The sequence below is a fragment of the Hyphomicrobium album genome, assembly GCF_009708035.1.
GTDB lineage: Bacteria > Pseudomonadota > Alphaproteobacteria > Rhizobiales > Hyphomicrobiaceae > Hyphomicrobium_A > Hyphomicrobium_A album.
Genome location: NZ_WMBQ01000001.1, coordinates 665,399 through 1,112,892, shown reverse-complemented (window position 1 = coordinate 1,112,892; position 447,494 = coordinate 665,399). Strand labels below are relative to the sequence as shown.

General features: G+C 65.6%; 443 protein-coding genes, 7 tRNA genes and 3 pseudogenes (1 of these 453 cut by a window edge). 275 read left to right on the top strand and 178 right to left on the bottom strand.

Annotated elements, in window-relative coordinates; genetic code table 11:
- On the top strand, positions 1-216 hold the end of the coding sequence (locus GIW81_RS05485) for a DnaJ domain-containing protein (RefSeq protein WP_154738292.1). Its footprint begins 495 nt before the window's first position; only the last 216 of its 711 coding nucleotides appear in the window; its start codon lies off the left edge, out of view; it ends in the stop codon at positions 214-216.
- A 1-nt stretch (position 217) separates the two neighbouring features.
- On the opposite strand, the gene GIW81_RS05480 is transcribed toward GIW81_RS05485, so the two are convergent.
- Positions 218-1,714 (bottom strand): serine hydrolase, encoded by a 1,497-nt coding sequence (locus GIW81_RS05480; protein WP_195930402.1) that lies wholly within the window; start codon positions 1,712-1,714, stop codon positions 218-220.
- A gap of 391 nt (positions 1,715-2,105) precedes the next feature.
- Here GIW81_RS05480 and GIW81_RS05475 point away from each other — a divergent pair, with 391 nt between their 5' ends.
- From GIW81_RS05475 to clpA, 3 genes are all read left to right on the top strand, one after another.
- Complete coding sequence (locus GIW81_RS05475; RefSeq protein WP_154738290.1) at positions 2,106-2,435, top strand: phasin family protein; 330 nt, start codon at positions 2,106-2,108, stop codon at positions 2,433-2,435.
- Positions 2,436-2,703: 268 nt separating this feature from the next.
- A complete protein-coding gene (clpS, locus tag GIW81_RS05470; protein WP_154738289.1) occupies positions 2,704-3,102 on the top strand; it encodes an ATP-dependent Clp protease adapter ClpS in 399 nt (132 codons plus the stop codon).
- A gap of 7 nt (positions 3,103-3,109) precedes the next feature.
- Positions 3,110-5,569: an ATP-dependent Clp protease ATP-binding subunit ClpA gene (gene clpA, locus GIW81_RS05465; RefSeq protein WP_154738288.1), complete on the top strand. Its 2,460-nt coding sequence runs from the start codon at positions 3,110-3,112 to the stop codon at positions 5,567-5,569.
- Between the two features lie 76 nt (positions 5,570-5,645).
- Here clpA and GIW81_RS05460 read toward each other — a convergent pair whose 3' ends face one another.
- Complete coding sequence (locus tag GIW81_RS05460) at positions 5,646-6,686, bottom strand: hypothetical protein (protein WP_154738287.1); 1,041 nt, start codon at positions 6,684-6,686, stop codon at positions 5,646-5,648.
- A 245-nt stretch (positions 6,687-6,931) separates the two neighbouring features.
- Between GIW81_RS05460 and GIW81_RS05455 the strand changes: the two genes are divergently transcribed.
- A complete protein-coding gene (locus GIW81_RS05455) occupies positions 6,932-7,228 on the top strand; it encodes a hypothetical protein (RefSeq protein ID WP_154738286.1) in 297 nt (98 codons plus the stop codon).
- A 31-nt stretch (positions 7,229-7,259) separates the two neighbouring features.
- Here GIW81_RS05455 and GIW81_RS05450 read toward each other — a convergent pair whose 3' ends face one another.
- Entirely contained in the window at positions 7,260-7,535 is a 276-nt protein-coding gene (locus tag GIW81_RS05450; RefSeq protein ID WP_154738285.1) for a hypothetical protein, read from the bottom strand.
- 298 nt (positions 7,536-7,833) lie between these two features.
- Between GIW81_RS05450 and GIW81_RS05445 the strand changes: the two genes are divergently transcribed.
- Positions 7,834-10,578: a LuxR C-terminal-related transcriptional regulator gene (locus GIW81_RS05445; protein ID WP_195930401.1), complete on the top strand. Its 2,745-nt coding sequence runs from the start codon at positions 7,834-7,836 to the stop codon at positions 10,576-10,578.
- On the opposite strand, the gene GIW81_RS05440 is transcribed toward GIW81_RS05445, so the two are convergent.
- The 5 genes from GIW81_RS05440 to GIW81_RS05420 form a co-directional block, all read right to left on the bottom strand.
- Positions 10,563-11,327, bottom strand: coding sequence for a Crp/Fnr family transcriptional regulator (locus GIW81_RS05440; RefSeq protein WP_154738283.1), 765 nt, complete (start codon positions 11,325-11,327; stop codon positions 10,563-10,565). The genes GIW81_RS05445 and GIW81_RS05440 overlap by 16 nt on opposite strands.
- Before the next feature lie 177 nt (positions 11,328-11,504).
- Complete coding sequence (locus GIW81_RS05435; protein ID WP_154738282.1) at positions 11,505-11,927, bottom strand: HIT family protein; 423 nt, start codon at positions 11,925-11,927, stop codon at positions 11,505-11,507.
- A 65-nt stretch (positions 11,928-11,992) separates the two neighbouring features.
- Entirely contained in the window at positions 11,993-13,183 is a 1,191-nt protein-coding gene (locus tag GIW81_RS05430) for a GNAT family N-acetyltransferase (protein ID WP_154738281.1), read from the bottom strand.
- 42 nt (positions 13,184-13,225) lie between these two features.
- A complete protein-coding gene (locus GIW81_RS05425) occupies positions 13,226-13,975 on the bottom strand; it encodes a glycerophosphodiester phosphodiesterase family protein (protein ID WP_154738280.1) in 750 nt (249 codons plus the stop codon).
- 224 nt (positions 13,976-14,199) lie between these two features.
- Entirely contained in the window at positions 14,200-14,667 is a 468-nt protein-coding gene (locus tag GIW81_RS05420; protein ID WP_154738279.1) for a RidA family protein, read from the bottom strand.
- A gap of 195 nt (positions 14,668-14,862) precedes the next feature.
- On the opposite strand from GIW81_RS05420, the gene GIW81_RS05415 reads away from it, so the two are divergent.
- Positions 14,863-15,738 (top strand): cell envelope integrity EipB family protein, encoded by an 876-nt coding sequence (locus tag GIW81_RS05415; protein ID WP_195930400.1) that lies wholly within the window; start codon positions 14,863-14,865, stop codon positions 15,736-15,738.
- On the opposite strand, the gene GIW81_RS05410 is transcribed toward GIW81_RS05415, so the two are convergent.
- Positions 15,728-16,021, bottom strand: coding sequence for a DUF3572 domain-containing protein (locus GIW81_RS05410; protein WP_154738277.1), 294 nt, complete (start codon positions 16,019-16,021; stop codon positions 15,728-15,730). The two genes, GIW81_RS05415 and GIW81_RS05410, sit on opposite strands and share 11 nt — an antisense overlap.
- Before the next feature lie 179 nt (positions 16,022-16,200).
- On the opposite strand from GIW81_RS05410, the gene GIW81_RS05405 reads away from it, so the two are divergent.
- Together GIW81_RS05405 and GIW81_RS05400 are read left to right on the top strand one after the other, a co-directional pair.
- Complete coding sequence (locus GIW81_RS05405; RefSeq protein ID WP_154739518.1) at positions 16,201-16,623, top strand: response regulator; 423 nt, start codon at positions 16,201-16,203, stop codon at positions 16,621-16,623.
- 20 nt (positions 16,624-16,643) lie between these two features.
- Complete coding sequence (locus tag GIW81_RS05400) at positions 16,644-18,014, top strand: PleD family two-component system response regulator (RefSeq protein WP_154738276.1); 1,371 nt, start codon at positions 16,644-16,646, stop codon at positions 18,012-18,014.
- A 588-nt stretch (positions 18,015-18,602) separates the two neighbouring features.
- Here the strand turns inward: GIW81_RS05400 and rpmG are convergent.
- The 4 genes from rpmG to topA form a co-directional block, all read right to left on the bottom strand.
- On the bottom strand, positions 18,603-18,770 hold the full coding sequence (gene rpmG / locus GIW81_RS05395; RefSeq protein ID WP_154738275.1) for a 50S ribosomal protein L33: 168 nt from the start codon (positions 18,768-18,770) through the stop codon (positions 18,603-18,605).
- 121 nt (positions 18,771-18,891) lie between these two features.
- Positions 18,892-19,338: a DUF983 domain-containing protein gene (locus GIW81_RS05390; RefSeq protein WP_154738274.1), complete on the bottom strand. Its 447-nt coding sequence runs from the start codon at positions 19,336-19,338 to the stop codon at positions 18,892-18,894.
- A gap of 90 nt (positions 19,339-19,428) precedes the next feature.
- Complete coding sequence (rnr, locus tag GIW81_RS05385) at positions 19,429-21,702, bottom strand: ribonuclease R (RefSeq protein ID WP_154738273.1); 2,274 nt, start codon at positions 21,700-21,702, stop codon at positions 19,429-19,431.
- A gap of 34 nt (positions 21,703-21,736) precedes the next feature.
- Positions 21,737-24,463, bottom strand: coding sequence for a type I DNA topoisomerase (topA, locus tag GIW81_RS05380; protein WP_154738272.1), 2,727 nt, complete (start codon positions 24,461-24,463; stop codon positions 21,737-21,739).
- A gap of 244 nt (positions 24,464-24,707) precedes the next feature.
- On the opposite strand from topA, the gene GIW81_RS05375 reads away from it, so the two are divergent.
- Positions 24,708-24,905, top strand: a complete 198-nt coding sequence (locus tag GIW81_RS05375; protein ID WP_154738271.1) for a hypothetical protein — start codon at positions 24,708-24,710, stop codon at positions 24,903-24,905.
- 12 nt (positions 24,906-24,917) lie between these two features.
- Here GIW81_RS05375 and dprA read toward each other — a convergent pair whose 3' ends face one another.
- Positions 24,918-26,075: a DNA-processing protein DprA gene (gene dprA / locus GIW81_RS05370; protein WP_324614901.1), complete on the bottom strand. Its 1,158-nt coding sequence runs from the start codon at positions 26,073-26,075 to the stop codon at positions 24,918-24,920.
- A complete protein-coding gene (gene plsY, locus GIW81_RS05365; RefSeq protein ID WP_154738270.1) occupies positions 26,062-26,679 on the bottom strand; it encodes a glycerol-3-phosphate 1-O-acyltransferase PlsY in 618 nt (205 codons plus the stop codon). Before plsY ends, dprA begins: the two co-directional genes overlap by 14 nt.
- Before the next feature lie 210 nt (positions 26,680-26,889).
- Here plsY and GIW81_RS05360 point away from each other — a divergent pair.
- Positions 26,890-27,213, top strand: a pseudogene (locus GIW81_RS05360) (endonuclease domain-containing protein); the annotation flags it as partial.
- 48 nt (positions 27,214-27,261) lie between these two features.
- Here the strand turns inward: GIW81_RS05360 and GIW81_RS05355 are convergent.
- Together GIW81_RS05355 and GIW81_RS05350 are read right to left on the bottom strand one after the other, a co-directional pair.
- Complete coding sequence (locus GIW81_RS05355; protein WP_154738269.1) at positions 27,262-28,602, bottom strand: dihydroorotase; 1,341 nt, start codon at positions 28,600-28,602, stop codon at positions 27,262-27,264.
- Complete coding sequence (locus GIW81_RS05350; protein ID WP_154738268.1) at positions 28,599-29,558, bottom strand: aspartate carbamoyltransferase catalytic subunit; 960 nt, start codon at positions 29,556-29,558, stop codon at positions 28,599-28,601. The genes GIW81_RS05355 and GIW81_RS05350 overlap by 4 nt, the downstream gene beginning before the upstream one ends.
- Before the next feature lie 128 nt (positions 29,559-29,686).
- Between GIW81_RS05350 and GIW81_RS05345 the strand changes: the two genes are divergently transcribed.
- Positions 29,687-31,360: an isovaleryl-CoA dehydrogenase gene (locus GIW81_RS05345; RefSeq protein WP_154738267.1), complete on the top strand. Its 1,674-nt coding sequence runs from the start codon at positions 29,687-29,689 to the stop codon at positions 31,358-31,360.
- Positions 31,361-31,393: 33 nt separating this feature from the next.
- Here GIW81_RS05345 and GIW81_RS05340 read toward each other — a convergent pair whose 3' ends face one another.
- Together GIW81_RS05340 and ruvX are read right to left on the bottom strand one after the other, a co-directional pair.
- Positions 31,394-32,605: a PcfJ domain-containing protein gene (locus GIW81_RS05340; RefSeq protein WP_154738266.1), complete on the bottom strand. Its 1,212-nt coding sequence runs from the start codon at positions 32,603-32,605 to the stop codon at positions 31,394-31,396.
- A 146-nt stretch (positions 32,606-32,751) separates the two neighbouring features.
- Entirely contained in the window at positions 32,752-33,255 is a 504-nt protein-coding gene (gene ruvX / locus GIW81_RS05335; RefSeq protein WP_154738265.1) for a Holliday junction resolvase RuvX, read from the bottom strand.
- Between the two features lie 123 nt (positions 33,256-33,378).
- Between ruvX and GIW81_RS19330 the strand changes: the two genes are divergently transcribed.
- The 8 genes from GIW81_RS19330 (at position 33,379) to gatB (ending at position 41,305) form a co-directional block, all read left to right on the top strand.
- Positions 33,379-35,697: a fused MFS/spermidine synthase gene (locus GIW81_RS19330; RefSeq protein WP_154738264.1), complete on the top strand. Its 2,319-nt coding sequence runs from the start codon at positions 33,379-33,381 to the stop codon at positions 35,695-35,697.
- A gap of 102 nt (positions 35,698-35,799) precedes the next feature.
- Complete coding sequence (gene gatC / locus GIW81_RS05325; RefSeq protein WP_154738263.1) at positions 35,800-36,087, top strand: Asp-tRNA(Asn)/Glu-tRNA(Gln) amidotransferase subunit GatC; 288 nt, start codon at positions 35,800-35,802, stop codon at positions 36,085-36,087.
- Positions 36,088-36,094: 7 nt separating this feature from the next.
- A complete protein-coding gene (gene gatA / locus GIW81_RS05320) occupies positions 36,095-37,672 on the top strand; it encodes an Asp-tRNA(Asn)/Glu-tRNA(Gln) amidotransferase subunit GatA (RefSeq protein ID WP_324614900.1) in 1,578 nt (525 codons plus the stop codon).
- A complete protein-coding gene (locus GIW81_RS05315) occupies positions 37,669-37,995 on the top strand; it encodes a chorismate mutase (RefSeq protein WP_154738262.1) in 327 nt (108 codons plus the stop codon). Before gatA ends, GIW81_RS05315 begins: the two co-directional genes overlap by 4 nt.
- A gap of 1 nt (position 37,996) precedes the next feature.
- Complete coding sequence (locus tag GIW81_RS05310; protein WP_154738261.1) at positions 37,997-38,290, top strand: hypothetical protein; 294 nt, start codon at positions 37,997-37,999, stop codon at positions 38,288-38,290.
- Positions 38,291-38,419: 129 nt separating this feature from the next.
- A complete protein-coding gene (locus tag GIW81_RS05305; protein ID WP_154738260.1) occupies positions 38,420-39,265 on the top strand; it encodes a L,D-transpeptidase in 846 nt (281 codons plus the stop codon).
- Between the two features lie 95 nt (positions 39,266-39,360).
- Positions 39,361-39,765, top strand: coding sequence for a bactofilin family protein (locus tag GIW81_RS05300; protein ID WP_154738259.1), 405 nt, complete (start codon positions 39,361-39,363; stop codon positions 39,763-39,765).
- 64 nt (positions 39,766-39,829) lie between these two features.
- Positions 39,830-41,305, top strand: a complete 1,476-nt coding sequence (gatB, locus tag GIW81_RS05295) for an Asp-tRNA(Asn)/Glu-tRNA(Gln) amidotransferase subunit GatB (RefSeq protein ID WP_154738258.1) — start codon at positions 39,830-39,832, stop codon at positions 41,303-41,305.
- A 30-nt stretch (positions 41,306-41,335) separates the two neighbouring features.
- Here gatB and GIW81_RS05290 read toward each other — a convergent pair whose 3' ends face one another.
- Both GIW81_RS05290 and GIW81_RS05285 read right to left on the bottom strand, forming a co-directional pair.
- The gene (locus tag GIW81_RS05290) at positions 41,336-41,596 is read right to left on the bottom strand and encodes a hypothetical protein (RefSeq protein ID WP_154738257.1); all 261 of its coding nucleotides are present in this window, start codon (positions 41,594-41,596) and stop codon (positions 41,336-41,338) included.
- A 134-nt stretch (positions 41,597-41,730) separates the two neighbouring features.
- Positions 41,731-42,090 (bottom strand): SPW repeat protein, encoded by a 360-nt coding sequence (locus tag GIW81_RS05285; RefSeq protein WP_154738256.1) that lies wholly within the window; start codon positions 42,088-42,090, stop codon positions 41,731-41,733.
- Between the two features lie 195 nt (positions 42,091-42,285).
- Between GIW81_RS05285 and GIW81_RS05280 the strand changes: the two genes are divergently transcribed.
- The 3 genes from GIW81_RS05280 to bcsS all read left to right on the top strand — a co-directional run bounded on the left by GIW81_RS05280 (position 42,286) and on the right by bcsS (position 44,921).
- Complete coding sequence (locus GIW81_RS05280; RefSeq protein WP_154738255.1) at positions 42,286-42,906, top strand: DUF938 domain-containing protein; 621 nt, start codon at positions 42,286-42,288, stop codon at positions 42,904-42,906.
- Positions 42,907-42,949: 43 nt separating this feature from the next.
- Complete coding sequence (locus GIW81_RS05275; protein ID WP_229309082.1) at positions 42,950-44,065, top strand: hypothetical protein; 1,116 nt, start codon at positions 42,950-42,952, stop codon at positions 44,063-44,065.
- Between the two features lie 91 nt (positions 44,066-44,156).
- The gene (bcsS, locus tag GIW81_RS05270) at positions 44,157-44,921 is read left to right on the top strand and encodes a cellulose biosynthesis protein BcsS (RefSeq protein WP_154738254.1); all 765 of its coding nucleotides are present in this window, start codon (positions 44,157-44,159) and stop codon (positions 44,919-44,921) included.
- Between the two features lie 18 nt (positions 44,922-44,939).
- Here bcsS and GIW81_RS05265 read toward each other — a convergent pair whose 3' ends face one another.
- The 3 genes from GIW81_RS05265 to GIW81_RS05255 form a co-directional block, all read right to left on the bottom strand.
- Positions 44,940-45,446: a cupredoxin domain-containing protein gene (locus GIW81_RS05265; RefSeq protein WP_154738253.1), complete on the bottom strand. Its 507-nt coding sequence runs from the start codon at positions 45,444-45,446 to the stop codon at positions 44,940-44,942.
- Positions 45,447-45,450: 4 nt separating this feature from the next.
- A complete protein-coding gene (locus GIW81_RS05260; RefSeq protein WP_154738252.1) occupies positions 45,451-46,140 on the bottom strand; it encodes a L,D-transpeptidase in 690 nt (229 codons plus the stop codon).
- A 129-nt stretch (positions 46,141-46,269) separates the two neighbouring features.
- The gene (locus GIW81_RS05255; protein WP_154738251.1) at positions 46,270-48,216 is read right to left on the bottom strand and encodes an acyl CoA:acetate/3-ketoacid CoA transferase; all 1,947 of its coding nucleotides are present in this window, start codon (positions 48,214-48,216) and stop codon (positions 46,270-46,272) included.
- 454 nt (positions 48,217-48,670) lie between these two features.
- On the opposite strand from GIW81_RS05255, the gene GIW81_RS05250 reads away from it, so the two are divergent.
- From GIW81_RS05250 to GIW81_RS05235, 4 genes are all read left to right on the top strand, one after another.
- Complete coding sequence (locus GIW81_RS05250) at positions 48,671-49,918, top strand: DUF3300 domain-containing protein (protein WP_154738250.1); 1,248 nt, start codon at positions 48,671-48,673, stop codon at positions 49,916-49,918.
- A 28-nt stretch (positions 49,919-49,946) separates the two neighbouring features.
- Positions 49,947-50,909, top strand: coding sequence for a DUF2950 domain-containing protein (locus tag GIW81_RS05245; RefSeq protein WP_154738249.1), 963 nt, complete (start codon positions 49,947-49,949; stop codon positions 50,907-50,909).
- Between the two features lie 217 nt (positions 50,910-51,126).
- Positions 51,127-51,894 (top strand): alpha/beta fold hydrolase, encoded by a 768-nt coding sequence (locus tag GIW81_RS05240; protein WP_154738248.1) that lies wholly within the window; start codon positions 51,127-51,129, stop codon positions 51,892-51,894.
- Positions 51,895-51,918: 24 nt separating this feature from the next.
- Entirely contained in the window at positions 51,919-54,159 is a 2,241-nt protein-coding gene (locus tag GIW81_RS05235; protein ID WP_324614899.1) for a CHASE2 domain-containing protein, read from the top strand.
- On the opposite strand, the gene GIW81_RS05230 is transcribed toward GIW81_RS05235, so the two are convergent.
- On the bottom strand, positions 54,156-55,088 hold the full coding sequence (locus GIW81_RS05230; RefSeq protein ID WP_195930398.1) for a FecR family protein: 933 nt from the start codon (positions 55,086-55,088) through the stop codon (positions 54,156-54,158). The two genes, GIW81_RS05235 and GIW81_RS05230, sit on opposite strands and share 4 nt — an antisense overlap.
- A gap of 283 nt (positions 55,089-55,371) precedes the next feature.
- Here GIW81_RS05230 and GIW81_RS05225 point away from each other — a divergent pair, with 283 nt between their 5' ends.
- From GIW81_RS05225 to GIW81_RS05215, 3 genes are all read left to right on the top strand, one after another.
- On the top strand, positions 55,372-55,935 hold the full coding sequence (locus GIW81_RS05225; RefSeq protein WP_154738246.1) for a cytochrome b: 564 nt from the start codon (positions 55,372-55,374) through the stop codon (positions 55,933-55,935).
- Between the two features lie 10 nt (positions 55,936-55,945).
- The gene (locus GIW81_RS05220; RefSeq protein ID WP_154738245.1) at positions 55,946-56,518 is read left to right on the top strand and encodes a YceI family protein; all 573 of its coding nucleotides are present in this window, start codon (positions 55,946-55,948) and stop codon (positions 56,516-56,518) included.
- A gap of 251 nt (positions 56,519-56,769) precedes the next feature.
- A complete protein-coding gene (locus tag GIW81_RS05215) occupies positions 56,770-59,229 on the top strand; it encodes a putative bifunctional diguanylate cyclase/phosphodiesterase (protein ID WP_154738244.1) in 2,460 nt (819 codons plus the stop codon).
- A 2-nt stretch (positions 59,230-59,231) separates the two neighbouring features.
- Here GIW81_RS05215 and GIW81_RS05210 read toward each other — a convergent pair whose 3' ends face one another.
- Positions 59,232-59,465, bottom strand: a complete 234-nt coding sequence (locus GIW81_RS05210) for a hypothetical protein (protein WP_154738243.1) — start codon at positions 59,463-59,465, stop codon at positions 59,232-59,234.
- A 171-nt stretch (positions 59,466-59,636) separates the two neighbouring features.
- Between GIW81_RS05210 and GIW81_RS05205 the strand changes: the two genes are divergently transcribed.
- Positions 59,637-60,368 carry a class I SAM-dependent methyltransferase gene (locus tag GIW81_RS05205; RefSeq protein WP_154738242.1) on the top strand — a complete coding sequence of 244 codons (732 nt, stop codon included), beginning with the start codon at positions 59,637-59,639 and terminating at the stop codon, positions 60,366-60,368.
- A gap of 13 nt (positions 60,369-60,381) precedes the next feature.
- Here GIW81_RS05205 and GIW81_RS05200 read toward each other — a convergent pair whose 3' ends face one another.
- From GIW81_RS05200 to GIW81_RS18795, 4 genes are all read right to left on the bottom strand, one after another.
- Complete coding sequence (locus tag GIW81_RS05200; protein WP_154738241.1) at positions 60,382-61,182, bottom strand: class I SAM-dependent methyltransferase; 801 nt, start codon at positions 61,180-61,182, stop codon at positions 60,382-60,384.
- 70 nt (positions 61,183-61,252) lie between these two features.
- Positions 61,253-63,349: a putative bifunctional diguanylate cyclase/phosphodiesterase gene (locus tag GIW81_RS05195; RefSeq protein WP_154738240.1), complete on the bottom strand. Its 2,097-nt coding sequence runs from the start codon at positions 63,347-63,349 to the stop codon at positions 61,253-61,255.
- 165 nt (positions 63,350-63,514) lie between these two features.
- On the bottom strand, positions 63,515-63,769 hold the full coding sequence (locus GIW81_RS05190) for a hypothetical protein (RefSeq protein ID WP_154738239.1): 255 nt from the start codon (positions 63,767-63,769) through the stop codon (positions 63,515-63,517).
- Positions 63,770-63,874: 105 nt separating this feature from the next.
- A complete protein-coding gene (locus tag GIW81_RS18795) occupies positions 63,875-64,039 on the bottom strand; it encodes a hypothetical protein (RefSeq protein ID WP_195930397.1) in 165 nt (54 codons plus the stop codon).
- A gap of 194 nt (positions 64,040-64,233) precedes the next feature.
- On the opposite strand from GIW81_RS18795, the gene GIW81_RS05185 reads away from it, so the two are divergent.
- The gene (locus GIW81_RS05185) at positions 64,234-65,496 is read left to right on the top strand and encodes a DUF3419 family protein (protein ID WP_154738238.1); all 1,263 of its coding nucleotides are present in this window, start codon (positions 64,234-64,236) and stop codon (positions 65,494-65,496) included.
- A 10-nt stretch (positions 65,497-65,506) separates the two neighbouring features.
- Entirely contained in the window at positions 65,507-66,172 is a 666-nt protein-coding gene (locus GIW81_RS05180) for a class I SAM-dependent methyltransferase (protein WP_324614898.1), read from the top strand.
- Between the two features lie 12 nt (positions 66,173-66,184).
- Here GIW81_RS05180 and GIW81_RS18790 read toward each other — a convergent pair whose 3' ends face one another.
- Positions 66,185-67,204: a DedA family protein gene (locus GIW81_RS18790; protein WP_195930395.1), complete on the bottom strand. Its 1,020-nt coding sequence runs from the start codon at positions 67,202-67,204 to the stop codon at positions 66,185-66,187.
- 32 nt (positions 67,205-67,236) lie between these two features.
- On the bottom strand, positions 67,237-67,674 hold the full coding sequence (locus GIW81_RS05170; RefSeq protein WP_154738237.1) for a hypothetical protein: 438 nt from the start codon (positions 67,672-67,674) through the stop codon (positions 67,237-67,239).
- A gap of 96 nt (positions 67,675-67,770) precedes the next feature.
- On the opposite strand from GIW81_RS05170, the gene GIW81_RS05165 reads away from it, so the two are divergent.
- On the top strand, positions 67,771-68,745 hold the full coding sequence (locus GIW81_RS05165) for a quinone oxidoreductase family protein (RefSeq protein WP_154738236.1): 975 nt from the start codon (positions 67,771-67,773) through the stop codon (positions 68,743-68,745).
- Between the two features lie 237 nt (positions 68,746-68,982).
- Positions 68,983-69,252 (top strand): SEL1-like repeat protein, encoded by a 270-nt coding sequence (locus tag GIW81_RS05160; protein WP_154738235.1) that lies wholly within the window; start codon positions 68,983-68,985, stop codon positions 69,250-69,252.
- A gap of 24 nt (positions 69,253-69,276) precedes the next feature.
- Here the strand turns inward: GIW81_RS05160 and GIW81_RS05155 are convergent, their stop codons facing one another.
- Positions 69,277-69,858, bottom strand: a complete 582-nt coding sequence (locus GIW81_RS05155) for a hypothetical protein (protein ID WP_154738234.1) — start codon at positions 69,856-69,858, stop codon at positions 69,277-69,279.
- Between the two features lie 172 nt (positions 69,859-70,030).
- On the opposite strand from GIW81_RS05155, the gene GIW81_RS05150 reads away from it, so the two are divergent.
- Positions 70,031-70,124: transfer RNA gene (locus tag GIW81_RS05150), tRNA-Ser, on the top strand.
- 171 nt (positions 70,125-70,295) lie between these two features.
- Here the strand turns inward: GIW81_RS05150 and GIW81_RS05145 are convergent.
- The 5 genes from GIW81_RS05145 to GIW81_RS05120 form a co-directional block, all read right to left on the bottom strand.
- On the bottom strand, positions 70,296-71,486 hold the full coding sequence (locus GIW81_RS05145; RefSeq protein ID WP_154738233.1) for a sensor histidine kinase: 1,191 nt from the start codon (positions 71,484-71,486) through the stop codon (positions 70,296-70,298).
- Positions 71,487-71,801: 315 nt separating this feature from the next.
- Complete coding sequence (locus GIW81_RS05140; RefSeq protein ID WP_154738232.1) at positions 71,802-72,017, bottom strand: hypothetical protein; 216 nt, start codon at positions 72,015-72,017, stop codon at positions 71,802-71,804.
- Positions 72,018-72,040: 23 nt separating this feature from the next.
- A complete protein-coding gene (locus GIW81_RS05135) occupies positions 72,041-72,313 on the bottom strand; it encodes a hypothetical protein (RefSeq protein WP_154738231.1) in 273 nt (90 codons plus the stop codon).
- Positions 72,313-72,567: a GcrA family cell cycle regulator gene (locus GIW81_RS05130; RefSeq protein ID WP_154738230.1), complete on the bottom strand. Its 255-nt coding sequence runs from the start codon at positions 72,565-72,567 to the stop codon at positions 72,313-72,315. Before GIW81_RS05130 ends, GIW81_RS05135 begins: the two co-directional genes overlap by 1 nt.
- A 437-nt stretch (positions 72,568-73,004) precedes the next feature.
- Entirely contained in the window at positions 73,005-73,259 is a 255-nt protein-coding gene (locus GIW81_RS05120; RefSeq protein ID WP_154738228.1) for a hypothetical protein, read from the bottom strand.
- A gap of 173 nt (positions 73,260-73,432) precedes the next feature.
- Here GIW81_RS05120 and GIW81_RS05115 point away from each other — a divergent pair, with 173 nt between their 5' ends.
- Positions 73,433-73,618 (top strand): hypothetical protein, encoded by a 186-nt coding sequence (locus GIW81_RS05115; RefSeq protein ID WP_154738227.1) that lies wholly within the window; start codon positions 73,433-73,435, stop codon positions 73,616-73,618.
- A 54-nt stretch (positions 73,619-73,672) separates the two neighbouring features.
- Here GIW81_RS05115 and ppk2 read toward each other — a convergent pair whose 3' ends face one another.
- Positions 73,673-74,593 (bottom strand): polyphosphate kinase 2, encoded by a 921-nt coding sequence (gene ppk2, locus GIW81_RS05110; protein WP_324614897.1) that lies wholly within the window; start codon positions 74,591-74,593, stop codon positions 73,673-73,675.
- A 22-nt stretch (positions 74,594-74,615) separates the two neighbouring features.
- The gene (locus GIW81_RS05105; protein WP_154738226.1) at positions 74,616-76,238 is read right to left on the bottom strand and encodes a magnesium transporter CorA family protein; all 1,623 of its coding nucleotides are present in this window, start codon (positions 76,236-76,238) and stop codon (positions 74,616-74,618) included.
- 210 nt (positions 76,239-76,448) lie between these two features.
- On the opposite strand from GIW81_RS05105, the gene GIW81_RS05100 reads away from it, so the two are divergent.
- From GIW81_RS05100 to GIW81_RS05070, 7 genes are all read left to right on the top strand, one after another.
- The gene (locus tag GIW81_RS05100) at positions 76,449-76,703 is read left to right on the top strand and encodes a hypothetical protein (RefSeq protein WP_154738225.1); all 255 of its coding nucleotides are present in this window, start codon (positions 76,449-76,451) and stop codon (positions 76,701-76,703) included.
- A gap of 150 nt (positions 76,704-76,853) precedes the next feature.
- Positions 76,854-77,276: a group III truncated hemoglobin gene (locus GIW81_RS05095; protein ID WP_154738224.1), complete on the top strand. Its 423-nt coding sequence runs from the start codon at positions 76,854-76,856 to the stop codon at positions 77,274-77,276.
- A 39-nt stretch (positions 77,277-77,315) separates the two neighbouring features.
- A complete protein-coding gene (locus GIW81_RS05090) occupies positions 77,316-78,293 on the top strand; it encodes an NAD(P)H-dependent flavin oxidoreductase (RefSeq protein WP_154738223.1) in 978 nt (325 codons plus the stop codon).
- 147 nt (positions 78,294-78,440) lie between these two features.
- Positions 78,441-79,730: an SAM-dependent methyltransferase gene (locus tag GIW81_RS05085; protein ID WP_154738222.1), complete on the top strand. Its 1,290-nt coding sequence runs from the start codon at positions 78,441-78,443 to the stop codon at positions 79,728-79,730.
- A 148-nt stretch (positions 79,731-79,878) separates the two neighbouring features.
- Positions 79,879-81,600 carry an OmpA family protein gene (locus GIW81_RS05080; RefSeq protein WP_154738221.1) on the top strand — a complete coding sequence of 574 codons (1,722 nt, stop codon included), beginning with the start codon at positions 79,879-79,881 and terminating at the stop codon, positions 81,598-81,600.
- 124 nt (positions 81,601-81,724) lie between these two features.
- Positions 81,725-83,257, top strand: a complete 1,533-nt coding sequence (locus tag GIW81_RS18785; protein ID WP_195930394.1) for a hypothetical protein — start codon at positions 81,725-81,727, stop codon at positions 83,255-83,257.
- Between the two features lie 69 nt (positions 83,258-83,326).
- On the top strand, positions 83,327-84,910 hold the full coding sequence (locus tag GIW81_RS05070; protein ID WP_324614896.1) for a bifunctional aminoglycoside phosphotransferase/ATP-binding protein: 1,584 nt from the start codon (positions 83,327-83,329) through the stop codon (positions 84,908-84,910).
- Here GIW81_RS05070 and GIW81_RS05065 read toward each other — a convergent pair.
- From GIW81_RS05065 to GIW81_RS05055, 3 genes are all read right to left on the bottom strand, one after another.
- Positions 84,894-85,883 (bottom strand): zinc-dependent alcohol dehydrogenase family protein, encoded by a 990-nt coding sequence (locus GIW81_RS05065; RefSeq protein WP_154739510.1) that lies wholly within the window; start codon positions 85,881-85,883, stop codon positions 84,894-84,896. The genes GIW81_RS05070 and GIW81_RS05065 overlap by 17 nt on opposite strands.
- 101 nt (positions 85,884-85,984) lie before the next feature.
- On the bottom strand, positions 85,985-87,133 hold the full coding sequence (locus GIW81_RS05060; RefSeq protein WP_195930392.1) for a polysaccharide deacetylase family protein: 1,149 nt from the start codon (positions 87,131-87,133) through the stop codon (positions 85,985-85,987).
- Positions 87,134-87,197: 64 nt separating this feature from the next.
- Complete coding sequence (locus tag GIW81_RS05055) at positions 87,198-88,199, bottom strand: polysaccharide deacetylase family protein (RefSeq protein ID WP_195930390.1); 1,002 nt, start codon at positions 88,197-88,199, stop codon at positions 87,198-87,200.
- A gap of 257 nt (positions 88,200-88,456) precedes the next feature.
- On the opposite strand from GIW81_RS05055, the gene mgtE reads away from it, so the two are divergent.
- From mgtE to GIW81_RS05030, 5 genes are all read left to right on the top strand, one after another.
- The gene (mgtE, locus tag GIW81_RS05050; RefSeq protein WP_154738218.1) at positions 88,457-89,833 is read left to right on the top strand and encodes a magnesium transporter; all 1,377 of its coding nucleotides are present in this window, start codon (positions 88,457-88,459) and stop codon (positions 89,831-89,833) included.
- Positions 89,834-89,845: 12 nt separating this feature from the next.
- Positions 89,846-90,289, top strand: a complete 444-nt coding sequence (locus tag GIW81_RS05045) for a GNAT family N-acetyltransferase (RefSeq protein ID WP_407658155.1) — start codon at positions 89,846-89,848, stop codon at positions 90,287-90,289.
- 243 nt (positions 90,290-90,532) lie between these two features.
- On the top strand, positions 90,533-91,774 hold the full coding sequence (locus GIW81_RS05040) for an efflux RND transporter periplasmic adaptor subunit (protein WP_154738216.1): 1,242 nt from the start codon (positions 90,533-90,535) through the stop codon (positions 91,772-91,774).
- A 15-nt stretch (positions 91,775-91,789) separates the two neighbouring features.
- Positions 91,790-94,870 carry an efflux RND transporter permease subunit gene (locus GIW81_RS05035; protein ID WP_154738215.1) on the top strand — a complete coding sequence of 1,027 codons (3,081 nt, stop codon included), beginning with the start codon at positions 91,790-91,792 and terminating at the stop codon, positions 94,868-94,870.
- Positions 94,871-95,405: 535 nt separating this feature from the next.
- The gene (locus GIW81_RS05030) at positions 95,406-95,714 is read left to right on the top strand and encodes a Rieske (2Fe-2S) protein (protein WP_154738214.1); all 309 of its coding nucleotides are present in this window, start codon (positions 95,406-95,408) and stop codon (positions 95,712-95,714) included.
- A 44-nt stretch (positions 95,715-95,758) separates the two neighbouring features.
- Here the strand turns inward: GIW81_RS05030 and GIW81_RS05025 are convergent, their stop codons facing one another.
- The 6 genes from GIW81_RS05025 to GIW81_RS05000 all read right to left on the bottom strand — a co-directional run bounded on the left by GIW81_RS05025 (position 95,759) and on the right by GIW81_RS05000 (position 100,732).
- Entirely contained in the window at positions 95,759-96,205 is a 447-nt protein-coding gene (locus GIW81_RS05025) for an SRPBCC family protein (RefSeq protein WP_154738213.1), read from the bottom strand.
- A 113-nt stretch (positions 96,206-96,318) separates the two neighbouring features.
- Positions 96,319-97,194, bottom strand: a complete 876-nt coding sequence (locus GIW81_RS05020) for a helix-turn-helix transcriptional regulator (RefSeq protein ID WP_154738212.1) — start codon at positions 97,192-97,194, stop codon at positions 96,319-96,321.
- A gap of 326 nt (positions 97,195-97,520) precedes the next feature.
- Positions 97,521-98,882, bottom strand: coding sequence for a hypothetical protein (locus GIW81_RS05015; protein ID WP_154738211.1), 1,362 nt, complete (start codon positions 98,880-98,882; stop codon positions 97,521-97,523).
- 62 nt (positions 98,883-98,944) lie between these two features.
- Positions 98,945-99,670, bottom strand: a complete 726-nt coding sequence (locus GIW81_RS05010) for a DUF5655 domain-containing protein (RefSeq protein ID WP_154738210.1) — start codon at positions 99,668-99,670, stop codon at positions 98,945-98,947.
- 12 nt (positions 99,671-99,682) lie between these two features.
- Positions 99,683-100,180, bottom strand: a complete 498-nt coding sequence (locus tag GIW81_RS05005; protein WP_154738209.1) for a methyltransferase family protein — start codon at positions 100,178-100,180, stop codon at positions 99,683-99,685.
- A gap of 72 nt (positions 100,181-100,252) precedes the next feature.
- Positions 100,253-100,732 carry a hypothetical protein gene (locus GIW81_RS05000; RefSeq protein WP_154738208.1) on the bottom strand — a complete coding sequence of 160 codons (480 nt, stop codon included), beginning with the start codon at positions 100,730-100,732 and terminating at the stop codon, positions 100,253-100,255.
- Between the two features lie 161 nt (positions 100,733-100,893).
- Between GIW81_RS05000 and GIW81_RS04995 the strand changes: the two genes are divergently transcribed.
- From GIW81_RS04995 to GIW81_RS04970, 6 genes are all read left to right on the top strand, one after another.
- Positions 100,894-101,325 carry a hypothetical protein gene (locus GIW81_RS04995; protein ID WP_154738207.1) on the top strand — a complete coding sequence of 144 codons (432 nt, stop codon included), beginning with the start codon at positions 100,894-100,896 and terminating at the stop codon, positions 101,323-101,325.
- An 88-nt stretch (positions 101,326-101,413) separates the two neighbouring features.
- Complete coding sequence (locus GIW81_RS04990) at positions 101,414-101,851, top strand: DUF1489 family protein (RefSeq protein ID WP_324614894.1); 438 nt, start codon at positions 101,414-101,416, stop codon at positions 101,849-101,851.
- A gap of 60 nt (positions 101,852-101,911) precedes the next feature.
- Positions 101,912-103,015 carry a pyridoxal phosphate-dependent aminotransferase gene (locus GIW81_RS04985; protein ID WP_154738206.1) on the top strand — a complete coding sequence of 368 codons (1,104 nt, stop codon included), beginning with the start codon at positions 101,912-101,914 and terminating at the stop codon, positions 103,013-103,015.
- Positions 103,016-103,119: 104 nt separating this feature from the next.
- Positions 103,120-103,374 (top strand): hypothetical protein, encoded by a 255-nt coding sequence (locus GIW81_RS04980; protein ID WP_154738205.1) that lies wholly within the window; start codon positions 103,120-103,122, stop codon positions 103,372-103,374.
- A 114-nt stretch (positions 103,375-103,488) separates the two neighbouring features.
- Positions 103,489-103,815, top strand: coding sequence for a hypothetical protein (locus GIW81_RS04975; protein WP_154738204.1), 327 nt, complete (start codon positions 103,489-103,491; stop codon positions 103,813-103,815).
- A gap of 39 nt (positions 103,816-103,854) precedes the next feature.
- Positions 103,855-104,034 (top strand): hypothetical protein, encoded by a 180-nt coding sequence (locus GIW81_RS04970; protein ID WP_154738203.1) that lies wholly within the window; start codon positions 103,855-103,857, stop codon positions 104,032-104,034.
- 9 nt (positions 104,035-104,043) lie between these two features.
- Here the strand turns inward: GIW81_RS04970 and GIW81_RS04965 are convergent, their stop codons facing one another.
- Together GIW81_RS04965 and GIW81_RS04960 are read right to left on the bottom strand one after the other, a co-directional pair.
- Complete coding sequence (locus GIW81_RS04965) at positions 104,044-104,817, bottom strand: DUF4846 domain-containing protein (protein ID WP_154738202.1); 774 nt, start codon at positions 104,815-104,817, stop codon at positions 104,044-104,046.
- Between the two features lie 39 nt (positions 104,818-104,856).
- Positions 104,857-105,747, bottom strand: coding sequence for a hypothetical protein (locus tag GIW81_RS04960; protein WP_154738201.1), 891 nt, complete (start codon positions 105,745-105,747; stop codon positions 104,857-104,859).
- Between the two features lie 633 nt (positions 105,748-106,380).
- Here GIW81_RS04960 and GIW81_RS04955 point away from each other — a divergent pair.
- The gene (locus tag GIW81_RS04955) at positions 106,381-106,683 is read left to right on the top strand and encodes a hypothetical protein (protein ID WP_154738200.1); all 303 of its coding nucleotides are present in this window, start codon (positions 106,381-106,383) and stop codon (positions 106,681-106,683) included.
- 52 nt (positions 106,684-106,735) lie between these two features.
- Here GIW81_RS04955 and glnA read toward each other — a convergent pair whose 3' ends face one another.
- Together glnA and GIW81_RS04945 are read right to left on the bottom strand one after the other, a co-directional pair.
- Positions 106,736-108,145: a type I glutamate--ammonia ligase gene (glnA, locus tag GIW81_RS04950; protein WP_154738199.1), complete on the bottom strand. Its 1,410-nt coding sequence runs from the start codon at positions 108,143-108,145 to the stop codon at positions 106,736-106,738.
- A 99-nt stretch (positions 108,146-108,244) separates the two neighbouring features.
- A complete protein-coding gene (locus tag GIW81_RS04945; protein WP_154738198.1) occupies positions 108,245-108,583 on the bottom strand; it encodes a P-II family nitrogen regulator in 339 nt (112 codons plus the stop codon).
- Between the two features lie 225 nt (positions 108,584-108,808).
- Between GIW81_RS04945 and GIW81_RS04940 the strand changes: the two genes are divergently transcribed.
- The 3 genes from GIW81_RS04940 (at position 108,809) to GIW81_RS04930 (ending at position 113,093) form a co-directional block, all read left to right on the top strand.
- Entirely contained in the window at positions 108,809-110,338 is a 1,530-nt protein-coding gene (locus tag GIW81_RS04940) for an NAD(P)H-hydrate dehydratase (protein ID WP_154738197.1), read from the top strand.
- A 94-nt stretch (positions 110,339-110,432) separates the two neighbouring features.
- On the top strand, positions 110,433-112,127 hold the full coding sequence (locus tag GIW81_RS04935; RefSeq protein ID WP_154738196.1) for a tetratricopeptide repeat protein: 1,695 nt from the start codon (positions 110,433-110,435) through the stop codon (positions 112,125-112,127).
- Positions 112,128-112,361: 234 nt separating this feature from the next.
- On the top strand, positions 112,362-113,093 hold the full coding sequence (locus GIW81_RS04930; protein WP_195930388.1) for a L,D-transpeptidase: 732 nt from the start codon (positions 112,362-112,364) through the stop codon (positions 113,091-113,093).
- Between the two features lie 30 nt (positions 113,094-113,123).
- Here the strand turns inward: GIW81_RS04930 and GIW81_RS04925 are convergent, their stop codons facing one another.
- The 5 genes from GIW81_RS04925 to GIW81_RS04905 form a co-directional block, all read right to left on the bottom strand.
- Positions 113,124-114,281: a DUF1134 domain-containing protein gene (locus GIW81_RS04925; protein WP_154738195.1), complete on the bottom strand. Its 1,158-nt coding sequence runs from the start codon at positions 114,279-114,281 to the stop codon at positions 113,124-113,126.
- A 77-nt stretch (positions 114,282-114,358) separates the two neighbouring features.
- Positions 114,359-115,348, bottom strand: coding sequence for a polysaccharide deacetylase family protein (locus tag GIW81_RS04920; RefSeq protein ID WP_154738194.1), 990 nt, complete (start codon positions 115,346-115,348; stop codon positions 114,359-114,361).
- Between the two features lie 148 nt (positions 115,349-115,496).
- Positions 115,497-115,847 (bottom strand): thioesterase family protein, encoded by a 351-nt coding sequence (locus tag GIW81_RS04915; RefSeq protein ID WP_324615000.1) that lies wholly within the window; start codon positions 115,845-115,847, stop codon positions 115,497-115,499.
- Positions 115,848-115,943: 96 nt separating this feature from the next.
- Entirely contained in the window at positions 115,944-116,630 is a 687-nt protein-coding gene (locus GIW81_RS04910) for a Crp/Fnr family transcriptional regulator (RefSeq protein WP_154738192.1), read from the bottom strand.
- A 267-nt stretch (positions 116,631-116,897) separates the two neighbouring features.
- Positions 116,898-117,203 carry a hypothetical protein gene (locus tag GIW81_RS04905; RefSeq protein ID WP_154738191.1) on the bottom strand — a complete coding sequence of 102 codons (306 nt, stop codon included), beginning with the start codon at positions 117,201-117,203 and terminating at the stop codon, positions 116,898-116,900.
- A gap of 250 nt (positions 117,204-117,453) precedes the next feature.
- On the opposite strand from GIW81_RS04905, the gene GIW81_RS04900 reads away from it, so the two are divergent.
- Complete coding sequence (locus GIW81_RS04900; RefSeq protein ID WP_324614893.1) at positions 117,454-118,110, top strand: polymer-forming cytoskeletal protein; 657 nt, start codon at positions 117,454-117,456, stop codon at positions 118,108-118,110.
- A 19-nt stretch (positions 118,111-118,129) separates the two neighbouring features.
- On the opposite strand, the gene GIW81_RS04895 is transcribed toward GIW81_RS04900, so the two are convergent.
- Positions 118,130-118,417, bottom strand: a complete 288-nt coding sequence (locus GIW81_RS04895; protein ID WP_154738190.1) for a DUF3175 domain-containing protein — start codon at positions 118,415-118,417, stop codon at positions 118,130-118,132.
- Positions 118,418-118,543: 126 nt separating this feature from the next.
- On the opposite strand from GIW81_RS04895, the gene GIW81_RS04890 reads away from it, so the two are divergent.
- Complete coding sequence (locus GIW81_RS04890; RefSeq protein ID WP_154738189.1) at positions 118,544-118,825, top strand: hypothetical protein; 282 nt, start codon at positions 118,544-118,546, stop codon at positions 118,823-118,825.
- Here GIW81_RS04890 and GIW81_RS04885 read toward each other — a convergent pair whose 3' ends face one another.
- Entirely contained in the window at positions 118,826-119,182 is a 357-nt protein-coding gene (locus GIW81_RS04885; protein ID WP_154738188.1) for a hypothetical protein, read from the bottom strand.
- 74 nt (positions 119,183-119,256) lie between these two features.
- On the bottom strand, positions 119,257-120,141 hold the full coding sequence (locus GIW81_RS04880; RefSeq protein ID WP_154738187.1) for an ATP-binding protein: 885 nt from the start codon (positions 120,139-120,141) through the stop codon (positions 119,257-119,259).
- A 242-nt stretch (positions 120,142-120,383) separates the two neighbouring features.
- On the opposite strand from GIW81_RS04880, the gene yajC reads away from it, so the two are divergent.
- From yajC to GIW81_RS04850, 6 genes are read left to right on the top strand one after another with little or no spacing between them, the layout of a single operon-like run.
- A complete protein-coding gene (gene yajC, locus GIW81_RS04875; protein ID WP_154738186.1) occupies positions 120,384-120,722 on the top strand; it encodes a preprotein translocase subunit YajC in 339 nt (112 codons plus the stop codon).
- 47 nt (positions 120,723-120,769) lie between these two features.
- Positions 120,770-122,380 (top strand): protein translocase subunit SecD, encoded by a 1,611-nt coding sequence (gene secD, locus GIW81_RS04870; protein WP_154738185.1) that lies wholly within the window; start codon positions 120,770-120,772, stop codon positions 122,378-122,380.
- An 11-nt stretch (positions 122,381-122,391) separates the two neighbouring features.
- Positions 122,392-123,414 carry a protein translocase subunit SecF gene (secF, locus tag GIW81_RS04865; protein WP_154738184.1) on the top strand — a complete coding sequence of 341 codons (1,023 nt, stop codon included), beginning with the start codon at positions 122,392-122,394 and terminating at the stop codon, positions 123,412-123,414.
- A gap of 19 nt (positions 123,415-123,433) precedes the next feature.
- Positions 123,434-123,811 carry an Mth938-like domain-containing protein gene (locus GIW81_RS04860; protein ID WP_154738183.1) on the top strand — a complete coding sequence of 126 codons (378 nt, stop codon included), beginning with the start codon at positions 123,434-123,436 and terminating at the stop codon, positions 123,809-123,811.
- A 6-nt stretch (positions 123,812-123,817) separates the two neighbouring features.
- A complete protein-coding gene (locus tag GIW81_RS04855) occupies positions 123,818-124,630 on the top strand; it encodes a squalene/phytoene synthase family protein (RefSeq protein WP_154738182.1) in 813 nt (270 codons plus the stop codon).
- 20 nt (positions 124,631-124,650) lie between these two features.
- Positions 124,651-126,612, top strand: coding sequence for an SGNH/GDSL hydrolase family protein (locus tag GIW81_RS04850; RefSeq protein WP_154738181.1), 1,962 nt, complete (start codon positions 124,651-124,653; stop codon positions 126,610-126,612).
- A gap of 13 nt (positions 126,613-126,625) precedes the next feature.
- On the opposite strand, the gene GIW81_RS04845 is transcribed toward GIW81_RS04850, so the two are convergent.
- The 3 genes from GIW81_RS04845 to trmFO all read right to left on the bottom strand — a co-directional run bounded on the left by GIW81_RS04845 (position 126,626) and on the right by trmFO (position 130,251).
- A complete protein-coding gene (locus GIW81_RS04845) occupies positions 126,626-128,332 on the bottom strand; it encodes a SulP family inorganic anion transporter (RefSeq protein WP_154738180.1) in 1,707 nt (568 codons plus the stop codon).
- Between the two features lie 88 nt (positions 128,333-128,420).
- Positions 128,421-128,738 (bottom strand): helix-turn-helix domain-containing protein, encoded by a 318-nt coding sequence (locus tag GIW81_RS04840; protein WP_154738179.1) that lies wholly within the window; start codon positions 128,736-128,738, stop codon positions 128,421-128,423.
- Positions 128,739-128,835: 97 nt separating this feature from the next.
- Entirely contained in the window at positions 128,836-130,251 is a 1,416-nt protein-coding gene (gene trmFO / locus GIW81_RS04835; protein ID WP_154738178.1) for a methylenetetrahydrofolate--tRNA-(uracil(54)-C(5))-methyltransferase (FADH(2)-oxidizing) TrmFO, read from the bottom strand.
- A gap of 147 nt (positions 130,252-130,398) precedes the next feature.
- Here trmFO and GIW81_RS04830 point away from each other — a divergent pair, with 147 nt between their 5' ends.
- The 3 genes from GIW81_RS04830 (at position 130,399) to GIW81_RS04820 (ending at position 132,562) form a co-directional block, all read left to right on the top strand.
- Complete coding sequence (locus GIW81_RS04830) at positions 130,399-131,496, top strand: DUF2157 domain-containing protein (protein WP_154738177.1); 1,098 nt, start codon at positions 130,399-130,401, stop codon at positions 131,494-131,496.
- The gene (locus GIW81_RS04825; RefSeq protein WP_154738176.1) at positions 131,493-132,071 is read left to right on the top strand and encodes a GDYXXLXY domain-containing protein; all 579 of its coding nucleotides are present in this window, start codon (positions 131,493-131,495) and stop codon (positions 132,069-132,071) included. The genes GIW81_RS04830 and GIW81_RS04825 overlap by 4 nt, the downstream gene beginning before the upstream one ends.
- Before the next feature lie 197 nt (positions 132,072-132,268).
- Positions 132,269-132,562: a hypothetical protein gene (locus GIW81_RS04820; protein ID WP_324614892.1), complete on the top strand. Its 294-nt coding sequence runs from the start codon at positions 132,269-132,271 to the stop codon at positions 132,560-132,562.
- A gap of 7 nt (positions 132,563-132,569) precedes the next feature.
- Here the strand turns inward: GIW81_RS04820 and GIW81_RS04815 are convergent, their stop codons facing one another.
- A complete protein-coding gene (locus GIW81_RS04815; RefSeq protein WP_154738175.1) occupies positions 132,570-133,394 on the bottom strand; it encodes a DUF937 domain-containing protein in 825 nt (274 codons plus the stop codon).
- 129 nt (positions 133,395-133,523) lie between these two features.
- Here GIW81_RS04815 and GIW81_RS04810 point away from each other — a divergent pair, with 129 nt between their 5' ends.
- Both GIW81_RS04810 and GIW81_RS04805 read left to right on the top strand, forming a co-directional pair.
- Positions 133,524-133,784 (top strand): hypothetical protein, encoded by a 261-nt coding sequence (locus GIW81_RS04810; protein WP_154738174.1) that lies wholly within the window; start codon positions 133,524-133,526, stop codon positions 133,782-133,784.
- A gap of 215 nt (positions 133,785-133,999) precedes the next feature.
- Positions 134,000-136,174, top strand: a complete 2,175-nt coding sequence (locus tag GIW81_RS04805; RefSeq protein ID WP_154738173.1) for a sodium-translocating pyrophosphatase — start codon at positions 134,000-134,002, stop codon at positions 136,172-136,174.
- A gap of 65 nt (positions 136,175-136,239) precedes the next feature.
- Here GIW81_RS04805 and GIW81_RS04800 read toward each other — a convergent pair whose 3' ends face one another.
- Positions 136,240-136,842 (bottom strand): TetR/AcrR family transcriptional regulator, encoded by a 603-nt coding sequence (locus GIW81_RS04800; protein WP_154738172.1) that lies wholly within the window; start codon positions 136,840-136,842, stop codon positions 136,240-136,242.
- A 77-nt stretch (positions 136,843-136,919) separates the two neighbouring features.
- Here GIW81_RS04800 and GIW81_RS04795 point away from each other — a divergent pair, with 77 nt between their 5' ends.
- Positions 136,920-137,582, top strand: a complete 663-nt coding sequence (locus tag GIW81_RS04795) for a DJ-1/PfpI family protein (protein WP_154738171.1) — start codon at positions 136,920-136,922, stop codon at positions 137,580-137,582.
- A gap of 6 nt (positions 137,583-137,588) precedes the next feature.
- Here the strand turns inward: GIW81_RS04795 and GIW81_RS04790 are convergent, their stop codons facing one another.
- Positions 137,589-138,080, bottom strand: coding sequence for an outer membrane protein assembly factor BamE (locus tag GIW81_RS04790; protein ID WP_154738170.1), 492 nt, complete (start codon positions 138,078-138,080; stop codon positions 137,589-137,591).
- A gap of 130 nt (positions 138,081-138,210) precedes the next feature.
- Here GIW81_RS04790 and GIW81_RS04785 point away from each other — a divergent pair, with 130 nt between their 5' ends.
- From GIW81_RS04785 to GIW81_RS04725, 13 genes are all read left to right on the top strand, one after another.
- Positions 138,211-138,768, top strand: a complete 558-nt coding sequence (locus tag GIW81_RS04785) for a ubiquinol-cytochrome C chaperone family protein (protein WP_154738169.1) — start codon at positions 138,211-138,213, stop codon at positions 138,766-138,768.
- Positions 138,768-139,289, top strand: coding sequence for a YceD family protein (locus GIW81_RS04780; protein WP_154738168.1), 522 nt, complete (start codon positions 138,768-138,770; stop codon positions 139,287-139,289). The genes GIW81_RS04785 and GIW81_RS04780 overlap by 1 nt, the downstream gene beginning before the upstream one ends.
- Positions 139,290-139,443: 154 nt before the next feature.
- Positions 139,444-140,484: a phosphate acyltransferase PlsX gene (gene plsX / locus GIW81_RS04775; RefSeq protein ID WP_154738167.1), complete on the top strand. Its 1,041-nt coding sequence runs from the start codon at positions 139,444-139,446 to the stop codon at positions 140,482-140,484.
- Between the two features lie 88 nt (positions 140,485-140,572).
- The gene (locus GIW81_RS04770; RefSeq protein WP_324614891.1) at positions 140,573-141,550 is read left to right on the top strand and encodes a beta-ketoacyl-ACP synthase III; all 978 of its coding nucleotides are present in this window, start codon (positions 140,573-140,575) and stop codon (positions 141,548-141,550) included.
- A gap of 137 nt (positions 141,551-141,687) precedes the next feature.
- A complete protein-coding gene (locus GIW81_RS04765) occupies positions 141,688-142,005 on the top strand; it encodes an integration host factor subunit alpha (protein WP_154738166.1) in 318 nt (105 codons plus the stop codon).
- Between the two features lie 46 nt (positions 142,006-142,051).
- The gene (locus GIW81_RS04760; protein ID WP_154738165.1) at positions 142,052-142,558 is read left to right on the top strand and encodes a MerR family transcriptional regulator; all 507 of its coding nucleotides are present in this window, start codon (positions 142,052-142,054) and stop codon (positions 142,556-142,558) included.
- Positions 142,555-143,292: a 4'-phosphopantetheinyl transferase family protein gene (locus tag GIW81_RS04755; RefSeq protein ID WP_154738164.1), complete on the top strand. Its 738-nt coding sequence runs from the start codon at positions 142,555-142,557 to the stop codon at positions 143,290-143,292. Before GIW81_RS04760 ends, GIW81_RS04755 begins: the two co-directional genes overlap by 4 nt.
- Before the next feature lie 55 nt (positions 143,293-143,347).
- Positions 143,348-143,425 (top strand) — tRNA-Pro (locus GIW81_RS04750).
- Between the two features lie 201 nt (positions 143,426-143,626).
- Complete coding sequence (locus tag GIW81_RS04745) at positions 143,627-143,944, top strand: hypothetical protein (RefSeq protein ID WP_154738163.1); 318 nt, start codon at positions 143,627-143,629, stop codon at positions 143,942-143,944.
- A gap of 157 nt (positions 143,945-144,101) precedes the next feature.
- Positions 144,102-144,605 carry a PaaI family thioesterase gene (locus GIW81_RS04740; protein ID WP_324614890.1) on the top strand — a complete coding sequence of 168 codons (504 nt, stop codon included), beginning with the start codon at positions 144,102-144,104 and terminating at the stop codon, positions 144,603-144,605.
- A gap of 56 nt (positions 144,606-144,661) precedes the next feature.
- Positions 144,662-145,204 (top strand): TetR/AcrR family transcriptional regulator, encoded by a 543-nt coding sequence (locus GIW81_RS04735; protein WP_324614889.1) that lies wholly within the window; start codon positions 144,662-144,664, stop codon positions 145,202-145,204.
- A gap of 90 nt (positions 145,205-145,294) precedes the next feature.
- A complete protein-coding gene (locus GIW81_RS04730; protein ID WP_154738161.1) occupies positions 145,295-146,110 on the top strand; it encodes an oxidoreductase in 816 nt (271 codons plus the stop codon).
- A 75-nt stretch (positions 146,111-146,185) separates the two neighbouring features.
- Entirely contained in the window at positions 146,186-146,992 is an 807-nt protein-coding gene (locus GIW81_RS04725) for an SDR family NAD(P)-dependent oxidoreductase (RefSeq protein ID WP_154738160.1), read from the top strand.
- A 47-nt stretch (positions 146,993-147,039) separates the two neighbouring features.
- Here GIW81_RS04725 and GIW81_RS04720 read toward each other — a convergent pair whose 3' ends face one another.
- Together GIW81_RS04720 and GIW81_RS04715 are read right to left on the bottom strand one after the other, a co-directional pair.
- The gene (locus tag GIW81_RS04720; RefSeq protein WP_154738159.1) at positions 147,040-148,068 is read right to left on the bottom strand and encodes an aldo/keto reductase; all 1,029 of its coding nucleotides are present in this window, start codon (positions 148,066-148,068) and stop codon (positions 147,040-147,042) included.
- Between the two features lie 80 nt (positions 148,069-148,148).
- Positions 148,149-149,063 carry an AraC family transcriptional regulator gene (locus tag GIW81_RS04715; protein WP_154738158.1) on the bottom strand — a complete coding sequence of 305 codons (915 nt, stop codon included), beginning with the start codon at positions 149,061-149,063 and terminating at the stop codon, positions 148,149-148,151.
- Between the two features lie 193 nt (positions 149,064-149,256).
- Here GIW81_RS04715 and GIW81_RS04710 point away from each other — a divergent pair, with 193 nt between their 5' ends.
- The 6 genes and pseudogenes from GIW81_RS04710 to pgi all read left to right on the top strand — a co-directional run bounded on the left by GIW81_RS04710 (position 149,257) and on the right by pgi (position 154,707).
- On the top strand, positions 149,257-149,991 hold the full coding sequence (locus GIW81_RS04710) for an SDR family oxidoreductase (protein WP_154738157.1): 735 nt from the start codon (positions 149,257-149,259) through the stop codon (positions 149,989-149,991).
- 165 nt (positions 149,992-150,156) lie between these two features.
- A pseudogene (locus GIW81_RS19435) lies at positions 150,157-150,543 on the top strand (patatin-like phospholipase family protein); the annotation flags it as partial.
- 352 nt (positions 150,544-150,895) lie between these two features.
- The gene (locus GIW81_RS18980; RefSeq protein ID WP_229309079.1) at positions 150,896-151,246 is read left to right on the top strand and encodes a patatin-like phospholipase domain-containing protein; all 351 of its coding nucleotides are present in this window, start codon (positions 150,896-150,898) and stop codon (positions 151,244-151,246) included.
- A gap of 45 nt (positions 151,247-151,291) precedes the next feature.
- Positions 151,292-151,852, top strand: coding sequence for a flavin reductase family protein (locus GIW81_RS04695; RefSeq protein ID WP_154738154.1), 561 nt, complete (start codon positions 151,292-151,294; stop codon positions 151,850-151,852).
- Between the two features lie 121 nt (positions 151,853-151,973).
- Positions 151,974-153,050 (top strand): transaldolase, encoded by a 1,077-nt coding sequence (gene tal, locus GIW81_RS04690; protein ID WP_324614888.1) that lies wholly within the window; start codon positions 151,974-151,976, stop codon positions 153,048-153,050.
- Between the two features lie 10 nt (positions 153,051-153,060).
- Entirely contained in the window at positions 153,061-154,707 is a 1,647-nt protein-coding gene (gene pgi / locus GIW81_RS04685; protein WP_407658190.1) for a glucose-6-phosphate isomerase, read from the top strand.
- A 55-nt stretch (positions 154,708-154,762) separates the two neighbouring features.
- Here the strand turns inward: pgi and GIW81_RS04680 are convergent, their stop codons facing one another.
- From GIW81_RS04680 to GIW81_RS04665, 4 genes are all read right to left on the bottom strand, one after another.
- A complete protein-coding gene (locus GIW81_RS04680) occupies positions 154,763-155,272 on the bottom strand; it encodes a DUF1097 domain-containing protein (RefSeq protein WP_154738152.1) in 510 nt (169 codons plus the stop codon).
- Positions 155,273-155,457: 185 nt separating this feature from the next.
- Positions 155,458-156,534, bottom strand: coding sequence for an imelysin family protein (locus GIW81_RS04675; RefSeq protein WP_154738151.1), 1,077 nt, complete (start codon positions 156,532-156,534; stop codon positions 155,458-155,460).
- Positions 156,535-156,560: 26 nt separating this feature from the next.
- Positions 156,561-158,045, bottom strand: coding sequence for a di-heme oxidoreductase family protein (locus GIW81_RS04670; protein ID WP_154738150.1), 1,485 nt, complete (start codon positions 158,043-158,045; stop codon positions 156,561-156,563).
- A gap of 77 nt (positions 158,046-158,122) precedes the next feature.
- Entirely contained in the window at positions 158,123-159,406 is a 1,284-nt protein-coding gene (locus tag GIW81_RS04665; protein ID WP_407658154.1) for an imelysin family protein, read from the bottom strand.
- 227 nt (positions 159,407-159,633) lie between these two features.
- Here GIW81_RS04665 and GIW81_RS04660 point away from each other — a divergent pair, with 227 nt between their 5' ends.
- Both GIW81_RS04660 and GIW81_RS04655 read left to right on the top strand, forming a co-directional pair.
- Positions 159,634-160,683, top strand: coding sequence for an imelysin family protein (locus GIW81_RS04660; RefSeq protein WP_210251902.1), 1,050 nt, complete (start codon positions 159,634-159,636; stop codon positions 160,681-160,683).
- Positions 160,664-161,800, top strand: coding sequence for a DUF1513 domain-containing protein (locus GIW81_RS04655; RefSeq protein WP_229309078.1), 1,137 nt, complete (start codon positions 160,664-160,666; stop codon positions 161,798-161,800). The genes GIW81_RS04660 and GIW81_RS04655 overlap by 20 nt, the downstream gene beginning before the upstream one ends.
- Positions 161,801-161,808: 8 nt before the next feature.
- Here GIW81_RS04655 and GIW81_RS04650 read toward each other — a convergent pair whose 3' ends face one another.
- From GIW81_RS04650 to GIW81_RS18975, 4 genes are all read right to left on the bottom strand, one after another.
- A complete protein-coding gene (locus tag GIW81_RS04650) occupies positions 161,809-163,146 on the bottom strand; it encodes an O-antigen ligase family protein (protein ID WP_154738147.1) in 1,338 nt (445 codons plus the stop codon).
- A gap of 21 nt (positions 163,147-163,167) precedes the next feature.
- A complete protein-coding gene (locus tag GIW81_RS04645) occupies positions 163,168-164,670 on the bottom strand; it encodes an undecaprenyl-phosphate glucose phosphotransferase (protein WP_154738146.1) in 1,503 nt (500 codons plus the stop codon).
- Between the two features lie 97 nt (positions 164,671-164,767).
- Entirely contained in the window at positions 164,768-165,898 is a 1,131-nt protein-coding gene (locus GIW81_RS04640) for a glycosyltransferase family 4 protein (protein ID WP_324614887.1), read from the bottom strand.
- A 25-nt stretch (positions 165,899-165,923) separates the two neighbouring features.
- Positions 165,924-166,880, bottom strand: coding sequence for a polysaccharide biosynthesis/export family protein (locus GIW81_RS18975; RefSeq protein WP_229309077.1), 957 nt, complete (start codon positions 166,878-166,880; stop codon positions 165,924-165,926).
- Between the two features lie 158 nt (positions 166,881-167,038).
- Between GIW81_RS18975 and GIW81_RS04630 the strand changes: the two genes are divergently transcribed.
- The 3 genes from GIW81_RS04630 (at position 167,039) to GIW81_RS04620 (ending at position 171,547) form a co-directional block, all read left to right on the top strand.
- Positions 167,039-169,153 (top strand): GumC family protein, encoded by a 2,115-nt coding sequence (locus GIW81_RS04630; RefSeq protein WP_154738145.1) that lies wholly within the window; start codon positions 167,039-167,041, stop codon positions 169,151-169,153.
- Between the two features lie 150 nt (positions 169,154-169,303).
- Entirely contained in the window at positions 169,304-170,371 is a 1,068-nt protein-coding gene (locus GIW81_RS04625) for a polysaccharide deacetylase family protein (RefSeq protein ID WP_154738144.1), read from the top strand.
- A gap of 123 nt (positions 170,372-170,494) precedes the next feature.
- The gene (locus GIW81_RS04620) at positions 170,495-171,547 is read left to right on the top strand and encodes a COX15/CtaA family protein (protein WP_324614886.1); all 1,053 of its coding nucleotides are present in this window, start codon (positions 170,495-170,497) and stop codon (positions 171,545-171,547) included.
- Here the strand turns inward: GIW81_RS04620 and argC are convergent.
- The 4 genes from argC to rplM form a co-directional block, all read right to left on the bottom strand.
- Entirely contained in the window at positions 171,525-172,502 is a 978-nt protein-coding gene (gene argC / locus GIW81_RS04615) for an N-acetyl-gamma-glutamyl-phosphate reductase (RefSeq protein WP_154738142.1), read from the bottom strand. The two genes, GIW81_RS04620 and argC, sit on opposite strands and share 23 nt — an antisense overlap.
- 101 nt (positions 172,503-172,603) lie before the next feature.
- Complete coding sequence (locus GIW81_RS04610) at positions 172,604-173,218, bottom strand: TerC family protein (RefSeq protein ID WP_229309195.1); 615 nt, start codon at positions 173,216-173,218, stop codon at positions 172,604-172,606.
- 283 nt (positions 173,219-173,501) lie between these two features.
- Complete coding sequence (gene rpsI / locus GIW81_RS04605) at positions 173,502-173,984, bottom strand: 30S ribosomal protein S9 (RefSeq protein WP_154738140.1); 483 nt, start codon at positions 173,982-173,984, stop codon at positions 173,502-173,504.
- Positions 173,985-173,989: 5 nt separating this feature from the next.
- The gene (rplM, locus tag GIW81_RS04600) at positions 173,990-174,451 is read right to left on the bottom strand and encodes a 50S ribosomal protein L13 (protein WP_154738139.1); all 462 of its coding nucleotides are present in this window, start codon (positions 174,449-174,451) and stop codon (positions 173,990-173,992) included.
- 312 nt (positions 174,452-174,763) lie between these two features.
- Between rplM and GIW81_RS04595 the strand changes: the two genes are divergently transcribed.
- The 4 genes from GIW81_RS04595 to GIW81_RS04580 all read left to right on the top strand — a co-directional run bounded on the left by GIW81_RS04595 (position 174,764) and on the right by GIW81_RS04580 (position 177,725).
- Positions 174,764-175,282 carry a hypothetical protein gene (locus GIW81_RS04595; RefSeq protein WP_195930382.1) on the top strand — a complete coding sequence of 173 codons (519 nt, stop codon included), beginning with the start codon at positions 174,764-174,766 and terminating at the stop codon, positions 175,280-175,282.
- Between the two features lie 31 nt (positions 175,283-175,313).
- Positions 175,314-176,150, top strand: coding sequence for an enoyl-CoA hydratase (locus tag GIW81_RS04590; protein ID WP_229309076.1), 837 nt, complete (start codon positions 175,314-175,316; stop codon positions 176,148-176,150).
- Positions 176,151-176,207: 57 nt separating this feature from the next.
- A complete protein-coding gene (locus tag GIW81_RS04585; RefSeq protein WP_154738138.1) occupies positions 176,208-176,738 on the top strand; it encodes a CoA-binding protein in 531 nt (176 codons plus the stop codon).
- 165 nt (positions 176,739-176,903) lie between these two features.
- The gene (locus GIW81_RS04580) at positions 176,904-177,725 is read left to right on the top strand and encodes a tellurite resistance TerB family protein (RefSeq protein ID WP_154738137.1); all 822 of its coding nucleotides are present in this window, start codon (positions 176,904-176,906) and stop codon (positions 177,723-177,725) included.
- Between the two features lie 9 nt (positions 177,726-177,734).
- Here the strand turns inward: GIW81_RS04580 and GIW81_RS04575 are convergent, their stop codons facing one another.
- The 5 genes from GIW81_RS04575 to GIW81_RS04555 all read right to left on the bottom strand — a co-directional run bounded on the left by GIW81_RS04575 (position 177,735) and on the right by GIW81_RS04555 (position 182,584).
- The gene (locus tag GIW81_RS04575; protein WP_154738136.1) at positions 177,735-178,085 is read right to left on the bottom strand and encodes a hypothetical protein; all 351 of its coding nucleotides are present in this window, start codon (positions 178,083-178,085) and stop codon (positions 177,735-177,737) included.
- A 591-nt stretch (positions 178,086-178,676) separates the two neighbouring features.
- Positions 178,677-178,898, bottom strand: a complete 222-nt coding sequence (locus GIW81_RS04570) for a hypothetical protein (protein WP_154738135.1) — start codon at positions 178,896-178,898, stop codon at positions 178,677-178,679.
- A 382-nt stretch (positions 178,899-179,280) separates the two neighbouring features.
- The gene (locus GIW81_RS04565; protein WP_195930380.1) at positions 179,281-181,530 is read right to left on the bottom strand and encodes a KAP family P-loop NTPase fold protein; all 2,250 of its coding nucleotides are present in this window, start codon (positions 181,528-181,530) and stop codon (positions 179,281-179,283) included.
- Between the two features lie 145 nt (positions 181,531-181,675).
- Positions 181,676-182,320: a PAQR family membrane homeostasis protein TrhA gene (trhA, locus tag GIW81_RS04560; protein WP_154738133.1), complete on the bottom strand. Its 645-nt coding sequence runs from the start codon at positions 182,318-182,320 to the stop codon at positions 181,676-181,678.
- Between the two features lie 54 nt (positions 182,321-182,374).
- Positions 182,375-182,584: a cold-shock protein gene (locus tag GIW81_RS04555; RefSeq protein ID WP_154738132.1), complete on the bottom strand. Its 210-nt coding sequence runs from the start codon at positions 182,582-182,584 to the stop codon at positions 182,375-182,377.
- Between the two features lie 364 nt (positions 182,585-182,948).
- Between GIW81_RS04555 and GIW81_RS04550 the strand changes: the two genes are divergently transcribed.
- Positions 182,949-184,238 carry a Glu/Leu/Phe/Val family dehydrogenase gene (locus GIW81_RS04550; protein ID WP_154738131.1) on the top strand — a complete coding sequence of 430 codons (1,290 nt, stop codon included), beginning with the start codon at positions 182,949-182,951 and terminating at the stop codon, positions 184,236-184,238.
- 164 nt (positions 184,239-184,402) lie between these two features.
- Complete coding sequence (locus GIW81_RS04545; RefSeq protein WP_154738130.1) at positions 184,403-184,675, top strand: hypothetical protein; 273 nt, start codon at positions 184,403-184,405, stop codon at positions 184,673-184,675.
- 17 nt (positions 184,676-184,692) lie between these two features.
- Here the strand turns inward: GIW81_RS04545 and GIW81_RS04540 are convergent, their stop codons facing one another.
- Positions 184,693-185,100: a phasin family protein gene (locus GIW81_RS04540; protein WP_195930379.1), complete on the bottom strand. Its 408-nt coding sequence runs from the start codon at positions 185,098-185,100 to the stop codon at positions 184,693-184,695.
- Positions 185,101-185,232: 132 nt separating this feature from the next.
- On the bottom strand, positions 185,233-185,880 hold the full coding sequence (gene trhA, locus GIW81_RS04535; protein ID WP_154739498.1) for a PAQR family membrane homeostasis protein TrhA: 648 nt from the start codon (positions 185,878-185,880) through the stop codon (positions 185,233-185,235).
- A 210-nt stretch (positions 185,881-186,090) separates the two neighbouring features.
- On the opposite strand from trhA (GIW81_RS04535), the gene parC reads away from it, so the two are divergent.
- The 4 genes from parC to GIW81_RS04515 all read left to right on the top strand — a co-directional run bounded on the left by parC (position 186,091) and on the right by GIW81_RS04515 (position 191,216).
- The gene (parC, locus tag GIW81_RS04530; RefSeq protein WP_154738127.1) at positions 186,091-188,346 is read left to right on the top strand and encodes a DNA topoisomerase IV subunit A; all 2,256 of its coding nucleotides are present in this window, start codon (positions 186,091-186,093) and stop codon (positions 188,344-188,346) included.
- Positions 188,347-188,497: 151 nt separating this feature from the next.
- Positions 188,498-189,700 (top strand): hypothetical protein, encoded by a 1,203-nt coding sequence (locus GIW81_RS04525; RefSeq protein WP_154738126.1) that lies wholly within the window; start codon positions 188,498-188,500, stop codon positions 189,698-189,700.
- 242 nt (positions 189,701-189,942) lie between these two features.
- Positions 189,943-190,380 carry a type II toxin-antitoxin system mRNA interferase toxin, RelE/StbE family gene (locus GIW81_RS18970; protein ID WP_229309075.1) on the top strand — a complete coding sequence of 146 codons (438 nt, stop codon included), beginning with the start codon at positions 189,943-189,945 and terminating at the stop codon, positions 190,378-190,380.
- 215 nt (positions 190,381-190,595) lie between these two features.
- Positions 190,596-191,216, top strand: a complete 621-nt coding sequence (locus GIW81_RS04515; protein WP_154738124.1) for a hypothetical protein — start codon at positions 190,596-190,598, stop codon at positions 191,214-191,216.
- 105 nt (positions 191,217-191,321) lie between these two features.
- Here GIW81_RS04515 and GIW81_RS04510 read toward each other — a convergent pair whose 3' ends face one another.
- Entirely contained in the window at positions 191,322-191,684 is a 363-nt protein-coding gene (locus GIW81_RS04510; RefSeq protein ID WP_154738123.1) for a hypothetical protein, read from the bottom strand.
- Between the two features lie 140 nt (positions 191,685-191,824).
- A complete protein-coding gene (locus tag GIW81_RS04505; protein WP_154738122.1) occupies positions 191,825-192,877 on the bottom strand; it encodes a patatin-like phospholipase family protein in 1,053 nt (350 codons plus the stop codon).
- A 727-nt stretch (positions 192,878-193,604) separates the two neighbouring features.
- Between GIW81_RS04505 and GIW81_RS04500 the strand changes: the two genes are divergently transcribed.
- Positions 193,605-197,090 (top strand): mechanosensitive ion channel domain-containing protein, encoded by a 3,486-nt coding sequence (locus GIW81_RS04500; protein WP_195930377.1) that lies wholly within the window; start codon positions 193,605-193,607, stop codon positions 197,088-197,090.
- 68 nt (positions 197,091-197,158) lie between these two features.
- On the opposite strand, the gene GIW81_RS04495 is transcribed toward GIW81_RS04500, so the two are convergent.
- A complete protein-coding gene (locus GIW81_RS04495; protein WP_154738120.1) occupies positions 197,159-197,803 on the bottom strand; it encodes a CAP domain-containing protein in 645 nt (214 codons plus the stop codon).
- Between the two features lie 217 nt (positions 197,804-198,020).
- Between GIW81_RS04495 and GIW81_RS04490 the strand changes: the two genes are divergently transcribed.
- On the top strand, positions 198,021-198,200 hold the full coding sequence (locus tag GIW81_RS04490) for a hypothetical protein (RefSeq protein WP_154738119.1): 180 nt from the start codon (positions 198,021-198,023) through the stop codon (positions 198,198-198,200).
- A 98-nt stretch (positions 198,201-198,298) separates the two neighbouring features.
- The gene (locus tag GIW81_RS04485) at positions 198,299-198,886 is read left to right on the top strand and encodes a glutathione S-transferase N-terminal domain-containing protein (protein WP_154738118.1); all 588 of its coding nucleotides are present in this window, start codon (positions 198,299-198,301) and stop codon (positions 198,884-198,886) included.
- Between the two features lie 10 nt (positions 198,887-198,896).
- Here GIW81_RS04485 and GIW81_RS04480 read toward each other — a convergent pair whose 3' ends face one another.
- Entirely contained in the window at positions 198,897-200,486 is a 1,590-nt protein-coding gene (locus GIW81_RS04480) for a diguanylate cyclase domain-containing protein (RefSeq protein WP_154738117.1), read from the bottom strand.
- 578 nt (positions 200,487-201,064) lie between these two features.
- Here GIW81_RS04480 and GIW81_RS04475 point away from each other — a divergent pair.
- The 3 genes from GIW81_RS04475 (at position 201,065) to GIW81_RS04465 (ending at position 202,926) form a co-directional block, all read left to right on the top strand.
- Positions 201,065-201,538 (top strand): aminoacyl-tRNA deacylase, encoded by a 474-nt coding sequence (locus GIW81_RS04475; protein WP_154738116.1) that lies wholly within the window; start codon positions 201,065-201,067, stop codon positions 201,536-201,538.
- Between the two features lie 95 nt (positions 201,539-201,633).
- Positions 201,634-202,464 (top strand): cytidylate kinase family protein, encoded by an 831-nt coding sequence (locus GIW81_RS04470; RefSeq protein WP_154738115.1) that lies wholly within the window; start codon positions 201,634-201,636, stop codon positions 202,462-202,464.
- 27 nt (positions 202,465-202,491) lie between these two features.
- Positions 202,492-202,926, top strand: a complete 435-nt coding sequence (locus GIW81_RS04465; protein WP_154738114.1) for a CBS domain-containing protein — start codon at positions 202,492-202,494, stop codon at positions 202,924-202,926.
- 99 nt (positions 202,927-203,025) lie between these two features.
- Here the strand turns inward: GIW81_RS04465 and GIW81_RS04460 are convergent, their stop codons facing one another.
- Positions 203,026-203,301, bottom strand: a complete 276-nt coding sequence (locus tag GIW81_RS04460; protein WP_154738113.1) for a hypothetical protein — start codon at positions 203,299-203,301, stop codon at positions 203,026-203,028.
- Positions 203,302-203,751: 450 nt separating this feature from the next.
- On the opposite strand from GIW81_RS04460, the gene GIW81_RS04455 reads away from it, so the two are divergent.
- A complete protein-coding gene (locus GIW81_RS04455; protein ID WP_154738112.1) occupies positions 203,752-206,091 on the top strand; it encodes a TonB-dependent receptor in 2,340 nt (779 codons plus the stop codon).
- A gap of 171 nt (positions 206,092-206,262) precedes the next feature.
- On the opposite strand, the gene GIW81_RS04450 is transcribed toward GIW81_RS04455, so the two are convergent.
- The 3 genes from GIW81_RS04450 to GIW81_RS04440 all read right to left on the bottom strand — a co-directional run bounded on the left by GIW81_RS04450 (position 206,263) and on the right by GIW81_RS04440 (position 209,463).
- Positions 206,263-206,976, bottom strand: coding sequence for an FkbM family methyltransferase (locus tag GIW81_RS04450; protein WP_154738111.1), 714 nt, complete (start codon positions 206,974-206,976; stop codon positions 206,263-206,265).
- A 99-nt stretch (positions 206,977-207,075) separates the two neighbouring features.
- Positions 207,076-207,366, bottom strand: coding sequence for a hypothetical protein (locus GIW81_RS04445; protein ID WP_154738110.1), 291 nt, complete (start codon positions 207,364-207,366; stop codon positions 207,076-207,078).
- Between the two features lie 198 nt (positions 207,367-207,564).
- Positions 207,565-209,463 carry a sulfatase-like hydrolase/transferase gene (locus GIW81_RS04440; protein ID WP_195930375.1) on the bottom strand — a complete coding sequence of 633 codons (1,899 nt, stop codon included), beginning with the start codon at positions 209,461-209,463 and terminating at the stop codon, positions 207,565-207,567.
- 125 nt (positions 209,464-209,588) lie between these two features.
- Here GIW81_RS04440 and GIW81_RS04435 point away from each other — a divergent pair, with 125 nt between their 5' ends.
- The 3 genes from GIW81_RS04435 (at position 209,589) to GIW81_RS04425 (ending at position 213,081) form a co-directional block, all read left to right on the top strand.
- A complete protein-coding gene (locus GIW81_RS04435; RefSeq protein WP_154738109.1) occupies positions 209,589-210,599 on the top strand; it encodes a hypothetical protein in 1,011 nt (336 codons plus the stop codon).
- Positions 210,600-210,715: 116 nt separating this feature from the next.
- A complete protein-coding gene (locus tag GIW81_RS18780) occupies positions 210,716-211,327 on the top strand; it encodes a hypothetical protein (protein WP_195930373.1) in 612 nt (203 codons plus the stop codon).
- Between the two features lie 92 nt (positions 211,328-211,419).
- Entirely contained in the window at positions 211,420-213,081 is a 1,662-nt protein-coding gene (locus GIW81_RS04425; RefSeq protein WP_154738108.1) for an FMN-binding glutamate synthase family protein, read from the top strand.
- Positions 213,082-213,105: 24 nt separating this feature from the next.
- Here the strand turns inward: GIW81_RS04425 and GIW81_RS04420 are convergent, their stop codons facing one another.
- The 4 genes from GIW81_RS04420 to GIW81_RS04405 all read right to left on the bottom strand — a co-directional run bounded on the left by GIW81_RS04420 (position 213,106) and on the right by GIW81_RS04405 (position 217,114).
- A complete protein-coding gene (locus GIW81_RS04420; protein WP_154738107.1) occupies positions 213,106-213,849 on the bottom strand; it encodes an arginyltransferase in 744 nt (247 codons plus the stop codon).
- A gap of 180 nt (positions 213,850-214,029) precedes the next feature.
- Positions 214,030-214,935: a 30S ribosomal protein S6--L-glutamate ligase gene (gene rimK, locus GIW81_RS04415; RefSeq protein WP_154738106.1), complete on the bottom strand. Its 906-nt coding sequence runs from the start codon at positions 214,933-214,935 to the stop codon at positions 214,030-214,032.
- Positions 214,936-215,058: 123 nt separating this feature from the next.
- Complete coding sequence (locus GIW81_RS04410) at positions 215,059-215,313, bottom strand: hypothetical protein (RefSeq protein ID WP_154738105.1); 255 nt, start codon at positions 215,311-215,313, stop codon at positions 215,059-215,061.
- A 217-nt stretch (positions 215,314-215,530) separates the two neighbouring features.
- The gene (locus GIW81_RS04405) at positions 215,531-217,114 is read right to left on the bottom strand and encodes an AMP-binding protein (protein WP_154738104.1); all 1,584 of its coding nucleotides are present in this window, start codon (positions 217,112-217,114) and stop codon (positions 215,531-215,533) included.
- Positions 217,115-217,564: 450 nt separating this feature from the next.
- On the opposite strand from GIW81_RS04405, the gene GIW81_RS04400 reads away from it, so the two are divergent.
- From GIW81_RS04400 to GIW81_RS04385, 4 genes are all read left to right on the top strand, one after another.
- The gene (locus tag GIW81_RS04400; protein WP_154738103.1) at positions 217,565-217,771 is read left to right on the top strand and encodes a hypothetical protein; all 207 of its coding nucleotides are present in this window, start codon (positions 217,565-217,567) and stop codon (positions 217,769-217,771) included.
- Positions 217,772-217,992: 221 nt separating this feature from the next.
- A complete protein-coding gene (locus GIW81_RS04395) occupies positions 217,993-219,291 on the top strand; it encodes an O-acetylhomoserine aminocarboxypropyltransferase (protein ID WP_154738102.1) in 1,299 nt (432 codons plus the stop codon).
- A 74-nt stretch (positions 219,292-219,365) separates the two neighbouring features.
- A complete protein-coding gene (locus GIW81_RS04390; protein WP_154738101.1) occupies positions 219,366-219,962 on the top strand; it encodes an OmpA family protein in 597 nt (198 codons plus the stop codon).
- 96 nt (positions 219,963-220,058) lie between these two features.
- Positions 220,059-220,619 (top strand): hypothetical protein, encoded by a 561-nt coding sequence (locus GIW81_RS04385; RefSeq protein WP_154738100.1) that lies wholly within the window; start codon positions 220,059-220,061, stop codon positions 220,617-220,619.
- 22 nt (positions 220,620-220,641) lie between these two features.
- On the opposite strand, the gene lpxD (GIW81_RS04380) is transcribed toward GIW81_RS04385, so the two are convergent.
- A complete protein-coding gene (lpxD, locus tag GIW81_RS04380) occupies positions 220,642-221,661 on the bottom strand; it encodes a UDP-3-O-(3-hydroxymyristoyl)glucosamine N-acyltransferase (protein ID WP_154738099.1) in 1,020 nt (339 codons plus the stop codon).
- Positions 221,662-221,912: 251 nt separating this feature from the next.
- On the opposite strand from lpxD (GIW81_RS04380), the gene GIW81_RS04375 reads away from it, so the two are divergent.
- The 5 genes from GIW81_RS04375 (at position 221,913) to GIW81_RS04355 (ending at position 227,966) form a co-directional block, all read left to right on the top strand.
- Positions 221,913-222,308: a VOC family protein gene (locus GIW81_RS04375; protein WP_154738098.1), complete on the top strand. Its 396-nt coding sequence runs from the start codon at positions 221,913-221,915 to the stop codon at positions 222,306-222,308.
- Positions 222,309-222,520: 212 nt separating this feature from the next.
- Positions 222,521-222,853 (top strand): EF-hand domain-containing protein, encoded by a 333-nt coding sequence (locus GIW81_RS04370; RefSeq protein ID WP_154738097.1) that lies wholly within the window; start codon positions 222,521-222,523, stop codon positions 222,851-222,853.
- 573 nt (positions 222,854-223,426) lie between these two features.
- The gene (locus GIW81_RS04365; protein WP_195930371.1) at positions 223,427-224,686 is read left to right on the top strand and encodes a sensor histidine kinase; all 1,260 of its coding nucleotides are present in this window, start codon (positions 223,427-223,429) and stop codon (positions 224,684-224,686) included.
- Between the two features lie 287 nt (positions 224,687-224,973).
- On the top strand, positions 224,974-226,953 hold the full coding sequence (locus GIW81_RS04360; RefSeq protein WP_154738095.1) for an alkyl/aryl-sulfatase: 1,980 nt from the start codon (positions 224,974-224,976) through the stop codon (positions 226,951-226,953).
- An 83-nt stretch (positions 226,954-227,036) separates the two neighbouring features.
- On the top strand, positions 227,037-227,966 hold the full coding sequence (locus GIW81_RS04355; RefSeq protein WP_324614885.1) for a glutaminase: 930 nt from the start codon (positions 227,037-227,039) through the stop codon (positions 227,964-227,966).
- A gap of 38 nt (positions 227,967-228,004) precedes the next feature.
- On the opposite strand, the gene GIW81_RS04350 is transcribed toward GIW81_RS04355, so the two are convergent.
- A complete protein-coding gene (locus GIW81_RS04350) occupies positions 228,005-228,217 on the bottom strand; it encodes a DUF2735 domain-containing protein (protein ID WP_154738094.1) in 213 nt (70 codons plus the stop codon).
- Positions 228,218-228,643: 426 nt separating this feature from the next.
- On the opposite strand from GIW81_RS04350, the gene GIW81_RS04345 reads away from it, so the two are divergent.
- Entirely contained in the window at positions 228,644-229,681 is a 1,038-nt protein-coding gene (locus tag GIW81_RS04345; protein WP_154738093.1) for a glutamine synthetase beta-grasp domain-containing protein, read from the top strand.
- A 182-nt stretch (positions 229,682-229,863) separates the two neighbouring features.
- Complete coding sequence (locus GIW81_RS04340) at positions 229,864-230,931, top strand: alpha/beta hydrolase (RefSeq protein WP_195930369.1); 1,068 nt, start codon at positions 229,864-229,866, stop codon at positions 230,929-230,931.
- Between the two features lie 51 nt (positions 230,932-230,982).
- Here GIW81_RS04340 and GIW81_RS04335 read toward each other — a convergent pair whose 3' ends face one another.
- The 5 genes from GIW81_RS04335 to GIW81_RS04315 all read right to left on the bottom strand — a co-directional run bounded on the left by GIW81_RS04335 (position 230,983) and on the right by GIW81_RS04315 (position 237,934).
- Positions 230,983-232,524, bottom strand: a complete 1,542-nt coding sequence (locus GIW81_RS04335; RefSeq protein WP_195930367.1) for a tyrosinase family protein — start codon at positions 232,522-232,524, stop codon at positions 230,983-230,985.
- Between the two features lie 25 nt (positions 232,525-232,549).
- Positions 232,550-233,674, bottom strand: a complete 1,125-nt coding sequence (locus GIW81_RS04330) for a PAN domain-containing protein (RefSeq protein ID WP_195930365.1) — start codon at positions 233,672-233,674, stop codon at positions 232,550-232,552.
- Between the two features lie 139 nt (positions 233,675-233,813).
- Complete coding sequence (locus GIW81_RS04325; RefSeq protein ID WP_154738089.1) at positions 233,814-235,394, bottom strand: serine hydrolase domain-containing protein; 1,581 nt, start codon at positions 235,392-235,394, stop codon at positions 233,814-233,816.
- A 12-nt stretch (positions 235,395-235,406) separates the two neighbouring features.
- Entirely contained in the window at positions 235,407-236,105 is a 699-nt protein-coding gene (locus tag GIW81_RS04320) for a VIT1/CCC1 transporter family protein (RefSeq protein WP_154738088.1), read from the bottom strand.
- Between the two features lie 14 nt (positions 236,106-236,119).
- Positions 236,120-237,934, bottom strand: a complete 1,815-nt coding sequence (locus tag GIW81_RS04315; RefSeq protein ID WP_154738087.1) for a PHA/PHB synthase family protein — start codon at positions 237,932-237,934, stop codon at positions 236,120-236,122.
- Positions 237,935-238,113: 179 nt separating this feature from the next.
- Here GIW81_RS04315 and GIW81_RS04310 point away from each other — a divergent pair, with 179 nt between their 5' ends.
- The 9 genes from GIW81_RS04310 (at position 238,114) to GIW81_RS04270 (ending at position 248,942) form a co-directional block, all read left to right on the top strand.
- Positions 238,114-238,386: a hypothetical protein gene (locus tag GIW81_RS04310; RefSeq protein ID WP_154738086.1), complete on the top strand. Its 273-nt coding sequence runs from the start codon at positions 238,114-238,116 to the stop codon at positions 238,384-238,386.
- A gap of 137 nt (positions 238,387-238,523) precedes the next feature.
- Positions 238,524-239,750: an LL-diaminopimelate aminotransferase gene (locus tag GIW81_RS04305; protein WP_324614884.1), complete on the top strand. Its 1,227-nt coding sequence runs from the start codon at positions 238,524-238,526 to the stop codon at positions 239,748-239,750.
- 15 nt (positions 239,751-239,765) lie between these two features.
- Positions 239,766-241,100 carry a homoserine dehydrogenase gene (locus GIW81_RS04300; RefSeq protein ID WP_154738084.1) on the top strand — a complete coding sequence of 445 codons (1,335 nt, stop codon included), beginning with the start codon at positions 239,766-239,768 and terminating at the stop codon, positions 241,098-241,100.
- Positions 241,101-241,128: 28 nt separating this feature from the next.
- A complete protein-coding gene (gene glpX / locus GIW81_RS04295; RefSeq protein WP_154738083.1) occupies positions 241,129-242,118 on the top strand; it encodes a class II fructose-bisphosphatase in 990 nt (329 codons plus the stop codon).
- A gap of 88 nt (positions 242,119-242,206) precedes the next feature.
- Complete coding sequence (locus GIW81_RS04290; protein ID WP_195930363.1) at positions 242,207-242,722, top strand: hypothetical protein; 516 nt, start codon at positions 242,207-242,209, stop codon at positions 242,720-242,722.
- A gap of 103 nt (positions 242,723-242,825) precedes the next feature.
- Positions 242,826-244,664: a single-stranded-DNA-specific exonuclease RecJ gene (gene recJ, locus GIW81_RS04285; RefSeq protein ID WP_154738082.1), complete on the top strand. Its 1,839-nt coding sequence runs from the start codon at positions 242,826-242,828 to the stop codon at positions 244,662-244,664.
- Between the two features lie 49 nt (positions 244,665-244,713).
- The gene (gene hrpB, locus GIW81_RS04280) at positions 244,714-247,185 is read left to right on the top strand and encodes an ATP-dependent helicase HrpB (RefSeq protein WP_154738081.1); all 2,472 of its coding nucleotides are present in this window, start codon (positions 244,714-244,716) and stop codon (positions 247,183-247,185) included.
- 188 nt (positions 247,186-247,373) lie between these two features.
- Positions 247,374-248,282, top strand: a complete 909-nt coding sequence (locus GIW81_RS04275) for a tetratricopeptide repeat protein (protein ID WP_195930361.1) — start codon at positions 247,374-247,376, stop codon at positions 248,280-248,282.
- 108 nt (positions 248,283-248,390) lie between these two features.
- Positions 248,391-248,942 (top strand): pyruvoyl-dependent arginine decarboxylase, encoded by a 552-nt coding sequence (locus GIW81_RS04270; RefSeq protein WP_154738079.1) that lies wholly within the window; start codon positions 248,391-248,393, stop codon positions 248,940-248,942.
- 137 nt (positions 248,943-249,079) lie between these two features.
- Here the strand turns inward: GIW81_RS04270 and GIW81_RS04265 are convergent.
- Positions 249,080-249,154: transfer RNA gene (locus GIW81_RS04265), tRNA-Glu, on the bottom strand.
- Positions 249,155-249,733: 579 nt separating this feature from the next.
- Here GIW81_RS04265 and GIW81_RS04260 point away from each other — a divergent pair.
- The 6 genes from GIW81_RS04260 to GIW81_RS04235 all read left to right on the top strand — a co-directional run bounded on the left by GIW81_RS04260 (position 249,734) and on the right by GIW81_RS04235 (position 255,023).
- Positions 249,734-250,612: a TauD/TfdA dioxygenase family protein gene (locus GIW81_RS04260; RefSeq protein ID WP_195930359.1), complete on the top strand. Its 879-nt coding sequence runs from the start codon at positions 249,734-249,736 to the stop codon at positions 250,610-250,612.
- Positions 250,613-250,794: 182 nt separating this feature from the next.
- On the top strand, positions 250,795-251,364 hold the full coding sequence (locus GIW81_RS04255) for an FcoT family thioesterase (RefSeq protein ID WP_195930357.1): 570 nt from the start codon (positions 250,795-250,797) through the stop codon (positions 251,362-251,364).
- 3 nt (positions 251,365-251,367) lie between these two features.
- On the top strand, positions 251,368-252,240 hold the full coding sequence (locus tag GIW81_RS04250; protein ID WP_154738076.1) for a class I SAM-dependent methyltransferase: 873 nt from the start codon (positions 251,368-251,370) through the stop codon (positions 252,238-252,240).
- Between the two features lie 22 nt (positions 252,241-252,262).
- Entirely contained in the window at positions 252,263-253,276 is a 1,014-nt protein-coding gene (locus GIW81_RS04245) for a hypothetical protein (protein WP_154738075.1), read from the top strand.
- A 52-nt stretch (positions 253,277-253,328) separates the two neighbouring features.
- Positions 253,329-254,711, top strand: coding sequence for a cytochrome P450 (locus GIW81_RS04240; protein ID WP_154738074.1), 1,383 nt, complete (start codon positions 253,329-253,331; stop codon positions 254,709-254,711).
- 111 nt (positions 254,712-254,822) lie between these two features.
- Positions 254,823-255,023: a (2Fe-2S)-binding protein gene (locus tag GIW81_RS04235; RefSeq protein ID WP_154738073.1), complete on the top strand. Its 201-nt coding sequence runs from the start codon at positions 254,823-254,825 to the stop codon at positions 255,021-255,023.
- Positions 255,024-255,072: 49 nt separating this feature from the next.
- On the opposite strand, the gene GIW81_RS04230 is transcribed toward GIW81_RS04235, so the two are convergent.
- Positions 255,073-255,237: a hypothetical protein gene (locus GIW81_RS04230; RefSeq protein ID WP_154738072.1), complete on the bottom strand. Its 165-nt coding sequence runs from the start codon at positions 255,235-255,237 to the stop codon at positions 255,073-255,075.
- A gap of 171 nt (positions 255,238-255,408) precedes the next feature.
- Here GIW81_RS04230 and GIW81_RS04225 point away from each other — a divergent pair, with 171 nt between their 5' ends.
- Entirely contained in the window at positions 255,409-255,645 is a 237-nt protein-coding gene (locus GIW81_RS04225) for a hypothetical protein (RefSeq protein ID WP_154738071.1), read from the top strand.
- A 12-nt stretch (positions 255,646-255,657) separates the two neighbouring features.
- Positions 255,658-255,897 (top strand): hypothetical protein, encoded by a 240-nt coding sequence (locus GIW81_RS04220; RefSeq protein WP_154738070.1) that lies wholly within the window; start codon positions 255,658-255,660, stop codon positions 255,895-255,897.
- A gap of 25 nt (positions 255,898-255,922) precedes the next feature.
- Here GIW81_RS04220 and GIW81_RS18895 read toward each other — a convergent pair whose 3' ends face one another.
- The gene (locus GIW81_RS18895; RefSeq protein ID WP_154738069.1) at positions 255,923-256,186 is read right to left on the bottom strand and encodes a hypothetical protein; all 264 of its coding nucleotides are present in this window, start codon (positions 256,184-256,186) and stop codon (positions 255,923-255,925) included.
- Between the two features lie 188 nt (positions 256,187-256,374).
- On the opposite strand from GIW81_RS18895, the gene GIW81_RS04210 reads away from it, so the two are divergent.
- Both GIW81_RS04210 and GIW81_RS04205 read left to right on the top strand, forming a co-directional pair.
- Positions 256,375-256,770: a hypothetical protein gene (locus GIW81_RS04210; RefSeq protein ID WP_154738068.1), complete on the top strand. Its 396-nt coding sequence runs from the start codon at positions 256,375-256,377 to the stop codon at positions 256,768-256,770.
- A gap of 193 nt (positions 256,771-256,963) precedes the next feature.
- Positions 256,964-257,197, top strand: a complete 234-nt coding sequence (locus tag GIW81_RS04205) for a hypothetical protein (protein WP_154738067.1) — start codon at positions 256,964-256,966, stop codon at positions 257,195-257,197.
- Positions 257,198-257,298: 101 nt separating this feature from the next.
- On the opposite strand, the gene GIW81_RS04200 is transcribed toward GIW81_RS04205, so the two are convergent.
- From GIW81_RS04200 to GIW81_RS04175, 6 genes are all read right to left on the bottom strand, one after another.
- The gene (locus GIW81_RS04200) at positions 257,299-257,772 is read right to left on the bottom strand and encodes a VOC family protein (protein ID WP_154738066.1); all 474 of its coding nucleotides are present in this window, start codon (positions 257,770-257,772) and stop codon (positions 257,299-257,301) included.
- 131 nt (positions 257,773-257,903) lie between these two features.
- Positions 257,904-258,134: a hypothetical protein gene (locus GIW81_RS04195; protein WP_154738065.1), complete on the bottom strand. Its 231-nt coding sequence runs from the start codon at positions 258,132-258,134 to the stop codon at positions 257,904-257,906.
- Between the two features lie 380 nt (positions 258,135-258,514).
- Positions 258,515-259,024 carry a DUF411 domain-containing protein gene (locus GIW81_RS04190; RefSeq protein WP_154738064.1) on the bottom strand — a complete coding sequence of 170 codons (510 nt, stop codon included), beginning with the start codon at positions 259,022-259,024 and terminating at the stop codon, positions 258,515-258,517.
- 58 nt (positions 259,025-259,082) lie between these two features.
- The gene (locus tag GIW81_RS04185) at positions 259,083-259,841 is read right to left on the bottom strand and encodes a hypothetical protein (RefSeq protein WP_210251901.1); all 759 of its coding nucleotides are present in this window, start codon (positions 259,839-259,841) and stop codon (positions 259,083-259,085) included.
- 68 nt (positions 259,842-259,909) lie between these two features.
- Positions 259,910-260,650 (bottom strand): ABC transporter permease, encoded by a 741-nt coding sequence (locus GIW81_RS04180; protein WP_154738062.1) that lies wholly within the window; start codon positions 260,648-260,650, stop codon positions 259,910-259,912.
- 86 nt (positions 260,651-260,736) lie between these two features.
- Positions 260,737-261,477: an ABC transporter ATP-binding protein gene (locus tag GIW81_RS04175; protein ID WP_154738061.1), complete on the bottom strand. Its 741-nt coding sequence runs from the start codon at positions 261,475-261,477 to the stop codon at positions 260,737-260,739.
- A gap of 169 nt (positions 261,478-261,646) precedes the next feature.
- On the opposite strand from GIW81_RS04175, the gene GIW81_RS04170 reads away from it, so the two are divergent.
- Complete coding sequence (locus tag GIW81_RS04170; protein ID WP_324614883.1) at positions 261,647-262,501, top strand: DUF4118 domain-containing protein; 855 nt, start codon at positions 261,647-261,649, stop codon at positions 262,499-262,501.
- 45 nt (positions 262,502-262,546) lie between these two features.
- Here the strand turns inward: GIW81_RS04170 and GIW81_RS04165 are convergent, their stop codons facing one another.
- Both GIW81_RS04165 and GIW81_RS04160 read right to left on the bottom strand, forming a co-directional pair.
- Positions 262,547-262,993 carry a nuclear transport factor 2 family protein gene (locus tag GIW81_RS04165; RefSeq protein ID WP_154738059.1) on the bottom strand — a complete coding sequence of 149 codons (447 nt, stop codon included), beginning with the start codon at positions 262,991-262,993 and terminating at the stop codon, positions 262,547-262,549.
- 155 nt (positions 262,994-263,148) lie between these two features.
- The gene (locus tag GIW81_RS04160) at positions 263,149-263,682 is read right to left on the bottom strand and encodes a cytochrome P460 family protein (protein WP_154738058.1); all 534 of its coding nucleotides are present in this window, start codon (positions 263,680-263,682) and stop codon (positions 263,149-263,151) included.
- Between the two features lie 190 nt (positions 263,683-263,872).
- On the opposite strand from GIW81_RS04160, the gene GIW81_RS04155 reads away from it, so the two are divergent.
- Together GIW81_RS04155 and GIW81_RS18965 are read left to right on the top strand one after the other, a co-directional pair.
- Positions 263,873-264,277 (top strand): hypothetical protein, encoded by a 405-nt coding sequence (locus GIW81_RS04155; RefSeq protein ID WP_154738057.1) that lies wholly within the window; start codon positions 263,873-263,875, stop codon positions 264,275-264,277.
- A 191-nt stretch (positions 264,278-264,468) separates the two neighbouring features.
- Positions 264,469-265,041, top strand: a complete 573-nt coding sequence (locus GIW81_RS18965) for a YARHG domain-containing protein (RefSeq protein WP_229309074.1) — start codon at positions 264,469-264,471, stop codon at positions 265,039-265,041.
- Positions 265,042-265,068: 27 nt separating this feature from the next.
- Here the strand turns inward: GIW81_RS18965 and GIW81_RS04145 are convergent, their stop codons facing one another.
- The 3 genes from GIW81_RS04145 to GIW81_RS04135 all read right to left on the bottom strand — a co-directional run bounded on the left by GIW81_RS04145 (position 265,069) and on the right by GIW81_RS04135 (position 266,310).
- Positions 265,069-265,572, bottom strand: coding sequence for a DUF6790 family protein (locus GIW81_RS04145; RefSeq protein WP_154738056.1), 504 nt, complete (start codon positions 265,570-265,572; stop codon positions 265,069-265,071).
- 107 nt (positions 265,573-265,679) lie between these two features.
- Positions 265,680-265,898 carry a hypothetical protein gene (locus GIW81_RS04140; protein WP_154738055.1) on the bottom strand — a complete coding sequence of 73 codons (219 nt, stop codon included), beginning with the start codon at positions 265,896-265,898 and terminating at the stop codon, positions 265,680-265,682.
- A gap of 136 nt (positions 265,899-266,034) precedes the next feature.
- Positions 266,035-266,310, bottom strand: coding sequence for a hypothetical protein (locus tag GIW81_RS04135; protein ID WP_154738054.1), 276 nt, complete (start codon positions 266,308-266,310; stop codon positions 266,035-266,037).
- A 396-nt stretch (positions 266,311-266,706) separates the two neighbouring features.
- Here GIW81_RS04135 and GIW81_RS04130 point away from each other — a divergent pair, with 396 nt between their 5' ends.
- Entirely contained in the window at positions 266,707-266,985 is a 279-nt protein-coding gene (locus GIW81_RS04130) for a hypothetical protein (RefSeq protein WP_154738053.1), read from the top strand.
- An 11-nt stretch (positions 266,986-266,996) separates the two neighbouring features.
- Here GIW81_RS04130 and GIW81_RS04125 read toward each other — a convergent pair whose 3' ends face one another.
- Positions 266,997-267,716: a carbonic anhydrase gene (locus GIW81_RS04125; protein ID WP_154738052.1), complete on the bottom strand. Its 720-nt coding sequence runs from the start codon at positions 267,714-267,716 to the stop codon at positions 266,997-266,999.
- A 122-nt stretch (positions 267,717-267,838) separates the two neighbouring features.
- The gene (locus GIW81_RS04120) at positions 267,839-268,234 is read right to left on the bottom strand and encodes a (R)-mandelonitrile lyase (protein WP_154738051.1); all 396 of its coding nucleotides are present in this window, start codon (positions 268,232-268,234) and stop codon (positions 267,839-267,841) included.
- Between the two features lie 114 nt (positions 268,235-268,348).
- On the opposite strand from GIW81_RS04120, the gene GIW81_RS04115 reads away from it, so the two are divergent.
- Together GIW81_RS04115 and GIW81_RS04110 are read left to right on the top strand one after the other, a co-directional pair.
- The gene (locus GIW81_RS04115; RefSeq protein ID WP_154738050.1) at positions 268,349-268,729 is read left to right on the top strand and encodes a hypothetical protein; all 381 of its coding nucleotides are present in this window, start codon (positions 268,349-268,351) and stop codon (positions 268,727-268,729) included.
- Between the two features lie 57 nt (positions 268,730-268,786).
- On the top strand, positions 268,787-269,095 hold the full coding sequence (locus GIW81_RS04110; RefSeq protein ID WP_154738049.1) for a DUF1272 domain-containing protein: 309 nt from the start codon (positions 268,787-268,789) through the stop codon (positions 269,093-269,095).
- Positions 269,096-269,173: 78 nt separating this feature from the next.
- Here GIW81_RS04110 and GIW81_RS04105 read toward each other — a convergent pair whose 3' ends face one another.
- The 3 genes from GIW81_RS04105 to GIW81_RS04095 all read right to left on the bottom strand — a co-directional run bounded on the left by GIW81_RS04105 (position 269,174) and on the right by GIW81_RS04095 (position 271,544).
- Positions 269,174-269,752 (bottom strand): HdeD family acid-resistance protein, encoded by a 579-nt coding sequence (locus GIW81_RS04105; RefSeq protein WP_195930355.1) that lies wholly within the window; start codon positions 269,750-269,752, stop codon positions 269,174-269,176.
- Positions 269,753-270,362: 610 nt separating this feature from the next.
- Positions 270,363-270,821 carry a hypothetical protein gene (locus GIW81_RS04100; protein WP_154738047.1) on the bottom strand — a complete coding sequence of 153 codons (459 nt, stop codon included), beginning with the start codon at positions 270,819-270,821 and terminating at the stop codon, positions 270,363-270,365.
- Between the two features lie 180 nt (positions 270,822-271,001).
- Positions 271,002-271,544, bottom strand: coding sequence for a hypothetical protein (locus tag GIW81_RS04095; RefSeq protein WP_154738046.1), 543 nt, complete (start codon positions 271,542-271,544; stop codon positions 271,002-271,004).
- 169 nt (positions 271,545-271,713) lie between these two features.
- On the opposite strand from GIW81_RS04095, the gene GIW81_RS04090 reads away from it, so the two are divergent.
- Entirely contained in the window at positions 271,714-272,196 is a 483-nt protein-coding gene (locus GIW81_RS04090; RefSeq protein WP_154738045.1) for a MaoC family dehydratase, read from the top strand.
- A gap of 178 nt (positions 272,197-272,374) precedes the next feature.
- Positions 272,375-273,106: an outer membrane protein gene (locus GIW81_RS04085; RefSeq protein ID WP_154738044.1), complete on the top strand. Its 732-nt coding sequence runs from the start codon at positions 272,375-272,377 to the stop codon at positions 273,104-273,106.
- A gap of 106 nt (positions 273,107-273,212) precedes the next feature.
- Here the strand turns inward: GIW81_RS04085 and GIW81_RS04080 are convergent, their stop codons facing one another.
- Positions 273,213-273,404 carry a hypothetical protein gene (locus GIW81_RS04080; RefSeq protein ID WP_154738043.1) on the bottom strand — a complete coding sequence of 64 codons (192 nt, stop codon included), beginning with the start codon at positions 273,402-273,404 and terminating at the stop codon, positions 273,213-273,215.
- A 359-nt stretch (positions 273,405-273,763) separates the two neighbouring features.
- On the opposite strand from GIW81_RS04080, the gene GIW81_RS04075 reads away from it, so the two are divergent.
- The 3 genes from GIW81_RS04075 to GIW81_RS04065 all read left to right on the top strand — a co-directional run bounded on the left by GIW81_RS04075 (position 273,764) and on the right by GIW81_RS04065 (position 276,098).
- Positions 273,764-274,606, top strand: coding sequence for an FkbM family methyltransferase (locus GIW81_RS04075; RefSeq protein ID WP_154738042.1), 843 nt, complete (start codon positions 273,764-273,766; stop codon positions 274,604-274,606).
- A 141-nt stretch (positions 274,607-274,747) separates the two neighbouring features.
- Positions 274,748-275,164: a cupin domain-containing protein gene (locus tag GIW81_RS04070; protein ID WP_154738041.1), complete on the top strand. Its 417-nt coding sequence runs from the start codon at positions 274,748-274,750 to the stop codon at positions 275,162-275,164.
- 112 nt (positions 275,165-275,276) lie between these two features.
- The gene (locus tag GIW81_RS04065; RefSeq protein ID WP_154738040.1) at positions 275,277-276,098 is read left to right on the top strand and encodes a hypothetical protein; all 822 of its coding nucleotides are present in this window, start codon (positions 275,277-275,279) and stop codon (positions 276,096-276,098) included.
- 178 nt (positions 276,099-276,276) lie between these two features.
- Here GIW81_RS04065 and GIW81_RS04060 read toward each other — a convergent pair whose 3' ends face one another.
- A complete protein-coding gene (locus tag GIW81_RS04060) occupies positions 276,277-276,759 on the bottom strand; it encodes a hypothetical protein (protein WP_195930353.1) in 483 nt (160 codons plus the stop codon).
- Between the two features lie 623 nt (positions 276,760-277,382).
- Complete coding sequence (gene trhO / locus GIW81_RS04055; protein WP_154738038.1) at positions 277,383-278,351, bottom strand: oxygen-dependent tRNA uridine(34) hydroxylase TrhO; 969 nt, start codon at positions 278,349-278,351, stop codon at positions 277,383-277,385.
- Positions 278,352-278,502: 151 nt separating this feature from the next.
- Between trhO and GIW81_RS04050 the strand changes: the two genes are divergently transcribed.
- On the top strand, positions 278,503-279,327 hold the full coding sequence (locus GIW81_RS04050; RefSeq protein ID WP_154738037.1) for a class I SAM-dependent methyltransferase: 825 nt from the start codon (positions 278,503-278,505) through the stop codon (positions 279,325-279,327).
- A gap of 44 nt (positions 279,328-279,371) precedes the next feature.
- Here GIW81_RS04050 and GIW81_RS04045 read toward each other — a convergent pair whose 3' ends face one another.
- Positions 279,372-279,923, bottom strand: coding sequence for a hypothetical protein (locus tag GIW81_RS04045; protein WP_154738036.1), 552 nt, complete (start codon positions 279,921-279,923; stop codon positions 279,372-279,374).
- A gap of 161 nt (positions 279,924-280,084) precedes the next feature.
- On the opposite strand from GIW81_RS04045, the gene GIW81_RS04040 reads away from it, so the two are divergent.
- On the top strand, positions 280,085-280,441 hold the full coding sequence (locus tag GIW81_RS04040) for a hypothetical protein (RefSeq protein ID WP_154738035.1): 357 nt from the start codon (positions 280,085-280,087) through the stop codon (positions 280,439-280,441).
- 142 nt (positions 280,442-280,583) lie between these two features.
- Here the strand turns inward: GIW81_RS04040 and GIW81_RS04035 are convergent.
- Positions 280,584-280,844 (bottom strand): annotated as a pseudogene (locus tag GIW81_RS04035) (hypothetical protein); the annotation flags it as partial.
- Positions 280,845-281,080: 236 nt separating this feature from the next.
- Between GIW81_RS04035 and GIW81_RS04030 the strand changes: the two are divergent.
- Positions 281,081-282,094: a hypothetical protein gene (locus GIW81_RS04030; protein ID WP_154738034.1), complete on the top strand. Its 1,014-nt coding sequence runs from the start codon at positions 281,081-281,083 to the stop codon at positions 282,092-282,094.
- A 76-nt stretch (positions 282,095-282,170) separates the two neighbouring features.
- Here the strand turns inward: GIW81_RS04030 and GIW81_RS04025 are convergent, their stop codons facing one another.
- The 11 genes from GIW81_RS04025 to GIW81_RS03975 all read right to left on the bottom strand — a co-directional run bounded on the left by GIW81_RS04025 (position 282,171) and on the right by GIW81_RS03975 (position 290,926).
- Complete coding sequence (locus GIW81_RS04025; protein WP_154738033.1) at positions 282,171-282,500, bottom strand: hypothetical protein; 330 nt, start codon at positions 282,498-282,500, stop codon at positions 282,171-282,173.
- A gap of 46 nt (positions 282,501-282,546) precedes the next feature.
- On the bottom strand, positions 282,547-282,759 hold the full coding sequence (locus GIW81_RS04020; protein ID WP_210251900.1) for a type II toxin-antitoxin system HicA family toxin: 213 nt from the start codon (positions 282,757-282,759) through the stop codon (positions 282,547-282,549).
- Entirely contained in the window at positions 282,756-282,962 is a 207-nt protein-coding gene (locus tag GIW81_RS04015) for a type II toxin-antitoxin system HicB family antitoxin (protein ID WP_154738032.1), read from the bottom strand. Before GIW81_RS04015 ends, GIW81_RS04020 begins: the two co-directional genes overlap by 4 nt.
- Before the next feature lie 171 nt (positions 282,963-283,133).
- Positions 283,134-283,514 carry a hypothetical protein gene (locus GIW81_RS04010; protein WP_154738031.1) on the bottom strand — a complete coding sequence of 127 codons (381 nt, stop codon included), beginning with the start codon at positions 283,512-283,514 and terminating at the stop codon, positions 283,134-283,136.
- A gap of 17 nt (positions 283,515-283,531) precedes the next feature.
- Positions 283,532-286,516 (bottom strand): excinuclease ABC subunit UvrA, encoded by a 2,985-nt coding sequence (gene uvrA / locus GIW81_RS04005; RefSeq protein ID WP_195930351.1) that lies wholly within the window; start codon positions 286,514-286,516, stop codon positions 283,532-283,534.
- A 268-nt stretch (positions 286,517-286,784) separates the two neighbouring features.
- Positions 286,785-287,546 (bottom strand): helix-turn-helix transcriptional regulator, encoded by a 762-nt coding sequence (locus GIW81_RS04000; RefSeq protein WP_154738030.1) that lies wholly within the window; start codon positions 287,544-287,546, stop codon positions 286,785-286,787.
- Between the two features lie 275 nt (positions 287,547-287,821).
- Complete coding sequence (locus tag GIW81_RS03995; protein WP_154738029.1) at positions 287,822-288,148, bottom strand: hypothetical protein; 327 nt, start codon at positions 288,146-288,148, stop codon at positions 287,822-287,824.
- Positions 288,149-288,335: 187 nt separating this feature from the next.
- Entirely contained in the window at positions 288,336-288,536 is a 201-nt protein-coding gene (locus GIW81_RS03990) for a DUF6894 family protein (protein WP_154738028.1), read from the bottom strand.
- Between the two features lie 313 nt (positions 288,537-288,849).
- Complete coding sequence (locus GIW81_RS03985) at positions 288,850-289,128, bottom strand: hypothetical protein (protein WP_154738027.1); 279 nt, start codon at positions 289,126-289,128, stop codon at positions 288,850-288,852.
- 13 nt (positions 289,129-289,141) lie between these two features.
- A complete protein-coding gene (locus GIW81_RS03980) occupies positions 289,142-290,470 on the bottom strand; it encodes a S8/S53 family peptidase (RefSeq protein WP_154738026.1) in 1,329 nt (442 codons plus the stop codon).
- A 156-nt stretch (positions 290,471-290,626) separates the two neighbouring features.
- The gene (locus GIW81_RS03975) at positions 290,627-290,926 is read right to left on the bottom strand and encodes a hypothetical protein (RefSeq protein ID WP_154738025.1); all 300 of its coding nucleotides are present in this window, start codon (positions 290,924-290,926) and stop codon (positions 290,627-290,629) included.
- A gap of 204 nt (positions 290,927-291,130) precedes the next feature.
- On the opposite strand from GIW81_RS03975, the gene GIW81_RS03970 reads away from it, so the two are divergent.
- The 4 genes from GIW81_RS03970 (at position 291,131) to GIW81_RS03955 (ending at position 294,776) form a co-directional block, all read left to right on the top strand.
- Positions 291,131-291,676 carry a DUF6790 family protein gene (locus tag GIW81_RS03970; protein WP_154738024.1) on the top strand — a complete coding sequence of 182 codons (546 nt, stop codon included), beginning with the start codon at positions 291,131-291,133 and terminating at the stop codon, positions 291,674-291,676.
- A 32-nt stretch (positions 291,677-291,708) separates the two neighbouring features.
- A complete protein-coding gene (locus GIW81_RS03965; RefSeq protein WP_154738023.1) occupies positions 291,709-292,134 on the top strand; it encodes a hypothetical protein in 426 nt (141 codons plus the stop codon).
- Positions 292,131-293,369: an FAD-dependent oxidoreductase gene (locus GIW81_RS03960; protein WP_229309073.1), complete on the top strand. Its 1,239-nt coding sequence runs from the start codon at positions 292,131-292,133 to the stop codon at positions 293,367-293,369. Before GIW81_RS03965 ends, GIW81_RS03960 begins: the two co-directional genes overlap by 4 nt.
- 78 nt (positions 293,370-293,447) lie before the next feature.
- Positions 293,448-294,776, top strand: a complete 1,329-nt coding sequence (locus GIW81_RS03955; RefSeq protein WP_324614882.1) for a dicarboxylate/amino acid:cation symporter — start codon at positions 293,448-293,450, stop codon at positions 294,774-294,776.
- Positions 294,777-294,908: 132 nt separating this feature from the next.
- On the opposite strand, the gene GIW81_RS03950 is transcribed toward GIW81_RS03955, so the two are convergent.
- On the bottom strand, positions 294,909-295,283 hold the full coding sequence (locus GIW81_RS03950) for a YkgJ family cysteine cluster protein (protein ID WP_154738022.1): 375 nt from the start codon (positions 295,281-295,283) through the stop codon (positions 294,909-294,911).
- A 214-nt stretch (positions 295,284-295,497) separates the two neighbouring features.
- On the opposite strand from GIW81_RS03950, the gene GIW81_RS03945 reads away from it, so the two are divergent.
- From GIW81_RS03945 to GIW81_RS03935, 3 genes are all read left to right on the top strand, one after another.
- Positions 295,498-297,537 carry a pentapeptide repeat-containing protein gene (locus tag GIW81_RS03945; protein WP_154738021.1) on the top strand — a complete coding sequence of 680 codons (2,040 nt, stop codon included), beginning with the start codon at positions 295,498-295,500 and terminating at the stop codon, positions 297,535-297,537.
- A gap of 242 nt (positions 297,538-297,779) precedes the next feature.
- Positions 297,780-298,301: a single-stranded DNA-binding protein gene (locus tag GIW81_RS03940; protein WP_154738020.1), complete on the top strand. Its 522-nt coding sequence runs from the start codon at positions 297,780-297,782 to the stop codon at positions 298,299-298,301.
- Positions 298,302-298,599: 298 nt separating this feature from the next.
- On the top strand, positions 298,600-299,445 hold the full coding sequence (locus tag GIW81_RS03935; protein WP_154738019.1) for a hypothetical protein: 846 nt from the start codon (positions 298,600-298,602) through the stop codon (positions 299,443-299,445).
- Positions 299,446-299,756: 311 nt separating this feature from the next.
- Here the strand turns inward: GIW81_RS03935 and GIW81_RS03930 are convergent, their stop codons facing one another.
- Positions 299,757-300,485, bottom strand: a complete 729-nt coding sequence (locus GIW81_RS03930) for a PRC-barrel domain-containing protein (RefSeq protein ID WP_195930349.1) — start codon at positions 300,483-300,485, stop codon at positions 299,757-299,759.
- Between the two features lie 321 nt (positions 300,486-300,806).
- Here GIW81_RS03930 and gyrA point away from each other — a divergent pair, with 321 nt between their 5' ends.
- A complete protein-coding gene (gene gyrA / locus GIW81_RS03925) occupies positions 300,807-303,584 on the top strand; it encodes a DNA gyrase subunit A (protein WP_324614881.1) in 2,778 nt (925 codons plus the stop codon).
- Positions 303,585-303,641: 57 nt separating this feature from the next.
- On the opposite strand, the gene GIW81_RS03920 is transcribed toward gyrA, so the two are convergent.
- Positions 303,642-304,388: a Crp/Fnr family transcriptional regulator gene (locus GIW81_RS03920; RefSeq protein ID WP_154738017.1), complete on the bottom strand. Its 747-nt coding sequence runs from the start codon at positions 304,386-304,388 to the stop codon at positions 303,642-303,644.
- A gap of 252 nt (positions 304,389-304,640) precedes the next feature.
- Here GIW81_RS03920 and GIW81_RS03915 point away from each other — a divergent pair, with 252 nt between their 5' ends.
- The 9 genes from GIW81_RS03915 (at position 304,641) to tgt (ending at position 310,855) form a co-directional block, all read left to right on the top strand.
- The gene (locus GIW81_RS03915) at positions 304,641-305,351 is read left to right on the top strand and encodes an OmpW/AlkL family protein (RefSeq protein ID WP_154738016.1); all 711 of its coding nucleotides are present in this window, start codon (positions 304,641-304,643) and stop codon (positions 305,349-305,351) included.
- Between the two features lie 241 nt (positions 305,352-305,592).
- Positions 305,593-306,090, top strand: coding sequence for a pantetheine-phosphate adenylyltransferase (gene coaD / locus GIW81_RS03910; protein ID WP_154738015.1), 498 nt, complete (start codon positions 305,593-305,595; stop codon positions 306,088-306,090).
- Between the two features lie 178 nt (positions 306,091-306,268).
- Complete coding sequence (locus tag GIW81_RS03905) at positions 306,269-306,820, top strand: peptidylprolyl isomerase (protein ID WP_154738014.1); 552 nt, start codon at positions 306,269-306,271, stop codon at positions 306,818-306,820.
- Positions 306,817-307,197, top strand: coding sequence for a VOC family protein (locus GIW81_RS03900; RefSeq protein WP_210251899.1), 381 nt, complete (start codon positions 306,817-306,819; stop codon positions 307,195-307,197). The genes GIW81_RS03905 and GIW81_RS03900 overlap by 4 nt, the downstream gene beginning before the upstream one ends.
- A 62-nt stretch (positions 307,198-307,259) precedes the next feature.
- Complete coding sequence (locus GIW81_RS03895) at positions 307,260-307,730, top strand: peptidylprolyl isomerase (RefSeq protein ID WP_154738013.1); 471 nt, start codon at positions 307,260-307,262, stop codon at positions 307,728-307,730.
- A 29-nt stretch (positions 307,731-307,759) separates the two neighbouring features.
- Entirely contained in the window at positions 307,760-308,140 is a 381-nt protein-coding gene (locus tag GIW81_RS03890) for a DUF423 domain-containing protein (protein WP_154738012.1), read from the top strand.
- Positions 308,141-308,154: 14 nt separating this feature from the next.
- A complete protein-coding gene (locus GIW81_RS03885) occupies positions 308,155-308,601 on the top strand; it encodes a DMT family transporter (RefSeq protein ID WP_407658189.1) in 447 nt (148 codons plus the stop codon).
- Complete coding sequence (gene queA, locus GIW81_RS03880) at positions 308,601-309,680, top strand: tRNA preQ1(34) S-adenosylmethionine ribosyltransferase-isomerase QueA (protein WP_154738010.1); 1,080 nt, start codon at positions 308,601-308,603, stop codon at positions 309,678-309,680. Before GIW81_RS03885 ends, queA begins: the two co-directional genes overlap by 1 nt.
- A gap of 38 nt (positions 309,681-309,718) precedes the next feature.
- The gene (tgt, locus tag GIW81_RS03875) at positions 309,719-310,855 is read left to right on the top strand and encodes a tRNA guanosine(34) transglycosylase Tgt (protein WP_154738009.1); all 1,137 of its coding nucleotides are present in this window, start codon (positions 309,719-309,721) and stop codon (positions 310,853-310,855) included.
- Here tgt and GIW81_RS03870 read toward each other — a convergent pair.
- Positions 310,852-311,835 carry a DMT family transporter gene (locus GIW81_RS03870; RefSeq protein ID WP_154738008.1) on the bottom strand — a complete coding sequence of 328 codons (984 nt, stop codon included), beginning with the start codon at positions 311,833-311,835 and terminating at the stop codon, positions 310,852-310,854. The two genes, tgt and GIW81_RS03870, sit on opposite strands and share 4 nt — an antisense overlap.
- A gap of 144 nt (positions 311,836-311,979) precedes the next feature.
- On the opposite strand from GIW81_RS03870, the gene GIW81_RS03865 reads away from it, so the two are divergent.
- Positions 311,980-312,054, top strand: a tRNA-Lys gene (locus GIW81_RS03865).
- Between the two features lie 82 nt (positions 312,055-312,136).
- Here the strand turns inward: GIW81_RS03865 and cax are convergent.
- Positions 312,137-313,201 carry a calcium/proton exchanger gene (cax, locus tag GIW81_RS03860; RefSeq protein WP_154738007.1) on the bottom strand — a complete coding sequence of 355 codons (1,065 nt, stop codon included), beginning with the start codon at positions 313,199-313,201 and terminating at the stop codon, positions 312,137-312,139.
- Between the two features lie 214 nt (positions 313,202-313,415).
- On the opposite strand from cax, the gene GIW81_RS03855 reads away from it, so the two are divergent.
- The 4 genes from GIW81_RS03855 (at position 313,416) to GIW81_RS03840 (ending at position 316,651) form a co-directional block, all read left to right on the top strand.
- The gene (locus tag GIW81_RS03855; protein ID WP_154738006.1) at positions 313,416-315,209 is read left to right on the top strand and encodes a SulP family inorganic anion transporter; all 1,794 of its coding nucleotides are present in this window, start codon (positions 313,416-313,418) and stop codon (positions 315,207-315,209) included.
- Between the two features lie 697 nt (positions 315,210-315,906).
- A complete protein-coding gene (locus GIW81_RS03850) occupies positions 315,907-316,125 on the top strand; it encodes a CsbD family protein (protein ID WP_154738005.1) in 219 nt (72 codons plus the stop codon).
- 32 nt (positions 316,126-316,157) lie between these two features.
- Positions 316,158-316,385 carry a hypothetical protein gene (locus GIW81_RS03845; protein WP_154738004.1) on the top strand — a complete coding sequence of 76 codons (228 nt, stop codon included), beginning with the start codon at positions 316,158-316,160 and terminating at the stop codon, positions 316,383-316,385.
- A complete protein-coding gene (locus GIW81_RS03840; RefSeq protein WP_229309072.1) occupies positions 316,382-316,651 on the top strand; it encodes a hypothetical protein in 270 nt (89 codons plus the stop codon). Before GIW81_RS03845 ends, GIW81_RS03840 begins: the two co-directional genes overlap by 4 nt.
- Positions 316,652-317,136: 485 nt before the next feature.
- Here the strand turns inward: GIW81_RS03840 and GIW81_RS03835 are convergent, their stop codons facing one another.
- Together GIW81_RS03835 and GIW81_RS03830 are read right to left on the bottom strand one after the other, a co-directional pair.
- Positions 317,137-317,358 (bottom strand): hypothetical protein, encoded by a 222-nt coding sequence (locus tag GIW81_RS03835; protein ID WP_154738002.1) that lies wholly within the window; start codon positions 317,356-317,358, stop codon positions 317,137-317,139.
- A 110-nt stretch (positions 317,359-317,468) separates the two neighbouring features.
- The gene (locus tag GIW81_RS03830) at positions 317,469-317,729 is read right to left on the bottom strand and encodes a DUF1488 family protein (RefSeq protein ID WP_154738001.1); all 261 of its coding nucleotides are present in this window, start codon (positions 317,727-317,729) and stop codon (positions 317,469-317,471) included.
- Positions 317,730-319,181: 1,452 nt separating this feature from the next.
- On the opposite strand from GIW81_RS03830, the gene GIW81_RS03825 reads away from it, so the two are divergent.
- The 3 genes from GIW81_RS03825 to GIW81_RS03815 all read left to right on the top strand — a co-directional run bounded on the left by GIW81_RS03825 (position 319,182) and on the right by GIW81_RS03815 (position 321,663).
- Positions 319,182-320,837 carry a GMC family oxidoreductase N-terminal domain-containing protein gene (locus GIW81_RS03825; RefSeq protein ID WP_154738000.1) on the top strand — a complete coding sequence of 552 codons (1,656 nt, stop codon included), beginning with the start codon at positions 319,182-319,184 and terminating at the stop codon, positions 320,835-320,837.
- Between the two features lie 105 nt (positions 320,838-320,942).
- Entirely contained in the window at positions 320,943-321,122 is a 180-nt protein-coding gene (locus GIW81_RS03820) for a hypothetical protein (RefSeq protein WP_154737999.1), read from the top strand.
- A gap of 16 nt (positions 321,123-321,138) precedes the next feature.
- The gene (locus GIW81_RS03815) at positions 321,139-321,663 is read left to right on the top strand and encodes a DUF1697 domain-containing protein (protein WP_154737998.1); all 525 of its coding nucleotides are present in this window, start codon (positions 321,139-321,141) and stop codon (positions 321,661-321,663) included.
- On the opposite strand, the gene GIW81_RS03810 is transcribed toward GIW81_RS03815, so the two are convergent.
- The gene (locus tag GIW81_RS03810) at positions 321,664-322,458 is read right to left on the bottom strand and encodes a bestrophin-like domain (protein ID WP_154737997.1); all 795 of its coding nucleotides are present in this window, start codon (positions 322,456-322,458) and stop codon (positions 321,664-321,666) included. It abuts the gene before it with no gap.
- 323 nt (positions 322,459-322,781) lie between these two features.
- The gene (locus GIW81_RS03805) at positions 322,782-323,696 is read right to left on the bottom strand and encodes a TonB family protein (protein ID WP_154737996.1); all 915 of its coding nucleotides are present in this window, start codon (positions 323,694-323,696) and stop codon (positions 322,782-322,784) included.
- Between the two features lie 377 nt (positions 323,697-324,073).
- Here GIW81_RS03805 and GIW81_RS03800 point away from each other — a divergent pair, with 377 nt between their 5' ends.
- A complete protein-coding gene (locus GIW81_RS03800) occupies positions 324,074-324,487 on the top strand; it encodes a hypothetical protein (RefSeq protein ID WP_154737995.1) in 414 nt (137 codons plus the stop codon).
- A gap of 70 nt (positions 324,488-324,557) precedes the next feature.
- Here GIW81_RS03800 and sseA read toward each other — a convergent pair whose 3' ends face one another.
- Complete coding sequence (gene sseA / locus GIW81_RS03795) at positions 324,558-325,430, bottom strand: 3-mercaptopyruvate sulfurtransferase (RefSeq protein WP_324614880.1); 873 nt, start codon at positions 325,428-325,430, stop codon at positions 324,558-324,560.
- 122 nt (positions 325,431-325,552) lie between these two features.
- Positions 325,553-326,593, bottom strand: a complete 1,041-nt coding sequence (locus GIW81_RS03790; protein WP_229309071.1) for a cysteine synthase A — start codon at positions 326,591-326,593, stop codon at positions 325,553-325,555.
- Between the two features lie 249 nt (positions 326,594-326,842).
- Between GIW81_RS03790 and GIW81_RS03785 the strand changes: the two genes are divergently transcribed.
- The 8 genes from GIW81_RS03785 (at position 326,843) to GIW81_RS03750 (ending at position 335,131) form a co-directional block, all read left to right on the top strand.
- Positions 326,843-326,927 (top strand) — tRNA-Leu (locus tag GIW81_RS03785).
- 55 nt (positions 326,928-326,982) lie between these two features.
- Positions 326,983-328,338, top strand: a complete 1,356-nt coding sequence (tig, locus tag GIW81_RS03780; RefSeq protein WP_154737993.1) for a trigger factor — start codon at positions 326,983-326,985, stop codon at positions 328,336-328,338.
- Between the two features lie 121 nt (positions 328,339-328,459).
- Positions 328,460-329,110, top strand: coding sequence for an ATP-dependent Clp protease proteolytic subunit (locus GIW81_RS03775; protein WP_154737992.1), 651 nt, complete (start codon positions 328,460-328,462; stop codon positions 329,108-329,110).
- Between the two features lie 345 nt (positions 329,111-329,455).
- On the top strand, positions 329,456-330,709 hold the full coding sequence (gene clpX / locus GIW81_RS03770; protein ID WP_154737991.1) for an ATP-dependent Clp protease ATP-binding subunit ClpX: 1,254 nt from the start codon (positions 329,456-329,458) through the stop codon (positions 330,707-330,709).
- 291 nt (positions 330,710-331,000) lie between these two features.
- Positions 331,001-333,424, top strand: a complete 2,424-nt coding sequence (lon, locus tag GIW81_RS03765) for an endopeptidase La (RefSeq protein ID WP_154737990.1) — start codon at positions 331,001-331,003, stop codon at positions 333,422-333,424.
- A gap of 169 nt (positions 333,425-333,593) precedes the next feature.
- On the top strand, positions 333,594-333,974 hold the full coding sequence (locus tag GIW81_RS03760) for an HU family DNA-binding protein (protein WP_267873810.1): 381 nt from the start codon (positions 333,594-333,596) through the stop codon (positions 333,972-333,974).
- Positions 333,975-334,204: 230 nt separating this feature from the next.
- Positions 334,205-334,279: transfer RNA gene (locus GIW81_RS03755), tRNA-Val, on the top strand.
- A 39-nt stretch (positions 334,280-334,318) separates the two neighbouring features.
- Positions 334,319-335,131, top strand: coding sequence for a DUF4253 domain-containing protein (locus tag GIW81_RS03750; protein ID WP_195930347.1), 813 nt, complete (start codon positions 334,319-334,321; stop codon positions 335,129-335,131).
- A gap of 82 nt (positions 335,132-335,213) precedes the next feature.
- Here GIW81_RS03750 and GIW81_RS03745 read toward each other — a convergent pair whose 3' ends face one another.
- Positions 335,214-336,350, bottom strand: a complete 1,137-nt coding sequence (locus GIW81_RS03745; RefSeq protein ID WP_154737987.1) for a LuxR C-terminal-related transcriptional regulator — start codon at positions 336,348-336,350, stop codon at positions 335,214-335,216.
- A gap of 257 nt (positions 336,351-336,607) precedes the next feature.
- Between GIW81_RS03745 and GIW81_RS03740 the strand changes: the two genes are divergently transcribed.
- The 4 genes from GIW81_RS03740 to GIW81_RS03725 all read left to right on the top strand — a co-directional run bounded on the left by GIW81_RS03740 (position 336,608) and on the right by GIW81_RS03725 (position 339,767).
- Positions 336,608-337,579: a hypothetical protein gene (locus GIW81_RS03740; RefSeq protein ID WP_195930345.1), complete on the top strand. Its 972-nt coding sequence runs from the start codon at positions 336,608-336,610 to the stop codon at positions 337,577-337,579.
- Between the two features lie 346 nt (positions 337,580-337,925).
- Entirely contained in the window at positions 337,926-338,432 is a 507-nt protein-coding gene (locus GIW81_RS03735) for a DUF1993 domain-containing protein (protein WP_154737985.1), read from the top strand.
- Positions 338,433-338,549: 117 nt separating this feature from the next.
- Positions 338,550-339,572 (top strand): sensor histidine kinase, encoded by a 1,023-nt coding sequence (locus tag GIW81_RS03730; protein ID WP_154737984.1) that lies wholly within the window; start codon positions 338,550-338,552, stop codon positions 339,570-339,572.
- A gap of 118 nt (positions 339,573-339,690) precedes the next feature.
- Positions 339,691-339,767: transfer RNA gene (locus tag GIW81_RS03725), tRNA-Asp, on the top strand.
- A gap of 79 nt (positions 339,768-339,846) precedes the next feature.
- Here GIW81_RS03725 and GIW81_RS03720 read toward each other — a convergent pair.
- Positions 339,847-340,023, bottom strand: coding sequence for a hypothetical protein (locus GIW81_RS03720; protein WP_154737983.1), 177 nt, complete (start codon positions 340,021-340,023; stop codon positions 339,847-339,849).
- Positions 340,024-340,284: 261 nt separating this feature from the next.
- Here GIW81_RS03720 and GIW81_RS03715 point away from each other — a divergent pair, with 261 nt between their 5' ends.
- From GIW81_RS03715 to GIW81_RS03565, 31 genes are all read left to right on the top strand, one after another.
- Positions 340,285-340,650 carry an NADH-quinone oxidoreductase subunit A gene (locus tag GIW81_RS03715; RefSeq protein WP_154737982.1) on the top strand — a complete coding sequence of 122 codons (366 nt, stop codon included), beginning with the start codon at positions 340,285-340,287 and terminating at the stop codon, positions 340,648-340,650.
- The gene (locus GIW81_RS03710) at positions 340,641-341,198 is read left to right on the top strand and encodes a NuoB/complex I 20 kDa subunit family protein (RefSeq protein WP_407658153.1); all 558 of its coding nucleotides are present in this window, start codon (positions 340,641-340,643) and stop codon (positions 341,196-341,198) included. The genes GIW81_RS03715 and GIW81_RS03710 overlap by 10 nt, the downstream gene beginning before the upstream one ends.
- A gap of 15 nt (positions 341,199-341,213) precedes the next feature.
- Entirely contained in the window at positions 341,214-341,612 is a 399-nt protein-coding gene (locus GIW81_RS03705; protein WP_154737981.1) for a hypothetical protein, read from the top strand.
- A 70-nt stretch (positions 341,613-341,682) separates the two neighbouring features.
- Positions 341,683-342,300 (top strand): NADH-quinone oxidoreductase subunit C, encoded by a 618-nt coding sequence (locus GIW81_RS03700; RefSeq protein ID WP_154737980.1) that lies wholly within the window; start codon positions 341,683-341,685, stop codon positions 342,298-342,300.
- 20 nt (positions 342,301-342,320) lie between these two features.
- Positions 342,321-342,689 (top strand): hypothetical protein, encoded by a 369-nt coding sequence (locus tag GIW81_RS03695; protein ID WP_154737979.1) that lies wholly within the window; start codon positions 342,321-342,323, stop codon positions 342,687-342,689.
- A 1-nt stretch (position 342,690) separates the two neighbouring features.
- On the top strand, positions 342,691-343,116 hold the full coding sequence (locus tag GIW81_RS03690) for a hypothetical protein (protein ID WP_154737978.1): 426 nt from the start codon (positions 342,691-342,693) through the stop codon (positions 343,114-343,116).
- On the top strand, positions 343,113-343,565 hold the full coding sequence (locus GIW81_RS03685; RefSeq protein ID WP_154737977.1) for a thioesterase family protein: 453 nt from the start codon (positions 343,113-343,115) through the stop codon (positions 343,563-343,565). The genes GIW81_RS03690 and GIW81_RS03685 overlap by 4 nt, the downstream gene beginning before the upstream one ends.
- A 168-nt stretch (positions 343,566-343,733) precedes the next feature.
- Positions 343,734-344,924, top strand: a complete 1,191-nt coding sequence (locus GIW81_RS03680; protein WP_154737976.1) for an NADH-quinone oxidoreductase subunit D — start codon at positions 343,734-343,736, stop codon at positions 344,922-344,924.
- Between the two features lie 80 nt (positions 344,925-345,004).
- Positions 345,005-345,352: a hypothetical protein gene (locus GIW81_RS03675; protein ID WP_154737975.1), complete on the top strand. Its 348-nt coding sequence runs from the start codon at positions 345,005-345,007 to the stop codon at positions 345,350-345,352.
- Between the two features lie 170 nt (positions 345,353-345,522).
- Complete coding sequence (nuoE, locus tag GIW81_RS03670) at positions 345,523-346,155, top strand: NADH-quinone oxidoreductase subunit NuoE (protein ID WP_407658188.1); 633 nt, start codon at positions 345,523-345,525, stop codon at positions 346,153-346,155.
- A 15-nt stretch (positions 346,156-346,170) separates the two neighbouring features.
- Positions 346,171-347,454, top strand: coding sequence for an NADH-quinone oxidoreductase subunit NuoF (gene nuoF, locus GIW81_RS03665; protein ID WP_154739487.1), 1,284 nt, complete (start codon positions 346,171-346,173; stop codon positions 347,452-347,454).
- Positions 347,455-347,458: 4 nt separating this feature from the next.
- Positions 347,459-347,773 carry a pentapeptide repeat-containing protein gene (locus tag GIW81_RS03660; RefSeq protein WP_154737973.1) on the top strand — a complete coding sequence of 105 codons (315 nt, stop codon included), beginning with the start codon at positions 347,459-347,461 and terminating at the stop codon, positions 347,771-347,773.
- 81 nt (positions 347,774-347,854) lie between these two features.
- Positions 347,855-348,106 (top strand): hypothetical protein, encoded by a 252-nt coding sequence (locus tag GIW81_RS03655; RefSeq protein ID WP_154737972.1) that lies wholly within the window; start codon positions 347,855-347,857, stop codon positions 348,104-348,106.
- A gap of 18 nt (positions 348,107-348,124) precedes the next feature.
- Positions 348,125-350,239 carry an NADH-quinone oxidoreductase subunit NuoG gene (gene nuoG / locus GIW81_RS03650; protein WP_154737971.1) on the top strand — a complete coding sequence of 705 codons (2,115 nt, stop codon included), beginning with the start codon at positions 348,125-348,127 and terminating at the stop codon, positions 350,237-350,239.
- A 15-nt stretch (positions 350,240-350,254) separates the two neighbouring features.
- On the top strand, positions 350,255-351,322 hold the full coding sequence (gene nuoH, locus GIW81_RS03645; RefSeq protein ID WP_154737970.1) for an NADH-quinone oxidoreductase subunit NuoH: 1,068 nt from the start codon (positions 350,255-350,257) through the stop codon (positions 351,320-351,322).
- 26 nt (positions 351,323-351,348) lie between these two features.
- Entirely contained in the window at positions 351,349-351,837 is a 489-nt protein-coding gene (gene nuoI, locus GIW81_RS03640) for an NADH-quinone oxidoreductase subunit NuoI (protein WP_154739486.1), read from the top strand.
- Between the two features lie 172 nt (positions 351,838-352,009).
- On the top strand, positions 352,010-352,651 hold the full coding sequence (locus tag GIW81_RS03635; protein WP_154737969.1) for an NADH-quinone oxidoreductase subunit J: 642 nt from the start codon (positions 352,010-352,012) through the stop codon (positions 352,649-352,651).
- Between the two features lie 19 nt (positions 352,652-352,670).
- Entirely contained in the window at positions 352,671-352,979 is a 309-nt protein-coding gene (gene nuoK, locus GIW81_RS03630; protein WP_154737968.1) for an NADH-quinone oxidoreductase subunit NuoK, read from the top strand.
- A 10-nt stretch (positions 352,980-352,989) separates the two neighbouring features.
- On the top strand, positions 352,990-354,930 hold the full coding sequence (gene nuoL / locus GIW81_RS03625) for an NADH-quinone oxidoreductase subunit L (protein WP_324614999.1): 1,941 nt from the start codon (positions 352,990-352,992) through the stop codon (positions 354,928-354,930).
- Positions 354,931-355,093: 163 nt separating this feature from the next.
- On the top strand, positions 355,094-356,644 hold the full coding sequence (locus tag GIW81_RS03620; RefSeq protein WP_154737966.1) for an NADH-quinone oxidoreductase subunit M: 1,551 nt from the start codon (positions 355,094-355,096) through the stop codon (positions 356,642-356,644).
- A gap of 12 nt (positions 356,645-356,656) precedes the next feature.
- On the top strand, positions 356,657-358,132 hold the full coding sequence (gene nuoN, locus GIW81_RS03615; protein WP_154737965.1) for an NADH-quinone oxidoreductase subunit NuoN: 1,476 nt from the start codon (positions 356,657-356,659) through the stop codon (positions 358,130-358,132).
- Positions 358,129-358,902, top strand: a complete 774-nt coding sequence (locus GIW81_RS03610) for a biotin--[acetyl-CoA-carboxylase] ligase (RefSeq protein WP_154737964.1) — start codon at positions 358,129-358,131, stop codon at positions 358,900-358,902. Before nuoN ends, GIW81_RS03610 begins: the two co-directional genes overlap by 4 nt.
- A complete protein-coding gene (locus GIW81_RS03605; RefSeq protein WP_154737963.1) occupies positions 358,899-360,605 on the top strand; it encodes a ribonuclease J in 1,707 nt (568 codons plus the stop codon). The genes GIW81_RS03610 and GIW81_RS03605 overlap by 4 nt, the downstream gene beginning before the upstream one ends.
- A gap of 65 nt (positions 360,606-360,670) precedes the next feature.
- Positions 360,671-361,075: a methylmalonyl-CoA epimerase gene (gene mce, locus GIW81_RS03600; RefSeq protein ID WP_154737962.1), complete on the top strand. Its 405-nt coding sequence runs from the start codon at positions 360,671-360,673 to the stop codon at positions 361,073-361,075.
- Between the two features lie 28 nt (positions 361,076-361,103).
- Positions 361,104-361,355: a DUF1467 family protein gene (locus GIW81_RS03595; RefSeq protein WP_154737961.1), complete on the top strand. Its 252-nt coding sequence runs from the start codon at positions 361,104-361,106 to the stop codon at positions 361,353-361,355.
- 577 nt (positions 361,356-361,932) lie between these two features.
- Positions 361,933-363,465, top strand: a complete 1,533-nt coding sequence (proS, locus tag GIW81_RS03590; protein WP_154737960.1) for a proline--tRNA ligase — start codon at positions 361,933-361,935, stop codon at positions 363,463-363,465.
- 135 nt (positions 363,466-363,600) lie between these two features.
- The gene (locus GIW81_RS03585; RefSeq protein WP_154737959.1) at positions 363,601-364,872 is read left to right on the top strand and encodes a lipoprotein-releasing ABC transporter permease subunit; all 1,272 of its coding nucleotides are present in this window, start codon (positions 363,601-363,603) and stop codon (positions 364,870-364,872) included.
- An 11-nt stretch (positions 364,873-364,883) separates the two neighbouring features.
- A complete protein-coding gene (locus GIW81_RS03580; protein WP_154737958.1) occupies positions 364,884-365,636 on the top strand; it encodes an ABC transporter ATP-binding protein in 753 nt (250 codons plus the stop codon).
- Positions 365,637-365,763: 127 nt separating this feature from the next.
- Complete coding sequence (locus GIW81_RS03575) at positions 365,764-366,189, top strand: VOC family protein (RefSeq protein ID WP_154737957.1); 426 nt, start codon at positions 365,764-365,766, stop codon at positions 366,187-366,189.
- Positions 366,190-366,282: 93 nt separating this feature from the next.
- Positions 366,283-369,849 (top strand): DNA polymerase III subunit alpha, encoded by a 3,567-nt coding sequence (gene dnaE, locus GIW81_RS03570; protein WP_154737956.1) that lies wholly within the window; start codon positions 366,283-366,285, stop codon positions 369,847-369,849.
- A gap of 56 nt (positions 369,850-369,905) precedes the next feature.
- Positions 369,906-370,796, top strand: a complete 891-nt coding sequence (locus tag GIW81_RS03565) for a hypothetical protein (protein WP_154737955.1) — start codon at positions 369,906-369,908, stop codon at positions 370,794-370,796.
- Between the two features lie 37 nt (positions 370,797-370,833).
- Here the strand turns inward: GIW81_RS03565 and GIW81_RS03560 are convergent, their stop codons facing one another.
- Together GIW81_RS03560 and GIW81_RS03555 are read right to left on the bottom strand one after the other, a co-directional pair.
- Positions 370,834-372,267 carry a DUF1963 domain-containing protein gene (locus GIW81_RS03560; protein ID WP_154737954.1) on the bottom strand — a complete coding sequence of 478 codons (1,434 nt, stop codon included), beginning with the start codon at positions 372,265-372,267 and terminating at the stop codon, positions 370,834-370,836.
- 217 nt (positions 372,268-372,484) lie between these two features.
- Complete coding sequence (locus tag GIW81_RS03555; RefSeq protein WP_154737953.1) at positions 372,485-373,267, bottom strand: RMD1 family protein; 783 nt, start codon at positions 373,265-373,267, stop codon at positions 372,485-372,487.
- 212 nt (positions 373,268-373,479) lie between these two features.
- On the opposite strand from GIW81_RS03555, the gene GIW81_RS03550 reads away from it, so the two are divergent.
- From GIW81_RS03550 to GIW81_RS03480, 15 genes are all read left to right on the top strand, one after another.
- The gene (locus GIW81_RS03550; protein WP_154737952.1) at positions 373,480-374,466 is read left to right on the top strand and encodes a 30S ribosomal protein S2; all 987 of its coding nucleotides are present in this window, start codon (positions 373,480-373,482) and stop codon (positions 374,464-374,466) included.
- 83 nt (positions 374,467-374,549) lie between these two features.
- Positions 374,550-375,494 (top strand): translation elongation factor Ts, encoded by a 945-nt coding sequence (gene tsf / locus GIW81_RS03545; protein WP_154737951.1) that lies wholly within the window; start codon positions 374,550-374,552, stop codon positions 375,492-375,494.
- Between the two features lie 130 nt (positions 375,495-375,624).
- Positions 375,625-376,359 carry a UMP kinase gene (gene pyrH, locus GIW81_RS03540; RefSeq protein ID WP_154737950.1) on the top strand — a complete coding sequence of 245 codons (735 nt, stop codon included), beginning with the start codon at positions 375,625-375,627 and terminating at the stop codon, positions 376,357-376,359.
- 95 nt (positions 376,360-376,454) lie between these two features.
- Positions 376,455-377,015, top strand: a complete 561-nt coding sequence (frr, locus tag GIW81_RS03535; RefSeq protein ID WP_154737949.1) for a ribosome recycling factor — start codon at positions 376,455-376,457, stop codon at positions 377,013-377,015.
- Between the two features lie 66 nt (positions 377,016-377,081).
- Positions 377,082-377,837: an isoprenyl transferase gene (locus GIW81_RS03530; RefSeq protein ID WP_324614879.1), complete on the top strand. Its 756-nt coding sequence runs from the start codon at positions 377,082-377,084 to the stop codon at positions 377,835-377,837.
- A gap of 8 nt (positions 377,838-377,845) precedes the next feature.
- Entirely contained in the window at positions 377,846-378,703 is an 858-nt protein-coding gene (locus GIW81_RS03525; protein ID WP_154737948.1) for a phosphatidate cytidylyltransferase, read from the top strand.
- A gap of 69 nt (positions 378,704-378,772) precedes the next feature.
- Positions 378,773-379,945 (top strand): 1-deoxy-D-xylulose-5-phosphate reductoisomerase, encoded by a 1,173-nt coding sequence (locus GIW81_RS03520; protein WP_324614878.1) that lies wholly within the window; start codon positions 378,773-378,775, stop codon positions 379,943-379,945.
- A 144-nt stretch (positions 379,946-380,089) separates the two neighbouring features.
- Positions 380,090-381,244: an RIP metalloprotease RseP gene (gene rseP / locus GIW81_RS03515; protein WP_154737946.1), complete on the top strand. Its 1,155-nt coding sequence runs from the start codon at positions 380,090-380,092 to the stop codon at positions 381,242-381,244.
- Between the two features lie 309 nt (positions 381,245-381,553).
- Entirely contained in the window at positions 381,554-383,815 is a 2,262-nt protein-coding gene (bamA, locus tag GIW81_RS03510) for an outer membrane protein assembly factor BamA (protein ID WP_229309070.1), read from the top strand.
- A gap of 104 nt (positions 383,816-383,919) precedes the next feature.
- Complete coding sequence (gene lpxD / locus GIW81_RS03505; RefSeq protein WP_154737944.1) at positions 383,920-384,966, top strand: UDP-3-O-(3-hydroxymyristoyl)glucosamine N-acyltransferase; 1,047 nt, start codon at positions 383,920-383,922, stop codon at positions 384,964-384,966.
- 57 nt (positions 384,967-385,023) lie between these two features.
- Positions 385,024-385,533: a 3-hydroxyacyl-ACP dehydratase FabZ gene (fabZ, locus tag GIW81_RS03500; RefSeq protein ID WP_154737943.1), complete on the top strand. Its 510-nt coding sequence runs from the start codon at positions 385,024-385,026 to the stop codon at positions 385,531-385,533.
- Positions 385,526-386,332: an acyl-ACP--UDP-N-acetylglucosamine O-acyltransferase gene (gene lpxA / locus GIW81_RS03495; RefSeq protein WP_154737942.1), complete on the top strand. Its 807-nt coding sequence runs from the start codon at positions 385,526-385,528 to the stop codon at positions 386,330-386,332. Before fabZ ends, lpxA begins: the two co-directional genes overlap by 8 nt.
- Positions 386,333-386,337: 5 nt before the next feature.
- Complete coding sequence (locus GIW81_RS03490; RefSeq protein ID WP_154737941.1) at positions 386,338-387,636, top strand: LpxI family protein; 1,299 nt, start codon at positions 386,338-386,340, stop codon at positions 387,634-387,636.
- Entirely contained in the window at positions 387,633-388,880 is a 1,248-nt protein-coding gene (lpxB, locus tag GIW81_RS03485; RefSeq protein ID WP_154737940.1) for a lipid-A-disaccharide synthase, read from the top strand. The genes GIW81_RS03490 and lpxB overlap by 4 nt, the downstream gene beginning before the upstream one ends.
- A gap of 351 nt (positions 388,881-389,231) precedes the next feature.
- Complete coding sequence (locus tag GIW81_RS03480) at positions 389,232-392,198, top strand: autotransporter family protein (RefSeq protein ID WP_195930343.1); 2,967 nt, start codon at positions 389,232-389,234, stop codon at positions 392,196-392,198.
- Between the two features lie 98 nt (positions 392,199-392,296).
- Here GIW81_RS03480 and GIW81_RS03475 read toward each other — a convergent pair whose 3' ends face one another.
- The 3 genes from GIW81_RS03475 to gltX all read right to left on the bottom strand — a co-directional run bounded on the left by GIW81_RS03475 (position 392,297) and on the right by gltX (position 396,135).
- Positions 392,297-393,115, bottom strand: coding sequence for an aminoglycoside phosphotransferase family protein (locus tag GIW81_RS03475; RefSeq protein ID WP_154739484.1), 819 nt, complete (start codon positions 393,113-393,115; stop codon positions 392,297-392,299).
- A 32-nt stretch (positions 393,116-393,147) separates the two neighbouring features.
- Entirely contained in the window at positions 393,148-394,467 is a 1,320-nt protein-coding gene (gltA, locus tag GIW81_RS03470) for a citrate synthase (protein ID WP_154737938.1), read from the bottom strand.
- 228 nt (positions 394,468-394,695) lie between these two features.
- Positions 394,696-396,135: a glutamate--tRNA ligase gene (gene gltX, locus GIW81_RS03465; protein ID WP_154737937.1), complete on the bottom strand. Its 1,440-nt coding sequence runs from the start codon at positions 396,133-396,135 to the stop codon at positions 394,696-394,698.
- A gap of 192 nt (positions 396,136-396,327) precedes the next feature.
- Here gltX and GIW81_RS03460 point away from each other — a divergent pair, with 192 nt between their 5' ends.
- Positions 396,328-398,385, top strand: a complete 2,058-nt coding sequence (locus tag GIW81_RS03460) for a ComEC/Rec2 family competence protein (protein WP_324614877.1) — start codon at positions 396,328-396,330, stop codon at positions 398,383-398,385.
- On the opposite strand, the gene lexA is transcribed toward GIW81_RS03460, so the two are convergent.
- Together lexA and GIW81_RS03450 are read right to left on the bottom strand one after the other, a co-directional pair.
- Positions 398,379-399,083, bottom strand: coding sequence for a transcriptional repressor LexA (gene lexA / locus GIW81_RS03455; protein ID WP_154737935.1), 705 nt, complete (start codon positions 399,081-399,083; stop codon positions 398,379-398,381). The genes GIW81_RS03460 and lexA overlap by 7 nt on opposite strands.
- A gap of 450 nt (positions 399,084-399,533) precedes the next feature.
- Positions 399,534-399,815 carry a hypothetical protein gene (locus GIW81_RS03450; protein WP_154737934.1) on the bottom strand — a complete coding sequence of 94 codons (282 nt, stop codon included), beginning with the start codon at positions 399,813-399,815 and terminating at the stop codon, positions 399,534-399,536.
- A 339-nt stretch (positions 399,816-400,154) separates the two neighbouring features.
- Here GIW81_RS03450 and GIW81_RS03445 point away from each other — a divergent pair, with 339 nt between their 5' ends.
- Complete coding sequence (locus tag GIW81_RS03445) at positions 400,155-400,502, top strand: hypothetical protein (RefSeq protein ID WP_154737933.1); 348 nt, start codon at positions 400,155-400,157, stop codon at positions 400,500-400,502.
- 315 nt (positions 400,503-400,817) lie between these two features.
- On the opposite strand, the gene GIW81_RS03440 is transcribed toward GIW81_RS03445, so the two are convergent.
- The 4 genes from GIW81_RS03440 to GIW81_RS03425 form a co-directional block, all read right to left on the bottom strand.
- Complete coding sequence (locus tag GIW81_RS03440) at positions 400,818-402,023, bottom strand: molybdopterin molybdotransferase MoeA (RefSeq protein WP_154737932.1); 1,206 nt, start codon at positions 402,021-402,023, stop codon at positions 400,818-400,820.
- Between the two features lies 1 nt (position 402,024).
- Positions 402,025-402,513 carry a cyclic pyranopterin monophosphate synthase MoaC gene (gene moaC / locus GIW81_RS03435; protein WP_154737931.1) on the bottom strand — a complete coding sequence of 163 codons (489 nt, stop codon included), beginning with the start codon at positions 402,511-402,513 and terminating at the stop codon, positions 402,025-402,027.
- Positions 402,510-403,316, bottom strand: a complete 807-nt coding sequence (gene trpC, locus GIW81_RS03430) for an indole-3-glycerol phosphate synthase TrpC (protein ID WP_154737930.1) — start codon at positions 403,314-403,316, stop codon at positions 402,510-402,512. Before trpC ends, moaC begins: the two co-directional genes overlap by 4 nt.
- Positions 403,317-403,416: 100 nt before the next feature.
- On the bottom strand, positions 403,417-404,334 hold the full coding sequence (locus GIW81_RS03425; protein ID WP_154737929.1) for a hypothetical protein: 918 nt from the start codon (positions 404,332-404,334) through the stop codon (positions 403,417-403,419).
- Between the two features lie 148 nt (positions 404,335-404,482).
- Between GIW81_RS03425 and GIW81_RS03420 the strand changes: the two genes are divergently transcribed.
- The 4 genes from GIW81_RS03420 to GIW81_RS03410 all read left to right on the top strand — a co-directional run bounded on the left by GIW81_RS03420 (position 404,483) and on the right by GIW81_RS03410 (position 408,671).
- Positions 404,483-405,682: a hypothetical protein gene (locus GIW81_RS03420; RefSeq protein WP_407658152.1), complete on the top strand. Its 1,200-nt coding sequence runs from the start codon at positions 404,483-404,485 to the stop codon at positions 405,680-405,682.
- 43 nt (positions 405,683-405,725) lie between these two features.
- Complete coding sequence (locus GIW81_RS03415; protein ID WP_154737928.1) at positions 405,726-406,547, top strand: NYN domain-containing protein; 822 nt, start codon at positions 405,726-405,728, stop codon at positions 406,545-406,547.
- An 84-nt stretch (positions 406,548-406,631) separates the two neighbouring features.
- Positions 406,632-406,802: a hypothetical protein gene (locus GIW81_RS18775; RefSeq protein ID WP_195930333.1), complete on the top strand. Its 171-nt coding sequence runs from the start codon at positions 406,632-406,634 to the stop codon at positions 406,800-406,802.
- A 327-nt stretch (positions 406,803-407,129) separates the two neighbouring features.
- Positions 407,130-408,671, top strand: a complete 1,542-nt coding sequence (locus tag GIW81_RS03410; protein ID WP_154737927.1) for a FecR domain-containing protein — start codon at positions 407,130-407,132, stop codon at positions 408,669-408,671.
- A 120-nt stretch (positions 408,672-408,791) separates the two neighbouring features.
- Here the strand turns inward: GIW81_RS03410 and GIW81_RS03405 are convergent, their stop codons facing one another.
- Positions 408,792-409,316, bottom strand: coding sequence for a DoxX family protein (locus GIW81_RS03405; RefSeq protein ID WP_229309069.1), 525 nt, complete (start codon positions 409,314-409,316; stop codon positions 408,792-408,794).
- A 310-nt stretch (positions 409,317-409,626) separates the two neighbouring features.
- Here GIW81_RS03405 and bufA2 point away from each other — a divergent pair, with 310 nt between their 5' ends.
- From bufA2 to GIW81_RS03390, 3 genes are all read left to right on the top strand, one after another.
- Complete coding sequence (gene bufA2, locus GIW81_RS03400; RefSeq protein WP_154737926.1) at positions 409,627-409,893, top strand: BufA2 family periplasmic bufferin-type metallophore; 267 nt, start codon at positions 409,627-409,629, stop codon at positions 409,891-409,893.
- A gap of 131 nt (positions 409,894-410,024) precedes the next feature.
- On the top strand, positions 410,025-410,924 hold the full coding sequence (gene bufB / locus GIW81_RS03395) for an MNIO family bufferin maturase (protein WP_154737925.1): 900 nt from the start codon (positions 410,025-410,027) through the stop codon (positions 410,922-410,924).
- Positions 410,921-411,775, top strand: coding sequence for an HvfC/BufC family peptide modification chaperone (locus tag GIW81_RS03390; RefSeq protein WP_154737924.1), 855 nt, complete (start codon positions 410,921-410,923; stop codon positions 411,773-411,775). The genes bufB and GIW81_RS03390 overlap by 4 nt, the downstream gene beginning before the upstream one ends.
- 17 nt (positions 411,776-411,792) lie before the next feature.
- Here the strand turns inward: GIW81_RS03390 and trpD are convergent, their stop codons facing one another.
- Genes trpD through GIW81_RS03375 form a run of 3 tightly spaced genes read right to left on the bottom strand, consistent with a single transcriptional unit; the run spans position 411,793 to position 414,006 of the window.
- Positions 411,793-412,818 carry an anthranilate phosphoribosyltransferase gene (gene trpD, locus GIW81_RS03385; protein ID WP_154737923.1) on the bottom strand — a complete coding sequence of 342 codons (1,026 nt, stop codon included), beginning with the start codon at positions 412,816-412,818 and terminating at the stop codon, positions 411,793-411,795.
- A 20-nt stretch (positions 412,819-412,838) separates the two neighbouring features.
- Positions 412,839-413,453, bottom strand: coding sequence for an anthranilate synthase component II (locus tag GIW81_RS03380; protein ID WP_154737922.1), 615 nt, complete (start codon positions 413,451-413,453; stop codon positions 412,839-412,841).
- A gap of 34 nt (positions 413,454-413,487) precedes the next feature.
- On the bottom strand, positions 413,488-414,006 hold the full coding sequence (locus GIW81_RS03375; RefSeq protein ID WP_154737921.1) for a SixA phosphatase family protein: 519 nt from the start codon (positions 414,004-414,006) through the stop codon (positions 413,488-413,490).
- A 105-nt stretch (positions 414,007-414,111) separates the two neighbouring features.
- Between GIW81_RS03375 and GIW81_RS18770 the strand changes: the two genes are divergently transcribed.
- Both GIW81_RS18770 and GIW81_RS03370 read left to right on the top strand, forming a co-directional pair.
- Positions 414,112-414,279, top strand: a complete 168-nt coding sequence (locus GIW81_RS18770) for a hypothetical protein (protein WP_195930331.1) — start codon at positions 414,112-414,114, stop codon at positions 414,277-414,279.
- Between the two features lie 22 nt (positions 414,280-414,301).
- Entirely contained in the window at positions 414,302-415,207 is a 906-nt protein-coding gene (locus GIW81_RS03370; protein WP_154737920.1) for a hypothetical protein, read from the top strand.
- A gap of 3 nt (positions 415,208-415,210) precedes the next feature.
- Here the strand turns inward: GIW81_RS03370 and GIW81_RS03365 are convergent, their stop codons facing one another.
- The 3 genes from GIW81_RS03365 to GIW81_RS03355 all read right to left on the bottom strand — a co-directional run bounded on the left by GIW81_RS03365 (position 415,211) and on the right by GIW81_RS03355 (position 421,967).
- Positions 415,211-418,156, bottom strand: a complete 2,946-nt coding sequence (locus tag GIW81_RS03365) for an autotransporter outer membrane beta-barrel domain-containing protein (protein ID WP_154737919.1) — start codon at positions 418,154-418,156, stop codon at positions 415,211-415,213.
- A gap of 170 nt (positions 418,157-418,326) precedes the next feature.
- A complete protein-coding gene (trpE, locus tag GIW81_RS03360) occupies positions 418,327-419,835 on the bottom strand; it encodes an anthranilate synthase component I (RefSeq protein WP_154739481.1) in 1,509 nt (502 codons plus the stop codon).
- A 224-nt stretch (positions 419,836-420,059) separates the two neighbouring features.
- A complete protein-coding gene (locus GIW81_RS03355; RefSeq protein WP_154737918.1) occupies positions 420,060-421,967 on the bottom strand; it encodes a SurA N-terminal domain-containing protein in 1,908 nt (635 codons plus the stop codon).
- A gap of 215 nt (positions 421,968-422,182) precedes the next feature.
- Here GIW81_RS03355 and tpiA point away from each other — a divergent pair, with 215 nt between their 5' ends.
- The 9 genes from tpiA to kdsA all read left to right on the top strand — a co-directional run bounded on the left by tpiA (position 422,183) and on the right by kdsA (position 429,658).
- Positions 422,183-422,944, top strand: coding sequence for a triose-phosphate isomerase (tpiA, locus tag GIW81_RS03350; protein WP_154737917.1), 762 nt, complete (start codon positions 422,183-422,185; stop codon positions 422,942-422,944).
- 92 nt (positions 422,945-423,036) lie between these two features.
- Positions 423,037-424,098, top strand: a complete 1,062-nt coding sequence (locus GIW81_RS03345; RefSeq protein WP_154737916.1) for a hypothetical protein — start codon at positions 423,037-423,039, stop codon at positions 424,096-424,098.
- A gap of 129 nt (positions 424,099-424,227) precedes the next feature.
- Positions 424,228-424,620 carry a preprotein translocase subunit SecG gene (gene secG / locus GIW81_RS03340; protein WP_154737915.1) on the top strand — a complete coding sequence of 131 codons (393 nt, stop codon included), beginning with the start codon at positions 424,228-424,230 and terminating at the stop codon, positions 424,618-424,620.
- A gap of 123 nt (positions 424,621-424,743) precedes the next feature.
- Positions 424,744-425,262 (top strand): CC0125/CC1285 family lipoprotein, encoded by a 519-nt coding sequence (locus tag GIW81_RS03335; protein ID WP_154737914.1) that lies wholly within the window; start codon positions 424,744-424,746, stop codon positions 425,260-425,262.
- A gap of 109 nt (positions 425,263-425,371) precedes the next feature.
- On the top strand, positions 425,372-427,003 hold the full coding sequence (locus GIW81_RS03330) for a CTP synthase (RefSeq protein WP_154737913.1): 1,632 nt from the start codon (positions 425,372-425,374) through the stop codon (positions 427,001-427,003).
- Between the two features lie 148 nt (positions 427,004-427,151).
- Positions 427,152-427,442, top strand: a complete 291-nt coding sequence (locus GIW81_RS03325) for an acyl carrier protein (RefSeq protein ID WP_195930329.1) — start codon at positions 427,152-427,154, stop codon at positions 427,440-427,442.
- A 300-nt stretch (positions 427,443-427,742) separates the two neighbouring features.
- Positions 427,743-428,081 carry a P-II family nitrogen regulator gene (locus GIW81_RS03320; protein WP_154737911.1) on the top strand — a complete coding sequence of 113 codons (339 nt, stop codon included), beginning with the start codon at positions 427,743-427,745 and terminating at the stop codon, positions 428,079-428,081.
- Positions 428,082-428,418: 337 nt separating this feature from the next.
- The gene (locus GIW81_RS03315) at positions 428,419-428,676 is read left to right on the top strand and encodes a GlsB/YeaQ/YmgE family stress response membrane protein (protein ID WP_154737910.1); all 258 of its coding nucleotides are present in this window, start codon (positions 428,419-428,421) and stop codon (positions 428,674-428,676) included.
- A 103-nt stretch (positions 428,677-428,779) separates the two neighbouring features.
- Entirely contained in the window at positions 428,780-429,658 is an 879-nt protein-coding gene (gene kdsA / locus GIW81_RS03310) for a 3-deoxy-8-phosphooctulonate synthase (RefSeq protein WP_154737909.1), read from the top strand.
- 20 nt (positions 429,659-429,678) lie between these two features.
- On the opposite strand, the gene GIW81_RS03305 is transcribed toward kdsA, so the two are convergent.
- Positions 429,679-429,918: a hypothetical protein gene (locus GIW81_RS03305; protein WP_154737908.1), complete on the bottom strand. Its 240-nt coding sequence runs from the start codon at positions 429,916-429,918 to the stop codon at positions 429,679-429,681.
- A 388-nt stretch (positions 429,919-430,306) separates the two neighbouring features.
- Here GIW81_RS03305 and GIW81_RS03300 point away from each other — a divergent pair, with 388 nt between their 5' ends.
- From GIW81_RS03300 to GIW81_RS03270, 7 genes are all read left to right on the top strand, one after another.
- The gene (locus tag GIW81_RS03300; RefSeq protein WP_154737907.1) at positions 430,307-432,142 is read left to right on the top strand and encodes a cation:proton antiporter domain-containing protein; all 1,836 of its coding nucleotides are present in this window, start codon (positions 430,307-430,309) and stop codon (positions 432,140-432,142) included.
- On the top strand, positions 432,139-433,044 hold the full coding sequence (locus GIW81_RS03295; protein WP_154737906.1) for a PfkB family carbohydrate kinase: 906 nt from the start codon (positions 432,139-432,141) through the stop codon (positions 433,042-433,044). Before GIW81_RS03300 ends, GIW81_RS03295 begins: the two co-directional genes overlap by 4 nt.
- Positions 433,045-433,179: 135 nt before the next feature.
- On the top strand, positions 433,180-435,195 hold the full coding sequence (gene tkt, locus GIW81_RS03290) for a transketolase (protein ID WP_154737905.1): 2,016 nt from the start codon (positions 433,180-433,182) through the stop codon (positions 435,193-435,195).
- A 16-nt stretch (positions 435,196-435,211) separates the two neighbouring features.
- On the top strand, positions 435,212-436,414 hold the full coding sequence (locus tag GIW81_RS03285; protein WP_195930528.1) for a phosphoglycerate kinase: 1,203 nt from the start codon (positions 435,212-435,214) through the stop codon (positions 436,412-436,414).
- A gap of 32 nt (positions 436,415-436,446) precedes the next feature.
- On the top strand, positions 436,447-437,253 hold the full coding sequence (locus GIW81_RS03280) for a cytochrome c biogenesis CcdA family protein (RefSeq protein ID WP_154737903.1): 807 nt from the start codon (positions 436,447-436,449) through the stop codon (positions 437,251-437,253).
- A 12-nt stretch (positions 437,254-437,265) separates the two neighbouring features.
- Positions 437,266-438,096: a bifunctional hydroxymethylpyrimidine kinase/phosphomethylpyrimidine kinase gene (gene thiD / locus GIW81_RS03275; RefSeq protein WP_154737902.1), complete on the top strand. Its 831-nt coding sequence runs from the start codon at positions 437,266-437,268 to the stop codon at positions 438,094-438,096.
- 324 nt (positions 438,097-438,420) lie between these two features.
- Positions 438,421-439,689 carry an MFS transporter gene (locus GIW81_RS03270; protein ID WP_154737901.1) on the top strand — a complete coding sequence of 423 codons (1,269 nt, stop codon included), beginning with the start codon at positions 438,421-438,423 and terminating at the stop codon, positions 439,687-439,689.
- Here the strand turns inward: GIW81_RS03270 and dgcA are convergent.
- Complete coding sequence (gene dgcA, locus GIW81_RS03265; RefSeq protein WP_154737900.1) at positions 439,658-440,644, bottom strand: N-acetyl-D-Glu racemase DgcA; 987 nt, start codon at positions 440,642-440,644, stop codon at positions 439,658-439,660. The genes GIW81_RS03270 and dgcA overlap by 32 nt on opposite strands.
- A gap of 7 nt (positions 440,645-440,651) precedes the next feature.
- Positions 440,652-443,633: a hypothetical protein gene (locus GIW81_RS03260; RefSeq protein ID WP_324614876.1), complete on the bottom strand. Its 2,982-nt coding sequence runs from the start codon at positions 443,631-443,633 to the stop codon at positions 440,652-440,654.
- Between the two features lie 265 nt (positions 443,634-443,898).
- On the opposite strand from GIW81_RS03260, the gene GIW81_RS03255 reads away from it, so the two are divergent.
- The 3 genes from GIW81_RS03255 (at position 443,899) to GIW81_RS03245 (ending at position 445,809) form a co-directional block, all read left to right on the top strand.
- Positions 443,899-444,279 (top strand): Hpt domain-containing protein, encoded by a 381-nt coding sequence (locus GIW81_RS03255; RefSeq protein ID WP_154737899.1) that lies wholly within the window; start codon positions 443,899-443,901, stop codon positions 444,277-444,279.
- 147 nt (positions 444,280-444,426) lie between these two features.
- Positions 444,427-444,747 carry a 2Fe-2S iron-sulfur cluster-binding protein gene (locus tag GIW81_RS03250; RefSeq protein ID WP_154737898.1) on the top strand — a complete coding sequence of 107 codons (321 nt, stop codon included), beginning with the start codon at positions 444,427-444,429 and terminating at the stop codon, positions 444,745-444,747.
- Between the two features lie 18 nt (positions 444,748-444,765).
- The gene (locus GIW81_RS03245; RefSeq protein ID WP_154737897.1) at positions 444,766-445,809 is read left to right on the top strand and encodes an NAD(P)/FAD-dependent oxidoreductase; all 1,044 of its coding nucleotides are present in this window, start codon (positions 444,766-444,768) and stop codon (positions 445,807-445,809) included.
- On the opposite strand, the gene GIW81_RS03240 is transcribed toward GIW81_RS03245, so the two are convergent.
- Positions 445,802-447,028 (bottom strand): GNAT family N-acetyltransferase, encoded by a 1,227-nt coding sequence (locus GIW81_RS03240; RefSeq protein WP_154737896.1) that lies wholly within the window; start codon positions 447,026-447,028, stop codon positions 445,802-445,804. The genes GIW81_RS03245 and GIW81_RS03240 overlap by 8 nt on opposite strands.
- Before the next feature lie 86 nt (positions 447,029-447,114).
- Positions 447,115-447,474 (bottom strand): ABC transporter permease, encoded by a 360-nt coding sequence (locus tag GIW81_RS03235; protein WP_154737895.1) that lies wholly within the window; start codon positions 447,472-447,474, stop codon positions 447,115-447,117.
- Positions 447,475-447,494: the final 20 nt, after the last annotated feature.

The window sequence follows — 447,494 nt, the reverse complement described above, 5'->3', positions numbered from 1 at the left end:
CGCGGCGAATCCGACATGAGCCGCGGCCCCGATGGGCGGATGACGGAAAAGGAAGCGCTGGAGATTTTGGGATTGAAGCCGGGCGCCGACGAGGAGGACATCCGTCGCGCACATCGCGAGCTGATGCTGCGGTTGCATCCTGACCGTGGCGGCTCGACCTATCTCGCCGCCAAGATCAACGAGGCAAAGGACGTGGCCCTCGACGCGCTGCGCTGAGCTACTCGGTTTTGGTGACGAAGCAGTCGATCTGCATCGACTTCAGACGCGAGCAGGTGGTGTTGGCTACCGTCGCGTCGAAGCCGCGGAAGCGGGCGCGATAGAGCTTGCCGTTCTGCACCGGGATGGCGACGCCGCGATAGGCGTCGAGCAGGCCGCCGGCGCGCTCGCGCGCTGCCGTCATGCGTCGCTCGGCCTCGGCTGAGTCTGCGTACGCGCCAATTTGGATTTCGAACGGTCCGCGCGGCGCCGAGTGTGCCGCGACCTGCCGCGGAGCCGGGGCAGGCGCCGGCGCAGGTTCCACCTGCTCGAGCGCCGCGGCTTGTGCCTGCAGCGTCGAGGGCTTGAGCGCGCCGGTCTCCGGCACGAAACGCGGGAAGGCGGGTGCGCTGCCGGCGCCGGCCACCGCGAATACCGGCTGCGGTGCGCTGGAGGCGGCTTCGACGCGCTCGATGGCTGCCGACGGAGGGTTCGCGCCGATGCGCACGGAGCGTACCTTGGCAACGGCGATCGCAGCGTCACGCTCGCGCGCCGACGGTGGGGGAGGCGCGACGGCTTGCGGTGGAGGCGGTGCGATGTCGGCGGCCTCGGCAACTCGAACCGGGGGCTTGGCGACTGCGGGCTGCGGCGCGCGGGCGACGAGTGCCGGCTTGCGCGTGACCTGACGCGACGCCTTGGCCAGCGCGCTCGTCAGCAGCGATTGCATCTTGGCATTGCGCTCGCGCGCCGTGTCGCCGCCGAATACCGCGGCGACGACGTGCTTGCCGTCGCGACGCACGGAGGAGACGAGGTTGAACCCCGAGGCGCGCGTGTACCCGGTCTTGATGCCGTCGGTGCCCTGGTAGCGCGTCAGCAACGAATTGTGATTGCGGTAGGTCTTGCCGCGGAAAGAGAAGGTGCGCGTCGAGAACAGCCGGTAGTGGCGGGGGAAGTCGTCCTGCAGGCGCAACCCGAGGGTGATCATGTCGCGCGCCGTGGTCTTCTGCTCGGGGTCGGGCAGGCCAGAGGCGTTGCGGAAAGTCGTGTTCTGCATGCCGAGCTCGCGCGCTTTGCGCGTCATCAGTCTGGCGAAATTCGTCTCGGTGCCGCCGATGTGCATGGCGAGGGCAATGGCCACGTCGTTTGCCGACTTGGTTACCAGGGCCTTTATGGCATCGACGACCGTCAGCTCCTCGCCGGCGTCGAGGTCGAGCTTGGAGGGAGCGGCGTCGGCGCCCTCCTGGGTCATCTTGATCTTGCTGTCGTAGTTGAGCCGCCCGAGCTCGATCAGCTCGAAGGTCATGTAGAGCGTCATCATCTTGGTTAGTGACGCCGGGTATACAGGTTCGTCGCCGCCCTTGTTGTGCAGCACGGCACCGGTGTTGGCGTCGATAACCATCGACGCGGCGCGCGGATCGGCGGCGTCCACGGGACGCGTGGCGGCGATCGTTAGGGTGAGGGCGAGGGCCGCTACAACGAGGGAAGCGAACCGACGCGCAGGGGCTTGGGACTTCGACACGCAGTACATCAATCGACAATCCTACCGTCTGTGCGAAGCTTTCGCCCGCATCTAAAGCGACAGTCGGTCTAAGGGGTTAGCCCGAGCCCCCGTGGACCTGTTCGTGTGCGGACGAGGCTCAAACGGAGCATCGTTTTGGGGCCTCTTTACGGCGTTTGCCGCGTGCCCGACCGCAATGCCAGCGGTACCCTGTCCGTTGCCGAGCATACCCGCGGTCCAACTTCATCTCGGTTAATCGCGAGCGCTCGGCCCTTATATTGCATTGCAAAAAGAACTTGAAAAATTGTGCATTGCCTATAAAAATGGCCCTTGGGTGAGGTCCTGACGAGGGCCAGGGGGTACTGCGCTGCGTCTTATCGTTTCGACAGTCTCTTAGGACACGGATGGCACCATGATCAGGAATTTCGAGGACATGCAGAAGCTCGGTCAGACCAATGTCGACAGCGCAATGAAGATGCTGGGCGAGTGGAACAAGAACTGGCAGGCGATCGCCGCCGAGATGAGCGACTACACCAAGCGCTCGTTCGAGGAGAGCACCGCCACCATGGAGAAGCTCATGTCGTCGAAGTCGGTTGAGCAGGCCGTCGAGATCCAGACGAGCTATGCCAAGCGCGCCTACGACGACTATATGCAGCAGATGTCCAAGATCGGCGGCCTGTACGCTTCGATGGCCAAAGAGGCCTACAAGCCCGTCGAGAAGATCCTACAAAACGGCGGCTGAGCCGGATCTGCGCAAACCTGCGGCATTGAAAACAAGGGCTCGGCGCTTGCCGGGCCTTTTTTGTGTCCGGTTGCGTCCCCATCATATGCCTCCGGGGTCTTGCCTCAGGCACTCGCCAGTCGGCGTCGGGAAAACCCGGGGAGTGGCCGGAGGGCAGTTTGCAGCCGCGGGCGGCGTTGCGTATCGTGAGTCATCGCAAAGCGCACGAGCGCGGTTGTAGGAGCGGGTCGGCGCGGAAAGCGCGGCCCAGGGACGGACGTTGGCATTAATGACTAAGACGCTGGCGCTGGGGCATCGTCGCTTGGTTACGAGGGGCGCGAAGAACGATCCGCCGGGGCGCGAGCCGCCCGGTAAAGATCGCGGGAACGAGGACGGACGTACCGGCATTGCCACGAAGACTCGGCCGAAGACCAAGAAGCCGAGCCTCTACAAGGTACTGCTGTTGAACGACGACTACACGCCGATGGAATTCGTCGTTCTGGTTCTCGAAAAGTATTTTGCCAAGGGACGCGATGAGGCGACGCGCATTATGCTTCATGTGCACCATAAGGGGGTCGGCGTCTGTGGGGTTTATCCCTACGAGGTCGCCGAGACTAAGGTAACGCAGGTCATGGATTTTTCACGCCAGAACGGTCATCCTCTGCAGTGCACTATGGAGAAAGAGTAGGTAAGCCTTGCCATCGTTCTCGAAGAGCTTGGAAAGCGCCCTGCATCGCGCTCTTGAAGCCGCTAACGAGCGCAGCCACGAATACGCGACGCTCGAACACCTGTTGCTGGCTCTTCTCGATGATCGCGACGCCGCGGCCGTGATGCGCGCCTGCACGGTGGACCTCGAGACGCTGCGTTCGCGCGTCACCAACTATCTCGACAACGATCTGTCGGCCCTCGTCTCCAAGGAGTCGACCGAGGCCCAGCCGACGACCGGCTTCCAGCGCGTCATCCACCGCGCGGTCGTGCACGTGCAATCCTCCGGCCGCGAGGAAGTAACCGGCGCCAACGTGCTCGTCGCGATCTTCGCCGAGCGCGAGAGCCATGCCGCCTACTTCCTGCAGGAGCAGGAGATGACGCGCTTCGACGCGGTCCAGTACATCAGCCACGGCATCGCCAAGCGTCCCGGCATGTCCGAGCCGCGCTCGGTGCGCGGCGTCGACGAGGATCAGACGGTAGAGGGAGAGGAGCGCAAGCCCGGGCAGGACGCGCTCAATACCTATTGCGTCAACCTCAACCGCAAGGCGCGCGACGGCAAGATCGATCCGTTGATCGGCCGCGAGACCGAGGTGCTGCGCACAATCCAGGTCCTCTGCCGCCGGCAGAAGAACAACCCGCTGTTCGTCGGCGATCCGGGCGTCGGCAAGACGGCAATCGCCGAAGGTCTCGCGCGCAAGATCATCAAGGGCGAGGTTCCCGAGGTCCTGCAGGATGCCACCATCTTCGCGCTCGACATGGGCGCGCTGCTCGCCGGCACGCGCTACCGCGGCGACTTCGAGGAGCGGCTCAAGGCCGTGATGAAGGAGATCGAGAACTATCCGGGCTCGATCCTGTTCATCGACGAAATCCACACCGTCATCGGTGCGGGTGCGACGTCGGGCGGCGCCATGGACGCCTCCAACTTGCTGAAGCCGGCGCTGCAGTCGGGCAGCGTGCGCTGCATCGGCTCGACGACCTATAAAGAGTACCGGCAGCACTTCGAGAAGGATCGCGCCCTCGTCCGCCGCTTCCAGAAGATCGACGTCAAGGAGCCCTCGGTCGAGGATAGCGTCGCCATCCTCAAGGGCCTCAAGCCCTACTTCGAGAGCTTCCACAAGCTCAAATACACGAATGATGCGATCCGCACGGCGGTCGAGCTGTCGGCGAAGTACATCCACGACCGCAAGCTGCCCGACAAGGCGATCGACGTGATCGACGAGACGGGCGCCTCGCAGATGCTCGTGCCGGAAGGCAAGCGCAAGAAGAAGATCACGGTGAAGGAGATCGAGGCGACCGTCGCCACCATGGCGCGCATCCCGCCGAAGACCGTCACCAAGTCCGACGCCGAGGTGTTGATCAACCTTGAGAAGGATCTAAAGCGCGTCGTGTTCGGCCAGGACCTGGCGATCGAGGCGCTGGGCGCCGCGATCAAGCTGTCGCGCGCCGGCCTGCGCGAGCCCGAGAAGCCTATCGGCTGCTACCTGTTCTCCGGCCCGACCGGCGTCGGCAAGACGGAAGTCGCCAAGCAGCTCGCCGACCTCATGGGCATCGAGCTTCTGCGCTTCGACATGTCGGAATACATGGAGAAGCACACGGTCTCGCGCCTCATCGGCGCGCCTCCGGGCTACGTCGGCTTCGATCAGGGCGGCCTGCTGACCGACGGTATCGACCAGCATCCGCACTGCGTGCTGCTGCTGGACGAGATCGAGAAGGCGCATCCCGACCTGTTCAACATCCTTCTGCAGGTCATGGATCACGGCAAGCTGACGGATCACAACGGCAAGGCGGTCGATTTCCGCAACGTCGTCCTCATCATGACGACGAACGCGGGTGCCGCCGACATGGCGAGACCGGCGATGGGCTTCAGCTCCTCGAAGCGCACGGGCGACGACACGGAAGCGATCAACCGCATGTTCACGCCGGAGTTCCGCAACCGTCTCGACGCGGTCGTGCCGTTCGCCGGCCTGCCGCCTGAGGTGATCACCAAGGTCGTCGACAAGTTCATCTTCCAGCTCGAGGCGCAGCTCGCCGATCGCGGCGTGATGATCGAGCTGTCGGAGGAGGCGACCCGCTGGCTGGCCGAGAAGGGCTACGACGAGAAGTTCGGCGCCCGTCCGCTCGCCCGCGTGATCCAGGAGCACATCAAGAAGCCGCTCGCCGACGAGCTCCTGTTCGGCAAGCTCGAGCACGGTGGCACCGTGAAGGTGGTCGTTACCGGCAAGGGTGAGGACCGCAAGCTCGCCTTCGATTATCTCGCCCCCGATCCGGCGAAGCGGCCGAAAGGCAAGGCCTCGGAGGATGAGGACGAGGACGACGAGGAGCCTCAGACGGTGCTGGTCGAGGCCGCGCCGCGCAAGGCACTGCCGTCGCCGAAGGAGCGCAAGGAGCGTCCGGCAAAGGGCTCAGGCGGCGCCGTCCCCAACGTGCCGCGTCGCAAGGACGACTAGCGGCAACCTCGCTGCAGAAATTGAAAGCGCCGGAGACCCTCTCCGGCGCTTTTTCTGTCGGGGCCGCGGTGCGTGCCTAGCGCGGCTCGCTTTCGATGAACTTCGATCGCCATTCACGACGCATGCGGCCTTGCCGGTAGGCATCGAGAAACAGCGCGCGCATGTAACCGAGGTCGAAGGCGGACTGTTGCGGCTGAATGTTCAGGTAAGGGCGCGGCGAGGCGATCAGCATGGGCGACTGCCACCGCTGCGCAGCCGTGAATAGATCGTAGGCTGGCACCAGCCAGATATCAGTTCGCGCGGGGTCTGATTGGAGAGCGTGTGCCGCGGCGTACTGCTCGCCCTCATCGGGGAACAGCACCCCGTTATGGATGAGATAGGTCGCCGCCGCTGGTTTCCTGAGGCTCGGCGCCGAAAGAAACGGCTCGCCCGCTCCCACGCGCCGCAATGCCGGGTTGCGCACCGCAGCCAAGCCGCCGCTCACCGGCATCGCCTCGGGGTCGATAAAGGTAGTGAGATCGACTGCGGCGCGAAGAATGGCCCCGATCTGCCGCCGCGCTTCGGGATGCCGGCTGGCGGCAATGGCGCCGAGATCCCAGACGGTCTCCCGTCTTGCTGCCGAGCCGGGCAGGGCGACAAGCAATCTGGCGCCGGACTCGTGGCGACGTGCGATCTTCTCGACAAGATTGGCATCGAGATAGGAGGCGGCGCGCCCTGCCATCTCCTGCAGGCTCGAGGCATCGCAAGCGAAGATGTCGGCGATCGCGCCATCGCCTTCGCCGCCTAGAAACGCAAAGGGGGCGAGCAGCGCGCTCATCCCGACAGCTGTTATCACGGCAAAATCCGGCCGCGTTCCTGTCTCGCCCCAGCCAACGAGCAACCCGGCGCCGTAGGCGGACTTGAGACGCCCATCAGATAGCGCGAGCATCGCCGCCGGCTCGGCTGACTTGGCACGTGCGGCGAGCTTCGCCTGGTTCTGCGCGGCGATGACGGCTTCTTGGACGGTCTGCGCCTGTGGCGCCTTCCAGCATCGGCTGGGCGCCGCCGCCTGGGTCGCGGGACCGTTCAATATGGCGGCAGATGCCAGAACCAGAAGCGCGAGAACCGTTCTCCGCATTCCCAACACTCTCCCAACCCGCCGCACAGCCGGCGGCTGTGGATCGGGCTACGGACCCAAATGGGCACATTGATGACCCCGTGCGTAGACGCCGGGCCCGGCCGATCTATTAGAGCTTGCAGCTTCTTAACCGGATTGGCTCAGAATGCGGTGGCTCGCTGGTGGCCTGCCACGAGCGGGCGGGAAACCGCGCTCGGTCTATTGCGTTCGGCCGAAGCGGGAAGGCGAGAAATAGGAGGCTTCCCATGAAGCACTCAGCTGCGTTCGGCGCCGTCATCATCGCGGTTTGCGCGACAGTTCTGGCGCCGGCGATCGCCACTCCGGCCGCGGCCGGCGGCTGGCATCGGTACGGCTACGACGCTCCCCGCACCTACAAGCGCAGCTACCGCAGCCGCGCTTACGACAGCGGAGTCCGCTACTACAACAGCCCGCGCGCCTATCGCGCTGCCTGCGGCTACGGCGATTGCGTATGCCTGCGCAACTTGGCTGTCTCCACCGGCAACCCGGTGTGGTGGGACAAGTACCAGGCCTGCGCTGGGTGAAATTGAAACCCCTGGCGTCGTCGCGCCGGCGCTAGAGCTGCGTGTAGGCGAGCCCCGTATAGGGATCTCTGCCGCCGCGGTAAACGTAGCAGCCATCGCCGCCGCTCTCGCCACAACCCGTCGCCGGCGATGTCTCCGCTGCTCCGTACGCGGTGCCGCTGCCCTCTGTCGCTTCCACCGTATTCACTTGCCACTGCAGCGCCGGCGTCTCGGCCACGTTGTGGGCGCAGGCGCCGAGCAATAACGACGCCGTGCCGGCGATCACCAGGCCAGTGAACCGGCGTCCAAGAAATTGGCGCGACGCCATACGAGCTGAACCCAACATTTGTTACGCTTTCCGTGAGCGTTGAAACATTCCGGGAGAATTCGGTGAGAGGAGTGTCGCCGACGGCGGGTGTATATGCAGTCCCCTGATTGGGGGACGGCGGAGCGTCAGCAATGGGGGAAAGCCGCTGTACCCCGAACTAAACGGCGCCCATTCACCAGCGGGAACTTCGGGAAGCGCGGAAGAACTGCATTTCAATTGAAGCAACTGCCACCATCGCCTAGCATGTTGGTTCAAGGGCGCAAATTCTGTGCGTGGGGAGCGCGCGCAGATGAACCTAATGGGATCGACAGTCGAGCTGAGTCACCCAGTCTTGGTAGATCTGCCGCGTATCGCGCAGACCAAGACAGTACCTCCTGCGGTCCGCAAGTTCGCCGTCCAGCGTCCCGAGCTCATGCGCTTCCTCGACGGCGCGATCGGCCGTCGGCTCATCCTGTTCAGGGCGCCGGCCGGATACGGCAAGACCATTCTCGCCGCCGAGTGGAGCCAGCGTCTGCGTGAGGGCGGCGCGCTTGTCGCCTGGCTCAGCCTCGACAGCGATGACAACGAGCCGGGCGCTCTCGCCTATCATCTGGCGCGCGCCTTCGAAAGCGCCGGCAGCAACCTCGGGCACGAGGCGATCGAGCTGCTCAAGGCGTCGAACCTCATGCCGGCGCGCAACGTCATGTCGTCGCTCCTGAATTCGGCGTCCGAGGTCGATAGCGAAATCTACCTCTTCCTCGACGACTTCCACGTCGTCGCCGACGTGCGCTGCCACGAGCTGATGAAGCTCTTGCTCCGCTATGCGCCGTCCAACCTGCACCTGGTCCTGGTCTCGCGCACGGATCCACGGTTCTCTTTGTCGCGCCTGCGGCTCGAGGACGAGCTGGTCGAGATCGACGCGACGCACCTGAAGTTCAAGCTGGCGGAAATGGAAGAATTCCTCGGCGAAGCGCTTTCGACCCGACTGGGCAAGGCTGGCGTCGCCAAGCTGCACGCGACGACGGAGGGCTGGCCCGCCGCCCTGCAGCTGTCGCGCATCTCACTGCAGAACTCGACCGACCCGGTCGCCCAAGTGCGCACCATCACCGGCACCTCGCGCACGATCTCGGAGTATTTCGAGGACACTCTCGCCACCGAGCCCGACGAGGTGGTCGACTTCCTCCTGAAGACATCCGTCCTCGACCAGATGAATCCCTCGCTGTGCAGTGCCGTCTCCGGCTGCCGCGAGGATGCCGGCATCCTCGAGGAGCTGGAGCGCGAGCAGTTCCTATTGGTACCGCTCGACGACGACGGAACCTGGTACCGCTACCACCATCTGCTGCGCGAGTTCCTTGTCGACCGCCTGCGCGCCCGCATGGGCGACCAGATCCCCGACCTGCACCGGCGCGCCTGCCGCTGGTATGCGGCGCGCGAAATGTGGAGCGAGGCGGTTCAATACGCGATTGCCGCCGGCGACTATGCGCTCGCCATCGAGTTCATCGAGCACTGTGCCATGTCGATGGTGGCGCGTGGCGACTTGCTCACGCTCTTGAGCTGGGAGGAGAAGCTGCCGCGCGAGCTGATGAGCGGCCAGCTCGAGGTCAAGCTGGCGCTCGCCTGGGGCATGTGTCTCGTCACCCGGTTCAAGGAGGCCGAGGTCCTGCTTTCGCAGGTCGAGGCGGGCACGCATAGCGAGCCGGGCAGCGACCTGTGGTGGCGCTGCCGCGCGGCACGCGCTGTGTTCTGCGCGCTTGCCGAAAACGCGGCGCAGGGACGCGACATGGCGCTCGAATGCCTCGCCGGCCACAAGTTCGATGCCTTCAACTTCAACGCGCTGTGCAACGTGGCCCGCTACGCCTACCTGAAGTCGGGCGACTGGAAGGCCTACTACGCGCTGCCCAACCCCGACCGCTCGGCCAGCGAGGCGTCCTACGTCCTGCCCGAAAACTTCCGCCTCTGCCTCAATGGCCTCGCCGCGGTGAAGCAGCTGAAGTTCGACGACGCGTTCGAGTACTACGCCGCGGCGGCAGCGCTCGCCGAAAAATACTCCGGCGCCAAGTCGATGACGGCCTCCATGCTCACCGGGCTCACGGCGAGGCTGCAGTACGAGCGCGGCGACGTGACCGGCGCCGAGGTCAAAGTTCTGGACGCCCTGGAACTCATCGAGACGACGGCATTCCACGAGGGGTTCCGCAACGCCTTCTTCGTGCTCGTCCGCGCCGCGGCGCTGCGTGGGGATACCGAGCGGGCAATGAGCCTCCTGAACCGTGCCGAGCGCCTGAGCTGGGAGCGCGGCTGGGGCGTCGTGATCGCCATGCTGCTGGTCGAGCGCACCCGCTTGCTGCTGGCTGCTGGGCAAATCGGCGAGGCGCAGGCGCTACTCCCCGCATTCGAAGAGCTGCAGGCGAAGACCGCTGCGTCCAACACGTCATCCGCCGCCTCGATCCGCACCTGGCGCATGGTAGCGATCGGTCTCGTCGATGCCGCCGCCGGCAAGCCGCGAGAAGCCGCGGCAGCGCTGGGCGAAGCGTTCGATGGTCTCCTGTCGACCGACGACCGGTTCATAGCACTGCGCGTCGGCGTCGACCTTGTCGTGCTGCACGACCGCCTCGGCGCATCCGACCGGGCTTATGGCCTATTGCGCAAGTTGATGGGCTGGGGCGCGGAGGCCAACATGCCGAGCTTCGTGCTCGACCACGAGCGCCGCATCGTGCCGATCCTCTTGAAGGCGCGCGACGCCGGCGCATTCGATGCCGACCCCGCCGCCCTGCGGCTCGTCGACCGGCTGCTCGACCAACTGCGCGATCGCGTCGCAACCCGCAAACCCGCTCTGGCGCGACCGCCTGACGACCTCACCGCCCGCGAGCGCTCGATCGTCGAGTTCATCGCGCGGGGCAGGTCGAACAAGGAGATCGCCCGCGAGCTGGGCGTTGCTCCGGAGACGATCAAGACGCACTTGAAGCGGATCTTCCAGAAGCTTTCGGCGGAATCACGCGCGCAGGCCGTGGTCCGGGCGCAAAGCCTCGGCATGCTCAAGACCAACGGGCATCACGCCGCCCTGTAAGCCGTCACCAGCTTGGGCGTCGTGCCGTGGTCGTTGTCCGGCCAAATGCCGTCGGCCATCGCCTCGAGCGCCGGGATGTTGGTCAGCCGCAGATCCGGGCCGGCGGCGGCGATCAGTCCGCGGCGCTCCAGATCGACGAGGATCGCGCTCAGATCATCGAGCGTGAGCTGCAGAAGATCGGCGATGAAGCCGCACTTCCACGAGTCCTTGATGATTTCGGCCGGGCGGCCCTGCTGCACGTTGGTGCGCGCCGACGTCACGAGCAGCGCCGCGACGCGCTCGATCGGCTGGCGGTGGCCGGCGCTGGACAACTCGTCGCGCCGCGCCTCGAACTCGCGCTCGACCGACTGGGCGAGCTTGACCTGGGCGCGTGGATCGTTCTTCACGAGGTCGGGCAGGGCGTCGATCGGAAAGGCTGTAATGGTCGATTCCAGTAGCGCGCGGCCGTTGAGGTGCTGCCTCTCCAGGAAGCCCAGCCCCAGGTAATCGCCCGGGAAGGCGAATTCGATTACCGACTGCCGGTCGCCGGAGCCCGTCTCGTAGAGGCAGACCGCGCCGGTCTCGACACGATAAAGATGCGTTCGGGGATCGCCCGCCTTGAAGACGAAGGCGTTGGCTTCGATCAGCTGCGGCGTGGGGGCCGTCTCGGCGGGGGGAGCCGTAACGGGGGGGGAGGAGGAAAATGCGGGCTCAAGACGGGACGGGAGCCCGGATTTACCATGAACGCCGACTGAGGATAGCCAAGCCATTTTGGTGTCCCCGAACGCAAGACTAAAGGGGTGAACACAAATTGATTGCCACCTGAGCAAAATACGCCTGTGCGTAACTATTGTCTGTCCCCTGAATGGGGGATGGGTAGCGATATCCCCTACCCTTTTTTGCGGTAGCCGGTTTCCGCTGGTCGCTCCGGACGGCCGCCGTCGTCCCTAAGCATTGAGCGCGTTGCGGACCTTCTCGGCATTGGCGGCGAGCACGTCCGGCTTTTCCATGTCGCGTCCGTGGGGCATCAGCGGCACGCCCTCGTAGCGGGGAATGACGTGGAAATGTAGATGAAAAACCGTCTGTCCGCTCGCTGGCTCGTTGAACTGGACGACGGTGACGCCGTCGGCGGCGAACGCATCCTTCACCGCCTTTGCCGTGCGCTGCACGACGGGCATGACCTTCGCCAGCACGGCGGGATCGGCATCGAGCAGGTTGCGCGAGGGCGCTTTCGGCACGATCAGCGTATGGCCGGCCGCCTGCGGCATGACATCCATGAAGACGAGCGTGTCGGCGTCCTCGTAAACCTTGTGCGAGGGAATCTCGCCGCGCAGGATTTTCGCGAACACGTTGCTGTCGTCGTAGGGCATGCGGGTCTCCCGGCTAGCGAAAACCTGTTAAACGGAGCGCTGGGCGCCGCGTCAAGCCGCATCCGCTATGAGGGTTCGCCCCGGCGAAACGGGCCGTACTCGGTCAGAACCGCCACGGTCTCGGCGACCTCGGCTCGCTCCTGCTCCAGGTAGCGCGCCACGGCGCGGCGGAATCCGGGATCGGCAATGTAATGCGCCGAGTAGGTCGTGGCCGGCAGGTAGCCACGCGCCAGCTTGTGCTCGCCCTGCGCGCCGGCCTCGACGCGGCTCAAGCCGTGCGCGATCGCGTAGTCGATGGCCCGGTAGTAGCAGACCTCGAAGTGCAGGCACGGGTGATGCTCGACGGAACCCCAGTAGCGGCCGTAAAGGCAATCGCCGCCGATCAGGTTCAACGCACCGGCGACGTAACGCGCCCCGCGCTTGGCCATGACCAGCAGGCAGCGTTCCGGCATCGCTTCCCCGAGCTGGGCGAAGAACCGGCGATTGAGATACGGCCGTCCCCACTTGCGGCTCCCGGTATCCATGTAAAAGTCGAAGAAGGCGTCCCAGTGCCTCTCCTTGATGTCGGATCCGGCGAGGTGCTCGATAACGATGCCATCGGCGAGCGCTTCGCGCCGCTCCTTGCGGATGGTCTTGCGCTTTCGCGAGGCGAGGTCGGCGAGGAAGTCGTCGAACGTCGCGTACCCGCGATTGGCCCAATGGAACTGCCGGTCGGTGCGTTTGAGATAGCCCTGCGCACCGAGCGCCTGCCAATCGCCTTCGCTGAGAAACGTCGCGTGCACCGACGAGGCACCGATCCGCTGCGCCAACTCGGCCGCCGCGGCGCCCAACACCTGCCGATAGAAGTCCTGATCGACGTCAGGCCGCACCAGCAGGCGCGGCCCCGGCACCGGCGTGAACGGAACCGCGATTTGCAGCTTCGGATAGTAGTGACCGCCAGCCTGCTCGTAGGCAGCCGCCCAGGAGTGGTCGAACACGTACTCGCCGGCGCTGTGCAGCTTCACGTAGCAGGGCGCGCAGGCGGCGATGTCGCCTTTTTCGTCGTCGACGGCGATATGCTGCGGCAGCCATCCAGTATGGCGCGCGCCGACCGAGCCGGACTCTTCCATCGCCTTCAGGAACGCATGCGCGACGAACGGATTGAAGGTCGCCGGGTCGGGATTGGCGCACGCATCCCACGCGGCCTTGTCGACGTCGGCGATGCGGGCAACGATGCTGGCGACCGTCCCTCGCTTCTCGCCTTCGTGCACGCTCATCGCTACCGCTTACTCTCTTGTGCCCCCCGCGCGCCTAGCGCGTCAGGGCTCGTATCCCTCGAAGATCGGTGCGTCCGCCCATCTGGCTGCCGTCGCCCGCTGCTCCTCTGAGCGCACCGTCCAGGTGAAAAGAGGCAGGCCTTCGACCTCACGGGCAAACCGCGTGACGGGCGTCGGCAGGGCGTTGACGTCGTAGGCATAGAAATCGGGAGCGGCGGGGCCCGATTCAAGCAAGTTCGACAGGTCATGGGCGCGCTGCGGGCCGAGCTGATCGCGCCACCAGCAGTCGGCGGCGAACTGCCCCGACACAATGCCGCGGGGGATCTCGGGGGCTAGCTCGCGGATGCCCGTCATCACCGCCGGGTCGAAAGACATGAGCGCGACGGGTTCTTTGTAAGATTGTGCCGCTTTGGCGATGGCATTGAGGTAGCGCGCATCGGGCGCTTCCCATTCGCTCTTGATCTCGATCAGCAGTGGCACGCGCCCGCCCACGAGCTCGAAGAGTTCGGCAAGGTCGAGCATGGCGCCCTTTACGCTGCGGTAAGCGAGCCGCTTCAGCGCCGCCGCCTCGTGCCGGGCGATAGGTCCCTCGGCCTCTACAAGTCGATCGAGCGTCAGGTCGTGGAACACCATCGGAGTCGCGCAGCCGGCGGGGCGCAGGTCGCACTCGATGCCGTAGCCCTTGGCGATCGCCGCTTCGAACGCCGCCGTCGTATTCTCGATGATGCCTTTGGCGGCATCGTGCAGACCGCGGTGCGCGATCGGCCTCAGGAAGGTGTTACGATCGAGCATGTCTCTTTCGACTGTTCAAGTCGGAGCCGCGGGGACCAGTTGCTCGGGCGAATAGATATGGAGTGCGCCAGCGACATCCGGGACCGTGCATTCGACGACTACTCGGGTTTTTCCCGATAGCGTTTCAAACACGCTGACGACTACGCCCGGCCATTTATAGCCCGAAGCCTTCTGCACCTGGTCGCCGACTTTCCACATAGTGTGAGCGCGCCTTCTTGTGTGATTTAATCCCCAATGACGATTACGGCGTCGACCTCGACGGCGCAGCCGAGCGGCAGGCTCGACACGCCGACGGCGACGCGCGTGTGGCGCCCCTTGTCGCCCAGCACCTCAACCATAAGGTCGGAGGCGCCGTTCATCACCTGCGGATGCTCCGTGAACTCGGGTGTCGCGCTGACGAAGCCCGTCAGCCGCGCGATCTGCACGATGCGGTCGAGGCTACCCAACGCTGCCCGCGCTTGGGAGAGGATGTTGAGAGCGCACAGCCGCGCCGCCTCCCGCCCTTCCGCGACCGTCATTCCGCCGCCAAGCCGCCCCGTGGCGATGGTGCCATCGCCAGCCTTGGAGATCTGACCGGATATAAACAGGAGGTTGCCGACGAGGCACGACGGCACGTAGTTGGCGACAGGGTTCGGGGCTTCCGGCAGCACGATACCAAGCGTCGCAAGTCGCGCCTCGACCTTGTCGTTCATGCTAATGTCCCTTTCCACTGCAATGGCCGTCTTGGGGTCCGTGTGGCTCGCCTTTTTGACCCGGGGCGCCGGGTCTTGGCAATGGCGGGCTGGGGATCAAGTATTCCGGCGTTTAACTTGTCCGGGATAGGCTGCGCGGCCGAACGACCGAGAGGAAGAATGTCCCACGTCTCGAAAGCCTTGGTTGCCTGCGCAATGAGCGCCGCGGTTCTCACCACGCCTTTTAACGCCCCGCTGGCCCAGGTCGCCGGGGGCGCCGTGCAGTTCCGCCCGCATCGGGCCGTGTATGACATCTCCTTCGATCACGCGACGCCCGGTTCCGGCGTCGCCGACATGAGCGGCCGCATGGTCTACGAGATGACCGGCACGAGCTGCGGCGAATACGCCCAGAACATGCGCTTCGTCACCCGCATGACCAACCAGGAGGGCGTTGCCCAGGTCAACGACCTGCGCACCTCGAGCTTCGAGGAACTCGCCACGCATCGCCTGAAGTTCTCCTCCAGCCAATACGAGAACCAGAAGCTCGCCGAGGCGTCGCAGGGCAGCGCCGGTCCCGGCAACGGCTCCTCGTTTACCGAGGTGAAGCTCACCAAGCCGGCCAAGAAGACCGTCAAGTTGCCGTCCGACATCTACTTCCCGATCCAGCATTCCCTCGCGCTGGTCCAGGCGGCACGCGCCGGCCATAGCCAGTTCACCGCGAACCTCTATGACGGTTCCGACAAGGGCGAGAAGTTCTACGAGACGAGCGCCGTCATCGGGCCGCGCGCCGGTCCGGGCGGCGTGCAAGTGCCGTCCGGCGTGACGAACGGCGACAAGCTCAACGCCACCGCCTCCTGGCCCGTTGCCATCGGCTATTTCGAGCCCGGCCCGACCCGCCTCGATGCGTTGCCGACCTACGAGCTGTCGTTCCGTTTCTACGAGAACGGCGTATCGTCGCGGCTCTACATCGACTACGGCGATTTCGCCATCCGCGGCGAGCTCAAGGAGCTGACGTTCCTCGAGGAAGGCAAGTGCGGCACGCCTCCGGCGCCGGCGACGCCGACGATGCCTGCGTCACCCGTCAAACGCTGATCTCCGGGTCGCCGACTTCTCCCGCCATTTCCGCCAGCGCCCGCCGCGCCGGTTCGATGTCTTCTGGCGGGATGCCGTCGGACGCGCAGAAGACGAGCAGCGTGCTCTCGTCCTGCATCAGGTGGTCGAGCACCGCGGCCAGCATGCCGGGCGATCGCGACTGCGCCCGCAGCTCCGCTGGGCCGACGCCCGTCATGGTCAGGAAGCGGGACAGTCGCTGCATGTCGCCGGCGAGGAAAAGAAGACCCGACACGCCGATTGATTCTGCCCGGTCGGTATGCATGCGCCTCAACCCTCAATTCACCTAAACGTCGAAAGATAGCGGTCTAACGGCCGATTGGGGCGGCCTCCGCCTATTCATTAACTGTTGGTTACGCCTTCGCCAGCAAACTCCGGCCCGGCCCAGACTGAGAATCGGTGCAAAAGGGGACGGGGAGTGCGAGCTGCAGCATCATGAATATCATGGAGACCAGTGCCGCAGGTCCGCGCGTGCCGCTGCGCCGCACGTCGGGCCGGACGGTTTTGATCGTGGAAGACAACGAGCTCAACATGAAGCTCTTCCACGACATCCTTGCTGCGCACGGCTACACGACCATTCAGACCCGCAACGGCCTCGAGGCCCTCGACCTGGCGCGTCGGCACCGGCCGGCGCTCATCCTGATGGACATTCAGTTGCCGGAGATCTCAGGACTCGAGGTCACCAAGTGGATCAAGGAAGACGATGAGCTGCGGCACATCCCCGTCGTTGCGATCACCGCCTTCGCCATGAAGGGAGACGAAGAACGCATCCGCTCCGGCGGCTGCGAGGCCTACATCTCGAAGCCCATTTCCGTCGGACATTTTCTTGAGACCGTGCAGCGCTTCGTCGGTGAGCCGCGCGCGTAAACAGTAACCGTTGAGTTGAAATGACCGCCCGAGTTCTTGTAGTCGACGACATCCCGGCGAACGTGAAACTGCTCGAGGCTCGGCTATCCGCCGAGTACTTCGACGTGCTCACGGCCGGGTCCGGCCAGGAAGCCATCGACATCTGCGAGCGCGAGCGCGTCGACGTTGTGCTCCTCGACGTGATGATGCCGGGCATGGATGGCTTCGAGGCGTGCCGCCGGCTCAAATCCAATCCCAAGACGCACCACATTCCGGTCGTGCTCGTCACCGCGCTCGATCAGGTGTCGGACCGCGTGCGCGGCCTGCAGGGCGGCGCCGACGACTTCCTGACGAAGCCGGTCGACGAGATCGCGCTCATCACCCGTGTGAAGAATCTCGCGCGCCTCAAGACGTTGACCGACGAGATGCTCATGCGCGCGCTCACCGGGCGGCAGATGGGCATCAGCGAGGACGCTGCACTCTTGAAGGCACTCTCGGAGGAGCGAGGCCGGGTTCTGGTCGTCGACGACGACCAGCGCTCGGCAACCCGTCTCGCCGACTGGCTTGCTACCGTGCACCGGCCGACGGTCGCCGCCGACCCGCAGGCGGCGCTGCAGGCGCTCGCCAACGAAGAGTTCGATCTGATGATCGTCTCCCTGTCGCTGTCGGGCTTCGACGGGCTGCGGCTGTGCTCGCAGACGCGCTCGACCGACCGCAGCCGCCATCTGCCGATCATCGTCCTGGTCGAGCCCGGCAACGAGGCGCGCCTGCTGCGCGGCCTCGACATGGGCGTCAACGACTACATTATGCGCCCCGTCGACCACAACGAGCTGCTCGCCCGCGTGCGCACGCAGGTGAAGCGCAAGCGCTACTCCGACCACCTGCGCAACCGGCTGGAGGAGAGCATCGAGGCATCGGTGATCGACTCGCTGACCGGCCTGCACAATCGCCGCTATATGGAGACGCACCTCACGACACTCGTCGACGAGGCGCGCCTCAGCGGCCGCTCGCTGTCGGTTCTGCTCGCCGACATCGACCACTTCAAGCAGGTCAACGACACCTACGGCCACGATGCGGGCGATGCGGTCTTGAAGGAGTTCTCGGCCCGCTTCCGGCGCAACACCCGCGGCATCGATCTTGCCTGCCGGTTCGGCGGTGAGGAGTTCCTGATCATCATGCCGGACACCACGATGGCGCGCGCCTATCAGGTCGGCGAGCGGCTGAGGGTCTCGATCGCCTCTGACGCATTCCCCATCGGCCCGGGGCAGGGGATCCATCTGACGGCGAGCGTCGGACTTGCCACACTCGAAGGCCCGGACGACACACCCGAGACCGTCTTCCGCCGGGCCGACAGTGCGTTGTTCGCCGCCAAGCGCCGCGGGCGCAATCGCGTAGCGGCCAACGCCGCTTAGCCGCGTCGAGCCAAAAGCAAAGACATTTCAATGGTGAGTCGGATTGGGGGCGCGCCGCCATCTGTGGCGCGCGGAGCGCCATGCACATGCAATCTGGGCGGCTTTGTGGCGATGGCGATTCGACGTGATGATTTGATCACAGTCAAAGCGTAACTTGCGTTAACCAAGGTCCTCTGTCAGATTACCATTTCTTGAGGGGGTCGATAGATTTCGCGCGTGGGGCTTCTTCAGGCGGGCGGCCAGCATCCCACGCGACAATTTGGTTTTCCGTACTATCAGGTCCGCCGCATTTCCTGATAGGGCGGGAAAATCGTGGCTTGGTCTCAGCGGCTAGAGTGGCCTCCTCGTTGAAGCTGCACCGGACCAGCCACGGCACCAGGCGGGGAGTCAACGCCCTCTTTGACGATCCATCTGGTTACTAGACCAGGGTCCGTGGCTTTCTCGGACTAACTACCCCGCTGCCGGGTTGAGTTGCGGGCCCTGGTCAAGTCTCCCGACCGCTCCCCTTTTGCAAATCAACCATGTTTGTGGCTGCGCTGCCGTCCGTTGGCGCGCGGCTTCATGAGCGCGCGCCGAGTGCCCGCAGGCTCACTTGATCTTGGTCTCTTTGAACTCGACGTGCTTCTTGACGACCGGGTCGTACTTTTTGAATACGAGCTTCTCGGTGCTGGTGCGCGGGTTCTTCTTCGTCACGTAAAAGAACCCCGTGCCGGCGGTCGACAGCAGCTTGATCTTCTGCGTTACGGGCTTGGCCATATTCGGGGGACCTTAGGGGAACCTGAAAACTGTCTGCGGGCTCGCAGCGAGCGCGCACCATAGCCACGGCGGATCGGCTGTCAAGCAAACGTCGGGCTGAACGCGTTTTATCGCAGCCCGGCTATTGCGCGGGTGCGATTGGCTCGGGCGTCGGCTCCGCCGGATCGTGAATGTCGCGACCGCCGAAGCCGTGCATGCGCAGTGCCCACTGCAGGCCGACGAGCGCGCCCTTCACGCGTGGCAGCATCCACAGGCACAGACCCATCGTCAACGGCAGCCAGATGGCGAGGTGGATCCAGTAGTCGGGCTGGAACCTCTCTTCCACCATCATGACACCGGCGACGATGAAGTGGCCGGCAATGAGGATGGTGAAGTAGGGCGGCGCGTCGTCGGCGCGATGATGATGCAGTTCTTCGCCGCAGGCCGAGCAGTTGTCTGCCACCTTGAGGTACTTGCGGTAGAGCTTGCCGTTGCCGCAGGCGGGGCATTTGCCGAACGTGGCGCGCCGGACGGCGAGCGTGACATCGCGTGCGGTCGGCTCCGAGAAAGTGGTCGCTTCTTCCACCATCGCCTGCTTCCTTGCTCCCGCTGCTCTGCCATGGAAGGTCGCGCTTGACCTGCTTCAGGTCAACGGACGAAAGGCCGCGCCGTGCGCGGCTTAGCGACGCCGCCGGTTGCGGAATTTGCCTTTAAATCCCGGTTGCGGTGCAGCAACGCGACCCTTCTTGCCCTCGGTTAACATCTCGAAACGAAGTGCGCCCGCCGACGGGATCGCCTCCACGAGCTTCACTTCGACGGTGTCGCCGAGCCGGAACGTCTCGCCGGTGCGCTTGCCGACGAGTGCGTGATGCGCCTCGACGTGATTGTAGAAGTCATTCGTCAGCGACGACACGGGCACGAAGCCGTCGGCGCCCGTATCCTTCAGGCGCACGAACAGGCCCGAGCGCGTGACGCCGGCGATACGTCCGGTGAAGGTTGCGCCGACGCGGTCGGCGAGATGCGCGGCGATGAGACGATCGGCGGTCTCGCGCTCGGCCGCCATGGCGCGCCGCTCCGCATCCGAGATCTGTTGCGCCACTTCGCGCAGCCGCCCGATCTCGAAATCTTCCAGTCCCCCTTCGCCGAACTTCAATGCTTTCACCAGCGCGCGATGCACAAGGAGATCCGCGTAGCGGCGGATCGGCGAGGTGAAGTGCGCGTAGCGGCGCAGGTTCAGGCCGAAGTGGCCGATGTTGTCGATGTTGTATTCCGCCTGGCTCTGGCTGCGCAGCACCACCTCGTTGACGAGATCGGCGACGGGCAGCGTCTTGGCGCGCTGCAGAATGCCGTTGAAGTGCTCGGGCTTCAGCGTCGAGGCCTGTGGAAGCTTCATACCGAGCGTATCGAGGAACTCGCGCAGGCTCGCTAGCTTCTCCTTCGAGGATTGGTCGTGGATGCGATAGACGACGGGCGTCTTCTTTTGCTCGAGTTGCTCCGCCGCGGCGACGTTCGCCTGGATCATGAACTCCTCGATCAGCCGGTGCGCGGTGAGGCGCTCCGGCGTCACGATGTTGGCGACACGACCTCTATCGTCGAGCAGAATCTTGCGCTCGGGCAAGTCGAGGTCGAGCGGCTGGCGCTTGTCGCGCGCCGCCGCCAGCACGTCGTACGCCGCCCACAACGGCCGCAGCACGCGGTCGAGCAGCGGTCCCGCCTTGTCGGAGGGGCGCCCGTCGATCGCCGCCTGCGCTTCCTGATAGCTGAGCTTCGCTGCCGAGCGCATCATCGCCCGCATGAAGGTGTGCGAGCGCTTGCTGCCGTTCTTGTCGAAGATCATCCGCACGACGAGGCAGGCGCGGTTCTCGCCTTCGCGCAGCGAGCACAGGTTGTTGGAGATGCGCTCGGGCAGCATCGGCACGACGCGGTCGGGGAAGTAGACCGAGTTGCCGCGCATCTGCGCCTCGCGGTCGAGCTTCGAGCCCGGCCGCACGAAGTGCGAGACGTCGGCGATGGCGACGAGCACCACCCAGCCTCCGGGATTGCCCGCGTCGGCGTCGGGTTCCGCATAGACCGCGTCGTCGTGGTCGCGCGCGTCCGGCGGATCGATGGTGACGAGCGGTACGCCGCGCAGATCGGTGCGGCCGGAGAGCGTCGGCTCAGTGAGCGCCTCGCTCTCGGTGATGACGCTTTCCGGGAAGTCGTCGGGGATGCCGTGCGCGTGCACGGCGATGAGGCTGATCTGCCTCTGGTCGTTGGGGTTGCCGAGCGCTTCCAGCACCCGCGCCTGCGGGACCTGCATGCGGCCCTTCTTGGCCAGATCGAAGCGCACGAGGTCGCCGTCCTTCGCCGGACCTTCGTCGCCCGGCGCCAGCGACCAGGAGCGAAGCTGCTTGCGGTCGACCGGCTCGATCGTGCCACCGCCGCGCCGTGCTGCGCGATAGATGCCGATAAGGCGGCGCTTTTCGCGCGGCAGCCGCTTGATCGGGAAGGCCTCGAAGCGATAGCCGGCGCTCGGATCGTCGATCTCGTTGATGCGCGCCAGCACGCGGTCGCCAACGCCGATGCTCGCCTCGATGTCGACCTCCGGTCCGCGCGCCTTGCGCGGCGTGATCAAAACTTCCGGGCGCTCGCCTTCCTCCTCCCACACGGCAGGCTTGGCGATGAGGTCGCCTTGCTCGTCGCGCCCCGTCACCTCGAGGATCGTGACCGGCGGCAGGCCGCCCTTCTGGCGCAGGCTCTTGCGATCGCCCGACAGCATGCCGTCCTCGGCCATGCTGGCGAGCAGGCGGTTGAACTCCATGCGATCGGGGCCGCGCACGTCGAACGCGCGCGCGATCTCGCGCTTGCCGACCTTGGTCGGCGACGTCTTGATGAACTCGAGGATCTCGTCGCGGCCGGGCAGTCCTGCGCGCTTGGGTGGACCGCTCTTGGGGCCCTTGGGTCGGCGCGGCATGTCAGCGTGCCCGGCGAGGCGGCATGTTGGAGCCTTACGTGTCGGCGTCGGCTGTCTCGCGCTTGCTCTTAACCGAACGGCCCTTAGCTGTCTTGCTCACTTTGCCACCTTTCGCGGCGGGCTTGGCGTCTTTCGCGCCAGCCTTGCTTTCGGTGGAGGCTTTGCGCACAGGCTTCTTCTTTTTCGACGGGCCCTTGGCGGCGCGTGCGGCGATGAGCTCGACGGCCTCCGCCACGCTGAGAGCTGCCGGGTCCTTGCCGTTGGGGATCGTCGCGTTGACGGCGCCGTGCTTCACGTACGGGCCGTAGCGGCCCGACAGCACCTCGATCTTGCCGCCGCCGTCCGGATGCTCGCCCAGATCTTTCAACACGGTCGGCTTGGCGCGCTGGAAGCGGCTCTTGTTGCCGGCCGCCTTCTCGGCGAGCAGCGCCACAGCGCGGTTGAGGCCGACCGAGAACACTTCCTCGATGCCTTCGACGTTGGCGTACATGCCGTCGTGCAGGATGAACGGTCCATAGCGGCCGAGACCGGCGCTGATGGGCTTGCCCGTTTCCGGATGCAGACCGACCTCGCGCGGGAGAGACAAGAGTTTCAGCGCGAATTCGAGATCGACCGATCCCGCGTCGACGCCCTTTGGAATGCTGGAGCGCTTGGGCTTCTCGTCCTCGGAACCCTCGCCGAGCTGCAGGTACGGGCCGAAGCGGCCGGTGCGCAGCGTCACCGGGAGTCCAGTCTCGGGATCCTCGCCCAATAGCTTGCCGTCGGGACCGACGCCTTCCGTGTCGCCGCCGTTGACGTCGCTGAGCTGGCGCGTAAAGCGGCACTCCGGGTAGTTCCCACAGCCGATGAAGGCGCCGTACTTGCCGGAAATCTTCAGGCTCAAGCGACCGCTCTTGCACGAGGGACACGTGCGCGCATCGGCGCCGTCTTCGCGGGGCGGGAAGATGTGCGGGCCTAAGATCTCGTTCAGCGCTTCGAGCACCTCGCCGACGCGCAGATCCTTGATGTCGTCGACCGAGCCGGTGAACTCGCGCCAGAAATCGCGCAGCACTTCCTTCCAGGCGAGCTTGCCGTCGGAGATGAGGTCGAGCTTATCCTCGAGGTCGGCAGTGAAATCGTACTCGACGTAGCGTTTGAAGAAGCCTTCGAGGAAGGCGATGACGAGCCGTCCCTTGTCCTCGGGGATCAGCCGCTTCTTGTCGACGCGGACGTACTCGCGCTCCTGCAGCACGGCGAGCGTCGAGGCATAGGTCGACGGCCGGCCGATGCCGAGCTCTTCCATCCTCTTCACCAGCGTCGCTTCCGAGTAGCGCGGCGGCGGCTGGGTGAAGTGCTGCTCGGCTTCGATCAAGCGGTCGGTGACCTTGTCGCCCTGGTTGAGCGCCGGCAGGCGGCGGCTGGCATCGTCCTCGTCGGGTGCGACGTCGTCCTTACCCTTGTTGGCGTGGATGCGGTCGTCGCGGCCTTCCTCGTACACCTTGAGGAAGCCTTCGAACTGGATGACGGAGCCGGTGGCGCGCAGCGTATAGGTCTTGCCGTCGCGGCCCTTCACTTCGATGTCGGCCGCCGTCTGCTCGACTTCCGCCGAGGCCATCTGGCTCGCCACGGCGCGCTTCCAGATCAGCTCATAAAGCCGCGCCTGGTCCTTCTCGAGATACTTGGCGACATCGGATGGCTTGCGGCTGACTTCGGTGGGGCGGATGGCTTCGTGCGCTTCCTGGGCGTTCTTCGCCTTGGTCTTGTACTCGCGGATGAACGGCGCGACGAACTTCTGCGAGTACTCGCGGGCGATGAGGCCGCGGATGGCGCTGATCGCCTCCGGCACGATGGTGACGCCGTCGGTTCGCATATAGGTGATGAGGCCGACCGTCTCGCCGCCGATGTCGACGCCCTCGTAGAGGCGCTGGGCGACCTGCATGGTCTGCTTCGCCGAGAAGCCGAGCTTGCGCGAGGCGTCCATCTGCAGCGTCGAGGTGGCGAACGGCGCGTACGGGTTGCGCTTCACGCCCTTCTTGTCGATCGAGACGACGCGGAAGTCGCCTTTCTCGATGGCCGCCTTGATGGCGTTGGCCTCGTCGCCCTTCTTGATGTCGAGCTTCTTGAGCGTCGTGCCGTTGATGGCGTTGAGGCGGGCAGGGAACTCCTCGCCCTTGGCCGTCGCCATCGTCGCGTCGATGGTCCAGTACTCATCTGTCCTGAAGACCTCGATCTCGCGCTCGCGGTCGCAGACGAGGCGCAGCGCCACCGACTGCACGCGTCCGGCCGACCGGGCGCCCGGCAGCTTGCGCCACAGGACCGGGGAGAGCGTGAAGCCGACGAGATAGTCCAGCGCCCGGCGGGCGAGGTAGGCGGAGACGAGGGGGCCATCGATCTTCCGCGGCTCGGCGAGCGCCGCCATGATCGCCTGCTTCGTGACCGCGTTGAAGGCGACGCGCTCGACCGGGGTGTCCTTCTTGAGCGCCTTCTTCTGCTCGAGGATCTGCAGGATGTGCCAGGAAATCGCCTCGCCTTCGCGATCAGGGTCGGTGGCGAGGATCAGCTTGTCGGCCGTTCTGACCGCATCGGCGATTTCCTTCATGATTTTCTGGGACTTAGGGTCGACATCCCAGTGCATCTCGAAGTCTTTGTCGGGCTCGACCGACCCATTCTTGGCGGGCAAATCGCGCACATGGCCGAACGAGGCAATGACCTTGTAGCCGCCGCCCAGGTACTTGTTGATGGTCTTGGCCTTGGCAGCCGATTCGACGATGACGACGTTCATCTACATGCTTTCAGGCTGGCTTGGAGCAAGGGCGGAGGCCCGTAAATCGGGGCTTGCGGGCCGGGGAGCCCAAGGGTGTCGCCCAACATTGCGGCGGTCCGTTCGGCCGGGGAACATGGGAGAGGAATGTGGCCATGTCAAATTCACGGCCCGCTGGGCGTGTGCCGGCTTCGTCTTGCCATCTCAGGTTGTGAATGTTATTTACCACGACCAGGAGCGGTAGCGGTCGGGACATTCATCAGCAATGACAGGCCCAAACGAACCCAACAATGGCACAGGGCAGCCGCCGCCCGTGCGCAGCGCCCCGACGCTCGGATACCTCTGCGACCTCATTCACGAGCTGAAGCATTTGGCCGACCGGTCGGGGCAGCGGACGCTGTCGGCCATCCTCGCTGCCGCGCTCGTCGAGGCCCGCATCCAGAACGACGACAACAGTCACTGAGGTCCAAGCGCGTTAGTGCTCGAGCGGCGTCAGCGAGACGAGGCCGCCTCCGTGCCTCTCGATGCGTCCGGCGAGTGCCAGCTCCATCAGCGCGATCTGCACGCTGCGGATGCCGAGCCCGGTCGAGCGCACGACGCTGTCGACGTCGATCGGCGCCGGCCCGAGCGCCGCCACAACCCGGCCGCGCTCGTCCTCCGATAGGGACGCTGGAGGGAGCGACGTGGCAACGCCTTGGCGCGGCGGCGGCGGATCCTCGCGCAGGTGCGCCGTCGCGCCGCGCGTCAGCGGCACCAGCGCCGCGAGCACGTCCTCCGCCTCGGTGACGAGCGTGGCGCCCGACTTTAGAAGCTTGTTGGTGCCCTCGGCGCGTGGGTCGAGCGGATGCCCGGGTACGGCGAACACCTCGCGCCCCTGTTCGGCGGCGAGCCGCGCGGTGACGAGGCTGCCCGATCGGCGCGCCGCCTCGACGATGACGACGCCCAGCGACAGACCGGAGACGATGCGGTTGCGGCGGGGAAAGTCCTGGCCGCGCGGGACAAAGCCGAAAGGCATTTCGCTGACGAGGCAGCCGCGCTCGGCGATCTTGTCCTGTAGCTCTGCGTGCTCGGGGGGGTAGACGACGTCGAGGCCGCCGGCCAGCACCGCGATGGTGCCGGTGTCGAGCGCAGCCAGGTGGGCCATGGCGTCGATACCGCGCGCCAGCCCGGAGGCGATGACGAAGCTGCCGCGGCCGATCTCGGCGGCGAACTGGCGTGCCAGCTTGGCGCCTGCGGCCGAGCACTGCCGGGCGCCGACGATGCCGATGATCGAGCGCTGCAGGAGTGCCTGGTTGCCTTTGACGTAGAGCAGCGGCGGTGGCGCATCGAGCGCAGCCAGCGCCGTGGGGTATTGCGCCTCGCCGACGATCAGCAGCTGCGCGCCGCCGGCGTCGGCGCGTTCCAGCTCCGCCTCGGCATCCGCCCGCGGGCAGATGCGGATCGGTTTGCGATAGCCGCCGCGGCGCGACAGCTCGGGCAGCGCGGCGAGTGCTGCGACGGCGCTCCCGTAGTGGCTCAGCAATTCGCGGAAGGTGACGGGACCGACGTTGTCCGAGCGGATGAGCTGCAATGCCGCGATGCGCTCGGCAGCGACATCGCGCGGCGCGGCGACGCTCGGCTCACGCCTTGGCACCGATCCTCGGCTCCTCTCCGGCCGCCAGGCGCCGGATGTTGGCGCGATGCTTGTAGATAAGGAGCGCCGACATGAGGGCGGCGAGCAGCCCCGTGGCGATATCGCCGATGGCGAGCAGCCCGACCGGCGTCGCCAGCGCGGCGATGAGCGCCGACAGCGACGAGTAGCGGGTCACGAGCGCGATGGCGAGCCAGACGGCGCAGAAGGTCAGCGCGGCGCGCCAATCCACCCCGAGCAGCACGCCGATATAGGTGGCCACGCCCTTGCCGCCGCGAAATTGGAGCCACGCGGGGAACACGTGGCCGACGAAGGCGGCGAGGCCGGCGAGCAGCGATGCCATGATGGCTTCGCCGCCCTGCGCGCCGATCCAGTGTCCGACCAGCACCGCGGCCGTGCCTTTGAGCGCGTCGAGCAGCAGGGTGAGCGCGGCGAGGCCCTTGTGCCCGGTGCGCAGCACGTTGGTGGCGCCGATGTTGCCGGACCCGATGGCGCGCACATCGCCAAGGCCGGCGGCGCGCGTCAGCAGATAGCCGAACGGAATGGAACCGAGGAGGTAGCCGAGGGCAATGGCGGCCAGCGTATAGGGATTGATGAGGTGGTCCATGGCCGCGAAAAATTAGATGACTGGCGGAACTCAAGGTCCGCTCGCCGCCAAGCTACCGGCAGTCTGTTCCCCCTGCAACCGTACTGCGCATCATCCCCTCTCCCCACGCCTACTCTCTGCGTGGGGAGAGGGCTAGGGTGAGGGGCAGAAACTGGGACCGGCGGGTGGACATTATGCGGGGGGCCGCAGCCGTAGCGAACCAACCGGGCACGTGCTCTCCGGTCGCGTCAGGTTGGCGCCGAAGAGAAACTCTGGGAGGAGCTGCGCAGCCGTCGGCTTTCAGGCTTCAGGTTTATTCGTCAAGCGGCCATTGGATTGTACTTCGCTGATTTCCTGTGCCGCGAGCGGAAGCTAGTTGTTGAAGTTGATGGCGCCACGCACGGAAGCGACGTGGAGACCGCGAATGACGCCGCCCGGACAGCCAACCTGGAACGTATGGGCTATCGCGTCTGTCGCGTTACCAACGACGATGTCGAGCGCAACATCGATGGCGTTCTTGAATGGCTTCTGCGCGAGCTTGAACTTGGGCGCTAGCTGCTGCCCCTCACCCTAACCCTCTCCCCGCAGGCGGGGAGAGGGAACTTACGCGCCGTACTGGAAGACGGTCTCGCCGGCGACGAGGGTGCGCAGCACGCGCCCTTGCATCTTGCTCTCGTCGAAGGGCGTGTTCTTCGAGCGCGAGCGCAAGAGGTCCTTGTTCACCACCCACGGCTCGCCTGGATCGAAGAGAATGATGTCGGCGATTGCCCCCTTCGCCAGCCGCCCCGATTGCAAGCCGAGCAGTTTCGCCGGGTTGATCGTCAGCGCGCGCAGGATGCTCATCAGCGGCAGCTCGCCCGAATGGTGCAGGCGCAGCGCCGCCGGCAGCAGCGTTTCGAGACCCACCGCGCCGTCGGTCGCCTCGGCAAAGGGGCGCCGCTTGTCGTCGGCGTCCTGCGGATCATGGCTCGACACGATGATGTCGATGTCGCCCGATGCGAGGCCGCGGATCATCGCCGCGCGATCGTCGTCGGAGCGCAGTGGCGGGCGCATCTTGTAGAAGGTGCGGTAGGGCCCGATGTCGTTCTCGTTGAGCGTCAGGTGATTGATCGACACGCCGCAGGTCACCGGCAGCTTGCGCGCCTTGGCGTTGCGGATCACCTCGAGGCTTTCCGCGCAGCTGATCGTCGCCGCGTGATAGCGCCCGCGCGTCATCTCGACGAGGCGCACGTCGCGCTCCAGCATGATCGTCTCGGAAGCCTTCGGCACGCCGGGCAGCCCGAGCCGCGCCGCCACCTCGCCGGAGTTCATTGCGCCGCCGGATGCGAGATACGGATCCTCGGTGTGGTGCACGATGAGCGCGCCGAAGTCGCGGCTGTAGAGCAGCACGTTGCGCATCACGCGCGTGTTGGCGACGGAGGCCTTGCCGTTGGAGAAGGCGATGGCGCCGGCCCGCTGCAACAGGCCGATCTCGGTCATCTCCTCGCCCTTGAGGCCCTTGGTCATCGCCGCCATGGTGTGGACGTGGACGATGGCGTTGTCGCGCGCGCGCCGCTGGATGAAGTCGACGAGCGCCACCTGGTCGATGACGGGATTGGTTTCCGGCATCACGACCATCGTCGTCACGCCGCCGGCTGCGGCCGCGTGGCTCGCGGTCTTCAAGGTTTCGCGATGCTCGAAGCCCGGCTCGCCGGTGAACACCTGCGCGTCGATCAGGCCCGGCGCCAGCACATGCCCCTTGCAGTCGATGACGTCGGCGCCTTCGGGTGCGTTGCGCCTGAGCTGCGGACCGATGTCGGCGATCACGCCGTCGCGGACGACGAGGCCGCCCGGCTCGTCGCGGTTCGAGGCCGGATCGATAATGCGGGCGTTGATGAAGGCGGTGGCCGGCGGCGCCTTGGCGTCGCGCGGAGGGCGTTTGGCGGTGGTGGTTGCAGCGTTCATCGTTTCGGCAGGTTGCGGGCCAGCGCCTCGAGCACCGCCATGCGCACGGCGACGCCCATCTCTACCTGCTCGCGGATGACGCTGGACGAATGGTCGGCGACGGTCGAGGCGATCTCGACGCCGCGGTTCATCGGACCCGGATGCATGACGATCGCGTCGGGCTTGGCGCGGGCGAGCTTCTCGTGGTCGAGACCGAAGAAGTGGAAGTACTCGCGGCTCGACGGCACGTACGATCCTTCCATGCGCTCGCGCTGCAGGCGCAGCATCATGACGACATCGGCGCCTTCGAGCGCCTTCCACATGTCGGTGTAGACCTCGGCGCCGAGACGCTCGGGCGCAGCGGGCAGCAAGGTCGACGGGGCGGCGATGCGCACGCGGGCGCCGAGGGCGTTCAATAAGATGATGTTGGAGCGGGCGACGCGGCTGTGCAGGATGTCGCCACAAATCGCCACGGTGAGGCCGGCGATGCGACCCTTGGCGCGGCGGATGGTGAGCGCGTCGAGCAGCGCCTGCGTCGGGTGCTGGTGCGAGCCGTCGCCGGCGTTGACGACCGAGCAGTCGACCTTCTGCGCCAACAGCTCCACCGCACCGGCCGCGTGGTGGCGGACGACGATGATGTCCGGGCGCATGGCGTTGAGCGTTATCGCCGTGTCGATCAGCGTCTCGCCCTTCTGCACCGACGAGGTCGACACGTTCATGTTCATGACGTCGCCGCCCAGGCGCTTGGCCGCCATCTCGAAGGACGACTGCGTGCGCGTGGAGGCTTCGAAGAACAGGTTGATCAGGGTGCGACCGCGCAGAATATCGCGGCGTTTTCCGACTTGGCGGTTGTCGTCGGCGGCACTGTCGGCGAGATCGAGGAGAAAATTGATCTCGGTGGCACCGAGCCCCTCGACCGTGAGGAGATGGCGGTGCGGAAAGTGGAGCGCCTCGACTTTGGCTGCTGCGTTGCTCATTAAAGGCGTTTGTATAGGCAGAGTCCGCTCCGAGGGCAACCGCGCTCAGAGCCCAGGTTATGGATGACCTGGGGAATTCGTTAAGCTCTGGTAGCATGTTGCCACCCTGAAACGCCATAAAACCCTGCATGAGCGCGCGATCTACAACGCATGAGGTGCTGAACCAGCCACCGCCCTTGGAGGACGTGAACCTCTATGCGACCGACGCCGCGCTAATCGACGCAGTCGAGCGGGAAGGCGGGGGACACGCGGCGGGGGCGCTGGACACCTTCGGGAAGGTGGCGGGCAGCGCCGAGGCGCTGGAGCGCGGCCGCCTCGCCAATGAGGTGACGCCGAAGCTCTCCACCCACGACCGCTACGGGAAGCGGCGCGACACGGTCACTTTTCACCCGGCCTACCACACGTTGATGCGCACGAGCTGTATGGAGGGCCTGCACAGCTCCGTGTGGACCCACCTCGGCAAGAAGGGCGGAGCGCGACCGGCGGGTGCGCACGTGGCGCGCGCCGGTGCCTTCTATATGGCGGCGCAGATGGAGGCGGGGCACTGCTGCCCCATCACCATGACCAGCGCCGCGGTTCCCGTGCTCCTTCAGCAGCCGGACGTCGCCGCCGAGTGGCTGCCGCGCATTCTGCCCTACACATACGATCCGAGCTTTGCGCCGGCTTCCGCCAAGACCGCCGTCACGCTCGGCATGGGCATGACGGAGAAGCAGGGCGGCACCGACGTGCGAGCCTCGACCACAATCGCCGAGCCCGTCGCCGGTGGTGGGGCGGGGGGTGAATACCGCATCACGGGTCACAAGTGGTTCCTGTCGGCGCCGATGTCGGACGCGTTCCTGGTGCTGGCGCAGGCCCCCGAAGGTCTCACGTGCTTTCTCATGCCGCGCTTCCGGCCCGACGGCAGCGTCAACGCGCTGCACCTACAGCGGCTGAAGGACAAGCTCGGCAACCGCTCGAATGCGTCCTCGGAGGTCGAGTTCCACGGCGCCTACGCGCGCGCCGTTGGCGAGGAGGGGCGCGGCGTCGCCACGATCATCGAGATGGTGACGCACACGCGGCTTGATTGCGCCGTCGCCTCCGCCGGGTTGATGCGTGTCGCGCTCGCCAACGCCGTGCACCACGCCGATCACCGCACGGTGTTTCAGAAGAAGCTGATCGATCAGCCGGTGATGCAACAGGTGCTGGCCGACATGGCGCTCGACGTCGAGGCGGCAACCGCGCTCGCCTTCCGCTTAGCCCGCGCCTTCGACCGCGCCGACGACCCGCGGGCCTCCGCCTGGCGCCGGCTGATGACGCCGGTCACGAAATACTGGGTGTGCAAGATGGCGCCGCCGCTCGTGGCCGAGGCGATGGAGTGCCTCGGCGGCAACGGTTACGTCGAGGAGGCGCCGCTGGCGCGTCTCTATCGCGAGGTGCCGGTCAACTCGATCTGGGAGGGATCGGGCAATGTCATGGCGCTGGACGTCGCGCGCGTGCTGCAACGCGAGCCGGCGGCGGTGCAGGTGGTGATGGACGAGCTCGTCGGTGCCGCCGGCGACGATCAGATACTGCGCCGCGCGCACCAGCGGCTGGAGACCATGCTGCAGGAGCCGAAGCTGCTCGACGCGCGCGGGCGCACGCTTGTCGAAGGGTTCGCGGTGTTGGCGGCGGCGACGATCCTGCGCGCCCACGCCCCGCCGGCGGTGGCGGACGCGTTCATCGCCACGCGCATCGCCGGGGATCCGCGGCAGACCTACGGGCAAGGCCTCGAGCACGCCGACGTGCGCGCCATCCTCGCCCGCGCCTCCCCGCATAAGAGCTGAGGGGGACGGGCTGCGTATCCCGAAATTCCGGGACTACGTAAACAGCCAGGACGAGACGCCGCCGCGGCGCGCCAGGTCCGCCATCTCCGCGTTCAGGCTATCGAACACCGCCTGTGTCGCGACCTCGGCCAACCACGGGGCGCCCTGCGTGCGCTTGCGGTAGGGCGCCATCAGCTGGGTCCACAGGTCGTTGTCGAGCTGCCGCTCGGGGGGAATCCGCGGCGGCAGGCGCCGCAGTCCGCTCTGCGCCGCGAGCCACGCATATGCCGCCTGCCACACGTCGAGCGGCGCCGCCATGTTATGGCGCGCCTTGAGCTGGGTGATCGCCAGCATCCCGGCCTCGCGCGCGTGCGGGCCGATCTCCAGCGTTGCGATGTGCTCGCGGTCGCGGCGGATCGAGAACAGCCGGCAGCGGTCGTCGGCGAGCCGCTCGGCGTACTGGTCGGCGCAGTTCTGCATGGCGCGCGATTCCGCCAGGATCTCCATGCGGTCGAGCAGCGGCACGAACGTGAAGCCGCGCACCTGCCCGCCCGACAACCACGGATCGGTCAAGACGCCGGGGCCGAGCTGCAGCGTCAGGCGCATGCGGTTGAGCCAGCTCTTTGCGGCGCAGAGCGCGGTGTCGAAGGCGATCTCCGGCCGCCACGGCACGACGATGAGACCGTTGGCGCGAGTCTGCGCGGCGCGCGAGTGCCAGGCGTAGGCGGCGAGCACGCCGAACATCTGCTCGGGCTTGCCCGGCTCGCCGAAGATCGCCTGGTCGGCCAGCCACAGCGCGAAGTCGTCGTTGCAGGCGCGCGCGCCGAACGCCACCGAGTCGAGCCACAGGGCGCCGTGGCTCGGCGCCGCCGGTAAGCGCGTGGCGATGCGGCGCGTGAAGCTTTCGCTCGACGGGACCGGCAGCACCTCTTTCTGGAACGCTTCAGGCGGCAGCCGCCGCAGCCACAGCGGCAGATCGAGCGTGCGCGCCACCGCTTTCAGCGCCGCGCCGTCCTCGATGAGGGCGATGGCCGTGTCGCGCGCCTCCTGCGAGCCGCGCCGTGTCGCCAACGCGTACATGGCTCCGGGGAACACGACGGCGAGATCGGCAAGCCGCGCGGATGTGCGCATCATGCGCCGCACCTCGCGCCGCGCCGCATATGCGAAGCGGCTCGCGTAGCTCTCGCGCTCGTCGGAGAGTTGCGGGGCCGGCACAGTGCGACGTGGCTCACTGCGCTGGCGAAGAAGTTTCGTCACCTGCGACATGTACTAATCCACTTCACCATCGGGCCAACGAGCCCAAGCGATGGCGTCGAGGATAAGGTCGCAGCTTATTGCGGCACGCTTGGGACGATCGTGGCGCCATCACCGCAAGCGTGCATGAGAGTTAATGCCGCGGCGTGACGCTCAGCTCAGCTCTGCAATCTGCGCATACGATCGAGCGCGCCCTGTAAAATAATGGCAGCCGCCAGCTTATCGATGACCTCGGCGCGGCGCCGGCGGCTCGCGTCGGCCTCGAGCAGCGTGCGCTCGGCGGCGGCCGTCGACAGGCGCTCGTCCCACAGGAGGATCGGCAGCGCGCTCAGCGCGTTGAGGTTGCGGGCGAAAGCGCGGGTCGCTTGCACGCGCGGGCCGGCGGTGCCGTCGAGGTTGGTCGGCAGGCCGAGCACGAACCCGCTGATCTTGTGTTCGGCGGCGGTTCGCAGCAGCTCGGCCGCGTCCTCCTTGAATTTGGTCCGGCGGATGACGGTCAGTGGCGAGGCGATCGTGCGCGTGATGTCGGAAAGGGCGAGGCCCAGCGTCTTGGTTCCCGCATCGATGCCGAGGAGCGCCGTGCGTTGGGGAAGCCCCGCAAGAAAGGCCTTTACGTCCTCCGTCGTCGAACCGGCCACGCCCGCGCCCGTCGTATTTGCCATTTGCTAAGTCTGCCGGTTGTTGCCGCTTCGCGCTTCCTTATACTCCGCCCGGTTTGCTGAAAGCCAATTGGGCGGGACGGCGGCGGTGCGGTGGGCGCCCCGCTCATCACAGGGTAGACGTGCGTGCAGGATAATCAGGTGCCGACAGCCGGCGCGATGGCAGACACCGCGGCGCCGCGTACAGCCGTGCCGGAATCGCAGGGCAAGGCGGCCGTCCTGGCGCTGTTCGCGGCAACGACGTTTCTCTCCGCCTTCCTGCTGTTCTCCATCCAGCCGATGTTCGCCAAGATGGTCCTGCCGGTGCTCGGCGGCTCCTCGTCCGTGTGGGCGGTGGCGCTCCTCTTCTTCCAGGCGGCGCTGCTTGTCGGCTACCTCTACGCCCACCTTTTGATGCGCTACGTGCCGACGACCTCAACCGGCTTCGTGCATCTCGGCCTCGCGCTGCTGGCGCTAGTGCTCCTGCCCATCGATCTGCCGGGCAACTGGCGCGAGCCCCCGACCGATCCCTACCTCTGGCAGCTCGGCTTGTTCAGCGTCGCCGTCGGCCTGCCGTTCGTCGCCGTCGCCGCCAACGCGCCGCTGCTGCAGGCGTGGTTCGCGCGCTCGGGCCACCCGCACGCCAAGGATCCCTACTTCCTCTACGGCGCCTCGAACCTCGGCAGCCTCCTGGCGCTGCTCGCCTATCCCTTCGTGCTCGAGCCCGACTTTGGGCTGACGGCACTGAGCGGCTATTGGGCGGCGCTCTTCGTCGTGCTGATATTCGCCATAGGCGCCTGCTTCGTGCTCGTGCGCCGGCGCGCCGCGGCGGTCGACGCTCCGGCCGATGCCGTCACTGCCACCACCGGTCCGGGGCCGACGTGGCGCGAGCGGGTCGCCTGGTGCGGTCTCGCTATGGTGCCCGCGGCGCTGCTGACCGCCTTCACGACCGACATCACCACGGACGTCGCTTCAGCGCCGCTCTTGTGGGTGATCCCGCTATCGATCTACCTCGCGACGTTCGTGCTCGCCTTCCAGACGCGGCTGCCGCTGCCCATGTGGCTGTTGCTGCCGGCGCAACTTGCCGCCGTCCTCTTTGCGCTGCTCGAACTCGCCCAGGTGAAGCACGACAAGTGGCTGCTGACGAGCGGTGCCGGCGTTGCCGCCTTCTTCCTCGCGGCTCTCGTCGCCCACCGCACGCTGTTCCTCAAGCGGCCGAGCGCCGGCTATCTCACCGAGTTCTATCTGTGGATGTCATTCGGTGGCGTGCTCGGCGGCTTGTTCGCGGCCTTGATCGCGCCGCGGCTGTTCTCCGAGGTGTTCGAGTACCCGCTGCTCATTGCGTTGTCGCTCGCTTGCCGGCCCGGAGTGTTCGGGGTGCCGCGCGAGCGGACGGTGCGCGAGCTCATCTGGATCGTGGGCATCCTCGCCGCCGGCATGGTGCTCATCACCGAAGGCTCGGTCTACGTCGCCAGGCAGGGCTGGTCGTTCGGTGAGTGGGGATGGACCCCGGTATTGGCGCTGATCTTCGCGGTCGCCACTGTCGCCTTGTGGGGATATGGCGCCCGCCAGCTCGTCACCGCGCTGCTGATGTTCGCCGTGATCGTCATCCTGCCATCGGCGGTGAAGCGCGGCCAGGCGCAGCGCAGCTACTACGGCGTCTATCGCGTCAGCCAATCCGAGGGCGGCGACTTCAACGTGCTGACCCACGGCACGACGCTGCACGGCGCGCAGCGCATCCGCACGCTCGACGGGCACCTCGTGTCCGACGTCACGCCCGGCACCTACTACTATCCCGGCTCGCCGATGGCAGCGGCCGTCAAGATCGTGCAGGCGCGCCTCGACGAGGAGGGCGAAACCGGGCGCGTCGGCGTTATCGGGCTCGGCGCCGGCTCGCTCTCCTGCTACTCGCGCAAACACGAGCAGTGGCGCTTCTTCGAGATCGATCCGCTCGTCGTCGACATCGCCGAGAAATCGAACCACTTCACCTTCCTCGCCAACTGCCAACCGAGGCCGGACGTGGTGATCGGCGACGCGCGGCTGACGCTGGAGAAGGAGCCCGACAACAGCTTCGACCTCATCATCGTCGATGCCTTCACCTCCGACGCGGTTCCCGTGCACCTGATGACGGCGGAGGCGCTGCAACTCTATGCGCGCAAGCTGACCGACAAGGGCGTCGTCGTCCTGCACATCTCCAACCGTTACCTGGACCTCGACTCGGTATTGGGCGCCACCTTGCCTCTGGTGCCGCAACTCAAGGGCCTCATCGTCTCCGACGATAAGGCCGACGGCTCCTATGCGCAGAACACCTCGACCATCGCCGTATTCTCCAAGGACCAGGCGGCGCTCGACCCCTTCCGGGCGGTGGAGGGAGCACAGGACTTCCACGCCGGCGGCGTTTCCCCCTGGACCGACGACGCTTCAGATATCCTCGGCCCGTTCCTGTCGCAGCGCCGCCGGTCGTAAGGCAGATCGACGCGGTTGTCGGCCAAGTTGCGCCCGTTCCCTCCCGGGGCTAAGAGTGCGGGCGCTTTATCCAAGCGACGCTCAACATAACGGCGAGGAGCCATGCGGGTCGACGAGACGACGGTGCTGCGCATTGCGCGGCTGGCACGCATCAAGATCTCCAAGGACGAGGCCAAGGGCCTCGAGAAGGAGCTGACGGGCATCCTCAACTGGGTGGAGCAGTTGAACTCGGTCGACACCGCGTCGGTTGACCCGATGACGCGCGTCGTTCCCATCGAGCTGAAAAAGCGCACCGACGTGATCAGCGACGGCGACATCGCCGACGACGTAGTCAAGAACGCGCCGCTGGTGGAAGACCACTATTTCGTCGTCCCCAAGGTGGTGGAGTAGCACGCCCGTGACCGAACTGACGAAGCTCACCATCGCGGAAGCGCGCGACAAGCTGCGCAAGAAGGAAATCTCGGCCACCGAGCTGACGCAGGCGTTCGTCGCCGCGATCGACGGCGCCAACGCGCATCTCAATGCGTTTGTGCTGCCGACCCCCGAGCTGGCGCTGAAGCAGGCCGCCGAGAGCGACAAGCGCCTGAAGACCGGCGACGCCCGCCCGCTCGAGGGTCTGCCGCTCGGCAACAAGGATCTGTTTTGCACCGCCGGCGTACGCACCACCGCCTGCTCGAAGATCCTCGACGACTTCACGCCCACATATGAATCGACGGTCGGCGCCAACCTGTGGAACGCCGGCGCTGTCATGCTCGGCAAGCTCAACTGCGACGAGTTCGCCATGGGCTCGTCCAACGAGACGAGCGCGTTCGGTCCCGTCGTCTCGCCGTGGCGGCGTGAGCGTGGCGGCAAGCTCACCGACGACAAGTTGGTGCCCGGCGGCTCCTCGGGCGGCTCTTCCGCCGCGGTTTCCGCCGACCTCTGCCTCGCCGCAACCGCCACCGACACCGGCGGCTCGATCCGCCAGCCTGCCGCGCTCACCGGCACCGTCGGCATCAAGCCGACCTACGGCCGCTGCTCGCGCTGGGGCATCGTCGCCTTCGCCTCCTCGCTCGACCAGGCCGGCCCTATCGCCAAGACGGTGCGCGACGCCGCCATCATGCTGCGTGCCATGGCGAGCCACGACCATAAGGATTCCACCTCCGTCGAGACGCCGGTTCCCGACTACGAGGCGGCGCTCGGCCAGGGTCTCAAGGGGCTGCGCGTCGGCGTGCCGAAGGAATACCGCGTCGAGGGCATGTCGAAGGAGATCGAGAAGCTTTGGCAGGAGGGCATCGCCTGGCTAAAGGCGGCCGGCGCCACCATCCACGACATCTCCCTGCCGCACACCAAGTTCGCGCTGCCGGCCTATTACATTGTCGCCCCGGCTGAGGCGTCCTCGAACCTCGCCCGCTACGACGGCGTGCGCTATGGCCTGCGCGTTCCCGGCAAGGACCTGATCGACACCTACGAGAACACGCGCGCCGCCGGCTTCGGCAAGGAGGTGCGCCGCCGCATCCTGATCGGCACCTACGTGCTCTCCGCCGGCTACTACGACGCCTACTACTTGAAGGCGCAGAAGGTGCGCACGCTCATCAAGCGCGACTTCGACGACGCTTGGAAGTCGGTCGACGTGGTGCTGACGCCGACGACGCCGTCGCCCGCCTTCGGGTTCGGCGAGAAGACCGGCGACCCGCTCGCCATGTATTTGGAAGACATCTTCACCGTGACGGTGAACATGGCGGGCCTGCCCGGCATCTCCGTGCCGGCGGGACTGTCGGGGGAGGGCACGCCGCTCGGCCTGCAGCTGATCGGCAAGCCGTTCGACGAGGCGACGCTATTCCGCGCCGCGCAGGCGATCGAGGATGCCGCGGGGCGCTTCATTGTTCCGCAGCGCTGGTGGGAGGCGGGCTCCGCCAAGGCGGAGCCGGCAGCTGCCAAGTCCGCCGCCAAGAAGATCGACGGCAAGAGCAAAGCCGGGAGCAAAGCCAAATGAGTGGGCGCAAACCGCTGGAGTGTACCGACATGACCGAGGTGCGCGCCGAGATCGACCGCATCGATGCCGCGCTCGTCGACCTCATCGCCGAGCGCTTCGGCTTCGTCGACCGCGCCTGGCAGCTCAAATCGAACCCCGGCGAGGCGCACGTTCCCTGGCGCATCCAGCAGGTCATCGACAAGGTGAAGGCGCGGGCAACGGAGAAGGGCCTGCCCCCGGAGCTGACCGAGGCACTGTGGCGGCAGATGATCGGCTGGTTCGTGCAGTACGAGGAAGAGAAGCTCCGCCGCTCGCTCGAGGGTAACGGCGGCAAGGGAGCCTGAAGTGGAGATCGTTCCCTTCGATCCAGTCACGCTGATCCTGATCTCGGTCTTCAATCCGGTCGTGATCGCCGTCGCCTTTCTGATGGGCCGCCGGGCCGACCAGTGGCAGAAGCTCATCGTCGCCGCCTTTGCGGCCTCGCTCGCCGGCTATGTCCTCTACTGGGTCGTCGCCGCTGTCGGCCTCATGCCGGTGCACGCGCTGGGCGGGGAGGCCGCTATCCTCATGATGCAATTCCTGCTTGGCCTCGTCTGGGCCGCCCTTGGCTACCGGCTGGCGCCGCAGACGCGCGGCTGATCACGCGCCGCGCCGGCGCGCGGGAAGCCTGATGCTGGGCGGCAACGCCAATATTAGTTCGCCGCGCGGTCCTTGTTCGCATCCGCAATTCACCACACAATCCGTGCCCGGACCGAAGTCGGGGGGACGATGCTCGGGCGTGTGCAGGCGTCGGCACTGTTCGTCGTGCTCGCTGTGGGGCTTGCCCCGCAGGCGGCGCGCGGCGATCCGGCGCTGACCTATCTCGAAAGCCTCAAGGGCAGCAGCGAGCGCTACAAGGCGCCGAGCGAGCTCGACGGGCGCTACACGGTCGCCCTCTACGTCAATGCGGCCGGTTCCGGTCCGTGGCGTCAGCGCATGTGGGTGCTGCATCGCGACGCCGTCGGCGGAGCGTGGCGGCTCGGCATGTGGGACGAGGAGCACTGGCGCAAGGCCAAGCTGGCTGAAGGCGAGGCGCCCTCGTATAGCTGGCCGGTATCGACGGGCCGCTACTATCGCGGCGATCCGTTCTCGGGGCCGACGCCGACCGGCGTCTTTGCGCTCGACGAGCGTAAGTGGCGCTACGGCCGCGGCTACACGGCCCCGGGCATGATCCACACCATGTATATCGACTTTCACTACGACAACGGCCGCCGCTCGGGCGTTGCCTTCCACGGCACGCTGCCCGGCCGCTACCGCCGGCTCGGCAGCATCGACTCGCACGGCTGCATCCGCATGAAGCAGAAGAATGCGGCGTCGCTCTTCGACCGCATCACCGGCCGCGACAAAGCTCTGCCACTGGACATGCGCTGGGGCGACGTGCCGCGCTTTTGGATGTCCGAGCGCGGCCAAAATCGGGCCGGCTATACGCGCGATGGGACCTCGCATCCGGCCGAGACGTTGGTCGCCGACCTTTCTCCTATGGAGACCGGTGCCACGACCGCCTCCGACGCGGGATTGCCCTCCGTGCTGACCAAGACCGGCTTCCGCGCCATCGCCGTCATCTTCGAAAACTGAGCCGCCGCGCGGCACTGCCCGAAAAGGGCCACTTCCGTCCGGCATGCACTTGCCTGCGGGGACGAGGTGGGACCGTCGTCCGGGGGTAATGCGTAATGACTGAGTTGAACGCGGCAGGCGTGCGGCCGGCGAAGAGCGCGCTTGTCATCAATCGCGGCGTGACCATCATCGGGGCCCTGTCGCTCGACGGGCCGGTGACCATCGAGGGCACCATCGACGGAGAGGTGCGCTGCTCCAACCTGCAGATCACCGAACGGGGCGAGGTCGAAGGCCTCATCGTCGCCGATAAAGTTGTGGTGCTGGGCGAATTCTCGGGTGCGATCTATGCGCGCGAGCTCATCCTCGGCGCCGGCTGCAACGTCGAAGGGCAGATCTACCATCACAAGCTGGTGCTCGAGGCGGGCTGCTATTTCGAGGGCCAGTCGCGCCGCCACGGTGACCCGTTGAAGATCGCGCCCGAGCCCCTCGAGCTCGAAGATTCCGAAGAAGCGTACGCCTGAGGCCGGCCCGCTTGCCCCGGGCGGCGCCCTGCGATAACGAGGGCGCTCGCAAGGAGCACGCCCAATGCAGGACACAGCCAAGGCCAGCAACCCCAAGAATTATATCGAGGGGGCCACCGGCCAGTGGGAGGTCATCGTTGGCCTCGAGGTGCACGCACAGGTCGCCTCCCAGTCGAAGCTGTTCTCCGGCGCCGCCACGGCGTTCGGTGCCGAGCCCAACAGCCACGTGTCGCTCGTCGACGCGGCGATGCCGGGGATGCTGCCGGTCATCAATGCGGAGTGCGTGGCGCAGGCGGTGCGCACCGGTCTCGGCATCAACGCCAAGATCAACCTGAAGAGTGTGTTCGACCGCAAGAATTACTTCTACCCCGATCTGCCGCAGGGCTATCAGATCAGCCAGTACAAGCAGCCGATCGTGGGCGAGGGCGAGGTCGAGATCGACGTCGACGGCGAGCCGATGATCGTCGGCATCGAGCGTCTGCATCTGGAGCAGGACGCCGGCAAGTCGATCCACGACCAGCACCCCGACTATTCCTACGTCGACCTCAACCGTTCCGGCGTGGCGCTGATGGAGATCGTGTCGAAGCCCGACATGCGCTCCTCCAAGCAGGCGCAGGCGTATGTCACCAAGCTGCGCACCATCCTGCGCTACCTCGGCACCTCCGACGGCGACATGGAGAAGGGTAACCTGCGCGCCGACGTCAACGTCTCGGTTAGGAAGCCGGGCGCCAAGCTCGGCACGCGCTGCGAGATCAAGAACGTCAACTCCATCCGCTTCATCGGCCAGTCGATCGAGGTCGAGGCGCGCCGCCAGATCGACATCCTCGAAGCCGGCGGCAAGATCGACCAGGAGACGCGCCTGTTCGACCCCGGCAAGGGCGAGACGCGCTCGATGCGGTCCAAGGAGGAGGCGCACGACTACCGCTACTTCCCCGATCCGGACCTGCTGCCGCTGGAGCTGACGATGGAATTCGTCGGCGAGCTGGAGAAGAACCTTCCCGAGCTGCCCGACGCCAAGAAGCAGCGCTTCATGGCTGACTTCGGGCTTTCCGACTATGACGCCAACGTGCTCGTCGCCGAGCGGGCGTCCGCCGACTACTTCGAGAGCGTCGCCAAGGGCCGCGATGGCAAGGTCGCGGCGAACTGGGTGATCAACGAGCTGTTCGGCCGCCTCAACAAGGAAGGCCAGTCGATCGAGGTTTCGCCCGTCTCGGCGCAGCAGCTCGGGTCGATTGTCGACCTCATCGGCTCGGGCGCCATCTCCGGCAAGATCGCCAAGGACCTGTTCGAGATCGTCTGGTCGGAGGGCGGCGACCCTGCCGAGATCGTCGAGAAGCGCGGCCTGAAGCAGGTCACCGACACCGGTGCCATCGAGAAGGCCGTCGACGAGATCATCGCCGCCAACCCGGACAAGGTGGAGCAGGTGAAGGCGAAGCCGACCATGCTTGGCTGGTTCGTCGGTCAGGTGATGAAGGGCACGGGCGGCAAGGCCAACCCCGCCGTCGTCAACGGCATCCTGAAAAAGAAGCTCGGCATCTGAGGCTGGCTCTCCGGCCTCGATCGAGACGCGTCAGCCCGTGTGCGCAACTGTCAGTGCGCGCTTCGCGTCCACCCGAATAGCTTGCAGAGAGGCGATCGCGTCATCCACGAACTTGTCGATGTCCGTCTCTGTCGCCAGGTGCGGCGAGATCGCGAGATCAGCCCGCCGGCTGAGCGCGCTCGACATTACGTAGAACTGAATGCTCAAATCCGCCGGACGATACCTGTGCGCATCGCTGATGAGATGGAAGCCGAACCTTCCCTTCGTCGCTTGGATCATCTCTTGGATCATCGCCTAATGACCTCCCCTGACAGCTCGCTCGCGCCGCAGCTCTGAGTGCGAGCTTGCCAATAGGCGCGCATGGCGAGCGCGATCAACGCTCGTCATGCCGCCTATCCGGCATCACTGGCCAGTCCGGCTAGGAGTCAGACCGTCAGATGACCTGCACCATGCTCGTTGGTCGACCAGATCGCGAGCACAATCACGACAATGCCGGCCAACACGTGCGTGAGTACAGCGGCGTCCGATCCAGTAAAACCCAACACCCAGGGTGAGATCACGAGCCAGGCGCCCAATAGGCCGCTGACCACGTCCTCCCAGGTTTGGAAGGCGAACAGCGCCATCAGCGCCATCACGGCAATGATGCCGCCGACCACATAAGCATTAAGCACAGCGAGCTGCTCTGTTCCGAAGCCGAAGAGCCACGGTGAGAAGAATAGCCCTACGCCGAGCAGGAAATTCAGCGTGTCCTGCCAATACGCGGAGAGCCTTTCGAGTAGTGACATTGCCAACCTCCATTGGTCGACATTGCGGGAGGTTCAAGTCCTGCCCGCATCTATACAGATGATCTAAGTATTGGCGCGGATCGTTCAATGCTGTGAAGGTACCGCCTAAAGAATTATGTCGGAACGAATATTGCGATGCAGCAGGACCATGTCAGGACGATTGGCGAAGGTGAGCACCGAGCCTAGGTAAGGCGGATGATCGACGATCCCCGCCTCTTCGCGCCGGCGACGGCGCGCAACCGTGATCCCATTTGGACTGTCCTCGCGCCCGAGCTGCCGACGCGCGGTCTAGTGCTGGAGATCGCTGCCGGCTCAGGCGAGCACAGCATTCACTTCGCGCGCCTCTCGATGCCGACGGTGCACTTCCAGCCGACCGATCCGGATGCGGCAGCTCGCGCCAGCATCGACGCATGGGCGGCGCGATCCGGTCTCGCCAACGTGAAGCCGGCGCTCGCCCTCGACGCCGCGGCGGACGATTGGCCCGTCACGCACGCCAACGCCGTCCTCTGCATCAACATGATCCACATTTCGCCGTGGGCGGCGACAGCCGGGCTCGTCCGCGGCGCCGCGCGCCTGCTGCCGCCTGGCGGTCTTCTGTTTCTCTACGGCCCGTATCGCTGCAACGGCCAGCACACGGCGCCGAGCAACGCGGCGTTCGATGCCGATCTGCGCCGCCGCAACCCCCTCTGGGGCGTGCGCGACATGGAGGCCGTCGCGGCGCTGGCCGCCGAGGCGCGCTTCGCCGCACCCGCCGTTGTCCCAATGCCCGCCAACAATTTCTCGCTGCTGTTTCGCCGCGGCGTCGCCGCGGGCTGAAATTAACCTTGGCCTCGACGCTGACCCGAGGCATGTAGCCGGCATGATGATCGCAAATTCACGCGCCAGGGGCGCATCCCAGCTCGGCGCATTGGCGCTCGCTGCCGTCGTCACCGCCATCGCCGTATCGCTCGCCTCCGCCCCACCCGCGCTGGCACAGGCGGACGCCATCGCCCAGGAGCAGGCCGAGGCGCAGGCCGCCTATGACCAGGCGCTCGCCGACTTCAAGAAGGCGCTCGCCGAGCGCCGCGCGCAGATCGACGGCAAAAAGAAGCTGCCGAACCTGCCGGGACAGGCGCTGTACCTCACGCGCGTCAAAGTCATCGGCACCTACAAGGATCTGACCGACGTGAAGCCGGAGCTGATCGGCCGGCCCAACAAGTTCAAGGTGCCGCCGGCTTACTTCGACGCCGACATCGAGCCGCTCATCGAGGAGTACGCCGCGCTCTTCAAGGTGATGCAGGCGCCGCCGTCGTTCGCGCAGGCTTCGGCAACGCCGTTCGAGGACGTCGCCGCCATCGGCACGGCGATCGCGCGCGCGCATGGGCTCGACGACAAGACCGCCGAAGCGGCCGGCCGCATCAGTCTCGGCATCTTCTACGCCGAGACCAACGGCAACCAGAACATCGGCAACGGGCGCTCCAACACCTACAAGGGCAGCCTGCAGACCGGACCCGCCGAGGATCGCAAGGGCCGCGCCAGGTGGGCGGGGCTGAAGCCGAAGATTGCCCAGGTCGCGCCCGACGTCGCCAAACGCGACGCCCAGGAGGAGGCGCGGGCCCGCGGCATCGACCAGCGCTACAATCACTGGACGGCGGTGCGCAACGGCCTGATGAACGCGCACGGCGATCTCTTCGCGCAGCTTCCCGAGATCATGCAGGTGCTACCCGACGAGGTCGATCAGATGAAGTTCTTTCAGCTCATCCAGATAATCCCATCGCCGACGCGCGCGGCGCTCGCCTCGGGTAACTTCGAGAAATATCGCGTCACCGACCCGAAGATCATGGGCTATCTGCGCAACAACGCCATGTTCGCCTTCGGCAAGGCAGACCGGGCGCGCAAGTCGGCGAACTTCCGCGAGATCCTCGATTCCATGTGGCTGTTCGAGAGCAAGTTCGAGAAGGCGCGCGACAAGTACCACGAGATCAAGGGCGGCTGACGCACGCGACCCGTAGGACAGCGCAAGCGCGGCGACCGGCCGAATCGGGTAGGCATGGCGGGTGCGACGCAGCTTTGGCGCGGCGGCCAACATGCACGTCACCAGTCCAACCCGGGGTTTTGTACGCGCGGTCATCGCGTGTGCCGCGCTGCTGAGCGTGTCTTGCGCCGCGCGCGCCGGCGACAGGCCGCAGGCCTACGAGGTCGACGCCGGCTTCGACACCGCGCCGCAGTCGCTCTACTGGTACAAGGAAGCGATCGTGGCGGTGAACCGCGACATGGCGAAGTCCGGCTTTCTGGTGCGCCTCTACGGCAGCGTCGCGGTCTACGACTACGCCGACCCCGCCGGCGCCACCATCGACGGCACGCTCTGGCAGGTGGACGTGATGCCGGGCTACCAATTCGTGCGCGGGTCGGAGACCTTCGGCGGCTTCGTCGGTGTCGACTTTCAGGACTCGCAACTCAGCCCCAACGACCCGACCAACCCCGTGCGCGGCACCGTCGCCGGCCTCAAGGTGGAAGGCCACTACTATTTCCAGGACGACAAGCAGCCCATTGAGGCGAGCCTCGTCAGCGAGTACTCGACGGCGTTCGAGACCTACTATGCGGAGCTCCGCGTTGGGGCGCGCCTGACCGAAAAGCTCAGCCTCGGCCCCGCGGCCGAGGTCGACGGCACCACGGGTTACAACGGGCAGCGCCTCGGCGTCTACGGCACCTACGCCTTCGATCTCGCCAAGGACGTGCCGCTGTCGGTGACTGTGCTCGGCGGCCACCAGTTCGTCAGCGGCGACGGGCAGGCAGGCCCGGCCGGCGGCGCCGGCACCTACGGTACGCTCGAGCTGTCGACGAATTTCTGAGGATGCACGGTAGCGGTATTACCGCACCACGAGGACGCCCTTCATGCCCGCCTCGTAGTGGCCGGGAATGAGGCAGGCGATCTCGAAGCTGCCGGGTTTGGTGAAGCGCCAGATCAGCTCGCTGGTCGTTCCTGGTGCAAGGCGTCGCCCGTTGGGTTCGGCGTGCCGCATGTCGGGGTTCTCCGCCATCTCCGCCTTGTGGTGGGCATTGTTCGCCGCCGTATCGATGAGGAACTCATGGTCGACGGCGCCGGCGTTCTGCAACACGAACCTGACCTGCTCGCCGCGCTTCACCTCGAGAGTGTTCGGCGAGAACGCCATTTCGCCGCTTGCGTCGTTCATCACGATCTCGATCGTGCGATACGCCGCATCGGGTGTGCCGGGCTCGCCCGCCGCGAAGAACTTGGCGGCGGGGCCACCGTGCTTGTGCGCGTCGTGTGAAGCGGCCTGGCGCGTCACGAATAGGCTCGTGAGAACAAGCAATGCGGTAATGCCGGCAGACCCGGCGCGTCGTTCAAGGCTCATGGATTCACCAGCGATCGGCGGCCTGGGTCGGCAAGTCGCCGCGCTGCATCGCGCGCAGGCGCGCCCGCGTGGGCCGGGGCTGCTCGCTGGATGACAGGAAGTCGCCGGAGCCGTCTCCAAAGCTCTCCCACGTCACCGTCACCTTGGTGCCGATCGTCACCTGCGGATAGAGATCCAGCACGTCCTTATTGTACATGCGGATGCAGCCCTTCGAGGCCTCGGTGCCGATCGTCCACGGCGCGTCGGTGCCGTGAATGCGATAGGTGCTCGAGCCCAGGTAAAGCGCACGCACGCCGAGTGGGTTCATTGGATGGCCGCCTGGCACCCAGCTGGGAAGCCGCGGGTTCTCCTTGAGCATGGTCGGCGTCGGCCGCCACGACGGGTTCACGCGTTTGTCGGTGACCTTGGTCACGCCCTGCCAGCGATCCTGCTCGCGCGGGATGGCGATCGGATAGCTGATCGCCTCGCCGCGGCGCGCGATGTAGTAGAGGCGCCGGTCGCCAAAGCTGACGATGATCTGGTTCGCCGTGTATTTGGAATCGAACGGGATGACCTCGCGGCCGGCGCCGTTGCTCTCCTGGCCGCCGCCCCAATCCCAGAATAGCTGCGCCGCTGCCGGAGTGATCTGCGCGGCCGTGCCGGCCAAAATGGAAAGTGCGCCGATCATCATGGGGCGCATAAAGCGTCGCGTCATTGCCCTGTCCCTCGCGCCGGAATTGCAGCCGGCTCCGCGCTCGTGCCGCATCACTGTGGCAAGAACGGGGATGTGGGCAAAAAAAGTTCGAAAACAAGGCGCCCCCGCTATCGGGCGCCTTGCGTGTGGCTACTCGGCCGCAGCGCGCGCGGCGTCCACCACGGCGTGTGCCTCGTCGGCGCTCTCGAAGATATGCGGCTGCAGCCCGCGCTTCTTCAGTGCCTCCTGCATCTTGAGGCGCATGAACGAGCTCGTCGAATAGCGCGCGGTGGTTTTGTAGTAGTGCTTCATCATGTACTCGATCATGTGAGCGTAGTCGTCGTAGAGGTCCTCGGCGATGCGGCACCCGTCATGGTTGACCACGGCATTGACGCGTCGGCCCGCCTTGATGCAGGCCTCGACGAGGACCTTCTGCAGGTCGGCGATATCGCCCTTCTTGCGCACGCTCCAGCCCTCGAGGTTGAGGAACAGGATGTTGCGATATGAATGGTACGAGACGCGATCGCACAGCTTGAGATTGGTCAGTTCGTCCATGAGCTCCATGGGCTCGTCGCGGAAGATGCGCGCGTCCATCGAATGGGGCTTATGGATGATCGGCTTGAAATCCATGTGGGCGAGGATGTCGCGCTCGATGTCGATGCCGGGCGCTACCTCGATCAGCTCCAGGCCGCCGGGAGTGAGCTGGAACACGCAGCGCTCGGTCACGTAGATCACCGGCTGCGATTTCGACGCCGCGTACTTGCCGCTGAACGTCACCTGCTCGACGGCTTTGACGAACTTGCGGGCGCGGCCTTCCTTGACGATGCGCAGCTTGCCGTCCTCGATCGAAACCTCGAGGCCGCCCGCCGTGAAGGTGCCGGCGAAGACGACGGCGCGCGAGTTCTGCGAGATGTCGATGAAGCCGCCGCAGCCGTTGAGCTTGCCGCCGAACTTCGAGGTGTTGACGTTTCCGTCCTCGTCGACCTCCGCCACGCCGAGGCAGGTCAGGTCGAGACCGCCGCCGTGATAGAAGTCGAACATCTGGTTCTGGTCGATGACCGAATCCGCGTTGGCGGACGAGCCGAAGTTCGAGCCGCCGGCGAGCACGCCGCCGATGGCGCCGGCCTCGGTGGTCATGGTGAGGAACGGCGTTACCTGCTCCTCGGACGCGACTGAGGCGACGCCGTCCGGGGCGCCCACACCGAGGTTGATCGCGCCGTTGAGCGGCAGCTCAAACGCCGCCCGCCGGGCGATGATCTTGCGCTCGTCGAGCTCCATGCGCGGCATGTGATCGACGGGAACGCGGATTGCGCCCGACAGCGCCGGATTGTAGTGCACGCCGTAGTTCATGCGGTGCATCTCGGGCGGATCGGCGACGACCACGCAGTCGACGAGGATGCCCGGCACGCGCACGTCCTTCGGCTTCAGAGAGCCGTGCGCCACGACGCGCTCGACCTGGGCGATGACAATGCCGCCGCTGTTGTGCGCGGCCATCGCCTGGGCGAGGCAGTCGAGCGTCAGCGCCTCCTTCTCCATGCTGAGGTTGCCGGAGGGATCGGCGCTCGTCGCGCGGATCAGCGCCACGTTGATCGGCGTCGCCTTGTAGAACAGCCATTCCTGGCCTTCGACCTCGACCAGCTTGACGATGTCATCGGTCGTCACCTCGTTGACCTTGCCGCCGCCGAGGCGCGGGTCGACGTAGGTGTGCAGGCCCACCTTCGTGAAAAGGCCCGGGCTGCCGGAGGCGCAAGAGCGATAGAGCTTGGAGATAACGCCCTGAGGTAGGTTGTAGCCCTGGATCTTGTTCTTCTGCGCCGCCTCGGCGACCTTCGGCATGCGGCCGAAATTGGCGGCGATCACGCGCGCCAGAAGGCCCTCATGATGCAGGCGCCCGGTGCCGAGCCCTTTGCTGTCGCCGGCGCCGGCGCACATGATGAGCGTCAGCCCCTTCGGCCCCTGGGTGTCGACGAACCGCTTTTCGATTGCGGCATGCAGCATTTCCGGAATGCAGCTCTGCACGAAACCGGTCGTGCAGACGACGTCGCCATCATTGATGAGCGCAACGGCCTGCTCGGCCGTGACGACCTTGTTCTTCATTGGATGAACCTGTCCCCTGGGGCGGTCCCTTCGGGGGGTGCGGCCGGTGGGCCCGGAGCACCCCTTTCAGGATCTCGTTCTTTGAGGGGATGAACCTAATCGGCGCCGCGCGGCCCTGCAACGATCCTCAGTTGGTTAACGCCCGCCCGCTGGGCGCCCGCGGCAATCCCTTGTCCGAACCGGGGCCCCGCCCCTGGGGTATCCTTGGCTCGCCAATTGGGGCGGCGAAGGACCCGTTGCTGATCGACGATAGGCCCCCGGAAGTACCTTGTTCAGGGGACTGCATATTTGGCGCCGATTCGATATGTTCGGGTGCTGCGCGAATTCCGCATTGGCCGTCAGCGCTCGAACGCTAGGCCTGCACGCCAGGTTCTCGGCACGGCGCAGCTGCTACCCGGCCGCTACCCGAGTTGGCAAATAGCGTTTGCTATTGATCCGATGTGGAGGGCGCGTCATGCATCGATTGGTCGCCACCCTGTTGCTCGCATTCTGGCTTGCCACGCCCCCGGTCGCGCTTGCGCAAGAAGCCGCCAAGCTTACGACACCCCCCGGCGATGCGGCGCCGACGATGTCGAAGCAGGAGCTGGATCAGCTCTTGGCTCCGATCGCGCTCTACCCTGACGACCTTCTGTCCAGCGTGCTGATGGCCTCCACATATCCATTGGATGTCGTCCAGGCAGCGCGCTGGCGCGCCCAAGGAGGGAACGCCAAGCTGAAGGGAGATGCACTCGCCAAAGCGCTGGAAGCGCAGGATTGGGATCCGAGCGTGAAGGCGCTCGTGCAATTCCCCGACGTGTTGAAGACGATGAGCGACAAGCTCGACTGGACGCAGAAGCTCGGCGAAGCGTTTCTCGCGCAGCAAGATGAGGTGATGGACGAGATCCAGGTGCTTCGCGAGAAGGCCGATCAAGCCGGCAATCTCAAGAGCAACAAGCAGCAGAAGGTCTCCAAGGAAGGCGGCGCCATCGTGATCGCACCCGCGGACCCCGAGGTGGTCTATGTGCCGGTGTACCAGCCGTCGGTCGTGTATGGGCCGTGGTGGTATCCGGATTACCCGCCCTACTACTGGCCGCCCTACTCCGGAACCTTCGTGTCGGGCTTTTTCTGGGGCTCCGGCATTGTGATTGCCAACTCGCTCTGGGGCTGGGGGCACTGCGATTGGCGCCACCACGACATCGACATCGACGTCGACAAGTGGAACCGCATCAACGTCAACCACGGAAAGATCACGTCCAACAAGTGGGCGTTCGATCCGGCGCACCGAGGCCCGGTGCCTTACAAGAACAAAGCGGCGCGCGAAAAATACGGGCAAGCCGATCGGACAAAGGCGGCCAACAAGGACTTCCGCGGCTTCGACAAGGACAAAGCTGACCGCTCACAAATCGAAGCCAGGCTGAAAGATACCGATCATGGGGCGATAAAAGACAAGCGCGGCGATGGCGCGGGTGCCGATCGCAAGGACAAGGGCGCCAAGCTGCCATCGTCGCGCGATCTTCCCAAAGCCGGCGACCGCAAGCGCAGCGGCACTCCCGAGCGCGCCGCCGCTAAAAGACCTTCGCCCGCAGCTTTCGACGTGAAACGCGGCAGCGACGTGCGCCGATCTGCCGACCGTGGTCGTGCCAGCCGCACCGCAATGTCGAGCCCTCGCGGTCGCGGAGGCGGAGGGGGTGGCGGGCGCGGCGGCGGTGGTCGGCGGCGATAGTTGCACGCGAATGGATGCGGAGGATGTCATGAAGCGCTCCGGACCGGTAAAGATTGGCCATTGGTGGCCGACCCTGCTCGCAGCTCTGCTGGTTGCCGGCAGCGTATTCTTGACCACGGCGGTCGACACGCGTGCGACCGCAGCATCGCAGCAGGCAACCTATAAGTCGCCGCAAGAAGCCATCGACGCGCTCGTGGCTGCAGTCAAGTCGGGCGGCATCGATGGCATCGTCGCCGTGCTGGGCGACAAAGGTCGCAAGCTCGCGAGTTCAGGGGACGCCGTCTCCGACGCTGCTGCGCGCGAGCGGTTCGAAGCCGCCTACGCGGAGCGCCACGATCTGGTTACGGAAGGCGACGCCCGTGTCGTGCTCCTAATCGGCAAGGACGAGTTTCCCTTCCCTATCCCTATCGTCGGCGACGCGGGCTCGTGGCACTTCGATACCGACGCGGGCGCCGTCGAGATCCTGGACCGGCGCATCGGCGAAAACGAGCTTGCTGCAATCGAGGTGCTGCGCGCCTACGTTGACGCACAGCGCGAGTATGCCGAAGCCGACCGTGACGGTAACGGCGTGCAGTACGCACACAAACTACTGAGCAGCGAGGGCAAGAAGGATGGTCTTTTCTGGCCAACAGCCGACGGCGAGCCGGAAAGCCCGTTCGGCCCGCTCATAGCCGAGGCGCGCGCCGAAGGATATCGGCGCAAGGCGGACGGCCCCACGCCATACCACGGGTATCTGTTCAAGGTGCTGACAGCCCAGGGCAAGGACGCCCCGGGCGGCGCGCGCGACTATGTGATTGGCGGACGCATGATTGGCGGCTTCGGCCTCGTCGCCGCGCCTGCCGAATACGCCAACTCTGGCGTGATGACGTTCATCGTCGACCACAACGGGGTTGTCTTCCAGAGGGATCTCGGAGCGGAGACCGCGCGTAAAGCCGCGGCGATGGAAGTATTCGATCCCGACGGCACCTGGACCAAGGTGCCCGGCGGTTGACGGCGGGCGCCGGCCCCTGGCGCATCGTCGCTCGTTGGGAAGTGGTCCCTGCGTCGGAAGGCGAGCGCGTCGTCGTTGCGTCCCGCTCTGGCCTCTTGCTCGTCGTTCATGCTTCGGGCTGTGGCCACGAGGTCGGCGACGCGTTGCCATGCCGCGCCCCCACGTGAATTCGTAACCGGCGACTGGCATTCTGCGCTCGCAGCGGAGGATCGGCAACATGACCCAGGACATCGTTCTCATTCATGGCGCCTTCTGCGGCGGCTGGTGCTTTTCCGACTTGATGCCGGTTCTCGCGGCGCGCGGCTTCAATTGCGCCGCCCCCGATCTGCCATACCACGTGCCCGGCCCCACGTTGCCGCCCGACCCGAGGCTCGCCAAGCTCGGCATCGCTGACTACACGCGCGACATGGCGGCGTTCGTGAAGCGCTACGCCGCGCCGCCGATCATCGTCGGCCATTCGATGGGCGGGATCATCGCCCAGCAGCTCGCCGCCCAAGGCCTCGCCCGCGCTCTCGTGCTTCTCACCCCGGCGCCGCCGTGGGGGGTGCTGCCGTCGACGGCCGACGAGATGAACCTCGCCAAGGGTCTGATGCAGGCGGCGCCCTTCTGGGACAAGGCGCTCAATCCGTCGTTCGAGGTGGCGAAGGGAGACTCGCTCGCGAGCCTCGACCCGCAGGCGCAGAACCGCGTCTTCGACATGTTCAGCGCCGAGTCCGGCCGCGCATTGTTCGAGCTTTTCTTTTGGATGTTCGACCTGGAGCACGCCACCGCCGTCGACATCGCCAAGGTGACGTGTCCGGTGCTCGTCGTCTCGGGCTCCGACGACAAGGTCATTTCGGCGGCGACCGGCCGCAAGGTCGCCGGGCTCTATGCCAATGCAACTTTCGAGGAGGCGGCGGGGCGCGGCCACTTCCTGATCATGGAGGAAGGAGCCGCAAAGCTCGCGGGGGGCTGTGCCGACTGGCTGGCGTCGGTCACCAAGTAGTGTCCGGGGCAGTGGCCCCGGCCCGTGCTCAGGCGCTATGATCGCCACGCGGCGAAGGACGCCGCCAGCTTCAAGGTGTCGGCCCTGCGCTCGCCATCGATCCACGTCCTGCTTGCCGCGGCGCTCCTCGTCGTCGCCGTGCTGCTGCGCGTGGCCGACCCGGCCCCGGTGTCGCGGCTGCGGCTCTCTGTGTTCGACACCTACCTCGATCTCGCTCCGCGACAGCTCGACCCGACCTTGCCAGTGCGCATCGTCGACATCGACGATGCCTCCTTGCACAAGCTCGGCCAGTGGCCCTGGCCGCGCACGCGCCTGGCGGAGATCGTCGAGCGCCTGAAGGAAGCCGGCGCGCGGACCATCACCCTCGACCTTATTCTCGCCGAGCCGGACCGCTGGTCGGCGGGCGAGTTCGCCAAGCTCTTTTCCGAGCAGCCCGATCTCAAGCTGCTCGTCGACAAGGCGACCGCGCTGCCGTCGAACGATGCGCGCCTCGCTGCGGCGATCGCCGCTTCCCCTTCCATCATCGGCCTCGCGGGTGAGACGGCAGGCACGGCGCCGCCTCCCAAGCCTCATGTGGGTTTTGCCATCGCGGGTGACGACCCGTTGCAGTTCGTTCCTCGTTTTAGGGGCACGGTACCTAGCCTCTCGGTGCTGACCGACGCCGCGAAGGGCCTCGGCGCCGTCAACTGGCTGCCCGAGCGCGATCAGGTGGTGCGCCGCGTGCCGCTGCTCCTCTCCATCGGCGGCGTGCTCTATCCATCGCTGCCGCTGGAGACTCTGCGCATTGCCACCAAGGAGACGACGGTGTTCGTGCGCTCCTCGGGCGGCAGCGGCTTCACGGCGTTCGGCCAGCGCACTGGCGTCGAGCAGGTGCGGGTCGGCAAGACCGTGCTCCCCACCGATCCCGACGGCGAGCTGTGGCTGCGCTTCGCGCGTCCCGACCCGCGCCGCTACATCTCGGCGTATCGAGTTCTAGTGCCATCCTTCGATCCCAAAGAGGTGGCCGGGCGCGACATCCTCATCGGCACAAGCGCCGTCGGCTTGCTCGACTTGCGCGCCACGCCGCTCGATCCGGCTGTGCCGGGCGTCGAGGTGCACGCGCAGGCGCTGGAGCAGATGTTGTCCGGCGAGCATCTGAGCCGCCCGGCTTTAGCGACGGGGTTGGAGCTGGTCTATCTCGTCTTGGTCGGCGGCGCACTCGCATGGCTGATCGGGCGCCTCGGTGCCATCGGCGCCGCGGCTATCGGCGCCGCTGCCGTCCTCGCCGTCTTCGCCTCCTCCTGGCTCGCCTACACCAACGCCGGCTACCTCCTCGATCCGGTCTACCCGTCGATTGCCTTGCTGCTCGTCTATCTCGCCACCTCGCTCACCGGCTACATCGCCACGGAGCGCGAGCGCTCGCGCGTGCGTTCCGCCTTCGGGCACTACGTCGCCGCGCCGCTGGTGGAGGAGCTGGCGCGCAACCACGACAAGCTGAAACTCGGCGGCGAGACGCGCGAGGTGACGGTTCTGTTCGCCGATGTGCGCGGCTTCACCGGCATCGCCGAGGGCCTCACCGCCGAGGGGCTGATCGCCTTCCTCAACCGGCTGTTCACGCCGCTCTCCGACATCATCCTGGAAAACCGCGGCACCATCGACAAGTTCATGGGCGACGCGGTGATGGCGTTCTGGAACGCGCCGTTGCTCGACGACGCGCACGCGACGAACGCCTGCCGCGCGGCGCTGCGCATGCAGGAGCAGCTGGAGCGTTTGAACGCGCTATGGGCGGCCGAGGCGGCGGCCGGCGGTGTCACTGCCCCGCGCGTGCAGCTCGGCATCGGGCTCAACACCGGCGACTGCTGCGTCGGCAACGTCGGCTCGCCGCAGCGCTTCGACTATTCCATCCTCGGCGACGTGGTGAACATTGCCTCGCGCCTCGAAGGCGAGACGAAGGCCTACGGCGCGCCGATCATCGTCGGCGAGCAGACCGCGCTCGCCGCGCCGCGCCTGGCCTTCCTCGAGCTCGCCTCGGTCAAGGTGCGCGGCAAGGAGCGGCCCGAGCGCATCTTTGCGCTCATCGGCGACGAAGCGGTCGAAGCTTCCGAGAGTTTCGCGCGCTTGAAGGGGGCGCATGCCCATCTCTTAGCCGCCGTTGCCACGGATGACGCCAAGGGTGCGAGGGCCGCACTCGCCGAATGCGCGGAGCTCGGCGGAGCGCCGCTGGCCCGGCTTTACGAGCATTACCATCGCCAGCTCGAACGTCAGCCCGCGAGCATCGACGCCTAGTACTTGCGGCGCAGCACCTTGGCGATACCGTAGCCGACGCCCAACCCGACACCGACGGCGACGCCGGCCTTAATACCTTTCTTGAGGATCTCGCGACCGCGTCCGTGCCGCTTCGGTTCGTAGTGGGCCTCGCGCGGGTAGGTGCGGTGTTCGCGATATTCGCGCTTGATCTTCACCTTGCGCGGCGGCGGCGTGTACGGCTCCTCGTACTCGATCTTCTGCGGCTTCACTTTCGTCGGCTTCGTCTCGCGCGGCGGGTCCTCGGGATAGTCCTCCGCATCCATCTTCACGATATCCTCCCTCGAGAAGATCGGATCGGGATCGATCTTGGGCGGCCGGACGATGAACGGGAACGCGTCGTCGAAGTCGATGTCGCGCTTGCGCAGGTTGGCCCACTTGGCGGGCGTGTCGATGTCGTCGCGGGTGATGCGGATGATCTTGCCCGGCTCGTCGTGCAGCAGGCACTTGCCGCTCTCGGTGCACGCTTCGACCGCGCCTTCGCTGAGCAGCAGCCAGGTCTCATTGGCGTTGATGACGAAGACGTCGAAGATCGTGCCGCGCACGGTGATCGACGCGGCGGGTGTGCGGATGACATACGCGGGCTTGGCGGCGATGCCGGTGATGAAACGGAACGTCCCCTTGATGAGATTGACGACGATGGCGCCGCCGCTCAAGTCGGGATCGTACACGAACTTGTCGAGCAGCATCCGCGCTCCCGGGCCGAGCGCCAGCTTGGTTCGGTCGTTGAGCTCGATCTCGCTGCGGCTATCCTGGTCGACCTCGATCATCTCCTGCTGGCGGACATCGTCGCCGCTCGCCAGCTGCCGCTCGTCGCCGGCATTCTCCAGCGAAGCTGTGACGTAGTTGACGACCGTGACCGCCGAGCCGATGGCGTCACCGGGGGCCGCGACGGCGGCACCACCGCTCATCAGCAAAGCCGAAATGCAAATCGCAGGGCTTGGAATGCGCATAGGGTCCACCTTTCAGGGTGGGGATAGGCGTTGCTGCCGCTCCCAGCAGAGCGGCCACTTCGCCGCATCGCCGCCCTGCCGTCTGTTCCCCGGGGAACATCGCTCATGGAAGGACGCCGTTTTACCCGCCCCCCCCCGCGCCCCCGGAAAATTTTCCCCGAGCCTTGATCGGCGCCGGCAGTTGACCTTGCCCTCGGACTGCCTACATCAGCGGGGCGGCAACGGGAGGGGATCGGTCCGCATGCAGGTTCGCGATACCGCCGCCGGCTATGGCCTGCCGACGCGCATTATCCATTGGGGAATGGCGGTCGCGATCGTCGGCATGTACGTGCTCGGCCTGTGGATGGTCGACCTCAACTACTACAGCCCCTACTACCGCACCGCTCCCGACATTCATCGCAGCGTCGGCATGCTGCTGCTCATCATGCTCGTCGGCCGCTTCGTGTGGAAACTGTTCAACGACAAGCCGAGCGACGCAGAGCTATCCGCGTATGAGCGCTACGCCGCTACCATCGTGCACTGGGGCTTCTACCCCTTGCTGTTCGCGCTGATGGTGAGCGGCTATCTGATGTCGACGGCTGACGGCCGCCCGCTCGAGGTGTTCGACTGGTTCAGCGTCCCGGCGCTCATCCACGACAAGCCGATGGAGAAGACGGCGGGCGAGCTGCACGAGCTGCTCGCCGACATCACCATGGTCCTCGTGCTGCTGCACGCCGTCGCCTCCCTCAAGCATCACTTCATCGATCGCAGCCGCATCCTGGCGCGGATGTGGTCGGGCCCACCCAAAAATCAGCAGAACCCCTGAGGAGCTACACATGAAGCTTACCCCTGCCTCGCTTGCGCTCATCGCCGCCGTGTTGTCGGCCGCCCCGGCGACCGCCGCCGACTACGTGATCGACGCGGACAAGGCGCACGCGTCGATCAACTTCCGCATCAAGCACCTGGGGTTCAGCTGGCTCACGGGACGCTTCGATACCTTCAAGGGAACGTTTGCGTTCGACGCGGCGAACCCGTCCGCCTCCAAGGTCAACGTCGAGGTCGACACCAACTCCATCAACTCCAACCACGCCGAGCGCGACAAGCACCTCCGCGGCAAGGACTTCCTCGATACCGCAAGCTTCCCCACGGCGACCTTCGAGAGCACCTCGGTAAAGCTCGACGGCGACAAGGCGACGATCACCGGCAACCTGACCCTGCATGGCGTCACCAAGGAGATCGCCATCGCGGCCACGCGCGTCGGCGGGGGCGACGATCCGTGGGGCGGAAAGCGCGAGGGCTTCACCGGCACGACCACCCTGCCGCTCAAGGATTTCGGCATCAACTACAACCTCGGGCCGTCGTCGACGGCCGTCGAGCTGGCTCTGGAGATCGAGGGTGTCCAGAAATAGCGCACGCGGGCGCGGTCAGGTTACCGCCCATTAACCCAGCTGCAGCTTGGGGGACGGTTCCTCGGACAAACACCCTGCAAACAAAGGGATACGTAACGCCGCCTGTGACACTTTCCGGCTCGTGCAATCCAAGCCGGCGCGCGGAAGTCCGGAGCTTTCCGCGCGTCGCCGGCATGCGCAAAAAAGAAGCGTGAACCACGCGCGGGGAGTGACGTCAGTTGCCAGTCACGCCGACACCGTCAAAGCAGGAGATGCGTGCTGTCGGGGGTGCTCGGCGGTACAACCCTTCGCGCCGTCTGGCGCAGACGCTGTACGAGCAGGACGTCAAGGGTGAGCAGGCCATTGCGGTTGCTCAGGGCAGCATCGCGTTGCTGGCCATCTTCGCCTACGGGGAGACGCACGCGCTATCGGGTCTCTTGAGCTGGGGAACGCTCGCGCTCGGTGCGCTCATTGTCAGCTCGGTGCTGCGTTGGTTCCTGACGAAAAGGAAGGAGCTGCCGGAGCGCCTGCTCGATGCGCTGAACGTTTTCGACGTGCTCGCAGTGCTATCGCTGATTTGGATTTACCACGCCGACGTCGACAGCCCCGGGTCCATCATCATCCGCCCGCCGGCCTTCGCCATCCTGCTGCTTATCGTTACCGTGCGCGCTTGGCGGCTGCATCCGCGGCCCATCGCCATTGCCGGGCTCGTCGCGCTGGCCGGGTGGAGCATGTTCATCTGCCTTGCGCCGCTGTTGTCCACTTCGGCGGCGGCGGCATCGGATGTCCGCAGCTATCTAGCGGCGCTGTTCAATCTGCCGGCGTCGGAGCTAGTGCGCATCCTGTCGCTCGCCGGCCTCGTTCTCATCCTGGTCGGCGGAGCCTACAAGGCGCGGCGCATCCTCGGCCGCGCGGCACATGCTGCCGACTACGGCGAGGCCCTCGAGGCCGCGCAGCAGCATCTGCAGGAATCCACCAGGGCCCGCGAGCAGGCGGAAGCGGCGCTCGCCGCGCTCGACCGGCGCGACGCAGAGCTCAGTGAGCAAAACCGCCTGTTCAACGCCGCCCTGGAGAATATGACCCAGGGCTTGTGCATGTTCGACGAGGACCAGAAGCTCCTCGTCTGCAACGACCGCTACATCCAGATTTACGGCCTGTCGAAAGAGCTCGCCAAGCGTGGCACGCCGTTCCGCAAGATCGTCGAAAGCCGCATCGAGAATGGGCTCTACGACGGCGGCGACCCCGCTGCCTATTTGGAGGAGCGCCTCGCTTCCGCGCGCGAGGCCGTGCGCAACACCCGTCTGCACGAGCTGGGAGACGGCCGCGTCATCGCCATTACCCACGAGCCGATGCAGGGCGGCGGCTGGGTCGCCACGCACGATGACGTCACCGAGCTGCGTCGCATCGAGGCGAAGCTTTCCCACCTGGCGCGGCACGATGCGCTGACCGACCTGCCCAATCGCGTGCAGTTGCGCGAGCGCATGGATCAGGCGCTCATCGGCGACGCGCTGGAGGGGAGCCAGCTCGTCGTCCTCCTGTTCGAAATCGATCGCTTCAAGGAGGTCAACGACACGTTCGGTCCCTCGATCGGCGATGCGCTGCTGCAGGCTGTCGCCCAGCGTCTGCGCCGCCGCCTCGACGGGGTCGACATGGTGGCGCGGGTCGGCGGTGACGAATTCGCCGTGCTGCAGCTGACCAACGAGCCGGCCAAGGCGGCCGACGCGCTCGTCAAGCGCGTCCACGCGGTGCTTGGCACCTCCTTCGACATCGACGACCAGTCGGTAACGATCAGCGTCAGCGTCGGTGTTGCCGTGGGACCGGCGGACGGCAAAGACCCCGACGAGCTTCTGAAGGCGGCCGATCTCGCCCTCAACCGCGCCAAAAAAGATGGCCCGGGCAACTCGCGCTTCTTCGAGCGCGAGCTGGACGAGCGCGTGCGCGCCCGCCACAAACTCGAGCAGGACATGCGCGTGGGCCTGCGCGAAAGCCAGTTCGAGCTCTATTACCAGCCACAGCTCAACCTGGCTGACAACGAGATTGCCGGATTCGAGGCGTTGTTGCGCTGGAACCACCCCGAGCGCGGCGTCATCTCGCCGGTGGAATTCGTCGGCCTCGCCGAGGATACCGGCTTCATCGTGCAGCTCGGCGAATGGGCGTTGCGTGAGGCGTGCCAGGAAGCGGCAAGCTGGCCGAAAAACGTACGCGTCGCCGTGAACCTGTCGGTTGCGCAGTTCCGCTCCGGGCACGTGCGCCAGTCGGTGATCCAGGCGCTGGGCGCTTCATCGCTGTCGCCGAGCCGGCTCGAGCTCGAGATCACCGAATCTGTGTTGATGCAGGAAGGCACCGAGGTAGCCGACGCTCTCGGCAGGCTGCAGGATCTCGGCATCGGCATTTCGCTCGACGACTTCGGCACCGGCTTCTCGTCGCTCGGCTACCTGACGCGCATCCGTTTCGACAAGATCAAGATCGACAAGCACTTCATCAGCGAGCTACGCGACGAGCCGAACAGCGCCCTGGCGGTGCTGCGCTCGGTGGTGGCGCTGTCGAAGAGCCTCGGCATCACGACCGTAGCCGAGGGCATCGAGACCAAGGAGCAGCTCGAGCGGGTGCGCGCCGAGGGCTGCGACGAGGCGCAGGGCTTCTACGTCGGCCGGCCCGTCACCGCCAGGGAGGTGGCGACGCTGCTCAGCCGCCAGCGACCACGCCGGCAGCGCCAATCGCGGGCCTCATGACATCAGTTGTCGGTCGGGGCGGGCGGCCACGGCCACGCTTCCTCGTGACCAGTGTCAGATTCGAGAAAGTAGAAGTCGAGCCCGATCGGCGGCACGTCCGGGTCGCCGACGGGGCGTGGAGGCGGAGCTTCCAGGAGGTCCTGCGCGGGTGGGGCGCGCTGCGTGATGTACCCGGCCTGAGCGGGATGAGCGACCGCGGAAAGCGTGAGCAACGCAACGAGAGCAGACCAACGCATGCAACGACCTCCCAAGCCGGCCTGCTAGGTACGATGGGGCGATTTAAGGAAAGCTCGCGGGCTGCTTCGGCAGTTGAGCTAATTGCCGAATGTGCGGCGACGAATGAGCCGGCTGTTGCGGTCGTGATATGATGGAATCACGGCTTGCCGCCGTACTAGCGAGAGGACGCGATGGCTAACGCCGGCCGATCGACTGCTGCCGCCAACGATACAGCGGCGCTCGAGATCTTCCAAAACCAGTGGGGGGTCTATCAGAAGTTTCTTCAGTACGACTACCTCTCGAATGCGGAAGCCTGCGCCGCGCTGCATCGCTTCCTCATCGACGATTTGGGCCGCCCGTTCCGTTTCATCGACCTCGCCTGCGGCGATATCAGCGGGATCGTCGGCACTTTGCGCACGACGCCCATCGAGCACTATCGCGGTGTCGATCTTTCCGGCCCCGCGTTGGCGCTAGCGGCGGAAAATCTCGCGGCGCTGCCGTGTCCGGCGCAGCTCGATGAAGCCGACTTCACGGTCGCGATGCGCGACCTGCCCCAGCCTGCCGACATCGTCTGGATCAGCCTGTCGCTCCACCACCTCGACGCGGTCGCCAAAGGCGCATTCATGCGCGAGGTGCGCGACAGGCTCGCTCCGGGCGGCGCGTTTCTAGCCTATGAGCCAACGCGCCGGGAAGGCGAGGATCGTCCCGCCTACCTCGACCGCTTCGAGGCGATCGGACGGCGCGACTGGACCAATCTAACGGACAGGGAGTTCGCCGAGGCGATGCGCCACGTGCGCGCCTGCGATCTACCGGAGACCATGGCGGGATGGAAGGAGCTTGGGCGAGCGGCGGGCTTCGCCTCCACGACGGAACTTTACAGGTCGCCGACGGACCTCTTCCGCCTGTTCCTCTACCGGCCCTGATCGGCGGGACAATTCATGCGCCCGGTCGGCGCGCGATAATGGCTATGCTCTCGACGATCTCGGGGAATGTGCCCGCAGGTGAGATCGACAGCATCGTCTCGCGCACCGCTTCCTCATAGGCGATGCGCCCCTGCTCCCCGAGTGCTGACGGCGAGTTGGCGGAGAATGAGAGGGCGCGGGCGACGACTTCCTCGATCGGTGTCGTTCTGAGCTCGAACACGGAGATGCGCTCGACGTTGCTGAAGGCGCTGCGCAGCAGAACGCTCACATGCTCCTCCCAGCCATCGCTCTTACGCCAGTGGTAGAACTCGTCGAAGCGGCCGTGACCCTTACGCAGCTCCTCGAACGCCCCATGCCAGCGGACGCCGGCATCGTGCAACTCCGTATTGACGAGGGCCACGGCGCCGCCGGGACCGATCAGCTCGTCGAGCCGCTGCAGCGTCGCCTCGCGGTCCATCCAGTGGAAGGCGCGGGCAATCGTCACCAGGTCGAGAGGCGCGAGATCGGCGGGAAGGTCGAAAGAGGTGCCGACGCGCCAGTCGACGTCCATCCCGGCGATCCCGCTGGCCTGGCGCGCGGTGGCGATCATGTCAGTGTCGACGTCGACGCCGATCATGGTGCCGCAGTGGCGGGCGAGCGGGAGGGTGAGCGAACCCGGTCCGCAGCCGAGGTCCAGCACGCGCGAGCGCGCGTCAAGCTTTGCCTCGCGCGCCAGCCGCACCACGAGGCGCTCCGAGTATCGCGGGCGCCCATTGACGTAATAAGGGATTGCCGACGTGAAGCGGTTGGGATCGAGGGGTGCGATGCGGACCATGCGACTGCCGGGTTGAGGGAGCAGAGCAGGGCTCTATGTAGGGTGCGCAGTCGGGTTCAGCAATGGCGCGTCAGGCGGCCGATGTGTCCCGCTTGGCGGCCTTGGCGGCAGGCTTCACGACGGCGCTGCGCAGAAGCAGCGAAGCCTCCATCGCCGACAATGCAGGTCCAAAGAACGAGCCTTGCGCCTGCTCGCAGCCGGCGGCGAGTAGAAACACGGCCTGCGCCTGCGTCTCCACTCCGTCGGCTATGGTCTCGGCGCCGAGTTCGCGGGCGACATGCACGCTGGCGCGGACGGCACGGGCGCTCGCGGCATCCGTCATCGCTCCTGCCACCAGCGACCGCGCGATCTTCAGCCGCTGCACAGGCGCGCTCGCCAGGTAGCCGATGGAAGAATAGCCGCTGCCGAATTCGGTGACGGCCATTCGCACGCCCAGGTCGCGCAGCGCCTGCAGCGCCGACGCGTAGCGCTCGGCGGCCTGCATGAGCACCGGCTCGTCGAACTCGAGCTCGACCCTATCAGGGGCGATGCAGTGCCGTTCCAGACACGCCTGCACGTCTTTGGCCATCGCGGCGCCGGCTTTGAACTGCCCACGGCAAACGCCGATTGAGATGACGGGAGGCGCCACGTCGTGATCTTGCCACTGCTGCAGCTGCCAGCAGGCTTCCTCCATTGCCCAGGCACTGACGGCAAGAATGCTTCCCGCCCGCTCGGCAATGGGGATGAACACCGATGGAGAGATGATGCCGCGCGACGGGTTGTGCCACTGCACACGTGTTTCGAGCCCGGTGATGCGCCCGGTCGCGATCTGCACCTGGGGCCGGTAGACGAGCTCGAGCTCGCCGCGCTCGATGGCGGTTCTGAGCTCCCGGGCGAGAAGCACGCGCGCATGCACCTGCCGGTCGAGCGCAGCGTTGTGGAAGCGGTAGCAGTTGCGCCCGTCGTCCTTGGCTCGGTAGAGGGCGAGGTCGGCCTGCACCATGAGATCGGCCGGAGTCGCCGTCTCGCCCGTCACATTCGCGACGCCGATGCTAGCCGTCACGGCTAAGTCCTCGTGCTCGATGGTGCACGGCGCGGCGATCGCGCTGCCAATCTTCTCCGCCAGCGTGCCGGCGTCCGTAGGCGTCGCGATGTTTCGCTGCAGGATGGCGAACTCGTCGCCGCCGAAGCGCGCGACGAGGTCGTCACTGCGCACGGCCCCGCGCAGCCGTTCGGCGACCTCGACGATCATCGCGTCGCCGGCGGCATGCCCGAGCGTGTCGTTGATTTCCTTGAAACCGTCGAGATCGAGAAACAGGACGGCGAAGTCGGCGCCGCCGCGGGCTCGCGCGCTGAACGCGGCTTCCAGCTCCTCCATGAAAGTACGGCGGTTGGCAACGCCAGTGAGCGGGTCCTGCCGCGCCAGCAAGGCTATGTGCGCGTTGGCAGCGTCGAGCTGATGGGCGAGGCGCACGTCGACGGTCAGGATCAGCATCGTGGTGCCAAGAAAAAGCAGCGTCATCGCGGCAACGGCGATGGCCAGCCAGAATTGGTCGATTTCGAAATTCGGAGCCGTGCATATCGCGCCGGGCGCGAATTGGGCTGCCGCCATCGCTGTGTAGTGCACGGCGCATATCCCGACGCCCATCGCCAGGGCGGCGAGCAGCCGTTTGCCAATGATATTCGCCGTAGCATCGCTGCGCAGCCTGAAGCCGAGCGCCAGCGCAAGTCCAGAGGCAGCAATCGCAACGGCGATCGACACGACGACGAGGAGCGTGTCGTAGGACGGCGGGGGCGCAACATTCATTGCGGCCATCCCCGTGTAGTGCATCGAGGCTATACCGATGCCCATCGTCACGGCGGCGGCGGCGAGGTTGGTGAGATCGGGGGTGCGTCGGCTGACGACGTAGAGGGCAAAGCCAGATGCCATGCACGCGATGATCAGCGACGCAATGGTAGTCTCGAGATCGTAGGACATCGAAATCGGCAGCGTGAAAGCCAGCATGCCGATGAAGTGCATCGACCAGATGCCGGCGCCCATGGCGATGGCACCGCCAGCCAGCCAGTAGATACCGGCCCAGCCTCGGGTCGCCGAAATGTGCACCGCCAGCGCGAATGCGACGTATGAGGCAGCAACGGCAACGACGAGCGAGAGCCCGACAAGCTCAAGCGAGTAGGTTCCGGTCATTTATGGCTACGCAGGCAAGCGTTAATTGTTATTAATGAAGGGCCGCGACGTATCGGGCCGCGCGGCCGACGGAGCGCTCAGTCTCGCTCCGTAACGATTTACGTTGGCTTATAGGCGCGCCCAAATTCGCGGCAAATGTCAGGGGGCGTCCGATTTGGCCGCACGCTACTTATGGACGGGTCGCACCGCGGCGATGATATTCGTCTGCACGATGCCGTCGATCGGCGAGATTTTCTCGAGGATGGCAGTGTTTGCCTCAGTGCTCGACTTGCAATCGAGCTGGGCGACAAGCTTGTCGTCGGCGAGGACCACCACGTTGGCGAACGTGCAGCTCCCGAGGTCGAGCGCCTTGAGCTGCCCGACCACATCCGCGGCATTGGCCGCGCGCAACAATTCGATGAACAGATAGATGTTGACCATGCGCTCGCTCCCGGCGGGTCCGTGCTCAATTGCACGGTCAACGTGCAGGGAGCCGCGGCGGATCCGCGCCGGCAAGCGCAAAACGATCAGAAAATGAGTAAGGCCTTAAGCCTTCGCCTTGGCGCCCCGGCGCAGACCGGCAGCCTTCTTCAGGCGCGTGCGGCCGGCGGCGGTGTTGCCCTGGGTGCGGGTGGTCTTGGCGCGCGGAATGGCGCGGCGCGCCTTCTTCTTGCGGGTCTCAACGTTGCGGAGGCTGCGTGGGCTGCTCATGGCTTTCACCGGATTGGGTTACGCCGGCAGCCGGCACGGCCCCGAAGCGCGAAGCGGCTCGTCTAGGTGATCTTGGCCTGCGGCGCAAGTGCCGAGGCATACGGCTGACATAAAACCGTAACAAGACTCCCGTAGCCGAGCCCGTCGGACTGCCACAAGTGCCGGAATCGGCCGCCAGAAACGGACAGGGATGTATGGCTTCAACCCGCGACGCCATTGCCGCCGAGGAAGCCCCTCTGCGGCGGGAACGTAACCGGCGCCTGCGCCAGGCCGTGCATCGCCACAAGGCCACGACGCGCCAGGGCCTGCAGGAGCGGTTGTTCACCCTCGCCTTCAGCGGTCTCGTCTATCCGCAAATCTGGGAAGATCCGGTCGTCGATCTCGAAGCCCTCGACGTCAAGGAAGGCGAGCACCTGATCGCCATCGCGTCCGGCGGCTGCAATGTCCTGAGCTATCTCGCGGCGGCCCCCATCACCGTCACCGCCGTCGACCTCAATCCCGCGCACGTCGCGCTCAACAAGCTGAAGCTCGCGGCGCTCACGCATCTGCCGGACCACGACACCTTCCGCACCTTCTTCGCCGACGCCAACAAGCGCGAGAACGTCGACACTTACCACACTTACCTCGGTCCGAAACTCGACGCGAAGACGCGCAAGTACTGGGAATCGCGCGACCGCCTCGGCCGCCGCCGCATCGGCTACTTCAGCTCCAACCTCTATCGCCACGGCCTGCTCGGCAATTTCATCACCGCCGGCCATTGGCTGGCGCGCGTGCATGGTGCCGATCCGCGCCGCGTGCTCACCGCCCGCACGCGCGGCGAGCAGCGCCGGATCTTCGATAGCGAGCTCGCCCCCCTGTTCGCCAAGCGGCACATCCGCTGGCTGCTCGACAAGCCTTCGGCGCTGTTCGGCTTGGGAATCCCGCCGTCGCAGTTCGCGGCGCTGAAGGGCAGCGAAGCCAGCATGGCAGACGTGCTGCGCGCCCGCCTGGAGCGTCTCGCGTGCGACTTCGACCTCAGGGACAACTACTTCGCCTGGCAGGCGTTCGGCCGCCGCTATGCCACCAACACCCGCGCACCCCTGCCGCCTTACCTGAAGCGGGAGAGCTTCGACAAACTGCGCAAGCGCGCGACCGACATGACGGTGGTGCACGCGTCGCTGACCGAGCACTTGGCGTCGAAGCCGGCACGTTCGCTCGATGCCTATGTCCTGCTCGACGCGCAGGATTGGATGACGGACGAGCAGCTCAGCGCCCTGTGGAACGAGATCGTGCGCACGGCAAAGCTCGGTGCGCGCGTTATCTTCCGCACCGCTGGCGAGGAGACGATCCTTCCCGGCCGCGTACCCGAAGCGGTGCTGTCGCGCTTTTCTTATGATCGCGATCGCTGCCGGGCGCTGACGGCCAAGGACCGCTCGTCGATCTACGGCGGCTTCCATCTCTACACGTTCGTCGCCTGAGGGACTGCGCGTGGCGCATCCGACAGCATCCGCCGCCCAGCACATGGACGCGATCTACCGCTACCAGCGGTACGTCTACGACGCGACGCGCAAGTTCTATCTGCTCGGGCGCGACCGGCTGATCGGGGATCTGGCCCCCGGCCCTGGGGATAGGGTGCTCGAGGTGGCGTGTGGCACGGGCCGCAACCTCATCGCCGCCGCGCGGCGCTATCCGCAGGGGCGCTTCTTCGGCTTCGACATCTCGGCCGCGATGCTCGAGACCGCCGGCAGCTCCATCGCTCGGGCACGCCTCGGCGATCGCATCCGCATCGCCGCCGGCGACGCCACCGACTTCTCCGGCGAGCGCCTTTTCGGAACAGCCGCCTTCGACCGCATCTGCATCTCCTATGCGCTGTCGATGATTCCGCCGTGGAAGGGTGCTCTGCAACAGGCTCTGGGTGCATTGGCCCCCGGCGGCCGGCTGTTGATCGTCGACTTCGGCGGGCAGGAGCGGCTGCCGCGCTGGTTCAAGCGGCTGCTCCGCGCTTGGCTCGCACAGTTTTCCGTCGAGCCGCGCGACGCGCTTACGGCCGAGCTCGATCGCATCGCCGCCATGCCCGGTTACAGCGTGCGTTGTACGCCGCTCTATCGCGGCTATGCCGTCTATGCGGTGGTGACGAAGCAGCCCACCGCCTGATCGGTGGGCTGCTTAGCGCGCCATGAAAGCGCACACGAGCAGCCCCGGGACCAGGAACGCCGCCGACCACAGCGCCGCGGAGATGGCACTGGCGACGGCAAACGGGGCCATGGACATGCCCTCGGCTCCAGCAGCGATAGGGAGCACCGCCCGGCGCAAGCCGAGGAACTTGCTCGTAATCACGCTGATCGCCCCGCCATCGCGAACGAGCTGGCGTGCCGCCGGTATGGCGCGGCCCTTGTCGCCGATGAACCAGGCATTGGTGAAGCTGAGCTTCGAGCGCTGTCCCTCGCGGAAGAAGTAGAGATCGCCGCAGAACGCGCCCAGGGCACCGGCGACAAAAATGATCCAGAAGCTGCCGCCGGCGTAGAGGTGGACGCCGCCGACGAAGGCGAACAGAAGCAGGACCGGAACGAAGAGAAGCGGAATGGCGATGGCATTGGCGAAGGCCAACCCGAACATGACGAGCGCCACGACCCATTCGTGCTCGCGCATGAAGGCGAAGATTGGCTCCTGGAAGGTGACGAACAGCACCGGTCCGAGCACCACCCACACCGCCCAGATGAAGGCGCTCGACACGTTGGCGATCTGAAACGGAATCTGCGGCATGGAGAACATGCCGGCGATGACGGGGATCACAGCGCGCACCGGGCCGATGAAGTGGCCGAGGAACACGCTCCACAGGCCATGCTCGTCGAAGAACTCCTCGCCCTTGGGGATGAGGTTAGGGTGGCGGCTGAACGGCCAGATGTTGCCAATGCTGTCCTTGAAGTAGTGGCCGACCCAGTACGAGATCGAGTAGCCGACGACACCACCGAGCCCCGCGGCAATGATGACGAGAATGATGATCGGCCAGCCGACGCCGCTCGCCGCCAGCAGGAAGGCGAGGCCGGAGAGGATGGCCCAGCCGGGCCAGACGATGGAGAGGAAGCAGAGCGACTCGCCGAACGCCACGAGGAAGGCGATTGGTATCGCCCAGCTTTCTCGCTCCCGGACGATAGAGAGGATTGTGTCGACGAGGCTCTCGGTCATTCAGGAAATCTCACCGGTGCACGCGCTTCGCATCAACCTCGGCACCGGCGCTTCATTTCGGCGCCGAGCTCGCGCGACACCTCGCTCGCCAGCATGATGCCGCGTGAGACTTGCGCCGGCGTCAGGTTGCCGGCGCTGCGCAGGACGCCCGGCGCGCGGTCGGCCTCGTTCCTGCCGTGCGCCAGCTCATCGCAGGTGAGATCTTTCTTCTTGCTCTTCAAGGCGAACAGGCGGACGCCGGACGCGTACGCTTCCGCCGGCGCGTGCGCCTTCACCCAGGCGCGGTCCTGGTCGTCGACGAGGTAGCGCAGCGTGCGCTGCCGCTTGGCGACGCAGTCGCTCGAGTCGTCGACGCAGGTGAGGCCGGAGCTGGCCCCCGTGGTTACGTTGGGACCGGTACAACCGACAGGCGCGACGGGGGCAAAAAGCAGAAGCAGGACCGGCAGGTTCCGGCGGCGGTAGAGAATCATTCTCGCTCCCTTGTCGGCGCGCGGTTAAAGCCCGTAGAAGCCCTAGGTGGCGCCGTCAAGGCGAAACGGGCGCCCGAGACAGGGAAAGGCCAGGACATGGCACATGCAATCCGCATTCACGCCAACGGCGGCCCGGAAGTCATGCGCTGGGAAGAGATTACGGTCGGCGAGCCCGGGACCGGCGAGGTGCGCCTGCGCCAAACCGCCGTTGGGCTCAACTACATCGACGTCTACCACCGCAGCGGCCTCTATAAGCTGCCCGCTTTTCCGGCAGTGATCGGCATGGAGGGCGCCGGAACGGTCGAGGCTGTCGGCCCCGGGGTGACCGACGTCACCGTGGGCGACCGCGTGGCCTACGCCGGCGTGCTCGGGGGCTATGCACAGGAGCGTCTTATCGCCGCCGACCGCCTGGTGAAACTGCCCGACGCCATCGACGACGTCGCCGCGGCGTCGATGATGCTGCAGGGCATGACGGCGCGCTATCTCCTGCGCGAGACGTATCGGGTGACGCCCGAGACCGTGCTGCTGTACCACGCCGCCGCGGGGGGCGTTGGCCTCATCGTCTGCCAGTGGGCAAAGGCGCTGGGCGCCACGATGATCGGGACCGTCGGCTCCGACGACAAGGCGAAGCTCGCCAAGGACGCCGGCTGCACCCACGTCATCAACTACCGCACGGAGGACTATGTGGCGCGCGTGCGCGAGCTCACCGGCGGCGCCGGCTGCGATGTGGTCTACGACGGCGTCGGTAAGGATACGTTTCCCTCATCGCTCGATTGCCTGAAGCCGAAGGGCATGTGGGTCAGCTTCGGGAACGCATCGGGGCCGGTGCCCCCGTTCGACATGCAGATCCTCTCGGCCAAAGGCTCGCTCTTCGCGACGCGCCCGACGATCATGACGTACACGGCGCGGCGCGAGGATCTCGTCGCCAATGCGCGCGAACTCTTCGAGATGGTCGCGAAGGGCGCGATCAAAATTGAGCCCAGCCGCACCTATCCGTTGCGTGAGGCCGCGCAGGCGCACAACGATCTGGAGGCGCGCAAGACGACCGGCTCGATCGTCCTCATTCCTTAAGGGATATTACCGGCGCGATCGCCGCGTATGGTTAGCCGCTAGTAACCATGAGGGTGAAGAGCGAGTTGCTGCCTGCGCGGAAGCGATGCGAATGCGCCGATTTGATGCGCATTCGCGGCTCGGCGTTCACACCTTCAGCCTCGCGCGGTTTACCAGTTCTCATCGCCTTGCTGACATTCTTACCGGCAGAGCTCGAGCGGCACTGTCCGCAATGTATTGGGGTACGGGCGAACGATCATGGCAAGACTGGAACTGTCATCGCACGGAATTGAAGAGAGCACCGATTACGGCTCAACGCCGGATGCTCTTTTCCAACTCGGCCTTAGGTATTGCGTAGGCCGGGATGTGGATATCGATCTCGTCGAGGCGCACAAGTGGTTCAACCTCGCGGCGATGCGCGGCAACGACGATGCCAAGCAGTACCGCTCGGAAATCTCGCGCGAGATGTCGAAGATACAAATCTCGCGGGCACAGCGCCTGGCTCGCGAGTGGATCACCAAGCACTGAAGGCTTAGCGATCTAATTCAGCGATCAGCAGTCGCCGAACAGCGACGCGACGCAATCCCACGACTTCTTCACTGCGTTGCCGACCGCCTTGCCGGTATCGGACACCGCCTTGCCGGTCTTGTTGGCGAGATCCTCTACCGCGTTCGGCTTCTCGGTGGCTGGCGGCGCGGTGCCGGTTTCGACGGGCGGCGTCGGTTGGGCGGGTTGCGGCTGCGGAGTGGGCAATGCGACGGGGGGCAGATCCTGCCCGGGTGCCAACGGTGTCGTCGAGGAGGGCACCGGCACGAGCGGCGGCGGCGACGTGGTCGCCAGCGGCGCGGCAGCCGGATCGGCCAGCGAGAACATCACCGTGCGCGTTTCGCCGGGGCACGGGCTCGACTGCCCGCGTGTGGCGCTGCAACTCGCATGTCCGCCGGCCTTGGCCAGCTCGGTGATGCACAGGAATTGTCCACGCGAGGAGCGCGCCGCGGCGTTCCCGGTATCGCCGCCGATCAGGCAGCGGTAGGCCGCCGAGGGGCCCGAGCAGGTGACGCAGAACTCCTGCGCCTTGACGCCGGTGGTGAGTGCAAGCACCGCTACTGCCGCTGCCACCGATCGCTTGTGCATGAGCGCGACCCCCTTGTTCTTCTGCGGCTGTTTCGCCGCATTCTGCGTTCACGGCCGGAACGATGAGCCGAGGTGGCTAGGGCGTCAAGGGCGGGCGATTGGGGACGCGTGCAAAGGCGCGGCGCGCGCGGCTTGCAATCCACTCACCCCGCCTCTATTAGGCACCTCCAGTGGAGCTGTGGCCGAGAGGCTGAAGGCGGCGGTTTGCTAAACCGTTATACGCTTGTAAAGGCGTATCGAGGGTTCGAATCCCTCCGGCTCCGCCATCCCCCCCGTGGGCCGCATCCTAACACGCGTCCGAGTACGGTTCGTGCCAAAGTCGTCCATGTCTGCTCTCCTCGCCAAAGCCACGGCTACGCGGTTTCGGGAATTCTGCCGCTAAGGGCCAGGATCGGATGAGCGCCAGGAAGCGTGGTCTGCGCGTGCCTTCCTGCGCCTCACGCCTTCATAGTCAATGAACCAAGCGGCACGTCGAGAGTATAGACGAACCCTGTCGGTTCATAACTGAGTTGAACCTCACCGCTGAGCTGGTGTCCAAGTGAACGTATCATGCGGGTGCCGAAGCTTCGCCGGGTCGGTGCTGCGACTGTCGGACCGTCTTTTTCCGCCCACGTCAGGCGCAACCTCTGCGCCTGCTCGTCAATAGTCCAGGCGATTTCCACGCGACCCGATGCTACAGACAACGCGCCGAACTTCGTTGTGTTGGTGCAGAGTTCGTTGAAGGTCATGGCGAGCGCGATGACGGCGCCTGAGGTGATGGCGATATCGGAACCAGTGATCGAAAACCGCCCCGCACCCTTGCTGTCATAGGGTTCGGTGGCACCGCGAACGGTTTCCAGAAGACTGGCGTTTGCCCAACTGGCCTGCATCAGCAGGTCGTGCGCCCGCCCGAGCGCAATCAGGCGCCCCTCGATCGCCCGCTGACCATGCTCAATACTAGTGGCGGTACGCAGGCTTTGGGAGGCGATGGCGCTCACGGTCGCGAGCGTATTCTTGATGCGGTGATGCAGTTCTTCGAGAATAAGTTTCTGTAACTTGTCCGCGGCTTCGCGCACTTTTGCGTCAATGCCCGCCTGGGCAAGCAGGGTCTTTGCATCGATCACGGCCTGCTCCAGCAGCAGGCGAAGGCTATCATTCTCAGCGGTCAGATCGTCTTGCGAGGTGGGGTGGGGCGAGTAGCTTTGCGTCGGACGGTCTAGCGCCACAATCGCGAGCGGAATTACGGCATCCGGGACGATTTTCAACGATCCGACGCCGACCATTTCTTGCAGTTCGGCGATCATCTGCTTCACTTCCAGCGGCTTGCGGAAGAAGCGGCTGTCTCTGGGCTTGTCGGCATCGGCTACTTTGATTTGGCCGGACACCAGGATGATCTTGATGTTTGGCCAACGGTCGTGCACCGCGTGGGCAAGTTTCAATCCGTCCATGCTGCCGGGCATCTGGATGTCGGAAAAGAGTAACGAGATATCGGATCGCGATTCGAGAATGGATAGCGCTTGGTCAGCATTCACAGCTTCGACTGCCGTAAACCCGGCGTCCTCTACGATGTCAACGGCGCGCATGCGCAGCACCATTTCATCTTCAACAACAAGCACATTCGTCGGTTGCGCGGTTGGATCGGTTGACATGTGTGGCCTGACACTTTCGTTGGTCGGAGCCCGCAAGCTCAGCCCATGCCAGTTGCTCAGTGGCATCAGACCCACGCTCATGCAGCGCCACGGCAAGTTCTTCGACGACGCTTTTGCGCGTACACAGGCGCTGGTGTGCCTATCGCCGGTGAATAGCGATAGAGGACTTCAATCCTAGCTAGCTCGTCGTTCCAATCGGCGAGCTCGTCGATCGAGGGTTCGAATCCCTCCGGCTCCGCCATCTTTCACCCGACCGGTCGCACGGGAGACGCTCGTCCAGTGCGGCTCAGCTGAACGGGTCGCCGCCTCTGCGAGCTACGATGGCAGCCTGGCGGCCGCCTGCAACTCGGTGTGCTCGGCGCGTGCCAGATCGGCGATGAAGGCGTCAATTTCCGATTGGGTCATCGCGCGGACGTCGTAGAACCGGTCGCCCCGGGAGACGACGACGACGTCAGTTACCGCCGTGTTCTCCCGTCCGATGATGCGATCGGCTTCTGGCTTGCTCAGGACTTTTGCTTTGTGAAAGCGCACGTCATGTCCCCTCAAGCTGGAAGTCAGGCGCCTTCTGTGTCGGCCGCGTCGCGCGGAAAAGGATACTCGGCGCTGTCGTAGAGCTTGCGGATATCCGTGAACTCGAATCGCACGTCGCCGATTTCCATGACCGTCCCCCTCTGCATGAGCGGCGGAAGCTGCTCGATCGCAAAGCGGATGGCTTCAGCGCTCCGATCGAAGCGCCTGTAGCTCATCGGCCGCTTGGCCGAACCGGGGCCGCCAGTCGAATAGAGCTCAGCCGGAACGTCAAAGGAGAACTCGTCTGGCGCGCGCATCAGACACGGGCTCCACTAATGTAGGTCGGAGTTCGCGGACGGCTAGACGTCCGTGCCTGGCGCATATGATCGGCGCAATACGGTCCCCCGTCCTGCTTCGCCAATCCACAAAAATGGAAGTCGGCATGCAGAGGATCGCCGATCGGCCAGCGGCAGTCGTTCGGCAACAGGGTCGTCATCGTCTTCGGCTGAGCTGCCTTGACGACAACGTCATCTTCTTGAATTGGCGTCGGCGGCGCTCTGAATAGGCTCATGTTTGTGACTCTCACCGTTTCTTTCCGGACTTGTGTGAAGGGGTGGCGAACGTGGAAGTAACCGTCGCCGGTGCGGAGGCCTTAGGTGTCGATGACTTTTTCGGCTTGCGAGTTTCGCGATTTGATTTCTGCTGGCCCTTTGGCATGTCGCCCTCTCGTAGCTGGTGGTTCCCTAAACTGGAGACGAAGTTCTCAAGAGCTCGCTCTCGCGTGCCGTGCGCTCGAACGTCTCTGCGATCGTCTTGATCCGGTACCGCTTCTCTCCCCCTTCTTCAGGCAAGAGACTAACGATCTTGTAAGATCTCGCCGACGCCGGAACGCCGGTCTTGGATGGGACGAAATCGACCATCTGGCCGACCTTGAATTTGTGAACGGGTCGGGGCCGTCGCATCATGCTTCCTCCGATCTTCCGATTTCGCGGGCTTCCTTCGCGGCGATCAGGACGAACTGCGATGGGCTTGTGGAAGCCTCGCGCCCAAAGTGGCGTCAGGAAGCCGAATTGATGCGGAAAGCTCCAGCTGTTGCTGGTCCCGCTCACCATTGCGAGCCGAGTTGAGAATGAGGCGCCCGAGAGCAATGCGGTGGTCCGGCGAGTCCGCGTGCGTCGGCATACAGCGCGCCAGGACCGCATTGAGGGCGGCCGTCATATTGCCGAGCAGAATGGGGTCGAAGAATTCGATTGAGCTTGCCATTGAGGCTCCTCGCATCACAGGCGGGAGCAAAAGCTCTCAGTCACGGGCGCCCTAGGGTCGTAGCGCGTGATGTGGTCTTCATACTCCCTAGCGGCCGGGGTGTCCAATCGCACGCCCCGGAACCTTGTTTCCTATTCGTGCGTTAACTGCGGCTGCGAGAAGCGGGGAAGTCAATGCAGGTACACGTGACCGTGCTCGAAAGGGCCTTCGAGTTGGCAGCCTCGGGCAGTTACGACAGCGTTTCTGCCGTACGGCAGCGGCTCCTCAAGGAGGGGTACGCGGTCGAGCAGCTCACCGGCCGCAATCTTCTGAACCAGCTCAACACACTTATTCGGGCGCGTGCAGCCGCACCTGGTTAGGCTCGATGCGGCGCGCTCATGCGCCGAATCCGCGCACACGCTCTCATCGACATCTCAATAGACAGCCGGCACGTACATATCGCGCGGCACCGGCTGACGCTGATAGTCGGGATGATGCGTGCGCGCCGGCAGCACCACGGGCGTGCGCGTCACCTCGTGATAGGGGATCTGCCCGAGCAGGTGGTGGATGCAGTTGAGCCGCGCCTTCTTCTTATCGACCGCCTCGACCACCCACCACGGCGCCTCGGGAATGTTCGTCCGCTGCAGCATGGCCTCCTTCGCCTGCGTGTAGGCCTCCCAGCGAACGCGCGACTGGAGGTCCATGGGTGAGAGCTTCCACTGCTTCAGCGGGTCGTGGATGCGCATGTTGAAGCGGAAGTGCTGCTCCTCGTCGGTAATGGAGAACCAGTACTTGATGAGGATGATGCCCGAGCGCACCAGCATGCGCTCGAACTCCGGCACGGTGCGTAGGAACTCCTCGCATTCGTCCGCGGTGCAGAAGCCCATGACGCGCTCGACGCCGGCGCGGTTGTACCAGGAGCGGTCGAAGAGCACGACCTCGCCGCCAGCGGGAAGTTGGCTGACGTAGCGCTGGAAGTACCATTGCGTGCACTCGCGCTCGCTGGGTGCGGGTAGCGCGGCCACGCGGCAGACGCGCGGATTGAGGCGCTGGGTAATGCGCTTGATGACGCCACCTTTGCCCGCGGCGTCGCGACCCTCGAAGATGACCACGACTTTGAGTTTCTGGGCGACGACCCAATCCTGCAGTTTGACCAGCTCCCCCTGCAGCCGGAACAGCTCCTTGAAGTAGAGCTTGCGGTCCATGCCGTCCGCGTCGGGGCGATCCGACGTCCCGTCGAGGAGCATGCCGAGGCGCTCGTCGTCGATCTCCATCTCGAGCTCCTCGTCGAAGCTGTCGACGAGATCGGCACGGATGCGGTGGTCGAGATCTTTTGCACGTTGGTCGCCGGTCACGATAGCACTCCTAAATCACGCATCATGGGCGCTCGCCCGACATGCGGTCGAGCAGGGCAGTCAACGATCTCGAGAACGCGACCACGCCCACCGTGAGCGCCGTCACCGCGGCGGCCACGATGCAGAAGTAGCCGAGCTTGACGAGGAGGGGTGCCCCCGTCTCGTCAATGAGGTTCATGCCGAGGAACCCGGTCGCGGTGGTGCCGATGAGACCAATGATCGTTACGGCCGTTAGGCGATGGAAGGATCCGCTCTGCCGGCGCAGCACGTCGCTGTCGAGGTACTGCACCATGTCGAAGATTTCGTTGCGCAGCTCTTTGTACAGGTCGTCGTTGCCGAGGTGGGCTCGCTGCATCCGGAAAAGATCGCGAGTCTGCGCCTGGTCCGACACTTCTGTGAACCAGTAGCGCTGGGTGAACCGCATGAACGCTTCTTGCAGTCGATAGGTTTCGCGGCGGAAGGAAGCGGCCGACTGCGCGCTGCGCATCTCGAGCAGCTTGATCGCGGCCACCAGCCGGTCCGACAGCATAAGCAGCGCTGCCTTGTGAAAGTGGCTGATCAAGAACAGCAGGAAATACTGGTGGCGGAACTGTCCCAACAGCCCGCGCTCGTTGTCCTCCAGCCGCGGGGAGACGCCATCGGCGACGACGGTGAATGCGTGCCCCGACAGCAGGAAGCGCGTGCCGACCGCCGCGGCCTCCGAACCCTCGTGATAGTAGCGGTCGTAGCAGTTGCGGGCCTCGAAATCGTGCAGGAAGCGCTCGGCGAACGGCGCATCGCCGTTGGGACTGGCGCCGGTGGCGAAGGCGAGCCGCATGTAGTCGGTCCGCTGCATGTCCCACATGCGGTCGAGCGTCAGGTAAGTCATCACCGGCATGCGGTAGTACTCGATCTGCCGGAAGCTCAGCGGCCCCTTGCTGCCGGAGTTCTCCGCCACCAGCGGCATCAGCAGAAACTCCCAATGCGCCGCAAAGCAGGGCGTCCGCTGGTGACCGACGAAGGACAGGTAGCGTTCGCGCTTCTGGTAGTCGGAGGTGGCGAGCACGCGATCGTCTTTGTCGAGCCACTCGACGTGCGCCGGGCAGTGCAGGGGCTCGCCCGTCTCCGTCCACCCCGGCGGATAGGCACGGCCGAAGCGATACATGATCTCGTGCACGACGCTGAGCGGCAGATCGGACGCGTAGAACTCGAACGCGAGGATGACCGCGTCGACGTCATGAAAGAAGTGCAAGTCCACGTGCGCCACGCGGCAGGTGACGGGCTCGCCGCCCGGCGCCAGGACCATGCGCACGGCGGCGATGTCGGTGCGCCGGTAGACGCGCAACGGGGCGTCGCCCTTACCCAGGCGGCGCAGAGAGCCCGGGGCATCGCCGTAGAGGAACCGTTGCACGTGCGGCAGGAAGCTCACGAATTCGCGATAGTGACGTTCCTGGAAGGCATCGGCCTCGACCCCAAACTCGTCGTCGACGAGTTCCCAATTGCCGCCGCCGAGGCGCTCGAACAAAGCGTCGGCGCTGTCCCGCTTTCCGTTCGCCTTGCCGGAGATGAGCTGAATGGGCCAAAGAACGATCTGGCGGAAATGGCGAACGGTCCGCGCCTGCGCGTCGTGCGCACCCGCGGGCACCGGACTTGCATCGTTGGCCATGCCTCCCCTTCCGCGGCCGCGGCGCCGCGGTTCAATCCGTGCCCCGGTGGCACCCTAGTGAGTGCAGATGACAGTTTTCCGACACCCTAAGTGCCGGCGCTGGAAGCGGTTGGGATTAGAATCCGGCGCGAGGCGCCCTATATGGGCTAGAATGGTTGTGGCCCGGCACCCGTGATGCGCGGTAACCGGGCCGGCGTCTGGAGGTATGTGATGAACATCGCGAAATGGGCCGCGCTCGGCACGGCTGCAGTGGTCCTTGCTTCGCCGACGATGGTCGCCGCCGATTCCTACTGGGAGGTCGAGGCGGCGCGCGCCAACGCGCGGGCCGGCGGTCCGACCAACGCCCGCGATGCGGAGCTGCTGCAGCGCTATGGCTGCCTGAGCGGCACGCGCAGCGCCTTTTGCCAGCGGCTCGGTTACAGCGACGGGCGCACCTATCGCCGCTCCAGACGCTATTCCCGCTGAGCGCATCGCACGTGAGGTTTTCCGACCGCGATAGGCCGCCCCTATCGCGCCATCGCCGCGGTCTTGCTCACGCCGGTTTGACTCGCGGCGCGGCGCGACCTGGTCGTCGTTCGTGCTAGCCTCAGTCTCGGAAATCACCTGAGACATCTCATGCACACTCTTCATCCGAACTCGCCCGGTCTTGCGGCCGGCGTCACCGAAGACATGATCCGCGACCTGGTGCACGCGTTCTACGCTACGGTGCGGCGCGATCCGCTGCTCGGGCCGATTTTCAATGCCAAGGTCGAAAACTGGGACGAACACCTCGCGACACTCTGCCGTTTCTGGTCGTCCGTGACGCTGCTGACCGGTGCCTACAAGGGCCGGCCCATGGTCGTGCATGCGGCGCTTCCCGATCTCGACGCGACACACTTCGCGCGCTGGCTCGCTCTCTTCAAAGAGACGGCGGAGGAAATCTGCCCGCCGGAAGCCGCCGAGCTCTTCGTCGATCGCTCGCAACGCATTGCGGAGTCGTTGAAGCTCGGCATCGACGTACAGCGCGGCCGCGGCATTCCCCTCGCTCCGGCCCTCTGACGTCGCCCGCCAACGCTCATCAAGAAGCGGATTAAGACCATGGCTCTCACGACCCGCCTGACGCGCGCCCTCGGCATCGCGTATCCGATCATCTCCGCGCCGATGGCGTTCGCGGCGGGAGGCCGTCTCGCCGCCGCCGTCTCCGGGGCCGGCGCCCTAGGACTGATCGGCGGGGGCTACGGCGACAAGGATTGGCTCGAGGCGGAGTTCCGCAACGCCGGCAACGCAGCTGTCGGATGCGGGTTCATCACCTGGTCGCTGAAAAAACAGCCGCAGTTGCTCGATGCCGCCTTGGCCCACAAGCCGCGCGCCATCTTCCTCTCGTTCGGCGATCCCGAAACGTTCGCGCGGCAGGTCAAGGATAGCGGGGCCAGGCTCATCTGCCAGGTGCAGACGCGGCGCGACGCGGAGCGCGCCATCGGCTGCGGCGCCGACATCGTCGTGGCGCAGGGCTCGGAAGCGGGCGGCCACGGTGAGATCCGCGCGACCATGACGCTGGTGCCGGAAGTCGCCGACCTCATCGCCGCGAAGTCGCCTGAGACGTTGCTTTGCGCCGCGGGGGGGATCGCCGACGGGCGTGGCCTCGCCGCTGCTCTGATGCTCGGCGCCGACGGCGTGCTCGTCGGGTCGCGTCTGTGGGCCTCACACGAGGCCAATGTCAGCCCGCGCATGCACGACGCGGCGCTGGCGGCGACCGGCGACGACACGGTTCGCTCGCAGGTGATGGACCTCGCGCGCAAGCTCGACTGGCCGCATCGCTATACCGCGCGGGTGCTGCGCAATGCGTTCATCGAACGCTGGCACGGGCGCGAGGCGGAGCTTGTGGCCGTGGCCGACGAAGAGGCCGCGAAGTACCGCCAAGCGTGGGCCGAGGGCGATCCCGAGGGCAGCAACACCTTCATCGGCGAGGCCGCCGGCCTGATCCATGGCATCGAGCCAGCCAGCGTCATCATCGATCGCATGGTGCGCGAGGCGGCCGACCGCATCACCGGTGGCGCCCGCGAGCTGGTCTCCTGACGGGGCAAGCAACTGCCCATGATTTGGGCATGGCAATCGTCGGTATTGTTCACCATCTCCTAAAGGCTGCAGTCCTAAGTTTAGGGGCGTGTGGCTTGCGCCTGCGGTCGCCGCGGCGCTACGCTCTTGCGGTCGCCGGTACGTGTCATGGAAAAAGTCCTCACGACGGTACTGTCTCGCCTCGTCAAGCGCGGCGCGCTGACGATCGTCACCGCGCGCGGCAACGAGTGCACTTTCGGCGATGGCTCCGGTGAGGAAGTTCGCGTCCGCTTTCTCGACCCGGGCGCCGAGCGCGCCACCGTTCTCAATCCCGAACTGCGCGTGGGCGAGCTGTATATGGACGGCCGCCTCGTCGTCGAGCGCGGATCGATCTACGACTTCCTCGCCCTCGTGGTACGTGATGCGGAAGCCGGCGAGCGCTCCCTGCCGGCGCGCCTGCTCGGCAAGCTGCGCTACCTGACGCGCAGTGCCATCAGTCGCAACAATCGATGGCGCGCCCGGCGTAACGTCGCCCACCACTACGATCTCGACCATCGGCTCTATGAGCTGTTCCTCGATCCCGACCAGCAGTACAGCTGCGCCTACTTCGAGCGGCCCGACTGCACGCTGGACGAGGCTCAGCTCGCCAAGAAGCGCCTGATCGCCGCGAAGCTGGCGCTCGATCCCGACAGCCGGGTACTCGACATCGGCAGCGGGTGGGGCGGTCTCGCCCTCTACCTCAAGCAGATCGGCGGCGCGCGGCAGGTGCAGGGCATTACGCTGTCGAGCGAGCAATTGCAGGTAGCGCGCGAGCGCGCGGCGGCGGCGGGATTGTCGGACAGCGTCCACTTCGCGCTGCAGGACTATCGCGAGACGGAAGGCAGCTTCGACCGCATCGTATCGGTCGGCATGTTCGAGCACGTCGGCCCGCGCTTCTACCCCACCTATTTCAACAAGTGCCGGCAGCTTCTGAAACCCGACGGCGTGATGGTGCTGCACACCATCGGCCACATGGACGGCCCTTGGTATCCGAACCCGTGGCTCGACAAGTACATCTTCCCGGGTGGCCAGCTACCCGCATTGTCGGAGATCGTGCCGGCGATCGAGCGGGCGGGGCTGCTCGTGACCGATGTCGAGTGCCTGCGGATGCACTACGCCGAGACGCTTCTCAACTGGCGGCGGCGCTTCATGGCGCGGCGCGACGAGGCGCTGGCACTGTACGACGAGCGGTTCTGCCGGATGTGGGAATACTACCTCGCGTGCTGCGAAGCGGCATTCCGCTACCAGAACGTCGCCGTGTTCCAGATCCAGTGCGCGCGTAGCGCCGATGCGGTGCCGTTGACGCGCGCCTATATTGCCGAGCGCTACGAGGATTTGCGCCTGCGAGAAGTCGAGGCGAAGATCGCCCCGCCGCGCGCTGCAGGCGAGCCGGTGCCCCTGCGCAAGCAACGGCTTTGACAGGATTTTTTCTAAGTGCACCGATTGCTGCGGCGCACCCGTCGGCTTGGAAAGCCGTCCTCCGTTGTCTATAGTTCCGACGTAGGCGATCTAGGCTGCGACTGCTCTTGCCGGTTCGGCCTCTACCGCAAGCGGAGGCATAGTTCGCATGAGATGCCATCCGGCACGGTGGCTCTGGGGGCTCATTCCGATCGCGATGCTGAGCTGGCTGGCGGTCAACGCCGAGTCCGACCGCATCGAGCGCGATCTCGAGCAGCGCAGCGCCGCCGCTCTCGCGGCCGCCGGCCATGACTGGGCGTCCGTCGCCTTTTCGGGGCGTGACGGCCTGCTCGTCGGCACCCCGGATAGACCCGGCCAGCGCGACGAGGCCGTCGGCGTCGTGAGTGACGTATGGGGCGTTCGCGTCGTCGAGGTGCGCGACCGGGCCGCGGTCGATCCCGCGCCGCCGAGCGCGGTCCCTGCTCATGAGGAAATCCCCCGCCAGCCGTTGCGCGACCTCGCCCCGGTCGACTTGCCGGTGGCGAGTTCCGACCGGGCGGTGGCGGCACGCGTCGCAGCGGGGCCACTGGTGAGCGCGGATGAGCCCGGTGGTGTGGTGCAGGCGCACGCGCCACCCGATGTCCTCGTGGGCGCGCGGGACGAACGCATAGCCGAAGCCTTACCGACGCAGTCGGAACCGAGCGACGTGGTGCAGGCGCGCGAGGCGACACCGGCCGACAGCGTTGAGTCGCGGGCGGATATCGCGCCTGCGCCGGCGGCATCGTTGATCGAGCCTGCCGAGAAGCAGGCTGGTCCTCCTGCGACGACGGTGCAGAAAGAGGTCGCGGAAGCGCCATCGACTACCCCCGTGCAGCCGCAAGAAGCGATCTCAATTCCCGCTGCCGACCGCGCCACCGATCCCGGCCTCGTCGCTAAGATCGACGATGTCCCCCCACCGCCAGAGCGCAAGGAATTCACGGAACGGCAGCCGACTACCCCCGCGCAGCCGCAAGAAGCGCTTTCAATCCCCGCCGCCGATCCGGCGCGCGATCCCGCTGTCGTGGCGAAGGTCGACGACATCCCGCCGCCGCCGGAGCGGAAAGAAGTGACGGAAGCGCCATCAGCTGGCCCCGCGCAGCCGCAAGAAGCGCTTTCAATCCCCGCCGCCGATCCGGCGCGCGATCCCGCTGTCGTGGCGAAGGTCGAGGCCCCGCCATCGAGCGAGGGGCCCGCGGTTGCGCCGGTGCTGCCGGTACCGAAGCAGGAGGCGCCGGGTCAACCACCACCGCTGCCGGCGCCAAAAGCCGATGGTGCCGCCAAGGGAGCTCCGCCAATCCCGCAGGCCAAGGCCGATCCGGTGCAACCGGCTACGGCCCCCGCGGCAGACGCTCAGCCCAAACCGTCTGCCCCCGACCATCGCTTTGATACGGCAGCGTTACCTCCGGGCAACATTGCCTCCCAGACCGGCTGCACGAGCAACGTGCAAACGGCCGCGCGGCAGGTCGAGGTGCACTTCGCTCGCGGCCGTGCGCACCTCGATCACGCCGGAAAGACGGCGGTCGATCGGCTCGTGGGCGCGCTGAACGCATGCCCCGGGACGGCACTCAGCATCGCCGGCCACGCCGACGCCGCGGGACAGGCGCGGCGCAATTTGGCGCTGTCGAAGCACCGAGCGCGCGGCGTGACGGCCTATTTGGTCGAGAAGGGCATTGACGCGAGCCGCCTCGCCGCCGTTGGGTACGGCGAGACCCGGCCGGTGGCGCCCAACAACTCACGGGCCAACCGGGCAAAAAACCGACGCATCGAGGTGGTGATCACGGCGCACCGCGTGCCGCCACCCCCGATGCCTGTACGAAAGCAGGATGCTGATAATGGACTATCTCGTCGCTAACCTCGCCTGGTACACGGCTGCAGCATTCGTGGTCGGTTTCGTCGTGGCGTGGATTTCGTGTGCCAGGGTAGAAGGCTGACGCGCGGCTGAACGTGCGCATCGAGTACGTGGGGAGTGAGGGGATATGACGGAGCTGCTTTGGCAGGCGACGTTGCTTTTGGCGGTCGCGTTCTTTTTCGGGGCGGTTTTCGCCTGTGGCTTGAAGCGCCGGTACTATTACGGCACCTCGCGCAAAGCTTCCGGCCTTGCCGTATCGGGTGTCTCGCACGCCCCGGCGCCCAACCAGCCTAGGATTGAGGTTGCACCGCGTGCCGCGGCTGAAGATGAGCGCTTCAACCGCGCCATCAGCGGTCAATCGGCCCATGCTGCACCCGCCGCAGCGTCCCAGTCCGCACCGGCCCCGGTTGCGAAAGCGCCGCCCGCGCAGGCTACCGGCGATCTGGTGTGGCCCGGGCCGGCCATCGTCGGCTCGACTGCATCCGCGAAGGCAACGACTCCGGCAGCGGCAGCTTCCGCGCCCACCGCGGCCGCACCAGCTGCGGCACCGGCCCCAGCTCCCGTCGCGCCGCCGATTTCGTCCATCTCCGTGTCGAGCGGCTCGGGGGCTCCCGTCAAACCCGACCAGGGCGGCGCCGGGCCAAGCGACGACCTCACGCGCATCCGCGGTATCGATCCGGAGATGCAGAAGCGATTGAAGGAAGCCGGCGTTCGCCGCTTCCAGGAACTCGCCGTGCTGACTGCCGGCGACGTCAAGGGCCTCAACGACAGGTTCGGCCTCAAAGGCCGCATCGACCAGGACAATTGGGTCGGCCAGGCGCAGGTGTTGGCGACCGGCGGCGAGACCTATTACTCGCGCCGCGTCGACCGCGGCATGCCCGTTCCTCCGACGGTCGAGCCCGCTTCGCGTGTTCCGGCGCCGGAAGCCGCGGCGTCCGTGCCGGTCGCCACGCGCAGCTTCGGCAAGGTCGCCGCTTCCTCCGCGCCGGGCGATGATCTCACCCGCATCCGCGGCATCGACGCCGGGCTGCAGCGTCAGCTCTACGAGGTGGGCGTGCGCCGCTTCGCCGATCTCGCCGTTCTCGGTGCGGGCGATGCCCGGGTGCTGGAGCAGACGCTCGGCATCGTCGGCCGCATCGGGCCTGAAAACTGGGTCGGTCAGGCACAGGTGCTCGCCGACGGTGGCCAGACCTATTATTCGAGCCGCATCTATAGCGCTGTGCCAGCAGCAGCGCCGGCCGCGACGACGGCTCCGGCTGCCGCTGCTCCCGCGCCAGCCGCGGCGCCTGCACCCGCCCCCACCGCGCCGGCTTCGGCGACCGCTCCGGCCGAGCCGGCCGGCGGCGGCGACATGGGCTACCTGAGGTCGGTGCGTTCCGAAGCGCTGCTCGGAGCGGAGGCGGCGAGGTCTCCGCGCGCCCGCCCCGATGTGGACGACTTGAAGCGCATCCGCGGCATCGGCGTCTTAATCGAGAAGAAGCTCAACTCGCTCGGCATCGTACATTACGAGCAGGTCGCGAACTGGACGGGCGCCGACATCGAGCGCATCAGCCAGATACTCGACTTCAAGGGACGCATCGAGCGCGAGAACTGGATCGAGCAGGCGCGCATCCTCGCAACCGGTGGGCAGACCGAGTTCTCGCGCCGGGTGGACGGCTAAAGGAGCCATTGGCGCACCGTCGTCATCGGGGTAGGAGTGTGCGCCCGTGCGGCCGCAATGCAGGCTCGCGTGGTCCAGCCGCAAGGTGATCCGATGCCGGTCGACGCGGTGTTTACGTTCGCCGACGACGAGGAGCGCGACGTCTGCACGCTCCTGCACGATCCCGCGACTTACGGCGCCGGCGACACGCCCGTCGAGGTCGTGGAGACGCACATCGCCCGGGTGTTCCTCGTCGGCGACGATGCCTACAAGCTGCGCAAGCGCGTGCACCTGCGCTTCGTCGACTTCTCGACGCTGCATGCGCGCCACGCCGCCGCCGTGCGCGAGATGGAGATCAACCGTCCGCACGCGCCGAACATTTATCTCGGCTTGGTGCCGATCGTGCGCACCGAAGGGCGTCTGCAACTCGGCGGGCAGGGCGAGATCGTCGAATGGGCGGTGCACATGCGCCGCTTTCCGCAGGAGGCCGTGCTCAGCCACCGGGAGGAGCAGGGACCCATCTCGGAGGAGCTCGCCAAGGCGCTTGCCGACATGGTGGCTCGCTACCACCAGGATAGCCCCGTCGCTGCGACGTGCGACGGCGGGCGCATCATGGCGCCGGTTGTCGAGCAGCTTTCGAGCGCGCTCGCATATGGCTACATCGACGTTGCCGACCGGCTCGTCTCCACGTTCGAGCGCACGCGTCCACTGCTGGTCGAGCGCGGCAACGCGGCGTGCGTCCGCCGCTGTCACGGCGACCTGCACCTCGGCAACATCGTGCTCGTCGACGGCAACCCTGTTCCCTTCGACGCGCTGGAGTTCAGCGAGGCACTGGCGACGGTCGATGTTCTCTATGACCTCGCCTTTCTGCTGATGGACCTCGATGCGCGCGGCGACCTGCAAGCGGCCAACGCGGTGCTCAACGCTTATGTTGCCTTCGAGCCAATCGGCGGGGAGATCGAGGGGCTCGCGTCCCTGCCGCTGTTCCTCGCCTGCCGGGCGGGTGTTCGGGCGGTCGTCGCCATGGCGCGCACCGAACAGCTCGCCGTGGAGGAGCAGACGGCGCTGCGTGCCGAGATACGCCGCAACGCCCGGCTGGCCGACGCCTATCTGCTGCCGCCGAAACCGGTGCTCGTCGCGATCGGCGGCCTGTCCGGGACGGGCAAGTCGACGCTCGCGGCGCTGCTCGCCGCGCACGTCGGGCCGCCGCCGGGCGCTTTGCACGTGCGCAGCGACGTGGAGCGCAAGCGCCTGTTCGGGGTGCCGGAGACGCAACGGCTCGACCGCCAGCACTACCGCATCGGCACGGCGGAGCGCGTCTACGACATCGTCGAGGACAAGGCGCGGCGCGCGCTCGCCGCCCGGCATGCGGTCATCGTCGATGCCGTGTTCGCCAAGCAGGAGGAGCGCGAGGCGATAGAGGCCATTGCGCGCGAGGCTGCCTGCCCGTTCGTGGGGCTGTGGCTGAACGCGCCCGCCGAAACGTTGATCGCGCGTGTCGAACGGCGCCGCGGGGATGCGTCGGACGCCGACCGGCGCGTGGTGCGCGAACAGCTCGGCTACGACCTCGGCAACATCGCCTGGCACGTGGTCGATGCTTCCGGCACCGTTGCTCAGAGTGTCGAGGAGGCGCAGCGCGTTCTCGCAGCGGCGCCCATCAAGCCGGCGGGATAAGGACCGCGGCGCCCGTCAGCTTGCCGGCGCGCAACCGCGCGATCGCAGCGTTGGCCTCGCTGAGGCCGAACGTCGTCACGTGCGGACGGATAGGTATCCGCGGAGCGATCTTCAGGAACTCAACGGCGTCTTGGCGCGTGAGGTTGGCGACCGAGCGCACCACCCGCTCGCCCCAGAGAAGCTCATACGGCATCGACGGAATGTCGCTCATGTGAATGCCGCCCAGCACCAGCGTGCCGCCCTTGTCGAGCGCCTTAAGGGCGAGCGGCACGAGCGAGCCAACCGGCGCGAAGATAATGGCGCCGTCGAGAGGATGCGGTGGCTTCTCGTCCGAGGCGCTCGCCCACTTGGCCCCTAGCTCGCGCGCCAGCTTCTGTGCCGGCGTATCGCCGGCGCGGGTAAAGGCATAGACCTCCTGGCCATGAAACACCGCGAGCTGGGCCACGATGTGGGCCGCGGCGCCGAAGCCGTAGATGCCGAGACGGCGCGCCTCGGCGACCAGTTTCCACGCACGATAGCCGATGAGGCCGGCACACATCAGTGGCGCAGCTTCGGCGTCGGAGTAGATGCTGGGAATCTTGAATGCATAGTCAGCGTTGGCGATAGCGAACTGCGCATAGCCGCCGTCGATGGTGTAGCCGGTGAACTCCGGCCGCTCACACAGGTTCTCTTGGCCCGCACGGCAAAATCGGCAGCGCCCGCAGGTCTTGCCGAGCCACGGGATACCGACCCGGTCGCCGACCTTGAGAGCGTCCACACCAGGGCCGACCGCCGTGACGCGCCCGATGATCTCGTGGCCCGGGATGACGTGCGGCTTGGGGCGGGGCAGGTCGCCATCGATGACATGCAGGTCCGTGCGGCAGATGCCGCAGGCAGCGACGCGGACGGCGATTTGTCCACGCCTCGGCGCCTCGACGCGCCGTTCTACCGACTGCAAGGGCGCGCCGACGCGGTCGAGTGCCATCGCCATCATGCGCGTCGGCTGGCCCGCGTCTTTGCCTGTGGGTGACTTGTGCTGTTTCGCCGCGTGCATGCGACGGTATCTAGGACCGTCAGCGTCCGTGGGCAATGGACCTACCAGCGGCCGCTGACGGCCCCGCTCAAACTCATGGGGTCGTGCTCTTTCTTGTGGCGCTTGCTGCGGGCGTGCTTCTTGGAACGCGGGGTTGCGGCCGTAACCGGCTGCGTGGCCTCGCCCGCGGCCTCGGGCGAGGTAGCGACTGGCGCGCTCGCCGTCGCATGAGTGCCCCCGGCGTGCACGCGCTCCTTGGCCTCGGGCGCCAGCACGGTCACCTCCGGCTCGCTCGTCGCCTCCAGCGTCGACGTCGAAATGGCTGCATAGAAAGGTACGAGCTTGGGCTTCTCGGCCGTCGCTTGCGGCTTGCCAGAAGCTTTCTTCTGTACGGCAGCGACGCGCTTGGCCTCGAGCTCGGCAGTGAGCGCCGGCAGCGGCTCGAACACCGATTTGGAGCGCAGGTGCACGACCTTGTAGCCGCGCTTCTTCAGCTCGGTGAGGATGGTCGGCAGCGCATGCGCCGTCGATGCCTTGATGTCGTGGAACAGGACGATGCCGCCGTTCTGGCGCTCGACCTGATCGAGCGTGCGCGCCACGAGACGCGATGGGCTGCCGATGTAGCTGTCGTTCGAGACGACGTCGACGGTGAACGCGGCGATGCCGCGCTCCTGCAGGTGGGCGAGCATCGGCGCGGAATCGCTCAGGCCCGGAAAGCGGAAGAACGGCGCGATGGGCTGGCCGGCGGCGAGCGCGACCGCGGCGAAACCACGCTCGATCTGATCGGTGGAGCGCTCCAGCGACATGGCGCGCAGGTTCAACGGGTGCGACCAGGTGTGGGTGCCCATGGTATGGCCGCGCCCCATTACTTCCTTGACCATGTCGGGATAGGCCTGAGCCATCTGCCCGACATAGAAGAACGTCGCCTTGGTGCAGAACTTGTCGAGCGCGTCGAGGATGGGCTTGGTGTACTTCGGCATTGGGCCATCGTCGAAGGTCAGCACGACCTCCTTCGGGCCGAGGAAGCGCGGCTCCTTCTCGTACTTGGTGAAGCCGCCGAACAGGGGACCGGCCTTCGCGTCGATCTCGACGATGCGCGACACACCAAGGGCCGTCTGGGGGTTGGGGCAGGTCTCTTCGGCCGACGCAGGGATGCTCGAAAGGGCGGTTGCAGCGACCAACGCCAGAGCGGACAAGCACAGACGGATCAAATTGCACCTCGATCGTTCGGCATCGGCGAGCTGAGGATTACGCAATAACAATTCGTCTCGGCACTCATGGCGTGAACCACTTTTTGTACCATGGCACGGTTGCGCCCTCCTTTGTAGCCTCGGCTGTGGAGGGAGGGGATTGCGTGGTGCTGTGGGTGGCCCACGGCAACACCTCTGCGCCAGGATTTCCGTCCGACTGCTGCCAAGTGACCGCGCGCGAGGCGAGCGGCCCCTTGGCAGCCGCGAACTTCTTGGCGATGAGCTTGGCGGCCTGGGCATCGTACTCGGGCAAGGTCGTGGCCGGTTCCTTGGGCACGAGGTGCACGACCTTGAAGCCGCGCTCTTTCATCTCGGTCAGGAGGCCCGGCAGCGCATGGGCGGTCGAGGGCTGGATGTCATGGAAGAGAATGATGCCCTTGCGCGCGCCTCCGAGCTGCGTCAGCACGGCCTTCTTCACGGCGTCGGGGTCGCGACTGCGGAAATCACGGGAGTCGACGTCGATGGTGAAGCTCGCGATATTGCGCGTCTTGAGGTAGTCCATTGCCGACGCGCTCGGCCGCAGGTAGGGGAACCGGAAGAACGGCGCCATCGGTGCGTCGAGCGCCTGCGCCACGGCACTGAAGCCCAGCTCGATCTCCTCCTTGGCCTTGTCCGCGGCGAGGCCCTGCAGCTTGGCATGCGACCAGGTGTGCGCCGCAACCGTGTGTCCGCGGCTGGCCACCTCGCGGACCATCTCCGGGTCGGCGACCGCCATTTTGCCGACCATAAAGAACGTGGCGCGCGTGCAATGCTCAGCGAGAGCCTTGAGGACGGCGCGCGTATAGGGGCGCAGCGGCCCGTCGTCGAACGTGAGCACTACCTCACCGTCGGCGAGGAAGTCGTAGCCGCCGTTGGCGACGCGGCCGAACAGCGGGGCACCGCGCGTGTCGACCTCGACGATGCGCGACATGCCGATGCCATCGCCGTTCGTCGCGCAGGCTTCGACCGGCGGCGCGGCATGCGCAGCCAGCCCGCCGCACAGCGACAGGCCAACGCACCCGACGAATAACGCCCCAATCCGCCGCATCCGCACTCCGCCGACGGCAACAGCCGCAACGTGCTCAAAGTGTCGACCCGCAAACCTCCTAAGTAGGACCGAACTTCTAAGAATCTCTGTAAATCTTTGCCGGTCTCGGACATCTTGGCGGTGTTGTTGCATCCGCGCACCAGCCTGTACCGGCGCCGCCGACGTGCTAAAGGCGGGCCGATCATGCGCGTGATGCGAGTACATCATGCCGGGCAGAGCGTTCTCCGCTGCCGGCGCCCCCCGGAGTGCGGCTTGCAATGAGCGAGACTGAAGAGATTGGCGCGCATGAACGCCGCACGGCGGTAACGCAGGAGCTCGTACGCGAGGTCGGCGATGCGCTCGAGGCGCACGAGGCTACGCAGGTTCGCGCACTGGTGGCGGACCTCGAAACCCCCGATCTCGCCGACCTCATCGAGTTGCTCGAGCCGGAGCATCGTATCGGCCTCATCCAGACTCTGGGACCCGACTTCGACTTCGAGGTGCTGACCGAAGTCGACGAGAAAGTGCGCGACCAGCTTTCCGAGGCGCTGCCGAACGACGTGCTCGCCAAGGCGGTGACCGATCTCGACAGCGACGACGCCGCCTACCTGATCGAGGGCCTCGAGGCCGACGATCAGAAGGAGATCCTGGATCAGCTGCCGCAGGGCGAGCGCGCGGCGCTGCAGCGCAACCTGCTCTACCCCGAGGAAACGGCCGGCCGCCTCATGCAGGCGGACTTCGTCGCCGTGCCGCCGTTCTGGACGGTGGGGCACGTGATCGATTTCGCCCGTGACGCCGAGGACCTGCCGGAGACGTTCTCGGAAATCTTCGTCGTCGACCCGGGCTTCCATCTGCTCGGCAGCATCGACATTTCGCGGCTGCTGCGCGCCAAGCGCGACCTCACGGTCGACAAGATCATGGACACCGACCGGCACATCGTGCTGGCCACCGCCGACCAGGAGGCCGTCGCCCGCCAGTTCGAGCGCTACGGTCTCATGGCAGCGCCGGTGGTGGACAAGAACGATCGCCTTGTGGGCGTCGTCACCGTCGACGACGTGGTCGAGGTGATCGAGCAGGAGGCCGACGAGGACGCCAAGCTGTTGGCGGGTGTCGGCGACGAGCGGCTCTCCGACAGCGTGCGCCAGATCGCGCCGCCGCGCTTCTCTTGGCTGTTCGTCAACCTGTTTACCGCAATCCTCGCCTCCGCCGTGATCGCTCTGTTCGACACGACCATCGAGAGCATGGTGGCGCTCGCCGTGCTGATGCCGATCGTCGCTTCGATGGGCGGCAACGCCGGGACGCAGACGATGACGGTCGCGGTGCGCGCGCTCGCCACAAAAGAGCTCAATCCCGCGAACATCGTGCGCGTTGTGGTGCGCGAGACGGCGGTGGGGCTGTTGAACGGCATGGCGTTCGCGCTGATCATGGCGCTGATCGCCGTGGCCTGGTTCGGCACCGAGCAGCTCGGTCTCGTCATCGCCGCGGCGATGCTCGTCAATATGCTGGCGGCGGCGCTGGCGGGAATTTTCATTCCCCTGGCGCTCGACCGGATGGGGTTCGACCCGGCCGTCGCCTCGACGGTGTTCGTGACGACGGTGACCGACGTCGTCGGCTTCTTCTCGTTCCTCGGTCTGGCAACGCTTTGGCTCAAGTGAGGGATGATGAGCGTGGGCGACATCAAGATCAGGCCGCTCAAGGTTTCCGACCGTAAAGCCTGGGAGGAGCTGTTCCACGGCTACATCAACTTCTACGAGGCGAAAGTGCCCGACGACGTCGTGGCGCTGACGTGGGAGCGGCTGGTGAATGGGGCTGACGGGTTCCTCGGCCTCGTCGCGGTCGACGATCACGACCGGCCCATCGGGCTGGCGCACGCCGTGTTTCATCCCTCGACGTGGTCGCCGACGGCGTACTGCTATCTGGAGGATCTGTTCGTGGGGCGCGAGGCGCGCCATCACGGCACCGGACGGGCGCTCATCGAGGCGGTCTACAAGGAAGCCGACAAGCGGGGGGCGACGCGCACCTACTGGGCGACGAAAGAGGACAACCGGACGGCGCGGCGGCTCTACGATCGCGTCGCCAGCCTGAGCCCGTTCGTGCAGTACCGCCGCTGACTTCACCTCAGACGGCCGAAGGCGTGTGCAGCGCCCGCCGAACAGCGTCGGTTGACAAATGTGCGCGTTCGCTGTTTGTTCCCTTTCATCCGTCGTCACGCAGCGTTCCCCGCATCGGTAGTGCGCGACGGGGGAAATGCGCAGCGGCGCTTCGCCGTATCCATCGCAAGCGTGAACGGCGTGCAAAAATCTGCTTTGGTGGCGCCACTTTAGGGTGGCCGGCCACGAAAGTGGCTTCTTTCCTTGGGAAGTGGTGCCCAATTAAGAAGCATTGCCGATACGCAGCGTCACGTCCGGGCGGGTCTGCTGTCCTGCGCGTCGCAAACTTTGCGCGCTCGGATGGTGCTTCGCCGGGGGAACGATGTCAGGGGAAGGACGATGGGTAGGCATCTGGCCGCGTGGCTGATCGTCGTTATCGCGATCGGGGGCATTGCAGCGGGTCTTGGTCTCCACAAGCATAGAGAGATTCAAGCCGGTATGGCGGCAGCGGCGGCTTTTCCAGAACCCGTCGAGGCGGTCGCATCGGTGGCCGCGCGCGAAGGCTCGTGGTCGGCGACGACACGTGCAATCGGCACAGTCGTCGCGTTGCGTCAGGTTGAAATCCGCAATGAGATCGCCGGCGTTGTCAGTGAGCTTGGTTTCACGTCGGGAGCAACCGTGACGGCCGGTCAGCTGCTGGTGAAGTTCGACACGCGCCAGGAAGAGGCTGCGCTTGCCGGCGCCGAAGCCGACGCCAGGCTGGCAAAGGTTACACTCGAGCGGCGCGAGAAGTTGCAAGGAAGCGCGGCCTTCTCCGCCCAGGAACTGGACAAAGCCCGCGAGGAGCACGCCGCCGCGGCGGCGCGTGCGAGCAACCTCGCCGTAGCAATCGATAAGAAGCGCATCACCGCGCCATTCAGAGGGCGCATCGGCATCACCAACCTGCAGCCCGGCGCTTATCTCGATGTCGGCACGCGCATTGCGAATTTGCAGGGTGCGGACGAGGATGTCTTCGTCGACTTCTCGCTTCCTCAGGATGCCGCGGCCTCGATCAAGCCGGGGATGAGCGTGAGGTTGTCCCACGCCACAATTTCGGCGCAGGCGTCCGAGGCCAAGATCATCGCCGAGGACGACAGTGCCGATCGCACCAACCGGATGGTTCTCTTCCGCGCCGTGGGGCGCGGCCTTGGAAAGATGTTCCGGCCCGGCATGTTTGTCGACGTCCTGGCCGTCACGGCGGAACCGCGGGCAGCGATTCTTGTCCCGCTCACCGCCCTTCGCCGTTCCACGCACGGCAGCCACGTGTTCGTCCTCGCGGAGGAAAATGGAAAGTTGCGCGCGCGCCAACGCAGCGTGCAGATCGGGCCGGTCCAGAATAGCGACGTCGTCATCGAGAAGGGACTGATCGTCGGCGAGCTGGTCGCGACGTCAGGATCATTCAAGCTGCGCGATGGCCTGCTGGTGCAGACGGAAGCTCCTGCCACCGGTCAAATCACCGTCAACTAACGCCGGAGCCGAGCGATGCGCGCGATAGAAGTCTTCGTCCGGCGCCCGGTGCTGGCCATCGTCGTCAATGTGGCGCTGGTCCTCATCGGCCTGCGGGCGATCTCGCAGCTCCCGGTGCAGCAATACCCGCGCATCGAAAGCTCATCGATCCAAGTCACGACGATCTACATTGGCGCGCCGGCCGACATCATCCGCGGCTTCGTGACGACCCCGGTCGAACGCGCACTCTCCTCGATCAGCGGCATTGACTATGTCGAGTCGAGCAGCGTCGCCGGGGTCAGCACTGTAACCGCGCGTCTGCAGCTGAACCATCCGAGCACCGTGGCGCTCGCCGAGGTCGGCAACCGCCTCGACCAGATCCGCAGCGAGCTTCCGCAGGAAATCGAATCGCCGGTCGTCGAGGTTCAGCGTGCCGACCGGCCATATGCGACGTTCTATGTCAGCGTCACCTCGGAGGGCATGACGCCCTCCCAGCTCACCGACTACCTGACGCGGGAAATACAGCCCCGTCTCAGTACGATCCCCAATGTCCAGCGTGTGGGCCTCGAGGGAGCGCGCCCGCAGGCCATGCGCATCTGGCTTGACGCCGAGCGGCTCGCCGCGTTCGGCATTGGAGCTAGCGACGTGGAGTTGGCACTCACCCGGAACAACTTCCTAGCGGCCGTGGGCCGCGCCAAGGGCAACGAAGTTCAGGTCGATCTGCTGACGAACACGGATCTGCGCAGCGCCGATGAGTTCGAAAAGCTGATCGTGCGCGAGGACGGCGACCGGATCATCCGGATTTCCGACGTCGGCAGGGTAGAGCTCGGCTCCGAGGAGGAGACGGCGAACGTCCGTCACAACGGCAAGGAAGCCGTCTATCTGTCGGTCTGGCCGCTGCCAGGCGCGAACGAGATCAGCGTCGCCCACGCATTGCGGGCGGAGCTCGAGAAGCTCAAGCCCGAGCTCCCGCCGGGTGCCGAAATCGCCCTCGCCTACGATGGCACGGTCTACATGGAGAACTCCATCAAGGAGATCGGGACCACGTTCACCGAGACGGTGATGATTGTCGCCCTCATCGTTTTTCTGTTTCTGGGCTCCGCGCGCAGCGCTCTGGTGCCGCTCGTCACCATCCCCATCTCGCTGATCGGCGCCATGGGCGCCATGATGGCCATGGGCTTCTCGCTCAATCTGCTCACGCTGCTGGCGATCGTGCTGTCGGTGGGGCTCGTTGTCGACGATGCGATCGTCGTGGTCGAGAACGTCTCGCGCTACATGCGCGAAGGCATGGGCCGCATCGAAGCGGCGCTGCTCAGCACGCGCCAGCTCTTCGGTCCAATTGTAGCAATGACCATCACGCTGGCGGTGGTCTATGCGCCGATAGGATTCCTGTCGGGCCTCACCGGTGTGTTGTTCAAGGAATTCGCGTTCACGCTGGCCATCGCGGTGATCGTCTCCGGCTTCGTCGCTGTCACCTTGTCGCCGATCATGAGCGCTTACACGGCGCCGGAACGCGGCCGCGAGGGCCGCTATGCCAGGCTCGTCGGTCACGTGTTCGACCGTGTCGCGAGCGGCTATGGCCATGTCTTGGAGATCACGCTGCGGTTCAGCGCCCAGATCATCGCTTTCGGAGTCTTCCTCTGCTTGCTGGCCGTGCCGCTCTACATGTTCTCCGGGAAAGAGCTCGCTCCCGTCGAGGACGAGGGCTTTGTCTTTCTCATCGTCAACTCGGCGCCCGACGCCTCACTTGGCTACACCGCCGGGCACATGGACAAGGTCCTCAAGGTCGGCAAAGCACTGCCTGAGTTCGAGGCGATGTTCGAGATCGTTTTTCCATCGAACGGCTTCGGCGGCTACCTGTTCAAGAACTGGCATGACCGCCAACGCACGGCGCACGAGATCCAGCCGGAAATTTTCGGTGCCGTCTCGCAGATCAAGGAGCTGCAAGTTTTCGCGGCCCTTCCGCCGCCGCTCCCCGGCGCCGGCCAATACGACGTCGAGCTTGTCCTCAAGGGTCCGGGGACGCCGCAGCAGATGGCCGACTACGCCGCCCAGATCGTCGGCGCTGCGTTCGGCAGCGGCATGTTCCAGTTTGCCGACACCGATCTCAAGATCGACTTGCCCCAGGTGAAGGTCACCGTCGATCGAGAGCGGGTTGCGGACCTTGGCCTCGATCTCGCCGGTGTCGGCCGCCAGCTCGGTGTGCTCCTCGCCGGAAACTACGTGAATCGCTTCACGCTCGATGGACGGGCCTACAAGGTCATCCCGCAGGTCGGCCGCGATGCCCGCGCCGCCGCCGAGAACCTCCTCGACTACAAGATACGCACGCGCGACGGTGCCCAGATCCCCGTCTCGGCTTTCGCCAGCCTCGAGACGTCGACTGCCCCGAGAACCCTCGCCCGTTTCCAGCAATCCGATAGCTTCCGCGTCTTTGGAGGCGTGCAGCCCGGCACTACCAAGGCCGCGGCGCTGGCCGCACTCGAGGAGGCGGCGCGCCGCATTCTTCCTGCCGGCTACACCATCGACTACGCGGGAGAGTCCCGCCAATTGCGGCAGGAGGGAACGACGCTCGCCGGCACGCTCGGCTTCGCTATTTTGCTCATCTATCTGGTACTCGCGGCGCAGTTCAGCAGTTTCCGCGACCCCTTGGTCGTGCTGGCCGGGTCTGTACCCCTCGCCCTTACCGCGGCACTCGTCTTCTCGTTCCTCGGGTTCACAACCATCAACATCTATAGTCAGATCGGGCTCATCACCCTGGTCGGCCTCATCGCCAAGAACGGCATCCTGATCGTCGCTTTCGCCAACGAGCTCCAGCTTGCCGGGCACCTCAAAGCGGTTGCGATCCGAGAGGCGGCGATGACGCGACTGCGGCCGATATTGATGACGACGGCCGCGACCGTGTTCGGCCACCTTCCGCTTGTCTTCGTGACGGGCGCCGGCGCCGAGGCCCGCAACAGCATAGGCATCATGCTGGTCAGCGGCATGGCTATCGGCACGCTCTTCACGCTGTTCATTCTGCCGGCGGTTTACATGGTCGTCGCCTCGCAGCATCGGGGCGATCCCGTGGTTGACGCGGACGGATTGGCGCCGCCGGTGCCCGCGGGAAGCGCAATATGAACACGCACCTTTAGTGCGCTCGCGGCGCACTCCGCAGATTGGCTGAACGCGATAGGCTCGTTGGCTGAATATGAGCGACGGTCATACTTGACACTCCGTCCCGTACATCCGACGTTGATAGGGTGATAGCCGTCGCTTCCGGCTGCGCGCGGATCGGGCATGAAATCCGATTCCCACCCCGGCAGTACCATCGTTTAAGACGGTCATCGCAAGGGTCAACGGCATATGGAGGCTGAATGACTCCACCGGGAAGTCACGCTCGACCTCGCACCGATGCGGGGTCACGGCTTGGATAGCGAGCTGCAGCACATTGGCCGAGCCTTCCGGGCCGATCACAGCAAAAACTGACAGACCTCATGCGAGGGCGGGATCCGGGCCCGGATCACAGAGCCTCGCCTTATGAGCCCGGCTCTGCTGGGCAGGTCATTTATGACAAGAGCCCCGCTCGAGCACACGCCCGGCGGGGCTTTATTTTTTGCGAATGAGGCGTTAGCCCCGGGTTCCGCATGCGTGATGGCGCGAAGTGGAAAAGTCCATGGCTGAATTTGTGAAGGTGGCAAGCACCGGCGAGATCGCACCGGGCCAGTGTCGACTGGTAACCGTGAATGGCGCGGACATCGCCCTGTTCAACGTCGATGGCAACTTCTTCGCGCTCAGCAATGCCTGTACGCACGATGAAGGGCCGTTGGCCGAGGGAGAGATCGCCGGCCACGAGGTGACCTGCCCGTGGCATGGCGCAAAGTTCGACATCCGGACGGGCGAGGTCCTCGGACCCCCGGCGTATGATGCGGTTGTGCGCTACGATGTGCGCGTAACGGGCGGCGACATCGAGGTCGCGGTCTAGCGACGAGCAGTCCGATGGAGTGAGCCGTTGAGCGCAAGGAGCAGTTAAGCTCGCACCGCATTGGCGCTCGCGGTTAGATCCTTTTCCATGCCATCGATGCCGTCGGCGATGGCTCCCTTGACGAGGTCAGCGACGGATTGAGCGTCTTCGGGCTTGGACTCGAAATCGATCGTCCAAACGACCACGGCGAGACCATCGTAGGACTCGAGAACCTCGACGGTGCCTCGATAGTAAGTCACGGGAAAAGGCGAGACGGGGCGCAGGTAGACCAACCTTCTCCTGAGCAGATTGATCTCCTCTATGGTGTCCCTGATCGCGCCGCCGTTGTTGACGATCGTCATATGTCGGACGGCGCCCGCACCGTGACCCTCAACCTGGCAAGTTTCGATGATGGGAAACCACACATCGAGCCTGCCGATCCCACGGACAGCGTCCCATACGAGATCTACTGGGACATTCAATTTTTTCGTGATGGCCTGCTTAGTGCGCATCGATGACTCCCGTTAGCGATCGGCCGCTTGGACCGAGGGTCTCGGCCCAGCGGTACCTGCCAAAATCACCCTATCGGGAGCAAACTCGTCTCGTATTGGAAGAAAGCGTCACGTCAGCGCGGCATCACATTGGAGTGCGCGCTCGACCCATCGGTTTCAAGCTTTGGCGCATTGGAAGCCAGGTCCAGCAAGCCGGAGAAGCGAAAGGTCGGCGAGCTCCGAACTTGCGGGTAGACCGCCTCCGGCGTCATGCCGTAGATCTCAAGAAAGTCATGAATCATGTGGCTTTGATCGTAATAACCCGTGGCGTGCGCCACTTCCGCCCAGCTTGGCAGCCGCGTCCTCTCGATGATCGCATTGCGCAATCGGATGACGCGCGAGACCTTCTTCGGCGTAGCGCCTATTTGATTGAGGAAGCGACGCTCAAGGGTGCGCTTGGTCAGACCAAGACTGCTTGCCAGATCCGCAATTCGGCAATTCCCTTTTGAGGCCGCGAGCTGTTCGCAGGCGCGTCTGACGACGAGATCGTCGTTCTGCGGGCAGAAAATCGACAGCAAGTGGTGCTCGACGTACGCAACGCGCTCTTCTGCGGTCGCGATGAGCGCCAGATCGTCCTCAATTCGCTCGATCGTGTACTTGGGAAAGATGTCGCGGCAATCCACGCGCCTCTCGGCACACTCCTTCACGATTCCTCGCCGGAAGACGTTCAGCCCCCAAGGCGTCAGCCGCGCTGAAACGCCGGAGATAGCACCGCTGCCCGAAAGGTCGCTGCGAAAGCTCTGAAACCCTGCCAGTCCACTACGTGTGCGGTAGGTGCTCGTTTTGTGAGTGGTCAGTAACGGGGCGTCGTAGAGAAAGCACAGATACGTTGCAGTGTCGGGCAGGATGGAGAGGAACGAGTTCGCCTCGCCGGTGAGGTCTTGGTAGTCCCAATAGGCGTCTACGTAGGAAGCCAAGAGCGGAATGGGACGGAAAACTCTGAGACTCATGTCGACTTCCCAAACACCCGTTGGCGCTTGCGGCAGCCCCAAGAGCCGGCCGAATTCCGTTGAACGACTTCCGGCAAGGAACTGTGGGAATTCTCCGGCTCCCATCAACGGCGGAATTCATGCCGCGACGGGCCGCGGCAGAGTTACATCGGGCATGCGATACCACAAGCTGTAAACGGCAATGCGCGCGCCGGCCGAATTGGCTTTCGGCCTGCGCGGGAACCACCTCCCCATCCGCACGGGAATTCTTGGCAGAGGTGCTTGGGACCGTGGTCAAGCGGTCCGGCGGACACGGTCGGCAACCGCCGTCGCTTTGACGGGTGCACTCAGCTCGACGGCGCGTCGAGCCGGCGGGTCAGGTTCTCGAACTCCTGGCGCAGCTGCTCGTTCTTGAAGATCTGATCGAACGTCGGCGCTTCGAGCTTCTGGATCGCCTCGAACGAGGCGGCGCTGTCGCGCATCAGGTTCTTTAGCTGGAAGCTAGCTTCCACGGTCTCATAGGTATTGTCGGCGATGCGCAGGTCGTGCACGGCGCGGGTGCGCGCTTTGGCGATCTGCTCGCGCTGCTGCTGCAGGTAGCGGCGGTAGCCCTTGGCGGCGTCGGACGCGACCTTCTGCGCGTCGCGGTTGGCCTCCAGCGCTCGCTTCTGGTCGGGGCGGTTCTCGCCCTGCAGAAGCTTCGCCGTCTTGGCCTGCGCGGCGGTGATGTCCTTCAGGATCGCATCGAGCTTCGGCATGTAGTTGGTGTCGATCTTCTCGATCGCCGAGCCCTGCGCGTGCACCAGCATGGCGAAGAGTGCCGCGTGCATGGCGAAGTACTTGCGCGCCGCTTCCATGTTGTCGCCGGCTGCGCTCAACAGCTTGCCGAGCTGAGTATCGATCACCTTGGCGGCGTTGAAGGTGGCGACGAGGCGCACGAGGTCGCCCGACAGCACGCTGTCGAGCAAGAGATCGACCTGCTCGGGCGTCAGCTCGACACCCGACTTCGCCAGCGCGCCGGCGATCTCGACCTTGGCCTTGGCGATCTCGTCCCTGTTCTTCTCGATGCGCTTTTCTGCATCCTTGATGTTGCCGTCGAGGCTCGCGACCGTGTCGGTGAGCACGCCCGGTAGCATCGCGTCCTTCGGCGCCGTGACCTGCTTCTCCTTCATCGTCGCGATCTCGCGCTCGATGTCGCGGATGTTGAGGCGCAGTCCCTCGACCTTCTTCTGCATGCCGACGACGGGCACGTCAGTGACGATGCCGAGCGCGGAATCGAGCAGGCCGCGGATGCGCTGCTCGCGGTCCTCGCGCGTTTCGGTCCACAGCGGCGTCAGGATGAACTCATCGCGCCCGGGAAGCTTCTGCGCTTCCGAGCGCTGCTCGGCGGCGTCGCGCAAGATCGCATCGACGGCGATCATCAGCTGGCGCGCCTGCTCGTAGGCTTCCTCGCCCTCGCGCGGATCCTTAGGAACGGGCGGTGCGGCGGCTGGCGGAGCCGTGCCGGGTACGGGCGGGCCGAGCGGCGTCGCTCCGGCGGTGCGCGGCACCGTCTCGGCGACCTTCTCTACCTTGCCGGTGCGTCCGGACTTGGAAATGAGATCGGCGATGGCGTCGCGCTGGGCGCTCTGGGCGTTGAGCGAGGCGCTCGTTGCGAGAAGCGCGGCAATGGCAATCGCGGAGCGGGGCCAACGAACGTCGGCGAACATGGCAATGCCTCCAAACATGGCCGCACTGGCGGACAGAATTCGGGCTATTCGATGTTCCGCCGTCAGCCGCCAGCCCTTGCTGCGGCCAGCGTTATCAGATCGATAAATCGTGCATCGATCTGGCGGGCATCCGTCAACACAAGCATGTGGGAGAGCGCCTCCCCCTTGCCAAGACCGCCGCCCGCCTGACCCTTCTTGACGAACTCGTCGAAGGGGTGCTCGCCGAGCGCTAAATGCAGGCGCAGCTCCTTGGCGGTGATGCCAAGGACGGCGAACGGCGAGGGCCCACCGATGGCGACCGCGCTTTCGCGCGCGCTGACTTGGGCAGCCGGGTTCACCGACTTGATCTTGGCGAGCACGTGCTGGGCGAGCGGCCTATACGCCTTCGCTTTGGCAAGCAGCGCATCGACGTCGCCGCCCGCGCTGGGAACTGCTGGTGGGGCCGGCGGTGCAGGCGCGGGTGCGGGCGCGCGTTGCGGCGGTTCGGGCGATTGCGCCGGTGCCAGCGGCGCGATCGGCGTCTCACGGCGGCGGAGCGCCGGCCGTCGAGGCGCGGCTTCCTTCGGCACGCCGGCATAGATCGGCTTGCCGCCGTTGTGGTGGATGCGTTCCAGCCATGACGCCTTGGAAAACATGAGGCCCTTGTGGCGCAGCCAGTCGATGATGTCGTTGCGGTGCCCGAGCCCCGCCTCCGATATCGCCTGCATCCACTCGCCGAGGTCGCGGCCCGTGTTCTCCTTCAGGCCGTCGATGAATTCGCGTTCCTTCTCGCCGAAGTCGGTGGCCATCGCGCGTTCCCTTTAGATCCAACGGCGCGATTTCTTTTTGTAGTCGAGGTACGCCTGCCCGAAGCGGCGCTCCAGGTGCCGCTCCTCCGGCAGGATGGCGAGCCAGGTGATCAGCGCGGCGAACACCGCCGCGGCAGCGACGAGCCAGACGTTCTTGGTCAGCTCGGCGGCGCCGAGCAGGATCATCGTGTCGGCGAGATAGATGGGATTGCGAAAACGCCAGTAGGGGCCCGAGGTGACAAGATGCGTGGCGGCGACGTCGGGCAGGACGGTGGTGTCGTGCCGGCGCAGGGTGAGGATCGCCCATACGAGGAGAATGATGCCGATGATGCCGACGCCACGGCCGATGGTGCGCGCGGGAGTGTCGTCGAGGCCGGGCCACGAAATGGGCGCGAGGTAGTTGAGCGCGATCGCGGCACTGATTACGGCCACAAGCACGATCGGCGGCCACGGCACGGTGCTCGGTCGGTCGGCGGTGTCTGCGGATTGGATGGACTCGTCGGCCGGCATATCTCGTCCCTGCTCGTGGCGAGCGAGGTGTACACCAGAATGGCGGGAGCCGTTAATCCCGATGTCGTCCTGTCACTTGGTGCGCGGTACCGGCGTCGGCGTCGTGTCTTCGGTGGTGGCGAGCTCGCGCGCGAGGTCGAAGGTCGGGCACTGCTTGGCGGCGAGCTGACGATTGTAGGCCTCGAGCATGGCGCGGTCGCGCTGGTATTGGCCGTCGGGGTCGACGCCTTCCTTGGTGCCGCCCCAGATCGGCGTGGCGAAGGTCTGCATGCCGCGGGCGGCGGCGGAGGCCTTGCGGTTCGTGTCGTAGCCGCGGATTTGCAGAATGCGGATCTGCATGGTGCCGGAGAGCTTCTTGCAGTCGTAGCCGAGCTCTTCGGCGCTGAGCTGGTAGCCGGACCCGGGGAGAGCGCCGGTGACGACGCCGCCATTGTCAGTGGGAGGAGGGATGTCGCCGACGAGGTTCGGCTTGGTGTCGACCTGTGAACTCGCACAGCCGCACAACGTGGCGCCCGCCAGAGCCGCGCATATGAGAGCCCGCCGTTGGACCATTTTCAAATCACCCAGCCACTGCGGGTAACGAGGCCTGAAAGGGGGCGGATTGAAGGCACGGAGCGAGCCGGGCACCGCGGCACAACGCTTTTGGCGGATCTGTTGCCTGCGGCGCTCAGGCGCGGTTCAATGGCCGGAATCAACGTTGTGGGTGAGAGTATATGCAAGTGAAGAGGACCGCCTTCCTATGCGGGGCGTTGGCGCTACTGATGAGCAGCGCGGGGCGGGCGGAGGACGAGCCCAAGGGGTACGTCTGCACGTTCGATGCGGGCACGGCATGGACGTTCGATGCCGGCAAATTTGCGCAGAAGTCGCCGGAGCCGATCAAGCTCGCGATCGCCGACGTCAACCTGGAACGGCAGACGGCCACGCTGGTACCAGATGCGGGCAAGGCGCCGGGCGCGCTTAAGATCGTGCGTGCCATCAACGCCAACCATTTTCTCGAGGTCGTCAATGAGGGCTTCCTCAACCTGACGACCATCTACGACAAGGATCCGGCGAGTGGCGAGTACCCTGCCGTGCATTCGCGCCACTTCGGCGTGCTCGGGCAGCCCGTCGTGGCGCAATATGCGGGCGCGTGCTCGGCGAAGTAGCGCTCGCTTGTGGATGCGCCGCCGTTGTGACTGGAGACCGCCGCGCCACAGGTCCATTCTGACGACGCTTTGAGCGGAGGCGGGTAGCGTGACTTTGCACCTCATCAAGCTGTGCGTCGGCGTCGACAGCATTGAGGAGCTGGCTGACTGGCAAAAGGCGCGCGCCGCCGAGCAGAAGAAGGCCGGGGCGCCGCCCAAGATTTTCCACACGACATTCCAGACGCCGAAGCGCGAGGCGGAGCTGCTCGACGGAGGCTCGATGTTTTGGGTGATCAAGGGCAGCGTGCAGGTGCGCCAGAAGCTCGTCGGCTTCGAGCCGGGCACGAAGTCCGACGGCTCGAAGGGCTGCCGTATCCTTCTCGACAAAGTGTTGGTGCCGGTGCGCCCGGTCCCGCGCCGCGCCTTTCAGGGCTGGCGCTACCTCACGGCCGACGATGCGCCCGCGGACCTCGGGCGCGGCGACAAGGGGCTCGCCGACCTGCCGCCAAAGATGCGCCGCGAGCTGGCCGAGCTGGGGCTGATCTAATCGGATCAATGGACGGCGCGCCCTGTTGACGACCGTCGATACTCAGGCCAGACCCATCGTATGTCCCGACCGCGCTTCAACAGCCTGATCGAAAGCCTTCCCGCCCTAGTGCCATTTGTCGGCCCGGAGGCGCAGGAGCGTGGCCGCGGCCAGCCGTTCCGCGCGCGTCTCGGCGCCAACGAGAGCCTGTTCGGACCCTCGCCGAAGGCGCTTGCCGCCATGCGCGCCGCGGCGGACGGCAATTGGATGTACGCCGATCCCGAAAGCCACGAGCTGCGCGCCGCGCTCGCGGAGTTCCACGGCGTCGGGCTCGACAACGTCGTCATCGGCGAGGGCATCGACGGCTTGCTCGGGCTGGCGGTGAAGCTCGCGGTCGAGCTGGGCTCGCCGGTCGTCACGTCCGACGGGACCTATCCGACGTTCAACTTCCACGTCGCCGGCGGCGGCGGACGGCTGGTGCGTGTGCCCTATCGCGACGACAAGCAGGATCTCGGCGCCCTGGTCGAGGCGACGCGGAGCGAGGAAGCGCGCATCCTCTATGTGTGCAACCCCGACAACCCGATGGGCTCGTTCTGGGGCGCGGCGGAGTTGAACGACCTCATCGCGCAGCTTCCCGACGGCGTGCTGCTGTGCCTCGATGAGGCCTACTGCGACACGGCTCGTCAAGCAGACTTGTTGCCGGTCGACGTAGGCAATGCGCAGGTGCTGCGCTTCCGCACGTTCTCGAAGGCCTATGGTCTCGCGGGTGCACGCATCGGCTATTGCCTCGGCGAGGCAAAGGTCATTCGCGCCTTCGAGAAGATCCGCAACCACTACGGCATCAATCGCGTCGGGCAGATCGGCGCGCTCGCGGCGCTCGAGGATCAGGAATTTCTCGCCGAAGCCGTGGCGCGCATCGCAAGGGCGCGCGAGCTCATCGGTGCGATCGCCCGCGACAACGGTTTGCAGCCGCTTTCCTCGGCAGCCAACTTCGTCACCATCGACTGCGGGGGTGACGGCGACTTCGCCAAGCGGGTGCTCGATGCGCTGATTGCCCAGGACGTGTTCGTACGTATGCCTGGCGTGGCGCCACTCAACCGCTGCATCCGCGTCAGCTGCGGGCGCGACGAGGATCTCGCGGTGCTGGCCGACACGCTTCCTTTGGCGCTCGCCGCCGCCCGCTAGGCAGGTGGGCGCTAGGTGGCCGGCGCAACCAATGGCGGGTTGGCGGTCCGTTAAGCAGCGGTCGCCTACATCGGCCTCAGTCGACCCAATGAAGGTTCATACCGATGTCCAACGCGCTCCTCGATTATTCGTCCTGGTCGTTCCAGGCGGTCATGATCCTCTTGGTGCTCTACCTGCTCATCGGGCTCATCAACCCGGCCTGGGTATTGGCCAGCAAGCGCTCTACCATCGTCGGCGTGTTCGTCGCCGTGGCGCTGATCGCCTCGACCGCGCTCTATTTCGTCACGCGCGAGCTGCCGGGCGGCGAGGAAACGCCGGCGCAGATCAACGCCGACCCGCCGCCGGCGGCTCAGCCCTAACGAGTTCCAAGCGCCAGCCCCTACAAAGCGTATTGACCTTTCCGCTCGTGGCGTGCCTCAAATCGGCGGCCGTGCGTCCAAGCGCGGTCGTGGCGCCGGGCCCCGGGGGTGCTTGTGTACGACAGTCTCATCGAGAACACCCACTTCGCGGCCGGGACCATCTTTGGATTGGCGCTCATCTATCTTGTGGCAGGCCTGATCAGCCCTTCGCTGGCGCGCGCCTCCGGCCGCGGCGTCGTGGCGCTGCGCTCGATCCTTGGTATCTTCCTGGCCATTGGGCTCGCCGTGGGCGTGATCGTATATACCCATATGCAGCCTGACGGGCCGCATTCGATGAAGACCTACCTCAAGGACTATGACTGGGAGCAGCACAAGTCCGAGGGGGCGGCCTCGACGCCGACGCCGGAGACACCTGCGGCGCCGGCGGCAACCGAACCATAACGCGACCGGCGCGGCCGGCAATCTGGGGAGAGACACACTATGCGCGGATTTTTTGGAGTGCTTGTTGGGCTCGTGGTGATTGCGATCGGCCTCGCCGGGCTTGGCTACGCGCTCGATCTGATGATGACGCATGCCGACCCGGCCGGCGCGCTGAAGCAGGCGGCAGGTCTCGGCGCGTTCGTCGTCGCCGGTCTCGCGCTGGTGGCAATTATCCGCTAGCGCGGACGCTCATGGCCACCGGCGCAAAGCGCCAGGAGCGAAGGTCCATTCGGGCGTTTTCAGCTCGCCGACGAAGGCCGCCGGATACCACGGCGAGCCGTCGCCGGCGGCTGGGTTCTTGAGGACGTGCATCTCCTGCGCGGGCATGTAGCTCTGCACCAGGAGGAATCGCTTCTCGCCCGTCGCGGTGTCCTCCGCCATGTCGGCGACGAGCACGGCGTGTCCCGGGAAGCCGCCCTTGATGAACACGTCGCCTACGGCGATGCCGCCGGCCGGTACGGGTTTCAGCTCGCGCTCCAGCGAGTACGTGCCGGCATAAGCGAACACGTAGTCCATGTATTTGCGGAACGAGGCGTAGCCGGCGTCGCGGCGGGCGGCGAAACTCAAGCGCTTGCCTTCGGTATCGTTGAAGCGGATGTCGGCCTTGTGCCCGCTCGCGAACAGCCATTCGCCGCGCAGGCGCATGATGGCGTCGGCGCATTGCTGCAGGTCGCGTTTGCCCACGTCGATGTCGACGACCGCGACGTGCACGTCCTGCCGCCACTTCGCTGCGCCGGTGAAGATCAGCACGGGGGCGTTGGCGGACTTCATCGGCAATCCGCGCAGCCATGCGGCCCAGCTGCCTTCGGCGGCGGGCGTCCGGGTAAATCCGGGGGGCGGGGCGATACGCTGCGCCAACGTCTCGCCGCCCGGCGCGTACTTCCAGGCGTAGACGGGCGCGGCGACTGCGGCAGTCGATGCGAGCTGACAGAGGCCGGCAAGGAAAAGGAGCAGGGCACGCATGCGTGCACGCTCGCAGGGACGTGTGTCGCGGCGATGGCGTCAGCGTGTGTAGGAGAAGGCCTGCGACTGCCAGGGCGTCGTGAACATCTGCTGCGCCCATTTGGGAGCGCGCTGGGCCGTCATCGCATCGTTGGAATTCTTCGACCGCAACGCCTGCTTTGTCGGCGTGCGATAGGCGCGCACGGCGGCCCGCTTGCGCGGCGTGCGCGCGACGGTCTTCGGCGCGACCTCACGCTCGGCTTCGACCGCGGTCACCGACGGCATCGGCGGAGCGGCGACCTCGGCGACGGGTACTTCGGGGACAACGTCGCTCTCGACGATCGTCGCCGCGGCGAGCTTGACCGTCTCGGGCGTCGCCTCGCTCACGCGCTCGATGCTGCTGGGAAGCAGCCCCACCGTCTTAGTCGCGCCGGCGTCGGTCGCCGCAACTTGCGCTGCGTGGGCAGGCTCGAGGGCGGAAGTGGTGATCGGCGAGATGCCGGTCGCACTCGTGTCGGGACCGAGGAACTCGGTGTCGGAGAACGCCACGCGCTCCGGAGCGATCGCCGGTGCCTCGCTCGCGTTCATGAACGCCGCGTTCTGCACGTAGCCGAGGCGCTCGAGCGACGCTTGCTGGGCGAACGTCGATGAGCACGGGCAGCTGGCCGGGCCCGCGAGGACGGCGAGGCCGAGCCCGCCAATGAAGAGGACCGACAGGGAGCCGGTGAGACGCATGCGGGCGGCGGGGGTCGCCGGGCGGACGGCAACGCGGCGCGCGAAGCTGGGCTTGGAGGCTTTGCGCGTCGTGCGCTGGGCGCCGCCCAGCACCCGATAGCCGCCGGTCGTCGGGGTCGCGCTCGCGTAGGTATGCAGGGCGGCGAATTGATCCAGCACCCGGAGGAAGCTTTCCGCCGGGCCGCCGTTTTCGCTCTCGACCGTCAACGCGCGCATGGCGCCATCCAACCTCATGCCCGCTGATTGCTTAGCCGGGAAGCCGCCGCCGAAGGTATTCCGGAGGCGGCAGGGCCCCGCAACCGCGGGTTAATCGCTGTCTCAGGCCCCTGAGCGTGGCACGCTCTTGGTGAATTTTCTACAAATATTCTCGGGGGATGAAGGGTTGTGTTGAGACGGCTGTATAAGCGCCTCAACGGGAGGGACCCGGAGCGCTCAGGCGCCGGGTCCCCTTGGGCTCATTGTGGTTTGAGCGGTGCGCCTGTGGCTGCAACCCAGCTCCTTTTGAATGGCCCTGCCCATCTCACGGGCTAGTTGCGGAGGACGACGAGCGAAGCGCGTTTCGCCATTGCAAGTGGCCGGCAATACGCCAGTCGTTCCGCGATCGTGGTCGGATTTTCGGATTGGCTGCTCGCAGTAACGCCCATCAGGGTGTCGTGCGCAGCAGCACGCGCTGGTCGGGTGGCCACATTTTCTTAGACCTCCTTTGCCAGTGGAAGGTCATGCAACCCTGCGTCCGTCAGGATGCACTGTCAACCATACGAGCCATGCGCCGAACGGCCGGCGGGATGGTTAGGAGCTTATTGAAAAGATCGAGGTAATTTGCGTGAGCTTTGCCATGCTTGGTGCCGCATGCGGTCCGTACTCAGCTTCTTCTCGATGCTCGCCCTCGGCCTGATGATCGCGGCCGTGATCATGGTTGCGCCGTCCGGCAACGGCGCAACGAGCATTGCCGGTTTTGAGCTTTCGGGGCCGACGCTCGACTATCGCTCGGTCGTCGCCGGTCTCGGCATCGGCCTCGTCATCGCGCTCATCTCGCAAATCTCCTGGCGCGAAATCGGGCGCCGTCTCGGCGGCTGGCTAGGCAGCCAGGCGCAGCGGCTGTTGCTCATCGCCTGGGCGGGGCTGTTCATCGCCGTGCTGTTCTACTTCTGAAACGAAGAAGGCCCGGGACCGCTCCCGGGCCTTTTGTCGATCGTCGCGGCGATCAAACCGAGTAGTACATCTCGTACTCGATCGGATGCGGCGCCATCTCGTAGCGCATGTTCTCCGCCATCTTCAGCTCGATGTAGGCGTCGATCATGTCGTCGGACATCACGCCGCCCATCTTGAGGAAGCCGCGGTCTTTGTCGAGGCAGTCGAGCGCCTCGCGCAGGCTGCCGGCAACCGTCGGGATGTTGGCAAGCTCGGCCGGCGGCAAGTCGTAGAGGTTCTTGTCCATCGCTTCGCCGGGATGGAGCTTGTTGGCGATGCCGTCGAGGCCCGCCATCAGCATAGCCGTGAAGCCAAGGTACGGGTTGGCGGCCGGATCCGGGAAGCGAACCTCGAAGCGCTTCGCCTTCGGGCTCGACACGTGCGGAATGCGGCAGGAGGCCGAGCGGTTGCGCGCCGAGTAGGCGAGCAGCACGGGAGCCTCGTAGCCCGGAACGAGACGCTTGTAGGAGTTCGTCGTCGGGTTGGTGAAGGCGTTGATCGCCTTGGCGTGCTTCAGGACGCCGGCGATGTACTGGAGTGCCGTCTCGGAAAGGTCGGCGTACTTGTTGCCCGCGAAGGTCGGGTTGCCATCTTTCCAGATCGACTGGTGGACGTGCATGCCCGAGCCGTTGTCGCCGAAGATCGGCTTCGGCATGAAGCAGGCGGTCTTGCCGTAGGCCTGCGCCACCATGTGGGTGACGTACTTATAGATCTGCATGTGGTCGGCCATGGTGACCATGGGACCGAACTTGATGCCGAGCTCGTGCTGGGCGGCGGCGACCTCGTGGTGGTGCTTCTCAACGGCCACGCCCATCTCGGCCATCACCGAGATCATCTCGGAGCGGATGTCCTGGCAGCTGTCGATCGGCGGGACGGGGAAGTAGCCGCCCTTGGTGCGAGGCCGGTGGCCAAGGTTACCCATCTCGTACTCGGTGCCCGTGTTGGTGGGCAGCTCGGTCGAGTCGAGGCGGAAGAAGGTGTTGTAGGGATCGGCGGCGAAGCGCACGTCGTCGAAGATGAAGAACTCGGCTTCCGGACCGACGTAGAGCGTGTCACCCACGCCCGTCGACTTCATGTAGGCTTCCGCCTTCTTGGCGATGCCACGCGGGTCGCGCTCGTAGAACTGGCCGGTCGAGGGCTCCAGCACGTCGCAGAAGATGGCGACCGTGGACTGGGCGAAGAACGGATCGAGGTGCGCCGAGGAGGGGTCCGGCAGCAGCAGCATGTCGGAGGCTTCGATGCCCTTCCAGCCGGCGATCGACGAGCCGTCGAAGGCGTAGCCGTCGTTGAACACGTCCTCGTTGACCGTCGACGCGTGCGCGGTCACGTGCTGCATCTTGCCCTTGGTGTCGGTGAAGCGGAAATCGACGAACTTGACGTCCTTGTCCTTCACCATTTTCAGGACATCGCTGGCGCTCTTCATGAGACTCCCCTGTTCATAGCCTGCGCGGCGTTTCTCCGGAAAAAGGGGCCGTTTGGAGGCCCCTCCCAAGCTTTTTTGTTAGGTCGCGTCGGCGCTTCGTTAGATGGCGTCGGCGCCAGTTTCACCAGTGCGAATGCGAATAGCGTTGTCGATGTTTGAAATGAATATCTTGCCGTCGCCGATGCGGCCAGTCTTGGCGGCCTTTTGAATAGCATCCACGGCCTTGTCGAGCATCTCGTCGGCCAGGACGACCTCGATCTTCACCTTCGGCAGAAAGTCGACGACGTACTCGGCGCCCCGGTAGAGCTCCGTGTGGCCCTTCTGTCGACCGAAGCCTTTCGCCTCGAGCACGGTGATACCCTGAAGCCCGATTTCCTGCAGGGCTTCCTTCACTTCATCGAGCTTGAATGGCTTGATGATGGCTTCGATTTTCTTCATGACCCCTGGCCCCTCCGAGCTTATCTGGTTTCTACAAGGGCGGCTTGCGCGAACGGCCAAAGAGTTAGCATGGCCTATGCCAACTCCCTGTCGCAAATAAGCTTCTGGAAATCCAGAGCCTTACTTGTGGGCTTACGCGTCGCCGCGGTGATATCGGCGTCACGGATGCTTAAGAGTCGGGCAATTTGCATAGAAACGCATCACGTGCAATCGGCGGCGATGTGAATGGTCAAGACAAACGCTCAAACTATCGGCACTGACGCCCTGGGGCTGGCGCTGCTGACCCCAGATGAGATGGGTCGTGCCGACCGCCTGGCGGTGGAGCGCGGCACGCCGAGCCTTACCCTGATGGAGAACGCGGGCCGGGGCGTCGCCCGCGAGGCGCGCAACCTGCTCGGAGCCGGGCGGCGGGTCGTCGTGCTCTGCGGTCCGGGCAACAACGGTGGCGATGGGTTCGTCGCGGCACGCTACCTGGCGGAGGGCGGGGCCGAGGTGCACGTCGCGCTGCTCGGCGAGCGCGCTGCGCTAGAGGGCGACGCGGCGGTCATGGCGCAGCGCTGGGGTGGCGATGTCGCCCCTCTGGCACCGGCGGCGATCAACGGGGCGGACGTCGTCGTCGACGCGATGTTCGGGGCGGGCCTTACGCGGCCACTGTCCGGCGTCGCAGCCGAAGTGGTGGAAGCGCTCAACGCCTCAACGGTGCCGGTTCTCGCCGTCGATGTGCCGAGCGGCCTCGACGGCGGCACAGGGCAGGCGCGAGGCCCCGTCGTTGAAGCCACCCGCACGGTAACGTTCTTCCGCCGCAAGCCCGGACACCTGCTCATGCCGGGACGCGCGTTGTGCGGACCGGTGGTCGTCGACGACATCGGCATCCCCGACGGCGTGCTGGCCGACATCGGCGTGCAGGCCTGGGCGAACGCGCCGGCATTGTGGAGCACAGCGTTTCCATGGCCACGCCTCGATGGCCACAAGTATAGCCGCGGACATGCGCTGGTGGTGTCGGGGCCGGCGGCACACACAGGCGCGGCGCGGCTCGGTGCGCGTGGGGCGTTGCGCGTCGGGGCCGGACTGGTCACGGTGGCGAGCCCGCCGGATGCGATCCCGGTCAATGCCGCGCAACTCACCGCCATCATGCTGATGGCGTTCGACGGCGCGGCCGGCCTCGGGCACATCCTCGAGGACAAGCGAAAGAACGCGGTGCTGCTCGGCCCGGCGCTGGGCGTCGGGCCGCCGACAAGGCAACTCGTGGGTACGGCTCTCGCCTCGGGAGCGGCGACGGTGCTCGATGCCGACGCGCTCACCTCGTTCGCGGACGCGCCCGACGTCCTGTTCGCAGCCGTTGCCAGCGATGCTGCCCGGTCTATCGTCATGACCCCACACGACGGCGAGTTCGCGCGGCTGTTTCCCGGGAGCGCTGCTGGGTGCAAGCTGGCGCGGGCACGCGACGCGGCGCGCCGATCGGGCGCTATCGTCGTGCTCAAGGGACCGGACACGGTCGTTGCCGCGCCGGACGGGCGTGCAGCGATCAACGACAACGCGCCGCCGTGGCTAGCCACGGCGGGTGCGGGCGACGTTCTGGGCGGCTTCGTCGCCGGTCTGCTCGCCCAGGGAATGCCGGCATTCGCTGCCGCCTGCGCGGCCGTCTGGCTGCACGGGGCGGCGGCTGCCGCATTCGGCCCAGGCTTGATTGCCGAGGACCTCCCCGAGACCCTCCCCAAGGTGCTGCGTGCGCTTTCCGGCCCTGATCCGAGGTAACGATTCGGCGCCACAATCGCTGGCTAATGCCCTATGCTGGATTCGTAGCGGCGAAGCTCTGCGCCGCGGTCAACGCAACCTGCGCGAGACGTCGATGTTTCGACCTGTTTTCCTGGTCATGGCGCTCATTCCCCTGTTCGCGGGCGGAGCCGTCGCGGCACCGGCCGATGCGGCGCTCAAGGCGCAGGACGCCGCGACCGCGCTGGTGCGGGGCGACGCCAACCAGGCGGTGACGAGCTACACCGAGGCACTGAAGGATCCGGCGCTGCCGAACGACCGCCGCGCCACCATTTTGAACGACCGTGCCGTCGCCTATGCGCGCATAGGCCAGACCAAGCTCGCCATCGACGATTTCAATCGCGCTGCGCAGCTCTTCCCGGAGTATGCGGCGATCTACAACAATCGCGGCAACCTGCTACTGGCGCTCGGCTACCCCGACGAGGCGATCAAGGACTTCAATCGCGCCATCGTGCTGGCGCCCGGCTACGCCGCGGCGCTGTCGAACCGTGCCGGCGCCTTCGCTAAGGTGGGCCACAACGATCAGGCGATCCGCGACTACACCGCTTCCGTCCGGCTCATGCCGCAGGCGGCGGCGCCGCTCGCCGGGCGCGGTCGCGTGCATCTAGCGACGGGCCGGCCGCATGCCGCTATCCGCGATTTCTCGCGCGCCGTGACAGCCGACCCGCGCTTCGCCACGGCCTACCGCAGCCGGGCGGAAGCCAAGCTCGACATCATGCGTGCGCCCGACGCGATCGAGGACCTTTCGCGCGCCATCGCCTTCGACGCCAATAACCCCGAACTTTATCTGCTGCGCGGCCAGGCCTACCTTGCCGCAGACAACGTCGGTGCCGCGCTCAAGGACCTGACGCAGGTGGTGACGCTCGATCCCAATTCGGCGCGCGGCTATGCGGCCCGCGGGCTCGCCGGCGGCGTCGCACAGAACTATGAGGAGGCGTTCGCCGACCTCAATCGCGCCATCGAGCTCGATCCGCGCTCGGGGACCGCCTTCGCGTACCGCGCCGTCATCTACAAGATGAGCGGCCAGACGGACGTGGGCGTAAAGGACGCCGAGACGGCGGAGAAGCTCGATCCGGACGGCGCCGAGGTGCTGTGGGCGAAGGCCGAAATCGAAGAGGCGCAGGGGCGGACGGAGCAGGCGATCGCCGATTTCAAGAAAGCGATAGCCCTGCAGCCGCGCCTGAAGCTCGCTGCCGACGGTTTGCAGCGCGTCGGCGGCGACACGTCGGGCACCGAGGATCGCGAGATACCGGGAGCCGGTATCGACAACTGGCGGGTGGTGCAGCAGGGCACGCGCTATTACGCGGTGAGCGACCAGTTCCGCCGCCTGCGCATTCCGCTGGAGATGGCCGGAGACGGGCAGCCGCGGCTCATGGAGTGGCTCGTGAAGGAGCCGCCCCTGCGCGGTATCGCCACGCTGCGCTTCACCGGTGGCGTCGTGGCCGGCGAGAAGGGACCCGAGGAAGTCGAGCAGGTAGCCATCCTCGACCTCGACAACAATTCGGTCGTCGGCATCGAGCCGCATCGCGAGGGCCAGAAGGTCGCCACCTGGACCTGGCAGGACGATAGGGTCGTCGTGGCGAGCGTCGACGGCGCGACCGACGAGTTCATCTTGCGGGCCGGACAGGCGCGGGGCGCCGATCCGCGCCGCTACACCAGCAGCGAGCCTGGCGGGTGGGCACCCTGGAACCAGCTGAATTCGGGCTTCCAAGAGGAGCGCCGCCCCCGCAAGCGCAAGCCCAAGACCATCTTCCAGCTTCTATTCAACTGAGGCGCCGTCCGGTGCTGCCCTAGCGCTACACGCCGAGCGAGAAATCGGCCAAGGCGGGGAGAGAGGCGCGTTCGCGGTTGCGCGTGCAGCTGCCGGAATGGGAAGCTTGCGGACGAGTTGCTACGGCGTACCCACACATTTAGCTAAAGCAGCACGTCCGTTAAGCTTTCCGCATCGTTCACCAAATAATATGGTGGCATAGAGCCGAGTTGGGACACGGGGGTTTTTAGAGCGATGCGTTCGGTTGTGGCGTTGTGCGCGGTGTTAGCCGCTGTTCTCGTTGCTTCGCCCGCCCTGGCGGAAAAGCCGCTGGTGGTGGCTGCCACCGACCCGGCCGCCCAGGCGCCAGGCCTCTCCGGTCCGCAAGCCTCGGACGCGGCCCTGCCGCCGGCCATCGGGGCACCCGCTCAAGCCGAGCAGGCTGCGCCGCTTGCACCGCCGGAGCCGACCCTTTTCGCCAACATCGACCTCACCTCCCAAACGATGACCGTCTCCGACAAGAACGGGGCCATCGCCAGCTGGAAGATCTCGTCCGCCCGCGGCGGCTATCGCACGCCGACCGGCACCTACACGCCGCACTACACGTCGCGTATGCACTACTCCAAGCAGTACCACTTCTCGCCGATGCCCTATTCGGTGTTCTTCAACGAGGGCGTCGCGGTGCACGGCACCGGCGACCTGCGCAACCTTGGGCGCCCCGCTTCCCATGGGTGCGTGCGCTCGCATCCCAAGAACGCGAAAGTCTTCTACGACCTCGTGCAGAAGCACGGCATGCAGATGACCCGTGTCACGGTATCCGGCAAACCGCCGTATTCGCCGGCCGTTGCCGACGGTCCGCGCCGCCGCCGCTACGCGCAGCCGGCGTACCAGCCTTTCAACGGCTTCTTCGGCTACCAGCAGGCCTACCAGCCGAAGGTCAAGAAGGCGAAGAAGAAGCAGTACGGCGGCTCGTACAACACCTGGTGAGTCACTTGGTGACGCGCCTAGGCATCGTGCTCAAAACGGATTCCAGGTCGCCTGCGGCGTAAAGCGGATGTAGCCGATGTTGGCGCCGAGGCGGAGGCCCAGTCCGGTGCGGATCGGCGCCATCATGACCGGACCGCCCTTCAGGAAGGTGATGCCGACGCCGCCGATGAAGTAGGCAGAGCCGTCGACGCCAGTGAACGTCCGCAGGAGCTGCTGCGGCTCGCGCAGGCGATAGATCAGGAACATCGTCCGCGAGCCCGAGGCACCAAAGTCGAGGCCGGCCGACGGCCCGTGCCAGTAGACCTTTCCGCTGCCGCCGGAGCGCAGGTAGAGCGTGCCGCTGCCGTACCGTAGGCCGGCGAGGAAGGCGCCGCCGCCCTCGGTGCCGAGCACGTAGCCGTCGGGACGTCCAGCGCTCGAGAATGCGTACTCGATGACGCTGCCGAGCTCCGTCGAGATGGTGCCGAAGAAGCCGCGCGAGATTTCGCGGATCTCATCGATGTTGTAGCCGTCCTCTTCGGGAGGCAGCGGCTCGAGCATGGCCACCGAGGGGCCCGGCTGCATGGTCGGAACCTCCAGCTCGACACTCCTGCCCGGATCCGGCTTGGTCTGCGTCGACCAACTTTGCGCGGACTTGGCGACCGGCTTGGGCGGCGTCGCGTCGGCTTGCGGCGCGGGAGACTTGGTGGCGACCTTCGCCTCGGGGGTATCTTTGCCGCCGTCCGCCGTGGCCTGCTTCTTCGCCAGCGCTACATCCTTGCCGTCGATCGCGGCATCGAGCTTGGCAAGCGTATAGCTCGACTTCGCCTTCATCACCGCAAGCAGCTCGAGCCCTGCCGCTTCCAGCTCGGCGAGCTTGCTGCAGTCGGGCTCGCCCTTCTCCGGCGGCCTGCCGAGGGTGTCGATCTTGACGATGAGGTTCTCGGCGTCCTCGTCGAGCTTCGCGGTGCGCTCACCGCGCACGGCGCCCAGCGACTTCTCTTCGTCCCAACCCTTCTTTTCCTTGAGCTGCTTGAGCTTGTCCTGCAGCTTCGGCAACGCCTCGGAATTGAATGCGCGCAGCTGCGCGCCGGATTTGTCGACCGCGGCGGCAAATTGCTCAGGCGTGCATGAGGCGGCGCGAGCCATGCCCGGTGCGGCGAGAACGGCGAGGACCGCCACAACGGCGGAACGAATGGATCGACGCATCATCAATGCTTTAACCTATCACCCTCGGGCAGCCAAATTTGCTGCCCGAGCGCGAAGGAACAAAGCGATGCGGCGGTTTATTGACCGCTGATGGTCTTGACGACGGAATTCAGCGGCCGGTCGGACAGGGCCGTCGGCATGCCCTGCATGTCCTTCGCCACCATTTCGTCGAACTCGGGCAGCGTCTGGATAGGCGTTTTGGCCGTCATATGCACGACCTTGTAGCCGCCAGCCTTGAGCTGCTTGAGTAGCGCCGGCATCGCCGCCGCCGTATGCGGCTGGATGTCGTGCATCAGGACGATGCCTTTGCCGCGCTTGTCGAGGTTGGCCATGATGCGCTTCACCAGCGCGTCGGGCTTACCGCCCTTGAAGTCGAAGCTGTCGATGTCGGTGGAGAACACCGCAACGTTGCGATCGGCGAGATACTTCAGCGTCTCGGGCGAGTGGCGCAGGAACGGGAAGCGGAAGAACGGCGCGGTGCCTGAGCCGACGGCGCGATGGATGACGCTGAACGATTTCTCGATGTCGGCCTTCGCGTCATCGAACGGCAGCTTCGACAGATCCTTGTGGTCCATCGTGTGGGCGCCGACCGTATGTCCGGCCTTGGCGACCTCGTGCAGGATGTCGGGATAGCCGGCGGCGACCTTGCCGACGGAGAAGAAGATCGCCTTGGTGCACTCGGCGTTGAGCGCGGCGAGGACGGCGGTCGTGCGATTGGGCAGTGGGCCGTCGTCGAACGTCAGCACGACCTCCTTCGGATTGAGGAAGTCGTACATCTTGTAGTGCTGGAAGCCGAAGCCCGGACCGCCCGTGGTGTCGATCTCGACGACGCGCGAGACGCCGAGCGGATTGGGATTGCCGGGGCAGTCGGTTACCTTGGCGGCTGGTGCGGACGGACCCATCTGCGGCTGCGGGACGGCAGCCGGTGTAGCTGCGGCCGGCGCCTCAGCGGCCGGCGGCGGTCCATTTTGAGTTGGGCCCATCGGCGCATCTTGCGCGATGGCTACCGCGTGCGCGGAGCACAGGGCGGCGGCGGCGAAGAAGGCCTTGGTTATGATCGTGCGCATCGGAACCTCCCCGAGGTTGCTCGCAGGCTTATTGCTTGATTCCCCTCATTGTGCGGAGATTTGCGTGCGAGGTGCAAGTTGTTTGCGGGAGGAATTTTGCGTCATGCAACCGATTTCGCCCCGGGTGTGATCGGGCGCGCCGCGTGCCTTAATTTTCGCCCTTCGCCTGCAACTTGGCGCGGAAGCGCGCGCTGTCGACGATGATGCGCGTGTGCCGTCCGCGGCCAATCAATTCGCGTTCGTCGCGGGCGGTGACGTCGAACACGAGTTTGCGGCCGTCGCGCTCGACGAGCTCGGCGCTCGCCGTCACCTTGAGGCCGACCGGGGTGGCCGCGATATGCTCAACATCGATGTGTATGCCGAGCGTCTCCTGTCCGGCGCCGATCCTCTCCTCGACGCAGGCGACGGCTGCCGCTTCGAGCAGCGCGACCAGGGCGGGGGTGGCGAAAACGGGCGCGCGCCCGCTGCCGAGCCGCGGCGCGGTCTGCGCCTCGGTCACGATCAACGACACGCTGCCGGTGCACCCGGGCTCAAGGCGCGTTTGGTCGTCCGCATTGGAGGTCATGAAGCCATCCGTCGAAGCTCTACGCTTCGACTATAGCGGCGCGGCGACGGGACCGCTCGCATCGGCGAGCTGCTCGAGCTCGTCGAAGCTCTTCAGGCGAAGACCCTTCGGTGTCGCCTCGACGAGGTCGCGCCGCTCGAGCTCCTTGAGGCAGTCGGCCAGCTCATCGACGCTCACGTTGAGATAGCCGGCAACGACGCCGCAGGTGAGGGAGTCGGAGATCAGCGTGGGGTCGCGGCCCTCGTAGGCGTTGCAACGCGACAGCGTAACGAACAGCGCCGCGATGCGCTCGACGGGGCTGGTCCGACCGGCCTGGCTCTGGGATTCCCGAAGGAATGCCACTTCGCGCTCGATCGCGGCGGTGAGGCGCGAGGTTATGCGCGGTGTCTTTTCCAACACCAGCTGGACGGCGGCGCGTGGCACGCAGCCGACCTGCGTCTCGACCGCCGCCTGGGCGGCGGAGACGTGATGGTCCAGGTAGCCGAGGCCGATGATGTCGCCGGGGAACGCGAACTCGAGCACGTCGTGCGAGCCGTCGCTGCGCACCTTGAAGAGGCAAATGGAGCCTTGTTCGACCCGATACACGTGGGTGCGGGCATCGCCTTCGCGGAACAGCATCTCGCCGGCTGCGAGACGCCGGTAGATATCCGCTCCCGTCGCCGCATCCTGGGACGAAGTGCGCGACGCTAAATTCGGAGGATCCAAAAGGGTGAGCATGGCTGACGCGCTCGATACATGTGCAATGCCTTCACCATATGTGGCAGCATTGCAACGAACAAGCGGAATTTTGTGGGCAAGCGTGCTTTTGCGCTGGACAATGACAGATCTGGCGAGTGGCGCCCGGCAAGGTTCTCTGGGAGAAGCTTCGCTTTGCCGATGTTGTCTATCCTGACCCCGGGCAAAAAAAGAAAACTGGACGGCACCGCGTGCCGCCCAGCGAAAGATCAAGCGCTATCACAAACCCCAGCGGGCGCTGAAATAGCGTCAGTGCGGCAGCTTGCAGGCGTAGGACGTCGCGGCGCACTCGACACCGAAAATGCCGGTCGATGTGCAGCCCTGCAGTTTAGCTTCCCCGATCACCGTCCACCCGCGGTTCGAGGCCACGTTCACCGCCCCCTGGGTGGCCATCAGCGAGGCAATGCTCTCGGTCAGCCCGCTGCCGACGGCGCGGAAACCGCGGCAGTCCTTGGCGCCGGGCGGCACGGCGGGAGCCGCCATCGCTATGGCCGGAGCGAGCGCGAACAGGCCGGCAGCGGCCAGCGCGAGGACACACGATCTCGACTTGGACATTTACCCCTCCAATGCATGCACTGAGGCACTCGGCCCTAGCGGCCGTAAGCTGCTCCCGCGGCGAGGCGATCTCAAGACGGATACGGTCCGCCGTCTGTGGATTATGCGCGAAGTGTGGCCGCCTAGTTGCGATCCAGAAACGGCTGGCCCGGAGGCATTTACCTCGTGGGCCATTCCCGCTCGGAACTGTCACCAAGCTGGCTTAATCGTGACGCCAGTATCGGCGGCGCCGGCTAGCAGGGATCAGACCGTGGAAGATACGTCTCGCGTACTCATCATCCGAGAAGACACCTTCCTCAAAGGTGAGATCCGCAACGGCGGCCGTATCGAGGTCTTCGGCTATGTCGAAGGCGATATCGCCGGCGACCTGCTCGTCGTCCAGCCGGGCGGGCGCTGCTTCGGCAAGGTGAAGGTCGACGCGGCCGACGTGCGGGGTCAGCTGCAGGGCGACATTCACGTCCGCCAGCTCATCAATATTCGCGGCACCGGCGAGGTCACCGGCAACGTGAAGTACGGCAAGCTGTCGATGGAGTTGGGCGGCGTCCTGTCGGCCGAGATGCGCAACATCCCGCCGTCGATCTCCGGCGACCTCGACCTGTCGGTCGACAAGGGCAAGGCGGTGCGCATCACCCCGCAAGATCTTTCCGCCATCGATCCCGACGATGTCGCCGAGCTGCTCACCTTCACCGTGTCGCAGGTGCGGAACGGCTTCGTCACGCTCGCCACCGATCCGGCGCGGCCGGTCGAGGTGTTCACCCAGGCCGATCTCGAGCAGGGGACCGTATTGTTCCGTCACGACGGCACGGACGAACCGCGCGCGAGCTTCGCCGTCGTCGTCGCCGATCGCGCGGGCGCGACCTCGGGCGCGGCGCAGACGGTCAACGTCGCCGTTCGCTCGCACGCCTGATCTCAGGCGGCGCTAAGCCTTAGGCGTCCGTCCTGCCGAAGCGCTTGCGCAGCGCCGTCTTGGCCTTCTCGAGCGCGACGCGGTCGCTGTCGGACAGATTCTTGCCGGCGCGATTGATGTAGAAGTCGAGCATCGACATGGCCGTGCGGTAGGCGTCGTGCGTGCCCCGCTTGGGGTCCTCGGCCGAGTGCTGCAGGGCGGCGGCGATGACATCGGGATCCGCCGACTTGAATATCCCAGGAGGCAGGGCGAACGGATGGTCGTGCTCCGTGACTTCCTTCGACCACTTGTCTGGCTTTTGCGGCATGGCAACCTCGCTGGTAATGCCGCCCGACCCAATCAAACGAATTGAAATAGCCCGTAACCCGGCTAATGCGCATTTTGCGCAAATGCCAGATGGGCTAGGGTGGCGCCGCAAATCGGGGGAAGGGAAATGCGCGCGTTCCGGGCCGTGATGGCCATCCTGCTGTTCATCTGCCTGCTGCCGTTGATGAGCATGGCGGTGGCCGAGTTCGTCGCCCAGGTCAACGGCTGCAAGCTCGACCTGACCGGCGCGCACCCGTGCATCGTCGGTGGCCGCGACATCGGTCACGACCTGCTGACACTCGGGATGATGGGCTACTTCCTGTTCGCCACCATGCCGGCGGTGGCCGGCATCGTCGTTCTGTGGGTGCTGGTCGAGCTGATCGCCTTCGTCCGCCGACGCGCTGCCTAACTACTTGCAGCGCAGGAAATCGCGCGGGCCGCCGCTGTCGGTGAAGGTCAGCGTGTCGCCGGAAACGGTCAGCGTGAAGTCGTAGGGCGTGGCGCTGCCCTCGACCATGCAATCGGACGTGACCTTCCAGTCGCTGTCCTTCTGCTGGACGGACTTGAACGTGCAGTGGCTCTCGTGCTGGTCGTAGCGGTCCTTCGTGATGACGATGGGTGCGTTCTCCGTCTCCTGGCCGGCCCTACAGTTGACGGGATCGAGCGACCAGGTGCCGATGAAGGGCGGATCGTCGGCGCGGGCTGCGGCGAAGCTGGCAAGCGCTAGGCAGGCAGCCGCAGAGTAGGTGAGGAGCGTGCGTCGCATTTTCATCCGATCCCAATTTTGAGCACCCGCACGCAAGCCGTTCACGGCGCGAGTGTCAAGCGCCGCTCCCGCGCTCACGTCTCGAGGCGCTTGCCGAGCTTGCCGGCCAGATGCTGCGTGAATTGCCAGGCGACGCGCCCAGAGCGCGAGCCGCGCGTGACGCTCCATTCAAGCGCCTCGCGCACCAACTCGTCGTCAGCAATCTTCAGCCCGAAGTGCTTGGCATAGCCGCGCACCATGTCGAGATAGTCGTCCTGGCTGCAGTTGTGAAACCCGAGCCACAAGCCGAAGCGGTCGGACAACGAAACCTTCTCTTCCACCGCCTCGGAGGGATTGATGGCGGTGGACCGCTCGTTCTCGACCATCTCGCGCGGCATCAGATGCCGGCGGTTCGATGTTGCATAGAAGATGACGTTCTCTGGACGCCCCTCGATGCCGCCTTCGAGCACGGCCTTCAGCGATTTGTAGCTGGTGTCGTCTTTGTCGAAGGAGAGGTCATCGCAGAAGACGATGAACCGATGCGGGCTCGCGCGCATCGCAGCCAGGCAGCGCGGCAGCGAGGCGATGTCCTCGCGATGGATCTCGACCAGCTTGAGGTCGACGCCGGCGGCCCGCAGCTCCTTGGCGAGGCGGGAGCGCACGTCGGCGTGGACGGCCTTTACCAAAGACGATTTGCCCATGCCGCGCGCGCCCCAGAGAAGCGCGTTGTTGGCCGGCAGGCGGCGGGCGAACTGCTCGGTGTTCTGGGACAGCTGCGGCGCGACGCCTTCCAGGCCGCGGAGCAGGCGAAGTGGCACACGGTTGACGTGCGGGACAGGCTCGAAACGCTCCTCGTCGGCGTGCCAGACGAACGCCTCGGCAGCCTCGAAATCAGGGCGCCCCGGGGCCGGGCCGGCGAGCCGCTCCAGCGCGGCGGCCAAGCGCTCGAGGCGCTGCGTCAGGGCGGCTTCGTCGTTCATCATCGGCTCGCGATTTTTCGGCACCTGCGCGCTTTTTACTTGCGGTGGCAGGGCGGCTGCTTCTATAGCGCCGCCAAGCGCTAAGTCATCCTAATTGTGCGGCAGCGCACCATTGGGCTCGCAGTTGCAAAGACGCCGCTGAGCACTATAGTCACGGCGCTTTTCAATCACAGCAAGTGCGCATGGCTGCGCTCGCGCAGACTTGGCACGCTGTTGCCTGATATCCGCAAGGGGACGGAAGCATGTTCATCACGCCAGCATTTGCCCAGGCTCCGGGTGCAGACCCGTTCGGCGGCGTGGGAGGACTGCTGTTCCCAATGCTGGTCATGATCATCATCTTCTACTTCTTGGTGATCCGACCACAGCAGCAACGTGCCAAGGCGCACCGCGAACTGGTCAATCAGGTTCGCCGCGGCGACACGGTCATTACTTCGGGCGGATTCATCGGCAAGGTGACGAAGGCCTCCGATGCCTCCGACGAGGTCGAGGTCGAGCTTTCGGATACCATGCGCGTGCGCGTTTTGAAGTCGACCCTCATCGACGTGCGCGGCAAGGGCGAAGCGGCCAAGGAGACGACGTGAGGCGCCTCGCGCTCCGCGGTCACACGGCAAACGGGATCGGTTGACAGATGCTGCACTTCGAACGCTGGAAGATCATCGCCGTCGTCCTCGTCTGTCTGGCGGGCGTCCTGTTCACGGTGCCGAACTTCTTCTCCAAGCAGACCGTTGACAGCTGGCCCGGCTGGCTGCCGCACCGGCAGCTCCCGCTTGGCCTCGACCTGCAGGGCGGCGCGCATCTCCTGCTCGCCATGGATACCAAGGAGCTGGAGAAGGATTGGCTCACGACGCTGCGCGACGACACGCGCCGGCAGCTGCGCGAGGCGAAGGTCGGCTTCACCGGCCTCGGCGTCGTCGGCAACTCGGTGCAGGTGAAGATCACCAAGCCGGAGGAGATGGACAAGGCGACCGAGGCGGTCAAGAAGCTCGTCACGCCGATCGGCAATGCCATCCTCGGCTCGGGCGGCAACGACATCACTGTCGCCTCGTCGGGGGATACGATCACCGTCACCCCGACGCAGCAGGGCATGCAGCACCGCGTGTCGAGCGCCGCCAGCGCCGCCATCGAGACGGTCAATCGCCGCGTCAACGCCATGGGCACGTCGGAATCGACGGTCGTGCGCCAGGGCACCGACCGCATCCTCGTGCAGTTCCCCGGCTTGCAGGACACCAAGCAGCTCAAGGACCTGATCGGCCAGACGGCGAAGCTGACCTTCCATTCGGTGCATCCCGATATCTCGGCCGAGGAAGCCAAGCAGACGCGCACCCCGGTCGGCTACAAGGTGTACCCGTCGACCGAGGCCGATGGGCGCAGCTACGTGCTGCAGGAGACGCCGGTCGTCTCCGGCGAGGACCTCGTCGATGCGCAACCGGGCTTTGACCAGCGCACCAACGAGCCGATCATCTCGTTCCGCTTCAATCAGTCGGGCGCACGCAAGTTCGGCACCTTCACCAAGGACAACGTCGGCTCGCCGTTCGCCATCGTGCTCGACAACAAGGTGCTGTCGGCCCCGGTCATCCGCGAGCCCATCCTGGGCGGCTCCGGCCAGATCTCCGGCAGCTTCACGGTCGACAGCGCCAGCACCCTCGCCGTGCAGCTGCGCTCCGGTGCGCTGCCGACCAAGCTCACGATCGTCGAAGAGCGCACCGTCGGCCCGTCGCTCGGCGCCGACTCCATCGAAGCGGGCAAACTTGCCGGTCTGGTCGGCTGCCTGGCCACTGCCGTGCTCACCATCGTCGCCTACGGCACGTTCGGCGTGTTCGCAGTTATCGGCCTCATCGTGCACGGCTTCCTCATCATCGCCTTGATGACGATCCTCGGCACGACGCTCACGCTGCCCGGCATCGCCGGCTTCGTGTTGACCATCGGCATGGCCGTCGACGCCAACGTGCTCATCTATGAGCGCATCCGCGAAGAGCTGCGTAGCGGCAAGTCGCCAATCGCCGCCATCGACCAGGGCTTCCAGCGCGCCTGGATCACCATTCTCGACAGCCAGCTGACGACGCTGGCCGCCGCGCTCATCATGTTCTGGCTCGGCTCCGGCCCCATCCGTGGCTTCGCCGTCACCCTTACCATCGGCATTCTGACGTCGGTGTTCGCCGCCGTCACCGTAACGCGCTTGCTCGTGTCGCTCTGGCTGAAGAGCAAAGGCAAGAGCCGCATTGTCGAAGTGCCGGTCTAAAGAGGCTAGCGATGTTCTTCCCCGTTCCCGACTTCAAGGGCTTCGACTTCTTCCCGCACAATCTGCGGATCCCTTTCATGCGCTACAAGGGGCTGTGCTTCACGCTGTCCTTGATCTTCATGGCGGCGTCGCTCGGTCTCTACTTCACCAAGGGGCTGAACTACGGCGTCGACTTCATCGGCGGCTCGCTGATCGAGGTGCAGCACAAGAACGGACCGGCCGACCTCTCCGAGATGCGCGAGAAGCTGAACGCACTCGGCATCGGCTCGGTGCAGATCCAGAGCTTCGGCGCCGATACGGACGTGCTCATCCGCGTCGAGCAGCAGAAGGGCGGCGAGGGCGAGCAGCAGGCGGCGATGAAGAAGGTCGTCGACACCCTGGGGCCGGAGTACACGCAGCGGCGCATCGAGGTGGTCGGCCCGGCCGTGTCGAGCGAGCTACGGCGCACCGGCCTCATTGCCGTGTTCGCCTCGCTGATTGCCATCATCATCTACGTGTGGTTCCGCTTCGAATGGCAGTTTGCGCTCGGCACCGTGGTGGCGCTGTTGCACGACGTGCTAGTGACGGTCGGCCTATTCTCGCTGTTGGGGCTGGAGTTCGACCTGTCGATCGTTGCGTCGCTGCTCACAATTCTCGGCTATTCGGTGAACGACTCCGTCGTCGTGTCGGACCGCATTCGCGAGAACTTGCGCAAGTACAAGCGCATGGACCTTACCGAGCTCTTGAACGTCTCCATCAACGAGACGCTGTCGCGCACCATCCTGACCGGCATGACCGCCATCGCCGGCATTCTGGCGCTACTCATTTTCGGCGGCGAGGTGATCCGCAACTTCTCCTTTGCCATGCTGTTCGGCATCTTGATCGGCACGTACTCGTCGATCTTCATCGCCGCTCCGATGCTCGGCTTCCTCGGCGTGAAGCGCGATACGATCGGCAGCGCCCCGAAGGTCGAGGCGGCGCCGGTGATCGCTCCGGCGACCTCCGCCGGTGCCGACCGCGCTAAGGCGGCAGCGGCTGGTCGGCCGCGGCGCTGACGAACGTGGCGGGCGCACCATGCCGTCCGTCAAAGCCTACTATCCGGGCCGCGCGCCGATCGACGCCTATGGCAACGGCGGCTTCCGCTTCGCTGACATGAGCCACCGCGGCTCGCTCATTATCGTGCCGAGCGGCATCTACGGGTGGGATGTCACCGCGCTCGACGAGCTGACGCCGGAACGCTGCCAGCTGTTCATCGACGAGCTGAAGCGGCCGTCGTTCGTCCTGCTGGGCACGGGGCTCGAGCATCGCGTGCCGCCGGCATCCGTCGCCAAAGTCTTCGCCGACGCCGGGATCGGGCTCGAGCCGATGAGCACTGGCGCGGCCGCGCGCACGTATAATGTGCTGCTGGCGGAGGGGCGCGATTTCGGCGCCGGGCTGATCGCCGTCGATTGAGGCCGTATGGTTGCGAAGGACGCCAGCCTGCCTAACGCCGCCATCGTGCGCGATGAGGCGCGCGACCTCGACCATGACCGCTATCTCGCCGCGCTGCTCGCTCCCGCACCGGCGCGCGACGCACTGATGACCGTCGCCGCCTTCCACGGCGAGATCGCGCGCATCCCGACAAGCGTGCGCGAGCCGGCGATGGGCGCGATCCGCCTGCACTGGTGGCGCGACACGCTTGGCGGGGAAAAGACGGCGGAGGCAACGGGGTCGCCGGTCGCCGACCGACTGCGCTACGCCATCGAGAGCGGCGCGCTACCCATCGGCGACATCTTGTCGATCGTCGATGCATACGAGACGCTGCTGCAACCGGGCGCACTCGCCGACGCTGCCGCGCTCGACGCTTTCCTCGATGCGAGCCAGGGTGCGGCGTTTCGACTTTCTGCCCGCATTCTAGGCGTCGAGGAGGCAAACGCGCGCGGGATCATCGGCGCCGCCGCGCAAGCTTACGGGCGGGTACAGTTGTTGCGCGCTCTGCCGCTATTGCTGGCCAAAGGGCACGATCCACTTGCGCGGGAGCCCGTGCAGGATTGGGCGCCGGTCGTGCAACCGATCCTGGCCAGAACGCGCCAAAGCCTCGGCGAGGTGCGCCGCTTAATGTCGGTTGCGTCGCTAACTCTGCGGACCGCGATCCTGCCCGTTGCCCTCGTTGAGCCCTATTTGGCGGCTTTGGAGAGGCTTGGTTCCAGGATAGCGTCGGAGCAAGCAGGGATATCGCCGTTGTCGCGCGTGTGGCGGATCTACTTTGCGAGGCGCCGCGGACGCCTCTAGCGAGGCGAGGGGAGCAGCAGATGTCGCGAACGGCAGCCCACCTCACGGTGCTGCTGGTATTGGCGGGGGTGCTGAGCTCATCGGGCTTGGCGCAGGTTGCGCCGCTGCCCGTGCCGAAGATCACCTGGCACGTCGAGAACTCGTTCCGCTTCTTCTCCGATGCCGCCGACACCGAGGTGCATCGCGCCACGTTTTTGGCGCTGCCGCCCGAGGACCAGCTGCAGCATCCGATCCTCGCCGCCGAACAGGCGCTGAGCGCCCGCCACGAGAATGGCTGGGCGGAGACGATGTTCCGCGACACCTGCTGGGATGCGCGCAACAACCGCTTCGACTGCAAGGACGGCAGCGACTACATCAATCCGAAGTCGCATCGCGTCGCCTTCAAGATCGGCAATGTCGATGAGGCGGCTGGCCTCTCGTGCACGTGGCTGACGGCACCGCTCGGCGGAGAGTTGCGCGGCGACGTCGTCACCCAGCCGTGCAGCGAGGAAGCGCACTTCAAAATTGCCTATCCAGCCGGCGCGACGGTTTCGGTGGAGATCGGCGGCCGCGAGGTGGCGAGCGAAAAAGTCCAAGTCAAGGACCTGCTGATCGTCGGCATGGGCGACAGCTTCGCCTCGGGCGAAGGCAACCCCGACGTCCCGGTGCGCTTCTCGCGCGATCGAACCGCCGACTACGGCGAACGCTCGGGCAAGGTCGATCTCACAGGCTATCCGGCGCGCATCGGCCCCTGGAAGACGATCGGCGACAAGGCCTTCATCCAGGAGAACGCGCGCTGGTCCGACCAGGGCTGCCATCGCTCGCTCTATTCGCACCAGGTGCGCGCGGCGCTGCAGCTTTCCATCGAGGACGACCATCGCGCCGTCACCTATGTCGGCGTCGCTTGCTCGGGGTCGGAGGTCACCTTCGGTCTCTTCCTGAAATATGCCGGCAACGAGTGGGTGCCCAATCCAAGCGACATGTCGCAGATCTCGGCGATCGCCTCGGCGCAGTGCGACAAGAACGAGGCGCCGTACCAGGATCTCCCCGAGGCCTACCACATGGACGGGACGATCCCGGAGCTGAAGGGCGGGCTGACGTTGCGCAAGTGCGATCCGATCAACTCGCGCTCGATCGATCTCATGCTCGTGTCGGTCGGCGGCAACGACGTGGGCTTCTCCCGCTTGCTCGCCAACGCGGTGCTGTCGGATGAATCGACGCTGCGCAAGCTCGGCGGCTGGTTCGGCCAGGTGCACAGCCTCGACGACGCGAGCATCGGTCTCGAAGCGCTGATCCTGCGCTACAAGTCGCTCAATCGTGCGATTCACTACCTGCTGCACATTCCCTGGGAGCAGTCAGACCGGGTGCTGCTTACGGCGTATCCCGGACTGGCGCTGCAGGGCGACGGCACGAGCACCTGCCCTGATGGCGTCGCGGGCATGGACGTGTTGCCCGACTTCGCCTTGAGCGAGCAGAAGCTCCGCGTCGGCACGTGGATCGCCGACAAGCTCAATACGTCGATGAAGGGAGCCGCCGAGCACTATCAATGGACGTTCGTCGACGGCCATCGACGCGACTTCGTCGGCCGCGGCATTTGTGCGGGCACGACGTACGACGGGGCCGACATTGCCGACGACCTGCGTCTGCCGCGCAAGACCGAGCAAGGGTGGCGCCCCTTCAACCCGGCGGACTTCAAGGCGTATGCCTCGCGCCAGCGCTGGTTCCGCACGCCGAACGACGCGTTCATGACCGGCAACTTTCATGTGGCCGCGTCGCTCTTGCAGAAGGTGTTGAAGCTCGACGCGTTCGCCTGGTTCCAGCTGGTGCTGGCGGCGACGTATTCGGGTGCGTTCCACCCGACGGCCGAGGGCCAAGCGGCCATTGCCGACGCGGTCGTGCACCAGGCACGTGGCGTGCTGGCGAAGTACGGGCAGGGGCCCGAGCAGCAACCGCAGGCGGCGCAGGGCAGCATAACGCCGACCAGCGCCACCGGCCTGCAGTAAACCTTGCTTCCGCTCAGCCGCGCCCTCCGCTCATGGCGACGGCATCCTCGATGCTCGAGGCGTAGCGCACCAGGGGCTTGCGCAGGCCGGCGGCGAGCAGCGTGCGGCGCACGTTGCGGCGCGCCGACGTGAAATAGACCGCGGTGCCGGCACGGCGCAATTTGTGCACGAAACCTTCCAGCGCATTGGCCGCGGTGCTGTCGACGAGAGGCACCTCGGCGAAATCCAGAATGAATGTCTTGGGGTGAGCGCCGATGCGGTCGAGTGCGCTGCTGACGGCTGCCGTGGCGCCGAAGAAGAACGCACCCGAGATGCGATAGACGGCGATGTCGCCGTTGTATGCGTCCGGCCGGTACGTGGTGCGCCCGCCGCCGCGTCCGTCGGCCGTATCCTCGACGACTAGCGGGACGCCGCCCTCGATCTCGACGCTCTCTGCCATGCGGTGCAAGAACAGGAAGGCGCCGAGCGTTACGCCGACGCCTATGGCGACGGTGAGGTCGGTGAAGATGGTCAGGAGGAATGTCGCCATGAGCACAGTCGCATCACCCCACGAGGCGCGCAGTAGACTGGCGAACTCTTCCTTCTCGATCATGTTCCAGGCGACTACGGCGAGCACGCCGCCAAGGCTAGCAAGCGGAATGTAGGCAGCGAGCGGTGCCGCCAGGAGCATGAATAGGAGGATATAGCCCGCATGCAACATGCCCGAAATCGGGCTGCGCGCGCCGGCGCGGATGTTGGTCGCGGTGCGCGCGATGGTGCCGGTGACGCACATGCCGCCGAAGGTCACCGCCGCCATGTTGGCGGCACCCTGGGCCACGAGCTCGCAGTTAGAGCGGTGTTTGCGTCCGCTCATGCCGTCGGCGACCACGGCCGACAACAGGCTCTCGATGGCACCGAGCAGGGCGATGGCGACGGCATCGGGAAACACCGCGGCGAGCTTGGCGAGGTCGAAAGCCGGGAGCGACGGCGCAGGCAGCGTGCGCGGCACGCCGCCGAACCGAGAGCCGATAGTCGTCACGTCGAGCTGCAGCAGCCAGGCGATCACCGTCGTTGCCGCCACGGCGATGAGCAGCCCGGGCCACTTGGGACGCACGCGGCGAAGGCCGAGAATGGTGGCGATGGCGAGGAGCGAGAGCGCCACGGTTGCAGGCCTGAAGGCGCCGACGCTCTCCCAGAGGGCTCGCACCTTGGGCAGCAGCGCCGCCGGCTCGTTCGCCATGTCGAGGCCGAGCAACTCTTTCAGCTGGCTCGCCAGAATGATGACGGCGATGCCGGCGGTGAAGCCTACAGTTACGGGGAAGGGAATGTACTTGATGTATGTGCCCAGCCGCAGGAACCCCGCGGCCATCATCATCGCGCCTGCCATGAGCGTGGCGAGCACAAGCCCGTCGTAGCCTTGGCGTTCGACGACCGAGGCGATAAGCACGATGAACGCGCCCGCCGGCCCACCGATCTGGAAGCGGCTGCCGCCGAGCGCGGAGATGAGGAAGCCGCCGACGATGGCGGTGAATAAGCCCTTGTCGGGCGAGAGCCCTGAGCCGATGGCAATGGCCATCGACAGCGGCAGCGCCACGATGGCGACAGTAAGCCCGGCGATGGCGTCGGCCCTGAAGTCGGCGCCGGTGTAGCCGTCGCGCAGGATCGTGACCAGCTTGGGGGTGAACAGCTCCGCAAACGTCGGCTCGGGGCGCCTCAAGGGGCTCCGCGCGGTCGTCTCCATATGCTCCCTCTCCTTGGTCCAAGGAGCGGCGGGATCGCCGGCCGTGCATTAGGCGGTCGCCGTCGCGGTAAGTGTATCGATGCGCCCACTATGGCTTCTCCCGTGCCAGTCGCCGTGGCGTGCGGCCAGTGGTCATTCGGCGCGCTGTCTTGCTTGTCCGGCTGGTCTTGAAGCGCACGCCGCGTCCATCACCAGTGCTGGGTGCTCCCTCGGCAATCAGCTCGACGCCGGCGCGCTCGAAAGCGGTGACGACCTTGGTCAAGGTGTCGATTACGCCACGTACGTTGCCCTCGCTCGCCTCCATGCGCTGGATGGTCGGCAACGACACGCCGGCGAGATCGGCCAGACTCTGCTGGTCGATCCCGAGCAAGGCGCGACCTGCGCGCATCTGCGCCGCGGTGATCATGCGATCTACTGTGTCTTGGTTATGCGTAGAGCCTAATGTCTGATGTCTGATGCATCAAGATGGGCGCTTGCCGCATGACCGGACAAATGCCGCAGGTTTACTCCGCCGCTGCCGGCATGGCATTGCCGGTAAGCCAGCGATCGAGGTCGGCCAGCGCGCGCACGCTCATCAGCCGCTTCTTGGCGCGGCCGCGCTCTTTCGCCTTGAGACGCTTGCCGTCGGCGTCGTTCGCGGGCGGCTCCATCTCCGGCAATAGGCCATAGTTGATATTCATCGGCTGGAACGACGATGTGCTGCCGTCGTCGGCGGAAAGATGTCCGCCGGTGATGTGGCCGATGAGGGCGCCGAGCGCGGTGGTGTGCGGCGGCGCGCTCGACGTTCGCCCGAGCCGCTCGGCGGCGGCGAAGCGGCCGGCCAGCAAACCGATGGCGGCGCTCTCCACGTAGCCCTCGACGCCAGTAATCTGCCCCGCGAAGCGCAGACGCGGCATCGCCTTGAGCCGCAACGAGCCGTCGAGCAGCTTCGGCGAGTTGAGGAACGTGTTGCGGTGCAGGCCGCCGAGGCGCGCGAACTCGGCCTCCGCAAGGCCGGGGATCATGCGGAAGATGCGCACTTGCTCGGCGTGCTTCAGCTTGGTCTGGAAGCCGACCATGTTCCACAGCGTGCCGAGTGCGTTGTCCTGGCGGAGCTGCACCACCGCGTAGGGCCAGCGGCCGGTGCGCGGATCGTCGAGGCCGACGGGCTTCATCGGTCCGTAGCGCAGCGTGTCGCGGCCGCGCTCGGCCATGACCTCGACGGGCAGGCAGCCGTCGAAGTAGGGCGTCGAGGCTTCCCACTCCTTGAAGCTCGTCTTGTCGCCGGCGAGCAGCGCGTCGACGAACGCCTCGTACTCCTCGCGCGTCATCGGACAGTTGAGGTAGTCGGCGCCGGTGCCGGCGGGACCGGTCTTGCCGTAGCGCGACTGGAACCAGGCGATCGAGGTGTCGATCGACTCGCGATGCACGACCGGGGCAATGGCATCGAAGAACGCGAGGTCTCCCTCGCCGGTGAGGCTGCGGACGGCTTCGCTCAGCGCCGCCGAGGTGAGGGGGCCGGTAGCGACGACGACGCTCGACCACTCGGCGGGCGGCAGGCCGCCCACCTCGCCCCGCTCGATGGTGACGAGGGGATGGGCGGCGAGCTGCGCCGTCACCTCGGCCGAGAAGTTGTCGCGATCGACGGCGAGCGCCCCACCCGCCGGCAGCTTGTGCTTGTCGCCGGCGGCGAGAATGAGCGAGCCGGCGCGGCGCATCTCCTCGTGCAGCAGGCCAACGGCATTGTATTCCCAGTCGTCGGAGCGGAACGAGTTTGAGCAGACGAGCTCGGCCAGCCCCTCGGTCTTGTGGGCGTCGGTCATACGCGCGGGGCGCATCTCGTGCAGGATGACCGGAACGCCCGCGCTGGCGATCTGCCAGGCAGCTTCCGATCCGGCGAGCCCGCCTCCGACGATGTGAACAGCTTCAATGTCTTGCATGGCAGCGCACGCTATCGGAAAGCGGGGCGGTCCTCAACGCGGGCAACCCTAATGGCCCCCGCCGCCGCCGGGCCCCAATCCCGACATTGTTTTGGTCCCGCCGCCCGGATATCGTCTGCACCGATCTAAGTCGACGGGGTTCTCTCCATGTCACGCTACGCCAAGCGCCTCAACCGCGACCTCGTGCGCTGGCGGGAAGCCGGTTGGATCGGCGCCGACGGTGAGGTCGCGATCCGCCGCGACATCGTCGAGCACGACAAGCACAAGCTGGATCTAGCATCCGCACTGGGCATTCTCGGCGCCGTGCTGATCGGCTTCGCCGCCATGAGCTTTGTCGCCGCCCATTGGAGCGAGATGCCGCGCCTGTTCAGACTGGCGATGATCTTCGGCGGCCTGTTCGCATGCTACGGCATCGCCGGCGTTCTGTTCGACCGCAAGCATCCGACGTTCGCGCACGCGGCCATCCTCGCCGGCGTGGCGCTGTTCGGCGCCGGCATCATGCTCATCGCGCAGATGTTCCACATCGAGGGGCATCCACCCGACGCCGTCCTCACCTGGGCGCTGGGCGCGCTCGCCGCCGGGACGCTTCTACGGTCCAATCCGGCGCTCGCGCTGGCCATGCTGCTCGTCTGCCTATGGACGGGCTGGGAGATGACCGACAGCGGCGAGGTGCATTGGGGCTTCCTGCTGGGATGGGGCGCGGTGACGGCGGCCATTGCCTGGCAGCGCTGGGCCGGCGGCCTGCATCTTGCTGCAGTTGCCCTGGCGCTGTGGATCGTCAGCCTCGGGTACTACCTGATTGACGGCAACGGACATGGCATCGTCGTCGGCATCGGCCTGCTCATCGCCGCCGCGGGAGTAGCCGCGCCGCTGGCCGACGAGCGCCTGCACGGTTGGTCGACGCCGATAATCGCTTACGGCATGAGCATTGCCTTCGCCGGGTTGTTCGCCCTGCAGTTCATCAAGGAAATGCCGCTCGACTACTTCATTCTGCTGGCCATTCTGGCCCTTGCTCTGGTGCTCGGCGGAATTGGGCTTGGCCTCAAGATGGGGAGCCCCGCGCTCTTGTGGCTGGGCTATGCCGGCTTCTCGATCGAGGTGCTGGGGATCTACTTCAAGACGGTCGGCACGCTGCTCGGCTCATCGCTGTTCTTCCTCTCGGCCGGCGTTCTCGTGATCCTGTTGTCGATCGTCGCCTATCGTTTGCACGCGCGCGTGCAGCCCGGCATGGAGGCCGCGCCATGACGACTGAACGCCGCAATCTGTGGCTCGCCATCGCCGCCGTCGCCCTTGGGCAGGCGGCAGTGCTCGGCTGGATGATCTGGGATCGCACCTCGCTGCTCGCCAACGGTCGCGAGGTGGTGCTCGAGGTGATCCCGGTCGATCCGCGCTCGCTGTTCCGCGGCGACTATGTGATCCTCGGCTACGACATCTCGCGCTACAAGCTGCCGCCCGGTACGACACCGCCGAAAAGGAACGATGCGTTCTACATCACGCTGCGCAAGGGTGAGGGTGACAAGTGGCAGCCCGTCGCCGGCTCGACCGAGCAGCCGGCGGATGTGAAGCCCGACGAGGCCGTGATACGCGGGCGCGTCGAGTACGTCTACGACCCGCCACGCGACGAGCCGCCGGGAACGATGGTCAATCTGCACTATGGCATCGAGAGCTTCTTCGTGCCCGAGGGCACTGGGCGCGAGCTCGAGAAGATGGTTGGCGAGAAAAAAATTTCCGCCGTCATCGCCATCGACGACAGCGGCACGGCCGCGATCAAGGGCCTGATGTCGGAAGGCCAGCGTGTGTACGACGAACCGCTTCTCTGATGCGCGTCAGCATTTCTCCCAGGATGTTGCAGGTTTGCCGCGCGCGGCGCGCATTTTTTCGCGCGCGGCGCTGGTAGCTATCGAGAGCGCAAGCGGAATCTGGCAGGGTGCCGCGAACTACCGGCAAGGATTCACACTGGGGGGTGGAGATGTTGCCCAAATCTATGTCCGCGGCGTTGCTCGCGGGAGTCGTGGTCGTGGGAGCTGCCATCCCGGCAATGGCGCAAGATGCCGGTCTCGCCGGCATGCATACGTGGCGCCGCGAAGGCGGCAGGACCTGTATGGCCGATCACTGGCACTACGGCAGCAGCGGCTCGCAGCCGACCAAGGCTGCGGCGCAGCGCGCCGCCATCTCCTCATGGCAGGAGTTCACCAACCTCGAGTACGGCCGCGCCTGGGCGCGCTTCAGCCGGGCGGCCAGCCGCCGGATCGGCTGCTCGCAGTCGGGCGGTGGGTGGAACTGCGACGCCGAAGCCCGTCCCTGCCGCTAATCGGCTTTCAGCGCTTGTCGCGCGGACGGCTGCGCAAGCTGCGCAGCCGGTCCTGAGTCTGCGTGCTCGCGGCCTGGAGGGCTGTCGCGCCCCATCGCTGCAGGCGCGCGAACCATGGCGCGTGCCGGGCACGCACGCCGAGCCCCTCGGCCATTGCACGCCGAGCGGCGTTTAGCGGGTCGGGTTGGCCTTGAACTTCGCCGCCGAGGCGGATGCGCTGGGCGAATAGCGCATACATTGCCTCGCGGCCGGGATCGGCGCCGATTGCCGTCACCACGCCGGTACCGGCGAAGAAGCCGCTCGAGCCGCGCCCGATGGGAAATTGCCCGGCAGGAGCTGCCGGCGCCAGCGCGGCCGCGTCATCGGGGCCGCGCATCAAGACGTAGAGATTGGCGCGGGTCTTGGCCGACAGGGCGCCCATGAACATCGCCGCCACAACCGGCAGCAGGTACTCGGCGATCATCTCGCTGATCCCGGCGGTCGTCGCCGCACGGCAGGCGATGCGGCCGCTTTCCTCGCGCCCGGCAAGCGCGGTCAGCGCGTCGTTGCCGATCACCTGGGTGGAGGTGGCACCCATCAGCGTTGGCGTCTCGAGGACCTGCTCATAGTCGTTCTTGCCGAGGAGCTCTATGAGCCGCGCAAGCGTGCCGCGCGACACGGTCTGCTCGTCGAAGCGCTGGATGAGTGCGCCGAGCATGCTGAGGATGGCTGCCTTGGCCTGGGGCCGCGGCAGATGGAAGGCGCGCGCCAGATTGCTTATCGCCAGGCCGTTCTGGGCACGCGTGAACTCTCCCCAGATCGGCCCGCGATTACGGGCGTCCAAAATCTGCATCAGCGCGCTTTGGATGGAGTTAACTTGAACCGCATGGCATTTACCCCCAGCTTCCAAGGACGCCCGACTTCGTAACGGGCGCACTCCACGTCGCTCAAGTGACTAGCATACTGAACTTTGGAGAAAATCATGAAGTTCGTACTTGCTTCCGTCGCCGCGGCATTTCTGCTGATCGCGGGACAGGCACCGGCATCCGCTGCTACAGCGGGCGCGGCGCTGATTGCGAAACCGAGCATCGGTCAGGCCAGTTCCACCGTCGAGAAGGCGGGCTGGCGTCATCGCCGCTGGTATGGCCACCGCCACTACTATCGTCCCTATCGCTGGTATCGCCCTTACCGCTGGTACCGGCCGTGGGGCTGGCGCCATCGTCATCACCGCCATTGGTGGTGATCGTCGCCTGAATTTGCTCGGGGGCGTCCGCGAGGACGCCCTTTTTGCTTGATTTCTCGGCCCTTGTGCCGTTCCGGCGCTATTGCAGCGCTGTGTTGCAACCGGCTCACACATTTGGCATGGTCCGCCCGCGAATCCGCCAGCAGAGCGAGCCGCCGGCAACGCCCAGTCGCCGGTCGATAGCAACTTTCTAGGCGCCAAAGGGGATCACGAAAATGACGGAAGTACTTTGGGGTATCGTCGCTTGCGGCGTGTTGGCGCTCGCCTATTCGGCGTACACCATCCGCTCGGTGATGGCTGCCGATGCCGGCACGGCGCGGATGCAGGAGATCGCCGGAGCCATCCGTGAAGGCGCCCAGGCCTACCTCAACCGCCAGTACACGACCATCGCCATGGTCGGTGCGGTCATCTTCGTCTTGGCGTGGTTCCTTTTGGGTCTGCCGGTCGCCATCGGCTTCCTCATCGGCGCGGTCCTGTCGGGCGCGGCCGGCTACGTCGGCATGAACGTATCGGTGCGCGCCAACGTGCGCACGGCGCAGGCGGCGACACATTCCTTGGCGCGGGGCCTCGACATCGCCTTCAAGTCGGGTGCGGTAACCGGCATGCTGGTCGCCGGCATGGCGCTGCTCGGCGTCGCCGGCTACTATTTCTTCCTCACCAGCGGGCTCGGCTACGCGGTCAACGACCGCGTCGTGACTGATGCACTTGTCGCGCTCGGCTTCGGCGCCTCGCTCATCTCCATCTTCGCCCGTCTCGGCGGCGGCATCTTCACCAAGGGCGCCGACGTAGGTGGCGATCTCGTCGGCAAGGTCGAGGCCGGCATTCCCGAGGACGATCCGCGCAATCCGGCAACCATCGCCGACAACGTCGGCGACAACGTCGGCGACTGCGCCGGCATGGCGGCCGATCTGTTCGAGACCTACGCGGTGACCGTCGTCGCCACCATGGTTCTCGCCTCGATCTTCTTTGCCGGCCAGCCGAACCTCGAGACCCTGATGGTCTATCCGCTGGCCATTTGCGCCGCGTGCATCGTCACCTCGATCATCGGCACGTTCTTCGTGAAGCTCGGCACCAACAACTCGATCATGGGCGCGCTCTATCGCGGTTTCCTAGCCAGCGCGGTGCTGTCGATCGGCGGACTGTGGGCGGCGACGCACTACGTGCTCGGCACCTTCGGCGAGGTCGGCACCGCTGCCGGCACGACCATCACCGGCATGAATTTGTTCCTGTGCGGGCTCGTCGGCCTCGCGGTCACGGGCCTCATCATCTGGATCACGGAATACTATACCGGCATCGGCTACCGCCCGGTGCGCTCGATCAGCCAGGCGTCGGTGACCGGGCACGGCACCAACGTCATCCAGGGTCTCGCCGTGTCGCTCGAGTCGACCGCGCTACCGGCCCTCGTCATCGTCGCCGGCATCCTCTCGACCTACTCGCTCGCCGGCCTGTTCGGCACGGCCATCGCTACGACCACTATGCTTGGCCTTGCGGGTGTCGTCGTCGCTCTCGACGCCTTCGGTCCGGTGACTGACAACGCCGGCGGCATCGCCGAGATGGCCGGGCTGCCGAAGGAGGTTCGCCGCTCGACCGACGCGCTCGACGCCGTCGGCAACACGACCAAGGCGGTGACCAAGGGCTACGCGATCGGCTCCGCCGGTCTCGGCGCGCTGGTGCTGTTCGCGGCCTACAGCTACGACCTGCAACACTTCATCGACGAGGCGAACAAGGCGGGCTCGACGGCCTATTCGTACTTCAAGGGCGTGAGCCCCGACTTCTCGCTGTCGAACCCCTACGTGGTCGTCGGCCTCTTGCTCGGCGGTCTCATCCCGTACCTGTTCGGCGGTATCGCCATGACGGCCGTCGGCCGCGCCGGCAGCGCCATCGTGCAGGAGGTTCGCCGCCAGTTCAAAGCCAAGCCCGGCATCATGAAGGGCACGGAGCGCCCCGATTACGCGGCGGCAGTCGACCTGCTGACCAAGGCAGCGATCAAAGAGATGATCATCCCGTCGCTGCTGCCGGTGCTGTCGCCGATCGTGCTCTACTTTGCGATCTACTTCATCGCGGGCGGCGGCGACGCTGGTAAGAGCGCGGCGTTCTCCGCGGTCGGCGCCATGCTGCTCGGCGTGATCGTCAACGGGCTCTACGTCGCCATCTCGATGACCTCGGGCGGCGGCGCCTGGGACAACGCCAAGAAGGCGTTCGAGGACGGCTTCATCGACAAGGACGGCGTCAAGCACGTGAAGGGCAGCGAGGCGCACAAGGCGTCGGTGACCGGCGATACGGTCGGCGATCCCTACAAGGATACCGCCGGTCCGGCGGTGAACCCGGCGATCAAGATCACCAACATCGTGGCGCTGCTGCTCTTGGCGGTGCTGGCACACGGCGGCTAAGGCCTCGCGCGCGAATGTTTTGGGAAAGGCCCGGCCGCAAGGTCGGGCCTTTTTCGTTACAGGGGCTAAGCCTTGAGCCCAGGGGCGACGAGGCACTCCAGTAGCCGTTTGGCGTCGGCCGCGACCCGCGCGCCTGCCCCGGTCATCTCCGCGCGTACGATGGCACCCTCGACGACGATGAGCGCCAGGCGCCCCGCCTCGGCCGGGCGCGCTACGCCGTCGGCTTTGGCCCGCTCCGCGAGCAGCGCGAGTAGCTCGTCCTTGTGGCGGCTGGCGATATCGCGCTCGCGCTTGGATGAGCGCGCCGTCTCGGCGAGGATGTTGATGAACGCACAGCCGTGAAAGTCGGGCGCCGTGAACCACTCGCGCAGAACGTCAGCAACGGCGGGCAGTTGGGCGCCGGGCTTGCCGCGCCGCGTATCGAGGCGGCCGTGGAACCACGTCATCCAGCGCGCGTGTCGCTCCTCGAGGAAGGCGGCGACGAGATCGGCTTTCGACGGAAAGTGATTGTAGAAGCTCATCTTGGCGACCGCGGCTTCGGCGATGATGCGATCGATGCCGACCGCGCGCGTGCCGTGCGCATAGAAGAGGCGCAGCGCCGTTTCGAGGATGCGCGCGCGTGCCGACGTAGGCTCGGCAGCTGAAGTCTTTTGGCTCTTCGACGTCATCCGGACCGAAATAATCTTGCTTGACAGACAGAGCTGTCTACCTGAGATAGACAGACCTGTCTATAGGAGGGTGCGCGATGGAAAAGAAGGCTGGTTTCAGGCTCGGGGTCTACATGTGCAAGGACCTCGAGATCATGGATTTCGCCGCGCCCTACGGCGTGTTCTCGGTCGCCCGCCGCTTCGATCCGGAGCTCGACGCGTTCTTCGTCGCCGAGAGCATGCGGCCGATCCAGGCGCAGGCCGGCTTCACCGTCATTCCCAACTATGCGTTCGCCGATCAGCCGGACATGGACGCCTTCCTCATCCCCGGCGGCTTCGGGACGCGGCAAGAGGTGAACAACGGGCGATTGCACGCCTTCATCCGCGGATTGCCGGAAAAGACGCTGCTCTTGTCGGTATGCACCGGCTCATGGATCTATGGGCGCATGGGGTTGCTCGACGGACGCGCGGCGACCAACCGCAAGGAGCCCGACCGGCTCGAGCAGTCGAACATGGGTAAGGTGCCAATCGATCGCCTGGCGGAGATTGCGCCGGCCTGCCGCATCTCGCGCGCCCGCGTCGTCGACAGCGGCCGCATCATTACCGGCGGCGGCATCGCCTCGGGCATGGAGGTGGGGTTTCACCTACTGCGTCGCGCCGGCTACGACGAAGAGTTCATCGGCGAGGTGGCGCGCGTCATGGAATATGCGAAGGCCTACGACGGCTATCGCGAGGACATCGAATACGACCCCGCGAGCTAAGCCGCGTCAGTTACCGAAGATCTGCTTCTGGCCGAGGTTGCGGAAGAGCTGCTGCACGATGCCGACGTCCTTGCCTCCCGGTGCCGGCGTGGTGCGCGACACGTAGTCGAACACGCGACCGTCTTTGAGGCCGTAGTTGGCGACGCGCTCGACCGTCCCGGCTTGCGTGAAGTAGACGGCGACGACCTGCCGGTCCTGCTCGGTCGGCAGCATGAAGGAGGTCTGCGTGGCGGTGCTCGAGATGTAGTAGAAGGCCTGGTTGTTGCCGATGACCGCGGTGGTCGAGGGCGTGCCGAGGTTCAAGCGCACTTGCTCTTGCGTCATCCCCGGCTGGATCTGCTGGACGTCGCCCTCATGGAACTGCACGCCGTGCTTAATCACGTTGGAGTCGCAGGCCCCGGCGAGAAGTGCCGCAGCGAGAACGCCGATCGTCCATAGGCGCTGGGCAGGCGCGGTGCCGCGCCTGCGGCGCTGGCGGTCGTTCGTCTCTCGGCGCATTATGTTATGAGTTTCTCGAGACTGATCGATGGATGACCGAAGTCGCGCTTAGCCTGAGGTTGCAAACATTGCAACGGGCGTATTTGCAACGCGGTCAACATCTCCCCCGGTAATCCTTGCGACCTGAACGGTGAGCCCGGCACTGATGCTGGAATTCCTCAACGCCCGCACAGACATACGCCGCAAAGCTGGCGAGATTTATGGCGCGATCGTGACGCAAGCGCGCCAGCCGGCGCTTTATGCGGGGCTCGGCGTTCCGGACACACCCTCCGGGCGCTACGAGATGGTCGTCCTGCACCTGTTCCTGGTCATGGAGCGGCTCGGTGCCACCCCCGAGGCCGCTGGGGACTTGCCGCGCCTGCTGGTCGAGGCTTTCATCGCCGACATGGACGACTCCTTGCGAGAAATGGCGACCGGCGACCTCACCGTGCCCAAGAAGGTGCGCCGCGCTGCAACCGGACTTTACGAGCGCAGCTTGGCCTATCGGCTGTCGCTGGCCGAGCCTGACGAGGCAGGACTGCGCGAGGTGCTGGCTGAGCACGTCTACGGCCGCCCCGATGCAGCCCAGGTGGGCACGCTCGCCCGCTACATCGCGGCGTCGTCGCGCGCGATGTCCGCCGCCGACGGCAAACAGGTAGCCGCTGGCCGACCCGCATTCATCGACCCCGCTTCGACGACGGAGGCTTAATGAACGCGCCGCTGGAATGGTCGTATCGTGTGCGGGAAATCCCCGAGGCAGGCTTGCCGGAAACGCGTAGTGCCACCGCCGCCGAGCGGGCGAGCGTCGCCGCAGCGCTCGAGGCCGTCTCCTGCGAGGAGTTGACAGCGAGGTTCGATATTCGCGCCACGGGGAAGGGGCATTACCGCCTCGCGGGTAAGGTCGCGGCCAAACTCACGCAGACCTGCGTCGTCACGCTCGAGCCAATTCCGCAGACCGCAGAAGGTACCTTCGACGTCGAATTCTGGCCGGCAGGCAGCGTTCCGGAGCAGGGCGAGGATGAGGTCGAGGCCCTGAGCGCCGCCGAGATCGAGCCGATCGAGCACGGCCTGATCGATGCGGGGCGGATCGTCTTCGAAACCCTGTCTGCAAACGTCGATCCTTACCCGCGCAAAGCCGGCGCTGAATTTCAAGCCGAAGCGATCGACGATCCCGAAGCGTCAGCGGGCGGACCCTTTGCCGCTCTCCAAAAGCTCAAGGATCGAGGCTGAGACGAGCATTCCACCTGACACACAACGCCGCGGGTATCGGTGTCTAGAATCCGGTTGTTTCGCAGTTGCAAAAGAGTATGGTCCGCTGGTTTACGGGTGGGCAGACGCAACTTTGCGGCTGCGTTCTGGGGATAACTACGAGGCAACCCGCAGCATGTCTCAGGCGCGGACGATAGCGCTCGATGCCATGGGCGGCGACCACGGTCCCGCTGTCGTGGTGCCCGGCGCTGCACTTTCGCTGGAACGCTATCCAGCACTCAAATTCATCCTGTTCGGCAACGAGCCGGCCATCCGCGCCGAGCTCGATAAGGTGCCTGCGCTCGCCGCCAAGGCCCGCGTCGTGCACACCGACATGGTTGTCGCGATGACCGACAAACCCAGCCAGGCGCTGCGCCGCGGTAAGGGCACGAGCTTGTGGCTGGCCATCGATGCGGTGCGTGCCGGCGAGGCCGACGTCGCCGTATCGGCCGGCAATACCGGCGCGTTCATGGCCATGTCGAAGCTGATCCTGCGGCCGATGTCGGGCATCGAGCGCCCCGCAATCGCCGCCATCTGGCCGACCGTCCAAGCCGAATGCATCGTGCTCGACGTCGGCGCCAACATCGGCGCCACCGCCCGCGAGCTTTGCGAATTCGCGCTGATGGGGGCCGGCATGGCGCGCGCGCTGTTCCACATCGAGCGGCCGACGGTGGGGCTACTGAACGTCGGCGTCGAGGAGATTAAAGGCGTCGAGGAAGTCCGCCAGGCGCACGCTTGGCTAAAGGGCACCGAGCTGCCGCTCGAGTATCGCGGCTTCATCGAGGGCGACCAGATCGGCCAGGGCGTCGTGGACGTTGTGGTCGTCGAGGGCTTCGCCGGCAATATCGCCTTGAAGACCGCCGAGGGCACCGCCAGGCAGATCGGCGAATATCTGCGAGCCGCGATGCGGCGCAGCCTGCTGTCGAAGATCGGCGCGGTGTTGGCGTCGGGCGGCTTCCGTGTTCTCAAGGAAAAAATGGACCCCCGGCGTGCCAACGGAGGAACGTTCCTGGGGCTGAACGGTATCGCGGTCAAGAGTCACGGGGGAACGGATGCCCTGGGCTTTGCCTCCGCCGTCGATCTCGCGTACGAGATGGCCCAGAGCCGGCTCATTCCACGGCTCGCCGCCGATCTGACGACCTTCCACCACAAGCTCGAGGCCGCTGCCGCGAGCTGACGCTAAGGGCTCGGCATGGCGCGCCAGGGTTGCCGCCACGTTCAGCGGCCCGTAAGGCTGTACAAACGAGAAGAAGTAAGGCAGCTCAGTGGCAGTCATCCGTTCAGTGATCCGCGGCGTCGGCGCCCATCTTCCCAAGCGCGTCATGACCAATGCCGATCTCGCCAAGATCGTTGACACCAGCGATGAATGGATCGTCGAGCGCACGGGTATTCGCGCGCGCCATATCGCCGGCGACGACGAGCTGACGTCCGACCTCGGCATCGCTGCCGCCAAGCAGGCGATCGTCCGCGCCGGTATCGATCCCGTCGACATCGACCTCGTGATCTGCGCCACGGCGACGCCTGACCGCACGTTTCCCGCAACTGCAGTGCGCATCCAGCAGGGGCTGGGCGTGACGAAGGGTGCAGCGTTCGACGTGCAGGCCGTCTGCTCGGGCTTCGTCTATGCGCTCACCATCGCCGACAACTTCATCAAGGCTGGGCAGTTCAAGCGCGCCGTCGTGGTCGGCGCCGAGACGTTCTCGCGTATCCTCGACTGGGAAGATCGCACGACGTGCGTGCTGTTCGGCGACGGAGCCGGTGCCGTCGTTCTCGAGGCGCAGCCGCAGCACGGCACGCGCGATGACCGCGGAATTCTCGCCACGCGCATTCGCTCCGACGGGCGCTTCGAGGATCTGCTCTACGTCGACGGCGGCCCCGGCTCGACAAAGACGGTTGGACACTTGCGCATGAACGGGCGCGAGGTCTTCCGGCACGCGGTGCAGAAGATTTCCGGCGTGATCGAGGAGACGCTCGTGATGACCGGATACGCGCCCGACGAAATCGATCTCTACGTGCCGCATCAAGCGAACCAGCGCATTCTCGATGGCGTCTTGAAAAAGCTCGGCGTGTCGCCCGACAAAATCATGGTCACGCTCGATAAGCACGGCAACACGTCGGCCGCTTCCATCCCGCTCGCGCTCAACCTCGCGGTCGAGCAGCATCGCATTAAGGAAGGCTCGCTGGTGCTGATGGAGGCGATGGGCGGCGGGTTCACGTGGGGGGCGGCGCTCGTGCGTTGGTAAACGCGGAGTTGTCTTCCTTGCACCGCATCATGTTTCTTTCTTTGATTTCAGGCAGTTGAAACGTTCATTCGATTGACGATCGGCTCGCGTCCCGGTAGCATCCAAAAAAAGTTACGAGGAGCGGGAGGCAAAATGCCATGGGAGGCAAGACGTTAACGCGGGCGGACCTCGCCGAGGCGGTGGTCCGGAAAGTTGGATTGCCGCGCAACGAGAGCCAAGAACTCGTCGAGCTTGTGCTCGCCGAGATATCAGCGAGCCTGGCACGAGGGGATTCAGTGAAACTTTCCTCGTTCGGTTCCTTCGGCATCCGCCAGAAGGGCGAACGCATGGGGCGCAATCCCAAAACCGGGGATGAAGTGCCGATTACGCCGCGGCGGGTCTTGGTCTTCCGCCCGAGCAACATTATGAAAGAGCGCATTAACCAGGGCCTCATCCGCCGCAAGGCAGCCGAGTGAACGGCGCCTCCTCGGCGGCGCGGAGGCGCAGCCGGTGGAGGCGTAGTTGACCAAGACTGCAGAGGCGTTCCGCACCATTAGCGAAGTCGCTGACGAGCTCGAGGTCCCCAAGCACGTCCTGCGCTTCTGGGAAGGTCGCTTCCCGCAGATCCGGCCGATGAAACGCGGCGGCGGACGCCGCTACTATCGGCCGGAGGACATGTCGCTGCTGCGCGGCATCTGCCACCTGCTGCACGCCGAAGGCTACACCATCAAGGGCGTGCAGAAGATTCTGCGCGAGCAGGGCGTCGATACGGTGAAGCGCTTCGGCGCCGATCCGCAGGCTGTGCCGGCTCCGACGGCCGTCGCTGAGCTGCCGCCACCCCCCGCCAAGCAGCGCGCCGGAAAGAAGGGCGCTGCGCCGCGCGGTGCGCCGACCAAGGCTGAGATCCGCGAGCGGCTGCTTGCCGCCATCGCCGAGCTCGAGGCCTGTCGCGGTATCCTCCTGGGCAAACCCACGGAGACTGCCGCGCGCCGTGCGCCCGTCAAGGCGCGACGCTCCGCCCGCGCGTGAACGGCTTGCAGGCGCCCGAGCTCTGGTGCGTCGACGTTTCCGCCGCAGCTCCGGCGCTCAACGCGATCGAGCGACGCATTTCCCGCTTGAGCGCCGAAGATCGCGCGCGTGCCGCGCAGTTTTCCGACGCGCGGGTGCGCGACGACTGGCTGGCGACGCATATCGCACTGCGTCTCCTCATCGAGCGTGCCGTGGGGCCGGTGTGGCGCGAGGCAGCGCTCACACGTGCGGCGCGCGGCAAGCCGCAACTCGTCGGCGCGCCGTTGGGCTTCAGCCTGTCGCACGCGCGCGGCGTGGCGCTCATCGGTCTGACGCCTAAAGGCAGTATCGGGGTCGACGTCGAGCGCACACGCGAGGTGCGCATTGCGGCCGAGCGGCGCGCCGCGATCGAGGCGGCGGGTGGGGCGCTGGGCGCTTCGCTTGCCGGCGACGGCAACACGCGCTTCCTCCACGCGTGGGTGCGGCTCGAGGCGTATGCCAAGGCGGACGGCTGCGGCATCGGCCGCTTGCTGACGCGGCTCGGTATTCTCGGCGTGGCGGCTGCCGACCGCGCCGACGCAACCGGCATGCCTGCCCGCGTGGACGAGGTAGCTAAGGGAGCCGCCGAAGGGGTCCGCGACCTGCAACTCGGCGACGGCCTCTATGCCGCAGCCGCCTTTATCAGTGTCGAGCCGGTGGCCGACGTCGCGTGGCTGCCGACCGACGCGGAAAGCCTCGAAAAGCTAATCAATTGATGTCGGATGGGCTTTGCCGTTGACCCGCATGGCGGCGCTTGGCAAAAGGGCGCTTCGGAGCGTAGCGCAGCCTGGTTAGCGCACCTGCCTGGGGGGCAGGGGGTCGGAGGTTCAAATCCTCTCGCTCCGACCAATCTTCATTCATCGCCCGCGGCGACGCCGCTCGCACGACGCGAGGCGTTCACGCGCGCCTCGCGAAAATTTGCAGGCGCGCCCGCGCTTCCTGGCCATCTGACAGCCTCGACAACACTTTCTGCGGGAACCCCCCGGCCGCTCTGCGACTTATCTTGCCGATGGGGGAAACGAGAAAAAACTTCAGTCAGGAGATGCCCCAATGAAAGTTTCCGCATTGATCGTTGCCAGCGCTCTTGCGCTCTCGACCTCCGCCTTCGCGCAGGAGACGCCCGCCCCTCCGGCCCAGGGCGCGCCGGCGGCCGGAGAGACCTCTGACCGCACGCCGGACAAGTCCACCCAGACCCCGCAGAGCCAGCAGGACACCGCGGGCGACAAGACCTCCGATCGCAGCCCGGACAAGGACGCTAAGGTTCAGCATCAGCCGGGTGCGGCTGGCAGCGCCGGCTCGAGCTCGGAAGGCTCCTCGTCGGGAGCTTCCGGGTCGAACATGCCGGCCGAGTCGGGCACCAAGTACTAGTATCAGCCCCTAAATCGGCAGCCGCCCCAAAGGCGGCTGCTATTTTGTGTCTGGCGGCCCTCACACCTGAGTGCGGCAACATCGCCCTTTATTCATGATGGCCGTCATATTATATGATGGTCATAATGCATTTTTTTGGCGAGACAGGTGATCTGCCGTGGATACGCAAGCTCCCGAGACTTCGCAGCTCATTGCCGGCGGCGCGGCGCGCGGCTCGATGCGTGCAATGTCGGGCATTGAATTCCTGCGCGCCCTGATGGACGGCAGCCTTCCGACCCCGGCGTTCTCGCCGACGAACCGCATTCGCCCGGTCGAAGCGGAAGAAGGGCGCGTCGTGTTCGAGGGCGAGCCGAAGGGCGACTTCTACAACCCGATGGGCACGGTGCACGGCGGCTGGATCGCGACGCTGATCGATACCGCCATGGCGTGCGCCGTGCATTCGTCGCTGAAGCCCGGCGAGATCTTCACCACGCTGGACATGAGCGTCACCTTCGTGCGCCCCGTGACCGAGGCGACCGGCACGCTGCGCTGCGAGGGCGTGCTGTTACACTCGGGCGGTCGCGTGGCGAGCGCCGAAGGCAAGGTCTACGACACGAGCGGACGGCTGATCGCGCACGGCAGCGAGACGTGCCTCGTCACGCGGGCAAACCGCGCGGGATAAGGAGAATAACAATGCCGCGAGTTTCCAGGAAGCAGGCCGAGGAGAACCACGCCGCGGTGCTCGACGCCGCCGCGAAGCTGTTCCGCGCCAAGGGCATCAACGGCGTGAGCGTGCCGGCGCTGATGGCCGAGGCGGGGCTGACGCACGGCGCCTTCTACGGGCACTTCAATTCGAAGGAGGAGCTCGCCGCCGCCGCGTGCGCGCACGCTATCGAGCAGTCAGGGGCGATCTACGACGGGCTTCTCGAGCGGCATGGCGGCGACCAGAACGCCGCCCTGACCGAGTTCGTCAAGCGCTATGCTTCGAGGCTGCATCGCGACCAGCCGGGCCTTGGTTGCCCGATCGCCGCCCTCGCGGACGACGCTTCGCGCGAAGAGTTCAAAGGGCCGGTACGCAAGGCCTTTGCCGCGGGGCTCGAACGCATGATCGACCGCCTGCGGCCTTTGCTCGGCCGCCGCGGCAAGACGGCGCCGCGCGAACAAGCGCTCGCCGACGTCGCGATGCTGGTGGGCGCCTTGGTGTTGGCACGCGCGACCAAGGGTCATGCTGTCTCCGATGAGGTCCTGCTAGCCGCACGAAATTCGATGTTGTCCACCTAAAGTCTGGCGACGCAACGCGTCAGCTGAGTTCCGAAGAGCGCAGCGATATATGACGAACATAAGCTATTGTAGATGCGAAGGAGTTCTCCCATGACTACCAACACCGAAGCTACTGCCCTCGTCACGGGGGCATCCACGGGAATTGGACGGGCAACGGCCAAGGCGCTCAAGGACGCGGGATTTCGGGTGTTCGGAACAAGCCGTCGCGCCCTCGCCGCAAGCCCCGACGGCGTTACCATGATGACCTGCGACGTGACCGATGACGCGTCGGTGGCGAAAATGGTCGATGGGGTGCTCACCAAGGCCGGGCGTATCGACCTGCTTGTCAACAACGCCGGCATTGGTTTGCTCGGCGGCGCAGAAGAATCCTCGATCGCCCAAGCCCATTCACTGTTCGACGTGAACGTCTTCGGTGTCATCCGCGTGACGAATGCCGTGTTGCCGGCAATGCGTCGTCAAGGGAAGGGTCGGATCATCAATATGAGTTCCATCCTGGGTCTGATCCCGGCCCCCTACAATGCTCTGTATGCATCCACAAAGCACGCTATCGAAGGCTATTCCGAATCGCTCGACCACGAATTGCGCGCATTCGGAATTCGGGTTGTGCTGGTCGAGCCCGGTGTTACCCGCACGTCGTTCGAAGAAAATATCACGAGGCCTGATCGGCTGCTTCCCATCTACGATTCCGAACGCCCTCGGATGGAGGCGTTGATGCGCAGATTGATAGAAGGCGGCGATGCCCCTGACATTGTCGCCGAGGCGGTTGTGAAAGCTGCCTCTGTGGCGGTGCCGAGAAGGCGCTATACGGCTGGAAAACAGGCGGGCCAAGTCCGATTCCTGCGCCGGTTCCTTCCCGAATCCATGGTCGACAAGGGCCTCCGGAAGTTCAACGAACTGCCGGTCTGAAGAGCACAATCGCGACTGTCGCCTCGCCCATCCACCGCACGGATTAAATTCCCCGAGCCAACCACGGAGACCCCCATGGCAAGCAAAAGCAAAGGTAAGGCACTGGTGACCGGCGCATCTACCGGCATCGGCGCCGTCTATGCCGACAGACTGGCGAAGCGCGGCTATGACCTCGTCATCGTCGCTCGCAACGAAAAGCAGCTCAATGATCTCGCCGCGCGGCTCAAGAGCGACACGGGACGCAATGTCGAGGTGCTCACGGCCGACCTCAGCAGAGAAGCCGACTTGAAGCGGGTCGAGACCAAGCTGGCCACCGATCCGGAGATCGCGCTGCTCGTTAACAATGCCGGCATTTACGCGAATGCCAAACTTGCCGAGCACGACTTGCAGGCCATCGACGGCATGATCAGGCTGAACATCCTCGCCGTCACGCACCTGGCGTCTGTCGCCGCCAAGGCGTTCTCGGACCGCCGACGCGGCACGATCGTCAACATCGCGTCCGTGTTGGCCGTAGCGCCGGAAATCTCCAACGCCACCTACGCGGGGACGAAAGCTTACGTCCTGGCGCTGACGCAGACGATGAACGTGGAGCTTGCCGGTGCCGGTGTGACGGTGCAGGCCGTGCTGCCGGGAGCAACGCGCACGGAGATATGGGAGCGCTCGGGCGGTGACATTGATGCATTGCCTGCCGAGATTGTCATGGACGCTGGCGAGATGGTCGATGCGGCGCTGGCCGGCCTTGACCAAGGCGAGTTGGTGACCATTCCGTCGCTGCCGGACGCCGCCGACTGGAAGCGGTTCGAGGACGCGCGTGCCGCGCTGCGGCCGAACCTGTCGCTACAGAACGCGGCGGCGCGCTACAAACAGCGCTCGGCCGCCTGATCATCGCGGGAAGCGTCAGCGACGCTTCCCGCTTTACTTTCGGACGCTCAGACCGGCGGCGGGTTGCGCTCGGTGAAGGCGACGCGCTGGTGCCAATAGGGATAGACCAGCGGCCGCTCGCTCGCCGCATCGAGCTTGGCGATCTGCTCCTTGGTGAGGTTCCAGCCGACAGCGCCGAGGTTCTGCTTCAGCTGCTCCTCGTTGCGCGCGCCGACGACGACGGTCGACACGGTCGGGCGCTGCAGCAGCCAGTTGAGGGCGATCTGCGGGACGCTCTTGCCGGTTTCCTTCGCCACCTCGTCGAGCGCGTCGACGACCTTGAACAGGTACTCGTCCTCGACCTGCGGTCCGGCCTCGGCTGAATCGTGCAGGCGGCTTTGCTTCGGGATGCCGGTGCCGCGGCGGATCTTGCCGGTGAGGCGGCCCCAGCCGAGCGGGCTCCACACCACGGCGCCGATGCCTTCCTCGAGGCCGAGCGGCATCAGCTCCCATTCGTACTCGCGCCCGATGAGCGAGTAGTAGGTCTGGTTGGCGACGTAGCGCGGGTAGCCGTACTTGTCGGCGACGCCGAGCGCCTTGGCGATGTGCCAGCCGGAGAAGTTCGACACGCCGACGTAGCGGATCTTGCCGACGCGCACGAGGGTGTCGAGCGTCGACAGCACCTCCTCGGGCGGTGTCATGGCGTCGTATCCGTGCAGCTGGAAGAGATCGATGTGGTCGGTCTGCAGGCGCTTCAGCGAGGCATCGATGGTGGCGAGCAGGTGCTGGCGGGATGAGCCGACGTTATTGGGCTCGTCATTGAAGCGGAACGTCGCCTTGGTGGAGACGAGGCAACGGTCGCGCTTGCCCTTCATGGCTTCGCCGAGGATGCGCTCCGATTCGCCGGCGGAATAGATGTCGGCGGTGTCGAACAGGCTGACGCCGGCGTCGAGGCAGATATCGATGAGGCGGCGTGCTTCCTCGGTGTCGGTAGCGCCCCAGGCGGCGAACAGCTTGCCCTTGCCGCCGAAGGTGCCGGTGCCGAAGCTCAAGGCGGGCACGTTGAGGCCAGATCGTCCGAGACGCCGGTATTCCATGGCTTTGGTCCTATTGTGATTTGCGGGACGAGGGAGAGGTAAGGTGTCTCCCCACAGCTTAGCAAGCGCGGCAACGTTCCCTAGGCGGCAATGTCGCCGCCCAGGCTGCGCACCCGCTCGGCATCGCGCAGCGGCGGCGCGCCGAAGAGACGGCGGTACTCGCGGCTGAACTGCGACGGACTGTCGTAACCGACAGAATGCCCCGCCGCGGCCGCATCGATCGATGCCGATAAGATCAACCGTCGCGCTTCCTGGAGCCTCAAACGTTTTTGGTACTGAAGTGGACTCATTGCGGTAACCGCCTTGAAGTGATGGTGCAACGACGATGGGCTCATGCGCGCCTCGTCGGCGAGCGCAGCCATGCTGAATGGCTCGCGGAAATTGCGCGTGATCCAGCCAATGGCGCGGTTGACCTGCTGCAGCTTGCTCTCGCCGAAGGCGATCTGCGCCATGCGCGAAGCCTGATCACCGCGGAGCAGACGATAGAGGATCTCGCGTTCTGCCAACGGGGAGAGGATGGGAATGTCCTGGGGCGTATCGACGAGCCGCAGTAGGCGCAGGCATGCATCGAGGAGCCCGTCGTCGGCATCGCTCACCGCAAGTGCCGGCCCCGGCTGGTCGCGCGCCGCCCGCTGCATGTCGCTCTCCAACAAGATCGCGCCGATGGCGGCCGGATCGAGATCGATGCGCAGGCAGAGATATGGGCGCTCGGGCGTTGCTTCGGTGAGCTGGCTGACGACGGGCACGCCAACCGAAATGATGAGGTACTGGCCTACCGTGTAGCGGAGCAGGGCCTGGCCCGTATCCGCCTGTTTGGAGCCCTGCGCCATGATGCAGACGGCCGGCTCGTAGACTCCGTGGATGGGCTCTCCCGTGTGTGAGCTACGATGCAAGAAGACGCGCGGGATGGGGGTCGCATGCGCCCCGTCGGTCCCGGCCAATCGTTCAATCGCTTCGGCGAGATCGCCGATCTTTCCTTTCGAGTGCGTCTGCATTTGGTACCGTAAATCCAGATCATTTGACTGCTGCCAGCGTACGCCTGACCCAGGGAGCAGTGAACCGTCTACCTGCTGTTTCGTAGGATTATGCAATGATCGGGTAGCTTCGGTCTACCGCCATCGCGGGCGCTGCGGGCATGGTCTCGTCACGCCGGCAACACTTGCCGCGGAACCGAGACAGGAGACGGATATGAGCAACATCAAAGGGAAGGTCATCGCCATCACGGGAGCCTCCAGCGGCATCGGCGAGGCGGCGGCACGGCTGCTGGCGGAGCGGGGCGCGAAGGTGGTGGTCGGCGCCCGGCGCACCGATCGCCTGGAGAAGCTGGTCGCTGAGATCAAGGCGAAGGGCGGCGAAGCCGCATTCCGCGCGGTTGATGTGGCCGAGCGCACGGATGTCCAGGGATTCGCCGACTTCGCCAAGTCGCAGTTCGGCAAGGTCGACGTGCTGGTCAACAATGCAGGCGTCATGCCGCTCTCGCCCATGGCTTCCCTCAAGGTCGACGAGTGGGACAAGATGATCGACGTGAATATCCGCGGGGTTCTGTACGGAATCGCGGCGGTACTGCCTGACATGAAGGCGCGGGGCAACGGCCAGATCATCAATGTCGCTTCGATCGGCGCCCACGTGGTCATTCCGACCGGCGCGGTTTACTGCGCAACCAAATACGCCGTTTGGGCAATCTCCGAAGGTCTGCGTCAGGAGAATCCCGACGTTCGCGTGACGATCATCTCTCCCGGTGTGGTCACGACTGAGCTCGGCAATGACATCACCGAGCAGAGCGCGAAGGACGCGCTTGTCCAGTTCCGTAAAGCCGCGCTCACGCCTGACGCCATCGCCCGTGCCATCGCCTATGCGGTCGAGCAGCCGGACGAGGTCGATGTGAACGAGGTGATCGTGCGGCCGACGATCAGTGCGTTCTAGACTTTCGCGATCTGTGAGCGTCTACGGCGCAGGGCACCGGCCCTGCGCCGATGGCGCGCGGTGCCGTGCGAGGCAACCACTCCGGCTGCCGCCGTCCGACGCGGGAGAGGTTCCCTTTTCTTGGGGCGTCAGCGCCCTTTGGGGCTTTGTTAGCTTGCTGCGGGCATGGTCGGCGCAAAATTGGTCAGTCACCGGTGTGCCATGCAACGAGACGAGAACGGAACAACGATGCCGATAGGCCGGCGCGATCTCATACTGGCAGCGGGCGTGGTGCTCGCGACGGCTAGCGTTCCGGCGCGGGCGCAAACGGCCGCGGCGCCGGAAGGCCCGCGCGCCAGCGTGCCCTTCGACGACGGACTAGCCATTCCCATCCCGGCCAAGCCCTCGCTCGGCCAAGGGAAGGACCGTGCGCTGGTGCTCGGCGGTGGCGGCGAATACTTTGCCGCTTGGATGCTGGGGTTCATGCAGGGTTTGCACGAGAACGGCGTCACTTATGAGATGCCAGAGGTGATCATCGGCACTTCTGCAGGCTCGGTGGTGGGCAGCACCATTGCAGGCGGTCATCTGGCGAGGGTGACACGCGAGTTCGAATTCTTCGGCGCCTTCCCAAAACTGTTGGCCGCGCTGGTGCCGACTCCCAAGCCCAACCCAAGCCAGCTGCGCGCGCACGAGCTGTGCAACACGGCCACGGACGCGAGCGTAGCGACCATCCAGGCCATCGGACGTGGCGCCATGGCGGCTCGCAACCCGTCCGTCGGCAAGCTGCAGGATATGGTCGTCACGCTGACCGGGAACTTGCACTGGCCTAGTGAGATTTTCCACGCCACGACCGTGGACTGCTACAGCGGACAGCGGCTCGTCGTGTGGTCGGCTTCCAACGTGCACATCTCGCACGCCGTCAAGCATGTCGCTGCCGGGAATATTCGGACCGACGTGGATCGGCGACCGCATTTGCATGGACGGCGGCATGGGTCCGAGCAGCACGCATTCGGACCTGGTGGCCGGCGCCAAGCGTGCCATCGTCGTATCGCTCACCGACGGATTGCCCGGAAGCGGTCCGCGCTTTTCCAGCATGCCCAATTCGATCCTGCAGGAAATCAAGGATCTGGAAGCGGCCGGCACCAAGGCGCTGCTGATCGCGGCCAACCCGGGTAAAGTCAATCTCGTGTCGCCGGAAGAGATCGCGCCGGCCATGAAGCTGGGCTACGACCGCGCTGTGCAAGAGGTCGACAAGGTTCGCGCCTTCTGGGCCTAGGCTACTGCCGACCGTGGCGCGCATTTGCTCAACTGAGAGGGAGCCATGCGTACTTACCAGAAGCAGGACTTTCCGGTCGGCAACGTGCGCCGCTTCCTCGAGCCCGGCCCGATCGTGCTGGTGAGCACCGCCTATAAGGGCGAGGCCAACATCATGACCATGGGCTGGCACATGATCATGGAGTTCGAGCCGTCGCTCGTCGGCTGCTATATCTGGAGCGAGAACCACAGCCGCGAGCTCGCCCGCAAAAGCAAGGAATGCGTGATCAACCTGCCGACCGCGGACATGGCCGCGAAAGTGGTCGGGATCGGCAACTGCTCGGGCCGCGATACGGACAAGTTCGCCCGCTTCAACCTTACCGCAACGAAGGGCGCAAAAGTCATGGCGCCGGTCATTTCGGAGTGCTACGCCAACTTCGAATGCCGGCTCCACGATGCGAGCCTCATCAACAAATACAGCCTGTTCGTGTGGGAGGTCGTGGAGGCCCACGTGGCACGGTCGCCGCGGTACCCGCGCACCCTGCACTACCGGGGGGACGGTGAGTTCATGATTTCGGGCGCCAATACACGGCGCTATCGCCGCCTGTTCAAGCCGGAAATGCTTTAACGCCCACATCGGCGCTTCGATTTGTCGCCCGCATCCGCTAGAAAATTGCCCGGGGCCGGCCATTAGGCTCCGAGCGGCGCTGCCAGGGCATGCACCTATTCGAAGTTGAGTGGAGAGACGCGTGAAGCCGACACAACAGTTGCACGACGCCGGCCAGAGTTTGTGGATCGACGACATCACGCGCGAGATGCTCGACAGCGGTCGCCTCGCCAAGATGGTCGCCGAGCTGTCGGTGACGGGTCTCACCTCCAATCCGACGATTTTCGAGAAGGCTGTCGGCAAGGGCTCCGACTACGACGAGGCGATCGAAAAGCTTCTGCGCAAGGGACTGTCGGACGAGGCGCTCTTCTTCGAGCTGGCGCTGGATGACCTGCGGCGCGCCGCCGACCTTTTCTTGCCGGTGCACAAGCGCACCGCCGGCGTCGACGGTTTCGTGTCGCTCGAGGTATCGCCGCTGCTCGCCTACGACACGGACGCGACCATCGCCGAGGCGAAGCGCCTCTACGCCAAGGCAGGGAAGCCGAACCTGTTCATCAAGATTCCCGGCACCAAGGAAGGACTGCCGGCCATCGAGGCGGCGACGTTCGCCGGCGTGCCGGTCAACGTCACGCTGCTGTTCTCGACGGCCGACTACCTCGCCGCCGCCGAGGCCTATATGCGCGGGCTGGAAAAGCGCGTCGCCGCCGGTCTCGATCCGGACGTGCGCTCGGTCGCCTCGGTGTTCATCAGCCGGTGGGACCGCGCCATCGTCGAGGACGTGCCGGACGAGCTGAAGAACCGCCTAGGCAACGCCATTGGCCAGCATGCCTACCGTACCTATCGCGAGCTTTTGGATTCGGACCGCTGGCAGCGGCTGGAGAACGCCGGCGCCCGCCCGCAGCGTCTCCTGTTCGCCAGCACGTCGAGCAAGGACAAGCGCGCGCACGATACGCTCTATGTCGAAGCGCTGGCGGCGCCCAACACGGTCAACACCATGCCGGAGGAGACCCTGCGCGCCTTCGCCGACCATGGGAAGCTCGCCGCCGTTCTGAGCCCCTATGGCGGGGACTGCGACTCGGTGCTCGATGCCCACGCCAAGGCCGGCGTCGACGTCGAGGCTCTGGCGCGCAAGCTGCAATCGGACGGCGCCAAGGCATTCGTCGCCTCTTGGCAGGACCTCCTCAAGTCGATCGGCGCTAAGAGCAAGGCGCTGGCCTAGGATGGGACACCTGAGCCATGACGCGGTCGAGGCGCCGCTGACGACGAGCGTTGCGTGGAGCGCGCTCGCAGCGCACCACGCCGCGATCAAGGATCGCGATCTGCGCTCGCTGTTTGCCGAGGACCCGCAGCGCGCCGAGGGATTTACGGTCGAAGGCGGGGGCCTTACGCTCGACTACTCCAAAAACCGCATCACCCCTCAGACCATTAGCCTGTTCGTCCAGCTTGCCGAGGAGCGCGGGTTTTTCCAAAAGCGCGCAGCAATGTTCCGCGGCGACAAGATCAACGTCACCGAGAACCGCGCGGTGCTGCATGCGGCGCTGCGGGCGCCGCGCGACGCCATCTTCGAGGTCAACGGCCGCAATGTCGTCCCCGACGTGCACGCGGTGCTCGACCGCATGGCCGCCTTTGCGGAGCGCGTGCGTTCGGGTGCGTGGAAGGGGCACACGGGCAAGCGCATCCGCAACGTCGTCAATATCGGCATCGGCGGATCGCATCTCGGGCCGGAGATGGCTTATCTGGCGCTGCGCGCCTTCAGTGACCGCGACATGCGCTTCCGTTTCGTCGCCAACGTCGACGGCGCTGCCTTCACGGAGGCGACGCAGGATCTCGACGCCGAGGAGACGCTGTTCGTCATCTCCTCAAAGACGTTCACGACACTCGAGACGATGAGCAACGCCGACATCGCCCGCGCCTGGCTGCTGCAGCGGCTGGGCGAGGAAAGCGCTGTCGCCAAGCACTTTGTCGCCGTGTCGACCAACGCGGCCGGCGTCAAGGCCTTCGGCATCGACACCGCAAACATGTTCGAGTTCTGGGACTGGGTCGGCGGGCGCTATTCGCTCGACTCGGCCATCGGCCTGTCGACGATGCTGGCCATCGGGCCGGACAACTTCCGCGCCATGCTGGCCGGCTTCCACGACATGGACGTGCACTTCCGCACCGCGCCGCTCGCCAAGAACCTTCCCGCTTTGCTCGGGCTGCTGACGGTCTGGTACGCGGATTTCTTCGGCGCGCAATCGCAGGCGGTATTGCCCTACGCCCAGGCACTCGCACGCTTTCCGGCGTACCTGCAGCAGCTGCAGATGGAGAGCAACGGCAAGAGCGTCGACCTCACGCGCCGCCGGGTCGACTATCAGACCGGCCCGATCGTCTGGGGCGAGCCCGGCACCGACGGCCAGCACTCGTTCTATCAGCTCCTGCATCAGGGCACGCACCTCGTGCCGGCCGATTTCATCGGCTTCCTCGAGCCGCTGAGCCCGCTCGCGCCGCCGCACGACCTGTTGATGGCCAACCTCTTCGCCCAGGCCGAGGGACTGGCGTTCGGCAAGACGGCGGAGGAAGTCGCGGCCGAGGGCGTCGGCGCGAACGACGTCGCCTTCCGCGTCATGGAGGGCAACCGCCCGAGCAACATGATCCTCGCCGACCGCCTCGATCCGCGCGCGCTCGGCGCGCTGGTGGCGCTCTATGAGCACTCGACCTTCGTGCAGGGCGCGATCTGGGGCGTCGGCTCGTTCGACCAGTGGGGCGTGGAGCTCGGCAAGGTGCTGGCAAAGAAGATCATCGGCGAGTTGCGCGACATGGATGAGCCCAAGCTCGCGCACGACAGCTCGACCAACGCCCTGATCGCCCGCTACCGCGCGTCACGCGCGGGCGGTTGAAGACGTCGTCCCGAGGTTCATCCCGGGACGACGTTAGACAGTAGCGTGCGCGTTGCTACGAGCGCGCCACGGCGGTGGCGAGCGCTTCGGAGATCAAACCGAAGATCGCGCCACCGATCATGGAGAGAGCGATGATCACCGCCGGATTGGTGAGCGTCGGTTCCATGAGCCCGGGCACGGTGTTGGTCAGAAGCGCCAGTGCGACGGTCGCCGCGTAGCCGTACACGGTTGCAGGAATGGCCGAGAAGATCGGAATCTTGCAGCCGAGGATCATCAGGGTAACGCCGACAGCGACGCAGATGCCGGCCCAGATCGGCGCTGCCAATCCGAGATCGAGATTGGAGAACGCGATCAGGGTGAGCGCGCCCCACAGCACGCCCCACAAGTTGGCCAGGACGCTCGAGATGAAGCCCTGAATCTTGCCCCCGCAGTGATAGAAGCTTGCCCAGGCGATGAATGCCGCCCAGATTTGCAAGCCGAGGACGAGAGGATCGGAAAGATAGAGATACGTGGCAACGCCTCCCAAGAGGCCGATGCTGAGTGCCAATGCCGTAACGAGATCCATGTGTCTTTTCTCCCCTAAATTTGTGCCGGAGCCCTTGTTGCTGTGGCCTCTCGACACATGGCATGTTACCCCGCAATTGCGTGGCATAAGCGCAACACGGGCGCGTCATCTGCCTGAGAAACACCCATTTTTCTGCTGCAGCGCACTATCGAGCCGGCCGGCCGGCCGAGGCCGCCGAGTAGCCGTCAGTCGCCGTCGAGCGAGTTGAAGCCGATCATCTGTCCGGTGAGCTCGCCGAGCGCGGCGCGGCCCGTCGACTCGGCACTTTTCAGCGACAGCAGCATGGGCGCGAGGCGCTCGCGCGCGGCGGCATCCTGCAGGGCGTCCGGCGCCATCGCCGCGGCTGCCTCGCCGGCGCGCACCGCGAAGCCCAGGTCGGTGGCGACGCTGCCGACGATGGCGAGCGCGGCGCGCTCCTTGTCGGTGGTCGCGAGATCGTCGGCGAGGAAGCCGCTGCCGCCGACGAGATCGCGCACACCCTCGACGACGGAAATGAGATAGGGCAGGCCGAGCCCGCTATGTGGCAAGAGGGGACTCGAGGCTTTGGCGGACTCTACACCCATCGCCGGGGCCAGCCGATGCAGGCGCACGACCTCGATCTCGGTGACGTAGGCGGAGAACAGCGCCAGCGTGGTTTCCTTCGCCGTGAGGTAGGCCTTGTTGCCGTCGCCTGGCTGCAGCCACGCCTGCTTGTATTCGCCCGACCAATCGGCGTGCGTGTCGGCGGCGATCTGGGCGATGTCGGTGGCCAGCGCGTGGACGTAGCGGCAACGGAAGCCCGCCTCGGGGTCGGCAGTGGCGAGGGCCTCGGCACCGCGGCCATAGAGTGCAACGTCGACCGCGCCGAAGCCCTGCACGGCGACGCTGGCGCCTTCGAGCTTTGCCGGATCGAGGTCGGCATCATCGCGCTTGGCGATGAGCTTGGCAGTCTGCTTTCCGACGATGCCGTGCTGGTCCGGATAGAACAACAGGCGGTCGAGCCGCTGCTTGTACGCGATCGGGCCGAAGCGGATCGGCGCGATGCGTCCCCAGGCGAGCAGAGTGGCGCGCGCGGCGGCGCGTGTCGCGTCGAGGGCGCCCTGCGACGGCGCCTTGCACAGCGCCGCCGATTTCTCCGCGAAGTCGCGCGTCACCGCATCGAAGCGCGCGTAGCCCGGCAGGATGATGCCGGCATAGGCCCGCTTCGCCAGTGCGGCGTCGTCAAAGGCATTCGCCGGCGGCGCCGCGGCGAGCATGGCCAGCGACATGCAGGCGAGCGTCATGGCTCGCCTGATCGGCGTGATCCCCCTCACAGCGACTCCACGAACTTGATCAGCGCCTCGCGATCCGATTTCGACAGCGCGGCATAGCCGTCGCGCGATGCCTGTCCCTCGCCCCCGTGCCACAGGATCGCTTCCTCCAGATTGCGCGCCCGCCCGTCGTGCAAAAAGAACGTGTGGCCGCTGACGAGCTGGGTCAGTCCGATACCCCAGAGCGGTGACGTCCGCCACTCGCGGCCGTCGGCAACGCCTTCGGGGCGGTTGTCCGCCAGACCTTCGCCCATATCGTGCAGCAGCAGGTCGGAGTAGGGCCAGATCTTCTGATTGGAAAGGTGTGGCTGCCCCTCGACCTTGCCTGTCGTGAATGACGGCGTGTGACAGCTCTGGCAGCCGAGTGCGTAGAAGATCGCCTTGCCGCGCGCGACTTCCGGGTCGTTGAAATTGCGGCGTGGCGGTACGGCGAGGTTCTGCGAGTAGAAGACGACGTGGTCGAACAGCGTGGGGCCGACCTCCAGGCCGCTATCGCGCTCGCTGTTGCCGTTGGGGGCATTGAGGCACACAGGCTGCGCCTTGGTGCAATCGCCGGATGGTGCCGGCGACATTGGATTGGAGAGGCCCATGTCGCCGGCGAAGGCGCTGCCGGCCTGTTCGCGCACGGACGGCTTGCCGGCTTTCCAGCCGAAGCGGCCGAGCACCGGTTTGCCCGCTTCGACCGACCACACTTCAGAGTCGCGGCCCGAGATGCCGTCCTTGTCCTTGTCGTCGGGGTCGGCCTTGGCGCGAATGTCGGCTTCGGGAATCGCCTCGAGCAATCCGACCCCGATCATCGGCGGCGCGAGGCGCGGCGACAGCATAGTGTCGGGATGCATCGGACCGTACTTCAGGCCGTCGACGCTATAGGTTGGGTGGCGCAGGCTGACGACGGTGCCGTCGCCCAGCGTCACCGGCACGTCCTTGTAGTCGATGTGCATGCGGCCTTCGTTGTCGAGGCCCTGCACCGCGAGGTTCTGCAACTGCTCACCATAGGTCGGCTCGTTGATGGTGTTGGCGCGATGCTCGGCGAGCAATTGGCGCTGCGCGTCGTTCTGCGGCGGGATGGAGAGGCGGAGAAACATCGATTCCGCCGTGTCGGCGGGGAAGTTCGCGTGCGGTGGGCGCCCGCGGCCGTCCTTCAGATGGCAGCTCTGGCAGGAACGCGAGTTAAAGAGCGGGCCGAGGCCATCGGAGCTCGTGGTCGACGACGGCGCCGAGATCCACAGCTTGCGGAAGATGGCGTTGCCGACCTTGAACTTGGATTCGCCCTCGAGGCTGATGCCTTCCGAAGCGTGCGAGAATGCCTCGCGCGTGTCGATGCTCTTGCGCGTCGTGGCGCCGCCGCCGGGGCTCTGCTCACCCAGCTCGTTGGGGATATTCGGTGCCTCGATCGCCCGCACGCCGACAGCGGCAATGCACGCCGCTACCAGTCCCGGCAGGAGGAGCAGCGGCAGGCGGGTGGTGCTATGGCGCTTGGGCATGCGAGCTTATAGGACAACCGGCCTCGACCGCAGAGGCCGGTGCTCGACTATGCCGCACGGGCGCGCCCGCATCGCGATCACCTGACGTTCGACGGATTGTCGAGGCTGTCGGAGCCCTCGAATTGGATCGACTTCAGTTCCAGCGCGGCGATGTCGCGCTCGAACTCCTTCGACTGGGCGATCAGCGCCTGAATGGTCTGGTCGAGTAGGGCGTTGCCGGCCTCGTTGCCCTCGCCGAGCATCTGGTCGTAGTGCTCGCCGCTCTCGGCGCGCTTCACGATCTCGTCCATCTGCTTCGCCGTCGCGTCGAGTGCGGCGCGCGTGCGCTCGTCGGCCTCGGGCGACTTGGCGCGCACGAGGTCGGAGGCGCTGGGGCCGGAGACGACCAAGCCGTCCGGGCGCTTGTAGCTGCCGAGGTAGACGTTGCGGATGCCGAGCGCGTCGTAATAGTGGGCGTTGTGGGTGTTGTCGGAGAAGCAGTCGTGCTCCTCCTCCGGATCATGGATGAGCAGACCGAGCTTCATGCGCTCGCCCGCCATCTCGCCGTAGGAGAGACTGCCGAGGCCCTTGAAGAGGGCGGCGAGGCCGGCCTGTCCGCCGTCCGCCATCACCGCCTTGCGGGCGGCGCCGTCGGCACCCCACTGCTTCACCATCCAGTCGAGGTCGTCGAGCAGCAGGTCGGTGACGACCTCGAGATACTGGGCGCGGCGCTCGCAATTGCCGCCGGTGCAGTTCTTCACGTCATAATCGGTCGCCGGGCGCTGGCCGGCGCCAGGTCCCGTGCCGTTGAGATCCTGGCCCCAGAGGACGAATTCGATGGCGTGATAGCCGGTCGCGACGTTCGACTCGACGCCGCCCGCCTCCTGCAGCTTGTCCGACAGGAGCTCCTTGGTGATCTTCGAGGTGTCGACGGGCTCGCCGTTGATCTTGATCGAGGGGTTGGCGATGACATTGGCGACGTAGAGATCGTTGGCCGGCGCCTGGTCGACGTACTCCTGCGAGACGTAGTCGATGAGGCCTTCGTCGAGCGGCCAGGAGTTTACGCGCGGTTCCCAGTCGTCGACGATCTTGTTGCCGAAGCGGAAGGCTTCCGTCTGCATATAGGGAACGCGCGCGGCGACCCACGCCTTGCGCGCGGCGGCGAGGCTCTCCTCGGTGGGAGTCTTGATGAGCGTATCGATCGCCGTCTTGAGCTTGCGTGCCTCAGCGAGCGAGTCCGTATAGCCGGCCTCGGCGATGTTGGCGTAGGTTTTGGCGACGTCGGCCACGCTCGGCGCGTCGGCGGCGGCAGGCTGCACCAAAAGCATCGCGACGCAGGCGGCGAAGGCGTTTCGGAGGGGCATAATCATATCGCTTTGCATTTCCTCTCCCGGGCGTTGTCGCGGCAAACTCGATATTTTCCGACTCGCGAAGTCAAGATTATTTTTGCCTTGTCGCCCTGTATGAAGTCGGCCCAAGGAACGCCATCGCGCGGCGGAACACTAGTGGTCTTTTGCGCACGGGCGAAGGCACGGGGGCGGCACTGAAAACGGGTCCGCGGAAACTAGGCGCGATGCGGCGAGGAACAGCGCTCTTGCTGGTTGCAATGATGGCGGTGGCCGCCCCGGCCGGGCGTGCTGCACCCGCCAAGCCGTCGTTTGCGCAGCTCAATGCGCGCGTCATCGACAAGTACGTGCTCCCGCGCTTCGAGCGCCTCGCGAAGGCAAGCGGTAAGCTTGCCGAAGATGTGACGCGCCTCTGTGACGGGGCCAAGGACGCCGCCTCTTCCGTAAAGACCGATTTTGCCGACACGGTGCTCGCCTGGGGTGCGGTGGAATTTCTACGGTTTGGCCCGATGTCACAAATCGGACGGCCCGAGCGTTTCGAGTTCTGGCCGGACCCGCGCGGCGTGACGCAGCGCCAAGTGAACGCGCTCGTCGTCAAGAGGGACGTGATGGCGCTCGATCCGGCACAACTCATCAAGAAGAGTGCCGCGGTCCAGGGACTGTCGGCGCTCGAGGTGCTGCTCTACGACGACAAGCGCCCCCTCGGCGGCGACGATGAGGAAGGCAGCTACCGCTGCAAACTCGCACTGTCGATGGCGCAATCTACCCACGCGCTCTCCGAGGAGATACTTACGGAATGGCAAGGTGACACTGGCTGGCGCCTGCGCATGGTGGAGCCGAAGGCCGGCGACCCGCGCTACAAGTCGGCGGAGGAGCCAGCGGGGGACTTCGCGCGGGCGCTGATCACCGGGCTGCAGATGATCCAGGACCGCGAGGTCGTGCCCATGATCAACGCCATTGCGACGCCCGATAAGCCGCCGCGGCTGCCGTTTTCGCGCGCGGGTCTGAGTGCGCGCTATATTGCCTCGGGCATCGCCTCGACGCAGGCTCTGTACGAGACGATGGGCCTCGCGCGCAACGTTTCCGGCGACAAGGCGTGGATGCCGCGCTGGATCGGCGAGGCGTTTCATAGGCTGGCTCGCGACGCGCCGGCCGCGGTAGAAGAGATCCCGCGCGCCAAGGACAATCCCGAACGGGCGCGCGACCTGCGCATGGTGCGTTTCCACGTCGAGGGCATCCGCAAGCTGGTGGGGCGCGAATTGGCGCCGGCAGCGGGACTGCAGATAGGGTTCAATGAGCTCGATGGCGATTGACCGGCGGCATTTCCTGATCGGCAGCACGCTGAGCCTTGCGGCGGCGAGCGCGTCGAACGCGTTTGCCGGCGTGCTCGACGAGGATGCCGATACCGGCGTTGCGCCCGGCGATCTCGTCGCCGCCTGCCGCCGTCCCGACGGCAGCTATTCGGTCGTCGTGCTGTCGCTCGACGGCATGGTCCTGCGCGAGCTGCCGCTCGAAGGCCGCGGCCACGACATCGCGCTTGACCGCACCAGTGGCCAGGCGGTGGTGTTTGCGCGTCGCCCCGGCTCGTTCGCGCTCGCTTTCGACATCGGCGATCGGCGCGAGCCGGTGTTGTTCACGACACCAGCTAACCGGCATTTCTACGGCCACGGGACGTTCTCGCGCGACGGGCGCCTGCTCTACGCAACGGAGCATGACAACGAGACGCGCGCAGGCCTGATTGGCGTTTACGACGCCACCGGCGGCTACAAGCGCGTCGGCGAGTTTCCGACCTACGGCATCGGTCCGCACGAGGCGATCCTGCTCGCCGACGGCAAGACGCTCGCCGTCGCCAACGGCGGCATCGAGACGCACATCGAGACCGGGCGCGAGAAGCTGAACTTGTCGAGCATGCAGCCCTCGCTCGCCTTCGTCGACAGCACGACCGGGCGACTCGTCAGCCAGCACATGCAGCGGGCCGACATCCACAAGCTGTCGATCCGCCACCTGGTGCAGGATGGAAAAGGCGCGGTGTGGTTCGGCTGCCAGTGGGAAGGCGGCGACGCCGAGACGCCCGAGCTCATCGGCTGCGCCGGCATCGACAAGCCGCTGCGCATCATCGAGCCGGCAACGCCGATGGGTTCAACGCTTGCCGGCTATATCGGTGCTGTCGCCTTAAGCCCCGACGGACGCCTCATTGCGGCTTCGGCGCCGCGCGCCGGGCGCATCGTCTACGTCGATACGGAGAAGTTCGCTATCGCCGGCGAAACGCTGCTCGTGGACAGTTGCGGCATCACCGGGGCTCCTAGGTCAGGCTTCGTGATGACCTCGGGCCTCGGCGTGGTGCAGACGGATCAACCGGACCACACGCATTTGACGACGGCGACCTTCCCCGGCCGCTCATTCGACAATCACCTGCGAATTTTGGGCTGAGGCGTTGGTCAGGCGGCGCCGACGATTGTCGGGCGCCGGGCGCTGAAATCGGGGTGCGGCGCGCGGCCGAGCAAGCGCGCCGGTCGGCGGCTTTCGGGCGTCTGCACCGGTTGTTGGGCGGCGGCCATCATCCCCCAGAGTAGCCCCATCATCAGGTAGAAATGGCGCCAGTGGTCGCTGTCGATAATGGCGCCTTCGAACGCTGTCGCCACGAACGTCGCGTACACCACCAGGAATATCGTACGCGTGTCGGACGCGCGCATCGCGAAGCGGAACCCGAACACCAAAGTCAGCACGACCAGGATCAGGTAGACGGCGCCGCCGAGCCAGCCGGCGTTGAGGAACATGCTGAGATAGACGTTGTGCGCGGCCTCGGGGTGGTGGCGGGCGGAGAACTCCAGAGCGCCGATGCCGAGCGGATTCTCGACGATGATGCCGGCGGCCTTTTCCTGCCCGCCGAAGCGGCCCTCCGAGCCAGTGTCGTACGACTGCTCGAGGCTGGCCCTCTGGCTCAACAGGTTGGCAACCTGATCGGAGCTGAGTGCGGCGACGACGGCGAGCGCCCCGAGGATTCCGCCGGCGAAAAGCAGGATGACGATCTTCAGCCGCACGCGCGCCTGCCGCGTCGTGGCCATGATGAGGTAGCCGTAGATCACCAGGGCGACGGCGAGGACCATCCAGGCGCCGCGCGAGAAGCTCAAGAAGACGCCGAGCGCGAGGAAGGCGGAGCCGGCGAGCGGTAACAGCATGCCGCCGAACGAGCGCTGCAGCGCCGCATTGAGCAGGTAGAGCGCCGGCACAACGAGAAACGGGCCGAATACGTTCGGGTCCTTGAATGTGCCGCTGGCGCGCTCGTTCTCGGTGAAGAGCTCATAGCCGCCGGGGATGACGCCGAAATAGCCGAGCACCGCGGCCGCGCAGGCCACCAGCGCCGCGAACGTCCACGCCTTGAGGATCAGCTCGGTATGCGGGCGCGGCGAGCGCGCGACGAAGGCCGCGATCACGACGGAGGCGGCATAGAGATAAATGGTCACGGCAACATGGATGCCGGTGGATTTCAGGTCGAGAGAGGATGACGCGCCGAGCAGCAGGCTGGCGGCGGCCACGAGCCACATCGCACCATAAGCCAGCACGCCAGGCGTGAAGCTGACGAGCCCGACGGTCGGCAACAGGACGATGAGGCCGATGGTGAGCGCATCGACGGGCGCCGGCTCACTGAACACGAAGCCGCTCGCCGCAAACGTGATCGCGACGGCAGCGAGCGTCAGCCACGTGACGAGCCCGCGCCGCGGGGCGCGTGTCGTCTGCAAAGCGCTCGCGCTATCGATGGCAACGGCGGCCGACATCACTGCTCCTACGCACGCCGCTCAGTAGGCGTTCTCGGACTTCAATAGCGCGAACGGCGTCTTGAGCAGGATGTAAGTGTCGAGCAGCAGCGACCAGTTCTCGATATAGTAAATGTCGCATTCAACGCGCTTCTGAATTTTCTCGGGAGTGTCGGTTTCGCCGCGCCAGCCGTTGATTTGTGCCCAACCGGTAATTCCCGGTTTCACTTTGTGACGCGCGAAGTAGCCGTCGACGACGTTGTCGTAGAGGTCGCCAGCCGCCTTGGCTTCGAGCGCGTGCGGGCGTGGCCCGACCAGCGACAGGTTGCCGAGGATCACGTTGAAGAGCTGCGGCAGCTCGTCGATCGAGGTCTTGCGGATGAAGCGGCCAACGCGGGTGACGCGCGGGTCGCCCTTGGTGACGAGCTTCGAAGCGTTTGCGTCGCAGCGGTCGGTGTACATCGAGCGGAACTTGAAGATCTCGATCAGCTCGTTGTTGAAGCCGTAGCGCTTCTGGCGGAACAGCGCCGGACCGCGGCTGTCGAACTTGATGGCGGCGGCGACGGCGAGCATGAGCGGGGCGAGCAGGATCAGAGCCAGCGTACCGACGATCTTATCGAACAGCCACTTCGAGACCGAGCCCCAGTCGGCGATCGGCTTCTCGAGCAGGTCGATCATGGCGACATTGCCAACGCGCGAGTAGGTCTCCGACGTGAAGCGCAGCTCGGAAGCGCGGGCCGGCATCTTGACCTCGGCGGGGAGAATGGCGAGCGCGCGCGTCAGCTCGATCACGCGCTTCTCGGCGGCAATCGGCAGGGCGACGATGATCATGTCCAGGCGCGAGGAGCGAGCGAAGGAAACGAGCTGCTTCAAGCCGCCGAGGCGCGGATAGCCGGCGATGACGCGATCGACGCGGTCGTCGCCCCGGTCGTCGAAGATGCCGGTGATGCGCACGTCGGCGTCCATGTCGACCTCGAGGTCGTGGATCAGGCGCTCGGAGATGGCGCCGCCGCCGTAGATTGCGGCGCGGCGATAGAGGCGGCCCTGCTGGGTCCAGCGGCGAACTAGGCCGGCGACGAGCAGGCGCTCGCCGATGAGTACGACGATGCCGGTGACGTACCAGCCGGCGAACCAGACGCGCGAGAACTCATGACCGGCCTTGAGGAAGAAGGCGCCGGCGAGCAGCAGCGCGAAGGCTGCCGTCCAGGCGAGCAGGACGCGCGGCATCTGGCGGATGAAGGAGTTGAACGATGCCTGCGAGTAGAGACCCAGCATGTCGAAGCCGGCGACGGTGATCACCGCCGTCATGCCGATGGCAGCCATGTAGTAGGGGTGGCCGATGATCATCGGCTCGTCGACGTAGGAGAGGGCGACGGCGATGCCGAGAATGCAGATAAGGGCGATGTCCAGGGCGCGCACGGCGCCGCGGATGACCACCATCGACATCAGGCTCGTCTTGTCGTCGAGCCGGAAGTCGGCGAGGCGCGGGGTGGAGCGCGTCGTCGGGACCGATTGCGGAACGGAGGCGTGGCCGATGTTGAGCATTCTGCGTGACCTGTGACCTAGACTGCCCCTTGGAAAGCAGGCTTCGTGCCACAGGCGAGAATGTCCGGCCCTCGGCCGGTAAGCTTTGCAGTTAAGGTTAGCGCCCGAGCCGCTCGCCGTAGAAGGCGAGCACTTCGTCAGCCGCCCTGCCGACCGTGAAGCGGGCAGCTACGGCCGCTTTGAGGCGTTCGGCGCGCGCTTTGGCGTCGCTAGGGTCCGCGAGGAAGCCTTGCATGGCGCGTTCCAGGACTTCCACGTCTCCGGGTGGCATGAGCGGCGTGTCCGTGCCGTTAACGATCTCGGGTATGCCGCCGACATTGGTGGCGATGAGCGGCATGCCCGCGGCGGCCGCTTCCAGGACAATGTAGGGCATGCTTTCGGCCCGAGACGGAACAACCAGGCTGCGGCCGAGCGGGAAGGCAGTCCGCGCCGGCATCGCCCCGGCGAAGGTAACGAGCCCACCTAGACCGAGCTCATCGGCAAGCGACTTGAACTCGGAGGCTTCAGGACCGGCGCCGACGATGACCGCCCGCACGGCGCGGGAGGCCTGCAGGCGGGCGAGCGCGTGCAGCAGCACGTCGACGCCTTTGAGCTGGCGCAACTCACCGATGAAGAGGAAATCTGCGGCGTCGGCATTGGGCAGGTGCGCGGTGAAGTCGTCCGGCTGCAGGGCGTTGGGAACAACCCGCTCGGGCACGCCACGGGCACCGACGCGCTGGTTGAAGACGCGGCGGATGAAATCGCTCTCGAAGATCAGGCCGTCGGTGTAGCGCACGAGAAACTTTTCGATGGCCGTGTAGATCAGACCCTGCGGCGAGACGGGCGGGTAGTGCAGGCTACCGCCGTGCGGCGTGTAGAAGGTCGCGACGTTGCGGGCAGCGAGCCGAAGGTCGCGAGCGGCGAGACGGGCGAAGGCGCCGCCCTTGGCGCCGTGTCCATGCAATACGTCTGCCTTCAATTCGTGCGCGACGTCGTGCACGGCGCGGCTGGTCGCGAAGTCGCGCAGGCTCGGGAGGCGCCCCATGGGAAGACGTGTGATGCCGAGCTTCAGATGCGTCGCGGCCTTGGCGAGGCGTTGCTCGGTGAGCGGATCGGAAACCGTCGAGTCGAGCACGTAGCCGACCTCGTGGCCGCGCGCGGCTTGCTCGCCGCTAAGGTCGAGCACGTGCCGGAACAGGCCGCCGACGGGGGCGCGAAAGCAATGAATGATGCGCAAGCGCTCGACCACGCGCGCTCCGGATGTTCACCTGCAACTAGAAGAACCGCTCGTACACGAAAACGGTGTCCCCAGGGCACAATGGGTAGTCGCCAGGTGCTTCGATTTGGTCAACGAGGGGGCCGAGCTTGCGGGTGATGCGATAGGTCCGCTTGCTGGCGCGTTCGGTGTATCCGCCACCGATGGCCACGGCCTGCTCGATCGTCATGCCCGACACGAACGGATACTGACCCGGGAGGCGGACCTCGCCGAGGATGAAAAAGGGCCGGTTCTGCGCGACATCGACGGTGACCTGCGGGTCCTTGACGAACTCGCGGCCGAGCTTGGCGGCGATGGCGTGTGTAAGGTCGACGGTCGTGCGACCGCGGGCGCGCACCGTTCCGATCAAAGGAATGGCGATGTTGCCGACTTGGTCGACGGTGTAGAGACGCGACAGGTTCGGCTGGCCATAGACGAACACGCGCAGCTTGTCGGCGGTGTCGAGAATGTAGGGCTCGAAGCCGGTCGGACCGCCGGTCATGTCGGCGGAGACGACGACGGCGGGACCCCAGGCGACGGGAGCGGCGACGGGCGGTCCGACGGGGACCGGCGACACCATGCGCTGCTGCGCGTGCCAGCCGTCGGCGACCTTCACCGGTGCGGCGGCCGGAGCAACCTCGCGGGCGGTTTCGGCAACCACGGCGCTGGGCAGCGTCTTTTCGACGGTCGTGTCACCCCAACCGCCGATCTTGGCGTCGGGCGCCTGCACGCTTGTTTCTCCCCAGGCGGCGGCCTTCTGAGGCTGCGCCGGGTCTACTGCGGCGGGCGCCGGCTTGTCGTAGATGACGTCGACCGGCGCCATGCTAGACGCACCGCTGCTTGCGGGGGTGGCGCCGGCGATATCCAGATTGCCGAGGCTGCTCAGGTCCTGGGTCATCTGCGCCAAATGCGATTGCCCGCAGCCGCCGATGAAGACGGCCGCAGTCGTCAGCAATGTGAGAAGGCGCAAGGACATGGACTGAACCGAAGGGATGTTCGTCGACGGTTCACTGTGCAGCCCGACGGGTTAACAAATGCTAAGCGCCTGTCCGATCTTCGGACGCTTAATGAAATCGCAACCCGACAGCGCTCTAATTTGGGTCAGCAGTTAGTTTTCTTGAAGCGGCCCCTCATATGACCACCGCCTCCACCGACGACATCGACCTCGGCGCCGTGTGGCGCTCGCTCCGGCGCGCCATGCCGAAGCTGATATTGCTCAGCCTGGTGACCGGCGGCGCGACTTACGCGCTGCTATCGCAGTTTCCTCCGAGGTATACCTCCGAGGCGCAAATCCAGGTCGTCGCGCCCAAGGGCGAGAATGACCGCTCGATCGATTCCGTAGCCTCGCGCCTCGACAAGGAGGCGATCAACACGCACTTGCGCAGCCTGCTGTCGCCCGATCTCGCGCTGCAAATCATCGCGCAGGAAAAACTCGACCAGAACCCCGAGTTCAACAGCGCGCTGCAACCGCCCAGCAAGCTCGACCGCATCATGAGCGCTTTCGAAATCGGCCGGCGCGCCGAGGAGAGCGAGCAGGACCGCGTGTTGAAGGCGTTCTTCAAACGGCTCGAGGTCTATTCGCCGAAGGAAAGCCGGGTCATCGCCATCAGCTTCACCTCTGCCGATCCGAAGCTCGCGGCCGACGTGGCGAACCGCATCGCCGAGACCTACCGCACGCTGCTTGCGACCCGCGCACTCAATGAAAACGACGAAGTGCAGAACGCGATGCAGCCGAAGATCGACAAGCTCGTCAAAGAGGTTGCTGGAGCCGAAGCCGAGGTCGAGCACTTTCGCGCGCAAGCCAATATCTTCAAGGGCGGCCCCAACAACACGGGTCTCAACCAGCAGCAGCTCGGCGACATCAATTCCGAGCTGACCAAGGCGCAGGGGGCGCGCAGCGAGGCCGATGCCCGCGCGCAGTCGGTGCGCGAGATGGTCCGCGCCGGCAATGCCGAGGCGCTGCCTGACGTGCAGCGCTCGCCGCTCATCCAGAACCTCGTGCAGCAGCGGGTGCGCGTCGAGCGGCAGCTTTCCGAGCTCTCCGCGACGCTACTCCCGGCCCATCCGCGAATGCGCCAGCTGCGCGCCGACCTCGAGGGTCTGCAACGGCAGATCAAGAGCGAGGTGGGCAAGATCGTGGAGGGCATCGAGAAGAGCGCCTCCATCGCCGCTTCGCGCGAGGCCTCCGTCCGCCAGAGCCTCGAGACTGCCAAGAAGCAGGTCATCGGCACCGGCGACAGCGAGGTTCAGCTGCGTCAGCTCGAGGCCGTCGCCAAGTCGAAGCGCGCCGAGCTCGAGCGGTTGCAAGCCCGCTTCGAAGCCAATCGGATGAGCGCCGATAGTCGCGCCGTGCCGGTCGAGGCGCAGATTGTGTCGATGGCGCGCCCGACCAGCGTCCCGAGCTTCCCCAAGCCGTTGCCGTATGCCTTCCTCGTTGGCATGGCTGCGTTCCTGTTCGGGATCGCCATCGTCGTGACCAAGGCGCTGTTCACGGCCGCCCGTACTCCGGCAGCTGATCGGCCGGCGGTCGGCAGGGGCGCTGTTGCCGCGAACACGCCGACGGCGCAGGTGTTTGCGCGTGACGCGAGTCGCGTCCACGTCGTTACGTCCGTCTCCGATCTCGCCATCCATCTCGCTGCGCATCCGCAAGACATCGGCGGCTTCCGCGCGCTGATGACGGGCGCTTCCGAGCCGATAGATGCGGGCGGCGAGGCCATCGACCTAGTGAAGGCCATGGCGGACGCCGGCGCCGACGTGATCCTCATCGACTGGAGCCCCGAAGGGGCAGGAATCGCTGAAAGAATGGGGATCGACCCGCGGGCAGGTCTCAATGAGCTATTGCAGGGCACCGCGACGTTCGAGGATGTGGTCACCCGCATTCCAGCGAGCGGGGCGCATTTCATCCCGGCGGGTACTGCCGTGCTCGACCGCGACGCGCTGCTCGACCCCGATCAGCTCAACCTCACGCTCGACGCGCTCGATACCGCCTACGATCAGATCGTGGTGGTCGCCCGCCACGACGTCGCGCGCGCTCTGTTCGAGGCAATCCTCGGCCGGTTCGACGCCGGAATCATCGTCAGCGAACCACGCCGCCGCAGCTTTGCCCCCGACCAAGCCGGTAGCTTCCTCGGCTTCGAGGTGGCCGACATCGAGCTGTTCCGCCTCGAGCGTTCCAAATCGAACCAGCTCGCCCGCGAGCGGCTTGCGCGCGTCGGTGGCCGCGGCGGCATCGAGGCGCGGGCCAGCTGATCGTCGACGGCGGGCGCCCGGATTTAAGGCCGCATTAGGGACAGAGGCGGCTTTGCCGATGGGGTTAATCACCCGGCGACGGCGCCTGCACGAAAGTTGCTTGCATCGGGCTGACGACGCGCCGGGCGCGTCCCCATGCATGAGGACAGCATGAGCAGGCGATCGACGACGCTCCTCAAGACGGCATTGGCCGCGGTGCATTATTCGGGCGCCGGCAGCCTGCTGGCGCCCTATACGCGCGGCGCTGGCGTGATCTTCATGCTGCATCACGTCGACCCGGCGCCGCCGCAGGCGTTCGAGCCAAACCGCATCCTCAAGGTGACACCGGATTTCCTCGATGTCGTCGTGCGCGAGGTGATCGAAGCCGGCTTCGACATCATCCCGCTCGACGACATACGGGGACGGCTGGAGCATCCAGAGGGCGAGCGCCCCTTCGCCTGCTTTACGCTCGATGACGGCTATCGCGACAACCGCGACTACGCCTATCCGATCTTCCGCCGTTACGACGCCCCGTTCGCGATCTACGTACCGAGCGACTTCGCCGACGGCCGCGGCGATCTCTGGTGGCTGACGTTCGAAAAGGTGTTGCGTGCCGCGCCGCAAATTACGCTCGCCATGCGCGGCGAGACGCGCCACTTCCGCCTGGCGACGCCCGACGAGAAGTATGCGGCCTTCCATGAAATCTACTGGTGGCTGCGCGGTCTACCGGAGGCGCAGGCGCGCGCCATGGTGTCCGAGCTGGCGCAGGCCTACAACATCGACCCTGCTACAGTGCATGCCGGACTCGTCATGAACTGGGATGAGCTGCGCGAGCTGGCGAAGGACCCCTTGGTCACCATCGGTGCGCACACGCAGGGACATTATGCGCTCGCCAAGCTGAGCGAAGCCGATGCCCGGAACGAGATGGCAGAGAGCGTCGCGCGGATCGAGCGCGAGTTGGGCCGCCCGTGCCGTCACTTCTCCTATCCCTACGGATGTGCAAAAAGCGCCGGTCCGCGCGAGTTCCGCATCGCCGAGGAACTCGGGATCGAAACGGCCGTCACCACGCAGAAGGGACTGCTCTACCCCGAGCATGCGCACGAGCTGACGGCGCTACCTCGTCTGTCGCTCAACGGCGATTTCCAGGATATCCGCTACGTAAAAGCGCTTATGTCCGGTGTGCCGTTCGCCGTGATGAACACCCTGAAGCGCTACGCGGGGGCCGGCGCTGCGCCCTAGGCGTGGACGCCCGGAGCAGGCGCGGCGTTCGGCTACTTGATCGTCCGCTTTCCGGCGACTATCACCCGCCAGCAGGTCGAGTAGGGGATCCCAAGGGTCTTGTCCGTTTCCGCATCCCATAGCGTGAGCGCCACTGCCGGCACCGGCTCCGCCGACGGCGCCGTCCGCATCTGGCTCTTGGGCGTCGCCGCCCTCGTGTTCGCGATGATTGTTGTCGGCGGTGCGGTGCGCCTCACCGACAGCGGCTTGTCGATCACCGAGTGGCAGCCGCTGCTCGGCGCCATCCCGCCGCTCAAAGAGGCGGATTGGCTGGCAGCATTTGAGAAGTACAAGGCGATCCCCGAGTACTCGATCGTCAACGCCGGCATGTCGCTGGAAGCCTTCAAGGCGATCTACTGGTGGGAATGGGCGCACCGCTTCCTCGGCCGCTTCATCGGCATGGCATTCGCCGTCCCGTTCCTCGTTTTCCTCGCTCTTCGCAAGCTGCGCGGTAGCTTCGCGCTTAAGTGCCTCGGCGTGCTGGCGCTCGGCGGCGCGCAAGGTGCCATCGGCTGGTACATGGTGAAGTCGGGGCTCGTCGACCGGATCGACGTCAGCCAATACCGGCTGGCGCTGCACCTCATCACCGCGTTCTCGATCCTCGCGTTGCTCGTGTGGCTGGCGCTCGAGGTTGGGTCGCAATCAAACCGGATCCGCCTCAACACCGTGACGCGCGGCCAGCGGCGCATGGCGATGGCACTGTTCGCGCTCGTGTTTGTGCAGTCGGGGCTCGGTGCTCTCGTCGCCGGATTGAAGGCCGGACTCACCTACAACACCTGGCCCCTGATGGACGGCAAGCTTGTGCCGGACGGCCTGATGCTGCAGTCGCCGTGGTACGTGAATTTTCTCGAGAACGTGACGACGGTGCAGTTCGATCATCGCCTCGTCGCGTATGTGGTCGTCGTCGTCGCGGCTCTGCACCTCGTTTCGCTGATCCGCTCGGCCGACGATGAGCGCATCGTGCGCTCCGCGGCGCTCGTCGTGGCGTGCATCTTCGGGCAGATGCTGATCGGTATCTGGACGCTGGTGTCGGGCGTCCCGCTGGCGCTGGGCCTGGCGCATCAGGCCGGCGCCGCCATTGTCATCGCGGCGGCGACCCTGCACCTCCACACGATCACGCGGGCTGACGCGCCTTGAGCGAAGCAGGCTGACCTGCCGCATCGCCGAGCCCCAGCATGAGGCGGATATTCTGCACCGCGGCGCCGGCCGCACCCTTGCCGAGATTGTCCAGCCGCGCCACGAGCACCGCCTGGTTCAGCTCGGACTTGCCGAACACGAACAGCTCGAGCTTGTCGGTGGCGTTCAGGTCCTCGGCGGCGAGGCGCTGCGCCTTGGCGGTCGGCTCGCGCACGACGCCCACCAATTCGCTTCCCCGATAGTGCGCGTCGAGAGCGAGTTCCAGATCGCGCAGGCACGGCTTGCCCGGCAACGTGTCGAGATGCAGCGGGACCGACACCAGCATCCCTTGCCGGAAGTTGCCCACCGACGGCACGAAGATCGGACGCCGCGTGAGACCCGAATAGCGCATCAATTCCGGAACGTGCTTGTGCTCCAGGGCGAGCGCGTAAAGCTCGAATGACGGAGCCGCGCCGCCCTCGTAGGCCTCTATCATCGAGCGGCCGCCGCCGGAATAGCCGCTGACAGCATTGACGGTGACGGGATAGTCAGCCGGGATTAGGCCGGCGTCGACGAGCGGGCGGATCAGCGCGATGGCGCCGGTCGGATAGCAGCCCGGATTGGCGACCCGCGACGCGGTGCGCACCTTCTCCGCCTGCTCGGCATTCAGCTCGGCGAAGCCGTATTCCCAGCCGGGGGCAACGCGGTGCGCGGTCGAGGCATCGAGGATGCGCGGCGCCGCCGTTCCGAGAGAATCGGCGAGCGTTACGGTCTCCTTAGCGGCGTCGTCGGGCAGGCACAGCACGACGAGGTCGACGTCGGCCAGCATCGCCTTGCGGGCGGCAGCGTCCTTGCGCAGCGCCGGGTCGATGCTCTTCACCTCGACGCCCGGGACGCGCGCCAGCCGCTCGCGGATTTCGAGACCGGTAGTACCGGCCTCGCCGTCGATGAAGATTTTGGCCTTGGGCGTATCCATGGATCAGCTCTCGTGCAGCAACGTGCTGCCTCAGCGCGGCTCTAGGGCGGCGCGCACGGTGCTGTCAATATAGGCGTGCGGCGCGGCGCCGGCGATGGCGGCTATGTTCCCCCCAATCGGTGGCGGATGCCGTCCCAAAGGGTTTCCGAGCAGCCGAAGCCGAACGCGTTGCAGGTCACCTCGTGCGAGCCCTTGTAGATCATGTCGAAAGCCACCCAGAGGATGATGAGCAGGCCGATCCAGGTGATCCACGGGTACTTGACCAACAAATTGGCGATGAAGTGCGAGGCGACGGCCATGAGCACGATGGCCACCGCAAGACCGATGACAAGTACGAGCGTCGAACCCTTGGCGGCTCCGGCGACGGCCAGCACGTTGTCGAGCGACATCGACACGTCGGCCACCGTGATGAGGCCGACGGCCTGCCAGAAGCCCAGGTCGCCTTGCACCTGCGCCGCGTCGACTTGCCCATGATGATCGCCGGTGGTGATCTGCCGGTACATTTTCCAGCACACCCACAGCAGCAGAATTCCGCCGGCGAGCGTCAGGCCGATGATGGCCAGAAGCTGCACGGTTATGGCGGCGAAGAAGATCCGGAGCACCACCGCGGCGGCGATGCCCCAGAAGATCACCTTGCTGCGGATCTCCTTCGGCACGCGCGAGGCTGCGAGACCGACGATGATGGCGTTGTCGCCCGCCAGCACCAGGTCGATCATGATGATGTTGACGAGGGGGACGAAGTTCTGGCGATACCAGTCGAGCGAGACGAGGTGTTGCGCTTCCTCGCCGATGACCCCGAGCAAATAGCCGAGGTCGTTCAGTAGCCAGTCCATCTCACCCTGCCTGTAGCCGCGCGGCCGGCAATCGCCGCCGTGCCTCGTCTCCCACCGGTGGCGTATGTGGCATTACCGGGAACACTCGGCAAGCCTCCCGGCGCCCAAAAGCGACGGGGCGCCCGAAGGCGCCCCGTGCAAAGCCTGCGACAAAGGCGAAAGTGCCTTAGCGCTTGGAGAACTGGAAGCTGCGGCGAGCTTTCATGCGGCCGTACTTCTTACGCTCGACGACGCGGCTGTCACGCGTGAGGAAGCCGCCCTTCTTGAGAACCGAACGCAGGTCCGGCTCGAAGTAGGTGAGCGCCTTGGAGATGCCGTGCCGCACCGCACCGGCCTGGCCGGATAGGCCGCCGCCGACGACCGTCACGTTGATGTCGTATTGGGTCGAGCGGTTGACCGCCGACAGGGGCTGCTGGAGCAGCATCTGCAGGACGGGGCGCGCGAAGTACTTGGTGTAGTCCTTGGCGTTGACGGTGATGACGCCCTTGCCCGGCTTGATCCACACGCGGGCAACCGCGTTCTTGCGTTTGCCGGTGGCATACGCGCGGCCGAGGCTGTCGAGCTTCTGCACATGCACGGGAGCAGCGGCAGTAGCGCCCGCGCCCTTGATGTTTCCGAGGTCTTCCAGAGACTTGGATTCTTGCGCCATCGCCCTTAGACCCTCGCGTTCTTGCGGTTGAGCTTCGCCACGTCGAGCTTCTCCGGGCTCTGCGCCGCGTGCGGGTGCTCGCTGCCTTTGTAGATCTTCAGATTGCGCATCAACTTGCGCTGCAGGGGGCCGCGCTTGAGCATGCGCTCCACCGCCAGTTCGACCACACGCTCGGGGAACTTGCCCTCGAGGATCTTGCGCGGCGTCGTTTCCTTGATGCCGCCGGGGTGGCCGGTGTGGCGGTAGTAGATCTTGTCGGTGTGCTTATCGCCGGTGAAGACCACCTTGTCGGCGTTGATCACCACGATGTTGTCCCCACAGTCGACGTGCGGGGTATAGATCGGCTTGTGCTTGCCCTTGAGGCGCGTGGCGATAAGAGCGGCCAGGCGACCGACGACGAGACCTTCGGCGTCGATCAGGATCCACTTCTTCTCCACCTCGCCGGGCTTGGCGACGAACGTCGACATGTGTCGGGGCTCCGGTGTTTTGCGGTGCGAAGCGCGCCTTGAACCAGATCGCCCGCAGGCTGTCAATTGAATTGCCAATGAAAATTTGAAACGCAAGCAACATCAATAACTTATGCAATGTGGTATCAGAATACCGCCAAGCTCATGTCGGTATGCACGCGTGGTATCAGTACACACTTGGGCCAATGGGCGAATATGAGTAGAACGGGCCCTGCACTGCCGTCCTCCGGGCGTGAAATCGCCGCAGAATCTTGATGGCAGTCGCGCTGCAAATCCGCACTGGCGGTACATAAATCTCAAGGAGGAGATGGCATGCGGCAGGGTTTGATACGTTTGATCCCCTTCCTGGCGGCGGCGACGCTGGCACTCGGCGCGTTCGCACAGGAGCCGAAGGAAGATCCGATCAAGCAGCTCAAGCTGACCGATGCCCAGGTCAAGAGCTTCATCTCCGCCCAGCCGGATCTCGCCACCGTGGCGCCGAAGCTGCAGGAGGCGGGCGACAACATTGCCCCGGCGCTGCAGACCGAGCTCGACGAGATCGCCAAGAAGCACGGCTTTGCGAGCTTCGAGGAGCTGGACAGCGTCGCGGCCAATATCTCGATCGTCATGGCCGGGCTCGATTCCAAGTCGGGCGAGTTCACCGAGCCAGTCGAGGCCCTGAAGAAAGAGCTCAGCGACGTGACGGCCGACGCCTCGATCCCCGACGCCGACAAGAAGCAGCTCATGCAGGAGCTCACCGAGGCGATCAGCACCACGCCGCGGCTGGAGCACGTCGAGAACGTCGAATTGGTGAAGGCGCACCGCGCCGAGATCGAGAAGGCGCTGCAGTAGCGATGCAGCGCTTGGAAGGACGAGGCCGACCATGTCCGAGCGCACGATGACCGCTGCGAAGGCAACCTCCGCCGAGGAGCCGCTGCTTAATCTCGAGCGGCCGCGTCCCGGCGTGGCGGTTCTGACGCTCAACCGCCCGGCGGCACGCAACGCGCTGTCGGTCGCCATGCTCGACGCGCTGCATAAGGCTTTCGCCGCGCTCGGCGCCGACACCACGGTCGCGGCCATCGTGCTCGCCGCCAATGGCCCCGTGTTCTCCTCCGGCCACGACTTGAAGGAGCTCACCGCCCACCGCGCCGACGCCGACAAAGGCCTCGCCTTCTACAGCGAGGCGATGACGCGCTGCTCGGCGATGATGCAGGCGATCGTCGCCTGCCCGAAACCGGTCATCGCCGCCGTGCAGGGCACCGCCACCGCCGCCGGCTGCCAGCTCGTCGCCACCTGCGACCTCGCCATCGCCGCCGACAGCGCGCAGTTCTGCACCCCCGGCGTCAACATCGGCCTCTTCTGCTCGACGCCGATGGTGGCGCTGTCGCGCAACGTCGGCCGCAAGCGGGCGATGGAGATGCTGCTGACGGGCGATATGCTGTCCGCCGCCGATGCCGTCGAATACGGCCTGATCAACCGCGCCGTCCCCGCCGCCGAAGTGCTTCCCCAGGCGATCGCGCTCGCCGAGACGATCGCCGCCAAATCGCCGCTCACCGTCGCCATCGGCAAGCGTGCCTTCTACGCCCAGGCCGAAATGCCGCTCAGCGAGGCCTATGCGTACGCGGCGCAGGTGATGGTCGACAACATGATGACGCGCGACGCGGAGGAGGGCATCGGCGCCTTCCTCGGCAAGCGCCCCCCTGAGTGGAAGGGCCGCTGAGCCAACCCGCCGCATCCAACTATCGCACCGTCACATGCCCCGCGTATAACTTCGCGCATGAACCACGACCGCTACAGCGACGACTACATCGCCGGCATCCTCCGGGCCGCGCGCGCGTTCGCGTTCGTGGGCGCCTCGGCCAACTCCTCGCGGCCGAGCTACTTCGCCATGAAGTACCTGCTCGGCAAAGGCTACACGGTGCATCCGATCAATCCCGGCTTCGCGGGGCAGCAGCTCCTCGGCCAGACCGTTTACGCGACGCTCGCCGACGTGCCGGCGCCGGTCGACGTCATCGACATCTTCCGCAACTCCGACGCCGCGCTGGAAGTGACGCGCGAGGCGATCCGCCTCAAGGACAAGCTCGGCCTCAAGGTCGTGTGGATGCAGCTCGGCGTGAAGAACGACGTGGCCGCGGAAGCGGCCGAGGCCGCCGGTCTGCAGGTCGTGATGAACCGTTGCCCCAAAATCGAATACGGGCGGCTGTCGGGCGAGATTGCCTGGGCCGGCGTCAACTCGGGGCAGATCTCGAGCCTGCGCCCCAAGCTGGCGCCGCTGGGCGTGCAGAGCCTCAGCCTCGGCAAGCGCTGACACCGCGCCTCGCGCCGCTGACGCTGCGCCGCAGCACGCGGCGTACACGTCGCAAGGGTGACCGCCGCGCACCGCCTTAGACCACTTCCAATCTTTGCCGCCACACTTGCCCCGCGACCCTCGCGCCCTACCTAGCGAGGATAAGAAATCGCGAGGGAACACAAGATGATCGACGCAACGCGCATTCTCGACATGCTGGTCGGCGGCAACGGCTCGCACGGCGGCGCACCGGCTCCGTACGGACAGCCGCAGGCGCCACAGCAGTCGTCCACGAGCGGCGGCGCGAACGACCTGCTCGAGCGCGCCCGCGGCATGCTCGGCGGCGCTGCGGGGAATCTCCCATCGGGTCTCGGCGGTGTCGCCGGCGGTGTCGCGGCCGGCGCCATCACGTCGCTGCTGCTCGGCTCCAAGGGCGGCCGCGAGTTCGCCGGCGAAGCCCTGAAGCTCGGCGCCGCGGCGGCGCTGGGCGGCCTCGCCTACCGCGCCTATTCCAACTACAAGAGCGGCCAGCCGGTCGGCGCCGATACCTCGAGCGCCTCCGTGCCGTCGGTGCGGCCGAGCCCGCTGCCCGCCGCGACGCCGGCCAGCGACCACGCTCTGCTCCTGGTGCGCGCCATGATCGCCGCGGCGCTGTCCGACGGCACACTTGACGAGACCGAGCGCGCCGCCATTCTCGGACGCCTCACCGCCGCCGGCATCAACGCCGACGAGCAGCGCTTCCTCGAAGCCGAGCTGACGCGGCCGCTGTCGCCGCGCGAGTTGGCGACGAGTGCGACGACGCCCGAGCAGCGCGCCGAGGTGTACCTGGCGAGCGCCCTGGCGATCGACGCCGACACCGAGGCCGAGCGCGCGTATCTCAAATATCTCGCCGCGACGCTGGCGCTGGACGACCAGCTGATCGCGCATCTGGAGGACGCGGTGCGCGGCGCCAAGGCGCCGACAGAGGCACCGCAACTCGCGGGAGCGCGGACGCGCGCCGCCGGATAGCGGATCTCATCATTCATCGTTGACGCGCCGCCGCCACGCGCGCTCGTAACCCCGCAGTTGGCTGCGCCCGTGTTTGCCGCCCGGATCGTACAAGCCGAGCGCGCGGTACGCTGTCGGCAGCCGCGCATACATGAGCCCGAGGTGCTCTGTCATGCACAGCGGCGGGTCGCCGAGGCAGCGCTTGCGGCGGCGGCAGGGCTTGCGCGTGCAGACTCGCGCCATACCCGCCGCCGTGGCGACGAAGCGCGCCCGCATGAGCTGCGCGTCGTCGCTGTCGTCGCCCGCGAACACGGCCCATAGCTGCCGCAGTCCGCGTGCCTCCGCCTCGCGCCTGCTTCTTGGTTCGTCGTCGTCAGTCATGGTGCGGACAAGCCTTCTCCACGCGCCAACCGGCCGGCTCGCCGGAGTGCGAGTCGGTGGGCGCAACAAAAGAGGGAGCGCGGGCGCCGAGCGGCCGCCATCCTAGTTACAAGTCCGGCGCCCGTTCGGCGCCCGCGTCGGTGTGCTGCCGTGCCGAGGGTGCAAGCACATCGTCAGCGACCGTCCGATCCCACCCTATGGCGTTCAACGCCGGGCTGTACGTTCGGGATCGTAAGGCGACTGCGCTCTGGGATGGCGAGCGCCGCTGCCGAAGGGCGTCCGTGCAGTGTGTTGCCACGCCTGCACAGCCTCGATCTGCGACCCCGGATTTGAGAGGACGAGCTGGTCCTCGCGACACGCGTGCGAACGGAAACATTCACGCGGCCTCGTCCGGGTCACCGTCCCTGCCCCGCGTCAGACGCTCAGCTGCTGCGTCCCTCTGTCGGGCAAGGTGGAGCGAGTATGCGGGAGGCTTTCCGCGGGAGGATAAGTTTGCGGAGTGGGCAGTAGGCAATAGGCAATAGGCAGTGGGGAAGGGTAGGGCAGGCTGTGAGGGTCCAATGCCCAATGCCTAGTGCCCGTTGCCCGACTTCATTCCCACCAGGCGCTGAGCGTCGCGCGCGCCATGTCCGTGGTGAGCACGCCGCCGGTGCGCTCCAGGAGGCGCACGCCGTCGTCGATGGAGAGCGACAGGGCGTCGAAGGCGATGTCGTCGATGCGCTCGCCGACGTTGCCCGAGCGGATGATCCGCCCGCCGCGCCACAGCGCGTACTCGCCGCCGCGCATCAGCCGGCTGGTGTGCAGCTTGCACATGTCGCTTGCCCCCTTACGCCTGCCCCGTTGGTCCCGCCGACCCTCTTAGCCCCGAGTCGTGTGTCGGCAGTCTGTCACCAAGACTTACATCGGTCGGAAAAGAGATAGGTTCCCCTTTCGTTCTCTTCACTGTAGTTCGAGAGGATGGGACAGACAAGCTTCCGCGAGCGCTATCCACCGTCCGTCATGCCGGAGGCGTGCAAGGAAAGGTGTGGCGGCGTGGCGGAGCCGCGCAAGCAGGGGAGCGTGCAAGCGCGTCATGCCGGAGGCGTGCAAGCTCAAGATGCAAGCCCGAACTCGCTGCGCCACGTCGAGGCGCTGGCGCTCGCCAAGGCGATCGTGGGGTTGGGGGGAGTAGAGCACACCGCCTCGGAGTTGAACTCTAGGACTCCTCACCCTGCTTGAACGCTTCCAATAGCTCCTTGGCGCGAGTCCTTACGTCCCGCTCTTCTGCGTGGCGGAAGAGCCTTTCCACTCTCTCTTTTGCCAAATCGTAGTCGATGAACTCCGAAAGGTTCTTCCTGTTTAGCGGATAGTAAACACCAATTCCGGTCGCATTCGCCCAGCCCCTGGACTTTCCCAAGAAAGCTAGCAAGCCAGCATCAGATTCAATTTGGTTCTTGCACCAGGATGCGACGTCGGACGGATCCCCCAAGTAATTCCACCCATACAGCGTGGGCAGCAAACGTGGGACATCAAGCAGCGCAGAGCCCGCGTTCTTCAAGCGCACTACCAAGACCGACCGCGCAATCTCGAACTCTTCTGTATCAAAGAAGGTCTCGTGGGACCCCTTGCTATCCTCACCCGCTAACCCTCGCGCATAGACATCGTCTGCAAGCAGACCTACCAGCCAGCCAATCGCTTTTCCGTGGCCGAACATCTGCTTCACTACCAACATTCTGTCGTTGGGGCTCAGCCTCTTAAACAATTCCCGAAATGCTCGCTCTGCCTCGACTGCGAGCCAGTCGACCCCCAACCCGTGCCGGCCTCCCTTGCTTGAGGCTTCGTCGACGACGTTCGCTAGACCGGCCAGAAGTGCGGGAATCGCGCTTGCGGGCAACTCGTCGGAGGATAGGGCAAGCAGTCGATCTAGAAACCGATCGAGCGTAGCGCCTGTCGGTTCCCCCGGACGTGCGAGGATTTTCCGGAGGGATTCCGTGGCATTCTGCGCGTCGGTCGAAGCCTCGACAACGGAGAGCAGCCGAGCGTCGGTGAGGACACCCTCTGGCTTAGTAAGTGAGAAATAGTACCGGAAGTGGTGAGGACTCCCGAGGCGCCGCAACGTTACCCATTTCCTTAGACGAGTGTCCGACAATCCGTTGAGCAGTTTCCATCCGTCCGGGTGTTTGATTTTGTCCGTATCCCAGTCGACTCCCGGCAGTATCCCGTGCAGTTCCCAAACGACCTCTTCAAGTTTCCGGTCTTGGGACGCGAGGGCCTTCTTGAGTTGGTCCAGGGCCCTCTGCTCTGCGTCGCTGCTTACGGATGCGCCCCCGGCTATTGCAGCCACGACAGTCACATGCGCCTCAACCCACTTGTGCAGTTCCGGGTCATTTGAGCGAACCAACTGAAGCCACACCAAGTCAGGCAGGTAGACCTGTTCGACTATGGACGGACCATACAGCCTTAGCGCGTTTAACGTCCTAACAACATCACGTGGTGTTTGAAGGTACCGCCCGCCCGCGCTATCGATATATTCGTTGAGCCGCCGTGCAACATCCCGTTGATCGGAATTTTCCGCATCGAGCAACTGCGAAGAAAACAGTTCGGTCACCTCGTCACGAAACCAACGACGCAGTGCAAACGCCTCCGGGATCGGAAGCCTAAAATCGACTTGAACAAACTTCTCCATGAACTCATCGCCATTCTCGATATCCAGGGTGGATTCGAGGGTATGAGTTACGGATTGTCGATCGTACGACATGACGTAAATGACGTTAGGAAAATCGGCCACGGCGCGAACAAGTCGAAGCACTTCGACGGCTTCCTGCGGCTCCAATCGGTCGAGATCATCTATAAAAACAACTATGCGCTTGTTGAGCTCTCGCAGTGCAGTCGCTGTGCGCTCCTTCTGGGCAACAATCTCCTTCGGCTTGCCGAAGGATTCCATGAAACTGGACCCCGCCTCCAAAGTTGCGCCCGCCAAAGCAGCTCCAGGTACCACAAGTTCAGCGATCCTCGCTAATTTTGCCAGTCGACCGACGCTCGAAGCGTAGCTGCCCAGCAACGCATCAGCTTTCTCAGCGATCTCTTTGGCAGCTTTCTTGGACTTGCTCTTTTTGGCGTTATTTTTCTCCTCCGCTGCAGTAGCAATTCGTCGGATTGCTGTGCTTAGGTCCTCGAAGAGGGCGTCGAGTAGGGCGTCGCGAGACTTTATGAGCCACGGAGAAAAATTGACAATTTCGGGAGGGTCGTCACGCGATTTCAGAGTTTGTTCCAGTCGGGCGATGAGACTCGACTTTCCGCTGCCCCAAGGACCCTCTATCCCGAACACTAAGCCGCCATCGGTTGCCTGATTCACAATGGCTGCCGCGAGCCGCTCGGCTATTGCTCCAAAGCCAAGTCTATCTAGGTGGGAGCCAATATTGGGGCTGTCGTTTGAAAATAGGTATGAATTCGTTTTCTCTGGCATGAGGACCCCCATGAATCGCTTTGTGCAAATGAATTGTTAGTTGGACTTGCAGCGGCTAATTCGTCGCTGGCTCTGATAATCGGCTGGGCGCTGCCAATGTAGTGGGTTTGCTGTGCCGACGGAATGCGGGGGGGCGGGCTTGGTCTTAAATGAGCACGGCGTCGAGCACGGCAGCGAAGTGCAGCCCTGATGCCGTGAGCACGCAGCCGTGCCAGATGGCATTGTTGTAGGGCAGCTTCTGCCACAGGTGGAAGATCACGCCGACGGTGTAGAGCACGCCGCCGGCGATCAGCAGCCACAGCGCGGTGCTCGACAGCGCCTCGACCATCGGGCCGAAGGCGAACACGCCGGCCCAGCCCTGCGCGAGATAGAGGACGTAGCTGGTGCGCACGAGCTGCGCCGGGGCGATCAGCTTCGCGGAGGCGCCGAAGGCGGCGATGCCCCACACGGCGGCGAGCAGCAAGAGGCCCGGCGTGCCGCCGAGCTTCAAGGCGGCGAAGGGCGTGTAGGTGGCGGCGATCTTCACGTAGATGGCGGCGTGGTCGAGCCGGCGCAGCAGCCAGCGCCAGCGGCTGCGCAGCGACAGATTGTAGGCGGCGGAGAAGCAGAAGACGGCGAGCATCCCGGCGCCGTAGACGAGGACGGCGGTGGCGGATGCGGCGTCGAGGTGGGTGAGGCTCAGGGCGAGCAGCACCGCGAGGCCGGCGAGGCCGAAGGCGATGCCGAGGACGTGCACGACGCCGTCGGCGACGAGCTCGGACCGCGAGTAGAATGGGAACGCTTCGGTCATATACAAAAAAAGCGGCCGGCGCAGCGATTTCCCGCGCGCCGGCCGCTCGTATTCTTAGAGGAGCTCGATGGTCTGCACGGAGACCTTGCCGCTCTTGCGGTCCTCGCCAGCTTCGAACGAGACCTTCTGGCCTTCGTTGAGGCTGTGGATGCCGGCACGCTCCAGGGCGGTGGCGTGGACGAACACGTCACGCTCGCCGTTGTCGGGAGCGATGAAGCCGTAGCCCTTGCTGGCGTTGTAGAATTTCACGGTGCCGTTGGTCATGAGGTCAGTTTCCTAGAGGCTATAAAAAGACAATGGGCGGGCGCGTGCACGTTGATCGTGTCCGCACCGCCCCTTCGGTGTTTCGAATGATGGTTGGTTCAAAGAACTCGTGGCGGAGGGCTATGCCCTAAGCGCCGCGGCTCGGTCTGCCGGCCAGTTCGAGCCGGGAAAATGCGCGCTTAGGCCCGACAAAGCAAGCTGCAAATGCGCGCGGGCGCGGGCTGAAACGTCACTTTAGTGTCACCGGACGTGAAATATGGCCCGCCTAGCGGCGGGTGAGCGTTATGCGTGGGTCCGTGCACGCCTCAATTGATGTCCGGCCGTGCCGTGACGGTCTGCTGGTTCAACGAGACGGGATTCCCCCATGACAGAGAGCACCGAGCATTCGTATTCGCTTTCCTACGCGTCGCGCGCCGCCGACAGCGCCTGGGGCACCTACCTGTCGCAAGTCGATCGCGTCGCGCCGTACCTCGGCAAGCTCGGCCGCTGGACCGAGACGCTGAAGCGTCCCAAGCGCACCTTGATCGTCGACATCCCGGTCGAGATGGACGACGGCAGCGTGCGCCACTTCGAGGGGTTTCGCGTCCAGCACAACCTGTCGCGCGGTCCGGGCAAGGGCGGCGTGCGCTATCACCCCGCCGTGTGCCTGGAGGAGGTGATGGCGCTCGCCGCCTGGATGACGGTGAAGACGGCGGCCGTGAACCTGCCCTTCGGCGGCGCCAAGGGCGGCATTCGCGTCGACCCGGCGCTGCTGTCGCGAAGCGAGCTGGAGAAGATCACCCGCCGCTACACCAGCGAGATCGGCATCATCATCGGCCCGCAGCAGGACATCCCGGCGCCCGACGTCAACACCAACGCCCAGATCATGGCGTGGATGATGGACACCTACTCGATGAACGTCGGGGCCACCGCGACGGGCGTCGTCACGGGCAAGCCGGTCGAGCTCGGTGGCTCGTTGGGGCGCGTCACGGCGACGGGGCGCGGCGTGTTCGTCACCGGCCGGGAAGCGGCGGGACGCATCGGTCTTAAGCTCGAGGGGGCGCGCGTCGCCGTCCAGGGCTTCGGCAACGTCGGGTCGACGGCCGCCAAGCTGTTTGCCGATGCCGGCGCGAAGATCGTGGCGGTGCAGGACAGCAAGGGGACGCTCTTCAAGGAGAGCGGCCTCGACGTCGCCAAGGTCAAGGCGGCGCACGACAGCCGCGGCGTCCACACCTGCGCGGACGGCGAGTGCCTCGACAAGGAACAATTCTGGGACGTCGCCTGCGACATCCTCATTCCCGCGGCGCTCGAAGCGCAGATCACGCCGGAGCGCGCCAAGCGGACACGCGCCAAGCTCGTGCTCGAAGGCGCGAACGGGCCGACGCTCGCGGGTGCCGACGACATTCTTGCGGACCGGGGAATTCTCGTCGTCCCGGATGTCATCTGCAATGCCGGCGGCGTCACGGTCAGCTATTTCGAGTGGGTGCAGGACTTCTCGAGCTTCTTCTGGACGGACGCCGAGATCGACGCGCGGCTCGACACGATCCTCACGGACGCGCTGCGCAAGATTTGGAGCGAGGCCGACCGTCACGCGATCTCGCTGCGCACCGCGGCCTTCGTGGTCGCCTGCGAGCGCATCCTGAAGGCGCGGCAGGAGCGCGGCCTCTACCCCTAAGCCGACCTCCGTTCCCCCAACTGCCATGCTTGAGCATTTGTCTCGCCGCTCAGCCAGTGCCACGTCCGACGACGTGCCCTATCCACAAGCGTTACGCTTGCCGAACGTCCACGCCGCGGGAGGAAGCGCTAGAATTGCGCATTACCACGACAAAACGAGCGGGGATGGACATGCCTAAGTTGAACCCTCAAGCGGCGAGGATCACAGCCGAAACCATCGAGCTTGCGGCCCTGATGCAAGTCAAGGCGCTGGCGTTCGACAGCGAACATCCTGACAACCCATTCGGCACTTCGACTGCCGCTGCCTACGCGAACGCCATACGGGCGCTTGCCCTCGACACGGAGCAAGAGGAGGTTGCCATGCTGATGATGCAGGCAAGCATCCGCGTCATGCAACGACTCCTCCTTTCCCAGGCCAACATGCAGCTACCCGCGTGATTTGCTGCAAAGCTTGATTAGGCGGTGTCACCCGCCTGCGGGCCAGTCTCAGAGCTCTGCTTGACGGCGCGATCCATATGCGATTGCAGCGCCGAGAGTGTCTGCTGCGCGAGAGCGCTGTTTAGTCGGGTCATCTGTTCGAGACCGGATTGATAGTCCGTCCACGCCGTGCGGACGTATCCGGTACAGGTGCGCAACATGTCCTCAGTCGTGGTGCAAGCAGCGAGCTGCTCCGCAATCCCAAAATCTTCCTTGAGTCGCCGATTGACGAAGGAGGTCCACTCCTTGTTCATCGCCGCGATGCCTTCGTAGAGCTTGCCGTTCATTTCGGCCACGGCCTCGAGCGTCGGCCGCTGCATTGCTAGAATTGGCTGGCGCAACAATGCCTGCGTGCTCATTGGGCCGCGCTGGTCAGATTGTGTCATAGGGCCCTCCATTGCCGGTATGGCCTATAACCGGTGGAGGGGAGGGCGGTTCCTGATGCAGGCGTGTTTTGTCGTCTCTCTGAACGCGGGCGCAGTGTGCCTGCAGTTCATTGGCTGGCGCACTGCCTTCCGCTAACCCAATACCACCGCGTCGAGCACAGCTCCGAAGTGGCAGGCGGAGGCCACCAGCACGAAGACATGCCAAATGGCGTTGTGGTAGCTGAGCCGCTCCCAGCGGTGGAAGATGACGCCTACCGTGTAGAGCACGCCGCCGACGAGCAGCAGGACCATCGACGTCGGCGATAGGGCCGAGAGCAGCGGCTGCATCGTCAGCACGCACAACCATCCCTGCGCCAGATAGAGAAGCGTCGACATGCCGGCGACGCGGTGCGGAGCGATGAGCTTCGCCGCGGCGCCGGCGAGCGCGATGCCCCACACGGCCGCGAGCAGGACCAAGCCCGTTGTGCCGCCCATCTTGGCAACGGCGAACGGCGTGTACGTCGCGGCGATCTTGATGAAGATGGCGGCATGGTCGCAGCGCCGCAAAAGCCAGCGCTTGGGCCCGCGCGACAGATTGTAGGCGGCGGAGAAGCAGAACATGGCGAGCATGCCGAGCGCGTAGATGACGACGGCGGTGGCGGCGTCGGTGGGGAGCTGCTTAAGCGCCATGATGACGAGCGTGATGGCGGCGATGAAGCCGACCGTCACGCCGATGGCGTGCACGAGGGTGTCGGCGAACTCCTCCGCCTCGGTATAGGTGGGAAACGCATCATCGCCCATGTGCGGCGCGCCTCGCATACGCATACTCGGTCGTTGCGACCGGAAGCGTACGAACCGGCAGGTGCACACGCCTCGGGCCTATTGAAAGATCCGTATGTTAAGGACGCCCAAACAAGGGGTTGTGCAATTCCGTGGGGAACACTGCGAAAGGGAGCTGCATCGGCAACCTAAGGCTTGCCGCCCGAGCGGCCGCGCGCTAGCCCATGCCCTATGAGCGACAAACCGATTCTGCCCGGCCCCGACGGCATCGAGCCAATCAACCTCAGGGATGCCCTGGAGGAGCGCTACCTCGCGTACGCGCTGACCACCATCATGCACCGGGCGCTGCCCGACGTGCGCGACGGCCTGAAGCCGGTGCACCGGCGCATCGTCTACGCCATGCGCGAATTGCGCCTCGACCCGAACGGCGGGTTTTTGAAGTGCGCCAAGATCGTCGGCGAGGTGATGGGCGACTACCACCCGCACGGGAACCAGGCGATCTACGACGCGCTGGCCCGCCTCGCCCAGGATTTCGCCGTCCGCTACCCGCTGGTCGACGGCCAGGGCAACTTCGGCAACATCGACGGCGATAACCCGGCCGCCGAGCGCTACACCGAAGCGCGCATGACCGCGGTGGCGGCGGCGCTCTTGGAAGGCATCGACGAGGAGTGCGTCGACTTCCGCCCCAACTACGACGGGCGCGTGCAGGAGCCGGCGGTGCTGCCGGCGGCGTTTCCCAACCTGCTCGCCAACGGCTCGTCCGGCATCGCCGTCGGCATGGCGACGAACATTCCCCCGCACAACGCCGACGAGCTGTGCGCCGGGCTCTTGCATCTCATCAAGCATCCGAACGCGACGGTCGAGAAGCTGGTCGAGATGATCCCCGGCCCCGACTTCCCGACTGGCGGCGTGCTGGTCGAGCCGCGTGACAGCATCCTCGAAGCCTACAAGACCGGCCGCGGCGGCTTCCGCCTGCGCGCCAAGTGGGAGAAGGAGGAGACGGGGCGCGGCACCTACCAGATCGTCGTCACCGAGGTGCCCTACCAGGTGCAGAAGGCGAAGCTCGTCGAGCGCATCGCCGAGCTGATGACGGAGAAGAAGCTGCCGCTGCTCGGCGACGTGCGCGACGAGAGCGCCGAGGAGATCCGCCTCATCCTCGAGCCGAAGAGCCGCACGGTCGATCCGCTGCTGCTGATGGAGAGCATGTTCCGTTCGACCGAGCTGGAGCTGCGCTTCGGCCTCAACATGAACGTGCTGTCGGCGGGGCAGGTCCCCAACGTGCTCGGCCTGCGCGACGTGCTGCGCCAGTGGCTGGAGCACCGCGTCGACGTGCTGGTGAAGCGTTCGCAGTTCCGGCTGCGGAAGATCGAGCACCGCCTGGAAGTGCTCGACGGCTACCTCGTCGCCTACCTCAACATCGACGAGGTGATCCGCATCGTCCGCTTCGAGGACGACCCGAAGGCGAAGCTGATCACCCGCTTCAAGCTCACCGAGGTGCAGGCCGACGCCATCCTGAACCTGCGCTTGAAGAGCCTGTCGAAGCTCGAAGAGGTCGAGATCCGCGCCGAGCACGACAAGCTTTCGAAGGAACGGCGCGAGCTGCAGCAGCTCCTGAAGTCGGACGAGCTGCAGTGGGAGCGCATCGCGTCGGAAGTGAAGCAGGTGCGCGAGACCTATTCCAAGTCGACGCCGCTCGGCCGGCGCCGCACCTCGTTCGCCGACGCGCCGACGATCGACGTCGATCTCGACGCGGCGCTGATCGAGAAGGAGCCGATCACCATCGTCCTGTCCGACAAGGGCTGGGTGCGGGCGCTGAAGGGCCACGTCGACGACCTGACGAAGCTCGAGTTCAAGCAGGGCGACAAGCTCAAGCGGGCCATCAAGGCCTCGACCACCGACAAGCTGCTGCTGCTCGCCACCAACGGCAAGGTGTTCACGCTCGAAGCCTCGCTGCTCCCGGGCGGCCGCGGCCACGGCGAGCCGGTGCGGCTGATGATCGACCTGGAGGAGAACCACGACATTTCCGACGCCTTCCCCTACCAGCCGGGACGCAAGCTGCTGATCGCCTCGACCGGCGGCTACGGCTTCATCGTGCCGGAGGACGAGGTCGTCGCCTCGACGCGCAAGGGCAAGCAGGTGTTGAACGTGACGGAGCCGGAGGAGGCCAAGCTCATCGTGCCGGTGCCGGTGGGCGCCGACCACGTGGCGATCCTGGGCGACAATCGCAAGATGCTGATCTTCAAGCTCGAGGAGATCAACGAGATGACGCGCGGCAAGGGCGTCATCCTGCAGAAGTCGAAAGAGGGCGCGCTGGCCGATGCGCGCGTGTTCAAGAAGGCCGACGGCCTGACGTGGACCGACAGCGCCGGGCGCACGTTCACGCTGAGCTGGAGCGAGCTCAAGGAGTGGGTGGGCGCGCGGGCGCAGTCAGGGCGCCTGGTGCCGAAGGGATTTCCGCGGAGCAACTCGTTCGGGCCGGCGTTTTAGTTGTACGCTTCGCGAACCAAACGATTGCGTAGTTATTGCTAACAAGCAGATTTCCGATGCTTATCGAAAGAAGTGCCGTTCTACGGCTCCCACGAAATTGGATTTGACGCAAATATTGGCTTTTCATTCGTACGGGCAAAAGGACGCTCGAATGAGCTCCAATAAATCACATCTCATTATCACCGTGCACGGAATTCGCACCTTTGGAAAGTGGCAGGAGCGCCTGGAAGGACTCGTAAGGTCGAGCGGAGACGTGGATCACATAGCATTTTGTCACTACAAGTTGGGGTATTTTTCAATTTTGGCATTTCTAGTCCCCCCGACGCGGTGGTTAGTTGTCCGAAGGTTCAGAGAAGAGATTCGAGCTCTGTGCCGCTCCCGTGAATGGCTAAGAATCGATCTTGTTGGCCACAGTTTCGGAACGCACGTCATTGGCTGGGCCCTTTGGGGGTTGAGTGAACATGAAAGAATACCTACACATACGGTAATCCTGTCCGGGAGCGTATTGCGCAGTGGGTTCAATTGGGCGCGCTTGATCGGCTCGCGCGTTTCGCGTGTAATCAACGATTGTGGCACTCAAGATGCCGTGCTGCTTCTTAGCCAGTTCTTCGTCCTGTTCACCGGAATGGCAGGCCGCGTAGGATTTTCGGGGATGACGAGCGAGAATTTTCGCAATCGGTTTTCCCCCTTTGGCCATAGCGGTTATTTCGTAAATATGCAGGGTAGTCCCGATGATAAATACATGCAGGACAATTGGGTGGAACTTTTGACCGCCAGCAAGCCCATTCACCACTTTAATATGTCGCCAGACGAGAGCCCGCTGCGCGGCCTAATGTTTTGGATGGGCAATAACGCAGAACCCGTGAAGTTGACATTCTATCTCGCCCCGTTGCTCGCATTTGCATTTTGGGTGTGGGGGCAACGCCAAGAAGCAGTTCAGCAACGCGATTTGGCCTCTGCGAGAGCCGAGATCGCCATAAATGCGCTAATCGGAGAAGAGGTTGTGAATGCGGCTCGCGACATCAAAACGCGGGAGGCTATCGAGCTCGCGATAAAGGACGGCCAAAAGCAATCTTTAGAGCGTCTCGGCATATCCGAGCGGGACATTAAGTACGCTAAGTATCGGCTGCTCAAGAGGATGACGGTCGAAGACAAATCGCCGGCGCACTTGGAAGTTAGAGCCCGCTCCGATCGTTTTGCTCTAATGTGGGAGGCCCTTCAAATTATTACAGACTTAGCGTCATCCGGAGATGCGAAGTTTGTGCTTGAGCGTAATGAAACAAGCGCTTCATATTGGCAGGAAGTATGTAGCGTTCCGGGGTCGCATTTGCGACGGCCTCCTTGCGACGAATAGTGTCACGGTGGGTATGCGCGCTCGAACAGCTTCGGCCCGGCGTTTTAGGCGCAATTGAGCGGGAGACGGCTAGAGCTCACGACGCGCTCTGAACCTGATTGCCGCTTGTGACCCGTTGCAGACATTTCCTGCAATGGCGCATTTGCATCTCTCTAGGGCCGAACGCGGGGCCAAAACCAGCCGGTTGCGGGGATTAAGCCGTCACCCACAGAGCGCGTCAGTCGGTACCTATGGCCCAACCCTTGGAATTTCGGACAATCAAGCCGACCCTTCAATTCCGTAGTGATTTCGAACGCGTAAAGAAGGAGGCAGGCGATCATCGCCTCGATACGCCGCTCCTCGGCGTCATCGACAGGCTCGCGGCGGATCTACCCCTTCCGGCCCACTGTCACGATCACCCGCTCAGCGGCATCTTCGAAGACTGCCGGGATTGCCACGTCGGCCCGGAGCTGGTGCTGATCTACCGGAAGCCCGACGCGCATACGTTGGAACTCATACGCCTCGTGCACGATGTCTTCCGCTTGATGTTGGCGCGCTTTGCCACGGAGAAGGCCGTGCCGTTCAAGCCGCTGGTGCCCGCCATCACCACCGTCGAAGCCATCGAGGAAGCAAGGCGCGGCGGGCTGAAGGACTTTGCCGACAGCACAGCCCTGCTGAAGTCGCTCATTGCGGGCGATTGAACCAATCCGTCGCTTCCGCCGACATGCTCAGCGGTCACTTACAGCCGTCCCGGAGAGGTTGCTCGTGGTGTTCGTAGAGGCACTTGCATCTATTGCGATGCGCCTGCGCCAGAGTGGCGAGGGAGCGACAAGCGGCGGCGAATCTAATTCGCGTGAAAGCACGCAAGCGAAAAGTACGCTTGAGCCACAAGAAAGAATCAAGCGATCTGAGGGGCATGACAAAACACATCCTCTCGCTCCGCTACGACGGGCTCGACGCCGCCAGCCACCACGGCATCGGCACCGCAGGCTCCAAGCAGGTCATCGGTGGCGCGCAGATATTGCTCGGCGCGCACGCGCACTACTTCACCGGCGGCAAGGTGCCCGAGCGCGTCGACGACCGCGGGGAAGGGTTCAAGATCCTCGATGTCGGGCGCCGGCAAGGCTCGATCATCTTCGACATCGCGCTGCTGATCACGGCGAAGGCGATTTGGGACGTCGATGAGACGCACTACGGGTTCGACCGCTTCCTGGCCGAATCCTACGCCGCCCACCGCGCCGCAAAGCTGTTCAAGGAGCCGCCGTATGAGCGCCGGCAAGCAGCGCCTGCCGGCAATTCGCCGCTGCCCGATCTCGACTACGCGCGTGAATACGAGCGGCGCCGGCTTCTGCAGCGCACGCAGCAGGCGGTGAGCTTCATTTCTGCGCCACTCGGCATCACGGCGTCGGTGGTCGAGGTGTCGATCGACGGTCGCCGCGTCGACACCATGCACGCCCGCCAGCCGGGAACGACCGACATCCACGAATGGCTGCAGGCCTTCCGCCAGGGCAAAGTCGGCTCGAGCCGCTTCCAGTGATTTCGCTCTGCCCCGCCAGGCGCTCGAGCAGCCGAGCATGGGCCGCCATCGCTGGCGGCCCGCCGGTTTGTCGCGCAGCGCTTTTCGCTTAGCGGTGCGAGACCGCTACTTCCAGAGCAAGGTGCCCGGCTGAATGACGAGCGTCTTGGCCTTGCAGTAGTCGACCGGCGCATCGAAGTAGCCGCCGTCGGCCAGATGGATCTGCGTGCGCACCTCGCACTTGCCTTCGTCCGTCTCGAAGTCGAGCTTGATCGTGTCGCCCGGCTCGATGCGCTTTTCGATCCAGTTCTCGCTCCACTCGCCGTCTTCCTGCGTGCGGAATTCGAGCACGGTGTCGTTCGATTCGTTCACGACGTCGAAGTACCAGTGCTTGTCCTCTTCCGCGCTGGCGCCGCCTACGCCGGACATGCCGATTGCCAACACCGTTCCGAATATCGCTGCCGCAATCGCGGCTGTCACACGTGTCATTTCCCGTCTCCCCCATTTCGACGTTCAACGCGGCTAGCGATATTGCACGCCAAGGGGATGTCAATGGCCGTTCACGACGAGCGTCCATAACGACGTTGACGGTGATGTGCATATCGCCGCTCGGCGGCGCGGCACGGGTGTCACACGCCCAGCAGCAGGCCGTCGACGTCATAGGAGGAGCGCTGTCCGACATCGGCGCCGTGCGCATCGAGGAAGGCTTCGGCCGATCGATTTCCAAGGTCGCGCAGCACGACGAGAAAAGCCCACTCGGCATTCATCTTCGAGGACGAGCCGAAGTCGGCCATTTCGGAACAGGCGATGCGGTGGATGCGCATCTGCGCCCACCGCGCCCCTTCGGATGTTCCCGGATCGGCGACTTGGCGCAACATCGCGATCATCCGCAGCTCTTTCAGGAGAACCGCGTTGAACGAGACCTCGTTGACGCGGTTGGCGATCTCGCGCGCCGAACGCGGCGCGTCGGGGCGTTCTACAGGATTGATTTGCACGAGGATCGTGTCGTGCGACTGGCTTTCACGCACCAGCGGGGTGATGGTCGGATTGCCGGCAAAGCCGCCGTCCCAATAGGGCTCGCCGTCGATCTCGACGGCGCGAAACATCTGGGGGAGGCAGGCGGAGGCGAGCAGAACATCGGCGGTGATCGCGTCGTTGCGAAAGACACGACCCTGGCCGGTACGCACGTTGGTCGCGGTGATGAACAGCCTGACGGGCGCCTGCGCCAAGCGCCCAAAGTCCACTTGCTCGAGCAGGATGTCCCGCAGTGGGTTGGCCGCGGTCGGATAGAGGTCGTAAGGCGACAAGACCCGAGCCATCAGATCCGTAGCCAGGTAAGACAGCGAGTTATCGAGGCTCCAGTTGCCCATCAGGATGTCGAAGGGGCCGCGCTGCACCGGGCTGAACTGCGCGGCGCGCGAAATCCGTTGCCAGAATTGCTCCAGGGCGCGGCGCGCACCGGCCACGCCGCCTTCGCGGAGACCATGGGCGAGCACGACAGCGTTCATGGCGCCGGCGGACGTGCCGGATATCGCGTCGATGTGCAGCCACGGTTCCTGCAGCAGCCTATCGAGCACGCCCCAGGTGAAGGCGCCGTGCGCGCCACCGCCTTGCAAGGCGAAGTCCACCAGAACCGGCTGGCGGTCGCTTCCGCGCGGGACTGCGAAGGGATCAGCAGGCATATCGGATTGTCGGCCTGTGCTGCTATCGCCGGGCACGCTGGCTCACGCTCGGATGAGGCTGGCTTCGATCTCTTCTCCAAACTCGTTGTTCGAGATTGCGACCCACCTAAGGTTTTTCGTCCAGTTGGTCGCCCGGCCTTTACCAACAAAGCTGCTGCTGCTTTCGGCGTGCAAGCAACACCTTTTTCCTTCGATGGGTAATTGGTGCGGCGCACATTGGCAGCACGCCTGGCCAATTCATCGAGCGCTCTATGACAACGGTGGCGACGGGTCCGGCGCTAGAATTCATGCGTTCGCGCGATGAGCGAGCGATCACATCCTGGGGGATGCGTGTCATGCGTTTTGGCAAATGGATCTGTTGGCTGAAAGGTCACCTTTGGCATTTCTATAACGGCAACGTCGAGATTGGCGGCACACCGCACTGGTACTCCTGCGGCCGATGCGGCAAACGCGCCTGATTGCACTTCCGCTCTGTACTGCTCCGCCGTCCCGATCTCTGTGCTTCAGCGGGGCTAGCGCCGAAGTCGATCCCGCGGTCGTACAGCTTCGGGCCAGCAATTTAGGCGAGCCGCGCGGGCGATCCGCGGGGAGGTAGGAGATCCGCCGCCGATCGTATGCCGCATAAAAGCCCAAAAGTAGAAAAAGGTAGTGATAACAGGGTGCTTCGCCAGAAGTAGGCTGCGGCGCCTTAATTGCCTCCAGCTATGCGGCTACCTCGGGCGCCATGATGACATTCCCCCGTTTGAAACTGGGACGCACCGCGTTCCTGCTTGCTCTGTTGGCGATGCCCGTGGCGGGTTACGCGCAGGCACCGGCAGCGCCGAAGACCGTGGCTCCCGCAGCAAAGGCCGCGACGCCGGAGGAAAAAGCGGCGCCGCCCGCGCAGGCACCGGGACCGGCCCAGACAGATCCGGCGGCGAAGGCGGCCGTTCCGGCGCCTGGCGCCGCACCGGCCCCGGGTGGCGACGAACCGGCCGAAGCCGCCGACCGCTCCATCGAGCGCATGAAGTCCCGCATCAAGGAGTTCGAGGCGCGAACCGACGTCGCGCCGGACATCCGCGATCAGGCGCTTGCACTCCTGCGCACCGCGCTTGGGCATCTCGAGGCGGCGTCGGCGAGCGCCGCATCCGCCAAGCGCTTCCAGGAATCCGCTCAGAAGTCGCCGGAACGTATCACCGAGGCCAAGCAGCAGCTCGAGGCACTGCGTAAGGAGCCGGGCGAGGAAGAATTCGCCAAGCGCGTCGACAAGCTGCCGCTCGGCGAGGCCCAGCAGGCGCTCGATGCCTCGAACAGCGCGGCGGCGACGACTAAAGCGGATCTCGACCAGCTCGAGGGGCGCCTGCGCGAGATGGCGACGCGGGCGACTGCGGCGCGCGAGGAGCAGACGGTCGAGAAGCAGGCGCTCGATGCGCTGGAAAATCCCGACGAGGCCCAGGCGGGCGATAGCAATCCCGTAGTCGTCGACGCGCGGCGCGCTGCGGTGACGGCGGAGCGGCGCGCACGCGCGGCCAAGCTCAACCTGCTCGAGCAGGAGCTGATCGCGCTGCCGGCCCGGCAGGCGTCGACCACGGCGCGGCGTGACCTTGCGGCCGCCAAGTTCGACAAGCTTTCAAAGCGCATCCCGATCGTGGCGGCGCACGTCAACAGGCTGAAGGAGGCGGAGGCGGCAAAGCGCCAGGCCGACGCCGACCGCGAGGCAAAGCGCCTTTCCGCGCAGCACCCGTTGCTCGAAGCCTACGTGAAGGACACCGACGTCATTCGCGAGCGGGGCGCCGATGCAACGCGGGCGCTCGATGAAGGCAAGTCGCGGCTCGCCGAGATCCAGGCGGATTTGGCGCGCGTACGCGACAGCAAGGTCTCCGCACAACAGGTTCTCGAGATCGGCAGCATCGGCGGCGAGTTCAGCGAGCTGCTGAGGGCGATGCGCGCGCAGCTCCCCGACACGGCGCGGCTGCAGCGGCGCATCGCCGACCGCGACCAGGCCATCGTCGATGCTCGTCTGCAGCGTCTCCAGGCCGAGGACGCGCGCCGCGCTATGTCCGACACCGGCGGCATGGCCGACCGCGTGCTGGCGGCGCACGTCAAGCGCGCCGAGCAGAAGGCCGTGCCAGACCATGTGCGTCCGGCGCTGGAGAAGCTCGTCGCCGCGCGCCGCGATCTCTACGTGCAACTGCACGATGCGCTGGTGACGCGAATAGCCCAGCTCGCCGAGCAGAACGGCGCCGAGCGCGACCTCCTCAATCAGACGACGCAGCTGCGGGCGCTGCTTAACAGCCGCCTGCTGTGGCTGCCGAGCTCGGGATCGATCGGTATCGGCTGGCTCGACCAGGTGCGCGCCAGCTTCGGCTGGATCGCCGATCTCGAAGCCTGGAAGGTCACGGGGCAGACGCTTTTCGCGCGCGCCGTCGATCGGCCCATACCAACCGCGATCGTGCTGTTCGCCTTCGGCGCGCTGGTCGTATTCTCCCGCCGCCTCACCGCACGCCTTGCGCGGATAGCGGAGGCCGTCGGCCGCTACTCGACCGACAATTACCTGCGCACGCCAGAGGCGCTGCTCATCTCGGCGCTGCTGGCGATCAAGACGCCCCTTCTGTTCGGCTATGCTGGCTGGCTGCTCGTGCAACCGCCGCTCGCGGCCGACTTCGCGGTCGGCGTCGGCGTCGGACTACTGGCCGTCGCCTCCCTCCTGATGTTTCTGCGGCTGATCCAGTTCATCTCTATGCAGAACGGGTTGTTCTCGACGCACTTCGGCTGGAGCGAGCGGGCGCGTGCCACGCTGTACCAGAACACCATCTGGCTGAAGTACGTCATCACGCCGATCGCCTTCATCCTCGGCATGATCAACGCCAGCAGCCTGCAGAGCCTGCGCGACGGCCTCGGGCGCTTCGCGTTTCTCGCCGGCGGTATCGCGGTATCGCTCTACATCGCCCGGGTGATCGACCCACGGCGCGGCATCATCGCCGACCGCCTGACGCCGACGCATCCGTTGTGGATGACACGCGTGATCTGGCACGCGCTTCTCTCGCTACTGCCGCTCGCCATCGCCGGCCTCGCGCTGTGGGGCTACTACGACGGCGCCTCGCAGCTCCGCGACGGGCTGCTGCTTTCGGTGGCCATTATCGTCGGCGCGTTTCTCGTCTACAGCGTCGCCATGCGCGAGGTTCTGGTGGCGCGCCGGCGGCTCGAGACCAAGCGAGCGGTCGAGCGGCGCGAGAAGGCGCGGGCTCAGGCAATTGCCGAAGCAAAGGCCGCGACGGGCGAGCCGCCGCCTCCAGCGGTCGAGGAGCCCGAGGTCGACATCGCATCGATCAGCGATCAGTCACGCCAGCTGGTGCGGCTCTCGGTGTTCCTGCTTCTCGCCACCGCGCTCTATTTCTTCTGGCGCGAGGCACTTCCGTCGCTGGCGCTGCTCGACGTCCAGCTCTGGCAGCAGGTGATTATGGCCGACGGCGCGACGCGTACCGTCCCGGTCACGGTTTCCAACGTCATGGTGGCGCTGGCGACCATCGTCATCACCTTTATTGCCGCGCGCAACCTGCCAGGCCTGCTGGAGATCACCGCGCTTCACCGCCTGCGCATCGAGGCTGGCACGCGCTATGCGATCAGTGCCGTCAGCCGCTACCTGATCGCCATCGCCGGCTTGGTCATCGCCTTCCAGAGCATCGGTTTCGACTGGAGCCAGGTGCAGTGGATCGTGGCGGCGCTCGGCGTCGGCGTCGGCTTCGGCCTGCAGGAAATCGTCGCCAACTTTATCTCCGGCCTCATCATCCTCTTCGAGCGTCCGGTTCGCGTCGGCGACACGGTGACGATCGGCGATCTCACCGGCACGGTCTCGCGCATTCATATCCGCGCCACCAGCATGACCGACGGCGAGAACCGCGAGATCATCATCCCCAACAAGTCTCTCATCACCGAGAAGGTCATCAACTGGACGCTGACGGACAGCATCACGCGCGTGACCCTGAAGATCGGCATTGCGTACGGTACGGACACGGTGCGCGCACAGATGTCGATCCTGGAAGCCGTAAAAGCAACGCCTCAGGTTCTCGACGCGCCCGCCCCCAGCGTGTTCTTCGTCGGCTTCGGCGCATCCGGGCTCGAGTTCGAGGTCCGCGCGTTCGTTCTGCAACTCACCCACCGCTCGACCGTCATCAACGATCTTCACGTCGCCATCGAGCGCGCCCTGCGTGAGCGGCAGATCGCGATGTCGTAACGGGCCGACCGCCGACGTTGCGTACTACGCGGCGCCCACTGCGTGTAGATATAGCGATCTTTAAGGGGTCACGGCCAGCGCGAGAAGCACTGGACGAAGTAGGTGCAGGGGCCGAAGAAGCACGAGCCGTTGGCGACGCCGACGCCGATGTGGTTCATCTCCCTGCCGACCAGATGCTTGCGGTGCCCAGAGGAGTCGAGCCACATCCGCAGCGCGCTTTCGGGCGTGGTGCCGTTACCGCGGGCGATGTTCTCGGTCACGCGGATTACGCGCTGCCCCGCGGTGTTGCGGCGGTTGTAGCGGCTGGTGGGCGACGTGCCGCCGGGGCCGAAGTGATCGAAATAGCTGCGCCGCGCCATGTCCTGCGCGTGGTCGACGGCCGCCGCCGAGCAGACCGGGTCCTCCTTGAATTCCGGCAGGCCGTTGCGGCGGCGGAAGGCGTTGGTGATCTCGATTGTCTGCACGGCCTGCCGTTCGAGTGCGGTCAGTTGCTTCGGCGGCGCGGCGGGTGGGACGTGAACGGCGGGGGCCGCGGCCGGCGTCGGCGCCGGCACGGTCGCCTCGGGGATCGTTTGTGTCTGCCAGGCGCTGGTGCGCTCCTGGGCGAGCGCGGCGAGCGGCGGCAGCATGGCCAAGCCCAGTAGCCCGAAGGCACGGGCAACACGGCGCCAGATCAAGCCGGTTCGCTGGGCGTGGCCCGCGGCACGTCTCACTATTCCGTTCCCTCGAATCGCTTCGTTGGCAGCAAATCATCTTGCTGCTGAATGTGCGCTCGTCTGGGCAAGATTGGCGCCGTTTGGGGGCATCTCCCGTGGGCGCGCCGGCTGCAGCGCTTTTCGCTCTCGCGCGGCCGCTGCGTGATCGGCGCGATCTTGGCAGGGTCGCCGTCAGCCCATAAGCTTGGCGGGCAGTTGGTTTGTGGAGGAAGCCATGACTTACCCCGGCCAGTCGCCGCAAGTTCCCGCAGGCACCCTGTTCTCCAAGATGATGGTGACGATCATTGTGCTCACCACGCTCGCGCTCATCTCCTTCGGCCCGAAGTCGATCACCTCCGAGACGTTCGGCGGTCGGGCCGGCACGCACGACACGGCCATCGAGCCGAGCGGTTGAAACGCCACTTTAAGTGACCAGCAGCCCTAATTTGCAGTCGCGGGATACGTTGTGGGGCATGGCGCGTTTAGCTCGCCCGAGCCGAGGAGTGCCCGCGCATGAAACTCTACTATTCCCCCGGTGCCTGCAGCCTCGCCGACCATATCGCCCTGCACGAAGCCGGGATGACGTTCGATCTGGCGCAGGTAGACCTCAAGACCCACAAGCTGGAGGACGGCCGTTCGTACACCGAGATCAACCCGAAGGGCTCGGTGCCGGCGCTGCAGTTCGACGACGGCGAGGTGCTGACCGAGAATGTCGCGATCCTGACCTACATCGCCGACCAGAACCCGGCGCCGGTACCCAGGGGGCCCCTCGGTCGCCACCGGCTCATCGAGATGCTGGCGTTCATCGGCAGCGAGGTGCACAAGCCGTTTCACCCGCTGTTCGTCCCGCAATCGACCGACGCGGAGAAGAAGCAGGCCGGCGCGACGGTCGAGAAAAAGCTGAAGCACGTCGCTGCGAAGTTCGAGGGTCCGTACCTGTTCGGAGCGCAGCCGACGGTGGCGGATGACTACCTGTTCGTGATGCTGATGTGGGCGGCGAAGATGCAGCTCGCCGTACCTGACAACCTCGCCGCCTTCAGTGCGCGCATGCGCGAGCGCCCGGCCGTCAAGCTGGCGCTTACGCACGAGGGGCTCGCCTGAGCCTCACCGTCTAGGCGCGGCGCTGCTCGGGATCGACCGCCGGGGCCGGATAGAAGACGTATTTTGCCGGGCCGCTCGTCTTCGCCTCGTACATGGCGGCGTCGGCATTGCTCAACAGCTCGGCCGGAGTGCGTGCATCGTCGGGGAAGACGCTGATGCCGATGCTGGCGGTGACGGCTAGCTCGGCGCCGTCGATGGCATGTGGCATGGATAGGCTGCGCAGCACGCGGTTGGCGGTGATTGCCGCGTCTTCCGGCTGGTTCACCGCGGTCAACAGGATGACGAACTCGTCGCCGCCCATGCGGCTGACCGTATCGCATTCGCGCACGCAGGCGAGCAAGCGGGTGGTGACGGACTTCAGAAGCTCGTCGCCCACGGCGTGTCCGCGCGTGTCGTTGATGAGCTTGAAGCCGTCGAGGTCGAGATAGAGCAGCGCCACCTTACTCGAGTGACGGTCGGCGACGGCGACGGCGCGGCCCATCCGGTCGTCGAGCAGCACGCGATTGGGCAGGCCGGTCAGCGGATCGTGGTGGGCGACGTGACGGAGCCGGCGGGACGCCTCGCGCGCTTCGCTGACGTCGCGGAAGACGTTCACGGCGCCGGTGAACTTACCCTCTCTGTCGCGGATCGGAGCGACGGTATCCTCGATCGGAACCTCTCTGCCGTCACGGCGGACAAGCAGCGCCGTCTCGGGTAGCGGCGCCACCGCCCCCTGGGTGATGGCAACCTGCATGCGTTGCGAGATCGGCGTGCGCGTCGTCGCGTCGATAACCGTGAACACGTCGCCGAGAGGTTTGCCCACCGCCTCGTCCTCCGGCCAGCCGGTGAGCAGTGTCCCCGCGCGATTGAGAAAGGTGACGTTGCCGGTAGCGTCGGCGCGCATGACGCCATCGCCGATCGACGCGAGGGTGACCTGCGCGCGCTCCTTCTCGAGGAACAGCTCAGCTTCCGCCGTCTTGCGCCGGCGAATGTCGCGCACCGTGCCGAGCCCAGCGGAGGCGGTGAGGATGAGGGCGAGAATGGTGGCCGCGGCGAGAGCGTTTTGCGTCGTCAGGAAGTCCTGGCTGGCCTGCTCCTCGCGCTGCTCGAGAAGGCGAAGTTCGGCGTCCTTCATAGTCGTCGCGAGCTGGCGGAAAGCCTCGAGCGCGCGGGCGCCTTCGCCTGCCCGGAGAAGGTCGATCGCGCGGTCGGCGCCGTAGTTGGCGCGCGCTGTGATGACGGTCTCGGACCGCTGCGAGATGAGGTCGATCAACCGCTTTATCTCAGGCATTTGCGCGGCTTGTTCAGGATTGTCCCGCGTCAGGTCGATAAGCTGCAGATTGGCTCGCGTGAAGTCCGTGACGGCGTCGCGGTTGAGCCTTCTATAGCGGTCGTCGCCGGTGAGGACATAGCTGCGACCGCTCGAATGCATGAGCGCCAGAGATTCCGAAAGGTCGTCGATGCTGCCGATCACCTGGTAGGTGTGACGCACCCATCCGACGCTGCCCTTGGCGGATTCGAGCGCCCGGTAAGAGCTCAACCCGGCTCCTAGCAGCACGAGGATGGCGAATACGAAAGCCACCTCGATTTCGTAGCGCCGGAAGAGTTTTATGAGCGGCATTTGTGCGTCCGGGAACCCACCATCCAGTTTGTGTACAGCCTATATTTTTACAAGCGACGTATCTCCGCCCGTGAATTCTATATTAAAGTGTATCGATCCCTAAAAAGCGGTCGGTGCAAATCGGGTGCTGCATGCGAGCCCGCACCAGTCGAAAGGCCAGTCCTTGCTCCGCGCCATCCGGGGCGGCGCAGGCGTTGGGCTTGATCTCGAATTATCCGTTCGACGGCAACATCGTTCGCGGTGTCCTCAATGATCGGCCCAGACGGCAGGCGCGCGCCAGTCTGGCGCCCTGGCAAAGGTGTTCGGGCGTCGGGGGCTCCAGCTCCTGCGTTTTGGTGGTCTCCGACCTCCGACAGAATCTCATCCTCGGTAAGTCATTGCGAGGCGCTTCGCGAGGACTTAGATTAGAGTATTACGCAGCGTTGGGCGGTGATTGAGATCGTCCCTTCGCCTCGGCGGGCAAGGTCGCTTCTTCCCTGCCTTTGGGTTGACCGCCCACCTTGCCGGCAAGCGATGCCGCAGTCTCTTTCCGCCAGTGATAGCGGCCGGCCGTGCGCCGGCTGGAAGAGAGGCATGCCATGGGTCTCGCGACTTCGCTCCAGCGATATCTCCACAGCCGGGCCGTGGGCTATGACGTCATAACCCACGATCCAACCAAAACCTCGTTGGCAACGGCCCACATCAACTCAATCCCCGAGGCCAACCTCGCCAAAGGCGTTCTGATCAGCCGCAAGGACGGCTACCTTCTCGCCATCGTGCCCGCCTCATGCGAGGTGCAACTGAACGAAGTTGGGCGATGGCTGAAGCAGCCCGTCGGATTGGCGACGGAAGAGGAAGTGGCTGCGACATTTGCCGACTGCGAGTCTGGATGCGTGCCTCCCGTCGCCGGCGCCTATGGGCTGCCGGCGGTGATGGACGATCGCCTCGAGGGCCTCGCCGATATCTATTTCGAGGGCGGCGACCATCGTACGCTGGTGCATGTGACCGGCCGCGATTTTCACCGTCTGACGGCCAACGTTCCGCACGCCGCTGTCGCCAACCCCAGCCATTGAGGCAACGGGGATCGTCGCCGGGCGTGGGTTGGGTTGGCGCGGATCGTGGGGCTCGGGTTTGGTCGTGCCGTCGTTGCCGCGCATAGGAGTACGCCATGACCGTCATTGCAATGACGCGCGAGATGGCCACCCGCGGAAGTGAAGTCGCCACGGGCGTGGCTGAGCGACTGGGCCTTTCCATCATCCATCATGAGATTGTCGAGCACGAAATCGCCGAACGCCCCGGCATGAGCGAAGGGGCGGTTCACCGGATACTGGAGGGTGAGGCGTCGCTTCTGGAGCGGTGGAAGCTGGACCGCCAGAGGATGTCGCGGTGCACGGCGCAAGAAATCCTGGAGCTCGCCGCCAGAGGGAACGTGGTGATCAGGGGCTGGGGCGCGACCCATATTTTGAAGTCCATTCCGCAGGTTCTATGCGTGCGGATCTGCGCGCCGATGCCCTTTCGCGAAAAGCTCTTGATGCAGCGGCGCGGGCTCAAAGAGGCCGCCTCGGCGCGTCACGCGATCGAGTGCAGCGATGCCGCCCACAACGGCACGATACAGAGGCTGTTCGGGATAGACTGGGAAGATTCCCATCTCTACTCCATCGTCCTCAATACCGCTCGCGTCCCGGTCGAAGACTGTGTCGCGCAGATCGTCCGCCTGGCAGAGAGCCCTGCGTTCGAGGAGACCGAGCAATCCCGCGGCGCACTGAAGGACGAATTGATACTGGCGAGGGTCCATGACGCCATCGACGATCGGTTCGGGTCCGACTCACTCCATCTTGGTTTCGAGGCGCATGTATCCGCCGGCACGGTGACTCTGACGGGGGCGACGACAGATGAGAAGTTGATCGTTGACGCCGTTCGTCTGCTGCATGGCGTCGCCGGTGTCAGGCGCGTCGAAAGCAGAATAAGCCACGTTGCCTTCGTGCCGCATGCACATTGAAAGTTGGTCGGATGGGCTGATTTTCCAATGCCCACGGTTCGACATGTACTGAATGAAAAGGGCCACGGCGTTCACCACATTCGGCCGGACGCTTCCGTCCGCGATGCGCTCGCGATGATGGCCGAACACGACGTCGGGGCACTGGTCGTGCTGGATGGTGAGAATCTCGTCGGCATCATCACCGAGCGGGACTACGCCCGAAAGATCGTCTTGAAAGGGCGGACATCGCCGTCGACGACGGTCTGCGAGATCATGTCGACGAGAGTGATCTGCGCACGTCTCGACCAGACGGTCGAGGAGTGCATGGCCGTCATGACCGAGAGAACCGTGCGCCATTTGCCGGTTCTCGAACACAAGAAAGTCGTCGGCATCGTCTCGATCGGCGATATGGTCAAATGCATTATCGACGATCAGAAATTCACCATCGAGCAGCTCGAACATTACTTCCAAGGCGGCCGCTGATCCGCGGCATCGGGTTGCGGGTTCGCGCATAGTTTAGCCCGAAAAACGCAGACGGCGCCCGTGTCGCCACGGGCGCCGCTGCAAGCGCGGATGCGAGGGCTATTGGGTCGGGCCGCCCTTCACACCCACGGCAACCTGCAGCAGCTTGCCGTCCTTGTGCGCGGTGCCGCGCCACGTGCCGTTCTCGTCCTTGCTGAGATCCGAGATGCCGGTGTAGCCGAGGCGCGAAAGATGCTCGCGGGCCTGCTGCTCGTTGAACAGGTTCCCTTTCAGCTTGTGCTCGGTGGCGGCGGCGGGGTTCTGCGGCGCCTCGGCCGTGGCGGGCAACGCCAGCGGGGCGGCAAGGGCTGCGGTGATGATGAGCGTACGAAGCATGTCTGTATTTCTCCCTAGGGCACCGTCGCTTGGGATTGAGGGTGCGTTGATTGGCAAAGTTGGACGGCGCAGTGCCGTCGCTGCCTATCAAGGTGGGCGTCGGCGCGCTCACATGCCAATCACGAAGCCGGCGTCAACGCACACGTTTGCCTCACGCGATTGTGCGCCAGGTGCGACCATCACGCCGGGGGACCGCCGCCAGGCGATCTCGATGCGCAGGCGCTTCGCCCCGTCAATGACCGAACCGGTCGATCCTCGATGGGGTGTGGCCTCGCCGCACTAGGATTCATTACGCGGGTAGTAAACAATTCAAAAGACAGCTCGGAGGCGCCAAGCGAGCTGGTACGCCCGACGTCGGCGGCGTGCGGAATCCGCATGCCGATGAGTTCGTCCGAAGCGCTCCAGCACTGACACCTCTCCGCTGCAAGTGTGCTTGCGTTGGAGTACTGTATGCGTTGCGTGCGTTTCGCGCTGGCGGCTGCGCCGGCGATGGCTTTCATCCTTGCCGCCGTGCCTAGCTACGCCCAGGACCCGCCGCCGTCGGCCGCGCAGCAGGCCGCACCCCCCGCGGAAACGCCGGCTACCGATACCGTCGCGCTGCCGCAGCTCGACGTCGAGACCGAGGCCGCACCGGCCAAGCGCAACAAGCAGAAGCAGGCGATCAAGTCCAATGCGACGCAGGCCGCAGCGGCCTCGCCGGCGCCAGTCGAGACGGCGCTGCCCGGCATCGCCGTCGAAGGCGAGAAGCTGGTCCGCTCCTTCCAGGCGACGACGACAAGCATCGGGATCGTGACCGGGCAGCAGATCCGCGAGGAGCAGATCCAGGATCTGCAGGAAGCGCTCAACACGCAGGCGAACGTCAGCGCGCCGGAAGGCTCGCGCGGCAATTCGGGCATCGTCATCCGCGGTCTCAACTCGGAGGGCCTGACGCAGAACCAGAATCCTTCGGCCGCCCCGCTAATTTCGGTGGTGATCGACGGCGCGACGCAGAACCCCGAGGCAACGCGGCGCGGTGCCCGCGGGCTGTGGGACGTCGAGCAGGTCGAGGTGCTGCGCGGGCCGCAGTCGGCGCTGCAGGCGCGCAATTCGCTGGCCGGCGCGGTGTTCATCAAGACCCACGATCCGACCTACAAGTGGGAGGCGATCGTCGAGGGCACGGCCGGCGATTTCGATCTGAAGAGCGGCGGCTTCGTGTTCAATGCGCCCATCGTTGTCGGGCAGTCTGCGCTGCGCATTTCCGGCCAGTCCTACCAGCGCGACCACGGCATCACTTACACCAATCCAGAGAATGACAAGCTCGACGACGACGTGCTGCGCACCATACGCGGCAAGCTTTTGCTGGAGCCGGACGCAATCCCGGGGCTGAGCGCGCTATTCACGATCTCACGCGTCGATGACACGCCGGCAGTGACCTCAGTATCCCCGCCGTTCTTCGATCGCGTCCTGGACGTCAGCGGCCTGACCGACTTCGTGGACTTCCGCTCGACGCTTACCAACAATTTCATTTCCGACATCGGGTATAGCTTCGCCCCGGGAATGACGCTGCGTTCCGTCACCGCGTACGCCGACACGGAAACGGACATCGGCTCGGCGGCGGGATCGCTCTATGCGCGCGACGTGACGCGCGTCGGAGGCGATTTTACCCAAGATCTGCGGCTCGAGATCGAGAGCCGCGGCAACGGCCTGTCCGGCGTGGTTGGCCTGTTCTACGGATCGTTCAAGTCCAAGAACGACACCCTAGACAGCTTTGACTATGCCGCCGTCTCGGGTGGCTTTCTGCCAGCTCTACCGGTTCAGGATCTTATACTCGACGCCAAGACCGAGAGCATGGCGGCCTACGCCGATCTGCATTACCGGTTCTGGGATAAATTCGTTGTCATCGGCGGCGGCCGACTGCTGCGCGACGAGGTCTCAAGCACGACGACTGGTCAGGTTCTCTTCAATGCATTTGCTCCAAGTATATTCCTAGGCCCCGACTATCGGCCTCTAGACGGAAGTTTCTCGAATGAGTTCACCGAGGCGCTGCCGAGGCTCGGGTTGACATACGACCTGACGGACGATCAGACGATCGGCGCCACGTACAATAAGGGTTATCGCAACGGGTTCACCGAGCACCGACTTCTGACCGACCAGTTCAATACTGTGAAACCCGAGTACCTCGACGCCTACGAGGTGTCCTACCGGTCTACCTGGCTCAACAAGACGCTGTCACTCAATGGCAATGCATTCTACTACGACTATAAGGATCAACAGGTGGCGTTCGACGAGGAGCTCGACTTCACCGGCGCTGGTACCGGCCTGGGCTTCCCCCTGAGCTACATCCTCAATGCCGAGAACTCGCACGCCTACGGCGCCGAGATCGAGACACGCTGGCGCCCCGTCGCGCCGCTGCAGCTCTACGCCTCGCTGGGCCTGATGCGTACGGAGTTCGACAACTTCGTCGGGCCGACGGAAAATTACAGCGGCAATGAGTTTCCCGATGCTCCGGCCTACACCGTCGCGGCGGGCGGTATGTACCAAGACCGCTCCGGCTGGTTCGCCGGCGCCAACATGCGCCACACAGACGGCTACTACAGCGGCGGCGACCTGCAAAACTCGCCGCTGCGGTTCGTCGATGGCTACACGACGGTCGACGTGCGCACCGGCTGGGAGTGGGAGCACTACACGCTGACGGTGTTCGCCAAAAACGTGTTCGACGCGCAGTACGTAACGGCCCTCGGCTTCAACGCCGATGAAGCAACCGTCGGCGATGAGCGTCTCGTCGGCGTGACGGTGCGCGGGCGGTTCTAACTAAGATGCAGTGCGAGCGAATTGCGAGGACGTCCCGAGCCCTGTAGCAGACGCCCTCATGCCCCATCGATCGGGACGGGCAGGACCGAGGGGCACCCTATGCTACGCCCGTTTTGGCTGTAGCGCGCCGCGAATTATCCGGCACACGGTTAACGGGCGGCCGGCTAGCCCTCAGCGGGGGCGCACAAAAGTGCGGACGTCGCGGTCCCTGCCGGCCGCGTCCTCGACGAAGCCGAGCCGCGCGAAATTGGCCTCGATGGCGCGCAGGCCGTCCGGACCGTAGTGGCCGGGATGCGTCTCGATCACGGCGGCGCGGATCGAACCGGCGCTCGCCGCGGTGAGCAACTCGAGCTCGCCACCCTCGATATCCATGACCAGCACGTCGGGCCGGTGGCGATCGAGAATGTCGGGGAAGCTCAACACGCCGACGCTGACGACGGATTCGAACGGCGACGAAGGGTCGAGCGAGCTCGCCCAGAAGTCGCGCCGGCAATAAAACGGAATAGACGCCGCGCCGTCGGCACGCGGCACGACCACGCCGTTGAGCAGCTCGATGCCGTCGATGCCGTTCAGGGCATGCACGCGGCTGATGTAGGGAATGAGGTTCGGATTGGCCTCGACGCAGACGATCTTTCCGGCACCCGTGAACTTGCGCAGGTAGGAGCTAAGGAAGCCGAGGCCGGCGCCGAGCTCGAGCACGACGTCGCCCGGGCGGATGATGCGCGCCGACAGTGCCCGCTCGCGCCGCTCGTAGCGTCCGGCGGCGAGCGTCAACTCCATGCGCGGCGACAGCACGCTGCGGTCGATGGGCAGCACGATGCCGTTGACGCGCGCTTCGCTGCGCAGCCGATTGACGGCGCGCTTGATCATCCTGATCGGGTTCATGAGCCGTTCGGTGCCCCTGCACGACTTTCAGCGCGGCACCTTACAGCCAGGGTGCCGCGCGTGTCTTGCAAAGAGCAGGCAACCGACGGCTTACCCAGGTCAGGCGCTGAGCTTCGACTTGATTAAGCCGACCACCAGCGCGGTGAGGCCGCCGGAGACGCCACCGGTCAGGAACGCCGACACGATGGTGCCGATGTCGAGGCCGGACGCCGCGGCGGTGCCGCCGAGACCAAGCAGGGAGCCGAGGATTTGGCCGCCAACGCCGCCGCCGAGGGCGCCTGCGATGGTGTTGCCGAGCGTGCCGAGGCCCGTGTCCTTCGTGACGGAGCTGGCGGCATTGCCGCCGAGTGCGCCGCTGATGACTTGGATAATAAGTGAGGTGACATCCATCGGAGAACCTTCCCTGCCGCTGTCGAATTTCGACCGGCCGAATGTAGCACTGCGGTCGTCCGATGGCGCGGCTCTAGCGCACCGGGCAAAAATCGTAGGTGGAAAATTATTGGGCCTGACTTAAAGCCGGGGCGGCAAATAAAGCATATGGCATTTGCGTGAATTGAACGGCTTCAACGGCGAAAATGGGAGCCGACATCAAGCATCGCGGCAAGCGGTTTCGCCGGGCACTGCGCCCGAGCTCGGGGTGAGGCGCTTCTTGGCGCATTGCTCGGCCAGGAGCTGGCGCAGTGCCGCCTCGCGCTCCTTCCACTCCGCATTGCCGGCGAGATTGTCGAGCTCCATCGGGTCGGCCGTGACGTTGTACATCTCGACTTCCTCGGCCGCGGGCGTGGTCTTGATGCGCTGCTGGTAGAGCCGTTTGTCGGTGCCTTCGTCGGAGGCCTCGCGCCGCAGCGGCTTCACGACGAGGTCCTGCACGCCGTCGTCGCCCGGGGTTCCCGGATCGCTCCAGTAGCGCGGGTGGTCGAAGTAGCGCGAATACTTCCAGACGGCGCCATCGATCTCGGCGATGACGGTTTCGACATGGTTCGGCTGCACAACGGAATCGTAGGCGATGCCGATGAAGTTCTTCTGGTCCAGCCCGCGGCTGGGGTCGTCGTCGGTCATGAAGTAGATCGGCTCGGCCTTCGCCGCGCCGGCCTCGCCGCGGACGATGGCCGACAGATCGCGGCCGACAAGCGGCAGCGGGTCGGTGAACCCGGAGGCGATCTCGCTGCGCACCGCCTCGGCGTCGACGCCGGCGATGCCGAGAATCGTCGGTGCCAGATCGATGTGACTGGTCGGCATCGACACGGCGCGCGCCTGCGCAGTACCCGGAGGCACGATGACGAGCGGCACGTGCAGCGCCTCCTCGTAGGCCATGTACCACTTCTGGTGCATGCCGCCGTGCGAGCCGAGCAGGTCGCCGTGGTCGGAGGTGAAGATGACGATGGTGTCGTCACGGAATGACGAGGCATCGAGTGCGTGCATCACCTCGGCGAGGTGCCGGTCGACGTCGGCGTGCAACTTGTAATAGAGGCGGTAGTACTGCGCGTTGGCGAAGCTCGGCTGCATGAACGCGCTGTAGGCGTCCTTGTAGGACTTCTGGCATGCAGGCTTGCCGTCGAGCTTCTCTAGTCGCGTGCGGGCGAACCGATCTTGGTCGAACGGCTCCTGCGGGACGTAGTCCGGTACGCTGAAGTCGTACCTGCTCTGGGCGCGCGTCATCATGTTGGAGAAGAAACCCCACAGCGCGATGTCGTGCGGGTTGGTGAACGAGGCCATGACGAACCACGGGGTGCGGTCTTCGCTCGCCTCGAGATCCTGCAGCAGCTTGACGACCTGCGCCGAGATCGCCGGGTCGCGCCCCTGCTTGCCTTGCGGCGCTGACGAGCCAGAGCGCAGCGGGTCCGAGCCGTGCGGCTCCGGGCCGACCCAGCCGGAGAACCCGAACGGGTCCAGCGTGTCGGCTTCGAGGTAGACCTTCTCTTTGGCGGGGTCGGTAAAGCCGTTGGCGTCGTAGCTGGTGACGACCTGGCTGGTGCCGGGCACCTTGAGGTCGGCTTCGGTTACGTGCCACTTGCCCTTCCAGTAGGTGCGATAGCCGGCGGCGCGCAGATAGTGGCCGATGGTCGGCACCGAGCCGGGCGTCAGCCAGTGCATGTCCGGGTCCTCGGCGGCCTTGGCGGCGCCGTCGGTATTGGCCACGCCGTGCAGCGAGGGATAGTGGCCGGTGTAGAGGGAGGTACGGCTCGGCACGCAGGCGACGGAGGCGACGTAGTGCCGGTTGAAGGTGATGCCCTTCTGGGCCAGCGCGGTCTGCGTCGGCAGATAGGAGCGGCGGAATTCCTTCAGCGCCTCGCTCTCGTAGACGGTCGGGTAGCGCTGCTCGTCGACGAGCAGGAACAGGATGTTGGGACGGCGCTGGGAGCTTGCGCCGGCGGTTTGCGCGCAAGCTTCGCCGGGCGAGGAGCCGTTGAGGCCGGCCATACCGGCGGCGCCGGCGAGGCCGAGTTTCAGGGCCGTGCGCCGGTCGACGTCGCGTGGCTCGCTCATGGGTTCCCCCTTGGAATGACTTATAAGTTCCGGCCGGCACGACGGCGCCCCAATCGAGCCGAATTGCTCGGCATGAGTGGGCCGGTCGTCGTTGTGACGGGGTCGATCGTGCCGCGGGATCTTGCGTGAGTTCAACTGTAGAAATTCAGTCGCATATCGGGCGGACGTGGATACCGGCGCGCGCGGGTCAGCCGGCCCCCCTGGCGACGCCCTTCACGGTCGCGGAGCTGACCTCGGCCCACGGACCTCTCGCCTTGGAGGCGCGCTCGGCGCTGCGGGCGCGGCCCGGGTTTGCGGCAGCGGTGCGCACGACGGCGCGAGGCACGCTCGCGCTACATCAGGGCAACCGGCTGCTCAATCTCATCATCAACGACCGCGGCCGCTACATGGTCGGGCTGATGGCCGTCGATCTGCACTTCAATCGCGATGCTGCAGGCGTCGGTCTGACGCCGGGGCGCTTGCGCCGGCGTTGCGCTGAGACAGGCACCTGCAGCCCCGCGCGGGCCAGCGCCCTGCTGACGCTGATGCGGCTCGGCGACTTCGTGGGCTCGGGGCCATCGGTGCAAGACCGCCGCCGGCGCGAGTTGGTGCCGACCGAGCGGTTGATCAGTGCGCACCAGAACCGCTGGAAGTGCCAGTTCGAGGCTTCCGCGCCGTTGCTGACGGAAGCGGCGCATGCGCTCGCGGCCGTCGAGGAGCCGCACTTCGTGCCGGCGATGGCGCAACTGCAATGCGCCTACTACGACGCCGGCCTGCGGGTGCTGGATTTGGCGCCAGCGCTGCGCATCTTCGGCGAGCGCGCGGGCGGCATGTTCGTCGTCCTGGCGTTGATCGGCGCCGCGGATGACGATGCCTTGGTGAACGGCGCGCCGGTGAACATCTCAATTTCCGAGCTCGCCCGCCGTATCGGCTCCTCGCGCACGCACGTGATCAAGCTGTTGAACGACGCGGCCGCCGACGGGCTCGTGGATCGCTCGAGCGGCAATGGGATCGTGTTGCTGCCGCGGCTCAGCGAGGCGGTCCACGAATTCTTCGCCATCGGGTACTTGTTCCTCGCGCATTGCGCAAAGGCTATCCGGGAGGGGCATTTGAGGGCCCCTGAGCGTGGGCGGCGGGCCAGCCCCACGAGATCGTAGCGCTATATTCCCGCGCAGGATGTGTGGCTGACACAACGGCGAGCCCCCGCGGCTTGCCGGGGAAACGGGCGACCGCTAGGACTGGTCGGATGAACGGGACGGGGATCAGGAAATCAATGAGGGTGGTACTGCTGGCGCTCGTCGCGGCTGGCGGGCTGGCCGGCGCCCGGGCATGGGCGCAAGCGACCCCCGACAAACCCGGTTCCTGGGCTCCCGTCGAGACGCCCGCGGCCCCCGCCGCACCTGCCAAGCCTAACCAGCAGCTTCCCAAGGAGCAGGCTCCGGACGGGGTGAAGGGGTTTGCGGCGCCCGATCTCGTCGCCCCGAAGGCGGCGCCGGACGGCGCGGCGGGGCAGGTGTGCGGCAAGGCCGATTTCGAGGCGGTCGTCGACGACGCGGCCGGCGCGCTGCGCGACCTCAACCTGCAGAACAAACCGGCCTTCCAGGAGAAGCTGCGCCAATTGAAGGACAAGCGCGGCTGGAGCCACGACGCCTTTTTGAAGGAGGCGGCGCCGTTCGTGCGCGACGACAAGATCGCCGTCTACGATCAGGAATCGGAGCGGCTGCTCGCCGACATCTCGACGCTCGGGCAGGAGGGCGCCGAGGCGCCGACGCCCGACTGCACGCTGCTCGGGGGCCTCAAGACGCGCATGCAGACACTCGTCGACACGCAGACGGCGAAGTGGACCTACATGTTCCAGAAGCTGGACACCGCGCTCGCGCAGTAGCCACTGCTACACGTTTAGTTCCGCGTGTCGCAAAACCTACAGTCGCACGTCTTACAACAGCACATCATCGCCGAACGCGGGGATACTGTGCCATGCGCGCGCTGCTGCTCCCCTTCAGCCCACGCTATATCCTGTTGTCGATCGCGCTCGCCGGAACTGGCGCCTTTGGCGTGGCCGCGTGGCGCGAACCCGCCAGCCTTCCCTACTACCTTCTGCCGCTCGCCTTTTTCGGTGCCTTCGCCTTCCTCGGGCTGCGCGACCTGACGCAGCGCCGGCACGCGATCCTGCGCAACTATCCGATCGCCGCCCATCTGCGCTTCATTCTCGAGAATATCCGCCCCGAGCTGCGCCAGTACTTTTTCGAGTCCGACAAGGAGGGCATGCCGTTTCCGCGCGACAAACGCGCCATCGTCTATCAGCGCGCCAAGCACGAGCTCGACAAGCGCCCGTTCGGGACGCACTACGATGTCTACCGCACCGAATACGAGTGGCTGCATCACTCCATGGCGCCGAAACCCGTCGCCAAGGAGCCGTTTCGCATTCTCATCGGCGGGCGCGACTGCCGGCATCCCTATTCGGCGTCCGTGTTCAACATCTCGGCCATGAGCTTCGGCTCCATCTCGGCCAATGCCATCCGCTCTCTGAACAAGGGAGCCAAGCTGGGTGGCTTTGCCCACGACACCGGCGAGGGCGGGTTCAGCCCGTATCACCGCGCGCACGGCGGCGACATCATCTGGGAGATCGGCACCGGGTATTTCGGCTGCCGCAACAAGGACGGCACGTTCGCGCCCGAGCGCTTCGCGGAAACGGCCGCCATCGATCAGGTCAAGATGATCGAGATCAAACTGAGCCAAGGTGCCAAGCCGGGGCTCGGCGGCATCCTGCCAGCCGCCAAGGTGACGCGCGAGATCGCCCGCATCCGGCTTGTCGAGGCCGGCAAGGACTGCGTCTCGCCGGCGCGCCATTCCGCCTTCTCGGCGCCCGTCGAGATGATGCGCTTTATCGCCGAGCTGCGGAGGCTGTCGGGCGGCAAGCCAACGGGCTTCAAGCTGTGCGTTGGACACCCGTGGGAGTTCCTGGCGCTCGTCAAGGCGATGTTGGAAACCGGCATCACGCCGGATTTCATCGTGGTCGACGGCACCGAAGGCGGCACCGGTGCGGCGCCGCTGGAGTTCATCGATCATATGGGAATGCCGCTGCGCGACGGTTTGGCCTTCGTGCACTCGGCGCTGGTGGGCGCCGGGTTGCGTGAGCGCATAAAGCTCGGCGCTTCGGGCAAGATCACCTCAGCCTTCGACATGGCGCGCGTCATGGCGCTGGGCGCCGACTGGTGCAACTCCGCCCGCGGTTTCATGTTTGCGGTGGGGTGCATTCAGGCGCAGACCTGCCATACGGGCCATTGCCCGACCGGCGTCGCCACCCAGGACCTGACGCGTCAGCGGGCCATCGTCGTGACCGACAAGTCGGTGCGGGTGGCGAGCTTTCATAAGCAGACGGTGAAGGCGCTGGCCGAGCTGGTGGCGGCCGCAGGCCTCGACCATCCCGGCGAGCTGCGCCCCCACCACTTCATGCGTCGCGCCGCCCCCGACCGCGTCGTCACCTTCGCCGAGCAATACCAATTCATGGAACCGGGCGAGCTGTTGCGCGGAACGCAGAATGCGCACTTCGGCACTGCCTGGCGCATGGCAAGTGCTCATTCATTTGCCGCGGCCTGCGATCCTTCCCAGCGGATCATGCCCAACGCCGCGGAATAGGCGAGCCGCGCGAGCCTCGCACGCCTACGTGCGGACCCAGCCGTTGGGGCCGAGCTGCTCTTGCGGCTGGAAGCGCATCTTGTAGTTCATCTTGCGCGAGCCGTTGATCCAGTAGCCGAGATAGAGATACGGCAGGCCGAGCGTGCGCGCGTATTCGACGTGCTCGAGGATCATGTAGGTGCCGAGCGACAGCTGCTCGATGTTGGGGTCGTAGAAGCTGTAGACCATCGAGATGCCGTCGGAGAGCAGATCGCACAAGGCCACGGCCTTGAGCGGCCAGCTGTCGGGATCGCTGTCGAGCGGGTTCTCCGGCTTCTCGCGGTACTCGGTGACGAAGGTGTTGATGACGCTGTCCTCGACCATCATCGCGTAGTCGAGCACGGTCATGTCGGCCATGCCGCCGTCGGAGTGGCGGGCGTCGATGTAGCGGCGGAAGAGGCCGAACTGCTCGGACGTCGGCTCGGGCGGCACGCGCCGCGCTTCGAGGTGGCGCGTCTTGTCCAAGACGCGGCGCATCGAGCGGCCGATGACGAACTCGTCGATGACGACGCGCACCGACACGCACGCCTGGCAGCCCTCGCAGTAGGGCATGTAGGCGATGTTCTGGCTGCGACGGAAACCGCCGCGCAGAAGATTGTCGATGAGGCCGGCCGGCTTTTCCTGCGTGAGGTGCGTAAAAAGCTTGCGCTCCTGGCGGCCGGGTAGATAGGGGCAAGGCTGGGGAGCGGTGACGTAGAATTCCGGAAAGTGCTTTTGCTGCTCCGTCATTCGCCGACTGTCCTCGCCCTGGTGCTGCGGCGCCCTCTGCACCACTCACCGCAAGCTGATGATAAGTGAGCCGTTAGGGCGCGATCAAGGCGCCTCTCGACTTTACCCCGGTTGAGACTGCAAAGCCCTAACAATGCGTTCCGGCAATGAAATAGAGGGCGCGGCAACTTTAGAGCCGGTCTAACCCACGCCCTTGGTCTCGGTTTTGCCGTATGAGGCATTCTGCTCCAGAAAATCGATGATCTGGCTCGCAATGTCGATGCCCGTGGCGCCCTCGATGCCTTCCAGGCCGGGCGAGGAATTGACCTCCATGACCAGAGGGCCATGGCTCGAGCGCACCATGTCCACGCCCGAGACATTGAGGCCGAGCGCGGTTGCGGCGCGGGATGCGATGGAGCGCTCCTCGTTGGTCAGCTCGATCTGCACTGCGGTGCCGCCGCGGTGCAGGTTGGAGCGGAACTCGCCCGGGCGCCCGATACGCTTGGTGGCCGCCACAACCTTGCCGCCGATGACGAGGGCGCGGATATCGGAGCCGTTCGCCTCGCGGATGAACTCCTGCACCATGATGTTGACGTTGGCGGCGCTGAACGCCTCGATGATCGACTTGGCCGAGCCTTCCGTCTCGGCGAGGATCACGCCCATGCCTTGTGTGCCTTCGAGGAGCTTGATGACGACGGGAACGCCGCCGACCTCCTTGATGACGTCCTCGGCGTGGCGTGGCCCGTGCGCAAATGCCGTCACCGGCAGGCCGATGCCCTCGCGGGCAAGCAGCTGCAGCGCGCGCAGCTTGTCGCGCGAGCGGCCGATGGCGACGCTCTCGTTCAAGGGATAGACGCCCTGCATCTCGAACTGACGAAGCACGGCGAGGCCGTAGTGGGTGATGGACGCGCCAATCCGCGGAATGACCGCGTCGTAGATCGGCAGGCGGCGTCCGTTGTAGCGAAGCAGCGGCTGGTTGGACGTGATGTTCATGTGGACGTGGAGAGTGTTGACCACGTCGATCGAATGGCCGCGCGCCCGGGCCGCCTCGCACAGCCGTACGTGGGAGTAGAGCTGCGGATTGCGGGCGAGCATCACGAAGCGCATCGAGCACCCCTAGAGCGGGCTACCCTAACGAGCCATGAATAGCAGCGCAGGGCAACCCGCGCTGCATCATCGGCAATTGCGAGGAAAGTAGGGCTCTCGGGCTGCGCTCAATTGGCCGCTAGCTTAGGCGCGGCGGGGCATATCCACGGGTGGTGCCGAGAAGCGCGCCGGAGCGGCGCCCGCTGGTGCGCTCAGGGACGGGGCACCCTCGTCCTCGGGCTCGATCGACGCATACAGCAGGGTTGCCGCCGCAGCGATGGTAACGAATAGGATCACGACGCCGAGCAGCGCACGCTTCAGTGCCCATTGAAGGGTCGGCGTCTGCATAACCACAACGTTCGTACCCTCAACGCGCGCCGGCGCCGTGGTCGTCGACATGGCTTTTCGCACTCTCGCTAGATGTGGAAAAAGGTCTTGGCGTCCCCTCGTGGCAGGCCGCGGTGCGACCTGCCTTATGCACCATCCATGTAAGAGGTCGGCGCCCTGGTCAAGGGCTGTCGCGGGGTGCGTCGCGTTCTCGCAGACGCTCGTTGTGGCGGCGCCACGCCTGCCGCGCGAAGCGGCCACTTCCGGAGGCGCTGGGGGCGATTTCGACCTAGGCGACGGCGCTGGACTGGCGCGCCAGCTCGACGGTCGCCTGCAGGTCGACCTTGCCGGAGGCGAGCACCGGGACCGCCTGGACGATGAGGATGGACTTCGGCACCCACAGCTCGGGGAAACCTTCGCGGCGGGCGTGGGCGAGGAGTTCATCCTTGCTCGCCTGCGGCTTGTCGGTGACGAGCAGGAGCTGCTCGCCTTTGCGGGGGTCGGGGAAGCTCAGGCACACGTGCTGCGAGTCCGTCCAGAGGCCGCAGGCCAGCGTCTCGACCGCCGCCAGCGACACCATCTCGCCGCCGAGCTTGGCGAAGCGCTTGGCGCGGCCGCGGATGGCGACGAAGCCGTCGTCGATGCTGACGATGTCGCCGGTGTCGTGCCAGCCGTCCGCGGGCGGGACGAGCACGCCCGGATTGTCGGCGAGGATGTAACCGGCCATCACGTTGGGGCCGCGCACGAACAGACGCTTGCCGTCGCTGAGGCCGGGGACCTCTTCGAGCCGCGCCTCGATGCCGGGCAGGAGGCGGCCGACAGTGCCGTAGCGGTTCGTGTCGGGCAGGTTGCAGGCGAGCACGGGAGAGGTCTCGGTCACGCCGTAGCCTTCGAGGATCTCGGTGCCGTTGGCTTTCACCAATTGCCGCGTCGGCTCCTTCACCTTCTCGGCGCCGCAGACGACGTACTTCAAGCTCTTGAGCTGACCCGGCTCGGCGGCACGGGCGTAGCCGCCGAGAAAGGTGTCGGTGGCGACCATGAGCGTCGCCTTCACCTTGTCGATGAACTTCGGGATCTGCCGGTAGTGCAGCGGGCTCGGGTAGAGCACGCACTTCACGCCGGCGAACAGCGGCGTGAAGGTGCCGGCCGTCAGTCCGAACGAGTGGAAGATCGGCAGCGGGTTGAGAAGCGTCTCGCCGGGCACGAGTACGTGCTGCAGGTGGACGCGCGCCTGATCGACGTTGGCGAGGATGTTGGCGTTGGTAAGCACGACGCCCTTGGGCACGCCCTCGGTGCCCGACGTGAAGAGGACGACGGCGGGCTTGTCGGCCTTCTCTGGCGTGGGCCCGTAAAGGAACTTGGCGAGAGTCGTGCGTGCCGCGCCGGCAAGCTTGTCGACAATGCCGATGCCGGCGCGCACGTCTTCCAAATAGACAATGCGGGTCTTGGCGCCGGGCGCGTATTCGGTCTCGGCGAGCGCGGCGATGAGCTCCTCGAAGTTGCCGGCCTCGACGAAGCGCTTCGAGGTCAAGACGATGCGCAGCTGCGCCGTGCGGATGGCGGAGGCGAGCGCGCGTTTGCCGGCGGAGAAGTTGAGCACCGCGGCGACACGGTCGTAGGCGTTGAGGCCGAGGAGCGTGACGGGCAGGCCGACGGCGTTGGGCAGGAACACGCCGACATTGTCGCCGCGCCGCGTGATCTTGGCGAGCCGGCGCCCCAGCACGAGGCTGGCGAGGATCAGCCGCCCATAGGTGAGGGAATTGCCGTCGGCGTCCTCGAGGATGACCGTGTTGACGCCGTTTCGGCCCGCGGCTTCGACGAAGCCGGAAAAGAGGGTGGTGCGCGCGCGAGCGGGATCGAATGTTTGGGTCATCGAAATAGGATTATTTGCGCTTATGGCCGGTCTGGGGGCCGGTCTGTGACGGCTCTTTCTCGTTGTAGCCGGTGGGGGGAAGCGCGCAATCGATGTTCGATCTCGCTAGCGCAGCAAATGGGGTCGGCGGAGCATTGTGCGGCGCAGCATGATTTGCCCAAAAAGCCGTCAGTCGAGAGCCCGTCAAGGTAAACCATTGGCTAAGTCCACTCGCCGGCCTCCAGAGGAAAATACTGGAATCATCCATACTTAGATGTGTTCCAAGCACACTATCCCGAGTTATTTGACGTGTTCGTCCCTTAGGCAGCGAATGCCTATGATTGAAACTTGAGCAGATGTCGATTCGGCCCTACGCTGCTAAATAACAACAACAAGAAGCGACGAGGACACACCAAGGCGGATCCGGCCCTCTCACGAGGGTGATTTCGGCAGGAACCTTGGGGGTGACCCATGATTGAAGTCGTCGCAATGGTCTGCTTCATCAGCGATCCAAACAAGTGCAAGGACGTGCACCTGTCATTTGCCGCGGAATCCGTCACGCCGCAGCAGTGCATGATGTACGGCCAGATGGAGCTGGCGAAGTGGACGGAAGGCAATCCGAACTGGACGATCCGCAAGTTCAGCTGCGGCCGTTCGGGCCGTTTCGCAAAGGCTTAGCCGGCCAGATGACGGATTGAGGCGGCCGCGCCACGCCCGGCGGAACCGCCTTGAGTCTTGGCTCCAACCGGTCTCGCCGGGGTAACGAGAGCGGACGAGCCAGATAAGATTGCGATCCAATTTCTGCCCGGCAGCGGCAACTCTGCGCCTTGGGCGTTGACTTGTCCCCCGCCATCGCCTCCCTAGACCGCCATCATCCATGCGGCCATGCGGAGTAGACGATGTCGGACACCCCTTCATCAGCGCCGAAGTTTGCGACCCTCGCCGTGCATGCGGGCACTGCCCCCGACGCTTCCACCGGCGCCCGCGCGACGCCGATCTATCAAACCACCTCCTACGTGTTCAACGATGCCGACCACGCCGCGGCGCTGTTCGGGCTGGAGGTGTTCGGCAACATCTACTCCCGCATCGGAAACCCGACGCAGGCGGCGCTCGAAGGGCGCATCGCGGCCCTGGAAGGCGGCACGGCGGCGCTCGCCGTCGCCTCTGGGCACGCGGCCCAGTTTCTCGTCTTCCATACGCTGCTGGAGCCGGGCGATGAGTTCGTTGCCGGGCGGCAGCTCTATGGCGGCTCGGTCAACCAGTTCAATCACTCGTTCAAGAAGTTCGATTGGCACGTGAAGTGGGCGGACGCGACCGACCCGGCGAGCTTCGAGAAGGCGATCACGCCGAAGACGCGCGCGATATTCGTCGAATCCATTGCCAATCCCGGCGGTGTCGTCGTCGATCTTCCCGCGATTGCGGCGATCGCCAAGAAGGCGGGCGTCCCCTTCATCGTCGACAACACGCTGGCAACGCCCTACCTCTGCCAGCCGAAGGAGTTCGGCGCCGACATCGTCGTGCACTCGCTGACCAAGTTCATCGGCGGCCATGGCAACTCAGTGGGCGGCGTCATCGTCGATTGCGGTACCTTCGATTGGCTCGGTGCCAAGCACAAGTACAAGACGCTCGTCGAGCCGAACGCGTCCTACAACGGCATGAAGCTCGCCGAGACGTTCGGCAACTTCGCCTTCGCCATCGCCGCGCGCGTCATGGGTCTGCGCGACCTCGGGCCGGCGATCGCGCCGCTCAACGCCTTCCTCATTCTGACCGGCAGCGAGACGCTGCCGCTGCGTATCCAGCGTCACTGCGACAACACCCTCGCCGTCGCGTCATGGCTCGAGAAGCATCCAAAGGTGGCGTGGGTGAGCTATGCGGGCCTGCCGTCGAGCAAGTTCCACGCCCTGGCAAAGAAGATCTGCCCCAAGGGCGCCGGCGCGGTGTTCACCTTCGGGCTCAAGGGCGGCTACGAGGCGGGCGTGACGTTCGTCGGCGCGCTGAAATTGTTCAGCCACCTGGCCAACATCGGCGACACGCGCTCGCTGGTCATCCATCCGGCGTCGACGACGCACCGGCAATTGACCGACGAGCAGCGCACGGCGGCTGGCGCGGGGCCGGACGTGGTGCGCCTGTCGATCGGTATCGAGGACAAGGACGACATCATCGCCGACCTCGAGCAGGCGCTGGCGCAGCTCGATTGACCATCGGTCGAGGCCGTGCGCTCCATTGCACACGAGGTGTGCTACAATTGCGGTGGCGGGTCGAGGACGCAGTCATGTTCAAGACGCGGTTTACCTTGCTTGGCGGCGTGGCTTTCCTGCTTCTGTCCGTGTTGGTTGGACAGGCCGCCGACGCGCCCACGGTCGACGATCTGATCGACAAGCTGCAGGTGAAGCCACGGAAGCCGGGCGCTGGGGTCGCGACAAATAAGGAACGCCCGCCGAGCGTCAAAGGCGGCCGCAAGCTGACCACCAAAGAACGCAAAGACGTGGCGGAGACCGTGCGGCGCGACGATCTTCCTACCGCCGACCTCGAGGTCTATTTCGATTTCAATTCGGCTGTCATCGCGCCCTCGGCGCTTTCTGCGCTGAAAACGTTGGGGCAGGCGCTGGCGGACAAGCGGCTTGCGGGCGGCACCTTCATCGTCGGCGGACACACGGACGCCAAGGGAGAGGCTGATTACAATCAGCGCCTCTCGCAGCGGCGCGCGCAAGCCGTTCGCGATTTTCTCGTCACCAATTTTCCGATCGATCCGGCGAAGCTGATGGCGGTCGGCTACGGCGAGGAGCAGCTCAAGGCTGCCGACGAGCCGCTCGCCGCCGTGAACCGTCGCGTGCAGGTCATCAACTGGACGGACGTGGCGGGGAGGTAGAGCGCCGGCAACGTCCCTCGCCGACCTCGAGCAGGCGCTGGCGCACGTTTGACGCATTCGGCGGCTAGCGACGTAGGTTGGTAGGGGGGACGTTAGATGGGGGAATTCCTGGCCGCCGTTGTTTCGGCGTTCGTCGCTCTTGGCGGCCTGCTCGTCGCTTGGCGAAGGGCCCGTGAAGCCGCGCTGCGGAAAGGCGAGGTCCTCGCGTGGTCGAACGACGTCATCCACAATATGCAGAGCCTCGTCCTGATCTGCCAGCGGCGCAGCGTGCCGTTACCGCCGGAGATTGAGGCAGCGAAGCTGCACGATATCTATTTCGCGACGTCGGTGCTCGCCGAGCAGGGACGATTGTTCTTCAAGAACGAGCGCGCTGGGGATCATGGGATCGACAAGCCGGAGGCGTTCCAAGGCCGGCGCCCCGACATACTCGACCAGGTAATACTGGCGCACCAGATAGCCGGCGCCTTCGGTGGCGCCGACGAGGAGGCTCGACGCCGCATGTGCTGCGTTGCCGAAGATGCGGCGCGGCGTTTCGTGACCTTGGCGCAGAAGGAGGTTGGGCGCAGCCGTACGGCCTCGGCCGCCACGAGCAAAGGCGGCACGGGTCCCACGCTTCCGTCATTGATGAGCGGCGTGGCCCCCGAGCGGCTTCGCTAGTGCGGAATTTATCGCGTCGGCGCTACACGACCTTCTTGGACAGGCGGGCGATCGAAGTGGTCTGGCGATGCCAATCCTTGATGCCGACCGCCGGAAATCCGCCGACGACGGAACCGGCGGCAACGTCGCGCATGACGCCGCTCTTAGCCGCTATCTGCGCGCGCGAACCGATATTGAGGTGATCGGCGACGCCGGTCTGGCCGCCCATCATCACGCCATCGCCGACGACAGTGCTGCCGGCGATGCCGACCTGTCCGCAGATCACGCAGTGGCGGCCTAGCCGCACGTTGTGGCCGATGTGCACGAGGTTATCGAGCACGGAGCCGGCACCGATCACCGTGTCCTCGGTGGCGCCGCGGTCGATGGCGCAGTTGGCGCCGATCTTCACGCCTTCCTCTATAACGACGCGGCCGAGCTGCAGCATGCGCTCGAGCCCCGCCGGTCCCGGCACGAAGCCGAAGCCCTGCGAGCCGATGGTGACGCACGTCTCGATCTCGACGCGATGGCCGATGAGCGCGTGGCTGATGCAGCAGTTGGCGCCGATGCGGCAATCGTTGCCGATCAGCACGCCGTCGCCGATGACGACATTGGGACCGATGTGGCAGCGCTCACCGATATCGGCATCGCGGCCGATGACGGCACCCGGATCGATTTGCGTGCCCTGTCCGATATGGGCGCTGGGGTGCACGGTCGCGGAGGCATGCACGACGGGGACCAGCGTCTGCGGCGGATAGAAAAGGCGGCCGACCTGCGCATACGCGCGGCGCGGATCGGGGACATAGACGAGGCGGCTCTCGGCCGGGGCGTGATGCGCCAGCTTGCGGCTGATGATGATGGCACCGGCGCGGCTCGGGGCCAGCGCATTCAGGTAGCGGAGGTCGTGGAAGACGCTGATGTCGTCGGGGCCGGCGGAATCGAGGGCGGCGATATCGCTGATGGAGACCGTCGCATCGTCGGGAAGGAGGGCCTCGGCGCCAACGACGGCGGCGATGTCGGCCAGCACAAATGGGCCGGCGCGATGGAAGAAGCGGGCGTCGGCCATGCGGTTACCTTTACGCAAGCGGGATACGGGGACGTGGAGAAGCAAGACGGCGGCGCAGCGATGCCGAATATCTGCAGGCTGGCATCATAGATTATCGCGGGCGCCGACGCATCAAGCCGTTTCGATGGTGGCCCGAATGTGTCGGACGCTCCGGCCGTCCCGTGGTCACTGCGCCGCATCCGGCCGACGCGCCGCTACAACCTTGGGGGACGCTCAGGCGTTCATGGGCATGGAAATAGAGGAGACTAACCATGCTCGACCACATGGGCTTTCGCGTGAAGGACCTTAAGGCGGCGCGCCGCTTTTATGACGCCTGCGCCAATGCGCTGGGCCTGGCGACCATCGACAATACGGATGAGTCCTTCCTCGTCGGTCGCAGCGCCGAGGAGCCGCTTCCTTTCATCTGGGTCGGCACGGCGCTGCCGGCGTTCTGGACGGCGGCGCATAGGACGTCGGCGGCGCCGATCCACGTGGCCTTCGCCGCCAAGGACCGCACGGCGGTCGACAGGTTCTACGCCGCGGCGCTGGATGCCGGCGGCATCGACAACGGTGCGCCAGGGCCGCGCGGGCCTGAGGCGATGAGCTATTACGCCGCTTTCGTCCTCGACCCGGACGGCAACAACGTCGAGGCGGGCGTGCGCGAGTGATGGCCGGGGGCAACGAACCATACGCGGATGCAAAGGTGCCTAACCGATCTGCCACCATTGCCCATCGCCCATGCCACGCTTCCCCCTGGTCGGGCGCAATTCGCGGCCGTCTACTCGTGGCGACCCGCCGCCGAAACTGGGGGGAGGGTCGTTGCCCGCGAAGGGCGACAAATTGTCATGACAATAGAACTACGTATTAGGGAGAAGACGCAATGACCAACAAGTGGGTCGCCATTGTTTCGGTTCTGCTGCTTTCCGGAACCGTCGCCGTCGCCGACGACTGGGCTGGCAAGATGAAGACCGTCGATACCGATGGCAGCGGCACCGTGAGCCGCAACGAGTGGAACACGAACTCTCCAAAGCTGAGTCTTGGAGCCGCCACGCCGGAATTCTCGGCCTTGGACAAGAACAACAACAACAGCATTAGTGAGAAGGAATGGTCTGCGGCGGACAAGATTGCATCGGCCTACGGCAAGTCATGCAAGTCGGCCGATAGTTCCTGGTGCCCGTGCCAGGGTAACCCCGACAAGCCTGAGTGCCAGTAACGGCTATCGACGAACTGCTCCTCGGACTTCTGTCCGAAGCAGTACAGATTTCGAGCCTATAGCTACCTCGAAACCCGGCGGGCAACTTCCGGGTTTCGGGCGACGCGCTGGCGGCGCGGTTTATCGATCGGCAGCCGCGAGCGGCGGAGCGATTTCCTCCAGCGGCCTCTGCCGAGACGCACCAGTTGTCGACGATCGTCTCGGGGGGCGAGGTGTCCGCGACGGGCAGTGACCGGCGACGCTGCGCAAGGTTCGTGGCCACGGGCGCCTCCAATCGCAAATCCTAACGGGCTGGAAAAGGCGCCAGTTCCTCCTCCCAATTGGTTGGGAGCGGTTATGGCAATTTGGATATAATGGGCCTCGTCAGTCCTACATCTTAGGACAATTGCCAACCGGGGACCGCTCGTCCATGGTGAGAGCCCGGTGGGATAATCGGAGCAATGAATGCGCGGCGATATGCCGGCCGTTGAGGCAAAGGATACCATCGCGGCAGCGACCACTCAGCTCGTAGCGGCCCTGCATCCAGCAACCGGTTTCGGGGATTGGGTTTCCGTCGCAAGTTTGCGGCAGGTTATGCATGCCTTGCCGACGGCGATCTACACGACCGATACCGCCGGACGTATCACCTTCTTCAATGCGGCAGCCGTCGAGCTGTGGGGCTGCACTCCGAAGCTCGGCTCGAGCGAGTTCTGCGGTTCCTGGAAGCTCTTTTGGCCGGATGGCACGCCGTTGCCGCACGACGAGTGCCCGATGGCGATGGCGCTCAAGCAACAGCGGCCGATCACGGGCATGGAAGTGGTGGCAGAGCGCCCCGACGGCACGCGTGTTCTGTTCTTGGCGCATCCGACGCCGCTTTTCGACGACGCCGGCCTCTTGATCGGCGCGGTCAACATGCTGCTCGACGTGAGCGAGCGTGCATCGCAGCGGTTGGCGTCGATCGTCGAGTCGTCGGACGACGCGATCATCAGCAAGGACACCAGCGGCATCATCAGGACCTGGAACACCGGGGCGGAGCGCGTGTTCGGTTACACGGCCGAGGAGGCGATCGGCCAGCCGGTCACCATGCTGATCCCTACGGATCGCCTGGATGAAGAGCCGGAGATCCTGCAGCGCATAATGCGCGGAGAGCGTATCGACCACTACGAAACCGTTCGCCAGCGCAAGAACGGCGAGCTCATCGACATCTCCATCACCGTGTCGCCGCTCAGGAACGCCGCCGGCCGCGTGGTCGGCGCCTCGAAGATTGCGCGCGACATTACCGACCGAAAGCGGGCCGAGGCGCACCGCGAAATGCTGCTCGGGGAGATGAAGCATCGGGTAAAGAACACGCTCGCCATGGTCCAAGCGTTTGCGAACCAGACGCTGCGCAGCGTCCCGAAGGAGGAGCGCGAGACGTTCGGTGGGCGCCTGCGCGCGTTGGCGGGAGCCTATGAGCTCTTGACCAGCGAGACCTGGAACCGGGCACAGATGCGCCGGGTCGTCGAGCAAGCGCTCGAGCCGTTCCCGGTACAGCGTATTGTCGTCGAGGGACCCGACTGCGCCGTCAACGCGGCCAACGCTTCACATCTCACGCTGGCGCTGCATGAGCTTGCGACCAATGCGGTCAAGTACGGTGCGCTGTCCAATGCGGAAGGTCGGGTCCATATCGACTGGCTCCCCGAGGGACAATCGCACGTGCGTCTCACCTGGCGGGAGAGCGGGGGTCCAGCAGTGCCGCCACCGGAGCGCAAGGGGTTCGGCTCCACGCTGATCGAGCTCGTCCTTGAGAACGTACGATTAGAGTACGCTCCGGGCGGCGTGGTGTGCGCCATGAGTGTCCCCCTAGATAAGTAGGACGGACGCCCCACGCGCTAACGCGGCCCGCTCCTCCATTTTGGTTTGACTTCATTCTCCGCCGTAGCGGCGAGTGCGTCCACGCGCACGTGGTCCGCGTGCCCTATGCGAGCAGCCCAGCAGCGGTGCCTCGCAATTGAAATTGAGATTTTACCTTACACCAAAATGGCGTGCTGCAGATCGGAACAGTTGGCAATACCCTCCGTTTACAAACGAATACCTTCCGTGATCGGCATAATTCCTATGCGCCCGCGTCCACACCAATCAACGCTTTCTGGGAGGAGCGAATGGCTCGTCAATCAGCTCTGATCGCTGGCGCCGCAACAGCCCTCATTTGCGCGCTTATTCCCATAGCTTCCCTCGCGCAGACACAGTCCAAGCCGGCGAGCGAAGCGACCAAGGCGGCCAACGCCGCCGTGTTGAATTCGCTGCCCTTCAGCGACAAACAGGACTTCGAGGACGCTCAGCGCGGCTTCGTTGCGCGGCCAGAGAAGCTCACCATCAAAGACGCCAAGGGGAACGTCGTCTGGGATTTGGAGCAGTACAAAACCTATATCGGCGATGATAAGCCGGCGCCGGATTCGGTAAATCCCAGCCTCTGGCGCAACGCGCAGCTCGGGCTCCACTACGGGCTGTTCAAGGTGACCGACCGCATCTACCAGGTCCGCGGTTATGACCTGTCGGTGATGACGTTCATTCAAGGCGACACCGGCTGGATCGTCGGCGATCCACTCATCTCCACGGAAACCGCCAAGGCGGCCTACGATCTCGTCAGCGAGAACCTCGGCAAGAAGCCGGTCGTTGCCGTCATCTACAGCCATTCCCACGTCGACCACTACGGTGGCGTACGCGGCATCGTCGACGAGAACGATGTGAAGTCCGGCAAGGTGCGCATCATCGCGCCGGAAGGCTTCACCGAGGAAGCGGTGAGCGAGAACGTCATTGCGGGCAACGCCATGAGCCGTCGCGCCATCTACATGTACGGCGCACTGCTGCCGCGCTCGCCGGTCGGCGGCGTGAGCGGCGGTCTCGGGCCAACCACATCGACCGGAACCGCGACGCTGATCGTGCCATCGGAGACGATTTCCAAGACGGGCACGAAGCTGACGATCGACGGCATCGACGTGGAATTTCAGATGACGCCCGGCACGGAAGCGCCGTCGGAGATGAATACCTTCTTTTCACAGTTCAAGGCGATGTGGATGGCGGAGAACACGACGCACACGCTGCACAACCTACTCACGTTGCGCGGCGCCAAGGTGCGCGACGCTGCGGCCTGGGCACGCTTCCTGCAGCAGACCATCGATATGTTCGGCCCAAACATCGACGTCGAGTTCGCGAGCCATCACTGGCCAATGTGGGGGCACGAGCGCATCATCGACTACTTGAAGAAGCAGCGCGACCTTTACAAGTACATCCACGATCAATCGGTGCGCCTCATGAACGAAGGCTACACCGGCGTCGAGCTGTCCAACATGATCAAGCTGCCGAAGGAGCTCGACCAATCGTGGTTCAATCGCGGCTACTACGGCACCGTCAAGCACAATAGCCGCGCCGTCTATCAGCGGTACATGGGCTTCTATGACGCCAACCCAACCACGCTCGACGAGCTCCCGCCTGAGGAGGCGGCTGTGAAATATGTCGAGTACATGGGCGGTGCGCCGGCAATCATCGCGAAGGCCAAGGGCGATTTCGACAAGGGACAATATCGATGGGTGGCGATGGCACTGAAGAACGTCGTGTTCGCCGATCCATCGAACAAAGAGGCCAAGGAGCTTCTGGCCGATGCCTACGAACAGATGGGCTATCAGGCCGAATCCGGTCCGTGGCGGTCGGTCTATCTGCAGGGCGCCTATGAGCTGCGCCACGGCGTGCCGAACTCCGGCGGGATCGATACCGCAAGCCCTGACACGATAAAGGCGATGTCGCCCGAACTGCTGTTCGACTACCTCGGCGTGCGGCTCAACGGTCCAAAGGCGGAAGGTAAGAAGATCGGGCTCAACATCAACTTCACCGATCTCAATAAGAAGTACGCGCTCTTCGTCGAGAACGGCACGTTGAACTACAGCCCCAAATTCGTCGAGACGCCCGACGCAATGCTGACGCTGACCAAGAACACGCTCGATAGCATTCAACTGAAGACGACAACGATCGATGACGCCATAGCCGCTGGTGACCTGAAGGTCGAGGGCAACAAGCAGTCGTTCAGCGATTTCCTGGGATTGCTCGACACCTATCCGTTCTGGTTCAACATCGTCACGCCGTGACACTCGCCTGCGGCTAGGGGCGTCCTTCCAAGCGGGACGCCCCTCGCGCATTGTGTGCGCCGCCATCAACGAAGGCAGCGCACGTGTCGAAACTCGAAACCGTCGTCAATGAGATCGTCGCCGAGATGCGGGACATGCCGCAGCGGGGCGAGGTAGCGAGTTACATTCCCGAACTCGCCCGCGTCGACCCGAAGGCGTTCGGCCTCGTCGTGATCGATGCGGAGGGGAAGGTCGCTGCCGCCGGCGACGCCGATACGCCGTTCTCGATCCAGAGCATCTCCAAGGTGTTCACGCTCACCTTGGCGCTGGGCAAGTTCGGCGACCGGCTATGGCAGCGCGTCGGCCGCGAGCCATCGGGTAGCCGCTTCAACTCGATCGTGCAGCTCGAGTACGAGAAGGGCATCCCGCGCAACCCGTTCATCAACGCCGGCGCCATCGCCGTCACCGACGCCATCCTCGGCGGCCACCAGCCGCGCGAGGCGCTGGGCGAGATCCTGCGCTTCATGCAGTACGTCGCCGCCGACGACACGATCTATATCGACGACAAGGTTGCCGCCTCCGAGCAGCGCACCGGTTTCGGCAATATCGCCCTCGCCAACTACATGAAGTCGTTCGGCGTCATCGAAGGACCGGTCGACTACACGCTGGGCGTCTATTTTCACCACTGCGCCATTGCCATGTCGTGCCGGCAGCTCGCCATGGCGGCGCGCTACCTCGCGCACTTCGGCAACGACCCGACGACGGTTCTGCCGGTGGTAACGCCCGAGCGCGCCCGGCGCATCAATGCGCTGATGCTGACCTGCGGGCACTACGACGGGTCGGGTGAGTTCGCCTACCGCGTGGGTCTGCCGGGCAAGAGCGGCGTCGGCGGCGGGATCATGGCCATCGTGCCGGGGAAGGCGTCGATCGCGGTGTGGTCGCCGGGGCTGGATGCTTCGGGGAATTCGCAGCTCGGCCAGTTGGCGCTCGAGCGGCTCTCTAAACGGATGGAATGGTCCATCTTCGGCGCGTGACGCCCGGGGCGGCGCCACGCGTGGACAATCCTAGATGCCTAGCGGCTCCAGGAGTCCTCGGCCTCGTCGACGGCTTCCTGGTGATACCAGCTCGAGCCATAGACGATATGCGGCGCCGGTTCGGCGGCAGCGCGGAGGGATGTGAGTCGGGGGTTAGGCATCGTGGTCGTGCGGTAGCGGTTCGGGGGCGCACGGCCGCCCGCCGGGAAGGAGTAGATCTTGGCCGTAGGCCGCTGCTGGTGCGTGGTCATTTCAGTTCTCTCTCTAGACCTTAGTTGCTCTCCTCTTCAGCGTGGAAACGCTGAGTCGGGATCATCTCATGTCGCGACGGGTCCGCCGATACCAAAGTGAGCCCCTGCCCAATTAACAGCCAGCAAATGCCCATATTATGGGCACGCAACGAATTGCATCTTTCGCTAGCATTCCTGGCGAAGGTGAACCCGCACAACCGCCACAGGTTCCGCGCTTCGGCGCGCCGCCCCCGGGCGAGGCTCACCTCAAGAACGAGGGAGGCCGGGTTGCTGGGAGACGTATTCGAGGTCTGTTGCACGATCTCGCCGTCCCCGCGCCCGTCACGTGCCAACAACACAAGACCCGCTCGTCGTCGTGGCCGCAAGCTCCGGGCGAGCACCAGGATTGACCCAGCATCACGTCGTCAAACTAGGAGAGACTGAGCAATGACGAAGTACAAGCTCGAGTACATTTGGCTCGACGGTTACACGCCGGTTCCGAACCTGCGCGGCAAGACGCAGATCAAGGAGTACTCCTCCTTCCCCGCCCTCGAGGAGCTGCCGCTGTGGGGCTTCGACGGCTCTTCGACGCTGCAGGCCGAGGGGCACAGCTCCGACTGCGTGCTGAAGCCGGTCGCAGTCTATCCGGACGGCGCGCGCACCAACGGCGTGCTGGTGATGTGCGAAGTCATGTTGCCGGATGGCAAGACCGCGCACGCCACCAACAAGCGCGCCACCATTCTCGACGACGCCGGCGCCTGGTTCGGCTTCGAGCAGGAGTACTTCTTCTACAAGAACGGCCGTCCGCTCGGCTTCCCCGACTCGGGCTTCCCGTCGCCGCAGGGCCCTTACTACACCGGCGTCGGCTACAAGAACGTCGGCGACGTTGCCCGCAAGATCGTCGAGGAGCATCTCGACCTCTGCCTCTTCGCCGGCATCAACCACGAGGGCATCAACGCCGAGGTGGCCAAGGGCCAGTGGGAATTCCAGATCTTCGGCAAGGGTTCGAAGAAGGCCGCCGACGAGATGTGGATCGCCCGCTACCTGATGCTGCGCCTTTGCGAGAAGTACGGCATCGACATCGAGTTCCACTGCAAGCCGCTGGGCGACACCGATTGGAACGGCTCGGGCATGCACGCCAACTTCTCGACGACCTATATGCGCGAGGTGGGCGGCAAGGATTACTTCGAGGCTCTGATGAAGGAGTTCGAGAAGAACATCAACGAGCACATCGCGGTCTATGGCCCCGACAACCACATGCGCCTGACCGGCAAGCACGAGACGGCGCCGTGGAACAAGTTCAGCTACGGCGTCGCCGACCGCGGCGCCTCGATCCGCGTGCCGCACTCGTTCGTCAACAACGGCTACAAGGGCTACCTCGAGGATCGCCGTCCGAACTCGCAGGGTGACCCCTACCAGATCGCTTCGCAGATCCTGAAGACGATCTCGGGCGTTGCGACCGGCGCTGCCGCCAAGGCCGCGTAACTCGCGACCGGGCACTACCGAAGCAAAGCGGCGCCGGGCTCACGTCCGGCGCCGCCTCTTTTTCTGCGGAATGCGCGCCGGCCAGTCGCCTTGACGCTGGCCGCGACGACGTCTGTGATGCACAATACCTGCTGCATTCTACAAAACCATTTTGCATGCCTTTTTTTGTTGAGGACTTTTCCATGCGCAAACTTGCCTCGGCGATGCCCCGTGTGCGTCGCGCTGCCCGTCTGTCCCACCTTGTCATCGCTGTGCTGAACCTCGGCTTCGCCGTGGGCGCCAAAGCCGACACGAACCCTCCGCTACAGCTAAGCGAAGGAGGAAAGTTCGTGATCGCGACGAACCGAGCCCGCACCGACGACGGCACATTGACGACGACGGCGGGGTTTTCGAATGAGCGCTCGCCCCGCTTGTCGTATGCGCTGATCGACCAGACGCAAGGCGAGACGAGCGATGCCGAGCCGATAAAGGTGAGCCCGATCGAGCCGCGCAACATCGGCGAAGCACTCGCCCGGCAGCCGGGGGCAAAGCAGCCGGTGCTGCTCTACGTGCATGGCTTCAACAACTCGATCGAAGGTGCCACCCATCTCGCCAACCACGTGGCCGGCAAGATCGGCTTCAAGGGTGACGTGGCCGTTTTTTCCTGGCCCTCGCTCGCCTCATGGACACCGGCCAGCTATCGCGCCGACGCGGCCACCGTCGATGCCAGCAAGGTGGCGCTGGCGGAGCTCTTGCAGGCGCTCGACGCCGCTCCCGCCGTCGACCGCATCCACATCATCTCGCATTCGCTCGGCAATCGGCTGCTGATGCGCACGCTCGCCTCCGCACCGCGGATGCGCAAGCTCGGCCAGATATTGCTGTGCTCGCCGGACGTCGAACGTGCGGAGTTCCTCAGCGCCGCTCCGCGGATCGTCGCGGCTGCGGGCGGGGCGACGCTGTGGGTGTCGGACAACGACCGGGCACTGCGGGTGGCACCGGAATTCGGCGGCGGGGGCCCACGCGCCGGCCTCATCTCGGCCGGCAACGGGCCCATCGTGCTTCCCAACATGGCAACGATCGACGTCTCGAACGAGACGGCGCTGTTCGAGTTCAACCACAACGCCTACATGCAGGTCGACGATCTGTTCGCCGACCTGGCGGATGTGTTCGACCAGAACGCGCTGCGACCGTGGCTCAACCCGGCCAAGCAGCGCCACTACGCGCGGCGGACGACGCGCGACAACAAGGCGTACTGGGAGTTCAATCGTTGACGGCTGCGGCGGGCGGCGCTGCGCTGCGCCAGCCGCCGCCCGCGCAAAGATTTACTTGGCGACGATCTCCGCCGCATTGACGGTGATGTCGACTGGGGCGTCGAGGTAGCTCGCCCGCACGGTCACTTTGCCGGGCTTCAGCGGGTCTATGACCTTCTCGTTGACCTTGGCCGTGACATCGATGACGACGGTCTCGTCTGTCGGTCCGTGCGCCTCGCCGTGCTCGGAATGCGCGCCGACGCGGAACAGGCTGAAAGAGCCGACCAGCGCCTGGGTCACAGGCCCGCCCGCTGTTCCGGGCACATCCATGTAAACTTGGTACACGCCGGGCTCCGGCGCCGTGCGCAGCTTGATGAGCAGGCTATAGCGGCTCGCCGGATTGTTGCTGAAGCCCAGGGCGACGCCCTCGTTGACGGCGGGCTTCAGCGGGATGCTGACACTGTCTCCCTCGTTGGTGATCTTCTGGCCGGTCGTCTCGCCGCTTTGAATGCGCGTCGGCGGTCCTGACGGCGTGTCGGCGCCAGCCGCCACGACAATGTCGGGTGCCGGATGAAGATTGTCGTAGCGGTATTTGAGGTTGGCAGCCGCCACCAGCACGAAGGCGGCCCCCTTGTCCCGTTGCGCGGCGGCTGCCCCGTCGATGAACGCGTACTTCGACGCGTACCAGGAGTTCGCGGCATTGGGGTCACGCGGCGACTTGCCGTCCGGCCCCGGCTTGCGCCAGCTCTCCCACAGCCGATCGATGCTGGCGTGATGCAGCCAGAAGATCGGATCGCGGGCGGCAAGTCGGATGGTGGCCATTCCCACTACCTTGTTGCCGATCTTGGTGCCGATGGCGCCGTGGATCTGGTCATGCAGATCCTCCTCCAGCGCATCGCTGAAGCCGGCGCGGCGGACGTTGGTGAAAAAGTTGGGGGTCTTCATGAGGTTCGCCCTGGGTGTGCTCTGCAGGGTGACGATGGAGTTTTCGCTCAGTCCGTCGCTGACAAAGCGCGAGCTGCGATCTTTGTAGTAGAGCCAGTTCGTCTGTCCGCCGATGGTCGCGTCGCGGAACATGTCGGGCATGTGGCGCTTGTTCGGGTCGAGGTAGTCCCAGTAGGGGAGCGCGAACGGCGCACCCGCCACCTTCTCGATGATCTGCTCGAAGTAGGCGAGGTAGAGCCGGTGCCAGGGAAGGAATTGCACATCCGGCAGGTGGTGCGGACACGTCGCCCAAATCCCGCCGCTGCCGTTGCCGTCGGGGCCAAGCGCCAGCTTGCGGCGCTCGGCGACCAATTGCGCATTCTCGCCGGCTGCAGCGGTGAAGACGGCGCTAACGGGCTCGTCACTCGGATAGTTGTGGATGTTGGCCTGGAAGCGCCAGCTGTGCGGATGGTGTTGGGGAAACACGGCTTTGTCGTTCATCAGCCCGACTGCCTTGCGGTAGACGGCGAGCATCTGCTGGCCTCTTGCCGTTGATGCCTCGGGACGCTCGCGCACCGTGGATGCGCCCGCCAACGCGATCCAGTTCGAGAACGGCAGCATGCCGGAGGCGGCAGCCATGCCGCCCAGGAATGTCCGGCGGTCGAACGACCGCGAATTGGAGGAGATCATGGAGCACCTCGAAAATACGAACGATCTAAAATGGCTGGGGAGGGGGAGTGCGGGGCCTTTGCTGCTTGTAGCCGCTGTCGGCCAACTCATCGATGTAGTGGCCAACGGTGGCGCGGAACATAGAACAGACCTTGCTCGCCTTCTCGAAACTGAAGGCGACACAGTGGGTGCTCTCGGCGCATTGGCGCTTGCAGGCGTCGAAGTTGACGACGGCAGCGGGCGGAGGGTCAGGCGCGTCGCGGAAGCGCCGGTTGCGCACGAGAACGAAGCCGGAAATCAGTGTCTGGTCGACGGCCGGAATCGCCGCCGGCCGCTTCACTCCAATGACTGAGGGAGGATCGGCGTTCGACGCCGCCACTGCCGACTTCGGGAAGCACCATCCGTGCCAGCTATCGAAGCTGAACGCCTTGCATTCGGGCAGCTCGGCGCAATAGGCGGCGCACGTCGAAAGCTCGACGCCGGGGATACCGATCTTGCCGTTGAACGCAATGTCGTGGCCGTAGATGTCGCGGTTTCTGCGGAGCCGGTAGACGCTCTCGTCGGGCTGGCTCCCCTCGCAGGATTGCAGCGTCGTGGTAACGGCGCTGCGGGTTTCCGGGGGCGACTGCAGCGGCGCCAGCCGGTTGGCATCGCGCCATCCCCGCCCGATCTCGCACAGGCGCTGGGCGCGCGATGGATACTCGGCCGCCATATCCGGCAGCCAGCGGACGACATCGATGGTCCGCGTGTAGGGAGCGCCCATGCGCCCCAGCACGAAGCCGGCATGGTAGTCGGCCTCGCGCTCGGCGAGCTGGCGGCGGAAATAGGGCCGCAAGACATGGTTGCCGAGGTGGTGGGCGAGCTCGTGCGCGGCGATCGCGTACAAGGTCCAGTTGTCACCCGAACGCTCGCCCAGCCGGCGCATGAATGCGGTATTGAACGCGATCTGCCGCTTGCCAGTGAAATTCGCGGCGGCGTTGGGCGTGTCCGACCCGTCGGCGGTGATATAGATTTCCCAATCGTCGTCGTTGAGTTTCAGGCCGTACTGCTTCAGCACCTCGGCGACGAGTTCCCGCGCCTCGCCATCGGTGTCGACGACCCGGTTCGTCGGTGCGGCTTGCAGTTCGTGCACGGATTGAGCATCGGCCTGCTGCACAAGGATGCCGCTCACGGCGGCAGCCAGAAACAAAGACGCGACAAATACATGCCAGCGGAAATGCATATGCGCCGCTCAAAAAATAGCAATCGGCGAGGCAAATATAACTGGCATCCACGCTAGCAAAGCGCGTTGCGAATAGCCAGCGTGCAAATCATGTGCGTGGGTTGCGTCGTCGGTAGGTGAGGCCGCGCAGGCCCCAGCTGGCAAAGACGAAGGTGCCGTCCTCGGCGCGTGGCGGCACGCGCAAGACCACGCCCGCGTCGGTGACGAGATCGCCTTCCGCGCCGGCGTGCAGGTTGCGGGTGGCGCCGAACTGATCGACCTCGAGGCCGGCGCCGTCGGCGCGGAGCTCGATGTGGCCGTCGCATTCCTCGCTCGTGTAACGGCCGGCGAAGGCAGCGAGGTCCGGCGCCCAGTCGCCCACCGACACGTGGTCGGCGACCTCGTCGTCGAGCTGCGCGGCGAAGTGCTGGCGTCCGTCGTCACCGACGTAGCTCGCGGCGATGAACGCGTCGCCGCCGGCAGTGAACTGCAGAAGTTCGTCGTCGCGTAGGCTGAGCGGATACTTGCCGCTGCCCCAGGCGATCGCCAGTCCGTCATTCTCTTGCAGGACGCGCAGGTATTGCCCCGCCGCGCCGCGATACATGCCGGGCGCCGGCGCCGTCCATGACGGCCCGGCGCGCAGCCCGGTAAGATACGGCAGCGGTTCGGCCTGCTTGCGCTCGGGCAGGTCGAGCACCGCCTGCGCCACTTTCTGCGCGAGCGCGCAGGCGTCGACGTCCTCGCGGTTGGCGAGGACGATGACGCTCGTGCGCAGTTCGGGGAAGCGCAAGAGCTCGCTGCGGTAGCCAGCCCAACCGCCGCCGTGGCTGACGGTTGCGAGGCCGTGGCGCCGCGAGAGGAAGAGACCGCCGCCGTAGCCGACGTCGTGGCCATCGCTGGACACGCCCGCGCGCAGCATCTCGGCGATGAGTTGGGCGTCGCCGACGCGCGGCGCGTAGAAGTTGGCGTCCCACAGCGCGAGGTCGCCGATGGTGGTGTGCACCTGGCCGTCGCCCGTCTGCTCCCAAGCGGATTCGGAAAGTTTCACCGCAGTTTCCTTCACCGCATAGCCGCGGGCACTGTGCGCGATATCGATCGGATAGCGGTCCACGATGGAGGTACGGCGCATGCCGAGCGGCGCAAAGATTTCCGCCTGCGAGAACTCGGCGAGCGTGCGGCCGCTGACGCGCTCGACAACCAAGGACATGAGGAAGTAGCCGGTGTTGCTGTAGGCGAACGCGTGCCCCGGCACGTCGTCGAAGCCGCGCTGGCGGGCGATGACGCGCAGCGCATCCTCGCGCGTGGTGCGCTCGGCGAACGTGCGGCCGCCGAGCAGCAGCAACTCGATATAGCTCCGCAGGCCGCCCAAGTGATGCATGAGCTGGCGCAGCGTCACGGCTTCCGTGTAGGCCGGCAGGTCGGGCACATGTTTGCGGACGCTGTCGTCGAGAGAGAGCCGGCCGTCGCGGGCGAGCAGCAGCAGCGCAAAGGCGGTGAACTGCTTCGAGGTCGAGGCGATATTGAAGGCGGTGTCGGCGTCGATGCCTTCGCTGCGCTCGATGTCGGCGAAACCATAGCCGGCGGCATGGACGAGTGCGCCGTCGCGGATGACGCCGACGGCACAGCCCGGCTGCATACCTTGGGTGAAGCGCTCGAAGAGGGCGTCGACGGCAGGGAAGCGTGGGGACATGGAGCGACCGGGCTAGAGCTTGGCGCCGACGAGCGCGCCGATGCCGGCGGTCAGCGCCATGGCGAAAGCACCCCAGAAGGCGACGCGCCCCGCCGCCCGCCACTCGTTGGCCCCGCCAGCCCGCGCGCCGATGGCGCCTAGTGCTGCCAGTGTCACAAGCGAGACGCTCGTGACGACGGGAATGATCCAGCCGGCCGGCGCGGCGAGCGTCGCCAACAGCGGCATGGAGGCGCCGGCGGCGAAGGTGGCGGCCGAGGTGAGCGCCGCCTGCACCGGGCGCGCCACGGTGATCTCGGAGATGCCGAGCTCGTCGCGGGCGTGCGCCCCGAGCGCGTCCTTGGCCATCAGCTGCACCGCGATCTTGCGCGCGAGGTCGGGCTCGACGCCGCGCTTCACGTAGATGTCGGCCAGCTCCCGGCGCTCGCCCTCGACGTCTTCCGTCAGCTCCTGGCGCTCGCGGCCGAGCTCGGCGTTCTCCGTATCGGCCTGCGAACTCACCGAGACGTACTCGCCGGCCGCCATCGACATGGCGCCGGCGACGAGCCCGGCGATGCCGGCGATCAGTGCGCTGCTGTGATCGGCGTCGGCGGCGGCGACGCCGGAGATGAGGCTGGCGGTCGAGAGGATGCCGTCGTTGGCGCCGAGCACGGCAGCGCGCAGCCAGCCGATGCGGCCGACCATGTGATGCTCAGCGTGGCGCGGCCGGATCATGGATGCCGCCCGCTTCAGCTCTTGGCTTTGACGTAGCTGCCAGGAGCGTCCTCGACCACGCCGAGCTTCTCGCCGGGGTCGCGCTGCACGGTCCATTCGCCCGAATGCTCGTGCAACCATTCCGCCCAGTGCGGCCACCACGAGCCCGGGTGCTCCTTGGCGCTCGCCAGCCATTGATCGAGCGACTTCGCCGAGCGCTTGCCGTCGGCCCAGTACTGGTACTTCATTTTATCGGGCGGATTGACGACGCCGGCGATGTGGCCCGAGCCCGACAGCACGAACGCGACATCGCCGCCAAAGAGCTGCGCGCCGGCGAAAACCGAGCGGGCAGGGGCGATGTGGTCCTCTTTCGTGGCGAGCTCGTAGACGGGGAGCTTCACCTTGTGCACGTCGAGGCGCGTGCCGGCGATGCTCATGTTGCCGGCGGCGAGGCAATTGTGGTTGTAGAACTCGCGCAGATAGAAATTGTGGTTGGTGGCCGCCATGCGCGTCGAGTCCTGGTTCCAGTAGAGCAGGTCGAACGGGAACGGCTTCTTGCCGAGCAGGTAGTTGTTGACGATGTACGGCCAGATGAGGTCGCGCGGGCGCAACATGTTGAACACGTTGGCCATGCGCGAGCCATCGAGATAGCCGCGCTCGCTCATCAGCTCGTTGAGGCCGTCGAGCTGCTCCTCGTCGGTGAACAGCAGCAGGTCGCCGGCGTGCGTAAAGTCGACTTGGGTGGCGAGGAACGTCGCGGAGTTGAACAGCTCCTCGCCGCGCGCGGCGAGATAGGCGAGCGTGGTGGCGAGCAGCGTTCCACCGACGCAGTAGCCGACGACGTTGATCTTATCGACGCCCGTCTCCCGCCGCACGGCGTCAGCCGCGGTGAGGATGCCCTCCTGCATGTAGTCCTCGAAGGACTTGTGCGCGAGGGCGGTATCGGGATTGACCCACGAGATGATGAAGACGGTGAAGCCCTGGTCGACGATGAACTTGATGAGGCTCTTGGCCGGCGTGAGATCGAGGATGTAGTACTTGTTGATCCACGGCGGGATAATCAGCAGCGGTATCTCGCGCACCTGGTCCGTCGTCGGCGCGTACTGGATCAGCTGGAAGATGTCGTTCTGGAAGACGACCTTGCCCGGCGTGGTCGCCAGATTGCGCCCGACCTCGAAAGCCGTGGTGTCGGTCTGGCTCACCTTCAGAAGATCGCCCGACTTCCTCATGTCCTCGGCGAGGAGCGACATGCCCGCGACGAGGTTGGCGGCATTCGTCGCCAGCGTCTCGCGCACGACTTCCGGATTGGTCAGCGGAAAGTTCGACGGCGACAGGGCGCTCGCCACTTGGCGCAGGTAGAAATCGGCGCGCTGGCGGGTGCGCTCGTCGAGTCCTTCCGTGTTGTGCAGCATGTCCTCGGCCCACTTCGAGGTGACGAGGTAAGCCTGCTTCCAGAAGTCGAAGTAGGGGTTGGCCGACCACTCCGGATCCTTGAAGCGGCTGTCGCCCGGCTCCGGCTCGGCGACGGGCGCGACTTCCTCGCCAAACATGCGCCGCACGGTGTTGTTCCACAGCTCGGCGTAGGAGCGGAGCAGCGTACCCTGTGCCTCGGCGAAGCGGGCCGGATCGGCGAGCCACTGGCGGCCGAGGTCGGAGAGCGTGTTGGTTGCCTCGGTGATCTCGGTGGCTGCCGAGTAGGGTCCCATCTTCGAGTCGTTGCGCTCGATGAACTCGGTCAGCACGTTCCCGCCTTGCTCGAACAAGCGCAGCAGGTTGCGGGACAGCTCCTCCGCGTTCACGGTCTGGAACGGCGGAAGCTCGGCTTCTGGCTCGTGTTTCGCCTCGGGCATTGGGACCCTTTAACAACGTTTGCAGGCATCGGCCGCCGTGTTGGCCATTCTATGCCAACGTTTTGCGACATTGGGTGGCTAGTGTCACTTGGACGTGTGGACAACGTGCGTCCACGTGAATCTCTGGGCTAGCGGTCGAATCGCGTAATTCCATGTCCCCATCGGGTTCGGGAGACGGTATGCAAGATATCCGGCCGCGGGAAGGCCTGCGCGGGGGCTCGGTCGAGCCGCTGCGCGCTGCGCGTCGCGTTTTTTTGGCCGCCGGCCTGCTCGGTCTGATCCTTGCCGTGCAGGGCTGTTCGTCGACGATCACGACGCCATTGCCGAATACGGCGCCAAGCGTCACGTCCTCCATATCGCCGCAGGACCGTCAGAAAGAGATGGACGAGCTGAAGAGCAAGGCTGCCACCCACGAGCAGGATGCCGAGCGTCAGATCGAGAATTCGCGCTAGGCTCACTTGCCCGGCTATGCCGCGGGTCTGGACGGCACCCGCCATAGGGGCGTAAACACGGGGCCTTGGCGCGCGACCGGCTATGGTTCACGGTTTCATCGCCGCTGCCCGATCTCGTCCCTGAAATGAGGCGTCCCGTGCACGAGGACTTCCACCGCATCAAGCGTCTGCCGCCCTACGTATTCGCCGAGGTCAACCGGCTGAAAGCGGCAGCACGCGCGCGTGGCGCCGACATCATCGACCTCGGCATGGGCAATCCGGACCTGCCGACGCCGCAGCACATCGTCGACAAGCTGGTCGAGACGATCGCCAAGCCGCGCACGCATCGCTACTCGGCCTCCAAGGGCATACCTGGGTTGCGCCGGGCGCAGGCGGCTTATTACGAGCGCCGCTTCGGCGTGAAGCTCGATCCGGAGACGCAGGTCGTCGCCACGCTCGGCTCGAAGGAAGGCTTTGCCAATATGGCGCAGGCGATCACCGCCCCGGGCGACGTGATCCTGGTGCCGAACCCGACCTATCCGATCCACGAGTTCGGCTTCCTATTGTCGGGCGCTGCCATGCGGCATCTGCCGGCCGGCACGGGCGAGGAGTTCCTGCGCACGGTCGAGCGCGCCTGCCAGCACACGATCCCGAAGCCCTTGGCGCTCGTGCTCTCCTATCCGTCGAACCCGACGGCGATGGTGGCCGACCTCGACTTCTATAAGGACGCGGTGGCGCTGGCGAAGAAGCTCGACCTCATCATCCTGTCCGACATCGCCTATGCGGAGATCTATTTCGACGGCAATCCGCCGCCCTCGGTGCTGCAGGTACCGGGCGCCGTCGACGTCGCGGTGGAGTTCACCTCGCTGTCCAAGACCTACAACATGCCCGGCTGGCGCATGGGCTTTGCGGTCGGCAACGAGCGGCTGATCGCGGCGCTCGCCCGCATCAAGTCGTATCTCGACTATGGCGCCTTCACGCCCATCCAGGTGGCGGCCTCCGCGGCGCTGAATGGCCCGCAGGAGTGCGTCGAGGAGATCCGTGCCGTCTACCGGAGCCGCCGCGACTGCCTGGTCGAGAGCTTCGGCCGGGCCGGCTGGAACATCCCGCCCCCGCCGGCGACGATGTTCGCCTGGGCGCCGATTCCCGAGCCGTTCAAGGAACTTGGCTCGGTGGAGTTTGCCAAGCTGCTGATCGAGAAGGCGAGCCTGGCGGTGTCGCCGGGGCTCGGCTTTGGCGAATACGGCGAGGGCTTTATCCGCATTGCGCTGGTGGAGAACGAGCATCGCATTCGCCAGGCCGCCAGGAACCTGAAAAAGTTCCTCGCCCAGGCCCCGGAAACGATGCATAACGTGATCCCGATTCAGCACAAAGCCAGCCGCTAACCCTCAGCGTTTCCAATGCAAAAGCCTCTGACCCTGGGCATTGCCGGCCTTGGCACTGTCGGCGCTGGCCTGCTCGAGCTGCTCCATACGCACAAGGCGCGCGTTGCCGAGCGCGCCGGCCGGCCGGTCGAGATCGTGGGCATCTCGGCCCGCAGTAAGGGCAAGGACCGCGGCGTCGACACCTCCGGCATCAAGTGGTTCGACGATCCGGTGGCGCTGGCCAAGGACGCAAGCATCGACGCGTTCGTCGAGCTAATCGGCGGCTCCGACGGCGTCGCCAAAGCGGCTGTCGAGGCGGCGCTGAATGCCGGCAAGCATGTGGTCACGGCCAATAAGGCGCTGGTCGCCAAGCACGGCGTCAAGCTCGCCAAGCTGGCCGAGGAGAAGGGCGTCGCGCTCAACTTCGAGGCGGCGGTGGCCGGCGGCATCCCCGTCATCAAGACGCTGCGCGAATCCCTCGCCGCCAACGAGGTGACACGCGTCTACGGCATCCTCAACGGCACCTGTAATTACATCCTCTCGACGATGACCGACCAGCATCGCTCGTTCGCCGACGCGCTGCGGGAGGCGCAGGACCTCGGCTATGCCGAGGCCGATCCGACCTACGACATCGGCGGCTTCGACACGGCGCACAAGCTCGCCATCCTGACGAGCCTCGCCTTCGGCACCGAGCTCGGCTTCGATCAGGTCGATGTCGAGGGCATCCAGTCGATCAGCGAGGTCGACATCGAAGCGGCCCAGGACATGGGCTTCGCCATCAAGCTGCTCGGCGTCGCGACGCGCACCGAGGGCGGCATCGAGGCGCGTGTGCACCCGGCGATGGTGCCGGAGGAATCGGCGATCTCCGAGGTGTGGGGCGCCACCAACGCGGTCGCCATCGACGCCGACTTCTGCGCCAGCCTCCTGCTCGTCGGCCCCGGTGCTGGCGGTCGCGCCACGGCCTCGGCCGTCGCCAGCGACGTCTTGGACATCGCCCGGGGCGCGGTTATGCCGCCGCTGGTCACGCCGACGCGGGGCCTCAAACCCTATACGAAGTCGAGGCTGGGCAGGCATCAAGGGGCCTATTACGTGCGGCTTTCCGTTTACGATCGCCCCGGCGCCATGGCAGCGATCGCCAAGCGCATGGGTGACCGCGAGGTCTCGATAGAAAGCATTGTGCAGCGGCGTCCGCGTTCGGCACTGCCCGGCATGGTCGCCCGGCAGAAGCCCGGCTCGCCGGCGATGGTCATCATGATCACGCACGAGACGACGGAGGAAGCGATCCGCAGCGCCGTCGACGCCATCGAGCAGGACGGCAAGGTGTCGGAGCGGCCGCAGGTGATACGTATCGAGAAGCTCGAAAGCGCGTAGTGGCCGAGCCGCGAAAGGTAGTGCAGCTATGACGGACATCGGCGGCAATTCAGGGCTCGACCGCGTGCTGGTTCTCGAGGTGACGCGCGTCACCGAGGCGGCGGCGATCGCAGCGGCGCGCCTGCGCGGGCGCGGCGCCGAGAAGGCGGCCGACAAGGCGGCGGTCGATGCCATGCGCCGCGAGCTGGCCAAGCTCGCCATCCGCGGCACGGTCGTGATCGGCGAGGGCGAGATGGACGAGGCGCCGATGCTCTATATCGGCGAGCAGGTCGGCTCCGGCGAAGGCCCCGAGGTCGACATCGCCGTCGATCCGCTGGAAGGCACCACCATCTGCGCCAAGTCGATGCCGAACGCGCTCGCCGTGCTCGCCATGTCCGAGCGCGGCGGACTGCTGCACGCCCCCGACATGTACATGAACAAGATCGCCATCGGTCCGGGCTACGCGCCCGGTCTCGTCGATCTCGACGCGCCGGCCGGCGACAACATCCGCGCGCTGGCCAAGGCGAAGGGCGTACCGGTGTCGGACATCACCGCCTGCATCCTCGACCGGCCGCGCCACGCCGAGCTGATCGCCGCGGTGCGTGCCGCGGGCGCCGCCGTGCAGCTCATTCCCGACGGCGACATCGCCGGCATTATCTGGACGACCGATCCAGACGAGACCGGCATCGACATCTACCTCGGCGCCGGCGGCGCGCCGGAGGGCGTGCTCGCTGCCGCGGCGCTGCGCTGCATCGGCGGCCAGATCCAGGGGCGGCTCATGCCGTCGAACGACGAGGAGCGTATACGCGCCGCGGCGATGGGCATCACCGACATCAACAAGAAGTTTGTGCTCGAGGACATGGCCGCCGGCGACGTGATCTTCTCCGCGGCTGGTGTCACCGATGGCTCGCTGTTGGACGGCGTGCGCTTCCACGGCGAATTCGCCGAGGTGGATTCCGTCGTCATGCGCTCCAAGACTGGCACCGTGCGGCGCATCAAGTCCAAGTGCCGCGACGTGGGCGGTCGCTTCGGCGTCTGATCGTCCGACCCTGCGTGATGCTCCTTGAACAGGCGCCTTCGTTCCGAAAGAATGGCGGGCTGAGGACGCGTCTTGCGAAGGGGGCGCCGTGGACGAGCGCGATGCCGGCGGGTACTCCGTCACCTACGGCGGAGAAGAGATTCAGGCCCCGGTCTACGTGGTCGCCTTTCTCGCTGCGGCGATGCTGGCTGCGGCGCTCGTCACCGGCCAGTCGCTGTGGCTGGTTCTGGGCGTCGCCGCGGCGGGCGTCACCTACTACAACGTCCCGCTGCTCGAACGGCGCCCGGCCATGGGCGCCAACCAATACGGCATTTTCATCCAAGGCTTAGGTTTGATCCGCTGGCGCGCGATCGAGCGCATCGAACTGGTCGAGGTGGCTGTTCGCGCCAGCACGATCCACGAGCTGCAGATCGCCTTGAAGGAGCGGCTGTCGAGTGCGCTCGTCGCCGACTGGCGGCGGCAGAAATTCTACCGCTCGCTGATGCGCTTGCCGTGGTCGATGGCACGCACGAACGTCGTGGGCATCAATCTCGAGCCGTTCAACAAAGAGCCAGACGAGGTCCACCGCACGATCCTGCGGCTGTGGCGGCACTATCGCAGCTAGGCAACATTGCTGGATGGCCTGTGGATAACCGGCCCACTCGTATCGCCAACTCAGCGGGTGGATGGTGAACTTCGCCTGAGGCGAGTCGATCCAGGGGGTGGGCATGGTCGCGGTGCGCAAGCGACGGGATGCGGCGACAGCCGCGCCGCCCTTTCTCGGCGTATCGGCATCGGCGAACGGTTACGCGTGGCGCGAGCGACTGACGGGCGAGGCGCAATTGCGCGCCGGTGCGATCAGCCAGCGGCACGGACTGCCGGAGCTTTTGGGGCGCGTGCTGGCGGCGCGCGGCATCGCGATCGACGATGTGCCCGTGGTGCTCAATCCCACTCTCAAGGCGTTGATGCCCGACCCGAGCAGCGTCCGCGACATGGACGCCGCGGCGGCGCGGATCGCCGACGCCATCGTCAAGCGGCAGTCGATAGCCATCTTCGGCGACTATGACGTCGACGGCGCGTCGTCGGCGGCACTGGTGGCCCGCTTCGTCGCCCATCATGGTCTGCAGGCGCGCATCTACATTCCCGACCGGCTGTTCGAGGGCTACGGGCCGAACCCGGCCGCCATCGAAGGGCTGGTCAACGACGGCGCGCAGCTCATCGTCACCGTCGACTGCGGCACGACGAGCCGCGAGCCATTGGCGCGCGCCGGCGAGCTCGGCTGCGATGTCGTCGTCATCGATCACCATCAGGCGGACGAGGTGCTGCCCACCGCCGTCGCCGTGGTCAATCCCAACCGGCAGGACGACGTGTCCGGCCTCGGACACTTGTGCGCCGCCGGCGTCGCCTTCCTGGTGCTGGTGGCGACAACGCGGGAATTGCGCCGCCGCGGCTTCTACGCGAACGGGACCGCCGAGCCCGATCTGATCGCCGAGCTCGACTTGGTGGCCCTGGCGACCGTCGCCGACGTGGTGCCGCTCGTCGGCCTCAACCGCGCCTACGTCATGCAGGGTCTGCAGGTCATGCGCTGGCGTCGCAACAAGGGGCTTAAGGCGCTGAACGACGCGGCGGGTCTGAACGAGCCGCCCTCGCCCTATCACCTCGGGTTCATCCTCGGCCCGCGCATCAACGCCGGCGGCCGCATCGGCGACGCGGCGCTGGGCTCGAAGCTTCTCGCCGGCGAGGACGAGGTGGAGGCGGCGCGCATCGCCGTGCTGCTCGACCGCTTGAACAAGGAGCGGCGCGCGCTCGAGAAGCAGATGCTGGAAGAGGCGCTGGCCGAGGCCGAGGTGCGCCTCGCCGAGCGCCCCGACGCGGCGTTGCTGATGCTCGGCTCGCACACCTGGCATAAGGGCGTCGTCGGGCTCGTCGCGAGCCGCTTGACCGAGCGGTTCCGCCTGCCGTCGTGTGTCATCGCCTGGAATGCCGAGACCGGGGGCGAAGGCACCGGTTCACTGCGCTCGGTGGCGGGCGCCGACATCGGCGGCGCGGTACGTGCGGCGGTCGCGGCGGGGCACCTGGTCAAGGGCGGCGGTCACGCGATGGCGGCCGGACTGACGGTAGCGCGCGAGAACCTCGCGGTGCTGGAGCAGTTCCTGCACGCCAGGCTCGCGGACGGCGTCGGCCAGGCACGCGAGCGCGACGCGCTCGACATCGACGGTGCCCTGACGCCCGCGGGCGTGACCGACGAGCTGATCGACCTCATCGCCCGCGTCGGGCCTTACGGGCAGGGCAATCCGGCGCCGCGCTTCGCCTTTCCGGCGACCAACGTGAAGTTCGCCAAGATCGTCGGCGAGAACCACGTGCGGTGCGTGCTGCAATCGGCCGACGGCACCAAGCTCGAGGGCATCGCCTTCCGCGCCGCGGGCGAGCCGCTGGGCGAAATGCTGATGAACGCCGGGGGGCTGCCGCTGCACGTGGCCGGCACCATCAAGCGCTCGTCCTTCAACGGCCGCGAGCGGCTGGAGCTCCACATCGAGGATGCGGCCGACCCGCGCCGCCAGGGCTGATCGCCGAGCGACGGTTGCGAAACGGTGCCGGTTCCTCGATACACCGGGCATGAAGTTCGCCGAACCGCTTCCCATCGACGCGATCCTCGACGAGGTGCGCACTGCCTTAGCCGCGCGCTCGTCTGCCGTGCTCGTCGCGCCGCCCGGCGCCGGCAAGACGACCCGCGTTCCGCTGGCGCTGATGGACGAAGGCTGGCTCGACGGTCGCAAGATCCTGGTGCTGGAGCCGCGCCGGATCGCGGCTCGGGCCGCCGCCGAGCGCATGGCGCACACCTTGGCGGAGGCGGTAGGCGAGCGCGTCGGGCTGCGCGCCCGCATGGTCTCGAAATCGGGGCCGAAGACGCGCATCGAGGTCGTCACCGAAGGCGTGTTCACGCGCATGATCCTCGACGACCCGGAGCTGTCCGGCGTCGGCGCGGTGCTGTTCGACGAATTCCACGAGCGCTCGCTCGATGCCGACCTCGGGCTGGCGTTGGCGCTCGATTGCCAGCGCGGCCTGCGCGACGACCTGCGCATCCTGCCGATGTCGGCGACGCTCGACGGCGCGCGCGTCGCGCGGCTGTTGGGCGACGCGCCGGTCATCGCCAGCGAGGGGCGCGCCTTCCCGGTCGACACGCGCTATCTCGGCCGTGACGCCGCTGCGCGCATCGAGGATCAAATGGCCGCCGCGGTGATGCGGGCCTTGCGCGAGGAGCGTGGGTCTGTCCTCGCGTTTCTGCCGGGGCAGGGCGAGATCCGCCGGGTCGAGGAGCGACTGAAGGAACGCATCGGCGATCCGAGCATCGTCGTGGCGCCGCTCTACGGGGCAATGGATATGAAGGCGCAGGATTTGGCGCTCGAGCCGGCACCTTCCGGCGTGCGCAAAGTCGTGCTCGCGACGTCCATCGCCGAGACGTCGATCACCATCGAGGGCGTGCGCGTCGTCATCGATTGCGGCCTCGCGCGGGTGCCGCGCTTCGAGCCGGACGTCGGCGTCACGCGGCTGGAGACGGTGCGCGTGTCGCGGGCCGCCGCCGATCAGCGCCGCGGCCGTGCCGGACGGACAGAGCCCGGCGTCTGCTATCGCCTATGGGACGAGCCGCAGACACAAAGCCTGCCGGCGTTCGCCGAGCCCGAGATCCGCTCGGCCGATCTGGCGCCGCTGCTGCTCGACTGCGCGGAATGGGGAGCGTCCGATCCGCGCGCGCTGGAGTGGATCGATCCGCCGTCGGCCGCGGCCATCGACGCGGCGCGCGAGGAGCTCGTCGAGCTGGAAGCGCTCGACGCCGACGGCCGCATCACCGCGGTCGGGCGACGGCTGCGCTCGCTGCCATTGCCGCCACGGCTCGCGCGCATGGTGCTCGCGGCGGCGGGGCTAGGCTGCGCGGCGGATGCGGCGGACATCGCGGCGGTGATTGTCGAGCGCGGCCTCGGCGGCAACGACGTCGATCTGGCGCATCGGCTGGAAGGGTTCCGCCGCGACCGGGGGCGCCGCGCCGCCGACATGCGCAAGCTTGCCGCCGGTTGGGCGCGGACGGCGGCCAGCGGTTCACGGAAAGAGCCGTCGGCGGAGATGTCGACCGCGCGGCTTCTGGCGCTGGCGTTTCCAGGCCGCATCGGCAAGGCGCGCGGCGCACCCGGCCAATTCCTCCTCGCCAATGGACGCGGCGCGAACCTCGATCCGGCGCATCCGCTGGCGCGCTCGCCGTTTGTCATTGCGGCGGAGCTCTCCGGATCGGCGTCGTCAACGCGCATCCTGCTCGCGGCCGCGGCCGACGAGGCCGATGTCCTCGCGGCGGCTGGGCAGCGCATCGAGGCGCGCGACGAGATCGAGTTTGACCAGGCAGCCGGCGCGCTGCGGGCGCGTTACGTCCGCCGGCTCGACGCCATCGTCCTCGCGAGCGAGCCGCGCGGTGTTGTCCCTAACGAGGAAACCGCGCACCTGCTAGCGGATGGCATCGCCAAGCGCGGGGTCGCGCGTCTGCCGTGGAGCAAGGCGCAAATGCAGCTGCGCGACCGGGTTGGCTTCTTGCGCGCGGCCGGCGAGGCGGACTGGCCGGACCTCGGCGATGCGGTGCTTGCCGAGGGCGCCACGACATGGCTCGCGCCGTTCCTCGCCGGCAAAACGAAGGTGTCGGACATCGGCGCCGACGATCTCGGGTCTGCCCTCGATGCGCTGCTGCCATGGAACCTGAAGCGTCGGCTGGAGGAGGAGGCTCCGACATATTTCGAGGCACCGACCGGCAATCGCCACGCCATCGACTACGAGACGACGGGCGCACCGGCTCTGCACATCCGCGTGCAGGAGCTGTTTGGGCTGACGCAGCATCCGGCCATCGCCAACGGCAAGCTGCCGCTCACCCTGCATCTGCTGTCGCCGGCGCACCGGCCCATCCAGATCACGCGTGACCTGCCGGGTTTCTGGAAGGGCTCCTGGGCGGCCGTCAAAGCCGAGATGAAGGGGCGTTATCCGCGTCACCCTTGGCCGGACGATCCGGCCTCGGCGCTGCCAACCGCGCGCGCCAAGCCGCGCGGCACCTGAATGCTCTCGCACCGGAGACGACTTCGGGTCACGTGCGAGCCGCCGCTACCGGATTGTCACTGGGCACCGTAGGATGCTGTCCAAGCCGCTCTCTGGAGGCTCGCATGTGGGCAGCCCTGATCGTCATCGCGCAAGTTTTCGGCCCTCCTCATCCAGGCGGCCAGCAAGACTTTGACCTCTGCAGGGGCATGACGAAAGGCACCCCCGAGGAATCCATCGCCGCCTGCCACCGGGTCGTTTCCAAGGAAGTGCTCGGCAAGAAGTACATCGCCGCAGCCTACTCGATGCTCGCGCGCTTCTCTGACAATCCGGCCGGTGCCATTACTAACTTGGACCAAGCGATCGCGCTCGAACCCGATACCGCAGACTACTACCAGCAGCGCGGCTTCCAGTTCAGCCTCTTGAACGACAACGACCGTGCGCTGGCCGACTTCGAGAAGGGCTTGGCGCTCGCGCCGGATAGCCACCGCATCCTGTTCGTGCGCGCCTTGACGTTCAAGGGAATGGGCGAGGATGCACGTGCACTCGCCGATCTCGACCGGGCCATCGCGCTCGCACCGAAAGAGCCGACCTATTATTCGGTCAAAGCGCAAATCTACTTGCGGCAGGACAAGACCGCCGAGGCGCTCGCCATGCTCGCTCAGGGCATCGCCGTAAAGCCCGACCACGCCCAGTTCTTCCAAGACAGAGCCGAGGTATACCGCAAGCTGGGTGACGCCAAGGGCGAGGAGGAGGCTCTGACGCGCCTGATCGCGCTCAAGCCAAAAGAACAGTACGGGATATTGTTGCGCGCGTTCCTGTACGAGAAGCTCGGCAAGCCCGCTCTCGCCATTGCCGACTATGATACCTTGCTGGCGCTCGATCCCGAGCACAAATTTTACCGCGAACGCCGCGCCGCTCTGCTTGAAATGAAGGGTGGCGCTCCGGCTGGGCCGGCGCCGAAAGTGATAGACCCCGCAGGGGATGCGCCGCCCGCCAAGCGAGCCGCCAAAGGGGCGCCGCCGGCGAAGAAGGCCGAGGAGGCAGCGCCGGAGCTTGAGTGCCGCATCTATGTGCCGGGCGCCGGCGTCACGGTGTCGGTCCGCTGCGCAAAATGACACTTCTCGTCCGCCGCCCGTCCGCGCTGAACGCTCACCTCGTCAGCATTGGGTCATCTCCCCACGCTATCAGATAGAATGAATGAGCCCAGCGAGGATGCAACGGTCATGCAGCTAGTCCCGAAAAGCTTCTTTCTGACACAGGGCATCGGCGTTCATCGCGAACGACTTACTGCATTCGAGCTGGCGCTTCGGGACGCGGACATAGAACAGCAGAATCTTGTGAGCATCTCCTCGATCCTACCGCCCAATTGCATCGAGCTGGAGCGGCAAGAAGGTGCAGCCACACTGCTGCCGGGCGAAATCACCTTCACCGTCCTGGCGCGCGCCGAGACAAACGAGCCGGGGCGCCGTGTTAATTCGAGCATCGGGCTGGCGCGCCCATCGGAGCCGTCAATGTATGGCTACATTTCGGAGCACCATGGGTACGGTATGACGCGAGAACAAAGCGGCGAGTATGCCGAGGATCTCGCTGCCTCCATGCTGGCTTCCACGCTCGGTATCGAGTTCGACCCTGACGCTGCGTGGAATGAGCGCAAACGGGTTTACGAAACGAGCAGCCTCATTATCGGCAGTACATCGGTGACGGCGTACGCCGAGGGAGATGAGAGCAGTCGCTGGACCTGCGCGGTGGCTGCAGCGGTCTTCCGCTTCGCCTGAGCAGCGCTCAGCGGCCATCCCGGTCGTCGGCCGCGGTCACTAGCTGACCTCGACGCCGTTCGGCATCGGCGTCCGCTCCGCTTTTTCGACATAAGGAAGTCAGTCGCTGGCGCGTAATCCGCTCGTTTGGCGAGCAATGGCGGTCCCTACGGGAGTCGAACCCGTCTTTCAAGATTGAAAATCTCGCGTCCTAACCGATAGACGAAGGGACCGGCAGGGCCATCCCTATAGGGGCGTTTGCCGCCCCGCGCAAGCAACGCCCCGGTGACCGAAAAGCGCATCTCTGACAGGCCATTGAGGGGATGTCCCGCCGCGGCCGATCTGCAAGCTGGCGAGTGATGCGTGGCATGTTCAACGCACCCCAGGACAGAGCGTCGCGTCACGCGGGTGGTCAGCCGATGGACGCATCGCGCGACGCCGCTGTCAGCAGAATGGCGAAGAGGGAAGGAAAGACGTGACGACCATCCTCGAAACCGGGGGGTGCTGGGGGTACTGCTCAGGACCTAGGTAGCGCGCGCCTGGCAGCGACGGCCGTCACGCGCAGATAATCGCCGTACGCGGCCTATCTCGTCAAGGAAAAGTGCGCCGGCCGGTCAACGGTGCGTTGCCCGTCTGGCCTGAACTGGAACACGATCCAGTACCGCGCAAGCCGAAAAAATCGAGCGATTCCGCGCAAGTTTCACAAAACGAGCGGCGTGTTCCCCCCGGAACAGCGACCCGCTTAAGGCTTCGGCAATCTCCGTCACATGGACGCATCGTGGTGGTGCGGACACTTCAGACGGAGCAAGCTGATGAAAACCGCACCCCTCGATCTCGGATGCAGCGTTACGGGAGTAAACGCTGCCAAGGCCACGAAGACCGAAATCAAGAAGCTGCGCGACCTCCTCTACAAGAACCGCCTCATCGTCCTCAAGGACCAGAACCTCACTGAAGCCCAGTACTGCGATTTCGCCAAACGCGTCGGTAACCCGGTTCCCTACCTGCAGGACAACTACCACCACCCCGAATTCCCGCTGATCTTCGTCTCCTCGAACGTCAAGAAGGACGGCAAGCAGATCGGCGTCGCCCGCACCGGCGGCTACTGGCACTCCGACACGTCCTTCGAGAAGGACCCCAAGTTCATCACCATGCTGATGCCGAAGGTTCTGCCGAAGAACTTCGCGCGCTCCACCCGCTTCATCGACATGGCCGCCGTTTACAAGGCGCTGCCGGCCGCCACCAAGAAGAAGCTCGCCGGCCGCGAGTTCATGCACACCGGCAAGATGCGCTACAAGGTGCGCACCCAGGACGCCGGCTACGACATCTTCGAAATCCTCGCCACCATCGACAAGCTCTGCCCGGCCGTGCGCCATCCGGCGGTGATCGAGCACCCCTACACCAAGGAGAAGGTGCTCTACGGCAACCGCGGCTTCACGCTGTCGATCGCCGACGCCTCGCTCGATGAATCGGCGAGCCTCCTGAAAGAGATCTTCGACTTCGCCGAGACGCCGCGCTTCGTGAAGGAAGTGCAGTGGTCGATGGGCGACGTCATCATCTGGGACAATCGCTTCCTCGGACACACCTCGGGCCGCAACGAAGGCCTCGAGGAAGAGACGATGATGTACCGCATCACCTTGCAGGACGGCATGCCGCTCTGCGCCAGCCAGATCAATTCGAAGGTTGCTGCCTAACGCTCAATGCAAAATTGCAGCTCAAACCCATGGGGACGGCCATGTGTTCAATCGCTCAAATCGATGGTTCCACTGCGACGGTAGTTTCTAACCCTACGAAAGCTTGCGCCCTCGGACCCTGCAGCGGCGCGTGCAAGCGCCTTGCCGCAGCCCAGGCGATGCTCGAGATCGAGGCCCCCGCCATGACGGAACCGCAGTTCCCGATCGCGATTGCCGACGAGTTCACTGCCGAGATCCTGAAGCCCTACCGCGACAACGCCACCTACCTGAAGGCGGCGGAGATCGTCGAGGTCAACGACAAGACGGCGATCGCCGGCACCGAACAGAAGCTAATCGTCGGCAAGGGCCGCTTCTCGATCCCCGAGAGCTGCTACATCGACTCCACCGGCCACTTCAACGCGGTCGAGTTCAACATCTGCTACAACCAGCTCGCTTATGTGCTCTTCGCCGGCTGCATCGACGCGGGCGTCATGCACAAGGTGCGCGCCGGCGACGTCCAGATCCCGACGATGACCGAGTTCAAGCATCACCAGCTGCCGGCGATGATGATCGTCGCCCTGGAGAGCCGCTACTTCAAGCCGCTCGACAGCAACGACTTCACCGCCGAGCTGTCGATCAACAAGATCTCGGCGGTTGGCAACGCCTGGTTCTTCTTCACGACCATCACCTTCTCCGACCGCGAAGGCGTGAAGGCGAAGGGCTCCGTGACGCTGGCCTTCAGCCCCTCCTACAACCCGAACACGGTGCACTGAGCCATGTCCCAGCTCACCGCCATCCAATCGGCCGAGACGCTCGCGGCGCTGCGCGCGCTGGCCGTCGGCGAGCGGGAGCTCGCCACCCCGTGCATCGACCGGTTCGCCCGCCAGTTCCTCAGCCTGAAGAGCCGGCTGCTGTTGGCCCTGACGCCGCAACGCATCCTGAGCAAGCTGATCGAGCGCGCCGCCCCCGGCAGCTATTGCTTCGCCATCGCCCGCACCCGCCACTTCGACGATGCGCTGCTTGCTGCCCTGCGCGACGGCGTCGAGCAGGTGGTCATCCTCGGCGCCGGCTACGACTCGCGCGCCTTCCGCTTCAAGGACGAGCTGCGCGGTGTTCGCGTGTTCGAGCTGGACCATCCCGGCACGCAGGCGCGGAAGATCGAGCTGCTGGCGACCAGCAACACGGCGCTGCCCTCGAACGTCACCCTCATCGGCATCGACTTCGCCAAGCAGTCGTTTCGCCAGCTGCTGCCGCAGCACGGCTTCCGCCGTGATGGCAAGACCTTGTTCCTGTGGGAAGGCGTTTCCTACTACCTGCCGGTTCAGGCGGTGAATGATGTGCTCGGCTTCGTTGCCGGTTGCGGCAAGGGCAGCAGCATCGTGTTCGACTACGCGCTGCAGAGCTTTGTCGACGGCGATACGTCGACCTACGGCGGCGATGCGGTGGCGCGCTGGCTGCAGAAGATCGGCGAGCCGTTCCTCTTCGGACTGGTGCCGGGCAACGCGTCGCGCTTCCTGGCGCAGCGCGGCTTGCGGACGACATCGCACGTCGGGCCGGCGGACCTCGAGCGCCTGTACCTTACGACACAGAATAATTCTCCCCTCGGGCGCACCCTGGGGCATGTCCGCATCATCGCGGGCCAAGCCTGACACCAAAGACGGAGCACCCACCATGACCGCCATCGCCGCCCGCACTCCAGAGTTCGAAGCCTCCATCGCCGAGCCGCCGCGCGCACTCACGCGGCGCATCGACTGGACCGGATTGTGGTTTCGCATCGTCGAGAGCGAAGGCGAGTTCATCGGCATGCGCGGCGGCCAGCGAGCCGAGGACGGGCGCATCGACTGGGTGTTTCCTTCGCACGCCGAATACGACGGTCTCGGCGGTTTCGTACATGTGCTGCGCAAGGCGCACGTCGGGCGGGAGTTCAAGGTTCCGGCGCGCCAGAGCCGCATGCCGTCGCTCGGCAAGCGTTTGGGCGCGGTGATACAGATGTGCCTGCGCACGCCGACGCCGGCTGCGGCGTGGCGTGGCTATGACGCGAACTGGACCGGCTATCGCACCAAGGCCGGCAACGAGTTCGCGACGCAATTCTTCGGTGCGGCGACCACGCGGCGCATGGAGGCGAAGGCGCGTGCCCAGGGCGTCTCGCTCAACGGCCTGTTGATGCACACGCTGGCTGTCGCCACCGAGCCCGAGCTCGAGGCCGGGCCGCGGATTTGGATGATGCCGGTCAACCTGCGCGGCCCCGTGCAGCTCGATCGTGATACGGCGAACCAGAGCGGCTACCTGCAGCTCGAGATTTCCGCCGACGCTACGCCGGGGTGCGTGCAGGAGCAGATCAAGCTTGCGCTCCGCCGTCGCGATCATTGGGCGAGCTGGACCTTTCTCAATCTCAGCCAGATCATCGGGCTCTCAGGTATCGGTCAGGTTTTCAAGCTGCAGATGGCGCGCTTTCAAAATCGCCCGTTCGTCGGCTCGTTCTCCAATCTCGGCGCCTGGAAGGGCGTCGGCCAGTGGTGCGTGTGCCCGCTGGTGACCAAGACCTCGCCGGTCGGCGTCGGCGCGATCGTTTGTGACGGGCGCCTGGCGCTCATCGTCGAGGCGCACGCCTCCATCAAGCGCGAGGCCGGCTGGACACAGACGGTCATGGACCGCTGGGCGGCGTTGCTGCAATCTAAAGACTGACCGGTTCGCCCGCACTCACAAGAGGCGAGCCTTGAAGCGGGAGCGAGCTGGCATGCCGCAGGCGGAGGAGAGTGCGCGCGCGGGGGAACGGATCTACCCGCCGTTTCTCACCCCGCCCGCCGAGCCGCTCAGCCTGCCCGGATACTTTCTCGCCTTCGTCCGCAACCCACTCGGCGCTACGCCGGCGATCATCTATCGCGAGTGGACGTATACCTATCGCGATCGCATCACCTACGTCGCCGATCCGGCGCGCATCAAGCGCATCCTGCTCGACGACTTCACCGAGTTCCCCAAAACGATCATCGAGCGCTACGTTTTTTCCAAGCTGCTCGGCAGGGGCATCCTGACGGCGCACGGGCCCGAGTGGCGGTGGCAGCGGCAGGCAGCGGCGCCGCTGTTCCGCCCGGCGGAAATTCAGCGCTACGCGCCGGTCATGACGGCGGCGGCCGAGGCCGCGATCGAAGACTGGCGCCAATTGGCGCCCGGCGCGGTGCGCTACGTCGATCGGGATACGACGCGCGCCACGTTCGGCGTCATCGCCGATACGATGCTGCACAGCCGCGACCCGGCGGTGACGGAGGCGCTGGAGCGCGCCCACCGCGACTATCTTCTGCCGCTCTCCTGGCCGGGCGTCTACGGGGCGCTGGGGCTGCCCGGCTGGTTGCCGTTTCCGCGCAAGGCGGCGCGGCGGCGGGCCGAGATCGACATGCGGCAGTCGGTTGGCAATCTGGTGCGGCGCCGGCGTGCCGGCGCGGACGATCGCGACGACCTGATGTCGCGTTTGCTGAACGCGAAAGATCCCGAGAGCGGCCAGAGCATGGGCGACGAGCAGATGGTCGACAACCTGCTCACCTTCCTGCTCGCCGGGCACGAGACGTCGGCCAAGTCCCTCGCCTGGATGCTCTATCTCGTGGCGCTGTCGCCCGAGTGGGAGGAGCGCCTGCTGGCCGAGGTGCGCCGGGTTGCCGGCGACGAGCCCATAGGCGCCGAGCACGCCGGCCGGCTCACCGACGTCGCCATGTTCATCAAGGAAGGGATGCGGCTCTACCCGCCGATCTCGTCGCTGGCGCGTGTCGCCACCCGCGACGTCGACCTCGACGGCACGCCCGTGAAGAAGGACGGCATCATCGTCATGCCGATTTTCGCCATCCATCGGCATCGCAAGCTGTGGGAGGACCCCGCGCGCTTCGACCCCGAGCGTTTCTCGCCGGAGCGCGAGGCGCAGCAGGTGCGCTATCAGTACCTGCCGTTCGGGGCCGGCCCGCGGGTGTGCATCGGCGCCTCGTTCGCCATGCTCGAGGCGACGATCTTGCTTGCCTCGTTCGTGCGTGCCGCCCGCTTCAAGGTGCCGGACGGCCACGTGCCCGTGCCCCTGTCGCGCATCGCCCTGCAGCCGAAGGGCGGCATGCCGCTCGAGGTGACGTTGCGCACGTAAACCCTGCCTCCGGCCGCTCCGCGAAAGCTCCAGCCCTGTGCCCGGCGAAACAGCGTCGCGCCTGAGGCCGCTGCATCCTCTCCTTGGAGGCAAGAGAAAGGACGGAGCGCTATGATCGTTTGTTCCTGCAATATGCTGCGTGATTCTGATGTCGCCCAGGCGGCGGCCTCGCAACCGCTTCGTGTCACCCAGGTGCATGCCTGCTTGGGCTGCCGGCCGCGCTGCGGCGGCTGCTTCGCCACCATCAAGCAGATCCTCGACAGCACGATGCCGCAGGGTTCGGCCCCCGCTGAGGCCTGCTACGCGCAGTAAGCCGACCTGAGCGATTGGCGTCGCCAAAGCCCATGCCCCAAGGGCTACATCAAGAAGCTGCAGGGTGACGGCTGAATGGTTTGGGCGCCGGCTCCGCTCGCGCGGTCTCGCTCACCGCATTCGGCTCGACTTCCGCCACGTAGATCTCGCCGTTGCAGTACGTGGCCTTGAAGCGCTGGGGCGCGTCCAGCATCAGCAGCAATCCGGTCGGCATCTGCTCCTCCATCCATGGTCGAGACTGCAGGAGCAAAGTCGCGGCCGGTATCGCGGGTTGCCGCATGAGCAGAATTTAAGATTGATCACATCTTATGTGCGGCCCTCGTCGCGCGTGCTTGTCGGGGAACCAAGGCGCCTTATCTCAAGTTCTGAGCAATGGAGGTGTCCCATGTCGCAAGAATCGATAGCCGACGAAGCGAAGAAGCAGTCGCCCGAGGTCGACAAGGAGCTGAACGAGGCTCTGAAGGCAACGTTTCCGGCGAGCGATCCGGTGGCCGTGGGCGAGACGACGTCGACGCAGCCCGATCGACCGCTGAACCGCCGGCCGGCGGAACTCGATCTCGAGCTGGTGAACGAGCTCGCCCGCCACGTCGACAAAACGCACGAGAAGAAACAAGACAAATAGAGGGAGAGCCTCGTGGAGGAACACCTTTCCGCGCCGTCGGCCGAACGCCGGGTGCTCGATCATGCTGCGAACGAACCGGAGTCGCCGCGGCGCACGGGCACGAGCTATGATTATGAGCTGGAGCGCGTGACCCGGGCACGGACTTATTTCGACGACCACGACCCGATCAACCGCGCCATCCGCCGCGACCCCACGAGGTCGATGCTGATCGCCGCCGGAGTCGGCTTCGTCTTCGCGCTGCTGGTCCGCTGAGAGTCCATCAAAAAGCGCGGCGCGTTCAGGAAACGAGGATCTCGAGAAACGCCTCTTCTTCCTTCAAATCGCGCAGGCCGGCGATGTCGACGACGATGGTGACGCCGTCGCGGCTCTTTGCGGCTTCCATGGCGCTGATCTGCGCGCGGACGTCGGCTAGGCGTCGCTCGAGTCGGTCCGGCGAAATCAGGCCCAGGCACACTCCCATCATCATCCCACCCCGGATGCTGAAACGCTGTGAGCGTAGCGCAATCCGTGAGCCGCAGAGTGGCGCGGCGGTGTTCTTCACAAGGCACTTTGTTATCTCGGAATCCGTTGAAAGAGCATGCTGCGCCGCGGTCGAACGCGCCATTCGCGTGCAGGCCGGCTGACTTGCGCTGCTTGCCTGCGAGAGCACGCAAAGGCGCGCCTGTCCGTGGCCGCGGAACGGCCACCGCCGATCGACGTTGTCCCCGCAGAAATCAACTGGAGGACAGAATGATCAGTCGCACAATTCTCGCAGCTATTGTCGCCGCCGGTACGGCGGGTGCCGCGCTGGCCGAGGTGCAGGTCAAGACGCCGGGCGTCGACGTCAAAGCACCGGCCGGTGGCGTCGAGCTCGATATCGATATCGGCAAGACGCCCCCCAGCGACGCGTGGATCGGCCGTGCCGTCTACAGCGCCGACAACAAGCACCTGGGCGAGGTGTCGGGCACCGCCGGCGACAAGATCTACTTCGACATGGGCGGATTCCTCGGCATCGGTGAAACGCGCGTCATGCTCGACGACGACTCCGTCGCCAGCGTGAAGAACGACCGTATCCAGCTCAAGCTGACGGAGGCGGAGGCCAAGTCGCTGCCGCCGGTCGACGAGAAGGAAATCGCGCCGAAGTAACGAGTGTCGGCGCAACCTAGGCCTCGCATGGGGCCTGCCGAGGCCGTCCGCGGCACCGCGGACGGCCTCTCGATTTGTGAGCGCGTTGCCAAGAGTGCGGCCAAGAGCGCGGCGCCGCGCCCCACCGCCGCGAGGGAACGAATGGTCGACCCCATGTGTTGCGATCCTGCAAGAAACGCAAAAGGAGCTTTAGATGTATAAGACGCTCGCTGCCGCAGGCATTGCCGCGGCGCTGCTGTTCGCCGTCCCGCAGGGCGCCAGTGCCCTTCCCGGTCAGGGAACCGACGTGAAGGCTTCGTCGGACGTCGTGCAGGCCGGCTACAAGCATCGCCACTACAAGCACCGGCATTGGAAGCGCGGTCACCACCACCACAACCGCAACCGCTACTATCGCAAGCGGAAGGGCATCCACATCCACGTCCGCTAAGGTTCGCGTCACGTTTGAACTGGTCCCGGCTTCGGCCGGGACCTTTTCTTTTGCGCGCCGGCAGAGCTTTGCTTTCCACTAAATGGTTGAGCGGCGGCGCGTCAGCCGCGCCGCGCCGCCTCGATCGCCGCCACGTCAATTTTCTTCATCTTCATCATCGCCTCGAACGCGCGCTTGGCCTCCGCGCCACCGGCAGCCATCGCTTCGGTCAGCACGCGCGGCGTGATCTGCCACGAGATGCCCCACTTGTCCTTGCACCAGCCGCACGCGCTTTCCTGGCCGCCATTATTGACGATGGCGTTCCAATAGCGGTCGGTGTCGGCTTGATCGTCGGTGGCGATCTGGAACGAGAACGCTTCGCTGTGCTTGAACGCGGGACCGCCGTTGAGGCCGAGACAGGGAACGCCGGCGACGGTGAAGTCGACCGTCAGCACGTCGCCTTCCTTGCCGGATGGATAGTCGCTGGGCGCACGGTGGACGGCACGCACCGCGCTGTCCGGAAAGGTCTCGGCGTAGAAGTGGGCAGCGGCCTCGGCGTCCTTGTCGTACCAAAGGCAGATCGTGTTCTTCGCCATTGCGTGTCCTTCCGTTGCTCTGGTGAGAGATTACGGCACCGCCGAAAGCCATTCCGGCGGTGTGCGGTTCCGGGCAAGCACGGAGAATTGTGTAAACCTCACGGGCGCGCGGCGGAAGAGAGCGGGTGCCGCTAGCGGTGGCGGCGGCGTGGCGATGCGGGCGGCTCCGGCGGCACGAGCCCCATGGCGCGCGCCTCGGCAACGATCGATTTCAGCGCCCGCGCCTCCTTCGGCAGGCGCGAGTGGCGTGGCTTTGGAGAACGCGCGTGCAGGTCGCGCAGGTTGCGCAGTATGAGGCGCGCGTAGATGCTGGCCATCTTGCGCCGCGCCTTGGCGTGCTGCTCGTCGGTCATGACGCCCATGCGTTGTCTCGCTGCTCCTCGATGTGTTTAGCCGACGCCGCGTGCCCCGGGCGGATCGCGCCGCCGGGGTTCGTTGCGAGCAAGGGGCGCGGGGCGGGGAAACGCCGCGAGCTGATTTGTTTTTTTGAGCGGCACCTCGCCGCCCCGCGCAGGATTTGGGGCATACCCGCGGCATTTCAGGGGTTTCCCCCTCCGGGACTCTCACCCGGTGGGCGCGGCGAGCCTCAGGTAGTCGGGGCGCGCGTGACGCCACGTGTACCCGACACTGCAGCCCGCCCTCGATACAGGAACGCCTCGAGACCGACCCCTTGCGCGGGGCGGGATGGGGGGAACGTACGCGCGGACAAGAGCCCGGGGATTAGTTTGTCGCGATGGCGCGCTCAGGGAAGCTGGTTGGCGCCCTGGTAGCGGCCGAAGCTTGTCCGTCCGCCGGGGTGGAACAGCGTCACCTCGTAGATCTCCGGTTCGCCGCCCATGCCGGGCGATCCCGCGGGCATGCCGGGCACCGCGAGGCCGGTCGCCGCCGGTCGCTCGGCGAGCAGCCGCTTGATGGCAACGGCGGGAACGTGGCCTTCGATGACGTAGCCGCCGACCTCGGCGGTGTGGCAGCCGGCGAGTTCCGTCGGCACGCCGAGGCGCGTCTTGACCGCCTTAAGGTCGCTCGTCGCCACCTCCGTCACCGGAAAGCCTTCAGCGCGCAGGTGATCGGCCCAGCCGGTGCAGCAGCTGCAGGTGGGGTCCTTGTTGACGGTGACCATGGGGAGCGCGTCGGCGGAGTGCGTCGTGGCGGAGCGCGCGGAGTCAGAGTCGTCGGCACGGCTCAGTGGGGCGAAGCTGATGCTCGCGGCAGCGGTGATGAGGTGGAGCGCTGTGCGGCGTGAAACGGTCATGGCGGCCTCCCTGTGGGCAAGCGACGGAAGAAGAGTAGGCCGGAATTTGTGGGGATTATCACGGTACGTCTTTCATCTCGAACATCCATCCTGCTGCCACCACGAGACCCGCGGCGAGAGCGAGGAACAATCCACCGAGAGCGAAGCCCCAACTTGCGCTGAAGTCAGGATACCAGACGAGGTTCAGGGGAAATACGACGAGGTCGCGCACGTGCGATGAAGCCTCGAAGATGTCCGGCCGATACATGTAGATCGTGCCTGGGAGGATCGTCACGAGCATCGGCACGAAGGCGATGAGCAGCGCTGTGTACGTATCGCTTGTCCATAAGACAATCAGATTGACCAAACAAATGAGCAGGATGGTCCAGCCGAGCAAGGCAAAATTGGCGCCGGCCAAGGCAGCCAGTGGGTAGGCAAGACTGGCCGCTTGCAATGCAAGCCAATGCGCAAGGGCACCGATCACGAACAGAGCAACCACTACTAGGAGAATGGGAACCAGCTTAGCCCAGAGATATTCCCCGCGCGTCAGCGGCTTCGACAAGACAAGGTCGAGGCGTCGCTCCTCCAACGGCTGCACGTAGATGTTCAGCATGTCGAACACCCCGATCCAATAGACGAAGAAGAACAGCCCGGCCATGTCATTGGCCACGGCGATCTCCGGCCAGGCGGGAAGCAGGAAGACACGTTGAAAGAAGCGGAAGACGCTCTCTGGAAGCGTCGGCAGCCAGACCGCGAGCACAACGCCCATCAACGCCATGCAGACGATGACGACCACGTGACGCCAAGCGAAAGCGCGCGCAAGCTCGGCGCGCAGCATTGAAGCGAACATCGCGTGCGAAGCTGGGCGAACTCCCACCTCTACCGGTTGCTCCGAGACGACCATCCTCAGCCCTCTTCGAGGGCGCGCGTGGCGATCCGGCGACCGATCAGGACGGCGATCAGGCTGAACCCGAGCAGCGCCAGAACAGGAAACGCGATGTCGCCAACATGGTAGTCGCCGATGCTGCCAATAGGCAGGATGCCGAGAAAGAATGGGTTGAGAAGGCTTGCGGTCCGATAGGTAGGATCAATGAAGCCGAGGAAGGAAAGGCCGACCAGACTCCCGAGTACCGCGAGGCTCACCAGCATGGCCGTGAGCCTGCGCTTGAAACTGACCGCCATGACCGCAGAGAACGCAACCCCGAACAGCGCGGCGAACAGATGCACGCTACTCAGCGCCAGGAAGTCGCCGACATCGAACCCCGTAACGCGCCAAGGGAACGTCAGGAGCGCACCGGCGCTGACGACCACATAGAACGTCGTGAGCGCGGCGGCGGCGGCCGCAACCTTGACCGTGAAATAGTCAGCGGCGCGGATGGGCTTTGCCGCAAGCAAGTCGAGCGTGCCGCGTGCCCGCTCCTCGGCGATGATGCCACCCGCGAGCAACGGCCCGAGGATCACCGCCAGCTTGTTCATAGCCGCGTCGACCCACACGAACATGATCAGCTTGGCGTGCACGGACCCCGGCCCGAGCCAGCTCTCGATCGAATGCAGTACTTCCGGCGGCGGCTTCGCCATCAGGAAGGGGACGACGGCGACGGTGTAGAGCAATGCCGCCCAAATGAGCACCGCCAGCCGCGTGTGCATGATGCGGCGATACTCCTCAACGAGGAACGGCCAAAGTCGGCCAGGCGCAGCGCGCTGAGCAAGCTCAGATATTGGCGTTGCAATGCTCACGTGGCGGCCGTCACGAGCGCGAGGTAGAGATCGTCCATCTGGTGTGCGCCGTTGGCACGCTTGAGATCGGCCAGATCGCCGTAGGCGAGCAGGCGCCCATGATGCAGGATGGCGACGCGCTCGCACACGCGCTCGATGTCGCTCAGGATATGCGTTGAGAACAACACGGTGACACCGCTCTCGATGGCCAGCCGCCGGATTAGAGCGAGCGTATCATGCCGCCCGATCGGATCGAGACCCGCCGTCGGTTCATCGAGCAGAAGCACGCGCGGCTCGTTTATGAGCGCCTGCGCGAGCCCAACCTTCTGCGTCATGCCGGATGAGAACGTTCCAAGCCGACTATCCGCGACGTCCCCGAGATCGAACTGCTCGAGAAGGGCCGTGATCCGCTTTTCAAGCGCTGATCCACTGTGGCCAAACATGGCGCCGATGTAGCGCAGGAAGTCGCGCGCCGACATGTCCTTGGGCAGCGCATACTCTCCGGGCAAATATCCGGCAACGCGGCGAATGGCGAGGCTCTCGGTCACGACATCGTGCCCGAGCACGCGGGCGCCGCCACCGGTAGGGCGCAACAGCCCCAGCAGCGTGCGGATCGTCGTCGTCTTGCCGGCACCGTTGTGGCCCATGAAGCCGAAAAGCTCGCCCCGCCGCACGGCGAACGTCACATCATCAACCGCGAGCTTTTCCCCGTAGGACTTGGATAGATGAAGAACCTCAATCGCGCTGTTGTCCGACATGCGCACCAGCCCCAGTGATCGCTAGTCCTCGCTTATACAATCGCCCCTTGCCTCATCTAGATTTTTTATGCGCCCATAGTGATGTTAGGCCATGGGTCATTCGCCTGTTCCTTTGGCTCAAGCCAAAGGAGTTTGTCGCCGAGTACTGCATAAGGCAGGAGTTGGACAAGTGGCGGGAATTACACCGAAACCGCGGCGGGTCGGCGCGCCGCCGCCCGATGCCGACGCCCTTTTGGCGGCGCCTGCCGTGGTGCGCTACCTTGCTTCGTTTGCAATGACCGCCGTCGCGACGGTTGTGGCTGTCGGTGTCGACAGCCAAGTAACGATCCCGAACCTCTCCCTCGTATTTGTAGTACCGGTGGTCATCGCCGCCACTAACTTCGGCTTGGGCCCGTCCCTCTGTTCAGGGATACTTGGTGCGCTCGCCTTTAACTTCTTCCTGACTGAGCCTCGCTACACACTGGTCGTCAACGACGCGGCAAACATTTGGGCGATTGGACTGCTCTTTGTCATCGGGCTTATCGTGAGCGGCGTTGCCTTCACCTCCCATCGGAGGGCGGCAGAGGCGGCGGTCTTACGGAGGCAGGTGACTGTGTTGCAAGACTACAGCCGCGACATCATCGCGGCCGACAATACGAAGGCGGTCGTCTCAATCACTTCCCAAGCTCTTGCAACGCTCTTCCATGTTCCTGTCGTTGTGATGCTCGTTAAAGAGGGCAAAGTAGTTTCCCTCGAGCGAGTCGGAGGCGTAGAGCCGCAGGAGGCCGAACTCGAGGCTGCCCGATCGTCGTTGGCAACGAGAACTGTCGCGCGCGCCGGAAGCTACCCGGATTTCTCCTCACGCTTTGACTTCTGGCCTGTGGAAACGGCGGCGGGCACAGGTGCCATCATCGGACTCGCATTTGACCCCGACGAACGTCCTTCGGCGCCAAGTACGTTAGTCGACATCATTGGGAGTATTTTGGCTCTCGCGCTCGACCGCCAAGATCTCCAGATTGGGCGCGAGGCTCGGACCGCAAGTTGAACCGGAGGACGCGACGGAAGTTACGCGCAAGGAGGAGCGGGGCCGTCACCCGCCGCCGTGCGCCTGCGCCGCCTGCATCATGTGGAAGACGAAGCGCTCGTAGGCCTCGATGAAGCGCGCGTCGTGGATCTCCTCGATGCGCTTCAATAATCCGTTCTCGACCCAGCCGTGGAAGCGCACCTTGATGTCGAGCACCTCGCCCGTCTGCTTGTGGCGGTAGACGCCGTGCACGAGGCTGCGGCTGTGGTCCTCGCCGTGCACCATGCGCTCGAGTGCGAAGGTGGTGACGTCGAAGGTGTCGAGCAGAAGCTGCAGGCGGTCCTGGACGTCGGTCTTGCCGACGGCGCTCATCGCGTAGGGCACGCTGATGCCGTCGACGTTGACGATGTAGGTGATGTCGTCGGTGAGGCAGGCGAGGAAGGCGTCGAAGTCGCCCGCCTCCCAGGCGCGATGGGCGCGGGCGAACACGGCGCGTTGCTCTTCCAGCGACACGGGGTCTGCGGCTCCCTGACGGATGCAGCCTCAAGTTGAGTCCGTGATAGCGGGCGCCCGCGCCGGCGCCAACGCTGAACGTCGCCCGGTCAATATTTCGCGGGAGCGTGCGCCTTTGCGGTCACCGGCGCATTGGCCGGCGCAGCGGCTGAACCTCAGCGCTTGGGGTAGGCGGTGAACACGTAGTCCTTGCCCGCCACGATCGTGTGGCAGGCGAACCCGCAGGCGGCGCCCTCGCCCAAAGGCGTGAACGTGTCGGTGGCGTCGTCGAAGTTGAACTGGGCGTAGCCCCAATTGCCGCTGTCGGCGAAGCGCTTTGAATCGCGCACCATGAAGTCGACGTCGTGCAGCGCGCCTGCCACCTTCGTCGGCGCCGGTGCCTCGGCGCTCGTCTCCGGCTTCCAATGGATCTTCGCCATCTTCGAGCCGTCGGGGAACGGCTTGCCGTTGCCGGGCGCGCCGGCGCGGTAGGCCTCGATCATGATGGGGTTGGCGAGGATCAGGGCGAACGCCTCCTCGCTCAGGCTGACGGAGACGGTCTGCCAGTCCTCGTAGCCCTTGAACTCGGCGAAGGCGAGCCCGCCAGGGACCTGCAGGGTGTACTTGTCGGGCGCGGAGATGGCCGAGCCGGCGAAGGCGGCGAGCAATCCCGGGATGATCAACATCAGCACGGACGGCATGCGTGACATGGCGTACTCCTGCACGATGGACGCGCGATAGTGGCATGGCGGAAGATCGGTTGCCAGACGATCGCGCCCGACGTTCAGGTCTGCAGCGTCACGCCGGTAAGCATCCGGCGCGGTTTCCCGGTTCCGTGCGCCGCAAATCGATAGAATTGCGCGGGGGTTCGAGCTTGGTGCTGCCCGAGTGGAGGATCTCATGCGTGGCTATCTATCGAGTGTGGCCCTGGGCCTTGCGGCTGCCTTAGCAGCATCGATGCCGGTGGCGGCCGAAGACTTCAGCTTCATCGCCGGCAAATACGCCTTGGATCCGGAGGATTGTAAGCTGCTCGGGAAGGGGAAGCCCTTTTCCAAGGAGCTGGTGGGGGCAATCTCGCAAGAGGTGCTGACACCGGAGGGGATCACGAGCCCGCGGGAGGTGCATTGCAAGTTCCGCTCCTCCTCGGCGGCGGATAATGGCTGGACGGTGAAGGCGGACTGCGAGGAGATGGGCGCGGCCGAAGCCTACGAGCTGGCCGTGACCTCCGCGGCGGACGGGGCCCTCGCCGTCGTGAGCGAGGACGTCTACGGCCCCGAGCCGCTGGTCTTCAAGCAATGCAAGTGACTTAGGCGGCTGGCGCACGCTCGACACGCCTGCGGCGGGCGCGGTCGCGTGACCGCCGACGGGGCGCCTGATAGAGTGCGCCACGGCCGGGAGACGCTAAGGGGCCAACCGCCGTTATCCAAGGACCCGTGCCCATGCCGTCATGCTGGAGACGAAACGTCCTCGCGGCGATCGCTGCCGCGGCTATGCATGTGCCCGCACCAGCCTGGGCCCAAAGCTGCGACCAACTCTGGCATGCGCGCAACAGCATCTTCGCGGCGGCAGGGCACTGCTTCAAGACGCCGCGCGCGGTCGCGGTGTTCGGCACGCGCTGCCACCCGCCGTATGGTCAATTAACGGGAGCCCAGCAAGCCCGCGTCAACTCCATCACGGCCCAGGAGCGGCAGCTCGGCTGCGACAGCGGATCGTCGGGGCAGGATGCCCAGGTGCCGTTACCGCCACAGCCGCCGGACACGCAGCAAGGCGGGGGCGCTCCCGACCCTCGCTTGAACGAGGCGGCCTCGGTCTGGGGTGCCACCAAGGACACCAACAGCGCCGCCGTGCTCGAAGCCTTCGTCTCGCGGTTCGGCGACACGCCCTTCGGTGATCTCGCCCGCGCCCGCTTGGACGAGGTGAAGAAGTCGGCCGCCGCAAAGCCCCCTCAACCGCAATCCGAGGCAAGCAAGCCCCTGGCGCCGAAGCCAGAGCCCGAAGCGACGGGCGAAATGTGCCCGAAGTACCTTCCGAGCGTCGGCCGCACCGTGCAGGCGCCGTGCGAGCGTTAGGCCGCTAACCTCGCGCTTCGCGGCGCTTCAAGTTTCCGGGGCGAGCTTGCCGTCGAGGCCGCCGGCGCGCCAGTAGGCGTAGAGCAGACCTAGCAGGTAAATCGGAATCAGCGTGTCGGTGATCGCCGGGAAGAAGTTGTACGGCGCGTAGTTGCCGTGCGTGACGATCTCCTGCACGTGGCCCCAGGCGGCGCCGAACATGAAGAACGACCAGCCGATGGCCGTCGCCAGCCAGAAGCCGCCGCCGAAGAACACGCAAAGGAAGCCGAGGATCCCCCAGCCGCCGTCGTGCAGGCCGACCTCGAACTGGAACATGCTGCCCTTCGGCCAGCCGATCATCTCGGCGGCCTGGTCGGCGAAGAAGACGTGGGGGACGAAGCCGAACAGGAAGCCGACGGCGCCGACGTCGAAGACGAACGCGTAGACGAGAAAGATGCGGAGCACGTTGCGGCGCGTCCACGGCCCGTGCGTGACGGCAAGGTGGACGGGCGGAACCGTGAGGCTCAAGAGCAGCATGACGACGTTGACCATGCGATTTCCCTCCTGCGGCGACGTCTGCCGGGAGCAGGGAACACATGCAGATTTGAGAAATCAACAAAGTCGGCGCCGCAACCTTGCCGAGGTGCGGCGGCGGTGCGTCAGCTTCCGATGGTGACTCGCGGCTCGCTAGCAGCGGCACTCGGGCCGCCGTGAATCATTTCCAGCCGCAGCCGATCGAAATGCGGCTTGGCTGCTGTGTAGGCGGCGTCTTCGTCGGGTGCCATCCCGGACTCGACCTCGTGCCCATCGCGGGTGACGGACCAGCGCCAACCCTCCGGCGTTCCGGCGTCGACAACGGTGATATTGACCGCCGTCATTGAAGCCTCCTCTAACCGGGCGTCGTCGTCGGCAGGAGCGAAAGGATCACAGCCACAAGGACCAGGGCGGTGACCAGCGGCAGAACCCAAACCGGGCGCGGCTTGACGGGGGCTATGCGGCCTACGTTATCGTTGCTCATGACAGCACCATCGCGCCGGTCTTGGCGGGCGTCTGGCGGGCGGTATCGGGCCGCGAGGCAGCGCCGGCGAGGGCGACCATGCGAAGGGCGGCGGGATCGCGCTCGCCCCGAGCGACAGCCTCCATTACGCTAAGTGCCAACAGGCCGCGGACATTCTCGGCCGCGGCGCTCGATGGATAGGAGTTGAGGGATCTGAGCTCCCACCAAGCGTCGTAACAGACGCGGCCCATCATCGCGACGGTCTCCGCATCAAAGGTTCTCGGTAGCTGCATTGTGTGCTCTCCCAGGGCCTTACAGGCGGGAGCACACGCATCTCTCTGTCACAGGCGCCTGCGGAATCGCGTGCCCGATGATGCGCTGAACATAGTCACACTGGGGCCCCATAGCAAATCCCGTTCGGGCAACGGAGAAAGGGCCGGCTTGCGCCAGCCCCGCTCGTACGGTTTCGAACCCGACCAGCAGGTGCGCTTGAGCTTGCAGGCCGTGTGGCGGACGGCGTGACGAGGCCTCAGGTGCCAGCGACCCTAGCGCAAGGGTCGGTGATTGGAAGCGGCGCCGCGGCCCACCCGCGCAAATCCGCGCGGCCGGAACGGCGGCTTTGGGGGAGGCGTTTACGGAGACCTGGCGCGCAGGGCGGCGGCAGGTGCGTGCGCAAAAGGAGAACAGACATGGATTGGAAATGCGCGCTGGCCGGCGTGGCGATGGCCATCGCCCTGGCCCCGACGGCAGCGTCGGCGGATTCCGTCAGTGAGATCGAGAACGCCCGAGCCAAGGAGCGGTCGGGCCTATACCTCAACGACCGCGATCGCGAGCAGCTGCGGCGCTGGGGCGGCAATAGCGACTACGGCCGCTATGCCTATCGCGCCTACGACGATGGGCATTACGATGGCTATTACGGCGGCTACAGCTACGGGCCGGGTGTACGCATCTACGTCGGCCCGTACTGACGCCGCGAGAACTACGTCAGGAATTCTACCTTGCCGGTCTCGAGGTCGTAGATCGCCGAGAGGATCTTGAGCTTGCCCGCCTCGATGAGGTCGGCGAGCGTGGCGCTCGAGTCGGCGAGCCGCGCGGCCGTGCGCCGGGCGCTCTCGCGCGTGGCGTTGTCGACGAAATCGCCCGCCTTATCGCGCACGGCGAGTGCGGCGGGAATGATCGGATAGATCATCGGACCGATAGAGCCGGGGAACGTCGCGTTGCTGGTGACGACCTCGCACGCGCCTTTCACCGCCCCGCAGCTCCGGTGGCCGAGCACGACGATCAGCGGCGAGCCGAGCACCGCGGCGCCGTATTCGAGCGTGCCGATGGTAGCCGTGTCGGCGAGGTTGCCGGCGTTGCGGGCGACGAACAGCTCGCCCAGCCCGCGGCCGCCGAAGACGATTTCCGGCGGCACGCGGCTATCGGCGCAGCTGAGGATCGTCGCCCAGGGCGCCTGTCCGTGCGCGACGCGGGCGCGCTGGGCGGCGAGGTCGAGCTCGCAGACTTCCGGCTCTGTGACGAACCGCTTGTTGCCCTCGACGAGCCCCTCGAGCGCGTGTTCTGGGGAGCGAGCGGCTTCGCCGGGGGCGGGACCTACGGCACGGGCGCCTGTGGCGGTCATAGCGGCGAGAATGGAGCCGGCGCCGGCGGCAAGGAGCCCGCGGCGGTCGATGCAACATGGAGCAGGTTTGTGGGTCATGGACTCGCTCTGCGACGGAATATGCCGCAGCAGGAAGCGCCGAAAATATTAGCGGCGTGTGAATTTCGCTTGCGGACAGTCGGATTTCGCGCCGATCGTCGTTGCCATTCTCTTGCCGAGCGTCAGCCGCCGTAGTCGGCGTCGCTGACCTGCTCCAGCCAGTCGACCGCCTTGCCGTCGAGCGTCTCCTGCACGGCGAGGTGCGTCATGGCGCTATCCGTTGTGGCGCCGTGCCAGTGCTTCTCGCCCGGAGGAAACCAGACGACGTCGCCGGGGCGGATCTCCTCTTTCGGGCCGCCCTCGCGCTGCGCCCATCCCTTTCCGTAGGTGACGATCAGCGTCTGGCCGAGCGGATGCGTGTGCCACGCCGTGCGGGCGCCGGGCTGAAACGTGACGCTCGCCGCGGCGACGCGGGCTGGGGGCGGGGCCTGCAACAGCCGCTCGATGCGCACCGCGCCGGTGAAGTAGTCGGCCGAGCCCGGATCGGTCTGCCGCGTGCCCGCGCGTTTGATGTCCATGTGATCGTTCCTCTGTAAGCGGCCGATTGCTCCGCTATCGCATTTGGTGCACCTTGGCGAGACGCGGGGATGCTCGAATTGACGGGCAGGACAACACCACACATGGGGACTCGCATGATTGCCAATCGTATGTGCGCTTTTGCACTGTCTGCCGCTGCTGCCACCACCTTTTTCGCCGCGCCTGCAAGCGCCGGCAAGTACGACGGGATTTGGAGCATGACCGCGGTAACGACGCGCGGCCATTGCGGCGTCATCCCGATCGGCATGGGCATTTCGAACGGCCGCATCTATTCGACCGGCGGGTCGTTCGCATTCTACTCGATCAGCCTCGGCGGGCGCGTGTCCAATTCGGGCGGCGTGTCGCTGAAGGCGGTGGCCGGCCCGCGCGTTGCGCTCGGCACGGGCAGGTTCACGCACGTGCGCGGCAGCGGCCGGTGGCACGGCAAGGGGCCGTCGGGGCTGTGCTCCGGCACCTGGACCGCGACGCGCTCCTGACCTGGGCGCGATCCGCCGCCGTCGACAAGCTCGTAACCTCAACGTTGGATGGCCTCGATGCTCGAGCTGAGACCGACGTGCGAACATTGCAACAAGCCGCTGCCGCCCGACGCTGTAGACGCGCGCATCTGCTCCTACGAGTGCACCTTCTGCGCCGCGTGCGTCGAGGGTGTGCTGAAGAACGTTTGCTCCAACTGCGGCGGCGGCTTTGCACCGCGGCCGGTCCGGCCGGTGACGAACTGGCGAGGCGACAATTATCTCGGCAAGGACCCGGCCAGCACCAACGTCAGGCACCGGCCGGTCGATGCTGCCGCACATGCGACGTTCGCCGCGAACATCCGCGTCATTCCGCCGGAGCGGCGTTGACGCGCTGGAGCGCGGAACGCAAACGCCGGCCGCGACGAGGCGGCCGGCGCTGCTTGCGTAACTGGCAATTCCGCGCGGCTAGCGGCCCTTGGCCATGGCCGTCAGCCGGTGCGAAACGGCGATCCGCGCCAGGCCGCTGGTCAGGAAGCTGACGCCGAGCAGAATGCCGAGCGTGATTTGCGACATCGCATCGAGCTCGGCTGCCAGCAGGATGCCGACGGCGATGGCGACGATGCCCGCCAGCAGCAGCCAACCCCATCCGTCCACCGGCCGCAACTCGAAGGCCATGGCGAGTTGCGCTGCACCGTCGATGACGAACACGGCAGCCAGCAGCAGCGTCAGCAACACCATGCTGACATCGGGATGGCGCACGAGGTAGATGCCCAGCACCAGCTTCAACAGGCCGATGAGCAGCTGGCCGAAGAACGGTCCCGTGCCCTCGACCGTGAACGCGTCGGCGATGGTGACGGCGCCGGCGAGGATGAGGAGCCATCCGGCCATGATGGCAATCGCCAGCGTTGCGCCGAACGGGAACAGCAGCGCCAGCGCGCCGACGATGGCCATGGCGACGCCGCCCCAGTAGAGACGGTCGTTCTTCTTGGCGAGGGCGGCGAAGATCATCTGGCCGGGACGTGAATCGGGGGTCGGTTGTGCCATGGCATTTCTCCCTGAGCGGAATTGGCCGAGCCACGGCAGCGCCGGCAAGCCCGGCATGAGTATCCATTTACGGAAGCAAATTAGGTGCGCGACCGCGCTGGGGCGCGCGCTACAACGACGACACGCAACGAGTCACGATACCCCGGTGGCGCGCGCGCCGATAGGACTGAACGACGGCCACTGACACGACGTCGGGGGATAGGTGGCCGTCACGCGCTGGCAATACGCGCGCGGCGACTGCCCGCGTGGCCGCTCGCCGCTGCGCCGGCGTCGGGATCGCAGTTCCTAGCGCCGTGCCGCAGTCTTGGGGGTGCCGGCGTCTCGATCAGACTTCACGAGCTTCGGCGGCAGTGTCCGCTGCGTCGGCGCCGGCTGCGGCGGGGAAAGTTTTTCAAACAGCCAATCGGCCCAGGCGGTGAAGAGCATTGCGATGCGACCGGGCGGGGGACCAGATATCATGTCATGCAAACTCCAAGCGCGACTGCTTTCTGCCTAGCAGCCGCGCCTCGCGGAATCCCGTTTCGATTTCGTAATGTCGCCGATCAAGGCGGGGTGGTCCGGCCCGATAAAGGGCCGAGGGCAACTGGGGACGGCAAGCTAAATCGCCGAACTAGTTCGAAGCGATGGGGAGCACCCCGAAACTGCGATTGAATGCGTCCGCCGCGGCCGGGCGTGTTGCAGCGCGATACGCCAAGCGCCTGAGGCGAAGCTTTCTCGATCCTTCCCTGCGAAGGGTTGTCGCTTCGCCAAGAGCTGCGATCTCGACGCGCGATCCTTCGGCTTCGGCAGAATCGAGCTGGGCGGCAAGGACACCGGAAGCTACCCCCGGCTCCTGCAAGGCAGCGACTTTGGCGACGGGCATCGGCGGGACTGCCAGCGCCACCTCGATATGCCGTTGCTCGACACGCGAGGGCCGGCGCGGGTCCTTGTCCAATAGATAGGGCACACCGAGAGCGATCGCCTTACCGGCGACAACCGACGAGAGCTTGAGGGCGAACAGACTAAGGCCAGCCATCGCAAGCAAATATACGACGACTGCCCCACCCAGACTGACGGGTACTCTTGGCATGGGTAAGTAAGCCTCCGGGGGGAGGGCGAGTTCCACATCCTACTCTGCGCCATGGTGAACGTGCAGCCCCCCATTTGGGGGAAGGATGACGACGGTGCTTCGCCCAATCCCTGCTCCGGTGCCAGGTCCGACGTTGCCGCAGGGGCGCTGTGGCGCGCTCCGCCGCCCATTTCCCCGCCGCTATTTGACCGGCTCGCAGGTATAGCTCGACCCTTTGAAGGCGCTGATGCGCGGCGCCTTGTTATAGAACGCGCCGGCGCCCTCGCTGTCCGACGGCGGGTCGGCGATGTCCATGAAGAAGACCGGATCGCCGCTCAGGTCGCCGCGGATCCAGCAGGACTCCTGCGTGCGCACGACGGTGGCGAAGTAGCGGCCCTCCTCGAGGCGGCGCGCCTGGTCGGCATCGAGCCACATGCGGTACACTTGGCGGTCGTCGTCGAGCCTGAGCTTGATCTCGCCCTCCGGCTCGATGGGGACGAGGTTCAGGATGCTGCTGCCCTTCTCATCGGGCGGACCGATAGAGACCAGCAGCGTGCCGTCGTAGTGCGACTGGCAGCGGTACAGCGGCTTGGCCTTGAGCACGTCGTTCCAGTCTTTTGGATAGAGGGCGCGCTGCTGCTCGCAGACGTCCTCGGAGACGGCGACGGCGGCGTCTCCCGCGGCGAGGAACGCCAGCAAGAGAGCAGCAATCAGGAATGATGGGACGAGAGTGCGCATGCGCATGCGGAAAGAAAGCTTTGCGTTCTGACAACGGCGCGAGCATTGGCGGGCTTCAGTGCGGACGTCAAGCGCGTCGCATTGGGATGATAAACCACGGCCACGCGTCGCGCGGTTGATCGCGCGCGCAAATCCATGAAAAGTGTACGGCGCAAGTTCGAAAGGAGCTCTCCCGATGGCCAATCCGCTGCCCCGCGCCTGCAAGAGCCTCAATGACCTGAACGTCGGCGACACGTTGCGGCTGCCGTATTCCATCAGCGACGGCGACGTGCAGAAGTTCGCGGAGCTGTCCGGCGACTTCAATCCCGCGCACTTCAACGAGGACTATGCGAAGGGCACGGTCTTCAAGACGCGCATCGCCCACGGAATGATCTCGGTCGCCAAGTTCTCCGGCATCTTCGGCATGGACATGCCCGGCCTCGGCGCCATCTGGGGCGGGCAGAAGCTGACCTTTCTGGCGCCGGTGTTCTTGGATCAGCCCTACACGGCCGTCGCGCAGGTGAAGGAGAAGGGCGAGAAGAACGTCGTCTTCAGCTGCTGGGTGGAGGACAAGGAGGGCAAGCACATGCTCGAGGGCGAGGGCGTGCTCTATCCCATCCCGCAGAAGGTGAAGGACAAGATGGTGGCCGACGGGACGCTGGGGTCGCTGGTGGCCTGATCTGGCGCTGCACGGGCGTCTCGCCGCCGCGCGCATCCGAAGTCGCCTAACCTCTTCGGGTGGGCCGGCGCGAACGCGCCATCAATGATCTGTGCGCCATTGCGTTTTGGCTGCCGCCATTTCTCGACACGCTATTCGAATCCCTCCAGCGCTTTGAAACCTTATTTTGGAGGTATTCATGCGCCGGCAACTTTCTGCAATCGTCATTGCGTCGTCTCTGATCTTTGCAGCTGGAACTGCCGGCGCTGACGGCTGGGAGCCGGCCCGAACACCCGTCGCGCTAGCGCCCATCTGGACGGGCTTTTACGCCAACGCCGGCGTCGGCTACGGCATTTGGGATGCGGAGACGACGACCGATGCGCCCGGGCGCTGCGTCTCCTGCGCCACGACGGATCACGCCGGCAGAGGCTGGCTGGGCGAGGTCGGCTTCGGGTACGACCATCAGTTCACCGAACGCATCGTGGTCGGCGTTTTGTTCAACTACGACTTCGCCGACATGCGTGGACGAACCAGCGACGCGGTCTTCACGACCACCGAAACCAGCAATGACAGGGCTTGGTTCATTGGCGCCCGCGCCGGCTGGCTGATGACGCCGGACATCCTCAACTATTGGAGCGTCGGCTACACGCAGACGCACTTCTCGGGCGGGGCTCTGCACAACAGCTTCACCGGCGCGCTGCTGCCGAATGCCCAATTGGCGGACTACGAAGCCAGCGGCTGGTTCGTCGGCGGCGGCCTTGAAGTGGCCCTGCACAGCGGATGGTTTTGGCGCAGCGAGGCGCGCTATGCGGACTACGGTCGAGAGGCGCGCTTGGAATCGGGAATCGCGCCGCCCTTCTTCCTGAACTTCGATCCCGTCGTCGGGACGGCGACCACCGAGGTCGTCTACAAGTTCAACTGTTGCCATTGAACTAGTTCGGTTCGGCCACGGGCGGCGGCAGCACGGTAAGGCGCACTCGAGCGAGCGACCTGCCGACCGTGAGGTCGGCGGGTCGCTCAATTGCGCTGTTGCGTGCTTACTTCTTCTTAGGCGTGCCGAAGATCGCCTTGTCGATGGCCTTCAGGTCCGCATCGATAAGCTGGAAGATGTTGGGGTCCTTGGGCGTCGCGGCTTTCTTGCCGGCGGCAATCGCCGGAGCTGCGCCCATGGCACCCATCAGCAGGCCCGCGGCCGCCAATACGGAAAGGGTCTGTGCTGCGAACTTCATGTAAGACTTCCCCTGAATAGATACTCCTCGACCCGGTCGGGCGACCACGCGTGCGGCTCCCCCCGGAGCGTTGCAAACCTAGGCTAGCAAACTGACGGTGGTGTGGCGCAACGAAGATTTTCTCCTTAGCTCTGCAAAGTGTCGGCTAGCTGATGTAATGTGTACTGACGACCGGGCGCAGGAGACGTGCTGACCGGCCCGGATTGCCCTTATGAGGTAGTCGTGCTGCCGCGACTTCGTCCAAAAGTGTTATCGGAGGAAGCGCCCTCCTAATTGTCCCGCAGCCGCTCCGTCGATAGGCTCCTGCCTCACGGTGCTCGAGCTTCATTCCGCTTCTCATCGGACTGCGAGCCGAAGCCATGACCGATGCCGTCGCATTTGCCAAAAAAATTGTCCCGGCCCGCTTGCATCCTTTGGCACAGCGGATCCGTCTAGCCGTGCATCGAACGACGCCACGCTATCGCGCATGGCGCTATGGCAAGTGGCCGGTGCTGCAGTGTCAGATCGTCTACAACAAGCTGGGGGGCTATTGCATGCCCCACTCTTCCGCGGATCGTGTGGCTTCGCAGCTGCTGCTCCGGGGGTATGTGTATGAGCCGGACACGATCGAGTACATTGCGAAATATGCAAAGCATGGAGATGTCATCCACGCAGGCGCGTTTTTCGGCGACTTCCTGCCTGGGATTTCCCGCGCGTGTGCGCCTTCCTGCAAGATATGGGCGTTCGAGCCGGACCCCGAAAACTATCGCTGCGCGCTCATTACGATTCTCATCAATGATTTGCGGAACGTTAGGCTCATCAACGCTGCCCTCGGGGAAAAAGGCGGCACCTGCAGTCTCGTGACGAGCGACGCGGATGGCAGGGCGCTCGGAGAACTCAGTTACGTAGCGGCCGATCAGGGTTCCGGTCCGGATCGAGGCGACACAGTCACCGCACAGGTTGTCTCGATCGACGAAGTTGTTCCGCAAGACAGCGTGATCAGTGTCCTGCACCTCGATATCGAGGGATACGAAACGAATGCTCTTGCAGGAGCGTTGGCGACTATTCGCCGGAATCGCCCGCTCATAATTGTGGAAACGTTGCCGCCCAAGGAATGGCTCGCAGAGTTCCTCTTTCCGCTTGGCTATCGGATCGACGGTCATCTGCACAAACAGAACACGGTATTAGTCCCTACCTTGAGTTCGGCAGCTGCAGCTGAATAATCGGACACCGATGGCAGCAAGGGCCGTTAGCGGATAGTCATCCTGGCGTGCCAAGCTCGCGTGATTGCGCCGCTCCGGCCCCCCAGGATTGCGCCTGGGCACGAGCCTAGCGGGGGCGAACGCAGAGAGAGGAGAAACACCATGAACAAAGCTGCACTGCTGCTGACGATCGCTGCCGCTCTGTTTGCGACGAGCGCCGCCGCGCACGAGGAGATCGCCCCGGGCGCGAAGGTCACCGTCGTGTTTGACCAGGAGCTGCCGAACGTCCCGGGCAAGAGCATGCGCACCGTGCTCGTCGAGTACGAGCCCGGCGCCGGATCGCCTTCGCACCGTCACCCGCAGTCCGCCTTCATCTATGCGCGGGTGCTGGAAGGCGCGATCCGCAGCAAGGTCAACGACGAGCCCGAGAAGACGTACAAGGCCGGCGAGAGCTGGACGGAGAAGCCGGGGGATCATCATCAGGTGAGCCACAATGCGTCCGACACGGAGCCGGCGAAGCTGCTCGCCATCTTCGTGGTCGACACGGCCGACAAGAAGATCGTCATCCCGGATAAGTGAAGGCGGGTGGTCGTGTAGCCAGGATGGCGCGCATAGAATTACGTAGTAGAATTGGATGAGCCTGGAACAGCCTGTCTAGTCTTGCGACTAGTCACTGGATCGGAGCCTTGGGATGCGCGAAGGCACCCGGCATCCGCGCACGAAGCCGCAGCGGTGGACCACCCTGGCATGCGCCGGGATTGCCGCTCTCGCGGTCGGGATAGCCTCGGCCTCCGCCGAGGAACCCGGCCAAGCGCAAACCTCGGCGCAGCCGGTCGCCGTCGATCCTGCTATCGCCCAACCGGGGCTCACGCTCGAAACGTTTCTCGACCGCCTCATGATGGCGGAGTCGGGTGGCCGAGACGGGGCGCGCAATTCGCGTTCCACGGCCGTCGGCCCCTTCCAGTTCATCCGCGATACGTTTCTCTATGTCGTCCGCCGCCACTTCGCCGAAGAGACGGCGTCGCTCTCGTCCGTGGCGGTGCTGGGACTGCGCACCGACCGCGCCTTCTCCCGCCGGGCCGCAGAGGCGTACGCGAAGGACAATGCCGCACACCTTGCGGGCGAAGGCCTGCCGACGAGCTTCACCAACCTGCGCCTCGCCTACCTCACCGGCCCCAGCGGCGCCGTACGCCTGTTGCGTGCGCCGCCCCAAACGAAGGTTGCAAGGCTGCTCAGCTCGGCCGCCATTTCCGCCAATCCGTTCATGGCGCACATGACCGCCGAAGCGCTCATCGCCAAGTGCGCGCGAGATATCGAGGTCGATCCCCGCAACATGGCCGGCATTGCCGCGAACAGCGTGCGCGCCGCTCGCCCGGATCCTCCGAAGTTTGAGATCAAGTGCAATCAGAAGCTGCCGGCCTGCCGCCGCTGGGTCGCACTCCGCTCGGCGCAAAGCGATCGGGCCCTGGCGCGAAGCCCGCGACGGCAAGCGGTTCACTCGGCGCAGAAATGATGCGGGGGGTATCGGCTGGAAGCGGTGGCAGGCCCGCGCATTGCCTTATGGGCCGGACGGATTAGTCACGGGCACGGCCGTCGATCGCCTCCGGCACTCATCTCGTGCCCGCCTCCGGCAGGACTTTTTCGCTTGCGCGCCTCCGGCACGACTCTCTTGCCGGCCTTCGGCAGGACCGCTAGCCGCCGAGATTGGTCTGGCGACATTCGCCACCCAGATTTCGGTACACATTGCTTCTGATCCCGGCCTCAAGCGGCAAGATGCCGGCAACGCCGAGCTTCAACCCGTACAGCACGATGCGCACGGCGCCGTCCGGCGATGTGATCGTCGGTTTCCCGTCGGCATCGAGACCGTAGGTCCAAGCCGGGCGATCATCGCCAGCGAAGTTCGACCGCGTGCCGTCTGCCAAGAGAATGGCCCGTTCATAAAAACGGGGCGTCTCACCCTTTGGAAGAGCGACGTCGAAATAGAAGGATACGACGGCGCTCGTGCGCGTGAAGTTGTGGAACGCGCAATCGAGCGAGGGGGGCAAGCTTTCTTCAGACGGCGCTTGCGCCGCCTCCGCTGCCTCTTGCGGCGGCGCGGAAGGCTGTCCAGCCAAATGCACCGCAACGAAGCCCGCCAGGACAACGGCTGCGATACCGGCCAACATCAGCTTCACGGACCGGCCGGATGGGCGCGTTTGCATGAACGACGGCTCCAATTAGCAATGACCTGAAGCCGCATAGAGCGCACATCACTGCGCCCGATCAACGTGAGATGTGCACCAAGCGATGTCCACGAGTTCCCCTCGAGTCCTGGCCAAGCTTCGTGTCGCGCCGGGAGGCGCGCAAGGAAGAATGCTGGCGAGCCGACGCTCGCCTGCCCTCCACTCATATTTTGCGCGCCTCCGGCACGCTTCGCTCGCGCGCCTCCGGCACGACCTCCAGCCGAATTTCTATCCGATCTTTATATTTCGACCCGGCAAGCGACATGGATTTTATACGTGAGGAAGCCTAAGTGCCGATCAGCGGCATCGGAGGTGCACCATGCATGCTTCGCCACGGCCTGACTGGTTGTCGACGTCAGTGCCCGCCTACGCAATCCTGCTCTTGCTTTTGATCGCCTTGCTGATGGGCGTCGGGTCTGAACTCTGGCCAACCCCGGCGTTGATGATCGGCCCCCAGCCGCAAGCGTGCACGGATCTGCGACGCAGCGACGAAAGATTGGCTTGCCACGATCGCGAATTCGACCGCGTTCCCGCAGAGCCGGCGCGTGGCGCGTTGGCTCCGCTGGGTCGAGACGTCATAGATCCGAACGGATCAGGGCCGCGTTCAGGGTCATAGGGACGCCGACGTGGCTCTCGCCCCGCGCCGCGGCCAGGCTCTCCTGGCGGTGCCGTTCCCGATAACCGGCGCGCTGCTCGTCGCTGCGCTCCGCATGACAGCCAGGGCAACTGACGCCGGCCTCGTAAAGTTCAGACGCCCGATCCTCAACGCTCACGGGCCGGCGGCACGCCCGGCATAGCGCGTGGCTGCCCGGCTCGAGGCCATGGCCGACGCTCACGCGCTCGTCGAAAACGAAGCACTCGCCCTGCCATAGGCTCTGCTCGGGCGGAACCTCCTCCAGGTATCTCAGGATGCCGCCCTGCAGGTGATAGACGTCGTCGAGGCCCTCGGCCCTTAAAAACGCGGTCGACTTTTCGCAGCGGATGCCGCCCGTGCAGAACATCGCGATCTTCGGCGTGGCGTCGCCAGCCAGCAGGCGTTGGCGCTCGGCGCGGAACCAGGCGGGGAACTCGCGGAATGTCCGGGTTTGCGGATTGATCGCGCCGGCAAAGGTGCCGACGGCCACCTCGTAGTCGTTACGCGCATCGATGACGAGGGTGCCGGGCTCGCGGATCAGCGCGTTCCAATCCGTGGGCGCAACATACCGGCCGGCGCCGTGGCGGGGATCGATATGCGGCTCGCCCAGCGTCACGATCTCGCGCTTGAGCCGCACCTTCATGCGATGGAACGGATGGGCCGCGGCGCGGGAGAACTTCACCTCCAGACCGGCGGCGCCGACCAGGTGCCGGATATGATCCAGCACGCGCCCGATCGCGGCATCCGATCCGGCGATGGTGCCGTTGATCCCCTCCGGCGCGAGGAGCAGCGTGCCTTTCACGCCCTCAGCGCAGCACAGACGCGCGAGCGGCGCGCGGGCGTTTCCGCAGTCGGGAAGCGCGCTGAACTTGTAGAGCGCCGCAACGCAAATGGGTCCGTCACCTTGCATGGTGCCAGTCTATATCCGCTGTGCGGGCCGACCGGAAGCGGGGCCGCTACAGTTGACATTCCACACCTATTTCGCGGGCAGGTCTTGACCCGACAGGTTGTCCGCGGTGGCATCCACACTCGCTTCGACTCGTTGCATCCCGAGGATCCAAATGCTCGAAAGCGAGACCGCACTAATTGTCGGAGCCGGTGGACGCGCGGCCTTGGGCCTGCCGTCGGCAAGGCCGCTATGGCAAGCCATGCGGGACGCGATGAACCGGTTGCAGGCGCTGAGGTCGCCTGCGTGGCGCGTGCTTGAGGCATGGCCGCAGAGCCCACAGGCCTGGGGCGCCTACACACTCAACGGACTGGCTTCCCGCGTTGCTCTCGAAGACCGGCAAGCCGCGCCCCACTTCACCGCCATGTACTCACGCGAGGTGGACCGCGCCTACTTGCTCGCGGCGGCCCTCGTATTCCAGCGCGCATCCGCCGATCGGGACCGGCTATCCGTGCTCGACTTTGGCGGCGCCACGGGCGCGTACCGTCACGTCGCGTGCGGCGTCGCCAGCATCCCCGTCGATTACACGGTTCAGGAGCTCGGCGCGATATGCGAGGCGATGCGCCCGCTGCGCCCGTGGGTGCGGTACGTGTCGCGCGACAGCGCGTTGGCGCCCACGTACGGTGTGGTGCTCGCCTCCGGCGCGCTGCAATACCTTGAAGATTGGCGCGGCCGGCTTCGGCTATTGGCCGAGCGCACCGAACACACCCTATTCATTTCGCGCGCGCCGGTACTGAAGGGCCGCACAGTTATCGTTCAACAGATGATGCCAGGCGGCGCCAATGTCGGGTGGGTGTGGAACCGCGACGAGCTGGTGAACGAGGCGTGTCGGTGCGGCTTGTCGCTCACCGATGAATTCCACTTCCAAGACGACTTTTCGCCGATCGCGGGGCTGGGGGAAGGTCCGACAATTCGCGGCTTCGCTTTCCGCAGGCAATAGCACTGTCGGTCGGAGCCACGACGAACGGATGGGCCGCGGCGCCGCTAAGCCTTCCCCGCCGATATTGCCGCTTCGGCGACCCAGGTGGCGCGGCGGCGGATGCCGGGATCGGGGCTTTGCATGCGCCGGGCGACCTCCTCGTCCAGGAAGTCCGACCAGATCGCGCAGGCGAGGCGGCCGAAGTGGCGGAACTCCACGCGGTCGCGGTTCTCTGGCACGCCTGCGGCATGGCCGTCGATGGCCGCCAGCACGACGCGCGCGAGCCGCTGGCGCTGCGCCTGGGTAAGCGGCGCCCGCTTGAGGTGGCGGATGATCTTCTGCTTCTCGTAGCCCGAGCGGAAGAACCAGGGGTCGGCTTCGAGAAAGGCGATGCCCGTCTCGACGAAGCGGACGTGGCCGTTGGCAAGACCCGGCATGAAGGCCGCGTCGGTGCTGGGCAGGGCAGCGGCGGTCTTGGTCCAGAAGTCTTGCAGCAGCGCGGTGTAGCGATCGGGGTCGCGTTCGCGCACGTGCTCGCGGAAGGCGCGGTTGACCGTCTCGTGCGCGAGCCGGGCCGCTTCCCCGCGGCGGCGCCAGGTTTCGATATCTCCCGTCATGCCTGAAACGGTCCCGCCGAAAACGGCGCCGAGTCAGTCTCGGAGGTTACAGGATCGCACCGCGTCGTCGTCTTTTGGCTCGCCTCCGGCAAGGGTGAAAGGACAGCGTGCTCCGCAACCGCTATCGTGCCGGGCGGGCGACGGAGGTCGGGAGACCAGCCATGAGCGTGACGAGCATTTTCGACGCGTTGTTCGTGAACCAGCTGTTCCGCACCAACGCGCGCGGCGAGACGGTCTTCTATCCCAATGGCGCGGGGGCCCGCGGCTATCTCGTGCCGGCCGCGCGCGAGGCGAGCGTGCGGTCCGGCGTGCGGCGCCTCGCTCTCATCGCGCTGGTGGGCGCCATCGTGCTCGCGGTGGTTCTGCCGCGAACCTTGGAGGCGTGGATGGGTATGACGATCCCGCTCGGCTGGTTCATCGCCTACGCCCTGATCGCGTTTTTAATCGCCTTCGGCGCCATCATCTATGCGCTGTCGCGCCTGACGGAGGGACTGGCACCCGCGCCCGCCCGCGATTGATCTACGCGGCGAGGCGCTGGCCGGACGGGACGGTCGAGAGAGGCAAGGGCTGGCAGCTGCGCGCCGCGACGAGATCGCTCGGCGGTTCGACGCCGGCGTCGCCCATCGCTCCCGCTGCATGGCCCTGGTCGGCACGTTCGACCGGCCTGTGCAGGTACTTCATCGTGGCATATGCGCCGATCCATGAGCCGAGCGCGGCAAACACCACGTAGATCCAGTTGTTGGTGAAGCTGATGACCGCGAACGCGGAGAGCATGTACGACATGGCGCTCCAGTTCGCGGCGGCGAGATCCTTGCGGTGGATGATCGAAGCCGTGAACAGCACGCACACGGCGTCGGTGAGCGCCGTCGCGGCGACGACGCCGAGGGCGATCCAGGGATCGATGTTTGCCAGGTGCTCCATGCCCCCAGGCTAGCCGGCGGAGCTTAATTCCAGGCGTAAGCCGATCCGGAATTTTGGACGGTCGCCTTTACTTCTCTTACCGCGGGGTTTCCGGGGACCGGCGTTCTGCGGCGGCGGGGCGGGTGGCCAGCCACGCGTTTGGCGCAAACGTGAGGCATTGGCAGTGGCTCCCGGGACGGGGTCCGGGCCGCGGCAAGCGCTGAGCAACTGGAACGCGAGGACAGGGGGACATAGTTGTGATTTTGGTTTGGACCGGACTTGCGATCGCCGCGTTGGCGCTGATCGCGGTTTTGGCGAGCGCCGGCCGCCTGCGCCGGTTTCTCAAACTGCGCGAGGAGGTGCGGACGCGGCTCCAGGATCTCGCGACCGTGGTCGCCCCGGCGCAGGCCGAGACCGCGGCCGTGCTGGAGGAGGCGAAGCACGTCTTCCACGAGCTCGGGACGCGCATGTCGGGTTTCGCCCGTAGCGGAATCGCCAAGCTCTCCATTCGCGGCATGGGGTTCGATCCGTCCTCGGCATCCAGCGGGTTGATCGGCTTTTCCAACGCCCTTCCGGTCTACGGCATCGAGCGTCTGCGCTGGCGCGCGCAAGTCGTGCGCGCCCTGAAAATTCAGAACGCCGGCGCGGATGCACGAATGAAGCGCTCGCGTCTCGACCCCCTGCTTGTCGTCGTGGCGCTGGCCGGGCTCGCCGTCGCAGTTTGGACGTACACGGCGAACCGGAACCTGCAACACGCTTTGCAGTCGGCGCACGCCGTCCGGGCTGCAATCGAGGACGACACCAGGACAACGCGTGACCGCGCGGCGCAAGCCGAGAAAGCGAAGCTCGCCGTCGAGCAGTCGATTGCCGAAGTGCGCGCCCAATTGGTGGAGGCCCGTAATGGCCAAGCGGCAAGCGCTCGCTCGCTCGCCGAAATCAACGCCCAATTGGCCCTAACCCAGAAGGCGAAGGTCGCGGCGGAGCTGTCCGTGGAGAAGATGAAGGAGCAGCTTGCCTCCTCGGAGAGTGCCAGAAAGTCCGCGGAGGATCGGTTGAAGGCGCTCGGCGACGCGTTGGCCGCTCTCACAACTGCGAAAGACGACGCCGAACGGAGCCTCAAGGCGGCGAACGACCAACTGGCGCGGCTCAAATCCGCCAAAGAGGACTCCGATGCGGCTGCCGCGAAGGCGGCCGAAGACATCGAGCGAGAGAGAAAGGCCCGTGACGCAGCGGAGCAGGCGCCGCCTTCCCCGCCACCGCCGACTCCTTGATGGGGCGCGAAATCCTGCACGGCGAGCCGTGGGGAGGATGGGCGTGATCGTCTTGATCGACGTGTTCGGACGGTCGTCACCTGAGGCGGCGGACATGGATATTTATGTCGAGATCGATGTCCGCCACGCAGCGTTGCGTCGTGCGATGCGAGCTGCCCGCATGCCACGGCCCTCCGCGCGTCTCGACATCGCGCATGCCGGCAACAAGAAGGCAGCGCCACTCTCCGCCCCGCGGCAACGGCTTGCTGCTCTCACCACCGAACTGGAAAGCGAGCAGCTTTTCCTCACCGTTCGTATGGCCGAGGATGTGCGGGCACAGCTCGCGGTAGTGGCCGTTGTAATGGCAGGTGACCTGTCGCTCGGCGAGGATGGCTTTGCGGATGAGCGTATAGGTCGCGCTGGGCATCGTCGCTACTCTCGACCTCTTGCCCCCGAAGCCTTTCCGCGGGGCCTCACAGATCTTCAGGCTTGAGACCGGTGCGCTTGGCAATCCGCGACAGCATGACAGGGCCGAGCTCTTCGTCGTCGTGAAAGGCAAAGACAAAATCGGGATGCCCGTCCTTGCCAAGGGTGCGGTGCGATCCGGACTGCCGCTTGAGATTCCACCCGGTTCGCAGTAGTGCCGCCAGCACCCGGCGCGCTTTCGCGGCCGGAAACCGGCTCACTCTGCCGCGACCGAGATTGAAAGCCCCACGGGGCGAGCCTCACCATGCTCAAGCTGCTCGGCAAGGACGCGCAGCGCGAGCACTTCAGCCTTGGCCATGGCCTCATCGCGCGTGGCGCCATAGGCGAGGACGCCGGGGAGCTGGGGAACCTCGGCGATCCAGCGGCCGTCGACTTCCTGCTCGGTCTCAAGGGTCAGGTTCATGCTGCGACCATAGCACATGCCATCAGGCGTGGAACGGCGTTACTCCGCCGCCTGGCGCTTGCCGGATTTGGCACGGCGGCCGAGGAGATCGCGGAGGTATTGCCCCGTGTAGCTCTCCTTCGTCGCGGCGACGTCCTCGGGCGTGCCTTCGGCACGACCGGAGCGCGGGCGCTATCGCTGGCCCATGACAATCGGCCAGGCGATGGCGCCGAACAGGATCATCGACACGAGCAGCCCGATGGAGGAGACGGCTGCGATGGGGTCGGCACCGGATTGGCCGCCAAAAATCAGGAACAGGCCGACGATGAGCGCGGCGAAGCTCACTTGCGCCAGCCAGAAATGCGCCCTAGCGAGCCAGCCTTCGGCCGCCAGCGGAAACTGGTGGTAGAACAATCCAAACAGCGCGAAGCTGACCCAGCCGATGACCAGCAGATGCGCGTGCGTCGGCATCTGCGCATGGTCCTTTGTGATGCCCATGACCAATCCCAGCGTCATGCCGAGCACGGCGTAGACGACCGCGCTGCCGAAGAACCTTGCTGCAAGCCCCGTCATGTGTCCCTCCGGTTTGTTTACTCCGCGGCTTGGCGCTTGCCGTTCTTAGCCTGCGCGCCTTCGGCACGGCCCTTCGCGCGCCGGCCAAGAAGGTCGCGCAAATACTGCCCCGTATAGCTCTCCTTCGTCGCGGCGACGTCCTCGGGCGTGCCGGCCGCCACGATGCGTCCGCCGCCGTCGCCGCCCTGCGGGCCCATGTCGATGATCCAGTCGGCGGTCTTGATCACTTCCAGATTGTGCTCGATGACGACCACGGTATTGCCGGCGTCGGCCAGCTCGTGCAGCACCTCGAGCAGCTTGGCCACGTCGTGGAAATGCAACCCGGTGGTCGGCTCGTCGAGGATGTAGAGCGTGCGGCCTGTAGCGCGGCGTGACAGCTCCTTCGACAGCTTGATGCGCTGGGCCTCGCCGCCCGACAGCGTCGTCGCCTGTTGGCCGATGTGGATGTAGCCGAGGCCGACGCGGGCGAGCGTCTCCAGCTTGTCGCGGATCGACGGCACGGCGGAGAAGAAGCGCGCGCCTTCCTCCACCGTCATGTCGAGCACGTCGGCGATCGACTTGTCCTTGAAGGTGATCTCCAGCGTCTCGCGGTTGTAGCGCTTGCCCTTGCAGACGTCGCAGGTGACGTAGACGTCGGGCAGGAAGTGCATCTCGATCTTGATGACGCCGTCGCCCTGGCAGGCCTCGCAGCGGCCGCCCTTGACGTTGAAGGAGAAGCGGCCCGGGCCGTAGCCGCGCGCCTTCGCCTCGGGAAGGCCGGCGAACCAGTCGCGGATCGGCGTGAAGGCGCCGGTGTACGTCGCCGGGTTGGAGCGCGGCGTGCGGCCGATGGGCGACTGGTCGATGTCGATGACCTTGTCGAGCTGGTCGAGGCCTTCGATGCGCGTGTGCGCGCCGGCGTGCACACGGGCGTTGGCCAGCTTGCGGGCGGCGGCGGCGTAGAGCGTGTCGACGGTGAGCGTCGACTTGCCGGAGCCGGAGACGCCGGTGATGCAGGTGAAGAGCCCGATGGGGATGTCGGCGGTGACATTCTGCAGGTTGTTCTCGGACGCCCCGACGATGCGGATCGAGTTGCCCTTTTGCGGGCTGCGGCGCTTTTTGGGCAGCGGGATCTGCCGCGCGCCGGACAGGTACTGGCCGGTGAGGCTCGCCGGGTTGGCCATGATCTCGGCCGGCGTGCCCTTGGCGATCACCTCGCCGCCGTGAATGCCGGCGCCGGGGCCGATGTCGACGACGTAGTCGGCCTGCATGATGGCGTCCTCGTCGTGCTCGACGACGATCACCGTGTTGCCGATGTCGCGCAGGTGCTTGAGCGTGCCGAGCAGGCGGTCGTTGTCGCGCTGATGCAACCCGATTGACGGCTCGTCGAGCACATAGAGCACGCCGGTGAGGCCGGAGCCGATTTGCGAGGCGAGGCGGATGCGCTGGCTTTCGCCGCCCGACAGCGTGCCGGCGGCGCGGGAGAGCGTGAGGTATTCGAGGCCGACGTCGTTCAGGAACTGCAGCCGCTCGCGGATCTCCTTGAGGATGCGCGTGGCGATCTCGGTCTGCTGCTTGGTGAAGGTCTTGGGTAGCTCGGCGAACCATTGGTTGGCCGCCTTGATCGACATGTCGGTGACTTCGCCGATGTGCTTGCCGCCCACCTTGACGGCGAGCGCTTGCGGCTTGAGGCGATAGCCGTTGCAGGCTTCGCACGGGTGCGAGCCCTGGTAGCGCGCCAGCTCCTCGCGCACCCACTCGGAGTCGGTCTCGCGCCAGCGCCGCTCGATGTTGCCGATGACGCCTTCGAACGGCTTGACGGTCTTGTAGTTGCGGGTGCCGTCCCAGTAGGTGAGCGTCACCTCCTCCTCGCCGGTGCCGTAGAGGAGGGCGAGCTGCACGTGCTTGGGCAGCTTGTTCCACGGCGTCGACATCGACACCTTGAAGTGCTTGGTCAGGCTTTCCAGCGTCTGCTCGTAATAAGGAGACGAGGCGCCGGTCTTCGCCCACGGCACGATGGCGCCTTCCGACAGCGACAGATCGGCGTTGGGCACGACGAGCTCGGCCTCGAACTGCAATTCGGTGCCGAGGCCGTCGCAGGTCGGACAGGCGCCGGCGGGGGCGTTGAACGAGAACAGGCGCGGCTCGATCTCGTCGATGGTGAAGCCGGAGACGGGACAGGCGAAGCGTGCGGAGAAGGTGACGCGCTCGTGCGTCTCGTTCTTCGACTTGTTGGCGCCCTTGGTCTCGGAGGCGGGCAGCGGCTTGTCGGCCAGCTCGGCGACGGCGATCTGCTCCTCGCTCAAGTTGAGCGCGGTCTCGAACGAGTCGGCGAGGCGCTTGGCGATGTCGGCGCGCACGACCAGGCGGTCCACCACGACGTCGACGTCGTGCTTGAACTTCTTGTCGAGCTTCGGCGCCTCGTCGATCTCGTAGAAGGTGCCGTCGACCTTGACGCGCTGGAAGCCCTTCTTCTGCAGCTCGGCCAGCTCCTTCTTGAACTCGCCCTTGCGGCCCCGGGCGATGGGCGCCAGCAGGTAGAGGCGCGTGCCTTCCGGCAGGGCGAGCACGCGGTCGACCATCTGCGACACGGTCTGGCTCTCGATCGGCAGCCCGGTGGCCGGCGAGTAGGGGACGCCGACGCGCGCGAAGAGGAGGCGCAGGTAGTCGTAGATCTCCGTCACCGTGCCGACGGTGGAGCGCGGGTTCTTCGAGGTCGTCTTCTGCTCGATGGAGATGGCGGGCGACAGGCCGTCGATATGGTCGACGTCCGGCTTCTGCATCATCTCGAGGAACTGGCGGGCGTAGGCCGACAGGCTCTCCACGTAGCGGCGCTGGCCCTCGGCATAGATGGTGTCGAAGGCGAGCGAGGACTTGCCGGAGCCGGAGAGGCCCGTGAACACGACGAGGGCGTCGCGCGGGATCTCGAGGTCGACGTTCTTGAGGTTGTGCTCGCGCGCCCCGCGGACGTGGATGGTTTTCATCAGCGACGGCGCCGCGGGCGGCTTAGGGGCTTTGGCCATGGGTGTGTCTAACCGACGCCGTTTGGGGCGGCAAATCTACGGGGGAACGGGGTGATCCGGGCCGTCTATAGATAGTGAGAGAAGCGGCCGTCCGGAAGCGCCGCAACTGTCGCGCCGCTTCATGGCCTGTTGACGGCTAGCGAAGATCGTCCGGTCCTGACCCGTAGGGCGTCACCCACAGTCGACCACGCCGTCCGCTTTCGTCCCTAAGCGAAGATACCGCGTCGGTCGAACCACTGACCGAGTTGCGTGCCGGTTTGCCCCGCCGCTACTCGACCTCGTTGCAGACGAGCTTGAGGTGCCCGCCGCGCGCTGTGTCAGGCATCGAAACCTCTCGGTTGCCTCCATTAAGTCCCTTGCCGCCACTGTCCTCGAGCAGCTGGGTTGCCAGATAGGCCACCTGCGTGCGGTTGGTGGCGTGGAGCTTCTTCATGATGTTGCGGACGTGGACCTTTACGGTGCTCTCGCGCATCTTGAGCTCGTAGGCGATGATCTTATTCGGTTTCCCTCGCCGCAGAGCATCGATCACCGCGGCCTGGCGCGTCGTGAACAGGCCGTTGGATTTTGGCGCGCAAGTCTGTGCCTCCTCCGGTGCGTGATGAGCGGCGATCAAACTGCTCGCCGGAACAAAGGTGCCACCTGCACGAACGAGATCCATGGCCTGCATGGCCGTGGACAGCGAGAAGCTTGTCGGGACGTAGCCACGAACCTTCTGGGCGAGCATCTGGACAATGACAGCTGGATCTTCGTTGTCGGAAACGACCACGACGGGACTGCCGGCAGCCTGAGCCGAGAGTCGTTCCACTTCGGCCAACGCGTCCGTCTTCACTATCCCGCTTTGGTACAAAACGACGATGCTGGGGTTGGGAAGGCATCCGCCGTCCACCCATTCATCCAGGGCGGCGAAGCACTCCGGGGATATGCCTCGCTCTTCCTTGAAAACGCGGGCCCAAAATTCGCGTGTCATCGTTTGCCGGGCGATGACGACAACGCGATCATCGCACAACCAGGGCTTGGTCGGCAGATCCATATTGGGACCTCGCACTCAGTGACACCCCGTCGGGCTCTGATGTGCAAACCCCGTACCAAGAAGAATTACGACGTGGAAGGCGCGGAGCTTAACCCTACGCGAGGCACGGTCGGGCGGATGACCAACCGGGTATCTGACCGGATCAGCTGAGACTTGGGAGCCCTGCCGTTAGCGAAGCGCACCCCAAGAAAATGATGCTGCGACCAACCACGCGTCGAATGCCACCGAAGACGTCTTCGAAACCGATCTGCAGGCGTCGCCACTCGTAGACGGCGTCAAGGACGGCGCCCTTTGCCGAAGCCCTCGGAGTCGTTGAGTCCCTCCAAAGCGAAGCGCTCGAGGCGTTGCGGATCGCGCTCCCCATCGGCGACCGCGCGCAGTATGCGCGTGGCGAGCAACATCCAAAGGGGTAAGGGGTTGCTTGGTAATCCGCCAAGCTGACTCAGAGCTTCGTTCCAGGTCGCCTCGGTCACGAGGTCCACCAACTCACTCGTGGCGCGGTTCGTCTCGTCGACGAGCTCATTGGCCACAATAGTAGAATCCCCGCCACCAGTGAGGTGGACGTCACCGCCTTCCAGCTTGATGGCGTCTTCACCAGACATGCTGACCCGTGTCGCAACGTTCAAAAAAAATCTAGTCTGCGCTGAATTGGTTCGCAGCTTACAAAACAGTAAGTTAAGCGTCGAAGCTCACAACCTAGCTCAGCATCGAGAGCGTGTCATCCGCTAACGACGCGCGGTCCAATCAGCCCGAAAGTTAATCATTCCGTAGACTGAAAGTTTTGCAGGTTCAGCGGCCGACCCTTGCTAAGACCAGCCCGCGCTCATCAACGATTTCAAGCCAGAGTTGGACGAGGTCGTCCTCATGCATGATCTCGGTGCGCGCCTTCTGTGCTTGGATGACAGCTTCAGCCAAGTCAGCGACCTCAACGCCTACAGGGTCGCGTGCAATGTGATGATCAAAGTGCACGTTGAAGAAGTAGCGGGGCATAGGCGCGCGCCTTATGGAAAGAGCATGCTGCGCCGACGCCGGGAAACCCGATTGATGGCCCTGTACGAAGAGTCGGCTTCGGTCGTTTATGAATGGCAATCAGGTCGCAACCGAGCCAGTTAGCCTTTTGATCGGGCGACGCTGGGAAATAGTGGTACCGCGCTGGCTTCGTTTACCAACAGCGAGCGCGCGAACCGCACGAAAAAAGGCCGAGGAAACCAGTTCTCCACCCGCGAACGTGGGTTGTCTTGTGGGTTTCACCCACGGTGATGGCTCAACCGTTACAGGAGGCCGCGATTGCGCAGGCGCTCAGCTACTTCCGGACGATGCCACTCTTCGGCGGCCCGTAGGTGCCAATCCGTGGATTTGAGAACGGTCCTCTATACTGCGCGTCCGCCGCCATACTGGGTACAGCCTCGGGAGACACCTTGATCGAGTAGAGGTGCCGATCAGGATCGATGGGGACAATGCCGAAGTCCTTGTCGATCGCTCCGATTTTCACGCCAAGCGACTTCGCCGCGTTGGCGAGCGTGGGTGAAGCGAGTTCAACCGTCATCAGAACCTTGTCTGAAGCGACGATGCGGCCTCCCATGGCATTTGACCTCTCAGGCACTCGGCAGGAGCCTCATAGCTGTGCCGACGGCGTTGATAATACCATAGCCGTAATTCTTGTTCCAACCGGTCGGTCCGGTCGGCTGCGTAGCGTCAGATCTCAGCTCCCGAGATAGGTCGCCGGCGCCGATCTTTGAAGGGGCTACGCGACTTCGAATGGCGGCCACGCAGCCTGCAGCAACTGGGCAGGCAGCAGAGGTCCCGCTGTCGGGCTCATCGGCACCAAAGGCCTGTGACCCGGCAAAGTGTGTATAGGCCGTAAGATCGGGTTTTGAGTGCTTCATGCCCGGAATGGCTGGACCCTGCGACGAATATCCCACTCTGCGTTTCTTCACGGTGGCGCCAGCTACGGTAATGACGTCCGGGTGAGCGTTGGCCCCCATGATTGTGTTTTTTGTGACGCCTTCGCACCGGGCGTCCGGGCACGGTGATCCGCAATTCCCAGCCGCGAAAAGGATATCGGCGCCGGCGCGCGCCAGGGTTCCCACGATGATGTTGAACGGATGGTTGGGGTTGTCGGCGTAGCGGCCGGAATGACCTTTCGGGAAATCCCAACTCTCGTGATACATGCCCCAGCTATTATTCACGACGAGCGCACTGTATTTCCAGTCAGACGATCGCATGGTCATCATCAGATACGAGTAGGCTTGAAGGGCGTCGCTCAGGAAGCCGTCCATCCCGCTGGCTCCACTCGTCGTCGATAAAAGAATCGGAAAATCCAGCAGCGTCGCTTTCGGTGCAGCAATGAGAGCGTCGTAGGCGCACATCGTTCCGTGGTGGACGGGATGCTTGCCCGGCTTCCCAGATACGCCGCTTGGCGACCAGGAGACGCTACTGTCGAACGACACCTTCGCGCCCACCTTCTTGAGATGCGCAAGGTTTATGCCGGTGTCCATAATCGCGATCGCAACCTTGCTTCCTTCACATCCCATGTCTGCCAGTTTGGCAACGTCGATAGCCTTGGCGACGTCCTTCGCAGATCCGACGGCGGGATCGCCGGGACACGTTGAAAAAGGCGCAATTTTTGGGTCCGAATAGACTTCCACGCCCTCTTGCCGTGTCAACGACGCGATCTCTGACCGGGGAACCGTGGCGCGGATCACAAACTCCGGCGATCTTGCGGTGGTCGAGAGTGCGAGACGTGGCGTATGGCCGATGCGGCCCAACGGCACTGGCGCAAAAGTCTTATCGACGGTCACATAGTCAGGCAGAGTCTCGGGCGCATGACGGATTTTGATTTTTTGGGGAGCATTCGCCAGGACAGCAAATTCTCGCAATTCAGCCTGCGCTCGCATCACGAGCAAAACGCGCACTTCTGACATGAAGTTCTCCCAACAAAATAGAGAAATGAATGCTCGCAATTTACCGGGCACGTTTTGGCGTTGCAATCACATCGACTAGTGGGACGCACAAAAAAAGGCCGGGGAGACAAGCTCCTCGGCCTCCGGGCGCAAGTGCCGCCCGTAAGAAGGCGACTGCTACTTCTTCTTGGCGCCGCCCGGCTCCTGCACGGTCACGAGCGCCTGACCGTTCGACGAGATCGTGTCGCCTTCCTTGGCGAACCACGAGAAGCCCCACGGGCCGGTGACAGCGCAGCCGTCCTTGCAATCGACCTTCACTTCCTTGCCGGCGGCGATGGTCTCGACCTTCTCCTCGTTGCCGTAGTCGATGCCCACGGTGAACTCGCCCGCGCTGGTGTTCTTGACGGTCACTGCCGCTGCCGGACCGGCGATGGCGAGAGTGAGAGCCGCCGCCGCGGCGGCCGTAGCCAATTTCATTTCGTTTTCCTCCGGTTGAGTGGATGTTTTGCGTTTTCTCCGCTTCTCTCGGCGGTTGCGGGAAAAGGTGGTGCCCGGAGCGGCAATCAGCAAGAGTATAACGTTACAAACTTTGGAATTGCGTGCGCGGAATTTCGTGTTCTCACGACACTGGCTTTTAGGAGCTCGCGTCTAGGGTCGGCCGCTCAGTGGAGGGAGCTAGCGATGGGCGCGCTGATCGCATTCGTCTTGGGGAATTTCACGCTGACGTTCCTGGTGCTGGGGATCGCCGCCGGGTTAATCGCAGCGGCGCGTGCGCCGGGCGGCCTCACGCGCGCCAACGTCGCCGAAGGGCTGCTCGCCTATTTCATTCTCTTCACGATCGCCATCGCCTACTTCTACAACTTCGTGTTCCACGTCTTCTTCGGCGATCTGGCGGCGAGCTTCATCGGCTGGGCGAACAGTCCGTTCCAGGCGGAGGTCGGCTATGCAAGTCTCGGCTTCGCGGCGGTGGGTCTGCTCGCCTTCAAGGGCAACTGCATGGTGCGGCTGGCGTCGATCCTCGGGCCGGCGATGTTCCAGTGGGGCGCTGCGGCCGAGCACATCAAGAGCATTCTCGCCACGGGCAACATGGCGCCGGGCAACGCGGGCATCATGCTCTACTCGGACATCCTTCTACCGCTGATCGGTTTTGCGTTGCTGTGGTTCAAGCGGTCGGTCGATACAAGCTGCGCCGCGTCAGGCATGGCCTCGGGAACGGTTCGCGGCTAAGGTCATTTCCTCGTCACCGCTGGGAGGCTGCAATGACGGTGCTGAAGTGGGTGCTCGTGATATTCGGCGTGATGTTCCTAGCCGCCGCCGCCGCTATGGTCGGTATCTTCTATTGGGCGAGCAACGTTCCGACCGTGCAGGTGACGGAGGCCGATCTCGCCATCGGCGGCAGCTATCCGCCGGAGGAAAAGCAGGCGCTGCTCGACGCCTGCAACGGCCGCAACATCGAAAAGCGCGCCGATAGCTGCACGTGCATTGCCGACAAGGCCGGCACCGAGCTGTCGCGCTTCCTGCGCCTGATTCTCACCGCCACCCTGGAGGGCAGCGCCACCAAGATCGTCGCCGTCACCAAGGGGTTGATGGCCAGCGGCGTTCCTGAGGACAAGGCCCAGGCGATGGAGAAGGAGGCGGAAGGCCGCTTCGACTCGCTGCTGCAGGCTTGCGGGCTCAAGCAATGACGATGGCTTCATCGGGAACGTTGGCGACCACCTGTTGCGTCGTCGGCGGCGGTCCGGCTGGAATGGTGCTCGGCCTCTTGCTGGCGCGCGCCGGCATCGACGTCGTGGTGCTGGAGAAGCACGCCGACTTCCTGCGCGACTTCCGCGGCGACACCATCCATCCCTCGACGCTCGAGGTGATGGACGAGCTGGGGCTGCTCGACGACCTGTTGAAGCTGCCGCACAACAAGGTGTCGCGGCTCGGCGTGCAGGTCGGCGACACGTCGATCAACTTCGCCGACTTCACCTGGCTGCCGCCGCGCCATGCGTTCATCGCGCTGATGCCGCAGTGGGACTTCCTCGACTTCCTCGCCGACGAGGCGCGCAAGTATCCAAACTTCAAGCTCATCATGCAGGCGAACGTTACCGACCTCGTGGAGGAGCGCGGGCGCGTCGTCGGCGTTCGCGCCACGACGCCCGAGGGCCCGCTCGAGGTACGTGCCAAGCTCACCGTCGGTTGCGACGGCCGCAAGTCGACGGTGCGCGCCAAGGCCGGACTCGAGGTGGAGGACATCGGCGCGCCGATCGACGTGTTCTGGATGCGCGTCTCGCGGCGGCCCGACGATCCGCCGTCCGGCGGCCGTCTTAATGCCGGCAGCTTTTTCGCGATGCTCGATCGTGGCGACTACTTCCAGCTCGCCTACGTGATCCCCAAGGACACGGCGGAGAAGCTGAGGGAGCAGGGGCTGCCGGCGTTTCGCGAGATCATCGCCAAGGCGCTGCCGTTCCTCGCCGACCGGGTGGACGAGCTAAAGACGTGGGACGACGTGAAGCTGCTGACCGTATCCATCGACCGGCTGCGCACCTGGTATCGCCCCGGGCTTCTGTGCATCGGCGATGCGGCGCACGCCATGTCGCCCATCGGCGGCGTCGGCATCAATCTCGCCATCCAGGACGCGGTAGCCGCAGCCAACATCCTCTGGAAGCCGCTGAAGGACGGCACGCTGTCGACGTTCGACCTGGCGAAGGTGCAACACCGGCGCACGTTCCCGACGCGTGTAACGCAACGGCTGCAGGTTTTGGCGCAGAACCGCATCGTGCAGCCCGTGCTCAGCTCCAACCAGCCGCTGCAGGCCCCGCGGGCGGTGAGCCTGTTCAACAGGCTGCCGTTCCTGCAGCGTATCCCGGCGCGCATCGTCGGCGTGGGCGTGCGCCCCGAGCATGTGAAGTCGCCCGCCGCGCCTCGTCCGACCTGAGTGAACCGCGGAACCGATTGCGGCGTTCTCACCGAATTGGTTAGATCGCGGCAATGAGTACGAGCCCGGGGGAACGTCGTGGCACAGGCGGTTGCAAGGCCAGGCGGCAAGGCTCCCCGCAAGCCGTTCTACCGCGTGCTCTACGTTCAGGTGCTGTTCGCCATCGTGCTCGGCTTCTTGGTCGGCTGGCTCGCCCCCGACATCGCCGAGAGTCCGTGGATGAAGGCGCTGGGCGACGGCTTCATCAAGCTCATCAAGATGGCCATCGCGCCCATCATCTTCTGCACCGTGGTGTCCGGCATCGCCCACATCGAGGATGCGAGCAAGGTCGGGCGCGTCGGTATCAAGTCGCTCGTCTATTTCGAAATCGTGTCGACCCTGGCGCTGGTAATCGGCCTGGTCGTCGGCAACGTGGTGCGGCCGGGCGAGGGGTTCTCGGGCGCCGCCGGCGATGCGGCGGCGGTGGCGCAGTACGCCGATCGCGCCGCGCACCAGTCGACGGTCGAGTTCATCCTACACATCATCCCCGACAGCCTCGTCGGCGCGTTCGCCGACGGCAACATCCTGCAGGTGCTGCTGATCGCCATCCTGTTCGGCTTCGCGCTGATGGTGCTGGGCGAGCGCGGACGCGCCGTGCGGACGCTGGTCGACGATCTCGGCCACGCGTTCTTCGGCATCATCGCCGTGATCATGAAGGCGGCGCCGGTCGGCGCGTTCGGCGCCATGGCCTACACCATCGGCAAGTACGGTCCGGAGGCGCTCGGCAACCTCGCCGGGCTGATCGCCACGTTCTATCTCACCTCGGCGCTGTTCATCTTCGTCGTGCTCGGCGTTATTGCGCGCGTGGCCGGCTTCTCGATCCTGCGCTTCCTCTCCTACATCAAGGACGAGTTGCTCTTGGTGCTCGGCACGTCGTCCTCGGAAAGCGCGCTGCCGCAGTTGATGGAGAAGCTGGAGCGGCTCGGGTGCTCCAAGTCGGTGGTCGGCCTCGTGGTTCCCACCGGCTATTCGTTCAACCTCGACGGCACCAATATCTACCTGACGCTGGCGACGCTGTTCATCGCCCAAGCGCTGGGTGTCGAGCTGACGCTCTATGAGCAGGCGGTCATACTCGGCGTCGCCATGCTGACGTCGAAGGGGGCGAGCGGCGTCACCGGCGCCGGCTTCGTGACGCTCGCCGCGACGCTGGCGGTGGTCAGTCCGGCGCTCGTGCCCGGCATGGCCATCGTGCTCGGCATCGACAAGTTCATGAGCGAGTGCCGGGCGTTGACCAACTTCATCGGCAACGGCGTGGCGACGATCGTCGTCTCGGCGTGGGAGGGCGAGCTCGACCGCGAGAAGCTGGCGCGTGGACTTGCGCGCCGCGTCGATCCCTCCGACGTCGAGACCGCCGTCACCACGGGCTAGGCGCGCGGCCGCAACCCAGATCTGTCATCCTCGGCCTTGGGCCGAGGATCCAGCGCTCAGCATTCGATTTGCTCGAAGGAGAATTGGAGAGGTGGGTCCTCGGGACAAGCCCGAGGATGACAGTGGGCGACTTCAGTCGGCGTGGTTGGTGAGGGCCACGTACTTTTCGTCCTCTTGCGCGCGGCGCTCGAAGGCGAGGAAGTCGTAGTAGCCGCAGCGGCCGGAGCCGGGGAACGAGCGGCACACTGAGGGGCGCGCCGTGTAGATGGTGCAGCAGCGCTTCTTGGTGTCGAAGAAGCGGCAGATCTTGCCGTACAGCTCGTCCTTCTTGCGCCGCATGGCGTACTTGCGGCCATGCTCCTCCTTGGTAAACGCCCGTTTGGCCTCGTCGAACGAGAGATTGTGATGGCGGGCCAGCCGCTCGACATCGCGCTTATCCAGGGGGATGAGCGGATAGGAACAGCAGTAACCGGGGCATTTCCGGCAGTTATATTGGGCGGCGCTCAAGCTCGGCGCTCTCCTGAGGTGTTTCGGCCACCCTCGGGTCGATAGCGTGGTCGCAGGCCCGAGTATGGCGGAGCGGCCCTTGACTCATGCAATGCTCCGTGGGGAAAGAGCAAGGGGGATGATGGTTTTGGATCCGGTTCGCGGAGCCATGTCACACTTTTTCCCATAAGCTCTGCGTAGTTCGCGCGCGTCAGCGTGTTGGGGTAAAATCGGTATGGCGGACAGGGCTCGTCTTTCTCCGGAGTCGGAGACGCCGGTCAACCCCTACAGCCTGCTCGAAGCCGTCAACAGCTCGAGCGACACCGCCCATACCGGCTGGCTGATCTTCCTCGCCATCATGACCTACCTGATGATCGCGGTGGCGGGCGTCACCCACGAGGCGCTGCTGCTCGAGACGCCGGTCGAGCTGCCGATCCTCCAGGTCAAGATCCAGCTCAAGCAGTTCTTCCAGTTCGCGCCGGTCGTGCTGGTGCTGTTCCACCTCGGCATCCTGGCGCAGCTCGTGCTGCTCGCCCGCAAGACGCTGGAGTTCGACCACGCGATCCGTTTCCTCGAGACGAGCGACAAGCGCACCCATCCCTTGCGCCTCGAGCTGCACAACTTCTTCTTCGTGCAGGGCATCGCCGGCCCGCAGCGTTCCGTGGTAATGAGCGCCTTCCTGAACCTGATGTCGTGGCTGACGATCGTCATCCTGCCGGTGGTTCTGCTGCTCTACATGCAGGTCGCGTTCCTGCCCTATCACGACGTGACGACGACGTGGATCAACCGCATCTTCCTGACGCTCGACATCGCCGGGATACTGCTGATCGGTGTGTTCCTGATGCGGGCGGAGACGTCGTTCCTGCAGGCGTTCTGGCGCTCGACCGTGGCGCACCCGGTGAGCGCGATATCTACGGCCGTGGTGCTGGCCATCGTCGCCTACCTCTCCTATTTCGCCGCGACCGTGCCGGGCGAGCCGCTCGACAAGGTCGGGCAGCGGCTCATGGCGTGGTCGAAGCCGGCCGACGGCGGCAAGGTGCAGCAGAGCGGCTTTTCGCTGCCGTTCCTCAGCGCCGGCACGGACGGCACCCTGTTCGGCATCTTCCGCCGCAACCTCGTGGTGACGGACTCCGACCTCCTGGGAGAACGCGAGCCGAGCGGCGAGAAGACGCTGCGTTTGCGCGGCCGCGACCTGCGCTACGCCAAGCTCGACCGCACGGATTTCTCCGGCGCCGACTTGACCGGCGCGGCGCTCGACGGGGCGAGCCTCGTCGGCGCCAACCTCGAGAAGGCCTCGCTCGCCTGCGCCGAGCCCGACACGGTGATGCTGAGCGACAACCGGGTGGCGGCACGCTGCGCCACCGCCCGCGGCGTCGACCTGACGCGCGCCCGCCTTGGCAACGCCCGCCTGTGGGGCGTCGACTTCAGCGGCGCCAAGCTCGACGAGGCGCAGCTCGACGGTGCCGATCTGGCCAACGCCGTGCTGACGGGCGCCAGCCTGTCGAGCGCGCACCTCGACCGGGCGGACCTGACCGGCGGCGTGCAGGCGCAGGGCGCCAACTTCCTCAACGCTTCGCTGCAAGGCGCGGATCTGACCGGCGCGCGGCTGCAACTCGCCGATTTCTCCAGCGCCGCGATGCAGGGCGCGCTGCTCGACTTCGCCCAGCTCGAAGGCGCCGTGCTGCGCGACGCCAATCTCGAGGCGGCGAGCCTGCAGCAGGCGCGGCTCATCGGCACCGACATGAGCGGGATGAAGATGGCCGGCAGCGACCTGCGCGGCGCCGTGGTCTGGATGGCGCAGGCGCCGGTGTGGGATTCGACGGGGCTCACCGATCTCAGCGAGCTTTCAGTGCGTGCCCCCGCCGATACCGAACGCGCCAGCCTGCAGGCGAGCCTGCAGCGTATGGGCGGCGACGATGAGCTGCGCCGCAAGGGCCAGGAGCTCACCGCGCAGCTTGCCGAGAAGGACGCGACCTGGTCGGGCACGCTCGACCAGCAGCGCTGGCAGAGCTGGGTGGGGGCCTCGCCGCCGCCGCCGGCGCTGACCTACAAGTCCGATCTCACCGCCTACCTGACGAAGCTGATGTGCAGCGCCCGCTGGAGCAACGGCGGCATCGCCACCGGCGTCGCCCGGCGCGCCACCGGCACCCAGTTCCGCGGTGACGTGGTCGCCGTCTACGACGGGCTCAAGGCGCCGTCCTGTGTGGCCTCGTCTCAAGCGCCCGCGAAGGTCATGCGGGACCTCTCCTCGGCCGCCGAAACCGCCCGCAACTGATCCATCCCTGTCAAATGAAGTGGCGCCTTGCCAACGCCGCCGACGCGTCCTATCTATAGAACATATAGAGAACACTGGCGGCCCGATTTGGCGTGGACAACCCGCCATCGCCCGCCGGCCGATCCCCACGATGGGGTAGGTTGCGACTGCGACTCATCGGCGGGCCTCATGGGCGGACCGGGTGAGAGATGGATTCATCGCAGCTGCCGAGGTGGCGCGCTGCAAAGACGAGGAGTGATGGCATGGCTGGTTCGGTCAACAAGGTGATCCTGGTGGGCAACCTGGGCAAGGACCCGGAGATCCGTCGCACCCAGGACGGGCGTCCGATCGCCAACCTGCGCATCGCCACCTCCGAGACGTGGCGCGACAAGTCGACGGGCGAGCGGCGCGAGAAGACCGAGTGGCACTCGGTCGTCATCTTCAACGAGAACCTCTGCAAGATCGCCGAGCAGTACCTAAAGAAGGGCGCCAAGGTGTTCATCGAGGGCCAGCTGCAGACCCGCAAGTGGCAGGGCCAGGACGGCCAGGACCGCTACTCGACCGAGGTCGTGCTGCAGGGCTTCAACGGCAACCTGACGATGCTCGACGGCCGCGCCGGTGGCAGCAGCGGCATGAGCGAGGGCGGCCAGGCGGACTACGGCGGCGACAGCAGCGGCGGCTACGAAGCGCCGGCACGTTCTCCCTCGCGCGGCGGTGGCGGCGGCGGCGGCTCGAAGGGCGGCGGCGGCTTCGACAAGCAGCTCGACGACGAGATCCCGTTCTAAGGCTCCGCTCTATCCCGCCACCTAGCGTCATGGCCGCGTTGTGGCGAAGCCATGCTCCGCATGGACGGCGGCCATCCACGCCAGCTTCAAGGTGGCCGGATTGCAGGCGCGCAGGCGTTCCGCAGCCATTGGCGGCTTCTGGTAATATCTCGTTATTACCGGCAGTTAGCGGCGCGGGCTGGCATGCAGCCTGCGTTCATTTTGAACGCGCTATCACAATTCGGTCGTCGAAGGCCCGCACAAGCGGGCTGTCACTGGGTCGGCCGCGGGCCGGCCGATCGATTTGGGGAGTAACACTATGCTCGGGCGATCCATCGTGGCGCCTCTACTCGCACTGCTCGTCATTCCGCTGGCTGCCGACGTGGCGTCGGCGCAGGGTCGTGATCGCGATCGCGGTCCGCCGGGATTCGATCGTGACCGTGGCCCTCCGGGATTCGATCGCGACCGCGGGCCTCCGGGACGTGAGCAGTGGGAGCTGCTCGGCGAGCAGGCCGTCGGCTTCGGCGTCGATCGCGATGTCATCCGCGTCGGCCGCCGCGAAGGTTTCTTCTCCAGGATCGCGCTGGAAGTCCGCGACAACGATGTCGAGATCCTCGACCTCAAGGTGTTCTTCAACCGCGGCGCGCCGCAGGACGTGCGCGTCCGCCAGGTCATTCGCCGGGGCGAGCGCACGCGGCCGATCGACCTGATCGGCCGTGATCGTCTGATCGACCGCATCGAGATCGTCTATCGCTCGAACCCGAACGTCCGCGGCCGCGCCAAGGTGGCGGTGTTCGGTCTGCGCGACATGCCTCCGCCGCCTCCGCCGCCGCCGCTGAGCTGGGTCGAGCTCGGCTGCGGCAAGGTAGGCATCAAGCCTGACCGGGATTCGATCCGCGTCGGCCGCCGCGAGGGGCGCTTCAGCGCCATCAAGCTGGCCGTGCGCGGCAGCAAGATCGAGCTCATTGACTTGACCGTCGTCTACGAACGCGGGCCGCCCGACGAGCTGCAAGTGCGCAAGAAGATCGGCGACGGCGAGGAGACGCCTCCGCTCGATCTGCGCGGCGAGCGTCGCGCCATCGATCGCGTCGGCCTGACGTATCGGCAGACGCTCGGATTGAACCTGATCAAGGGCCCGGCGACCGTCTGCGTGCTCGGCCGCTAAGGCGATCATGCCTGGCATAAACGAAGAGCCCCGCAGCGATGCCGCGGGGCTCTTTTCTTTAGAGAATAGCGCTCAACGCGATTACTGATGCCGGCGCAGACCGCCACCCACATCGTCATTCCCGCGCAGGCGGGAACCTAGACACGACACCTCGCGACGACGGTGGGTTAGTAGACATGTGGCTGGGTCCCCACCTCCGTGGGGATGACGTTGATTGTCGGCAATGGCACCTCGCAGCGACGTGACGCGCATAAACGAAGAGCCCCGCAGCGATGCCGCGGGGCTCTTTTTGATTCCGTGCAGGCCGCCGTTTACGGCGAGGCCGGAGGCGTCTCTTTCGGCGTCTCGGCCGGAGGTGTCGCTGGAGCGGCAGGCTCCGTAGCCGGCGGGGTGGTGGCCGGGGTGTCGGTCGCCGGCGGCGCCTGCAGCGTCTCCTTGGCGGCGTCGTAGGCGTTCTTCGTCGCCTCGCCCGCCTTCTCGAGCGCCGGCTTCACGCTCTCCTCGTAAGTTTTCTTTGCAGCCTCGCTTGCCTTCTCGAGCGCCGGGCCCGCTTCCTCTTTCGCCTTGTCGTAGGCGTCCTTCGCCGTCACCGAGCCCTTGTCGGACAATTCCTTCGCCTTCTCGATGGCGCGGTCGAGCAGCGACTTCGCCGGCTGCTTGCGCTCGAATGTGGCGAGTGCTTCGAGTGTTTCCTTCGTCGCCTGCGGCAGCGTCACGGTGACGACGCCGTTCTCGTTCTTGATCTGCAGTGCGGAGAGCGCCACGCCGACGCGCTTCTCGCCCCAGCCGGCGAAACCGCCAACGCCCATGATGACGCCCTGGATCTGGTTGTCGGCGTTGAGGATCAGATCCTCGATGTCGCCGACGATGGCACCTTCGGCATTGTGCACCTTGGCGCCGAGTATGAGATCCTTGGCGAGGTACTGGCCGTCGCCCTGGCTCGTCAGAAATACGTCCTGGGGAACGGTGGCCGTCTGGGCGAATGCCGGCGCCGTCCACAACGCTGCCACGGCCGCCAAGGCCAACACGCCTCTGTGCATCGAACTCTCCTTCGTTCTGTTCACCGGACCGCCTCGGCGCATCCGGGCGCGCAACCTAGCATTAACCATGCCGCCGCGCTGGAGGCATGTAGCCCCTCGGCGTGTCAGGCACAAGACGCCGCAAGCGGCTGGCGCGGATTTGCGATAGGGCGCTAATGCGCTGATTCGGAAGGCGAAAATATGGGGGTATGAAGCCCTGGAAATACCTGCCCGCAGATTGCGCCGCGGGGGTCGGATGGCGTATGATCACAGGTAGATTCAGAGCCCACCCGACGCACGCCTCAGGGCGTGCGTCGCGCTATCAGCGGACAGCAAAAAATCGTGGCCGACCACACCGACGACAAGGCGCCCGGCGGCAAAGAGCCGAGCGACATCCGACCCGTTTCGATCTCCGACGAGATGAAGCGCTCGTACCTCGAGTACGCGATGAGCGTCATCATCTCGCGGGCGCTGCCCGACGTGCGCGATGGCTTGAAGCCGGTGCACCGCCGCATCCTCTACGCCATGCAGCGGCTGGGGCTCGACTGGAACAAGAAGCACATGAAGTCGTCCAAGGTCGTGGGCGACACGATGGGCGACTTCCATCCGCACGGCAACCTGGCGATCTACGACGCGCTGGTGCGCATGGCGCAGGAGTTCTCCTTGCGCGTGCCGCTGATCGACGGGCAGGGCAACTTCGGCTCCGTCGACGGCGATCCGCCCGCGGCCGAACGCTACACCGAGGCGCGGCTGTCTAAGATCGCCCAGTACCTGCTCGATGACCTCGACAAGGACACCGTCGACTTCAAGCCCAACTACGACGACCGTCTGCTCGAGCCGTCAGTGATGCCGGCAAAGTTCCCCAACCTGCTGGTCAACGGTGCCGGCGGCATCGCCGTCGGCATGGCGACGAACATTCCCCCGCACAACTTGGGCGAGGTGATCGACGCCTGCCTCGCACACCTGGAAAATCCCGAGATATCCATCGACGAGCTGTGCCAGATCGTCCAAGGCCCGGACTTCCCGACCGGCGCTCTGATCATCGGCCGTAGCGGCATCCTCGCCGCCTACCACAAGGGCCGCGGCTCGATCCTGATGCGCGCCAGGGTCGAGGTGGAGGAGATCCGCAAGGACCGCGAGGCGCTGATCGTCACGGCGATCCCCTATCAGATCAACAAGAAGACGCTGATCGAGAAGATCGCCGACCTGGTGCGCGAGAAGCGCGTCGAAGGCATCGCGGACATCTGGGACGAGACCAACCGTGAAGGCATGCGCATCGTCATCGAGCTGAAGCGCGATGCGGTCGCCGACGTGGTGCTGAACCAGCTCTATCGCTTCTCCGACCTGCAGACGACGTTCGGCGCCAACATGCTGGCGATCAACGGCGGCCGCCCGGAGAGCCTCAATCTCAAGGACATGATCGAGGCCTTCACCAACTTCCGCGAGGAAGTGGTGAGCCGCCGTACCAAGTTCCTGCTCAACAAAGCGCGCGACCGCGCCCACGTGTTGGTCGGCTTGGCCATCGCCGTTGCCAACCTCGACGAGGTCATCAAGCTCATCCGCCATGCGCCGAGCCCGGCGGTGGCGCGCGAGCAGTTGATGGAGCGCGACTGGCCGGCGCGCGACATCGCCCCGCTGGTCGAGCTAATCGCCGACCCGCGCCACAAGGTCCAGAAGGACGGCACCTACAAGCTGTCCGAAGAGCAGGCCAAGGCGATCCTCGAGTTGCGCCTTGCCCGCCTGACGGCTCTCGGCCGCGACGAGATCGCCGACGAGTTGAAGAAGATCGGCGAGGAGATCAAAGAGTACCTGGCCATCCTCGCTTCGCGTTTGCGCATTGTCGAGATCGTCAGGGGCGAGCTCACCGCGATCCGGGAAGAGTTCGCCACGCCGCGCAAAACCGAGATCCTCGAGATCGACGGCGATGTCGAGGACGAGGACCTCATCCAGCGCGAGGACTGCGTCGTTACCGTCTCGCTCAAAGGTTACATCAAACGCGTGCCGCTGGGGACGTATCGGGCGCAGCGGCGCGGCGGCAAGGGCCGCTCGGGTGCCGGCACGCGCGAAGAGGACGTCATCACCACGCTGTTCGTGGCGTCCACGCACACGCCAGTCCTGTTCTTCTCCTCGCGCGGCATGTGCTACCGGATGAAGGTATGGCGCCTGCCGGCGTCGACGCCGCAAGCCGTCGGCAAGGCGTTGGTCAACCTGCTGCCGCTGGTGCAGGGTGAGGTCATCACCTCCATTCTGCCGCTGCCCGAGGATGCCGAGACGTGGGGCACGCTGCAGCTGGCGTTCGCCACGCGCTCGGGCAGGGTGCGGCGCAACGCGCTCTCGGACTTCGAGAACATCAACCGCAACGGCAAGATCGCCATGAAGCTCGACGATGGCGACGCCATCGTCTCGGTGAACATCTGCACGCCGGAGAACGACGTGCTGCTGACCACCGCGCGCGGCCGCTGCATCCGCTTCCTGCTCGCCGACGAGGTGCGCCTGTTCAAGGGGCGTGACAGCGACGGCGTGCGCGGCATCAAGCTGGACGACGACGACAACATCATCTCGATGACGGTGCTGACGCACGTCGACGCCGATCCTGCCGAGCGCGCCGCCTACCTGAAACAGGCGAACATGCTGCGCCGGGCGCAGGGCGAGGAGATCGCCGAGGAAACGAGAGAGGTCGACGCCGACGAGGAGGTCGTCGAGGGCACCGCCGAGCTCACCTCGGAGCGTTACGCGGAGCTGTCGGGCAAGGAGCAGTTCGTGCTCACGCTGTCAGAGCGCGGCTTTGGCAAGCGGTCGTCGTCGTACGAGTACCGGACCTCCGGGCGCGGCGGCAAGGGCATCGTCGCCATGGTGGTCAACGACCGCAACGGGCCACTAGTCGCCTCGTTCCCGGTCGTCGATACCGACCAGATCATGCTGGTGACGGACGGCGGTCAGCTCATCCGCTGCCCGGTCAACGACGTGCGCATCGCCGGCCGCAATACGCAGGGCGTGCGCATCTTCAAGACCGACGCTGAGGAGAAGGTTGTCTCGGTCGAGCGCATCCCCGACGACGGCAGCGACAGCGGCGAGGAAGCGGGCGACGCCCAGAACGGCGACGCGCCTCCCGCCGACTGACGCACGCATCGATGCGACAATTGTCATCCCGGCAACAAGTGGCGGGATGACACCTGTCTACGCGGCGCGGGGGGTGTGGAGGGCGAGGAGGGCCGCGGCGACGGGCGTGGCGGCGCACAGCGCCTCCCAGGCCGGCAGCACGGTGCGGCCTGAACGCGCGCTGAGCAGCAATCCGCGGGCGCGAAAGCGCGAGGTGATGCGGCTCAGCGTGTCCGGATTGAGCGCCAGGTAGTCGGCGATGTCGGTGCGCGACAGCGGCACATCGAGCGCCATTCCCGTGGGGGCGCTCGATCCCAGGCGCAGGCCAATCTCGATCAACAGCGACGCGAAGCGCTCGTCGCCGGTGAGGGCACCGACGATGGAGGCGTGCAGCGTGGCGCGGGCGTGCTGCTCGGCGAGCCGGCGGCGCGCAAGCACGCACTGCTCCGGGCTCGCGGCGAGCAGGGCATCGAAGCTGCGCGCCGGCAGCCGCCACACCTCGGAAACGCCGAGCGCGGTCAGTGCGACGCCCGGCAGCTCGGGTACCAGAGCGCGGCGGACAATGTCGCCCGGATAGAACAGCTCGAGCAACTGTCGATGCTTGCCGGGTGCCGCAGTTTCGATGGCGAGAAGACCGGAGCGGACGACGTAGACGACCTCGGCCGGCGCGTGGTCGAGGGCGAGTCGCTGGCGGCGCCGCGTGCGGACCGCGGTCGCGTGCTCGCGCATCTGCTGCTCGGGAGCGGCGCCTGGCGGAACAGATCGTTGCGAGGTCTGTTGCGGGCTCACGGCGGGGGATGCGGCGGTCTGAGAGAGGAGACTCATGCCGTCAATTCTCGGGGGCGGCGCGTCGCGCGGCCTTGATCCTGGTCAAGGCGCCGAGGTTGCGTGCGCCGCAGGGCGCTTGACCGCCGTCAGCACTGCGTGTCGACGCGGACACAGGACGCGGTGGACGCGCATGGCGCTGACCGGGGTCAGCCAGCCGGCTGGCTAATCGCTCGGCAAATCAATCGTTTGCATCAACGCTGCGCGCATTGATTTGGGCGCTCCGGACGGCGCCCACTGGAGGAGAGCGACATGCGAGCAGTGATACGCGCGGGTGCATTGGCGTTGATTGTCGGGACCGCCACGGTGCCTCCCGCGCAGGCGGGCGACACGCAGGGAGATTTCATGGTGCGCGTGCTCGGCACCGTGGTCGATCCCGATACCGACGCGGCGGTGAGCGCCAACGGCGTCGGCATCGCCGGCGCCAATGCCGAGGTCTCGACGCAGGTCATCCCGGCGCTGACGCTCAGCTACTTCTTCGACAGCAACTGGGCGGTCGAGTTGTTCTGCTGCTTCTCGAAGCATTCGGTGGACGGCAAAGGCGCCATCGCCGGCCTCGGCGAGATTGCCGATACGTGGATCTTCCCGCCCGTCGTCACGCTGCAGTACCACTTCGCCGGTCTCGGCCCGATCAAGCCGTACGTCGGCGCGGGCGTGCAGTACATCCACTTCTTCAACGAGGGCACGGGCGCCAACGCGCTCGGCGCGTCGAGCGTCGACATCGACGACGCGTTCGGCTTCGCGCTGCAGGCGGGCACCGACATTTCGCTCGGTCAGGGCTGGTACCTGAACGCCGACGTGAAGAAGGTGTGGCTGAACACGGACGTCACCTGGAACAACACGGCGCTGGGCACGGTGAAGGCGGACGTCGACATCGACCCGTGGATCATCAGCGCCGGCGTCGGCTACCGGTTCAACCTGGAAGACCTGTTCGCCAGCCGCACCACCGCCCCGCCGAAGTAGGGCACGCCGCACTCCGAACTGTCATCCTTCGGCTTGTCCCGAGGACCCACGGCTCAGCGCGGTCACGCCGGCGATGTGAAAACCGAGAGCTGGGTCCTCGGCGTCATGCGGAAGGCATGCCTCCGGCATGGGCCGAGGATGGCAGACGAAAGGGTTGCGCGCATTTGTTTACGGCGATGGGGTAGGGCGTTGTAGCATCGGCACGCACACAACTTGCGTGTGTCATGCAACTCGTCGGCCCATGAAACGCATCGGCTTCTATCCCGGCTCGTTCGACCCCGTGACCCTCGGGCACACGGACGTGATCGCGCGCGCCTGCCGGCTGGTCGATCGCCTGGTCATCGGTGTCGGCACCCACGACGCCAAGCAGCCGATGTTCACTGTCGCCGAGCGCGTCGCCATGCTGGAGAGCGAGACGGCGCCGATTGCCAAAAAGACAGGCACCGCGATCGACATCGTCACGTTCGGCGGTCTCGCGGTCGACGCGGCACGCGAGACGGGCGCAAGCGTGATCGTACGCGGCCTGCGCGATGCGACGGACTTCGACTACGAGGTGGGCATGGCGGGCATGAACGGCGCCATGGCGCCAGGCATCGAGACGGTGTTTCTCGCAGCGACGCCGTCGGTGGCGCACATCGCCGCCAACCTCGTCCGGCAGATCGCACAGATGGGGGGCGACGTCTCGCCGTTCGTCTCGCCAGCCATCGCCGCGCGCCTCAAGACAAAGGCTCGCAACTAAAAGCAATTCGTCGGATTGCCGTCGGCGCAGCCGGGCAAAATTTGTTGCCGCATGCCCCCCGAGACTGCGACTGGTCAGTTGCGCGGCCGCCGCCTGGAGCGGTAAGAATGCCGTGCATAGCGGCCCGGCCATCGGCCGCTTCGAGGTCTCTCAGCCCAGAAATCGGAAGGTGTGCCCCATGCGGTTTTTGACCTGCTTTGCCCTGGCGTTCTGCGTCTTCGCCGGCGCGGCTTGCTCCGAGCAGCCCGGCACGACCGGCGCCGCCGATAGCGACATCCTCGTCATCGAGACGAAGCACGGAAAGGCCCTGGTGAAGCTGCGCCCCGACCTCGCGCCCAAGCACGTGGAGCGGATCAAGCAGCTCGCCAAGGAAGGCTTCTACGACGGGTTGAAGTTTCACCGCGTGATCGGCGGGTTCATGGCGCAGACGGGTGATCCCGCGGGAACGGGCGCCGGCGGCTCGAACTATCCCGACGTGCCGGCCGAGTTCTCCCCCGAGCCATACAAGCGCGGTACCGTCGGCGCGGCCCGCACCGCTGACCCCAACAGTGCCAACAGCCAGTTCTTCATCTGCTTCGACGACACGGGCTGCTCGAGCCTCACCGGCCAATATACGGTGTGGGGGCAGGTGGTCGAAGGCATGGACGCGATCGACAAAATCGCCAAGGGCGAGCCGCCGCCGATCCCCGACGTGATGGAAAAGGTTTACCTGCAGTCGGACAAGAAGTGACGTTGCCGCCGACCACGGCGACGGCGCTCATCCCGTTCGTGCCGGGTGGGCGCGACTTCGAGCTGTCGATCGCCTTTTTCGGCGAGTTGGGCTTTGGCGTGCAGTGGCGGCACGAGGGCCTCGTTGGGCTGCGCTTCGGCGAGGCGGCGTTCATGCTGCAGGATATCGACGTCCCTGAGTGGCAGACGAACCAGATGCACGTCATCGAGGTCGGCGACCTCGACGCCTACTGGCAATACATTTCCGGCAACGGGCTGGCCGAGCGCTTTGCCGGCGTGCGGCTCAAGGCACCGCACGACTATCCCTGGGGCCGCGAGGTGCACCTCATCGATCCGGCCGGCGTCTGCTGGCACGTGCGCCAGGCAAAAAGCGCCTGATTTGCCGCCCGGCGCGTCACCCCCTAAACCCTATTTCCCCAACCTAAAGCTTGGAGACAACCATGGCGAACCCCGATCCGGAGAACACCCTCATCATCGAGACGACCAAGGGCCGCGTGGTCATCGAGCTGCGCCCGGACCTCGCGCCCAAGCACGTCGAGCGCATCAAGCAGCTGGTGCGCGAAGGCTTCTATGACGGCATTCCGTTCCACCGCGTCATCGAGGGCTTCATGGCGCAGACCGGCTGCCCGAAGGGCACCGGCACCGGCGGCTCGAGCTATCCGAACCTGAAGGCCGAGTTCAACGCCGAGCCGCACGTACGCGGCGTCTGCTCGATGGCGCGCTCGCAGAGCCCTGACAGCGCCAACAGCCAGTTCTTCATCGTGTTCGACGACGCGACCTTCCTCGACAAGCAGTACACGGTGTGGGGCAAGGTGATCGAGGGCATGGAGAACGTCGACAAGATCAAGCGCGGCGAACCGGTGCAGAACCCGGACAAGATGGTTTCGGTGAAGGTCGGCGACGCCGCCTAGTGCGTCGAGTGCGGAGTGGAGATGGGCTGATGGTGCAACTGGCAGCGTTGCTTCTCATTTTTGCCGGATTGGCGGGTGCCGCCGGCGTCGGGCTCGCGGCTGCCGGTGCGCACGGCAACGACATGGCGTCGCTGACGTCGCCCGCCTACTTCCTGCTCATGCACGCCACCGCGGCGGCGGCGATCGTCGCCCTGGCGTCGCGCGCGGCGCATCCGGGCGCGTTCCTGCTGACGGCATTCGTCCTGCTCGTCGGCGTGACGCTGTTCTCCGGTGACATCGCCGTGCGCACGCTATGGCAGGTGAAGCTGTTCCCGATGGCCGCCCCAGCCGGCGGGATGATCATGATCGGCGGCTGGCTGCTCCTCGCCTTGGCCGGCGTGTGGGAGCTCATCGCGCAGCGGTCAGCATGAAAGGCATGGCGACGATGACGGCTTTCTGGTCGGCGCTCGGCATCGTTGCCGGCATGCTGATCGCGCTGCAGGGGCCGATCAATGCGCAGCTGGCGCGCGGGCTGGGGATGCCGGTGGCAGCCGCGGCGGCGTCGTTCCTCGCGGGCACGGTCGTGCTCGGCGTCATCACCCTTGTGGTGACGCAGGCGCAGGGCGCCGCGATCAACTGGCATGTGCCGCCGTTGTGGATGTTCGTTGCCGGGGGATGCCTCGGCGCCGCGTTCGTCACCTGCGCCCTGGTGCTGACGCCGAAGCTCGGTGCCGCGGCGACGATGGCGTTCATCGTCTCCGGGCAGTTGTTGGCGGGATTGCTGCTCGACCGGCTCGGCTACTTCGACCTCGCGGTGCGTGAGCTGACGCTCGGCCGTATCGCCGGCGCCTGCTTGCTCGTGGTCGGCGCGCTCCTGATCAGCGTCACCTGATGCGCACGGATTTGTTCGATTTCGCGCTGCCGGAGGAGCGGATCGCCCTGCACCCGGCGAGCCCGCGCGACGCCGCGCGCATGCTCGTCGTGCCACCGGGCGAGGCGTTATTCGAGGACCGCGGCGTGCACGACCTGCCGGAGTTGCTGCGCGAGGGCGACGCACTGGTCTTCAACGACACCCGCGTCATCCCGGCAGCGCTGGAGGGAATACGCCGGCGCGGTGATCTCTCCGCCAACATCGCGGTGACGCTCATTGAGCGGCTGGGGCTCGACCGCTGGCGGGCACTGGCGCGGCCGGCGAAGCGGCTGCAGGAGGGCGACCGGCTGCACTTCGGGCACGACGGTGAGATGTGTCTCATGGGCGCCCTCGACGCGACCGTCCTAACGCGTGGCGATGCCGGCGAGGTAGATCTGGCGTTCGATCTCACCGGGCCCGATCTCGACGCGGCGATCGCGGTGGTGGGGCAGATGCCGCTGCCGCCCTACATCGCTGCCAAGCGCGGCGTCGAAGACGTCGACCGGTGCGACTACCAGACGGTCTATGCGGCGGTCGACGGGGCGGTGGCGGCGCCGACGGCGGGGCTGCACTTCACGCCGGAGCTGATGGCGGCGATCGAGGCGCGCGGCGTCTCGCGGCACTTCGTGACGCTGCACGTCGGAGCGGGAACGTTCCTGCCGGTGAAGGCGGACGACACCGCCGACCACAAGATGCATTTCGAGACGGGCGAGATTTCCGCCCACACGGCGACGGCGCTGAACGAGGCGCGGGCGCGCGGCGGCCGCATCGTCGCCGTCGGCACCACGTCGTTGCGCCTGCTCGAGACGGCGGCGCGTGGCGGCGAGCTGCAGCCGTTCACGGGGGCGACCGACATCTTCATCACGCCGGGGTACCGGTTCCGCGCCGTCGATATCCTGATGAGCAACTTCCACCTGCCGCGTTCGACGCTGTTCATGCTGGTTTCGGCGTTCGCGGGGCTGGAGCGCATGAAGGCCGCTTATGCGCATGCCATCGATGAAGGTTACCGCTTCTATTCCTATGGCGACGCCTCGCTGCTCTTCCCTTCGCGGGGTGAGTGACCTATTCCCTCCCGGGTCCGTGAGACCTTGAAAGACCGATGCAGGAACGCGTGACGACGTTTGGATTTGAGGTGAAGGGCGAGGACGGCGCGGCGCGCCTCGGCGCACTGACGACCCTGCGCGGCGTCGTGCGCACGCCGGCCTTCATGCCGGTCGGCACGGTCGGCACGGTAAAGGCGCTCTACTTCGACCAGGTGAAGCAAGCGGGCGCCGACATCGTCCTCGCCAACACCTATCACCTCATGCTGCGCCCCGGCGCGGAGCGCGTGGCGCGGCTCGGCGGCTTGCACACCTTCATACGCTGGGAGGGGCCGATCCTCACGGACTCGGGCGGCTTCCAGGTGATGTCGCTGTCGAAAATCCGCGAGGTGAGCGAGGAGGGCGTGCGCTTCGCCTCGCACATCGACGGCTCGCGCCACATGCTGACGCCGGAGCGCGCGGTGGAGATCCAATGCCTGCTCGGTTCCGATATCCAGATGCAGCTCGACGAATGCATCGAATTGCCGGCGGAGCGTAAGGAAGCTGAGCGGGCGATGGAGCTGTCGCTGCGCTGGGCGGAGCGGGCACGAGCCGCTTTCGCGGAACGGGGGGCGCCGGGGCAGGCGCTGTTCGGCATCGTCCAGGGCGGCGTCGATCCGGAGCTGCGCCGACGCTCGGCGGAAGCGCTGGTCGGCATGGATCTGCGTGGCTACGCGGTGGGCGGCCTCGCCGTGGGCGAGGGGCAGGAGATGATGCTGCGCACGCTCGAAGGCGTGCTGCCGTTCCTGCCGGCGGAAAAGCCGCGCTATCTCATGGGCGTCGGCTCGCCGTCGGACCTCATCAAGTCGGTTCAGCGCGGCGTCGACATGTTCGACTGCGTGCTGCCGACGCGCAACGGCCGGCATGGCCTCGCCTTCACCTGGAACGGCAAGGTCAACCTGCGCAACGCCATGCACGCGGAGGATTCAGCGCCGCTCGACCCGCAAAGCTCGTGCCCGGCGGCGCGCGACTATTCGCGCGCCTACCTGCACCACCTCGTCAAGTCGGGCGAGTATCTGGGCGCGATGCTGCTGTCGTGGGTGAACACGGCGTTCTACCAGGAGCTGATGGCGGCGATGCGTACTGCCATCGCCGAGAGGCGCTTCGCGTCATGGGCCGAGGAGACCCTCGCCCGCCTCGACGGCGAAGGCAGCTAGATCGGGTCGGTGGGGGCGACTTCCTCACGCAGCGTGCGCTCGCGGTGCAGGAGGTAGATGCCCGAGGCGACGATCACCGCCGCGCCGATCAGCGTGTAGACGTCCGGCACGTCGCCGAACACGGCGAAGCCGAAGGCCACCATGGTTAGGATCTGCACATAGAGGAACGGCGCCACGCTGGCGGCCGGCGCCAGCCGGTAGGCGTGGATGAAAAGATAGTGCCCGATGCCCCCGAACATGCCGAGGCATGCAAGGAGCAGCCACTCCCAGACCGTTCCCGGCCATGTCCACTGCCAGATGGCGAAGGGAGCCAGCGCGAAGGTGCCGACGAGTATCGAGTAGAACAGCATCACGAGCGGGGCGTCGTGGGCGGCGAGAAAGCGCGTCAGCAGCATGAAGAAGGCGTAGGCGAGCATGCCGGCAAAGGCGATGGCGAACGCGGGGTGCAGGCCGCCGATACCGGGGTGCACGACAATGAGCACGCCGATGAACCCGGTGAAGATCGCAACGAGCCGTCGCCAGCCGGCCCACTCCCCGAGGAACGGCCCGGCAAGGAGAGCGACGATGAGCGGCGCCATGAATGCGACCGACACGGTCTGGTCGAGCCGCAGGTGGCGCAGAGCGAGGAAGTTGCACGCCGTGGTCGACACCATGAGGACCGACCGCAGGATCTCCAGCTTCGGCTTGCGCGTACGCAGGAGCGCGCCGAGCGGCAGCGCCGAGAGCAACGACAGCATGATGAGGAACTGGCCGAGGAAGCGCACCCACACCACCTGAACCAGTGGCAGGTGTCCGTGCGTGATGAGGTACTTCGCCGAGGTGTCGAGCGCCGAGAAGAACGCGACGGCGAGGCACATCAGGCCAATCGCTTTCAAACGATCGGCAGGCGGGATCGTCGCCTCGCGGCGCGGTTGCGCGGCGGCAAGTACCCGTCCGCCGGCCTTGCCGGCGGCGGTATCAGTTGCGGTCCTGTCGTCCATGGGCGGCCCTCATAGCGCATGCGCCGCACGCGGGCCAATTCGCCAATCCGCGCAGGGGAGAAGGGCCCTGTGTCTGGCGCGAGGACGGTGGGTCGCCTTGACCGGGGGCGCCCGCGCCGCCTACAAGCACGGCTCGCGCCTTAAGGGTCCGTAGCTCAGTGGTAGAGCACCTGACTTTTAATCAGGGTGTCGATGGTTCGATCCCATCCGGACTCACCAAATTCCCTTAAAGTCACCGATGGTTACAAAGTCTAGGCGCCGGGCTCGGTCGGCGCTGGAGCCGTGTCCTGTAACGGGCTCGCTAGACCTGTGGAATGAGGAAGAAGGCCAGACCCAAAATCAGGTAGACCGCCAGGAGCTGCACCCCCTTCAGCCAATTTGACCGGCCGTCGCCGGCGACTTGTCCGGTAATGAGAACGGCCAGCAGTACGGCGAGAACTAGGCCCTTGCCGAAAAGAAGATCCATGGGGTGGGGCCCAACGACCAAACTTGCCAGAACCAGCAAAGGCGCAACGAACAGCGCGACCTGCACGCTCGATCCAATGGCAATGGACAGACTTAGGTCCATGCGGTTCTTCAATGCCGCCGTGATGGCAGTGGCATGCTCGGCGGCATTGCCAAGAATGGCGACTATGAACACGCCCACGAAGATATTGCTGAGGCCGAGCTCGTGCGCGGTTGGCTCGATGGCGCCGACCAGGATCTCACTCAGCCATGCGATCGCGACGGTGGCTGCGGCGAGCACCGCGATCGCCTGCCCAAGCGGCCAGGGATCCGAATGCGCGACGTTCTCAGTCGCGTCGACGCCCCGAAAAGAGTCAGCGTGCGTCCACAGAGAGAACAGGAGGAACGCGGCATAGACGGCGAGGAGCACCAGCGAAATCGAAATGCTGAGTGTCTTTCCTCCCCCCGGATTGATCTCTCCCACCAGCGCGGCGTAGGCGGCAGGAATCACGAGTGCGATTGCTGCTAGCGTCAGCATCGTGGCTTGAGCGCGCCCAGCCGATTCATTGAAGCGCTGCTCCTGATGGCGCATGCCGCCGGCAAGCATGGCCGCTCCGAGCACCAACAGGATATTTCCTACGATCGACCCGACGATAGTGGCCTTCACCACATCATGAAGCCCGGCACGCAGGGCGGCGAGTGCGATGATCAGCTCTGCGGCGTTGCCGAAAGTCGCATTGAGGAGACCGCCGACTCCCTCGCCCGAGCGATCGGCCAGCTGTTCGGTCGCTCGGCCGAGCCAGGCGGCTAAGGGTAGGATGGCAATCGCCGCCGCGACGAAAATCAGCAGATGGCTCTGCGGCGCCAGGTATTCTAGCGCGATCGCGATCGGGACAAAAACGAGCATCCACTTTAAAATCATTCGCTTCTCCATGGCCCGAGCCGGTCGCCGCTGCAGGCAGCGCGTTCGCGGTGTCGCGTCCCAAGAAGGCTGGTGATTATAGCTCCCCCTGACCTGAAGTACGCCCGTATTATGACTTGAAGTCTCTTGCGGCTGGCATCCAGAGGGCTAATCCTTGGCGACGACGAGTGCCAGCGCATGAAGAGGTCGCGCGACCAGGGTCCAGGTGCCTCGCATGACCGATGATCCTACCGCGGTAGCGCCGACTGAAAGAGGCCGCTTCTCCCGACCCCGGAGGGGGGCCAACGATACCGGCGTGATGCGCTGGCTGCCCGGGCTTCAAACGCTGCGCCACTATGATCCGGCGTGGCTTCGCGATGACATCGTAGCCGGCATAGTGCTTACGACGATGCTCGTGCCCGTGGGCATCGCCTACGCCGTCGCGTCTGGCGTCCCGGGAATTAACGGCTTGTACGCCACCATCATCCCGCTGCTGGCATACGCGCTGTTCGGCCCGAGCCGCATCCTAGTCCTAGGTCCGGATTCCTCACTGGCTGCGGTAATCCTGGCTGTGGTTTTGCCGCTTTCGGGGGGAGATCCGATGCGCGCGGTGGCTCTCGCCAGCATGATGGCGATTGTCTCGGGCGTTGTCTGCGTAGCAGCTGGATTGGCGCGGCTCGGCTTCATTACAGAGCTGCTCTCCAAGCCAATCCGATATGGGTACATGAATGGCATTGCCTTGACGGTCTTGGTCAGCCAACTGCCCAAGCTGTTCGGCTTTTCGATTGATACTCACGGCCCGCTGCGAGATTTGTGGTCTATCGGAAATGAGATCTTCGGCGGAGGAGTGAACTGGATCGCGGCCCTCGTCGGAGTAAGCACATTGGCCGTGATCTTGCTGCTCAAGGGCAACAAGACCTTGCCGGGAATATTGATTGCGGTCGTCGGCGCGACGGTTGCTGTTGGTGTGCTGGGCCTCGCCGACCGTGCCGGCGTCTCGGTTCTAGGCCCGCTTCCACAGGGCCTGCCTTCCTTCGCGATCCCGTGGATCGACTCTGCGGATTTCGCGGCGGTGCTCTCAGGCGGGCTCGCCGTCGCCCTGGTCTCGTTCGCGGATACCAGCGTGCTCTCACGCTCCTATGCGGCCCGCACGCGAACCTACGTCGATCCCAACCAGGAAATGGTCGGGCTTGGAGCGGCCAATCTTGCGGCTGGATTTTTTCAGGGGTTCCCAATCAGCAGCAGCTCGTCGCGCACGCCGGTTGCTGAGGCCGCCGGTGCAAAGACGCAGATGACCGGAGTGGTCGGTGCGCTAGCGGTCGCACTGCTTCTCGTCGCGGCGCCGAATTTGCTTCAGCACCTGCCCAACAGCGCACTTGCTGCCGTCGTCATTGCGTCAGCAATTGGACTCATCGAGGTAAAGGACCTCATCCGCATTTATCGAGTGCAGCAATGGGAGTTCTGGCTTTCGATGTTCTGTCTTGCCGGCGTCGCGGTCTTGGGTGCCATCCCGGGAATCGCGTTGGCGGTGGTGGTCGCCATCATCGAATTTCTCTGGGATGCGTGGCGACCTCACTCCGCAGTGTTGGGAAGGGCCGACGGCGTCAAGGGCTATCACGACATCACTCGCTATCCCGATGCCCGTCTCATCCCGGGCCTTGTCCTCTTCCGGTGGGACGCACCATTGTTTTTCGCCAATGCCGAATTGTTTCAGGAACGGGTCCTTGAAGCTGCGGACAAGTCGCCAACTCCCGTACGCTGGCTGGTCGTGGCGGCTGAGCCCGTTACGAGCGTCGACATCACAGCTGCTGACATTCTGGCGGAGCTCGACAATGCGTTGCGGGAATCGGGCATCGAGCTCTGCTTTGCGGAACTGAAAGACCCGGTGAAGGATAAGCTGAAGCGCTTCGGTTTATTCACACAGCTCGGCGAGCGAGCTTTTTTCCCTACGCTTGGCGCGGCGGTCGGCGCGTATCTCGAAGCCCATCGGGTGGACTGGGTCGACTGGGAGGACAAACATCCGTCGTGATGGCCGACAGCGTAGGGCGGCGCACGACCCCATACCCTTTTTTGTACGCTCGAACCGCTCAGTCGCGGAGCGCCACTAAATAGCCAACCACGGCCAACAACGAGGCACCAAGGAACGCGACCCAGCTGGCGCCCACCGGTATGTCAACTGTATCAACCACAACTGACCACCCCCCCAGGGCGCGCACGAACTGCAAGGCCGCGACGAGTGCGAATACGGTCGCGGCAAGTGCAGAGTAGGTTCTTGCGGACATGGCCGGGCCTCCTGAGTAACCCCGACGCACCGCATCTTGGGGCGAAGCGAAAGCAGAGTGCCAATCAGGCAAGCTGAAGCAAATCGAATGCGGCGCCATCCCCATTTTCGGGGAGATCTCGCCGCAGGGCCGAGGGTGTCGAATGGTTCGATCCGCATTGGGACTCGCCGGCGGAAAGCGCCTAGTTCGCAGTCGCAATACTGTTGATGAGGTTCGATATTCTTGAAAGAATCCCGACTCTGACAAAGTATTATCTGGAATACCACCGCAACAAAATCGCTTGTTATAAAATAAATACTTACACTTCCCCGTTGCTTATTCCAGAAAATACATGGAATATTTTGGTTGGACACAAAGCGGCCACTATAAGTGTTTAAAAGAAACTATGGTCCGGGTGATAATCGTTCGGACAATACTTAAATATACACTTTAGGAGTTTCCCCAATGACTCAGAACGCTCAGGCGACCGTCGCTCCCCCGCAGGCAAACGGCCAGGGTATGCGCGGAGAGATCGCCAACAAGTGGCCGAAGCTGACTGCCGCCGACATCACGGCGCTGAAGAACAAGGCCGACCTCGTCGCGCAGGTGCAGTCCAAATACGCGCTCGATGCCACGCAGGCGCAGAACGATGTCGATGCGTTCGCTGCCGGCCGCCAGCTCTAAACGCTAGCCGCGCTTTCTTTGCCGACGGCCGCTTGCAGTTCTACGCTGCGGGTGCCGTCGGTTTCGCCGTCTTTGGAAAGGACCGGCTTGCAATGCCGTCATGGTTCACGCCTCCCGTGGTGAGCCTCGCCGTGACGATCCTCGCAATTGCGATCTATCATACGTACGTCAACTCGGCGCCCCGCCCGCAATCCGTGGCAGTCAACGTAACGAGCGACATGAGCGCGCTCGACCGGTTGCCGCCGGGATGGCACACATGACCAATTCCACGATCTACAAGACCATCACCTTCGCGCATCCGTTTTCGTTGGAGGGCGTTGAGGGAACTTATCCGCCAGGATCGTATGAGGTTACGGAATCGCGCGAGTCCGTCGACGGGCTATCCTTCATCGGCTATCGGCGTACCAAGACCACAATCGAGCTGCCAGGCTCGCTTGCCGCTTACGTTTCCCGGCAAGTGGTGGAGGTGGAGCCCGCCGATCTCGAGGTCGCCTTGGAGCGCGATGCGCTGGCGGGTGCGGCTTGATTCAGGAGACGCACGGCGTGGCTTCGGCGAGTCTCGCACCGGTCCCGTTCGGCGGGGCCTGCGGATGGCTCGCGGATCTGACGGTTTCACGCAGAGTACCCGCCGCGAGAACCGGGTTTGGGCGGTCGGAGATGGTTGTCGAAAGCTACTACGTCGCCGAGCCTAACCAAGGCCGAGCCATGCGAGCTGTCCGGGCGCATGCGGCAGCCGACAAGGATGCTACGCTCATCGCGCGCCGATCCTTGTCGCGAAGAGAAATCGAGCGCCTGGGACTGAAGCCCGGCCAGGTGAAGGCCGCCTGACGGCAACTGTGCTCGCCTGCCCAACCTCGCATGAGACTCGAAAGCCCCGGAGCTTGGCACCGGGGCCTTTTAGGCACGGGATCTAGAGTTGGCCGCAGGAATCCATGCCGCCCATGCCACCGCCTGGTGAAGGCGGACTGAGCTTTCGTTCAACCCACGCGACCAGTCCCGATCGCTGTACGTTCATACTGGCGAGGACGTTGTTAGGAGCTCGCTCTCGCGAGCAATACGTTCGAACACCTCGGCGATCGTCTTGATGCGATAGAGCCGCTCGCCGCCCTCACTCGGAAGCAGTTTCACGATTTTGTAGGAACGTGCCGAGGCGGCGAGGCCTCGTTGCGAGGGTACGAAGTCGACCATTTGGCCGACCCTGTATTTTGCCGTCGGTATTCTAGAGTTCGCCATAGGTTATCTCCACATCGCGCACCAGCGCGGCCTCGAATTCGGTCGTTCAACTTCACAACTTGGCTGCCGCGACCTCAAGGCCGAGTTCGGCCAAGCAATTCAGCGAAGTCTCAGAAGTCCGCGGCGTACAGCTCGTATGAACCCTGCCGCCGGCGCTCGTACACCTTGCGGGCAGTGCGTAGAATCCGCTCGCGATTTTGGTCGAAGCTCTCGAGCAGTGACGCCTCGCCGGCTGGCGCCTGGGTTGCGATCTTCTCCAGAGCGCTCTGATCCAGAAAGAAGGAGACCTCGATGGCGCCGTCGCTGCCCCAAAACCGAATGCAGCGTCTCGCGGCATCGTAGCTGCGCATCTCATTCGGAAAATTCAGCATTCGCCTTCCTATTCTCGATCAGCCACGGCACGTGAGCCAAAACGAGACTCGCAGACGGATTTAGAGCGTGCGCGCCCCGGTGCTCCGCCAATCGGCTCTCACCTCAGCGCTTACCTCCTTGGCAAAGACGTCTTGGCTCATGATCTTCCACGCCGCCGGGTCCCACGATGGAAATGCCAATTTGCCTCGCACGACGTACGAGACGCTCCCGCGGTCCAGCCCGACGACTTGCCGAACATCGTTGTTGGGCATAGCGAAACACTTACCAATTGCGATTTCAGCGTAGTTTACGGGCATTTGTCGTCCTCCACGTCATCGAAGCAATCGAAAGCACTGCGAAATTCGGCGACGCCTTTGCGCCGCGAAGTTCGCTCGCGCTTCCTTGGCCGTTGGCGATTTTTCGCCAACGCGCCTGCATGTCTGCGCAGTTCTGTGCCGAATATCGAGAATGACGCCTCATCCTCGACGACAAAGATCGAGCACCCCTCTGCCGAGGCGCGAAACGCCCGGGAAGCAGTGCGACCTCCGGGAGGCGAAGTCCCGTCACCTGTGGAGGTACGGTGCGGTGTGAGTTGAATACAATACCACGCCGCTGCCCACGGACCTAATTCCATCGGGTCACGGGCTTTTTCGCCCGGCACGTGCCTTGGGAATGATTGGGCCGTATTAGCGACGAATGATAGGGGTCGCCTGCGGATGACGCAGGTTTGCGGAGTACGCATCGCCGTGCGAGCTCATCTCGCCGTACTTTTGGAGGCGAGACCGCTATATCACAGCGCGGACTGCGAACCGGTCAGACCTTTCCTGCCCAACCGACGTGACCAAGCCTTCACCAATTAAGACGTCGAGGGCTGCGTGCCCCTCCTCTCGTGTCAGGCCAATTTCATCAGCGAGGGAATCCCACACGTCATCGTTGAACTCGACGCCAGAGCCATCATTTGAGGCGTGGGCCGCTATCCACGCCATCATTGCCATCGCCCGGGTCTTCTCTCGCTTCAGTTCGAGCCCGCATTCAAACCATCGCGACCATCGTGCAAAGTCGGCCATCTCCAAGTCCGCCTTACCCAGTCCGCGAGCCTAACTGCAGTTGCATATGTAGTTAGTTGGCCTCGCCCCTGCCACCCGCGCGCAAGGGCGCTGCCACGACGAAGCCGCCAAGCGAGCGGGAAGGCCACCAGCGGTCCGAGCGGGATTGGCGCCTTCACCGGGGGCAGCGCAGCAACCGATCTGCCCGGGGCGACATCCGGAAGCATCCAAGCGCGAAGCGGACGGGTCGATGCATCGCGGACACGCTGCGCACTATTCGTGTGCCTCGACCGAACGGGGTACTTGGCTCCACCGTCGCGCCGCGAAACAATTAAGCAAATTCCTCACTACCGGTTCCCTTTTCGCCGGCGTGAACGACTCTTTGAGAATAGCGGCTGAATTCTTTGCGACGCGGATCGAGCGTCCATGGCATTTGCAACACAGAAAGCCGGCGAAGCGATGCCGGTCTACGACGCAATCGTTATCGGATCTGGATACGGCGGCGGTGTCGCCGCATCCCGCCTTGCACGCATGGGGCTGCACGTGGCGGTCCTCGAACAGGGGCGGCATTGGCGTCCCGGCGATTTCCCCACGACGGCGAAGGCGCGCCGCAAGACGACGCGTCTGACCGGGCGCGCGCCGAAGATCGGCGATCCTGCCGGGCTCTACTATTTGTCGGTCGGCAAGGGGCTGACCGTGTTCGGCGCATCCGGGCTTGGCGGCGGGTCGCTGATCAACGCCGGCGTCGTGCTTCGCCCCAATCTCGACAGGCTGCGCAAGGCCGGCTGGCCGCATGCGGTCGTCGGCGATGGACTGCTGCTCAGGGGACTCGACCTGGCCGAGACGATGCTCGGCGTCGCGCCGGCGCCGAATCCCGAGCGCTTTGCCAAGTTCGCCGGCATGCGCAAGGCGGCAGAGGCTTCCGGTCTTTCGGTGCAGTTGCCGCCGATGACGATTTCTCACCGCCCGGGGTTGAACGTTTCCGGCGTGATGCAGCCCGGCTGTCGGTATTGCGGGGACTGCTGGTCGGGCTGCAACGTCGGCGCAAAAAACACCGTCGGGATCACGTACATCGCCGATGCCGTGGATCACGGCGCAACGGTGTTCTGTGAGAGCCGGGCGCAGTCGATCTCCAAGACGGAGACCGGGTGGGAAGTCGTCGTCAAGGACCCGTCGCAGCGGGGCGTGGAACGGCGCATCGAGGCGCCGATCGTCGTCCTGGCAGCCGGCACTTTGGGCACCAACGAGCTGCTGCTGCGGGCGCAGCAGCGCGGGCTGGAGCTGTCGGCGAAGCTGGGCGAGAAATTCTCGGCGAACGGCGACGACCTCGTGATCGCCAGCAATCTCGAAGTACCGGTCAATGCCGTAGCGACGGGCTACCCATCCCAGGGACCGCGGGACGCATCGCCCGTCGGGCCGCACAGCATGGCGCTGATCGATCTCGGCGACGAGGATGGACCGCTGTGGGTGCACGACGGCACGATGCTCACCATGATGGCGGCGCTCGCTCCCTTGAAGGATTTGCTGGAGTTGAAAGTCGGCGGCGCCCTGCAGCTATTGACGCAAGGTATCTATGGCGACCGGCTGAGCCGGTCGCAGATTCTCTACGTCGTCGCGCATGACGATGCGAGCGGGCGCCTGCGCCTGCAAAACGATCAAGTCGTCGTCGACTGGCCCAACTACAGCACCGCGCCGGAGCGCCTGAGGGCGGAGCGCAAGGTCAAGGAGATGATCGAAAGCATGGGCGGTGTGTTCAATGCCAACCCATTCGCCATGACCGCGTTCGGCGGCAACCGGATCATCGCCCACCCACTCGGCGGATGCGCCATGGGGGAGACGGTGGAGCAAGGTGTCGTGGCGCCGGACGGGCGGGTGTTCGATCCGACCAAGGGTCCGACGGGCGTGCACGATGGCCTCTACGTGTGTGACGGGGCGGCCGTCCCCTCGGCGGTGGGCGTCAGCCCACTGTTGACGATTACGGCCCTGGCGGAGCGCGCGATGATTTTGCTGGCGAAGCAACTTCAAAGGAAGCTGGATGTGGGTGAGATGCTGCCTCACCCTGTGCGCGATGCCGCGATGTAGCATGGGCCCATTCGACGTTCCCTCCATCACGGTTGAGTGAGCCACCTGCCCGCGGGCGCGAGCCTGCGCTATAGGGTCCGCGCAAACGTTGGGCAGAGGACTGGAATGGCGATCTTTTCGTGCAAGACCCCGAGCGGCTCGATCGAGGTGACGGAGCGCGGCCATAGGCAGGTGGCGATCTTCGTCGACGAGCTGGGCGAGACCACCGCCATCGACCTGCCGGTGGATGACGCGGCGGCGATGGCAACCGCCATCCTCGCGTATCTCGGCCGTGCCGGGCGCTAGGGCGGCGGCAAACCTGATGCCGACCTTCATCGCACTACTACGCGCCATCAACGTTGGAGGCAGGGGTAAGCTGCCGATGGCCGATCTCAAGGCCATGTGCGCCGCCGAGGGGTTCGAGAAGGTTCGCACCTACATCGCCAGCGGCAATGTCCTCTTCACCACCAAATTGTCCGAGGCCAAGGTCAAGGCCGCGCTCGAGAAGCGCCTTCGCGCATACGCGGGGGCACCGATGGTCGTCGTCGTCCGCACAGCGCGGGAAATGACCGAGGTGCTGGCGGCCAATCCATACCCCGACCGCGCCGCTAGCCGCACCGTCGCGATATTTCTCGATGCGCCGCCGCCAGCAGACACGGTCGACAGCATTCGTGGCAGGGCCGACGACGAGGAGGTGCGCTTGGGCAAGCGGGAAATCTACGTTCTTTACGGCGCCGCGGGCATCGGGCGATCGAAGCTGAAGATCCCCGCGGCGGAGAAGGGGACAGCGCGCAACATGAATACGGTTGCCAAGCTGGTCGAGTTGGCCGCCGCCGCAAGCGGTTAGTCAATGGGCTGCCGGCGTTGGACCGAATTCCGCAAGGACCTTGGCGAGCGCGTCCGGTTTTACCGTCACCGCGCCGGAAAAAGGCCGATCGATTACAAGGACAATGAACAGGCCGGAGAGAATCATCACGGACAACAATCCGGTCATGAGAGACTGGGCCAGCAGGTTCTGCGTACCAAAGAAAAACGTGAAGCCGATCGTGGCTGCGGCGCCGCCGAACAGAACCGGCCAAATGACCCCCGGGACCGTGCCGTCAGCCGCAGCAAGCCTGGCACGTCGCGCTTGGGTGATCTCATCGAGCTGGTGTAAAATTTCTGCTACCAGGGCGCTATGGCTCTGGGCACTTAAGGAGACCAGGACCGATCCATAGACGGCATCGAGTGCCCGGCGCGCCGACGAACTCTCGTTCGCGTGCTCCATGGCCGGCCAGTCGTCGGAGATCGTGGCTGCCAGATAGTCGCTGAGCCTTGCGCGCAATGACGTCGCGGGCGGCGCCTCAGCCATGCCATACGATAGGCGGTAGACGTTCGTAGCCGCGCCGGCCTCGCGCGCCACAATGTTGTCGGCGTCGGTGAACTTTTCCCAAACGACAATGATGGCAAAGGCGAGCAGGACAGCATAGAGCACGCCAACGACGGCGAATTTGAATCCGGCGACCTCATTGTTTGCGGTTAGCCTGTCGAGCGGCACCCAGCGACGGATCAGAATGGGACCAAGCATAGCCAGGCCGGTCGGCAGCCCGACGAGGAGCAGGCCAGAGAGCCACAGGGGTTGGCTCTGGAGAAACGAGACCATGGCGGTGTCCCCACGGCGGCGCTTGGTTGGTGCAACCTAATTCGGGGGGTGCCTGGCGTCAGCAGGAACTCGCGCGCTTGGTCAATTCCAGAGGTGACACGGGCGAGTGGCGATCTTCGTCGATGAGCTGGGCGAGACCACCGCCATCGACCTGCCGGTGGAGCGCGCCGCCGTAGGCCATCCGGGCGCACGCCGGCCAGGGCCGCTAGGAGCGGCCCGCGGATCGATCAGTCCCATTGCTCCACCATCCGCGCTTGGTCCTGACTTGAGCCCTTCCGAGGAAATTATCTCTCCGCGGAGCCGGCCAGCGGCTTGGAGTGCCCTCACTTACGCGGTGATCCGAAAAAGCCGAGCCTCCATACCATTGGATTGGACGCGATCACCTCGGGTGGCGGTGCGAACGGTTGCGCGCGCTCTACCCCCGCGAGCACAATCGCGTCGAGAGCCGGATCGCCGCTGCTGACTTTGATGCTGTGCGACAACAGGTTTCCAGAAGGCGAGATCGTCATGTTGACTTGCATACCCGAGCTCCCTTCTGCCACCGTATTCCGCTTTCGATGGGCGCCGACCTCAGTCTTCAGCCGTTCCGTCTTGATGTGCGCGGTCAGGTAGTTGTGGTACGCGTCGATCTCCATTTTCTGCTCAGCCGTCGGCGGCGGGCGTGGGACCAGGCGCTGCCGCAGATTTGGCAAAACACCCCCTTTTTGGCGAACAGCGTCCTGGGTCTCCTTCGAGACAAGCCGTCCGTTGCAAGTCTTGTTGAAGCTCTCGCTCGCGGCCTCACCCTCTTTGATTCTGGAATTGTACGCGTCTGTCGCGGCGGCCAGGTCTTTTTGGGCTGACGCGTATGCCCTGCCGTAATCAAAGATGGCCTTCTTATTGGCGGCGCTCACGGACCGTTTCATCGTTTCCAGCTCCAACCCCATTTGCTGGATAAACCATTGGTGCTGCTCAAGCTTCCGGCGTTCCTCGTGACTGCGGGCCTTGCGCTTTTCGAGCTCCGCGTTCTGCTTCACGCAGAGCGTGAGTAGCTCCGCGGACAGGGGCGCATCCTGCGGGACGAGCAACTGATCCAGCGGCGTCGGCTCATCAAAAACGCTGGGCTCCTGAGCCCTCGTCGCTCCGGAGAGCTGGGCGACTAGCGCACCGACAAACACGACGAAGTGGCATCGACGCACAAGAGCAACATGCTTGCACCTGCGCCGGAACATCGGCTCCGCTCCTTTGTCGCCCCCCATAAGTCCACCCAATATTCCGCTCGTCGACGGCGGCGCTGACCTTGGCGGCTGGTGCCACCCCGCGATTAAAAGACGGATTGAGGTGGGCAGTTGCGCAACCGCTCAATGATCAACTTTGGTTGGCGACTGATGGACCGCGCCCGATGCAGATTTTTGCAGTGAATGGGCAAGCCCCGCGCTAGGTCGCAGCTTTCCGGCAAACTCCTCAATCCTTTCAATTCGCTGACAGTGATGTGCAACGGCGGCGCGGTGAAGACTCCGCGCCTGCTATTGCTAAGGCGCGAACACTCAATACACTCCGCACATTTGCAGCTCCGCCCATCAAGTGGCGTGTCGGTCGCTTGCGGTCGCGGATATAACAACAAGGGGGAGTTTCAATGCCGCAAGGAACGCCGCAAGGAGTCACGACCGCCAGCCTGCTCGTCATTATCCTCGTCGCCGCCGCAGTTGGCGCCGTGGTCGGCGGCGTCATCGGCACCAGCCTCGAGACCGCGCCGCTGGCGCTGGTGTCGGGCTTCGTCGCCACCGTCGTTGCCATCGTCGTCCGCAACAAGCTCTTGAACCGCCTGAGCGGCGTCGGCGCCGACGATTTCAAAATTCCGGGCGTGATCGCCGTGTTCGCGGTCATCGCGTCGATCGCCGGCAGTCTCGCCAGCAAGGAAGTGCTCGACAACGTCGGCGGCGAGTGGTCGCCAGTATGGATCGGCACCGTCGCCGGGCTCGCCTCGGCGATCCTCATGTCGTTCCTGATGATCACCTATCACATGTACCCGGACACGCTGCGCCGTTGATCGGGCGCGAGCGTCGTCCTTGATCTGACGCCTGAGCTTGGGCTGCGTTGGCAGCCCAAGCTGTGCTCGACTAAGATGTGAGTTCGCGCGCCGGGCCGGTCTCGATGGGCAGGGCGTTGTCCGCGCCCCATTCCGCCCAGCTCCCGTCGTAGACGGCGGCGTTGGTCTGCCCCAGCACGGCGAGCGCCAGTGCCAGGATCGAGGCCGTGACGCCCGAGCCGCAGGTGGTGACCACCGGGTGACGCGGATCGATGCCGGCGTCGGCGAAGATCTTGGCGAGCTCGGCGGTCGGCTTCAGCGTGCCGTCGGCGGTGATGAGCGTCTGCGAGGGTACGTTGCGCGCTCCCGGGAGGTGCCCGGCGCGCAGGCCCGGACGCGGCTCGGGGTCCTTGCCCTCGAAGCGGCCGGCGGGACGCGCATCGACGATCTGCGTGCGCTTGGCGATTGCCTTCTTCACGTCGTCCATGTCGCGAATGAGCGAGGCGTTCATCAGCGGCGTGAAATGCCGTTCGGTGCGCTTGCGCGCCGGCCCGTCCTCAAGCTCGCGGCCTTCCGCCTTCCACTTCTTCAAGCCGCCGTCGAGCACGGCGACGTCCTCATGCCCCATGGCGCGGAACGTCCACCAGGCGCGGGCCGCGGAGAACAGGCCGAGCGTGTCGTAGACGACGATGCGCATGCCGTCGCCGACGCCCATCTTCTTCATGCGCGAAGCGAACTTGACGGTTGAAGGGAGCATGTGCGGCAGCGATGACTTCTCGTCCGTCAGGTCGTCGATGTCGAAGAACAGCGCGCCGGGAATGTGCTCCTTCAGGTACTCGGCCTTGGGGTCGCGGCCGGCCGTCGGCAGGTGCCAGCTCGCGTCGAATATGACCAGGTCGGGGGCATCGAGATGCGAGGCGAGCCAATCGGTATCGACGATCCACTTCTTGGCGCTTTCCAGCACGTTTCCCTCTCTTACAGGCTCGTGAACACTCGCGTTCGCGGCTCGCCGGCCGCGTTGCTAGCGACATAGGCAAAAGCGGCGAGCCCCGCAAGGACGCCGTCGTTTTGCACCGCCGCAATCCCTCAATTGGCAACGAAAACGGAGGGTAGCGACGCTGGCGGTCGCGCCAGCCAGGCGGGCACCGGCAGGGATTTCGCTTCGAGAAATGCCGGGTTGAAGAGCCGCGACTGGTAGCGCGTGCCGCTGTCGCACAGGATCGTCACGATCGTGTGACCGGGACCGAGCTCGCGGGCGAGGCGAATTGCGCCCGCCACATTGACACCCGTCGATGCACCGCAGCAAAGACCCTCCTCGCTGGTGAGGCGAAAAACGATGTCGAGAGCCTCGGGATCGGGGATGCGGTAGGCCACGTCGATGGGGGCGCCCTCGAGGTTCTTGGTGATGCGCCCCTGGCCGATGCCCTCGGTGATGGAGGAGCCCTCGGCCTTCAACTCACCGGTGGTGTAGTAGGAGTAGAGGGCCGAGCCCGGCGGATCGGCGAGCGCGATACGGATGTCGGCGCGCTTCGCCTTGAGCCCGCGTGATACTCCGCCCAGGGTACCGCCGGAGCCGACCGCCGAGACGAAGCCGTCGACCTTGCCTTCCGTTTCAGTCCAGATTTCCTCGGCCGTGGTCACCATGTGGATGTAACGGTTGGCGACGTTGTCGAACTGGTTAGCCCACACCGCGCCGGCCGGCTCCGTCGTGTTGAGCGCCTCGGCGAGGCGGGCGGAGTACCTCACATAGTTGTTGGCGTCGCGATAGGGGACGGCCGGCACCTCGACCACCTCGGCGCCGAGCATGCGCAGCGTGTCCTTCTTCTCCTGCGACTGGGTGTTGGGGATGACGATGACGGTGCGCAGGCCGAGCGCGTTGCCGAGCACGGTGAGCCCGATGCCGGTGTTGCCGGCGGTGCCCTCGACCACAGTACCCCCCGCCTTCAGCCGCCCGTTGCGCATGGCATCGGTGATGATCCCCAGGGCCGCGCGGTCCTTGACCGAGGCGCCGGGGTTCATGAACTCGGCCTTGCCGAGGATGGCGCAGCCGGTCTCATCGGAGGCGCGGCGCAGCCGGATAAGGGGCGTGTGGCCCACGGCGGCGGCGACGCTCGAGCGGGGAATCAAGGGAGCAACTCCACAAATGAAGCGACGGACCCTAGCGGCGCATATTGCCGCTCGCAACGGCACGCAGGCGCACATTTTCCGTGCAAACGGAGGGTTGTTCACTTGCCTGAACGATGAGACGTGCTGCCAGCCGGGCAAAGGGGCGTTGCAATTTGCGGCGCCCGCCAGATATACCTTCGCCCGATCGTTCCCGACAGCCTGAGAAAAGGTGGACTGGCGTCTAGCCAGCCTGAGGGCTGGGAGCGACGCGCGGGCGTGGCGGAATTGGTAGACGCACTGGTTTTAGGTACCAGCGCTTCACGGCATGGGGGTTCGAGTCCCTCCGCCCGCACCACGCTTTCGAGCGGCCAAGGACAAGCCCGTCGGCTTTACGAGCAGGTTGGAGAACGATGCAGATTACCGAGACGAGCAACGAAGGTCTGAAGCGGACGCTGCAGGTCACCGTCCCCGCCGGAGAGCTCGGCAAGCGCTTTTCCGACCGCCTCGACGAGATCAAGGACCGCGTGCAGCTCAAGGGCTTCCGCAAGGGCAAGGTGCCGGTTCCGCACCTGAAGAAGATGTACGGCCGCTCGCTGATGGTCGAGGTCCTGCAGGACACCGTGCGCGAGACCTCGAATCAGGCGCTCGCCGACCGCAAGCTGCGCCCGGCGATGCAGCCGAGCGTCACGCTGCCTGAGGATCAGGCCGAGATTGAGAAGGTGCTCGCCGGCCAGGCCGACCTTTCCTACTCGATGACCTTCGAGGTGCTGCCGGCGATCGAGCTGGCGGATTTCAAGAAGCTGAAGCTCGAGCGGCTCGTTGCCGACGTCGACGATGAGGCGGTGGAGAAGGCGATCGGCGAGCTCGTCGACCGCAGCATCACCTATACGGCCGAGGAAGACCGCGCGGCAGCGACCGGCGACCGCGTGACGGTCGATTTCGTCGGCAAGATCGACGGCGAGGCATTCGAGGGCGGCACCGCCGAGGCTGCGCCGATCGTGCTCGGCCAGGGCAACTTCATCCCCGGCTTCGAGGAAGGCATCACCGGCGTCAAGGCCGGCGAGGCGCGCGACGTGGCTGCGACCTTCCCGGCCGACTATCCGGTCGAGAATCTCGCCGGCAAAGCTGCCTCGTTCGCGGTTACCGTGAAGGAAGTCGCCGCGCCGTCGCGCCCGGAGGTGAACGACGAGTTTGCCAAGACGCTCGGCGCCGAGTCCGTGGCCCAGCTCAAGGACCTCGTGAAGCAGCAGATCGACCGCGAGTACGCCAATGTGGCTCGCCAGAAGCTGAAGCGCGAGCTGCTCGATGCGCTCGAGCAGTCGCACGAGTTCGAGTTGCCGCCGTCGCTGGTCGACAGCGAGTTCGCCGCCATCTGGCAGCAGCTCGAGGCCAATCTGAAGCGCGCCGACAAGACCTTTACCGACGAAGGCAAGAGCGAGGAAGAGACGCGCGCGGAGTATCGCAAGATCGCCGAGCGCCGCGTGCGCCTCGGCCTCGTCATCGGCGAGATCGCCGACAAGAACGACTTGAAGATCACCCAGGACGAGATGCGCAAGGCGCTGATCGAGCAGGCGCGCCGCTTCCCGGGCCAAGAAAAGACGGTCTACGAGTACTACGAGAAGACGCCGGGGGCGCTGGCCGAGCTCAGAGCGCCGATTTTCGAGGACAAGGTCGTCGACTTCGTTCTCGATAAGGCCAAGCCCGCCGACAAGAAGGTTTCGAAGGACGAGTTGTTCAAGAAGGCCGAGGACGCCACTGCGGCGTAGTTGGCCGCGGGACGCGTCCGGGGGGCGGGGGGCTTGCACGCGCCTGCCGCACTGCCCATGAAATACGAGCGGGCGCGGCGCGATTCGAGCGCCGCCCCAAGCGAAAGCAAAGGATGACGCCATGCGCGACCCGGTCAGCACTGTCACGAATACCTTCTGGCCGATGGTCGTCGAGCAGACGAACCGCGGCGAGCGCGGCTACGACCTGCCATCGCGGCTCTTGAAAGAGCGCATCATCTTCGTGACGGGGCCGATCGAGGACCACATGGCGGCCTCGGTCTGCATGCAGCTGCTGTTCTTGGAGGCGGAGAACCCCAAGAAGGAAATATCTATGTATATCAACTCGCCGGGCGGCGTCGTCACGGCGGGCATGGCGATCTACGACACCATGCAGTTCATCCGTCCGCAGATCGCGACCCTGTGCATCGGTCAGGCGGCTTCGATGGGCTCGCTGCTGCTCTGCGCCGGCAGCAAGGGGCTGCGCTATGCCCTGCCGAACGCCCGGATCATGGTGCACCAGCCGTCGGGCGGCTTCTCCGGGCAGGCCTCGGACATCGAGCGGCACGCGGAAGACATCATTAAGATGAAGCGCCGGCTCAACGAGGTATACGTGACGCATACGGGCCAGCCGTACGACGTCATTGAACGCACCCTCGACCGTGATTACTTCATGACGGCAGATCAGGCGAAGGATTTCGGCCTCATCGACCGGGTTATGTCGAGCCGCGACCAAGTCGACTTCGGCGCGACGGAAGGCAAAGCCGCATCCTGAGACAATCGGCAAAGAAGCCGAAAGGCCGCAGGGGTAGCGGGGCGCTTGCCTCGCCGCCCGCCTGGGGTCATGCTTGCCTGCTACGGGCTTGTGGCGCCTGACCGAAGCCGTCTTTTGCGGCTCACCGCGAGGCTGCCACAAAACTGTGGTAATCGAGCCGCTTCGGCGTTGTGCGGGCGGATATCCGTTAATCCAATCTTGATCTGGAGAACGCTAGCGTGCTCAGATCGCTGTAATGGACTCGGACCCCTCCCGCAGGGGCGGTTTTTGAGGCAGGAATCTTCAAAGGCGCGCACCGGCTAATCCGGCGCAACACAAGGCCCGAGGAGGGGTAAGACATCCGAAATGGCTCAAGAGAAAAACACTCTCTATTGCTCGTTTTGCGGCAAGAGCCAGCATGAGGTGCGTAAGCTGATTGCCGGCCCGACGGTGTTCATCTGCGATGAATGCGTCGAGCTGTGCATGGACATCATCCGGGAAGAGAACAAAAACACCCTGGTGAAGTCGCGCGACGGCGTGCCCACCCCGCAGGAAATCTGCGCGGTTCTCGATTCCTATGTCATCGGCCAGGACCACGCGAAGCGCGTGCTCTCCGTCGCCGTGCACAATCATTACAAGCGGCTCAATCACGCGTCGAAGAACAACGACGTCGAGCTCGCCAAGTCGAACATCCTGCTGGTCGGCCCCACGGGTTGCGGCAAGACGCTGCTCGCCCAGACGCTGGCGCGCATGCTCGACGTGCCGTTCACGATGGCCGATGCGACGACGCTCACCGAAGCCGGCTATGTCGGCGAGGACGTCGAGAACATCATCCTGAAGCTGCTGCAGAACGCCGACTACAACGTCGAGCGGGCGCAGCGCGGCATCGTCTACATCGACGAGGTCGACAAGATCTCGCGCAAGTCGGACAACCCGTCGATCACCCGCGACGTGTCGGGCGAGGGCGTGCAGCAGGCGCTGCTGAAGATCATGGAAGGCACCGTCGCCTCCGTGCCTCCGCAGGGCGGCCGCAAGCATCCGCAGCAGGAGTTCCTGCAGGTCGACACGACGAACATCCTCTTCATCTGCGGCGGCGCCTTCGCCGGCCTCGAGAAGATCATCTCGCGCCGTGGCAAGGGCACGTCGATCGGCTTTGGCGCCAAGGTCATCGGTGCCGACGAGCGCCGCACCGGCGAGGTGCTGCGCGGCGTCGAGCCGGAGGACCTGCTGAAGTTCGGTTTGATCCCGGAGTTCATCGGCCGTCTGCCGGTCATCGCCACGCTGGAAGACCTCGACGAGGAAGCGCTGGTGCAGATCCTGACCGAGCCGAAGAACGCGCTGGTCAAGCAGTATCAGCGGCTGTTCGAGATGGAAGACGTCAAGCTGACGATCACCAACGATGCGCTGAAGGCGATTTCCCGCAAGGCGATCGAGCGCAAGACGGGTGCTCGCGGCCTGCGCTCCATCATGGAGGGCAATCTGCTGGATACCATGTTCGACCTCCCCGCGCTGAAAGGTGTGGAGGAAGTCGTTATCGGCCCTGAGGTCATCGAAGGGAGCGCGCGTCCGTTGCGCATCTATTCCGACCGGGCCGATGAGAAGGGTTCGAGCGCTTCTTGATCCGAAGAGCCGCCTGAGGGAAGGCGGCCCATTCCTTAGTCGTAGAAGCCACCGCGGCTCAGTTTGGTGCGGTGGCTCTTGATCCGGCGGCAGTCCGCCCCATTTCCCAATGGGCGCTGCTTCTGCGATGCTGTTTGTGTCGATTGAGGCGATGGGGTTGATTTGACCCGCGCGGCGTTCGCCTCAAAAGTGCCAGGGCAATCATCTCTGATGTCCTGGATTGCGCGCCCGGCCTATGCTCGCACGAGACAGCCGGACGCAAACGACAGGCGACCACGATAAGGTACCGAAATGGCCGACGACACGAAGACCAAAGACAAGACGGCGGGCAAGGGGCTCTATCCGGTCCTACCGCTGCGGGACATCGTGGTGTTCCCCTACATGATCGTGCCGCTGTTCGTCGGGCGCGATAAGTCGATCAATGCGCTCGAAGAGGTGATGCGCACGGACAAGCACATCCTGCTTGCCGCGCAGAAGAACGCCGGCGACGACGATCCGGCGACCGACGCGATCTATCCCGTCGGTACACTGGCCTCCGTGCTGCAGCTCCTGAAGCTTCCCGACGGCACCGTGAAGGTGCTGGTCGAGGGCACCTCGCGCGCGCGCATCGTCCGCTACACCGACAACGCCAACTACTTCGAAGCCGAGGTGGTTGAAGTGCCGGAAAACGTTGGCGCCAAGGAGGAGATCGAGGCGCTCGCCCGCTCGGCGGTGACCCAGTTCGAGAGCTACGTGAAGCTCAACAAGAAGATCTCGCCGGAGGTGCTCGGCAACGTCGCGCAGATCGAGGACTACTCAAAGCTCGCCGACACCATCGCCTCGCACCTCGCGATCAAGATCGCTGACAAGCAGGAGATCCTCGAGACCTCGACGATCTCCGAGCGGCTCGAGCGCGTCTACACGCTGATGGAGAGCGAGATCTCGGTGCTGCAGGTCGAGCGCAAGATCCGCTCGCGTGTGAAGCGGCAGATGGAGAAGACGCAGCGCGAGTACTATCTCAACGAGCAGATGAAGGCGATCCAGAAGGAGCTCGGCGATTCCGACGAGCGCGACGATATCGCCGAGTTCGAGGAGAAGATCGAGAATACCAAGCTGTCGAAGGAGGCCCGCGACAAGGCTCTCGCCGAGCTGAAGAAGCTCAAGCAGATGAGCCCGATGTCGGCGGAAGCTACCGTCGTGCGCAACTACCTCGACTGGCTGCTGTCGATCCCGTGGGGGATCAAGGGCAAGGTCAAGAAGGACCTCGACGAGGCGCAGACCGTGCTCGATGCCGAGCACTACGGCCTCGACAAGGTCAAAGAGCGCATCCTCGAGTACCTCGCGGTGCAGGCGCGCACCAACAAGCTGAAGGGGCCGATCCTCTGCCTGGTCGGGCCCCCCGGCGTGGGCAAGACCTCGCTCGGCAAGTCGATGGCCAACGCCACGGGCCGCGAGTTCGTGCGCATGAGCCTCGGCGGCGTGCGTGACGAGGCGGAGATTCGCGGCCACCGGCGCACCTACATCGGCTCGATGCCCGGCAAGGTGATCCAGTCGATGCGCAAGGCGAAGCGGACCAACCCGCTCTTCCTGCTCGACGAGATCGACAAGATGGGCTCCGATTTCCGCGGCGATCCGGCAGCGGCGTTGCTCGAGGTGTTGGACCCCGAGCAGAACGCCACGTTCAACGACCATTACCTCGAGGTCGACTACGACCTGTCGAACGTGATGTTCGTGACGACGGCCAACACGCTGAACATCCCGCCGGCCCTCATGGACCGTATGGAGATCATTCGCCTCGCTGGCTACACCGAGGACGAGAAGATCGAGATCGCCAAGCGCCACCTCCTTCCGGGACAGCGCCTGGCCCACGGTCTGGAGCTCGCCGAGTGGGCGGTCGAGGACGACGCGCTGCTGCAGCTCGTGCGCCGCTACACCCGCGAAGCGGGTGTGCGCTCGCTCGAGCGTGAGATCGCCAAGCTCGCCCGCAAGGCGGTGAAGGAGATCCTCACGGCGGTGAAGAAGACGGTGGTCGTCAACGCCGAGAACCTCGAGACTTATCTCGGCGTGCCGAAGTACCGGTACGGCGAGGCCGAGCTCGAGGACCAGGTGGGCATCGTCACGGGTCTGGCCTGGACCGAGGTGGGCGGCGAGCTGCTGACCATCGAAGGCGTCATGATGCCCGGCAAGGGCAAGATGACCGTCACCGGTAACCTGCGCGACGTGATGAAGGAGTCGATCCAGGCCGCGAACGCCTACGTGCGCTCGCGCTCCGTCGACTTTGGCATCCATCCTTCGCTGTTCGAGAAGAAGGACATCCACGTGCACGTGCCGGAGGGCGCCACGCCGAAGGACGGACCGTCCGCCGGCGTCGCCATGTCCACGGCGATCATCTCGGTGCTGACCGGCATTCCGGTGCGCAAGGACGTCGCCATGACCGGCGAAATCACCCTGCGCGGTCGCGTTTTGCCGATCGGGGGCTTGAAGGAGAAGCTGCTCGCGGCGCTGCGCGGCGGCATCAAAACCGTCATTATCCCTGAAGAGAACGTTAAGGACCTCACCGAGATCCCCATCGAGATCAAGAACAAGATCGAGATCGTGCCGGCGGCGCGCGTCGACGACGTTCTGAAGACGGCGCTCGTGAGGACGCCGGAGCGGATCACTTGGGACGAGGTGGCGGAGGCCGCGGCGGTGCAGGGCGAGGACGGCGCTGGCGGCTCGCGCGCCACGGCGCACTGAACGATTGTGACATCACGGGCGTGACGCCGCTTTCCGTGTGACCTACAACACGACAAGACCCCGCGCTTCGGCGCGGGGTTTTTTGTTCTTGCTCCGTGCGCGTCAACCCTCCGTTTCCCCAGGTTTTTCGGGCAAATTCGCGCCATTTCCCCCTTGACGAGGCCTGTTATTGGGCGCTTCTCTCACGCACTGTTGCGGCTTTAGCAACACGCGCGGGACCCCTACATCCTGCCCTACCCCCCAAGTCGCAATTCCGAACGCAAAGGACGGAAACGAGATGAGCAAGAAAGATTTGATCGACGCCGTCGCCAAGGAAGCCGAGCTTACCAAGGACAAGGCCACCGTGGCTGTCGACGCCGTGCTCGGGCACATCCGCAGCGCGATGAAGGATGGCAACGAGGTTCGCATCCCGGATTTCGGCACCTTCAAAGTGGCGAAGCGTAAGGCGCGCGAGGGCCGCAATCCGGCCACCGGCGCGACGATCAACATCCCCGCCTCGCGGGTGCCGAAGTTCAGCCCGTCGAAGGGTCTGAAGGACGCTCTGAACTAACCGGCCTTTGCAGGGCCTGCGGGCACAAGCTTCGGCGCGTCGCGAGCCTCGCGGCGCGCCTTTGTTTTTCTTTGTTGCGCTCACGCACCGCCGCGACCGCGCTGCGCTCGCTGGTGCTCCGCGGGGGCGGCACTCGTGCCGGCGCCCCTTGGGCGCTGGGCCCTGCGGGCCATGTAGCGCTCGCGGCCACCTTGCGGCGATCGCTGGCGGCCGTTAGGTAATGCCGGTCCGGGCGGTTAGCTCAGTGGTAGAGCGCCTCGTTTACACCGAGGATGTCGGGAGTTCGACCCTCTCACCGCCCACCATTCGCAAGAACGCGCGCACACGGTACCTCGGTCGGACGCATGGCCTTCACGATCCTTCCTGCGGGCACGGCGATCGGCCAGGAAGGCGTGACCGTTTCTCCCTGGCCGCTCGTGCAGGCGAGCGGCGAGACGGCACTGGGCATCATCGCAGACATCCGCAAAGCCGATCCCGCGGTGACGCCGATCATTGTCGGACCCGCGCAAGAGGCGCTCGCGCTATTTCAGAGCCACGGCCCTGCCGAGGAATCCCCGGCAGAGATCATCGCCGGGGCAGCGGCGATCGACTGTGGTGCTTGGCTTCGGCAGCGGGAAACCGAGCACATCGAGAATATGGCGCTTGCCGCAGCGACCAAGCCCGCGCCGGCTGCGGGCCTCTGGGCGAAGCTCCGGGGCCGGACTACCGCATCCGCCGCCACGGCGCGGTCGTCGGTGTTTCCGCGCGGTCCCTGGCCGCACGACGTCGAGGCCAACACCGATGTCCTCTCCCTGCGCGATGTGCTGACGCGCAAGCCGTATACCGATCTTTACATTGCGCTGCTTCCGGCATCCGAGCCCTGGCACGCTGGCGCTCACACCAAGTTCGGAGGGTGGAACGAGTGTCCGGAGCCCGAGGTGCAGGTTGCCTTCGCCAGGCGCTGGTTCGAGCGCCACGGCGCCGTCCCGGTAGCTACGTCCGGGGATGTGCTGGAATTCACGGTTGCGCGCCCGATCTCGGACCGGGAGGCGGCACTCGAGATGGCGATGGAGCAGTATCTGTTCTGCGAGGACATCGTCGAGCAGGGCACCGGAACCGTCGACGTGCTGGCCGCATATCTGCTCAACGCTACGGTGTGGTATTTCTGGTGGGATTGACGGGACAGCTACCCGGACGCAGTCATGTCGGGAGTCCGACCCTCTCACCGCCCACCATTTCCACTGACCCACCGCGGCCCGTTCAGCGCGCGGCCGTGGGCGCGAGGGCGCTCATCGCGAGACGGACGAGGTCGGCCTGGCGGCTGGTCCCGGTCTTGTCGAAGAGGCGCGCGAGGTGGGTCTTGGCGGTCGGTGGCGAGATGCCGAGCGCTTCGGCTGCTTCCGAGATGGTCATGCCCTGCACGAGCAGCATCATGACCCGCGACTCCGCAGGCGTGATCGAGTAGCGGCGCACAAACAGCTCGGCCGGGAACGGCGAGGTGTCGCCAAGCTCGCGGATGAAGACGGCCACTTGTGCCGCGAAGCCGGCGGCAAGCTCGCGCCGCAGGCCGCTATCGAGCGGCAGAACCCAGGCGGCGAGATCACGTCCGGTCTCACCCTTCAGCGGAACGACGATGCCGGAGCGGGGAATGTCGATGGTGGTGCCGCTGGCGGCATCGCGGATCGCCTGCGCGAGCTCGCGTGCGGCATTGGCATCGCGGGCCGCGAGCAGGTCGCCGGTCCTCCGCACGGTGCTGCCGTCGCCGAACATCTTATCGGCGGCCTCGTTCGTATGCGCGATGCGGCCGTCGGCGTCGGTCAGGATGATGCCCACGGCCAGCCGATCGAGGGTTGCCGCCAGCATGTCACGCGCGAGCGCGCGGGCGTCCAAGAGATCGGCGATCATCACCGCGCGGCGGATATGCGGGCTGAGAAGCCGCAGCACCGCCAGTTCCTCTTGTCCAAAAGGGGGCCGGTCACAGTGGCGCTGAATAGACACGGCGCCAAACTTGCGTACCGACTTTTCGAGCACGATCAGCGCGGAATCGCCAATGCCGAACTGCGCCCCAGTCCTTTGGTAGAAGCGAGTCTTTTTGAACGCCTCCTCGCCAAGAAATCCGAACGACGTATGTGGCTCGCCGGTCTCCACGTGCCAGATAGCGGGCACCAAGGGATTGATGGCAAAGTTCGCTTTCATCGCCTCCTCGAGCGAGGGGTCGACGTTCCACGAGGCGCTCAAAGACACCTGGTGGGAAACTGTATCGTGCAGGGCGATGGCCGTTTGCATGCCGCCGACCAGCCTGCCCAGCCTCTCGCACGCCGCCGGCCATCTACTCGGCTCGATGGCGGCGTCGTAGATGTCGCCGACGAGATCGAGGAGGGCACCCGTGGATCTCAAATCATCGCTACCCAGGATGTCCTCCCCGGAAAATGGATTGGGAACGCAATAGTTCGTGCTTAATCAATCACCCGTCTGATCACATCATTCGTTTAGATGATGTCAGCATGTCGTTTGCCGCCGCGGTTGCGCTTCCGCAACACCCCCGCTGCGATGTTGGTTAGGCGCGGGTTTCATCATCTAAACGAATGACGCGCGATGAGCGCGTTTCGAGTTGGCTGATTCCCTGAGGGCGTATGTTTCCAGGGAGTGCCGTGATGTTGCGTAACAAGTTTGAAATTCTCACTCGGTTCGCTACACGCTTTGCGTGCCCGGTATTGTTAATCGCCGGGTCCCTCGTACTGGCGACATCCGCCCAGGCGCAGATCATTTACGAGGGAGGGGGCAACGGCAGCCTCAGCGATGTCTGCGGGGGGTCGACAGGCACTTTGTTGATCGCGACAAACGACGGTTGCGGGAATGGTACGACCTTTAACGCCCTTCCGACCGCGGTGATTATCGGGTCGGCAGCGACTGGGGCCGCGTTCCAGATGTCCAACGGTGCCGCGACATTCAACGGTGCGTCGACGACGTTCCAGAACATCGTCACGATGAATGGCGGGATAACCGTCACCGGCGGCACCATCAACATGGGCGGCAACGTCGTCCAGAACGTTGCCGATCCCCGGGCAGGGGCTGTGGGCGAGACGGATGCGGCCAACAGGCGCTATGTCGATCAGCAGAATGCGACGCAACAGACGCAGATCGACTCGAACACGACGCGCATCACCAACGCTGAGAACGTCAATTCAACGCAGCAGACGCAGATCGGCAACATCCAAACGGTCAATACCAATCAACAGGTTCAGATCGATCAGAACACGACGACCAACAACACCCAGGCCATAGAGATCGCGGCTCTGCAAGGCGCCGTTGGTAATCTGAACAGCACGGCGGATCGCCTGCAGACGCAGATCGACCAGCTGGATCGCCGCGACGACGATCTCGCTGAAGGCATCGCCATCTCGCTGGCGCTCGATCAGCCCTTCTTCCACGCGGGGCAGACGTTCGCGATCAATCTCGGCTGGGGTGGATACGATGGCCAGAATGCCGTGGGCCTGACGGCGGCTGGAATCGTCGATCGCGGGGGGCTCGGCCCCACCAGCACGACGACGCTCCACGGCGGCATAGGCGCCGGCACGGGGCAGGGGCAGGTTGCAGGGAAAGCCGGCCTCTCCTTCGGTTGGTAATTGCTCGCGGTGCGGCGACCGTGAGAGCGAACGGCGGAGGTCCATCTGGCCTCTGCCGTTTTCTTATTGGCTCGCGCGGGGGGCGGTTGCGCGATGGGCAACGAGCCAATAAACGAGGTCGCGGGCGGTGGGTGGAGCGCCAGTTCTTGCGTCGCGTGACCCTCTCACCGCCCAACATCTTTCACCGACACAAGCTGCACCAGGCTTTCGCTCAACCAGCATGGTGCGCCGGGGCCCCTGTAGGGGCGCCGCGGTCCAGCCTGCCGGCTTGAACCGCGCGCTGGCCGACACGATGTGAAGCGCGCCAACGGGGCCGCGCTTCGCGGCGCCACAGGGGAGGAAATCAATGTCCATCACGATGTACGAGATCGCGATCCCGTCGTTCACCAAGCACCTCGACGCGCTCGACGCGATCCTCGATAAGGCTGCCGCCTACGCGGAGGCGAAGAAGATCGATCCCGAGGCGCTGCTGTGGGCGCGGCTCTATCCCGACATGTACCCTTTGAAGAAGCAGGTCCAGTCGGCGTGCGATTTCGCCAAGCTGAGCGTCGGTCGCCTCGCCGGCCTGACGCCGCCGGTGCACGACGACAGCGAGAAGACCTTCGCCGACCTCAAGAAGCGCATCGCCGAGACGCTCGCCGTGCTGGCCGAGGCCAAGCCCGAGCCGATGGAGGCTGCCGCCACCCGCGAGATCAGCATCAAGGCCGGCCCGCGTGAGCTAACGTTTACGGGCAAAGAGTACCTCCTGCATTTCGCCCTGCCGAACTTCTATTTCCATGCCGCGACGGCCTACGACATCCTGCGGCACAATGGGCTGGAGATCGGCAAGCGCGATTTCATGAAGCGGCTGTAGGCCGGGCAGCGGCGGCGGGCGCCGCAAGTCGCCGCGGCTACCGGCCGGGCTCCGTCCCCAAAACGCCACAAATCCGGAGCGGCCTGATGCCAGCCGTCAGCCGCTGCGGGGTGCGTCATGGTCAACGCCATCAAGTTCACTTCGAGCTGGCCGCTAGCAGGGCGCTTGCTATGCGCGTTCGCGGCGACCCTGAGCTGCTTCATCATCCAGCTGCCGCTCGAGACGCGCAGCTTCGGCGATCCCTTCGCCATCTTTCTCGGCTGCGCCTTTCTCGTCGCCCTGCTGTTCGGCCGGATGCCGGGCGGTGTCGCGGTGCTCGTCTCCGCCGTGCTGTCGAGCCTGTTCTTCGAGCCCATCGGCGTGCCGCACCTGATCCGCGCCATGGACCTCGTGCAGATCGAGGCCTACGCCGTACTGGCGGCCGGAGCCGTGGTGCTCGCCGATCAGATCCGCAAGACGCTGGTCGCAGTGCACGACGCCAACGAGGCGCTCGTCGCCGAGGACACGCGCAAGACGGTGCGCCTGCAAGAGGTGCAGCACCGCGTCGCCAACAGCTTCTCGTCGCTCGATGCGCTGATGCGCCAGCGGGCCAAGTCGGCAAGCGACCCCAACGTCACCGGCGCTTTCGAGCAGGCGAGCGAGCTCATCCACACGGTCGCGCGGCTGAGCCACCGGCTGAACATGGCCGACCCGTCGGGGCGCGTCGATGCGCGCGAGTTCCTCGGCGACATGTGTGCCGACTTGCGCGCCTGCGCGCCGTCCTCGGTGAGCTTCTCCTGCGAGGCGGAGTGCTGCGAGCTGCCGATCTCGATCGCCGTCCCGCTGGGGCTCGTCGTCAACGAGCTCGTCACCAACGCGCTGAAGTATGCGTTCCGCGACCGCGAGGCGGGTCTAATCCGCATCGCGCTGGGGCAGGACGGATCGCATCTCGTTCTCCTCGTCGAGGACGACGGCATCGGCATGCAAGGCAAGGTGCAGGGCGGCGGCATGGGCGTCCCGCTGCTCAATGGGCTCGCCAAGTCGCTGAAGGGCAAACTGGAGGTCGACAGCGGACCCGGCGGCACCCGCGCGTTTCTCATTTTTCCGGTCCCGGCGGCGCCGGCACGGCCGCATTCAGGGGCGGCCGGCCACCTGCACTGAGGGGCGTTCGTTTGCCAGGGCTGGTTCACCCTACCCGGGTGTTCTTGACTTCCCGGGGCGGGCCACGTAAGTCATCGCTTCGTGGCCAGCGCGTCCCTCGGGGCGCGCGTTTTTGACTGCGGGAGTAGCTCAGTTGGTTAGAGCGCCGGCCTGTCACGCCGGAGGCCGCGGGTTCAAGTCCCGTCTCTCGCGCCACCAATTCCTTCACGCCTAAGTTCACGATTTGGCTGCCGCCCGCTCTTTCGGGGCCCGGCGGCATTCGCATGCCGCCGGCTTAGCGGCCGAGCGATGCGATCGCTGTGGGGACAGTGCGGGCCGCGGCGGTCTGCGTCTGGTTGTCAGCGATGATGACCGCGCCGCAGGCGACCGCCAGGCTCAGTCCCGACAAGCCCACGAGCATCGACATGAGCAGGAAGATTTCGCGGGCTTCGGCAAGTACGGCTCTCGTCATGGCACACTCCGTTTGAGCGTTGAGGTGGCCTGATGATGTGTCGGTGCCGCGTAGCCGCAAATTGTCCGTTGGGATTCCGGACCCATACGGAAGTGTGAGTTGGTTATGCCGCCGGCCGGGGATTGTTAGGCTCCGCCAAACAACGGTCCGCCGGGCGTACAGGGGCGAGCGCGGTTGCGCGCGGCAGCCGCGTGGGTTAACACCGAAGCTGACGATATTGCGCCGCAGCACGCGGCGCCGAGCCGAGCGCCAGCGGGCCACATGGACCAGCTCTTCTACGACTACCTGCCGATCGCCATCTTCATTGGGGTGGCGCTGTTCATCGCGGTCGCGTTGATGGCGGTGCCGTTCATGATCGCCGTCAACAACCCCGACCCGGAGAAGGTCTCGGCCTACGAGTGCGGGTTCAACGCCTTCGATGACGCGCGCATGAAGTTCGACGTGCGGTTCTACCTCGTGGCGATTCTGTTCATCATTTTCGACCTCGAGGTCGCGTTCCTGTTCCCGTGGGCGGTGGCCTTCGGCGACATCGGGCTCGCCGGCTTCTGGGCGATGATGATTTTCCTCGCCGTGCTGACCGTCGGCTTCATCTACGAGTGGCGCAAGGGAGCCCTGGAATGGGATTGATCACCCCTACCAAAGCGGAACTCGCGGGCTCCGGCGGCATGCTGGTGAAGCCGGGCGAGGAGGGCTTTACGCAGATCTCCTCCAAGCTCGCCGACAAGGGGTTCCTCGTCACCACGACCGACGACCTGATCAACTGGGCGCGCACCGGCTCGCTCATGTGGATGACGTTCGGGCTCGCCTGCTGCGCCGTCGAGATGATGCAGGCGTCGATGCCGCGCTACGATCTGGAGCGCTTCGGCTTCGCGCCGCGGGCGTCGCCGCGCCAGTCCGACGTGATGATCGTCGCCGGCACCCTCACCAACAAAATGGCGCCGGCTTTGCGCAAGGTCTACGACCAGATGCCGGAGCCGCGCTACGTGATCAGTATGGGAAGCTGCGCCAACGGCGGCGGCTATTATCACTACTCCTACGCCGTCGTGCGCGGTTGCGACCGCATCGTGCCGGTCGACATCTACGTGCCCGGCTGCCCGCCGACGGCCGAGGCGCTCGTCTACGGCGTGCTGCTTCTGCAGCGGAAGATCCGCCGCACCGGCACAATCGAACGCTAGCCGGGAAGTCGCCGCATGCCGCTCGCGCGCACCGCCGCTGCTGCCATCGTCTGGCTCGCCGCCAGCCTTGCTGCATCCGCCGCGGAGGTGCCGAACCTCGTCGGCACCTGGACCGGCAAGACCGACAGCCTCAGCGTCAAGTTCGGCATGCGAACGCGCGACCGCACCGTGCACATCACCGAGCAGACCGACCGCCGCTTCCGCGGCTATTTCGTCTATGAGGACGGCCGCAAGGATTTCTTCGGCGTCGTGTTCCCGGACGACGTGTCGTTCGCCTGGGTCTCGACGACCAGCAAGGGCGAGGTGCACGGCCGCATCTTGGGTGCCGATCACATCGCCGCCTGCTACATCGAGCCTGGCCCGGAGGCGACGGCCGGCTGCTCGGACCTGACGCGTGCGGATAAGAAGCCCTAAGGGTCCGACGTGCCGTAGCCAGTTCAGTCGGGCTAGGATAGTGGTTCACGAGTTCTTCACGAGGGCCGAGATGGACGAAAAGCTGCAGCAGCTCGGCGAACACGCCAAGGCGTCGCTCGGCGATGCGGTTGCGGGCTCGCGCATCACGCACGGGGAGCTGACGCTGGAGGTGGCGCGCGACAAGATCGTCGAGGTGCTGACCTTCCTGCGCGACGACGCGGGCTGCCAGTTCGAGGTGCTGATCGACATCTGCGGCGTCGACTGGCCGGCACGGAAAGAGCGCTTCGACGTCGTCTATCACCTGCTGTCGCCGCGCCTCAATCAGCGCATTCGCCTCAAGCTGACGACCGACGAGCAGACGCCGGTGCCGAGCACGGTCGGCGTGTTCCCCGCCTCCAACTGGTTCGAGCGGGAAGCCTACGACATGTACGGCATCCTGTTCTCCGGCCACCCGGACCTGCGCCGCATCCTCACCGACTACGGCTTCCAGGGCTATCCGCTGCGCAAGGACTTCCCGCTCACCGGCTACGTCGAGGTGCGCTACGACGACGAGCAGAAACGGGTCGTCTACGAGCCGGTGGAGCTGGCGCAGGAGTTCCGCTCGTTCGATTTCGAGTCCCCTTGGGAGGGCACGCGCCACGTGCTGCCGGGCGACGAGAAGGCGAGCGGCACCACCCGCAAGGCGTGAACGGCTGACGGAGGCGGTGCATGGGTCGCGCAATCAGCAACGTAGTCCCGGTTGCGATCGCCGCCGTCGCCGGCATCCTGGCCTGGGATCTGGTACGGCTCATCGGAGGCCGGCGCGAGGCCTGGGATGATCCGAACTATTGGGTCATCGGCTACCCGCTGATGCTGGCGACCGCCTTCATTCTGGGGCTCGGCTTTCCTGAGCGACCGTGGCGCTGGGCCCTTGTCATCGTCGCCGCCCAGGCGGGGTGGGCGCTTTTTCTGGGATTAGCGACTGACGGATCGGTAAGCCTGTTTCCGCTCGGGCTCGCCATGTTCGCCGTTCTGGCGCTACCGTGCGTTGCCGCCGCTTATGTCGGCCAGTGGCTGGCCCGGCGGCTGGCCGCCTAGCATGACCATAGACGCGCAACGTCTCGAGATGATCCGCGCCAACGCGCAGTTCGCTGTCGAGGAGTTCGGCTCGGTGAGCGGGATGGACTTCGGATACGACGCGGCATCCGTTGCCTGGACGGAGGGCTTCATCGAGCGCGCGCGCGTCAAGCTCGACCCGGAAGGCGGCATTGTCAACGTGCTCGGTAGCTACCTGGGCGAGGCGATCATTGCCGCCGTGCCCGGTGCCCGCTGGGAGAACGGTGCCGACGGCGTGCCGGGCGTCCTGTTTCCGTCCGGCGATATGGCGTTTCCCTTTGCTAAGGTCGCCAAGCAATTCGCCGAGGGCTGGGACGCCGGAGAATCGATCGTCAGCTTCTACAACATTGCCGTAAACTACGTGGCAGCGGGTAAGCTCTCCCAGAGAGAAGGAGGCGAGGCGTCATGAAGGATACCTTGAAGGTCGGCGCGACGGCGCAGTTCGCCTTTCGCGTCCCGGCGGAAAAGACGGTGCCGCACCTCTATCCCGAGGCGCCCGAGTTCCGCGAGATGCCGACGGTCTTCGCCACGGGCTTCATGGTCGGACTGATGGAATGGACGTGCCTCAAGGTGCTGGAGCCGCATCTCGAGGAGGGTGAGGGTAGCCTCGGCGTGCATATCGATGTGTCGCACATCGCCGCTACGGTGCCGGGGCAGACGGTGACCGTCGATGCCGAATGCACCAAGTTCGACGGACGGCGCGCATGGTTCCATGTGAAGGCGCATGACGGTATCGATCTGATCGGCGAGGGTCGCCACGTGCGCATGATCATTCAGTGGACGCGCTTCGTCGCGCGGGTGAACGAAAAGGCGAAGGCGGCGCGCGTCGCGCAGATCGGCGAGTTCGTGAAGTCGTGAGCGCGTGACGGGCGGCCTGGGTGAGTTCTGGAGATCCCGAAGCCGCACTAGATCGCATTCGGCATTTTCTCGGAGTTGCGCTAGAAGCCAGTTTGCACCACTCCCACCCCAACCCTCCCCCATGAAGGGGAGGGAGCTAAGTTGCTTCACCCGCTCCCGGGGTCCGACATGCCTGAAACAGATATCCGCCAGTTCAACATCAACTTCGGGCCGCAGCATCCGGCGGCGCACGGCGTGCTGCGCCTCGTGCTCGAGCTAGACGGCGAGGTGGTGGAGCGCGTCGACCCGCACATCGGCCTCCTGCACCGCGGCACCGAGAAGCTGATCGAGCACAAGACCTATCTGCAGGCCATCGGCTACTTCGACCGGCTCGACTACGTCGCCCCCATGAACCAGGAGCACGCCTTCTGCATGGCGGCAGAGAAGCTTCTGGGTCTCGAGATTCCCAAGCGCGCCCAGCTCATCCGCGTCCTCTATTCCGAAATCGGCCGCCTCCTGTCGCACCTCCTCAATGTGACGACGCAGGCGATGGACGTCGGCGCCTTGACCCCGCCGCTGTGGGGCTTCGAGGAGCGCGAGAAGCTCATGGTCTTCTACGAGCGCGCCTCGGGAAGCCGCATGCACGCCAAGTATTTCCGCATGGGCGGGGTGCACGCCGACCTGCCGCCGGAGCTGATCGACGACATCGCCGACTTCTGCGTCACGCATCCGAAGGTGCTCGACGACATCGAGACGCTTCTGACCGGCAATCGCATCTTCAAGCAGCGCAACGTCGACATCGGCGTCGTCAGCCTCAAGGAATGCTTCGACTGGGGCTTCTCCGGGGTGATGGTGCGCGGCTCGGGCGCCGCCTGGGACCTGCGCAAGGCACAGCCCTACGAGTGCTATTCGGAGCTCGATTTCGACATCCCGATCGGCAAGAACGGCGACTGCTACGACCGCTATCTCGTGCGCATGGCCGAGATGCGCCAGTCGGTGAAGATCATGCAGCAGTGCTGCGACAAGCTTCGGTCGCCGGAGGGGGCCGGGCCGTACGTCGCCGCCGACCGCAAGGTGGTGCCGCCCAAGCGCGCCGACATGAAGCGGTCGATGGAGGCGCTGATCCACCACTTCAAGCTTTACACCGAGGGCTTCCACGTGCCGGAGGGCGAGGTCTACGCCGCCGTCGAGGCGCCGAAGGGCGAGTTCGGCGTCTATCTCGTCGCCGACGGGTCGAACAAGCCCTACCGCTGCAAGATCCGCGCGCCGGGCTTCCCGCACCTGCAGGCGATGGACTACATGAACCGCGGCCACATGCTGGCCGACGTCTCGGCCATTCTCGGCTCCCTCGACATCGTCTTCGGCGAAATCGACCGGTAGGGCCGCGCGGCTAAATCGCGTTGACCGGGGCACGGGCGGCCCGCAGACTTGGCCCGCCTGGGCTAGGTCAGCGTCTGCGTATGATCGATCAATCGTTTCTCTTGGCAGTCGGTGCCATCGGCTGGGGCCTGTCGCTCGCCACGTACCGGCCGCTGGCCCTGAAGGCCGGCTGGCCGCTCGGCAAGGCCCAGGAGCGCGTCCCGGCCCTCACCCTCGTCGTGGCTGTCGTGTCGATTGCCGCGGGGCTCATCGTGGCCGGCACCCGCGGCGCCCTGCACGGCGGCGTCGCCATGGTTCTTCTCGGTATCGCCCTGGCCGTCTTCTGGAGCGGCTTTCTGCGCGTCGGGGCGCAGTCGGCCCTGTTCCTGGCGCCGCTCGCGGCGCTGACCCTCGCGCTGTGCTGGCTCATGGCCGCCGCCGGTTTGTGACTGACGGCGATCAACGCGCCGCTTGTGCGCAGGACGCGCAAAAGCTTGCGTCGCCGCCCGTATAGACGTAGTGAACGGGTGATTGTGCGCTGCGTCAAATTCAGCGAAACTGCCCGCGGAGCAAAGCCCCGGCGCAGGCCACCTCGCTGGGCCCAGCCATGCTCCGAGAGGTGCCAGCCTTGGCCGTCCGCCGCCTATATCCCGAGCAGCCCCTGAGCTTTGCGTTCACGCCCGACAACCTCGTTTGGGCGAAGCGCGAAATCGCCAAGTATCCGCCCGGCAAAGAGGCGTCGGCGGTGCTGTCGCTGCTGTGGCGGGCGCAGGAGCAGGAGGGGTGGACGACCGAGCCGGCCATCCGGGGCATCGCCGACATGCTGGGCATGGCCTACATCCGCGTGCTCGAGGTCGCGACCTTCTACACGATGTTCCAGCTTGCCCCGGTGGGGAAGACCGCCCACATCCAGGTGTGCGGGACGACGCCGTGCATGCTGCGCGGCTCCGAGGCGCTGATCGAGATCTGCAAGGAGCGGATCGCCGACCATGCGCACGAGCTGTCGTCCGACGGCAAGTTCTCCTGGGAAGAGGTCGAGTGCCTCGGCTGCTGCGCCAATGCGCCGGTGGTGCAGATCGGCAAGGATACCTACGAGGATTTGAATCCGCAGCTCTTCGACAAGCTGCTCTACGACCTGCGCACCGGCAAGGCACCGAAGCCCGGCTCGCAGATCGGTCGCCGCGCGTCGTGTCCGCAGGGCGGCCCCACGACGCTTCTGGGCGATGGCAAGCGCGACACGGAAAAGGTGTGAGGTAGGTCTGCAATGCTGCTGCAGGACAAAGACCGCATCTTCCGCAATCTCTACGGCTTCCACGATTGGAAGCTCGCCGGCGCACGCCAGCGCGGCGCCTGGGACGGCACCAAGGCGCTGATCGACAAGGGCCCGGACTGGATCATCAGCGAGGTGAAGGTGTCGGGCCTGCGCGGCCGCGGCGGCGCCGGCTTTCCGACGGGTCTCAAGTGGTCGTTCATGCCCAAGAACGACGCGCGCCCGTCATACCTCGTGATCAACGGCGATGAGTCCGAGCCCGGCTCGTGCAAGGACCGCGAGGTCATGCGCCATGATCCGCATTTGCTGATTGAAGGCGCGCTGCTCGCTTCGTTCGCCATGAAGGCGCACACCTGCTTCATCTACTTGCGGGGCGAGTTCATCCGCGAGCGCGAGCGGCTACAAGCCGCCATCGACGAGGCCTATGCGGCCAAGCTCATCGGCAAGAACAATATCAACGGCTGGGACTTGGACATCGTCGTCCACCACGGCGCCGGCGCCTACATCTGCGGCGAGGAGACGGCCCTCATCGAGTCGATCGAGGGCAAGAAGGGTATGCCGCGCCTCAAGCCGCCGTTCCCCGCCAACGTCGGCCTCTACGGTGCGCCGACGACGGTGAACAACGTCGAGAGCATCGCCGTGGTGCCCGACATCCTGCGCCGCGGTGGCGCCTGGTTCGCCTCCCTCGGCCTGCCCAACAACACCGGCACCAAGCTGTTCCAGATCTCCGGCCACGTGATGAAGCCGTGTGTCGTCGAGGAGGAGATGGGCATTCCGCTGCGCCAGCTCATCGACGAGCACTGCGGCGGCGTGCGCGGCGGCTGGGACAACCTGCTCGCCGTCATCCCCGGCGGCTCGTCGATGCCGATGATCCCGGCCGATCAATGCGATAACCTGACGATGGACTTCGACGCGCTCGCCAAGCTCAAGTCGGGCCTCGGCACGGCGGCGATCATCGTCATGGACAAGTCGACCGACATCATCAAGGCGATCGCCCGCATCGCCTATTTCTACAAACACGAGAGCTGCGGCCAGTGCACGCCGTGCCGCGAGGGCACCGGCTGGATGTACCGCGTGCTCGAGCGGATGCGCACCGGCGAGGCCGAGAAGCGCGAGATCGATCTCCTGTTCAACGTGAGTAAGCAGGTCGAGGGGCACACCATCTGCGCGCTTGGCGACGCTGCCGCCTGGCCGGTGCAGGGACTCATCCGCAACTACCGGCACGTCATCGAGCAGCGTATAGAGGCGCGCAAGGGCGCGGTGAAACAGGCGGCGGAGTGAGCACATGAAGTTGCACCGAGAGAAGCACCGTCTCGACGTGAGCGTCAGAGATCTGTCTGGCTCACGCTTCGACGACGTGAATTTGTCGGGCGCGACCTATAAGAACGTGAACATGTCGGGCGGCACCTTTCACGACGTCAATATGTCTGGCTGGCGCGTGAGCAACGTGAACCTCTCCGGCTTGCGGATCGAGGATGCCAATCTTGCCGGCGCCTCAATCGCCGGGTGCGAACTGGTGGGCATGACCATCGACGGCATCGATGTCGGCGATCTTTTGCGGATGTGGGAGGCGAGGGTCAAGCAAGAGGGCGAGGCATAGCCCGCTTTCGGCTTGTCTCGAAGGGCACATGGATGGCTGTCGCGCGCTCTGGAAGTTGCTGCAGCGAAAGAAGGATACGACGTGGACCTGTTGGCGCTGATTGTTGCATCCTTCACGCTCCCCGCGGTGCTGGGGGCGCTGGCGCTCGGGCTGTGGGGCTATTCCTCTTTCGGCTGGATCGGCGCCGTCATCGGCGCGGTGCCGGGCTACGCGCTGGGCTTCTGGATCGGGCAACGCTTCGCCGGGTCGCCGCTGTCGCCCTACGCCAAGGGCTGGGTGTCGCTGGGGCTGTTCATCGGCGGCCTCGCCGTTCTCGCCATTGCCACGCGATGAGGCCTATCGGGTAAACGCATGACCAAGCCAATCATCATCGACGGCAAGCTGATGGAGGTGGAGCCCGGCACCACCATCCTGCAGGCGTGCGAGATGGCCGGCGCCGAGATCCCGCGCTTCTGCTACCACGAGCGCCTGTCGATCGCCGGCAACTGCCGCATGTGCCTGGTCGAGGTGGAGGGGATTCCGAAGCCGATCGCCTCGTGCGCCATGGGCGTCACCGACCTGCCGCCGAACAAGGACGGCGCGCCGCGCAAGGTGCTGACCGCCAGCCCGCTGGTGAAGGCGGCGCGCGAAGGCGTGATGGAGTTCCTGCTCATCAACCATCCGCTCGATTGCCCGATCTGCGACCAGGGAGGCGAGTGCGACCTGCAGGACCAGGCGATGGCCTTCGGCTTCGGCGGCTCGCGCTTTATCGAGAACAAGCGCGCCGTCGAGGAGAAGTACATCGGCCCGCTGATCAAGACGTTCATGAACCGCTGCATCCACTGCACGCGCTGCGTCCGCTTCATGACGGAGGTGGCGGGCGTCGAGGAGCTGGGCGCCATCGGGCGCGGCGAGGACATGGAGATCACCACCTACCTCGACCGCGGCATTCTCTCGGAATTGTCGGCGAACGTGAACGACCTGTGCCCGGTCGGCGCGCTGACACACCGGCCGTGGTCGTTCATCGCGCGCCCGTGGGAGCTCGAGAAGACCGAGTCCGTCGACGTGATGGACGCGCTCGGCTCGGCCATCCGCGTCGACAATCGCGGCACCGCGGTGCTGCGCGTCCTGCCGCGCAACAACGACGACGTGAACGAGGAGTGGATCTCCGACAAGACGCGCTTCGCCTGCGACGGCCTGAGGATGCAGCGCCTCGACCACCCGTACGTGCGCGAGGGCGGCAAGCTGCGTCCGGCGAGCTGGGACAAGGCGCTGGCGCTGGTCGCCGAAAAGCTCACCGCGGCGGCGCCCGAGCGCATCGGCGCCATCGCCGGTGATCTCGTGGGCGCGGAGGAGATGTTCGCCCTCAAGGATCTGCTGACGCGGCTCGGCGCCAAGAGCTTCGACTGCCGCCAGGACGGTGCCAAGCTCGATCCCTCGCTCGGCCGCTCGGCGTACCTTTTCAACTCTTCGATCGCCGGCATCGACCAGGCGGACGTGATCCTGCTCGTCGGCACCAACCCGCGCCTCGAGGCGGCGGTGCTCAACGCGCGCATCCTGAAGCGCTGGCGTCAGGGCGGACTCAAGGTCGGCGTCATCGGCGAGGCCGCGCAGCTCACCTACGCCTACGACTATCTCGGTGCCGGCGCGCAGACGCTGGGCGAGGTGGCCGAGGGCAAGCACTCGTTCGCCGAGACTCTGAAGGGCGCCAAGCGCCCGCTGGTCATCGTCGGCGCCAATGTCGCGGCGCGTGCCGACGGCGCGGCCGTCCTCGGCACCTCAGCGCGCATCGCGCTCGCCGCCGTCGAGGGCAAGGATGCGCCAGACTGGAACCCCTTCAACGTGCTGCACACGGCCGCCTCGCGTGTCGCCGGGCTCGACCTTGGCTTCGTGCCGCAGGTGGGTGGTCTCGACGCCGCCGGCATGATCGCCGCGGCAGCTAAGGGCAAGCTCGACGTTCTCTACCTGCTCGGCGCCGACGAGATCGAGCTGCCGGCGGCGGGCAAGTCGTTCGTCATCTACCAGGGCCACCACGGTGACCGCGGGGCGCATCGCGCCGATGTCATCCTGCCGGGCGCCGCCTACACCGAGAAGAGCGTCACCTACGTCAACACCGAGGGCCGCGCGCAGATGACCGCGCGCGCCGTGTTCCCGCCCGGCGAGGCGAAGGAGGACTGGGCGATCCTGCGCGCCCTGTCGGGCAAGGCGGGCAAGACGCTGCCGTACGACACGCTCGCCCAGCTGCGGACCGCCATGTACAAGGCGACCCCGGCGCTGGGCCGGCTGGACGCTCTGCAGCCGGCGCCGTTCGTCGGCGTGCGCGGGGTTGCCAAGCTTACGGGGCCGCTCGGCAGCGAGGCGTTCGCCCCTGCCATCAAGGACTTCTACCTGACCAACCCCATCGCGCGCGCCTCGGCCGTCATGGCGGAGATGAGTGCCCTGAAGAAGACGATGCAGACCTCGCCGCGCCTCAAGGCGGCCGAGTAGGAGCGAACGCGCGCGATGACCGACAGCTCCTGGCAGACCTGGATCGACTACGGCCTGTGGTTCGCCGCGATGATCGGCTGGAGCCTGCTGACGCTGGTCGTGCTGCTCGTGATCATCGCCTTCCTCTTGCTCATGGACCGCAAGGTGTGGGCGGCGGTGCAGATGCGGCGCGGCCCGAACGTGGTCGGCGCCTTCGGCCTGTTGCAGTCGTTCGCCGACCTTTTGAAGTTCGCGTTCAAGGAGCCGATCATTCCGGCGGGCGCCAACAAGGGCGTGTTTCTCCTGGCGCCGGTGGCCACCGCTACCTTCGCGCTCGCCGCCTGGGCGGTGATCCCGGTCAACGAGAACGGCTGGGGCAAGTGGGTGATCTCCGACCTCAATGTCGGCGTGCTCTACCTGTTGGCGCTGTCGTCGCTCGCCGTCTACGGCATCATCATGGGCGGTTGGGCGTCGAATTCGAAATACCCGTTCATGGGCTCGCTGCGCTCGGCGGCGCAGATGGTGTCCTACGAGGTCTCCATCGGCTTCGTCATCATCACCGTCATCCTGTGCGTCGGCTCGCTGAACCTCACCGACATCGTCAACGCCCAGAAAACCGGCGTCGGCACGCACGCAGGCCTGCCGGCCTCGGCGCTCGACTGGTACTGGCTGGCCCTGTTTCCGATGTTCGTGATCTTCTATGTTTCGGCTCTGGCCGAGACCAACCGCCCGCCGTTCGACCTCGTCGAGGCGGAATCGGAGCTGGTCGCCGGCTTCATGGTCGAATACTCCTCCACACCCTATCTATTGTTCATGCTCGGCGAGTACGTGGCCATCGTGACCATGTGCGCGCTGGCGACGATCCTCTTCCTCGGCGGCTGGCTGCCGCCCGTCGACGTGGCGCCGTTCAACTGGGTGCCGGGGATCTTCTGGTTCATCGGGAAGTGCGTGTTCATGTTCTTCCTGATCTCGATGGCCAAGGCCATCGTGCCGCGTTACCGCTACGACCAGTTGATGCGGCTCGGCTGGAAGGTGTTCCTGCCGCTGTCGCTCCTCATGGTGGTCGTCGTCGCCGGCATTCTGCAGTACACGCGCGTGAGCTAGCGCGGGAAGGATTGAGAGCCGTGGCCCTGAACGTTGCGCAAGGTGTGAAGTCGCTCTTCCTCTGGGAGTTCGTGCAGGCGTTCGGGCTCGCCATGAAGTACTTCTTCTCCAAGAAGAAGACGCTCGACTACCCGTTCGAGCGCGGGCCGCTATCGCCCCGTTTCCGCGGCGAGCACGCGTTGCGCCGCTATCCCAACGGCGAGGAGCGCTGCATCGCCTGCAAGCTGTGCGAGGCGATCTGCCCGGCGCAGGCCATCACCATCGAGGCCGGCCCGCGCCGCAATGACGGCACGCGGCGCACGACCCGCTACGACATCGACATGGTCAAATGCATCTACTGCGGCCTGTGCCAGGAGGCCTGCCCGGTCGACGCCATCGTCGAGGGCCCCAACTTCGAGTTCGCCACCGAGACGCGCGAGGAGCTCTACTACAACAAGGAAAAGCTGCTCGATAACGGCGACCGGTGGGAGCGCGAGATCGCGCGCAACCTCGCGCTCGACGCGCCTTATCGCTGATTTGCCCGGAAGGGCAGGGCTAGGCCGGCCGGGCAGGGATGCTCGCGGCGCTTGGATTGTGAAGACGCATGGGGTACTCACCCTATCGCGGTGGAACGTGCCGCCTCATCTGCGAGCCCGCGCCTCAGTGCGGCTTCGCGGACTGGTGGTCGCAGCGGGCTGGACCTGATCAATGGCTCTGACGGCGGGCTTCTTCTATCTGTTTGCGGCGCTGTCCGTCGCCGCGGCGGTCATGGTCATCGTGGCCAAGAACCCCGTGCACGCCGTCCTCTTCCTCATCCTCACCTTTTTCAACGCCGCCGGACTGTTCGTGCTGCTCGGCGCCGAGTTCCTGGCGATGATCCTGGTCATCGTCTACGTCGGCGCCGTGGCGGTGCTGTTCCTGTTCGTCGTCATGATGCTCGACGTAGACTTCGCCGAACTGCGCGCCGGCTTCATCAAGAATGCGCCCATCGGTTTGATCGTCGGCGGCATCGTACTGGCGGAGCTGATAGCCTTATTCCTCGGCCGCGGGTTCGGCGTCGGCGTCGCTCAGCACCCTGGCGCTGCCGTCGCCGAATTGGGCCGCGAAGCTTCCAACACCCAGCAGCTGGGGCTCATCCTCTATACGAAGTACGTCTACTTCTTCGAGGTGGCGGGCTTGGTGCTGCTCGTCGCCATGGTCGGCGCCATCGTGCTGACGCTGCAACACAAGACAAATGTGCGACGCCAGTCAGTCGCCAAGCAGGTCGCGCGCACGCCGGCGACGGGCGTTGAGATCGTCAAGGTGCCGCCGGGCGGCGCCATCATTCCGGCGGCCGAGGCGCGCAGCTGATGCGGCAAGCGGGGGCAGCATGACCATCGGCATCGGACATTATCTCACGGTCGCGGCGTGCCTCTTCACGCTCGGCATGCTGGGCATCTTCCTCAACCGCAAGAACGTCATCATCATCCTCATGTCGATCGAGTTGATGCTGCTGGCGGTCAACATCAACCTGGTGGCGTTCTCGTATTTCCTCGGTGACCTCGTCGGGCAGGTGTTCGCCCTGTTCAACCTGACAGTGGCCGCGGCCGAGGCCGCGATCGGCCTCGCCATCGTCGTCGTCTATTTCCGCAACCGCGGCTCCATCGCGGTCGAAGACATCAACATGATGAAGGGCTGAGGACGGGATGATCTACTCGGCCATAGTCTTCCTGCCGGCGCTCGGCGCGCTGATCGCCGGTCTGTTCGGGCGCCTGCTCGGACCGCGCCCGTCGGAGCTGATCACCACCGGGCTGCTCTTGATCTCCTGCGTGCTTTCGTGGGTCGTGTTCTACCGCGTCGGTTTAGGGCACGAGACGGCGCACGTCGCCATCGAGCGCTGGATAACCTCGGGCGAACTGGACATCGGCTGGGCGTTCAAGATCGACACTCTGACTGCGGTGATGTTCGTCGTCGTGACGACCGTCTCGGCGCTCGTGCACGTCTACTCCATCGGCTACATGGACGAGGACGACTCGCGGCCGCGCTTTTTCGCCTACCTGTCGGGCTTCACGTTCGCCATGCTGATGCTGGTGACGGCCGACAACCTGGTGCAGATGTTCTTCGGCTGGGAGGGCGTCGGTCTCTTCTCGTACCTGCTGATCGGCTTCTGGTACACGAAGCCCGAAGCCAACGCGGCGGCGATCAAGGCGTTTGTCGTCAACCGCATCGGCGACTTCGGATTTGCGCTCGGCATCTTCGGCCTGTTCGCGGTGTTCCGTACCGTCAACCTGGACCAGATCTTCGACGCCGCGCCCGGCGTCGCCGGTCAGACATTCGCGTTCCTCGGCTACCAGGTCGATATCCTGACGACGCTCAGCCTGCTCCTGTTCATGGGCGCGATGGGCAAGTCGGCGCAGTTCCTGCTGCACACCTGGCTCCCCGACGCCATGGAAGGCCCGACTCCGGTGTCGGCGCTGATCCACGCGGCGACGATGGTGACCGCCGGCGTGTTCATGGTGGCGCGCCTGTCGCCGATTTTCGAGCACGCGCCGGTTGCGTTGCAGTTCGTGGTGCTCATCGGAGCGGTCACGGCGTTTTTCGCGGCGACCGTCGGCCTTGTGCAGAACGACATCAAGCGCGTCATCGCCTATTCGACCTGCTCGCAGCTCGGCTACATGTTCGTCGCCTGCGGCGTCGGCGCCTATCAGGCCGGCATCTTCCACCTGTTCACGCACGCCTTCTTCAAGGCGCTCCTGTTCCTCGGTGCCGGCTCGGTCATCCACGCCATGCATCACGAGCAGGACATGCGAAAGATGGGCGGCCTCAGGCCCAAGCTGCAGTTCACCTGGGCGATGATGCTGATCGGCACGCTGGCGCTGACCGGCTTCGGCATCCCGCACATCGCCGGCATGTCGGGCTTCTATTCCAAGGACGCGATCATCGAGGCGGCGCACGCCGCGCACACGCCCGGCGACTATGCGTTCTGGCTGCTGGTGAGCGCCGCGCTGATGACGTCGTTCTATTCCTGGCGGCTGATGTTCATGACCTTCCACGGGCCGACGCGCGCCGACGCCAAGACCTTCAAGCATGCCCACGAGAGCCCGCCGGTGATGCTGGTGCCGCTCGCGGTGCTGGCGCTGGGCGCCGTTGTCGCCGGTGCGGCGACGCCGTTCTTCATCGGCGAGGGGCAGCACGAGTTCTGGGGCAAGGCGATCTTCAACGGCGAGCACAACCACATCCTGCACGCCATGCACGAGGTGCCGAACTGGGTGCCGTGGTCGGCGACCATCGCCATGGCCGCGGGCTTCGTGATCGCCTACCTCTATTATATCGCCGCGCCGTCGCTGCCGGCGGCGACCGCCAAGGCATTCCGGCCGCTGTACCTCTTCTTCCTCAACAAGTGGTACTTCGACGAGCTCTACGACCGCATCTTCGTGCGCCCGACCTTCTGGCTCGGCAACTTCCTGTGGAAGGTGGGCGATATCAAAATCATCAACGGCCTCATCGACGGCACGGCCGCGGCGGTCTACGGCGTCACGCAGCGCACCGTGCGCATCCAAACCGGCTACATCTACCATTATGCCTTCGCCATGCTGATCGGGGTGGCGCTGCTCGTCAGCTACGTCATGTTCATGGGTGGGCCGCGCTAGTATGATGATCGAGAAGTTCGCCACATCATCTGCTGCTGGGTCGAGAAGCGAACTTCTCGATCTGAATCATACTCGCAGATTGACTCTGCTAGTGTCCTTCAGATCGCGAAATTCGTTCCACACGTGCGGCACAAGCCGACGAATTTCGCGATCAGGACACTAGATGGATCTCGCCAACGCCCCGCTCCTGTCGATCGTCATGTTCATGCCGCTGGTCGGCGCGGTGATCATCGGCTTCCTCAATGCCGACGCCAAAGGCAACGCCCGCTGGGTGGCGCTATGGACGACGATCATCACGTTCGCGATCTCGATCCTCATCTGGGTGCGGTTCGACCCGACCAACGCCGGCTTCCAGTTCGTCGAGGAGCGCGCCTGGCTCGACCTCTTCAAGTTCAAGCTCGGCGTCGACGGCATCTCGATGCTGTTCGTCATCCTGACGACGTTCCTGATGCCGCTCGTCATCCTGCAGAGCTGGGTGGTGATCGACGATCGCGTCAAGGAGTACATGATCGCCTTCCTGGTGCTCGAGACGCTGATGATCGGCGTCTTCTGCGCGCTCGATCTGGTGCTCTTCTATGTGTTCTTCGAAGGCGGCCTCATTCCGATGTTCCTCATCATCGGCATCTGGGGCGGCGCCAACCGGATCTATGCAACCTTCAAGTTCTTCCTCTACACGCTGCTCGGCTCGGTGCTGATGCTGCTCGCGCTGCTCGCCATGTACTGGCACGCGGGCACGACCGACATCCCGACGCTGATGACGGCGAAGTTCCCCGTCGACATGCAGTGGTGGCTGTGGCTCGCCTTCTTCGCCTCGTTTGCGGTGAAGCTGCCGATGTGGCCGGTCCACACCTGGTTGCCCGATGCGCACGTCGAGGCGCCGACGGGCGGCTCCGTGGTGCTGGCGGCGATCCTCCTGAAGATGGGCGGCTACGGCTTCCTGCGCTTTTCGCTGCCGATGTTCCCGCAGGCGAGCGAGCACTTCGCGCCGCTGATGTTTGCGCTGTCGGTCATCGCCATCATCTACACCTCACTCGTGGCGCTGGCGCAGACCGACATCAAGAAGCTCATCGCCTATTCGTCGGTGGCCCACATGGGCTTCGTGACGCTCGGCATCTTCACGTTCTCGACGCAGGGCGTCGAAGGCGCGATCTTCCAGATGCTGTCGCACGGCATCATCTCGGCCGGGCTCTTCCTCTGCGTCGGCGTCATCTATGACCGCATGCACACGCGCGAGATCGCGGCCTACGGCGGCCTCGTGCAGCGCATGCCGATCTACGCGGCGTTCTTCATGGTGCTCACGCTGGCCAACGTCGGCCTGCCGGGCACCTCGGGCTTCATCGGCGAGTTTTTGACGCTCCTTGCCGCCTTCAAGGTCAACACCTGGGTGGCGTTCCTGGCGACGACGGGCGTGATTCTCTCGGCGGCCTACGCGCTCTACGCCTACCGCCGCGTCATCTATGGCGCGCTGGTGAAGCCGGCGTTGAAAAACATCGAGGACGTGACGCCGCGCGAGATCGCGACGCTGGCGCCGCTGGTCGCGCTGACCATCTTCTTCGGCTTCTATCCTTCGCCGATCCTCGACGTCACTGCGGTGTCGGTGAAGAAGCTCGTCAGTACCTATGAGGCGGCGGTGAAGCCGGCAGCCTCGCCAGCCGCAGCAGTGCCAGCGGCGCGGCCCGCGTCTCCGCCCGCCCCGGCGCCCGCACCTAAGTAGAGGACCGGCCGTATGAACGCGTTATCCAGCTACGCGCCGATGTGGCCCGAGATCGTGCTCGCCCTGGGCGCCATGACGATCTTGATGCTCGGCGTGTTCCGCCACCAGGCGACGCCCGGGGCCGACTATGTCTCGGGTTGGCTGTCGGTCATCGTGCTGGTGTTCGCCGGCGTGCTGGTGGCTCAGGGGAGCGGCACGCGCGAGGTGATGTTCGAGGGTGCCTTTATCTCCGACGCCTTCGGCCGGTTCAGCAAGCTGCTCGTTCTCGGCGGCGCGGCGCTGGTGCTGGTGATGTCGTTCGATACGCTGGCCCGCGCCAAGCTGCTGACCGCCGAAATCTGCGTGCTGATGCTGCTCGCGGTGGCCGGCATGCTGCTTATGGTGTCGGCCGGCGACCTCATCGCCCTGTTCCTCGGGCTCGAGCTGCAGAGCCTGGCGCTCTACGTCATCGCCGCCATCGACCGCGGGCAGGTGCGCTCGTCGGAAGCCGGCCTCAAGTACTTCGTGCTCGGCTCGCTGTCGTCCGGCATGCTGCTCTACGGCGCCTCGCTCATCTACGGCTTTACCGGCTCGATCGATTTGTCGGTGATAGCGTCGGTGGCGCAGGGTCAGCCGGCGGCACAGAACATCGGGCTGATCGTCGGCCTCGTTTTCCTGCTCGTCGGCCTCGCCTTCAAGATCGGCGCCGTGCCGTTCCACATGTGGACGCCCGACGTCTACGAAGGCGCGCCGACGCCGGTCACCGCCTTCTTCGCCGCGGCGCCTAAGCTCGCCGCCATGGCGCTGCTGGTCCGCACGCTGCTTTACGGCTTCCCGGGCATTGCCCCGCAGTGGCAGCAGATCGTCGTGTTCCTCTCCATCGCCTCGATGCTGCTTGGCGCCTTCGCGGCGATCGGCCAGCGCAACATCAAGCGGCTGATGGCCTACTCGTCCATCGGCCATATCGGCTATGCGCTCATCGGGCTCGCCGCGAACAGCGAGGCGGGCACGCAATCGGTGCTCGTCTATCTCGCCATCTACCTGGCCATGACGGTCGGCACCTTCGCCTGCATCCTGTCGATGCGCACCAAGGACGGCCCGGTGGAGGACATCGATTCTCTCTCCGGGCTCGCCAGCACCAACCTGTCGATGGCATTCGTGCTGGCGATGCTGCTGTTCTCGATGGCGGGCATTCCGCCGCTCGCCGGCTTCTTCGCCAAGCTCTACGTATTCGGCGCGGCGGTGAAGGGTGGGCTCTACACGCTCGCCGTCATCGGCGTGCTGTCGAGCGTCGTCGGCGCCTACTACTACCTGCGCGTCGTCAAGATCATGTTCTTCGACGAGGCGAAGACCGCGTACTTGCCCGTCGAGCGCGGCGCCGGGTTCGTCATGACCCTTTCGGCGGCGTTCGTGCTGCTGTTCGTGCTCATTCCGGCGCCGCTCGTCGATGCGGCGCTCACCGCGGCGCGGGCACTGCACGTCGCGACAGCCGCCTCCGCCGCCCCATGAGCGACGTACCGGCGAGCCTGCCGGAGGGGACGCGCCTCGTCCATCTCGAGGAGGTCGACGGGACCAACGCCGAAGCGATGCGCCGGGTGCTGGCAGGCGAGGGCGGCCCGTTGTGGCTCACGGCCGAGCGGCAGACGGCAGGCCGCGGCCGCTCTGGACGCGCCTGGACCTCGGAACCGGGCAATCTCTTCGCGAGCTTCGTGGTGACGATCGACTGCCCGCCGGCGACGGCCGCGCAACTCTCGCTCGTTGCCGGCGTCGCCGTGATCGACGCACTCGGGGACGCGGGAGATGTTCCCGGCTTGCGCTTGAAATGGCCGAACGACATTCTTGTCGATACGGCGAAAACGGGCGGCATCCTCGTTGAAAGTACGTCGCGGCCCGGACGCAAGGGCACGGTTGCCGTCGTCGGCGTCGGCCTTAACCTCGCCGCAGCGCCGCAAGACCTGGGACGGGCCGCGACATATCTTGCGGCGCACGGATTAGCGCTTTCGCCGCGCGACGCGTTGTGCTTCCTGGCGCACACAATGAACGATTGGATCCGAATCTGGCACGGCGGCGATGGTTTCGCGCCCGTGCGCGAAGCGTGGCTCGAGCGCGCCGGCCCGCTGGGCGAAGCCATGTCCGTCAACGCCGCTGACGGCCCCGTGTCCGGCACCTTCGCCGGTCTCGACGACGATGGGGCGCTGTTGCTCGACACCGCCGACGGGCGCCAGCTCAGCTTTGCCTTCGGCGACGTCACGCTCGCTGCGAAAGACGATCACGCATGAGCCAGCAACCGCGGAGTGCCGGCCGCAGTCCGGGCGGCGACGAACTCGTGTTCCTCGCGCTCGGCGGTCTCGGCGAAATCGGCATGAACGCCTACCTTTACGGCTTCGGGCCGGAGGACGCGCGCCGCTGGCTGATGGTCGATTGCGGCATCACATTCCCTGAGGGCGAGTACGACCCGGGCATCGACGTCATCCTCCCCGATGTGCGCTTCATCGAGGAGAACCGCGCCGACCTCGCCGGTATCGTCATCACCCACGCGCACGAGGACCACATCGGCGCGGTGATCGAGCTGTGGCCGCGTCTCAGGGCGCCGGTCTACGCAACGCCGTTCTCCGCCGGGATGCTGCGCTCCAAGCTCGCCGAGCACGGCAACGGGCTGGAAATCCCCATCCACGTCATCCCGCTCGACAGCAAGTTCGACGTCGGGCCGTTCGCGATCGAACTGTTCAGCCTCGCGCACTCGATCCCGGAGATGAGCGCGCTGGCGATCCGCACGCCGCTCGGCACCGTGTTCCACACCGGCGACTGGAAGCTCGATGCCACGCCGACGGTCGGCGCGCCGGCTGATGCCGCGCGTCTCGCCAAGCTCGGCGACGACGGCGTCCTTGCCCTGATGATCGACTCGACCAATGCGTTCCGCGAGGGCATCTCGCCGTCGGAAGCCGACGTGGCCCGCTCGCTCGGCGAGATCATCGCCAAGGCGCCTCGACGTGTGGCGGTGACGACGTTCTCTTCTAACGTGGCGCGCGTCAAAGCCGTTGCCGAGGCGGCGCAGGCGGCAAACCGCCAGCTCGTCGTGGCCGGGCGCGCCCTGCACCGGGTGATCGACGTCGCCGTCGACACCGGCTACCTCCCGAAGGGCTTCCGCTACCTCGACCAGGACCAGTTCACCTACATCGACCGCTCGGACATCGTGCTCCTCTGCACCGGCAGCCAGGGTGAGCCGCGCGCCGCGCTCGCCCGCATCGCCGAGGAGGAGCACCCCGAGATCTCGCTCGACAAGGGCGACATGGTCATCTTTTCCTCGCGCACCATCCCCGGCAACGAGAAGGCCGTGGGCCGCATCCAGAACGGGCTCGCCCGCAACGGCTGCGAGATCCTCACCGACGGCGAGGCGCTGGTGCACGTCTCCGGGCATCCGCGTCGCGACGAGCTGCGCCAGATGTACCGCTGGATGCGGCCGAAGATCGTCGTGCCGATGCACGGCGAGGCGCGCCACCTGAAGGCGCAGGCCGAGCTTGCCCGCGAGATGGGCGCCAAGACGGTATTCACGCTGACCGACGGCGAGATTCTGCGGCTCGCGCCCGAACCCGCGGTGATCGACGACGCGCCGGTCGGACGCTTGTTCCGGGACGGTCGCCTGCTTGTCTCGGAAAGCGACGGGCCGGTGCGCGAGCGCCGGAAGCTGTCGATCGTCGGCGTGGTGGCGGTGAGCCTCGTCGTGTCGCGCAAGGGCGCGCTCATTGGCGAGCCGCTGGCGGTGCTCGACGGCGTCCCAGCGGAAAACGCGCAGGGCGACTCCGTGCTCGACATCGTGCTCGACGCGGTAGAGGGCACGATGCGCTCGATCCCGGAAAAGCACCGCAAGAATCCGGAAAGCCTGGCCGAGTCCGTGCGTCGCAGTGTTCGCGCGGCCGTCAACGAGGCTTGGGGCAAGAAGCCCATTTGCAAGGTGCTCGTGAACGTGGTCGATAGGGGCTGAGCGCCGAGGCGCCGCGAATCCGGCGGCTCCAGCGGGCCGCCGACCTCAACGACAGAGGAACTTCAATGATCGGACGCTTGAATCACGTTGCAATCGCGGTGAAAGACCTCGCCGCGGCGACCGCCGTCTACCGTGACGCGCTGGGCGCCGAGGTGACCCCGCCGCTGCCGCAGCCCGAGCACGGCGTGACGGTGGTGTTCATCACCCTGCCGAACACCAAGATCGAGCTCCTGGAGCCGATGGGCGCCAGCTCGCCGATCGCCAAGTTCCTCGAGAAGGCGCCCGACGGCGGCATCCACCATGTTTGCTACGAGGTCGATGACATCATCGCCGCCCGCGACAAGCTGAAGTCCCAGGGTGCGCGCGTGCTGGGTGACGGGACGCCGAAGATCGGCGCGCACGGCAAGCCGGTGCTGTTCCTGCATCCGAAGGACTTCTGCGGCACGCTCGTCGAGCTCGAGCAGGCCTAAGGGCCCGCCTACAAGGGAGTACGCGCGCATGGACCGCGTCATGGCCGTGGCGATCTACATCTTCATCTGGTGGATCGTGCTGTTCGCCGTGCTGCCGTTTGGCGTGCGTACCCAGGCGGAGGAGGGGGAGGTGGTGCCGGGCACACCGGAGAGCGCGCCCGCCAAGCCGCGCCTGCTCCGCATCTTCCTGATCAACACGCTGGTGGCGACGGTCGTCTTTGCGCTCGTCTACGCGGCGATCGTCTACAAGGTCGTCACGCCCGAGACTTTCCCCTGGTGAGCCCGCACGCGCGGCTCCCGCTCGACAATGCGCCCCCCCAAAAAGCGAAGAGCAAGGTCCATTGAACCTTGCTCCCGCATTGCCGTTGCTTCTTTTTTGATCGTGGAGCGCTGCCAGGACATTCCTGGAGGCTCGACACTTAGGCAGCCGACCACCTCTATGGGTAGTCTCGCGCCGTCTTCTTCCCTAGACTTGGGCTGTCTGCCGCCTGTTTCGGCGACTTTGGACCCACCCTTATGGCGAGTACGTTTACTCGACGCGCGGCCTTCTGTCACGCGGCTTCATGCGCTGCTGCGAAAAAAAATTTGCTCCGGCCAACGCTCAATTCGCGCGTGCAATCAAGGCATCGGCGCACCTGATGCAGATCAGGTCGGCGCTGTCGGGAAGGGACGTGGGCTGAGCGTGGAGAGTGCGCACAGGGTGGTAAGCAGCCCGGGATTGCCACCTGCCTGGATTAAGGCTACCAGCCCGAACCGTGGGTCCTCGGCCCGAAAACACACAGCGATCCGGCTCCTATGCGCCTTTCCCGTTCCCTCCTTCCCACCGTGCCGGTTAAGTCGCCGAGGAGGGCGGGCCGATGAGCAAGCGCGCGCTTTCCGTTACCCGCGAGCAGGACTTTCCCGAGTGGTATCAAGTCGCCGTTCGTGACGGCGACATGGCCGAGACGAGCCCCGTGCGCGGCTGCATGGTCATCAAGCCGTGGGGCTGGGGCGTATGGGAGCGCATCCAGGCCGAACTCGACGCCCGTATCAAGGATACCGGGCACGAGAACTGCTACTTCCCGCTGTTCATCCCGATGAGCTTCCTCGCCAAGGAGGCCGAGCACGTCGAAGGCTTCGCCAAGGAGATGGCGGTCGTCACCCACCACCGCCTGAAGAACGAGGGCGGCAAGCTGGTGGTCGACCCGGCGGCCAAGCTCGAGGAGCCGCTCATCGTGCGGCCGACCTCGGAGACGATCATCGGCGACGCGTTCCAGCGCTGGATCAAGAGCTATCGCGACCTGCCGCTGCTCATCAACCAGTGGGCCAACGTGGTGCGCTGGGAGATGCGCACGCGGCTGTTCCTGCGCACCACCGAGTTCCTCTGGCAGGAGGGGCACACGGCGCACGCCGATCGCGACGACGCCATGGCCGAGACGCGAAAGATGCTCGAGGTCTACCGCGAGTTCGCCGAGAACGTGCTGGCGATGCCGGTCATCGCCGGCGAGAAGCCGGCGAACGAGCGCTTCCCCGGTGCCGACAACACCTATTCGATCGAAGCGATGATGCAGGACGGCAAGGCCCTGCAGGCCGGCACGTCGCATTATCTCGGCACCCACTTCGCCGAAGCTCAGAACATCCAGTTCCAGAACCGTGAAGGCCAGCTCGAATACTGCCACACGACGAGCTGGGGCGTGTCGACACGGCTGATCGGTGGCGTGATCATGACGCACGGCGACGACGACGGCCTGCGCATGCCGCCCAAGATCGCGCCACGCCAGATCGTCATCGTGCCGATGCTGCGCGACAAGCCCGAGGACAAGGACCTCCTCGACTACTGCGCCTCGCTCGAGAAGGAGCTGAAGGCGAAGGGCATCCGCGTGCTGGTCGACGCCAAGCCGGTCAAGTCGGCTGAGAAGCGGTGGAACTGGGTGCGCCGCGGCGCACCGGTGATCGTCGAGATCGGTGGCCGCGATGCCGCCGGCGGCAACGTCACATTCATGCGCCGCGACGTCCTGCGCGACGGCGACAAGATCGTCTCGCACACCAAGCCGGTCGCCGAGTTCGTCGCCGGGGCGCCCGCGCTGCTCGACGACATCCAGGCCAAGCTTTTCGCCGAGGCGAAAGCACGCCTCGACGGCAACATCGTCACCGGCATCAAGACCTTCGACGAACTCGCCGAATATTTCGGTGCTGCGGACGCCGAGGACGAAGGCGGAGCGTTCAAGGGCTGGGCCTACGTCGCCTGGGCGAAGCCGGAAGGCGCCAAGCTGGAGGCAATTGCCGAGCGACTGAAAGCGCTTAAGTTGACGATTCGCAACGCGCCGCTCGACCAGAAGCCCGTGGAAGGAATGTGCCTGTTCACCGGTGATGCGGCGCGTGAATATGTGCTGATCGGACGCGCCTACTAGGGCCGAGTGCGGCCCAATCGGCGCACCATTGACGATGGTCTGAGACGGGGCCTTGCGCAACGCAATCTGGCCCGATTGCGGGGGTAGCTGTGCTGCCCACCCAAGAAGCGCAAGAAGCGGAGGAGTTTCGGGGGGATGACAGCGGCCGTTGCTGACACCAAGCCGTTTACCCTGTTCGAGTGGATGCTCGCGCTGCGCTACCTGCGCGCCCGCCGCTCGGAAGGCTTCATTTCGGTCATCGCCGGGTTCTCGTTCACCGGCATCATGCTGGGCGTCGCCACGCTGATCATCGTCATGGCGGTGATGAACGGATTCCGCAACGAGCTGTTCGCCAAGATCCTCGGTCTCAATGGCCACGTCATCGTCAACAAGATCGGCGGTCCGTTCGACGACTACGACGAGGTGACGAAGCGCATCAATGAGATGACCGGCATCAAGTCGGCGATGCCGCTGATCGAGGGGCAGGTGATGGTCTCCTCGGCCGTGCAGGCGACGGGTGCGCTCGTGCGCGGCATGTCTGAAGAGGGCATGCGCTCCCTGCCGCTCCTCGCCGACAACATCCGCTTCGGCTCGCTCGACGGTTTCGGGCAGGGCTCGGGCATCGCCATCGGCACGCGCCTCGCCAACATGCTGCGCGTCAACGTCGGCGACACGATCACGCTCGTCTCGCCGCGTGGGGCCTCGACGCCGTTCGGCACCGCGCCGCGCACCAAGCCGTATGTGGTCGCCGCCCTGTTCGAGATGGGCATGGCCGAATACGACCGCACGATGGTCTTCATGCCGCTGCTCGAAGCGCAGCGCTACTTCTCGCGCGGGCCGGAGGTGGACGCCATCGAGGTGATCGTCGACCACCCCGAGCACATCGATAATTTCGTCCGCGAAATAAAGCGGGCGGTGGGTCCGGCCAACCACGTCTCCGACTGGCGGGCACGCAACGAGACGTTTTTCACGGTGCTCGAGGTCGAGCGCAACGTGATGTTCATCATCCTCTCGCTCATCGTGCTGGTCGCGGCGCTTAACATCATCTCCGGATTGATGATGCTGGTGAAGGACAAGGGACGCGACGTCGCCATCCTGCGTACCATGGGCGCTTCGCGCGGCTCGATCATGCGGGTGTTTCTGATCACCGGCGCCTCGATCGGCGTGGTCGGCACCTTGGCCGGCCTGGTGCTCGGCATCGTCTTCTGTCTGAACATCGAATACATCCGCGAGTTCGTCTCGTGGATGTCGAACACGACCCTGTTCGACCCGAACGTCTACTATCTGACGCGCCTGCCGGCCGACATGGAGCCGCGTGAGACGGCTTCGATCGTCGGCATGGCGCTTGCCCTGTCCGTGCTCGCCACGCTCTATCCATCGTGGCGCGCTTCAACTCTCGATCCCGTCGAGGCGCTGCGCTACGAATGAGCGAACGTCGGATGACAGCCCTGGCCGAGGAACTCCTAGCCGTGCGGGACACCGGGAGAGACTTTGCCACGCAACCGGCGCTGCGGCTCGATCGCCTGGTGCGCGCCTTCTACCAGGGGTCCCGCAAGATCGAGGTGCTCAACGGCGCCTCGGCCGACATCTTCCCCGGGCAGGCGGTGGCGCTGGTCGGCCCGTCGGGCGCCGGCAAGTCGACGCTGCTCCACATCTCCGGCCTTTTGGAAACGCCCGATGGCGGCCGCGTCATCATCAACGGCCGCGACTGCACCGGGATGCCCGACGCCGAGCGCACGCGCGTGCGTCGCGTGCAGATGGGCTTCGTCTATCAGTTCCACCAGCTGCTGCCTGAGTTCTCGGCGCTGGAGAACATCATGATCCCGCAGCTGATCCTCGGCCGCACCAAGAAGCAGGCGCGCCAACGGGCGGCGCAGCTCTTGGGCTCTCTGGGGCTTGCCGATCGCGTCGACCATCGTCCGGCCCAGCTTTCGGGCGGCGAGCAGCAGCGCACCGCCATCGCGCGCGCGCTGGCCAATGACCCGCGGCTCATCCTCGCCGACGAACCGACCGGCAATCTCGACCCGCACACGGCCGAGCACGTGTTCGACGCGCTGATCCACCTCATTCGCACGACGGGCGTGGCGGCGTTGATCTGCACGCACAACCTCGACCTCGCGCGGCGCATGGACCGGGTCCTGCGGCTGGAGAACGGCATGCTGGTCGAAGTGCAGCCCCTGGCGCTGCGCTAGCGCGACCCCGGCGGCGGCCGACTTCCAAAAAAAATACAAGCAGACTGTCGAATCCGGCAAACGCCGTTCGTCGTGTCGATGTAAGCGGGGGACTGCACCTCCGAGAAGCCGACAAAGGGGACCTATGATGCCCAAGATGATCTTCGTGAACCTGCCGGTGGAGGATCTTGCCGCCGCGACCCGCTTCTACGAGGCGATCGGGTGCGTGAAGAACGAGCAGTTCAGTGACCACCGGGCGTCCTCCATGGTCTGGTCGGATGCCATCACTTTCCATCTGCTGACGCGCGACTACTTCGCGACCTTCACCCCGAAGCCGGTCGCCGACGCGCGCCAGTCGTGTGAGGTGCTACTCGCAATCACCCTCGACAGCCGCGAAGCCGTGGACGCCATCGCCGAGGCAGCGGCGACCAGCGGCGGGAAGGCCGACGTCCGCGCGCCCATGGACATGGGCTGGATGTACAATCGCGCCTTCGAGGACACCGACGGCCATATCTTCGAGGCCGTGTGGGCCGATATGGCCGCCATGAACGAGCAGATGGGCAAAGCGGAGTGACGCCGTCCCTCGGTGCTGTGAACGGAGCGATTCCCGCGGGATAGGCGGACGGCAAGCCTTGGGCTGCCTTCCCGGCTGGTCTAAATATGTGCCATGAACGCTCCGACTCGCCTGCCGGATTCCGGTCAGCCCGCGACGCCTGCGCGGGCGCGCTTCGTGCACCTCAAGGTGCATTCCGCCTATTCGCTGCTGGAAGGCGCATTGCCCATCGGCAAGCTGGCGAAGCTTGCTGCCGCGCATAGCTTTCCAGCGCTCGGGCTGACCGACACCAACAATCTGTACGGCGCGCTCGAGTTCTCCGACAAGTTGGCCGACGCGGGCATCCAGCCGATCGTCGGCGTGGTGCTCTCCATCGATTTCGAGGATCGCCGCCACGACGCGACCGAGCGCGGCACGCCGGCGCAGCGCATTCCCGGCGACGGCAACGTTGCCCTGCTCGCCATGAACGATGCGGGCTACGCCAACCTGATGAAGCTCGTCAGCCGTGCGCATCTCGAGACGAACGACGTTGAGGGTGCGCACTCGAAGGCCACCGTGCTGGCCGAGCATGCGGACGGATTGATCGCGCTCACCGGCGGTCCCGACGGTCCGATCGACCGGGCGCTGCGCGACGGACAGAAGGCGCTCGCCGAGGCGCGGATCGACCTGCTGAAGAAAATGTTCGGCGACCGGCTGTACGTCGAGCTGCAGCGGCACGGGCTCAAGTCGGAGCACGACGTCGAACCGCAACTGCTCGCGTTCGCCTACGGTAAGGGCATTCCCATCGTCGCCACCAACGAAGCGTACTTCGCTTCGCCCGACGACTACGAGGCGCACGACGCGCTGCTGTGCATCGCCGCCGGCCGCTACGTGGTCGAGGACGATCGCCGGCGGGTGACGTGCGAGCACGACTTCAAGAGCGGCGAGGCGATGGCGGAGGTGTTCGCCGACCTGCCCGAGGCGCTCGACAACACCATCGAGATCGCCAAGCGCTGCGCCTTCCGGCCGGAGGGCCGCAAGCCGATCCTGCCGCGCTTCGTCGCCGCGAAGGGCGACGTGAGCGCCGACGAGGTTGCCAAGCTCGAAGCCAACGAGCTGCGCCGCCAGGCGGAGGCCGGACTCGCCGAACGCCTTGCCGCCGCGGCACCGGCCGAGGGCTTCACGCGCGCGGACTATGAAAAGCGGCTCGCCTACGAGCTCGACGTCATCGCCGGCATGAAATTTCCGGGCTACTTCCTCATCGTCGCCGACTTCATCAAGTGGGCGAAGGGGCAGGGCGTGCCGGTGGGCCCGGGCCGCGGCTCGGGCGCCGGCTCCGTCGTCGCCTGGGCACTGACCATCACCGACCTCGACCCGCTGCGCTTCGGACTGCTGTTCGAGCGCTTCCTCAATCCGGAACGCGTGTCGATGCCGGACTTCGACATCGACTTCTGCCAGGATCGCCGTGACGAGGTGATCCGCTACGTGCAGAGCAAGTACGGCCACGACCGCGTGGCGCAGATCATCACCCACGGCAAGCTGCAGGCGCGCGCGGTGCTGCGCGATGTCGGCCGCGTGCTGCAGATGCCGTACGGGCAGGTGGACCGGCTGTGCAAGCTGGTGCCGAACAATCCGGCCAATCCCGTCACGCTGCCCGAGGCTATCGCCAGCGAGCCGAAGCTGCAGGAGCAGATCGACGCCGACCCGATGGTCGCTCGCCTCGTCGAGATCGCGCAGAAGCTGGAAGGCCTCTACCGCCACGCCTCGACGCACGCCGCCGGCATGGTCATCGGCGATCGGCCGCTGGTCGAGCTGGTGCCGCTGACGCGCGACCCGAAGACGAACTCGCCCGTCACGCAATTCAACTGGAAGCTGGTCGAGGCCGCGGGCCTCGTGAAGTTCGACTTCCTCGGGTTGAAGACGCTCACCGTGCTGCAGAAGGCGGTGGAGCTGGTCAAACGCGGGCGCCGCATCGACGTCGATCTGCTGGCGCTGCCGCTCGACGACAAGAAATCCTACGAGCTGCTGGCGAAGGCGGACACGGTCGGCGTGTTCCAGCTGGAATCGACGGGCATGCGCGAGAGCCTCAAGCGGCTGAAGCCCGACCGCTTCGAGGACATCATCGCCATGGTGGCGCTCTACCGCCCCGGCCCTATGGACAACATCCCGACCTACATCAACCGCAAGCACGGCGAGGAGCCGGTCGACTGCCTCGATCCGATGCTGGAAGGCATCCTCAGGGAGACCTACGGCGTCATCATCTATCAGGAGCAGGTCATCCAGATCGCCCAGGTGATGGGCGGGTATACGCTGGGCCAGGCCGACCTTCTGCGCCGCGCCATGGGCAAGAAGGACAAGGCGGAGATGGCGCGCCATCAGGCCAAGTTCGTCGAAGGCGCCATGTCGAAGGGCGTGTCGAAGAGGGACGCGACCTACATCTTCGAGCTGGTCGACAAGTTCGCCGGCTACGGCTTCAACAAATCGCACGCCGCGGCTTATGCGCTGGTGAGCTACCACACGGCCTACATGAAGGCGAACTACCGCGAGGAGTTCCTCGCCGCCTCCATGACCCTCGACATGAGCAACACCGACAAGCTCTCCATGTTCGCGGCGGAAGCGCGCAAGAGCGGCATTACGGTGCAGCCGCCGTCGGTCAATGCCTCGGAGGTGGATTTCCTCGCCGAAGCCTCGAAGGAAGCAGGCAAGCCCGGCGCGATCCGCTATTCGCTCGCCGCCTTGAAGAACATCGGTGCGTCCGCCGTCGCCACCATTGTCGAGGACCGCAAGGCGAAAGGCCCGTACAAGTCGCTCGCCGACTTCGCCGCACGCCTCAATCCGAAGGCGCTCAACAAGCGCGGTATCGAGACGCTCGGGGCAGCCGGTGCCTTCGACGGGCTGGAAGGCAATCGCGCGCTGGTGCTCGCCAACGTCGACCAGATTCTCGAGCTGGCGCAGCGGATGGACCAGGAGAAGGCCGACGGCCAGGCGGACTTCTTCTCGCTGGGTGGAGGGGGTGGCGCCAAGGCGGAACCGTCGCTACAACTCCGGCCGGCGACGGCCTGGACCCCGATGGAGCGGCTCAGCCACGAGTTCGATGCCGTCGGCTTCTATCTGTCGGGGCATCCGCTCGATCAATACGAGCAGGCGCTGCAGAAGCTGGGCGTCAAACGCTACGTCGAGTTCGAGGCGATGACCGAGCGCGGCGCCACCTCGGGCGCGCTCGCCGGCATCGTCATCGCCGCGCGCGAGCGCCGCTCGCAGAAGGGCAACAAGTTCGCCTTCGCGTTGTTCTCCGATACGACCGGCCAGTTCGAGGCGGTCATCTTCTCCGATACGCTCGCCGCCGCGGGCGCCCTGTTGGAGCCCGGCACCCCGGTGAAGCTCATGGTCTCCGCCGAGCGCGAGGGCGATACGGTGAAGATGCGCGTCGAGGGCATCGAGGCCCTCGACAAGGCGGTCGCCAGCGTGCAGCGCGGCCTGAAGCTGGTGCTCGACCGGCGCGTCATCGAGAAGAACACGAACGCGCTCGCGCAGATCAAGGCGCGCCTGAAGCCCGGCAAAGGCGAGATCCGCTTCGTGCTGCCGCTCGGCGACCGCGGCAAGGAGGTCGAGCTTTCCGCCGCCGGCCGCTACGACGTCTCCCCAGCGATGGCGGGCGTTCTGTCGACGCTGCCCGGCGTTTCCGAAGTGTTAGAAATCTAAACGTACGCTGAGCCCCAGCACCTATTCGATACAATTTGTGCAAAGGGGTTCGTATCGTGCTTCGCTCTGTCCTCGGCGCCGCGTTGCTGCTCGCGCCCTTCGCCTCGCCGGCGCTCGCCGTCTCCTTGTCGTCGCCGGCAGCAGCCGTGTCCTCGCCTCACGCGATCGCCACCTACTGCCCACGCCCGCTGCACCGGGCCACGCGCCTCATCATCGTCACCGTGCCCGACATGACCTCGGTGAAGGGGACGCTGCACACCTTCGAGCGGCGCAGCCCGGCCGATGCAACCTGGTTGCGCTCCGGGCCGCCTGAGGCCGCCGTCGTCGGCGCGACAGGTATCGGTTGGTCGGAGGACTTCGACTACCTCGCCAAGAAGGACGAGCCGGTGAAGCGCGAAGGCGACAAACGCACGCCGGCCGGCATTTTCCGCGTTGCCGGGCCGTTCGGCTTCGAGGCGAACAAGGTCGCCGGCTACACCAAGCTGGAGCCGGGCCGCAGCTTCTGCGTCGACGATCCGACGTCGCTGTTCTATGGCAAGATCGTCAGCAAGCAGCTCGCCGCGACGACGAAGAGCGCCGAGGACATGTCGGCGGTGCCGGGCCTGAAACGCGCGCTGATGGTCGACTACCCGGCGCGTCGCGGTGCGAAGGCCGGCTCGTGCATCTTCATCCACGTCTGGGACGGTGCCGAGGCCGGCACGAAAGCGCGCATCGGCATGCCGGAAGAGCGCGTCTCCGTGCTGCAGGAGTGGAGCAGCAAGGGCTTCACCGCGATTGCCGTCATCTCGGAGCAAGCGGCGCCGCGCTTCAAGGGCTGTCTGCCGCTCAACTCGGCAACGAGCAAGAACGAGCAGCCGGCGGTCGTGCCCGAGCCGAACCCGCGCCGCACGCCTAAGGACCAGCGCGCCGAGCTGACCGTGACGCCGGTCTCCGCGCCGACGCGATAGACCAGCACTTGCCTCCCGCGCACGGTGCTCGCGGCGCTCAGTGACCGACGATGGTGCCCCATGCCTTGTCGAAGCTAAGGGCGGCAAGGTCGTCGGCCTTGATCCAGAAAGTGCATTCGCCGGCGTCGCCGAAGCCCATTTGCCGAATGGGGTCCGACGACAGCCGCAGCAGGCAGATGTCGGGATCGTCGATAGCTTTGGCGTCCTGGCTCGATGCGACGTGGCCGAGCATCTGATGCTGGCTCAGCTGCGGCATGCCTGCCGACCAGAGCAGCGTAAAGTCCGCCGCAAGGGCATCATAGTATCTGGCAGGGAATTTCTCGGGCGCCGTTGTTGCGAGCGCGTTGACGGTGTCGATGAGCGCCGCGCGGACATGCCGGTTGGTTTCGATGTTGAGCGCCACTCTCGGCTGCGCCGACGGAAGGAAAGGCTGTTCGCCATGAATGGTGGCGAGCCATGCGTTCAACGCCCTTCCGTCGGCGTCCGACGGGTTGCCCAAAGGCCCGATCTCTCGCGCGCGGTCGATCCATTGCAGGGCCGCGCCGACGATGGCGTGGATGTGCCGCTTGCCCTCTGGACCGAGGTCCTTGCCGCGGGCCTCACCAAGGAACTGCGCTTCTTTGACGACATGCCGCGCAAGGCGATCGATCATGATGCCGAGCTGCGGGAAACGAACGCCATCGGTTCGCCAAGGCTCGTCGTAACGCCTGCCCGTGCTGTGCTCCCAGCCCAGATGATAGGCTCTCTGCCGATTGGTGGTCCCCGTCGCCGCCACGAAAGCGTCGAGCCGCTTGAAGCGCACGCGTTCGTCGTAGACTTCGGCGATGCTCCCATTCTGCTTCGATGCGGCGTGAAATTCGTCACGGTTCTCCGCCAGCATGGACCACGCATCGGCAGGGCTTTGGTGCGGGAATACCTTCTCGAAGTGGCCACCGATGTCTTGGAACGCCCCGGCGCTCGGCCAGGTATCGATCCGCGTCGCAACAAGGGGCCACTCGACGTGGATCTTGGGACCCTCTTCACCGGGCAGGCCGCCGTAGGCCGCGATCTCGTCGCCCGCGGCATAGGCTTCGTAGAGGGGCGGCAGCTCCTGCGGAGGCTCGCGGTCCGGCGTCTCGGCCGGCATCCTTTCGATGTAGAGGACGCGTGTGTCGTCGCGCGGATCTTTCGCGCTCCAATCCTGGTCCATGTCGCAGCCGAAGAAGAACAGCACGCCCCGCGCCGGCAGGCGATCGCTCAAGCGCGGCAGCTCCGCGCAATCGATCTGGGCCAGGAAATGCAGCGGCACGGCCTGGCGGCGGTGCCTTCCCATCGGCCAGGGGCAGTCCCCCGGAAGATTAGGCCGACCGCCGATCTTGCTGCGCACCTTCGGTGCCGCATGTGGCGGAAAGGGCGAAAAGAGCAGGACGGCCGGCTCGCGGTGTTGCTCGAGGAGCCAGGCGACAAGGCTCAGATCTTTGTCCGAAAGCATCCGGCGGCTCGCTCGACAGGCAACGGAGTGTCACGGCCGGCCGGCTGGACACCATGTCGCTAATGAGGAGACGGATTGCCGGCTCCTCTTGCGCAATGCTGGAGGAAAGATTCTCGCGGGAAGTCGCGAAGGGTGCCTGCCGCTCAACTCGGCGACGAGCAAGAACGAGCAGCTGTGAACCGCTCGCCGCACTCGAGGCTTGCCGAATCTCGTGCCATTACTTCCAAAATCTATCGTAGAGGCTGAGGCCGATCTCGATCCCGATCAGCGCGATGATGTACCACTCCAGCCGGTGAGAGGTGCGCGTCGCGAAGAGGTCGGTGAGTGTATCCGCGGTGCCGCGGATCACGTCCAGCTTGCGCGAAATGGCGAGCCCGCGCTGGGTGAGGTCGTACTCGTCGACGAGACGCGCCCAGAAGCGCTCGAGCTCCGGATGGTCCCACAACACGTCTGGCTTGTCGTCGAGGTCGACGCGCTCTGCGAGCCGCTGCTGGATGAGCAGCGCTTCGCCGATCTGCTCTAGCAAATCGCCCTGCGGGCTGCGCGGAAGGTGCCGCTTCTGCAGCGTCTTGGCGACTTCCTCGATGCGGTCGAAGGCAACCGCGATGCGCCGCTCGTCGTAGGCGAAGGCGACGCTCATTGCCAAAGCCTCGGCAACGAGCAGCAGCCGGTCGTTGTCGGCCGCCTTGATCTGCAGGTCGCCGGTCGGGGTGAGCATGCCCTCGTCCTCGCCCTTGACGATCAGGCGCACGCTTTCGGTCTCGCGGTCGGCGAGGGGCTCGATGATCCGGTCGGCGAGGCCGCGGATCAGCGCCTCCTCATCCACGGGGTTCATGGCGATGAATACCGCCGCCCCCGACTTGAAGAGCACGGCGACGCCGTCGCCCGAGGTCCGAAAGGCGAGCGGGACGCTCGAAAACGCGTCCTCGCGCTCCAGCCCCTTGACGTCGATGCGCTCGCCGAGCTGCAGCGCCCGAACGTGAATAACCCTGTTGTTCATGCCACTTTTCCGTCCCCGGCGGGCTTAACGAAGGCCCGCGGCGGGGCCGAGCTTGTCATTTGCAGGTGTAGACTCTATAAGCGCGGCCATCTCACACGTGGATCTCGCGCCGGGCGGATTAAAAGCCCCGCCAGGCGCTCCGGTGGGCCACTCCCTTTATGCAGGGATAGCCCTCTTCGGTCCACGGAGGCTCAACCGGAAAAGGACTACCCATGGCGCTTCCCGCGTTCAACATGCGTCAGCTTTTGGAAGCTGGCGTGCACTTCGGTCACCAGTCGCATCGCTGGAACCCCAAGATGGCGCCCTTCATCTACGGCGCCCGCAACAACATTCACATCATCGATCTGACGCAGACGACGCCGATGCTGCATCAGGCGCTGGTCAAGATCTCCGACACGGTCGCCAGCGGCGGCCGCGTGCTGTACGTCGCCACCAAGCGCCAGGCCTCGGACTCGATCGCCGACAGCGCCAAGCGCAGCGCCCAGTACTTCATCAATCATCGCTGGTTCGGCGGCACGCTGACCAACTGGAAGACCATCTCCCAGTCGATCCGCCGTCTGCGCCAGCTGGACGACATTCTCGCCGATCCGCAAGGTCGCACGAAGAAGGAAATCCTGACGCTGACGCGCGAGCGCGAGAAGCTCAACCAGGCTCTCGGCGGTATCAAGGACATGGGCGGCACGCCTGACCTCCTGTTCGTTATCGATACGAACAAGGAGAGCATTGCCATCCAGGAAGCCAAGAAGCTCGGCATTCCGATCGTCGCCATCGTCGACACCAACTGCGATCCGGACGGCATCGACTACCCGATCCCGGGCAACGACGACGCCGGCCGCGCCATCACGCTCTATTGCGATCTCATCGCCCGCGCCGCGCTCGACGGCCTGGAGCGCAGCCAGACGTCGGCGGGCGTCGACGTCGGCGCTTCCGAAGCGCCTCCGGGAGAGAACCTGCCGGTCGTGTTCAAGGGCATCGAAGCCGCTCGCGGCGAGCCGGACGACCTGAAGCGCATCACCGGCATCACGCCGAAGCTGGAGCAGCGCCTCAACGACGCCGGTGTGTTCCACTTCTGGCAGATCGCCGATCTCGACGCCGAGCAGACCCAGGCGCTCGATCGCAAGCTGAAGCTCAAGGGCCAGGTCGAGAACGACAAGTGGAGCGAGCAGGCCAAGAAGCTGGTCGAGGCGAGGGCCGTCTAAGAACGCTGCCGCTGCGGCGGCGGTTTCGGCTTCCAGTCAACCCGCGGGCGCCAAGTCGCGCCCGCCAAGCAATGAGCTGAGACATGACGATTTCCGCGAGTCTCGTGAAGGAACTGCGCGAAAAGACCGGCGCCGGCATGATGGATTGCAAGGCGGCGCTGACCGAGGTGAAGGGCGACATCGATGCCGCTATCGACTGGCTGCGCAAGAAGGGTCTATCGAAGGCCGCCAAGAAGGCAGGCCGCGTTGCCGCCGAAGGTCTTGTCGGCGTTACCGCATCGGGCAAGTCCGGCGCGGTCGTCGAGGTCAACTCGGAAACCGACTTCGTCGCCCGCAATGAGCAGTTCCAGGAGATGGTGACCAAGATCGCCTCGCTCTCCGGCGCCGCACAGGGCGACGTCGCCAAGCTGCTCGCCACCACCTACCCCGGCAAGAAGACCACCGTCGAGGAGCAGGTGAAGGAGCTGATCGCCACCATCGGCGAGAACATGAACCTTCGCCGTACGGCGGCTCTTACCGTCAAGGACGGGGTCGTTGCCGACTACGTGCACAACAAGATCGCCGATGGCCTCGGCAAGATCGGTGTGCTGGTTGCCGTCGAGAGCACCGGCGACAAGAAAGCGCTCGAAAACCTCGGGCGTCAGCTCGCCATGCACATCGCTGCGGCCAATCCGCAGGTGGTCAACGTCGAGGATCTGTCGAAGGAAGCGCTCGAGCACGAGCGCGCGATCTACGTCGCGCAGGCCAAGGCCGATCCGAAGAACGCCGGCAAAACTGACGAGATCCTGGCCAAGGCGAGCGAGGGCCGTCTGCAGAAGGAGTTCGTCAACCAGGCGGTTCTCCTCAAGCAGGTCTTCGTCATCGACGGGAAGGCGACCGTCACGGATATCCTCAAGAAGGCCGAGAAGGACCTTGGGGCTCCCGTCAAGGTCACCGGCTTCGTCCGCTACGCGCTGGGCGAGGGCATCGAGAAGAAGGAAGACGACTTCGCAGCGGAAGTCGCCGCCGCGGTCGGCGCCAGCAACTAAACGAGAATACCCCTGGGGCGCGTCTACAACGGCGCGCCCTAGGCGAATCTCCGCCTAGTGAGGTAGGTAAGGTGGCCGGCCGGCTTGCGGCTACCGGCTGCACCGCGGGGCAAGCGAGGAGGCGGTCATCATGGCAGCGGCAGTGACGGCCGGATCCGGCCTCGTCTACAAGCGGCTCCTGCTGAAGCTTTCCGGCGAAGCCCTGATGGGCAAGGGCGAGTTCGGCATCGACATGTCGGTCGCCGAGCGCCTGTCGCGCGAGATCGCCGAGGCGATCGGGGCCGGCGCCGAGATCGCCGTGGTCGTCGGCGGCGGCAACATCTTCCGCGGCCTGGCCGGCGCCGCCAAGGGCATGGAACGCGCCACCGCCGACTACATGGGCATGCTCGCGACGGTGATGAACGCGCTCGCCCTGCAGAACGCGCTGGAGAACTCCAACGTGCCGGCGCGCGTGCTCTCCGCCATTCCCATGCCGACGGTGTGCGAAAGCTACGTCCGCCCCAAGGCGCTGCACCACATGAAGGCGGGCCGCGTAGTGATCTTCGCCGCCGGCACCGGCAATCCCTTCTTCACCACGGACACCGCGGCGACGCTGCGGGCGATCGAGATGGACTGCCAGGCCGTGGCCAAGGCCACCCAGGTCGATGGCGTCTACGATAGCGATCCGCGCAAGAACGCCGGCGCCAAGCGCTTCGACAAGCTCGACTATTCCGAAGTTTTAGCGCGCGATCTCAAGGTCATGGACGGCGCGGCGATCGCCCTTGCTCGCGATAACGGACTTCCGGTAATTGTCTTTTCCATCGAGGAGCCGGGCAACCTCTTGAAGGTGCTGCGCGGCGCCGGACGCGCGACCGTGATCGCATGAGCGATTTTGGCGTCGGCGCGCGTTTCGGAAACCATTAGACCGGCCCCCGCGGCGGCAGAGCGTCTCGCTCCGCCCGCGCGCCGAAGGAGACAAGCATGGCCAGCAACTTCGACCTCAACGATCTCGAGAAGCGCATGCGCTCGACCATCGAGAACCTGAAGCGAGAGCTGTCGGGCCTGCGCACGGGCCGCGCCAGCACGCACCTCCTCGACCCGATCCAGGTGACGGTCTACGGCTCGAAGATGCCGATCAACCAGGTGGCGACGGTTTCGGTGCCGGAGCCACGCACCATCTCGGTGCAGGTCTGGGACAAGAGCAACGTGCAGGCCGTCGATAAGGCGATCCGCGAGGCGAACCTTGGATTGAACCCGATCGTCGACGGGACGCTGTTGCGCCTGCCGATCCCGGCGCTGACCGCCGACCGCCGCGTCGAGCTCGCCAAACTCGCCCACAAGTACGCCGAGCACGGCCGCGTCGCGATCCGCAACGTGCGCCGCGAGGGCATGGACCTCCTCAAGAAACTGGAGAAGGACCACAAGATCAGCCAGGACGACCACCACAAGTCATCGGCCAGGGTGCAAGAGCTCACCGACAAGCTGATTAAGGAGATCGATGAGACCCTCGCCTCCAAGGAGGCCGAGATCCACAAGGTCTGACGCCTTTGAGAATGGCGGCTTTGCCGCTATCCTCCGCTCTCGCTCCTCGCAACCGAAAGCCCCGCGGTGACGGACACCAGCCCAAAGCCTGCACCCGAGCGTGCCGACGGCCACCCGCGCCACGTCGCCATCATCATGGACGGCAACGGGCGCTGGGCCACTAAGCACGGCCTGCCACGCGCCGTCGGGCACCGTAATGGGGTCGAGGCGGTGCGCCGCACCGTGCGCGCGGCGATCGAGCTGGGCATCCCCTACCTCACGCTCTACAGCTTCTCGTCGGAGAACTGGTCGCGTCCAATGGACGAGATCGACGACCTCATGGGGCTGATGAAGCGCTTCATCCGCCGCGATCTCGCCGAGCTGCATCAGGCGGGCGTCAAGATCCGCGTCATCGGCGAGCGCACGCAGGTCGATCCCGAGCTGATGGCGTTGATCGACGAGGCCGTCGAGCTGACCACATCCAACACCGCGATTACGCTGATCATAGCCTTCAACTACGGCGCTCGGGGCGAAATCGCCAAGGCGGCGCGGGCACTGGCAGAGCAGGTTGCCGCCGGCACCTTGAAGACGTCGGAGATCAACGTCGATACGCTCGGCGCCGCTCTCGACACGGCCGGCATTCCCGATCCCGATCTGCTCGTGCGCACCAGCGGCGAGAAGCGCATCTCCAACTTCCTGCTCTGGCAGTGTGCCTACACGGAGTTCGTTTTCCTCGACGCCTTCTGGCCGGACTTCGGCCGCGAGCTGCTCGAGGAGGCGATCGCCATCTATCGCGCCCGCGAGCGCCGCTTCGGCGGTCGCTCCAAGCAATCGGTCATGTGAGGCGCGCGATGCCCGACAACGCCGCAGCGTCCGAGGCCGGTGCAGCGCCTCTAATCTCCAGCAATCTGAAGCTGCGCCTCGTATCGGGACTAGCTTTTGCCGCACTCGCATTCGCCCTCACGTATGCCGGGCCGATCCCGTTCGTCGTGCTTGTTCTCGTGTGCGCGCTGGTGATCAGCTGGGAGTGGGGGCGCCTGGTGCGCGGCGTCGCTTTCGACCTCGGCTTCTTCGTGCATGCGGGTGCGGTGGCTGCGGGGATCGTTCTGGCCGCGGCGGGCTACGCGGCGCTCGGGCTCGCCGCGCTCATCATCGCCGCGATTATCCTTGTCCCGCTCTACATGGGACGCGGCGCCCGGCTATCGGCGCTGGGCGTCTTCTATGTCGGCCTGCCGGCAATCGCGCTGCTCTGGATGCGCGGCGACGAGCCGTACGGTTTTCTCGCAGTGCTGTTCATCTTCGCCGTCGTCTGGGGGTCCGACACGGCGGCGTACGCGGCCGGACGCACCATCGGCGGTCCGAAGCTGTGGCCGCGCGTATCGCCCAACAAGACGTGGGCGGGGTTCATCGGCGCGCTCGCGGCGGGCGCGGCTTCCGGCGCCATCTTCGCGGCGCTCGTCGCCGATGCCGATGCGGTGCGCCTCATTCTCCTCGGCATCGGCTTGGCGGCTGTCGCTCAGGCTGGCGACTTGGCAGAGAGCGCGTTGAAGCGTCTATTCCATTTGAAGGACGCGAGCGACCTCATCCCCGGCCACGGCGGCTTCATGGATCGCATGGATAGCCTCGTTGCCGCCGCGACGGCCGCGGCGCTGCTCGCGCTTCTCATCGATGCGCACGCTCCGGCGCGTGCGCTCCTGCTCGGCGTATAGATGCATTCACCGCGTAAAGGCACGGCGCGCACGGTTTCGGTAGGGCCGCTCCCGACCAACGGGAAGGGCGTGACGCGCCGTTCGCTCACCATCCTCGGGGCCACCGGCTCGATCGGCAAAAGCACCCTCGACCTCGTGGAGCGCAACCCGGATGCGTTCGAGATCGTGGCCCTCACCGCCCAGAGCAACGTTGCAGCTCTCGCGGACGCGGCGCGGCGCACGCACGCGCGGCTCGCCGTCATCGGCGACGCCGGTCTCTATGCGCAATTGCAGGCAGCGCTGTCAGGCACCGGCACTCGCGTCGCCGCCGGTCCGCAAGCGGTCATCGCCGCCGCCGCGGAGCCGGCCGATTGCGTGATGGCGGCGATCGTCGGCGCTGCCGGGCTCGAGCCCACCTTCGAAGCCGCACGCCAGGGACGCCGGCTGGCGCTCGCTAACAAGGAGTGCCTCGTCTCGGCCGGCGACGTGTTCATGGCCGCGGTCGCCGATGCCGGCACGGAGCTGTTGCCGGTCGACAGCGAACATTCGGCGGCGCTGCAGGCGCTCGCCGGCGCCACGCCGGAAAGCATCGAGCGCATCGTGCTCACCGCCTCGGGTGGCCCGTTCCGCACCTGGAGCCGCGAGCAGTTGCAGGGCGCCACTCCCGAGCAGGCGCTACGCCATCCCAACTGGTCGATGGGCGCCAAGATCTCCATCGACTCCGCCACCTTGATGAACAAGGGGCTCGAGCTGATCGAGGCCTATCACCTGTTCCCCGTCGCGGCCGAGCAACTGGCGACCGTCATCCATCCGCAGTCGATCGTGCACTGCCTGGTCAGCTATACCGACGGATCGGTCATCGCGCAGATGTCGTTTCCCGACATGCGCACACCGATCGCGCTCGCCCTGTCGTGGCCGCAGCGCATGAACGCGCCCACGCCCCGGCTCGACCTCGCGGCGGTCGGCACCTTGAGCTTCGAGGCGCCCGACCCGGTCCGTTTCCCGTCCTTAACCATTGCACGCGAAGCTCTAGTGCGCGGCGGCACGGCACCGGCCATCCTCAGCGCCGCCAACGAAATAGCCGTAGAGGCCTTTCTTGCCCGTCAAATCGGATTTCTGGACATCGCCCGCAACGTCGCCGACACCCTCGAGGCGGCCGAAGGGCGGGGGCTCCTCGCCGCGCCCGATTGCCTGGCCGACATCCTGGCGGCCGATGCCGAGGGGCGCCGACTGGCACAATCCCTGCTCGGTCGCTATGTCTAGCTGAAACCGTCCCGCCGGGCGCCAAGCCAGCCGGAAATCGAGCTGGGGACGGGCGCCGAAGTTGCCGTTTTCGCCGTGTATCCTCAATGGATTCGCGGTTTCCGCCGGGGACCTTACCGGCGGCCCACGAGAGATAGGAGCACGATGCTGACGCTCGCCAACGTAGCCATGTCCATGCCCGGTGTGCTGCTGACCATTTTCCAGTTCCTGGTGGTGCTGACCATCGTGGTGTTCGTCCACGAGTTCGGCCACTTCATCGTGGCGCGCTGGTGCGGCGTCACGGTCAAGACGTTCTCCATCGGGTTCGGGCGCGAGATCTTCGGCTTCACCGACAAAAAGGGCACCCGCTGGCGCTTCGCCTGGATCCCGCTCGGCGGCTACGTGAAGTTCGTCGACGACGAGAATGCAGCGAGCCAACCCTCCCCGGATGCCTTGGAGCGCATGACGGCGAGTGAGCGCGCGGGCGCCTTCCAGAACAAAGCGCTGTGGCAGCGCGCCGCCGTCGTCGCGGCCGGCCCTGTGGCAAATTTCCTTTTGGCGATAGCGGTTTACAGCGCGGTCAACCTGGCCTTCGGTGTCCGCACCATCACCCCCACGGTGGGTGAGGTGAAGGCCGGAATGCCCGCTGCCGTTGCCGGTATCCAACCGGGCGACGTGATCACCAGCATCGACGGCTGGAGCATCGAAGGCTTCGAGGACGTGCAGCGGATCGTCGGCGTCAATGGTGGGCGGCCGCTCAAGTTCGGCGTCGATCGCAGCGGCGAAAAGTTATCGTTCGAGGTGACGCCCGAGGTCCGGGAGCAGAACGACACCTTCGGGGGGACTTTCCGACGGGGCCTGATCGGTATTACGCCGTCGAGCGTCGCCGGGATGAAAGAGGCGAAATCTGTCGGACCTTTCGAGGCCTTACGGCTCGGGGTGCGGGAGACCTACACCAACATCGTCCATACGGTGCAGGGCATCGCGGACATCGTGACGCAGCGCCAGGCGGCCGACCAAATGGGCGGTCCGATCCTGATGGCGCAGGTGACCGCCAGGGTGGCCGAGGGGGGTATCGAACCGCTGCTACGCTGGATCGCCTTCATCTCGGCGAACATCGGCTTCCTGAACCTGCTGCCGATCCCGGTCCTCGATGGTGGACATCTTGTGTATTACGCCATCGAAGGAGTGCTCCGGCGACCCATGAGCAGGCGCATGCAGGAGATCGGATTCCAGATCGGCGTGGCACTCGTACTGATGCTGATGGTGTACGTGAATTTGAACGATTTGTTGCGGGTGTGGCGGGGATGGACCGGCTGAAGATAATTGGCGTTTAGTGACGTAATCTTGCCACTTCCGCACCCCCTTCTGAATCGTTAAGAACACCTTTACACAGGGGAGTGCGCTCACAAGAAGAATCAGGCCTATTGGCTAGTTTCCGATGCGCACGTGTTAGTAGTTGCGGTGCGGTGTCCCGAAGCCGACGGGATCCGCCACCGAGGGGGAGTTCGGCAATAATTGAGGGCATAGTCGCGAATGCCTGTGGTACGAGCCATCACGGTGAGATTCTGCCGCCTGGCGTTGTTAATGGCGGTGATCTCATCAGGGGGACTTTGCGTCGGTGGCGCGTTGTACTCCGTCCCTGCCGAAGCGCAGGGTGCAACCATCCGGGCCATCAACGTCTCGGGCAACAAGCGCGTCGAACCGGAGACGGTTCGCTCGTATCTGCAATTCTCCGTCGGCAGCCCCTATGACCCGGCGAAAGTCGACGGGTCGATCAAGGCGCTGTTCGGCACCGGCCTCTTCTCCGACGTGCGCATCGATCGCTCGGGCGCCGATGTCATCGTCACCGTCGTCGAGAACCCGGTCATCAACCAGGTCGCCTTCGAAGGTAACAGCGAAGTCGACACCGATACGCTGCGCAACGAAGTTCAGCTGAAGCCGCGCTCGGTGTTCACCCGGGCGCGCGTCCAGGCGGACGTGCAGCGCGTGCTCGACGTCTATCGCCGGCAGGGCCGCTACGCGGCGACCGTCGAGCCGAAGATCATCGAGCTCGAGCAGGACCGCGTGAACCTCGTGTTCGAAATCGCCGAAGGCGGCGCCACGAAGGTCAAGGGCATCCACTTCGTCGGCAACAAGGCCTTCTCCGACAGCCAGCTGCGCGACGTCGTCTCGACGACCGAGAAGGGCTGGTTCGACTTCCTCAAGGGCACGGCGATCTACGACCCCGATCGCATGAATCTCGATCGCGAGCTCATTCGCCAGTACTACCTGAAGAACGGCTACGCCGACGTGCAGGTGACGGCGGCCAACGCCGAGCTCGATCGCGACGGCTCCGGCTTCTTCATCACCTACTCGATCGAGGAAGGCGAGGCCTACCAGTTCGGCGGCATCAATATCGAGAGCACCGTCGCTGCCATCGATCCCACCAAGTTCAAGGGCGAGCTGCTCACCGATCAGGGCGAAACCTACAACGCCAACATGATCGACAAGTCGGTCGAGGCCCTGACCTCTAAGGTGTCGCAGGACGGCTTCGCCTTTGCCCGCGTGCGTCCGCAGGCGACGCCCGATCCAGTGGCGCGCACCATCGCGCTCAACTACGTGATCGAGGAAGGCCCGCGCGTCTACATCGAGCGCATCAACGTCACCGGCAATACCCGCACCAAGGATTACGTGATCCGGCGCGAGTTCAAGGTGGCCGAGGGTGACGCCTACAATCCGCTCATGGTCGATCAGGCCAAGAAGCGCCTGACCAACCTCGGCCTCTTCAAGGGCGTCGAAGTCAAGCGCCGCCCCGGCAGCGCCCAGGACCGCGTCGTGCTCGACGTGGAGCTGGTCGAGCAGTCCACCGGCGAGCTGTCGTTCGGTGCGGGCTACTCGACCGCGGAAGGCGTGATCGGCGACGTGTCGATCACCGAGCGCAACCTGATGGGTAACGGCCAGTTCCTGCGCCTGCAGCTGTCGGGCTCGCTCGAGCGCTTGCAGGTGAACCTGAGCTTCACCGAGCCGCGGTTCCTCGACCGCAACCTCGCCGCCGGCTTCGACCTGTTCCACAAAGAGGTCGACCAGACGAGCCAGTCGGGCTTCCAGAGCCGCCGCACCGGTGCCAGCTTGCGCCTCGGTTTCCCGATCTCCGAAAAGCTCTGGATGCAGACGTCGTACACCGCGTCGCGCGACCAGATCTTCAACGTCAACCCGGCCGCTTCGCGCGCCATTCTGCAGGCTCAGGGCACTTCGTACACCTCGATGATGGGCTCGACGCTCACCTACGACCTGCGCAACGACGCGAAGAACCCGACCAAGGGCCTGTGGTTCCAGACGGGCGCCGACTTCGCCGGTCTCGGCGGCGACGTGCAGTACGTCAGCCTCGCGGCGGAAGCCCGCGGCTACTACCCGATCACCGACAACATCACCTTCGTCGCCCGTGCGGTCGGCGGCTCGATCCAGGGCTGGGGTGGCTCGGACGTCCGCCTCATCGACCTGTTCTTCAAGGGCGGTGAAACGGTGCGCGGCTTCGATCGTGCCGGCTACGGTCCACGCGACTTGAACACGGGTGACGCGCTCGGCGGTCAGTACTACTGGGCGACGACGGCGGAAGTTCGCTTCCCCATCCCGTTCGTGCCGGACGACCTCGGCATCTCCGGCGCGGTGTTCGCCGACGCCGGCTCTCTGTGGGGCTCTAACGTTAATGGCCTCCCGCAGGGCTGCGCCGCCGGCGACACGACCCGGGTCTGCCTCGCAGACAGCTCGGCCATCCGCTCGTCGGTCGGCGCCAGCTTGATGTGGGCCTCGCCGGTCGGCCCGATCCGTATGGATTTCGCCAAGACCCTCACCAAGGAAGTCTACGACGACGAGCAGTTCTTCCGCTTCGGCGCGGCGACGAAGTTCTAATCGCCGCGCATTCGGTGCTAAGAAGACCTCCGTGTGCGTAGCGGAGCCCGCCTCCGTGCAATTGGCAGCAATTGATGGAGCGTCGCCGAGCGGCGGGTCACGGCATGGAACATCCCGGATTCTTCAAGCGGGCCGGGCCGTTCACGTTGGCGGATATCGCCAGGGCGACCGGGTCCGAGCTGGCGCCGGGCCCAGTGACCGCCGACACGCTCCTCGCGGACGTGCGCACCCTATCGGACGCCGGTCCGGGCGACCTCACCTTCTTCAACAACCGCAAGTATGCCGACCAGCTGAAAGCCACGCGGGCCGGGGCCTGCCTGGTGCTGCCGGCGCTTGCTGCCCGCGTTCCCGACACAACCGGAAGGCTCGTCACGCCCGACCCCTATCGCGGGTTCGCCCTGGCGCTGATGCTGTTCTATCCGGACTCACGCTTCTCCCAGGCGGCGCCGCCGGGCGACCAGAGGATCGCCGCCTCCGCCGAGCTGGAGGAGGGCGTCATCGTCGAGCCGGGCGCCGTCATCGGCGCGGAAGCACGCATTGGCCGCGGCACCCGCATCGCTGCCGGGGCGGTCGTCGGCTACCGCGTAAGCATCGGCCGCGACAGCTATATTGGGCCGCTAGCGACCGTGGTTCACGCCCTCGTTGGTGACCGGGTCATTATCCATTCGGGCGTCCGGATTGGGCAGGACGGCTTCGGCTTCGCCATGGGCCCGCAGGGGCACTTCAAGGTGCCCCAGATCGGCCGGGTCATTATTCAGGACGACGTGGAAATCGGGGCCAATTCGACCATCGACCGGGGGGCGCTTAAGGACACGGTCATCGGCGAAGGCAGCAAAATTGATAATCTGGTCCAGATCGGGCACAACGTCGTCGTCGGGCGCCACTGCGTGCTCGTTGCCCAGGTCGGTATTGCGGGCTCCGCCGAGCTCGGCGACTTCGTCGTCATGGGCGGTCAGTCGGGAACCCCTGGCCACATCAAGGTCGGCGCCGGCGCCCAGATTGCCGGGACCAGCCACCCGACGAAGGACGTGCCTCCCGGCGCCAAGGTGGGGGGCACCCCGGGGCGCCCTCTCACGCAATGGGCGCGCGAAACGGCCTGGCTCGCGCGCATGGCAAAGCGCGGCGCGAAGGACGATGCCGACGAGGCATGATTACGGTATGTCCGGCGCCTGGCGCCGAGGAGTATGAGGTCGAAGAGCATGAATGACATGGCTGATAAACAGGCCAAGCCGGCGTTGGGCACGGCGGATATCGTCAAGGTGATGCAGCTGCTGCCGCATCGCTATCCCTTCCTCATGCTCGATCGCATCTTCGACATGGACTCCGACAGGAGCTGTGTCGGCGTGAAGAACGTGACGATCAACGAGCCGTTCTTCCAGGGCCACTTCCCCCAATACCCGGTAATGCCGGGCGTGCTCATCATCGAGGGCCTGGCGCAGACCGCCGGCGCCCTGTGCGTCTCGAGCCTCGAGGAAGGCTACCGCGCCGAACTCGTCTATTTCATGGGCATCGACCGCGCCAAGTTTCGCCGGCCGGTGCTGCCGGGCGACACGATCCACTATCACGTGCGCAAGATCCGCAACCGCGGGCGCGTCTGGCGCTTCTACGGCGAGGCCAAGGTCAACGGTTACATAGTCGCCGAGGCCGAGGTCAGCGCCATGCTTGCCGACACCGCCGAGGCCCGTGCCTTCGCGGCGGGCGCAACCAAAAATGGGTGAGATGACGGCGCATCCGACCGCGGTCATCGAGCCGGGCGCCAAGCTCGGCGCGGGGGTGAAGATCGGCCCCTATTGCGTGGTGGGCGCCGACGTGACCCTGGGCGAGGGCGTCGAGCTCTTGAGCCACGTGGTGGTCACGGGCCGCACGACGGTCGGTGCGCGCACGCGCATCTTTCCGTTCGCCTCCATCGGCCATCAGCCGCAGGACCTCAAGTACCACGGCGAGCCTTCGACGCTCACCGTCGGCGCCGACTGCATGATCCGCGAGGGTGTGACTCTGAACCCCGGCACCGAGGGCGGCGGCATGTCGACCACCATCGGCGACCACTGCGCGTTTCTAGCCAATTCGCACGTCGGGCACGACTGCCACGTCGGCAGCAATGTCATCTTCTCCAACAACGTGATGTTGGCGGGACATTGCAACGTCGGTGACTTCGCCATCCTCGGCGGCGGCGCGGCGGTGATCCAGTTCGCGCGCGTCGGCGCGCACTCCTTCCTCGGCGGCATGTCGGGACTGGAGAACGATCTGATCCCTTACGGCATGGCGCTCGGCAACCGCGCGCATCTTTCGGGGCTCAACATCGTCGGACTGCAGCGGCGCGGCTTCTCGCGCAACGACATCCACGATTTGCGCCGCGCTTACCGGCTTCTGTTCGCGGCCGAGGGCACGCTTTCGGAGCGTACCGAGGACGTGGCCGAGGAATTCGGCAGCCAGCCGATCGTGCAGGAAATCCTCGCCTTCATCCGTACCGGCGGCAAGCGCAGCTTGTGCACGCCGAAAGAAGCGTCCGAGGACTAAACAATATGTCTGGTGGGCAGGACGTCGTCGGCATTCTGGCGGGCGGCGGCAGCCTGCCGCGCGAGATCGCCGAGCATGTGCGGGCGAGCGGCGGGGCCGTGCACATCGTATCGATCATCGGCGAGGGCGATCGCGACCTCGGCGACTTTCCGCTGACCAAGGTGGGCTGGGCGCAGGTCGGCGGCATGGTGCGGGCGCTGCGCAATGCGGGCGTCACCAAGATGGTGATCGTCGGCGCCGTGCGCCGGCCGGATCTCAACGCGATCAAGCCCGACCTGGGGTTCTTCCTCAATCTTCCGGCCATCGGCCGCATCATCGCGACGACCGGCGACGACAGCGTGCTGAGCGGCGTGGTGCGCTTTTTCGAAAGCAAGGGCTTCAAGGTCGTCTCGCCGGTCGAGGTGATGCCCTCGCTGCTCGTGGACGAGGGGCTGCTCGGCGTGCACGCGCCGGAGGCGACCGACATGCTCGACATCGCCCGTGGCTTCGACGTCGTGCGCGCGCTGGGACCCTTCGACGTCGGACAGGCGGTCGTCGTCACGGCCGGGCAGATCGAGGCGATCGAGGGGGCGGAGAACACCGACGCGATGCTCGCGCGCCTCGTCTTACAGCGAAAGGTCCCCGAGGGCGGCGTCGGCGCGCGGCGGGGGGTACTGGTGAAGCGGCCGAAGCCGCGGCAAGAGATGCGCGTCGACATGCCGGCGATCGGCGCCCGTACCGTGACGCGCGCCCTGGAGGCCGGCCTGCGCGGGGTCGCGGTGCTGGCCAAGGGCGCCATCGCGCTCGAGCGTGCCGAGCTGCGGCGCAGCGCCGATGCCGCCGGCGTCTTCGTCTATGGGGGCACCGACGGCGGTGCGACCATCGCTGCTGCTCCGGCGGCGGGATTCGCCGCCCCGTTCTTGACGGTCGGCAGCCTGGCCGCCCGACCGCAGCAGCTCGCCGATGCGGGGCGCGGCGCAGCCTTGCTCGCCGCTCTCAAACCGTTCCGGCCGAGCGGCGGCATGGTCATCGATCGCGGCCATGTGCTCAGCATCGAATGCGGCGAGGGGATCGCGGCGCTCATTGCCCGCTCGGGTAATCTGCGCCAGTGGGGGCGCCGCCGTTGGAGCCGACGTTCGGCGGTCGCCGTTGTTTCCGGCGCGGCTGCCCCGGATCTGGCCTCGGTCGTCGCCGCGGCGGCCGCAGCACAATTTGCGGGTATCGCCGTGCTTGACCGCTCGCCCGACGTTCTCGCGCATGGCATAGAGGCGGCCAACCGGCACGGATTGTTTCTCATCGCCGCGCCGCAGGGAAGCGGAGCATGAGCCTCACCGACCGCGCCGCCGCCAACAGGCCCGCCAGCCGCAAACGCGGATCCGGCGCCGGCCGCGACGACCTGCGCATCTTCCTGGTCGCGGGCGAGCATTCCGGCGATGCGCTGGGCGGCAAACTGATGAGTGCGCTCAGCGCCCGCTGCAAGGGCCGCATCCACTATCTGGGCGTCGGCGGCGAGGACATGGAGGCGGCGGGGCTCGCCTCGCAGTTCCCGCTGTCCGACGTCGCGGTGATGGGCCCGCTGTCGATCCTGCCGCGCTTGCCGCGCATCATGTCGCGCGTCTATCGCACGGTCGATTCAGCCGTCGCCGCGGAGCCCGACGCGGTCGTCATCATCGATGCGCCGGAGTTCACGCATCCGATCGCCAAGCGCATCCGCAAGCGCGCTCCGTTCATCCCCATCATCGACTACGTTTCGCCGAGCGTCTGGGCGTGGCGCCCGGGGCGGGCGCGCAAGATGCGCCCGTACGTCGATCACGTGATGGGGCTCCTGCCCTTCGAGCCGGCGGCGCACCAGCGCCTCGGCGGTCCGCCGTGCACCTACGTCGGACATCCGCTGATCGAGCGCCTCGACTGGATGCACGAGCTTGACCCGGCGCCGCTCGCCGAGCGTCTGCAACTCGACCCCGGTCGGTTGGTCCTGGTGGTTCTACCGGGCAGCCGCACCTCCGAGGTGACGCGCCTGATGCAGCCGTTCGGTGAGGCGCTCGAGCTCCTGCATGCCCGCCGCATCCGCCCGCAGGTGATTATTCCGGTGGTGGCGCACGTGCGTCCGTTGGTCGAGCGCTTCGCCCAGTCGTGGACGGTGCAGCCGCATCTGGTCGAGGGCGAGGAAGACAAGTTCCGCGCCTTCAGGCTGGCACACGCGGCGCTCGCCGCATCGGGCACCGTGACGCTGCAGCTGGCTCTGGCGGGCACGCCGATGGTCGTCGCCTATAAGGTCGATGGGATCGCGGCGCACATGCGCTTCCTGCTCAACGTTCCCTCGGTGGTGCTGGCCAACCTGGTGCTCGAGGAGAATGCGTTTCCCGAGCTCCTGCAGGAAGATTGCACGCCCGAGAAGCTCGCCGATGCGCTCGAGCCGCTGTTGCGGGACTCGCCCGAGCGGCGCGCACAACTGGCCGCGCTGGCGCGCATACCCCACAAGATGCTCCTCGACGGTGGCACGCCGAGTGACGCCGCCGCCGACATCGTGCTCGACTACGCGGTGCACGGCCGCCGGCCCGACCGCTGAAGATTGTCCGGTCATTAGACCGCGGCCGGTTCAACTACGGGCTGACCGAGCGGCAATGCGTCGGCTTAGTACGCATTTGCCACAACCAGCGCGTGAGGGGTACTCGCGCATCTGGACATGTGGCTAGGAATCGCCCAACCCTGAACGGCAGTTAGTAACGCCCCGCGTGCACCACCATGCCGTCGCCGGCTGGGTCAGCTGGGTCAATTGACAGTTCCAGGCGGCCTTCAGTGGGGCGCCGATCGCGTCGGATTTGATCTCCATTTTCAGGTCGCCGGTCTTCTACTCATGCAAGCGACGCGATCGCCAACCCGCCGTATTCACGCGCACCGCGCCTGCGCAGCAGCAGGTGTGCTCCTGCTTGCCGCCACTCCAGCATCCCCACAGTCCTCCAACCTCTATGTCGGCGGCGGCTGGGTCGCCGTCGACTTCGTCGACACGATTAGCGGCGACGACACGCAGCCGACGGTGCAGCTGGGCTTCAACGGATCGGGCGCGTCCAATCCCTTCACCATGGACACGGGCTCGGTCGGCATCCTGGCATCGTCTCAGTATTTCACGCCCGGTCCCGACGCCAAGAGGCTCGGCGAGGGCTCGCAGTACTACTCGAGCGACCACCGCACCGAGTACGGGGTCTGGTGGGAGGCCACGCAGCAAATCTACAGCAACGGCGTGCTGGTGGCTGAGGCGAAGGTCCCGGTGCTGCAGGTGACCCATGAGAAGCGCTGTGACGCGAACGGCGGTAACTGCCAGTGGAACTACAGCCCCGACGTGCACATGATGGGCGTCGGCTTTGCCCGCGAGGGGGCGGTCGGGCAAACGGATCCCTCCCGGCACAGCCCCGAATACAACGCATTCCTCAATCTCACCGCAGTGGCGGTCACACCGGGTGGCCCGCTCACGGTGCTGCCGGATGACTGGCACAACGGCTATGTCGTCTCGGGGGACCAGGTCCAGCTTGGCCTGACAACGAGCAATACAGCGAATGCCGGCTTCATCAAGCTCGCGCCGAATCCCACCTACTTCACGCCGACCAACAAGGAATGGTCGCTCGTGCCGGCGTCGATCACGGTCGATTCCCAGCCGCCGGTGGAGGGCACAGTGCTGATGGACACCGGCCTCAAGCCAGGCATTCTCACCCCAACGGGAACGGTCGGCCATTTCACGTGCGGCCAGAATGAGTGTGCTGACCACAGCACCTACCTCGCCATAAGCCTTCCCACCGGTGGCTTTCAGATCTTCAGTTACGAGTTCCAGCTGAACGTCAGCGATCCGATGCGGCCCCACGAGGTTCATCTCCCTGGCGGCACCGACACTTACTTCAATACGGGCTTGCGCGTGTTCAACGGCATTAATCTCATCTTCGATGCCGACAACGGCTTTACCGGGTATCAGCTCGCATCGTCCGGCGCGGGGTCGCCCACCATCAACATGTGGATGGCGCTGGGCGGGCCGTTCACCGTTCCCGACGGGTTCACCAGCAGCCTGCCGCTCGTGCTGTTCGGCTCGAGCACGTTGAGCCCCGAAGGATCGGCCGAGTTCACCGCCATCATCACCGGCAGCAGCAGCAATGGCCTGACCATCGACGGTCCGGGCACGGTGAGGTTTACGGCATTCAACGCCTACACGGGGCCGACGACGGTCACCCGCGGAAGGCTCGGCGTCGATGGCTCGATCGTCTCGCCCGTGGAGGTGCAGAACGGCGGCGTGCTCGGCGGCACCGGCGTTCTCGGCGCCAACGTGACCATAGGCGCCGGCGGCATCTACGCGCCGGGCAACTCCATCGGCTCGCAGATCATTGTCGGTAACCTCAGCTTCGATCTGGGCGGCGTTTTCGAAGTGGAGGTCGATCCCACGACCAGCGACCAGGCGGGCGTCTTCGGGTCGATCGATCTCACCGGCGCCGTCCTGCAGCTCCTCATCGCGCGGAGCAGGTACGCGCCGGTGACGAGCTACGAGATCATCGACAACCTGGGCGGAACACCGGCCATCGGCACCTTCGCGCAAGTTATAAGTCCATTCATTTTCTTCCTTCCCTACGTCGACTACGACTTCGGCGCCGATCACGACGTGATGCTGACGCTTCGGCGCAGCACCGACTTCTCCGCCGTGGCGCGGACGCCCAACGAGCGCGCAGTGGCGGAAGCGCTGGAGACGCTGCCGCAGGACAGTCCGGTGTTCGAGGCCATTCAGTTCCAGGCGACGGCTGCCGGCGCGCAGCAGGCGTTCAACGCGCTGTCGGGCGAGGTGCACGCGACGGTGTCGAGCACGCTCGCCAACGACAGCCACTATGTGCGCGACATCCTCATGGGGCGCCTGGTGCAGGCTTATTATGCGCGCACGGGCGGCAACACCGGAGCGGTGGCCGGGCTCGCCTCCGGTGGCCCGATGGCGGTGGCGGGTCTTGGCAACGCGTCGCCGATGGGGCTCGGCATATCGGGATTGGGCATGGGCGCCTCGGATGCGGTCGATCCGCAACTTGGCGTCGCCTCCCCGATCACCTTCTGGACGCAGGGCTACGGCGCCTGGGCCGACTTCAACGGCAACGGCAACGCGGCCGGTGCCAACCGCACGCTGGGCGGCTTCCTGTCCGGCATGGATGCGATGTTCGCCGACGGCTGGCGCATCGGCGGCGCGCTTGGCTACGCGCAAACGGACGTGAGCGTCGGCAGCCGCCTCTCCTCGGCTGACGTCGACAGCTACCAGCTCGCCGCCTACACAAGCGGTCAGGTGGGATCATTCGTGGTGCGCGGTGGCGGCGTGTGGTCGTGGAGCAGCATCGACACCGACCGCTCGATCGTGTTCCCGGGGTTCTTCGAGCAAGTCGAAGCCTCCTACAACGCCAACACGGGGCAGGTGTTCGGCGAGGTGGCGCTGCCGCTCAATCACAGCCACATCGCCTATGAGCCGTTCACCGGGCTCGCCTGGGTGGGTGTCGATACGGGCAGCTTCACCGAGGGGGGTGGCTTCGCCGCGCTCACATCGAGCGGGGCCAACGACAGTGTCGGCTACATGACGCTGGGCCTGCGCGCGGCAGGGTCGATGTTGATCGACGGGATGGAGGTGGTGCCGCGCGGTTCGCTCACCTGGCTGCACGCATTTGGCGACGTCGACCCGGACCAGAGTCTCGCGTTCGCGACGTTCGGGCAGAGCTTTGTCGTCTCGGGCGTGCCGCTGGCGCAGGACAGCGCACTGATCGACGCGGGCTTCGACGTCATCCTCGCTCCCAACGCGACGGCGGGGATCGTCTATACGGGCCAGTTCGCTGACAACGTGCAGGACAATGCCGTCACGGGCCGCGCCACCTGGCGGTTCTGAGGGAGGCAGCAAAGCTATCCCCGCACAGCGGCGAGTTCCACTCGGAAAGTGGCGACGGCCTGATCCGTGGCCAACGTCGGTCGTCGATCATCCATCGACTAGCCGTCGAGCGTGGCCACCGCCAGCTCTGCCACCATCAAGTCGATTTCGGCGGGATCGCCGTCGCTCAGGTACCAGGCGGCCGAGAGGCCGGTCCACGCGAGGATCCATTGCAGCAGGCGCCCGCGCTCCAGTCGGGCGGCGTCCGCAACAATCTCCAGACGGCGCAAGAAGCGCTCTGGCCTGACGCCGACGGGGCGCGATGGATCTTCCAGATCCGGGTTGGTGAAGATGTTGGCGAAGTCGAAGCCGCGTTCGCCCGTAAGCCGCTTCGGGTCGATGGCAAGCCAGCCGCGTTCGCCGAAATCCAGAACGTTGTCGTGGTGTAGATCGCCGTGCAGCACGACGATATCGCGCGGCGCGGCGAGCAGCTCGCGCGCGGTATCCGCACTGCGGGCGAGGAGGCCGCCACGCGCTTCCGCCGCCGGCCACAGCTCGCGGAACCAATCTTCCAGCGATGTCAGCTCCGGCGGTGGCGGCGTAGCGCGCGGGGCGTGCAGGCGGTTGGCGACATCGACGAGAATGCGCGCAGCTTCGATGTCGTCAGCCTCGCCGGCGCGCGCCATGTCGGAGAGCGAGCGCGAGCCCGTGGCGCGCTCCATGAGGAGGGCATCGCCGTCGCGCGCCAGCACGCGGGCGGCACCATCGCCGCCCCACCACTCCATGATCGCCGCGCCGCGCCGTTCCTCGGCCTCGCGCGCCAGCTTGAGGATCGCGGGTGCGCCGTTGTAGCGGACGGGAAGGAGGCTGCCGCTGCGGCGCTCAATCGGCGCGCCGTCGGGAACTAGCCCCCAGCGGTCGATGTAGGCCCTAAACATCACGAGCCTTTTCGACCGCCGAGGCGCCGCGTTCAACCGCGCTGATCGACCGGCACGTAGTTGCGTTCTTTCGAGCCCATGTAGAGCTGCCGCGGCCGCCCGATGCGCTGCTCGGGATCCTCGATCATTTCTTTCCACTGGGCGATCCAGCCCACGGTGCGGGCGATGGCGAACAGCACCGTGAACATCGACACGGGGAAGCCCAGGGCGCGCAGGGTGATGCCCGAGTAGAAGTCGATGTTGGGATAGAGCTTCTTTTCGATGAAGTAGTCGTCCTGTAGGGCGATGCGCTCCAGCTCCATCGCGACCTTGAGCAGCGGATCGTTGTGGAGCCCGAGCGCGTCCAGCACCTCGTGGCAGGTCTTCTGCATCACCTTGGCGCGCGGATCGTAGTTCTTGTAGACGCGGTGGCCGAAGCCCATCAAGCGGAAGCCGGAGTTCTTGTCCTTCGCCTTTGCGATGTATTCGGGGATGCGGTCGACGCTGCCGATCTCCATCAGCATGTTCAGCGCCGCTTCGTTGGCGCCGCCGTGCGCGGGTCCCCACAGGCAGGCGATGCCGGCGGCGATGCACGCGAAGGGGTTGGCGCCCGAGGAGCCGGCCAGCCGCACCGTCGAGGTCGAAGCATTCTGCTCGTGGTCGGCGTGCAGGATGAAGATGCGGTCCAGCGCGCGCGTCAGCACCGGGTTGGCGATGAACGGCTCGCATGGGATGGCGAAGCACATCTGCAGGAAGTTGGTAGTGAAGTCGAGGTCGTTGCGCGGATAGATGAACGGCTGGCCGATCGAATACTTGTAGGCCATCGAGGCGATCGTCGGCATCTTGGCGAGCATGCGGTAGCTCGCAACCGCGCGCTGCTCCTGGTCGTTGATGTCGGTACTGTCGTGATAGAACGCCGCCAGCGCGCCGACCGTGCCGACCATCACCGCCATCGGATGCGCGTCCCGCCGGAAGCCGGTGAAGAAGCGCGTCATCTGCTCGTGCAGCATGGTGTGACGCGTGATCGTCATGCGGAAGGTGTCGAACTGCTCCTTCGTCGGCAGCTCGCCGTTGAGCAGCAGGTAGCAGACCTCGAGAAAGCTCGAATGCTCCGCCAGCTGGTCGATCGGATAGCCGCGGTAGAGCAGCACACCGGCGTCGCCGTCGATGTAGGTGATGCGCGACGTGCAGTTGGCCGTCGACGTGAAGCCCGGGTCGTAGGTGAAGCAGCCCGTATCGCGGTAGAGCTTGCCGACGTCGACGACGTCGGGCCCCAGCGTGCCGCTGCGCACTGGCATGCGCGTCGACTTGCCTTCGAGCGTTAGCTCGGCGGCGACTTCCTCGGTATTGGGCGCTTTCTCGTGAACGTTCATGGCGCGGAATCCTGTGATGCCGGGCAGCGGGTTACGAGCACTCCGTGGCCACCTGGCGGGCCTCTCAAGCAGCGGTCCCCTATGAAACGTTTGGTCGTCTGGCGTGGCTGGCGGCGTTGGCCGCTCATCTTTTCCCGATGCGACCTTGTACACTAATTTTGCAGCGCAACATAGGGGCGGACCCGGTCATAAGCCGCGTGCCATGGCCGGTCGTAGCTCTTGGCATCCTTATGCCGCCTGATCCTTAATGCGGGCCAACGCCTCGTCGCGGCCGAGCACGGCCATCACGTCGAACACCGGCGGCGACACGGCCTTGCCGGTCAGCGCCGCGCGCAGGGGTTGGGCCACCTTGCCGAGTTTGGCGCCGGCCGCTTCCGCATAGGTGCGGACGATCTCCTCCAGCTCGGCCGCCTTCCAGCGGTTCGCGGCTTCGAGCTTGGGCAGCAGATCGGCCAGCCGCTGCCGCCCCTCGGCGTCGAGGAGCTTCTGGGCCTTGTCGTCGAGGGCGAGCGGCCGGTCGGCGAACAGGAATTCCGAGGCCTGCACCAGCTCGACGAGCGTCTTGGCGCGTTCCTTGAGGCCGGGCATGGCGTTGAGCCAGTTGGCGCGCATGTTGGCGTCGAGCCGCTCGACGATCCGCCCCCCTTCCGGAAGGTAGGGCAGCAGGTCCTCGATGCGGTTTAGCAGCTCCTGGTCGTCGGTGTTGCGGATGTAGTGGCCGTTCAAGTCCTCGAGCTTGGCGAAGTCGAAGCGCGCCGCCGAGCGGTTGATGTCGACGGTGTCGAACCAGTCGAGCATCTGTGACGTCGACATGATCTCGTCGTTGCCGTGGCTCCAGCCCAGCCGCACGAGATAGTTGCGCAGGGCCGCCGGCAGGTAGCCCATTTCCTTGTAGGCCTCGATGCCGAGCGCGCCATGGCGCTTCGACAGCTTGGCGCCGTCGGGACCGTGGATCAGCGGCACGTGGGCGAAGATCGGTATCTCCCAGCCCATCGCATCGTAGATCTGCGTCTGGCGCGCCGCGTTGGTCAGGTGGTCGACGCCGCGGATGATGTTGGTGACCTGCATGTCATGGTCGTCGACGACGACCGCCAGATTGTAGGTCGGGTTGCCGTCCGAGCGCAGGATGATGAGGTCGTCGAGCTCCTTGTTCTGGAACACGACGCGGCCCTGCACCTGGTCGTCGACGACGGTCTCGCCCTCGCGCGGCGCCTTGAGGCGGATGACGTACGGCACGCCCGCCGGCGCTTCGGCCGGATCGCGCTCGCGCCAGGGCGAGCGAATGGTCAGCGGCTGCTTTTCGGCCTGCGCCTTTTCGCGCATGGCGTCGAGCTCGGCCGGGGTCAGCCAGCACTTGTAGGCGTGTCCGTTGGCGAGCAGCTCCTCGGCCACCTGCCGGTGCCGGTGGGCGCGGCCAAACTGGGAGACGGTGTCGCCGTCCCAGTTGAGCTCCAGCCATTTGAGGCCGTCGACGATCGCCGCCACGGCTTCGGGATTGTTGCGCTCGCGGTCGGTATCTTCGATGCGCAGCAGCATCTTGCCGCCGCGGCCCTTGGCGTACAGCCAGTTGAACAGGGCCGTGCGAGCCCCCCCGATGTGCAGGTAGCCCGTGGGCGAAGGGGCAAAGCGCACGATCGGCGCGCCGGCGCTGCGTGACGTGTCGGTCATCTTGTTATCGATTGCCGTTGAGATGCGGGATTGAGCTTGGCGATGTAGCATGCCTGAGCGGGGCGGTTAAGGGGCGGCAGGGTTCGGGGATGTTCGGTAGGGCAGGCATGGACGGCGGCGGCGCTCTGGCGCCGCTGGAACGCCGCCTCGAGGCCGAGCAGGAACGCTGGTTCTGCTGGCTGCCGGTGCTCCTTGGATGCGGCATCGGGGCGTATTTCGCGCTGCCCGTCGAACCGTCGCTGGTGCTCGCTCTGGTTCCCTTGGTCGTCATGCTCGCCTGGCGCGGGGCGCGCACGGGGCGGGGGACGCTCGGCTCGCTGCTCGTTGCAGCGCTGCTGGCGGCAAGCGTCGGCTTCGCGCTCGCCAAAATCCGCGTCGAATGGGTGCGGGCACCGGTGCTGGAGCGGCAGATCAACAGCGCCGAGGTGCACGGCTGGGTCGAGCAGGTCGAGCCCAAGGCGGGGGGGTGGGCAGCGGTTCACCCTCCGTGTCGTGGCGCTGGGCGACCTGGCGGTGGCGGCGCGGCCGGCACGGGTGCGCGTCTCGCTCACACGCGCGACGCCGGAGGTTGCGGCAGGGACCGCGGTGCACTTGCGCGCGACGCTGATGCCGCCGTCCGAGCCGGCGCTGCCCGGCGACTACGACTTCGGGCGGCAGGCGTGGTTCGCGGGCATCGGCGCGGTCGGCTATTCGCTGTCGGCGCCGGTGGTCGATGCGAATGCGGGCGATCCGCCATTGGATTTGCGGCTGTGGGCCTGGGTGCAGCGCCTGCGCCAGGGTATAGGCGCGCGCATCGCCGCGGCGCTGCCGGGAGAACGCGGCGCCATCGCCACGGCGCTGATCACCGGCGAGCGCGGCGGCATCTCGGAGGCGACGAACGAGGCGTTTCGCGACAGCGGCATCCTGCACATCCTGTCGATCTCCGGCTTCCACATGGCGATCATGGCGGGCTCGGTGTTCTTCATCGTGCGCTTGGGGCTCGCGTGCTTCCCAGCTATTGCGCTGCGCTATCCGATCAAGAAATGGGCCGCGGCTGCGGCGCTGATCGCCGCATTGGCGTATCTGATGATCTCCGGCGCGGCCTTCGCAACGGTGCGCTCGACGATCATGATCGGCATCATGTTCCTGGCCGTTCTGCTCGACCGGCCGGCGCTTGCCTTGCGCAACGTTGTGCTGGCCGCGACGCTTATCCTCATCGCGTTTCCCGAAAGCCTGTTCGACGTCGGCTTCCAGATGTCGTTTGCCGCGGTGCTGGCGCTGGTCGCGGTGTACGAGGCCCTGCGCCAGCGCGATCTCTGGGCGTCGCTGATGGAGGGCGGTGCGGGACGGCTCGCCGTGTTCTTTGCCGGTATCGTGCTGTCGACTCTAATAGCCAGCGCCGCGGTGGCGCCGTTCGCCGCCTATCACTTCCACAAGAGCCAGCAGTTCGCCGTCATCGCCAACCTCATCGCCCTGCCGGTGTGCAACCTGCTGGTCATGCCGGCGGCTCTGGCGGCGCTGGTCGCCATGCCGTTCGGGCTCGAAGCCTATCCGCTCTGGGTGATGGGCTGGGGCATCGACGCGATGGTGTGGACGGCGCGTCGCGTGGCGGAGCTGCCGGGCGCGGTGCTCCCGGTTCCGGCGATGCCGACGCTGGCGTTCCTGCTGATGGTGGCGGGTGGTTTGTGGCTGATGCTGTGGCAGACGCGCTGGCGCTTCGCCGGCGTGGCGCTGATCGCCGGCGGGGTTGCCCTGGCACCGACGCTGCCGGCCCCCGACATTCTCATCGGCAGCGACGGGGAGCTTGTCGCCGTACGCGGGGAGGGGGGCGTGTTGTCGGCAATCGGCGCGCGCAGCGCCAACTTCGAGCTGGAGCGCTGGCTCGAGCACGATGGCTCACCGGGTGCCGTCGAGGAGGCGGCTAAAGCGCGGGCCTTCACCTGCGACGGCATCGGCTGCCGCTCCCGGGTGAAAGGCCTCGACGTGGCGGTGGCACGACATCCCGCGGCCTTCGCCGAGGACTGCCGACGGGCGGCGATCCTCGTTTCACCCCTGGTCAGTCCGCGCGGCTGCGCCACGCCCAAGACGGTTGTCGATTTCTTCGCCGCGCGCCGCGAGGGCACGCACGCGCTCTATATCGGCGCCGACGGCAGCATCCGTGTCGAAACGGTCGCCCGGACGCGCGGCACCCGCCCCTGGTCGATGCCGGCCCGGCGCGGCGCACCCGCCGGGTTCGACCCGGAGGGGCGGCGCACCGCCGGCCTTCAGTAGCGGCGCATCAACCCGACGAGGCGCCCCTGGATGTCGACCTGATCGGGGCCGAAGATGCGCGTCTTGAACTCGGGGTTGGCGGCTTCGAGGGCGATGGTGGTGCCCTTCTTGCGTAGCCGCTTGAGGGTAGCCTCCTCCTGATCCACCAGGGCGACGACGATGTCGCCGTTCTCGGCGGTGTCGCAGCGGCGGATGATCACCGTGTCGCCGTCGAGAATACCCGCCTCGATCATCGAGTCGCCCTTCACCTCGAGGGCGAAATGCTCGCCGTTGGTGAGGAGGTCCGGCGGGCAGGCGATGTCGTGGCTGTGGTTCTGGATGGCGCTGATCGGGGTGCCGGCGGCGATGCGGCCCATGACCGGCACCGACACCGTGCGGCTGTCGATCATAGTCGAGGGCGGCGTAGACAATTCGCGGCTGCGGCTGCCCTCGATGACACTCGGTTGGAAGCCGGCGCGCTTGGGCACGGCGGGGGTCGTCTGGTTTTCGGGAAGGCGAATGACTTCGATAGCGCGGGCCCGGTGGGGAAGGCGGCGGATGAAGCCGCGCTCGACGAGGGCCGTGATCAGCCGGTGGATGCCGGACTTGGACTTCAGGTCGAGTGCATCCTTCATCTCGTCGAAGGACGGCGGCACGCCTTTGTCCTGCATGCGCGCGTGGATGAAGAGCAGCAGCTCTTTTTGTTTTTCGGTGAGCATCAAGCCTCCTGGTGCTCGGCCGGCGGGGCGCTCCTTCCAGGTTGTCTGGACAAAGCGTGAACGTACCCTAGCCGTTCCTTAAGCGTTCCGCAAGAGGGGTTGGGTGCTGTCCGTATTTGCTGGAAAACGTCCTAATTTGCCTTGGGGATGTTCTTGTCGGTGGGCCACGCGATAACCATGTCCTCCCCGCGTTTGCAGAGGAGCTAACATGCTACGTCTTCAGGCGCCGGAAACATGCCGCCCCCGAGACGTCAATAGCGTTGAAGGATAAGCGGGATAACCACGCCCTCCCGGTTTGAACCCGTCAGTGAGGATGGGGAGAGGGGTCCATGACGTGGGCTTCTGGTAAATAGGCGAAAGCGCTGTCGGAATTGACCCCCTCACTGGGAATATTTTCGGCGGTTCTTAGCCGCCAGACAGGAGCCCCGGTCACAAGCCGGGGCTCATTGCTTAGATGTCGTCGTATTCGCCAGGTTTCGTGGATTTTTCCGCCAGAATTTCCTTGTCGAACTCAAGCTTGCGGACGAGCCGTTCGATCTCCTTCACGCCCACCGGGCCAGTCACGATAACCTCGAAATCGGCCTCACTCGATAGGATGCCCTTCAACAAAGTTCGCTCGCCTTCCATCTTCTCGCGCTCCTTCTTCGGAGGCGCGCTGTGTGAGGGCGACGTCCGTGGCTGAACCGCCGGGACCTCGTCGCTCGCATCGTCCTCCAACTCGTCAGGAGCCACGTCTGCGCACCACGCCGGCCGCTGCGCTTGGGCTCACCGACCATGCGTGGTCGATTGCCGAACTGATCGAAGGCGCGGTGCAGGGAGAAGTTGAGCCCGCGCCCGGTCGTCGCGTCGGACGGTTCCGGGTGATTGAGGGTGGCCAATCTTGACCGTTTAGGGGAAAGGCTTGAGACTCCGATTCGTGAACGAAAAGAGCCGCTCGCGGGGCACGCGCAGCGGCTCTTACGATCACTTCCCCTACCTGGCTCGGCAAGGGTGAATCAGTAGCTTCACGATTCAGTCTCGCGTCTCTCGTGCGTGTGGTCAAGCCCGAGCCGCGCAACGTGGAGATATGAAATGCTGAAGAACTCTGGCCTGAGCGGCCCCTGTGCACTGACATACGCAGACATCAATCGCAACGTTCAGCAAGGTCGCCCGGGCAACTATGTTGCGGGCGACCTTAATGAGCACGGCGGAATTACTGTTGAACGCGCCGGTCGGTCTGATCACGACGTACACGGGCGCCTGCAAGACTACATCGGCGTGTATCGCTACTTTAAATTCGGTTATGCACAGTCAGCGCGAGAGGCCTTCGAAAAGGAATGCCGCCTCTATCATGACTTCGATCCGCCGGATAACGCCATCCACCCCGATCGGCCTAACGGGACTAACTGGATGTGCCCTTGCTGCGTGATCTTTGATTGATGTCCGGACCCAGCATCTGCAAGACATCGGAAAGTGCAGCATAGTAGCCATGATGCCAGTACGCCTGTTCGGGTGTACTGGCATTCAAATGCTTCTGATCGGCCGCCACGTACGGAGCCTCATCGGCAAGCCACCTCTTCAGCTTGTCGCGGCGCTTTCCCAGACGTCCAACTATCTTTTGATTTTCCAAACCCATCCCCCGCGAACGCTCACGTTGAGCCGAAGTTCCTCAACGAAGGCCTAAGGACCGAGTGTCCTAAGTCGAAAACGCGGCTGGCCTAATTCACCCAGCACCAGGGGTTGTATTTCCGGCTCTCAGAAGTCGAGCGGGAGAACGCGCACGGTGTCGCCCGGTGCAGCGGCGGGGGCGTCGGGCGGGCGCACGATGAGCACATCGGCAGCGGCAAGCGCCGACATGTGGGAGCTGTCCTGCGAGGCGAGGGCCGTGACGCGCGGCAGGGCGCCGGCGACGCGCTCCAGCGTGCCACGCATGTAGTGCTGGCGCGGCCCGTTCGCCTCCATGGGGTGCGCCAGCACCGCGGCCCGCTCGTCGAGCGGCGCGTCCGTGCGCCCCAGCAGGCGGAACATCAGCGGCACCAGGAAAAGGCGCGCGGCGATCAGGCAGGACAGCGGGTTGCCGGGCAGGCCGAGGACGCGCTGGGCGGCGAGACGGCCGAAGAGCATGGGCTTGCCGGGGCGGACGGCGACCTTCCAGAAATCGAGGGCCAGCCCGCGGGCTTCCAGCGCCGGCTTGACCAGGTCGCGGTCGCCCACCGAGGCGCCGCCGATGGTCACCAGAATGTCGGCGTCGGCCGCGGTGGCGAGTTTGGCCTGCAAGTCTTCGAGCGTGTCGGCGGCAATGCCGAGCAGCCACGGTTCCCCGCCGAAGCGGCGGACGAGCGCCGCCAGGCCGTAGGGGTTGGACGACACGATCTGCCCCGGCCCGGGCGTGCGGCCGGGCTCGACCAGCTCGTCGCCGGTGGCGAGGATGGCGACGACGGGGGCGCGGCGCACGCTGATTCCGGCGTTGCCGCCGGCCGCAGCCAGCGTGATCGCCGAGGCATCGAGCAGGCGTCCGGCGCGCAGGAGCGTGTCGCCGATACGGAAATCGTCCCCGGCCCGGCGAATATTGGCGCCTGGCTTGGCCGCCTCGCGCACGGTGAGGCTGTCGCCGGCGCGCTCCGTATCCTCCTGGATGACGACGGCATCGGCGCCCTGGGGCACGCTGGCGCCGGTGAAGATGCGCACCGTTTGGCTCGGCCCGACCTCGCCCGCGAAGGGTCCGCCGGCGTTCGATTCACCGATCACCTCGAGTGCGGCCGGCACGCTGGCGACGTCGGCCGCGCGCACGGCATAGCCGTCCATCGCGGAAGCGTCGAACGGCGGCTGCGTCAGGTTTGCGGTGACGTCCTCGGCCAGCACGCGGTCGGCGGCGGCGAGGAGATCGACGCGCTCAGTGCCGAGCGCGGACGCGCCATCGAGGATGCGCCGCAGCGCCTCGTCGACGGGGAGCAGCGCCATCTCACTTGCCTTTCTTAGGCGGGTATTCGCCCGAGCGGCCGCCCGCCTTGTGGGTGACGCGCACGCCCTCGATGCTCATGTCGCGGTCGACGGCCTTCAGCATGTCGTAGAGCGTGAGGCAGGCGACGGAGACGGCGGTGAGCGCCTCCATCTCGACGCCGGTCTGCCCGGTGAGCTTGGCTTCCGCCGTGACGCGCACGCCGACGGGGGTCTCGCTCGGCTCGAGGTCGACGACGACCTTGGTGAGGTTGAGCTGGTGGCAAAGCGGGATCAGCTCGTGCGTGCGCTTCGCCGCCATGATGCCGGCGATGCGCGCGGTGGCGAGCACGTCGCCTTTCGGCGCCTCGCCCGACTGCAGCAGCGCGAGTGTTTCCGGCGCCATGCTGACGAAGCCTTCGGCCGTGGCGGTGCGCGCCGTTGCCGCCTTGTCGGAGACGTCGACCATGCGCGCCTCGCCCTTGGCGTCGATGTGCGTGAGCTTCTCGCTCATTGGGCGGCCTCGGCGCGGGCGAGGAGAGTGCGCGTCGCCGCGGTGACGTCGGCCTGGCGCATGAGGCTCTCACCCACGAGGAACGTGTTGACGCCGAAGCGCTCGAGCTGAGCGATGTCGGCTGGCGTGAAGATGCCGCTCTCGCCGACAACGATGCGATCCTTGGGCACGCGCGGCGCGAGCCGCTCGGTCGTCTCCAGCGTGACCTCGAAGGTCTTGAGGTTGCGATTGTTGATGCCGATGAGGCGGCAGTCGAGTGGTAGGGCGCGGTCGAGCTCGGCCTCGTCGTGCACCTCGGCGATGGCGTCCATGCCCCAGTCCTTCGCCGCCTGGGCGAGGTCGCGCGCCGTCGCGTCGTCGACTTGGGCGAGGATGATGAGGATGCAGTCGGCGCCCCAGGCGCGCGCTTCCGCCACCTGATAGGTGTCGAGCATGAAGTCCTTGCGCAACGCCGGCAGCGACGTCGCCTTGCGTGCCGCGGTCAGGAATTCGGGGGCGCCCTGGAACGAAGGGCCGTCCGTCAGCACCGAGAGGCATGCTGCGCCGCCCGCCTCGTAGGCCTTGGCCAGCGCCGGCGGATCGAAGTCGGCGCGGATCAGCCCTTTCGACGGGCTCGCCTTCTTCACCTCGGCGATGAGCGCCGGCTCTCCCGCCCTGTGCTTCTTCTCGATGGCACCGGCGAAAGGGCGCACGCGCGGCGCGCTGCGGGCCAGCTCGGCGATGACGTGCAGGGGCGTCGCCGCCTTGGCGCGGGCGATCTCTTCCAGCTTGTAGTGCGTGATCTTGTCGAGGATGTCGGCCATGGGGACCAGGATACGCCGCGGGAACCGCGAGGATACGCCGCGGGTGCCCGGCTTGCTACCCGCGGCCCTCGGGACGGTCAAGCGAGGGTAGCTCAAACCGCTAAATTGGTTCGTCGGGGTGGATATCGACGACGCCGATATCGGGCTCCATCACATACACCATGAGGTCGGGGCGCTCGCGCTTCAGGCGCCCGGCGAGGCGTCGCCCCTCGGCGGCATGGGCGGCGTACTGCGCGTCGCTCCAATTGCCGGTGGCCGGGTCGTCAAGGTTGAGCGAGGTATCGAAGGCGACGGCCCAGGCATTGAGGTCGGCGGACAGCTCCGGCGAGACGTCGATCATCTCCGGCGCAAAGCAGCCGTAGCGTTCCTCGTCCAGCGCCCACAGAGGGTCGCACTGGTAGTCGGCCATCACCTTGATGCGCTTCGACTCGTGCGGCGGCAGCATCGGCCCAGCATCGGGCGCATCGGTAAACGCACTGATCCCGCTGCTGGTCTGGCGCGGGCGCCACCACAGCGCTTTGGCGACGTACCCCGCATAAAGCAGCAACGCGCCGCCGACCGCGACGAGCGCCGGCGTCGACACCTCGCCGATGCCGACGAGGCGTCCGCGATACGCCGCCCACAGGATGAAGGCCATCGCGGCGGTGTAGATGACGAACGCGTTGGTCGTGTGTTGCCGGCCCTGGGCGTCGGGTGGATCCTCGCGATCGAAGTAGCGCGGCGCGAGCACGTAGATGTAAGCGGCCTGCCCGAGCGCCGAGACGACGAACGTCCAAGCGGCGAGCTGCATGCCGGCGAGTAGAAACACGCCGCCGGCGAGTACGATAGCCGCGGTGACGAGCAGCCACGCACTTTGCGCGGTCTCCGCCGGCTTGGGCTTCTGCAGCGAGATGGCAGCGATCGCTTGGTCGAGAAGGCGCGACATCATCGCCGCGCGGGTCGCCACGAAGCCGGCGAAGGCGTAGAAAGCGCCGATGACGCGCAGGACAATGTCGGTCAGCTCAACCGTCTCGTGCACGCTTCCCCCATGCCGCCCATTAAGGATGAACCCCATCCCAAGTGTGCAACCTTTGCCCGTCTCTTACCCTGCCTTTGCCCCAATGAAAGCCGATAAAGCGAATCAACGCCGCAACGCCGGCGTCCCAAGCCCGTCACTCGGAGGCTCGATGCGCCCTTCTTCCAGCACGGCTTATCGCGCCGCCGGCATCGCCGCGGCGACCTGCGCCTGCCTGCTGCTGGCGCCGTGCGCCGCCGTTGCCGTTGACGCGGCCGGCGCCACCAACGGCGAGACCGGGCCGATGAAGGCGGTGATGGCCGAATACCGCAAGAAGCTGGCGGCCTACAACAAGGCGTGGGAGGCGTACGAGAAGATCGCGGGGCCCTATTGGTCCGCGGTCACCGACAAGCGCTCGCGCCGCCGCACCAAGATGGCGAACGCGATCAAGCTGACGACGGCCGACTACGTGATGACGCAGCCGCCCCCTTACAAAGGGCCGCCGAAGCCCGACAACCCGCTCGCACCGAAGTCCAAGGGTGAGGTTCCGGACGTCACCGACTTCCTCGCCAACGCCAAGGCCGAGTTCGACTTCATACCCGAGGCGCCGGCGGACGAGGGAACCTACAAGCGCGCCTACGCCAGGGTCGCGGCCGCCAACGGCCTCACCAAGCAAGCGGCGGTGAAGATCTACGGCTTCGAATCCGGCGGAGACGGCAACTACGATATCCAGGCCGGCCGCGAGTACGACCCGAAGGCCAAGGTGATCTCGACGGCGCTGGGCTACAACCAGTTGCTGACGACCAACACGGTGGGTCTGTTGGCCGAGGCGGGCGGCGAGTTTCTCGCCGCGCTGAACGCCAAGGCCGAGGCGGCGGAGGGCGCGCGCAAGCAGCAGCTCGAGGACAAGATCGCCAAGCTGAAGAAGATGATCGCGTTCGCGCGCACCGTGCCGAACGACTGGAGCGCGCACGGGCGGCTCGCCCTGACTCCCAAGGGCATCGGCGTGCACGCGCTCAATCTCGACGTCGACATTGGGCCGTACTTGCAGACGCGCAAGCTGACGACCTCGGTCGTGTTCGCCAAGCGCAAGGGCTACGACAAGCCGCTCACCGCCGCCGAGCTGGAGATGATGAACCTGACGGGCGACGGCAACGGCTATGACATGCTGGTCATGTCGGCGGCGTTGCGCGAGAAGGTGCCGACCTCGAACTTCTTTCAGCGCGGCGGCTACGAGCGCAATCCGGTGGCGGCGCGCAACAACACCGTCGCCAAGCTGATTGCCGCGACCGACGCCAAGATGGTGCAGGAATCGAAGCTGTCGGGCGCCAAGGATCTTGCCGCCGCCTTCGACGAGGTCGCGTCGCGGTAGGGTGCGCCTGGTGGCGCCGCCGGCTTTGATAAGAGGTAGAACTATGCCCGCGACAAAAGAAGCGGCGGCAGCGAACGGTGACCGCAATCTGGCATTGTTCTGCGATTTCGAGAACATTGCCCTCGGGGTGCGCGACAGCCAATACGCCGATTTCGACATGCGGCTCGTCGTCCAGAAGCTGCTGGTAAAGGGCAGCATCGTGGTGAAGAAGGCGTACTGCGATTGGGAGCGCTACAAGACCTACAAGAAGGCCATGCACGAGGCGGCGTTCGAGCTCATCGAAATACCGCACGTCCGCCAATCGGGTAAGAACTCGGCAGACATACGCATGGTCGTTGATGCGCTCGACCTCTGCTACACCAAGGAGCACATCGATACGTTCGTCATCATCTCCGGTGATTCCGATTTCTCGCCGCTGGTCAGCAAGCTTCGCGAGAATGCGAAAACCGTGATCGGCGTCGGCGTCAAGAACTCCACGTCCGACCTGCTGATCAGCAATTGCGACGAGTTCATCTTCTATGACGATTTGGTCCGCGAGGTGCCGGCCCCGGGCAAGGACAGTAGGCCGGCGCGGCGCGTGCCGGCAGCCAAGGCGGCGAAACCGCAGCAAGACCGCAAGCAGGAAGGGATCGATCTCGTCTTGGAGACGACGAAGGCGCTGGACGCGGAGCGGGGCGACACGGCCAAGCTCTGGGGATCGATGATCAAGCAGACGCTGAAGCGCCGTCATCCCGGGTTCAATGAGTCCTTTTACGGGTTCGCCTCATTCAACGAGCTGCTCGAGGAAGCGCAGACGCGCGGCTATCTCAAGCTCGAGCTGGACGAGAAGTCGGGCGGGTTCATCATCAAGAGCGTGACACCCTGACGGCTGCGATCCGCCGGCGCGCGCTTCCCACGCAGTCGTAGTGGGGGCGGAACGAAGGCGTGCGAAGCGGCGTTGCCACTCGCCATGCAACCAGACACCCCTAACACGCCTCCCGACGACCCCGACGTGCCGACGCCGAATCCGCCCGAGGGCGATCCGCCGCCGCGCGACCCGACACGGCCGCAGGAACTGCCCGGCAAGCCGAGCCGGCCCGTCGAGAACCCGCCGGACGATCCCAATCGCGGCAAGCCATGAGCCTCGCCGTCTAGGCGATGTGTGCGGACAAGGTGGCCCGGCACGCGACGCGCGTATCGGCGAGCCATCGTTATCTCTCGGTGCAGGCAGTGACCGTGCCGGCGCCACCGCAACCGGCAGCAATGCCGTCGTCGTGGACGCCGCGTGTTGTTCCCGCGCCGATGCGCAAGCGATGACGCCGATGCTGGGCGCAAGTGCGACTGCCGGTCAGTGTGGCGCGAAAGACTCGTACCGCTGATTCGATATGCAAGTTGCGATTGCGCAGTCTTGCTGCAGTGAACTTCGTCCGTTCACAGTTTCTCAACACGAATCACGGGCGGGGCGGGAATGCGATTCAAAGCAGTCGGCGGAGCGACTCTTGTCTTGCTCGCCCTCTCGGCCGTACCGGCATCGGCCGCCGACAAAATCGGCTCGGCAGTCCGCATCGTCAACAAAGTGACGGGCGAGATCGACCAGCAGCAGCGCCAGCTCAAGACCGATGACGCCGTCAATCAGAACGAAGCGATCGAGGTGTCCTCCGACTCCCTCGGCGAGTTGAAGCTCAACGACGACACCAAGCTGGCGCTGGGACCCGGCGCGCGGCTGGTGCTCGACAAGTTCGTCTATGATCCGGCGCCCTCGACCGGCACCGTCAGCGTCAACCTGCTGACCGGCGCGTTCCGCTTCATCACCGGCCTATCGCGCAAGGGCAATTACCAGCTGCGGACGCCGTCGGCTTCGATCACCGTGCGCGGCACGATTTTCGACGTCTACGTCGATGGGGCCGGGGGCACGTGGCTGTTGCTGCTTGAAGGCTCGGTGCGGGTCTGCAACGCGGCGAACCAGTGCGCGGACGTCAGCAATCCATGCGGCGTCGTCCACATAACACCTACCGGCGCGCTGAACGGCCCCATCGGTTGGCCCGCCGAGGCGCGGCCCATCAACTTTGCGACGGCATTCCCGTTCGTGGTCACGCCCCCGAGCATCGATGCCACGCCACTGTTCACCCGCACGGCCGTCGAGCTCAATCAGTGCGCGCCTAAGCAGCCCCCGGCGCAGCGGGCCGAGGCGCCGCCGTCACCGCCGTCACCACCATCGCCGCCTCAGCAGAGCTACGCGCCGCCGTCGCCGAGCTATGAGGTCTCCGAGCCGTCTGCCACACCGGTCGTGCCTGTCGTCACCACCACGGAGGCGACACCTGCGCCGTGGGGCGGGCTGTATGTCGGCGTGGTCGCCGGTGCAGTTTGGCAGCAGCCAGACCCGTTCCTCAATTGCTTCGATTTCACCAACCCCGATCCCACCGTGTGTTCGACCGACGCCTCATTCAGGATCCCCGGCAACTTCTTCAGCCTGAACGACACGGGTTTTCTCGGTGGCGCCCAGATTGGCTACAACGTGACGTTCGGCAATGTGGTCGTTGGCGCAGAAGCCGACATCGCCTACACGAGCATCAGCACAACAACCTCGTTCCAACAGCCGTTCCCATGCTGCGTGCGTGACACATTCATGCACCAGGAGCTACAGAGCCTTTCGACCGTGCGTGCAAGGCTCGGGTACACGTTCGAAAACATCCTCCTCTATGCGACCGGCGGTCTGGCGGTCGGGCGAGTCGAGTATGCCTTCGGTCTCACAGACGACCAATTTGTGGGAGGCGGATTTGCCGGCGCTTCGAACTCTCAGTTGAGAGCCGGATACACGACCGGTGGCGGCATCGAGATCTCGTTCGGCCAGTGGTCGCTGAAGACCGAATACCTCTTCTATGACCTAGGGCAGGAAACCCTAACCGCGCCGTTCCTCATCGGCGGTGTCCCGGAGCCCTTTACCTTCCGTCCCGAGTTCGACACGCAGGGACACATTCTCCGCATCGGCACCAACTTCCCGCTGAACTGAGGGGGACGGCCTCCTAGGCCGCTTCGTTGGCGGCGGCGACGAGCTGATGAGCGCGGGCGCGCGTTCTCGCGCCACCCGTTGGCAACGGAACTCAAAGCGGCATCAGCGCCGGAAAGTCAGTCACTGCTGCGCGTCGCGTCCGAACTTGCGCTGCAGCAGGTGGTCGAGCGAAACCGGGCCCGGCCCCATTACGGCAAGCCATCCGAACAGCGCCATATAAGCCACCTCCTCAAAGCCAAGTAAGGTCTCGAGGCTGTCAATCTGGTCCCACTTGGCGCTGATGATCGCGACGACCATCACTATCACGAGCGGCGTCGCGGCGAGGCGCGTGAACAGACCAAGCAACAACAGAATTCCGCCAAAGAATTCGACGCCGGACACAAACGGCGCCAGGACGCCAGGGTAAGGAATTCCCCACTCGGCAAAGTTGGCAATCATGCCGGGGAAGTCCTGACTGGGGTAGAGGTTGTTCAGTTTGGTCCAGCCGGACCACATGAAGACCCAGCCGACAACGGTTCGTGCGAACAACGGCGGCAACCACGAAAATATCGCAGATTGCCGCGCTGGCATGTCGATCAACCAATCGACAATCCAAGCCAACACACCCGACTTGGTGAGTGTAGCGGTCGAGTGCGACGGGGTCATGTCTGCTCCATCCTGCTCAGCGATCGCGTGGGACGCGTGCCAGTCTCGACCGATGTACGACGCGGCCTTATACGCCGTTACAGCGGATAGACGATCAGTTGCGCCGGTTGGAGGGGAATGCGGCCGGGGCCGGCGCTGGGCGAGCCGCCCAACACACGGACAGGTCACGCCAAGAAAGAAAGCAGCGGCCCTCGCTGAAACTTCAAACGCGTCTCGCCCGTACTTGCCCTAGGGACGCCCAGAGCATCGTCATCCGGGGGGCGTCCTTACTCACCCGGACCTCGCCAGAAATATTCCCAGGAGAAACGTCATGAAGGTCTCTGTCACATCGGGCGCCTCACTCGCTGCCATTGCTGCCGCCATGCTTCTTGCCGGCGCCGTCGCGCCGGCAGCCAACGCCGCTGACGAAGCCAAGGGTCATTGCATGGGCGCCAACGCATGCAAGGGCCACAGCGCCTGCAAAACGGCGGACAACGCTTGCAAGGGCCAGAACGCATGTAAGGGCAAGGGCTTCACGGAAGCCACGAAGGAGGAATGTGCGAAGGTCGAAGGCGCCAAGTTCGAGATGCCGAAGTAGTCTTCAAGTGAAGGAGAGCGACCTCGCCAGAGGTCGCTCTTCTTCTGATCATCTCGTCGAACGGCCAGCTACCCAGCTGCGCCGGGCTTTGTCGTCACTAGCTTTCGCGCCTACGCTATAAGGAACAGACCATGCCGAGAGCGACCGCCTCCGCTGCACACACACGGACAGTGGCGCCGCTGCACGACCGGCCACCCTATCTGGGATTTGGTCTCGGCCTGCGCGCGCAACACTATTCAGAGATCCTCGATGGTGACCCAGCCGTCGATTGGTTCGAGGCCATATCGGAAAACTACATGGTGCCTGGCGGACAGCCGCTGCGCATCCTCGACAGGATTCGCGCACGCTATCCAATCGTCTTGCATGGTGTTTCGCTGTCCATCGCCTCGACGACGCCGTTCAATACGGAGTACCTCGCCGACCTCAAGGCGCTCGCCGACCGCGTCCAGCCGACGTTCGTTTCCGACCATCTGTGCTGGACCGGCGTGCATGGGGTTAACCTCCATGACCTACTGCCGATGCCCTACACGCGAGAAGCGCTCGATCATATCGTGGCGCGCGTGCAGCACGTGCAAGACTATCTCAAGCGCCCTCTCGCGCTCGAGAACGTCTCGACCTACGTGCAATTTGCGCATTCGGAAATGCCGGAGTGGGAGTTCATCTCGGAGTTGACGAAGCGCACGGGCTGCTGGCTCGTCTTCGACGTCAACAACGTATTCGTCAGTGCCTTCAATCACGATTACAACGCGCATGCTTTCATCGAAGGCATCCCAGCCGATCGGGTCGTTCAATTTCACCTCGCGGGCCACGAGGACAACATGACCCACATTATCGACACGCATGACGCGCTCGTTCCCGAGCCCGTGTGGGATCTGTATCGCGCCGCCGTCAGGCGGTTCGGTCCCGTGTCGACGATAATTGAGCGCGACGACAACATCCCACCGCTGGCCGAGCTGGTGGCCGAATTGGGCGTCGCACGATCAATCGCCGAGGAGATGCTTCCCGAGTTGAAGAGCAAGTCGTCGTTGTGAAGCGAAAGGCGCCTAGTACGCCGGTTAGACCGGCCCCGACGCTGCGCGAGATTCAGGAATCTCTGCAGTCGGCCATTCTATGCCGCGACGATGCCATCCTCGACTTGCTGCTGGACAACTCGCGGACCACACGCAGCACACTGTTCGGCGTCTACCGCAATGCCTACACGGGTCGGCTCGTAGACGTTCTAAGGCACGACTACCCCTTCCTGCGGGAGTACATCGGCGACGATTACTTTGCCGATCTAGCGCGCGCCTTTATTGCAGCTCATCCCTCACGCACGCCAAATGCGCGCTGGTTCGGCGGGGAGTTCCCAGAATTCTTGGCTCGGCATGAGGCTGCCTCCAAGCTTGCCGAGCTGGCACACATCGAGAAGGCCGTGGCGGATGCCTTCGATAGCAGTGATGCGCCAGTGCTCGGCCTCGCCGACCTTGCACGTGTTCCAAGTGAACTCTGGGGACGGATGATCTTCAGGCCCCACCCCTCTGCGGCCCTGCTTCGTAACGTCACCAACGCATTCGCGATCTGGAAGTCTCTCAAGGATGGGAACGCGCCCTCGCAAGCGGCACCTCTCGCCGACCCGGAGAGTGTCATCATCTGGAGACAAGGCTTAGTGCCAATGGTTCGGGTCATGCCATACGAAGAGGCGATGATGTGGACCGAAGCGTGCCGCGGCGCTCGCTTCGACGTTCTATGCGAACTGCTGGCGGCGTTCGATGCGCCCGAGGGCGCTGCGGCACGTGCCGCAGGATATCTTCAGGGCTGGCTCACGTCCGAGCTGCTGACTTCGGCCGAGACGCAGGACCTCGCTAACATCACGGACAGAACGCCGCGCCGGGAACCGGTGTGACTGGCTTCGGCTCTTGCTCACGCCGCTTCGTTGCTGGCGGCGACGAGCTGGTCGAGCGCCCGCGCCGCGGAGCCGTCGTCGATGGCGCGAGCGGCACGCTCGGCACCTTCGCGCAGATTTGCGGCCTTGCCGCCGACGAGCAGCGCCGCGCCGGCATTGAGCACGACGATGTCGCGGAAGGCGCCTTGCTCGCCGCCAAGCAGCTCGCGAATGGCTGCCGCGTTGACGGTGGCGTCGCCGCCCTTCAGATCCTCCAGCGACGCCGTTGGCAGCCCGGCGTCCGACGGACGCACCTCGAAGGTGCGGATCTTGCCGTCCTTCAATTCGGTGACGCGCGTCGGGCCGGTGGTGGTGATCTCGTCGAGGCCGTCGGAGCCGTGCACGACCCAGGCATGCACCGAGCCGAGATTGCTCAAGACCTCGGCGATCGGCTCGGTCCAGGCCGCGTTGAACACGCCAACGACCTGCCGCTTCACGCCCGCCGGGTTGGCGAGGGGCCCAAGCAGATTGAGGATGGTGCGGACGCCGAGCTCGGCGCGCGCCGGTGCCCACGCCTTCATCGCCGGGTGATGCATCGGCGCCCACATGAAGCCCACGCCCGACTTGGCAATCGAGCGGGTGATGGCGACGGGCGGCAGGTCGATCTTGACGCCGAGCGCCGCCAGCACGTCGGAGGCGCCCGACAGCGAGGAGACGGCGCGATTGCCGTGCTTGGCAATCGGTACGCCGGCGCCCGCCGCGACGATCGCGGCGCAGGTCGAGACGTTGAAGGTGTTGTGGCCGTCGCCGCCGGTGCCGACGATGTCGACCGCGTCGGGCGGCGCCTCGACGGGCAGCATGCGCGCCCGCATCAGGCGCGATGCACCGGTGATCTCGGGGATCGTCTCGCCGCGCACGCGCAGCGCCATCAGGAACGCCGCCATCTGCACGGGCGAGGCGACGCCCGACATCATCGTCTCGAAGGCGTCGGCGATCTCGTCCTCGGTGAGTGAGGCGCCGGTCGCCACCTTCTGCATGAGAAGCTTCAGCTCGATGGCGGGCATGATGACCTTTTGGGGCGGCCTTAGGCGGCGTCGCGTGTGCCGGGCGCGTTGCGGCGCTTCGGGCTCATGCCGGCGAGCTGCAGGAAGTTGGCGAGGAGTGCGTGGCCCTGCTGCGAGGCGATGCTTTCGGGATGGAACTGCACGCCGTGCACGGGATGCGTCTTGTGCTGCAGGCCCATGATGAGGCCGTCGGGCGTTTCCGCCGTCACCTCGAGGTCGTCGGGCAGGCTGCTGCGCTCGACGATGAGCGAGTGATAGCGCGTCACGTCGAACTTCTTGGGCAGGCCCTTGAATACGCCCTCGTCGGTATGGCTGATCGTCGACAGCTTGCCGTGCAGCGGCTCCGGCGCGCGGATCACCTTGCCGCCGTAGACCTGCCCGATCGCCTGATGCCCGAGGCAGACCCCGAGCAGGGGCACCTTGCCGCCGGCCTTGGCGATGAGGTCGAGACAGATACCCGCCTCGTTGGGGGTGCACGGTCCGGGCGACAGCACGATCGCCTTCGGCTTCTTCTTCAGCACCTCGTCGGCGGTGATCTTGTCGTTGCGGATCACCTCGCACGGCGCGCCGAGCTCGCCCAGGAAGTGGACGAGATTGTAGGTGAAGCTGTCGTAGTTATCGATGAGGATGAGCATGGGGTAAGGGTGTAGGGGAGCGGCCGGGAGGGCGTCAAGTAAGCCGCGCCGGCGTTAGGAAACGGGTAAGCGTTCCGGTGCCGGGGGCTATGTCCGCCCAGGCTTTGGCGTCGAAGATTATGACCGCCAGGGCGCAGGTCGGAAATTTCTCCTCCAGGGTTTCCAGCAGCTCCTCGTCACCCTTGCCGACCATGAGCTCGGCGAGTTCCTCCAGCCCCGGGTTGTGGCCGACGACCAAGACGGTCGCGGCCTCCCCCGGCTGGCGGCGCAGGATCTGCATCAGTCCGGTCGGCGGCGCCATGTAGATCACGTCGTCGTAGAGGACTTCGGGCGGCGGCGATCCCAGGGCGGCGAGCACCAGGTCGAGCGTCTCGCGCGTGCGCTTGGCGCCCGAGCACAGAACGAGGTCGGGTCGCAACCCGAGGGCAGCGATCTCCGCACCGATTCGCGGGGCCGCTTTCAACCCGCGCTTGGCAAGCGGCCGGTCGTAGTCGGCGAGCGCCGGCACGTCCCAACTTGATTTGGCATGTCGCAGGAGCAGCAAGGTGAGCATCCAGGGACGATGCCGTGCTCCCCGGCGCTGTCAAGGTGTGTCGCTAGCGAGGGGCTAAGAAGCCGTTGATGGCCGGGGTGAAAGCTTCGCATTGCAGCATCAAAAATGCGCGCCCCGACCTGCGGACCGGGGAACTTCGCCGACCGGGTGGAGTTGGACACCCCGAAGCGTCTTAGGCCAGTCAACACCATAAGAGCCATGCACGAAATCATCTATCTCATCGGCCTCGTCGTCGTCGTGATGTTCATTCTCGGCCTCGTCGGCGTGCGCTGACCCAGCGGGAGTTCAAGGTCAAATGGTGGATGTCGTCGCAACGCCGGCGCGCGCCGGCACGAGTTACGTCGAATGGGGCGCCGTGTTTGCGGGCGCCCTGACGGCGAGCGCAATTTCATTTGTCCTGTTGACGGCGGGCGGTGCAATCGGCCTGTCGCTGATCTCACCCTACGCTAGCGAGTCCTATACAAAGACCGCCGCCTCAGTTGCGGCATTCTGGTCGATAGCCGTGCCCATCCTCGCGTTCCTCATCGGCGGCTATCTCGCCGGACGCCTACGTAGCGCCTGGGCAGATGCTTCGCTCGAGGAAGTCCAGTTCCGTGACGGCATGCACGGCGTCCTTGTCTGGTCGCTCAGCATCGTTGCCGGCGCGATGATCGCCTTTCTCGCCGCCGGCGCAGCCGCCACGTCGGGCGCGCACGTCGCGGCGCTGAGCAGCCGCGACACGGTCGTAGCGACGGCGATCGACACACTGTTTGCTGCCGCCGCCCCGGCAGCAGCACCCGCCGATACGGCGCAGCCCGGTGCTCCGGCGCCCACCGCCGCCCCCGTCACCGGTGAACGCGCCGCCGTTCCCGACAGTGAGGCCCGCGCCACCATCACCCGCACGCTCATCGCCGCCGCGGCCAATGGTCAGGTCACGCCGGCGCAGAAGCGCACGCTGGCGCAGATCGTCTCCGAGCGTACCGGCATCTCCCAGGCCGAAGCCGAGAAGCGCGTCGATCAAGCCTACGCCGACGCGGTGAGCGCGCTGGAGACGGCGCGCAAAGCGACCGTGCTTGCCGGATTGGTGACCGCAACGGCGTTGCTAGTGGGCTTGCTCGCTGCGTGGTTCGCCGCGCAGAACGGCGGCCGACATCGCGACGAGAACTTGCCGGCACGGCTCATCATGGCCTGGACGCCGCGGCAGCGCCGTCCACTGCCTTGAGGGTCAGAAGCGGGCGCTGCCCTTGACGCCGACGGTGTGGATCTGCGTCGTCTCGCCGAGCTGGCCGTCGTAGGAGAAGCGCAGCGCCGCATCGCCGCCGTTTATCACTTCGACCCCGGCACCGACGAGACCCATCACCTCGTCGATGTTGGTGTTGATGGTGAACGGCGAGACGCCCAGCGGCGCTCCGGCGAACGCCGCAGTCAGCGCGAAGTCGGCGCCGTCGTACCAGATGGCACCGCCGCGGATCATTGGACGGATCAGCGTCCCGTTCGACATCCACCATTCACTGCCGACCTCGAGCGTCGGCGCCAGCGAGAATACCGTCTGGCCGCCGCCCGCCACGGTCAGCGCCGCGCCGCCGCCGCCGCTTTCGGTAAAGCCGCCCAGCTCGAGATGCGTGAGGCCCAAGTCGAGAATGGGCTTGTAGTAGAGATGCGGCGAGCCGAGCACGTAGGCGGCGCGCAGTGACCCGGAGACGATGCCGACGTCCTGGTCGCCCTCGGCGACGCCGGTGAAGCCGCCGAATGCCATGGTGCGTGTCGTGTCGTACCACGCGCCGCCGCCGCTGACGGCACCGGCCAGCAGCAGCGGTCCCGGATTGTACTTCACCGAAAGGCCGGCCTGGGCGAGCGAACCTTCGCTCTGGGCGTTGGTGGCGGTTTGCAGGCTGCTCGACTGGTACCCGGCGCCGAAGCCCACCCGCCATACGTCGTCAAGCGCGACCTGCGCCCCGGCGTTGAACAGGCCGGTGGTCTGCGTGAAGCCGATTTGGTCACTGGTCGTGCCGGTGTCGACAAAATTGGCGCTGGCACCGGCCCAAAGGCACTGGCCCTCGCGAATGATCGCCGCGGTGCCGGTGCCGGTGCCGTTGACCTTGCACGACAAGAGGCTGTTGGAGAACGCCAGGCTCGAATAGAGCGCGGCGATCTCGGCGTTGGAGTAGATCTCCGGTGAGAGCTGGTTGAGGGCATTCTTGTAGGCGTCGAAGTTTCCGGTGTTGAGCAGGCCCAGCAGCACCGGCGTGACGCCGCCGCCACCGGCCAGGAAGACTTGGTTGAGGTCGGCGGCGATGTGGCGCTGGTTGGGATTGAGGCTGTCGACGGTGAAGTCGACCGAGATGCCGAGCGTGACGTTCGTGGCGTCGGTGAACAGCGTCGCGTGCAGCGCCGGGCTGGCGATCAGCGATAGCCCGTTGTCGGTAAGGCTGCTCATGCCGGTGAGGATGATGAAGGTCTCCGACGCGGCTACGGGCAGGCTGAGGACGCTGACCTCGACAACGCCCGCCACCTCGGCGTTATTAGAGGCGACGATGTAGTCGTTGCGGTCGGAGGGGTTCGAGGCCTGGGGATCGAGGTCGACGGCATAGGTGCCACCGGCGCCCTGCGAATAGAAGTCACTCATGAGTGTCGTCAGCACGCTGCCGCGGCCGCCTGGCGCAATGGTGCCATCGTTGACGACAAAGCCCGACATAACCTGCTCGCCGGAATTGAACAGGGCACCCGCCTGGTTGAAAAAGTAGCTGGAATTACTTCCGAACAGGATGACGTTGCCCGTCACCGTGCCGAAGTTCTCGATGCGGACATCCGTGCCGCTTCCGAAGATGGCCTCGCCGGAGGTCTGACCGATGATCGTGCCGTAGTTCATCAGGACCGCCAAATCGACGGCATCCATCATCACGCCGCCGCAGCAGGGGCCTCCGGCGACGGTGCCGTAGTTCTCTACCTGCGTCTCTTGCCCCTCGGCGAAAATTCCGGCGGAGCCCACGCCGTTCGCGGATACGACGCCGAAGTTGACGACCGTGGCGAGGGCCGCCCCGCTGATGGCGCTGATGCCGTCCGACTGCTGGCCCGTGGTCGTGATGTTTGCCGACGAGATGACCACCACCGCACCGCTGGAGCTGTCCGCCCAGATGCCGTCGGAGTCGTCCCCCGCCGTCGTGATGGTTCCTCCCGCTCCGACGGCGACCATGCCGTTGACGAGACTTTGCGCCCAGATGCCGCGCGAGTTGTCGCGCGCCGTGGCGATGCTGCCGGACATTGCGACGCCAACCTCCGCGTCGGAGATGGCGGTAATGCCGGGCGCGTCCGATCCTTCGGTCGCTATGCTGCCGGTCGAGATGACGGCTGTTCCGGTCTGGCCGGCGGCGGCAATGCCTGCGGCGCCATCGCCGCGCGTGAGGAAGTTGCCGCTCGACTCCACCATCGCCACACCGGAGGTCTCGGCGAAGATGCCCACACTGTCTCCGCCCGACGTGGTTATGTCGCTGGTCGACGTGATGGTGATCTGGCCGGTGGTGCTGGTGGCATAGATACCGATCGCATCTGTGCCTCCGGTAGCGATGTTGCCCATCGAGAGAATGTTGATGGCGCCGCCGACACTGGAGACGTCGATGCCGTGCGCCGATTGGCCCTGCGTGGCGATGGATACGGACGATCGAATGTCGATTGGGCCGTTGTCGGTGCTGGCCGCGATGCCTGAAGCAGAGAGGCCATCCGTGACGATCGTGCCCGAGGCCACGATGCTCACCAGATCGTCCAATCCACCGGCCCTGATGCCGACGGCGCCGTTGCCCGACGTCGTGATGGCGCCAAAAAAGTTGATAGTGACGGGACCGGCGTCGCCGGCTGCGAACACGCCATCGGCAGCGGTGGTGAAGATGCCGAACGGTCCCGTGTCGACGTTCAGCTCGACACTCCCGTCGCTCGTGAACAGGATGCCGGCGGTGCCTGACGCCGGCGTGATGTTGGCTGTCAGGCTGTGGACGTTGAGGATGTCATAGGGGCCCGGACCGTTGGCGAGATTCACGCCCGGACTGAGATTGCCGGTGCAGGTGATGATCTCGACGCCGATGCCGGTGACGGATACGCACTCCGGTGGGCTGGGCGGCGTGATTGCTTGCGCGTGTGCCGGCCCGACATCGACGACCGCAAGTGCCGTCAGCCACACAGCCGCGAGACATCCGCGCGTGGGGATTGAACGTGGATTGGTTGTCGACAAGCCTGCGTTGCCCCGGCCAGTTGAACCCGCGCCTGGACGCTTCCTGATGGCAGAATCGGACTTAAGTCAAAGCTGGGACTTACGCCGCTCGCCGTATGTGGAAGACGGCCTGCGCGGATCTACTTGGCGCGTGTCGCGAATCGCACGGCTTCCTCGGCGGCGCGGAACAAGGCCTGTGCCTTGTTGATGCACTCCTGCTGCTCTTTCTCCGGCACCGAATCGTGCACGAGGCCGGCGCCGGCCTGCACGTGCATGACGCCGTCCTTGATGAGCGCGGTGCGCAGGACGATGCAGGTGTCCATCTGCCCCGTGGCGGAGAAATAGCCGACGCAACCCGCGTAGGGGCCGCGCTTCGACTTCTCAAATTCGTCGATGATCTCCATGGCGCGCACTTTGGGCGCCCCGGAAACCGTGCCGGCCGGGAAGCCCGCCATCAGCGCATCGACGGCGTCGTGCTTCTTGTCGAGGCGGCCGACGACGTTGGAGACGATATGCATCACGTGGCTGTAGCGCTCGATGAAGAAGCGCGCGGTGACGTCGACGGAGCCGACGGCGGCGACGCGGCCGACGTCGTTGCGGCCGAGGTCGAGCAGCATCAGATGTTCGGCGCGCTCCTTCGGGTCCTTCAGCAGCGCTTCGGCGAGCGCCTGGTCCTCGGCGTCGGTCTTGCCGCGCCGGGCGGTGCCGGCGATGGGGCGGATGGTGACCTCGCCCTCGCGCACGCGCACGAGGATTTCTGGGCTCGAGCCGACGAGCGAAAAGTCGCCGAAGTCGAGATGGAACAGGAACGGCGACGGGTTCGTGCGGCGCAGCGCGCGATAGAGCGAGAACGACGGCAGCGAGAACGGCGCGGAGAAGCGCTGCGAGAGCACGACCTGGAAGATGTCGCCGGCGACGATGTACTCCTTCGCCTTCTGCACCATCTTCTTGTATTCGGCGGGCGTCGTGTTCGAGGTCGGCTTCGGCGCCGCGATCTTGCGCGCCGCCACCGACGGCGAATGCGGCAGCGGCTCGTTCAGGGCGGCGAGGACGCTCTTCAGGCGCTTGCACGCGGCCTTGTAGGCCTTCTCGGCCGGCACCTTGGGGTCGGGCCGCACCGGCGTGACGATGGTGATCTCGTCCTTGATGACGTCGAAGATCGCCATCACCGTCGGGCGCATCAGGATGCCGTCGGGGACGTGCAAGGCATCCGCCGGCGTGTTGGGCAGCCGCTCCATCAGCCGCACGGTGTCGTAGCCCATGAGGCCGAAGATGCCGGCGGCCATCGGCGGCAGCTCGGAGGGAAGGTCGATCCGCGATTCTTCGAGGAGCGCGCGCAACGACGCGAGCGTCGGCTGCTTGTCGGGCTTGAACGCCTCGGGCTTGGCGACCGGCGTGCGGTTGATCGAAGCGTTGTCGCCGTCGGCGCGCCAGACGAGGTCGGGCTCGAGACCTATCACCGAGTAGCGGCCGCGCGTGGCGCCGCCCTCCACCGACTCCAGCAGGAAGCTCATCGGCTTGTCGGCGGCGAGCTTCAGGTAGGCGGAGACCGGCGTCTCGAGATCGGCGACGAGGCGCGTGAACGCGACTTGCGGCGCGCCCGCATCGTAGCGTTCGACGAAGGCCGGCAGCGGCGGCATCGCTTCCATCTGACCGGGCCTTGCTCTCGTCGTGCGCGCTAGCGTCATGATCGCGAAATTCGTCGTCTTGTGAGGCGGATGGGGAACGGATTTCGCGATCTGAATGACGCTAGAAGAGCGAATGTACCAGTGTGATTCAGATCGAGAAGTCCGCTTCTTGACCCGGCCGCGATGGATGTGGCGGACTTCTCGATCATCACACTGGCGTGCTCACTAGGCTTGCCTGCGGCGGGCTACTGGGTCTGATCGCCGGTGGCGGCTCCGGTCGCCTTCTTGAACTCGTCCTCGTTGATGTGCGTGCCGAGCTGCTTCTGCAGCGCCAGCACGTACTCGCTCAAGGTCTCGTCCGCCAGGGCGTTGCGCAGCTCCGAGGTCATGGTCGTGCGCTGGGCATCGCTCACGGCGGGCGCCGGCGTGATCTCCGTCACCTTGAAGACGATGCGCGTCTTGTCGTTGCTGTCGGGCGCCGAGCCGGCCTTGCCCTTGGCCAGCGTGAAGGCGCGCACGACGGCGTCGCGGCTCATGCCCTGCGGCGTGGTCGACCGGTTGAAGGCCGGTGTGGTCTCAACCTTCGCGGCGCCGCCGGCCGTGGCGAGCGCCGCCATCGCCTCGCCCTTGTCGGCACGCTCGACGAGCTTGTTGGCCAGCTCGGTGACGAGGCGGGTGCGCTCCTGCGTCAGGTAGAACTGCTTCACCTGATCCTTCACTTCCTCGAACGGCTTCTGCTTCGCCGCCATCACGTCGAGCACGTCGAGCCAGGCGAAGCTGCCGTCGCTGAGCTCGATCACGTCGCTCTCGACCCCGACGCCGCTGTTGAAGGCGGCGTTCACCACCGCGGTCGGATCGCTGATCATAATGGCCGGCTGGCCGTTGCGCGCCTTGTTGGCGCGGTCGACCTCGGGGATCTCGAAGAACTGCAGCTTCAACGCATCGCCGATTTCCTTCAGCGTCTTGCCGGCCGAGCGCTGGTCCTCGACCTGGTCGAGCACCGACTGCAGCTGGCCTTCTGCCTTCTTGGTGGCGAGCTTGTCCTTCACCTGCGTCTTGACCTCGGCGAAGGTGCGGTCGACCTTCGGCTGGATGTCGGTGACGCGCACGAGCACGGTGGCGAAGCGGCCCTCGACCGGGTCGGAGACGGCGTCCTTCTGCAGGCTGAACACCGCATCGGCGATCTTCGGGTCGATCAGGCGGTCTTTGGTGACGAGGCCGAGGTCGATGTCGGAATCCTTGGCCCCGGTATCCTTGGCGGCGTCGCCGAACGACTTGCCGCCGGCGATGGCCTTCTTGGCGGCCTCGGCCGCCGCCTTGTCCTTGAAGGCGATCTGCTGCACACGGCGGCGCTCGGGCGTGTTGTAATCCTTCTTCGTGTCGTCGTAGCTCGCCTGCGCGTCGGCATCCGAGATCTCGATGCCCTTCTTGATCTGGTCGATCGACAGCACGAGCAGCGCGAGCTTGCGCGCTTCCGGCGCCATGAATGACGCCTTGCTCGCCTCGTACGTCGCCTTCAGTTTGGCGTCGTCGGGTGCGGGGACCGTGACGGCCTTGTCGGCGTCGATGGCGAAGTGCTCGGCGATGCGCGTCTCGTTGCGCCAGGCGTTCGTCACCTCGACGATCGTGTCGGGCACCGCGATGCCGTTGATGAGCGCCGAGGTGAGCTGCTCGCGGAGTTCGTCCCGGCGCCGCAACTGCAGGAAGCCGCGCTCGCTCACGCCGAGGCGGTCCAGCACGTTCTCGAAGGCCAGGCGGTTGAACTTGCCGTCGGGACCCTTGAAGGCCTGATCGTTCTTCAGCGCCTCGGCGAGCGCCGCGTCCGACAGGGAGAGGTCGAGGCTGTTGGCGTGCTGCTCGACCGCCGACCAGGCGATGAGCTGAGCCATGACGCGGTTGTCGAGGCCGGCGGCGTGCGCCTGCTCGGTGGTGATTCGCTTGCCGGCCTGCTGGGAGATGATGTTGATCTCGTTCTGGAAGGCGCGCTGGTAGTCCTCGAGCCTGATGTCGCTGCCACCGACCTTGGCGAGCGAGCCGCGTCCCCAGCCGGTGAACACGTCCGCGACGCCCCAGATGGCGAAGCTCAGCACAAGAAGCGCAAAGAGCAGCTTGGCTACAAAACCGGTGGAGCCGCGTCGAAGGGCGTCGAGCATTGTCTTGATCGTTCCGTTCGCTGGGGGCCGTGGTGCCGGAAGGTGGGACCCTCCATGCGCAACGCCGTGTGAGCGGCCCGCGAAATCTGCGCGTGGCCTCGATGTGGGCATGATATGAAGCCCAGCCGCTGCGGCTTTGCAAGTTTGCCGTGCGGCGCCCGCGCCGGGGCGGCGGTCGATGCTTAACATGGACGGATTTTCATGAAGGGTACGCGATGACAGGGGCGTCGGTCCGGCCGCTGGTCGCCGGCAACTGGAAGATGAACGGGCTCGCCGCACAGCTCGCTGAGGCGCAGGCGGTGCGTGACGCCATCGCCAAGGCTGCGCCCAAGGCCGACGTCATGCTTTGCCCGCCGGCGACGCTGCTGGCGCAGATGGCGTGGACGGTGAAGGGCTCGAACGTTCTCCTGGGCGGGCAGGATTGTCATGCGGAGGCAGCCGGTGCGTTCACCGGCGACATCTCCGCCGAGATGCTGGCGGATGCCGGCGCACGCGCCGTGATTGTCGGACACTCCGAGCGCCGCGCCCTGCACGGCGAGCTGGACCGGCAAGTCCGCGCCAAGGCGGCTGCGGCGCATCGGGCCGGGCTCGCCGCCATCGTCTGCGTCGGCGAGACGGCGGGCGAGCGCGCTGCGGGGCTTACCGAGGAGGTGGTGCGCCGCCAGCTTGCTGGTTCGCTGCCCGACGCAGCGACGGCCGCCAACACCGTCGTCGCCTACGAGCCGGTGTGGGCGATCGGCACCGGACTGACGCCGACCGTCGCCGACGTGGCGCGCGTTCACGCGGCCATCCGCGCGGCTCTCACCGATCGTTTCGGCGGCGAGGGGCGGGGGATGCGCATTCTCTACGGCGGCTCGGTGAAGCCTTCCAATGCCAAGGAGCTGCTCGCCATTAACGACGTTAACGGCGCCCTCGTCGGGGGTGCCAGCCTGAAAGCCGCAGACTTCCTGGGTATCCTCGCCTTCTACGGAACTTGAGCCCTCGCCTTGAAGTAGGAATCACGGCTACTGATGGTAGAGTTCCCTCAGTCCACGCCGTAGAAATCAGCGATGAGCGAGAGACTTCCTCGATGAGCCGCGGGGGACGGACACTGCGCAGCGCACTGGCGGCAGCCCTTGCGGCGGCATGCCCGGGCGCCGCCTTGGCCGCCAAGCTCGACAAGGCCGCGTGCGCCAATCTCGTCAGCGAGCTCACCACGATCACCGCCAGCGGCGCGCGGGCCGACATGGAACGCGGGCCGGAGTGGGCGAAGGCAAATCTCGCGCCCGACCGGCTGCAGAGCATCCATCGGATGCTGGAGATCGACGATCAGCTCGAGTTCCGCTGCGGCGGGCGCAATGCCGTCGCCAAGCTAAAGGAAAAGGACGAGGGGCCGGCTAACAAGCAGCCCGACGACAAGCAGTCTGGCCAGCCCGCACCCGGTGGTGCAGCGGCGCCGGTGACGCCCAGCCCTGCGGCCACCCCCGTAACTCCCGGTCCGGTGGGAGCGCCAACCTCGCCGGTTGCGGTCCCTCAACAACGCACGACGCCGCCGGCCCTCGTCGTTACGAAGCCACCGGTGCCGATCAATCCGACGCCAGCGGCGCAGGCCGCCCCTGCCGCCGCCGCTCCACCTGCGGCGAGCGTGCCGCCCGCAGCGGCCGCGCCCGCTCAAGCCGCGGCCGCTCCGGCTGCCCCGGCAGGACCTGTGACACCCGCTGCCGTCGTACCTCCTGCGACCACACCCGCTACTGTGGGGCCCCCTGCGCCTCCCGCGCAGCCGGTGGCAAATCCCGTGACGGCGACCGCCCCGCCGGCGTCGACCGGGGCCACGCCGCCCCCGGCAGCATCGGTGACCGTTCCAGTCACGCCGAAGGCACCGCAACCCCCGCCCGTTGCGGCCGTTACCCCGGGCCTGCCGCCGGCCGTGGCGCCGCCGCCGGCAACGCCACCCGTCGCCAAGCTGAACCCCACGCCGGGCGCAGTTCCGCCGACGGCCGCACAGCCGGCGCCCGGCGCCGTCCCTGCCGCCGCGACTCTCGATCCGGCCGCTAAGGCGGCGGCCCGCAAGAAGAACCAGCGGCGCAAGCCGAGCAGCGCCTACGTCTCGCCCGATGAGGTGACCCCCTATGGGCTCCCCGGAATGCGCTAGGCGGCGAACTTCCGCAGAATCCCAGGACTTGGCATCCGAGGGCTTGGCCCCCTAGCACCCAAGCGCCATCTGCTATAGAAGGCCGCAAGTGCCCGCGCTGGGCATTCCCCACAGCTTCAAGAGATCGCCATGGCCACCGCATTGCTCGTTCTGCACCTGATGATCGCGACCGCTCTGGTGGCGGTGGTTCTGCTGCAGCGCTCAGAGGGCGGCGCACTCGGCATCGGCGGTGGCGGCGGTGGTGGTTTTCTCACCGGCCGCGGCACGGCCAACCTGCTGACGCGCACGACGGCGGCGCTCGCGGCGGCATTCTTCACCACCAGCATTCTGCTGACGCTCGTTGCCCAGCACTCGGCACCCACGCGCTCGATCTTCGACAACGCGCCGGGCACCGCCGCGCCGGCAACCGACGCCGCTCCCGGCACGGCCCCCGCGCCGGCTACCAAGGCGCCTGAAGGCGGTGCACCCCGCGGCGGCATCCTCGACAAGCTGCAGCAGCCGGCCGTTCCGCAGAACCGCTAACACAGCGCTGCCCAGCCCTTAGGCAGCGCGGCAAACTGTTGACTGTTGTCTTCCCGCACTATGCGGCCTTGGCGCGTGCGCTAGTCTCGTCGGCAAATCAAGCCAACGAGCATTGGGATTCGCATGCGCTGGACGATCCAAACCTGTTTCGCCGGGCTGACGTGCGCACTCCTCCTTACGGGGTGCGCTGGCATCGAGAAGCCGGTCGCCTCACTCAGCGCGGCGAACATGATGTCGCCGTCGGGCTACTCGGAGAGCAAGGTCAGCGACACCCAGTACCAGGTGCGCGCGACCGGTACCGAGTCGACGCCCAAGGCGCGTATCGAAAAGATCGCGCGCGCTCGCGCCGCGCAGATCGGCGTCGAGCAGCGGCTCAAATACTACAAGGTCACCAACGTGCAATTCGGCGCCAACTGCACCAAGAAGCACGAGTTCTACAAGGGCGGCGCGACGACCGCCGGAAGCCGGCAGATGGTGATGCTCGACGTCGTCTACGCGAAGGAGCCGCCCGACCCCAGCTATGTGAGTGCGGCGGAGAGCTACGAGACGCTCAACGGCGAGCTCAACTCCGAGGTCATCGCCCCCGAGGCAAGAGCCATCGCCGAGCAGGAGGCGCGGGCCGGTTGCGCCCAAGCGACCTGAAGCTTTAGCGGCACGGCGCGGCGCATTTTGCCGCTTTTTACCATCGGGCGGGGATGAGGCGATAAAGACGCTTCGAATCGTCGGGACCTTCGTGTAAGCCTCAAAGCCCATGCAGCAGCGGTACATCTTCATTACCGGCGGCGTGGTGTCCTCACTCGGCAAAGGCCTCGCTTCCGCCGCCCTCGGCGCGCTTCTCCAAGCGCGCGGGTACTCGGTTCGGCTTCGCAAGCTCGATCCGTATCTCAACGTCGACCCCGGCACGATGTCGCCGTATCAGCACGGCGAAGTCTTCGTGACCGACGACGGTGCGGAAACCGACCTCGATCTCGGACACTACGAGCGCTTCACCGGCGTGCCGTCGCGCAAGTCGGACAACATCACCACGGGACGCATCTACCAGGACATCCTCGCCAAGGAGCGGCGTGGGGCGTACCTGGGCGGCACCGTGCAGGTGATCCCGCACGTCACCGATGCCATCAAGGAGTTCGTGATCTCGGGCAACGAGGGCATCGACTTCGTGCTGGTCGAGATCGGCGGCACGGTGGGCGACATCGAAGGCCTGCCGTTCTTCGAGGCGATTCGCCAGCTCAACAACGACCTGCCGCCGCTCAGCTCGATCTTCATCCACCTGACGCTGATGCCGTACATCCCGTCGGCCGGCGAGCTGAAGACCAAGCCGACGCAGCACTCGGTGAAGGAGCTGCGTTCCATCGGTATCCAGCCGCACATCCTGTTGTGCCGCTCGGATCGCCCGGTGCCGCCGTCGGAGCGGCGCAAGATCGCGCTCTTCTGCAACGTGCGCGAGGAAGCCGTCATCCAGGCGCTCGACGTCGCCTCGATCTACGACGTTCCGCTCGCGTATCACCGCGAGGGCCTCGACGAACAGGTGCTGCGCGCCTTCAACATCTCCGGCGCGCCCAAGCCCGACCTTACGCGCTGGGAGACGATCTCGCGCGGCGTCGACACGCCGGAAGGCGAGGTGACGATCGCCGTCGTCGGCAAGTACACGGGCCTCAAGGACGCCTACAAGTCGCTGATCGAGGCGCTCGTGCACGGCGGCATCGCCAACAACGTGCGCGTCAACCTCGAGTGGATCGAGAGCGAGATCTTCGAGCGCGAGGACCCGGCCCCCTACCTCGAGGACGTGAACGGCATCCTCGTGCCGGGCGGCTTCGGCGAGCGTGGCTCGGAAGGCAAGATCCTCGCCGCCAAGTTCGCGCGCGAGCGTGGCGTTCCTTATTTCGGCATTTGCTTCGGCATGCAGATGGCTTGCCTGGAGGCGGCGCGCAATCTCGTCGGCATCGCCGGCGCCAACTCGACCGAGTTCGGGCCGACCAACGAGCCGGTGATCGGCCTTATGACCGAGTGGATGCGCGGCAACGAGCTGGAGCAGCGCCGCCAGGGCGGCGATCTCGGCGGCACCATGCGCCTCGGCGCCTATCCGGCGCAGCTCACCGAGGGCAGCCGCATCGCCGGCATCTATGGCGGCAAGAAAATCTCCGAGCGTCACCGCCATCGCTACGAGGTCAACACCAAGTATCGCGAGCGGCTGGAGGCGGCGGGTCTGAAGTTTGCCGGACTGTCACCGGACGGGCTGCTCCCCGAAACCGTCGAATATCCGAACCACCCCTGGTTCATCGGCGTGCAGTATCACCCCGAGCTGAAGAGCCGGCCGTTCGAGCCGCACCCCTTGTTCCGCTCGTTCATCGAGGCGGCCGTGGTCCAGAGCCGCCTCGTCTAGGGGTTTCGACCTAGCAGACTGCTGGTTGGCCGGGCACCCGGCGGGGCGTGGCGTTGGCGCCGCGGTAACGCCGGGAACCGCGCGCCCTCGGCAATCCTGCAACAGAACTGTCATGCGAACCGTCCATAGCTCACGCCCGAGCGATCCCATGTCCGACTTAACCATGCAATTGCATGCAATCCTGCGCAATTGTGCGCTTGTGCACGCGCCCCTGGGGCGCACGACGACCCTGCGGGAAGCGGGGATCGATCGCCTGGATCTTCCGATGATCGCCCTCGACATCGAGGACCGCTTCGACGTGCATTTCGGTCCCGTCGACGACAGTCTCGTCACCGTGGGCGACCTCGTCGATCGCCTGAATGTCTGCTTAGCGGCGAAAGCGACGCCGCGGGTGCGACAGGCGCGCCGGCGTAGCAGCTGGATGTCGACCAGCGCCTAGGGGTTTCTTCGGCCCTCCTGTGCAGTGCATCTGAACCGCTGCGATGCGGTCGGCGTCTTCTTTCCTCGCCAATCGACCGCCTAAAGTTTAAGCATTGGGCGCCGGATCGCCCATTTGCGACCGGCCAATGACAGACGCCAGAGTTGCGTAATACATCTGTAAAAACATTGACTTGTGTGTGTTCCAAACGACTTGGCACGCTAATTGATTACCTCTTGCGTCGTTAACCAATCGTCGGGTGTGAAACTCCGGCGGGGATGCCCGATAGGGCGATAGGGACAAACACAAGGAGTGCTCCCCATGAAGCTCGTTACTGCCATCATCAAGCCCTTCAAGCTGGACGAAGTGCGCGCTGCGCTGACCAAGCTCGGCATCAACGGCATGACCGTGACCGAGGTGAAGGGTTTCGGCCGCCAGAAGGGCCACACCGAAATCTATCGCGGCGCCGAGTACACGGTGAACCTGCTGCCCAAGGTGAAGATCGAGCTCGCCGTCTCGTCGGCCCAGGCTGACGGCGTCATCGCCGCGATCCGCGCCGCCGCCAACACCGGCTCCATCGGCGACGGCAAGATCTTCGTTTCGCCGATCGAGTCCATGGTTCGCATCCGCACGGGTGAGACCGCCGAGGCGGCCCTCTGATCCTGCGGTATCATTCGCCGCCCATCTCGCCGGGAGCCCGGGCCGCTGCAGCGGTTCGGATCCCGGCGGGCCCTATCTGAGGCTTGCCGGTCAACTCGCGCCCGGTGTGTCCCTCACGCCACGTGGGATTTGGCCCACTCCCGCCGTGTGCCTATCGTGCGGCTACAACTCCATGTACACAGTCTACGGGGCTCCGCAGCCCGAATCGGGCGATAAGGGGAACGCGGAGGACGTCGCCGCAGGGGCTCCAGTAGACGTGAGAAGAGGCACGTCCTCCCGAACGATGCCGCGGCTTGTCGCGGCGAGAAAAGCGCTCGCGCTCAGGGGAGTCACACAGATGCCTGGTCTTGAATCACTCATCATACTTCTAATCGTCGGTGCGATTGCTGGCTGGCTTGCCGGCGTCATCGTCAAGGGTTACGGCTTCGGCCTTATCGGCAACATCGTCGTCGGTATCGTCGGCGCGTTCATCGGAAACTGGCTGTTTCCGCAACTCGGCTTCGCCATGGACTACCCGATTGGTGCCATCATCTCGGCGACACTCGGCGCGGTCCTGCTGCTGTTCGTTATCGGCCTGATCCGGCGCGTCGCTTAGCGCCGAAACGGGAATTAGCGATGGCCGCGCCGGTTCGGGCGCGGCCATTTGCTTTAGGGCCGGTTGTTGCGACCGGCGGCCCGGCGGGGTGATATAAAGCGGCATGACCAAGCATGAATCCCTAAAGCCGAATGCGCGCGTCCTGATAGGCGGCATCGAAGTCGCGAACGACGCGCGCCTGATGGTGCTCGCCGGGCCCTGCCAAATGGAGAGCCGCGCGCACGCACTCGAGATGGCGTCGGCCCTGAAAGAGATGGCCGCCAAGCTTGGCCTCGGCCTCGTCTACAAATCGTCGTTCGACAAGGCGAACCGCACGTCGCTGTCGGGCAAGCGCGGCATCGGGCTCGACGCGGCGCTGCCCGTGTTCGCCGAGATCCGTGAGACGCTAGGGCTGCCGGTCGTCACCGACGTCCACGACGCGGCCCAGTGCGCGCTCGTGGCGCCCGTGGTGGACGTGCTGCAGATTCCCGCCTTCCTGTGCCGGCAGACGGACCTTCTCGTGGCCGCAGCGCAGACGGGGCGCGTGGTGAAGGTGAAGAAGGGCCAGTTCCTTGCGCCGTGGGATATGAAGAACGTCGTGGCGAAGGTCGTCGCCTCGGGCAATCCGAACGTGCTGCTGACCGAGCGGGGCTCGTCCTTCGGCTACAACACGCTCGTCACCGATATGCGCGGGCTGCCGATCATGGCCGAGACGGGGTGCCCGGTGATTTTCGACGCCACCCACTCCGTGCAGCAGCCGGGCGGCCAAGGGACGAGCTCGGGCGGGGACCGCCGCTACGTTCCGGTGCTGGCGCGCGCCGCGGTGGCCGTCGGTGTGGCTGGGCTCTTCATCGAGACGCACGAGGACCCGGACCGCGCGCCCTCCGACGGCCCCAACATGGTGCCGCTCAAGGACTTCGCTTCGTTGATGTCCGAGCTGATCGAGATCGACGCGCTCGTGAAAAAGCAAAGGAGCGCAGCCGGTGGCGTGCGCTCCTTGTGAAGTCCGTCTGAACTTTGAGCTTAGTTGAGCGGCAGGTACGAAGCTGCCGTCCACAGAGGTGCATCGTCGGCGACGAAGGCGTAGCGCTGCCTCGCGTGCTGCTTGCTGGCGACGGTAACGCACCCGTCATGGCCGCACATGGGGCCGGAGTTATAGGTGACGCCGTTGAGCGCGGCGACGCTCATCGTGGTGACGAAGTAGGCGACGGTGTAGAGGCAGGTCAGTACCCCCAGCGTGCGCATGACGAGATCGAATGACATCGGCGACCCCCAAATAGTCAAAGCTGCTTGCACATCGACCGCGCCGCTTGTCCGAGCCTTGACTGCGGACGATCAGCCGACATGTTCATCGTATGGAAAGACCGCTTAACGCGACGTTAAGGTTACACGCCGGTTAAACGCGTCGATTCGTTGGATGCCCCCATCCAGATGACGCAAATCACTGACGCGAATAAGTATCGCAGATTCATCGCGCTTCGACGAGGCGTTGCTGACCGCTCGCGAAAATTTTGCCGCCGTCGCGTGGATTGATCGGCCAGCGGCGACGTGGCCCACGCCCGTGGTAGAGGTAACGCTAACGGTGTGGCCGCTGCGCGCTTAAGTTGGGAGTAGCCGCGCACGACGCGCGGGCGTGGGGGAATGGGCGGGAATGGTCGGCGTCTCACTGCACGAAGTCGCGATACTCCTCGCTGCGCTCGCGATCGCCGGGCCGCTGGCGCGCTGGCTCGGCATCAGCGAGGTGCTTGGCTACCTCGTCGTCGGCATGCTGCTCGGCCCGAACACGATCGGCTGGTCGTTCTCCGACTACAAGGCGAAGGAGATTCTGCACTTTGCCGAGTTCGGCATCGTGCTCCTGCTGTTCCTGATCGGCCTCGAGCTGCGGCCCAAGCGACTGTGGGCGATGCGCTACGCCGTGTTCGTCCTCGGCACCGAGCAGGTGCTGCTGACGGGTGCGGCGCTCGCGGCCATCGGCCTGCTCGTCGGCTTCTCCTGGCAGACGGCGCTGTTCGCCGGCCTGGCGCTTGCCCTGTCGTCCACGGCGCTGGCACTGCAGGTCATGGAGGAGACCGGCGACCTCAATACCCGCCACGGCCGTCTCGGCTTCTCGGTGCTCCTGTTCCAGGACCTCGCGGCCATCCCGCTGATCGCCTTCGCGCCGCTGTTCGCCACCACGGCCGTCGCCGCGGCAGCGGCAACGACTGTGCAGATGGACATCATTTCCGTCCTGAAGGGCTTGGGCCTGATCGCCGTTATCGTGGTCGTCGGTCACTTCGTGCTCGACTACGCGCTGCGCCTGGTGGCGCTGACACGCGTCAAAGAGGCGATGACGGCGGCGGGGCTGCTTACCGTCGTCGGCGTGACCATCCTCATGCAGCTGGCGGGCTTGTCGGCGTCGCTCGGCGCCTTCATCGCCGGAGCGCTGCTGGCGGAATCGTCCTACCGGCACCAGCTCGAAGCCGACATCCAGCCGTTCGAAGGCCTGCTGCTCGGGCTGTTCTTCACGGCGATCGGCATGACCATCGACGTTCGCCTGCTGCTCGACGAGCCGGTCATCATCCTGACGCTGGTCGCCGGGCTCGTCGCGGTGAAGGCGGTCATCCTCTACGTGCTCGGCCGTTGGCAAGGGCTGGAGCCCGGTCCGGCGCGCCGGCTCGGCATCGCGCTGTCGCAAGGCGGTGAGTTCGCCTTCGTGCTGTTCACGGTCGGCTATGCCTCGGGCGCGCTGACCAGCGAGAACACCGAGCTGCTGACGATCATCGTCACCCTGTCGATGGCGGCTACGCCGATCCTCTTGAAAATCGACAGCCTGCTGTCGCGGCGGCGCAAGGGGCCGGCCCCGGCCTATGACACCCCGCCCGACAACGACGGCCACGTGATCATCGCCGGCTTCGGCCGCTTCGGGCAGATCGTCGCCCGCATCCTGACGGCGAAGCGCATTCCCTTCACTGCACTCGACATCAGCGCCGAGCAGGTCGAGTTTGTGCGCCGCTTCGGCGCCCAGGCATTCTACGGCGACGCCAGCCGGGCGGAGATCCTCGAAGCGGCGGATGCGCACCGGGCGCGGGCCTTTGTGCTCGCCATCGACGACGTCGAGGCCTCGATGCGCACGGCCGAGCTGGTGCGCTCCAAGTACCCGGATCTGCCGGTCTTCGCCCGGGCGCGTAACCGCAACCACGCGCATCGGCTGCTCGATATCGGGGTGACCAACCTGCAGCGCGAGACGTTTCTGTCATCGCTCGACATCGCTAAGCAGCTGCTGAAGAAGCTCGGCATGTCCGAGCGCGAGGCGGGGCGCATCATCCATACGTTCCGCACGCACGACGAGCGGCGCCTGGTCGAGGACTATAAGCTCGCCAGCGACCTCGATAAGCTGCGCGAGCGCGCCCGCTCCGACGTAAAGACGTTGGAAAAGCTCTTCGAGGAGGATGCGGCCGAGGAAGCCCGGCTGCGCGAGCTGGGGCAGGCCGAGGAGGCCGCGCGTTGAAGCCAATCGTCTGCGTCGGTCACGCGGCGCTGGATTATGTCTACCGCATTGAGGCGTTCCCGCCCGAGCCGACGAAAGTGCGCTCGCTCGAGCACCTGGAGAGCGGCGGCGGCATGGCCGCCAACGCGGCGGCGGCGATCGCCCGCCTCGGCGGACAGGTGGAATTGTGGAGCCGGACCGGCGGCGACAGCGCCGGTGAGCGCATCCATAAGTTTCTCGCCGCCGACGGGGTCGACATCACCTATGTGCGCACCTTCGAGCACGCGCGCTCGTCGACGTCGGCGGTGATCGTCGACAACAACGGCGAGCGCCTGATCATCGGCGAGCGTGACCACGCGATGCCGATGGATTCGAGCTGGCTGCCGTTCGATCGCATCGCCGGTGCCGGCGCTGTGCTGAGCGACCTGCGCTGGGTGGAAGGCACACGCGACGCGTTCAAGGAAGCTCGCGCCCGCGGCGTGCGGACGCTGCTCGACGCGGATCTTGGCGGCGGGGGGCTGCTCGCGGAGTTCCTGTGCCTCGCCGACTACGCGATATTCTCCGCGCCAGCATTGGAGGCATTCGCACCCGACCGGGACGAGCGGGCGCAGCTCGAAGCCGTGCTCGCCGCCGGCGTGCGCCATGCCGGAGTGACGCGGGGCGGGGAGGGCTACGCTTGGCTGTCGAAGAGTGGGGACGCGGGACACCAGCCGGCCTTCAAGGCCGAGATCGTCGACACGACGGGCGCCGGCGATGCCTTCCACGGTGCTTTTGCCTGGGCGCTGGCCGACGGACGCTCCCCGGCTGAATGCGCGCGCGTCGCATCCGCGGTCGCGGCGCTCAAATGCCGCCGTCTCGGCGCCCGCGCCGGGCTGCCGACGCGCGCCGAACTCGACGAATTCCTCGCCACGCGTGTGGATTGAGGTGAAATCCCGGTACGCTTTGGCGGTGCAAGGCATGGACGGGGGGCGGCGGCCTCGTTAAACGTGCCTGACCAAAACGGCGCCCCGGCACGACCGGCGGCAGCCGGCCATCCAGGGCCAGGCAGGGACAGCTTTATGACCGAGGCGCGCGAGACGATCACCGAGGGCACAGCGGTCGCCCACAACGACATGGCGAATGCCATCCGGGCGCTGGCCATGGATGCGGTGCAGGCGGCGAAGTCGGGGCACCCGGGCATGCCGATGGGCATGGCGGACGTGGCGACCGTATTGTTCCGCGAGGCGCTGCGCTTCGACGCCGCCGACCCGAACTGGCCAAACCGCGACCGCTTCGTGCTCTCGGCCGGCCACGGCTCGATGCTCCTCTATTCGCTCCTCTATCTCACCGGCTATCCGGGGATGGAGGTCGGCGAGCTGAAGCGCTTCCGCCAGCTCGGCGCCAAGACGGCGGGCCATCCCGAGCACGGGCACGCGGCCGGCATCGAAACGACGACCGGCCCGCTGGGGCAGGGCATTGCCAACGCCGTCGGCATGGCGCTGGCAGAGCGGCTGCTGAACACGCGGCTCGGCGACGACATCATCGACCACCACACCTACGTGATCGCCGGCGACGGCTGCCTGATGGAGGGCATCAGCCACGAGGCGATCTCGCTTGCCGGACATCTGGGTCTCGGCAAGCTCATCGTGTTGTTCGACGACAACGGCATCTCGATCGACGGGCCGACCAGCCTGACGGTCACCGACGATCAGGTGGCGCGCTTCAAGGCTAGTGGGTGGAACGCTGTCGCCATCGACGGACACGACCCCGCAGCGATCTCGGCGGCACTGGCCCACGCGCGGGCCGACTCGTCCAAGCCGTGGCTCATCGCCTGCAAGACGACCATCGGCTACGGCGCGCCGACCAAGGCCGGAAAGGCCTCGACGCACGGCGAGCCGCTGGGCGAGGAGGAAATCAAGGGTACGCGCGAGAAGCTCGTCTGGCCGCATGCGCCGTTCGAGATTCCCGAGCCGGTGCTACTCGCCTGGCGGGCTGTCGGGCAGCGCGGCGCCAAGGAGCGTGCGAACTGGAAGCAGCGCGCAGCGCAGGCGGGCCCGCATGTCGATGCGGCGCTCAGCAACCCCGCGGCGGCGGGCAAAATAGCGGACGTGGCGAAGGCGATCACCACGGCCAAGGCGGCATTCGCCATCGACGAGGCGAAGCGCGCCACGCGTGTGTGGTCGCAGCTGGCGCTCGAGAAGATCGTGCCGGTTCTGCCCGAGCTGATCGGCGGCTCCGCCGACCTCACCGGCTCCAACGGCACGCGCACCAAGGATCACGTGCCGGTCGGGCGCGGGAGCTTTGCGGGCAACTACATCCATTACGGCGTGCGCGAGCACGGCATGGCCGCGGCGATGAACGGCATCGCGCTGTCGGGCGGCCTCATCCCCTACGGCGGCACGTTCCTCGTGTTCACCGACTACTGCCGCCCGTCGATCCGCCTGTCGGCGTTGATGCGCCAGCGCGTCATCTACGTGATGACGCACGATAGCATCGGCCTCGGCGAGGACGGCCCGACGCATCAGCCGATCGAGCACCTCGCGGCGCTGCGCGCCATTCCGCATCTGCTGGTCATGCGCCCGGCCGAGGGTCTCGAGACCGCCGAGTGCTGGGAGATCGCGCTGAAGCACGACGCCAACCCGTCGGTGCTGGCGCTGTCGCGCCAGGCGGTCGAGAATCTGCGCAAGGAGGCTTCGGCCGAGAACCTGTCGGCCAAGGGCGCGTACGTGCTCTCCGAGCCGGAGGGCGGCCGCGACGTGACGCTCATCGGCACGGGCACGGAGCTGGCGCTGGCCGTCGAGGCGGCGAAGGCGTTGGCCGGCGAAGGCATTCGCGCCGCGGTCGTCTCGATGCCGTCGATGGAGCTGTTCCGCGCGCAGCCCGAGAGCTATCGCACCAAGGTGCTGGGCGACAAGCCGCGGGTAGCGGTCGAAGCCGGCATCGCGCAGCCCTGGTTCGAGTGGCTGGGGACAAACGGTCGCTTCGTGGGCTTGAGCGACTTCGGCGGTTCCGCCCCGGCGCCGCAGCTCTACAAGCACTTCGGCCTCACCGCCGCGGCGGTTGCCGATGCGGCGCGCAGCCTCGTGAAGAAGTGAGCGCCGACGGATGGATCTGACCAAGCTCAAATCGATCGCCGACGCGGACGTCGCCGGTAAGCGCGTCCTGGTCCGCGCCGACTTGAACGTGCCGGTGGCGGACGGCAAGGTTTCGGACGCGACGCGTTTGGAGCGCATTCTGTCCGGCCTCAACGATCTCTCGGCGCGCAAGGCCCGCGTGGTGGTCATCTCGCACTTCGGCCGGCCGAAGGGCGGCCCTGATCCGAAAATGAGCCTGGCGCCCGTCGCCGCCAAACTGGCGGAGCTGCTCGGCAAGCCGGTACAATTCGTCGATGCCTGCATCGGCGACAAGGCCGAGGATGCCGTGTCGCGCCTCGCTCCGGGTGACATCGCCGTGCTGGAAAACCTGCGCTTCCACGCGGGCGAGGAAAAGAACGACGCCGAGTTCGTCGCGGCACTGGCGCGTTCGGGCGACGTGTTCGTCAACGATGCCTTCTCGGCTGCGCATCGCGCGCACGCCTCGACCGAGGGTCTGGCGCGCGTGCTGCCGGCCTACGCCGGGCCGCTGATGCTCGAGGAGATCAGCGCATTGCTCGCCGTGCTCGATAAGCCGGAGCGTCCGGTGGCGGCGCTGATCGGTGGCGCCAAGGTGTCGAGCAAGATTCCGATCCTCAAACACCTGATCGGCAAGGTCGACAAGCTGATCATCGGCGGCGGCATGGCCAACACGTTTCTCATGTCGCACGGCGTCGACATCGGCAAGTCGCTGGCCGAGCCGGACTTCGTCGACACGGCGCGCGAGATCATGGCGGCGGCGAAGGCGCAGGGCTGCGCCGTGGTGCTGCCCGAGGACGCGGTGATCGCCCGCGAGTTCAAGAGCGGCGTGGCGCACGCGGTGGTGCCGATGCTTGCGGTGCCGAGCGACGCGCTGATCCTCGATGTCGGTCCGAAGTCGGTCGAGCACATGGCTAGGGTGCTGACAGAGTGCCGGACTTTGCTGTGGAACGGCCCGCTCGGCGCTTTCGAGATCGAGCCCTTCGGCAACGGCACATTTGCGCTCGCCCGGGCCGCAGCCAAGCTCACGAGGGAAGGCAAGCTGACGACGGTAGCCGGCGGCGGCGATACGGTCGCGGCCTTGAATGCGGCCGGGGCCACCCAAGATTTCACCTACGTGTCGACGGCCGGCGGCGCCTTCCTCGAATGGCTCGAGGGACGCGAGCTGCCGGGCGTTGCCGCACTCGCCCGCGCACAGGGCTGACAAACGACGCGGCAACGAAAGTAGCGCGTGGCATGCTGGGCGATCTGCAGATCTACTTCGGGGTGGCGCTGGCGGGGCTCGTGAGCTTCCTGTCGCCCTGCGTCCTGCCTCTGGTCCCGCCCTACCTCAGCTATCTCGGCGGCACGACCATCGACGAGCTGGCCGCCGAAGGGGGCGTGCCCCAGCATGTCTGGCGCCGCGTGATCGTTGCCGCGTGCCTGTTCGTGCTGGGCTTCACCACCGTATTCGTCGGGCTCGGGGCCGGCGCGTCGCTATTCGGACAGCTGATCCAAACCTATAAGCGCGAGCTCGAGATTGTCGCCGGCCTGGTGATCATCCTGTTCGGCCTGCACTTTCTCGGCATCTTCCGCATCGGCCTCCTCTACAAGGAGGCGCGCTACCACGGCACGCACCATCATGGCGTGAGCTACATCGGCTCCTACGTCATCGGGCTGGCATTCGCGTTCGGATGGACGCCGTGTATCGGCCCGATCCTGGCGACGGTGCTGGCGCTGGCGGCTAACGAAGGGAGCCTCGCAACCGGCGTGAAGCTGCTCGCCGTGTATTCGCTCGGGCTGGGCGTGCCCTTCATCCTCGCCGCCGTGGCAATTGGTCCGTTCCTCGGCTTCATGCAGAAATTCCGCCGCCACCTCGACAAGGTGGAGAAGGCGATGGGTGCCTTCCTGGTGCTGACGGGACTGTTGTTCCTCACCGGCTCGATCAACTGGTTCGGGAGCTGGATGCTCGACAACTTCCCCGGCCTGGCGCGCATCGAGGAGATGGTGACGCCGCAGGATCTCGGCCGCGAGATCCTGCAGCGCGGCGCGCCGCAACCGTGAACGGGGGCGAGAATGGCTGAAGCCGTCGCTTTGCCCATCGCGCTGACCATCGCCGGATCGGATAGCTCCGGCGGGGCGGGGATCCAGGCCGATCTCAAGACCTTCACGGTGCTCGGCGTCTACGGCGCCAGCGTGCTGACCGCGCTGACCGCGCAGAACACGCGCGGCGTCAGCGCCATCCATCCCGTGCCGCCCGAGTTCGTCGCGCAGCAGATTGATGCTGTCGCGGCTGATCTAAAGATCTGCGCCACGAAGACCGGCATGCTGAACGACCGCGCCACGGTGCTGGCGGTGGTCGAAGGCTTGCGCCGCCACGCGCTCAATCCATTGGTGGTCGATCCGGTGATGGTCGCGACGAGCGGCGACATGCTGCTCGAGCCGGATGCCGTCGATGCAGTGCGCCGTCAGCTTTTGCCGCTCGCCGACGTCATCACCCCGAACCTCGCCGAGGCGGCGCGCCTGTTGGGTACCGCTGAGGCCGTCGATGTGGCGGAGATGAAGACTCAGGCACGGGCGCTGCTCGCGCTGGGGCCGAAGGCGGTGCTGATCAAGGGCGGGCATGGCGACGGCGCGGAGGCCATCGATGTCCTCGTCATGCGCGATGCCGCACCCATGCACCTCGCCCTGCCGCGCATCGCAACCCCCAATACGCACGGCACGGGCTGCACCATGTCGGCGGCCATTGCCGCGCATCTAGCCAAGGGCGAGTCTCTGGCGGAGGCTGTGCAGGGCGCCAAGCGCTTCGTGCATGCGGCTCTCGTCGCCGGCGCAACGCTCAAAATCGGCGGCGGCTCGGGTCCGGTGGACCATCTTTTTCCCATCCGCGACGGCCGGAAAACCTGAGTCTGCGGGGGGCATGCAGACGCGCCTGTGGCGCCAATGCATCGACCGGTTCTGAATAGCGTTCCACCCTCTTGCGGCCTGCGCGGGCTTCTGTAACAAATTTGGGCAACGCGATGCCGCGGCATCGTTTTCAAGCTCCGGGGGGAGCGTCGGGCTGGCGATTAGGGGCGCCTACCCGACTTGGCTGAAGAACCGGTCCGGGCCATCCGGACCGGTTTCTTTTTGGGCCGACCCCATCACGCTTCTTCCAAGCGTCCAGGCTTCCGGTAGAACGTCGGAGATGCCCGGTTTGCGGGCCGCGAAAGGCATGCCCCGCCGCACCCCATGAGCGCGCTCACCTACTTTCTGGGCAGCGGCCCGACGGCGAGCCCCTTGGGACTGCGCATCGCCCTTTTCTTCGCCGCGCTATTCCTCGCCTACGGGGTCGTGGTCCCCTATTTCCCGGTATGGCTCGACGCGCGCGGCCTCGATCCGCTGCAGATATCGACGGTCGTCTCCGCCCCGCTGTTCATCCGCCTCTTGGTCACCCCCAGCATGGGCCTATTGGCCGACCGGCTGGGGAACTACCGGCTGGTCATCATGGCGCTCGCCTGGGTAGCGCTGGGGCTAGTGGTGGCGCTTGGGTTCGCTTCGGGGTACGGGGCGATCCTCATTCTGGGCGTTGCCTTTCTGTTGGCCAACGGGACCATGCTGCCGCTGATCGAGACGATCGCGGTGCGGGGCGTACGTACTGAGGGTCTCGACTACGGGCGCATGCGCCTATGGGGATCGATCACTTTCATCGTCGCCAACGTTGTGGGCGGTCTCGCCATCGAGGCGCTGGGCGGTGGCTCCGCCCTGTGGCTGATCCTGTTCTCCGCCACCCTGACCGTCGCCGCGGCGCATGCGCTGCGGCCGCCCGACCCCGCGGCGCGCCTGGAAGCTGCCCCGGCCCGCGTCCATTGGCGGGCGTCATCGCCGGCGCGACTGCTCGGCTCGCGCCTGTTCATCCTGTTCCTGATCGCCATGGGTTGCACGCACGGGGCGCACGCCACGTTCTATACGTTCGGTGCCCTGCACTGGCAGGCGCAGGGGCTGCCCGCGGCGTGGGTCGGCGTCCTGTGGGCTATCGGCGTCATGGCCGAGGTCGTGCTGTTCGCGTTCTCCGCGCCGGTCGTGCGCCGCTTCGGCCCGGCGCAGCTGATCGTCGCCGGGGCCGGGGCGTCGGTGGTGCGCTGGGGCGCGATGGCGTTCGATCCGCCGCTGGCGGTGCTCATCCCGCTGCAGGTGCTGCACGCCCTGACGTACGGCGCTGCGCATCTCGGGGCGATCCTGTTCATAACGCGCGCCGTGCCGCATATGGGCATGGGTAGTGCCCAGGCGTTCTACGCCACCATTGCCGCCGGATTGATGCTGGGCATCGTCGGGCTGATCTCCGGCGCACTGTTTGAAACGCTGGGGGGCGCCGTGTTCGTGGTGCCGACGCTGGTGGCAGCGGTCGGCTGCGGCGCCGGCGTCATGCTGTTGCGTGGCTGGGACGGCCAGCCGCTATGGGGCGACGACGGCGCGGCGCGATCGACCGCTAACCCCACAGCTCCGGTGCCGGCGGGCTGATCCATCCGTCGGCGATGGCAAGCGGCGGATCGCGGTCGCGCGCGAGCAGGAGGGGACCATCGAGGTCCACCCAATCCGCGAACCCAGCAAGCAGCAGCGCCGGCGCGGCAGCGAGCGACGTCGCCACCATCGAACCGATCATGATCTTGAAGCCCTGCGCCTTCGCGGCCTGGGCCATCGCAATGGCCTCGGTGAGGCCGCCGGTCTTGTCGAGCTTGATGTTCACGGCATCGTAGCGGCCGGCGAGGGCGGCGAGATCGGTGCTGGTGTGGGCACTCTCGTCGGCGCACACGGCGACCGCGCGCTTGATGCCGGCAAGCGCCGCGTCGTTGCCGGCGGGAAGCGGCTGCTCGATTAGCTCGTAGCCCGAGGCCGCAGCGGCGGCGAGGAACGGTTCGAGCTGCTCAGGTCGCCAGGCTTCGTTGGCATCAGCGACGAGGCGCGCGTCAGGGCGCGCGGCCCGCACCGCCGCCATGCGGGCATCATCGCCGTCGCCGCCGAGCTTGAGCTTCAGTAGCTTGAGATGCGGGACGGCTTGGGCGTCGGCCGCCATCTGTTCGGGCGAGCCCAGGCTCAGCGTGTAGCAGGTCATCGCGGGCTGCGGCGCCGATAGCCCCGCGATCTCCCAGGCGCGCCTGCCGGCAAGCTTTGCGTCGAGATCCCAGAGCGCGCAATCGAGAGCGTTGCGTGCAGCGCCAGCCGGCAGAAGGTCGGCGAGACGCGCGCGGGTGAGCGGTCCTGAAAGACCACGCAGGGTTTGCAGCGCGTCGTCGACCGTTTCGCCATAGCGCGCGTAGGGAACGGCCTCGCCGCGGCCGCGGCAGCTACCGGCCGTCACCTGCGCGACGACGACGTGCGCCTCGGTCTTGGCGCCGCGGGCGATGACGAAGGGTTTGGCGAGCGGCCACGCCTCGGCGCTGGCTTCGACGCGCTGGGCCTCGACGTCGTGCGACATTGCCTCGTCAGCCGAGACGGCCGGCGGCGTGGGCGAGGAACAGGTAGACGCGGCCGGTGTCGGAGATGAGCTGGCCGTGCGACAGGCGGCCGCTCGGATCGCGCCCATCGGATTCGGCGATGATGCGCTCGAAGTCGGTGAGGTAGCGGCTCACCGTGCGCGACAGCTCGCCGTCGTTGCGGCAGCGGTGGCTGACGTCATCGAACACCGCGCGTCCTTCGTTCCCGTAGATCGAACGAACCATGACGCCGCGCTGGCCGGAGCGGATGCGCGACCAGATCGCCGCCGCCGTGGCCGGATCGAGCGCCCGGGCGATGGCCTCGAGGTCGAGGTTGAACCCGGCCTGTGCGTGCCGTGACGCGCCGGCGGAGGCAGGCCCGTGTCCGTGCCCGTCCTCGTCGCGCGAGGCGCGCGCCAGCAGGTCGCCGAGCGACCAGCCTTCGCGGCTGTCGGCCGGCGCGCTGCGCTGGCGCTGGCGGTTGCCGAGTTCCTGCGCGATGGTCGAGGAAAGCGAGGTGAGCGAGCGCGACGGCGCCTGCGGGCGCTGCGGCGGCGGTTGCGTCGGCGGTACCGTCTCGGCGTGGAGGTTTTGCGGTGGCGCGGTGACGTCGCGCTGCACGGCCGAGCGGGCGGCGAGCTGCGAAAGCTGGTCGAGCGCCTTGATCTGGTCCTGCAGGGCGCGGCGCATGCCTTCGGAGCTTTCCTGCGCGGTGAGCGGCAGGCGCTCCATCTCGCTGCGCAGACGGTTCTGCTCGGCGGCGATCTCGGAGGACGTACGCGAGGCCTGCTGGCGCATCGTCTCCGAGGTTGAGGTGAAGCGGTCGGTCAGCGAGCCGAGCTCCGAGGTGACCGCCGAGGATACCGTCGTCAGGCGGCTGCGCAGGTCTTCCAGCGTCCGCTCGCTTTCCGCGGCGGCGGTGGCACGCATCCGCTCCAGCTCGCTGCGGGCGCGCATATCGGCGTCTGACAGCGAGCCCGCGATCGACGTCGAATAGTCGCCGACGAAACTGGTGAACTCATCGGCCTTGCCGGAGAGCCGGTCGAGCGTAGTGGACAGCTCGGTGTGGCGGTTCTGCAGCGTCTTGTCGATCTTGAAGTTGGCGGTCTCGAGCGCGTTCGCCGCCTTCATGATCTGCACGCCCTGGTTCTCGAAGCGACCGGTGACGCCGCTGATCTGGTTCAGCAGGTTCTCCGAGATGTTCTTCAAGAGGTCGGACTGGCTGGCGAGGCCTTCCATGGCCTTGATCGACTGGCGGGTGATGTTCTCGGAGGCGCGGCGCACCGAGTTGATGCCGTGCATGAGTGCTTCGTCGAGATCGGTCGCCTGTCTGCCGATCGTCTCGCGGAAGCTCACGGCGTGCGCATCGAGCGCGTTGGTGAGGGCCTCGGTCTTGTCGACGACGGCGCTGTCTATGGCCGAGGTCGAGCGCATGATCGACTCGTCGAACAGGCGCAGACGTTCGCCGAAGGCTTCGTCCAGCGACCGCGTGCGCTCGACCAGCTGGTAGTCGAGCGCCTGGGCGCGGTTGGCGAGGGCGGCATCGAGCGCCCGAGCGTATTCCTCGAAGACCGTCTGCAGGTTCTCGGTGCGATTGACGAGCGAGGTGTCGAGCTGCTGCAGCTGGCTGTCGAAGGTGACCTGCAACTGTTCGGCGCGGCTCTCGAGCGCTCCGGCCAATCCCGTGGTGTAGCTCTCGAGCACGTTCTGCAGCTGCTCGGTGCGTCCGCCGACGGCGCTCTCGAGGTTGCCGACGCTCGAAGCGAGCGACGTTTCGAGCATGGTGAGGTTTTCGCCCGCACCCTCGATGACCTTGCCCAGCTTCACCTGCTGGTCGGACAGCTTCTCGATCAGCGTCGGGATCTCGCTGCCGAGCCGCATGAGGCTTTCGCTGACGCGGTCGGAGGTGTTGACCAGTGCGTGGCGCTCGCCCGACAGCTCGGAGATGAGGCCGCGGATCTTGCGCTCGTTGTCCTCGTAGGAGCGCTCGAGGACGGCGACCTCGTTGTGCACCATGGCTTCGAGCTCGCCGGCGCGGCCGAGGGCGCGCGTGATGGCGTCGTTCATGAAGCCGACCTGGCGGCGCACCGCCTGACCGAGGGAGGCGACGTTCTGCTCCGCCAGGCGATCGGGCTCGGCGAGGCGGATGGCGACCTCGGTCATGGTCGAGGAACGCAAGCGCAGCTCTTCCGTGCGCCACGCGAGTAGCGCCATCAGCCAGAGCAGGCCGATCGGCACGACGATGGCGGCGATGGTGAGGAAGGTCGTCGGGCGGGTGACGAGGTCGAGCCAGCCCATAACCGGCGCGTCGCTACCCAGCGAGGCGAGGGCGAAGGCGACGCCGAGCGTCGCCCAGATGATGCTGGCGATGCCCGCGAACTTGAACGGGGTGTTCGACGGCTTCTGCTGCAGGGCGAAGATCAGGCCGCCGATGCTCGGGCCGTCGTCGTTGGCGGCGATGCGATTGCGCGACGGGCCGGCGGCGCGGCGGCGGGCCATGCGGCGGCGCGGTGCGGCCGCCTCCTCGGTGTCGGTGGGGGGCGGCCCATCAAGTAGCGATTCTTCGTCCGCAGGCAGCTCCGGCGACGCCGGGGGCATCTCGAGCACCGGGCTCTCGCGTGCCGGACTTGGGGAAGGAATGAAGTCGGTGGCCGGGATGAAGCTGGTCGACGGGATAAAGCCGTTTGATGACGGTTTTGGAGGCGGGCTTGCCGGAGCACTCAAGGCGGCCGACGGAATCGGCGGCGGCAGAAGCTGCATCGGCGCATCGTTCTTGAACGGCGGCTCGCTCACCCCGCCGTCGGGCGTGCCCGGCATGGTGCCTGCGCTCGGCAGCGACAACGTCGGCTCGGGCTTTACCTCGCCGTCCTCGTCGTCGAGCCTGTTGTTGTCCTGCGCCATCGCCCCGTCCATGCCTGACGCGTCCCCCGTATGATCCATCAAGAGCACGCGACCGAACGGGAAGTTTGCCAGCAAATCGGAGCGGCGCACGGCCTCCCCACAAGGCCAACCTCAGCGCCTGCCATCAGAAATGCTAATCCACCCGTCTCCCAACGCTTGGCCGCTGTTTGGGGCAAAAGAAAGGTTCAACCCATTCGCCCCGCGGCCATTTCTGCGTGCGAGTCGGTCGAAGGTTAATGCTCTAGTTGAGGGGGCGCAATTTACTGGCACTTATAACCTGTGTGTGAGGCTCAAGCCGCCAGAATGCCTGGCGAAACGGGGCGCGTCCCGGCGCCCGAAATGCGAGTAACCGCCGATGATGGCAAGTGATTCTCCAGGTAGCGGCGTCAAAGCGACCAGTGAGTCGCGGCCGGTCGATCTGGACCACCTGCGCCGCTATACGCTCGGCGACCGCGACCTCGAGGTCGAGATCCTGGGGCTGTTTGCCGACCAGCTGCCCATCACCATCGGAGCCTTGAACGAGGCCGCCTCGATGAAGGAGTGGGGCATCGCAGCGCACACGTTGAAGGGTTCGGCGCGTGCCGTCGGCGCGTGGTCGCTGGCGACGCTGGCCGAGACGGCGGAGAAGCTGCACCACCTGCCGGATGCCCGCGAGCGCCGTAAGGTCGTCGGCCGGCTCGAGAAAGCCGCCGGCGAAGCGCGCGAATATATCGCGTCATTGGCCCACGCCGCCTGACCTGCGGCGCCCCGGCTTGCGACCGTGCACCGCTTGAATTTGCTGGCAGCGCCGATTATTGGTGCGGGGCCTTGACCGCCCTTTGCCGGCGGATCGGCCCGGTCGCGCGAACGCACCGGCCCGCCATTCGGAGTTCCGCCCCACACGATGCCCAAGATCACCTTCATTCAGCCTGACGGTAGCGAGCAGGTGGTCGAGGCCGAGCCCGGTGTGACGCTGATGGAATCGGCGAAGATGAATGACGTTCCCGGCATCGAGGCGGAGTGCGGCGGTGCCTGCGCCTGCGCGACGTGCCATGTGTACGTTGACGACGCTTGGCGTGAAAAGACCGGCAAGCCGTCGCAAATGGAAGAGGACATGCTCGACTTCGCATTCGACGTGCGCGAGCAGAGCCGCCTCAGCTGCCAGATCAAGCTGACGCCGGAGCTCGACGGGCTCGTCGTCCGCGTTCCGGCGAAACAGTTCTAAGACCTAGGAAGGTTAGGGATGGACGCCACCCCGGCCGCTGCGGCCCCTATCGAGACCGATGCCGTGATCGTCGGCGCCGGGCCGGTCGGCCTGTTCGCCGTGTTCGAGCTCGGGCTCGTGGACATCAAGGCGCACGTCATCGACATTCTCGACAAGCCGGGCGGCCAGTGTGCCGAGCTCTACCCGGAGAAGCCGATCTACGACATTCCCGCGCTGCCGATAGTCACCGGGCAAGAGCTCACCGAACGGCTGATGGAGCAGATCAAGCCGTTCGGTGCCGAGCTGCACTTGGGTGAGCGCATCGACTCGCTGCAGCGGACGGCGGATGATCGTTTCCTGCTGCGCACCGACGCCGGCACTGAGTTCCTGTGCAAGATCGTGATCATTGCCGCGGGCGGCGGGTCGTTCACGCCCAAGCGGCCGCCGCTGGCCGGCATCGAGGCGTTCGAGGGCAACTCGGTGCTCTATTCCGTGCGCCGCATGGAGACACTGAAGGACAAGCGCGTGCTCATCGTCGGCGGCGGCGATTCAGCGCTCGATTGGACGCTCAGCCTACAGCCGCTGGCCAAGAGCCTCACGCTGTTGCACCGGCGCGACGATTTCCGCGCCGCTCCGCATTCGGTCGAGAAGATGCGCATGCTGGTCGAGACCGGCGACGTGCGTTTGATGATCGGTCAGGTGACCGCGCTACACGGCAGCGGCAATCAGCTCGAGGCGGCGACCGTCAACACCAAGAACGGCGAGGAGAAGATCGACGTCGACGTCATGCTGCCGTTCTTCGGACTGACGATGAAGCTCGGCCCGGTCGCCGATTGGGGTTTGCAACTCAACGAGAACCTCATCCCCGTCGATACTGAGAAGTTCGAGACCAGCGAGAAGGGCATTTTCGCGGTCGGTGACATCAACACCTATCCCGGCAAGCTGAAGCTCATCCTCTCGGGCTTCCACGAGGTGGCGCTGATGGCGCAGCAGGCGCACAAGTACGTCTATCCGGGCAAGAAGCTGCTGTTCCAGTACACGACGTCGTCGTCGAGCCTGCAGAAGAAGCTCGGCGTTAGCTAACCGACTTGCGCCGCGCGTAGGCGGCGGCGAGCAGGCGGTTAACCGATGCGGGCATCGCGTTGATCACTGATTTCAGCATCGGCCGCAGGGTCCGCAGATAGATGCGCGCGTAGGCGCGGCCCTTCGGAGAGATCGGCACCGCCCAGTCGATCACGTCGACAGTTCCGTCGGCCCATCGCAGCTTGTAGTCATCGGCGGGCGCGAGCAGGTCGAAGGTGTCGCGTCCGTCAGCGAATGCCTGCTCGATGGTGCGCTCGAGCAAGTAGGCACCGACCCGCTCCTTGGCGTACTTGGTCTCGTAGGCAAAAATGTGCGTGGCGATGCGCCCTTTGCAGTCGATAAGAACGTCGGTCGCCGCCTTCTCGCCGCCGAACTCCAACGCGTAGACGACAATTTGCGCGGGCCGCTGGTTGCCCGCCGCCGCATCGGCGAAGAAGCGCTGCATACGCGGATCGGCGAGTGCCGGCGAAATGATACCCCGCTCCAGAAGCTGCTCGCGCTTCGACACGATCGCGGCAGCAACCGCGGTTCTCGAGACGTCCCCTCCCGTGGACTGCGTGAATTGTGCGCCCTGCTCGGTAAGCTTCCGGGCAGCGGCACGACTCTTCTTGCGCGACTTGGCGGAGTGGCGCTGCATGTACGCTGGAAAGTCCAGCGCGCTCTTGAGATCGAGATACGGCGCCTGCTGAAGCCGCGTTTGCAGCGCGCCGAGTTCGACGAGGAGCGGAGCGATCGTGGCGTCGGCACGTACGCGCGGCAAGTCAACGACGTCCGGCTTAGTCGCGGCGACGACGTGCGCCCAACCGGCGCGCAAGAGCGCGAGCGGATCTTCGACGGTGTCAACCAGCACATCGCCGTATTGGCTGACCGGCGCGCCCATCCAGGTGAGGCGCTTCAGTCCGGCGACGCGCTCAGTGACGAGCGGCCAGACCGCGACGAGGCTTCCGGCGCGGCGCACCGTGAGAACGGCGAGTGAGGGACCGGCCGCGTCCAGGTAGTGATTGCACCAATGCCAATTCCAATTGAACTGCTGGAATAGCTGGGCGCTGTGCCCGGCGCGCGCGAAGAGCGCGTCCCATTCGGGGGCGAGCGCATCGAAGCCGGCACGCGTGCCTACGATCTCGAACTGGTACGGCGCCGGCGCCGTCGGCGGCGGGGGTTCGGCCAGCGGAGCGGCTTCGGCAACGCGCGGCTTGAGAGCGGCTGATGTCGATCGCATGCGTGCTTTCCGTGCTCCCTACGGGCAGGCCCTCGAGCCGCAGTTTTGGCTGAGCAAGCGGCGTGCCACCGGGAGACTAAGAGGGGTTAGAGTGTTGCGATTTCGACAACGCTGGCGACGACGAGTAGGCACACGATGAGCCAAACGGTAACGCGTCCGCGCCGCGAGGCGGGGCCAGCGTCCAAAACCAGGAGCGTTGCGAGGACTGAGGCGCCGCAAAGGTTAATGACAATATTTCCCGCAAGGCCGAGCCCGTGCCCGCGTGCCGTGCCTTCCAGGAACAGTGCGCCGGCGGTGCCAATGAGAAGCGCACCGCAGAGGCGGGGCCAGAACCCGGTATCGGGTCGCGGCAGGCCGAGAACACGCAAGGTGCTCAGGGGCGCAAGCGTGAGCAAGATGCCGGGGACGAGCTTCAAGAGCGTTTCCAGCCAGAGGAGTTGCTGCACGTCAGCGATCCTCCGCGCCC

Bases quoted from the DNA above. Each gene is read 5' to 3' on its own strand.
- GIW81_RS05285 (WP_154738256.1), bottom strand. From the start codon at position 42,090: ATGTCACTACTCGAAAGGCTCTCCGCGTATTGGCAGGACACGCTGAAT.
- GIW81_RS04650 (WP_154738147.1), bottom strand. From the start codon at position 163,146: ATGTCGGCCGCCGTTGCCATCGATAGCGCGAGCGCTTTGCAGACGACA.
- GIW81_RS05210 (WP_154738243.1), bottom strand. From the start codon at position 59,465: ATGCGTTGGTCTGCTCTCGTTGCGTTGCTCACGCTTTCCGCGGTCGCT.
- tsf (WP_154737951.1), top strand. From the start codon at position 374,550: ATGACGATTTCCGCGAGTCTCGTGAAGGAACTGCGCGAAAAGACCGGC.
- GIW81_RS03325 (WP_195930329.1), top strand. From the start codon at position 427,152: ATGTCCGACTTAACCATGCAATTGCATGCAATCCTGCGCAATTGTGCG.
- GIW81_RS04070 (WP_154738041.1), top strand. From the start codon at position 274,748: ATGAACAAAGCTGCACTGCTGCTGACGATCGCTGCCGCTCTGTTTGCG.
- GIW81_RS03440 (WP_154737932.1), bottom strand. From the start codon at position 402,023: ATGGCGCTGCTCCCCGTCGACGAGGCGCTGCGGCGCATCCTCGATGGC.
- GIW81_RS05305 (WP_154738260.1), top strand. From the start codon at position 38,420: ATGCTCGGGCGTGTGCAGGCGTCGGCACTGTTCGTCGTGCTCGCTGTG.
- GIW81_RS04395 (WP_154738102.1), top strand. From the start codon at position 217,993: ATGTCGGACACCCCTTCATCAGCGCCGAAGTTTGCGACCCTCGCCGTG.
- dnaE (WP_154737956.1), top strand. From the start codon at position 366,283: ATGAACGCTCCGACTCGCCTGCCGGATTCCGGTCAGCCCGCGACGCCT.
- ruvX (WP_154738265.1), bottom strand. From the start codon at position 33,255: ATGGCAAATACGACGGGCGCGGGCGTGGCCGGTTCGACGACGGAGGAC.
- GIW81_RS04630 (WP_154738145.1), top strand. From the start codon at position 167,039: ATGACCACCGCCTCCACCGACGACATCGACCTCGGCGCCGTGTGGCGC.
- GIW81_RS04545 (WP_154738130.1), top strand. From the start codon at position 184,403: ATGGACATGCCTAAGTTGAACCCTCAAGCGGCGAGGATCACAGCCGAA.
- GIW81_RS05415 (WP_195930400.1), top strand. From the start codon at position 14,863: ATGAGCGCCGCGGTTCTCACCACGCCTTTTAACGCCCCGCTGGCCCAG.
- GIW81_RS03840 (WP_229309072.1), top strand. From the start codon at position 316,382: ATGACCAATTCCACGATCTACAAGACCATCACCTTCGCGCATCCGTTT.
- GIW81_RS05055 (WP_195930390.1), bottom strand. From the start codon at position 88,199: ATGCGGCGGATTGGGGCGTTATTCGTCGGGTGCGTTGGCCTGTCGCTG.
- GIW81_RS03370 (WP_154737920.1), top strand. From the start codon at position 414,302: ATGGTGGATGTCGTCGCAACGCCGGCGCGCGCCGGCACGAGTTACGTC.
- GIW81_RS05130 (WP_154738230.1), bottom strand. From the start codon at position 72,567: ATGAGCCTATTCAGAGCGCCGCCGACGCCAATTCAAGAAGATGACGTT.
- GIW81_RS04100 (WP_154738047.1), bottom strand. From the start codon at position 270,821: ATGCCAAGAGTACCCGTCAGTCTGGGTGGGGCAGTCGTCGTATATTTG.
- GIW81_RS03985 (WP_154738027.1), bottom strand. From the start codon at position 289,128: ATGGGAGGCCGCATCGTCGCTTCAGACAAGGTTCTGATGACGGTTGAA.
- GIW81_RS03980 (WP_154738026.1), bottom strand. From the start codon at position 290,470: ATGTCAGAAGTGCGCGTTTTGCTCGTGATGCGAGCGCAGGCTGAATTG.
- trpC (WP_154737930.1), bottom strand. From the start codon at position 403,316: ATGGCCGACATCCTCGACAAGATCACGCACTACAAGCTGGAAGAGATC.
- secD (WP_154738185.1), top strand. From the start codon at position 120,770: ATGCTGCACTTCGAACGCTGGAAGATCATCGCCGTCGTCCTCGTCTGT.
- GIW81_RS04885 (WP_154738188.1), bottom strand. From the start codon at position 119,182: ATGCGACGCACGCTCCTCACCTACTCTGCGGCTGCCTGCCTAGCGCTT.
- GIW81_RS04270 (WP_154738079.1), top strand. From the start codon at position 248,391: ATGCAGCTAGTCCCGAAAAGCTTCTTTCTGACACAGGGCATCGGCGTT.
- GIW81_RS03355 (WP_154737918.1), bottom strand. From the start codon at position 421,967: ATGCTCGACGCCCTTCGACGCGGCTCCACCGGTTTTGTAGCCAAGCTG.
- lon (WP_154737990.1), top strand. From the start codon at position 331,001: ATGGCCGACGACACGAAGACCAAAGACAAGACGGCGGGCAAGGGGCTC.
- plsY (WP_154738270.1), bottom strand. From the start codon at position 26,679: ATGGACCACCTCATCAATCCCTATACGCTGGCCGCCATTGCCCTCGGC.
- GIW81_RS04365 (WP_195930371.1), top strand. From the start codon at position 223,427: ATGCATGCCTTGCCGACGGCGATCTACACGACCGATACCGCCGGACGT.
- GIW81_RS04255 (WP_195930357.1), top strand. From the start codon at position 250,795: ATGACGGAACCGCAGTTCCCGATCGCGATTGCCGACGAGTTCACTGCC.
- GIW81_RS05460 (WP_154738287.1), bottom strand. From the start codon at position 6,686: ATGCGGAGAACGGTTCTCGCGCTTCTGGTTCTGGCATCTGCCGCCATA.
- nuoH (WP_154737970.1), top strand. From the start codon at position 350,255: ATGACCGACAGCTCCTGGCAGACCTGGATCGACTACGGCCTGTGGTTC.
- GIW81_RS03895 (WP_154738013.1), top strand. From the start codon at position 307,260: ATGGCGAACCCCGATCCGGAGAACACCCTCATCATCGAGACGACCAAG.
- GIW81_RS04515 (WP_154738124.1), top strand. From the start codon at position 190,596: ATGACAAAACACATCCTCTCGCTCCGCTACGACGGGCTCGACGCCGCC.
- GIW81_RS03380 (WP_154737922.1), bottom strand. From the start codon at position 413,453: ATGCTCATCCTCATCGATAACTACGACAGCTTCACCTACAATCTCGTC.
- gatB (WP_154738258.1), top strand. From the start codon at position 39,830: ATGCAGGACACAGCCAAGGCCAGCAACCCCAAGAATTATATCGAGGGG.
- GIW81_RS04230 (WP_154738072.1), bottom strand. From the start codon at position 255,237: ATGCCGACCGGATTGCTGCTGATGCTGGACGCGCCCCAGCGCTTCAAG.
- GIW81_RS03990 (WP_154738028.1), bottom strand. From the start codon at position 288,536: ATGCCCCGCTACTTCTTCAACGTGCACTTTGATCATCACATTGCACGC.
- rimK (WP_154738106.1), bottom strand. From the start codon at position 214,935: ATGCGCTTCGTGATGCTCGCCCGCAATCCGCAGCTCTACTCCCACGTA.
- GIW81_RS04010 (WP_154738031.1), bottom strand. From the start codon at position 283,514: ATGACGGGGCTTGCAGCAAGGTTCTTCGGCAGCGCGGTCGTCTACGCC.
- thiD (WP_154737902.1), top strand. From the start codon at position 437,266: ATGGCTGAAGCCGTCGCTTTGCCCATCGCGCTGACCATCGCCGGATCG.
- gltX (WP_154737937.1), bottom strand. From the start codon at position 396,135: ATGACCGACACGTCACGCAGCGCCGGCGCGCCGATCGTGCGCTTTGCC.
- GIW81_RS04930 (WP_195930388.1), top strand. From the start codon at position 112,362: ATGCGTTCGGTTGTGGCGTTGTGCGCGGTGTTAGCCGCTGTTCTCGTT.
- GIW81_RS04940 (WP_154738197.1), top strand. From the start codon at position 108,809: ATGGTCAAGACAAACGCTCAAACTATCGGCACTGACGCCCTGGGGCTG.
- GIW81_RS03420 (WP_407658152.1), top strand. From the start codon at position 404,483: ATGCGCCCTTCTTCCAGCACGGCTTATCGCGCCGCCGGCATCGCCGCG.
- GIW81_RS03405 (WP_229309069.1), bottom strand. From the start codon at position 409,316: ATGACCCCGTCGCACTCGACCGCTACACTCACCAAGTCGGGTGTGTTG.
- moaC (WP_154737931.1), bottom strand. From the start codon at position 402,513: ATGAGCGAGAAGCTCACGCACATCGACGCCAAGGGCGAGGCGCGCATG.
- GIW81_RS03555 (WP_154737953.1), bottom strand. From the start codon at position 373,267: ATGAACAACAGGGTTATTCACGTTCGGGCGCTGCAGCTCGGCGAGCGC.
- lpxD (WP_154737944.1), top strand. From the start codon at position 383,920: ATGGAACATCCCGGATTCTTCAAGCGGGCCGGGCCGTTCACGTTGGCG.
- plsX (WP_154738167.1), top strand. From the start codon at position 139,444: ATGTCTCAGGCGCGGACGATAGCGCTCGATGCCATGGGCGGCGACCAC.
- GIW81_RS03800 (WP_154737995.1), top strand. From the start codon at position 324,074: ATGCCGCAAGGAACGCCGCAAGGAGTCACGACCGCCAGCCTGCTCGTC.
- GIW81_RS04970 (WP_154738203.1), top strand. From the start codon at position 103,855: ATGCGCGGATTTTTTGGAGTGCTTGTTGGGCTCGTGGTGATTGCGATC.
- GIW81_RS04120 (WP_154738051.1), bottom strand. From the start codon at position 268,234: ATGGACATCAAACGCGCGGGCACGCGGCAGACCGATCCGGGCTCGGCC.
- GIW81_RS04860 (WP_154738183.1), top strand. From the start codon at position 123,434: ATGCCGTCCGTCAAAGCCTACTATCCGGGCCGCGCGCCGATCGACGCC.
- GIW81_RS04420 (WP_154738107.1), bottom strand. From the start codon at position 213,849: ATGACGGAGCAGCAAAAGCACTTTCCGGAATTCTACGTCACCGCTCCC.
- GIW81_RS03885 (WP_407658189.1), top strand. From the start codon at position 308,155: ATGACGGCTTTCTGGTCGGCGCTCGGCATCGTTGCCGGCATGCTGATC.
- GIW81_RS04340 (WP_195930369.1), top strand. From the start codon at position 229,864: ATGCGCAAACTTGCCTCGGCGATGCCCCGTGTGCGTCGCGCTGCCCGT.
- GIW81_RS03525 (WP_154737948.1), top strand. From the start codon at position 377,846: ATGCCCGACAACGCCGCAGCGTCCGAGGCCGGTGCAGCGCCTCTAATC.
- frr (WP_154737949.1), top strand. From the start codon at position 376,455: ATGGCCAGCAACTTCGACCTCAACGATCTCGAGAAGCGCATGCGCTCG.
- GIW81_RS03560 (WP_154737954.1), bottom strand. From the start codon at position 372,267: ATGCTTTCGGACAAAGATCTGAGCCTTGTCGCCTGGCTCCTCGAGCAA.
- GIW81_RS05430 (WP_154738281.1), bottom strand. From the start codon at position 13,183: ATGAGCGTGCACGAAGGCGAGAAGCGAGGGACGGTCGCCAGCATCGTT.
- GIW81_RS05315 (WP_154738262.1), top strand. From the start codon at position 37,669: ATGAGTGGGCGCAAACCGCTGGAGTGTACCGACATGACCGAGGTGCGC.
- parC (WP_154738127.1), top strand. From the start codon at position 186,091: ATGAGCGACAAACCGATTCTGCCCGGCCCCGACGGCATCGAGCCAATC.
- recJ (WP_154738082.1), top strand. From the start codon at position 242,826: ATGGTCGCGGTGCGCAAGCGACGGGATGCGGCGACAGCCGCGCCGCCC.
- GIW81_RS04965 (WP_154738202.1), bottom strand. From the start codon at position 104,817: ATGCGTGCCCTGCTCCTTTTCCTTGCCGGCCTCTGTCAGCTCGCATCG.
- lexA (WP_154737935.1), bottom strand. From the start codon at position 399,083: ATGCTCACCGAAAAACAAAAAGAGCTGCTGCTCTTCATCCACGCGCGC.
- GIW81_RS04245 (WP_154738075.1), top strand. From the start codon at position 252,263: ATGACCGCCATCGCCGCCCGCACTCCAGAGTTCGAAGCCTCCATCGCC.
- GIW81_RS03240 (WP_154737896.1), bottom strand. From the start codon at position 447,028: ATGCGATCGACATCAGCCGCTCTCAAGCCGCGCGTTGCCGAAGCCGCT.
- mce (WP_154737962.1), top strand. From the start codon at position 360,671: ATGATCGGACGCTTGAATCACGTTGCAATCGCGGTGAAAGACCTCGCC.
- GIW81_RS03715 (WP_154737982.1), top strand. From the start codon at position 340,285: ATGGACCAGCTCTTCTACGACTACCTGCCGATCGCCATCTTCATTGGG.
- GIW81_RS03675 (WP_154737975.1), top strand. From the start codon at position 345,005: ATGATCGATCAATCGTTTCTCTTGGCAGTCGGTGCCATCGGCTGGGGC.
- GIW81_RS03320 (WP_154737911.1), top strand. From the start codon at position 427,743: ATGAAGCTCGTTACTGCCATCATCAAGCCCTTCAAGCTGGACGAAGTG.
- GIW81_RS04125 (WP_154738052.1), bottom strand. From the start codon at position 267,716: ATGACCCACAAACCTGCTCCATGTTGCATCGACCGCCGCGGGCTCCTT.
- GIW81_RS03775 (WP_154737992.1), top strand. From the start codon at position 328,460: ATGCGCGACCCGGTCAGCACTGTCACGAATACCTTCTGGCCGATGGTC.
- glpX (WP_154738083.1), top strand. From the start codon at position 241,129: ATGACGGACATCGGCGGCAATTCAGGGCTCGACCGCGTGCTGGTTCTC.
- GIW81_RS04580 (WP_154738137.1), top strand. From the start codon at position 176,904: ATGATCGACGCAACGCGCATTCTCGACATGCTGGTCGGCGGCAACGGC.
- GIW81_RS03935 (WP_154738019.1), top strand. From the start codon at position 298,600: ATGCTCGGGCGATCCATCGTGGCGCCTCTACTCGCACTGCTCGTCATT.
- GIW81_RS05115 (WP_154738227.1), top strand. From the start codon at position 73,433: ATGCAGGTACACGTGACCGTGCTCGAAAGGGCCTTCGAGTTGGCAGCC.
- GIW81_RS05265 (WP_154738253.1), bottom strand. From the start codon at position 45,446: ATGAGCCTTGAACGACGCGCCGGGTCTGCCGGCATTACCGCATTGCTT.
- GIW81_RS05475 (WP_154738290.1), top strand. From the start codon at position 2,106: ATGATCAGGAATTTCGAGGACATGCAGAAGCTCGGTCAGACCAATGTC.
- GIW81_RS04360 (WP_154738095.1), top strand. From the start codon at position 224,974: ATGGCTCGTCAATCAGCTCTGATCGCTGGCGCCGCAACAGCCCTCATT.
- GIW81_RS04675 (WP_154738151.1), bottom strand. From the start codon at position 156,534: ATGACGCTCGCCTGCATGTCGCTGGCCATGCTCGCCGCGGCGCCGCCG.
- GIW81_RS05010 (WP_154738210.1), bottom strand. From the start codon at position 99,670: ATGGCCACCGACTTCGGCGAGAAGGAACGCGAATTCATCGACGGCCTG.
- hrpB (WP_154738081.1), top strand. From the start codon at position 244,714: ATGAAGTTCGCCGAACCGCTTCCCATCGACGCGATCCTCGACGAGGTG.
- GIW81_RS05455 (WP_154738286.1), top strand. From the start codon at position 6,932: ATGAAGCACTCAGCTGCGTTCGGCGCCGTCATCATCGCGGTTTGCGCG.
- GIW81_RS04195 (WP_154738065.1), bottom strand. From the start codon at position 258,134: ATGGGCGTCATGACCGACGAGCAGCACGCCAAGGCGCGGCGCAAGATG.
- GIW81_RS04485 (WP_154738118.1), top strand. From the start codon at position 198,299: ATGAAACTCTACTATTCCCCCGGTGCCTGCAGCCTCGCCGACCATATC.
- GIW81_RS03705 (WP_154737981.1), top strand. From the start codon at position 341,214: ATGCCGCTCGCGCGCACCGCCGCTGCTGCCATCGTCTGGCTCGCCGCC.
- GIW81_RS05000 (WP_154738208.1), bottom strand. From the start codon at position 100,732: ATGGTCCAACGGCGGGCTCTCATATGCGCGGCTCTGGCGGGCGCCACG.
- GIW81_RS18775 (WP_195930333.1), top strand. From the start codon at position 406,632: ATGCAACCAGACACCCCTAACACGCCTCCCGACGACCCCGACGTGCCG.
- GIW81_RS04455 (WP_154738112.1), top strand. From the start codon at position 203,752: ATGCGTTGCGTGCGTTTCGCGCTGGCGGCTGCGCCGGCGATGGCTTTC.
- cax (WP_154738007.1), bottom strand. From the start codon at position 313,201: ATGATTTTAAAGTGGATGCTCGTTTTTGTCCCGATCGCGATCGCGCTA.
- GIW81_RS18770 (WP_195930331.1), top strand. From the start codon at position 414,112: ATGCGCGCCCCGACCTGCGGACCGGGGAACTTCGCCGACCGGGTGGAG.
- GIW81_RS04905 (WP_154738191.1), bottom strand. From the start codon at position 117,203: ATGTCCAAGTCGAGATCGTGTGTCCTCGCGCTGGCCGCTGCCGGCCTG.
- GIW81_RS05200 (WP_154738241.1), bottom strand. From the start codon at position 61,182: ATGGTCCGCATCGCACCCCTCGATCCCAACCGCTTCACGTCGGCAATC.
- GIW81_RS03695 (WP_154737979.1), top strand. From the start codon at position 342,321: ATGGGTCGCGCAATCAGCAACGTAGTCCCGGTTGCGATCGCCGCCGTC.
- GIW81_RS03830 (WP_154738001.1), bottom strand. From the start codon at position 317,729: ATGCTGAATTTTCCGAATGAGATGCGCAGCTACGATGCCGCGAGACGC.
- GIW81_RS04115 (WP_154738050.1), top strand. From the start codon at position 268,349: ATGATTGCCAATCGTATGTGCGCTTTTGCACTGTCTGCCGCTGCTGCC.
- GIW81_RS04490 (WP_154738119.1), top strand. From the start codon at position 198,021: ATGACTTACCCCGGCCAGTCGCCGCAAGTTCCCGCAGGCACCCTGTTC.
- trhA (WP_154738133.1), bottom strand. From the start codon at position 182,320: ATGACCGAAGCGTTCCCATTCTACTCGCGGTCCGAGCTCGTCGCCGAC.
- topA (WP_154738272.1), bottom strand. From the start codon at position 24,463: ATGAACGTCGTCATCGTCGAATCGGCTGCCAAGGCCAAGACCATCAAC.
- GIW81_RS04475 (WP_154738116.1), top strand. From the start codon at position 201,065: ATGGGTCTCGCGACTTCGCTCCAGCGATATCTCCACAGCCGGGCCGTG.
- GIW81_RS03585 (WP_154737959.1), top strand. From the start codon at position 363,601: ATGACAGCGGCCGTTGCTGACACCAAGCCGTTTACCCTGTTCGAGTGG.
- GIW81_RS04300 (WP_154738084.1), top strand. From the start codon at position 239,766: ATGCAAAAGCCTCTGACCCTGGGCATTGCCGGCCTTGGCACTGTCGGC.
- GIW81_RS04145 (WP_154738056.1), bottom strand. From the start codon at position 265,572: ATGGTCAACGTCGTCATGCTGCTCTTGAGCCTCACGGTTCCGCCCGTC.
- GIW81_RS05135 (WP_154738231.1), bottom strand. From the start codon at position 72,313: ATGCGCGCGCCAGACGAGTTCTCCTTTGACGTTCCGGCTGAGCTCTAT.
- GIW81_RS05280 (WP_154738255.1), top strand. From the start codon at position 42,286: ATGATCGACGATCCCCGCCTCTTCGCGCCGGCGACGGCGCGCAACCGT.
- GIW81_RS03720 (WP_154737983.1), bottom strand. From the start codon at position 340,023: ATGACGAGAGCCGTACTTGCCGAAGCCCGCGAAATCTTCCTGCTCATG.
- GIW81_RS04405 (WP_154738104.1), bottom strand. From the start codon at position 217,114: ATGACCCAAACATTCGATCCCGCTCGCGCGCGCACCACCCTCTTTTCC.
- GIW81_RS03595 (WP_154737961.1), top strand. From the start codon at position 361,104: ATGGACCGCGTCATGGCCGTGGCGATCTACATCTTCATCTGGTGGATC.
- GIW81_RS03820 (WP_154737999.1), top strand. From the start codon at position 320,943: ATGGCGATCTTTTCGTGCAAGACCCCGAGCGGCTCGATCGAGGTGACG.
- GIW81_RS04810 (WP_154738174.1), top strand. From the start codon at position 133,524: ATGAAGTTCGTACTTGCTTCCGTCGCCGCGGCATTTCTGCTGATCGCG.
- GIW81_RS04570 (WP_154738135.1), bottom strand. From the start codon at position 178,898: ATGTGCAAGCTGCACACCAGCCGGCTGATGCGCGGCGGCGAGTACGCG.
- GIW81_RS04505 (WP_154738122.1), bottom strand. From the start codon at position 192,877: ATGCCTGCTGATCCCTTCGCAGTCCCGCGCGGAAGCGACCGCCAGCCG.
- GIW81_RS04610 (WP_229309195.1), bottom strand. From the start codon at position 173,218: ATGATCGACCTGGTGCTGGCGGGCGACAACGCCATCATCGTCGGTCTC.
- queA (WP_154738010.1), top strand. From the start codon at position 308,601: ATGCGCACGGATTTGTTCGATTTCGCGCTGCCGGAGGAGCGGATCGCC.
- GIW81_RS04790 (WP_154738170.1), bottom strand. From the start codon at position 138,080: ATGCGCCGAGAGACGAACGACCGCCAGCGCCGCAGGCGCGGCACCGCG.
- GIW81_RS05260 (WP_154738252.1), bottom strand. From the start codon at position 46,140: ATGACGCGACGCTTTATGCGCCCCATGATGATCGGCGCACTTTCCATT.
- tgt (WP_154738009.1), top strand. From the start codon at position 309,719: ATGCAGGAACGCGTGACGACGTTTGGATTTGAGGTGAAGGGCGAGGAC.
- GIW81_RS03685 (WP_154737977.1), top strand. From the start codon at position 343,113: ATGAAGGATACCTTGAAGGTCGGCGCGACGGCGCAGTTCGCCTTTCGC.
- GIW81_RS04555 (WP_154738132.1), bottom strand. From the start codon at position 182,584: ATGACCAACGGCACCGTGAAATTCTACAACGCCAGCAAGGGCTACGGC.
- GIW81_RS03300 (WP_154737907.1), top strand. From the start codon at position 430,307: ATGGTCGGCGTCTCACTGCACGAAGTCGCGATACTCCTCGCTGCGCTC.
- GIW81_RS05145 (WP_154738233.1), bottom strand. From the start codon at position 71,486: ATGTCAACCGATCCAACCGCGCAACCGACGAATGTGCTTGTTGTTGAA.
- GIW81_RS03825 (WP_154738000.1), top strand. From the start codon at position 319,182: ATGGCATTTGCAACACAGAAAGCCGGCGAAGCGATGCCGGTCTACGAC.
- lpxB (WP_154737940.1), top strand. From the start codon at position 387,633: ATGAGCCTCACCGACCGCGCCGCCGCCAACAGGCCCGCCAGCCGCAAA.
- GIW81_RS05120 (WP_154738228.1), bottom strand. From the start codon at position 73,259: ATGGCAAGCTCAATCGAATTCTTCGACCCCATTCTGCTCGGCAATATG.
- GIW81_RS04895 (WP_154738190.1), bottom strand. From the start codon at position 118,417: ATGCCGCAAAAGCCAGACAAGTGGTCGAAGGAAGTCACGGAGCACGAC.
- rpsI (WP_154738140.1), bottom strand. From the start codon at position 173,984: ATGGCGCAAGAATCCAAGTCTCTGGAAGACCTCGGAAACATCAAGGGC.
- GIW81_RS04525 (WP_154738126.1), top strand. From the start codon at position 188,498: ATGAGCTCCAATAAATCACATCTCATTATCACCGTGCACGGAATTCGC.
- bcsS (WP_154738254.1), top strand. From the start codon at position 44,157: ATGCACGTCACCAGTCCAACCCGGGGTTTTGTACGCGCGGTCATCGCG.
- GIW81_RS05250 (WP_154738250.1), top strand. From the start codon at position 48,671: ATGCATCGATTGGTCGCCACCCTGTTGCTCGCATTCTGGCTTGCCACG.
- GIW81_RS05355 (WP_154738269.1), bottom strand. From the start codon at position 28,602: ATGAACGCTGCAACCACCACCGCCAAACGCCCTCCGCGCGACGCCAAG.
- GIW81_RS04510 (WP_154738123.1), bottom strand. From the start codon at position 191,684: ATGACACGTGTGACAGCCGCGATTGCGGCAGCGATATTCGGAACGGTG.
- GIW81_RS04660 (WP_210251902.1), top strand. From the start codon at position 159,634: ATGGCGGTGGCCGCCCCGGCCGGGCGTGCTGCACCCGCCAAGCCGTCG.
- GIW81_RS05230 (WP_195930398.1), bottom strand. From the start codon at position 55,088: ATGAGCGGTGGTGCCGCCGTCGCGGCCCCCGGTGACGCCATCGGCTCG.
- trhA (WP_154739498.1), bottom strand. From the start codon at position 185,880: ATGGGCGATGATGCGTTTCCCACCTATACCGAGGCGGAGGAGTTCGCC.
- GIW81_RS05275 (WP_229309082.1), top strand. From the start codon at position 42,950: ATGATGATCGCAAATTCACGCGCCAGGGGCGCATCCCAGCTCGGCGCA.
- GIW81_RS04325 (WP_154738089.1), bottom strand. From the start codon at position 235,394: ATGTCCCCACGCTTCCCTGCCGTCGACGCCCTCTTCGAGCGCTTCACC.
- GIW81_RS04445 (WP_154738110.1), bottom strand. From the start codon at position 207,366: ATGGATGTCACCTCACTTATTATCCAAGTCATCAGCGGCGCACTCGGC.
- GIW81_RS04370 (WP_154738097.1), top strand. From the start codon at position 222,521: ATGACCAACAAGTGGGTCGCCATTGTTTCGGTTCTGCTGCTTTCCGGA.
- GIW81_RS04160 (WP_154738058.1), bottom strand. From the start codon at position 263,682: ATGTCACGCATGCCGTCCGTGCTGATGTTGATCATCCCGGGATTGCTC.
- GIW81_RS18975 (WP_229309077.1), bottom strand. From the start codon at position 166,880: ATGTCCTTGCGCCTTCTCACATTGCTGACGACTGCGGCCGTCTTCATC.
- GIW81_RS05195 (WP_154738240.1), bottom strand. From the start codon at position 63,349: ATGACCGGAACCTACTCGCTTGAGCTTGTCGGGCTCTCGCTCGTCGTT.
- GIW81_RS04210 (WP_154738068.1), top strand. From the start codon at position 256,375: ATGATCAGTCGCACAATTCTCGCAGCTATTGTCGCCGCCGGTACGGCG.
- GIW81_RS05290 (WP_154738257.1), bottom strand. From the start codon at position 41,596: ATGATCCAAGAGATGATCCAAGCGACGAAGGGAAGGTTCGGCTTCCAT.
- proS (WP_154737960.1), top strand. From the start codon at position 361,933: ATGAGCAAGCGCGCGCTTTCCGTTACCCGCGAGCAGGACTTTCCCGAG.
- GIW81_RS03835 (WP_154738002.1), bottom strand. From the start codon at position 317,358: ATGGCGAACTCTAGAATACCGACGGCAAAATACAGGGTCGGCCAAATG.
- GIW81_RS03920 (WP_154738017.1), bottom strand. From the start codon at position 304,388: ATGAGTCTCCTCTCTCAGACCGCCGCATCCCCCGCCGTGAGCCCGCAA.
- rnr (WP_154738273.1), bottom strand. From the start codon at position 21,702: ATGCCGCGCCGACCCAAGGGCCCCAAGAGCGGTCCACCCAAGCGCGCA.
- GIW81_RS05215 (WP_154738244.1), top strand. From the start codon at position 56,770: ATGCGTGCTGTCGGGGGTGCTCGGCGGTACAACCCTTCGCGCCGTCTG.
- GIW81_RS04105 (WP_195930355.1), bottom strand. From the start codon at position 269,752: ATGGCACAACCGACCCCCGATTCACGTCCCGGCCAGATGATCTTCGCC.
- GIW81_RS04955 (WP_154738200.1), top strand. From the start codon at position 106,381: ATGCGGTCCGTACTCAGCTTCTTCTCGATGCTCGCCCTCGGCCTGATG.
- GIW81_RS04205 (WP_154738067.1), top strand. From the start codon at position 256,964: ATGTATAAGACGCTCGCTGCCGCAGGCATTGCCGCGGCGCTGCTGTTC.
- GIW81_RS03870 (WP_154738008.1), bottom strand. From the start codon at position 311,835: ATGGACGACAGGACCGCAACTGATACCGCCGCCGGCAAGGCCGGCGGA.
- GIW81_RS03410 (WP_154737927.1), top strand. From the start codon at position 407,130: ATGCGATTCAAAGCAGTCGGCGGAGCGACTCTTGTCTTGCTCGCCCTC.
- GIW81_RS04050 (WP_154738037.1), top strand. From the start codon at position 278,503: ATGCTCGAAAGCGAGACCGCACTAATTGTCGGAGCCGGTGGACGCGCG.
- GIW81_RS04375 (WP_154738098.1), top strand. From the start codon at position 221,913: ATGCTCGACCACATGGGCTTTCGCGTGAAGGACCTTAAGGCGGCGCGC.
- GIW81_RS05240 (WP_154738248.1), top strand. From the start codon at position 51,127: ATGACCCAGGACATCGTTCTCATTCATGGCGCCTTCTGCGGCGGCTGG.
- rpmG (WP_154738275.1), bottom strand. From the start codon at position 18,770: ATGGCCAAGCCCGTAACGCAGAAGATCAAGCTGCTGTCGACCGCCGGC.
- GIW81_RS05225 (WP_154738246.1), top strand. From the start codon at position 55,372: ATGCAGGTTCGCGATACCGCCGCCGGCTATGGCCTGCCGACGCGCATT.
- GIW81_RS04350 (WP_154738094.1), bottom strand. From the start codon at position 228,217: ATGACCACGCACCAGCAGCGGCCTACGGCCAAGATCTACTCCTTCCCG.
- clpS (WP_154738289.1), top strand. From the start codon at position 2,704: ATGACTAAGACGCTGGCGCTGGGGCATCGTCGCTTGGTTACGAGGGGC.
- GIW81_RS05405 (WP_154739518.1), top strand. From the start codon at position 16,201: ATGGAGACCAGTGCCGCAGGTCCGCGCGTGCCGCTGCGCCGCACGTCG.
- GIW81_RS05090 (WP_154738223.1), top strand. From the start codon at position 77,316: ATGGCTCTCACGACCCGCCTGACGCGCGCCCTCGGCATCGCGTATCCG.
- GIW81_RS03245 (WP_154737897.1), top strand. From the start codon at position 444,766: ATGGACGCCACCCCGGCCGCTGCGGCCCCTATCGAGACCGATGCCGTG.
- GIW81_RS04410 (WP_154738105.1), bottom strand. From the start codon at position 215,313: ATGTCGACGACCACGGCGCCGGCGCGCGTTGAGGGTACGAACGTTGTG.
- GIW81_RS04880 (WP_154738187.1), bottom strand. From the start codon at position 120,141: ATGAACGACGAAGCCGCCCTGACGCAGCGCCTCGAGCGCTTGGCCGCC.
- GIW81_RS03550 (WP_154737952.1), top strand. From the start codon at position 373,480: ATGGCGCTTCCCGCGTTCAACATGCGTCAGCTTTTGGAAGCTGGCGTG.
- GIW81_RS03810 (WP_154737997.1), bottom strand. From the start codon at position 322,458: ATGGTCTCGTTTCTCCAGAGCCAACCCCTGTGGCTCTCTGGCCTGCTC.
- GIW81_RS04155 (WP_154738057.1), top strand. From the start codon at position 263,873: ATGCGTGGCTATCTATCGAGTGTGGCCCTGGGCCTTGCGGCTGCCTTA.
- GIW81_RS04440 (WP_195930375.1), bottom strand. From the start codon at position 209,463: ATGAGCGAGCCACGCGACGTCGACCGGCGCACGGCCCTGAAACTCGGC.
- GIW81_RS04730 (WP_154738161.1), top strand. From the start codon at position 145,295: ATGACTACCAACACCGAAGCTACTGCCCTCGTCACGGGGGCATCCACG.
- GIW81_RS05020 (WP_154738212.1), bottom strand. From the start codon at position 97,194: ATGAGTCTCAGAGTTTTCCGTCCCATTCCGCTCTTGGCTTCCTACGTA.
- GIW81_RS04850 (WP_154738181.1), top strand. From the start codon at position 124,651: ATGTCGCGAACGGCAGCCCACCTCACGGTGCTGCTGGTATTGGCGGGG.
- dgcA (WP_154737900.1), bottom strand. From the start codon at position 440,644: ATGTCGCACGACGTCGAGGCCCAGCGCGTCGAAGCCAGCGCCGAGGCG.
- GIW81_RS04400 (WP_154738103.1), top strand. From the start codon at position 217,565: ATGATTGAAGTCGTCGCAATGGTCTGCTTCATCAGCGATCCAAACAAG.
- GIW81_RS04645 (WP_154738146.1), bottom strand. From the start codon at position 164,670: ATGCTCAACATCGGCCACGCCTCCGTTCCGCAATCGGTCCCGACGACG.
- GIW81_RS05170 (WP_154738237.1), bottom strand. From the start codon at position 67,674: ATGATTCTCTACCGCCGCCGGAACCTGCCGGTCCTGCTTCTGCTTTTT.
- GIW81_RS05160 (WP_154738235.1), top strand. From the start codon at position 68,983: ATGGCAAGACTGGAACTGTCATCGCACGGAATTGAAGAGAGCACCGAT.
- GIW81_RS05245 (WP_154738249.1), top strand. From the start codon at position 49,947: ATGAAGCGCTCCGGACCGGTAAAGATTGGCCATTGGTGGCCGACCCTG.
- GIW81_RS18795 (WP_195930397.1), bottom strand. From the start codon at position 64,039: ATGAGCAGCCCACGCAGCCTCCGCAACGTTGAGACCCGCAAGAAGAAG.
- GIW81_RS05030 (WP_154738214.1), top strand. From the start codon at position 95,406: ATGGCTGAATTTGTGAAGGTGGCAAGCACCGGCGAGATCGCACCGGGC.
- GIW81_RS18785 (WP_195930394.1), top strand. From the start codon at position 81,725: ATGACGGAGCTGCTTTGGCAGGCGACGTTGCTTTTGGCGGTCGCGTTC.
- GIW81_RS04985 (WP_154738206.1), top strand. From the start codon at position 101,912: ATGTCCCGACCGCGCTTCAACAGCCTGATCGAAAGCCTTCCCGCCCTA.
- yajC (WP_154738186.1), top strand. From the start codon at position 120,384: ATGTTCATCACGCCAGCATTTGCCCAGGCTCCGGGTGCAGACCCGTTC.
- GIW81_RS04845 (WP_154738180.1), bottom strand. From the start codon at position 128,332: ATGGAGACGACCGCGCGGAGCCCCTTGAGGCGCCCCGAGCCGACGTTT.
- bufA2 (WP_154737926.1), top strand. From the start codon at position 409,627: ATGAAGGTCTCTGTCACATCGGGCGCCTCACTCGCTGCCATTGCTGCC.
- GIW81_RS04480 (WP_154738117.1), bottom strand. From the start codon at position 200,486: ATGCCGCTCATAAAACTCTTCCGGCGCTACGAAATCGAGGTGGCTTTC.
- GIW81_RS03580 (WP_154737958.1), top strand. From the start codon at position 364,884: ATGACAGCCCTGGCCGAGGAACTCCTAGCCGTGCGGGACACCGGGAGA.
- GIW81_RS05440 (WP_154738283.1), bottom strand. From the start codon at position 11,327: ATGGCTTGGCTATCCTCAGTCGGCGTTCATGGTAAATCCGGGCTCCCG.
- GIW81_RS03970 (WP_154738024.1), top strand. From the start codon at position 291,131: ATGGGCGCGCTGATCGCATTCGTCTTGGGGAATTTCACGCTGACGTTC.
- GIW81_RS04670 (WP_154738150.1), bottom strand. From the start codon at position 158,045: ATGCCCAAGCGCCATAGCACCACCCGCCTGCCGCTGCTCCTCCTGCCG.
- GIW81_RS04800 (WP_154738172.1), bottom strand. From the start codon at position 136,842: ATGACGTCGAAGAGCCAAAAGACTTCAGCTGCCGAGCCTACGTCGGCA.
- GIW81_RS03610 (WP_154737964.1), top strand. From the start codon at position 358,129: ATGAGCGACGTACCGGCGAGCCTGCCGGAGGGGACGCGCCTCGTCCAT.
- GIW81_RS04450 (WP_154738111.1), bottom strand. From the start codon at position 206,976: ATGAACCCGATCAGGATGATCAAGCGCGCCGTCAATCGGCTGCGCAGC.
- GIW81_RS03700 (WP_154737980.1), top strand. From the start codon at position 341,683: ATGGACGAAAAGCTGCAGCAGCTCGGCGAACACGCCAAGGCGTCGCTC.
- GIW81_RS03315 (WP_154737910.1), top strand. From the start codon at position 428,419: ATGCCTGGTCTTGAATCACTCATCATACTTCTAATCGTCGGTGCGATT.
- GIW81_RS03805 (WP_154737996.1), bottom strand. From the start codon at position 323,696: ATGGGGGGCGACAAAGGAGCGGAGCCGATGTTCCGGCGCAGGTGCAAG.
- GIW81_RS04765 (WP_154738166.1), top strand. From the start codon at position 141,688: ATGGGAGGCAAGACGTTAACGCGGGCGGACCTCGCCGAGGCGGTGGTC.
- GIW81_RS04095 (WP_154738046.1), bottom strand. From the start codon at position 271,544: ATGCGCATGCGCACTCTCGTCCCATCATTCCTGATTGCTGCTCTCTTG.
- GIW81_RS03680 (WP_154737976.1), top strand. From the start codon at position 343,734: ATGCCTGAAACAGATATCCGCCAGTTCAACATCAACTTCGGGCCGCAG.
- pyrH (WP_154737950.1), top strand. From the start codon at position 375,625: ATGGCAGCGGCAGTGACGGCCGGATCCGGCCTCGTCTACAAGCGGCTC.
- GIW81_RS04135 (WP_154738054.1), bottom strand. From the start codon at position 266,310: ATGCAGCTACCGAGAACCTTTGATGCGGAGACCGTCGCGATGATGGGC.
- GIW81_RS04725 (WP_154738160.1), top strand. From the start codon at position 146,186: ATGGCAAGCAAAAGCAAAGGTAAGGCACTGGTGACCGGCGCATCTACC.
- fabZ (WP_154737943.1), top strand. From the start codon at position 385,024: ATGGCTGATAAACAGGCCAAGCCGGCGTTGGGCACGGCGGATATCGTC.
- GIW81_RS05015 (WP_154738211.1), bottom strand. From the start codon at position 98,882: ATGTTCGCCGACGTTCGTTGGCCCCGCTCCGCGATTGCCATTGCCGCG.
- GIW81_RS04390 (WP_154738101.1), top strand. From the start codon at position 219,366: ATGTTCAAGACGCGGTTTACCTTGCTTGGCGGCGTGGCTTTCCTGCTT.
- GIW81_RS03605 (WP_154737963.1), top strand. From the start codon at position 358,899: ATGAGCCAGCAACCGCGGAGTGCCGGCCGCAGTCCGGGCGGCGACGAA.
- GIW81_RS04910 (WP_154738192.1), bottom strand. From the start codon at position 116,630: ATGCTCACCCTTTTGGATCCTCCGAATTTAGCGTCGCGCACTTCGTCC.
- nuoN (WP_154737965.1), top strand. From the start codon at position 356,657: ATGAACGCGTTATCCAGCTACGCGCCGATGTGGCCCGAGATCGTGCTC.
- GIW81_RS04655 (WP_229309078.1), top strand. From the start codon at position 160,664: ATGAGCTCGATGGCGATTGACCGGCGGCATTTCCTGATCGGCAGCACG.
- GIW81_RS04315 (WP_154738087.1), bottom strand. From the start codon at position 237,934: ATGCCCGAGGCGAAACACGAGCCAGAAGCCGAGCTTCCGCCGTTCCAG.
- GIW81_RS03995 (WP_154738029.1), bottom strand. From the start codon at position 288,148: ATGTCTGGTGAAGACGCCATCAAGCTGGAAGGCGGTGACGTCCACCTC.
- GIW81_RS04945 (WP_154738198.1), bottom strand. From the start codon at position 108,583: ATGAAGAAAATCGAAGCCATCATCAAGCCATTCAAGCTCGATGAAGTG.
- GIW81_RS03330 (WP_154737913.1), top strand. From the start codon at position 425,372: ATGCAGCAGCGGTACATCTTCATTACCGGCGGCGTGGTGTCCTCACTC.
- GIW81_RS03735 (WP_154737985.1), top strand. From the start codon at position 337,926: ATGTCCATCACGATGTACGAGATCGCGATCCCGTCGTTCACCAAGCAC.
- GIW81_RS05105 (WP_154738226.1), bottom strand. From the start codon at position 76,238: ATGGCCAACGATGCAAGTCCGGTGCCCGCGGGTGCGCACGACGCGCAG.
- GIW81_RS04585 (WP_154738138.1), top strand. From the start codon at position 176,208: ATGAACCACGACCGCTACAGCGACGACTACATCGCCGGCATCCTCCGG.
- tig (WP_154737993.1), top strand. From the start codon at position 326,983: ATGCAGATTACCGAGACGAGCAACGAAGGTCTGAAGCGGACGCTGCAG.
- GIW81_RS04805 (WP_154738173.1), top strand. From the start codon at position 134,000: ATGACGGAAGTACTTTGGGGTATCGTCGCTTGCGGCGTGTTGGCGCTC.
- GIW81_RS04780 (WP_154738168.1), top strand. From the start codon at position 138,768: ATGAACGCGCCGCTGGAATGGTCGTATCGTGTGCGGGAAATCCCCGAG.
- GIW81_RS03975 (WP_154738025.1), bottom strand. From the start codon at position 290,926: ATGAAATTGGCTACGGCCGCCGCGGCGGCGGCTCTCACTCTCGCCATC.
- GIW81_RS04935 (WP_154738196.1), top strand. From the start codon at position 110,433: ATGTTTCGACCTGTTTTCCTGGTCATGGCGCTCATTCCCCTGTTCGCG.
- GIW81_RS04465 (WP_154738114.1), top strand. From the start codon at position 202,492: ATGCCCACGGTTCGACATGTACTGAATGAAAAGGGCCACGGCGTTCAC.
- GIW81_RS04575 (WP_154738136.1), bottom strand. From the start codon at position 178,085: ATGACTGACGACGACGAACCAAGAAGCAGGCGCGAGGCGGAGGCACGC.
- lpxD (WP_154738099.1), bottom strand. From the start codon at position 221,661: ATGGCCGACGCCCGCTTCTTCCATCGCGCCGGCCCATTTGTGCTGGCC.
- GIW81_RS04460 (WP_154738113.1), bottom strand. From the start codon at position 203,301: ATGCTTCGTACGCTCATCATCACCGCAGCCCTTGCCGCCCCGCTGGCG.
- GIW81_RS03270 (WP_154737901.1), top strand. From the start codon at position 438,421: ATGAGCGCGCTCACCTACTTTCTGGGCAGCGGCCCGACGGCGAGCCCC.
- GIW81_RS04180 (WP_154738062.1), bottom strand. From the start codon at position 260,650: ATGCACACGCGGCTGGCGGTGCTCATTTGGGCGGCATTGCTCTACACC.
- GIW81_RS05065 (WP_154739510.1), bottom strand. From the start codon at position 85,883: ATGATGGCGATGGCACTCGACCGCGTCGGCGCGCCCTTGCAGTCGGTA.
- GIW81_RS04320 (WP_154738088.1), bottom strand. From the start codon at position 236,105: ATGATCCGGCCGCGCCACGCTGAGCATCACATGGTCGGCCGCATCGGC.
- GIW81_RS03750 (WP_195930347.1), top strand. From the start codon at position 334,319: ATGGCCTTCACGATCCTTCCTGCGGGCACGGCGATCGGCCAGGAAGGC.
- GIW81_RS03945 (WP_154738021.1), top strand. From the start codon at position 295,498: ATGGCGGACAGGGCTCGTCTTTCTCCGGAGTCGGAGACGCCGGTCAAC.
- GIW81_RS04680 (WP_154738152.1), bottom strand. From the start codon at position 155,272: ATGGATCTCGTTACGGCATTGGCACTCAGCATCGGCCTCTTGGGAGGC.
- GIW81_RS05425 (WP_154738280.1), bottom strand. From the start codon at position 13,975: ATGCTCGATCGTAACACCTTCCTGAGGCCGATCGCGCACCGCGGTCTG.
- GIW81_RS03490 (WP_154737941.1), top strand. From the start codon at position 386,338: ATGTCTGGTGGGCAGGACGTCGTCGGCATTCTGGCGGGCGGCGGCAGC.
- GIW81_RS04825 (WP_154738176.1), top strand. From the start codon at position 131,493: ATGACGACTGAACGCCGCAATCTGTGGCTCGCCATCGCCGCCGTCGCC.
- GIW81_RS04175 (WP_154738061.1), bottom strand. From the start codon at position 261,477: ATGTCGGACAACAGCGCGATTGAGGTTCTTCATCTATCCAAGTCCTAC.
- GIW81_RS04235 (WP_154738073.1), top strand. From the start codon at position 254,823: ATGATCGTTTGTTCCTGCAATATGCTGCGTGATTCTGATGTCGCCCAG.
- GIW81_RS04080 (WP_154738043.1), bottom strand. From the start codon at position 273,404: ATGAAGTTCGCAGCACAGACCCTTTCCGTATTGGCGGCCGCGGGCCTG.
- secF (WP_154738184.1), top strand. From the start codon at position 122,392: ATGTTCTTCCCCGTTCCCGACTTCAAGGGCTTCGACTTCTTCCCGCAC.
- GIW81_RS03660 (WP_154737973.1), top strand. From the start codon at position 347,459: ATGAAGTTGCACCGAGAGAAGCACCGTCTCGACGTGAGCGTCAGAGAT.
- GIW81_RS04500 (WP_195930377.1), top strand. From the start codon at position 193,605: ATGACATTCCCCCGTTTGAAACTGGGACGCACCGCGTTCCTGCTTGCT.
- tkt (WP_154737905.1), top strand. From the start codon at position 433,180: ATGACCGAGGCGCGCGAGACGATCACCGAGGGCACAGCGGTCGCCCAC.
- GIW81_RS03855 (WP_154738006.1), top strand. From the start codon at position 313,416: ATGACCGATGATCCTACCGCGGTAGCGCCGACTGAAAGAGGCCGCTTC.
- GIW81_RS04335 (WP_195930367.1), bottom strand. From the start codon at position 232,524: ATGATCTCCTCCAATTCGCGGTCGTTCGACCGCCGGACATTCCTGGGC.
- GIW81_RS04065 (WP_154738040.1), top strand. From the start codon at position 275,277: ATGCGCGAAGGCACCCGGCATCCGCGCACGAAGCCGCAGCGGTGGACC.
- GIW81_RS03255 (WP_154737899.1), top strand. From the start codon at position 443,899: ATGATGGCAAGTGATTCTCCAGGTAGCGGCGTCAAAGCGACCAGTGAG.
- GIW81_RS04695 (WP_154738154.1), top strand. From the start codon at position 151,292: ATGCGTACTTACCAGAAGCAGGACTTTCCGGTCGGCAACGTGCGCCGC.
- GIW81_RS04190 (WP_154738064.1), bottom strand. From the start codon at position 259,024: ATGACCGTTTCACGCCGCACAGCGCTCCACCTCATCACCGCTGCCGCG.
- GIW81_RS05185 (WP_154738238.1), top strand. From the start codon at position 64,234: ATGGCTTCAACCCGCGACGCCATTGCCGCCGAGGAAGCCCCTCTGCGG.
- GIW81_RS04815 (WP_154738175.1), bottom strand. From the start codon at position 133,394: ATGCAGATTTTGGACGCCCGTAATCGCGGGCCGATCTGGGGAGAGTTC.
- clpX (WP_154737991.1), top strand. From the start codon at position 329,456: ATGGCTCAAGAGAAAAACACTCTCTATTGCTCGTTTTGCGGCAAGAGC.
- GIW81_RS05390 (WP_154738274.1), bottom strand. From the start codon at position 19,338: ATGGTGGAAGAAGCGACCACTTTCTCGGAGCCGACCGCACGCGATGTC.
- GIW81_RS03815 (WP_154737998.1), top strand. From the start codon at position 321,139: ATGCCGACCTTCATCGCACTACTACGCGCCATCAACGTTGGAGGCAGG.
- GIW81_RS04840 (WP_154738179.1), bottom strand. From the start codon at position 128,738: ATGATCACCGCGGCGCAGATGCGCGCAGGTCGCGCCTTGCTCGGGATC.
- GIW81_RS04830 (WP_154738177.1), top strand. From the start codon at position 130,399: ATGTCACGCTACGCCAAGCGCCTCAACCGCGACCTCGTGCGCTGGCGG.
- GIW81_RS03250 (WP_154737898.1), top strand. From the start codon at position 444,427: ATGCCCAAGATCACCTTCATTCAGCCTGACGGTAGCGAGCAGGTGGTC.
- GIW81_RS05450 (WP_154738285.1), bottom strand. From the start codon at position 7,535: ATGGCGTCGCGCCAATTTCTTGGACGCCGGTTCACTGGCCTGGTGATC.
- coaD (WP_154738015.1), top strand. From the start codon at position 305,593: ATGAAACGCATCGGCTTCTATCCCGGCTCGTTCGACCCCGTGACCCTC.
- gltA (WP_154737938.1), bottom strand. From the start codon at position 394,467: ATGAACGTTCACGAGAAAGCGCCCAATACCGAGGAAGTCGCCGCCGAG.
- GIW81_RS03375 (WP_154737921.1), bottom strand. From the start codon at position 414,006: ATGCTCACCTTGCTGCTCCTGCGACATGCCAAATCAAGTTGGGACGTG.
- GIW81_RS04385 (WP_154738100.1), top strand. From the start codon at position 220,059: ATGGGGGAATTCCTGGCCGCCGTTGTTTCGGCGTTCGTCGCTCTTGGC.
- GIW81_RS05375 (WP_154738271.1), top strand. From the start codon at position 24,708: ATGACAGGCCCAAACGAACCCAACAATGGCACAGGGCAGCCGCCGCCC.
- uvrA (WP_195930351.1), bottom strand. From the start codon at position 286,516: ATGGCCAAAGCCCCTAAGCCGCCCGCGGCGCCGTCGCTGATGAAAACC.
- GIW81_RS04920 (WP_154738194.1), bottom strand. From the start codon at position 115,348: ATGCGCACGATCATAACCAAGGCCTTCTTCGCCGCCGCCGCCCTGTGC.
- GIW81_RS05435 (WP_154738282.1), bottom strand. From the start codon at position 11,927: ATGCCCTACGACGACAGCAACGTGTTCGCGAAAATCCTGCGCGGCGAG.
- GIW81_RS05400 (WP_154738276.1), top strand. From the start codon at position 16,644: ATGACCGCCCGAGTTCTTGTAGTCGACGACATCCCGGCGAACGTGAAA.
- GIW81_RS03740 (WP_195930345.1), top strand. From the start codon at position 336,608: ATGTTGCGTAACAAGTTTGAAATTCTCACTCGGTTCGCTACACGCTTT.
- mgtE (WP_154738218.1), top strand. From the start codon at position 88,457: ATGAGCGAGACTGAAGAGATTGGCGCGCATGAACGCCGCACGGCGGTA.
- GIW81_RS03445 (WP_154737933.1), top strand. From the start codon at position 400,155: ATGCTGAAGAACTCTGGCCTGAGCGGCCCCTGTGCACTGACATACGCA.
- GIW81_RS03940 (WP_154738020.1), top strand. From the start codon at position 297,780: ATGGCTGGTTCGGTCAACAAGGTGATCCTGGTGGGCAACCTGGGCAAG.
- GIW81_RS04590 (WP_229309076.1), top strand. From the start codon at position 175,314: ATGTCCGAGCGCACGATGACCGCTGCGAAGGCAACCTCCGCCGAGGAG.
- GIW81_RS05205 (WP_154738242.1), top strand. From the start codon at position 59,637: ATGGCTAACGCCGGCCGATCGACTGCTGCCGCCAACGATACAGCGGCG.
- GIW81_RS18790 (WP_195930395.1), bottom strand. From the start codon at position 67,204: ATGACCGAGAGCCTCGTCGACACAATCCTCTCTATCGTCCGGGAGCGA.
- GIW81_RS04625 (WP_154738144.1), top strand. From the start codon at position 169,304: ATGAGCAGGCGATCGACGACGCTCCTCAAGACGGCATTGGCCGCGGTG.
- GIW81_RS03280 (WP_154737903.1), top strand. From the start codon at position 436,447: ATGCTGGGCGATCTGCAGATCTACTTCGGGGTGGCGCTGGCGGGGCTC.
- argC (WP_154738142.1), bottom strand. From the start codon at position 172,502: ATGGATACGCCCAAGGCCAAAATCTTCATCGACGGCGAGGCCGGTACT.
- GIW81_RS04045 (WP_154738036.1), bottom strand. From the start codon at position 279,923: ATGACGGGAGATATCGAAACCTGGCGCCGCCGCGGGGAAGCGGCCCGG.
- GIW81_RS04715 (WP_154738158.1), bottom strand. From the start codon at position 149,063: ATGCAGACGCACTCGAAAGGAAAGATCGGCGATCTCGCCGAAGCGATT.
- GIW81_RS04425 (WP_154738108.1), top strand. From the start codon at position 211,420: ATGCGCGCGCTGCTGCTCCCCTTCAGCCCACGCTATATCCTGTTGTCG.
- GIW81_RS05165 (WP_154738236.1), top strand. From the start codon at position 67,771: ATGGCACATGCAATCCGCATTCACGCCAACGGCGGCCCGGAAGTCATG.
- GIW81_RS03890 (WP_154738012.1), top strand. From the start codon at position 307,760: ATGGTGCAACTGGCAGCGTTGCTTCTCATTTTTGCCGGATTGGCGGGT.
- GIW81_RS04140 (WP_154738055.1), bottom strand. From the start codon at position 265,898: ATGACGGCGGTCAATATCACCGTTGTCGACGCCGGAACGCCGGAGGGT.
- trpE (WP_154739481.1), bottom strand. From the start codon at position 419,835: ATGGAAGCGATGCCGCCGCTGCCGGCCTTCGTCGAACGCTACGATGCG.
- GIW81_RS03620 (WP_154737966.1), top strand. From the start codon at position 355,094: ATGGATCTCGCCAACGCCCCGCTCCTGTCGATCGTCATGTTCATGCCG.
- GIW81_RS04110 (WP_154738049.1), top strand. From the start codon at position 268,787: ATGCTCGAGCTGAGACCGACGTGCGAACATTGCAACAAGCCGCTGCCG.
- GIW81_RS04260 (WP_195930359.1), top strand. From the start codon at position 249,734: ATGAAAACCGCACCCCTCGATCTCGGATGCAGCGTTACGGGAGTAAAC.
- GIW81_RS04855 (WP_154738182.1), top strand. From the start codon at position 123,818: ATGGTTGCGAAGGACGCCAGCCTGCCTAACGCCGCCATCGTGCGCGAT.
- secG (WP_154737915.1), top strand. From the start codon at position 424,228: ATGGCCACCGCATTGCTCGTTCTGCACCTGATGATCGCGACCGCTCTG.
- GIW81_RS05300 (WP_154738259.1), top strand. From the start codon at position 39,361: ATGACTGAGTTGAACGCGGCAGGCGTGCGGCCGGCGAAGAGCGCGCTT.
- GIW81_RS04565 (WP_195930380.1), bottom strand. From the start codon at position 181,530: ATGCCAGAGAAAACGAATTCATACCTATTTTCAAACGACAGCCCCAAT.
- GIW81_RS03930 (WP_195930349.1), bottom strand. From the start codon at position 300,485: ATGCACAGAGGCGTGTTGGCCTTGGCGGCCGTGGCAGCGTTGTGGACG.
- nuoK (WP_154737968.1), top strand. From the start codon at position 352,671: ATGACCATCGGCATCGGACATTATCTCACGGTCGCGGCGTGCCTCTTC.
- GIW81_RS04275 (WP_195930361.1), top strand. From the start codon at position 247,374: ATGACGAAAGGCACCCCCGAGGAATCCATCGCCGCCTGCCACCGGGTC.
- GIW81_RS03850 (WP_154738005.1), top strand. From the start codon at position 315,907: ATGACTCAGAACGCTCAGGCGACCGTCGCTCCCCCGCAGGCAAACGGC.
- GIW81_RS05100 (WP_154738225.1), top strand. From the start codon at position 76,449: ATGAACATCGCGAAATGGGCCGCGCTCGGCACGGCTGCAGTGGTCCTT.
- GIW81_RS03730 (WP_154737984.1), top strand. From the start codon at position 338,550: ATGGTCAACGCCATCAAGTTCACTTCGAGCTGGCCGCTAGCAGGGCGC.
- GIW81_RS03915 (WP_154738016.1), top strand. From the start codon at position 304,641: ATGCGAGCAGTGATACGCGCGGGTGCATTGGCGTTGATTGTCGGGACC.
- GIW81_RS05220 (WP_154738245.1), top strand. From the start codon at position 55,946: ATGAAGCTTACCCCTGCCTCGCTTGCGCTCATCGCCGCCGTGTTGTCG.
- GIW81_RS05340 (WP_154738266.1), bottom strand. From the start codon at position 32,605: ATGTCGCAGGTGACGAAACTTCTTCGCCAGCGCAGTGAGCCACGTCGC.
- GIW81_RS05445 (WP_195930401.1), top strand. From the start codon at position 7,834: ATGGGATCGACAGTCGAGCTGAGTCACCCAGTCTTGGTAGATCTGCCG.
- trpD (WP_154737923.1), bottom strand. From the start codon at position 412,818: ATGCCCGCCATCGAGCTGAAGCTTCTCATGCAGAAGGTGGCGACCGGC.
- GIW81_RS04090 (WP_154738045.1), top strand. From the start codon at position 271,714: ATGGCCAATCCGCTGCCCCGCGCCTGCAAGAGCCTCAATGACCTGAAC.
- GIW81_RS05155 (WP_154738234.1), bottom strand. From the start codon at position 69,858: ATGCACAAGCGATCGGTGGCAGCGGCAGTAGCGGTGCTTGCACTCACC.
- GIW81_RS03690 (WP_154737978.1), top strand. From the start codon at position 342,691: ATGACCATAGACGCGCAACGTCTCGAGATGATCCGCGCCAACGCGCAG.
- GIW81_RS04185 (WP_210251901.1), bottom strand. From the start codon at position 259,841: ATGCTGCGCGCCGAGCTTGCGCGCGCTTTCGCTTGGCGTCACGTGGTC.
- GIW81_RS04925 (WP_154738195.1), bottom strand. From the start codon at position 114,281: ATGCGTCGATCCATTCGTTCCGCCGTTGTGGCGGTCCTCGCCGTTCTC.
- trhO (WP_154738038.1), bottom strand. From the start codon at position 278,351: ATGCAAGGTGACGGACCCATTTGCGTTGCGGCGCTCTACAAGTTCAGC.
- GIW81_RS04000 (WP_154738030.1), bottom strand. From the start codon at position 287,546: ATGGATCTGCCGACCAAGCCCTGGTTGTGCGATGATCGCGTTGTCGTC.
- GIW81_RS04710 (WP_154738157.1), top strand. From the start codon at position 149,257: ATGAGCAACATCAAAGGGAAGGTCATCGCCATCACGGGAGCCTCCAGC.
- GIW81_RS05085 (WP_154738222.1), top strand. From the start codon at position 78,441: ATGGAAAAAGTCCTCACGACGGTACTGTCTCGCCTCGTCAAGCGCGGC.
- GIW81_RS05080 (WP_154738221.1), top strand. From the start codon at position 79,879: ATGAGATGCCATCCGGCACGGTGGCTCTGGGGGCTCATTCCGATCGCG.
- GIW81_RS04795 (WP_154738171.1), top strand. From the start codon at position 136,920: ATGGAAAAGAAGGCTGGTTTCAGGCTCGGGGTCTACATGTGCAAGGAC.
- GIW81_RS04015 (WP_154738032.1), bottom strand. From the start codon at position 282,962: ATGAACCTGACCCTTGAGACCGAGCAGGAAGTCGACGGCCGCTGGATC.
- glnA (WP_154738199.1), bottom strand. From the start codon at position 108,145: ATGAAGAGCGCCAGCGATGTCCTGAAAATGGTGAAGGACAAGGACGTC.
- GIW81_RS04130 (WP_154738053.1), top strand. From the start codon at position 266,707: ATGGATTGGAAATGCGCGCTGGCCGGCGTGGCGATGGCCATCGCCCTG.
- GIW81_RS04745 (WP_154738163.1), top strand. From the start codon at position 143,627: ATGAAAGTTTCCGCATTGATCGTTGCCAGCGCTCTTGCGCTCTCGACC.
- GIW81_RS18780 (WP_195930373.1), top strand. From the start codon at position 210,716: ATGAGGGTGGTACTGCTGGCGCTCGTCGCGGCTGGCGGGCTGGCCGGC.
- trmFO (WP_154738178.1), bottom strand. From the start codon at position 130,251: ATGCAAGACATTGAAGCTGTTCACATCGTCGGAGGCGGGCTCGCCGGA.
- GIW81_RS04720 (WP_154738159.1), bottom strand. From the start codon at position 148,068: ATGGAATACCGGCGTCTCGGACGATCTGGCCTCAACGTGCCCGCCTTG.
- GIW81_RS04980 (WP_154738205.1), top strand. From the start codon at position 103,120: ATGTCCAACGCGCTCCTCGATTATTCGTCCTGGTCGTTCCAGGCGGTC.
- GIW81_RS03635 (WP_154737969.1), top strand. From the start codon at position 352,010: ATGGCTCTGACGGCGGGCTTCTTCTATCTGTTTGCGGCGCTGTCCGTC.
- GIW81_RS04085 (WP_154738044.1), top strand. From the start codon at position 272,375: ATGCGCCGGCAACTTTCTGCAATCGTCATTGCGTCGTCTCTGATCTTT.
- kdsA (WP_154737909.1), top strand. From the start codon at position 428,780: ATGACCAAGCATGAATCCCTAAAGCCGAATGCGCGCGTCCTGATAGGC.
- GIW81_RS04665 (WP_407658154.1), bottom strand. From the start codon at position 159,406: ATGCAAAGCGATATGATTATGCCCCTCCGAAACGCCTTCGCCGCCTGC.
- bufB (WP_154737925.1), top strand. From the start codon at position 410,025: ATGCCGAGAGCGACCGCCTCCGCTGCACACACACGGACAGTGGCGCCG.
- GIW81_RS05345 (WP_154738267.1), top strand. From the start codon at position 29,687: ATGAGCGCGCGATCTACAACGCATGAGGTGCTGAACCAGCCACCGCCC.
- GIW81_RS03475 (WP_154739484.1), bottom strand. From the start codon at position 393,115: ATGTTTAGGGCCTACATCGACCGCTGGGGGCTAGTTCCCGACGGCGCG.
- GIW81_RS04310 (WP_154738086.1), top strand. From the start codon at position 238,114: ATGCAAGATATCCGGCCGCGGGAAGGCCTGCGCGGGGGCTCGGTCGAG.
- GIW81_RS04225 (WP_154738071.1), top strand. From the start codon at position 255,409: ATGTCGCAAGAATCGATAGCCGACGAAGCGAAGAAGCAGTCGCCCGAG.
- GIW81_RS03710 (WP_407658153.1), top strand. From the start codon at position 340,641: ATGGGATTGATCACCCCTACCAAAGCGGAACTCGCGGGCTCCGGCGGC.
- GIW81_RS03905 (WP_154738014.1), top strand. From the start codon at position 306,269: ATGCGGTTTTTGACCTGCTTTGCCCTGGCGTTCTGCGTCTTCGCCGGC.
- GIW81_RS05095 (WP_154738224.1), top strand. From the start codon at position 76,854: ATGCACACTCTTCATCCGAACTCGCCCGGTCTTGCGGCCGGCGTCACC.
- GIW81_RS03415 (WP_154737928.1), top strand. From the start codon at position 405,726: ATGCCCGCGACAAAAGAAGCGGCGGCAGCGAACGGTGACCGCAATCTG.
- GIW81_RS04250 (WP_154738076.1), top strand. From the start codon at position 251,368: ATGTCCCAGCTCACCGCCATCCAATCGGCCGAGACGCTCGCGGCGCTG.
- GIW81_RS04550 (WP_154738131.1), top strand. From the start codon at position 182,949: ATGACAGAGAGCACCGAGCATTCGTATTCGCTTTCCTACGCGTCGCGC.
- GIW81_RS03335 (WP_154737914.1), top strand. From the start codon at position 424,744: ATGCGCTGGACGATCCAAACCTGTTTCGCCGGGCTGACGTGCGCACTC.
- GIW81_RS03345 (WP_154737916.1), top strand. From the start codon at position 423,037: ATGAGCCGCGGGGGACGGACACTGCGCAGCGCACTGGCGGCAGCCCTT.
- GIW81_RS04075 (WP_154738042.1), top strand. From the start codon at position 273,764: ATGACCGATGCCGTCGCATTTGCCAAAAAAATTGTCCCGGCCCGCTTG.
- GIW81_RS03575 (WP_154737957.1), top strand. From the start codon at position 365,764: ATGCCCAAGATGATCTTCGTGAACCTGCCGGTGGAGGATCTTGCCGCC.
- GIW81_RS04025 (WP_154738033.1), bottom strand. From the start codon at position 282,500: ATGCCCAGCGCGACCTATACGCTCATCCGCAAAGCCATCCTCGCCGAG.
- lpxA (WP_154737942.1), top strand. From the start codon at position 385,526: ATGGGTGAGATGACGGCGCATCCGACCGCGGTCATCGAGCCGGGCGCC.
- GIW81_RS05035 (WP_154738215.1), top strand. From the start codon at position 91,790: ATGCGCGCGATAGAAGTCTTCGTCCGGCGCCCGGTGCTGGCCATCGTC.
- GIW81_RS04540 (WP_195930379.1), bottom strand. From the start codon at position 185,100: ATGACACAATCTGACCAGCGCGGCCCAATGAGCACGCAGGCATTGTTG.
- rseP (WP_154737946.1), top strand. From the start codon at position 380,090: ATGCTGACGCTCGCCAACGTAGCCATGTCCATGCCCGGTGTGCTGCTG.
- GIW81_RS04995 (WP_154738207.1), top strand. From the start codon at position 100,894: ATGCAAGTGAAGAGGACCGCCTTCCTATGCGGGGCGTTGGCGCTACTG.
- gatC (WP_154738263.1), top strand. From the start codon at position 35,800: ATGCGGGTCGACGAGACGACGGTGCTGCGCATTGCGCGGCTGGCACGC.
- GIW81_RS04040 (WP_154738035.1), top strand. From the start codon at position 280,085: ATGAGCGTGACGAGCATTTTCGACGCGTTGTTCGTGAACCAGCTGTTC.
- GIW81_RS04240 (WP_154738074.1), top strand. From the start codon at position 253,329: ATGCCGCAGGCGGAGGAGAGTGCGCGCGCGGGGGAACGGATCTACCCG.
- GIW81_RS04200 (WP_154738066.1), bottom strand. From the start codon at position 257,772: ATGGCGAAGAACACGATCTGCCTTTGGTACGACAAGGACGCCGAGGCC.
- GIW81_RS18980 (WP_229309079.1), top strand. From the start codon at position 150,896: ATGTCGCTGCCGGGAATATTCGGACCGACGTGGATCGGCGACCGCATT.
- rplM (WP_154738139.1), bottom strand. From the start codon at position 174,451: ATGTCGACGTTCGTCGCCAAGCCCGGCGAGGTGGAGAAGAAGTGGATC.
- GIW81_RS05410 (WP_154738277.1), bottom strand. From the start codon at position 16,021: ATGCATACCGACCGGGCAGAATCAATCGGCGTGTCGGGTCTTCTTTTC.
- GIW81_RS05190 (WP_154738239.1), bottom strand. From the start codon at position 63,769: ATGGTCAACATCTATCTGTTCATCGAATTGTTGCGCGCGGCCAATGCC.
- GIW81_RS05005 (WP_154738209.1), bottom strand. From the start codon at position 100,180: ATGCCGGCCGACGAGTCCATCCAATCCGCAGACACCGCCGACCGACCG.
- GIW81_RS04470 (WP_154738115.1), top strand. From the start codon at position 201,634: ATGACCGTCATTGCAATGACGCGCGAGATGGCCACCCGCGGAAGTGAA.
- GIW81_RS04890 (WP_154738189.1), top strand. From the start codon at position 118,544: ATGCGCGCGTTCCGGGCCGTGATGGCCATCCTGCTGTTCATCTGCCTG.
- GIW81_RS05420 (WP_154738279.1), bottom strand. From the start codon at position 14,667: ATGAACGACAAGGTCGAGGCGCGACTTGCGACGCTTGGTATCGTGCTG.
- GIW81_RS05255 (WP_154738251.1), bottom strand. From the start codon at position 48,216: ATGAAGAACAAGGTCGTCACGGCCGAGCAGGCCGTTGCGCTCATCAAT.
- tpiA (WP_154737917.1), top strand. From the start codon at position 422,183: ATGACAGGGGCGTCGGTCCGGCCGCTGGTCGCCGGCAACTGGAAGATG.
- GIW81_RS04960 (WP_154738201.1), bottom strand. From the start codon at position 105,747: ATGCGCGCGTTGACGGTCGAGAGCGAAAACGGCGGCCCGGCGGAAAGC.
- GIW81_RS04595 (WP_195930382.1), top strand. From the start codon at position 174,764: ATGCGGCAGGGTTTGATACGTTTGATCCCCTTCCTGGCGGCGGCGACG.
- nuoG (WP_154737971.1), top strand. From the start codon at position 348,125: ATGACCAAGCCAATCATCATCGACGGCAAGCTGATGGAGGTGGAGCCC.
- GIW81_RS03965 (WP_154738023.1), top strand. From the start codon at position 291,709: ATGACGGTGCTGAAGTGGGTGCTCGTGATATTCGGCGTGATGTTCCTA.
- GIW81_RS05350 (WP_154738268.1), bottom strand. From the start codon at position 29,558: ATGAGCAACGCAGCAGCCAAAGTCGAGGCGCTCCACTTTCCGCACCGC.
- GIW81_RS05025 (WP_154738213.1), bottom strand. From the start codon at position 96,205: ATGCGCACTAAGCAGGCCATCACGAAAAAATTGAATGTCCCAGTAGAT.
- GIW81_RS03305 (WP_154737908.1), bottom strand. From the start codon at position 429,918: ATGTCATTCGATCTCGTCATGCGCACGCTGGGGGTACTGACCTGCCTC.
- GIW81_RS04345 (WP_154738093.1), top strand. From the start codon at position 228,644: ATGACGAAGTACAAGCTCGAGTACATTTGGCTCGACGGTTACACGCCG.
- GIW81_RS03960 (WP_229309073.1), top strand. From the start codon at position 292,131: ATGACGATGGCTTCATCGGGAACGTTGGCGACCACCTGTTGCGTCGTC.